This window comes from Streptomyces sp. NPDC002564 (genome assembly GCF_042889645.1).
GTDB lineage: Bacteria > Actinomycetota > Actinomycetes > Streptomycetales > Streptomycetaceae > Streptomyces.
Window position 1 is genome coordinate 403927 of the sequence record NZ_JBIARE010000004.1, and the last position, 358067, is coordinate 761993.

Annotated in this window: 314 protein-coding genes, 17 tRNA genes, 1 other RNA gene and 2 riboswitches (1 of these 334 running past the window's edge); of the genes, 169 read left to right on the top strand and 163 right to left on the bottom strand. The window is 72.1% G+C overall.

Annotation, left to right across the window (positions count from 1 at the left end):
* Positions 1–14: the final stretch of an FUSC family protein gene (locus ACFYXE_RS17100; RefSeq protein WP_389313162.1), read on the top strand. Its footprint begins 2014 nt before the window's first position; the window shows 14 of its 2028 coding nt (coding positions 2015–2028); its start codon lies beyond the left edge, outside the window; its stop codon occupies positions 12–14.
* A gap of 110 nt (positions 15–124) precedes the next feature.
* Here ACFYXE_RS17100 and snpA read toward each other — a convergent pair whose 3' ends face one another.
* Positions 125–796 carry a snapalysin gene (gene snpA / locus ACFYXE_RS17105; protein WP_361180220.1) on the bottom strand — a complete coding sequence of 224 codons (672 nt, stop codon included), beginning with the start codon at positions 794–796 and terminating at the stop codon, positions 125–127.
* A 222-nt stretch (positions 797–1018) separates the two neighbouring features.
* Between snpA and ACFYXE_RS17110 the strand changes: the two genes are divergently transcribed.
* Together ACFYXE_RS17110 and ACFYXE_RS17115 are read left to right on the top strand one after the other, a co-directional pair.
* The gene (locus ACFYXE_RS17110) at positions 1019–1993 is read left to right on the top strand and encodes a LysR family transcriptional regulator (RefSeq protein ID WP_361180223.1); all 975 of its coding nucleotides are present in this window, start codon (positions 1019–1021) and stop codon (positions 1991–1993) included.
* 187 nt (positions 1994–2180) lie between these two features.
* Positions 2181–3425 (top strand): hypothetical protein, encoded by a 1245-nt coding sequence (locus ACFYXE_RS17115; protein ID WP_389313165.1) that lies wholly within the window; start codon positions 2181–2183, stop codon positions 3423–3425.
* Between the two features lie 118 nt (positions 3426–3543).
* Here ACFYXE_RS17115 and ACFYXE_RS17120 read toward each other — a convergent pair whose 3' ends face one another.
* Entirely contained in the window at positions 3544–5637 is a 2094-nt protein-coding gene (locus ACFYXE_RS17120; protein WP_389313167.1) for a PhoX family protein, read from the bottom strand.
* 316 nt (positions 5638–5953) lie between these two features.
* On the opposite strand from ACFYXE_RS17120, the gene ACFYXE_RS17125 reads away from it, so the two are divergent.
* Together ACFYXE_RS17125 and metG are read left to right on the top strand one after the other, a co-directional pair.
* On the top strand, positions 5954–7525 hold the full coding sequence (locus tag ACFYXE_RS17125; protein ID WP_389313169.1) for a VWA domain-containing protein: 1572 nt from the start codon (positions 5954–5956) through the stop codon (positions 7523–7525).
* Between the two features lie 108 nt (positions 7526–7633).
* Entirely contained in the window at positions 7634–9262 is a 1629-nt protein-coding gene (gene metG / locus ACFYXE_RS17130) for a methionine--tRNA ligase (protein WP_389313171.1), read from the top strand.
* Positions 9263–9347: 85 nt separating this feature from the next.
* Here metG and ACFYXE_RS17135 read toward each other — a convergent pair whose 3' ends face one another.
* Together ACFYXE_RS17135 and ACFYXE_RS17140 are read right to left on the bottom strand one after the other, a co-directional pair.
* On the bottom strand, positions 9348–10067 hold the full coding sequence (locus ACFYXE_RS17135; protein ID WP_389313173.1) for a hypothetical protein: 720 nt from the start codon (positions 10065–10067) through the stop codon (positions 9348–9350).
* A complete protein-coding gene (locus ACFYXE_RS17140; protein WP_389313175.1) occupies positions 10064–10819 on the bottom strand; it encodes an ANTAR domain-containing protein in 756 nt (251 codons plus the stop codon). Before ACFYXE_RS17140 ends, ACFYXE_RS17135 begins: the two co-directional genes overlap by 4 nt.
* 381 nt (positions 10820–11200) lie before the next feature.
* Here ACFYXE_RS17140 and ACFYXE_RS17145 point away from each other — a divergent pair, with 381 nt between their 5' ends.
* Positions 11201–11896, top strand: a complete 696-nt coding sequence (locus ACFYXE_RS17145) for a TetR/AcrR family transcriptional regulator (RefSeq protein WP_389313177.1) — start codon at positions 11201–11203, stop codon at positions 11894–11896.
* A gap of 92 nt (positions 11897–11988) precedes the next feature.
* Positions 11989–12171: a hypothetical protein gene (locus ACFYXE_RS17150; protein ID WP_361180237.1), complete on the top strand. Its 183-nt coding sequence runs from the start codon at positions 11989–11991 to the stop codon at positions 12169–12171.
* Between the two features lie 144 nt (positions 12172–12315).
* On the opposite strand, the gene aspS is transcribed toward ACFYXE_RS17150, so the two are convergent.
* Complete coding sequence (gene aspS / locus ACFYXE_RS17155) at positions 12316–14079, bottom strand: aspartate--tRNA ligase (protein WP_361178968.1); 1764 nt, start codon at positions 14077–14079, stop codon at positions 12316–12318.
* Between the two features lie 164 nt (positions 14080–14243).
* On the opposite strand from aspS, the gene ACFYXE_RS17160 reads away from it, so the two are divergent.
* Positions 14244–16439 carry a SpoIIE family protein phosphatase gene (locus ACFYXE_RS17160; protein ID WP_389313180.1) on the top strand — a complete coding sequence of 732 codons (2196 nt, stop codon included), beginning with the start codon at positions 14244–14246 and terminating at the stop codon, positions 16437–16439.
* Positions 16440–16502: 63 nt separating this feature from the next.
* Here the strand turns inward: ACFYXE_RS17160 and ACFYXE_RS17165 are convergent, their stop codons facing one another.
* The 3 genes from ACFYXE_RS17165 to ACFYXE_RS17175 all read right to left on the bottom strand — a co-directional run bounded on the left by ACFYXE_RS17165 (position 16503) and on the right by ACFYXE_RS17175 (position 19185).
* The gene (locus ACFYXE_RS17165; RefSeq protein ID WP_389313182.1) at positions 16503–17534 is read right to left on the bottom strand and encodes an AI-2E family transporter; all 1032 of its coding nucleotides are present in this window, start codon (positions 17532–17534) and stop codon (positions 16503–16505) included.
* Positions 17535–17581: 47 nt separating this feature from the next.
* A complete protein-coding gene (locus tag ACFYXE_RS17170; protein ID WP_361178976.1) occupies positions 17582–18538 on the bottom strand; it encodes a pirin family protein in 957 nt (318 codons plus the stop codon).
* A gap of 155 nt (positions 18539–18693) precedes the next feature.
* On the bottom strand, positions 18694–19185 hold the full coding sequence (locus ACFYXE_RS17175; protein ID WP_055563227.1) for an SseB family protein: 492 nt from the start codon (positions 19183–19185) through the stop codon (positions 18694–18696).
* 119 nt (positions 19186–19304) lie between these two features.
* Between ACFYXE_RS17175 and ACFYXE_RS17180 the strand changes: the two genes are divergently transcribed.
* The 5 genes from ACFYXE_RS17180 to ACFYXE_RS17200 all read left to right on the top strand — a co-directional run bounded on the left by ACFYXE_RS17180 (position 19305) and on the right by ACFYXE_RS17200 (position 24123).
* Positions 19305–21131, top strand: a complete 1827-nt coding sequence (locus ACFYXE_RS17180; protein WP_389313185.1) for an acyl-CoA dehydrogenase — start codon at positions 19305–19307, stop codon at positions 21129–21131.
* Between the two features lie 166 nt (positions 21132–21297).
* Complete coding sequence (locus ACFYXE_RS17185) at positions 21298–21921, top strand: Uma2 family endonuclease (protein ID WP_389313187.1); 624 nt, start codon at positions 21298–21300, stop codon at positions 21919–21921.
* Positions 21922–21963: 42 nt separating this feature from the next.
* On the top strand, positions 21964–23259 hold the full coding sequence (locus ACFYXE_RS17190; RefSeq protein WP_389313189.1) for a M18 family aminopeptidase: 1296 nt from the start codon (positions 21964–21966) through the stop codon (positions 23257–23259).
* Between the two features lie 102 nt (positions 23260–23361).
* Positions 23362–23586 (top strand): DUF6458 family protein, encoded by a 225-nt coding sequence (locus ACFYXE_RS17195; RefSeq protein ID WP_361178986.1) that lies wholly within the window; start codon positions 23362–23364, stop codon positions 23584–23586.
* Positions 23587–23628: 42 nt separating this feature from the next.
* Positions 23629–24123, top strand: a complete 495-nt coding sequence (locus ACFYXE_RS17200) for an LURP-one-related family protein (RefSeq protein WP_361178989.1) — start codon at positions 23629–23631, stop codon at positions 24121–24123.
* A 45-nt stretch (positions 24124–24168) separates the two neighbouring features.
* On the opposite strand, the gene ACFYXE_RS17205 is transcribed toward ACFYXE_RS17200, so the two are convergent.
* Positions 24169–24996 carry a carbon-nitrogen family hydrolase gene (locus ACFYXE_RS17205; protein ID WP_389313191.1) on the bottom strand — a complete coding sequence of 276 codons (828 nt, stop codon included), beginning with the start codon at positions 24994–24996 and terminating at the stop codon, positions 24169–24171.
* A 170-nt stretch (positions 24997–25166) separates the two neighbouring features.
* Here ACFYXE_RS17205 and ACFYXE_RS17210 point away from each other — a divergent pair, with 170 nt between their 5' ends.
* The gene (locus tag ACFYXE_RS17210; RefSeq protein WP_361178994.1) at positions 25167–25991 is read left to right on the top strand and encodes a maleylpyruvate isomerase family mycothiol-dependent enzyme; all 825 of its coding nucleotides are present in this window, start codon (positions 25167–25169) and stop codon (positions 25989–25991) included.
* A 43-nt stretch (positions 25992–26034) separates the two neighbouring features.
* Here the strand turns inward: ACFYXE_RS17210 and ACFYXE_RS17215 are convergent, their stop codons facing one another.
* Both ACFYXE_RS17215 and ACFYXE_RS17220 read right to left on the bottom strand, forming a co-directional pair.
* Complete coding sequence (locus ACFYXE_RS17215; protein WP_389313194.1) at positions 26035–27342, bottom strand: nitrate/nitrite transporter; 1308 nt, start codon at positions 27340–27342, stop codon at positions 26035–26037.
* On the bottom strand, positions 27339–28001 hold the full coding sequence (locus ACFYXE_RS17220) for a GntR family transcriptional regulator (protein ID WP_389313195.1): 663 nt from the start codon (positions 27999–28001) through the stop codon (positions 27339–27341). Before ACFYXE_RS17220 ends, ACFYXE_RS17215 begins: the two co-directional genes overlap by 4 nt.
* A 226-nt stretch (positions 28002–28227) precedes the next feature.
* Here ACFYXE_RS17220 and ACFYXE_RS17225 point away from each other — a divergent pair, with 226 nt between their 5' ends.
* Entirely contained in the window at positions 28228–29124 is an 897-nt protein-coding gene (locus ACFYXE_RS17225) for a D-alanyl-D-alanine carboxypeptidase family protein (protein WP_389313196.1), read from the top strand.
* A 79-nt stretch (positions 29125–29203) separates the two neighbouring features.
* Here the strand turns inward: ACFYXE_RS17225 and ACFYXE_RS17230 are convergent, their stop codons facing one another.
* The 3 genes from ACFYXE_RS17230 to pdhA (ACFYXE_RS17240) are packed head-to-tail and all read right to left on the bottom strand — an operon-like array spanning position 29204 to position 32854.
* Positions 29204–30652, bottom strand: coding sequence for a dihydrolipoamide acetyltransferase family protein (locus ACFYXE_RS17230; protein ID WP_389313654.1), 1449 nt, complete (start codon positions 30650–30652; stop codon positions 29204–29206).
* A gap of 19 nt (positions 30653–30671) precedes the next feature.
* On the bottom strand, positions 30672–31652 hold the full coding sequence (locus ACFYXE_RS17235) for an alpha-ketoacid dehydrogenase subunit beta (RefSeq protein WP_389313198.1): 981 nt from the start codon (positions 31650–31652) through the stop codon (positions 30672–30674).
* Between the two features lie 2 nt (positions 31653–31654).
* The gene (pdhA, locus tag ACFYXE_RS17240) at positions 31655–32854 is read right to left on the bottom strand and encodes a pyruvate dehydrogenase (acetyl-transferring) E1 component subunit alpha (protein WP_361181063.1); all 1200 of its coding nucleotides are present in this window, start codon (positions 32852–32854) and stop codon (positions 31655–31657) included.
* 410 nt (positions 32855–33264) lie between these two features.
* Here pdhA (ACFYXE_RS17240) and ACFYXE_RS17245 point away from each other — a divergent pair, with 410 nt between their 5' ends.
* Both ACFYXE_RS17245 and ACFYXE_RS17250 read left to right on the top strand, forming a co-directional pair.
* Positions 33265–33924 carry a response regulator transcription factor gene (locus ACFYXE_RS17245; protein WP_361181064.1) on the top strand — a complete coding sequence of 220 codons (660 nt, stop codon included), beginning with the start codon at positions 33265–33267 and terminating at the stop codon, positions 33922–33924.
* Positions 33925–34063: 139 nt separating this feature from the next.
* A complete protein-coding gene (locus ACFYXE_RS17250; protein ID WP_389313201.1) occupies positions 34064–34486 on the top strand; it encodes a pyridoxamine 5'-phosphate oxidase family protein in 423 nt (140 codons plus the stop codon).
* Positions 34487–34591: 105 nt separating this feature from the next.
* Here ACFYXE_RS17250 and ACFYXE_RS17255 read toward each other — a convergent pair whose 3' ends face one another.
* Positions 34592–36154: a protein kinase gene (locus tag ACFYXE_RS17255; protein ID WP_361181066.1), complete on the bottom strand. Its 1563-nt coding sequence runs from the start codon at positions 36152–36154 to the stop codon at positions 34592–34594.
* 307 nt (positions 36155–36461) lie between these two features.
* On the opposite strand from ACFYXE_RS17255, the gene ACFYXE_RS17260 reads away from it, so the two are divergent.
* Entirely contained in the window at positions 36462–38105 is a 1644-nt protein-coding gene (locus ACFYXE_RS17260; protein ID WP_389313203.1) for a protein kinase, read from the top strand.
* Between the two features lie 142 nt (positions 38106–38247).
* Here the strand turns inward: ACFYXE_RS17260 and ACFYXE_RS17265 are convergent, their stop codons facing one another.
* The 9 genes from ACFYXE_RS17265 to pdhA (ACFYXE_RS17305) all read right to left on the bottom strand — a co-directional run bounded on the left by ACFYXE_RS17265 (position 38248) and on the right by pdhA (ACFYXE_RS17305) (position 48447).
* On the bottom strand, positions 38248–38793 hold the full coding sequence (locus ACFYXE_RS17265) for a bacterial proteasome activator family protein (protein WP_361172565.1): 546 nt from the start codon (positions 38791–38793) through the stop codon (positions 38248–38250).
* Positions 38794–38869: 76 nt separating this feature from the next.
* Positions 38870–39289, bottom strand: a complete 420-nt coding sequence (locus tag ACFYXE_RS17270) for a hypothetical protein (protein ID WP_389313205.1) — start codon at positions 39287–39289, stop codon at positions 38870–38872.
* A gap of 220 nt (positions 39290–39509) precedes the next feature.
* Entirely contained in the window at positions 39510–40487 is a 978-nt protein-coding gene (locus ACFYXE_RS17275; protein ID WP_389313207.1) for an NAD(P)H-quinone oxidoreductase, read from the bottom strand.
* 203 nt (positions 40488–40690) lie between these two features.
* The gene (locus ACFYXE_RS17280; protein WP_361172574.1) at positions 40691–41788 is read right to left on the bottom strand and encodes a potassium channel family protein; all 1098 of its coding nucleotides are present in this window, start codon (positions 41786–41788) and stop codon (positions 40691–40693) included.
* Positions 41785–43383: a molybdopterin molybdotransferase MoeA gene (locus ACFYXE_RS17285; protein WP_389313209.1), complete on the bottom strand. Its 1599-nt coding sequence runs from the start codon at positions 43381–43383 to the stop codon at positions 41785–41787. Before ACFYXE_RS17285 ends, ACFYXE_RS17280 begins: the two co-directional genes overlap by 4 nt.
* Positions 43380–44312 (bottom strand): NTP transferase domain-containing protein, encoded by a 933-nt coding sequence (locus ACFYXE_RS17290; protein WP_389313656.1) that lies wholly within the window; start codon positions 44310–44312, stop codon positions 43380–43382. The genes ACFYXE_RS17285 and ACFYXE_RS17290 overlap by 4 nt, the downstream gene beginning before the upstream one ends.
* Positions 44313–44690: 378 nt before the next feature.
* The gene (locus ACFYXE_RS17295) at positions 44691–46289 is read right to left on the bottom strand and encodes a dihydrolipoamide acetyltransferase family protein (RefSeq protein WP_389313211.1); all 1599 of its coding nucleotides are present in this window, start codon (positions 46287–46289) and stop codon (positions 44691–44693) included.
* Positions 46289–47305, bottom strand: a complete 1017-nt coding sequence (locus ACFYXE_RS17300; protein ID WP_389313213.1) for an alpha-ketoacid dehydrogenase subunit beta — start codon at positions 47303–47305, stop codon at positions 46289–46291. Before ACFYXE_RS17300 ends, ACFYXE_RS17295 begins: the two co-directional genes overlap by 1 nt.
* Positions 47302–48447: a pyruvate dehydrogenase (acetyl-transferring) E1 component subunit alpha gene (pdhA, locus tag ACFYXE_RS17305; protein ID WP_389313215.1), complete on the bottom strand. Its 1146-nt coding sequence runs from the start codon at positions 48445–48447 to the stop codon at positions 47302–47304. The genes ACFYXE_RS17300 and pdhA (ACFYXE_RS17305) overlap by 4 nt, the downstream gene beginning before the upstream one ends.
* 191 nt (positions 48448–48638) lie before the next feature.
* Here pdhA (ACFYXE_RS17305) and ACFYXE_RS17310 point away from each other — a divergent pair, with 191 nt between their 5' ends.
* Positions 48639–49178, top strand: coding sequence for an Lrp/AsnC family transcriptional regulator (locus tag ACFYXE_RS17310; protein ID WP_389313217.1), 540 nt, complete (start codon positions 48639–48641; stop codon positions 49176–49178).
* Positions 49179–49235: 57 nt separating this feature from the next.
* Here the strand turns inward: ACFYXE_RS17310 and ACFYXE_RS17315 are convergent, their stop codons facing one another.
* Positions 49236–49829, bottom strand: coding sequence for a TetR/AcrR family transcriptional regulator (locus ACFYXE_RS17315; protein ID WP_389313219.1), 594 nt, complete (start codon positions 49827–49829; stop codon positions 49236–49238).
* Complete coding sequence (locus ACFYXE_RS17320; protein ID WP_389313221.1) at positions 49826–51337, bottom strand: 3-hydroxyacyl-CoA dehydrogenase; 1512 nt, start codon at positions 51335–51337, stop codon at positions 49826–49828. The genes ACFYXE_RS17315 and ACFYXE_RS17320 overlap by 4 nt, the downstream gene beginning before the upstream one ends.
* Positions 51338–51535: 198 nt before the next feature.
* Between ACFYXE_RS17320 and paaN the strand changes: the two genes are divergently transcribed.
* Entirely contained in the window at positions 51536–53227 is a 1692-nt protein-coding gene (gene paaN, locus ACFYXE_RS17325; RefSeq protein WP_389313223.1) for a phenylacetic acid degradation protein PaaN, read from the top strand.
* A gap of 14 nt (positions 53228–53241) precedes the next feature.
* Here the strand turns inward: paaN and ACFYXE_RS17330 are convergent, their stop codons facing one another.
* Genes ACFYXE_RS17330 through ACFYXE_RS17340 form a run of 3 tightly spaced genes read right to left on the bottom strand, consistent with a single transcriptional unit; the run spans position 53242 to position 55896 of the window.
* Entirely contained in the window at positions 53242–54024 is a 783-nt protein-coding gene (locus ACFYXE_RS17330; protein ID WP_389313226.1) for a TrmH family RNA methyltransferase, read from the bottom strand.
* 10 nt (positions 54025–54034) lie between these two features.
* Positions 54035–55297, bottom strand: a complete 1263-nt coding sequence (locus ACFYXE_RS17335; RefSeq protein ID WP_389313228.1) for an HTTM domain-containing protein — start codon at positions 55295–55297, stop codon at positions 54035–54037.
* Positions 55294–55896, bottom strand: coding sequence for a DUF5819 family protein (locus tag ACFYXE_RS17340; protein WP_389313231.1), 603 nt, complete (start codon positions 55894–55896; stop codon positions 55294–55296). Before ACFYXE_RS17340 ends, ACFYXE_RS17335 begins: the two co-directional genes overlap by 4 nt.
* A gap of 474 nt (positions 55897–56370) precedes the next feature.
* On the opposite strand from ACFYXE_RS17340, the gene paaA reads away from it, so the two are divergent.
* The 6 genes from paaA to ACFYXE_RS17370 all read left to right on the top strand — a co-directional run bounded on the left by paaA (position 56371) and on the right by ACFYXE_RS17370 (position 61273).
* Positions 56371–57402, top strand: coding sequence for a 1,2-phenylacetyl-CoA epoxidase subunit PaaA (paaA, locus tag ACFYXE_RS17345; protein WP_389313233.1), 1032 nt, complete (start codon positions 56371–56373; stop codon positions 57400–57402).
* Complete coding sequence (gene paaB, locus ACFYXE_RS17350) at positions 57399–57689, top strand: 1,2-phenylacetyl-CoA epoxidase subunit PaaB (RefSeq protein WP_361172609.1); 291 nt, start codon at positions 57399–57401, stop codon at positions 57687–57689. Before paaA ends, paaB begins: the two co-directional genes overlap by 4 nt.
* Positions 57686–58429 carry a 1,2-phenylacetyl-CoA epoxidase subunit PaaC gene (paaC, locus tag ACFYXE_RS17355; protein ID WP_361172612.1) on the top strand — a complete coding sequence of 248 codons (744 nt, stop codon included), beginning with the start codon at positions 57686–57688 and terminating at the stop codon, positions 58427–58429. The genes paaB and paaC overlap by 4 nt, the downstream gene beginning before the upstream one ends.
* Positions 58423–58923, top strand: coding sequence for a 1,2-phenylacetyl-CoA epoxidase subunit PaaD (paaD, locus tag ACFYXE_RS17360; protein WP_389313236.1), 501 nt, complete (start codon positions 58423–58425; stop codon positions 58921–58923). Before paaC ends, paaD begins: the two co-directional genes overlap by 7 nt.
* Positions 58923–60002, top strand: coding sequence for a 2Fe-2S iron-sulfur cluster-binding protein (locus tag ACFYXE_RS17365; RefSeq protein ID WP_389313238.1), 1080 nt, complete (start codon positions 58923–58925; stop codon positions 60000–60002). The genes paaD and ACFYXE_RS17365 overlap by 1 nt, the downstream gene beginning before the upstream one ends.
* Positions 60003–60139: 137 nt before the next feature.
* Positions 60140–61273 carry an acyl-CoA dehydrogenase family protein gene (locus ACFYXE_RS17370; RefSeq protein WP_389313240.1) on the top strand — a complete coding sequence of 378 codons (1134 nt, stop codon included), beginning with the start codon at positions 60140–60142 and terminating at the stop codon, positions 61271–61273.
* Between the two features lie 40 nt (positions 61274–61313).
* Here the strand turns inward: ACFYXE_RS17370 and ACFYXE_RS17375 are convergent, their stop codons facing one another.
* The 4 genes from ACFYXE_RS17375 to ACFYXE_RS17390 all read right to left on the bottom strand — a co-directional run bounded on the left by ACFYXE_RS17375 (position 61314) and on the right by ACFYXE_RS17390 (position 64731).
* A complete protein-coding gene (locus ACFYXE_RS17375) occupies positions 61314–61661 on the bottom strand; it encodes a rhodanese-like domain-containing protein (RefSeq protein WP_389313242.1) in 348 nt (115 codons plus the stop codon).
* Between the two features lie 29 nt (positions 61662–61690).
* On the bottom strand, positions 61691–62446 hold the full coding sequence (locus ACFYXE_RS17380; RefSeq protein ID WP_361172666.1) for a hypothetical protein: 756 nt from the start codon (positions 62444–62446) through the stop codon (positions 61691–61693).
* Positions 62447–62799: 353 nt separating this feature from the next.
* The gene (locus ACFYXE_RS17385) at positions 62800–64287 is read right to left on the bottom strand and encodes a DUF2252 domain-containing protein (protein WP_389313244.1); all 1488 of its coding nucleotides are present in this window, start codon (positions 64285–64287) and stop codon (positions 62800–62802) included.
* 357 nt (positions 64288–64644) lie between these two features.
* Positions 64645–64731 (bottom strand) — tRNA-Leu (locus ACFYXE_RS17390).
* Between the two features lie 555 nt (positions 64732–65286).
* On the opposite strand from ACFYXE_RS17390, the gene ACFYXE_RS17395 reads away from it, so the two are divergent.
* From ACFYXE_RS17395 to pknB, 6 genes are all read left to right on the top strand, one after another.
* A complete protein-coding gene (locus tag ACFYXE_RS17395; protein ID WP_389313246.1) occupies positions 65287–66189 on the top strand; it encodes an FhaA domain-containing protein in 903 nt (300 codons plus the stop codon).
* 10 nt (positions 66190–66199) lie between these two features.
* Positions 66200–66718: an FHA domain-containing protein gene (locus ACFYXE_RS17400; protein ID WP_361172632.1), complete on the top strand. Its 519-nt coding sequence runs from the start codon at positions 66200–66202 to the stop codon at positions 66716–66718.
* A gap of 101 nt (positions 66719–66819) precedes the next feature.
* Positions 66820–68403, top strand: a complete 1584-nt coding sequence (locus ACFYXE_RS17405; RefSeq protein ID WP_389313658.1) for a Stp1/IreP family PP2C-type Ser/Thr phosphatase — start codon at positions 66820–66822, stop codon at positions 68401–68403.
* 26 nt (positions 68404–68429) lie between these two features.
* Positions 68430–69854 carry an FtsW/RodA/SpoVE family cell cycle protein gene (locus ACFYXE_RS17410; protein ID WP_389313248.1) on the top strand — a complete coding sequence of 475 codons (1425 nt, stop codon included), beginning with the start codon at positions 68430–68432 and terminating at the stop codon, positions 69852–69854.
* Complete coding sequence (locus ACFYXE_RS17415; RefSeq protein WP_389313250.1) at positions 69851–71314, top strand: peptidoglycan D,D-transpeptidase FtsI family protein; 1464 nt, start codon at positions 69851–69853, stop codon at positions 71312–71314. Before ACFYXE_RS17410 ends, ACFYXE_RS17415 begins: the two co-directional genes overlap by 4 nt.
* 168 nt (positions 71315–71482) lie before the next feature.
* On the top strand, positions 71483–73498 hold the full coding sequence (gene pknB, locus ACFYXE_RS17420; RefSeq protein ID WP_389313252.1) for a Stk1 family PASTA domain-containing Ser/Thr kinase: 2016 nt from the start codon (positions 71483–71485) through the stop codon (positions 73496–73498).
* Positions 73499–73598: 100 nt separating this feature from the next.
* Here pknB and ACFYXE_RS17425 read toward each other — a convergent pair whose 3' ends face one another.
* The 5 genes from ACFYXE_RS17425 to ACFYXE_RS17445 all read right to left on the bottom strand — a co-directional run bounded on the left by ACFYXE_RS17425 (position 73599) and on the right by ACFYXE_RS17445 (position 78210).
* Positions 73599–74327 (bottom strand): class E sortase, encoded by a 729-nt coding sequence (locus tag ACFYXE_RS17425; RefSeq protein WP_389313254.1) that lies wholly within the window; start codon positions 74325–74327, stop codon positions 73599–73601.
* A 46-nt stretch (positions 74328–74373) separates the two neighbouring features.
* Positions 74374–75768, bottom strand: a complete 1395-nt coding sequence (locus tag ACFYXE_RS17430; protein WP_389313256.1) for a class E sortase — start codon at positions 75766–75768, stop codon at positions 74374–74376.
* Positions 75765–76418, bottom strand: coding sequence for an aminodeoxychorismate/anthranilate synthase component II (locus ACFYXE_RS17435; protein ID WP_361172650.1), 654 nt, complete (start codon positions 76416–76418; stop codon positions 75765–75767). Before ACFYXE_RS17435 ends, ACFYXE_RS17430 begins: the two co-directional genes overlap by 4 nt.
* A 210-nt stretch (positions 76419–76628) precedes the next feature.
* Positions 76629–77363 (bottom strand): class E sortase, encoded by a 735-nt coding sequence (locus tag ACFYXE_RS17440; protein WP_389313660.1) that lies wholly within the window; start codon positions 77361–77363, stop codon positions 76629–76631.
* A gap of 76 nt (positions 77364–77439) precedes the next feature.
* On the bottom strand, positions 77440–78210 hold the full coding sequence (locus ACFYXE_RS17445; protein ID WP_361172653.1) for a DUF881 domain-containing protein: 771 nt from the start codon (positions 78208–78210) through the stop codon (positions 77440–77442).
* A gap of 141 nt (positions 78211–78351) precedes the next feature.
* On the opposite strand from ACFYXE_RS17445, the gene crgA reads away from it, so the two are divergent.
* Complete coding sequence (gene crgA, locus ACFYXE_RS17450; RefSeq protein ID WP_098243661.1) at positions 78352–78609, top strand: cell division protein CrgA; 258 nt, start codon at positions 78352–78354, stop codon at positions 78607–78609.
* Between the two features lie 259 nt (positions 78610–78868).
* On the opposite strand, the gene ACFYXE_RS17455 is transcribed toward crgA, so the two are convergent.
* Positions 78869–79765: a rhomboid family intramembrane serine protease gene (locus ACFYXE_RS17455; RefSeq protein WP_361172657.1), complete on the bottom strand. Its 897-nt coding sequence runs from the start codon at positions 79763–79765 to the stop codon at positions 78869–78871.
* A gap of 114 nt (positions 79766–79879) precedes the next feature.
* Positions 79880–80413, bottom strand: a complete 534-nt coding sequence (locus ACFYXE_RS17460; protein ID WP_389313259.1) for a peptidylprolyl isomerase — start codon at positions 80411–80413, stop codon at positions 79880–79882.
* Between the two features lie 408 nt (positions 80414–80821).
* On the opposite strand from ACFYXE_RS17460, the gene ACFYXE_RS17465 reads away from it, so the two are divergent.
* Complete coding sequence (locus ACFYXE_RS17465; RefSeq protein ID WP_389313261.1) at positions 80822–81523, top strand: DUF5324 family protein; 702 nt, start codon at positions 80822–80824, stop codon at positions 81521–81523.
* 310 nt (positions 81524–81833) lie between these two features.
* Positions 81834–82325, top strand: a complete 492-nt coding sequence (locus tag ACFYXE_RS17470) for a flavin reductase family protein (RefSeq protein ID WP_389313662.1) — start codon at positions 81834–81836, stop codon at positions 82323–82325.
* 116 nt (positions 82326–82441) lie between these two features.
* Here the strand turns inward: ACFYXE_RS17470 and ACFYXE_RS17475 are convergent.
* Positions 82442–82514, bottom strand: a tRNA-Ala gene (locus ACFYXE_RS17475).
* A 181-nt stretch (positions 82515–82695) separates the two neighbouring features.
* Here ACFYXE_RS17475 and ACFYXE_RS17480 point away from each other — a divergent pair.
* Positions 82696–83244 carry a hypothetical protein gene (locus ACFYXE_RS17480; protein WP_055563954.1) on the top strand — a complete coding sequence of 183 codons (549 nt, stop codon included), beginning with the start codon at positions 82696–82698 and terminating at the stop codon, positions 83242–83244.
* 49 nt (positions 83245–83293) lie between these two features.
* Positions 83294–84877: a protein kinase gene (locus tag ACFYXE_RS17485; protein WP_389313263.1), complete on the top strand. Its 1584-nt coding sequence runs from the start codon at positions 83294–83296 to the stop codon at positions 84875–84877.
* Between the two features lie 26 nt (positions 84878–84903).
* Here ACFYXE_RS17485 and ACFYXE_RS17490 read toward each other — a convergent pair whose 3' ends face one another.
* Both ACFYXE_RS17490 and ACFYXE_RS17495 read right to left on the bottom strand, forming a co-directional pair.
* Complete coding sequence (locus tag ACFYXE_RS17490; protein WP_389313265.1) at positions 84904–86319, bottom strand: hypothetical protein; 1416 nt, start codon at positions 86317–86319, stop codon at positions 84904–84906.
* A gap of 352 nt (positions 86320–86671) precedes the next feature.
* The gene (locus tag ACFYXE_RS17495) at positions 86672–86800 is read right to left on the bottom strand and encodes a DLW-39 family protein (RefSeq protein WP_003999697.1); all 129 of its coding nucleotides are present in this window, start codon (positions 86798–86800) and stop codon (positions 86672–86674) included.
* Between the two features lie 312 nt (positions 86801–87112).
* On the opposite strand from ACFYXE_RS17495, the gene ACFYXE_RS17500 reads away from it, so the two are divergent.
* Positions 87113–87445 carry a DUF6344 domain-containing protein gene (locus ACFYXE_RS17500; protein WP_361173194.1) on the top strand — a complete coding sequence of 111 codons (333 nt, stop codon included), beginning with the start codon at positions 87113–87115 and terminating at the stop codon, positions 87443–87445.
* Positions 87446–87828: 383 nt separating this feature from the next.
* Here ACFYXE_RS17500 and ACFYXE_RS17505 read toward each other — a convergent pair.
* The 9 genes from ACFYXE_RS17505 to dnaA form a co-directional block, all read right to left on the bottom strand.
* A tRNA-Ile gene (locus ACFYXE_RS17505) sits at positions 87829–87905 on the bottom strand.
* A 98-nt stretch (positions 87906–88003) separates the two neighbouring features.
* Positions 88004–88714, bottom strand: a complete 711-nt coding sequence (locus ACFYXE_RS17510; RefSeq protein WP_389313267.1) for a DUF3566 domain-containing protein — start codon at positions 88712–88714, stop codon at positions 88004–88006.
* An 18-nt stretch (positions 88715–88732) separates the two neighbouring features.
* Positions 88733–91336 (bottom strand): DNA gyrase subunit A, encoded by a 2604-nt coding sequence (gene gyrA, locus ACFYXE_RS17515; protein ID WP_389313269.1) that lies wholly within the window; start codon positions 91334–91336, stop codon positions 88733–88735.
* A 43-nt stretch (positions 91337–91379) separates the two neighbouring features.
* Positions 91380–93440, bottom strand: coding sequence for a DNA topoisomerase (ATP-hydrolyzing) subunit B (gyrB, locus tag ACFYXE_RS17520; protein ID WP_361173185.1), 2061 nt, complete (start codon positions 93438–93440; stop codon positions 91380–91382).
* Between the two features lie 275 nt (positions 93441–93715).
* On the bottom strand, positions 93716–94303 hold the full coding sequence (locus ACFYXE_RS17525) for a DUF721 domain-containing protein (RefSeq protein WP_389313272.1): 588 nt from the start codon (positions 94301–94303) through the stop codon (positions 93716–93718).
* Positions 94300–95421 (bottom strand): DNA replication/repair protein RecF, encoded by a 1122-nt coding sequence (recF, locus tag ACFYXE_RS17530; RefSeq protein ID WP_361173182.1) that lies wholly within the window; start codon positions 95419–95421, stop codon positions 94300–94302. The genes ACFYXE_RS17525 and recF overlap by 4 nt, the downstream gene beginning before the upstream one ends.
* Before the next feature lie 81 nt (positions 95422–95502).
* Positions 95503–96387, bottom strand: coding sequence for a phosphogluconate dehydrogenase (NAD(+)-dependent, decarboxylating) (gene gnd / locus ACFYXE_RS17535; RefSeq protein ID WP_389313275.1), 885 nt, complete (start codon positions 96385–96387; stop codon positions 95503–95505).
* An 89-nt stretch (positions 96388–96476) separates the two neighbouring features.
* On the bottom strand, positions 96477–97607 hold the full coding sequence (dnaN, locus tag ACFYXE_RS17540) for a DNA polymerase III subunit beta (RefSeq protein ID WP_361173176.1): 1131 nt from the start codon (positions 97605–97607) through the stop codon (positions 96477–96479).
* A gap of 910 nt (positions 97608–98517) precedes the next feature.
* Entirely contained in the window at positions 98518–100452 is a 1935-nt protein-coding gene (gene dnaA / locus ACFYXE_RS17545; RefSeq protein WP_389313277.1) for a chromosomal replication initiator protein DnaA, read from the bottom strand.
* A gap of 367 nt (positions 100453–100819) precedes the next feature.
* Between dnaA and rpmH the strand changes: the two genes are divergently transcribed.
* The 9 genes from rpmH (at position 100820) to ACFYXE_RS17590 (ending at position 107816) form a co-directional block, all read left to right on the top strand.
* Entirely contained in the window at positions 100820–100957 is a 138-nt protein-coding gene (gene rpmH, locus ACFYXE_RS17550) for a 50S ribosomal protein L34 (protein ID WP_006381191.1), read from the top strand.
* Positions 100958–100978: 21 nt separating this feature from the next.
* Positions 100979–101350, top strand: coding sequence for a ribonuclease P protein component (rnpA, locus tag ACFYXE_RS17555; RefSeq protein WP_361173170.1), 372 nt, complete (start codon positions 100979–100981; stop codon positions 101348–101350).
* Positions 101347–101703, top strand: a complete 357-nt coding sequence (yidD, locus tag ACFYXE_RS17560) for a membrane protein insertion efficiency factor YidD (RefSeq protein WP_389313280.1) — start codon at positions 101347–101349, stop codon at positions 101701–101703. The genes rnpA and yidD overlap by 4 nt, the downstream gene beginning before the upstream one ends.
* 3 nt (positions 101704–101706) lie before the next feature.
* Positions 101707–103026: a membrane protein insertase YidC gene (gene yidC / locus ACFYXE_RS17565; RefSeq protein WP_361173164.1), complete on the top strand. Its 1320-nt coding sequence runs from the start codon at positions 101707–101709 to the stop codon at positions 103024–103026.
* Between the two features lie 14 nt (positions 103027–103040).
* Entirely contained in the window at positions 103041–103556 is a 516-nt protein-coding gene (locus ACFYXE_RS17570) for a R3H domain-containing nucleic acid-binding protein (RefSeq protein ID WP_361173161.1), read from the top strand.
* Positions 103557–103656: 100 nt separating this feature from the next.
* Entirely contained in the window at positions 103657–104373 is a 717-nt protein-coding gene (gene rsmG / locus ACFYXE_RS17575; RefSeq protein ID WP_361173158.1) for a 16S rRNA (guanine(527)-N(7))-methyltransferase RsmG, read from the top strand.
* Between the two features lie 311 nt (positions 104374–104684).
* The gene (locus ACFYXE_RS17580) at positions 104685–105770 is read left to right on the top strand and encodes a ParA family protein (RefSeq protein ID WP_361173155.1); all 1086 of its coding nucleotides are present in this window, start codon (positions 104685–104687) and stop codon (positions 105768–105770) included.
* The gene (locus ACFYXE_RS17585) at positions 105767–106885 is read left to right on the top strand and encodes a ParB/RepB/Spo0J family partition protein (RefSeq protein WP_389313283.1); all 1119 of its coding nucleotides are present in this window, start codon (positions 105767–105769) and stop codon (positions 106883–106885) included. Before ACFYXE_RS17580 ends, ACFYXE_RS17585 begins: the two co-directional genes overlap by 4 nt.
* A gap of 307 nt (positions 106886–107192) precedes the next feature.
* Positions 107193–107816 (top strand): GNAT family N-acetyltransferase, encoded by a 624-nt coding sequence (locus tag ACFYXE_RS17590; protein WP_361173149.1) that lies wholly within the window; start codon positions 107193–107195, stop codon positions 107814–107816.
* A gap of 107 nt (positions 107817–107923) precedes the next feature.
* On the opposite strand, the gene trxA is transcribed toward ACFYXE_RS17590, so the two are convergent.
* The 7 genes from trxA to ACFYXE_RS17625 form a co-directional block, all read right to left on the bottom strand.
* A complete protein-coding gene (gene trxA / locus ACFYXE_RS17595; protein ID WP_361173146.1) occupies positions 107924–108253 on the bottom strand; it encodes a thioredoxin in 330 nt (109 codons plus the stop codon).
* Positions 108254–108294: 41 nt separating this feature from the next.
* On the bottom strand, positions 108295–109254 hold the full coding sequence (gene trxB, locus ACFYXE_RS17600) for a thioredoxin-disulfide reductase (protein WP_361173143.1): 960 nt from the start codon (positions 109252–109254) through the stop codon (positions 108295–108297).
* Positions 109255–109491: 237 nt separating this feature from the next.
* The gene (locus tag ACFYXE_RS17605) at positions 109492–110448 is read right to left on the bottom strand and encodes an anti-sigma factor family protein (RefSeq protein ID WP_389313290.1); all 957 of its coding nucleotides are present in this window, start codon (positions 110446–110448) and stop codon (positions 109492–109494) included.
* The gene (gene sigM / locus ACFYXE_RS17610; RefSeq protein WP_389313292.1) at positions 110445–111170 is read right to left on the bottom strand and encodes an RNA polymerase sigma factor SigM; all 726 of its coding nucleotides are present in this window, start codon (positions 111168–111170) and stop codon (positions 110445–110447) included. The genes ACFYXE_RS17605 and sigM overlap by 4 nt, the downstream gene beginning before the upstream one ends.
* A 66-nt stretch (positions 111171–111236) precedes the next feature.
* The gene (locus ACFYXE_RS17615) at positions 111237–112952 is read right to left on the bottom strand and encodes a protein kinase family protein (RefSeq protein WP_389313294.1); all 1716 of its coding nucleotides are present in this window, start codon (positions 112950–112952) and stop codon (positions 111237–111239) included.
* A 118-nt stretch (positions 112953–113070) separates the two neighbouring features.
* Positions 113071–115488: a murein biosynthesis integral membrane protein MurJ gene (gene murJ, locus ACFYXE_RS17620; RefSeq protein ID WP_389313296.1), complete on the bottom strand. Its 2418-nt coding sequence runs from the start codon at positions 115486–115488 to the stop codon at positions 113071–113073.
* Positions 115489–115534: 46 nt separating this feature from the next.
* A complete protein-coding gene (locus ACFYXE_RS17625) occupies positions 115535–117928 on the bottom strand; it encodes a DUF6049 family protein (protein ID WP_361173128.1) in 2394 nt (797 codons plus the stop codon).
* A 259-nt stretch (positions 117929–118187) separates the two neighbouring features.
* On the opposite strand from ACFYXE_RS17625, the gene ACFYXE_RS17630 reads away from it, so the two are divergent.
* Complete coding sequence (locus tag ACFYXE_RS17630) at positions 118188–119654, top strand: CCA tRNA nucleotidyltransferase (RefSeq protein WP_361173125.1); 1467 nt, start codon at positions 118188–118190, stop codon at positions 119652–119654.
* A 129-nt stretch (positions 119655–119783) separates the two neighbouring features.
* On the opposite strand, the gene ACFYXE_RS17635 is transcribed toward ACFYXE_RS17630, so the two are convergent.
* The 4 genes from ACFYXE_RS17635 to ACFYXE_RS17650 form a co-directional block, all read right to left on the bottom strand.
* Complete coding sequence (locus ACFYXE_RS17635) at positions 119784–120326, bottom strand: hypothetical protein (protein ID WP_361173122.1); 543 nt, start codon at positions 120324–120326, stop codon at positions 119784–119786.
* A gap of 114 nt (positions 120327–120440) precedes the next feature.
* A complete protein-coding gene (locus ACFYXE_RS17640; RefSeq protein ID WP_389313299.1) occupies positions 120441–121697 on the bottom strand; it encodes an MFS transporter in 1257 nt (418 codons plus the stop codon).
* Positions 121698–121777: 80 nt separating this feature from the next.
* Positions 121778–122860, bottom strand: coding sequence for an inositol-3-phosphate synthase (locus tag ACFYXE_RS17645; RefSeq protein ID WP_361173116.1), 1083 nt, complete (start codon positions 122858–122860; stop codon positions 121778–121780).
* Positions 122861–122919: 59 nt separating this feature from the next.
* Complete coding sequence (locus ACFYXE_RS17650) at positions 122920–123606, bottom strand: helix-turn-helix transcriptional regulator (RefSeq protein ID WP_361173113.1); 687 nt, start codon at positions 123604–123606, stop codon at positions 122920–122922.
* Between the two features lie 373 nt (positions 123607–123979).
* On the opposite strand from ACFYXE_RS17650, the gene ACFYXE_RS17655 reads away from it, so the two are divergent.
* Together ACFYXE_RS17655 and ACFYXE_RS17660 are read left to right on the top strand one after the other, a co-directional pair.
* Entirely contained in the window at positions 123980–126736 is a 2757-nt protein-coding gene (locus ACFYXE_RS17655) for a transglycosylase domain-containing protein (RefSeq protein WP_389313302.1), read from the top strand.
* Positions 126737–126893: 157 nt separating this feature from the next.
* Positions 126894–128432 (top strand): glycosyltransferase family 87 protein, encoded by a 1539-nt coding sequence (locus ACFYXE_RS17660; protein ID WP_389313304.1) that lies wholly within the window; start codon positions 126894–126896, stop codon positions 128430–128432.
* Positions 128433–128575: 143 nt separating this feature from the next.
* Here ACFYXE_RS17660 and ACFYXE_RS17665 read toward each other — a convergent pair whose 3' ends face one another.
* The 3 genes from ACFYXE_RS17665 to ACFYXE_RS17675 form a co-directional block, all read right to left on the bottom strand.
* Positions 128576–129607, bottom strand: coding sequence for an alanine racemase (locus ACFYXE_RS17665; RefSeq protein WP_361166666.1), 1032 nt, complete (start codon positions 129605–129607; stop codon positions 128576–128578).
* 66 nt (positions 129608–129673) lie between these two features.
* Positions 129674–130795 carry a peptidoglycan bridge formation glycyltransferase FemA/FemB family protein gene (locus tag ACFYXE_RS17670; protein ID WP_361166663.1) on the bottom strand — a complete coding sequence of 374 codons (1122 nt, stop codon included), beginning with the start codon at positions 130793–130795 and terminating at the stop codon, positions 129674–129676.
* Positions 130796–130943: 148 nt separating this feature from the next.
* Entirely contained in the window at positions 130944–131258 is a 315-nt protein-coding gene (locus ACFYXE_RS17675) for a hypothetical protein (RefSeq protein ID WP_361166660.1), read from the bottom strand.
* A gap of 266 nt (positions 131259–131524) precedes the next feature.
* Between ACFYXE_RS17675 and rpsF the strand changes: the two genes are divergently transcribed.
* The 4 genes from rpsF to rplI all read left to right on the top strand — a co-directional run bounded on the left by rpsF (position 131525) and on the right by rplI (position 133262).
* Positions 131525–131815, top strand: a complete 291-nt coding sequence (rpsF, locus tag ACFYXE_RS17680; RefSeq protein ID WP_016644628.1) for a 30S ribosomal protein S6 — start codon at positions 131525–131527, stop codon at positions 131813–131815.
* A 78-nt stretch (positions 131816–131893) separates the two neighbouring features.
* A complete protein-coding gene (locus tag ACFYXE_RS17685) occupies positions 131894–132487 on the top strand; it encodes a single-stranded DNA-binding protein (RefSeq protein WP_389313308.1) in 594 nt (197 codons plus the stop codon).
* Positions 132488–132560: 73 nt separating this feature from the next.
* The gene (rpsR, locus tag ACFYXE_RS17690; protein ID WP_003949403.1) at positions 132561–132797 is read left to right on the top strand and encodes a 30S ribosomal protein S18; all 237 of its coding nucleotides are present in this window, start codon (positions 132561–132563) and stop codon (positions 132795–132797) included.
* 18 nt (positions 132798–132815) lie between these two features.
* Positions 132816–133262 (top strand): 50S ribosomal protein L9, encoded by a 447-nt coding sequence (gene rplI, locus ACFYXE_RS17695; protein ID WP_150185080.1) that lies wholly within the window; start codon positions 132816–132818, stop codon positions 133260–133262.
* A 182-nt stretch (positions 133263–133444) separates the two neighbouring features.
* On the opposite strand, the gene ACFYXE_RS17700 is transcribed toward rplI, so the two are convergent.
* The gene (locus ACFYXE_RS17700) at positions 133445–134782 is read right to left on the bottom strand and encodes an MATE family efflux transporter (protein ID WP_389313310.1); all 1338 of its coding nucleotides are present in this window, start codon (positions 134780–134782) and stop codon (positions 133445–133447) included.
* Between the two features lie 460 nt (positions 134783–135242).
* Here ACFYXE_RS17700 and dnaB point away from each other — a divergent pair, with 460 nt between their 5' ends.
* From dnaB to ACFYXE_RS17720, 4 genes are all read left to right on the top strand, one after another.
* A complete protein-coding gene (gene dnaB / locus ACFYXE_RS17705; protein ID WP_361166647.1) occupies positions 135243–136718 on the top strand; it encodes a replicative DNA helicase in 1476 nt (491 codons plus the stop codon).
* A 188-nt stretch (positions 136719–136906) separates the two neighbouring features.
* Positions 136907–137497 (top strand): TetR/AcrR family transcriptional regulator, encoded by a 591-nt coding sequence (locus ACFYXE_RS17710; protein ID WP_389313312.1) that lies wholly within the window; start codon positions 136907–136909, stop codon positions 137495–137497.
* On the top strand, positions 137497–138408 hold the full coding sequence (locus ACFYXE_RS17715) for an alpha/beta fold hydrolase (protein ID WP_389313314.1): 912 nt from the start codon (positions 137497–137499) through the stop codon (positions 138406–138408). The genes ACFYXE_RS17710 and ACFYXE_RS17715 overlap by 1 nt, the downstream gene beginning before the upstream one ends.
* Positions 138409–138509: 101 nt before the next feature.
* Complete coding sequence (locus tag ACFYXE_RS17720; protein WP_389313316.1) at positions 138510–139958, top strand: FG-GAP-like repeat-containing protein; 1449 nt, start codon at positions 138510–138512, stop codon at positions 139956–139958.
* A 99-nt stretch (positions 139959–140057) separates the two neighbouring features.
* On the opposite strand, the gene ACFYXE_RS17725 is transcribed toward ACFYXE_RS17720, so the two are convergent.
* Positions 140058–141008 (bottom strand): SDR family NAD(P)-dependent oxidoreductase, encoded by a 951-nt coding sequence (locus ACFYXE_RS17725; RefSeq protein WP_389313318.1) that lies wholly within the window; start codon positions 141006–141008, stop codon positions 140058–140060.
* A gap of 84 nt (positions 141009–141092) precedes the next feature.
* On the opposite strand from ACFYXE_RS17725, the gene ACFYXE_RS17730 reads away from it, so the two are divergent.
* From ACFYXE_RS17730 to ACFYXE_RS17740, 3 genes are all read left to right on the top strand, one after another.
* Positions 141093–141626: a MerR family transcriptional regulator gene (locus ACFYXE_RS17730; RefSeq protein WP_389313320.1), complete on the top strand. Its 534-nt coding sequence runs from the start codon at positions 141093–141095 to the stop codon at positions 141624–141626.
* Positions 141627–141705: 79 nt separating this feature from the next.
* Complete coding sequence (locus tag ACFYXE_RS17735; RefSeq protein ID WP_361166632.1) at positions 141706–142170, top strand: carboxymuconolactone decarboxylase family protein; 465 nt, start codon at positions 141706–141708, stop codon at positions 142168–142170.
* 61 nt (positions 142171–142231) lie between these two features.
* On the top strand, positions 142232–143605 hold the full coding sequence (locus tag ACFYXE_RS17740; RefSeq protein WP_389313323.1) for a serine hydrolase domain-containing protein: 1374 nt from the start codon (positions 142232–142234) through the stop codon (positions 143603–143605).
* A 96-nt stretch (positions 143606–143701) separates the two neighbouring features.
* Here the strand turns inward: ACFYXE_RS17740 and ACFYXE_RS17745 are convergent, their stop codons facing one another.
* Both ACFYXE_RS17745 and ACFYXE_RS17750 read right to left on the bottom strand, forming a co-directional pair.
* Complete coding sequence (locus ACFYXE_RS17745) at positions 143702–144154, bottom strand: GNAT family N-acetyltransferase (RefSeq protein WP_389313325.1); 453 nt, start codon at positions 144152–144154, stop codon at positions 143702–143704.
* 88 nt (positions 144155–144242) lie between these two features.
* A complete protein-coding gene (locus tag ACFYXE_RS17750; RefSeq protein WP_361166623.1) occupies positions 144243–144701 on the bottom strand; it encodes a MarR family transcriptional regulator in 459 nt (152 codons plus the stop codon).
* Positions 144702–144840: 139 nt separating this feature from the next.
* On the opposite strand from ACFYXE_RS17750, the gene ACFYXE_RS17755 reads away from it, so the two are divergent.
* The gene (locus tag ACFYXE_RS17755) at positions 144841–146052 is read left to right on the top strand and encodes an MFS transporter (protein ID WP_389313327.1); all 1212 of its coding nucleotides are present in this window, start codon (positions 144841–144843) and stop codon (positions 146050–146052) included.
* Positions 146053–146158: 106 nt separating this feature from the next.
* The gene (locus ACFYXE_RS17760) at positions 146159–146581 is read left to right on the top strand and encodes a heme-binding protein (RefSeq protein ID WP_389313329.1); all 423 of its coding nucleotides are present in this window, start codon (positions 146159–146161) and stop codon (positions 146579–146581) included.
* Between the two features lie 84 nt (positions 146582–146665).
* Here ACFYXE_RS17760 and ACFYXE_RS17765 read toward each other — a convergent pair whose 3' ends face one another.
* On the bottom strand, positions 146666–147535 hold the full coding sequence (locus ACFYXE_RS17765) for a GNAT family N-acetyltransferase (protein WP_389313331.1): 870 nt from the start codon (positions 147533–147535) through the stop codon (positions 146666–146668).
* Between the two features lie 182 nt (positions 147536–147717).
* On the opposite strand from ACFYXE_RS17765, the gene ACFYXE_RS17770 reads away from it, so the two are divergent.
* Together ACFYXE_RS17770 and ACFYXE_RS17775 are read left to right on the top strand one after the other, a co-directional pair.
* Positions 147718–148350 carry an HAD-IB family phosphatase gene (locus ACFYXE_RS17770; RefSeq protein WP_361166611.1) on the top strand — a complete coding sequence of 211 codons (633 nt, stop codon included), beginning with the start codon at positions 147718–147720 and terminating at the stop codon, positions 148348–148350.
* 374 nt (positions 148351–148724) lie between these two features.
* Complete coding sequence (locus ACFYXE_RS17775) at positions 148725–150302, top strand: globin domain-containing protein (protein ID WP_389313334.1); 1578 nt, start codon at positions 148725–148727, stop codon at positions 150300–150302.
* A 19-nt stretch (positions 150303–150321) separates the two neighbouring features.
* On the opposite strand, the gene ACFYXE_RS17780 is transcribed toward ACFYXE_RS17775, so the two are convergent.
* The 5 genes from ACFYXE_RS17780 to ACFYXE_RS17800 all read right to left on the bottom strand — a co-directional run bounded on the left by ACFYXE_RS17780 (position 150322) and on the right by ACFYXE_RS17800 (position 154136).
* Positions 150322–150804, bottom strand: a complete 483-nt coding sequence (locus tag ACFYXE_RS17780) for an NUDIX hydrolase (RefSeq protein ID WP_361166605.1) — start codon at positions 150802–150804, stop codon at positions 150322–150324.
* Positions 150805–150863: 59 nt separating this feature from the next.
* Entirely contained in the window at positions 150864–151769 is a 906-nt protein-coding gene (locus tag ACFYXE_RS17785; protein WP_389313336.1) for a LysR family transcriptional regulator, read from the bottom strand.
* A gap of 251 nt (positions 151770–152020) precedes the next feature.
* On the bottom strand, positions 152021–153265 hold the full coding sequence (locus tag ACFYXE_RS17790) for a cystathionine gamma-lyase (RefSeq protein WP_389313338.1): 1245 nt from the start codon (positions 153263–153265) through the stop codon (positions 152021–152023).
* Complete coding sequence (locus tag ACFYXE_RS17795; protein WP_389313340.1) at positions 153262–153750, bottom strand: low molecular weight protein-tyrosine-phosphatase; 489 nt, start codon at positions 153748–153750, stop codon at positions 153262–153264. The genes ACFYXE_RS17790 and ACFYXE_RS17795 overlap by 4 nt, the downstream gene beginning before the upstream one ends.
* Before the next feature lie 8 nt (positions 153751–153758).
* A complete protein-coding gene (locus tag ACFYXE_RS17800) occupies positions 153759–154136 on the bottom strand; it encodes a phage holin family protein (protein ID WP_361166594.1) in 378 nt (125 codons plus the stop codon).
* Between the two features lie 143 nt (positions 154137–154279).
* Here ACFYXE_RS17800 and ACFYXE_RS17805 point away from each other — a divergent pair, with 143 nt between their 5' ends.
* From ACFYXE_RS17805 to ACFYXE_RS17820, 4 genes are all read left to right on the top strand, one after another.
* A complete protein-coding gene (locus ACFYXE_RS17805; protein ID WP_361166591.1) occupies positions 154280–154597 on the top strand; it encodes a cupin domain-containing protein in 318 nt (105 codons plus the stop codon).
* Between the two features lie 269 nt (positions 154598–154866).
* Positions 154867–155088 (top strand): DUF5326 family protein, encoded by a 222-nt coding sequence (locus ACFYXE_RS17810; protein WP_361166588.1) that lies wholly within the window; start codon positions 154867–154869, stop codon positions 155086–155088.
* 404 nt (positions 155089–155492) lie between these two features.
* Positions 155493–156206 carry an IclR family transcriptional regulator gene (locus tag ACFYXE_RS17815; RefSeq protein ID WP_389313664.1) on the top strand — a complete coding sequence of 238 codons (714 nt, stop codon included), beginning with the start codon at positions 155493–155495 and terminating at the stop codon, positions 156204–156206.
* A 103-nt stretch (positions 156207–156309) separates the two neighbouring features.
* A complete protein-coding gene (locus ACFYXE_RS17820) occupies positions 156310–156747 on the top strand; it encodes an SsgA family sporulation/cell division regulator (RefSeq protein ID WP_361166585.1) in 438 nt (145 codons plus the stop codon).
* A 212-nt stretch (positions 156748–156959) separates the two neighbouring features.
* Here the strand turns inward: ACFYXE_RS17820 and ACFYXE_RS17825 are convergent, their stop codons facing one another.
* Positions 156960–158558 carry a YibE/F family protein gene (locus tag ACFYXE_RS17825; protein WP_389313343.1) on the bottom strand — a complete coding sequence of 533 codons (1599 nt, stop codon included), beginning with the start codon at positions 158556–158558 and terminating at the stop codon, positions 156960–156962.
* Between the two features lie 71 nt (positions 158559–158629).
* Positions 158630–158789: riboswitch (TPP riboswitch) on the top strand.
* Between ACFYXE_RS17825 and thiC the strand changes: the two genes are divergently transcribed.
* Positions 158782–160569, top strand: a complete 1788-nt coding sequence (gene thiC / locus ACFYXE_RS17830; RefSeq protein ID WP_389313345.1) for a phosphomethylpyrimidine synthase ThiC — start codon at positions 158782–158784, stop codon at positions 160567–160569. (Overlaps the previous riboswitch by 8 nt.)
* A gap of 100 nt (positions 160570–160669) precedes the next feature.
* On the opposite strand, the gene ACFYXE_RS17835 is transcribed toward thiC, so the two are convergent.
* The 3 genes from ACFYXE_RS17835 to ACFYXE_RS17845 form a co-directional block, all read right to left on the bottom strand.
* The gene (locus ACFYXE_RS17835) at positions 160670–161563 is read right to left on the bottom strand and encodes a hypothetical protein (RefSeq protein ID WP_389313347.1); all 894 of its coding nucleotides are present in this window, start codon (positions 161561–161563) and stop codon (positions 160670–160672) included.
* Positions 161564–161743: 180 nt separating this feature from the next.
* The gene (locus ACFYXE_RS17840) at positions 161744–162799 is read right to left on the bottom strand and encodes a metallophosphoesterase (RefSeq protein ID WP_389313349.1); all 1056 of its coding nucleotides are present in this window, start codon (positions 162797–162799) and stop codon (positions 161744–161746) included.
* Between the two features lie 242 nt (positions 162800–163041).
* Positions 163042–164163, bottom strand: coding sequence for a LacI family DNA-binding transcriptional regulator (locus tag ACFYXE_RS17845; RefSeq protein ID WP_361166571.1), 1122 nt, complete (start codon positions 164161–164163; stop codon positions 163042–163044).
* A 409-nt stretch (positions 164164–164572) separates the two neighbouring features.
* Here ACFYXE_RS17845 and hisC point away from each other — a divergent pair, with 409 nt between their 5' ends.
* Positions 164573–165652, top strand: coding sequence for a histidinol-phosphate transaminase (hisC, locus tag ACFYXE_RS17850; protein ID WP_389313351.1), 1080 nt, complete (start codon positions 164573–164575; stop codon positions 165650–165652).
* A gap of 42 nt (positions 165653–165694) precedes the next feature.
* Here hisC and ACFYXE_RS17855 read toward each other — a convergent pair whose 3' ends face one another.
* On the bottom strand, positions 165695–166069 hold the full coding sequence (locus ACFYXE_RS17855; protein WP_389313353.1) for a cyclophilin-like fold protein: 375 nt from the start codon (positions 166067–166069) through the stop codon (positions 165695–165697).
* Between the two features lie 255 nt (positions 166070–166324).
* Between ACFYXE_RS17855 and ACFYXE_RS17860 the strand changes: the two genes are divergently transcribed.
* From ACFYXE_RS17860 to ACFYXE_RS17880, 5 genes are all read left to right on the top strand, one after another.
* The gene (locus ACFYXE_RS17860; protein ID WP_389313355.1) at positions 166325–167866 is read left to right on the top strand and encodes a cytochrome ubiquinol oxidase subunit I; all 1542 of its coding nucleotides are present in this window, start codon (positions 166325–166327) and stop codon (positions 167864–167866) included.
* A 19-nt stretch (positions 167867–167885) separates the two neighbouring features.
* A complete protein-coding gene (cydB, locus tag ACFYXE_RS17865; RefSeq protein ID WP_361166559.1) occupies positions 167886–168890 on the top strand; it encodes a cytochrome d ubiquinol oxidase subunit II in 1005 nt (334 codons plus the stop codon).
* Between the two features lie 48 nt (positions 168891–168938).
* Positions 168939–172472 (top strand): thiol reductant ABC exporter subunit CydD, encoded by a 3534-nt coding sequence (gene cydD, locus ACFYXE_RS17870; RefSeq protein ID WP_389313357.1) that lies wholly within the window; start codon positions 168939–168941, stop codon positions 172470–172472.
* 76 nt (positions 172473–172548) lie between these two features.
* Positions 172549–174285, top strand: a complete 1737-nt coding sequence (locus tag ACFYXE_RS17875) for a GAF domain-containing sensor histidine kinase (RefSeq protein ID WP_389313359.1) — start codon at positions 172549–172551, stop codon at positions 174283–174285.
* A gap of 165 nt (positions 174286–174450) precedes the next feature.
* Positions 174451–175491: a M23 family metallopeptidase gene (locus ACFYXE_RS17880; protein WP_389313361.1), complete on the top strand. Its 1041-nt coding sequence runs from the start codon at positions 174451–174453 to the stop codon at positions 175489–175491.
* A gap of 48 nt (positions 175492–175539) precedes the next feature.
* Here ACFYXE_RS17880 and ACFYXE_RS17885 read toward each other — a convergent pair whose 3' ends face one another.
* From ACFYXE_RS17885 to ACFYXE_RS17915, 7 genes are all read right to left on the bottom strand, one after another.
* Entirely contained in the window at positions 175540–176466 is a 927-nt protein-coding gene (locus ACFYXE_RS17885) for a Cof-type HAD-IIB family hydrolase (protein ID WP_389313363.1), read from the bottom strand.
* A gap of 60 nt (positions 176467–176526) precedes the next feature.
* Entirely contained in the window at positions 176527–177450 is a 924-nt protein-coding gene (locus tag ACFYXE_RS17890; RefSeq protein WP_389313365.1) for an LLM class flavin-dependent oxidoreductase, read from the bottom strand.
* Between the two features lie 69 nt (positions 177451–177519).
* Entirely contained in the window at positions 177520–177981 is a 462-nt protein-coding gene (locus ACFYXE_RS17895; RefSeq protein WP_389313367.1) for a hypothetical protein, read from the bottom strand.
* 274 nt (positions 177982–178255) lie between these two features.
* Positions 178256–179176 (bottom strand): MerR family transcriptional regulator, encoded by a 921-nt coding sequence (locus ACFYXE_RS17900; protein ID WP_389313369.1) that lies wholly within the window; start codon positions 179174–179176, stop codon positions 178256–178258.
* A gap of 12 nt (positions 179177–179188) precedes the next feature.
* A complete protein-coding gene (locus ACFYXE_RS17905) occupies positions 179189–180121 on the bottom strand; it encodes a metal-dependent hydrolase (protein ID WP_389313371.1) in 933 nt (310 codons plus the stop codon).
* On the bottom strand, positions 180118–181911 hold the full coding sequence (locus ACFYXE_RS17910) for an SDR family oxidoreductase (protein ID WP_389313373.1): 1794 nt from the start codon (positions 181909–181911) through the stop codon (positions 180118–180120). Before ACFYXE_RS17910 ends, ACFYXE_RS17905 begins: the two co-directional genes overlap by 4 nt.
* Positions 181908–182759 (bottom strand): M24 family metallopeptidase, encoded by an 852-nt coding sequence (locus ACFYXE_RS17915; RefSeq protein ID WP_389313375.1) that lies wholly within the window; start codon positions 182757–182759, stop codon positions 181908–181910. The genes ACFYXE_RS17910 and ACFYXE_RS17915 overlap by 4 nt, the downstream gene beginning before the upstream one ends.
* A 262-nt stretch (positions 182760–183021) precedes the next feature.
* Here ACFYXE_RS17915 and ACFYXE_RS17920 point away from each other — a divergent pair, with 262 nt between their 5' ends.
* From ACFYXE_RS17920 to ACFYXE_RS17940, 5 genes are all read left to right on the top strand, one after another.
* A complete protein-coding gene (locus ACFYXE_RS17920; RefSeq protein ID WP_389313666.1) occupies positions 183022–184059 on the top strand; it encodes an ABC transporter ATP-binding protein in 1038 nt (345 codons plus the stop codon).
* On the top strand, positions 184056–184937 hold the full coding sequence (locus ACFYXE_RS17925; protein ID WP_361166529.1) for an ABC transporter permease subunit: 882 nt from the start codon (positions 184056–184058) through the stop codon (positions 184935–184937). The genes ACFYXE_RS17920 and ACFYXE_RS17925 overlap by 4 nt, the downstream gene beginning before the upstream one ends.
* Positions 184937–185848 (top strand): ABC transporter ATP-binding protein, encoded by a 912-nt coding sequence (locus ACFYXE_RS17930; RefSeq protein ID WP_389313377.1) that lies wholly within the window; start codon positions 184937–184939, stop codon positions 185846–185848. Before ACFYXE_RS17925 ends, ACFYXE_RS17930 begins: the two co-directional genes overlap by 1 nt.
* An 11-nt stretch (positions 185849–185859) precedes the next feature.
* Positions 185860–186579 (top strand): ABC transporter permease, encoded by a 720-nt coding sequence (locus ACFYXE_RS17935; protein WP_361166523.1) that lies wholly within the window; start codon positions 185860–185862, stop codon positions 186577–186579.
* Positions 186580–186708: 129 nt separating this feature from the next.
* Complete coding sequence (locus tag ACFYXE_RS17940; protein ID WP_389313379.1) at positions 186709–186915, top strand: hypothetical protein; 207 nt, start codon at positions 186709–186711, stop codon at positions 186913–186915.
* A gap of 74 nt (positions 186916–186989) precedes the next feature.
* On the opposite strand, the gene ACFYXE_RS17945 is transcribed toward ACFYXE_RS17940, so the two are convergent.
* The 9 genes from ACFYXE_RS17945 to ACFYXE_RS17985 form a co-directional block, all read right to left on the bottom strand.
* A complete protein-coding gene (locus tag ACFYXE_RS17945) occupies positions 186990–187832 on the bottom strand; it encodes an HAD family hydrolase (RefSeq protein WP_389313381.1) in 843 nt (280 codons plus the stop codon).
* Positions 187829–189106 carry a serine--tRNA ligase gene (gene serS / locus ACFYXE_RS17950; protein WP_389313383.1) on the bottom strand — a complete coding sequence of 426 codons (1278 nt, stop codon included), beginning with the start codon at positions 189104–189106 and terminating at the stop codon, positions 187829–187831. Before serS ends, ACFYXE_RS17945 begins: the two co-directional genes overlap by 4 nt.
* Before the next feature lie 704 nt (positions 189107–189810).
* Complete coding sequence (pheA, locus tag ACFYXE_RS17955) at positions 189811–190746, bottom strand: prephenate dehydratase (RefSeq protein WP_389313385.1); 936 nt, start codon at positions 190744–190746, stop codon at positions 189811–189813.
* 123 nt (positions 190747–190869) lie between these two features.
* The gene (efeB, locus tag ACFYXE_RS17960) at positions 190870–192111 is read right to left on the bottom strand and encodes an iron uptake transporter deferrochelatase/peroxidase subunit (RefSeq protein ID WP_389313388.1); all 1242 of its coding nucleotides are present in this window, start codon (positions 192109–192111) and stop codon (positions 190870–190872) included.
* A gap of 11 nt (positions 192112–192122) precedes the next feature.
* Positions 192123–194123, bottom strand: coding sequence for a copper resistance CopC/CopD family protein (locus ACFYXE_RS17965; RefSeq protein WP_389313390.1), 2001 nt, complete (start codon positions 194121–194123; stop codon positions 192123–192125).
* A 14-nt stretch (positions 194124–194137) separates the two neighbouring features.
* The gene (locus ACFYXE_RS17970) at positions 194138–194716 is read right to left on the bottom strand and encodes a copper chaperone PCu(A)C (protein ID WP_389313392.1); all 579 of its coding nucleotides are present in this window, start codon (positions 194714–194716) and stop codon (positions 194138–194140) included.
* Positions 194713–195390, bottom strand: coding sequence for an SCO family protein (locus ACFYXE_RS17975; RefSeq protein ID WP_389313394.1), 678 nt, complete (start codon positions 195388–195390; stop codon positions 194713–194715). The genes ACFYXE_RS17970 and ACFYXE_RS17975 overlap by 4 nt, the downstream gene beginning before the upstream one ends.
* Before the next feature lie 117 nt (positions 195391–195507).
* Complete coding sequence (locus tag ACFYXE_RS17980; protein WP_389313396.1) at positions 195508–196230, bottom strand: YcnI family protein; 723 nt, start codon at positions 196228–196230, stop codon at positions 195508–195510.
* A gap of 164 nt (positions 196231–196394) precedes the next feature.
* On the bottom strand, positions 196395–197279 hold the full coding sequence (locus ACFYXE_RS17985) for a hypothetical protein (protein ID WP_389313398.1): 885 nt from the start codon (positions 197277–197279) through the stop codon (positions 196395–196397).
* 239 nt (positions 197280–197518) lie between these two features.
* On the opposite strand from ACFYXE_RS17985, the gene ACFYXE_RS17990 reads away from it, so the two are divergent.
* Positions 197519–197992, top strand: coding sequence for an ATP-binding protein (locus ACFYXE_RS17990; protein ID WP_389313399.1), 474 nt, complete (start codon positions 197519–197521; stop codon positions 197990–197992).
* 25 nt (positions 197993–198017) lie between these two features.
* Here ACFYXE_RS17990 and ACFYXE_RS17995 read toward each other — a convergent pair whose 3' ends face one another.
* A complete protein-coding gene (locus ACFYXE_RS17995; protein ID WP_389313401.1) occupies positions 198018–199502 on the bottom strand; it encodes a PLP-dependent aminotransferase family protein in 1485 nt (494 codons plus the stop codon).
* 41 nt (positions 199503–199543) lie between these two features.
* Between ACFYXE_RS17995 and ACFYXE_RS18000 the strand changes: the two genes are divergently transcribed.
* Positions 199544–200095 carry a carboxymuconolactone decarboxylase family protein gene (locus ACFYXE_RS18000; protein ID WP_389313403.1) on the top strand — a complete coding sequence of 184 codons (552 nt, stop codon included), beginning with the start codon at positions 199544–199546 and terminating at the stop codon, positions 200093–200095.
* Between the two features lie 98 nt (positions 200096–200193).
* Here the strand turns inward: ACFYXE_RS18000 and ACFYXE_RS18005 are convergent, their stop codons facing one another.
* Both ACFYXE_RS18005 and ACFYXE_RS18010 read right to left on the bottom strand, forming a co-directional pair.
* A complete protein-coding gene (locus ACFYXE_RS18005; RefSeq protein ID WP_389313405.1) occupies positions 200194–201654 on the bottom strand; it encodes an aminopeptidase P family protein in 1461 nt (486 codons plus the stop codon).
* Between the two features lie 133 nt (positions 201655–201787).
* Positions 201788–203332, bottom strand: coding sequence for a PP2C family protein-serine/threonine phosphatase (locus ACFYXE_RS18010; protein WP_389313407.1), 1545 nt, complete (start codon positions 203330–203332; stop codon positions 201788–201790).
* Between the two features lie 454 nt (positions 203333–203786).
* Here ACFYXE_RS18010 and ACFYXE_RS18015 point away from each other — a divergent pair, with 454 nt between their 5' ends.
* Together ACFYXE_RS18015 and ACFYXE_RS18020 are read left to right on the top strand one after the other, a co-directional pair.
* Positions 203787–204464, top strand: a complete 678-nt coding sequence (locus ACFYXE_RS18015; protein WP_389313409.1) for a bifunctional DNA primase/polymerase — start codon at positions 203787–203789, stop codon at positions 204462–204464.
* Positions 204465–204519: 55 nt separating this feature from the next.
* Positions 204520–205071 (top strand): hypothetical protein, encoded by a 552-nt coding sequence (locus ACFYXE_RS18020; protein WP_389313411.1) that lies wholly within the window; start codon positions 204520–204522, stop codon positions 205069–205071.
* A gap of 274 nt (positions 205072–205345) precedes the next feature.
* Here ACFYXE_RS18020 and ACFYXE_RS18025 read toward each other — a convergent pair whose 3' ends face one another.
* From ACFYXE_RS18025 to ACFYXE_RS18035, 3 genes are all read right to left on the bottom strand, one after another.
* On the bottom strand, positions 205346–206311 hold the full coding sequence (locus ACFYXE_RS18025) for a DUF5926 family protein (RefSeq protein WP_389313413.1): 966 nt from the start codon (positions 206309–206311) through the stop codon (positions 205346–205348).
* Between the two features lie 130 nt (positions 206312–206441).
* Complete coding sequence (locus tag ACFYXE_RS18030) at positions 206442–207059, bottom strand: ATP-binding protein (RefSeq protein WP_361176576.1); 618 nt, start codon at positions 207057–207059, stop codon at positions 206442–206444.
* Positions 207060–207112: 53 nt separating this feature from the next.
* Positions 207113–207949 carry a glycerophosphodiester phosphodiesterase gene (locus ACFYXE_RS18035; RefSeq protein ID WP_389313416.1) on the bottom strand — a complete coding sequence of 279 codons (837 nt, stop codon included), beginning with the start codon at positions 207947–207949 and terminating at the stop codon, positions 207113–207115.
* A 274-nt stretch (positions 207950–208223) separates the two neighbouring features.
* Between ACFYXE_RS18035 and ACFYXE_RS18040 the strand changes: the two genes are divergently transcribed.
* The 3 genes from ACFYXE_RS18040 to ACFYXE_RS18050 all read left to right on the top strand — a co-directional run bounded on the left by ACFYXE_RS18040 (position 208224) and on the right by ACFYXE_RS18050 (position 210606).
* Complete coding sequence (locus tag ACFYXE_RS18040) at positions 208224–209765, top strand: S1C family serine protease (RefSeq protein ID WP_389313418.1); 1542 nt, start codon at positions 208224–208226, stop codon at positions 209763–209765.
* Between the two features lie 53 nt (positions 209766–209818).
* Positions 209819–209903 (top strand) — tRNA-Ser (locus ACFYXE_RS18045).
* Between the two features lie 463 nt (positions 209904–210366).
* The gene (locus tag ACFYXE_RS18050) at positions 210367–210606 is read left to right on the top strand and encodes a hypothetical protein (RefSeq protein WP_361176596.1); all 240 of its coding nucleotides are present in this window, start codon (positions 210367–210369) and stop codon (positions 210604–210606) included.
* A 134-nt stretch (positions 210607–210740) separates the two neighbouring features.
* On the opposite strand, the gene ACFYXE_RS18055 is transcribed toward ACFYXE_RS18050, so the two are convergent.
* Positions 210741–211643, bottom strand: coding sequence for a bifunctional DNA primase/polymerase (locus tag ACFYXE_RS18055; RefSeq protein ID WP_389313421.1), 903 nt, complete (start codon positions 211641–211643; stop codon positions 210741–210743).
* Positions 211644–212058: 415 nt separating this feature from the next.
* Here ACFYXE_RS18055 and ACFYXE_RS18060 point away from each other — a divergent pair, with 415 nt between their 5' ends.
* The 9 genes from ACFYXE_RS18060 (at position 212059) to ACFYXE_RS18100 (ending at position 220973) form a co-directional block, all read left to right on the top strand.
* Positions 212059–212370 carry a hypothetical protein gene (locus ACFYXE_RS18060; RefSeq protein WP_361176600.1) on the top strand — a complete coding sequence of 104 codons (312 nt, stop codon included), beginning with the start codon at positions 212059–212061 and terminating at the stop codon, positions 212368–212370.
* A gap of 272 nt (positions 212371–212642) precedes the next feature.
* Positions 212643–213806: an acyl-CoA dehydrogenase family protein gene (locus ACFYXE_RS18065; protein WP_389313668.1), complete on the top strand. Its 1164-nt coding sequence runs from the start codon at positions 212643–212645 to the stop codon at positions 213804–213806.
* Positions 213807–213886: 80 nt separating this feature from the next.
* The gene (locus ACFYXE_RS18070) at positions 213887–214816 is read left to right on the top strand and encodes a bifunctional MaoC family dehydratase N-terminal/OB-fold nucleic acid binding domain-containing protein (RefSeq protein ID WP_389313670.1); all 930 of its coding nucleotides are present in this window, start codon (positions 213887–213889) and stop codon (positions 214814–214816) included.
* Between the two features lies 1 nt (position 214817).
* A complete protein-coding gene (locus ACFYXE_RS18075; protein ID WP_389313424.1) occupies positions 214818–215846 on the top strand; it encodes an acyl-CoA dehydrogenase family protein in 1029 nt (342 codons plus the stop codon).
* Positions 215843–216334 (top strand): MaoC/PaaZ C-terminal domain-containing protein, encoded by a 492-nt coding sequence (locus ACFYXE_RS18080; protein WP_389313426.1) that lies wholly within the window; start codon positions 215843–215845, stop codon positions 216332–216334. The genes ACFYXE_RS18075 and ACFYXE_RS18080 overlap by 4 nt, the downstream gene beginning before the upstream one ends.
* On the top strand, positions 216331–217497 hold the full coding sequence (locus ACFYXE_RS18085; protein ID WP_389313428.1) for a lipid-transfer protein: 1167 nt from the start codon (positions 216331–216333) through the stop codon (positions 217495–217497). Before ACFYXE_RS18080 ends, ACFYXE_RS18085 begins: the two co-directional genes overlap by 4 nt.
* Before the next feature lie 52 nt (positions 217498–217549).
* Positions 217550–218413 (top strand): DUF1906 domain-containing protein, encoded by an 864-nt coding sequence (locus tag ACFYXE_RS18090; RefSeq protein WP_389313430.1) that lies wholly within the window; start codon positions 217550–217552, stop codon positions 218411–218413.
* 191 nt (positions 218414–218604) lie between these two features.
* Entirely contained in the window at positions 218605–219186 is a 582-nt protein-coding gene (locus tag ACFYXE_RS18095; protein ID WP_389313432.1) for a SigE family RNA polymerase sigma factor, read from the top strand.
* Positions 219187–219302: 116 nt separating this feature from the next.
* The gene (locus tag ACFYXE_RS18100; protein WP_389313434.1) at positions 219303–220973 is read left to right on the top strand and encodes a long-chain fatty acid--CoA ligase; all 1671 of its coding nucleotides are present in this window, start codon (positions 219303–219305) and stop codon (positions 220971–220973) included.
* A gap of 169 nt (positions 220974–221142) precedes the next feature.
* Here ACFYXE_RS18100 and ACFYXE_RS18105 read toward each other — a convergent pair whose 3' ends face one another.
* Together ACFYXE_RS18105 and ACFYXE_RS18110 are read right to left on the bottom strand one after the other, a co-directional pair.
* Positions 221143–225573, bottom strand: coding sequence for a PAS domain-containing protein (locus ACFYXE_RS18105; RefSeq protein WP_389313436.1), 4431 nt, complete (start codon positions 225571–225573; stop codon positions 221143–221145).
* 167 nt (positions 225574–225740) lie between these two features.
* Complete coding sequence (locus tag ACFYXE_RS18110) at positions 225741–226163, bottom strand: SSI family serine proteinase inhibitor (RefSeq protein ID WP_389313438.1); 423 nt, start codon at positions 226161–226163, stop codon at positions 225741–225743.
* A gap of 201 nt (positions 226164–226364) precedes the next feature.
* On the opposite strand from ACFYXE_RS18110, the gene ACFYXE_RS18115 reads away from it, so the two are divergent.
* The 11 genes from ACFYXE_RS18115 to ACFYXE_RS18165 all read left to right on the top strand — a co-directional run bounded on the left by ACFYXE_RS18115 (position 226365) and on the right by ACFYXE_RS18165 (position 237998).
* Positions 226365–226455, top strand: a tRNA-Ser gene (locus ACFYXE_RS18115).
* A gap of 174 nt (positions 226456–226629) precedes the next feature.
* Positions 226630–226702 (top strand) — tRNA-Arg (locus ACFYXE_RS18120).
* A 172-nt stretch (positions 226703–226874) separates the two neighbouring features.
* Positions 226875–227750 (top strand): DUF2797 domain-containing protein, encoded by an 876-nt coding sequence (locus ACFYXE_RS18125; protein WP_389313440.1) that lies wholly within the window; start codon positions 226875–226877, stop codon positions 227748–227750.
* A 167-nt stretch (positions 227751–227917) separates the two neighbouring features.
* Positions 227918–228262 carry an antibiotic biosynthesis monooxygenase family protein gene (locus ACFYXE_RS18130; RefSeq protein ID WP_389313442.1) on the top strand — a complete coding sequence of 115 codons (345 nt, stop codon included), beginning with the start codon at positions 227918–227920 and terminating at the stop codon, positions 228260–228262.
* Positions 228249–229352, top strand: a complete 1104-nt coding sequence (locus ACFYXE_RS18135; protein ID WP_389313444.1) for an amidohydrolase family protein — start codon at positions 228249–228251, stop codon at positions 229350–229352. The genes ACFYXE_RS18130 and ACFYXE_RS18135 overlap by 14 nt, the downstream gene beginning before the upstream one ends.
* 99 nt (positions 229353–229451) lie before the next feature.
* Positions 229452–230201 (top strand): response regulator transcription factor, encoded by a 750-nt coding sequence (locus tag ACFYXE_RS18140; RefSeq protein WP_389313446.1) that lies wholly within the window; start codon positions 229452–229454, stop codon positions 230199–230201.
* Complete coding sequence (locus tag ACFYXE_RS18145) at positions 230198–231961, top strand: sensor histidine kinase (protein WP_389313448.1); 1764 nt, start codon at positions 230198–230200, stop codon at positions 231959–231961. The genes ACFYXE_RS18140 and ACFYXE_RS18145 overlap by 4 nt, the downstream gene beginning before the upstream one ends.
* 26 nt (positions 231962–231987) lie before the next feature.
* Positions 231988–233331: a glycosyltransferase gene (locus ACFYXE_RS18150; RefSeq protein ID WP_389313450.1), complete on the top strand. Its 1344-nt coding sequence runs from the start codon at positions 231988–231990 to the stop codon at positions 233329–233331.
* The gene (locus tag ACFYXE_RS18155; RefSeq protein ID WP_389313452.1) at positions 233328–235469 is read left to right on the top strand and encodes an ArnT family glycosyltransferase; all 2142 of its coding nucleotides are present in this window, start codon (positions 233328–233330) and stop codon (positions 235467–235469) included. The genes ACFYXE_RS18150 and ACFYXE_RS18155 overlap by 4 nt, the downstream gene beginning before the upstream one ends.
* Positions 235470–235604: 135 nt before the next feature.
* Entirely contained in the window at positions 235605–237107 is a 1503-nt protein-coding gene (locus tag ACFYXE_RS18160; protein WP_389313455.1) for an MFS transporter, read from the top strand.
* A 105-nt stretch (positions 237108–237212) separates the two neighbouring features.
* Entirely contained in the window at positions 237213–237998 is a 786-nt protein-coding gene (locus tag ACFYXE_RS18165) for a TetR/AcrR family transcriptional regulator (RefSeq protein WP_389313457.1), read from the top strand.
* A 53-nt stretch (positions 237999–238051) separates the two neighbouring features.
* Here the strand turns inward: ACFYXE_RS18165 and ACFYXE_RS18170 are convergent, their stop codons facing one another.
* The 4 genes from ACFYXE_RS18170 to ACFYXE_RS18185 all read right to left on the bottom strand — a co-directional run bounded on the left by ACFYXE_RS18170 (position 238052) and on the right by ACFYXE_RS18185 (position 242640).
* Positions 238052–238507 carry a PPOX class F420-dependent oxidoreductase gene (locus tag ACFYXE_RS18170; protein ID WP_389313459.1) on the bottom strand — a complete coding sequence of 152 codons (456 nt, stop codon included), beginning with the start codon at positions 238505–238507 and terminating at the stop codon, positions 238052–238054.
* 23 nt (positions 238508–238530) lie between these two features.
* Positions 238531–239352 carry a YceI family protein gene (locus ACFYXE_RS18175; protein WP_361173787.1) on the bottom strand — a complete coding sequence of 274 codons (822 nt, stop codon included), beginning with the start codon at positions 239350–239352 and terminating at the stop codon, positions 238531–238533.
* A gap of 197 nt (positions 239353–239549) precedes the next feature.
* Complete coding sequence (locus ACFYXE_RS18180) at positions 239550–242099, bottom strand: MFS transporter (RefSeq protein WP_389313462.1); 2550 nt, start codon at positions 242097–242099, stop codon at positions 239550–239552.
* Between the two features lie 13 nt (positions 242100–242112).
* Complete coding sequence (locus tag ACFYXE_RS18185; RefSeq protein WP_361173793.1) at positions 242113–242640, bottom strand: MarR family transcriptional regulator; 528 nt, start codon at positions 242638–242640, stop codon at positions 242113–242115.
* Between the two features lie 174 nt (positions 242641–242814).
* On the opposite strand from ACFYXE_RS18185, the gene ACFYXE_RS18190 reads away from it, so the two are divergent.
* On the top strand, positions 242815–243015 hold the full coding sequence (locus ACFYXE_RS18190; protein ID WP_361173796.1) for a hypothetical protein: 201 nt from the start codon (positions 242815–242817) through the stop codon (positions 243013–243015).
* Between the two features lie 549 nt (positions 243016–243564).
* Here ACFYXE_RS18190 and ACFYXE_RS18195 read toward each other — a convergent pair.
* From ACFYXE_RS18195 to ACFYXE_RS18235, 9 genes are all read right to left on the bottom strand, one after another.
* On the bottom strand, positions 243565–244359 hold the full coding sequence (locus ACFYXE_RS18195) for a hypothetical protein (RefSeq protein ID WP_389313465.1): 795 nt from the start codon (positions 244357–244359) through the stop codon (positions 243565–243567).
* Positions 244360–244473: 114 nt separating this feature from the next.
* A complete protein-coding gene (locus tag ACFYXE_RS18200; protein WP_361173802.1) occupies positions 244474–245337 on the bottom strand; it encodes an RNA polymerase sigma factor SigF in 864 nt (287 codons plus the stop codon).
* 244 nt (positions 245338–245581) lie between these two features.
* A complete protein-coding gene (locus ACFYXE_RS18205; protein ID WP_389313468.1) occupies positions 245582–246436 on the bottom strand; it encodes an RNA polymerase sigma factor SigF in 855 nt (284 codons plus the stop codon).
* A 270-nt stretch (positions 246437–246706) separates the two neighbouring features.
* Positions 246707–247000 (bottom strand): Dabb family protein, encoded by a 294-nt coding sequence (locus ACFYXE_RS18210; RefSeq protein WP_361173808.1) that lies wholly within the window; start codon positions 246998–247000, stop codon positions 246707–246709.
* A 37-nt stretch (positions 247001–247037) separates the two neighbouring features.
* Positions 247038–247217: a hypothetical protein gene (locus ACFYXE_RS18215; protein WP_361173811.1), complete on the bottom strand. Its 180-nt coding sequence runs from the start codon at positions 247215–247217 to the stop codon at positions 247038–247040.
* 455 nt (positions 247218–247672) lie between these two features.
* Positions 247673–247757, bottom strand: a tRNA-Ser gene (locus tag ACFYXE_RS18220).
* A 57-nt stretch (positions 247758–247814) separates the two neighbouring features.
* Positions 247815–248246: a tRNA adenosine(34) deaminase TadA gene (tadA, locus tag ACFYXE_RS18225; RefSeq protein ID WP_361173861.1), complete on the bottom strand. Its 432-nt coding sequence runs from the start codon at positions 248244–248246 to the stop codon at positions 247815–247817.
* A gap of 156 nt (positions 248247–248402) precedes the next feature.
* Positions 248403–248954: a hypothetical protein gene (locus tag ACFYXE_RS18230; RefSeq protein ID WP_389313471.1), complete on the bottom strand. Its 552-nt coding sequence runs from the start codon at positions 248952–248954 to the stop codon at positions 248403–248405.
* Positions 248955–249158: 204 nt separating this feature from the next.
* Complete coding sequence (locus tag ACFYXE_RS18235) at positions 249159–249329, bottom strand: hypothetical protein (protein ID WP_361173817.1); 171 nt, start codon at positions 249327–249329, stop codon at positions 249159–249161.
* 154 nt (positions 249330–249483) lie between these two features.
* On the opposite strand from ACFYXE_RS18235, the gene upp reads away from it, so the two are divergent.
* Positions 249484–250119 carry a uracil phosphoribosyltransferase gene (upp, locus tag ACFYXE_RS18240; RefSeq protein ID WP_361173820.1) on the top strand — a complete coding sequence of 212 codons (636 nt, stop codon included), beginning with the start codon at positions 249484–249486 and terminating at the stop codon, positions 250117–250119.
* A 36-nt stretch (positions 250120–250155) separates the two neighbouring features.
* Here upp and ACFYXE_RS18245 read toward each other — a convergent pair whose 3' ends face one another.
* Positions 250156–250821: a LytR C-terminal domain-containing protein gene (locus ACFYXE_RS18245; RefSeq protein WP_389313474.1), complete on the bottom strand. Its 666-nt coding sequence runs from the start codon at positions 250819–250821 to the stop codon at positions 250156–250158.
* A gap of 119 nt (positions 250822–250940) precedes the next feature.
* Positions 250941–251237, bottom strand: a complete 297-nt coding sequence (locus ACFYXE_RS18250; protein WP_003955420.1) for a type II toxin-antitoxin system VapB family antitoxin — start codon at positions 251235–251237, stop codon at positions 250941–250943.
* Between the two features lie 255 nt (positions 251238–251492).
* Here ACFYXE_RS18250 and ACFYXE_RS18255 point away from each other — a divergent pair, with 255 nt between their 5' ends.
* Complete coding sequence (locus ACFYXE_RS18255) at positions 251493–253106, top strand: helicase HerA-like domain-containing protein (RefSeq protein ID WP_389313476.1); 1614 nt, start codon at positions 251493–251495, stop codon at positions 253104–253106.
* Between the two features lie 127 nt (positions 253107–253233).
* On the opposite strand, the gene ACFYXE_RS18260 is transcribed toward ACFYXE_RS18255, so the two are convergent.
* From ACFYXE_RS18260 to ACFYXE_RS18270, 3 genes are all read right to left on the bottom strand, one after another.
* Positions 253234–253386 carry a hypothetical protein gene (locus ACFYXE_RS18260; RefSeq protein WP_389313478.1) on the bottom strand — a complete coding sequence of 51 codons (153 nt, stop codon included), beginning with the start codon at positions 253384–253386 and terminating at the stop codon, positions 253234–253236.
* Positions 253387–253451: 65 nt separating this feature from the next.
* A complete protein-coding gene (locus ACFYXE_RS18265; RefSeq protein ID WP_389313480.1) occupies positions 253452–253790 on the bottom strand; it encodes a hypothetical protein in 339 nt (112 codons plus the stop codon).
* Positions 253791–254148: 358 nt separating this feature from the next.
* Complete coding sequence (locus ACFYXE_RS18270) at positions 254149–254730, bottom strand: HhH-GPD-type base excision DNA repair protein (protein WP_389313483.1); 582 nt, start codon at positions 254728–254730, stop codon at positions 254149–254151.
* A 172-nt stretch (positions 254731–254902) separates the two neighbouring features.
* Between ACFYXE_RS18270 and ACFYXE_RS18275 the strand changes: the two genes are divergently transcribed.
* Complete coding sequence (locus ACFYXE_RS18275; protein WP_389313485.1) at positions 254903–256504, top strand: ABC-F family ATP-binding cassette domain-containing protein; 1602 nt, start codon at positions 254903–254905, stop codon at positions 256502–256504.
* Positions 256505–256572: 68 nt separating this feature from the next.
* The gene (locus ACFYXE_RS18280) at positions 256573–257148 is read left to right on the top strand and encodes a GNAT family N-acetyltransferase (protein ID WP_389313487.1); all 576 of its coding nucleotides are present in this window, start codon (positions 256573–256575) and stop codon (positions 257146–257148) included.
* A gap of 76 nt (positions 257149–257224) precedes the next feature.
* Here the strand turns inward: ACFYXE_RS18280 and ACFYXE_RS18285 are convergent, their stop codons facing one another.
* The 5 genes from ACFYXE_RS18285 to ACFYXE_RS18305 all read right to left on the bottom strand — a co-directional run bounded on the left by ACFYXE_RS18285 (position 257225) and on the right by ACFYXE_RS18305 (position 261607).
* A complete protein-coding gene (locus ACFYXE_RS18285) occupies positions 257225–257995 on the bottom strand; it encodes an ankyrin repeat domain-containing protein (protein WP_389313489.1) in 771 nt (256 codons plus the stop codon).
* Between the two features lie 89 nt (positions 257996–258084).
* Complete coding sequence (locus tag ACFYXE_RS18290; protein WP_389313491.1) at positions 258085–258825, bottom strand: hypothetical protein; 741 nt, start codon at positions 258823–258825, stop codon at positions 258085–258087.
* 92 nt (positions 258826–258917) lie between these two features.
* On the bottom strand, positions 258918–260369 hold the full coding sequence (locus ACFYXE_RS18295) for an FG-GAP-like repeat-containing protein (RefSeq protein WP_389313493.1): 1452 nt from the start codon (positions 260367–260369) through the stop codon (positions 258918–258920).
* Positions 260370–260732: 363 nt separating this feature from the next.
* Positions 260733–261206, bottom strand: a complete 474-nt coding sequence (locus ACFYXE_RS18300) for a hypothetical protein (RefSeq protein WP_389313495.1) — start codon at positions 261204–261206, stop codon at positions 260733–260735.
* Between the two features lie 44 nt (positions 261207–261250).
* Positions 261251–261607, bottom strand: a complete 357-nt coding sequence (locus tag ACFYXE_RS18305) for a helix-turn-helix domain-containing protein (RefSeq protein WP_361173866.1) — start codon at positions 261605–261607, stop codon at positions 261251–261253.
* Positions 261608–262130: 523 nt separating this feature from the next.
* Between ACFYXE_RS18305 and ACFYXE_RS18310 the strand changes: the two genes are divergently transcribed.
* The 7 genes from ACFYXE_RS18310 (at position 262131) to ACFYXE_RS18340 (ending at position 265320) form a co-directional block, all read left to right on the top strand.
* A complete protein-coding gene (locus ACFYXE_RS18310) occupies positions 262131–262343 on the top strand; it encodes a hypothetical protein (RefSeq protein WP_389313497.1) in 213 nt (70 codons plus the stop codon).
* Entirely contained in the window at positions 262340–262897 is a 558-nt protein-coding gene (locus ACFYXE_RS18315; protein ID WP_361173852.1) for a hypothetical protein, read from the top strand. Before ACFYXE_RS18310 ends, ACFYXE_RS18315 begins: the two co-directional genes overlap by 4 nt.
* Positions 262894–263079: a helix-turn-helix domain-containing protein gene (locus tag ACFYXE_RS18320; protein ID WP_389313499.1), complete on the top strand. Its 186-nt coding sequence runs from the start codon at positions 262894–262896 to the stop codon at positions 263077–263079. The genes ACFYXE_RS18315 and ACFYXE_RS18320 overlap by 4 nt, the downstream gene beginning before the upstream one ends.
* A gap of 266 nt (positions 263080–263345) precedes the next feature.
* Positions 263346–263747: a hypothetical protein gene (locus tag ACFYXE_RS18325; protein ID WP_361181676.1), complete on the top strand. Its 402-nt coding sequence runs from the start codon at positions 263346–263348 to the stop codon at positions 263745–263747.
* Between the two features lie 116 nt (positions 263748–263863).
* On the top strand, positions 263864–264460 hold the full coding sequence (locus ACFYXE_RS18330; RefSeq protein WP_361181678.1) for a phage tail protein: 597 nt from the start codon (positions 263864–263866) through the stop codon (positions 264458–264460).
* A 162-nt stretch (positions 264461–264622) separates the two neighbouring features.
* Complete coding sequence (locus ACFYXE_RS18335) at positions 264623–264913, top strand: hypothetical protein (protein ID WP_361181583.1); 291 nt, start codon at positions 264623–264625, stop codon at positions 264911–264913.
* A gap of 8 nt (positions 264914–264921) precedes the next feature.
* On the top strand, positions 264922–265320 hold the full coding sequence (locus ACFYXE_RS18340) for a hypothetical protein (protein WP_389313503.1): 399 nt from the start codon (positions 264922–264924) through the stop codon (positions 265318–265320).
* Between the two features lie 40 nt (positions 265321–265360).
* Here ACFYXE_RS18340 and ACFYXE_RS18345 read toward each other — a convergent pair whose 3' ends face one another.
* Positions 265361–265903, bottom strand: a complete 543-nt coding sequence (locus tag ACFYXE_RS18345) for a hypothetical protein (RefSeq protein ID WP_389313505.1) — start codon at positions 265901–265903, stop codon at positions 265361–265363.
* A 54-nt stretch (positions 265904–265957) separates the two neighbouring features.
* Between ACFYXE_RS18345 and ACFYXE_RS18350 the strand changes: the two genes are divergently transcribed.
* The 10 genes from ACFYXE_RS18350 to ACFYXE_RS18395 all read left to right on the top strand — a co-directional run bounded on the left by ACFYXE_RS18350 (position 265958) and on the right by ACFYXE_RS18395 (position 274932).
* Positions 265958–266512, top strand: a complete 555-nt coding sequence (locus ACFYXE_RS18350) for a hypothetical protein (protein ID WP_389313507.1) — start codon at positions 265958–265960, stop codon at positions 266510–266512.
* Between the two features lie 54 nt (positions 266513–266566).
* Positions 266567–267679 (top strand): hypothetical protein, encoded by a 1113-nt coding sequence (locus tag ACFYXE_RS18355; protein WP_389313509.1) that lies wholly within the window; start codon positions 266567–266569, stop codon positions 267677–267679.
* A gap of 41 nt (positions 267680–267720) precedes the next feature.
* Positions 267721–268542, top strand: a complete 822-nt coding sequence (locus ACFYXE_RS18360; RefSeq protein WP_389313511.1) for a hypothetical protein — start codon at positions 267721–267723, stop codon at positions 268540–268542.
* Complete coding sequence (locus ACFYXE_RS18365; protein WP_389313513.1) at positions 268529–270910, top strand: hypothetical protein; 2382 nt, start codon at positions 268529–268531, stop codon at positions 270908–270910. The genes ACFYXE_RS18360 and ACFYXE_RS18365 overlap by 14 nt, the downstream gene beginning before the upstream one ends.
* A complete protein-coding gene (locus tag ACFYXE_RS18370) occupies positions 270907–271125 on the top strand; it encodes a hypothetical protein (protein WP_389313515.1) in 219 nt (72 codons plus the stop codon). Before ACFYXE_RS18365 ends, ACFYXE_RS18370 begins: the two co-directional genes overlap by 4 nt.
* Positions 271126–271211: 86 nt before the next feature.
* Positions 271212–271844 carry a hypothetical protein gene (locus tag ACFYXE_RS18375; RefSeq protein ID WP_361168741.1) on the top strand — a complete coding sequence of 211 codons (633 nt, stop codon included), beginning with the start codon at positions 271212–271214 and terminating at the stop codon, positions 271842–271844.
* Between the two features lie 25 nt (positions 271845–271869).
* Positions 271870–272730: a peptidoglycan-binding protein gene (locus ACFYXE_RS18380; RefSeq protein WP_389313517.1), complete on the top strand. Its 861-nt coding sequence runs from the start codon at positions 271870–271872 to the stop codon at positions 272728–272730.
* A gap of 105 nt (positions 272731–272835) precedes the next feature.
* Entirely contained in the window at positions 272836–273090 is a 255-nt protein-coding gene (locus tag ACFYXE_RS18385) for a hypothetical protein (protein WP_361168747.1), read from the top strand.
* The gene (locus ACFYXE_RS18390; RefSeq protein ID WP_361168750.1) at positions 273077–273331 is read left to right on the top strand and encodes a hypothetical protein; all 255 of its coding nucleotides are present in this window, start codon (positions 273077–273079) and stop codon (positions 273329–273331) included. The genes ACFYXE_RS18385 and ACFYXE_RS18390 overlap by 14 nt, the downstream gene beginning before the upstream one ends.
* A 176-nt stretch (positions 273332–273507) precedes the next feature.
* Positions 273508–274932: an FG-GAP-like repeat-containing protein gene (locus tag ACFYXE_RS18395; protein ID WP_389313520.1), complete on the top strand. Its 1425-nt coding sequence runs from the start codon at positions 273508–273510 to the stop codon at positions 274930–274932.
* Positions 274933–275134: 202 nt separating this feature from the next.
* Here ACFYXE_RS18395 and ACFYXE_RS18400 read toward each other — a convergent pair whose 3' ends face one another.
* The 3 genes from ACFYXE_RS18400 to ACFYXE_RS18410 all read right to left on the bottom strand — a co-directional run bounded on the left by ACFYXE_RS18400 (position 275135) and on the right by ACFYXE_RS18410 (position 276211).
* Complete coding sequence (locus tag ACFYXE_RS18400) at positions 275135–275557, bottom strand: PIN domain nuclease (RefSeq protein WP_389313522.1); 423 nt, start codon at positions 275555–275557, stop codon at positions 275135–275137.
* Positions 275554–275769: a type II toxin-antitoxin system VapB family antitoxin gene (locus ACFYXE_RS18405; protein ID WP_206967039.1), complete on the bottom strand. Its 216-nt coding sequence runs from the start codon at positions 275767–275769 to the stop codon at positions 275554–275556. Before ACFYXE_RS18405 ends, ACFYXE_RS18400 begins: the two co-directional genes overlap by 4 nt.
* Positions 275770–276126: 357 nt before the next feature.
* Positions 276127–276211: transfer RNA gene (locus ACFYXE_RS18410), tRNA-Ser, on the bottom strand.
* Positions 276212–276342: 131 nt separating this feature from the next.
* On the opposite strand from ACFYXE_RS18410, the gene ffs reads away from it, so the two are divergent.
* The 6 genes from ffs (at position 276343) to ACFYXE_RS18440 (ending at position 285139) form a co-directional block, all read left to right on the top strand.
* Positions 276343–276441, top strand: an RNA gene (gene ffs / locus ACFYXE_RS18415) — signal recognition particle sRNA small type.
* Between the two features lie 45 nt (positions 276442–276486).
* Entirely contained in the window at positions 276487–278760 is a 2274-nt protein-coding gene (locus tag ACFYXE_RS18420; protein ID WP_389313525.1) for a DNA polymerase III subunit gamma and tau, read from the top strand.
* 166 nt (positions 278761–278926) lie between these two features.
* The gene (purD, locus tag ACFYXE_RS18425; protein ID WP_361181190.1) at positions 278927–280180 is read left to right on the top strand and encodes a phosphoribosylamine--glycine ligase; all 1254 of its coding nucleotides are present in this window, start codon (positions 278927–278929) and stop codon (positions 280178–280180) included.
* A gap of 311 nt (positions 280181–280491) precedes the next feature.
* Entirely contained in the window at positions 280492–282342 is a 1851-nt protein-coding gene (locus ACFYXE_RS18430) for a hypothetical protein (protein ID WP_389313527.1), read from the top strand.
* A gap of 305 nt (positions 282343–282647) precedes the next feature.
* Positions 282648–284126, top strand: a complete 1479-nt coding sequence (locus tag ACFYXE_RS18435) for a N,N-dimethylformamidase beta subunit family domain-containing protein (RefSeq protein ID WP_361181192.1) — start codon at positions 282648–282650, stop codon at positions 284124–284126.
* A 116-nt stretch (positions 284127–284242) separates the two neighbouring features.
* Positions 284243–285139, top strand: a complete 897-nt coding sequence (locus ACFYXE_RS18440) for a phosphoribosylaminoimidazolesuccinocarboxamide synthase (RefSeq protein ID WP_389313529.1) — start codon at positions 284243–284245, stop codon at positions 285137–285139.
* 51 nt (positions 285140–285190) lie between these two features.
* Here the strand turns inward: ACFYXE_RS18440 and ACFYXE_RS18445 are convergent.
* From ACFYXE_RS18445 to ACFYXE_RS18480, 8 genes are all read right to left on the bottom strand, one after another.
* Positions 285191–285266: transfer RNA gene (locus tag ACFYXE_RS18445), tRNA-Gly, on the bottom strand.
* A 23-nt stretch (positions 285267–285289) separates the two neighbouring features.
* Positions 285290–285898 (bottom strand): response regulator transcription factor, encoded by a 609-nt coding sequence (locus ACFYXE_RS18450; RefSeq protein ID WP_361172919.1) that lies wholly within the window; start codon positions 285896–285898, stop codon positions 285290–285292.
* A complete protein-coding gene (locus ACFYXE_RS18455; RefSeq protein ID WP_389313532.1) occupies positions 285895–287250 on the bottom strand; it encodes a sensor histidine kinase in 1356 nt (451 codons plus the stop codon). Before ACFYXE_RS18455 ends, ACFYXE_RS18450 begins: the two co-directional genes overlap by 4 nt.
* Before the next feature lie 11 nt (positions 287251–287261).
* Positions 287262–288041 (bottom strand): ABC transporter permease, encoded by a 780-nt coding sequence (locus tag ACFYXE_RS18460; RefSeq protein ID WP_389313534.1) that lies wholly within the window; start codon positions 288039–288041, stop codon positions 287262–287264.
* Positions 288038–289009, bottom strand: a complete 972-nt coding sequence (locus ACFYXE_RS18465; RefSeq protein ID WP_389313536.1) for an ABC transporter ATP-binding protein — start codon at positions 289007–289009, stop codon at positions 288038–288040. Before ACFYXE_RS18465 ends, ACFYXE_RS18460 begins: the two co-directional genes overlap by 4 nt.
* A 149-nt stretch (positions 289010–289158) precedes the next feature.
* A tRNA-Gly gene (locus ACFYXE_RS18470) sits at positions 289159–289234 on the bottom strand.
* A 79-nt stretch (positions 289235–289313) separates the two neighbouring features.
* Positions 289314–289385: transfer RNA gene (locus tag ACFYXE_RS18475), tRNA-Gly, on the bottom strand.
* 122 nt (positions 289386–289507) lie between these two features.
* Complete coding sequence (locus tag ACFYXE_RS18480) at positions 289508–289825, bottom strand: Lsr2 family protein (RefSeq protein WP_389313538.1); 318 nt, start codon at positions 289823–289825, stop codon at positions 289508–289510.
* A gap of 353 nt (positions 289826–290178) precedes the next feature.
* Here ACFYXE_RS18480 and purS point away from each other — a divergent pair, with 353 nt between their 5' ends.
* From purS to ACFYXE_RS18520, 8 genes are all read left to right on the top strand, one after another.
* The gene (gene purS, locus ACFYXE_RS18485) at positions 290179–290451 is read left to right on the top strand and encodes a phosphoribosylformylglycinamidine synthase subunit PurS (RefSeq protein ID WP_389313540.1); all 273 of its coding nucleotides are present in this window, start codon (positions 290179–290181) and stop codon (positions 290449–290451) included.
* Positions 290448–291128 carry a phosphoribosylformylglycinamidine synthase subunit PurQ gene (gene purQ / locus ACFYXE_RS18490; RefSeq protein ID WP_389313542.1) on the top strand — a complete coding sequence of 227 codons (681 nt, stop codon included), beginning with the start codon at positions 290448–290450 and terminating at the stop codon, positions 291126–291128. Before purS ends, purQ begins: the two co-directional genes overlap by 4 nt.
* On the top strand, positions 291125–293374 hold the full coding sequence (gene purL / locus ACFYXE_RS18495) for a phosphoribosylformylglycinamidine synthase subunit PurL (RefSeq protein ID WP_389313544.1): 2250 nt from the start codon (positions 291125–291127) through the stop codon (positions 293372–293374). Before purQ ends, purL begins: the two co-directional genes overlap by 4 nt.
* Before the next feature lie 97 nt (positions 293375–293471).
* Entirely contained in the window at positions 293472–293978 is a 507-nt protein-coding gene (locus ACFYXE_RS18500; protein WP_389313546.1) for an ArsR/SmtB family transcription factor, read from the top strand.
* A gap of 70 nt (positions 293979–294048) precedes the next feature.
* The gene (locus ACFYXE_RS18505) at positions 294049–294912 is read left to right on the top strand and encodes a M23 family metallopeptidase (protein WP_389313673.1); all 864 of its coding nucleotides are present in this window, start codon (positions 294049–294051) and stop codon (positions 294910–294912) included.
* A gap of 55 nt (positions 294913–294967) precedes the next feature.
* A complete protein-coding gene (locus tag ACFYXE_RS18510; RefSeq protein WP_389313548.1) occupies positions 294968–295609 on the top strand; it encodes a TetR/AcrR family transcriptional regulator in 642 nt (213 codons plus the stop codon).
* Between the two features lie 74 nt (positions 295610–295683).
* Positions 295684–296478, top strand: a complete 795-nt coding sequence (locus ACFYXE_RS18515) for a sterol carrier family protein (protein ID WP_389313550.1) — start codon at positions 295684–295686, stop codon at positions 296476–296478.
* 120 nt (positions 296479–296598) lie between these two features.
* Positions 296599–297510: an META domain-containing protein gene (locus ACFYXE_RS18520; RefSeq protein WP_389313552.1), complete on the top strand. Its 912-nt coding sequence runs from the start codon at positions 296599–296601 to the stop codon at positions 297508–297510.
* On the opposite strand, the gene ACFYXE_RS18525 is transcribed toward ACFYXE_RS18520, so the two are convergent.
* From ACFYXE_RS18525 to ACFYXE_RS18535, 3 genes are all read right to left on the bottom strand, one after another.
* Positions 297425–298843 carry an LPXTG cell wall anchor domain-containing protein gene (locus ACFYXE_RS18525; protein ID WP_389313554.1) on the bottom strand — a complete coding sequence of 473 codons (1419 nt, stop codon included), beginning with the start codon at positions 298841–298843 and terminating at the stop codon, positions 297425–297427. The genes ACFYXE_RS18520 and ACFYXE_RS18525 overlap by 86 nt on opposite strands.
* 186 nt (positions 298844–299029) lie before the next feature.
* Positions 299030–300463: a sulfatase gene (locus tag ACFYXE_RS18530; protein WP_389313556.1), complete on the bottom strand. Its 1434-nt coding sequence runs from the start codon at positions 300461–300463 to the stop codon at positions 299030–299032.
* A 120-nt stretch (positions 300464–300583) separates the two neighbouring features.
* A complete protein-coding gene (locus tag ACFYXE_RS18535) occupies positions 300584–300682 on the bottom strand; it encodes a putative leader peptide (RefSeq protein WP_361172960.1) in 99 nt (32 codons plus the stop codon).
* A gap of 224 nt (positions 300683–300906) precedes the next feature.
* Between ACFYXE_RS18535 and purF the strand changes: the two genes are divergently transcribed.
* Positions 300907–302433 carry an amidophosphoribosyltransferase gene (gene purF / locus ACFYXE_RS18540; protein ID WP_361172962.1) on the top strand — a complete coding sequence of 509 codons (1527 nt, stop codon included), beginning with the start codon at positions 300907–300909 and terminating at the stop codon, positions 302431–302433.
* A 37-nt stretch (positions 302434–302470) separates the two neighbouring features.
* Positions 302471–303544: a phosphoribosylformylglycinamidine cyclo-ligase gene (purM, locus tag ACFYXE_RS18545; protein ID WP_389313559.1), complete on the top strand. Its 1074-nt coding sequence runs from the start codon at positions 302471–302473 to the stop codon at positions 303542–303544.
* A 143-nt stretch (positions 303545–303687) separates the two neighbouring features.
* On the opposite strand, the gene ACFYXE_RS18550 is transcribed toward purM, so the two are convergent.
* Together ACFYXE_RS18550 and ACFYXE_RS18555 are read right to left on the bottom strand one after the other, a co-directional pair.
* Positions 303688–303942: a DUF3073 domain-containing protein gene (locus ACFYXE_RS18550; protein ID WP_389313561.1), complete on the bottom strand. Its 255-nt coding sequence runs from the start codon at positions 303940–303942 to the stop codon at positions 303688–303690.
* A 310-nt stretch (positions 303943–304252) separates the two neighbouring features.
* Entirely contained in the window at positions 304253–305335 is a 1083-nt protein-coding gene (locus tag ACFYXE_RS18555) for a Leu/Phe/Val dehydrogenase (protein ID WP_389313563.1), read from the bottom strand.
* 221 nt (positions 305336–305556) lie between these two features.
* Between ACFYXE_RS18555 and ACFYXE_RS18560 the strand changes: the two genes are divergently transcribed.
* On the top strand, positions 305557–306393 hold the full coding sequence (locus ACFYXE_RS18560; RefSeq protein WP_389313565.1) for a hypothetical protein: 837 nt from the start codon (positions 305557–305559) through the stop codon (positions 306391–306393).
* A 512-nt stretch (positions 306394–306905) separates the two neighbouring features.
* Positions 306906–307112 carry a developmental transcriptional regulator BldC gene (bldC, locus tag ACFYXE_RS18565; protein ID WP_003949541.1) on the top strand — a complete coding sequence of 69 codons (207 nt, stop codon included), beginning with the start codon at positions 306906–306908 and terminating at the stop codon, positions 307110–307112.
* 490 nt (positions 307113–307602) lie between these two features.
* On the opposite strand, the gene ACFYXE_RS18570 is transcribed toward bldC, so the two are convergent.
* The 3 genes from ACFYXE_RS18570 to hrpA form a co-directional block, all read right to left on the bottom strand.
* Entirely contained in the window at positions 307603–307983 is a 381-nt protein-coding gene (locus ACFYXE_RS18570) for a DUF6274 family protein (RefSeq protein ID WP_389313567.1), read from the bottom strand.
* A 358-nt stretch (positions 307984–308341) separates the two neighbouring features.
* Positions 308342–308416, bottom strand: a tRNA-Asp gene (locus ACFYXE_RS18575).
* 95 nt (positions 308417–308511) lie between these two features.
* Positions 308512–312480: an ATP-dependent RNA helicase HrpA gene (hrpA, locus tag ACFYXE_RS18580; RefSeq protein ID WP_389313569.1), complete on the bottom strand. Its 3969-nt coding sequence runs from the start codon at positions 312478–312480 to the stop codon at positions 308512–308514.
* An 83-nt stretch (positions 312481–312563) separates the two neighbouring features.
* On the opposite strand from hrpA, the gene ACFYXE_RS18585 reads away from it, so the two are divergent.
* From ACFYXE_RS18585 to ACFYXE_RS18600, 4 genes are all read left to right on the top strand, one after another.
* Positions 312564–312956, top strand: a complete 393-nt coding sequence (locus ACFYXE_RS18585; protein WP_361172982.1) for a hypothetical protein — start codon at positions 312564–312566, stop codon at positions 312954–312956.
* A gap of 96 nt (positions 312957–313052) precedes the next feature.
* Entirely contained in the window at positions 313053–313901 is an 849-nt protein-coding gene (locus tag ACFYXE_RS18590; protein ID WP_389313571.1) for a DsbA family protein, read from the top strand.
* On the top strand, positions 313898–314845 hold the full coding sequence (locus tag ACFYXE_RS18595) for a cytochrome c biogenesis CcdA family protein (protein ID WP_389313573.1): 948 nt from the start codon (positions 313898–313900) through the stop codon (positions 314843–314845). The genes ACFYXE_RS18590 and ACFYXE_RS18595 overlap by 4 nt, the downstream gene beginning before the upstream one ends.
* 72 nt (positions 314846–314917) lie before the next feature.
* Positions 314918–316006: an ABC transporter permease gene (locus tag ACFYXE_RS18600; protein ID WP_389313575.1), complete on the top strand. Its 1089-nt coding sequence runs from the start codon at positions 314918–314920 to the stop codon at positions 316004–316006.
* Positions 316007–316049: 43 nt separating this feature from the next.
* Here ACFYXE_RS18600 and ACFYXE_RS18605 read toward each other — a convergent pair.
* The 4 genes from ACFYXE_RS18605 to ACFYXE_RS18620 form a co-directional block, all read right to left on the bottom strand.
* Positions 316050–316123: transfer RNA gene (locus ACFYXE_RS18605), tRNA-Phe, on the bottom strand.
* Between the two features lie 27 nt (positions 316124–316150).
* A tRNA-Asp gene (locus ACFYXE_RS18610) sits at positions 316151–316225 on the bottom strand.
* A 39-nt stretch (positions 316226–316264) separates the two neighbouring features.
* A tRNA-Glu gene (locus tag ACFYXE_RS18615) sits at positions 316265–316337 on the bottom strand.
* An 80-nt stretch (positions 316338–316417) separates the two neighbouring features.
* Positions 316418–317971, bottom strand: coding sequence for a metallophosphoesterase (locus tag ACFYXE_RS18620; RefSeq protein WP_389313577.1), 1554 nt, complete (start codon positions 317969–317971; stop codon positions 316418–316420).
* A 71-nt stretch (positions 317972–318042) separates the two neighbouring features.
* On the opposite strand from ACFYXE_RS18620, the gene ACFYXE_RS18625 reads away from it, so the two are divergent.
* From ACFYXE_RS18625 to ACFYXE_RS18650, 6 genes are all read left to right on the top strand, one after another.
* Positions 318043–318393, top strand: a complete 351-nt coding sequence (locus tag ACFYXE_RS18625; protein WP_361173000.1) for a metallopeptidase family protein — start codon at positions 318043–318045, stop codon at positions 318391–318393.
* 123 nt (positions 318394–318516) lie between these two features.
* The gene (locus ACFYXE_RS18630) at positions 318517–319077 is read left to right on the top strand and encodes a hypothetical protein (protein ID WP_389313579.1); all 561 of its coding nucleotides are present in this window, start codon (positions 318517–318519) and stop codon (positions 319075–319077) included.
* 413 nt (positions 319078–319490) lie between these two features.
* A complete protein-coding gene (locus tag ACFYXE_RS18635; protein ID WP_389313581.1) occupies positions 319491–321794 on the top strand; it encodes a DEAD/DEAH box helicase in 2304 nt (767 codons plus the stop codon).
* A gap of 317 nt (positions 321795–322111) precedes the next feature.
* On the top strand, positions 322112–323563 hold the full coding sequence (locus ACFYXE_RS18640) for an amino acid permease (RefSeq protein ID WP_389313675.1): 1452 nt from the start codon (positions 322112–322114) through the stop codon (positions 323561–323563).
* An 86-nt stretch (positions 323564–323649) separates the two neighbouring features.
* A tRNA-Lys gene (locus ACFYXE_RS18645) sits at positions 323650–323722 on the top strand.
* Between the two features lie 121 nt (positions 323723–323843).
* Positions 323844–327014 (top strand): BTAD domain-containing putative transcriptional regulator, encoded by a 3171-nt coding sequence (locus tag ACFYXE_RS18650; protein ID WP_389313583.1) that lies wholly within the window; start codon positions 323844–323846, stop codon positions 327012–327014.
* On the opposite strand, the gene ACFYXE_RS18655 is transcribed toward ACFYXE_RS18650, so the two are convergent.
* From ACFYXE_RS18655 to ACFYXE_RS18665, 3 genes are all read right to left on the bottom strand, one after another.
* Positions 326998–327762, bottom strand: coding sequence for an ABC transporter permease (locus ACFYXE_RS18655; protein ID WP_361179770.1), 765 nt, complete (start codon positions 327760–327762; stop codon positions 326998–327000). The two genes, ACFYXE_RS18650 and ACFYXE_RS18655, sit on opposite strands and share 17 nt — an antisense overlap.
* Positions 327759–328697, bottom strand: coding sequence for an ATP-binding cassette domain-containing protein (locus ACFYXE_RS18660; protein ID WP_389313585.1), 939 nt, complete (start codon positions 328695–328697; stop codon positions 327759–327761). The genes ACFYXE_RS18655 and ACFYXE_RS18660 overlap by 4 nt, the downstream gene beginning before the upstream one ends.
* Before the next feature lie 287 nt (positions 328698–328984).
* Positions 328985–329530 carry a YceI family protein gene (locus tag ACFYXE_RS18665; protein ID WP_389313587.1) on the bottom strand — a complete coding sequence of 182 codons (546 nt, stop codon included), beginning with the start codon at positions 329528–329530 and terminating at the stop codon, positions 328985–328987.
* A gap of 322 nt (positions 329531–329852) precedes the next feature.
* On the opposite strand from ACFYXE_RS18665, the gene ACFYXE_RS18670 reads away from it, so the two are divergent.
* From ACFYXE_RS18670 to ACFYXE_RS18695, 6 genes are all read left to right on the top strand, one after another.
* Complete coding sequence (locus ACFYXE_RS18670) at positions 329853–331385, top strand: MFS transporter (RefSeq protein WP_389313589.1); 1533 nt, start codon at positions 329853–329855, stop codon at positions 331383–331385.
* A 343-nt stretch (positions 331386–331728) separates the two neighbouring features.
* Positions 331729–332958, top strand: coding sequence for an alginate lyase family protein (locus ACFYXE_RS18675; protein WP_389313591.1), 1230 nt, complete (start codon positions 331729–331731; stop codon positions 332956–332958).
* A gap of 47 nt (positions 332959–333005) precedes the next feature.
* Positions 333006–333079: transfer RNA gene (locus tag ACFYXE_RS18680), tRNA-Met, on the top strand.
* 111 nt (positions 333080–333190) lie between these two features.
* Entirely contained in the window at positions 333191–334375 is a 1185-nt protein-coding gene (locus tag ACFYXE_RS18685) for a PP2C family protein-serine/threonine phosphatase (protein ID WP_389313593.1), read from the top strand.
* A gap of 221 nt (positions 334376–334596) precedes the next feature.
* Positions 334597–334744: riboswitch (cyclic di-AMP (ydaO/yuaA leader) on the top strand.
* Positions 334745–334755: 11 nt separating this feature from the next.
* Positions 334756–335835, top strand: a complete 1080-nt coding sequence (locus ACFYXE_RS18690; RefSeq protein WP_389313595.1) for a M23 family metallopeptidase — start codon at positions 334756–334758, stop codon at positions 335833–335835.
* 118 nt (positions 335836–335953) lie between these two features.
* On the top strand, positions 335954–336898 hold the full coding sequence (locus ACFYXE_RS18695) for an aldo/keto reductase (protein WP_389313597.1): 945 nt from the start codon (positions 335954–335956) through the stop codon (positions 336896–336898).
* An 11-nt stretch (positions 336899–336909) separates the two neighbouring features.
* On the opposite strand, the gene ACFYXE_RS18700 is transcribed toward ACFYXE_RS18695, so the two are convergent.
* The 4 genes from ACFYXE_RS18700 to ACFYXE_RS18715 form a co-directional block, all read right to left on the bottom strand.
* The gene (locus tag ACFYXE_RS18700) at positions 336910–338295 is read right to left on the bottom strand and encodes a PrsW family intramembrane metalloprotease (protein ID WP_389313599.1); all 1386 of its coding nucleotides are present in this window, start codon (positions 338293–338295) and stop codon (positions 336910–336912) included.
* A gap of 42 nt (positions 338296–338337) precedes the next feature.
* A complete protein-coding gene (gene trmB, locus ACFYXE_RS18705) occupies positions 338338–339129 on the bottom strand; it encodes a tRNA (guanosine(46)-N7)-methyltransferase TrmB (protein ID WP_389313601.1) in 792 nt (263 codons plus the stop codon).
* Between the two features lie 352 nt (positions 339130–339481).
* On the bottom strand, positions 339482–340723 hold the full coding sequence (gene lhgO, locus ACFYXE_RS18710) for an L-2-hydroxyglutarate oxidase (protein ID WP_389313603.1): 1242 nt from the start codon (positions 340721–340723) through the stop codon (positions 339482–339484).
* A gap of 215 nt (positions 340724–340938) precedes the next feature.
* Complete coding sequence (locus ACFYXE_RS18715; protein ID WP_389313605.1) at positions 340939–342384, bottom strand: MFS transporter; 1446 nt, start codon at positions 342382–342384, stop codon at positions 340939–340941.
* An 888-nt stretch (positions 342385–343272) separates the two neighbouring features.
* Here ACFYXE_RS18715 and ACFYXE_RS18720 point away from each other — a divergent pair.
* Together ACFYXE_RS18720 and ACFYXE_RS18725 are read left to right on the top strand one after the other, a co-directional pair.
* Positions 343273–345357, top strand: a complete 2085-nt coding sequence (locus tag ACFYXE_RS18720) for an asparagine synthase-related protein (protein ID WP_389313607.1) — start codon at positions 343273–343275, stop codon at positions 345355–345357.
* Between the two features lie 86 nt (positions 345358–345443).
* On the top strand, positions 345444–348923 hold the full coding sequence (locus ACFYXE_RS18725) for a BTAD domain-containing putative transcriptional regulator (protein ID WP_389313609.1): 3480 nt from the start codon (positions 345444–345446) through the stop codon (positions 348921–348923).
* Here ACFYXE_RS18725 and ACFYXE_RS18730 read toward each other — a convergent pair.
* Positions 348920–350992, bottom strand: coding sequence for a sigma-70 family RNA polymerase sigma factor (locus ACFYXE_RS18730; RefSeq protein WP_389313611.1), 2073 nt, complete (start codon positions 350990–350992; stop codon positions 348920–348922). The two genes, ACFYXE_RS18725 and ACFYXE_RS18730, sit on opposite strands and share 4 nt — an antisense overlap.
* A 266-nt stretch (positions 350993–351258) precedes the next feature.
* Positions 351259–352029 (bottom strand): TetR/AcrR family transcriptional regulator, encoded by a 771-nt coding sequence (locus ACFYXE_RS18735; RefSeq protein ID WP_389313613.1) that lies wholly within the window; start codon positions 352027–352029, stop codon positions 351259–351261.
* Positions 352030–352402: 373 nt separating this feature from the next.
* Between ACFYXE_RS18735 and ACFYXE_RS18740 the strand changes: the two genes are divergently transcribed.
* On the top strand, positions 352403–353797 hold the full coding sequence (locus ACFYXE_RS18740; protein ID WP_389313615.1) for an NAD(P)/FAD-dependent oxidoreductase: 1395 nt from the start codon (positions 352403–352405) through the stop codon (positions 353795–353797).
* Positions 353798–353962: 165 nt separating this feature from the next.
* Complete coding sequence (locus ACFYXE_RS18745) at positions 353963–355651, top strand: SpoIIE family protein phosphatase (protein WP_389313617.1); 1689 nt, start codon at positions 353963–353965, stop codon at positions 355649–355651.
* A 75-nt stretch (positions 355652–355726) separates the two neighbouring features.
* Here ACFYXE_RS18745 and ACFYXE_RS18750 read toward each other — a convergent pair whose 3' ends face one another.
* Positions 355727–357010, bottom strand: coding sequence for an MFS transporter (locus ACFYXE_RS18750; protein WP_389313619.1), 1284 nt, complete (start codon positions 357008–357010; stop codon positions 355727–355729).
* Between the two features lie 122 nt (positions 357011–357132).
* Here ACFYXE_RS18750 and ACFYXE_RS18755 point away from each other — a divergent pair, with 122 nt between their 5' ends.
* The gene (locus tag ACFYXE_RS18755; RefSeq protein ID WP_361180804.1) at positions 357133–357681 is read left to right on the top strand and encodes a MarR family transcriptional regulator; all 549 of its coding nucleotides are present in this window, start codon (positions 357133–357135) and stop codon (positions 357679–357681) included.
* Positions 357682–358067 lie beyond the last annotated feature (386 nt).

The following is a 358067-nucleotide window of genomic DNA, read 5'->3' on the forward strand; positions in this document are numbered from 1 at the left end:
GCACCGCGCGCTAGCGGACGCGGGGCGCGCACCGTCGCGCACGACGACGCGGGGAACCGCGCGACCGGCCGAAGCCCGTCGCGCGGTTCCCCGCGTCACCTCAGGAGCGTTCGCGGTCCCGCGCTCAGCGGTCCGCGTTCACCTTGTGGAGGGCCTTCGCGAGGCCGTTGGCCCACAGCTGGTCGACCTTCGACCGCTCCGCGGAGTCCGGCTGCGCGTTCGTGCAGGAGGGGCCGGGGCCGCCGCCCGACATCAGCTGCGTGCACGGCCCGTCGTAGGTGTCCGGAAGACCGAGCACGTGACCGGTCTCGTGCGTGGTCACGCGCGTCGAGTCGTACTCCTGGTTCTGCGCGTAGTCCAGGAAGACGTATCCGCTGCCGTGCCCGTCCGTGCTCGCGTACGAGCCGCGCGCGTCGTTGCCCTCGCGGTACTCGAAGCTCGCGCCGGAGCTGCCTTCCTGGAGCTTCACGTTCGACACGGCGCCGTTCCAGATCGACGTCGAGTTGGCTATCTGCTGCGCGAAGGTGGGGGCTCCGGACGCGTCGTAGGTGACGGTCACGGACTTCGCGCCGGGGTTGGCCGCACGCTTCTCGGCGACCGCCTTCACGACGGCCTCGAAGAACGCCTTGTTCGCCTTGGCCTCCTGGGCCGAGCCCTGGTAACGGGCCCAGGAGGCGGCGGTGCTGCGGGCGGCGGAGGAGTCGGTCCCGGCCGGGGCGGCCGTGGCCGAGGTCGCGCCGAGACCGGCGACGGTGAGACCGAGGACGGCGACGACAGAAAGGTGACGCTTGTTCATGTGTGGGGGGCTCCCTACTCGTTCCACGCGACCGATGGGGCGGTCGATGAAAGGTGAACGGTTCGGTGCATGTGAGTGTCGGGGAGCGTGGGGCGCATGGGAATGATGGCAACTCGCGATAGCCCGGGGCTATCACCCGGTCCCGGCCTGCCCAGAACGGCTGGTTCTCGGGGGGTTTGGGTGTCTGGTGCGGTGGCCGTGGCGCCTCTACGCTCGTGGTCCATGGAGCTCGAGGTCAGGCACCTCCGCGCGCTGTGCGCCATCGCCGACAGCGGCAGCCTGCACAAGGCCGCTCGCCAGCTCGGCATGAGCCAGCCGTCGTTGACCACCCAGCTGCGGCGCATCGAGCACGCGCTCGGCGGCCAGCTCTTCTCCCGCGAGCGCACCGGCTGCCGCCCGACCCAGCTCGGCCGGGTCGTGCTCAGCCGCGCCCGCCCCCTCGTCACCGAGATGCGCGCCCTGGTCGCCGAGACCAAGGCGGCCGCCGCCCGCACCGACGAGGGCCCGCAACTGCGCATCGGCTCCACCGCGAGCCGCGCGATACCGGGCTGGCTGCGCCGGCTGCGGGTCCGCCTGCCCGGCACCGAGATGTCCCTCCAGATGGACGTGTCCGCGAACGCGCTGCTGCGCATGGTGGCGACCGGACAGCTCGACACCGCCTTCGTGCACGAGGTGGAGGGCTGCCCGCTGCGGATGCCGGAGAGCCTGCGAAGACGGGTGCTCCTCGACCGCGAACCCCAGTTCGTCTCCCTCGCCGCGGACCACCCGGCCGCGCGCCACCCCGTCGTACGCCTCTCCGACCTCGCCGAGGACCGCTGGATGGTCGACCCGACCGTCGACGGGGAATGGGACGGCCTGCGCCGCGTCCTGACCGCGGCCGGCCTCGACCCCCGTGTCCTGCACGGCGATTACCTCACCGCGTCCTCCCTCGTCGCGACCGGCGAGGTCGTCACCCTCTGCCAGCCCACCTCGCTCGGCCGCACCGACATGTCCGTGCGGCCCCTGTACGGCGACCCGCTGGGCGTGCGCCTCATGGTGGTGGCGCGCACCGAGGAGGAGATCGACGCGGTGTACGGCGAGCTCGAGGCCTCCTACTGGGAGGCGGCCCGCCAGGCGACCGCCTATACGGAGTGGCTGCTGCGGGCCGGCGAGTCGCGCGCCACCCCCGGCGGGACCTTGGTCCCGGCCAGCCGGTGACCTTCGGTAAAACACCCTCTGACCTGCGGTTTTGACCGTGTTGCGGTACTGGGTCACGGCCTGCGGCCACTTGTTACATTCCCTACGGATGACGCACACATGACGCCCGTAGCTTCATATCCGTCGCCACCGCAAAGGGGCACAAACACGGACAGCTCGATCAGTCGCCACGAGGGAAGTCACCACCATGCGCGCCACCCGCCGTACCTTCCGTACCGCCGCCATCGCCACCGGAGCCATCGCCGCGCTCGCCGTCCCCGCGACGGCCGCGTTCGCCGCGGACGCACCGTCGACCCCGCACGGCCAGGTCGCGCAGGACGACCAGACCGGCACCCAGGACCAGACCGGCAAGGACCAGGGTCAGGACAAGACCAACCCGGACGGGAACAAGAAGGACGAGACCGGGAAGGACGAGTCGGGCAAGGACCAGGGCCAGGACAAGTCCAAGGACGAGACCGGCAAGGACGAGACGGGCAAGGACAAGGACAAGGACAAGCCCGTTCCCGGCAGCTGGGAGTCGCTGGGCACCAAGGACCTCGGCAAGGGCTGGACCGCGAAGGTCGACGTCAACGGCTCCGCCCGCACCGCCAAGGCCACCATCTCGCTGAACGGCAAGGCCAAGGGCTCGCTGTCCGCGTACATCAACTCCGCGTCCACCAAGATCGACGGCAACACCTTCACGCTCTCGGCCGACGGTTCGGTCACCGCCAAGCTGGTGGACAAGGACAAGGACAAGCCCGTCCCCGGCGGCTGGGAGTCCCTGGGCACCAAGGACCTCGGCAAGGGCTGGACCGCGAAGGTCGACGTCAACGCCTCCGCCCGCACCGCCAAGGCCACCATCTCCCTGAACGGCAAGGCCAAGGGCTCGCTGACCGCGTACATCAACTCCGCGACCACGAAGATCGACGGCAACACCTTCACGCTCTCGGCCGACGGCACCATCTCCATGACGGGCGGCAAGCCGACCCCGCCGAAGCCGCAGCCCCAGAAGCGCACCTTCGTCCGCGAGTACCACAACCTGGGCGGCACCGGCTTCGACGCGAAGGTCTACAAGGTCAGGACGGGCTACGAGGCCGACCTGATCGCCCGGTCCAAGGACAGCGGCAAGAAGACCGTCTGGGACACCCTGCAGCAGTCCGGCAGCAAGGCCGCGTACGGCGAGCACAACGGCGCGCACTTCGTGCTCAACCCGGACGGCACCATGAAGGGCTGGGTCGACGGCAGGACCCACGGCACCACCCACACCACCCACACCACCACGCCGCGCAACGACTCCCACCAGGTCGTCCCCCGGGGCGGCGTGAAGGCCGGCGCCGACGGTGTCACGAACACCTCGGACGACGCCCCGCTGATCGCCGCGGGCGGCGGCATGGCGGCGCTCGGCGCGGCGGGCCTCGGCTTCGCGCTGTACCGCCGCAAGCAGAACGTCTGACCGGCACCGGACAGGACCGGCCACCCGGTCGGCACCGGCAGGACGTGAGAAGGACGTGAAAAGGGGCACCCCGCACCGCGCGGGGTGCCCCTTCGCCGTGTCCGGAGCCGGGTGCGGTTCAGACGCCGATGTCGCGGCCGTCCTTGCGCCACACGGCGACGACCGACGGCCGGACGATCTTGCCGGGACCGTCGGGCCAGGCGCTCGCGGGCTTCTCGACGGAGGCCCCGTCGACCTCGCCGGGGTGCTGCACGGCGACGACCACGCGCCGGTCCTGGACCAGCGGGCCGCAGGTCTCCGCGCCGTTCGGCATGGTCAGGAACTGCTTGAGCTCACCGCGCCGGTCGCCGCGCGTGGCGACGCCGAACAGGCCGTCGTGCGAGCCGAGTTGGTTGCCGTCCGTGGAGATCCACAGATTCCCGTGCGGGTCGAAGGCGACGTTGTCCGGGCAGGAGATCGGCGAGACCCGCTCCTTGGGGAAGCCCGCGAAGTACGTCGAGGGGTCCTCCGGGTCACCGGCCACCAGGAAGAGCGACCAGGCGAACGTCGTCGCCTCGGCCCGGCCGCGCCGCTCGGTCAGCTCCAGGATCTGCCCGTGCTTGTTGAGGTTGCGCGGGTTGGCCTCGTCGGCGCCCGCCTTGCCCGCCTTGCCGCGGTCGGAGTTGTTGGTGAGCGCGACGTAGACCTTGCCGGTGTGCGGCGAGGGCTCGATGTCCTCGGGCCGGTCCATCTTGGTCGCGCCGACCTTGTCGCCGGCGAGCCGGGTGAAGACGTAGACCTCCTCGGCGGTCATGCCGTCGACGTGCGAGACGGCCTTGCCGCCGGGACCCGCGGTGGCCAGCGGGATCCACTCGCCGCCGCCGTCGAACTCGCCGTCGGCGGGCAGCTTGCCGGTGCCGTCGATCTCGCCGGCCGGGGAGTCGCCGGTCAGCCGGGCGACGTAGAGGGTGCCCTCGTCCAGCAGGCCGAGGTTGTGCTCGTGCGCGGCCCGCGAGGTGCCCTTGGCCATCCGCTTGCTGCCGACGAACTTGTAGAAGTAGTCGAACTTCTCGTCGTCGCCCATGTACACCACCGGGCGCCCGTCGTGCGTCAGCCGCGGCTGCGCCGCCTCGTGCTTGAAGCGGCCGAGCGCGGTGCGCTTGCGCGGGGTGGACTCCGGGTCGTACGGGTCCAGTTCGACGACCCAGCCGAAGCGGTTGGCCTCGTTGGGCTCCTGGGCCAGGTCGAAGCGGCGGTCGAACCGCTCCCACTTGCGCTCGGAGGCGGCGCCGGTGACGCCGTAGCGCTTGAGCCGCGCGGCGACGGCCGGGTCGGTGACCTTCTCCGCGTTGGCGAAGTACTGGTTGAAGTTCTCCTCGCCGTGCAGCGTCGTGCCCCACGGGGTGGTGCCGCCCGAGCAGTTGTTGAGGGTGCCGAGGACGGTGGTGCCGCGCGGATCGGCCTGGGTGCGCACCAGGTCGCTGCCCGCGACCGGGCCGGACAGGCGGAAGCGGGAGGTCGCGGTCAGGCGCCGGTTGAGCTGGTGCCGGGCGACCGCGCGCAGCTCGCCGCTGCGCCGCTCGCCCTCCACCACGACGACGGACAGGCCGTGCGCGGCCCAGGCGATCTCCACCTGCTCGCGGGTCGGGTTCGCGGGGTCGTACCCCTGGAACATCAGGATCTCGTCCGTGTACTCGTGGTTGGCGACCAGGACCTGGCGGCCCGGCTCCCGGCGCAGCGGCAGCAGGCTGAGGAAGTCGTTGTTGTAACCGAACTGCCCGGCCTGCGCCTTGGCGCTCTGCCGGTCGGCGTCGAAGGCGGGCGCGCCGCGCAGGATGGGCTCGCCCCAGCGGATGACGACGTTCTGCGCGTACCCGGCGGGGATCGTGACGGTGTCGGCGGTGTTCGGCGCGACGGGCGCGAACCGCAGGCCGCGCGCTCCCTCGCCCCGGTGTCCGCCGGTCCGCCCGGCGGGCGTGGCGGCGGCGGCCTCCGGGGCCGCGGGGCCGGCGAGGACGGCACCGCCCGCCGCGGTCGCCACGGTGACGACGGCGGCGGCGCGCATCAGGGAACGGCGGCTGAGCGCACCGGCGATGACGTCGCCGACGTACGCGTTGTCGCTGGTGTTGGGCACCTCGCCGAAGCAGGCGTCACCACAGCGGAAGCGGCAGGTCAGGGCGGAACGGCCGCCGCTCCCCTGATGAGAGGTGACGAGCGGGAGCAGCTGGGGCACGGGTCCTCCGTCGTTGTGGCGTGCGCGTGGACGTGGCTTGATTCCGCCGTGAGGCTAGGGGCGGGTTCGGGCAGGGCGACGGCCTGCGGGTGAACGGAGGGTGAATCCGTGGCGCCCGGAAGGGAGTTGCGGCGAGGGTGTCCGGTGAGGATCCGGTGGTGGCGCGGGGCACGGAACCGCGCGCGCGGCCGGGGGCGTGGTGCGGGCGGGTGACGGAGGGCGACCCTGCCCAAGATCGCGTACGGCGGCGGCTAACCTTACGTGTCCGCCCTGGCCAGGGATTTTCGGGAATCAACTCACGCGAAGGGTTGCGCACATGGGCATTCTGAACCGCCTGCGGAACGCGTTCGGACGGTCACGCAAGGAGAGCGTTCCGGAGGCACGGGAGCCCGAGCGCGAGACGTCTGCGACTGCGCCGGAACCGGATGCGGCACGGGTCCCCGAGGTCCGGGACCCCGAGCCCCCGGCCTCGGCGAAGGTCCCGGCGCCCTCCCCGGAGCCGACCCCGCCCCCCAAGGCCACGCTCCCCTCCCCCAGCCCGGAACCGTCCCCCTCCACGGTGGACGACCTGGTGGCAGCGGCCTTCGACAACGTAACGGTCCCCCACCCCACCACCCCGAAGCCGGACACACCCACCCAGACGCCCCCCACACCCGAGCCCAAGGCCGAGCCCCCCACCAAGACAGCCCCCGAGGCCGAGCCCCCCACCAAGGCAAAGCCCGCAGCCGAGGCCCCCGCCCCGACCAAGGCGCAGCCCGCAGCCGAAGCCCCCGCCAAGGCCAAGACGAAGCCGGCGGCCGAAACCCCCGCCAAGGCGGCCCCCGAGGCCGAGGCCCCCGCCAAGGCAGAGCCCGCAACCGAGGCCCCCGCCCCGGCCAAGGCCCAGCCCGCAGCCGAAGCCCCCGCCCCCGCCCCCGCCAAGGCGCAGCCCAAGCCCCCCGCCGAGGCAGAGCCCGAGGCCGAGGTTCCCGCTGTGGGCAAACGTCCCGCAGGGCGGGACGGGTGGGCACAGCCCCCGGTGCCGGGCAACGATGAAGAGGGCGCCCAGAAGCCCGAGCCGAAGGCTGAGGCCAGCACCAAGGACAAGCCCGCGCCGAAGGCTGAGGCCAGCACCAAGGACAAGCCCGCGCCGAAGGCCGAGGCCAGCGCCAAGGGCGAGCCCGCGCCGAAGGCCGAGGCCGGCGCCAAGGGCGAGCCCGCGCCGAAGAGTGGCGGGAAGGGGAACGCGACCCCCGCCGTCCCCGCAGCCCGCATCCGCTCCAAAGCCCCGGGGCTAGCCCCCGCGTACAAGGCCGCGGCCACCGCCCTCAAGAAGAACGACCTCACCGGAACCCGAGCCCAGGTCTACCTGGTCCTCGACCGCTCCGGCTCCATGCGCCCGTACTACAAGGACGGCTCCGCCCAGAGCCTCGCCGAGCAGGTCCTCGCCCTGTCCGCGCACACGGACCCCGAGGCCACCGTGCACGTCGTCTTCTTCTCCACGGAGATCGACGGCACCGGCACGCTCACCCTCACCGAGCACGAGAACCGCGTCGACGAGCTGCACGCCGCCGCGGGCCGCATGGGCCGCACCAGCTACCACCGCGCGATCGAAGAGGTCGTGGCCCACTACGAGAAGTCGGAGCACCGCGGCGAGCCCGCCCTCGTGGTCTTCCAGACGGACGGCGCCCCCGACACGAAGGGCGTGGCGACCCAGGCCCTGAAGGACGCGGCCGCCCACCCCCTCTTCTTCCAGTTCGTCGCGTTCGGCGAGCACGACGCGAAGGCGTTCGACTACCTCCGCAGGCTGACCGCGGACAACGCCGGCTTCTTCCACGCGGGCCCCGCCCCGCGCGAGCTCACCGACAAGGAGCTCTACGAGGGCCTGCTGGCGTCCTGGCGCCCGTAGCCAGCCCCCACGCACGACGACCTCCTCGGGGGGCGGCCCCGGAAGCCCCGGGTCCGCCCCCTGATATCGATGTGAGTCGATCTTGATCCGGCCGTTAGGATTTCGACCATGGCGGCCACTGGATCCGAGAAGCAGGGAGCGGACGAGAACGCGAAGGCGTTCTACGTCTCGACCCCCATCTACTACGTAAACGACGCTCCTCACCTGGGCCACGCCTACACGACCGTTGCAGGGGACGTGCTCACGCGCTGGCACCGTCAGCGCGGCGAGAAGGTGTGGTACCTCACCGGCACGGACGAGCACGGTCAGAAGATCATGCGCACGGCCGAGGCGAACGGGGTCACTCCCCAGGCCTGGTGCGACAAGCTCGTCACCGAGGCCTGGAAGCCCCTCTGGGAGCACCTGAACATCGCGAACGACGACTTCATCCGCACCACGGAGAAGCGTCACACCGACCGCGTGCAGGAGTTCGTCCAGGATCTCTACGACAAGGGCGAGATCTACAAGGGCGGCTACGAGGGCCCGTACTGCGTGGGCTGCGAGGAGTACAAGCTCCCCGGCGACCTCGTCGACGGCGAGGGCGACTTCGAGGGGCAGAAGCTCTGCCCCATCCACAAGAAGCCGGTGGAGCTCCTCAAGGAGGAGAACTACTTCTTCAAGCTCAGCGAGTACGGCGACAAGCTCCTCGCCCTCTACGAGGCGAACCCGGGCTTCATCCAGCCCGAGTCCGCGCGCAACGAGGTCGTGAACTTCGTCAAGCAGGGCCTCCAGGACCTCTCGATCTCCCGGTCGACGTTCGACTGGGGCGTGAAGGTCCCCTGGGACGACAAGCACGTCATCTACGTCTGGGTCGACGCCCTCCTGAACTACGCCACGGCCGTCGGCTACGGCGCGAACCAGGAGAAGTTCGACGCGACGTTCCCGGCGAACGTGCACCTGGTCGGCAAGGACATCCTCCGTTTCCACGCGGTCATCTGGCCCGCGATGCTGCTGGCGCAGGGCCTGCCGGTCCCCGGCAGGGTCGCGGCCAACGGCTGGCTGATGGTCGGCGGCGAGAAGATGTCCAAGTCGAACCTGACCGGCATCAAGCCGCAGGACCTCACGTCCCACTTCGGCGTGGACGCGTACCGCTGGTACTTCCTGCGCGCCATCGCGTTCGGCAGCGACGGCTCGTTCTCCTGGGAGGACTTCACCGCCCGCTACACCTCCGAGCTCGCCAACGACTACGGCAACCTCGCCTCGCGCGTGGCCGCCATGGTCGGCAAGTACTTCGGCGGCGAGCTGCCCGCGGCCACCGCGGCGGGCGAGGCCGAGCAGGCCGTCCAGGAGGGCCTGGCCAAGGCCGTCGCCGAGGCCGACCGGCTGATCGGCGAGGAGCTGGACTTCCAGGGCGGCATCCTGGCGATCTTCGACTTCGTGAAGCAGGTCAACGGCTACATCACGGAGCAGGAGCCGTGGAAGGTGGCCAAGGACGACAGCCCGGAGGGCAAGGCCCGCCTGGCGACGATCCTCTACACCGCCGCCGAGTCGCTGCGCGCGGTCGCCGTCCTGCTGAACCCGGTCATGCCGGAGACCTCCCAGAAGCTCTGGGACTCCCTCGGCGCGGAGCCCCTCCTCGGCGCGCTCGCCGACCAGGAGCTCCTGACCGCCGCCGCGTGGGGCACCCTGCCCGCGGGCGCGACGGTCACCAAGGGCGCGGTGCTGTTCCCGCGCCTGGAGGAGAAGCCCGCCGCGTAACGGCACCCGCCGCGCGGACACGTCCCGCCGCACCCCGGAACACCCGGGGCGCGGCGGGACGTTCGCGTGCGGGCCGGGCGCGGGGTCAGCCGTCGGGCGCGAGGTGCAGGCGTCCGGCGATCACGGCGCGGGCGACGTGCAGCAGCGGCAGGTCCGCGCGCCAGGCGTACGCGCGCAGGCGCACCAGCGCCTCGTCGATGCCGACCTCGACGCCGACGCCGACGCCGAGCTGGACGGTGAGGATGCCGGCCGCCTGGTGGACGGCCGCCCGGTGCAGGTCCCGGCCCTGGTTCCCGGCGTCCAGCGCCCGCACGGGCGTGTGCAGCACGAGGTCGAGGGCGACCCGGGAGAACCGGGCGAGGTCCTGGCGCTGGTCGGCGGGGAAGGGCGCGGGGGCGGCCAGGGACCCGGTCACGACGCCGACGGTGGCGAGGCCCAGGAGCAGCGGCACGGCGATGACGGCGCCGGCGGGCAGCGCGCGGGCCGCGGGGGAGAAGAGCGGCCACCGCTCCGCGGGCGTGCTGGTCAGGTCGCCCGCGACGACGGTGAGCCGGGTTCGCGCGGCGTCCGGGGTGGGCCCCTCGCCGACGGTGAACTGGAGGTCGTCCAGGGCCGGTCCCAGGGCGTGGGCGTAGTCGGCCCACAGGAGTTCGAGCACGCCGTGTTCGGAGCGCAGGCTCACGGTGAGGGCGTCGAGGCTCAGCAGCCGGGCCGCGTCGGCGGCCGAGGCGACGGAGAGGTCGCCGCCGGTCCGGGCGGCCTGGCGCAGTCCGGCCAGGAACGCGGGAAGTTCGACGTGGTTCATCGCAGGTCCTTCGACCGGGCCGGGTCGAGCAGTTCGCCGGGCAGCCGGCCCCCGACGACGCGGGCGGACACCTCGGTGAGTTTCTGCTGGCGCGAGCGGGCGTGGGCGCGCAGCCGCCGGAACGCCTCGTCCATGCTGACGTCGAGGCGTACCGACAGGACGCCCTTGGCCTGCTCGATGATCAGGCGGCTGTCCAGCGCGATCTGCAGCTGGCCGAGCACCTGTTCCTTGTCGGCGAGCTGCTGGCGCAGGGTGAGCGCCGCCCCGGCCGCGTCGCACAGCGTCTGGGCCAACTGCAGGTCGTGGCCGCCGGGGTAGGGCGGTCCGGACATCAGCAGGTTCAGGGCGCCCAGGGGCAGGTGCGGCAGGCGCAGCGGCACCGCGGCGACCGCCGTGATCCCGGCCGCGCGGGCGCGGTGCGCGAAGCGGGGCCAGCGGGTGGCGCCCGGTGGGTCGGTCAGCGAGGTGAGCGGCAACTGGCGCTGCGCGCGGGCACTGTCGATGCAGGGCCCTTCGTCCAGCTCGCCCTGGTCCTCCTCGAGTGCCAGGCACAGCTCGTCGGACGCGGTGACGTAGACGGCGGTGTCGCCGTCCTCGTCCAGGATGGTGATGCCCGCGCACCGCACCGGGAGCAGCGCGACCGCCTGCGCGGTCAGATCGTGCAGCAGCTCCAGCGGGTCGAAGTCCGCGGGCCGGTGCGTGAGGGACAGGACGGCGCGGGCGATGCGTATCTCGCGCGTGGTGGTGGGCATGGGATGTCCGCCGATCGGCCGACTTCCGTGTCCGCGGTGGCAGAGGCCGGGCTGCGTCCGGCGGGCGGAAGGGTGGTGGCTCACGAAAAGCCCGAGTCACGCCCGCTGACAGGGATTTCGGGACTCGCCTCGCGCCCTTGGCTGGCCCGTCCAAGACCGCTTCGCCGACCAGTTCCAACCGGCCCGAGCAGCCTTACGGTGCTTCTTCGACCGTACGCCTGTTGCGTGCCCGGGGACAGCCGCTGCGGGGTCCGGGGCGACCGCGCCGGGGCGGGGCGGGGCCCGGACCCGGGCGGGATCGCTGTACGCACCATGCGAACAGCGTGCGCTACCGTGGGCGGAGCACCCCGCGCGCACCCGCACCACCCCAGGAGGCCCGTCATGCCCGCCGACCCGAAGCCCGAGATCGCCTCGGTGTGGACCCGCCCGCAGCGCAGGCGCGAGCAGCTGAGCCGGGAGCAGATCGTCGCCGAGGCGGTCCGGCTCCTCGACGCGGACGGCCTGGAGGCCCTGAGCATGCGCAAGCTCGGCACCCGCCTGGACGCCGGCGCCACCTCGCTGTACCGGCACGTCGCCAACAAGGACGAGCTGATCGAGCTGGTCGTCGACGAGGTGTACGGCGAGCTGGCCGTGCCCGCGGCGGCCGGTCCCGGCGAGTGGCGCGAGGCGGCGGCGCGCGCCGCGTACAGCCAGCGGGCGATGATTCTGAGCCACCCCTGGATCGCCTCCGTGCTCGGCCAGGTCGGCCTGCTCCACCTCGGTCCGAACGTGACGAAGATGTCGGAGCGGATGGCAGCGGTCTACCGGACGGCGGGATTCCGTGAGGCCGAGACCGAACTCGCCCTGAGCACCGTCATCGCGTACGTCATCGGCATGGCCACCAGCGAGGCCGCCTATCTCTCGCTGATCGCCCGAAGCGGCAGCACGGAACGGGAGTTCGCACGCGGCCTGCCGGGCGGCACGGACGCGGCGGGGGCGGGCGCGGATCCGGAGCGGGTGCGCGAGGAGACCTTCGACTACGGGCTCCAGCGCGTGCTCGACGGACTGCAGGCTCGGCTCGGTCCGACTGCCCGGTAGTACTGGCGGGTATGCCTGACGGTGAGCTAAGTCATGCGCAGAGGGGGCTCAAATTGACGCCGCCTTCACATGCCCCTACGTAAGCTTCACACATGGCCACGACTCCCTCCCCCGACCGGCGGCGACGCACCGCCGACGAGGTCAACGAGGACATCCGTGCGCTGTGGCTGAGCGCGGGCGGACGCCTGCGCCCCGACGAGCGCCTGCTCTACGAGAGCCTCGTCACCGAATGGGCCGAGGCCGAGGCCAACTCCTCGCCGACCCACGCGGCTTGAGACACACCCCGCAGGACGCCCCGCGAGGGGCTCGGGGAACCGCGCGCCCAGCCACGGAGCACCCGCGGACACCACCGGACGCCGACGACACGGAACGCCGAGGGGCCCCGGAACCAACAGGTTCCGGGGCCCCTTCGCACACCGCTACTGCGCCGCGGGCTTCCGCAGCGAGATGTTCAGCTCGCGCAGCCGCGACTCGTCCAGCTCGGTCGGCGCGCCCATCATCAGGTCCTGCGCGTTGCCGTTGAGCGGGAAGGCGATCGTCTCGCGGATGTTCGGCTCGTCGGCCAGGAGCATCACGATGCGGTCGACGCCCGGGGCGATGCCGCCGTGCGGCGGGGCGCCGAGGCGGAACGCGCGGAGCATGCCCGCGAATTCGTGCTCCACGGTCTCGGCGTCGTAGCCCGCGATCTCGAAGGCCTTGAGCATGACGTCGGGCTCGTGGTTCCGGATGGCGCCGGAGGAGAGCTCGATGCCGTTGCAGACGATGTCGTACTGCCAGGCGAGGATGTCGAGCGGGTCCTTCTCCTCCAGGTCCTTCATGCCGCCCTGCGGCATCGAGAAGGGGTTGTGGGAGAAGTCGATCTTGCCGGTGTCCTCGTCCTTCTCGTACATCGGGAAGTCGACGATCCAGCAGAAGCGGAAGACGCCCTCCTCGAAGTGCCCGGCGCGCTTGGCGGCTTCGACGCGCACCGCGCTCATGATCTTCGAGACCTCGTCGAACTCGCCCGCGCCGAAGAAGACGGCGTGCCCGGCCTCCAGGCCGAGACGCTTGGTCAGCTCCGCCACGTTCTCCTCGGTGAGGAACTTGGCGATCGGGCCGGTCAGCGAACCGTCCTCGGCGACGCGCACCCAGGCAAGGCCCTTGGCGCCCTGCTCGACGGCGTAGTCGCCGAGGCCGTCGAAGAACTTGCGGGACTGCGACGCCGTGTCCGGCACCGGCAGGGCACGCACGTGCTTGCCGGCGAACGCCTTGAACTCGGAGCCCGCGAAGATGTCCGAGATGTCGGTCAGTTCGAGCTTGGCGCGCAGGTCCGGCTTGTCGTTGCCGTACTTCAGCATCGACTCGCGGAACGGGATGCGCGGGAACGGCGAGGTGACCTCGCGGCCGCCGCCGAACTCCGTGAAGAGCTCGGTCATCAGCTTCTCGATGGGGCGGAAGACGTCCTCCTGCTCCACGAAGCTCATCTCGACGTCGAGCTGGTAGAACTCGCCCGGCGAGCGGTCCGCGCGGGCGTCCTCGTCGCGGAAGCACGGCGCGATCTGGAAGTAGCGGTCGAAGCCCGAGATCATCAGCAGCTGCTTGAACTGCTGCGGGGCCTGCGGGAGCGCGTAGAACTTGCCGGGGTTCAGGCGGGAGGGCACCACGAAGTCGCGCGCGCCCTCGGGGGAGGTCGCGGTGAGGATCGGGGTCGCCATCTCGTTGAAGCCGAGGGCCACCATCTTCGAGCGGATCGAGGCGATCACGGCGCTGCGCAGCATGATGTTGCGGTGCATGCGCTCGCGGCGCAGGTCGAGGAAGCGGTACTCCAGGCGGCGCTCCTCGTTCACCCCGTCCTCGGCGTTGATCGTGAAGGGCAGCGGGGCGGCCGCGCCGAGCACCTCGACCTCGGCGGCCTCGATCTCGACCTCGCCGGTGGGCAGCTCGGGGTTCACGTTCTCCGTGCCGCGGGAGACGACCTTGCCGTCCACCCGGACGACGGTCTCCTTGGACAGCTTGTCCAGGACCTCGGCGGCCTTGGTGCCCGGCCGGGCCACCAGCTGCGTGATGCCGTAGTGATCGCGGAGATCGATGAACAGAATGCCGCCCAGGTCTCGGCGATTGTGCAGCCAGCCGCTCAGCCGGACGTCGGTGCCGACGTCAGAGGCGCGGAGCTCGCCGCAGGTGTGGGACCTGTACCGATGCATCGTCGTTCATCCAGTCTTCGCGAATAGGGGAGAGAGCAGACCTCCCCAAGGCTACCGTCCGGTCGAAGATCGGTTTCCGGATATCCGCGGGCGCCACGCTCCCGGGGGCCCGGCGGGACGGGGCTCGGTGGCGCCTTCCCTGTACATCTTCCTAAAGTGGGTCAATGCGCACCGACGATCCCCTCCTGCAGGTGGGGGATGACGCCCTGCCTCCCGTACGGGACGTCCTGGCCGCCATCGCGACCGGGCTGTGGCGCTGGGACAACGCGTCCGGGACGGTCACGCTCGACGCCGAGGCCGCCCGGCTCCTCGGCCTGCCCGAGCGCGCCCAGACGCTGACCGAGGCGGGCGTGCGCTCCCGCTTCCACCCGGTGGACTGGAACGAGATCTACGGGACCGTGCAGCTCGCCGTCGCCGAGGGCACCCTCGCCGAGGCCCGCCTGCGGATCATGGACGAGACCGGGCGCCGCGTCCTGCGCACCGTGCGCAGCCGCTCCAAGCCCGTCCTGCACGACGCGACCGAGGCCTACGAGCTCATCGGCACCCTCCAGGAGGTCACCGAGCCCGCCCCGGGCACCGCCGCCCGCACCCCGGTCACCGGGGACTGGCGCCGCTCCCGCGAGGCGTTCCTGCTCGACGCGGGGCGCGCGCTCGCCGAGGCGCGGTCCACCGAGGAGGTCCTCAGGGTCGCGGCGGGGCTCTCCATGCCGGGTTTCTCGCCGGACGGCCTCGCGGTCTTCGGGGTCGAGGGCGAGCGGCTGACGATCATCGGGCACCACGGCCACCAGCCCGGCGACGACGGCCCCTTCTCCGCGATGCCGCTGGACACCGACTACCCGGCCGCCGAGGTGGTCCGCACCGGCCGCGCGGTGTACCTGTCGACGCCGGAGGACTACCGCAGGCGCTACCCGGCCGCGTGGCCGCTGGCCAGCCGCTTCGAGCGGCAGTCCTGGGCGTTCCTGCCGCTGACCGTCGCGGGCCGCACGATGGGCGCGTGGATGGCGGCCTTCACGTATCCCGTCTCCTTCACGCCCGACGAGCGGTCCGTCCTGACGACGGTCGCGCGGATGCTGGCGCAGGCCCTGTCCCGGGCGGGGGTCGCCGAGTCCGAGCGGGAGCTGACGGAGGGGCTGCAGCGCTCGATGCTGCCGCTGCTCGGCCCGCGCATCCCGGGCATGAGCGTCGCCGCACGCTATGTGCCGACCGGCGGCGGGCTGCAGGTCGGCGGCGACTGGTACGACATGATCCCGCTGCCCAGCGGCCGCATCGCCTTCGTCATCGGCGACGTCCAGGGCCACGACGTGCGCGCGGCGGGCCTGATGGGACAGCTGCGGATCGCCCTGCGCGCGTACGCCTCCGAGGGGCACCGCCCGGACGCGGTGCTCTCCCGCGCCACCCGCTTCCTGTCGGGGATCACCGAGTCCATCACCTACGGGTCCAGCGGCTCGGGCACCGATGAGGCCGGCGAGTACGACCCGCGCTTCGCGACCTGCCTGTACGTGGAGGCCGACCCGGCGACCGGCGTCCTGGAGATGGCCCGCGCGGGCCACCCCGAGCCGGCGATACGCATGAGCGACGGAACGGTTCTGCTGCGCCCCACCGCGGGCGGCCTGCCGCTGGGCGTCGACCCGGACGCGGACTACCCGACGACCCGGCTCGTCCTGGAGTCCGGCGAGACCATGCTGATCTGCACCGACGGCCTGATCGAGACCGGCGGCCACGACCTGGACAGCGGCTGGTCGCGGATCAGGTCGATCCTGGAGGAGTACCGGGACGAGGGCGAGGCCGACGGTCTGGAACAGCTGGCCGACACGCTCGTGCAGGCCGTGCACGGGCCCTCCTCGCACCACACCACGGGCCCGCTCGCGGACCGCCGCGAGGACGACATAGCGGTGCTGCTGCTGAGCCGCACCGGCCGCCCCGAGCAGCGCACGGACGCCCGCCGCACGGTCCTGACCGTCGCCCAGGCCGAGCCGGAGCGCATCGCGGGGGCCCGCCGCCACCTGCGGGACCTGCTGCACGACTGGGCGGACGACGACCAGGTCGACTCGGCGGTCCTGATGGTCTCCGAGATGCTCACCAACGTCCTGGTGCACACGGACGGCGACGCCCTGCTGGTCGCCGAGGTCACCGGCGAGCCCGGCACCCGGCGGCTGCGGGCCGAGGTGGCCGACGGCAGCGACGACCTGCCGCACAAGCGCCACCCCGGCGAGCTCGCCTCGTCCGGGCGCGGCCTGGTCCTGATGGAGCTGCTGGCCGGCGCGTGGGGCGTGGACCCGCGCGGCGACGGCAAGAGCATCTGGTTCGAGCTCTACGAGGACGCCCCCGGCGGCGGGGCGGACGAGGGCCCGGCGGAGTAGGACGGCGCGGGGGTGGTCCGTGGCCGATCGCGCCGCCCTCCGGCGCCCCTTGCCGGAACCGGGCTACTGGGCGTAGCGCCCGCGCAGCTCCGAGACGATGCCGAACGCCGCCGCCGTCAGCGGCACCGCGAGCAGCATCCCGAGGATCCCGGCCACCGAGGCGCCCGCCGTGATCGCCAGCATCACCACCGCGGGGTGCATCTGCACGGTGCGGCTCTGGATCATCGGCTGCAGGATGTGGCCCTCCAGGACCTGCACGGCGAGCACCACGCCGAGCGCCCACAGGGCGATCACGAAGCCCCGGTCGGCGAGGGCGACCAGGATGGCGACCGCGCCGGACAGGAAGGCCCCCAGGTAGGGGATGTACGCCCCGACGAAGACGAGGGCGCCGAGGCCCCAGGCGCCGGGGACGCCGAGGATCAGCAGGCCGATGGTGATGCACACGGCGTCGATGAACGCGATGATCGTCGTGCCGCGCATGAAGCCCTCGATGGCCTCGAAGGCGCGCCGCGCCATGGCCTCGATGGAGTCGGCGCTGTCGCCGGGGGCGAGCGAGCGCAGGGTGTCCGTGGCGCGCTCGGAGTCGCGCAGGAAGAAGAAGACCAGGAGCAGGGCGAGGACGGCCATCGCCATCATCTCGCCGACCGTGCTCAGGCCGCTGATCACGCCGGACGCGGCGGTCCCGCCGAACTTCCCGAAGAGCTCCTTGGCGTTGGACGCCATGTCGTCGAGCGAGGTGCCCGCCGCCCCGAAGTACTTGGAGAGGTCGGTGGCGGCCTGCTTGAGGGAGGAGACGATCTGGTCGCCGCTGTCGATCAGCGCCTTGACCACGATGTAGGTGGCCCCGCCGACGACCGCGACGACGGCCGCGCAGGTCAGCCCGGCGGCCAGCGACCGCTGCACCTTGAGCTTCACGAGCCGCCGGTAGAGCGGCCCGAGCAGCGCGGTGCCGAGCAGGGCGAGCAGGACCGGGGTCACCGCCGTCTTGAACGTGACGCAGAGCCAGATCCCCACGGCGGCCACGCCGGTGACGAGGAGCGCGACGACGCACCAGGCGGCGACGCGGCGGGCGGGCTCGGGCAGGAGGCTACTCACTCCTCCTACCCGAACACGGCCTCACCGGCCCCGCACGTTATGTACGGCTACATGCCGTGCACGGCGGGGACGGTGCCGAGCAGGCCCTTCTGGAAGTCCTCGAAGGCCTGCTGCAGCTCGGCCTGGCTGTTCATCACGAACGGGCCGTAGTGCGCCATCGGCTCCCGGATCGGGCGGCCGCCGAGGAGCACGACCTCCAGGTCGGGGGCGTGCGCGTCCTGCCGCTCGTCGGCGCGGACGGTCAGCGCGGAGCCGGCGCCGAAGACCGCGGTCTGGCCCATGTGGACGGGCCGCCGCTCGGTGCCGACGCTGCCGCGCCCGGCGAGCACGTACGCGAGGCCGTTGAAGTCCTCGCGCCAGGGCAGCGTCACCTCGGCACCGGGCCGCACGGTCGCGTGGATCATCGTGATCGGCGTGTGCGTGATGCCGGGGCCCTCGTGGCCGTCCAGCTCACCGGCGATGACGCGGAGCAGCGCGCCGCCGTCGGGGGTGCTGAGCAGCTGGACCTGGCCGCCGCGGATGTCCTGGTAGCGGGGGTCCATCATCTTGTCCCGCGCGGGCAGGTTCACCCACAGCTGGAGGCCGTGGAAGAGGCCGCCGGACTGGACGAGGGACTCCGGCGGCGCCTCGATGTGCAGCAGGCCCGAGCCCGCCGTCATCCACTGGGTGTCGCCGTTGCGGATGGTGCCGCCGCCCCCGTTGGAGTCCTGGTGGACGAAGGTGCCGTCGATCAGGTACGTGACCGTCTCGAAGCCCCGGTGCGGGTGCCAGGGCGTGCCCTTGGGCTCGCCCGCCTCGTACTCCACCTCGCCCATCTGATCCATCATGATGAACGGGTCGAGGTACTGGTAGTTGATCCCCGCGAAGGCCCGGCGGACCGGGAACCCCTCACCCTCGAAACCGCTCGGCGCGGTGGTCACGGCGAGCACGGGGCGCGCCGCGGAGCCGGCCGGCGCCACCACTCGGGGCAGGGTCAGCGGGTTCTCGACAGTCACTGCAGGCATGGTCGGTACCTCCTCGTGGACTCACTTTAGTTGAACGTAGAACTTTCTGCCACCCACAACGAACGGCGCCCGGAGGGAATTCCCTCCGGGCGCCGAGAGGTGCCCCGTCAGGGGCGGGGGTGCGGTGACGGCCGGGCACCGAGTCCGGGCGGGCCTCAGCCGTACATGCGGCGCATCGCGAAGTCGACCATCTGCTCCACGGCCTTCGCGTCGAAGACCATGCGGTGCTCGCCCTCCATGTCCAGGACGAAGCCGTACCCCGTCGGCAGCAGGTCGATGACCTCCGCGCCGGTGATCACGAAGTACTTGGAGTCCTTGCCCGCGTACCGGCGCAGCTCCTTGAGGGAGGTGAACATCGGGATCACGGGCTGCTGGGTGTTGTGCAGCGCGAGGAAGCCGGGGTTGTCACCGCGCGGGCAGTAGACCTTCGACGTGGCGAAGGCCTGCTGGAAGTCCTCGGCGGACATCGAGCCCGTGGTGAAGGCCCGCACGGCGTCCGCGAGGGACGGCGGCGAGGGCTCGGGGTAGAGCGGAGGCTGCTGGCCGTAGCCACCGCCGGGCATGCCCTGCATCTGCTGCGGCGGCGGCTGCGCGCCCGGCGGGGCGTACTGCTGCTGGGCGCCGGGATTCTGGTCGTAGCCGTACATGCGCGTAAGCGTACTGAGTCACAGATGGCCCCTTGGGGGTTGCATCTTATTACCGACGGGTAGCATCATCGTAGCTACTTGCTGGTATTCATCCCTTTCCTGCTTACGGAGCCTTCGCCATGGGCCACTACAAGTCGAATCTCCGCGACATCGAGTTCAACCTCTTCGAGGTGCTCGGCCGCGACAAGCTGTACGGCACCGGCCCGTTCGCGGAGATGGACGTCGACACCGCCAAGAGCATCCTCGACGAACTGCGCCGCCTCGCGGAGAACGAGCTGGCCGAGTCCTACGAGGACGCCGACCGCAACCCGCCGGTCTTCGACCCGGCGACCAACACCGCCCCGGTCCCCGCGACGTTCAAGAAGAGCTACCAGGCCTTCATGGACTCCGAGTACTGGCGCCTGGGCCTGCCCGAGGAGATCGGCGGCACGACCTCCCCGCGCTCCCTGATCTGGGGCTACGCGGAGCTGCTGCTCGGCGCCAACCCGGCCGTGTGGATGTACTCCTCGGGCCCGGCCTTCGCCGGCATCCTCTTCGAGGAGGGCAACGAGGCGCAGAAGAAGGCCGCCGCCGTCGCCGTCGAGAAGCAGTGGGGCTCCACCATGGTCCTCACCGAGCCGGACGCAGGCTCGGACGTGGGCGCGGGCCGCACCAAGGCCGTCCAGCAGGACGACGGCTCCTGGCACATCGAGGGCGTGAAGCGCTTCATCACGTCCGGCGAGCACGACATGTCGGAGAACATCCTCCACTACGTCCTCGCCCGCCCCGAGGGCCACGGCCCCGGCACCAAGGGCCTCTCCCTCTTCCTCGTGCCGAAGTACGAGTTCGACTGGGAGACCGGCGAGCTGGGCGCGCGCAACGGCGTGTACGCGACGAACGTCGAGCACAAGATGGGCCTCAAGGCCTCCAACACCTGCGAGATGACGTTCGGCGACCAGCACCCCGCCAAGGGCTGGCTGATCGGCGACAAGCACGACGGCATCCGCCAGATGTTCCGCATCATCGAGTTCGCCCGCATGATGGTCGGCACGAAGGCCATCGCCGCGCTCTCCACCGGCTACCTGAACGCCCTGGAGTACGCCAAGGAGCGCGTGCAGGGCCCGGACCTCGCCCAGTTCATGGACAAGACCGCGCCCAAGGTGACGATCACCCACCACCCGGACGTGCGCCGCTCCCTGATGACGCAGAAGGCGTACGCGGAGGGCATGCGCGCCCTCGTGCTGCACACCGCGGCCGTCCAGGACGACATCCAGGTCAAGGAGGCGGCGGGCGAGGACGCGTCCCAGCTGCACGCCCTCAACGACCTGCTGCTGCCCATCGTGAAGGGCTACGGCTCGGAGAAGTCCTACGAGCAGCTGGCGCAGTCGCTCCAGACGTTCGGCGGCTCGGGGTACCTCCAGGAGTACCCGATCGAGCAGTACATCCGGGACGCCAAGATCGACACCCTCTACGAGGGCACCACGGCCATCCAGGGCCAGGACTACTTCTTCCGGAAGATCGTCCGCAACCAGGGCGCCGCGCTGAACGGCCTCGCCGAGGAGATCAAGAAGTTCCTCGCGGTCGGCACGGGCGGCGAGGCGCTGGCCGGCGCCCGCGAGGAGCTGGCCAAGGCCGCGGTCGAGCTGGAGGCCATCGTCGGCGTCATGCTGACCGACCTCGCGGCCACCGAGCAGGACGTGAAGTCGATCTACAAGGTGGGCCTGAACACCACCCGCCTCCTGATGGCCTCGGGCGACGTCGTCGTCGGCTACCTGCTGCTGCGCGGTGCCGCGGTCGCCGCCGAGAAGCTGGAGACGGCCTCGGCGAAGGACGTGGCCTTCTACCAGGGCAAGATCGCCGCGGCGAAGTTCTTCGCGACGACCGTCCTGCCGGGCGTCACCGCGGAGCGCAAGCTCGCCGAGGGCGTGGACCTGGACCTGATGGAGCTGGACGAGGCGGCGTTCTAGTCCGACCGTCCGGCCCGTCCGGCCCGTCCGGCCCGTCCGACCCGGTTCGCGCGTGGTCGACCGGGTTTCCCTCGCACGTCAGCGCGATGCCGCCACCTGATTCTTTCGGGTGGCGGCATCGTCGTATGCCCTGGGTAGGCTGGGTGAACGGCCGAGAATCCCGTCCATGGGAGGAACCATGACCGCCGAGCCCCGCACCGACGCCCCGCGCGCGCTCCAGCCCGACGGCTCGGCGTGGCCGATGCCGCCCCAGGACGGTTACACGACGGACGACTTCTTCAGCCTCGACCTCCCGCCGCACACCGAGTTGATCGACGGGAGCCTGATCTTCGTGAGTCCGCAGCGCAAGTTCCACACACTGGCCATGTACCTCTTGGAGCAAGGGCTGCGCGCCACCGTCCCCGAGCACCTGCGTGTGCGCCGCGAGATGGCCGTCGTCCTCGGCCCCAAGCAGGCACCGGAGCCGGACCTGGTGGTGGTGGCCGCGGAGGCCGACGCCGACCAGACCCAGACCCGCTACCGGGCCGAGGACGTCCTGCTCGCCGTCGAGGTCGTCTCCCCCGACTCCGAGGAGCGCGACCAGGACACCAAGCCCCGCAAGTACGCGGCCGCCGGCATCCGGCACTTCTGGCTGGTGACGATGGACGAGAACGACCGGCCCGCCGTGCACACCTACGAACTCGACCCGCACACCGGCGGCTACGCGCCCACCGGCATCCACCACGACCGGATGAAGCTCGCCGTGCCGTTCACCCTCGACATCGACCTCACCGAGATCGACCGCCTCTGAGCGCCCCGCCGCCCGTCCGACGGCCCCATTAGGCTGGCAGCCATGAGCACCCCGTCCCGCTTCGACCGCGGCCACACCGAAGACCTCATGTCCTTCCTCGCCGCGAGCCCCTCGCCGTACCACGCCGTGGCGAGCGCCGCCGAGCGGCTGGAGAAGGCCGGCTTCCGGCAGGTCGAGGAGACCGACGCCTGGGACGGCACCACCGGCGGCAAGTACGTGCTGCGGGGCGGCGCCGTCGTCGCCTGGTACGTCCCCGAGGGCGCCGCCGCGCACACCCCCTTCCGCATCGTCGGCGCCCACACCGACTCCCCCAACCTCCGCGTGAAGCCGCAGCCCGACGCGGGCGCGCACGGCTGGCGGCAGGTGGCCGTGGAGATCTACGGCGGGCCGCTGCTCAACTCCTGGCTCGACCGCGACCTCGGCCTCGCCGGACGCCTGACCCTGCGCGACGGCACGACCCGCCTGGTGGACGTCGACCGGCCGCTGCTCCGCGTGCCCCAACTGGCCATCCACATGGACCGGTCCGTGCACACCGACGGCCTCAAGCTCGACAAGCAGAAGCACATGCAGCCCATCTGGGGTCTCGGCCGCGACGTCCACGAGGGCGACCTGATCCGCTTCCTGGAGGAGGAGACCGGCCTCGACGAGGGCGACGTCACCGGCTGGGACCTCATGACGTACGCCATCGAGCCGCCCGCCTACCTCGGCCGCGACCGCGAACTGGTCGCGGGCCCCCGCATGGACAACCTCCTCTCCGTGCACTCCGGCACCGCCGCCCTCGCCGCCGTCGCCGCCCGCGAGGACCTCCCGTACATCCCGGTGCTCGCCGCCTTCGACCACGAGGAGAACGGCTCGCAGTCCGACACCGGCGCGGACGGCCCGCTGCTCGGCTCGGTCCTGGAGCGCTCGGTGTTCGCCCGCGGCGGCTCCTACGAGGACCGGGCGCGCGCCTTCGCCGGCACCGTCTGCCTCTCCTCCGACACCGGCCACGCCGTGCACCCCAACTACGCGGAGCGGCACGACCCCACGCACCACCCCCGGGCCAACGGCGGCCCGATCCTCAAGGTCAACGTGAACAACCGTTACGCCACCGACGGTTCGGGCCGCGCCGTGTTCGCCGCCGCCTGCGAGAAGGCGGGCGTGCCCTTCCAGTCGTTCGTCTCCAACAACGCCATGCCGTGCGGCACCACCATCGGCCCGATCACCGCGGCCCGGCACGGCATCAAGACCGTCGACATCGGCGTCGCGATCCTCTCCATGCACAGCGTGCGCGAGCTGTGCGGCGCCGACGACCCGCACATGCTGGCCAACGCGCTGGTCGCCTTCCTGGAGGGCTGACGGACCGCCCTGTCCGAATGCCTGTGTGATCGCCCCTGTGTGGTTGCGGGGGAGCCGGGTACCCGGTGACTTCGTAGCCACTACAGCAGGGAGGCGGTCCACATGGGCCTCGGCGGATGCATCCTTCTCATCGCCGCGGGTGCCATCCTCGCGTTCGCGACGGACTGGGAGATGGACGGACTCAATGTCACCCTCACCGGCATCATCATGATGGCCGTCGGCCTGATCGGTGTCGCCGTCTTCACCAGCATCGGGCGGCGCAGGAGGACGGCACCGCCGGTCGCGCAGACCACCGTCGTCGAGCCGGAGCAGCACCGCGGGCTGTGACGGTCCCGCGATTCGCGGCCGGTTCGGGGTAGTCATGGCGCCATGAGACTTCTCGTGCGCGACCGGATGCTCGGCATCGGTGACGACTACTGGATCGAGGACGACCAGGGCCGGAAGGTCTTCCTCGTCGACGGCAAGGCCATGCGCCTGCGGGAGACCTTCGAGCTGAAGGACATGCAGGGCAGGGTCCTGATCGACATCCACGCCAAAGTGCTCTCCCTGCGGGACACGATGGTCATCGAGCGCGAGGGCGAGACCCTCGCGACCGTCAAGCGCAAGCGCCTCTCGCTGCTGCGCAACCACTACCGCGTCGCGCTGGTCGACGGCACCGAGCTCGACGTCAGCGGCAAGATCCTCGACCGGGAGTTCGCCATCGAGTACGACGGCGAACTGCTCGCCGACATCTCGCGCCGCTGGTTCCGGGTGCGCGAGACGTACGGCCTGCAGGTGGTGCGGGAGGACGCCGACCCCGCGCTCCTGCTGGCCGTCGCGGTCTGCGTGATCCGCCTCGCGGAGAAGGAGCGCGAGGACGACTGAGCGGTGGCCGCGCCGCCCCGGAGGGGCGCGGCGCGGACGACTCCGCTAGACGCCGCGCGCCGGCGGGGCCTGCCCGAGCAGGCGGTCCTTCAGCGCCGGGAACTGCTCACGCGTCTCGGCGACCTTCGCCGGGTCGAGGTCGACGGTGAGGACCTCCTCGCCGTCGCCCGCCTCCGCGAGCACCTCGCCCCACGGGTCGACGACCACGCTGTGCCCGGCCTGCGGGACGCCCGCGTGCGTGCCGCCGGTGCCGCACGCCAGGACGTACGCCTGGTCCTCGACCGCCCGCGCCCGCGCGAACAGCAGCCAGTGCTCCCGGCGGCGCGCGGGCCACCCGGCGGGCACCACGAACATCTCCGCGCCCTCGTCCACCAGACCCCGGAAGAGCTCGGGGAAGCGCAGGTCGTAGCAGGTCGCGAGGCCCAGCGTGGCGTCCGGCGTGCGGACCGTCGTCAGCTCGGAGCCCGCCGCCATCAGGACGGCCTCGCCCTGGTCGAAGCCGAAGCGGTGGATCTTCCGGTAGGCGGCGGCCAGTTCGCCGTCGGGGGAGAAGACCAGCGAGGTGTTGTGCAGCGGGCCCTCGCCGGAGCCGTCCGCGGACGGCGCGCGCTCGGGGATCGACCCGGCGTGCAGCCACACGCCCGCGTCGCTCGCCGCCTTCGCCATCGCCTCGTACGTCGGGCCGCGCAGCGGCTCCGCCTCGGCCCCGAAGGACTCGTACGCGAAGGCGCCCGTGGTCCACAGCTCCGGCAGCACGACGAGGTCGGGGCGCTCACGCTCCGCGACCTCGCGGACCAGCGAAGACACGCGCGTCCGACGGGAATTGACCGGTTCGTCCTCGTCTACGGCGATCTGGATGAGAGAGGCGCGCACACTACCACCGTCCTGGCATTCGAGCCGTCAATGCAGGCCTACGATCGTCACACGAAAGCACTGCCGGGGTGCCTGCGAGCAGCGTACTGTGAATTTCCGGGGGAGCCCCCCGGACCCCCACCCACGCCACTCAGTCACCCACCGCCCGCGTACGACCGCCGAGGGGTCCCGTGAGTCTCCATCCCAGCCTGCAAACCTACGCCGATGCCTGGACGCATTCCGTGGAAGCGATATCCGAGCTGGTGTCGCCGCTCGCCGAGGGAGAGTGGAACTGGGCCACCCCCTGCCCCGGCTGGTCGATCCGCGACATCGTCTCCCATGTCATAGGCCTCGACTGCGAGATGCTGGGCGACCCCCGCCCGATCCACACCCTCCCCCGCGACCTGTACCACGTACGGACCGAGGGCCAGCGGTACATGGAGATGCAGGTCGACGTGCGGCGCCACCACACCGCGCCGGAGATGACCTCCGAGCTGGAGTACACGATCATCCGCCGCTCCCGGCAGCTGCGGAACGAGTCGCGGGACCCGGCCACGAAGATCCGCGGCCCCCTGGGCACCGAGCACACCCTCGAACTGGCCACGCGACTGCGGGCGTTCGACGTGTGGGTGCACGAGCAGGACCTCCGCACGACGCTGCGCAGGCCCGGCAACATCGACTCGCCCGGCGCCTACGTCACCCGGGACATGCTCCTGCAGGGCCTGCCGAAGGTCGTCGCGAAGAAGGCCGGCGCGCCCGCGGGCTCGGCGGTCGTCTTCGACGTGAGCGGCCCCGTCGAGTTCCTGCGCACCGTGCGGGTCGACGCCGACGGCAAGGGCACCGTCGACAACGCGCCCTCGCTGGGCCCGCTCGCCACGCTCGGCCTCGACTGGGAGACGTACTTCCGGCTCGCGTGCGGCCGGGTGACGTACGCGTCCGTGGCGGACCGCATCAAGATCGAGGGCGATCACGACCTGGCGGACGCGATCCTGCGGGAGTTCGCGGTCACGCCGTAGGCACGGCACGTCCGGGGGCCCCGCGCGGGCCCCCGAGCCGGGCTCAGGCGGGGACGTGCATCGTCTCGACCCGGCTGGCGACGAGCCGCTCCTGCTCGCGCCGCACCGCCTGCCGGCGCAGCCGCAGGATCTGGCACAGCCCCAGCGCCTCCAGCACGAACACCGCGGAGAACGCCACCCGGTAGTTGTCACCGGTCGCGTCGAGCAGCACCCCGATCGCCAGCAGCGTGGTCATGGAGGCGACGAAGCCCCCCATGTTGGTGATGCCGGACGCCGTGCCCTGCCGCTCCGGCGGGTTCGCGGGCCGGGCGAAGTCGAAGCCGATCATCGAGGCGGGCCCGCAGGCGCCGAGCACCGTGCACAGCACGATCAGGAGCCACATCGGCGCGTGGTCGCCGGGGTGGACGAGCACGGACGCCCAGGCGGTGGCCGTCGCCGCGACGGTGCCGAGGGCCAGCGGGAGCCGGGCGGCGTGGTGCCGGGCCACGATCTGCCCGTAGACGAGGCCGATCACCATGTTGGACAGCACGACGAGCGTGAGCAGCTCACCGGCCGTCGCCCGGGACAGGCCCTGCGCCTCGACCAGGAAGGGCAGGCCCCACAGCAGCAGGAAGACCATCGCGGGGAACTGCGTGGTGAAGTGCACCCACAGGCCGAGCCGGGTGCCGGGCTCCCGCCAGGACAGCGCGATCTGCTTGCGCACGAAGGCCGCCCCGGTGTGCGCGGCGGGCTCCGGCTCGTGGCCCTCGGGGTGGTCCTTCAGGAACAGCGACATCAGCACCAGGACGACCACCCCGCACAGCGCGCTGCCCGCGAAGGCCGCGGTCCAGCCCACCGAGTGCAGCAGCCGGGCGAGGACCAGTGTCGAGACGAGGTTGCCCGCCATCCCGACCAGGCCCGCGAGCTGGGCGACCATCGGGCCGCGCCGGGCGGGGAACCAGCGGGTGCCGAGCCGCAGCACGCTGATGAAGGTCAGCGCGTCGCCGCAGCCGAGCAGGGCACGGGAGACGAGCGCCATCGCGTACGTGGGCGAGAAGGCGAAGCCGAGCTGGCCGACCGTGAACAGCACGACGCCGATCGTCAGCACCTTCTTGGTGCCGAGCCGGTCGACCATCAGGCCGACGGGTATCTGCATGCCCGCGTAGACGAGCAGTTGGAGGATGGAGAAGGTCGACAGGGCGGACGCGTTGACGTGGAAGCGGTCCGCCGCGTCGAGCCCGGCCACGCCGAGGGACGTGCGGAAGATGACGGCGACGAAGTAGACGGCGACGCCGATGGACCAGACGAGCACCGCCTTCCTGCCGCCCGGCGGATCGCCGGGCAGGGAGACGGGAGCGGTGGCCGAGCTCACCGGACCTCACCCCGGGCCAGGTTCTGGAACCAGCCGACGTGCCGGGTGACCACGGCGATCGCCGCGTCGGCGTCGCCGCGGCGCAGCGCGTCGAGGATCTCCTCGTGCTCGACCAGCGTCTTGGCGATGCGGTCGGGGTGCGAGTGCATGACGGCGACGCCCATCCGCAACTGCCGGTCCCGCAGCTGGTCGTAGAGGCGCGAGAGGATGTCGTTGCCGCCGCTGCGCACGATCTCCGCATGGAAGCAGCGGTCGGTGACCGCGGCCTGCGCCAGGTCGCCCGCGGCCGCCTGCGCGCGCTGGCGCTCCAGGAGCGCCTCCAGGCGGCCGACGAGGCCGGCCGGCGCGGGCACCGCCTTGCGCACCGCGTGCGTCTCCACGAGCAGCCGGGTCTCGACGACGTCCGCGATCTCCTGCGCCGAGACGGGCAGCACCAGCGCGCCCTTCTTCGGGTAGAGCCGCAGCAGCCCCTCGACCTCCAGCTTGAGCAGCGCCTCGCGCACCGGGGTCCGGGAGACCCCCACGGCCTCGGCGAGCTCGCCCTCGGTCAGCAGCGTGCCGCCCTCGTAGCGGCGCTCCAGGACGGCTTGCTTGACGTGTGCGTAGACGCGTTCGGCGGCGGGCGGGCGCTTGGCGGCGCTCAGGGCGGTGGCTGGCATGCGCACAGCATAGATACAACAGGTATACGCGGGAATCCCCGTCCACATGCCGGGCACCCGTCCCGTACGACGCATGCGGGGCCTTCCGTCACCCGGGCGGGACGGGGCACGGGAAACGAAGGAATTTCACAGCCTTCCCGGCACATCCATCCGCCCCTCTCGCTCGTCTACTGAGTGAGCGGCACCCTCATGCCGCCATATTCCAGGGGCATTTGGAGCATTCAACTTGAATACCGGCATTAAGGGCGTACGCCGCGCATCCGCCGTTCTCGTCACCGCGAGCGCACTGGTGGCCGGCGGCGCCCTCACCTCCCCGGCCCACGCGGCCGCACCGCCGAAGCCCTCCATCGTCGCCAAGGGCGGCTATGTGATGAACAACGGCAACGGCAGGACCCTGTACACGAAGGCGGCGGACACCCGCCGGTCCACCGGTTCCACCACCAAGATCATGACGGCCCGCGTCGTGCTCGGCCAGCGGAACCTGAACCTGGACTCCAAGGTCAAGGTCGACAAGGCCTACAGCGACTACATCGTCCGCAACAACTACGCCTCGTCGGCGCGGCTGATCGTCGGCGACAAGGTCACCGTGCGCCAGCTCCTGTACGGCCTGATGCTGCCGTCCGGCTGCGACGCCGCGTACGCGCTGGCGGACAAGTTCGGCAAGGGCTCGACCCGCGCCAAGCGCGTGAAGAGCTTCATCGGCCAGATGAACTCGACCGCCCGGTCCCTCGGCCTGCGGAACACGCACTTCGACTCGTTCGACGGCATCGGGCACGGCGCGAACTACTCGACGCCCCGCGACCTCACAAAGCTCGCGAGCAGCGCGATGAAGTACTCCACGTTCCGCACGGTCGTGAAGACGAAGTCCACGACGCAGAAGGTCACCACGAAGTCCGGTGGCTACCGCAACATGTCGTGGTCGAACACCAACAACCTGCTCGGCTCCTACCGCGGCACCATCGGCGTGAAGACGGGCTCCGGCCCCGAGGCGAAGTACTGCCTCGTCTTCGCCGCCACGCGGAGCGGCAAGACCGTCGTCGGCACGGTGCTCACCTCCTCGTCCCTGAACAACCGCACCAAGGACGCGAAGAAGCTCCTCGACTACGGCTTCAAGGTCGCCTGACACCGGGTCGCCCGAGGCGAAAGGGGGGTCCACCGCACACGTGCGGTGGACCCCCCTTTTCTTGTGCCTGCGGCAGGCGCTACGCCCAGGTGAGCAGCCGCTTGGGGTGCTCGAGGACCGCCGCCACGTCGGCGAGCACCTTGGAGCCGAGCTCGCCGTCCACCAGGCGGTGGTCGAAGGAGAGCGCGAGCGTCGTCACCTGACGGGGCTTGACCTTGCCCTTGTGCACCCACGGCTGGAGCTTGATCGAGCCGACGGCGAGGATCGCGGACTCGCCGGGGTTCAGGATCGGGGTGCCCGTGTCGACGCCGAAGACGCCGACGTTCGTGATCGTGACCGTGCCGCCCTGCATGGCGCCGGGCGACGTCTTGCCCGCGCGCGCCGTGGCCACCAACTCGCCGAGCGACTCGGCCAGTTCGGGCAGGGTCTTGGCGTGCGCGTCCTTGATGTTCGGCACGATCAGACCGCGCGGGGTGGCCGCGGCGATGCCCAGGTTCACATAGTGCTTCTGGACGATCTCCTGACGGGCCTCGTCCCAGGCGGCGTTCACGTCCGGGTTGCGCCTGATCGCCACGAGCAGGGCCTTGGAGATGAGCAGCAGCGGATTGACCCGCAGCCCCTCGAGGCCGTACTTGGCGGCGTCCCGCTTGAACTCCTCGATCAGCTTCATCGTGCGCGTCACGTCGACCGTGACGAACTCGGTGACGTGCGGCGCGGTGAACGCCGAGCCGACCATCGCCTGCGCGGTGACCTTGCGGACGCCCTTGACCGGGATACGGGTCTCGCGGGCGTCCGTGCCGCCCACCGGGGCGGACGCGGCGGCCGGGGCGGGCTCGGCGGCGGGGGCGGGCGCCTGCGGGGCCGGGGCGGCGGGGGCCGGGGCCACGGCCGCGTGCACGTCCTCGCGGGTGATGATGCCGTCCGGGCCGGACGGGGTGACCGTCGACAGGTCGACGCCGAGGTCCTTGGCGAGCTTGCGCACCGGCGGCTTGGCGAGCGGCCGGGTGCCGTTGTGCCCGTTCACCGGGGCGGGAGCGGGTGCGGGTGCCACCGGCTCGGGCGCGGGTGCCACCGGCTCGGGCGCGGCCGCGGAGGCCCCGCCGGCCGCGGCCTTGCGGGCCCGGCGCTTCGTCGAGGACTCGGCGACGCCGTAGCCCACGAGCACGGGCGTGCGGCCCTCCTTGACGGGCTCCTCCGCCGGGGCGGCGGGGGCCGGGGTCTCGGGGCCCGGGGCGATCCCGGCGGCCGGAGCGGCCTGCGCGGCCGGGGCCGCCCCGCCCGACACGTCGACCGAGATGATCACCTGGCCGACGTCGACCGTGGTGCCCTCGGGGAAGCGCAGCTCGCGCACGGTGCCGTTGAACGGGATGGGCAGCTCGACCGCCGCCTTGGCCGTCTCGACCTCGCACACGACCTGGCCGTCGGTGACGGTGTCACCGGGCTGGACGTACCACTTGAGGATCTCGGCCTCGGTGAGCCCTTCGCCCACGTCGGGCATCCTGAACTCGGCCGGAGCGATGTCAGTCATCGTCGTCACGCCCCTCTCCTCAGTACGCAAGCGAGCGGTCGACGGCGTCGAGCACCCGGTCCAGACCCGGCAGGTACTCCTCCTCCAGACGCGCCGGCGGGTACGGCGCGTGATAGCCGCCGACCCGCAGCACGGGCGCCTCCAGGTGGTAGAAGCACCGCTCGGTGATGCGCGCGGCGATCTCCGCGCCGGTGCCCAGGAAGACCGGGGCCTCGTGTACGACGACGAGGTGGCGCGTCTTCTCCACCGAGGCCTGCACCGCGTCGAAGTCGACGGGCGACATCGAGCGCAGGTCCAGGACCTCCAGGGACTTGCCCTCCTCCTCGGCGGCCGCGGCCGCCTCCAGGCAGACCTTCACCATCGGGCCGTACGCCGCGAGGGTCAGGTCGGTGCCCTCCCGGGCCACGACGGCCCGGTGCAGGGGGCCGGGGACGGCGTCCTTGTCGACCTCGCCCTTGTCCCAGTAGCGCCGCTTCGGCTCGAAGAAGATGACCGGGTCGTCGCTCTGGATGGCCTGCTGCATCATCCAGTAGGCGTCCGCCGCGTTGGACGGGGAGACCACCTTGAGGCCCGCCACGTGCGCGAAGAGCGTCTCGGGCGACTCGCTGTGGTGCTCGACGGCACCGATGCCGCCGCCGTACGGGATGCGGATGACGACCGGCATCTTGATCTTGCCGAGCGCGCGGGCGTGCATCTTCGCCAGCTGCGTGACGATCTGGTCGTACGCCGGGAAGACGAAGCCGTCGAACTGGATCTCCACCACGGGGCGGTAGCCGCGCAGGGCCAGGCCGATGGCCGTGCCCACGATGCCCGACTCGGCGAGCGGGGTGTCGATGACCCGGTCCTCGCCGAAGTCCTTCTGCAGGCCGTCCGTGACACGGAAGACGCCGCCGAGCTTGCCGACGTCCTCGCCCATGATGAGGACCTTGGGGTCGGCCTCCAGGGCCGTGCGCAGCGATTCGTTGATCGCCTTGGCGATGGGAAGTTTCTGTACGGCCATGGTTACTTGACCTCTCCGCCCGCCGGGGCGTCCGCGAACGACGCCTGGTAGGCGGCGAACTGGGCGCGCTCCTCGTCCACGAGCGCGTGGCCGTCCGCGTACACGTTCTCGAAGATCGCCATCAGGTCGGGGTCCGGCATCGCCCGCACCACCTCACGCACCCGCTTGCCCAACGCTTCGCTCTCCTCGTCGAGTTCCGCGAAGAACCCCTCGTCGGCGTGCCCCTCGGACTCCAGGTAGGCCCGCAGCCGCAGGATCGGGTCCTTGGCCTCCCAGGCCTCCCGCTCCTCGTCCCTGCGGTACTTGGTCGGGTCGTCGGAGGTGGTGTGCGCGCCCATGCGGTAGGTGAACGCCTCGATGAGCGCCGGGCCCTCGCCCGTGCGCGCCCGCTCCAGGGCCCACTTGGTCACGGCGAGGACGGCGAGCACGTCGTTGCCGTCGACCCGCACACCGGGGAAACCGAAGCCCTGCGCGCGCTGGTAGAGCGGCACCCGGGTCTGCTTCTCGGTGGGCTCGGAGATCGCCCACTGGTTGTTCTGGCAGAAGAAGACGACCGGGGCGTTGTAGACCGCGGAGAAGGTGAACGATTCGGCCACGTCGCCCTGGCTGGAGGCGCCGTCGCCGAAGTACGCGATCACGGCCGAGTCGGCACCGTCCTTGGCGACGCCCATGGCGTAGCCGGTGGCGTGCAGCGTCTGCGAACCGATGACGATCGTGTACAGGTGGAAGTTGTTGCTGTTCGGGTCCCAGCCGCCGTTGTTCACGCCGCGGAACATGCCGAGCAGGTTCGTCGGGTCGACGCCGCGGCACCAGGCGACGCCGTGCTCGCGGTACGTGGGGAACACGTAGTCGTCGTCACGGGTGGCGCGGCCGGAGCCGATCTGGGCGGCCTCCTGGCCGAGCAGCGAGGCCCACAGACCCAGCTCGCCCTGGCGCTGGAGGTTCGTGGCCTCGGAGTCGAAGCGGCGGGTGAGGACCATGTCGCGGTAGAGGCCGCGCAGCTCCTCGGCGGTGATGTCCGCGACGTACGCGTCGTACACGGCGTTCTTCGCGTGCTTGACCCGCTTGCCCTCGGGGGTCAGCAGCTGTACGAGCTCGGGCTCCGTGCTTTTCTGCGGCGCGGGCTTCTTGGCGCTCGCGCGCTTCCCGCCGCCGGTACTGCTGCGGCGCGGTGTGCGCGCGGCGGTGCTCTCCACGGTCACGTGTGCTCCTCCGTCGGTCCGGCCCCCGGGATTACCGGGAACTGGGGGTCCCCCCTGCTCTTCCAGAGCTCGGGGGAGCGGCTCGCCTGCTCCGTGCCCGCGCACGGGGTGGGTACGACTCGGCCGGGAACAGGCGTGACAGGTGCCCCGGCGAGCTCCCTGCACAAAGCACGTTACCCAGTGCTTCCCATTTCTGTGAAACCCCGTCTGACCTGCGAATTTGCTTGGATTTCCAAGTATCTGACTGCTTGGATTTCCGAGTAAATCGAGAAAGTCGGGAACAGTTCCTGGTCACAGCACTGATCACAGCCTGGCAGGGGGCCGGAACACCGGCACGTTATCCCGGCCACCCCGCGCATTGGAAGGGTTCCGCCCGGGCACGGAAAGAGAACGTGTGTGAGACTGGCTTCGTGCGCGAAGACGGAAAAATTACGGTATTTCTCCTCGACGACCACGAAGTGGTCCGGCGTGGAGTCCATGAGCTGCTCTCCGTGGAGTCCGACATCGAGGTCGTCGGCGAGGCGGGTACCGCGGCGGACGCCCTGGTCAGGATCCCGGCGACACGGCCCGACGTGGCCGTGCTCGACGTGCGCCTGCCGGACGGCAGCGGCGTGGAGGTGTGCCGCGAGATCCGCTCGCAGAACGAGGACATCAAGTGCCTGATGCTGACCTCGTTCGCCGACGACGAGGCCCTCTTCGACGCAATCATGGCCGGGGCCTCCGGCTATGTCCTCAAGGCCATCCGGGGCAACGAGCTCCTGACCGCCGTCCGTGACGTGGCCGCCGGCAAGTCGCTGCTCGACCCCGTGGCCACCGCCCGGGTGCTGGAGCGGCTGCGCGACGGCAACAACCCCAAGGGCGACGACCGGCTGGCCAACCTGACCGAGCAGGAGCGGAAGATCCTCGACCTGATCGGCGAGGGCCTGACCAACCGCGTGATCGGCGAAAGGCTGCACCTGGCCGAGAAGACGATCAAGAACTACGTCTCCAGCCTGCTCTCCAAGCTGGGCATGGAGCGCCGCTCCCAGGCCGCCGCGTACGTGGCGCGCATGCAGGCGGAGAAGCACTGACGCGTTCCCCGGCCCGGGCGGAGTGGTCCGCCCGGGGCGGACGGCAAGGAGCGCCCCTCGGTTGAGGGACTTACGTCCTCGCTTTGTGGGGGCGGGATCCCCTTTCCCGACACCGCGTCCATGAACCAAGGTGGGGGTCATGCCCACCGACGAACAGCTCGCCTTCGAACTGCTCAGCCGCACCGACTACGGCCGGGTGGCGACCAGCATGCGCGCGCTGCCCTTCCTCGCGGCGTCCCGGCACATCGTCGTGGACGGGAAGATCCTGCTGCGCATGCACCGGGGGTACGGCTACCACCAGGCCTGCATCGGCAGCGTCGTCGCGTACGGCGCGGACAACCTCAACGCGGCGGACGCCCGCGAGGGCCAGTGGACGGTCCAGCTGGTCGGCGTCTGCGAGGCGATCGAGCCGACCACCGCGGAGCTCGAACTCTTCGGCCCCGGACCGCACTTCGTGGACGGGGAGCTCTTCGACCCGGTCTACCTGCGGATAGAGCCGCAGTTCACCACCGTGCACACCCTGCGGGCCGGGCACGACCGGCTGCTCCAGCACATGCTCTGACCCCATTCGGACCTCGCCCGGATCCCGCTCGGACCTCCGGGAACGCCACAGGGCCGGACCGCACTGCGGTCCGGCCCTGTGGCGTCGGAGATCGGGGGGCGGGGCTCAGAGGCCGTCGCCCGCGCCGCCGTTGTCGGCGCCCGCGTCGTCCTCGCCCGGGTCCGTCGGGTCGTCGGTCGGCTCCGGCGGGTCCTCGGTCGGCTCCGACGGCTTCGAGGTCGGCGTCGTCGGGTCCTGCGTGGGCGTCGTCGGCTCGTTCGTCGGCTGGGTGGGCCGGTTCGTCGGCCGGGTCGGCCCGGTCGGCCGGTTCGTCGGCGAGGTGTAGTCCGTCTGGCCGCCGGTGTCGGTGCCCGGCTCCGTCTCCTCGTCCGTCGGGTCCTCTTCCGCGCTCTTGCTCGGCTTCTTGGACTCGGACTGCTTCGTGGCCGGAGACTTCGGCGGGTCCTTCTTGTCCTTGGTGTCGCCCGCGCCCACCGCGAACGCCACTCCCACCGCGATGGCGATGACCGCGAGCACGGCGAAGATCCACATCTTGCCGCGGCCGCCGCCCTTGCCGCCGCGGTGACCGCCGTCGAAGCCGCCGTCGTCACCCGGCGGGCGCAGCATCGGGCTGGGGATCTGCGCGGTCCCGGAGTCCGGGTGGGCCATCGCGGTGGTGCCCGCGACCCCCATGGCCGGCGTGTTGCCGCCCTCGTGCATCTCCACGGGCCCGGTGTTCCAGGTGCCCGTGTGGCTGCCCTGCTCGTGCAGCATCTGCAGCCCGTACTGGACGAGGCCGCGCATCTCCTCGGCGGTCTGGAACCGGTCGTCCGGGTCCTTGGCCAGCGAGCGCATCACCAGCCCGTCCAGCTCCGGCGGCGCCGCGTCCGACACCTCGGACGGCGGTACGGCCTGGTCCTGGACGTGCTGGTAGACGACCGAGAGCGGCGTCTCACCGGTGAACGGGGGCCGCAGCGCGAGGAGTTCGTAGAGGAGACAGCCGGTCGCGTACAGGTCGGAGCGGTGGTCGACGGCCTTGCCGAGCGCCTGCTCCGGGGAGAGGTACTGGGGCGTGCCCATGACCATGCCGGTCTGGGTCATCGTCGACTGCGCGCCGTGCAGGGCGCGCGCGATGCCGAAGTCCATCACCTTGACCGCGCCGGTGTTGGTGATGATCACGTTCGCCGGCTTGATGTCGCGGTGCACGATGCCGTGCTGGTGCGAATAGGCCAGCGCCTCCAGGACGCCGGACACGATGATCAGGGCCTGCTCGGGGCCCGGGGCCTCCGCGTTGATCAGCAGATCGCGGATCGTCCGGCCCTCGACGATCTCCATGACGATGTACGGGACCACGTTCGGCCCGACGACGTCTTCACCGGAGTCGTACACGGCCACCACGGCGTGGTGGTTCAGGCCCGCGACGGACTGCGCCTCGCGCGTGAAACGCGCCTTGGAGACGGGGTCCTCCGCGAGGTCGGAGCGGAGCAGTTTGACCGCGACGGTGCGGCCGAGACGTACGTCCTCGGCCGCGAACACCTCGGCCATGCCGCCCCGGCCGAGTCTGTGGGTCAGCCGGTACCGGCCGTCGCCGACGAGCCCGCCGTTGCCCCACAATTCAGGCGCGTCTGACATACCGCCGCCAGACGCCTCGGGGTCGGACGGGCCCTGAGCGCGCTGCGTCTGTGCCATCAGTCCTCGCCGTCGTTTCTGGTCGTGGTACTTGGTGCTGAGTACGTCGCGAACGGGGTACTCCGTCGGGCCACGCTACAGCCTTCGCGCCACCCACCGGTCCGACGTGGACCGGTCATCAAAGCGGTCCCGGGGTCCCGTGCGCAAACTTGTAACGCTTCCGAGACGCTTCTTGCGCGTACGGTCACGGAACGGGCACCGAGCTTGACGCGTCATCGTCCTCGGGCAGACTTGGCCTGGAATAGGCGGTAAATCGATCACCAGCCGCGGAGCCGTCCGGCAGCCGCGCCGATGGGGGACGCACGAGATGAGCAGCCAGGACGGCGCACAGGGGCGGTACGCGGGGCGTTCGCTGGCCGGCGGCCGCTACCAACTGCGTGATCTGCTCGGCGAAGGCGGCATGGCGTCGGTGCACCTGGCGTACGACACCGTGCTCGACCGGCAGGTCGCCATCAAGACGCTGCACACCGAACTCGGCCGCGAACAGTCCTTCCGCGAGCGTTTCCGCCGCGAGGCCCAGTCGGTGGCGAAGCTCACGCACACCAACATCGTGTCGGTCTTCGACACCGGCGAGGACGACCTGGACGGCACGACGATGCCGTACATCGTCATGGAGTACGTCGAGGGCCGGCCGCTCGGCTCCGTCCTGGACGCCGCCGTGGCGCAGTCCGGCGCGATGCCCAGCGACCAGGCGCTGAAGATCACCGCGGACGTCCTCGCGGCCCTGGAGATCAGCCACGAGATGGGCCTGGTCCACCGCGACATCAAGCCCGGCAACGTGATGATGACCAAGCGCAACGTCGTGAAGGTCATGGACTTCGGCATCGCCCGCGCCATGCAGTCCGGCGTCACCTCCATGACCCAGACCGGCATGGTCGTCGGCACCCCGCAGTACCTCTCCCCCGAGCAGGCCCTGGGTCGCGGCGTGGACGCGCGCTCCGACCTCTACTCCGTCGGCATCATGCTCTTCCAGCTGGTGACCGGGCGGCTGCCGTTCGAGGCGGACTCGCCGCTCGCCATCGCGTACGCGCACGTCCAGGAGGAGCCGGTCGCGCCCTCCTCGATCAACCGCGCCCTGCCGCCCGCGGTCGACGCGATCGTCGCCCGCGCGCTCAAGAAGAACCCGAACGAGCGCTTCCCCACCGCCGAGGCGATGCGGGACGAGTGCCTGCGCGTGGCCCAGTCCTTCCAGGCGGCGGCCCCCAGCATCGTGCCGGGCGCGCAGACGGCGAGCGGCGCGGGCGTCGGCGCCGCGGTCTTCCCGCCCGTCGACACCTCGCTCCCGCAGAACGGCAGCGTCCAGACCCCGTACCAGCCCGGTCCGTACGGCCCGCCGACCCCGGCCCCGACGCCCGCGCCCACCCCGGGCTACGGCTACCCGCAGCAGGGCTACCAGACCCCGCCGCCCCACAACGCCTACGCCCCGCAGCAGGGCGCGCACACCCCGCCGCCGTACAACCTCGCGCCGCAGCCCGCGACCGCGGCGTCCCCGGGCGGCTCCGGCGGCCCGGGGAACCGCAAGCGGAACATGCCGGTCGTCGTCGGCTCGATCGTCGTCGCGCTCATCGCGATCGGCGGACTGGTCACCGCGCTGACCATGAGCGGCGGGGACGACGACAAGAAGGAAGGCTCCGGCGACAAGTCGAAGCAGCCGGTGGCGGGGTACAAGGGGCCCGATCGCAACAACGTGATCGACACCGAGAAGTGCACCGACCCCGAGGTCGGCTACAACGACGAGAACAAGATCAAGGTCCCGGACTTCACGTTCAAGGACTGGAAGTCGGCCCTGTCGTGCCTGCAGGCCGCCGGCTGGAGCTACGACAAGCGCATGATCAACGAGAACGCGTACGGCAAGGACACCGTCATGCGGCAGACCCCGAAGGAAGGCACGGAGGTCGACCCGAAGGGTCTCGACATCCAGTTCGACATCTCCACGGGCAACCCGGCCTGACCGGTCCCGGAACGCGGAGGGGCCCGGTACGCGCGATGCGTACCGGGCCCCTCCGCGTCGTACGGACCGTCGTACGGACCGTCGTACGGACCGTCGTACGGACCGTCGTACGGACCGCGGTGGTGCGGACGGTCTGGACGGTCTACAGGTAGGGGCCGCCCGAGCGGCCGGCGAGGCCGCCGGTCTCGTCGTCCTCGTCGCCGCCGCCCACGCCCGGCGGCAGCGCCCGGCGCATCGACTCCAGCTGGGCGCGCGCCGCCATCTGCTGGGCGAACAGCGTGGTCTGGATCCCGTGGAACAGCCCCTCCAGCCAGCCGACCAGCTGGGCCTGCGCGATGCGCAGCTCCGCGTCGCTCGGCGTCGCCTCCTCGGTGAAGGGCAGGGAGAGCCGCTCCAGCTCCTCGACGAGCTCGGGGGCGAGGCCGTCCTCCAGCTCCTTGACCGAGCTGGCGTGGATCTCCTTGAGGCGGACCCGGCTGGCCTCGTCGAGAGGAGCCGCCCGCACCTCCTCCAGCAGCTGCTTGATCATGCTGCCGATACGCATGACCTTCGCCGGCTGCTCGACCATCTCCGTCACCGGAACCTCGCGGGATTCGTCGTCTCCGCCACCACCGAGAGCCATTCCGTCCTGGCCCACGACCAGGACCTGGGGGCTCTCCGGCGACCGTTCGTTCCTCGGCATCTCCATGCCGCCATTCTCTCGCACCCGTGCGTCACACATCGGTGGTGCCCCCATTCCCGGCTGATCCACCCTCGCGCGGCCCTCAGCCACGGCGCAGCCGGAGGCCGAGGAAGCCGAGGCCCAGGCCGATCAGGACGAGTCCGCCGCCCAGCGGCAGCACCCGGAGGTTCGACAGCGAGGTGTCGGCGGGGAGCGGACCGGTGGGCTCGACCGCGGTGTCCCGGTGCCGGACCGGGACCGGCTTCGGCTTCGGCTTCGGCGGGGGCCGGACGGGGGGCGGTGTCGAGGGCGGCGGCAGCGTGCCCGGCAGGTCGGTACGGCCCGGCCGCTCCCGTCCCTCGCCCGCGCGGCTCCCGGCCCGGGAGGTCGCGTCGACGGTGGTGACGGGGTTCTTGCGGGAGGGTTCGGCGGCGTACGAGACGAAGTCGGGGACGCCCGTCGCGAGCAGGGCGACGAAGGCCGCCACCACGAGGACGAGGCGTCCGGGCCGGAAAGAAGTCACCGCAGGCCCCCTCCCGCTGCCGGGTCGTCGTCACCAAGATCAAGAAGGATCGCCACACCAGTGACCAGCGTCACATAGCGGTAGGAATCCGGCATCTCGGCCGTGGACGTGGGGCGGGAGGGGGCTCGGGACGGGCGCGGGAGGGGTGGGGCGGGGCTCGGGAGGGGTGGGGCGGGGCGGCCGGGATCGGCCGGACTCAGCGGGTCAGCGGGTCAGCGGGTCAGCGGGTCAGCAGCACCTTTCCGATGTGGCTGCTCTCCTCCAGGATCCGGTGCGCGGCCGCCGCGTCGCTCATCGGGACCGTCCGGTCCACGACGGGCCGCACGTGCCCGCCGCCGATCAGCGGCCACACGTGCTCCCGCACCGCCGCGACGATCGCGGCCTTCTCCGCGGCCGGCCTGCCACGCAGCGAGGTGGCGGTGACGGCCGCCCGCTTGTTCAGCAGCGCGGCGATGTTCAGCTCGCCCTTGACGCCGCCCTGCATGCCGATGATCGCGAGCCGGCCGTTGACGGCGAGGGTCTGCACGTTCCGGTCCAGGTACTTCGCGCCCATGTTGTCGAGGATGACGTCCGCGCCGGCCCCGTCCGTGGCCCGCGCGATCTCCTCGACGAAGTCCTGCTCGCGGTAGTTGACGAGGATGTCCGCGCCCAGCTCCCCGCAGAACGCCAGCTTCTCCTTCGTGCCCGCCGTCACCGCGACCTTCGCGCCGACGGCCTTGGCGAGCTGGATCGCCATGGTGCCGATGCCGCTGGACCCGCCGTGCACGAGGAGCGTCTCGCCCGGGCGCAGGTGGGAAATCATGAACACGTTGGACCACACCGTCGAGGTGACCTCGGGCAGCGCGGCCGCCGTGACGAGGTCGACGCCCTCGGGCACGGGCAGCAGCTGGCCGACCGGCACGACGACCTGCTCCGCGTATCCGCCGCCGGACAGCAGCGCGCACACCTCGTCGCCGACGGACCAGCCGGAGACGCCGGTGCCGAGCGCGGTGATGCGGCCCGAGCACTCCAGGCCGGGGTACGGGGAGGAGCCGGGCGGCGGATTGTAGAAGCCCTGCCGCTGCAGCAGATCGGCGCGGTTCACGGCGCCGGCCACCACCTCGACCAGCACCTCGCCCTCGCCGGGCACGGGATCGGGCACCTCGGCCCACACGAGCGCTTCGGGGCCGCCGGGTTCGGGGATCGTGATCGCATACATGCGGCCGAGGCTACTCGCGTGCCCCGGCGACGGCAGATGTACGGGGTGGGCGGCCGGGGGGCGGAGGGCGGGTGGGCGGAGGGGCCGCACCGCGCGGACGCTGTGGGCGCGGAGGGGCCGCACCGCGCGGACGCTGTGGGCGCGGAGGGGGCGGGCAGGACGACGCCCCGGGGTCGCGTACGAGCCCCGGGGCGTCCGTCGGCTCAGTTCGGCGGCAGCGGCTTCAGGTCCGGGGCCACCGCCGTGCCGGGCGAGGCCCGGACGATCGTGATCAGACGGTCCGTCAACTGCAGCTTGCCGACCGCCGGATCGTCGTAACCGAGCACCCGGTGTCCGCGGACGACGGACACCACCAGGTCCTCCGTCTCCCGCGCGCTCAGGCCGACCTCGGACTTTATGACCGGCCGTTCGACCAGGTCGAGCCCGCTGCCCTGCTGGATCAGGTCCTCCATGACCATGCCCGCGCTCGGGCTGAGCACGGAGAGACCGAGCAGCCGCCCGGCCGCGCTCGCGCTGGTGATCACCGAGTCGGCGCCGGACTGGCGCAGCAGCGGCGCGTTCTCCTCCTCGCGCACCGCCGCCACGATCTTCGCCCCGCGGTTCAACTGCCGTGCGGTGAGCGCGACCAGGACCGCCGTGTCGTCCCGCTGCGTCGCGATGATGATCTGGCGGGCCCGCTGCACCTCCGCGCGCAGCAGCACGTCGCTGCGGGTCGCGTCGCCGATGACGCCCGCGAACCCCTCCGCCGTGGCCGCCTCGACGACCTTCGCGCTGGGGTCGACCACCACGATCTGATCCGGCTTCAGTCCGGTCGCACAGACCGTCTGGATCGCCGACCGGCCCTTCGTGCCGAAGCCGACGACAACAGTGTGTTCACGCAAGTTGGACCTCCAGCGGGACAGACGCCATTCCTCGCGGGTCCGTTCCGTGAGCACTTCGAGGGTGGTGCCGACCAGGATGATCAGGAAGAGCACGCGCAGCGGCGTGATCAGGAGGATGTTGGTGAGCCGGGCGCTGTCGCTGTACGGAACGATGTCGCCGTAGCCGGTGGTGGAGAGCGTGACCGTCGCGTAGTACGCGGAGTCCAGGAAGTCGACGTGGTCGTCGGAGTTGTCGTGGTAACCGCTGCGGTCGATCCAGACGATGAACGTCGTCAGGGCGAGCACGAGCAGCGCCATCGCCAGACGGCGGGTGACCTGCCGCAGCGGGCGCTCGACCTTCCGCTGGGGCAGCTTGATCCGGTACTTCGTGTGCTGCTCTTCGGGGTGACGCGCGATGGCGTCATGCCCGGGAAGTTTCACGTGAAACGCTCCTCGCCGTCTACGTGTGCTCCAGCTCCGGGTCCGGACCCCGCGCCCGTGCCTTCCCCGGCACCGGCCCCGTCCGCGTCCCCCGTGACCGGGCCACCGTACAGACCCGTCGTACCGGTGCCGGTGCCGACCTCCGGCACGGCCCACGGCAGATCGAGGATCTCCAGCTCCCGGCCCTGCCGCGCCCCGCCGGGCGGCACGACCGCGAGACCGTCGGCCGCCGCGATGCCGCGCAGCATCGCCGGGCCGTTGAAGTGCAGCGGAACGGCCTGCTCGGCGCGGAGGGTGACCGGGACGAGGCGGGTGTCGTGCGGGTGGCCGTGCACCGCGTCGCGCAGGGGAGCGGTGTACGTCGAGGGGCCGCCGCAGCCCCTCGCGCGCCCGGAGAGCGTGCGCAGCAGCGGTTCGGCCAGTGTCAGCAGGCCGGAGACCGCGGCGAGGGGGTTGCCGGGCAGGCCGACGAGGTGCCGTCCGCGCCCGATGCGGGCCAGCAGCATGGGGTGCCCCGGGCGGACCGCGACCCCGTCCACCAGCAGCTCGGCGCCGATCCTGCGCAGGGTGGGGTGGACGTGGTCGACCGGGCCCGACGCGGTGCCGCCGGTCGTGACGACGAGGTCGGCGGTGGACGAGGAGAGCGCGGCGTGCAGCGCCTCGGCGTCGTCCCCGAGGCGGCGCACGGCGGTGACCTCGGCGCCGAGCGCGTGCAGCCAGGGCGGCAGCATCGGGCCGAGCGCGTCCCTGATGAGGCCCTCGCGGGGGAGGCCGTGCGTCAGCAACTCGTCGCCGAGGACGAGGACTTCGGCGCGGGGCCTGCGGAACACCGTCAGGGTGTCGTACCCGGCGGCCGCGGCCAGGCCGAGCACGGCGGGGGTGACCAGGGCGCCGTGCGGCAGGAGCCGGTCGCCGGAACGGCACTCCTGGCCGCGCGGGCGGATGTCCTGCCCGGTGACCATCTCGCGCAGGGCGTGCAGCCTGCCCTTCTCGTCGAGGCGGCCGTGCTCGCTGCGGAGCACGGCGGTGGCGTCCTGCGGGACGCGGGCCCCCGTCGCGATCCGGACCGCCTCGCCGTCGCCGAGCGCGTCCGGGCGCGCGTGCCCGGCGAGGATCCCGTCGGCCCGCACATCCCAGGGCCCCGGCCCGGCGACGACCCAGCCGTCCATCGCGGAGGTGTCGAAGGAGGGCAGGTCCGTGAGGGCGGCGAGCGGCACGGCGAGGATCAGGCCGAGCGCGCGGTCGAGGGGGACGGCGACCGGCTCGGCCGCCGGCCCGGGCACGGCCCGCTCGGCACGGGCGCGCGCGGCGGGCCAGGCGGAGGGGTCGCGGTGCGCGGCGTCGGTGGGGGCGGGGGCGGGAGAGGTGGGAGAAGTGGGAAAAGTGGGAGGGGCTGCGGCGGTGGGAGGGGCTGCGGCGGTGGGAGCGGTGGGGGGCTCGGGGGTGCGGTCGGTGCGGGTCCGGTCGGCGGGGGTGCGGTCGGCGCGGTCCGCGGGGGTGCGGTCCGTGGGGGTGGTGCTGCCCTTCGGGGGGTGCGTGTTCACCAGGGCGAGCGCCTCGTCGAGCTCGGCGTCCGAGGCGGAGTGCCCGGTCATCCGGCGTCCGGGGGCGTTCCCGGGGCGGCGCCCGGCGAGGCGTCGGGCGCGGCGCCCGGCTTGGCGCCCGGCTGGTCCTCGGCCTGGTCCTCGGCCTGGTCCTCGGCCTGGTCCTCGGCCGCCCAGCGGACCGCGAGCGCCGCGGCCTTGCGGGTCGCCTCGGCCACCGCCTCGGGCCCGTCGGCGGCCGTGCCCCGCGCGGCGGCCTGCGCCGCCGCGTAGCCGACGAGGAAGGTGGTCAGCGGGGCCGCCGGGCGGGCCACGCCGTGCGCGGCGTCGCGGGCGAGGTCCAGGAGGGCGCCGGTGTCGACGTCCAGGTCGATGCCCAGCTCGTCCTTGACTGCGGAAATCCATTCATCCAACACGTTGCCATGCTCCCTGATGCGGGCCCGGGCGGCGGCGATGTCGTCCCAGGTGTCGCAGTCGAAAGCCGCGACGGGGTCGGCGACCCGGGTGAGTCCGAGCCGGGCGGTGAGCAGCCGCAGCGGGCGCCCGGTGAGTCCGCCGTCGGCCGCGAGCGCGTCGATCTCCCTGCGCAGGGCGGCGCGTCGGTAGGCGGCGACCAGGGGCTGGTCGCGGCCGCCGGGGTCGGTGAGCACCGCCCCGTCCGCACCGCTCTCGCGCAGCGCGGTCAGCAGACGGCGCACGGTCGGGCCGCCCAGGAACGGCAGGTCGGCGGAGAGCACCAGCACGTGCTCCGCCGCCGTGTGCCGCAGGCCCGCGTCGAGCGCGGCGAGCGGGCCGCCGCCCGCGGGTTCCTCGCGGGCCCACAGGACCGGCCGCGCGGTCGGGCGCGGCGCCGCGACGACGACGGTGGTCCCGGCGCCGGAGCAGGCCGCGAGGACCCGGTCGATCAGCGCCCGGCCCCCGACCCGCACGCCCGGCTTGTCCGCGCCGCCGAGCCGGGCGGCACCGCCTCCGGCGAGCACGACGGCGTCGTACGGCCCGACCCCGGCGGGGGGCGGGACGGTGCCGTGGGCCTCGACGGAGTCGACGGTTCCGTGGAGCTCGGCGGTGCCGTGGAGCTCGACGGTGGCGTCGGTTCCGGCGGTGATGCGGGGCTCGGCGGTGACGGCCGGGCCCTCGTTGCCGGTCGGCTCGCCGCTGCCGGTCGGGCGGCCCTCGTTCGTGGTCACCCTCCGAGTATGGGCCTGCGAAGGATCATTGCCACCCCCGCGAAAGGCCCTGCGGACCGGGGACTTACGTCACGGGAACGGCCGGGGGAACGGGTGCGGGGACCGGCGCGGGCCCCCGCAGGCCCACCCGCTCGGGCCGGGTCCGGGCGGGCCGGGTCCGGGCGGGCCCGCTCACACCGACCGCAGCAGCACCGCCGGGTGTTCGACGCAGTCCGCCACGTAGCGCAGGAAGCCGCCGGCCTCGCCGCCGTCGCACACCCGGTGGTCGAAGGTGAGCGACAGCTGGACGACGTGCCGCACCGCCAACTCGCCCTGGTGCACCCACGGCTTGGGCACGATCCTGCCGACCCCGAGCATCGCCGCCTCGGGGTGGTTGATGATCGGCGTCGAACCGTCGACCCCGAACACCCCGTAGTTGTTGAGCGTGAACGTCCCGCCGGTGAGCTCCCCCGGGGTGAGCGTGCCCTCCCGCGCGGCCTCCGTGAGCCGGATCAGCTCCGCGTTGACCGAGCCGGTGGTCCGCGTCTGGGCGTGCCGGACCACGGGGACGACCAGGCCACGGGGGGTCTGCGCGGCGAAGCCGAGATGGATGTCGGCGAACCGCCGGACCTCGCGCGCCTCCATGTCCACGGACGAGTTGAGCATCGGGAAGCGCTGCAGCGCGGCCACGCTGATGCGCGCGAACAGCGCGAGCAGCGAGATCCGGGCGCCGTCGCGGTCCGACATCGCGTCGTTCATGGCCCTGCGGGCCGCGAGCAGTTCGGTGGCGTCGGCGTCGACCCAGCAGGTGGCCTCCGGTATCTCGCGCCGGCTGCGGGACAGCTTGTCCGCGACCAGGCCCCGGATGCCGGTCAGCGGGTGCCGGGACTCCACGCCCGCGTGCCGCGTCTCATGGCCCTCCGCGACCCGGCGCCGGTCCTCGGCGTGCCCCGCGCGGATCAGCTCGTCGTCCTCACGCACCGCCTCGCCCCCGGCACGGCCACCCGAGTCGCGGACCGCGTGGCCCCCGGCACGGTCACCCGAGTCGCGGACCGCTGGGCCCACCGGGTCCGGCCGGCCGGTCCGCACCGCGGAGCCGGTCTTCAGGGCGGCCTCGACATCGGCCCGGGTGATCAGCCCCTCCGGCCCGGAACCGGCGAGTTCCCGCAGGTCCACGCCGTTCTCCCGGGCCAGCTTGCGGACGAGGGGGGAGATCACCGGGATCGGACCACCGCCGGGTCGCGGGGCCGAAGGATCCGTCGCCACGGGATCGGCCACGGCGGGCACGGCCGCCACGGGATCGGTCCCGGCGGGCACGGCGGGCAGGGAATCGGTCACGCCAGGTACGGGCACGGCCGGTACGGGCTGCGTGGGTCGTACGCGCCTGCGGCGGGCGGGCGCCGCCGCCGTGCCGTAGCCCACGAGCACGTTGCCCGAGGACTCCTCGGCGGCCGTCTGCAGGGCCCGCTCGGCGGGCTCCTCGGGGGCGCGGGTCCCGGCGTCCCGCGGGGCGCCCGCACGGGACGGGGCGCCGTCCTCGGTGGGGGCGCCGACGGCGACCGTCAACAGGGGCGCTCCCACGGGCAGTTCCACCCCCTCCTCGCCGAAGCGGGCCGTGACCACGCCTCCGTAGGGGCACGGCACCTCGACCATCGCCTTGGCCGTCTCGACCTCGACGACCGGCTGGTCCACCGCCACGACGTCACCGACCTCGACGAGCCAGCGGACGATCTCCGCCTCCGTCAGGCCCTCCCCCAGGTCGGGCAGCTTGAATTCGAGCACCTGCGCCATCAGCTCTCCGCCTCCCACTGCAGCCGCGCGACCGCGTCCAGGATCCGGTCGACGCCGGGCAGGTGGTGCTTCTCCAGCATCGGCGGCGGGTACGGGATGTCGAAGCCCGCGACCCGCAGCACCGGCGCCTCCAGATGGTGGAAGCAGCGCTCGGTGACGCGCGCGGCGATCTCGCCGCCGGGGCCGCCGAAACCGCCCGACTCGTGCACGACGACCGCCCGGCCGGTGCGCCGCACGGACGCGGCGACCGTCTCGTCGTCGAAGGGCACCAGCGAGCGCAGATCGACCACTTCGAGGTCCCAGCCCTCCGCGCGGGCGGCCTCGGCCGCCTCCAGGCAGACCGGCACGGACGGGCCGTACGTGATGAGCGTGGCGCTGCGGCCGGGCCGCCGCACCACCGCGCGGCCGATCGGCGCCACCGCCTCCGGAGCGTCCGGGTTCCAGTCGGCCTTGGACCAGTACAGCCGCTTCGGCTCCAGGAAGACGACGGGGTCGTCGGAGGCGATGGAGGCGCGCAGCAGGCCGTACGCGTCGGAGACCGTCGCGGGGGTGACGACGTGCAGCCCCGGGGTCGCCATGTAGTACGCCTCGGAGGAGTCGCTGTGGTGCTCGACGCCACCGATGCCGCCGCCGTAGGGCACGCGCACGGTGAGGGGCATCGGCAGGGCGCCCCGCGTGCGGTTCCGCATCCGGGCGACGTGCGAGATCAGCTGCTCGAAGGCGGGGTAGGCGAAGGCGTCGAACTGCATCTCGACGACGGGCCGCAGCCCGTACATCGCCATGCCGACGGCCGTCCCGAGAATGCCCGCCTCGGCCAGCGGCGTGTCCGTGCAGCGGTCCTCGCCGAACTCGGCCGCGAGCCCGTCGGTGACCCGGAAGACACCGCCGAGCGCCCCGACGTCCTCCCCGAGGACATGCACGGCGGGGTCCTCCGCCAGGGAGTCCCGCAGCGCCCGCCCGAGCGCCTGCGCCATGGTGGCCGGTTTGGTGGCCGGCTTCGCCGCGACCGTGGTCATCGCGCTTCCTCCTCGGCCTCTTCCGAGGCGGCTTCCAGCTCTGCCCGCAACTGCGCCGCCTGCTCGCGCAGTTGGGAGGTCTGCTCGGCGTACACGTGCGTGAAGAGGTCCATGGGGTCGAGCACCGGGTCCTGGTTCATGCGCTCGCGCAGGTCCGCCGCCATGGCCTCGGCGTCGTCGGCCGCCTGCCGCTTCAGGTCGTCGTCCAAGAGCCCGCGCTCCGTCAACTCCCGCTCCAGGAGCAGGATCGGGTCGTGGTCGCGCCAGGCCGCCACGTCGGAGTCCTGGCGGTAGCGCGTCGCGTCGTCGGCGTTCGTATGGGCTTCCATCCGGTAGGTGACCGCCTCGACGAGCGTGGGCCCGCCGCCCTGGCGCGCGCGGGCGACCGCCTCGCCGAGGACCTCGTGCATCGCCGCCGCGTCGTTGCCGTCCACCAGGCGTCCCGGCATGCCGTACCCGACGGCCTTGTGCGCGAGGGAGGGGGCGGCGGTCTGCTTGGCGAGCGGCACGGAGATCGCGAAGCCGTTGTTCTGCACGAGGAAGACCACGGGGGCCTGCCACACCGCCGCGAAGTTCAGCGCCTCGTGGAAGTCGCCCTCGCTGGTGCCGCCGTCGCCGACCATGGCGAGCGCCACCACGTCGTCGCCCTTGAGGCGGGCGGCGTGCGCGAGGCCCACGGCGTGCGGGAGCTGGGTCGCAAGAGGAGTGCTCAGGGGCGCTATGCGGTGCTCGCGCGGGTCGTACCCGGTGTGCCAGTCGCCGCGCAGCAGCGTCAGCGCGCTCGCGGGCTCCAGACCGCGGGCGACCACGGCGAGCGTGTCCCGGTAGCTGGGGAAGAGCCAGTCGCGCTCCTCCAGGGCGAGCGCGGCGGCGACCTCGCAGGCCTCCTGGCCGGTGCTGGAGGGATAGACCGCGAGCCTGCCCTGCTTGGTGAGGGCGGTCGCCTGCGTGTTGTAGCGGCGCCCGCGCACCAGCTCCGCGTACAGCCGGCGCAGCAGCCCCGGGTCGGCCTTCTCCGCGGCCGCGGTGCCGAGGACCCGGTAGGGCTCCGCGTCCGGCAGCAGCGGCGCGGGATCGGTCCTGGGCTGCCAAGCGGGGGGCGGGGTGGGCCGGTAGGCGCCCCGCTGCTCCATGACCGTCATGACGGCACCTCCTGGGGGGAAGCGGTCTCCTCGTGAGGAGCGGCAAAAGAGGCGCGGTGGGTGATGCGCCTCACCTACCGATTGTTCGGTCGTCGGCACATTTTGGCTACAGGCGCCTCCAGGCTGTGGACAAACGGTTCTGCACAGCCTGGTATGGATGCAGTACGTCCATGGTAGGGAGGCGGGGGGACATGGCATCTGAACGAATGGCCGACGGGCACGACACCGACCGCGCGGAGCCCCGGATCCCGGATCCACGGGCCCCCGAACCCCGGCTCGCGGATCCCCGCCCCCTGGACGCCATCGACCGCGACATCCTGCAGATCCTGCACACGGACGGTCGCGCGTCGATACGCTCCGTGGCCGAGCGCGTCCATGTGTCACGGGCCAACGCCTACGCGCGCATCAACCGGCTCATCGACGACGGCGTCATCCGGGGCTTCGGGGCCCGTATCAACCACGAACGCGCAGGCCAGGGTGCGTCCGCGTACATCACGCTGAAGATCGTCCAGAACACCTGGCGCACGGTGCGCGAGCACCTGCGGGCGCTCCCCGGCGCCTCCCACATCGCCCTGGTCAGCGGCGACTTCGACGTCCTGCTCCTGGTGCACACACCGGACAACCGCGCCCTGCGGGAGCTGGTCCTCACCCGCCTGCAGTCCATCCCCGAAGTGCTGAGCACCCGCACCCTGCTGGTCTTCGAGGAGGACGACGTGGAGCCCGAGCACTGAGCGGGACGGTGACCGCAGCCCGGTGCGAGGGGGCGGTGTGCGCCTTCGCGCCGGGCGTTAGCGGACGGTACGCAGTCCCGCGAAGGCCAGCTGCACGACCGCGTCGGCGATCTGCTGGCCGTTGGCCGCTCCGCGGCTCTCCGGCCGGTACCACTCCACGATGGAGTTGATCATTCCGAAGAGCAGCCGGGTGGCCAGGCGCAGCTCGACGTCCGAGCGCAGGTCGCCGTCCGCGACGGCCTCCTTGAGCAGCTCGGCCACCTGCTGGTCGAACTCCCTGCGCCGCTCCATCGCCCAGCGCTCGGTGTCGGTGTTGCCCCGCACGCGCAGCAGCAGCGTCACGTACGGCAGTTCGTCGACGAGCACCTCCACGGTGCGGCGCGTGACGTACTCCAGGCGCTGCACCGCGCTGCCCACGCGCGCGGGGTCCTCGGCGAGGATCCCGAAGAGGCCGTCGAGGGCGCGGCTCACCGCGCGCCGCAGCAGCTCCTCCTTGCCCGTCACGTGGTGGTAGATCGAGGACTTGGAGATGCCGGCCGCCTTGGACAGGTGCTCCATGGACGTGCCGTCGTAGCCGCGCTCGTTGAAGACCCGGACGGCCACGCTCAGCAGCGTCTCCGGGGTGTAGGTGTCCCGCCGGGCGGTGGTCATGCGTACTCCTCTCGCACGGCTTGGCGCCGCAGTGCCTGGGAGGGCGCGTAACGCCCGGTGGGGTACTCGTCGTGCAGGGCGTCGAGCGCCTCGGCCACGCGGTACGCGGTGAGGCGGCGGCCCCACGCGAGCGGGCCGAGCGGGTAGTTGACGCCGAGCCGCATGGCGGTGTCGACGTCCTCGGCGTCCGCCACCTCGCGCCCCACGGCGTCCAGGGCGAAGTCGACGAGCAGCCACACCGTGCGGGCCACGATCATGCCCGGGGCGTGTCCGATGACGCTGACCTTCTTGCCGAGCGCCTGGAAGAGCCCGACCGCCTCGGCGATCCCCCGCTCGTCCACCCGGCTCGACGGGGAGAGGGCGACCCGGCTCGCGGTCCGGTAGTCGAGGGCCAGGTCGAAGTGGACCGTGGGCCCGGCCGCCGCGTCGGGCGCCGTGCCGTCGGCCAGGGCAAGGCGGGTGCCGCCGGGCAGCTCGACGAAGCCGGGGCAGTCGGGGGTGCCGGAGCCGGGGTCCACCCGGATCCCGGCCGCCCGGATCAGCTCGGGCAGCGCGTCCGCGGGGAAGAGGTCGCCGTGCACGGCGACGGACTCCGGGGCCTTCGCGGGCGGTGCGGTGTGCGGCTGTGCGCGCGGGACGTCGTCCCCGTACGCGAACCAGCCCCGGCCCGACTTCCGCCCGATGCGGCGCGACTCGACCAGGCGGCGCTGCGCCAGCGAGGGCGTGAACTTGGGGTCCTGGAAGAAGGACTCCCACACGGAGCGGGTGACGGCCTCGTTGACGTCCTGCCCGATGAGGTCGGTGAGCTCGAAGGGCCCCATCGCGAAGCCGCCGCACTCGCGCAGGACGGCGTCGATCGTGGCGGGGTCGGCCACCCGCTCCTCGTACAGGCGCAGCGCCTCGGCGTAGAAGGGCCGCGCGATGCGGTTGACGACGAACCCGGGGGTGTCCGCGCTGCGCACCGGGGTCTTGCCCCAGGCCTTCGCGGTCTCGTACGCGCGCGTGGCGGCCGACTCGTCCGTCGCGAAGCCGCTGACGACCTCGACGAGGGGGAGCAGCGGCGCCGGGTTGAAGAAGTGCAGGCCGACGAAGCGCCCCGGCGCGCGCAGCGGGCCCGCGATGGCGGTCACGGACAGGGACGAGGTGTTGGTGGCGAGCAGACAGTCCTCAGCGACGACCTCTTCGAGGTCCTGGAACAGGCGCTGTTTGACGTCCAGTCGTTCCAGGACCGCCTCGACGACGAGGCCGCACCCGGCGAAGTCCGCGAGGCTGTCCGCGGGGGCGATCCTGGCGCCGGCGGCGGCTCGGTCGGCGGCCGTGAGCCTGCCCTTCTCGACGAGCCGGTCCAGTCGGGCGCCGATCGCCTCGGCGGCCGCCTTCGCGCGGCCGGGCACGGCGTCGTACAGCAGCACGGGGTGGCCCGCGACCAGGGCGACCTGGGCGATGCCCTGCCCCATGGTCCCGGTGCCGACCACGGCAACGGCGCTGCTGAGCTCGAGTGCTGTCATGCTCGCGATCCTCCCGCACGGCCCGTCGGCCGAGGGGCCCGGGGGGTGGCCGTGAAGAAGTTGTCCACAGGTTTGCCGGACCCCCTTGTCCCGACCGATCGTTCGGTTACTCTAGCCGTGTCAGAGCGTTCCTGCCCACCGTCCCTGCCCAGCTCGCCAGCTCGATGAAGAGCTGCTCGAGGAGGAGTTGGTCCCGTCATGGCCGCCGAACTCACCGCGCACCAGCTGATCGCCAAGCACCGGCCCACCCTCGACCAGGCGCTGGAGACCATCCGCACCCGGGCGTACTGGTCCCCCCACCCCGAGCACCCCAAGGCGTACGGGGAGGACGGCAGCCTGAGCCTGCCCGAGGGCAAGGCCGCCTTCGACGCCCTCCAGGGCACCCGCTTCGACCTGGACCAACCCGGCACGGACGACTGGGTGGGCGGCGAAGTGTCGCCGTTCGGACCGCAGTTGGACATCACGTATCCGCACGCGGACATCGACACCCTGCTGCCCGCCCTGCGGGCCGGCATGCCCGCCTGGCGGGACGCGGGCGCCGAGGCACGCGCGGCGGTCTGTCTGGAGATCCTGGCCCGCATCAGCGCCCGGACGCACGAGTTCGCGCACGCCGTCATGCACACCAGCGGCCAGGCGTTCATGATGGCCTTCCAGGCGGGCGGACCGCACGCCCAGGACCGCGGCCTGGAAGCCGTGGCGTACGCGTTCGCGGAGCAGACCCGCACCCCTGGCGTCGCCGACTGGTCCAAGCCCCAGGGCAAGCGCGACCCCCTCGCGCTGACCAAGCGCTTCACGCCCGTGGGCCGCGGCATCTCGCTCCTGATCGGCTGCAACACCTTCCCGACGTGGAACGGCTACCCGGGCCTGTTCGCCTCGCTCGCCACCGGCAATCCCGTCCTGGTCAAGCCGCACCCGCGCGCGGTCCTGCCCCTCGCGCTGACGGTCCGCGTCGCCCGCGACGTCCTGGCCGAGGCCGGCTTCGACCCGAACCTGGTCTGCCTGGCCGCCGAGCGCCCCGGCGAGGGCATCGCCAAGACCCTTGCGGTGCGCCCCGAGATCAAGCTGATCGACTACACCGGATCGACCGCCTTCGGCGACTGGCTGGAGGCCAACGCCCGCCAGGCGCAGGTCTACACGGAAAAGGCCGGGGTCAACACGGTCGTCGTCGAGTCCACGGACGACTACAAGGGGATGCTGGCCAATCTCGCCTTCTCCCTGTCGCTGTACAGCGGCCAGATGTGCACCACCCCGCAGAACCTCCTGATCCCGCGCGACGGCATCGCGACGGACGCGGGCGCCAAGTCGTACGACGACGTGGTGTCCGACCTCGCCGCGTCGGTGAGCGGCCTGCTCGGCGACGACGCCCGGGCGAACGGCATCCTCGGCGCGCTGGTCAACCCCGATGTGAAGGCACGCCTGGAGGCGGCCGCGGGACTCGGCGAAGTCGCCCTCCCCTCCCGGGAGATCACCAACCCCGACTTCCCGGACGCCGTGGTCCGCACCCCGGTCATCGTCAAGCTCGACGGCGCCAAGCCGGACGCCGAGGCGGCCTATCTGAGCGAGTGCTTCGGCCCGGTCTCCTTCGCCGTCGCCGTCGACTCGGCGGCCGACGCCGTGGAGCTGCTGCGCCGCACGGTGCGCGACAAGGGAGCGATGACCGTCGGGGCGTACACCACCTCGCAGGAGTTCTCCGCCGCCGTGGAGGAGACCTGCCTGGAGGAGTGCGCCCAGCTGTCCCTGAATCTGACGGGCGGCGTCTATGTGAACCAGACCGCCGCGTTCTCGGACTTCCACGGCTCGGGCGGCAACCCCGCAGCGAACGCCGCGCTGTGCGACGGCGCGTTCGTGGCCAACCGCTTCCGCGTGGTGGAGATCCGCAAGGACGCGTGACCCGGCAGGCGGGTTCAGGCCTCCGTGCCCGGGGGCCTGCCCGCCGACCAGTGGAAGAGCGTCATGCCCACGCTCGTCGCCAGGTTGTAGCTGGAGACCTGCGGCCGCATCGGCAGCGACACCAAGTGGTCCGCGCGCTCCCGCAGTTCGGCCGACAGGCCGCTGCGCTCGGAGCCGAAGGCGAGCACCGCGTCGTCCGGGAGCTTCAGCCCCCTGATGTCCTCGCCCTCGGCGTCGAGCGCGAACACCGGGCCCGGCGGCAGCCCGGTCGCCTCCATGCGCTCCACGGCCGTCGCGAAGTGCAGCCCCGCGCCGCCGCGCACGACCGTGGGGTGCCAGGGATCGAGCGTGCCCGTCGTGACCACCCCGGTCGCCCCGAACCCGGCGGCGAGCCGGATCACCGCCCCGGCGTTGCCGAGGTTGCGCGGATCGTCCAGCACGACGACCGGCGCCGGCCGGGGCATCCGCCCGAGCGCCGCGAGGTTGGCCTCGCGCGAGGGGCGTACGGCGAGGGCGGCCACCGCCGTGGGGTGCAGCCGCGGCACCAGGGCGCGCAGCCGCTCGTCCGGGACCTGCACCAGGAGCGCGCCGAGGTCGCCCGTCACATCCGGCGCCAGGTCGTCCGCCAGCGCGAGGACGGCACTCCGGTCACTGGTCAGCGCCACCGGCACCCGCGCGCCGAAGCGCAGCGCGTGCTTGATCGCGTGAAAGCCGTCGAGCAGCACGGAGGTCTCGGCGAGCCCCCGCCAGACGCGTACGGCGCCGTCGGGGTCGCTGTCGTCCGTGCTGCTGGTCATGGGGGGAAGCCTACGCGCGGCTGCTCGGCACCCTCGCCGTCGTCCCCTCGTCCCCGTCCTGCTGCTCGTCCAGGCGCTGCTCCGGCACGGCACCCCGCTCGTCGGGCCGTCCGAAGCGGGCCTGCGCGGGCCCGACGAACGGCAGCCGGGAGAGCGGAATCCGGGATACCGCGGCACTACGCGCGCGTGCCGCCCAACCGCCCAGCCACCGCAGGAACGACGTCGGCAGGAACACCGCGTCCGCCGCGATCATCGCCAGCGAGAAGAACGGCAGCCCCAGGACGACCGCGATCACCGCGTGCTCGATCATCATGACCGCCAGCAGGACGTTCTTGACCCGGCGGTTGATGAGCGTGAAGGGGAAGGCCACCTGCACGACGACCGTCCCGTAGGTCACCAGCATCACCATCAGCCCGTGGGACGAGAGCAGGTCGGACAGGGCGGGCCACGGGGAGAAGTAGTCGAGGTTCAGCGGGTAGTAGACGGCCGTGCCGTCCTGCCAGCGCGAGCCCTGGATCTTGTACCAGCCGGCCGTCGCATAGATCAGACAGGCCTCGAACATGATCACGAACAGGCCCGCGTTGTGGACGAGGTTGGCCACCACGTCGAGGAGCCCCCGCAGCTCGCTGCCAGGAGCGCGCCGCCCCACCGCCCACCACAGGCCGTGCACCAGCAGCAGCCCCCAGAAGAACAGCAGCCACCCGCCGCCGAGCTCCCCCATGAACGTCACCGCGGACAGACCGAGCCCGCACACCCACCACAGCGCGGGCCCCACCCGGTCGACGGCGCCCGCACGCGCGCGTGCCGCACGCCGCGCGTCCAGCGACCAGACCTGACCGCAGCGGGTGAAGACCAGATAGGTCGCCATCAGATGGATGACGTTGTCGCCGCCGTCCCCCATGAAGATGCTGCGGTTCTGCAGCGACAGCACACCGATCATGAACAGCACGGACATCGCGCGCGTGTGCCAGCCAAGCAGCAGCAGGGCGCTGCTGAGCAGGGCGAGACCGTAGACGATCTCGAACCAGACGTGCCCGTCGGACCACATCAGGGCGGTGAAGGCGTGGTTGCTCGCGGTGAGCTGCTGCGCCATGTCCCAGTTCCAGGGGCCGTCGGGCCCGTACAGCTCCTGGCGGTGGGGGAGTTCGCGCAGCAGGAAGAACAGCCAGGTGCCCGCGAAGCCGATGCGGACCACCGCGGACTGGTACGGGCCGAGGGCGCAGCCGGTCACCCGGTTGACGCCCCGCCCCAGCGGGCGTTCGAGACGGTTCACCGGGCAGTCCCCTCACCGGAGAGCGGCAGGTCGTCGGGCGCCACCGACCACCAGGGGAGCAGCCGGTACACCGGCTTGGCGGAGACCTTCTCCTCACTCCACTGGGGCGGCCGCACGTTCGTGGTCTTGGCGCGCAGTTGCACGCGCGCGATCTCGTCGCCCGTGCGGCCCGGCGCCTCGCGGTCGAGCCGCAGATAGGCGATACGGCGGACATAGCGCTCGGAGAGCTGCCCGCGCAGGCCGACGGGACGATTCTGCGCGTCGTGGGATCCCACGTAGAAGTCCCAGGCCCTGCGCAGTTCGTTCTGCACGGTGTGGCTCGGCAGCAGGCTGCCGTCGATCCCGGCGCCGTCCTGCGCGGAGAGCTCGTACCAGTCGGTCGTCCGCACCTCGCCCTGTGCCGTCCGGAGCTCCGCACGGGCCTGCACGGCGACGTTCTGCTGCAGCGGATTGGGCGCGAAGAGCTTCCAGTTCTGCTCGAACTCGGGGTATATCCACTCGTCGATCACCTCACCGTGCTGCTTGGTCAGGGTGTTCGACGGCGCGACATGGAGAAACAGCATGCCGACGTGCGCGCAGGCCGCGAGGGCGACGATCACCAGGGCGCAGACGGCGGCGATCTGATAGCCGAGCCGAAGCCCTGCGATGCCTGGGCGGGGGGCGGGGGCGGGGTCTACGTCGGGGTCAGGGGCAGGGGCAGGGGCGGGGTCTACGTCGGGATCAGGATCGGGTCCGGGCTCGGGCCCGGATTCGGGTGCGGATTCGGGTGCGGATTCGGGTGCGGCGTGAGCGCCGGCCCCGGGCACCGTGTGCGTCGCGGCCTCGGCACGGTCGCCGGACTCGGCGGGCCCGGCGTCCTCGCCGCCCGGACCCTTGTCGTTCCCGTCCATCCCGCCCCGTTCCCCGACTCCGCACCGACCCTGCCGCCGGAACGGTACTCAGGCCCGCCCGCCACGCACAGCGTCCGTGAAGTTATCCACAGGGTTGACACCTTATGGCGGAGGGCCGCACCATTGAATCCAACGAACCGAACGATCGGTCGGGCGGTTCGCTCAGGGTCGAGGGGGACCGAGATGGCGACAGCAGCCGCACACCAGGCGGCGGGGACGGAGCCGGACGAGGCCGTATCCGCGGCCGCGGCCGCGCGCACGGCGGAGCACCAGGCCGCCTTCGACGCGGCCGTCGCCGCCGACGAGCGCATCGAGCCGCGCGACTGGATGCCGGACGCCTACCGCGCATCCCTCGTCCGCCAGATCGCCCAGCACGCGCACTCCGAGATCATCGGCATGCAGCCGGAGGCGAACTGGATCACGCGCGCCCCCTCCCTGCGGCGCAAGGCGATCCTCATGGCCAAGGTGCAGGACGAGGCAGGCCACGGCCTCTATCTCTACAGCGCCGCGGAGACGCTCGGCACCAGCCGTGACGAGCTCCTCGACAAGCTCCACTCCGGCCGCCAGAGGTACTCGTCCATCTTCAACTACCCGACGCTGACCTGGGCGGACGTCGGCGCGATCGGCTGGCTCGTGGACGGCGCCGCGATCACCAACCAGGTCCCCCTGTGCCGCTGTTCGTACGGGCCCTATGCACGCGCGATGGTCCGCGTCTGCAAGGAGGAGTCCTTCCACCAGCGCCAGGGGTACGAGTCGTTGCTCGCCCTCAGCCGCGGCACCGAGGCCCAGCACGCCATGGCGCAGGACGCGGTGAACCGCTGGTGGTGGCCGTCCCTGATGATGTTCGGCCCGCCCGACGACGAGTCCTCGCACTCCGAGCAGTCGATGACGTGGAAGATCAAGCGTCATTCGAACGACGAGTTGCGCCAGCGCTTCGTGGACATCTGCGTCCCCCAGGCCGAGTCCCTGGGCCTCACGCTCCCGGACCCGGACCTGGTGTGGAACGAGGCGCGGGGGCACCACGACTTCGGCGCCATCGACTGGACCGAGTTCTGGGCCGTCCTCAAGGGCAACGGCCCGTGCAACGACCAGCGCATCACCCAGCGCCGCCGAGCCCACGAGGACGGCGCCTGGGTCCGCGAGGCCGCCGCGGCGTACGCCGGGAAGCAGGCGGCCCGGAAGCAGATCGCACAGCACGGAGAGGCGACAGCATGAGCAGCTCGACCGACTGGCCGCTGTGGGAGGTGTTCGTCCGCTCCCGTCGCGGGCTCTCCCACACCCACGCCGGCAGCCTGCACGCGCCGGACGCCGAGATGGCCCTGCGCAACGCCCGCGATCTGTACACCCGCAGGAGCGAGGGCGTCTCGCTCTGGGTCGTGCCGTCCGCCGCGATCACCGCATCCTCCCCGGACGAGAAGGACTCCTTCTTCGAGCCGGCCGGCGACAAGCCCTACCGCCACCCCACGTTCTACGAGATCCCGGACGGGGTGAAGCACCTGTGACCGCCGCCCCGGCCCGTGCCGCCACGCCCGACGCCCCGGCCCTGCCCGCCCTGGCCCTCGGCGACGACGCCCTGGTGCTCGCCCAGCGCCTGGGGGAGTGGGCGGGACACGCCCCCGTCCTCGAAGAAGAGGTCGCCCTGGCGAACATCGCCCTCGACCTGCTCGGCCAGGCCCGCATCCTGCTCTCCCTGGCGGGTGACGAGGACGAGCTGGCGTACCTCCGCGAGGAGCGCTCCTTCCGCAACCTCCAGCTGGTCGAGCAGCCGAACGGTGACTTCGCCCGCACCATCGCCCGCCAGCTCTACTTCTCCACCTACCAGACCCTTCTGTACGGCGCGCTGGCCGCCGGGGACGGCGAGTTCGCCCCCTTGGCCGCGAAGGCCGTCAAGGAGGTCGCCTACCACCAGGACCATGCCGAGCAGTGGACCCTGCGCCTGGGCGACGGCACGGAGGAGAGCCACGCGCGCATGCAGCGCGGCCTGGATGACCTGTGGCGGTTCACCGGCGAGATGTTCGAGCCGGTGCCCGGTCTCGACGTCGACCGGGAGCAGTTGCGCGAGAAGTGGACCGCATCGGTGACGGCGGTCGTCGAGCGGGCCACCCTGACCGTGCCCGAAGGACCGCAGTCCGGCGCGTGGGCGGCCGGCGCCGGGCGTCAGGGCCTGCACACCGAGTCGTTCGGTCGGATGCTCGCCGAGATGCAGCACCTGCACCGCAGCCACCCGGGGGCGTCATGGTGACCACCGCGCCCACCGCCCTGGAGGCGGAGCTCCTGGCCCTCGCGGGCTCGGTGCCCGACCCCGAGCTGCCCGTGCTCACGCTGGCCGAGCTGGGCGTGGTGCGCGGCGTGCGGGTCATCGCCTCCGGTCGGGTCGACGTCGAGCTGACCCCCACGTACACCGGCTGCCCGGCGATCGAGGCCATGACCGCCGACATCGAGCAGGTGCTGCACGACCGCGGCATGGCCGAGGTCTCGGTGCGCACGGTCCTCTCCCCCGCCTGGTCCACGGACGACATCAGCGCCGAAGGCCGCCGCAAGCTCGCCGAGTTCGGCATCGCGCCCCCGCGCTCGCACGCCGCGGACGGCCCCGTCCCCCTCAGCCTGTCGATCCGCTGCCCGCACTGCGGCTCGACCGACACCGAGCTGCTCAGCCGCTTCTCCTCCACGGCCTGCAAGGCGCTGCGCCGCTGCGCCTCCTGCCGTGAACCCTTCGACCACTTCAAGGAGTTGTGATGGCCCGCTTCCACCCGCTCCGGGTAGCGGCGGTCGACCGGCTCACCGACGACTCCGTGACGCTGACGTTCGACGTGCCGCCGCCGCTGCGCGAGGAGTTCCGCTTCACCCCGGGCCAGCACCTCGCCCTGCGCCGCTTCGCGGACGGCACGGAGATCCGGCGGACGTACTCGATCTGCTCCCCGGCCTCGCCCCCCGAGGCCACCGGGGAGCCCCGTAGCCTGCGCGTCGGCGTGCGCCTCGTCGAGGACGGCGCCTTCTCCACGTACGCCTTCAAGGAGATCGCCGTCGGCGACGAGCTGGAGGTCATGACGCCCGCGGGCCGTTTCACGCTGGACCCGGCCCCCGGCCGCTATGCCGCGATCGTCGGCGGCAGCGGCATCACCCCGGTGCTGTCCATCGTCACGACCCTCCTGGAGCGCGAGCCCAAGGCCGACTTCTGTCTCGTCCGCAGCGACCGCACCGCCGCGTCGACGATGTTCCTCGAGGAGGTCGCCGACCTGAAGGACCGCTGGCCCGACCGGTTCCAGCTGGTGACCGTGCTCTCCCGCGAGGAGCAGCAGGCGGGCCTGGACTCCGGTCGGCTCGACGAGGAGCGGCTCACCCGGCTGCTGCCCGCGCTGCTGCCCGTGGCGGAGATCGAGGGCTGGTTCCTGTGCGGCCCGTTCGGCCTGGTGCAGGGCGCGGAGCGGACACTGCGCGCCCTCGGCGTTTCCCGCCGCCGCATCCACGAGGAGATCTTCCACGTGGACGACGGCCTGCCCGCCGCGCCGCCACCCCCCGGTTCCGCCCCCGCGCCCGCGCACAGCACGGTGACCGCGACGCTGGACGGCCGCTCCGGCAGCTGGCCCGTCCTGGAGGGGGAGACCCTGCTGGAGACGGTCCTGCGCAACCGCGCCGACGCGCCCTACGCCTGCAAGGGCGGCGTCTGCGGCACCTGCCGGGCCCTGTGCGTCTCCGGTGAGGTGCGAATGGACCGCAACTTCGCCCTGGAGCCGGAGGAGACCGACGCCGGTTACGTGCTGGCGTGCCAGTCCCGTCCGGCCACGGACACCGTGGAGCTGGACTTCGACCGCTGACCCCGCCCACCGCGCCGCCCGGCGCTCCCTGACTGTTCCCTTCCCGTAGAACCTGTTCTATCTTGACGGACCGTCAGATATGCAGGGCGGAAGAGACGACGGATACGTCGGTCGGCCGGTGCGCGGGAGGACAGGCAGTGGACTTCACCTTCACCGAGGAACAGCAGGCCGTGGTCGAGGCGGCCCAGGCACTCTTCGCCGACGTCGCACCGGACGGGGTGCCGAGCCCGGCCCTCACCCCCGGCGCCGTGGCCGAGGACTTCGACCGGGCCCTGTGGTCCCGGCTGGCCGACGCCGACCTGCTTGGCCTGCTCGTCGACTCCGAGCACGGCGGCGTGGGTCTGGACCCCATCGCCCTGTGCCTGGTCCTGCGCGAGTCCGCGAAGGTCCTCGCGCGCGTCCCGCTCCTGGAGAGCAGCGCCGCCACCGCGGCCGTACAGGCCCACGGCGACACCGAGTTGCGGCAGCGGGTGCTCCCCGCGGCAGCCCGCGGGGACCTCGTCCTGACCGTCGCCGCCAACGGCCGCAGCGGCCACGACCCGGCCGACCTCGCCGTCACCGCACAGCGTGACGGCGACCAGTGGGTCCTGGACGGGCTGCAGACGGGCGTGCCCTGGGCGCAGAGCTCCGACCTCGTCGTCGTCCCCGCCCACACCCCCGAAGGACACACCGTCCTCGCGTTCGTCCCCCGCGGCCACGACGGTCTGACCGTCGCGGAGCAGATCTCCACCACCGGCGAGCGCCTGGGCGAACTCCACCTGGCGGCCGTGCGCGTCACCGCGTCCGACGTCATCGAGGCCGACGGCGCCTGGGACCGCCTGCGCGACCTGCTCGCCACCGGCACCTGCGCGCTGGCCCTCGGCCTGGGCGAGGGCGTGCTGCGCATGACGAGCGAATACACCAGCAAGCGGGAGCAGTTCGGTCACCCCGTGGCCACGTTCCAGGCCGTGGCCGTGCAGGCCGCCGACCGCTACATCGACCTGCGCTCGATGGAGGTCACCCTCTGGCAGGCCGCCTGGCGCGTCAGCACCGGAGCCGACGGCGCCCTCCCCACGGCGGGAGACGTGGCGGTCGCCAAGATCTGGGCGTCGGAGGGCGTGCGCAGGGTCGTGCAGACGGCACAGCACCTGCACGGCGGCTTCGGCGCCGACACCGACTACCCCCTGCACCGCTATCACGCCTGGGCCAAGCAGCTGGAGCTCTCCCTCGGCCCGGCAGCCGCGCACGAGGAGACGCTGGGCGACCTGCTGGCCGCCCACGCCCTCGGCTAGTCCGCCGGACGGGCCGCACCAGCGCCCGCCGAAGGACCGCTCAGACCACGGAGCCGGGCTGGCCCTTGTCGTCGACGACGGGCCGCCCGGTGGCCTGCCAGGCCTCCATGCCACCCGCGACGTTCACCGCGTCGATGCCCTGCTGCGCCAGGTACATGGTGACCTGGGCGGACCTGCCGCCGGACCGGCAGATGACGTTCACCCTGCCGTCCTGCGGCGCCGCCTCGGTCAACTCGCCGTACCGCGCCACGAACTCACTCATCGGAATGTGCAGCGCGCCCTCCGCGTGGCCCGCCTGCCATTCGTCGTCCTCGCGGACGTCCAGCAGAAAGTCGCCGCTCGTGAGGTCGTCGACGCCGACCGTGGGCACCTGAGATCCGAAAGCCATGCCCCGACGCTACCCGAAGGTCCGCGCGGTCAGTCGCGCAGTCGGGCGAGCTCCGCCTCGCGCTCGGAGACCTGCGCGAGCAGTTGCTCGGCGATCTCGTCGAGCAGCCGGTCCGGGTCGTCGGGCGCCAGCCGCAGCATCCCGCCGATCGCGCTCTCCTCCAGCTCCTTGGCGAGCACGGAGAGGAGCTCCTTGCGCTGGGCGAGCCATTCGAGCCGGGCGTACAGCTCCTCGCTGCGCGTGAGCCGCAGCTCCTCGGGCACGGGCCCCGCCGCCCACTCCGCGGACAGCTCGCGCAGCAGCGCCTCGTCGCCACGGGCGTACGCGGCGTTGACGCGCGTGATGAACTCCTCGCGCCGCTGCCGCTCACCCTCTTCCTGCGCCAGGTCCGGGTGGGCCTTGCGGACCAGCTCGCGGTAGAGCTTGCGGGCCTCCTCGCCGGGGCGCACCCGCTGCGGCGGCCGCACGGACTGGTCGGTGAGCATGGCCTCGGCCTCGGGGGACAGCCCGTCGCCGTCCATCCAGCCGTGGAACAGCTCCTCGACGCCCGGCATCGGCATCACCCGCGCCCGCGCCTCGTCCGCCTTGCGCCGGTCCTCGGGGTCGCCGGTGCGGGCCGCGGTGGCCTCGGCGATCTGCGCGTCCAGCTCGTCGAGGCGGGTGTACATCGGGCCGAGCTTCTGGTGGTGCAGGCGGGAGAAGTTCTCCACCTCCACGCGGAAGGTCTCCAGCGCGATCTCATACTCGATCAACGCCTGCTCGGCGGCGCGCACCGCCTTCTCCAGACGCGCCTCGGGACGGTCCTGGGCGGGCTCGTCGGCACGCGCCCCGCCGGGCTCCTGCCCCTGCTGCCCGTCCTGCGCGTGCTCGCGCGAGCGCTCCTCGGACCGCTCCTTGAGCCGCGCCTTCAGCTGGTCCTTGAGCCGTCCACCGGTACCCGGCCGCCGCGCCCCCTCACCGGAGGTGTCGGGGGTCTCGGGCTGTGTCGGGTCGGCTTCCGGGATCGTCACCCGTCCAGCCTAGGGCCTGTCCGACGGGTCCCGTCGCGCGTGACACCGCCCCACGAGCGCGCCCCGCCCCGTCGCCACCGCCCGTCGGGCACCCCTTGGCGCTCCCCGCGCCCCTCACGTCTCCCCCGTCACACCCCGGCCTCCGCCGCCACCCGGCCCTCCTTGACCGCCCGCACCAGCAGCCCGTGATCGGCCTCCGTCCGGTTCGCGTACGCCGTCGCGAAACGGGCCATCGCCTCGTCGAGCTCGTCGTTCTTGCCGCAGTACCCCGCTATGAGGCGCGGGTCCGCGCTGTGCGCGTGCGCGCGGGCCAGCAGCGCCCCGGTCATCCGGCCGTAGTCGTCCAGCTGGTCGGCGGCCAGCGCGGCCGGGTCCACGCTGCCCTTGCGGTTCCTGAACTGCCGTACCTGGAAGGCCGCTCCGCCGATCGTCGTCCACCCGAGCAGGAAGTCGCTGACGACCTGCATCCGCTTCTGCCCGAGCACCACCCGGTGCCCTTCGTGCGCGGTCTCCGGCGCCTTGAAACCGGCCGTCGGCAGATGCGGCAGCAGCACGGAGGGCCGCGCCTCCTTGACCTGGAGCACCAGCGGCTCGCCCCGGTGGTCGAGCAGCAGCACCACGTACGACCGCAGTCCCACGCTGCCCGTGCCGACGATCCGGAACGCCACGTCCTGGATCGCGTACCGCGCGAGCAGCGGCAGCCGGTCCTCGGTCAGCGTGCCCAGGTACTCCTCCAGGCCCGAGGCCACCGAGGCCGCCTCCGCGTCCGGCACGCGCCGCAGCACGGGCAGGGCGTCGACGAACCGCCGCCCGTCGGATCCGTCGGCGGCCCGGACGCGCTCCGTCGACTTGGCGGCGAAGCGGGAGCTCGTGTTCCGGCGGGCCTTCTCGGAGACCCGCTCCAGGGTGCCGAGGAGGTCCCGCGCGTCCGTGTGCGAGACCAACTCCTCGTCCGCGATGGCGTTCCACGCGTCGAGGGCCGGAAGCTTGGAGAGCAGCCGCATGGTGCGCCGGTAGGCACCGACGGCGTCCAGTGCCGCCTCCTCGCAGGCGTCCTCGCTCGCCCCCGCCTCGCGCCCGGCGAGCACCAGGGAGGCGGCAAGGCGCTTGAGGTCCCACTCCCAGGGGCCGTGCACCGTCTCGTCGAAGTCGTTCAGATCGATGACGAGGCCGCCCCGCGCGTCCCCGTACAGACCGAAGTTCGCCGCGTGTGCGTCGCCGCAGATCTGCGCGCCGATGCCCGACAGCGGGGTGCGCGCCAGGTCGTACGCCATGAGGCCCGCGGAGCCCCGCAGGAAGGCGAAGGGGGAGGCGGCCATCCTGCCGACCCTGATCGGCCCGAGCTCGGGGAGCCTGGTGCGGTTGGTCTCCTGGACGACCGCCACGGGGTCGGGCCGCCCGTCGTCCACCGCGCACTCCGCGTGCGCGGCGCGGGGCACCCCTTGCCGCAGCGCCTTGCCCTCCGCCTTGGGCGACCCCGGCGCCGGCCACGCGGCGAACCCCCGCACCTGCGGAACGCGCCCGCCCTGCCGCGACCGGTCGCCGCCCTTCGCGCCCTTCCCGACCTCCCCGCGCAGCCCTCGCTGCCCGGGAATCCTTCCGTCGAGATCCACCATGTCCCTCGCCCCCGCCGGCCGTCCCCGCATCCGGTCTCGACCGTACCGCCGGGCGCCGAACACCGTCAGAGCCTGTGGATAACTTCGCCGGGGCACCCGCGGCACCGCCCGGGTGACATACATCACCGCGGACGCACCCGCCCGCCGCGACACGCCCTCGCGCCGACCGAGGGCACGCCTGCCGGACACGGGCAGCGGCCCACAGCCCGAAGACCCGCGGCCCGGAAACCGCCCAGCCACAACCCAGCGACAGCCTCGCCACAGCACGGACGCAGCACGGACGCAGCACGGACGCAGCACGGATACAAAAAGAAGCGGCCCCCTCCGAACTTTCGTCCGGAGGAGACCGCTTCCTCATGGTGCGCGAGGGGGGAGTTGAACCCCCACGCCCTTGCGGGCACTGGAACCTGAATCCAGCGCGTCTGCCTATTCCGCCACCCGCGCATGGGTGTTTGTCTTTGGGTCTCTCACTGTGTGGTGCGAGCGCCTGCCGACATCCAGAAGATTAGCACGCTGCAGCGGGTGGATTCACATCCGTATGCCGGGGCATCTGCCCAGGAGATCCGACCGCGCCCCGGCCGGTTCCCGCCCGACACCCGGACCGATCCCGCACACCCCGACCCCGGCCCCGCACCCGCCCCGCACCCGCCTCGCGCCCGGCCCGCACGCCCCGTCCACCGGCATCAGCCCCGATCCCGCTCCGACCGAGCACACCGAGGTCCACAGCCAGGTGCGGGACACTGGCTTCGGGCCCCCTCTACGATCCCCTGTAAGAGGAGGCTCGAGCAGGCGTCCCGGACCACTGCCCGTACGGGGTTTCCGGGGCCAGGAATCAGGGCCCTCTCAGGGTCCTGGGAGGATCCCCGAAGCCTGGTGCGGGCATGCCTTGTGAGAGGCGACACTCGTCGACCGGGCGGACAGGGGGAACCAGCCGATTTCCCGGCGCGTGGATACGATCAGTAAGCAGTACCAGGATGACTACGACGGAGGAGGTGCCCCATGGGAGTCCTGAAGAAGTTCGAGCAGCGTCTCGAAGGTCTGGTCAACGGCACCTTCGCCAAGGTGTTCAAGTCCGAGGTCCAGCCCGTCGAGATCGCGGGCGCGCTCCAGCGCGAGTGCGACAACAACGCGACGATCTGGAACCGCGAGCGGACCGTCGTCCCGAACGACTTCATCGTGGAGCTCAGCGCCCCCGACTTCGATCGGCTGAGCCCGTACTCGGGCCAGCTGGGCGACGAGCTCTCCGGCATGGTGCGTGACTACGCCAAGCAGCAGCGCTACAGCTTCATGGGCCCCATCAAGGTCCACCTGGAGAAGGCCGAGGACCTCGACACCGGCCTGTACCGCGTGCGCAGCCGCACCCTCGCCTCCAGCTCCTCGCAGGCGCCCGAGCGCTCCCCTGCGGGCCCCGGCGGCCCCAGTGGCCCCGCAGGCCCGGCGGCCCCCGGCCGCGGTGCGGGCGGCGCCGGCGGTGGCTATGGCTACCCCCCGGCCGCTGGAGCCCCCGGCGGCGCACCTCCCATGCCCGCCGCGCCCCCGCCCGGCGCGGGCCGCCCCGGCGGGCAGTCCCCGGCCCCGAGCAGACCCGCGGGTCCCGGTGCCGGACCACTTCCGGGCGCCCAGGTGCGGCGCTGGATCGAGATCAACGGCACACGCCATCAGATCTCCCGCCCGACGCTGGTGCTGGGTCGCAGCACCGACGCCGATGTGCGGATCGACGACCCCGGCGTATCCCGCCGGCACTGTGAGATCCGGACCGGAACGCCCTCGACGATCCAGGATCTCGGGTCTACCAACGGCATCGTGGTAGACGGGCAGCACACCACCCGCGCTACGCTCCGCGACGGCTCGCGGATCGTCGTGGGTCAAACCACCATCGTTTACCGGCAAGCCGAAGGGTGAAGCGGGGGCAATGTCAGAGCTGACCCTGACGGTCATGCGGCTAGGTTTTCTGGCCGTTCTGTGGCTGTTCGTGATCGTGGCCGTCCAGGTCATCCGCAGCGACCTGTTCGGAACGCGCGTCACACAGCGCGGTTCGCGCCGCGAGCGGCCCCAGCAGGCCGCCCGCCAGCAGCAGCAGGCCGCCGCGCCCCCGCAGCAGCGACAGCAGGGTGGCGGTGGCCGCCAGCGGCGCGGCGCCCCCACCAAGCTGGTGGTCTCCGAGGGCATCCTCGCCGGGACCACCGTCGCGCTGCAGGGCCAGACCATCACGCTGGGCCGTGCGCACGATTCCACGATCGTGCTGGACGACGACTACGCCTCCAGCAGGCATGCCAGGATCTACCCGGACCGTGACGGCCAGTGGATCGTCGAGGATCTCGGGTCCACCAACGGCACGTATCTCGACCGGACCCGACTCACCACCCCGACGCCCATTCCGCTGGGCACGGCGATCCGCATCGGCAAGACCGTCATCGAGCTGCGGAAGTAGTACTACGTCATGGAAGAGCGCGAGCGGAGCGAGCGAGCCGAAGCGGCGGTCCAGGGACTGGACGCCGGCGCGCTCCCGACCGGAGGGTGGGCACCGTGCGGATGTACCCGGAGCCGACGGGCGAGGTGCGCATGAGTCTGTCGCTGCGCTTCGCCGCCGGATCGCACAAAGGCATGATCCGCGAGGGGAACGAGGACTCCGGTTACGCCGGCCCGCGTCTCCTCGCGATCGCCGACGGCATGGGGGGCCAGGCCGCGGGTGAGGTGGCGAGCTCCGAGGTCATCTCGACGCTCGTCACGCTCGACGACGACGTTCCCGGCTCCGACATCCTGACGTCGCTGGGCACCGCCGTGCAGCGGGCCAACGACCAGCTGCGCCTGATGGTCGAGGAGGACCCCCAGCTCGAGGGCATGGGGACCACCCTGACCGCTCTGCTGTGGACGGGCCAGCGCCTCGGCCTGGTGCACGTGGGCGACTCGCGCGCGTACCTCCTGCGGGACGGCGTCCTCACCCAGATCACCCAGGACCACACCTGGGTGCAGCGCCTGGTCGACGAGGGCCGCATCACCGAGGAAGAGGCCACCACCCACCCGCAGAGGTCCCTCCTCATGCGCGCGCTGGGCAGCGGCGACCACGTGGAGCCGGATCTGTCGATCCGCGAGGTCCGCGCCGGCGACCGGTACCTGATCTGCTCGGACGGCCTGTCCGGCGTCGTCTCCCACCAGACGATGGAAGACGCCCTCGCCAGCTACCAGGGCCCCCAGGAGACCGTGCAGGAGCTGATCCAGCTCGCGCTGCGCGGCGGCGGCCCCGACAACATCACCGTGATCGTCGCCGACGTCCTGGACATCGACAGCGGCGACACCCTCGCGGGCCAGCTCTCCGACACCCCCGTGGTGGTCGGCGCGGTCGCCGAGAACCAGCTCCAGGCGCAGGACGACGGCGCCATGCAGACGCCCGCGGGCCGCGCGTCGGGCCTCGGCCGCCCCGTCCCGCCGCAGCCCGCCCACGGCCAGGGCGGCGGCTTCGGCCCGCCCGGCAGCGGCGACACCACGGGATACGTCCCCGAGAGCGGCTTCACGGCGTACGACGACGAGGACTTCGTGAAGCCCCGCGGCGGCCGCAGGTGGCTGAAGAGATCGCTCTACGGAGTGCTCGCGCTCGCCGTGATCGGCGGCGGCCTCTACGGGGGCTACCGCTGGACGCAGACCCAGTACTACGTGGGCACGAAGGACAAGCACGTCGCCCTCTACCGGGGCATCGACCAGGACCTGGCCTGGGTCAGTCTGTCGAAGGTCGAGAAGGACCACCCCGAGATCGAACTCAAGTACCTGCCGCCCTACCAGCGCAAGCAGGTCGAGGCCACCATCCCCGAGGACAACCTCGGCGAGGCCACGGGCAAGATCAAGGAGCTCGGTCTGCAGGCCTCGGCCTGCAAGAAGGACGCCGAGCGCCGCGAGGTCGAGCGCGACAACAACGCCAAGACCGGCGAGGGCGAAGCCGGCGGCACGACCGGGCTGCGCACGGCGCCGACCCCGGACCCGACCGCGTCCGGCGACACCGACAAGAACGACAAGAACAGCTCCACCGACAAGAACAAGTCCAAGACCGCACCGACTCCCACACCCGGCCCCAGCCTCTCCGAGGATGAGCAGAAGCTGGTCCCGCTGTGCGGTAAGCAGTAAGCAGCCGTTGGGGGCCCTTGCACGCCATGAGCAGTACTACACACACGTCGACGATCGGCGCGATCGGTGCGCCGAGCCGGCGCAACACCGAGCTCGCGCTGCTTGCGTTCGCGGTCGTCATCCCGTTGTTCGCCTACGTGAACGTGGGCCTCGCGCTCGACGGCAAGCTGCCGTCCGGCATGCTCGGCTACGGGGTCGGCCTGGGGCTGCTCGCCGCGGTCGGCCACCTGGTCGTACGCAAGTTCGCGGCGTACGCGGACCCGCTGCTGCTGCCGCTTGCCACCCTGCTGAACGGCCTGGGTCTGGTGGTGATCTGGCGGCTCGACCAGTCGGAGAAGCTGCAGAACCTGGCCAAGGCGCAGTTCGGCGCCTTCAGCGCCTCGGCTCCGAAGCAGCTGATGTACTCGGCGATCGGCATCGCGCTGTTCGTCGGCGTGCTGCTGCTGCTCAAGGATCACCGCATCCTGCAGCGCTACACGTACATCTCCATGGTGGGCGCCCTCGTCCTGCTGCTGCTGCCGCTCGTGCCCGGCATCGGTCAGAACATCAACGGCGCCAAGATCTGGATCCACATCGGTGGCTTCTCGATCCAGCCGGGAGAGTTCGCCAAGATCGTCATCGCGGTCTTCTTCGCCGGCTACCTCATGGTGAAGCGGGACGCGCTCGCCCTGGCCAGCCGCCGCTTCATGGGCCTGTACCTGCCGCGCGGCCGCGACCTCGGCCCGATCATCGTCGTCTGGGCGATCTCGATCCTGATCCTCGTCTTCGAGACCGACCTCGGTACGTCGCTGCTGTTCTTCGGCATGTTCGTCGTCATGCTGTACGTCGCGACCGAGCGCACCAGCTGGATCGTCTTCGGCCTGCTGATGTCCGCGGTCGGCGCGGTCGGTGTGGCCACCTTCGAGCCGCACGTGCAGAAGCGAGTCGACGCCTGGCTGAGCCCGTTCTCCGACGCCGTCATCGCCTCCACCGGCAGTGACCAGGTCGCCCAGTCCCTGATGGCCTTCGGCTCCGGCGGCGTCCTCGGCACCGGCCTCGGGCAGGGCAACTCCGACCTCATCGGCTTCGCCGCCAACTCCGACTTCATCCTCGCCACCTACGGCGAGGAGCTCGGTCTGGCCGGCATCATGGCCGTCCTGCTGATCTACGGCCTGATCGTGGAGCGCGGCGTGCGCACGGCGCTCGCCGCCCGCGACCCGTTCGGCAAGCTCCTCGCCATCGGCCTCTCCGGCGCCTTCGCCATCCAGGTGTTCGTCGTCGCGGGCGGCGTCATGGGCCTCATCCCGCTGACCGGTATGACCATGCCGTTCCTCGCGAACGGCGGTTCCTCCGTCATCGCCAACTGGGCCCTGATCGGCATCCTGATCCGGATCAGCGACACCGCGCGCCGTCCCGCCCCGTCCCCCGCACCGAACCCCGACGCCGAAATGACCCAGGTGGTCCGACCGTGAACAAGCCCCTGCGCCGGATCGCGATCTTCTGCGGGCTGCTCGTCCTCGCCCTGCTCGCCCGGGACAACTGGCTCCAGTACGTCCAGGCCGACTCCCTGGCCGAGCACGAGAAGAACCGCCGCGTCACCATCGAGCGGTACGCCCAGCCGCGCGGCGACATCATCGTCGACGGCAAGCCGATCACCGGGTCGAAGGCCACCCCGGGCAGTGACCTGAAGTACAAGCGCACCTGGAAGGACGGGCCCATGTGGGCCCCCGTCACCGGTTACTCCTCGCAGCGCATCGGCGCCAGCCAGCTGGAGAACATCGACGACGGCATCCTCACGGGCAACGACGACCGGCTCTTCTTCCGCCGCACGCTCGACATGCTGACCGGCGAGAAGAAGGAGGGCGGCAATGTCGTCACGACGCTCAACTCCGCCGCGCAGAAGGCCGCGTACGACGGCCTGAAGGGCCGCGGCAAGGGCGCCGTCGCCGCGATCGACCCGTCGACGGGCGCGATCCTCGCGCTGGCCTCCACGCCGTCGTACGACCCCGGAAGCTTCGCCGGAAACACCAACGACGAAGCCGAGGAGTTCCTGAACCTCGACAAGAACAAGGACAAGCCGCTGGTCAACCGCGCGCTGCGCGAGACCTACCCGCCCGGCTCCACCTTCAAGGTGGTCACGGCGGCCGCCGCCCTGGAGCACGGCCTGTACGACGGCATCGACAGCAAGACGGACTCCCCGCTGCCCTGGACGATGCCGAACACGCAGACCGAGCTGAAGAACGAGGGCCCCATCCCCTGCAAGAACGCCACGCTGCGCGAGGCGCTGCGGGTGTCCTGCAACACCGTCTTCGGCAAGATCGGCTCCGATCTCGGCAAGGACAAGATGCTGGAGACGGCCAAGAAGTTCGGCTTCAACTCCGAGCAGTTCGTCCCGGTCCGCTCGAACGCGTCGAACTTCCCCGAGGACATGGACAAGCCGCAGACCGCGCTGTCCTCCATCGGCCAGTTCGAGACGGCCGCCACCCCCCTGCAGATGGCCATGGTCGCCTCCGCGATCGCCAACGACGGCACGCTCATGGAGCCGTACATGGTCAGCGAGCTGCAGGCGCGCAACCTCGACGTCGTCGAGAAGCACTCGCCCAAGGAGATGAGCGAGCCGCTCTCGAAGGAGAACGCGCAGAAGCTCCAGCAGATGATGGAGACCGTCGTCGACAAGGGCACGGGAACCATGGCCAAGATCCCCGGCGTCACTGTCGGAGGCAAGACGGGTACGGCGCAGCACGGCGTCGCGAACAGCAAGAACCCGTACGCCTGGTTCATCTCGTACGCCAAGACGGACTCCGGATCGCCGGTCGCCGTCGCCGTGGTGGTCGAGGACAGCGACGCCGACCGGGGTGACATCTCCGGTGGCGGTCTCGCGGCCCCCATCGCCAAGGACGTGATGAAGGCAGTCATCGACAGCAAGAAGTGACCCCGGTCACGGCCCCTCCACATCGGTGCACGTTGCGGTACCGGTCCGGTATCGGGTGACGGTCGCGGCCGGGTCACGCAAGTCGAGCCGGGTACCGTATGCCCGGACAGCACACCGCCGGACCACACAACGGTGCGGTCGGGACCGACGGAGAGGGCTGGATTAGCTATGGAAGAGCCGCGTCGCCTCGGCGGCCGGTACGAGCTGGGCCAGGTGCTCGGCCGTGGTGGGATGGCGGAGGTCTACCTCGCGCACGACACCCGCCTCGGGCGCACCGTGGCGGTGAAGACGCTGCGAGTCGACCTCGCCCGCGACCCGTCGTTCCAGGCCCGGTTCCGCCGTGAGGCCCAGTCCGCCGCCTCGCTCAACCACCCGGCGATCGTCGCGGTCTACGACACCGGCGAGGACTACGTCGACGGCGTCTCCATCCCGTACATCGTGATGGAGTACGTCGACGGCTCCACGCTGCGCGAGCTCCTGCACTCCGGCCGCAAGCTGCTGCCCGAGCGGGCCATGGAGATGACGATCGGCATCCTCCAGGCCCTCGAGTACTCGCACCGCAACGGCATCGTCCACCGCGACATCAAGCCGGCGAACGTCATGCTGACGCGCAACGGCCAGGTCAAGGTCATGGACTTCGGCATCGCCCGCGCCATGGGTGACGCCGGCATGACCATGACGCAGACGTCCGCGGTCATCGGCACGGCCCAGTACCTCTCCCCGGAGCAGGCCAAGGGCGAGCAGGTCGACGCCCGCTCGGACCTCTACTCCACGGGCTGCCTGCTCTACGAGCTCCTGACCGTCCGGCCGCCCTTCGTGGGCGACTCCCCGGTCGCGGTGGCCTACCAGCACGTACGGGAGGAGCCGCAGGCGCCGAGCGTCTTCGACGGAGAGATCACTCCGGAGATGGACGCCATCGTCCTGAAGGCCCTCACCAAGGACCCGGACTACCGCTACCAGTCGGCCGACGAGATGCGCGCCGACATCGAGGCCTGCCTGGACGGCCAGCCCGTCGCGGCCACCGCCGCCATGGGCGCGGTCGGCTACGGCGGAGCCGACGGCTACGGATCCGACCAGCAGACCGCCATGCTGCGCCCGCAGAACGGCGGCGGCCAGACGTCGATGATGCCGCCGGTCAACCCCGACGACGGGGGCTACGGCTACGACGAGGGCCGCGGCCGTCGGCAGAAGAAGAGCAACACCTCGACCTGGCTCCTCGTGCTCGCGGGCGTCCTGGTCCTGGTGGGGGCGATCCTCATCGGGAAGTGGGCGTTCAGCGGGGACGGCGGCGGCGACGGGACGATGAAGGCCCCCAAGCTGATCGGCGAGACCGAGAGCGAGGCCGAGAAGTCGGCCACGAACGTCGGCCTCAAGCTGGAGGTCGGCGACCGCAAGCCCTGCGCGAAGTTCCCCAAGGGCGAGATCTGCAGCCAGGACCCGGGGGTGAACGCCGAGGTCAACAAGGGCGACACCATCTCGGTGACGGTGTCGACGGGCGCGCCGAAGGTCGCGGTGCCGAACGTCATCGGCTCGGACATCGAGGACGCCACGGAGAAGCTCGAGGGCGACAAGTACCAGTTCGTGGTCAAGACCAAGTCGGTGGAGTCCCCCGCGACTCCGGGCGAGGTCCTCGACCAGGACCCGACGTCCGGCTCCGAGGTCCAGAAGGGCAGCACGATCACCCTCGAGGTGGCCAAGAAGAAGGAGCAGTCGACCGTTCCCAGCGTCTCGGGCAGCACCTGGGAAGAGGCCAAGAAGCAGATCGAGGCCAATGGCCTGACCGCGCAGCGCGAGGACGTGGCCAGCCAGGACGTCGAGGAGGGCAAGGTCATCAAGACCACGCCCGCCGGCGGTACCGCCGTCGACCCCGGCTCCACCGTGACCGTCCAGGTCGCCAAGAAGGCCGAAGAGGCGACCGTTCCGCCGCTGGCCGGGCAGAAGCTCAAGGACGCCCGCAAGGCGATCGAGGACGCGGGCCTGACGGTCGGCACCATCACGGGCCCGCAGGACGACGACGCCCTCGTGGTCCTGCCCCAGCCCAACACGGGCGAGAAGGTCGCGCCCGGCTCGGCGGTCAACCTGACCACCGCGGGCGGCTCGGGCGGCGACAACGGCGGCGGCAACGGCAACGGCGGCGGCAACCGCGGGGAGCACGACTGGGGCGACTGGGGAGTCCTGGACTGACCGACCGGTCCGTCCCGCCCGGGAGCTGTGCCGGAGCCCCCGTACCGCCGAGCGGTACGGGGGCTCCGTCGTAGGTCCGGCGGCGGCCGACCCGGCGCCGCTACTTCAGCTCGGCCGGCGGCGTCCGCTTGTTGTCGACCTTCTCGATCCGGTCCAGCTCGCCCCACACCACGTACCGGTAGCGCGAGGTGTAGACCGGGGTGCAGGTGGTGAGCGTGATGTAGCGGCCCGGCTTCTTCACGCCCGACTCCTTCGGGACGGAGTCCAGGACCTTCACGTTGAACTTCGAGGTCTCGGGCAGCGTCGCGTACACCTTGTAGACGTACCACTTGTCCCGGGACTCGTAGACGATCGCGTCGCCCTTCTTGATCTTGTCGATCTTGTGGAACTTGGCGCCGTGCCCGTCGCGGTGCGCGGCCAGCGTGAAGTTGCCCTTCTCGTCCTGGGGGAGGGCCGACTTGACCGGGTCCTTGTAGTAGCCGGCGACGCCGTCGTTGAGGACCTTGCTGCTGGTGCCCGCCTTGACGAGGACCTCGCCGTTGCCCATCGCGGGCACGTGCAGGAAGCCGATGCCGCCCTTGGTGTCGATGCTGCCGGGGCCGCCCGCCCAGCGGTCGCGCACCCGGTCGCCCTGCTTGTGCGCCTCGCGGTCCGCCACGACGTTCGTCCACCAGAGCGAGTAGACGACGAAGAGACCGAGCACGAGGCCCGCGGTGATGAGGAGTTCACCGAAGACGCTGACCGCGGTGGCGAGGGGGCCGCGCCCCCTGCGTACGGGAGCGGGCGCCGGCGCCTCGGCCTGCTTCTCGTCGTCGGTCGTGGCTGCCACTCGATCTGCCCCGTTCTCACCGTTCTGGTGCACGGTTCTCACCGTTCTAGTTCACGAGCGCGCTCGGTTTTCCCTTGCTGCGCGGCCGTTCCTCGACCATCTTGCCCCAGACGATCATTCGATACTTACTCGTGAATTCCGGGGTGCAGGTGGTCAGTGTGATGTACCGACCGGGTTGGGTGAACCCCGATCCCCGCGGCACGGGAGCGATCACGCTGGTGTTGCTGGGGGCGGTCTGCGGCAGGATGCTCGCCATCTTGTAGACGAAGTACTTGTCCCGCGTCTCCACGACGATGGGGTCGCCCGGCTCCAGACGGTTGATGTAGCGAAACGGTTCGCCGTGGGTGTTCCGGTGGCCCGCGACCGCGAAGTTCCCCTTCTTCGCCTCCGGCATCGCCGTCTTGGTGGCGCCCCGGTCGTAGTGGCCGACCATGCCCCGGTCGAGCACGTCGTGCTTGCTGATGCCCTCGGCGACCGGCACGACGACGTCCAGCCGCGGGATGTGCAGCAGCGCGAAGCCCTGGCCCGGCTCGAAGGACCCGGGCTTCCCCTTGCCCTTGGCCCAGCTCTCCTGGAGGTCGTGGGCCGCGCCGTTCGCCTGCTGGTGCGCGCGGATGTTCGTCCACCACAGCTGGTACGTGACGAAGAGGAGCATCAGGACGCCCACGGTGATGAAGACTTCGCCGAGCCCCCGGCTGATCACCGCTCCCGGCGACGGCTTGCGCGCGCGCTCCGCACGGCGGGCCTCCAGGCGGGAGCGGGGAGCTCCCGCGGCACTCGGTCCGCTGCCCGTACTGCTTCCGGCGGGGCGGGCGTCCGCGCTGCCTCTGGCGGGGCGGGCGCTCCGGGTGCGGGCGCCGCCCTTCTTGGCGGCCTTGCGGCGCGCGGCCCGGCCCTCCGTGGGGCGCAGGTCCGCGGGACGGGCGTCGGTGGGACGGGCGTCCGTGGAATCGGCCTCATCGGCGCGGAGGCCGTCGGCGGATATCCGCTCGGCTTCGGATACGGGTTCGGGGGCGTAGGCGCCGTACAGCTGCTCGTACGTGGGCTCGGGCGTCCCGTGCGGCTGGGGCTGGGGCTGGGGCTGGGGCTGGGGCTGGGGCTGGGGCTGGGGCTGGGGCTGGTGTTGCGGGTGGGGCTGCTGGGGCGCCGCCTGCTGCCCGTACCAGTCGCGGGCGTACCCCTCGGGGTCGTACCACTCCTGGTCCTGCGCGCCGCCCCGCGGCGAGGACTGCTGCTGCGGCTGGAGCGGTGGCTGCTGCTCCTCCCCCGGCCCGCCCTGCCCGCTGCGGAACCACGGCGACGGGTGCTGCCCGGGCAGCGGATCCGTCAGCGGGTCGTCCAAGTGGTCGACCGCCGCCTCGAACGCACCGTCGTCCCCGCGCGCGTCACTCGCGTCGTACGGGGCTCCGGAGGAGTCGCGCTCGGGGCGCAGGGCCGTCACGCCGTGGCCCTGCCCACCACCGGGGCCAGCCCACTCGACCGGGCGACGGCTCCGGTGTCCCCGCACTCCACCAGCCAGTTGGCGAGCATCAGATGGCCGTGCTCGGTCAGGACCGACTCGGGGTGGAACTGCACGCCCTCGACGAGCAGCTCCCGGTGGCGCAGACCCATGATGATGCCGTCCTCCGTGCGTGCGGTGACCTCGAACTCGGCCGGAACCGTCGTCGGCTCGGCGGCCAGCGAGTGATAGCGCGTCGCGGTGAACGGCGACGGCAGGCCCGCGAAGACACCCTTGCCCTCGTGGCGCACCAGCGAGGTCTTGCCGTGCAGCAGCTCCGGGGCGCGGTCCACCACGCCGCCGTACGCCACGGCCATGGACTGCATGCCGAGGCAGACGCCGAAGACGGGCACGCCGGTGGCCGCGCAGTGCCGGACCATCTCGACGCAGATGCCCGCCTGTTCCGGGGTACCGGGCCCCGGCGAGAGCAGGACGCCGTCGAAGCCGTCCTGCGCGTGCCTGAGCTCGACCTCGTCGTTGCGCACGACCTCGCACTCGGCGCCGAGCTGGTACAGGTACTGGACGAGGTTGAAGACGAAGCTGTCGTAGTTGTCGACGACCAGGATGCGGCTGCGGCCGCTCTGCGTACTCACTGGCCGTCCACCGTCACGTCGTTGAAGGGCAGCAGCGGCTCCGCCCACGGGAAGACGTACTGGAACAGCACATAGACCACCGCGAAGACGAGCACCAGGGAAATCAGCGCCCTCACCCATGCGTTTCCCGGCAGATGCCGCCAGATCCAGCCGTACATGCCGTCCCTTCCGTCGCGTACGGCAAGGCCTCCCCGGCCGTACCGCACCAGACTAACGGCGCAGTGCCTCCGGTTTCCCAGCCTCCACCGGCTGGGTCGCGTCCAGATGTGCCCAGGCGATCAGCCGGTGGCTGTGGCCCCACTCTGGTTCGCAGGTCGTAAGAGTGAGGTAACGCCCCGGGCCGTCATAGCCGGATTTGCGCGGCACGGGATCAATGACACCGATGTCGCCGGGGAGCGTCCGGTAGGGCTTCTTGTCGATCCGGTACGTGAACCACGTCGAGCCGTCGGTCAGCACGACGGCGTCGCCCGGGCGCAGCTCGGGGAAGTCCTTGAAGGGGTCGCCATAGGTGCGGCGGTGGCCGGCCACGGAGAAGTTGCCCTTCTGGCCGAGCCGCGCGGTGGAGGCGTAGTGGCCGAGGCCCTTCTTGAGGACGTCGGCGCCGGTGCCCTGGAGCACCGGTTTGTTCCACGTGAAACCGAACCGCGGGATGTACATGACGGCGAAGGCCCTGCCGTCCCGGTAGGGGCCGGGTTCCTTGGGCGAGGCCTCGGCCTTGCCGTCCCCGGTCGACGTGTCATCGGCACCCGGATCGCCGGTGCCCGTGTCGCCGCTGCCCGCGGCGACCGCCCCGCGCGCCCACCGGTCCTGGAGTTCGTCGATCTGGCTGTCCATGGCGCTGTCGGCCTTCACGCCGGTCCAGAACAGGACGTACACGACAAAGAGCACGATCAAGGCGCCGACGGTGATGCACAGTTCGCTGAACGTCCTGATGAGCACACGCACGGACACAGGACGGTCCCTCCCCAGGGGCTCGCTCGCTCCTCTTGCTGCTCCTACTGCTCTGCTGCTCCTGCTGCTCTTACTCCGCGGGCTTCGCGTAGTGGAGATCCACTGTGCCCGAGTAGCCGGGAAGAGTCACCGCTCCGTCGTCGTCGACTTTCCAGCCGAGGCCGTAGGCATTGACGTAGAGCATGTAGTTCTGGATCTCGGGGGAGGCCGCGAGGGCCGTCTTGAGCTTGTCGGGGTCGCCGACCGCGGTCACCTTGTACGGGGGTGAGTAGACGCGGCCCTGGAGGATCAGCGTGTTGCCGACGCAGCGCACGGCGCTCGTGGAGATCAGCCGCTGGTCCATGACCTTGATGCCCTGGGCGCCGCCCTGCCAGAGCGCGTTGACCACGGCCTGGAGGTCCTGCTGGTGGATGACCAGGTCATTGGGCTGGGGCTCGGGGTAGCCGGGGAGCTTGGCCGTGGCGTCGGGCGGGGCGTCGGCCAGGGTGACCGTGACCGCCTTGCCGTCGAGCTTCTTGGTGCCGGCGTTCTCCTCCAGCGCCTTGAGCCGGGCCTCGTCGGCCTTGGTGCTGCCGCTGTCGCGCTGGGCGAGCGACTCGACGTCGTCGCGGAGCGTGCCGTTGGACTCGTCGAGCCGGCCGTTCTTGTGGCTGCGCTCCTGAATCAGGTCGGAGAGTTTCAGCAACGAGGCGTCGGTACGGATGTTGGTGCCCTTGGCCGTGTTGAAACTGGTGAAGAAGATCAGCCCGGCCAAGGCGAACACAGCACCCGTAAGCACCCGAACCGGACGCCGGCGGGGGCGACGACCGGCACCTTTGTGGGAGTCGGCAGAATTGCTCAACGTACCCTTATCTCCTTCAGCGCCGCGGAAGCACTACGCTAACGGACGCCCGGGGGAGGCATTGGCTCCCCGTAGTGCCCGCCCGGCGCCAGCCCACAGTTACCTGCGCGGCCACGCAGCGCATCGACAGGAGAGACCCTCGTGCCGAAGTCACGTATCCGCAAGAAGGCAGACGACTACACCCCGCCGCCCTCGAAGAAGGCGACGAACATCAAGCTGACGAACCGCAGCTGGGTCGCTCCGGTGATGCTGGCGATGTTCCTCATCGGCCTCGCCTGGATCGTCGTCTTCTACGTCACGGACGGCAAGTTGCCGATCGACCCGCTGGGCAACTGGAACATCGTGGTCGGCTTCGGCTTCATCGCCGCGGGATTCGGCGTCTCCACGCAGTGGAAGTAGGCGCTGCCCCTTAGTGGGACGAGCGCCCCGGGCGCAAGTCCTGCCCTGAGTTATCCACAGCGCTATCCACATGGGGAAAAGGTCTGAAGATCTGTGGATAACCTTCAGCCGGTTGACGCCGGTGTGACTGGTCCACCGGATCTCTGTTCGCCCCTCGCCCCTTGTCCTTCCTGGGGAAACCCAGGTCAGGGACAAGGGGCACGGTTGTTCCCCACAGCTTGCACAAGATCCGGCACACGCTGTGGACAACGCGGGTACGTCAGGTGAGCTGCGCGGTCCGCACGACGACCATGACCACAGCCACGACCAGCACCAGCGCACAGCTGCCGTACTGGATGAGGTTCCGCCGCTCGCGGGGCGCGTGCACCATCGCGTAGCCCACGATCAGGCCGCCGACGAGGCCGCCGACGTGCGCCTGCCAGGCGATGTTGGGCCACCAGAAGGTGATCACCATGTTGATCGCGAGCAGCGCGATGACCGGCCGCATGTCGTAGTTCAGGCGCTTCATCAGGATCGCCGTCGCGCCGAAGAGGCCGAAGATCGCGCCGGAGGCCCCGAGCGAGGGCTGGTAGGGCTCTTCGAGGAGATACGTCAGCGCACCGCCCGCGAGGCCCGAGGCCGCGTAGAGCGCGAGGTAGCGGGCCCGGCCGAGAGCCGCTTCCAGCGGGCCGCCGATCCACCACAGGCTGAGCATGTTGAACGCGATGTGCATATAGCTGCTGTGCAGGAACATCGCCGTCACCAGGCGGTACCACTGGCCCTCGGCGACGCCCTCGACCGAGCCGAACTCCGGCACGAAGGCCCGGCCCAGCAGATCGAACCGGTCGGTGAACCGGTCCCCGACCACCAGCTGCACCAGGAACAGGGCGAGATTCAGCCCCACGAGCACCTTGGTGACCAGACGCGGATCGGCGGTGACCGTGCCGCCCGCGACCGTGCGCGGCTGGTTGGCCTCCGGCGCGTGACCGGTGCCCGAACCGCCCCGGACGCACTCGGGGCACTGGAACCCCACCGAGGCACTGATCATGCAGTCGGTGCAGATGGGGCGCTCGCAGCGGGTGCAGGTGATGCCGGTCTCACGGTCCGGATGCCGGTAGCAGACGGGCAGGCCCGATGCGCCCTGCGGCTCCTGCGGGCTGCCTGGAGCCTGGTCCATGGGGTCCCCTCAATCTCCGTACGAAGGCACTGTGACGGCACGTGTGGCAACGCACCGCCCCGCCCTTCCTTACGGATGGGCGGGGCGGTTTGGTTCCCTCGCGGTACGCGTGGATCAGGCGTCGCGGGTCTCGATGACCACGGACTCGATGACCACGTCGTTGACCGGACGGTCGGTGCGCGGGTTGGTCTGCGTGGTGCCGATGGCGTCCACGACCTTCTGGCTGGCCGCGTCGGTGACCTCGCCGAAGATGGTGTGCTTGCGGGTCAGCCACGCGGTCGGCGCCACAGTCACGAAGAACTGCGAGCCGTTGGTGCCCGGACCTGCGTTGGCCATCGCCAGCAGGTACGGCTTGTCGAAGGCGAGGTCCGGGTGGAACTCGTCCTCGAACTCGTAGCCCGGACCGCCGGTGCCGTTGCCCAGCGGGTCGCCGCCCTGGATCATGAAGCCGCTGATCACACGGTGGAAGACGGTGCCGTCGTACAGGCGGTCCGAGGTCTTCTTGCCGGTCGCGGGGTGGACCCACTCGCGCTCGCCCTGAGCGAGCTCAACAAAGTTCTTGACCGTCTTGGGCGCGTGGTTCGGCAGGAGCCGGACCTCGATGTCGCCCTGGTTGGTCTTCAGGGTGGCGTAAAGCTGCTCAGCCACGATCTGCCTTCCGTTGTCTTCTGTGACACCCCGATCCTCGCACGGACGGGATTGGGACGAGTAGCCACCGACTGGGCGCGCGCCGAACCGATCCGTGGCATTGTCGGCCAAGAGCTCTTCTTGCACCGATTCGATCGAATTGAACGGACCGCGGCAGACCGCAGCTGATTCCGTCGGTCGATCCTGATTCCCGCCGGTCGATCGGGGCAGCAGAGAACTCAGATCTTTCTCTGTTCCGGAGTGCCTGTGCGCAGAGTGCCGATGTTCAGAGTGTGGTTTCAGAGTGCCGGTGTCATCTCCCGTGACCCGGATGCCCGCCCTCACATGCCTTGGGAGCGATCCGGAAGGCATGATCGTTGAAAGGGTGGAAAGGTGACATACCTATACGCCACCGAGGAGGAGGATCCCGTGACCCGCATCGACAGCGTGCGCGCCGCGACCGGCTCGGCCAAGGACAGCGTGCGTCACGCCGCGGACGCGGTGGCACCCTACGCCGACACGGCCAAGGACCGGGCCGCCCACTACGCGCACGAGGCGCGTGTACGGCTCGCGCCCAAGGTGTCCCAGGCCGCTGAGCAAGCCCGTGTCCAGTACGGCGCCCACGTAGCCCCCCGCGTCGAGCAGGCCCGCACGCACGTGCCGCCGAAGGTCGACCACGCCGCCCACGAAGCCGCCGTCCGTACCCGCAAGGCCGCCCGCCAGGCCGCGGACTACTCCAAGCCCCGCATCGAGCACGCGGTCGCCGCCGCGCAGCCCGTCCGCGAGGAGGCCGCGTCCCGTGGCACGGCGGCGATCGCCGCGCTGCGCGGTCAGGTCTCGGCCAAGGAGGTCCAGCGTCTGGCCCGCAAGCACGAGCGCCGGGCCAGGACGGGACGCCTCGCCAAGCGCCTCGCCGTGATCGGCATCCTCGCGGGCGGCGCCGTCGCCGCGTGGAAGTGGTGGGACAAGCAGGCCAACCCGGACTGGCTGGTCGAGCCGCCCGCCGCCACCGAGGTCCCGGCCGGTACGCCGCTGACCTCGGTCGACGGCAGTGGCCAGGCCGCCCTCGACCCCGAGGTCCAGGCCAAGCAGGCCGAGGCGGAGGCCGAGGCCACCGACCGCGACAAGTAGGACCGCGGGCGAGCAGGGCCGCCAGGACGACATCGTGACGCCGTGGGGCGGAAGACCATCAGGTCTTCCGCCCCACGGCGTCAGCGTCCCAATGGCGGCGTTTCACGACGGCGTTTCACGTGAAACAACGCCGGAGCACGACGGCGGGCAGAGCCCGGTGGTCCACCGCCCGGCCGCACGCCGTCGACCGCGCCGCCCTCGACCGCGCTTCCCTCGACCCCGCTTTCCTCACCGCGCTTCCCTCACCACGCTTTCCTCACCGCGCTTCCCTCAGCACGTCTCCCCGCACCACGACCCTCGGCAGGTGGACATGGACGACGAGGACATCGCGCCCTTCACCGCGCTCGCGCATCCCGCCGTGTACGTGGTCACCGCGGCGGCCGACGACCGGCGCGCCGGCTGTCTGGTCGGCTTCGCGGGCCAGTGCTCCCTCGACCCCGTCCGCTTCGCCGTCTGGCTCTCCAAGGCCAACCACACCTACGGCGTCGCCCTGTCGGCCCGCACCCTCACCGTCCACCTGCTGCCCCGGGACCGGCACGACCTCGCCGAGCGCTTCGGTGCGCTGTGCGGCGCCGAGACCGACAAATTCTCCGGCCTGGACTGGCACGAGGGGCTGGGCGGCGCGGTCGTCCTGGGCGATGCGCTCGCCTGGTTCACCGGACGCGTCCACGACCGCTTCGACGGGGGAGACCATGTGGCCTTCCTCCTCGACCCCGTCGCCACCCACACCCCGACGGCCGACGGACCGGGCCCCCTCACCCTGAACGACGCCACCGACATCACGGCCGGCCACCCCGCGTGACCTGCACCGGGCCCGTCGAGGGACCCGGGGCGCGGACCATCGGCGGCCCCCGCCCGAAGCAACGAAGAAGCCCCTCCTACCTGCGTTTCCACCGGCGGGAGGGGCTTCTTGCGATGTGGAGCCTAGGGGAGTCGAACCCCTGACATCTGCCATGCAAAGACAGCGCTCTACCAACTGAGCTAAGGCCCCGTACACGCTGCACGGACCGGAAGAATCACCTCCCGGCGTGCACCGCAGACCAGAGTACCGGGTCACCCCCCGGATCTCGCAAAAGGATTGGGGGTCCCGGTCCTCGACCACGCTCCGTAAGATGCTCGACGTGGTTCGCGGCAGCGAACCGCGGTCTTAGGGGAAGCGATGGGGAGACGCAATGGACGCCGCACAGCAAGACACCACCGCGAGAGCACGAGAGCTCCAGCGGAACTGGTACGGGGAGCCGCTGGGGGCGCTCTTCCGACGCCTCATCGATGATCTGGGCCTGAACCAGGCACGCCTCGCCGGAGTCCTCGGATTGTCCGCACCCATGCTGTCCCAGCTCATGAGCGGCCAGCGCGCGAAGATCGGCAACCCGGCCGTCGTCCAGCGCGTCCAGCTCCTGCAGGAACTGGCCGGCCAGGTCGCCGACGGCAGCGTCAGCGCCGCCGAGGCCACCGACCGCATGGACGAGATCAAGAAGTCCCAGGGCGGCTCCGTGCTCACCAACACCTCGCAGACGGCGACCAGTTCGGGCGCGCCCACCGTGAAGCGCGTGGTGCGCGAGATCCAGTCACTGCTGCGCTCCGTCGCGGCCGCCGGTGACATCATCGATGCCGCGGACTCCCTCGCCCCGACCCACCCGGAGCTGGCAGAGTTCCTCCGGGTGTACGGCGCCGGGCGTACCGCGGACGCGGTCGCCCACTACGAGGCGCACCAGAGCTGAGCCGTCGACCGGGCCGCCGCGCGGCCCGGAAGGGGAGCGGAGCGCGACCATGGGTGAGGTCTTCGCCGGCCGGTACGAACTGGTCGACCCGATCGGACACGGGGGAGTCGGAGCGGTCTGGCGCGCCTGGGACCACCGGCGGCACCGCTATGTGGCCGCCAAGGTCCTGCAACAGAGGGACGCATACTCCCTGTTGAGGTTCGTACGCGAACAGGCCCTGCGGATCGACCACCCCCATGTGCTCGCGCCCGCCAGCTGGGCCGCCGACGACGACAAGGTCCTGTTCACCATGGACCTGGTCGGCGGCGGCTCGCTGGCGCATGTGATCGGGGACTACGGCCCGCTGCCGCCCCGCTTCGTGTGCACCCTGCTCGACCAGCTCCTCTCCGGTCTCGCGGCCGTCCACGCCGAAGGCGTCGTCCACCGCGACATCAAGCCGGCCAACATCCTGCTGGAGGCCACCGGCGCCGGACGCCCGCATCTGCGCGTGTCCGACTTCGGCATCTCGATGCGGAAGGGCGAGCCCCGGCTGACCGAGACCGACTATGTCGTCGGCACTCCCGGCTACTTCGCCCCCGAGCAAATGCTCGGCGCCGAACCGGACTTCACCGCCGACCTCTTCGCCGTCGGCCTGGTCGCCCTGTACCTCCTGGAGGGCGCCAAGCCGGACGCCAAGGCACTCATCGAGTACTTCGCCGAGCACGGGACGCCACGGGCCCCCCAGGGCATCGCCGAGCCCCTGTGGCAGGTCATCGCCACCTTGCTCCAGCCGGACCCCCAGACGCGCTTCCGCACCGCCACGGGCGCGCGCAAGGCACTCGCCTCGGCCGCCGAGATGCTGCCCGAGGCCGGCCCCGACGACGAGCTCATCGAGATCTTCGACCAACTCGCCCCGCTGCCCACGGGGTTCGGCCCCGACGGCCCCCTGGCAGGCGCGCCGCGCCGCCCCGGTCACACCCCTCGGCACGCGGCCGGCCGCCCACCGAGGCACGCGGCCGAGCCCGCACCCACGCCACCGGCCCCGCCGACGTCCACCCCCTTCCCTCCCATGCCCCGCACAGCCGCCACACCGCCGACGCCGAACCCCGCGCCCCTTCCCGCTCCCCCCATACCGACCGCTACACCGACCCCTCCACCGGCCTCGACGCCCTCACCCCCACCGGCCCGGAACCACGCCGACGACTGGCGGACGCAGGGCCACCCACCGTCGCCCGACCCCATGCCCGCGTCCGAGTACGCACAGGCCCCGGATCCCGCTCCTTCCGGCACCTTCCACCTGCCGCCTCCGGTGCACCCCGCTCAGCCACCCCTCCCGTCCACTCCCCCTACTCCCATGCCGCTACGGGCCCCCGCACCCCACCTCAGGCCCGACCCGACACCCCAGCCCGCGCATGTGCCTTCCCCCCACCAAGCAGTCACGTCGTCGGCGCCCCGCGCTCACGCCTCTACTTATCCATACACCGCTCACGCCGCTCAGGTTCCACCTCTGAGCCACCCGATTCCCCGGCCCCTCACGACAGGCTCCACCGCCTCGCCGAGGCGCCCGGGACCGCCCGCCAAGGTCGCGGTCCCGATGCTGCTCGCCGCGCTGACCTGCCTCGCCGTCGGCGTCTGGGCCCTCACCCAGCTCTGACGACCTGAGCCGCCGGAGCCGCATCGTCAGATCCGACGCGGCGCCGCGGCCGCCCTGCGTCGAGCGACCAGCGTCCACACGCCGAGGATCCCGAGCAGCACCACACCGGACCCGATCCCGCCGGCTGCGACGACGGCCATCACCTGGTCGTCGCTCCCGCCACCGCTCCCGTCCCCGCCGCCGCTCCCGGGCGCCGTCTCCCCGCGCTCGGCGGCCTCCGTGTCCCGCTCCGACACGCCGAAGTCGTCGGCGGGCCGGGGTGATCCCGCGTAGACGGGCCCCGGCCGCGGCGACCCGGCCACGCCCACCCGCAAGGTCAGCTCCAGTGGGCCGTCGCCGAACTTCTCCGCCACGGCCGGGTTGAGGTGAACCGAGACGTAGTACCAGCCGGCGAACCGCATCGCGGACATCTCGTCGGTGGGGGAGAAACGATTCTCGTGAGCGACCGGCGGCAAGGCGTCCAGCGCCATCGACTTCTGCCTGCCGTCGTACGAGGTGTCGGCGTCGTCGACCTCGGCGCGCACCGGGTTGTACAGGGACATGACCAGCGCGGACGAGACGTACCCCGAGCCGCGCGCGGTCCCCCGCCCCACCCCGCCTCCCGCGCCGGCCGAGCCCCCGCTCGCAGCACCCCCACTCGACACGCCCCCACTCGACAAGCCCCTACTCGCGGCGCCACCGTTCTCGGCGCCCCCACTCGCGGCGCCCTCGCTCGTGCTGCCGAGCTCGGCGGCGACCGAGAGCCGCTGCCCCCAGTCGACCGGTACGCGGTAGAAAAGCGTGTCCCCGGGCTCGATCCCGGCGCCCCACACCCCGTCCCGCAGCCCTCGTGCCTCGTTGAAGCTCGTGCCGCCCGCACGCGCCCGCCGCTGGCCCGACGGCGGCACGGGCACGGCGGAGTCCCATGCCTCTGGTGCCGTCGTCCCGCCCCTGTCCCTCAGTACGGGTTCCGACGCGACGTGCAGTTCCAGGTCCCAGTCCTCCTGGGCGCCGGGTCCGGAGGCCCTGGTGTGCTCGACGAGCACGTAATACGTTCCGGCGCTCCGGCAGCTCTTCTCGTCCGGCCCGGCCCTGCGTACCGCGCTGGCCGTGATCGGACGCGCGCTCCCCGAGGAGCCGAACCGCGCCTTCTCCGCCTCGAGGGGGCTGCAGTTGTTGCCGTCCGCGTCCTGGATGGACACCTCGACGCCGTCGGCATAGGAGAGCCGCGTGCCCGGCTTCGGCACCGCGGTGGCCGACACGTAGGCGTTCTCGAGCGCCGTGAGCTCCAGACGGTAAAAGTGCCGTCCCGCGCGCGGGAGGGTGCTTTTGTACGTCTTCCCGGCTCGGAGCAGGCGCCCCGCGACGTTGGTGGGCGCTCCTTCGACCGTCTCGGCGCCCTCGGCGAACGCGTACGGACGGGGCGTCCCGGCGGCTCCGGCCTGCCCGGGAAGGGCCGCCACCGCACAGAGTGCGGCGCCCACGACCACGGTCGGCACGACACGGCCGCGCCCCCGCCCCACCGCTCTCCGGCACCCGTTCAGCCGCCGCCCCATCACGCGCCACCCCTCGTCGTGAACCCAGCCGTCCCGCCCGTCCCGACCGTCCTGCCCGCGCGGGGCGGCACGGACACCACCACGGAGCCGCCGTCGCCGCAACCGCGCCACCCCGGCATTCGCTTACGCAAGCGAATACTTCACGTAAGCGAAGAGCTGGGGACCGCCCGAGAAAGGGATCCGCAATACGCCCCGGGACAGCACAAGGCCCCGGTCGCAAAAGCGACCGGGGCCTGTGAAGTGACTGTTGTCGATCGACTCACGAACCCGTGGGCACGGAGTCAGTCGCCTCCGTCCACAGATCCTGCTCGGCGCGATCCGCCTGGATCTGGCGGTACACGAGGAGCCCGCCGATGGCGGCCAGTGCGACCAGGAGAAGCTTCTTCACCGCGCGACCTCGTCTTTCCTTGACGTAGGGGACTTCTGGCGCCCGACTATACACACCGAGCGATATCGATCGGTGACCTGGATCTGCCTCAACTACCGCCCCGTACACAGCAATCGAAGTGGACCCGGAAACTCCGCACTGATCCGCTCCACTGTGATTTTCGACGCTTTGCGCCCTTCTCGGGGCCCTTGGGGCCATCCGGGTGGTGTTCATCTGAACATCAACGCGGCGCGAGCGTCGGTCCCCCACTTCGGGCTCCGTATACACATCATGAGGAAAGTACGCAAATCGCCCAACCCGAATTGAGGGGCCATGACCGGCAACAAGGCCATGAAACTGTGGACCACGATCGTCACCGCCTTCCTCGCGCTGTTCGCGGCGCTGGGGCTCACCACGACGGCCACCGCGGCCACGGCGGTACAGGAGACCACGAACGCACGCAATGCGACGGTGTGCACGCCCACACCGGCGATGGCAGCCCTCTGGACGGCCGCGTACGAACGGTCCTTGCCCCCGACGATGAAGCAGCGCATCCGGGCCGAGGCCCATGGATCGTCACCCAGCTGCCGGCACCTGCCCCCGACGGACACGGAAGCCGAGGCTGAGACGCCCTCGCAAGAACCCGCCCTCGCCGCAGAGCCGTAATCCCGGCCCGCCCCCAGGGGCACACGCCCTCACCACTCCAAGAAGACCCCCGGCCTCCACGGGCCGGGGGTCTTCTTGCGCGAGCATCTCGTACGACCGTCCCGTACGACCATCCCGCGACCGGCCCGTGACGCCCTCGCCGCAGAGCCGGTCCTTGCCGCCGGTCCGAGCCCCCCGGACGCCACGGACCCCAGCCGCGCGCCTCCAGGTCACTCCCTCCAGCTCATCCCCAGGTAGGCGACACAGCCCACCACCGGAAGAGCCCACCCACCGCGACACAGCCCCGGCCCAAGCCCCACACCCAGACCCGCAGCCGCCCACGCCCACACCCACGCCCGGAAACGCCAGAACCCCCCAACCGGATCGGTTGGGGGGTTCTGTGCTGGTGGGGCTAACAGGATTTGAACCTGTGGCCTCATCCTTATCAGGGATGCGCTCTAACCAACTGAGCTATAGCCCCGCCGCGCTGCGGTGTGTGTCCCGCGCGCTGACCTCTGAAGATTAGCGCACCTGGGCGCCAGTCCCAAAATCGATGGCCGCACGCGGGAGTAGCGGGCGCTACTCGTCCTCGGCGAGGGTCAGCTCGACGCCGCCCACGAAGCCCGCGGAGAGGTTGTAGATGAAGGCGCCCAGCGTCGCCAGCGCCGTCGCCAGGACGACGTCGATGACCGCGATGATCGACGTGAACATCAGGACGCGCGGCAGCGACAGGAACGACTGCAGGTCGAAGCCGTTGGACTCGTTCGAGCCCGTGGCCTCGGAGATCGTGCCGCCGACCGTCGAGAAGACGCCCATCGCGTCCATGACCATCCACAGGACGGCCGCCGCCACGATCGTGCAGATGCCGAGCGCGATGGAGAGCAGGAAGCTGACCTTCATGACCGACCACGGGTCGGCCTTGGCCACCCGGAGCCGTGCCTTGCGGGTGCGCGGCGTCGTGCGCGCCCCCGTGCGCGGCCTGCGCACCGCGCCCGCCTGCGCGCCCTGCTGGTACGCCTGCGGCGGGTGATAGGGCTGGGACGACTGCTGCTGAGGCTGTCGCTCCCCGGGCAGGGCGCCGCCGCCCTGCGTGCCCTTGCCGGCCGCGTACGACGTGTCGTACTGGCCGGAGGCCTGACCAGAAGTCCCCGGCCCTCGGGTGTCCGTCACAGTCCCCCCCTGGGATCCATGAGACTCGTCGGAGTCGTGTGCATCAGTGACGGAGCCACGGGCACCGTCCGTGCCGGTTGTGCCGGTTCTCTTCGCCCCGGCGCCCGTGGCTCCACTCACGATGACTCACTCCTCGCGCTACTCGGCCGAGGAGTCCGTGCCCTCGTCCGTACCGGCGACCGGCTCGGCACCGTCCGATTCGTCGACGACGATGTCTCCGTCGACTTCCTCGGCCTCGCGTCCGGCCTCGGCGTTACGAGCGATACCGACCACGGCATCGCGCTTGCCCAGGTTGATCAGTTGGACGCCCATGGTGTCACGGCCCGTCTCCCTGACCTCGTTGACTCGCGTACGAATCACACCGCCGCCGAGCGTGATGGCGAGGATCTCGTCGGTCTCCTCGACCACCAGGGCACCGACGAGTTCGCCGCGGTCCTCCACGATCTTGGCGGCCTTGATGCCCAGGCCGCCACGGCCCTGGACGCGGTACTCGTCGACATTGGTGCGCTTCGCGTACCCGCCGTCGGTTGCGGTGAACACGAACGTACCTGGACGGACCACATTCATCGAGAGCAGCTCGTCGCCGTCGCGGAAACTCATTCCCTTGACGCCCGAAGTGGCGCGGCCCATCGGGCGCAGCGCGTCGTCCGTTGCGGTGAACCTGATCGACTGGGCCTTCTTGCTGATGAGCAGCAGGTCGTCCTCGGACGAGACGAGCTCGGCGCCGATCAGTTCGTCGTCCGAACCGTCGTCCGTCTCGCGGAGGTTGATGGCGATGACACCACCGGAGCGGGGCGAGTCGTAGTCCTTCAGGGGGGTCTTCTTGACCAGACCGCCCTTGGTGGCGAGCACCAGGTAGGGCACCGCTTCGTAGTCGCGGATCGCGAGGATCTCGGCGATCTGCTCGTCCGGCTGGAAGGCGAGGAGGTTCGCCACGTGCTGGCCGCGGGCGTCGCGTCCGGCGTCGGGGAGCTCGTACGCCTTGGCGCGGTAGACGCGCCCCTTGTTGGTGAAGAACAGCAGCCAGTGGTGGGTCGTCGACACGAAGAAGTGGTCGACGATGTCGTCCTGCTTCAGCTTCGTGCCGCGCACGCCCTTGCCGCCGCGCTTCTGGGAACGGTAGTCCTCGGTCTTGGTCCGCTTGATGTAGCCGCCGCGGGTGATCGTGACGACGATGTCCTCTTCGGCGATCAGGTCCTCCATGGACATGTCGCCGTCGAAGGGCACCAGGGCGGACCGGCGGTCCTCGCCGAACTTGTCGACGATCGCCGCGAGCTCCTCGCTGATGATCTGGCGCTGCTTCTCCGGGGAGGCCAGGATCGCGTTGTACTCGTTGATCTTCGCCTGCAGCTCGTCGTGCTCGGCGACGATCTTCTGGCGCTCCAGGGCGGCCAGGCGGCGCAGCTGCATCTCGAGGATGGCGTTGGCCTGGATCTCGTCGATCGACAGGAGGCCCATCAGGCCCTCGCGCGCGACGTCGACGGTCTGGCTGGCCCGGATGAGGGCGATGACCTCGTCGATGGCGTCCAGGGCCTTCAGGAGGCCGCGCAGGATGTGCGCCCGCTCCTCGGCCTTGCGCAGCCGGAACTTCGTGCGCCGGACGATGACCTCGACCTGGTGCGTCACCCAGTGGCGGATGAACGCGTCCAGCGAGAGGGTGCGCGGCACGCCGTCGACCAGGGCCAGCATGTTGGCGCTGAAGTTCGACTGCAGGTCGGTGTGCTTGTAGAGGTTGTTCAGCACGACCTTGGCGACCGCGTCCCGCTTCAGGACGATGACCAGGCGCTGGCCGGTGCGCGAGGACGACTCGTCGCGGACGTCGGCGATGCCGCCGACCTTGCCGTCCTTGACCAGGTCGGCGATCTTCTGCGCGAGGTTGTCGGGGTTGGTCTGGTAGGGGAGCTCGGTGACCACCAGGCACTGGCGGTTCTGGATTTCCTCGACGGCGACGACCGCGCGCATCGTGATGGAGCCGCGGCCCGTGCGGTACGCCTCCTCGATGCCCTTGCGGCCCACGACGAGGGCGCCGGTCGGGAAGTCGGGGCCCTTGATGCGCTCGATCAGGGCGTCGAGCAGCTCCTCGTGGGAGGCCTCGGGGTGCTCCAGGGCCCACTGCGCGCCCGCCGCGACCTCGCGGAGGTTGTGCGGCGGGATGTTGGTGGCCATGCCGACCGCGATGCCCGCGGAGCCGTTGATCAGCAGGTTCGGGAAGCGCGCCGGCAGGACCGTCGGCTCCTGGTTGCGGCCGTCGTAGTTGTCCGTGAAGTCGACGGTCTCCTCGTCGATGTCACGGACCATCTCCATGGCCAGCGGCGCCATCTTGCACTCGGTGTAGCGCATGGCGGCGGCCGGGTCGTTGCCCGGGGAGCCGAAGTTGCCGTTGGAGTCCACCAGCGGCATCCGCATCGACCACGGCTGGGCGAGGCGCACCAGGGCGTCGTAGATGGAGGAGTCGCCGTGCGGGTGGTACGTACCCATGACGTCGCCGACGACGCGGGCGCACTTGTAGAAGCCCTTCTCGGGGCGGTAGCCGCCGTCGTACATCGCGTACAGGACGCGACGGTGGACGGGCTTCAGGCCGTCCCGCACGTCGGGCAGCGCGCGGGACACGATGACGGACATCGCGTAGTCGAGATAGGAGCGCTGCATCTCCGTCTCGAGCCCGACGGGCTCGACACGCATGCCCACGCCGGGAACAGCGGGTTCCTCTTCGGGCGTCACAGGGGTGTTCTCGTCGGCCATTGCTGGTCAAAGTCCTTTCGAGGTGCGGCGGGTACGGGCCGACTCAGATGTCGAGGAAGCGGACGTCCTTGGCATTGCGCTGGATGAACGAGCGCCGTGCCTCGACGTCCTCTCCCATCAGCACCGAGAAGAGGTCGTCGGCCTGTGCCGCGTCGTCCAGGGTGACCTGGCCGAGCACGCGGTGTTCCTGGTCCATCGTCGTGATGCGCAGCTCCTCGGCGTTCATCTCGCCGAGGCCCTTGAAGCGCTGGACCGAGTCGTCCTTGATGCGCTTGCCGGCCTGGCGGCCGAGCTCCACCAGGGCGTCGCGCTCACGGTCCGAGTACGCGTACTGGAAGTCGTCCCGCGTCCACTTGATCTTGTAGAGCGGCGGGCGGGACAGGTAGATGTGCCCGGCCTCGACCAGCGGCCGCATGAAGCGGAACAGGAACGTCAGGAGCAGCGTGTTGATGTGCTGGCCGTCGACGTCGGCGTCCGCCATCAGGATGATCTTGTGATAGCGGAGCTTCTCGATGTCGAAGTCCTCGTGCACACCGGTGCCGAAGGCGGAGATGAGCGCCTGGACTTCCTGGTTGTGCAGGATCTTGTCGACGCGGGCCTTCTCGACGTTCAGGATCTTGCCTCGGATGGGCAGGATCGCCTGGTACATCGGGTTGCGGCCGGACTTCGCCGAACCACCGGCGGAGTCACCCTCGACGATGAAGATCTCGCACTTCGTCGGGTCGTTCGACTGGCAGTCGGAGAGCTTGCCCGGCAGGGACGCCGTCTCCAGGAGGCCCTTGCGCCGGGTGAGGTCGCGCGCCTTGCGGGCGGCGACCCGCGCGGTGGCGGCCTGGATGCCCTTGCGGATGATGTCCGCGGCCTCGTTGGGGTTGCGGTCGAACCAGTCCGTGAGGTGCTCGTGCACGACCTTCTGGACGAAGGTCTTCGCCTCGGTGTTGCCCAGCTTGGTCTTGGTCTGGCCCTCGAACTGGGGTTCGCCGAGCTTGACCGAGATGATCGCGGTCAGACCCTCGCGGATGTCCTCACCCGTGAGGTTGTCGTCCTTCTCGCGGAGCAGCTTCTTGTCGCGCGCGTAGCGGTTGACCAGGCCCGTCAGCGCGGCCCTGAAGCCCTCTTCGTGGGTGCCGCCCTCGTGGGTGTGGATCGTGTTCGCGAAGGAGTACACGCCTTCGCTGTACTGCGAGTTCCACTGCATCGCGATCTCGGCGGAGAGGAGGCGCTCCTTGTCCTCGGCCTCGACGTCGATGACGGTGGGGTGGATGACCTCGCCCTTGCGGGAGTTGAGGTACTTCACGAAGTCGACGATGCCGCCTTCGTAGTGGTACGTCACCGTGCGGACCTCGTCGTCGGCCGCCTCGGGGGTGTCCGCCCCCGCGACCGCCTTCGCCGACTCGCGCTCGTCGGTGAGCTTGATCGTCAGGCCCTTGTTGAGGAACGCCATCTCCTGGAAACGCCGAGCCAGCGTCTCGAAGGAGTACTCCGTGGTCTCGAAGACGTCCGGGTCGGCCCAGAAGGTGACCGTGGTGCCCGAGTCCTCGACCTTCTCGTGCTTGGCGAGCGGAGCCGTCGGCACACCCAGCTTGTAGTCCTGGGTCCAGCGGTAGCCGTCGCGCCGGATGTCCACCGCGAGCTTCGTGGAGAGCGCGTTCACCACGGAGACGCCGACGCCGTGCAGACCACCGGAGACGGCGTACCCGCCGCCGCCGAACTTGCCGCCCGCGTGGAGCACGGTGAGCACGACCTCGACGGCCGGCTTCTTCTCCACAGGGTGCATGTCGACCGGGATGCCACGGCCGTTGTCGATCACGCGCACGCCGCCGTCGGCGAGGATCGTGACGTCGATGGTGTCCGCGTGCCCGGCGAGGGCCTCGTCGACGGAGTTGTCGACGACCTCCTGCACCAAGTGATGCAGGCCACGCTCACCGGTCGAGCCGATGTACATGCCGGGTCGCTTGCGAACCGCGTCCAGGCCCTCGAGCACGGTGATGGCGCTGGCGTCGTACGAGGCGCTGGCCTCGCCGTTCTCGCCGGCGTCGGTGGACGGGATGTTCTCGTTGGGGTTGCCGGAATCGGCCACGAAGCGCCCTTTCTGGCACAGCACAAGCCAAGCTCCCGGCGGTGGCCGGAGCGGCTGCGGCGTGTTTGTTCGGTAAGCCCTAGTCAGCGTTGCTCGGTGCGTCCCACAAGTGGGGCGGGATTAGCTTCCAGTCTACCGGTAGCGCCGACAGTGATGGGGGTTTGCCGGTACCTGAGTCCTCATGTGCCGCCCTGAACCGGCCTCGGCCGACTCCCCATATGCGGCCCAGGGCTCCAGAACGCTCACAGCGGCACTCAGCGCTTCGAGGCGTCAACCGCCAGCTACCGTCGGCGGCGGCCTCAGCCGTAGGTGTCCCCGGGGCCCGTGCTGCCGGGTGCGCGCAGGGGGCCGAAGCGGCGCGCGGGGCCACCGGGGCCGAGCACCTTGATGAGGCGGACGGTGCCGTGGCCCAGGTCCTCGTTGAGGCGCGCGACCAGCTGCGGAGCCATCAGACGCAGCTGGGTGGCCCAGGCCGTGGAGTCGCACTGCACGGTCAGGACGCGGTCGTCCTCGTCGTACTTCTGCGGGACGCAGTGATTGGCCAGGTCGTCACCGACGATCTGCGGCCAGCGGCCCATCACGCCGCCCACCGCGGCCGGCGTCTCCCAGCCGCGCTCGGTGATCAGCCGGTTGATCGCGGAGCCGAGCGGCAGCGGGTCGCGTCCGTCGGCGCGGGCGCCGGAGCGCAGTCCGCCGCGGCGGGCCTGCTTCTTCTGCTGCGCGGCGTCCCCACGCGCGCGTGCCTGTTCCTTGGCGGCGCGCAGCGCGACCCGGGCGAGGTCGACGCCGGAGGGCTCGGGCGTCTTCGGGGCATCCGCGGATCCCGGGCCGCCCGCTCCCGGGCCGCCCGCCCCGGTGCCCTTGTCGGCGGGCTCCCCGGAGCTCATACGCGGTCCACCGCGCCGTCCGACACCGCATAGCGGGTGCCGGCGAGCACGCCCGGGACGTCGTCGTCCACCGCGGCGGTGACGAGGACCTGCTCGCCGGGGGCCACCAGCTCGGCGAGCCGCTCCCTGCGGCGCGCGTCCAGCTCCGCGAAGACGTCGTCCAGGACGAGCACGGGTTCATTGCCCTCGGCCCTGAGCAGGTCGTACGAGGCCAGGCGCAGCGCCAGCGCATACGACCAGGACTCGCCGTGGCTCGCGTACCCCTTGGCGGGGAGTCGGCCGAGCTTGAGGACCAGGTCGTCGCGGTGCGGGCCGATCAGGGTGACGCCCCGCTCGATCTCCTGCTTGCGGGCCTCTTCGAGGGCGGCGATCAGCTGCTCGTAGAGCGCCTCGCGGGTGAGGCCGTCGCCGGGTGCCGAGGGCTTGTACTCCAGGGCCACAGGGCCGCCGCCGGGCGCCAGCTGTTCGTACGCCTTGTCGGCCAGCGGCTGCAGCACCGTGATCAGGTCGAGCCGCTGGGCGAGCAGCTCGGCGCCCGCGCGCGCGAGGTGCTGGTCCCAGACGTCGAGCGTGGACAGGTCCATGGAGCGCCCGCCGTGCCGGCGGGCGAGGGCGGCGGACTTCAGGAGGGTGTTGCGCTGCTTGAGGACCCGGTCGTAGTCGGACCGGACGCCGGCCATCCGCGGGGAGCGCGCGGTGATCATCTCGTCGAGGAAGCGGCGCCGCTCGCCGGGGTCGCCCTTGATCAGCGCGAGGTCCTCGGGCGCGAACAGCACGGTGCGCACGATGCCCAGCACGTCACGGGGCCTGACCTGCGAGGACCTGTTGATGCGGGCGCGGTTCGCCTTGCCGGGGTTGAGTTCGAGCTCGATCAGCTGCTGGCGCTCGCCCTGGCGGACCTGGGCCCTGATCACGGCGCGCTCGGCGCCCATGCGTACGAGGGGGGCGTCCGAGGAGACCCGGTGGCTGCCGAGCGTGGCGAGATAGCCGACGGCCTCCACGAGGTTGGTCTTGCCCTGCCCGTTCGGCCCCACGAACGCGGTGACGCCCGGATCGAGAGGGACCTCGACCCGGGCGTACGAACGGAAGTCGGCCAGGGAAAGGTGCGTGACGTGCATGGTGTGCGCCGACCTCCCCCGACCTACTTCACTTGCTGAGAGGCCTGTGCACGACGACGGTGGTCGCGCACAGGCTGTGGATCAGTTCTCGCTCTTGGACTCGACCGCGTGGCCGCCGAACTGGTTGCGCAGCGCGGCGATCATCTTCATCTGCGGGGAGTCGTCCTGGCGCGAGGCGAACCGGGCGAAGAGCGAGGCCGTGATCGCGGGCAGCGGCACGGCGTTGTCGATGGCGGCCTCGACCGTCCACCGGCCCTCTCCGGAGTCCTGCGCGAAGCCGCGCAGCTTCTCCAGGTGCTCGTCGTCGTCGAGCGCGTTGACCGCGAGGTCGAGCAGCCAGGAACGGATGACCGTGCCCTCCTGCCAGGAGCGGAAGACCTCGCGCACGTCCGTGACCGAGTCGACCTTCTCCAGGAGCTCCCAGCCCTCGGCGTAGGCCTGCATCATGGCGTACTCGATGCCGTTGTGAACCATCTTCGAGAAGTGGCCGGCACCGACCTTGCCCGCGTGCACCGAGCCGAAGTCGCCCTCGGGCTTCAGGGCATCGAAGACGGGCTGGACCTTCGCGATGTTCTCGGCGTCGCCGCCGTACATCAGCGCGTAGCCGTTCTTGAGGCCCCAGACGCCGCCCGAGACGCCGCAGTCGACGAAGCCGATGCCCTTGGCCGCCAGCTCCTCCGCGTGCTTCTCGTCGTCCGTCCAGCGGGAGTTGCCGCCGTCCACGACGACGTCGCCGGGCTGCAGCAGCTCCGACAGCTCGTCGACGGTGGACTGGGTCGCGGCCCCGGCCGGGACCATCACCCACACCACGCGCGGACCCTTGAGCTTGCCGACCAGCTCTTCGAGGCTGGCGACATCCGCTACGTCCGGGTTGCGGTCGTATCCGATGACGGTGTGACCTGCGCGGCGGATGCGCTCGCGCATGTTGCCGCCCATCTTGCCGAGGCCGACGAGACCGAGCTCCATCAGAGGTTCCTTCACTAGCGAGGTGGCGTTACGGCACTTTCGTACCTGCGTCCGAGCCTACGCCCGGACGCACGCTCACACCTGTGGGCTCAGCCGCTCAGACGTACGGGCATGATCAGGTACTTGTAGGCCTCGTCCGCCTCGGCGTCCAGGGCCGGGCGGCCGCTCAGGAGAGCGGGCTTCGTCGACGTCGTGAACGACAGCTGGGCGACCGGGGAGTCGATCGCGCTCAGGCCGTCGAGCAGGAACGTCGGGTTGAAGGCGATCGAGACGTCGTCGCCGTCGAGCTGGGCGTCGACCCTTTCCACAGCCTGTGCGTCGTCGCTGGAGCCGGCCTCCAGGATCAGCACGCCCTGCTCGAAGCTGAGCCGCACCGGGGTGTTCCGCTCGGCGACCAGGGCCACGCGCTTGACGGCCTCGACGAACGGCGCGGTCTCGATGACCGCGATCGAGTTGAACTCCGTCGGGAAGAGCGTCTTGTACTTCGGCAGGTCGCCCTCGAGCAGCCGCGTGGTCGTACGCCGTCCCGCGCCCTCGAAGCCGATCAGGCCCTCACCGGCACCGGAGCCGGACAGCGCCAGGGTGACCGTGTCGCCGCTCGTGAGCGCCTTGGCGGTGTCCAGGAGCGTCTTGGCGGGCACCAGGGCCACCGCGGACGCCTCGGGGTTCTCCGGCTTCCACAGGAACTCGCGGACCGCGAAGCGGTAGCGGTCGGTGGAGGCCAGGGTGACCGTGTCGCCCTCGATCTCGATGCGCACACCGGTCAGCACCGGCAGCGTGTCGTCGCGGCCCGCGGCGATCGCCACCTGCGCGGCGGCGGAGGCGAAGACCTCGCCGGGGACGGTGCCCGTGGCGGTCGGCATCTGCGGCAGCGCGGGGTACTCCTCCACAGGAAGCGTGTGGAGTGTGAAGCGCGAGGAGCCGCAGACCACCGTCGCCCGTACACCGTCTGTGGAGATCTCCACCGGGCGGTTGGGGAGCGCGCGGCAGATGTCCGCGAGCAGTCGGCCGGACACGAGGACCGTGCCCTCCTCGTCGACCTCCGCGTCCACCGAGACGCGTGCCGAGACCTCGTAGTCGAAGCTCGACAGGCTCAGTGCGCCTTCCTCTGCCTTCAGCAGCAGGCCCGCAAGCACGGGCGCAGGCGGCCGGGCCGGGAGGCTGCGCGCCGCCCAGGCCACCGCCTCCGCGAGTACGTCGCGTTCAACCCGGATCTTCACCGTAAGCCGCCCTCCTGCTGTTGCTGGCTGCTCTCGCCCGCTGGACCTGTGGCCCTCGTCGTCTGACTCGGTGTCTCTCAGCCATGCCGTGGGAAGGACACCGGGGAACAGTCTGACGCACCGCACTGACAGTCGGTGCCCGTCGGGGTCAAGTCGTGGCGAGCGGTGGCGGAGCTCCGGAGCGCGAGTTGTGCACAGCCCCCCCTTCCAAACGATTTCCCCGGTCTCTCTAGTTGTCAGTAGTAGTAGGGGCTGTGGAAACCGTGGATAACCGCGAAAGCGCAGGTCAGCACCGGTTTTTTATCCACTGCGCCTGTGGGCGGCACCCGTGGACAACCGGTGGTTTCTGTGGACGGGCGAAAGTTCTGCACACCCGATGCACAGGGAGGGGCGACTTCTCCCCAGCGCTGTCCCCAGCTTTACCCCGCTTCCCCACAGGCCAACCGACCACCTTGGTGTGACGCCTTTCACTCGACACGGTGAGAGGGCGCGTTGCGTTGCCGAACAGTGGACAGCCGTGTGGAGAAGCTGGGAAAAGCTGGGGACAACGAGCGCGAGCCTGTGGGCCGCCGGTGGACAACTTCATGCACAGCCTGTGGACAAGATTTTCCTCCACAGCCTGTGGAGAGTCTTCGTCCACGAATCCACAACCTGTTGACCTGGCCTGATGATCTCTCAGCAGGGTCCCCTGTGGACAGCTTCTGGACAACTTCCCGGTCCCCAGGGTGTGGAAGGCAAAAAGTGCCTGAATCTGTGGAGAACAGCCGCCTGAGCAGGGGAAATCGAACAGCGCACCCCGGTCGTGCGACGTCTCTGTGCGGGTGCGACGACCGGATGCGGGCCGCGGAACGCGAAAAAGGCGCCCCAGGAGGTGTCCTGGAGCGCCCTCGGTGCAGCGTGGAGGCGGCTGTCAGCCGTTCTTGATGCGGTTGGTGAGCTCGGTGACCTGGTTGTAGATGGAGCGGCGCTCCGCCATCAGGGCGCGGATCTTGCGGTCCGCGTGCATGACGGTCGTGTGGTCGCGGCCGCCGAACTGCGCGCCGATCTTCGGCAGGGAGAGGTCGGTCAGCTCCCGGCACAGGTACATCGCGATCTGGCGCGCCGTCACCAGGACGCGGCTGCGCGAGGATCCGCACAGGTCGTCCACCGTCAGACCGAAGTAGTCGGCGGTCGCGGCCATGATGGCCGTCGCCGTGATCTCCGGGGCCGCGTCCTCGCCGCCGGGGATCAGGTCCTTGAGGACGATCTCCGTGAGCCCCAGGTCGACGGGCTGACGGTTCAGCGAGGCGAACGCGGTGACCCGGATCAGCGCGCCCTCCAGCTCACGGATGTTCCGCGAGATGCGCGACGCGATGAACTCCAGGACCTCCGGCGGGGCGTTGAGCTGCTCCTGTACCGCCTTCTTGCGGAGGATCGCGATACGCGTCTCCAGCTCCGGCGGCTGGACGTCGGTGATCAGACCCCACTCGAAGCGGTTGCGGAGCCGGTCCTCCAGGGTGACCAGCTGCTTGGGCGGCCGGTCGCTGGAGAGCACGATCTGCTTGTTCGCGTTGTGGAGCGTGTTGAAGGTGTGGAAGAACTCCTCCTGCGTCGACTCCTTGTCCGCGAGGAACTGGATGTCGTCGACGAGCAGGATGTCCATCTCGCGGTAGCGCTTGCGGAAGCTGTCGCCCTTGCCGTCGCGGATGGAGTTGATGAACTCGTTGGTGAACTCCTCCGAGCTCACGTAGCGCACGCGCGTGCCGGGATAGAGGCTGCGGGCGTAGTGCCCGATCGCGTGCAGCAGGTGGGTCTTGCCGAGCCCGGACTCCCCGTAGATGAAGAGGGGGTTGTACGCCTTCGCGGGTGCCTCGGCGACGGCGACAGCGGCCGCGTGGGCGAACCGGTTGGACGCGCCGATGACGAAGGTGTCGAAGAGGTACTTCGGGTTGAGCCGTGCGGTGGGCTCGCCGGGACCCGTCGCGGGCGCCGGCTGCGCGGCCAGCGGGCCGGGGGCACCGCTCGACGAGGTGGGGCCGACCGGACCGCCCCGGTGCACGCCGTGGCCACCGTGCCCGCCGCCCCGCGGGCCGCCGGGCGGCTCGGCCATGTCGTGCCGCTCACGCCGGTCCTGCGGCTCGGCACGCCGCTCGTAGGGCGAGCGGTCCTGCGGCGGCTGCGAGCGGTAGTCGTGCTGCGGCTGCTGCACCGGGTTCGCGTACGGGTCGCGCTCGGGGAAGCCGAGGCGCGGCTGCTGCCAGCCGTAGTCGTCCTGGGGCTGGTGCTGGGGCCAGGCGCCGGGGCTCGGGCGCTGGTAGTCCGGGTAGGCGGGCCGGGCGGTCGGCAGCTGGTCGGGCCGCCCGCCGCCCTGGTGCTCGTCGGTGCGGCGGCCGTAGCCGTCGTACGCGTCGCGGGTGTCGCGGCCCTGGCCGGAGTCGGACGGAAGCTCGTGCTCTTCGTAGCGCTGCTGGTGGGACGGCTGCTGATGCGAGGGCTGCTGGTGGGACTGCTGATGCGACTGCTGCGGGTGGCTCTGCTGCAGGGGCGCCTGCTGCTGCATCGGCGGTGCCGGCGGGCCCATCGGCTCGCCGACGGAGTCGTCGACGGTGATGGCGATCCGGATCGGGCGGCCGCACTCGCGGCTCAGGGTCTCGCTCACGACGGGTGCGAGACGGCCTTCCAGTACGCCCTTGGCGAATTCGTTCGGAACGGCGAGCAGCGCGGTGTCGGCGACGAGCGCCAGGGGCTGGCAGCTCCGCAGCCACCGCTCGTCCTTCGCCTCGACGCCCTGCCCGCGGCCCTCACCCAGCAGATGTTCCAGAACTCGTGGCCACACTGCGGCAAGATCGGCAGGTACGTCAGCCACAGGGCACGCTCTCTCACGGGGTCCCACGAACGTGTGGTTCCTGGGACGGAAATCGGTATGGGGAGAAGGAAGGGAACGAATCGGAGTTCCGTCACGGTAGTCAGGGCGACGGGTACGGTTCAAGTTGTTGTCCACAGGCTGTGCACAGTGTCTCCCCCCAGCGGCCGGTTTGACCGGATGGCGTAGCCCCGCGTACCGTAACCAGGTCGAGTTGTCGATGGCTGCTGCCGCCTGCCTCCGATGGGCAAAGATCACGATCTGTGATTGTGAAGCGGTGCACTCGGTGCGTATTCGCGAGCTTCTCGTGGGCGCACGGTGACAGCCAGGCGATGTCCCGCCACCAACGAATCATTTCTGGAGCCCCCGAGTGAGCAAGCGCACCTTCCAGCCGAACAACCGTCGACGCGCCAAGACCCACGGCTTCCGCCTGCGGATGCGCACCCGTGCCGGCCGCGCGATTCTCGCGAACCGTCGTGGCAAGGGTCGCGCCAGCCTGTCCGCCTGATCCCAGTCAGGTCATGACGTCGTGCTGCCTACCGAGCATCGGCTGAGGCGGCGCGAGGACTTCGCGACCGCGGTACGCCGAGGACGCCGGGCCGGACGCCCGCTTCTCGTCGTCCATCTACGTAGCGGTGCAACGGACCCGCACGTGCCAGGGGAGAGCTCTCCCCCGACACGTGCGGGTTTCGTCGTGAGCAAGGCCGTGGGCGGCGCGGTCATACGCAACAAGGTGAAGCGCAGACTGCGTCACCTCATGCGCGACCGGTTGGCCCTGGTGCCCCCCGGTAGCCTGGTAGTAGTACGAGCGCTGCCCGGATCGGGCGACGCCGACCCTGCACAACTGGCCCGAGACCTGGACACCGCCCTGGAGCGGTTGCTGGGAGGGGGCGCGCGATGAAGTACCCGCTGCTGGCTCTGATCAAGCTGTACCAGTGGACGATCAGTCCACTGCTGGGCCCAGTGTGCAAGTACTACCCGTCGTGTTCTCGCTACGGCTACCTGGCCATCGACCGGCACGGTGCGATCAAGGGAACGGCGCTCACTGCCTGGCGCATCCTGCGGTGCAATCCGTGGTCGCTCGGTGGTGTCGACCATGTTCCGCCGCGCAAGCGCCCGCAGTGGCACGAGATGCTGCGCGCCGCCTGGCGCGAACGCAAGGGCGGGCCCTCCGCCGCAGGCGCGCCGACCGGGGAGCTTCCTCCGGGAACGGCCGCCGAGACCGAGACCCCGTCCCATGCTCAAGGAGCCTGATTAGTGGACACGATTGCCAGTCTCTTCAGCTTTATCACGACACCAGTTTCGTGGGTCATCGTCCAGTTCCACTCGGTGTACGGGAAGATCTTCGGTCCCGACACGGGCTGGGCCTGGGGCCTGTCCATCGTGTCCCTGGTGATCCTCATCCGGATCTGCCTGATCCCGCTCTTCGTGAAGCAGATCAAGGCCACTCGGGCGATGCAGACGCTGCAGCCCGAGATGAAGAAGATCCAGGAGCGCTACAAGAGCGACAAGCAGCGTCAGTCCGAAGAGATGATGAAGCTGTACAAGGAGTCGGGCACCAACCCGCTCTCCTCGTGCCTTCCCATCCTGGCGCAGTCGCCGTTCTTCTTCGCGCTGTACCACGTGCTCAACGGCATCGCGACCGGCAAGACGATCGGTGTCATCGACGACCAGCTCCTGGAGAGCGCGCGTAAGGCGCACATCGTCGGTGCCCCGCTGGCCGCGAAGTTCACCGACGGCGCCGACAAGGTCGCCTCCCTCGGCGCCACCCTGACGGACGTCCGGGTCGTCACCGCGGTCATGATCATCCTGATGTCGGCCTCGCAGTTCTTCACGCAGCGCCAGCTGATGACGAAGAACGTCGACACCACGGTCAAGACGCCCTTCATGCAGCAGCAGAAGATGCTGATGTACGTCTTCCCGGTCATGTTCGCCGTCTTCGGCATCAACTTCCCCGTCGGTGTCCTCGTCTACTGGCTGACCACCAACGTGTGGACCATGGGCCAGCAGATGTTCGTGATCCGCCGCAACCCGACCCCCGGCTCCAAGGCCCAGGCCGCTTTCCTGGAGCGCCTGCAGAAGCAGCTCACGCACACCAAGAAGGTGCGGGGCCGCGGCAACACCAACGTCATCAAGGCGATCGTCGCCAAGGGCCGGGACCGCAACGAGTTCGAGCGGAAGTTCATCAACGGTCTGACCAAGGCGGGCCTCGCGGCCCAGGCCGACGGCACCGTGGCGGAGAGCGACACCACGGTCCTCACCGAGACCGAGGACGGCACGACCGCGGGCGGCGCTCCCAAGCGCCAGCAGCCCAAGCGCCAGAGCAAGGCCAAGCGCCAGTCCGCCACGGCACAGGGCGCCGCCGGTGCCACCAGGGCGGACGACGTCGCCGAGGAGAAGACCTCGCTGGAGAAGAGCGAGGCCGAGCCCGAGGACGCCTCCCCCAAGACCAAGCAGACCGGCGCCAGCGCCAAGCAGCAGGGCAACCAGCCCGGCACCGGTCAGCGCAGCCGAGCCAAGTCGGGACAGCAGCGCAAGGGCCAGCAGCGGCCCAAGCACCCGTCCTCCAAGAAGTAGAAGGAGCCCATCCCGTGACGGAAGGCACCACCACCTCCGCCGCAGCCGAGGCCGGCGACACCCTCACCCGCCTCGAGCAGGAGGGCGAGATCGCGGCGGACTACCTCGAGGGTCTGCTGGACATCGCCGACCTGGACGGCGACATCGACATGGACGTCGAGGCCGACCGGGCCGCTGTCTCGATCATCAGCGAGGGCAGCAGCCGCGACCTGCAGAAGCTGGTCGGCCGCGACGGCGAGGTCCTGGAGGCACTCCAGGAGCTCACGCGCCTGGCCGTGCACCGTGAGACCGGTGACCGCAGCCGCCTGATGCTGGACATCGACGGCTACCGCGCCAAGAAGCGCGAGGAGCTCTCCGAGCTGGGCGCCAAGGCCGCGGCCGAGGTGAAGAGCTCCGGCGAGCCGGCCAAGCTCGACCCGATGACGCCGTTCGAGCGCAAGGTCGTGCACGACGCGGTCAAGGCCGCCGGCCTGCGCAGCGAGTCCGAGGGCGAGGAGCCGCAGCGCTTCGTCGTCGTGCTCCCCGCCTGATCGGCACAGCGTTCCCCGGCCCCGTCTGTTCGCAGGCGGGGCCGATCTTTGTCAGCCTGATAGACAGCCACCCCCAGTGCGGTACGGAAGGACGGTCCCCGTGACGGAGGCAGCGGAGCTCCCCCCGGCGCCGGAAGAGGCCCGGACGGTATTCGGTGAGCGCTTCTCGGATGCGGTCCGGTACGCGGAACTCCTGGCCGACGCGGGAGTCCAGCGCGGTCTGATCGGCCCCCGCGAAGTGCCACGCCTGTGGGAACGGCACCTGCTGAACTGCGCCGTGCTGTCCGAGGTGGTGCCCGAGGGCGTCACCGTGTGCGACGTCGGCTCCGGTGCCGGACTCCCCGGCATCCCGCTCGCCCTGGTCCGTCCCGACCTGAAGATCACCCTTCTGGAGCCGCTGCTGCGGCGCACCACCTTCCTGACCGAGGTCGTCGAGCTCCTCGGGCTCGACCACGTGACGGTCGTCCGGGGCCGCGCCGAGGAGGTCCTCGGCAAGCTGCCCCCGGTCCACGTGGTGACCGCACGGGCCGTCGCACCGCTGGACCGGCTCGCGGCCTGGGGCGTCCCGCTGCTGCGCCCGTACGGCGAGATGCTGCTCCTCAAGGGAGACACCGCCGAGGAAGAGGTGAAGGCAGCGGGCGCCGCCCTCAGCAAGCTCGGCGCGGTGGACACCTCGGTCCTCCAGGTCGGCGAGGGCGTGGTGGACCCGCTCTCCACGGTCGTACGGGTCGAGGTCGGCGAGAGCCCCGGCGGCGTGCGCTTCGCGGCGAAGCGGGCCAAGGCCGCTCGCACGGGCCGGGCCCGCCGTCGCCGCTGACGCACGTCCGCCGGTACGCCTGAGGTGCCGGCCCGGCAGCCATCACTGATACGTCCTGGCGGCGAGCCGTACTCCACAAAAGCAGTCAAACGTACCCATACCGGGGTGTCGCACCAGCGGCACCCCGGCTGCCGTGCATCGTGTTTCACGTGAAACGTCGCTCACTGCTGCATGGCATCATCAGTCGCGGCCGCGCTGCTGAACCTCGCGACCGCCGCCCCCTCGGTTCCCTCGATAAGGGAACGGAGTTGTCCACAGAGGTGGATTCGTCCACAGAAGACCGGGCCTCGCTGGTTCATGACCCTCAAAGCATGGGAGGCTCTGTTCATTGCGAGCCTGATGTCGAGGAGAGTGAATCCTTGCGGTCCGACGCCAACATCGCGGGACCGATGACCGATCCGGTCCCCGGTCCCCGCACCGAGTCGGCGGGGGAGGATGTTTCACGTGAAACACCGACCCCGATGGACGACACACCCATCGGTCGTGCTGCCCAACTGGCAGTCGAAGCACTCGGCCGCGCGGGCGAGGGTCTGCCTCGCCCCGAGCAGACCCGCGTCATGGTCGTCGCCAACCAGAAGGGCGGGGTGGGCAAGACGACGACGACCGTCAATCTCGCCGCCTCGCTCGCCCTGCACGGCGCCCGCGTCCTGGTGATCGACCTCGACCCGCAGGGCAACGCCTCCACGGCTCTCGGCATCGACCACCACGCCGAAGTGCCGTCCATCTACGACGTCCTGGTCGAGAGCAAGCCGCTCTCCGACGTCGTGCAGCCGGTGCCCGACGTCGAGGGTCTCTTCTGCGCCCCGGCCACCATCGATCTCGCCGGTGCGGAGATCGAGCTGGTGTCGCTGGTGGCACGGGAGAGCCGACTCCAGCGCGCCATCCAGGCGTACGAGCAGCCGCTGGACTACATCCTCATCGACTGCCCGCCGTCGCTCGGCCTCCTGACGGTCAACGCGCTGGTGGCCGGCGCGGAGGTGCTGATCCCCATCCAGTGCGAGTACTACGCCCTGGAAGGCCTCGGCCAGCTCCTGCGCAACGTCGACCTGGTCCGGGGGCACCTCAACCCGCACCTGCATGTGTCCACGATCCTGCTCACCATGTACGACGGCAGGACCCGCCTCGCCTCCCAGGTGGCGGACGAGGTGCGCAACCACTTCGGCGAAGAGGTCCTGCGGACGAGCATCCCGCGGTCGGTCCGGATCTCCGAGGCACCGAGCTACGGCCAGACCGTGCTCACCTACGATCCCGGGTCGAGCGGCGCCCTCTCCTACTTCGAAGCGGCGCGGGAGATCGCGCTGCGGGGAGTCGGAGTGCGCTACGACGCCCAGCACGCCCACACGGGCGCTCAGAACGACCAGCACAGCCAGCACAGCATGACGGAGGGGATGCAGTGAGCGAGCGACGGAGAGGACTGGGCCGAGGCCTCGGCGCCTTGATTCCTGCAGCCCCGACGGAGAAGCAGCCCCCGCAGAACGGGGTCGGAGCCTCGACCTCGCCCTCGGCGGTGCCGGTGCTGACCGCGGAGCGGGGGGTGGCGGCCGCGAAGGTGGCGGCCCTCCCGCAGAGCTCCGTTTCACGTGAAACGCTGGAGCCGCCGCAGCAGCAGGCGCCGGAGCAGCCGGAGAACCAGACCGTGGCCGGCGCGTTCTTCGCCGAGCTGCCGCTGGACGACATCACGCCCAACCCACAGCAGCCGCGTGTGGTGTTCGACGAGGACGCCCTCGCCGAACTGGTCACCTCCATCAAGGAGGTCGGCCTCCTCCAGCCGGTCGTCGTCCGGCAGCTGGGTCCCGCGCGCTTCGAGCTCATCATGGGTGAGCGGCGCTGGCGGGCTTGCCGTGAGGCGGGTCTGGAGCGCATCCCCGCCATCGTGCGGGCCACGGAGGACGAGAAGCTCCTCCTGGACGCGCTCCTGGAGAACCTGCACCGGGCCCAGCTCAACCCGCTGGAAGAGGCCGCGGCCTACGACCAGCTGCTCAAGGACTTCAACTGCACGCACGACCAGCTGGCGGACCGCATCGGCCGGTCCCGCCCGCAGGTCTCCAACACGCTGCGTCTGCTGAAGCTCTCGCCGGCCGTCCAGCGCCGGGTCGCCGCCGGAGTGCTCTCCGCGGGACACGCCCGTGCGCTGCTCTCCGTCGAGGACTCCGAGGAGCAGGACCGGCTGGCGCACCGGATCGTGGCCGAAGGCCTCTCCGTGCGGGCGGTCGAGGAGATCGTGACCCTCATGGGGTCGCGGCCGCAGAGCGCCCCGAAGTCCAAGGGCCCCCGGGCCGGCACGCGCGTCTCGCCGGCCCTGAGCACCCTCGCCACCCGGCTCTCCGACCGGTTCGAGACCCGTGTGCGGGTGGACCTGGGCCAGAAGAAGGGGAAGATCGTCGTTGACTTCGCCTCGCTGGAGGATCTGGAGCGCATCCTCAGCACCCTGGCCCCGGGCGAGGGCCCGGTCCTGAAGAACGGTCTGGCCGAGGACGGCCCCGAGGACTCTGCCGAGGACGACAAGGCCTGAGCCGCAGAGCTCGGCACCGCGAGAGCGGGCCGTGTCCGGTGTGTACCGGAACACGGCCCGCTCTTTGCTTTCCTACGGTATCGGCGGAATCCCAGGGTGGATACGATGCGATCAGGTATGGCGCATCCACCTGACGGCACCTCTTCGGGGAGGCAGGGGCCATGCGATCGATGAGCCGCACCGGACTGATGACCGCGGGCCTTGGGCTGGGAGCGGTCGGCGGTTTCGTCGGCAGCCTGCTCAGGGAACGCAGCGCGCTGACAGCCGCCCGCAGTGCGGCGGCCGACGGAAGTGAGGAACCGCCTTCATGGGGCGTCGGCTCGTACCGCTCACACTGGACAACCTCCCGGACCTCCCCAAGCGATGCCGGGAGTGCGTCTTCTGGGAGCTGGACCCGGTCAGCGGAGAAGCGGCGGTAAAGGCCGGGACCCCGGAGCTGGAGAAGGAGGCGTGGATCTCCGCCGTTCTCCTGGAGTGGGGATCCTGCGGCCGGGTCGTCTACGTCGACGACGTACCGGCGGGCTTCGTGCTCTATGCCCCTCCGGCCTACGTCCCGCGCGCGACCGCCTTCCCCACGAGCCCGGTGTCGCCGGACGCCGTGCAGCTGATGACCGCCTTGATCATGCCGGGCTATCAGGGACAGGGACTCGGGCGGGTGATCGTCCAGACCGTCGCCAAGGATCTGCTGCGCCGCGGCTTCAAGGCGATCGAGGCGTTCGGTGACGCGCGGTGGGAGAAGCCGGCGTGTGTGTTGCCCGCGGACCATCTGCTGGCGGTGGGCTTCAAGACGGTCCGTCCCCACCACGCCTATCCCCGGCTGCGGCTGGAACTGCGGACGACGCTCTCCTGGAAGGAGGACGTCGAGCTGGCGCTCGACCGTCTGCTGGGAGCGGTCCAGGTACAGAAGGAGCCTGCGCTCCGGCCGCTGTGATCCCCCGACCGTGACGCCCTGGAACGCCGAATGGACCAGCCCCGCCGGGACTGGTCCATTCGTGTTTCACGTGAAACATCGCCGCTGACGGTGCGGCGCTCCCCGCACTACTCGGCGATGAAGTCCGCCAGGTCCTTCACGATCGCGGCCTTCGGCTTGGCGCCGACGATGGTCTTGGCGACCTCGCCGCCCTGGTAGACGTTCAGCGTCGGGATGGACATCACGCCGTACTTGGCGGCGGTGCCGGGGTTCTCGTCGATGTTGAGCTTGACGATCTCGATCTGGTCGCCGTACTCCTTCGCGATCGCCTCGAGGGACGGGGCGATCTGACGGCACGGTCCGCACCAGGCGGCCCAGAAGTCCACGAGTACGGGCTTGTCGTTCTTGAGGACGTCTTCCTCGAAGGAGGCGTCGGTCACGTTCTTCAGGTCGGCCACGGGAAGGCTCCTTAACTCGGTGGTGCGGTGGGGAAGAGGTGTCAGGCGGTGACGGCCGCGGGCTCGCTGTCCGTGAGGGCGGCGAGGAAGCGCTCGGCGTCGAGAGCGGCCGAGCAGCCCGTGCCGGCCGCCGTGATCGCCTGGCGGTACGTGTGGTCGACGACGTCACCGGCACCGAAGACGCCGGGCACGTTCGTCCGAGTCGAGGGCGCGTCGACCTTCAGATAGCCCTCGTCGTCCAGCGTCAGCTGACCCTTGAAGAGCTCCGTGCGCGGGTCGTGACCGATCGCGATGAACAGGCCGGTCACCGGCAGCTCGGACGTCTCGCCCGTCTTGAGGTTGCGCAGCGTCAGACCGGAGAGCTTCTGCTCGCCCTTGATCTCCGCGACCTCGCTGTCCCAGATGAACTTGATCTTCGGGTCGGCGAAGGCGCGCTCCTGCATGGCCTTGGAGGCACGCAGGCTGTCGCGGCGGTGGACGATCGTCACGGACTTGGCGAAGCGCGAGAGGAAGGTGGCCTCCTCCATCGCGGTGTCGCCGCCGCCGATCACGGCGATGTCCTGGTCCTTGAAGAAGAAGCCGTCGCAGGTGGCGCACCAGGAGACACCGCGTCCGGAGAGCGCGTCCTCGTTCGGCAGGCCGAGCTTACGGTGCTGCGAGCCCGTCGTGACGATGACGGTCTTCGCGCGGTGCACGGTGCCCGCGGTGTCTGTCACGGTCTTGATCTCACCGGTGAGGTCGACGGAGACGACGTCGTCCGGGAGGAGCTCGGCGCCGAAGCGCTCGGCCTGGGCCCGCATGTTGTCCATGAGGTCGGGGCCCATGACGCCGTCCTGGAAGCCGGGGAAGTTCTCCACCTCGGTGGTGTTCATCAGCGCACCGCCGGCGGTGACGGCGCCCTCGAACACCAGCGGCTTCAGCGACGCGCGCGCGGTGTAGAGCGCCGCCGTGTAGCCGGCGGGCCCGGAGCCGATGATGATCACGTTACGGACGTCGGTCACGGCTTGATTCCTCGTCTCTGGGGACTGCTGCGTACTGCTGGTGGGTGCCTGTCTCAGGACTCTCACCCCACCCAACGGATCCTACGGGGCATGCATTCCCGGACGCGTACGAGCGCACGGAAGCGTGTCAGGACGGGGAGTGCCATATGCCACAAGACCGCTGGCCGCAGCGTCGGCAGCGCAGGGATCGGCGCGGGAAAAGGCTCCGGCCGTCCTGTGCGGGGGAGAGTTGAGACGTCAGTTCTGGGGGTAGGCGTGCGTCACGAGCACCTTGCCGGGGGGCGGCGAGGACTTGCCGACGCAGGCGGCGTCGACGACGTACGCCGAGACCTTCGTGCTGTCGGAGTCGTGCGGCACGACGACGAGGTAGGCGGGCTTGCCCTCGTACGAGCCCTCCTCGGCGGCGAGCGGGGTGCGGTCGCCGAGGCTGCGCTGGATGCACTCCGGGACCTGGACGGCGCGCAGCGGCGCATTCTTCTCGGGGGACTCCGGACTGGAACGGGTGTCGAAGGACGGCGTCGAGCTGTCCGACTTCCCGCCGGACTCGTGGACGCCGTTCTTGTCGAGGAGGTCGGTGACCCGGCCCTGGAGCTTGTCCTCGGCGAAGGTGCTCGCGGTGTCGTCGTGTTTCGCGGATGCTCCGGTCGTCTCGCCGGAGTCGTTGCCCACGGTCTGGATCAGCAGCGTGCCGAGACCGATGGCGGCCGCGGTGAGGACGGCGCCGAGGACGGTGGTGCGTCGGTGCATGCCGCGCAGACGGCCTCCGCGGCCCGGTCCGGTGGCGGCGCGCGGACGTCCCGCGGGACGGTCGGTCGCCTTGGGGGACGCGGGGGCGGTCGATGTTTCACGTGAAACATGAGCGGCGGTGGGCGACGCGATGGCGGGCTCGGGCGCGGCGTCGGACGCCGTTCCCTCCGCGGGGAGGTCGTCCAGGGCGGCGGAGTCGAGCAGCGCTTCGGCGGCCAGTGCCGCGTCGATGCGGCCGGCGACGTCGTCCGGCATGCGCGGGGGGCCCGGCAGCGTGCCGAGCATCCCGCGGATCTCCTCCAGGGAGGCGTAGACGTCGGCGCAGAGCTCGCAGCCGTCCAGGTGCCGCCGTACGTCGCTGGTGCGCGACGGAGAGAGCAGGCCTTCGGTCAGATCGGAGATCTCGGTGACTTCCGGGTGCCCGGCCGAGTCGGTCGTGGTTGTCACGCTCGCCCACCTCCGCCCTTCACGGCAGCTGAATCGCTTGGTCCTGTGTCCCGTGGTCCTGCTGCCGGTGGGACGGATGTCCCCTGCGTCCGGTTCCGTCCTGAGCCGGACTTCTTGCCTTCCGCGTCGGCGCCGTCGTCTCCCTTGCGCGTCTGGCCCCGGCGCGCGGGTGGGCCCGTCCGCAGATGCGTCAGCAGCGGCAGCAGTCTGGCTCGGCCGCGGGCGCAGCGGCTCTTGACCGTGCCGGTGGGGACGTCCAGGACCTGGGCGGCCTCGGCCACCGGATAGCCCTGCATGTCGACCAGCACGAGCGCGGCGCGCTGGTCGTGGGGCAGGGTGCCCAGCGCCTCCACGAGCTCGCGGTGGAGGTCTCCGCGCTCGACCGGGGCCTCGGCGGACTCCTCCGGGTCCAGGAGCTGCTCGAGGCGCTCGGTGTCGTCGATCGGGGAGGTCTTGCGGGACGCCGCCTTGCGGGCGCGGTCGAGGCAGGCGTTGACGGTGATGCGGTGCAGCCAGGTCGTGACGGCGGACTGCCCGCGGAAGGTGTGGGCCGCGCGGTAGGCGGAGACCAGGGCGTCCTGGACGGCGTCCGCGGCCTCCTCGCGGTCCCCGAGGGTGCGCAGCGCCACGGCCCACAGCCGGTCGCGATGGCGCCGCACCAGCTCACCGAAGGCGTCCTTGTCGCCGCCGACGTGTGCGGCGAGGAGGTCCTGATCGCTCATGTCACCGTGCGAGGTGCCCTCCACCGTCGAACCCCCTCCCCCAGTGAGCTGCGGCGGGCCGATCCCTCAGCCCTTGAGCTTCACGTCCGTAATGGCCTGCTTGTATCCCGCGCGGTAATAGCTGTCGGGTCCGGAGTTCGGCACCGCAGTCATCCACAGGAGCACGTACCGCGTCTTCACGGGCTTCTTCGCCTTGAGCTGCAGGCTGTCGCCCGACGTCTTGGCCGTGCCGATCTTCTTCATGGATTCGATGCCCCCCGAGGGGGTCAGCGAATCCGTGGCGTACAGGGAGATCGTGGTGTGGTCACCGCTGTACCGCAGGGCCGCCGTCGCCTCGGAGACGTCCTTCTCCGAGCCGAGGTCGTAGACGATACCGACGCCGGGCTTGTACGGGGCGAGCTCAGGACCGTCCGTGAAGGTCTTGGTGCGCCACAGCGTGGACGCGTCGCCGTCGAAGGTGTTGTCGACGTTCGCCGGGGACTGGAGAGAGCCCCCCACGGGGAGCTCCTGCGCGTCCTTGATGGCGATCGGCTTGGCCGGCTTGGGCTGGCCCTTGTCGTTGCCCCCGGTGGTGTTCGTCGTGCTGCCCGAGTCCCCGGACTTCTCGCGGTCCATCAGGGCGTCGGCCAGCTGCCAGCTGCCCAGGCCGAGGGCGGCGATGAGGAGGGCGGAGACGGCCCACTTGAGCGCCTTGCCGGTGCGGCTCTGCAGCGGGGCGGGCGGGGCCTGCACGGGCTGCGTGACGCCCGGGTGGGCGGCGGTGCGGCCGTAGGTGCCCTGCTGGTACGTCGTGCGCTGGTACTCGGGCGGGGCGGTGAAGGCGGGCTCCGGCGGGCGGATGCGCGGCATCTCGCCGATGGCCTTCACCAGCTCCTCCGGCGTCGTGCACGGCGGGTCCTGGCGGGAGGCGGTGGCGCCGTCGTTGACGAGCGCGCGCATGGCGAGCTCCGAGAGGCCGCGGTGGACGCCCGCACGCACCTGGTCGGGGGCGATGAGCCCGACGTCCTTGGGGAGCCCGGAGAGGCCGTACGCGTCGTCCTCGTAGGGCCAGCGCTGGGTCAGCGAGGCGTACAGGAGCGCGCCGATCGCTTCCGTGTCCGTGCGCTGCGGGGTGTCGGAGCTGATGCCGCGCAGGGCGGCGTTCACCGCGAGGCCGCGGATGCGGTACTGGCCGGTGGAGGTGCGCAGCACGGCGCTCGGGGTCAGTCGCAGATGCGCGAGCCCCTCGCGGTGCGCGGCTGCCATGGCCTGGGAGACCTGGCTGACGAGCTGGTAGGCGTCGTGCGGCTCCAGCGGGCTCGCGGCCAGGAGCGTGGTGAGCTCCGTGGCGTCGGGGAGCCACTCGTGGACCACGTAGACGAGGTCGTTCTCCTCGACGGCGTCCAGGACCTGCACGAAACGCGGGTCGCCGAGCAGCGCCGAGGAACGGGCCGCCGCGAGGACCGAGCGGGCCCGCGGGTGGTCGGCGGGCAGGAGGTGCACGCCGACGGCGCGGCGCAGCTTCTCGTCGACCGCGCGCCAGCTGCTGAAACCGTCCAGACGGGTGACGCACTCTTCCAGCCGATAGCGTCTGGCGAGCTTGTGGCCACTGTGCAGCTCCGGGGCCGAAGGGGCCCCGCGGCTCGTGGGCCGCTCCGTCTCCGCCGCGTCTTCGTCTGCTGCCGTTTCCCGCTCCCGGGTCTGGGCCACCCCGTCGGCCGTGGCCTGCTCCGCCTTGGCGGTCAGCGGCTCGTCGCCGCTGGTGTCTGCCACGTCGACGGCAGCCGTGCTCCGTTCCGCCACCGTCGTTCCTGCCTCCCCATCCATTGCGCTCCGTCAGACGCCAAACCCAATTGTGCCCACAGTCCGGCGCTATGCACGACACACGGTGGCCGACGATGGTTGTGCAGGTCCGACTATCTCAGCGACCGAGACGTCCGCGCACCATGCCGACCATCGAATTGAGCTCCGCGATCCGCATTTTTCGGGCGGCCACGAAGAAGACGCCGATCAGTGCGACGCCTCCGGCGATCAGCGCGACCAGCGAACTGCCCGCTCCGGTGCCCATCGCCCGCAGGATCGCGAAGCCCACGCCGCCGCCGACGAGGGCCGCCGGGATCGAGGCGCCGAACAGCCGGGTGTAGGTCCGCGCCACCTGGGCGCCGTCCAGATCGCCGCCGAGGCGGACGCGCAGTCGGCGCCAGGCCACACCGACGCCGACCGCGTAGGCGAGCCCGTAGGAGGCGGCCATGCCGACGACGGCCCACCGGGCGGGCAGCACGAAGAAGCAGGCGGCCGAGGCAGCCGCGTTGACGGCCGCCACGATCACGGTGTTGTAGAACGGCGTCCTGGTGTCCTCGTAGGCGTAGAAGCCGCGCAGGACGACGTACTGGACCGAGTACGGGATCAGGCCGAGGCCGAACGCCATCAGGGTGTAGCCGATGTTCTGCGCGCCCGAGCCGGAGCCCGCGTACAGCAGTGTCGCCATCGGCACGCCGAGCGCGAGGAAGGCGAAGGCGCAGGGCACGATCGCCACGGCCGAGGTGCGCAGACCGTAGGAGATGTCGTCGCGGACGGCCGCCGCGTCGCCGTCGTTCGCCGAGCGGGAGATGCGGGGCAGGACCGCGGTCATCACGGAGACCGTGATGATGGCCTGCGGCATCTGCCAGAGCAGCAGTGCGTAGTTGTACGCGGTGATGCCGGTGCCGGAGTGGCCCTGGTCGGTCGCCGTCGTGCCCGCGCTGGTGGCGAGCTGGGTGACGACCACCATGCCGATCTGGTTGGCCAGGACGAAGAAGAAGGTCCACTTGGCGAGCCGCGCGGCCTTGCCCAGACCGTGCCCGCGCCAGTCGAAGCGGAGCCGGAGCTTGAACCCGGCCTCCCGCAGGTAGGGGAGCATGGCCAGCGCCTGCACGACGAGGCCGAGCAGCGTGCCGATGCCCAGCAGCCGCACGCCGTCCGGGGTGATGTTGGCGGGGGTGACGCCGGAGTCGGTGAAGCCGCCGAAGGCCCAGATGAAGGCGCCGAAGGTGGCGATGACGACGATGTTGTTGAGGACCGGGGTCCACATCATCGCGCCGAAGCGGCCGCGGGCGTTGAGGATCTGCCCGAGGACGACGTGCACGCCCATGAAGAACATCGTCGGGATGCAGAAGCGCGCGAAGGTGACGGTGACGTCCATGCGCACGGGGTCGTCGGCGATCGTCGGCGACATCATGCGGACGAACATCGGCGCCGCCACCACACAGATGACGGTGACGCCCGCGAGGAGCACCATCACGAGGGTCAGGAGCCGGTTGGCGTAGCCCTCGCCCTCGTCCTCGTCGTTCTTCATGGCGCGGACGAGCTGCGGGATGAACACCGCGTTCAGGGCGCCGCCGCCGACCAGGACGTAGATCATGGTCGGCAGGGTGTTGGCGACCTGGTACGAGTCGTTGAGCAGGCCGACACCGATCGCGGCGGCCATCACCAGGGTGCGCAGGAAGCCGGTGAGGCGGGAGACGATCGTGCCCGCCGCCATCAGGGCGCTCGACTTCAGCAGGCTCGACGCGCGACCGCCGGACTTGGCGGGCGGCGCCGCGGCCGGCGCGGGGACCGGCGGGGGCGCGGGGGCCGGGACGAGCGGCTGGTCGCCCGCGGGCTGGTAGCCGCCCTCGGCGGGCTGCTGGTAGCCGTTGCCCTGCGGGTAGCCCTCCCCCTGCGGGTAGCCGCCGCCCTGGGCGTAGCCGCTCTGCTGATAGCCGCCCTGGGCGTAGCCCTGCTGCTGGTAGGCGTCCTGCTGATACCCCTGCTGCGGGTGCGCGTCCTGCTGGTAGCCGTTCTGCGGGTACGCGTCCTGCTGGTACCCGGCCTGCTGGTTGCGGTAGCCGCCGGGCTGCTGGTCGCGGAAGAGGTGGGCGAAGGCGTCGGGCTCGTGGTGCTCCTCGCCGGCCTGGGTGACCAGGTCGTCGACGCCGACGAACTGGGTGGTCCGCGCGTCGTCGCCGTAGGGGAGGTGCCGCGTCGGCCCCTCCGGCTCGGGGGCCGGGGGCTGCGCCCACACCCGCGGGTCGGGGGCGTGCTGCGAGGAGGGCGGCTGGCCGTAGAGCGGCTGCTGCTGGTAGGTGCCGGGCGGCGGCGGAGGGTGCGCCGCGCGGTCGTAGAGGGCCTCGGTCACCGGGTCCTGGGCGGAGAGGTCCTGCGCCCGGTAGGGATCCTGGTCGTAGGCGTCCTGGAGATACACGTCCGGCGCCGGCTGCGGCGGCACCTGCCCGTGCTCGGGGGAGCCGGGTGGCGGGCCCCCGGGCGAGGCGGAGCCGCCCGCGCCCTGGCCGCGGTCACCGTCGTACGGCGCGTTCATGGTTACCCCACCTCATCGTCCCCGGGCCCACCGGCCACGACATCGCTCAACGGTCCACTCTCTCACCCGTGTCCGACGGGTCGGTGCTTTCGGGAGCGGTGTCCGGTGTCGGGTCACTCGGCTGCTCGGGGTCGTCCGTCCCGGGCGCGCCGCCGGACTCGCCGTCGGGACCCTGCTCGGGGCCCCCGTCCGTGCCCTGGTCGGGGCCTTCCTCGGCCTTCTTGCGGGCCGCGCGCTTGCGCTGGGTGTACATCCGGAATCCGGCGAGCACGAGCAGCAGGAGTCCGCCGGCGATGACGAGCATCACGGTGAGGGTGACCTCGGTGACGTTGACCTCGAAGCGCACCACGTTGCCGTAGGGCTCGCCGTCCTCCGTGTAGAGCTGTGCGTACACCGGGACCGGGCCGTTGGCGTTGGCCGTGGTCGTGAACTTCACGGACTGGGAGTGCCCGCCCGCGATCTTGATCGGCTTCTCCTCGAACTGCCCGTCGCCGATCTTCAGACGCGTGGGGTTCCGCGAGGAGAGGCGCAGGACCAGGTGGTCGACGTTCTGCACCAGGTTGTTCTGCACCGACACCGGGATGGTCGCGCTGCGGCCGGAGAGCTTCGCGTCGGACCGCTGGATCAGGGAGACCTGCTTGGTGAGGTCCCGCAGATAGGCCCAGACGCTGTTCCGGTAGGAATCCGCCTCGGCCTGGCGGCCCCGCCACGACGTCGACATCTCGCGGTCTATGGCCCGCCCGAAGGGGGTGACCACGCGGTCCTTCTCGGTGAGGATCACCTGGAAGCGTTCGAGCTGGTTCTGCGTGTTCTGGATCGACTCGAAGGCGCGCTGCGACATCTCCTGCTTGCGCAGCGCCGCCGGGTACGCGGCGGCCGACGGCACCCGGGTGGTGGCCTGCGGGTCGGGCTTGGCCTTCGCCGCGGCCATCAGGTCCTGGGGTTGCGACCACTTGCCCTCGCCGAGGGCGCTCAGCGCCTTGTGCATGGTCTGCGCCTGGCTCGCCGACGGCATGCGCTGCGGGGCGACGACGATGCTCCGCTGCTTGCCGGGGTCCTGCATGTTCAGCATCAGGCTCTGGGAGAGGAACTCCTGGACGGCGAGCGTGGAGTCCTCCGCCTGCGACATGTCGCCCTGGAAGGCCGTCGAGAGCCGCGCGTCGGCCACCACGGCCGTCGTGCCGCCGCCGATGGGCCGGGCCGAGGTCGGCGCGTACGGCAGCCCGCCGGTCTCGCGCAGGCTGTCGCTGCGGGTGATGACCGTGTGGGCGCCCGCGGAGGTCGCGACGTCGACGACCGACGGGTCGATCGCCCCGTCGACGGGCCAGGCGAAGTCGGTGCTCGGCTTCACCTGGAGGATCGTGCGCACCGCGTCGGCACCCACCTCGGTGGCCTCCTTGAGGTGGCCGAGGGAGCCGCTGACCTTCTTGCCGGTGTGGGCCAGGGACGCGAGGTCGGGGTCGGCGAAGGGCAGCGCCACGACCTTCTTGTCCTTGACGGCCTCCTGGAGGTCGCTGAGCCACTGGTTGGCGACCGCCTGGTGCTTGCCCGCCCTGGTGGTCGTCCCGTCGGCGTTCTCGATCCGGTAGCTCTTCGTCATCGCCTCGACGGAGGCGAGCAGGTCGGGATCGATGACCCAGGTGACGTCCAGGCCGCTGCCGAGCGACAGAAGCTGCTCCAGGCGCCCGCCGGGCGCCAGCTCGTCGGCCAGGTCGTCGTTCTTGAAGACGGGCGTCTGCTGCTCGTCGGACCCGGTCTTCGCCGTGAGGTGGGTCGTGGAGGTGAGCGGCCACAGATACGTGGTCTTCGTCTTCGTCCCCGCGGCCTCGGGCTGCCACGGCAGGAAGGTCCGCTCGATGCCGAGCACCTGGGAGTAGGGCTGGGCGCTGCTCTGGCCGGTCAGGGTCACGCCCAGCTGGTAGACGCCGTCGGCGCCGAGGGACAGCGCCTTGACCGGTACGGCGATGCTGAAGTCCTGCCGGACGCCCGGGGCGAGTCTGGAGATCTTCTCGACGTACTTCCCGCCGACCTCCGTGCCGTCGGAACCCGGCTGGAAACCCGTGCGCTTCGCGGCGGCGTCGATCTGGGTCCGGCTGTTGAGGGCCGGGCCCACGCGCAGCCCGACCTGGGCGTCGGTGACCGTCTGCTTGCCGTTGTTGGTGACCGTGCCCGACACGGTGAGTGTGTCGCCCTCACCGGGCGCGGTGGGCGTGAGCTTGTCCAGGGAGACGTCGACGGTGCGGGAACCGGTGGCGTCGGCCTTCGCGCCGGGCACGGCGCCGGCCTTCGCCTCCGGCGCCGCGGCGTGCGCCACGGGCCCTGCCGGGACCTGGAGAAGTCCGGCCAGCAAAGGGGTACCCACCAGCAGTGCTGCGGTGCGCCGCAGCCACCGGCGGGCAGGTGAGGGGCTCGTCCCCGGGAAGTCTGCCGCCTCGGCCACGCGTTGCCCGTCCCTCGTCGTCAGTGGTCGTCGGTTGTGCGTCCACGCATGGTAACGATGCGCGCTGTGGCGAAGTGCCGCGGACTGCTCCACGTGATCGGAAGTGGACAGTACGGTGCCGTCGGCGGGCAGCTCCGTGTGGTCGGGCGACCGCTCCACGTGATCGGACGGCGAGGGCCGGAGCGGTGGCGCGGGGCCCGCGGGGCCGGGCGGGAATCGGGTCGGCCCCGGGCGCCCGGGCCACGTACCCTTTTCTGTTGTGCCGAACGCCAATGAAGACAATTCCAGCGCCCTGAGCCAGGTGCAGACCCGCGCGGTCAGCGAACTGCTGCGGGTGTCCCCGGTCGCGGACGACCTCGCCCGCCGTTTCCAGGAGGCCGGGTTCTCCCTCGCCCTGGTCGGCGGCTCGGTCAGGGACGCCCTGCTCGGCCGGCTCGGCAATGATCTGGACTTCACGACGGACGCACGCCCCGAGGACGTACTGAAGATCGTCCGGCCGTGGGCCGACGCGGTCTGGGAGGTCGGGATCGCCTTCGGCACGGTCGGCTGCCAGAAGGACGCCCGTGTGGGCGACGCCGACGTGAGCTTCCAGGTCGAGGTCACCACGTACCGCTCGGAGGCGTACGACAGGACCTCGCGCAAGCCCGAGGTGTCCTACGGCGACTCCATCGAGGAAGACCTCGTCCGGCGTGACTTCACCGTGAACGCGATGGCGGTGGCGCTCCCCGAGAAGGAGTTCGTCGACCCGCACGGCGGCCTCGAGGATCTGGCGGCGCGTGTGCTGCGCACCCCGGGCACTCCCGAGGAGTCCTTCTCGGACGACCCGCTGCGGATGATGCGGGCCGCCCGCTTCGCCGCGCAGCTGGACTTCGAGGTGGCGCCCGACGTGGTGGCCGCGATGACGGCGATGGCCGAGCGCATCGACATCGTCTCGGCGGAGCGTGTGCGCGACGAATTGAACAAACTGATCCTCTCCGCACACCCGCGCAAGGGCCTGGCCCTCCTCGTCGAGACGGGACTCGCCGAGCGGGTGCTGCCCGAGCTGCCGGCGCTGCGCCTGGAGCGTGACGAGCACCACCGGCACAAGGACGTGTACGACCACTCGCTGATCGTCCTGGAGCAGGCGATGGCGCTGGAGACGGCGGGTCCCGACCTCACGCTGCGGCTCGCCGCGCTGCTGCACGACATCGGCAAGCCGAAGACGCGCCGCTTCGAGGGTGACGGCCGGGTCTCCTTCCACCACCACGAGGTGGTCGGCGCCAAGCTGGTCAAGAAGCGGATGACGGCGCTGAAGTACTCCAACGAGCTCGTGAAGGACGTCTCGCGGCTGGTCGAGCTCCACCTGCGCTTCCACGGCTACGGCACGGGAGAGTGGACGGATTCGGCCGTACGCCGTTACGTGCGCGACGCGGGCCCGCTCCTGGAGCGCCTGCACAAGCTGACCCGCTCCGACTGCACGACGCGCAACAAGCGCAAGGCGAACGCCCTGTCGCGCGCGTACGACGGCCTGGAGGAGCGCATCGCCCGCCTCCAGGAGCAGGAGGAGCTGGACTCGATCCGCCCCGACCTCGACGGCAACGACATCATGGAGATCCTGGGCGTGGGCCCGGGCCCGGTGATCGGCAAGGCGTACAAGTTCCTGCTGGAACTACGCCTGGAGAACGGCCCGATGGAGCGGGACGCGGCGGCGTCGGCGCTCAAGGAGTGGTGGGCCACGCAGGACTGAGTGGCGGCCGAGGCTTCACGTTTCACGTTTCACGTGAAACACCGCCCGCGCCGACCACGCCGAGGGGCGTTGTTTCACGTGAAACCGTGAAACAACGCCCCTCGGGTGTTCCTGCTGTGTGCCGCGCGCCTACTTGGTCTTCTTCAGGCAGAGCACGACGTTGTGGCCCTTGCCCTGCTGGTAGTAGGCGATCTCGGAGGTCTTGACGGCCTCGCACTTGTCGCTGTCGCTGGTGTTGTCGAACTTCTCGACGACCTCGAACTCGGACTCGCTCGAGGAGCAGTCGACTTCCTTGAGGTCCGGCGAGAACTGCGTGCCCTCGTTGTGCATGCAGCTGCCGACGGAGGTCGTCTCGGCGTCGCTCTTGCCGAGGTACCACTTGCCGACGGCTATGAGGATCGCGACGAGGATGAAGCCGCCGATGCGAAGGAGCAGCTTCTTGCCGCGGCGGGGAGCGGCCGGCGGGGGAACGGGACCACCCTGGTTGAAGGCCGGGTACGGAGCCGCGGGCCCGCCCGGCTGGCCCGGCTGCGGCGGGTACGGGGCCATCTGCTGGCCCTGCGGCGCTCCGCCCTGCGGCGGGCCGTACGGCGCACCGCCCTGCGGCTGGCCATAAGGGTTCTGGCCCTGCGGCGGGTACGGAGTCTGGCCCTGGGGCGGCGGAGTGGTCACTTTGGGGGTCCCCCTCGAACGAGAGCGCGATGGCGCGAATACGACGCCCGTAAGTTATCCGGGGGCAGTGACAACTCTGAAGTCCACAGCGGCACTGTGGCATTGATGTGACACTTACTGCGCGTCAAACCGGCTCATAGCAGCAGCAATTGCCGCGTAGAGCAGAGCGACCCCGACGACCAGCGGTACCGACCGGCCGTCAGGCGGCAGGACCAGGGCCGCCACTGCGGCCGCGCCCACGAAGGCGACGTTGAAGAGGACGTCGTAGAGGGAGAAGACGCGGCCGCGGTAGCCGTCGTCCACCGAGGACTGCACCACCGTGTCCGTGGCGATCTTCGCGCCCTGCGTCGTCAGGCCGAGGACGAAGGCGGCGACGAGGAGCGGGGCGGGCTCGAAAGGGAGGCCGAGGGCCGGTTCGAGGAGCGCCGCCGTGCCCGCGCAGGCCGCGATCCAGCCGCCGGGCCCGAGCCGCCCCACCGCGGCGGGGGTGACCAGAGCGGCCACGAAGAAGCCCGCGCCGGAGATGCCGACCGCGAGGCCGAGCAGCGCGAGCCCGTCGGACTCCGACGTCGTCCAGGCGTACCGGCAGAGCATCAGGACCATGACGGTCAGCGCGCCGTAGCAGAACCGCAGGACGGTCATCGCGGCCAGCGCGCGGGCGGCGGCGGGGCGCCGCGCGAGGTGTCGTACGCCCTCCCGGAGCCCGCGTGCCGTTCCGGCCAGCGCGGCGGCGAGCCGTGGCTGCACCTGGTCGGGGTCGGGGCCGAGCAGCTCGCGCGCCATGCGCAGCGAGGCGAGCGCCGCGCACAGGTACAGGGCGGCGCCGCACAGCACCACGGCCGCGTCCGAGTCCGCGCCCACGATGCGCACCACGAAGGCGAGGCCGCCGCCCACGGTCGCCGCGAGCGTCCCCGCGGTCGGCGAGAGGGAGTTGGCGATGACCAGGCGGTCGGCGTCGACCACCCGCGGCAGGGCGGCCGAGAGCCCCGCAAGGACGAAGCGGTTGACGGCGGTCACGCACAGCGCGGAGACGTAGAAGAGCCAGTCGGGGACGCCGCTCAGCATCAGGACGGCCGTCAGGGACGCCAGGACGGCCCGCAGGAGGTTGCCGTACAGGAAGACCTGGCGGCGCTGCCAGCGGTCGAGGAGGACACCGGCGAACGGGCCGATCAGCGAGTACGGCAGGAGCAGCACGGCCATGGCGGAGGCGATCGCGGCCGGCGAGGTCTGCTTCTCCGGGGAGAACACGACGTAGGTGGCGAGCGCGACCTGGTAGACGCCGTCCGCGCCCTGGGAGATCAGCCGGACGGCGAGCAGCCGCCGGAAGTCCCGCAGCCGCAGCAGTATCCGCAGGTCACCGACGACAGCCATGGATCACAGCCTCACATACGAGGAGGGCCCCCGGGCGGAATGCCCGAGGACCCTCGACACGTGCCAAAGGAGAGAGCTGTTTAGCGCTCGACCTCGCCCTTGATGAACTTCTCGACGTTCGCGTAGGCCTCGTCGTCGAAGTACTGGACCGGCGGGGACTTCATGAAGTAGCTCGACGCGGAGAGGATCGGGCCGCCGATGCCGCGGTCCTTGGCGATCTTCGCGGCGCGCAGGGCGTCGATGATGACACCGGCCGAGTTGGGGGAGTCCCAGACCTCGAGCTTGTACTCCAGGTTCAGCGGGACGTCACCGAAGGCGCGGCCCTCGAGGCGGACGTACGCCCACTTGCGGTCGTCGAGCCACGCGACGTAGTCCGACGGGCCGATGTGGACGTTCTTCTCGCCCAGCTCGCGGTCCGGGATCTGCGAGGTGACGGCCTGCGTCTTCGAGATCTTCTTGGACTCGAGGCGGTCGCGCTCCAGCATGTTCTTGAAGTCCATGTTGCCGCCGACGTTGAGCTGCATGGTGCGCTCGAGACGGACACCGCGGTCCTCGAACAGCTTCGCCATCACGCGGTGCGTGATGGTGGCGCCGACCTGCGACTTGATGTCGTCGCCGACGATCGGGACACCGGCCTCGGTGAACTTGTCCGCCCACTCCTTGGTGCCGGCGATGAAGACCGGCAGCGCGTTGACGAACGCGACCTTGGCGTCGATGGCGCACTGCGCGTAGAACTTCGCGGCGACCTCGGAACCCACGGGCAGGTAGCAGACGAGGACGTCGACCTTGCGGTCCTTGAGGATCTGGACGACGTCGACCGGGGCCTCGGCGGACTCCTCGATGGTCTGGCGGTAGTACTTGCCCAGACCGTCGTGGGTGTGGCCACGCTGGACCTGGACGCCGCTGTTCGGCACGTCGCAGATCTTGATGGTGTTGTTCTCGCTGGCACCGATGGCGTCCGAGAGGTCGAGGCCGACCTTCTTCGCGTCGACGTCGAAGGCGGCGACGAACTCGACGTCACCGACGTGGTAGTCGCCGAACTGGACGTGCATCAGGCCCGGGACCTTGCTGTCCGGGTCTGCGTCCTTGTAGTACTCGACGCCCTGGACCAGCGAGGCGGCGCAGTTGCCCACGCCGACGATGGCTACGCGAACCGAACCCATTCCGGTTGCTCCCTGTGTGATCTCGGTATTCCGGATGAAACCCTGCGGAACGCTGGGTCTCACTTGGCGGGGTCATCGGACGGATCCGGCGGCGGGTCGTTCTCCCGCCGCCGGGGCAGGCCCGCCGACTCCCCTGATGTGCTGTTCTGCTGAGCGGAGCTGTCGGGGGCGGACCGTTGCTGGTCCCGCCCCGCCCGCTCGCTCTCGATGAGCTCGTTCAGCCAGCGCACTTCGCGCTCCACGGACTCCATTCCGTGCCGCTGAAGCTCGAGCGTGTAGTCGTCCAGGCGCTCCCGGGTTCGGGCCAGGGAGGCGCGCATCTTCTCCAGACGCTCCTCGAGGCGGCTGCGGCGGCCCTCGAGCACCCGCATCCGTACGTCTCGCGAGGTCTGCCCGAAGAAGGCGAAGCGGGCGGCGAAGTGCTCGTCCTCGTACGCATCGGGGCCGGTCTGCGAGAGCAGGTCCTCGAAGTGCTCCTTACCTTCCGCCGTCAACCGATAGACGATCTTGGCGCGACGCCCTGCGAGTGGAGCCGCGAGGGCGTCGTCGGGGGTGCTGCCCGACTCCTCGATCAACCAGCCGTTGGCGACCAGCGTCTTGAGGCAGGGGTAGAGCGTCCCGTAGCTGAAGGCGCGGAACACTCCCAGCGACGTATTGAGTCGTTTCCGCAGCTCATAGCCGTGCATCGGGGACTCGCGAAGCAGACCGAGGACAGCGAATTCCAGGATGCCGGAGCGCCTGCTCATCGTCGCCTCCCGTCCGTCGCGGTCCCTCAGTACGGCCTTTATGCCGAGCTGATGTATCGACTCGATACATCGAGACGATAGAACGGCGATCCGGCTGAGACAAGAGGGGGCACGGTGAACGGCGTCACATCACCGATTCGTAGGAAGTAACTTGCCTGTTTTGGGGTGAACTTCGGCTCTACGAGGGTTTTGACGGTGCGTAGTCTGTGCGCCATGTATGCCGCCGGGAACCAAGTGACGTCAGGGGGCGTCGTCGTCCCCGGCGTAGTGCGGGTGAGCGCGGGAACGGGCGCATCCGTACGTCGGGGGGACCGGAAACCAGCCGCCGTTTCCAGGCGTGGACAGCTGCGCCTGCCCGAGGAGTAATCGTTCGATGAGCGAGCACCGTCGCAAACCGCCGCAGCCGCAGGGCGGCGGACGCGCCGCGGCCAGGCGTGGCGCCCCAGGAGCGTCGTCGGGCCGTCGTGCGGCCCCACGCGGCGATACCGGATCGCCCTCTTCCTCTTACGGGACGCCAGGGCCCGGGTCCTCGGGTGACGAGGACCGTCCTTATGGCGGCCGGGCGGAGGCCCGGCGCGCCGCACAGCGCAGCGGATCGGTCGGCTCGGGCGGCGGCCGCCGCAGGGCGCCCGACGGCGGCGGGCGCGCGGGCGGCGGCGGTGGCCGCCGTGGTGGTGGCGGAGCCGGTGGTGCGGGTGGCGCGGGGCGCGGCAGGGGCCGCGGCGCCGAGCCGCCCCGCAAGAAGCGGTTCATCGACTACCCGCGCGCGAACAAGGACGGCCTGCGGCGCTGGGTCCCTTCCTGGCGGCTGGTCACCGGTCTGTTCATCGGCTTCCTCGGCAGCCTGATGGCGGTCGCCGGCATCGCGTACGCGCTGGTGGAGGTCCCGGAGGTCGACAAGGCGGCCAAGGCCCAGAACAACGTCTACTACTGGGCCGACGGCAAGCAGATGGTCGCGACCGGCGGTGAGCGCAACCGCCAGATCATCGACTACGACGACATCCCCAAGGAGATGCGCTTCGCCGTCATGTCGGCGGAGAACAAGACGTTCGAGAAGGACAAGGGCGTCGACCCGATGGGCATCACGCGTGCCCTGGTCAACATGGCCAAGGGCGGGCAGACCCAGGGTGGCTCGACCATCACCCAGCAGTACGTGAAGAACGCGCGCCTGGGCGACCAGTCGCAGACGTTCACCCGTAAGTTCAAAGAGCTCTTCATCTCGATAAAGGTCGGCCGGACGGTCTCCAAGGAAGACATCATGGCCGGGTACCTCAACACCGCCTACTACGGGCGAGGGGCCTACGGCATCCAGGCGGCCGCGCGGGCGTACTTCAACAAGGAGGCCAACGAGCTCGACCCGAGCCAGTGCGCTCTCCTGGCGACGGTGCTCAAGGGCGCCACGTACTACGACCCCGCCGGCGCCCCCGAGATCGACCCGGCGGCCTCCAAGGACGACAACACCGCCCGCGCCAAGAAGCGCTGGAAGTGGATCCTCGACGAAGAGGTCAAGGACGGCCATCTGACCGCCGAGCGGCGGGCGCGCTACACGGCGTTCCCCAAGCTGCAGAACCCGCGGTCGAACGCCGACCTGGCCGGTCAGACCGGCTATCTGGTGGACCTGGCCAGGGCCTACGTCATCAAGAACACCAACATCACCGAAGAGAAGCTCCGCCAGGGCGGCTACGAGATCCACACGACCTTCGACAGGAAGAAGGTCAAGGAGCTCGAGAAGTCGGTGAACAACGTCCGCAAGGCCAAGATCAAGCCGAAGGTGCGTCCGGAGAAGGACACGCACGTGCAGTTCGGCGGCGCGTCCGTGGATCCGAAGGACGGCGCGATCAAGGCCATCTACGGCGGTGAGGACGCGACCAAGCACTTCACCAACAACGCCGACCAGACCGGTGCCCAGGTGGGCTCGACGTACAAGCCGTTCGTCCTGGCCGCCGCGTTCAAGTACGGCGTGCGCGACCCCGACGGCCCGGAGACGCAGTCCGAGGCCGAGCGCACCATCGTCAACGCGAAGAGCCTGTACAGCGGCAGGAACAAGCTCAAGATCCAGAAGTACAACGGCCAGGTCTGGACCGACCGCGACGGCAAGCAGTGGAACCAGCGCAACGACGGCAATCAGTCGTACAACCGCCCGACCTTCCAGATCGACCTCCGCGAAGCGATGCGCGAGTCGGTCAACTCCGCCTACGTGCAGCTCGGCATGGACGTGGGTCTGGAGAAGGTGAAGGAGGCCGCGATGGACGCGGGCCTCAAGGACGACCGATCGATGGCGGGCGCCACCTATCCGTCCTTCTCGCTCGGCACCTCCTCGCCGAGCGCGATCCGCATGGCCGGCGCGTACTCCACCTTCGCGGCGAGCGGCAAGCAGAACGAGCCGTACTCCGTCACCGAGGTCGAGCACGGGGGTGACACCGTCTACCGGCACGAGAAGGAGACCAAGCAGGCCTTCAGCTCCCAGGTCGCCGACAACGTCACCGACGTGCTGCGGACCGTGGTGGACAAGGGCACCGGTACCTCGGCCCAGCTCACCGGCCGTCAGGTGGCCGGCAAGACCGGTACGACCGACGGCAACAAGTCCGCCTGGTTCGTGGGCTACACCCCGCAGCTGTCGACCGCGGTGAGCATGTACCGGCTCGACGACGACGAGAGCAACAAGAAGCGCCACTTCCTGGAGATGTTCGGCACGGGTGGCGAGGAGAAGATCCACGGTGCCTCGTTCCCCGCGCAGATCTGGCAGGAGTACATGACCGCGGCGCTCAAGGGGACGGCGCCCAAGCCCTTCCCGGTGCCCCAGCCGATCGGTGAGGTCGTCGGCGAGACGCCGCCTCCGCCGCCGACCCCGACCGAGACCGAGGAGCCGGAGGAGCACTCCCCGTCGCCGACGCCGTCGGAGACGGAGAGCACGAAGCCTCCGACGGAGTCGCCCGATCCCACCGAGTCCTGCAAGCCCCTGGACTGGGACTGCAACCACGACGGTGGCGGGCAGAACGGCGGACCCGACGGCGGGAACAACGGCGGCCCCGGCGGCGAGTCGCCACCCGCGACGGAGGACCCGGCCGGAGGCGGAGCAAACGAGGGCAACGACGAGGGCAACACCATCTGGGGCCGTACGGGCGGCTGATCCCACCCCGCCGGGGCGACCCGGCGGGCCGCCCGGGGGCCTCCCCCGCCGATGTTTCACGTGAAACGAGGACCGCCGCACCGATGGGTGCGGCGGTCCTCTTCGTCTTCCCCGTCATGGACCACGGTTCTCAGTTGCGTACGGCAGGATGGCGGGCATGCCCAGTGCAGACCCCAGCGCAGAGCCCAGCGCAGAGACGCCGCGCACGAGCGTGTACGAGCCCGTGAGCCCGCAGGAACCGCAGCCGGTGCAGCCGACGAGGGAGGACGAGGTCGCCCGGGCCGGCAGCGAGCTGATCGGGGGCCCGGTCGGCCGCAGAGTGCTGTACGCGGCGACCTGGTGGACTCCCGTACGCGTCATCGCGCTCGTCGCGCTCGGGATGTTCGCGCTCGGGATGGTCCAGAAGATGCCGTGCTACAACGGCGCCTGGTTCTTCGGTGCGAGCTCGCAGTACACGCACGCGTGCTACTCCGACATCCCGCACCTCTACGAGGGGCGCGGCTTCGCCGACGGTCTCGTGCCGTACTTCGACAAGCTGCCCGGCGACATGGAGTACCTCGAGTACCCGGTCCTCACCGGCGTGTTCATGGAGATGGCGTCCTGGGTGACGCCCGGCAGCGGCTCCATCCAGCACCAGGAGAAGATCTACTGGATGGTCAACGCGGGGATACTGATGGTGTGCGCCGCCGTCGTCGCCGTCTGTGTCGCCCGCACCCACCGGCGCCGCCCCTGGGACGCCCTGCTGGTCGCTCTGGCCCCGGCCTTCGCCCTGACGGCCACCATCAACTGGGACCTGCTCGCGGTGGCTCTCACGGCCGCCGCGATGATGATGTGGGCACGCGCGCGTGTGGTCGCCTTCGGCGTGCTCCTTGGTCTCGCGACGGCCGCCAAGCTGTACCCCGTGCTGCTGCTCGGGCCGTTGCTGATCCTGTGCTGGCGGGCGGGCCGGTGGCGGGAGTTCAGGTCCGCGCTGATCGGCACGGTGGCCACGTGGCTGGTCGTCAACCTCCCGGTGATGCTCCTCGCGGGCGACGGCTGGTCGAAGTTCTACACGTTCAGCCAGGAGCGCGGCGTCGACTTCGGGTCCTTCTGGCTGATCCTCTCCCAGCGCATGGACTCCCCTCTGAGCACCGACACGGTCAACACCCTGGCGACGGCGCTGATGCTCCTCGCCTGCCTGGGTGTCGGCGCGCTCGGCCTCACCGCGCCCCGGAGGCCGCGCTTCGCTCAGCTCGCCTTCCTCGTGGTCGCCGCCTTCGTCCTCACCAACAAGGTCTACTCACCGCAGTACGTCCTGTGGCTGATCCCGCTGGCTGCGCTCGCCCGGCCGCGCTGGCGCGACTTCCTGGTCTGGCAGGCGTGCGAGGTCGCGTACTTCCTCGGGATCTGGCTGTACCTGGCGTACACGACGAGCGGAGACGCCCACAAGGGTCTGCCGACCGAGGGCTACCAACTGGCGATCGCCGTGCATCTGTTGGGGACGCTGTACCTGTGCGGTGTCATCGTGCGCGACATCCTGCTGCCCGAGCGGGACGTGGTGCGCAGAGCCGGGGACGACGACCCTTCGGGAGGTGTCCTGGACGGCGCGCGGGACGTCTTCGTGCTGGGGGCCGCGGCGCGTCCGGTGCGGGCGGAGCGGCGTGCTGGGGGCGCGCCCGCCGTGAAGTGGGGGACGGCGTCGGACCCGTCGCGCTGAGGCCCGCGCCCCTCTCCCGGGGCTGTTCGCTCTGAGCGAACAGCCCTAACGGCCCGGACGACCCGAGCAGCCCGGGGCGCTTACGCGAAGGGCCGGTACGACGAGGTGTCGTACCGGCCCTTCGCGTGTGGTCGTGCGCCGCCTCAGCGGTCGACCATGCGGTCGAACTGCGTGGTGGTGTGCCGCAGGTGGGCCACCAGCTCCTCGCCGACCTTCGGCTCCGGCGCGTCGGAGGGCACGAAGAGGATCGACACCTGCATGTGCGGCGGCTCCGCGAACCAGCGCTGCTTGCCCGCCCAGACGAAGGGCGAGAGGTTGCGGTTGACGGTCGCGAGGCCCGCGCGGGCGACGCCCTTGGCCCGCGGCATCATGCCGTGCAGCGCCTTCGGGGCCTCCAGGCCGACGCCGTGCGAGGTGCCGCCGGCCACCACGACCAGCCAGCCGTCGGAGGCGGCCTTCTGCTGGCGGTAGCCGAACCGGTCGCCCTTCTGGACGGCGGTGACGTCCAGGACGGCGCCGCGGTACTCCGTGGCCTCGTGGTCGCCCAGCCAGAGGTTCGTGCCGATCCGCGCCCGGAAGCGGGTCTGCGGGAACTGCTGCTGCAGGCGGGCGAGTTCACCGGCCTTGAGGTGGCTGACGAACATCGTGTGGAGCGGCAGGCGGGCGGCGCGCAGCCGGTCCATCCAGCCGATGACCTCCTCGACGGCGTCCGAGCCGTCGGTGCGGTCCAGCGGCAGGTGGATCGCGAAGCCCTCGAGGCGCACGTCCTCGATGGCCGCGTGCAGCTGCGGGAGCTCCTGCTCGCTGACGCCGTGGCGCTTCATCGAGGACATGACCTCGATGACGACGCGGGCGCCCACCAGGCCGTGCACGCCGTCGAGCGACGACACGGAACGGATGACGCGGTCGGGCAGCGGCACCGGCTCCTCGCCCCGCCGGAACGGGGTCAGGACCAGCAGGTCACCGCTGAACCAGTCCTTGATCCGGGCCGCCTCGTAGGTGGTGCCCACGGCGAGGACGTCGGAGCCGAAGCGGGTGGCTTCTTCGGCGAGGCGCTCGTGGCCGAAGCCGTAGCCGTTGCCCTTGCAGACCGGGACGATGCCCGGGAACTGCTCCAGCAAGTGCTTCTGGTGTGCCCGCCAGCGCGCGGTGTCGACATAGAGCGTGAGCGCCATGGCTGGATCCCGGAACCTTTCTCGTGTCTGCGGTGTATCAGAGTTATGGAAGGAAATTGTGCGGGATCAGCGGCGCGACATGTAGATGTCGAGCGCCTTGTGCAGCAGCTTGTTGAGCGGGAAGTCCCACTCGCCGATGTACTCGGCGGCCTCACCGCCGGTGCCGACCTTGAACTGGATCAGACCGAAGAGGTGGTCGGTCTCGTCCAGGGAGTCGGAGATGCCGCGCAGGTCATAGACGGTGGCCCCCATGGCGTACGCGTCGCGGAGCATCCGCCACTGCATCGCGTTCGAGGGCCTGACCTCACGGCCGATGTTGTCCGAAGCGCCGTAGGAGTACCAGACGTGCCCGCCGACGACGAGCATCGTCGCGGCCGACAGGTTCACGCCGTTGTGCCGCGCGAAGTACAGGCGCATGCGGTTGGGGTCCTCGGAGTTGAGGGCCCGCCACATCTGCTCGAAGTACGCGAGCGGCCGCGGGCGGAACTTGTCGCGCACCGCGGTGATCTCGTAGAGGCGCTGCCACTCGGCGAGGTCCTGGTAGCCGCCCTGGACGACCTCGACACCGGCCTTCTCGGCCTTCTTGATGTTGCGGCGCCACAGCTGGTTGAAGCCCTTCTGGACCTCGTCCAGGGAGCGGTTGGCCAGCGGCACCTGGAAGACGAAGCGGGGCTGCACGTCACCGAAGCCGGCGCCGCCGTCCTCGCCCTGCTGCCAGCCCATGCGGCGCAGCCGGTCGGAGACCTCGAAGGCGCGCGGCTCGATGTGCGTGGCCTCGGTGTCCCGCAGGCGCTTCACGTCCGGGTTCTGGATGCCTGCCTTGATCGCCGGAGCGTCCCAGCGGCGGATCACGACCGGCGGACCCATCTTCACGGAGAAGGCGCCCTGCTGCTTCAGATGCGCCAGCATCGGCTGCAGCCACTCGTCGAGGTTCGGGGCGTACCAGTTGATGACCGGGCCCTCGGGGAGGTACGCGAGATAGCGCTTCAGCTTGGGCAGCTGGCGGTAGAGGACCAGGCCGACGCCGACCAGCTCGCCGGTCCTGTCGTCGAACCAGCCCAGGTTCTCCGAGCGCCATTCGCTCTTCACGTCAGCCCATGCCGGGACCTGGCAATGACTCGCCGACGGCAGTGTCTGGATATACGCCAGATGCTGCTCGCGACTGATGGTCCTCAGGGTCAGACTCATTCGGGGCGCTCCTCGGGCTGGTGTGTCCCCATGGGTACAGGGGCTCCGGCTCTCGCGCCGAAGCCTACTGCGCCCTGCGAGCGACCCGTCTGGGCGTACGGGACTAAGGCCCCCGGCCGCGCGGGGCGGCCGGGGTGCCGCGGGGTCCTCAGCCGACGATTCCGCCGAAGAGGCCGCCGTGGGCCATGCCCAGGAAGAAGCCGATCGCCGAGGCTCCCATGCCCAGGATCAGCCCGAAGCGCTCCCGGGTCGTCGCCGAGATGAACTGGCCGTAGGCGCCCGTGGCGATCCCGACCAGCCCTGCCCACGAGCTGAGCAGATGCAGGTTGTGGAACATCGCCGTCACGAAGGCGATGGCTCCGAGCACCAGCGTCACGCCGACCAGCGTGTCCTGGAGCGGATGGGCCTTGCCGTCCGTGGCGAACAGGGACGTGGCGGTGTTGGGTCGCATTGCTTGTGCCATGTGAGGCACCTCCTGCGGAAGGCGGCGCACTGTAGCGCCATACACACCCGATGTGTACAGATTCTGCCCGCCCGGCGCCGGATTTCAACCGGAAGCCTCGGTGCGGGTACTCTGTACCGTCTGCACCGGTGTCTGCCCAGTCCACAGCATGAGCCCCCGCTCGCGGGAGCCGATTGTCAGTGGCTGCCGATACCGTTGCGTACGCATCACGACCCTCCTGCCACGGAACGACCGTGGCCGCTGAGTCCAAAGGAGGTGGGTTCCACATGCGTCACTACGAAGTGATGGTCATCCTCGACCCCGATCTCGAGGAGCGCGCTGTCTCCCCGCTGATCGAGAACTTCCTCTCCGTCGTCCGTGAGGGCAACGGAAAGGTCGAGAAGGTCGACACCTGGGGCCGTCGTCGTCTCTCGTACGAGATCAAGAAGAAGCCCGAGGGCATCTACTCGGTCATCGACCTGCAGGCCGAGCCTGCGGTCGTCAAGGAGCTCGACCGCCAGATGAACCTGAACGAGTCGGTCCTCCGGACCAAGGTCCTCCGTCCCGAGATGCACTGAGCTCTCTAGCTCAGCAGCACCCGGGAATCGAGTAGCAGCAACAAGCAGCCAGCAGCAAACCCGCCGAGAGGTTCCCCCATGGCAGGCGAGACCGTCATCACGGTCGTCGGCAATCTTGTCGACGACCCCGAGCTGCGCTTCACCCCCTCCGGTGCGGCGGTCGCGAAGTTCCGTGTCGCGTCCACCCCCCGCACCTTCGACCGCCAGACGAACGAGTGGAAGGACGGCGAGAGCCTCTTTCTGACCTGCTCGGTCTGGCGTCAGGCGGCGGAGAACGTCGCGGAGTCGCTTCAGCGAGGCATGCGCGTCGTCGTGCAGGGCCGCCTGAAGCAGCGGTCCTACGAGGACCGTGAGGGCATCAAGCGCACGGTCTACGAGCTGGACGTCGAGGAAGTCGGCGCCAGCTTGAAGAACGCCACGGCCAAGGTCACCAAGACCACCGGTCGCGGTGGCCAGGGCGGTTACGGCGGCGGCCAGCAGGGCGGCGGTGGCTGGGGCGGTGGCTCCGGCGGCGGTCAGCAGCAGGGTGGCGGCGGCGGTGCTCCCGCCGACGACCCCTGGGCGACCGGTGCGCCGGCCGGCGGCGGCCAGCAGCAGGGCGGCGGCGGTGGCGGCTGGGGCGGAAGCTCCGGCGGCTCCGGTGGCGGCTACTCGGACGAGCCCCCCTTCTAAGCCTCCGGGCTTCTGGCCTCCGGGCCGAGGGGTGGGGCTTACCCACACTTCTTGATCACACAGGAGATACACCATGGCGAAGCCGCCTGTGCGCAAGCCGAAGAAGAAGGTCTGCGCTTTCTGCAAGGACAAGGTCACGTACGTGGACTACAAGGACACGAACATGCTGCGGAAGTTCATTTCCGACCGCGGCAAGATCCGTGCCCGCCGCGTGACCGGCAACTGCACGCAGCACCAGCGTGACGTCGCCACGGCCGTGAAGAACAGCCGTGAGATGGCGCTGCTGCCCTACACGTCCACCGCGCGATAAGGGAAGGGTGACCGACTAATGAAGATCATCCTCACCCACGAGGTCTCCGGCCTCGGCGCCGCCGGCGAGGTCGTAGACGTCAAGGACGGCTACGCCCGCAACTACCTGATCCCGCGGAACTTCGCGATCCGCTGGACCAAGGGTGGCGAGAAGGACGTCGAGCAGATCCGTCGTGCTCGCAAGATCCACGAGATCGCGACCATCGAGCAGGCCAACGAGATCAAGGCCCAGCTCGAGGGCGTCAAGGTCCGTCTGGCCGTTCGCTCCGGCGACGCCGGTCGTCTCTTCGGTTCCGTCACCCCGGCCGACATCGCTTCGGCGATCGAGGCTGCCGGTGGTCCGAAGGTCGACAAGCGCCGTGTCGAGCTGGGCGCGCCGATCAAGACGCTGGGCGCCCACGCGACGTCCGTGCGTCTGCACCCCGAGGTTGCCGCCAAGGTCAACGTCGAGGTCGTCTCCGCCTAAGCACTGCTCCCGGCGGAGTTGAAGCAATCGTTGGGCCGTACCCCTCGGGGTGCGGCCCAACGTGCTGCCTGGGGGTGGCGCGAGATGCTGCCTGGAGGGTGGCGCGAGGTGCCGTCTCCCGCGGAGAGGAGCTGTTTCACGTGAAACAGCTCAGGCAGCCCCCGCCCGCCCGGGCGCTTCGCTCAGCGCGTGGCGCCGGTGACGATCCAGCGGCCGGAGCGGGAGCGCATCCACAGGGTCACCATGCGCACCGCCATCATCAGCGTCATCGCTCCCCACACCGCGGTGAGGCCACCGCCGAAGGTGGGGACGAGCAGGGCGACGGGAGTGAAGACCGCCAGCGTGACGATCATGGCCCAGGCCAGGTACGGGCCGTCGCCCGCGCCCATCAGGACGCCGTCGAGGACGAAGACGATGCCGCAGATCGGCTGGGCGAGCGCGACCACCACGAGGGCGGGCAGCGCGGCGTCCTGGACGGCGGCGTCCCCGGTGAACAGCGGGATGAAGAGCGGCCGGGCGAGGACGACCAGCAGGCCGAGGGCGACGCCCGAGGCGATGCCCCACTGGACCATCCGGCGACAGACGGCGCGTGCACCGTCCGGGTCGTCGGCGCCCAGGTAGCGTCCGATGATCGCCTGCCCGGCGATGGCGATGGCATCGAGCGCGAAGGCCAGCAGGCTCCACAGGGACAGAACGATCTGGTGGGCGGCGACATCGGAGTCGCCGAGCCGGGCGGCCACCGCGGTCGCGATCATCAGGATGGCCCGCAGCGAGAGCGTGCGGACCAGGAGCGGAGCACCGGCTTGGGCACAGGCCCGGATTCCGGCGGCGTCCGGACGCAAGGAGGCGCCGTGGCGTCTGGCGCCGCGTACGACGACCACGAGGTACACGGCGGCCATGGCCCACTGGGCGATGACGGTGCCCCAGGCGGAGCCGGCGATGCCCAGGTCGGCGCCGTAGACGAGGCCGACATTGAGGACGCCGTTGGCGACGAAGCCGCCGACGGCGACGTACAGCGGGGTCCTGGTGTCCTGGAGGCCGCGCAGGACGCCGGTGGCGGCGAGCACGACGAGCATGGCGGGGATGCCGAGCGAGGAGATCCGCAGATAGGTGATGGCGTAGGGCGCCGCGGTGTCCGAGGCGCCGAAGAGATCCACGAGTCCGGGTGCGGTGGGCAGGACGACGGCGATGACGGCGGCGCCGAGAAGCAGGGCGAGCCAGATGCCGTCCATGCCCTGGCGGATGGCGGACTGTATGTCGCCGGCGCCCACCCGGCGGGCGACGGCCGCCGTGGTGGCGTACGCGAGGAAGACGAAGATGCTCACCGCGGTGGTGAGGAGGGCCGAGGCGACGCCGAGGCCGGCGAGTTGCGCGGTGCCGAGGTGGCCGACGATGGCGCTGTCGGCCAGCACGAAGAGGGGCTCGGCGACCAGCGCGCCGAAGGCGGGGACGGCGAGCGCGACGATCTCTCTGTCGTGCTTGCGCCGGGCGGCCTTGGGCGCCGCGGAAGCCTGTGTCATGGACACCAATCTAATCTTCCACAGGTAAGAGATGCAATGTTCATTAGACCCTTACCCGATCTGTTGTCGGAGACGCGGTCGCGCGCGGTTTGCGGGGATCTTGGTCCGACTGGGGAAGTTTTTCTTCTGCACAGCCGGTGGATGGGAAAGATGCAGGTCAGGGGCGTTGTGTCGGAGGGGCTGAGGGCTTGTTCACAGGCCTGTCCACCGGGCCGTGCACAGGTTTGGCGGGGTTCTCCACAGCATCGGGCCCGTCATCCACACCGCCTGTGGATAACCAGATTGGCTGACGGTGCCCACAGGCCTACCGTGGTCCGGCGCCCGCCTCGTCGAACGACCTCGGAAACCCAGGAAAACCGACGCGTCAGAACCGGAGTTGGGTCCGCTTATTTGTCAGTGTCGTGCCGTAGGAAAGAGGGGCACGGCGAGGTCCGCACGGCGGACGGGAGGAGGTGGCCCGGTGAGTATCTCCGAGCCTTTGGACGACCCCTGGGCCGACAGCGGTCCCAGTGACCGTCTGCCCGTCTCCCGCCAGCGCCGCGACGGAGGCCGGGGCCGCGACGAGCAGCACGACCGGGGCCGCGAGGGCGGCTGGGACGGCGGAGGATCGTCGTTCGAGCGCGTCCCTCCGCAGGACCTCGACGCGGAGCAGTCGGTGCTCGGCGGCATGCTGCTCTCCAAGGACGCCATCGCGGACGTCGTCGAGGTCCTCAAGGGCCACGACTTCTACCGCCCGGCGCACGAGACGATCTACGCCTCGATCCTCGACCTCTACGCGAAGGGCGAGCCCGCCGACCCGATCACCGTGGCGGCCGAGCTCACCAAGCGCGGTGAGATCACCAAGGTCGGCGGCGCATCGTATCTGCACACCCTGGTCCAGACGGTCCCGACCGCGGCGAACGCCGAGTACTACGCGGAGATCGTCCACGAGCGGGCGGTGCTGCGCCGCCTCGTCGAGGCCGGTACGAAGATCACCCAGATGGGATACGCGGCCGACGGCGACGTCGACGAGATCGTCAACAGCGCCCAGGCCGAGATCTACGCGGTCACCGAGCAGCGCACCACCGAGGACTATCTCCCGCTCGGCGACATCATGGAGGGCGCCCTCGACGAGATCGAGGCGATCGGCTCGCGCTCGGGCGAGATGACCGGTGTGCCGACCGGCTTCACCGACCTCGACCAGCTCACCAACGGTCTCCACCCGGGCCAGATGATCATCATCGCGGCCCGTCCCGCCATGGGTAAGTCGACGCTGGCGCTGGACTTCGCGCGGGCCTGCTCGATCAAGCACAACATGCCGAGCGTGATCTTCTCGCTCGAAATGGGGCGCAACGAGATCGCGATGCGTCTGCTGTCGGCGGAGGCGCGCGTGGCCCTGCACCACATGCGTTCCGGCACGATGACCGACGAGGACTGGACCCGGCTGGCCCGGCGCATGCCGGACGTCTCGGCCGCCCCCCTCTACATCGACGACTCGCCGAACCTGTCGATGATGGAGATCCGCGCCAAGTGCCGCCGCCTGAAGCAGCGCAACGACCTGAAGCTCGTCGTCATCGACTACCTCCAGCTGATGCAGTCCGGTGGCTCCAAGCGGTCCGAGAGCCGTCAGCAGGAAGTCTCGGACATGTCGCGAAACCTGAAGCTCCTGGCCAAGGAGCTGGAGCTGCCGGTGATCGCGCTCTCCCAGCTGAACCGTGGCCCCGAGCAGCGCACGGACAAGAAGCCGATGGTCTCCGACCTGCGTGAATCCGGTTCGATCGAGCAGGACGCGGACATGGTGATCCTGCTGCACCGCGAGGACGCGTACGAGAAGGAGTCGCCCCGCGCGGGCGAGGCGGACATCATCGTGGGCAAGCACCGTAACGGCCCGACGGCGACGATCACGGTCGCCTTCCAGGGCCACTACTCGCGCTTCGTGGACATGGCACAGACCTGATCGGCAGACCTGCTCGGCCGTGCTGCCGCAGGTCGGGCAGGGCCGGGAGAACCGCGGGTCAGGGGCGTCACTCGCCGGAGTGGCGCCCCTTTCGCATGCCCGGGCCCGCTCTGGTGTGGGAGATACGCGATTGTTTTCCTAGGGGTCCTAGGTTAAAACTAGGGCCCCTAGGAAAATGTGGAGGGCGCATGGCGCGGGCCGGGCTGACGGCGGAGCGAGTGACGGTCGCGGGCGCCGAGCTGGCGGACGAGGTCGGGCTCGACCAGGTGACGATGTCGCAGGTGGCGCGGCGGCTCGGGGTGAAGGACGCGAGTCTCTACGCGCACGTGCGCAACCTGGCGGACCTGCGCGGGCGGATCGCGCTGCTCGCGGCGGACGAGAAGACCGTCCGGATCGCCGAGGCGACCGCGGGACGGGCGGGCAGGGACGCGCTGATCTCGTACGCGAACGCCTGGCGGGAGTACGCCCACGAGCATCCGGGCCGCTACATGGCGACCCAGACCCCGATCGACATCGATCCCGCGCTCGCGGCGGACGCCCCGGGGCCGCGGCGCGCGGTCGAGCTGACGTACGGCATGTTGCGCGGGTACGGGCTGGCCGAGCCGGACCTGACCGACGCGGTCCGGCTGCTGCGGAGCACCTTTCACGGGTTCGTCGCCCTGGAGGCGGCGGGCGGTTTCGCGCACGCGCGGACCCCGCAGCAGTCCTGGAGCCGTGCGCTCGACGCCCTGCACGCCCTCCTGGAGCACTGGCCCCCGTCCCCGGAAGGAGACTCCTGATGACCGTCCCGACGACGGACCCGCCGACCACTGCGACCTGCGGCAGCCTGCGGGTCGACGGCGCGACCCTGCACTACGAAGTGCGCGGCCGGGGCCCGCTCCTGCTGCTGATCCCCGGTGGCACCGGTGGCGCGGCCGCCTTCGACGGCATCGTCGACGACCTGGCCGAGGAGTACACGGTCGTCACCTACGATCCGCGCGGCCTGGCCCGCAGCCCGCTGGACGACCCCGATGCCGCGCAGCACGTGGCCGAGCACGCCGACGACGCGCTCCGGCTCCTGGAACTGCTGTCCCCCGGGGAGCCCGCCCGGGCCGCCCATGTGTTCGGCTCCAGTTCCGGTGCGATCGTCGCCCTGCACCTGCTCGCCGCGCACCCCGACCGGGTCGCCCGGGTCGTGGCGCACGAGCCGCCGGTGGTGGAGGTGCTGCCCGACGCGGCGGACCACCGCGCGCTCATCGCGCGGGTGCGGGAAACCCTGCGTACCGAAGGGCTCATGCCGGCCATGACCGTGTTCGCCGCGGGCCTGCGGGGCGACGGTGACAGTGTCAGCCCCCGGCCGCAGGACGAGGACGACGAAGCCGCCGCCCCCGCGCAGGACGACGCGCCCACGCTGCCGCCCGGGGCCGCAGCGCGGGCCGAGCGGACGAAGGCCGGACTGCCGTACTTCGTGGGGCGGATCGTGCCCGCCTTCATGTCCTACGCCCCGGACCTCCGTCTCCTGGAGAAGCGGTCGGACCGGCTCGTGCTCGCGGGCGGCGAGGACTCGCGGGGTGAACTGCCCCACCGCTCGGTCGCCTTCCTGGCCGAGCGGCTCGGCGCGGAGCTCCGGCACTTCCCCGGCGGGCACGTCGGACTGACCACGCACCCCGCCGGGTTCGGCGAGGCGCTGCGCAGGGCGCTCCGGCGGTGAACTCCGTACAACCAGCGTCCCTCTTCGAGGGTCACACCAGGCAAACAGACCCGAGTCCCGTCGATCGAGGGGGAGCTTCCGTGCCACACAGCCGTCGTTTCTTGACGTACGCCATCGCGGCCGCCGCCGCGGCCACCGCCGGGCTCGCGTTCCCGGCCGCCGCCACCGCCGCCGCGCCGCGCGCGGCCACCAGCGACTTCAACGGCGACGGCTACGCGGACCTCGCCGTCGGCGTCCCGGACGGAACCGTGTCGGGCCGGGCCAAGGCCGGTTACGTGAACGTCGTCTGGGGCGGCCCCCGGGGCCTCGGCGCCCACGGCAGCATCCGCGTCACCCAGGCCACCCCCGAGGTCCCCGGCACCCCGGAGGCGGGCGACCGCTTCGGCGCGTCCGTGGCCCTGACGGACCTCAACGGCGACGGCATCGCCGAACTGCTCGCCGGTGCCCCGGGCGAGGACGTCACCGACCGCGGTGCGGACGCCGGCACGGTCATCGTCGTGGGCGGCTCCCGCAGCGGTCCCGGTCCGGGGTCGACGGTCCTGACCGGCCCGTCGCCGTCGGCCGCGTACGGCAGGTCGGTCGTGGCGGCCGACCTGACCGGCGGCGGCAACAAGACGATCGTGATCGGCGGCAAGGACAAGGTCGTCGCCCGGGTCATCGTCGGCGAGGACAGCCTGGTCACCACCGTCGTCGCCGCCCCCATGGGCGGCCGCGCCCCCGTCCTGACCACGGGCGACTTCGACGGCGACGGCACGGCGGACCTGGGCGTGGCGTACTGGACCTCGGGCGTCCCCAACACGCAGTCCCACGTGCGGCTGTGGAAGTGGGACGCCGACGCGTCCGAGATGGCCAACTTCTGGAACACGGACAACGCGGGCGTGACCGCCCTGGCCGCGGGCGACTTCGACGGCGACGGCCACGACGACCTGGCGCTCGGCGAGTGCCGGGAGATCGCCGACGAGAACATCGACGATCCGTGCGGCCCGGAGGGGATCGCCAAGGGCGGCGGCATCCACATCCACTACGGCAGCCCGGCGAACGGCTCGTTCGGCAGCCGCGCCCAGACCCTCAACCAGGACACTCCGGGCGTCCCGGGGGTGGCCGAGGACGGCGACCACTTCGGTGCCGCCCTCGCCGTCGCCGACGTCGACCGTGACGGCCGCGACGACCTGATCGCGGGCGCTCCCGGTGAGGCGATCGGCAGCAAGGCGAAGGCGGGCGCCGCCTGGCTGCTGCGGGGCGGTGCCAAGGGCCTGCTGGATGCCCGCGGCGCGGCCCAGTCCGTCGCCTGGAACCAGGACACGGCGGGCGTCCCCGGGGTCGCGGAGGCGGGTGACGCGTTCGGTGCGGCGGTCGCGGCGGGCGACCACGACAAGGACGGCGTCCCGGACGTCACGGCCGGGTCCCCGGGCGAGAACGCCTCGCTGGGCGCCGTATGGCTGCTCCCCAAGGGCGCCGCCGGCGGTTCGGCGGCCTTCTCGCCCCGCACGCTCGGCCTCCCCTACCTGTCCACGGCCCAGAAGTACGGGAATGCGCTGAGCAGCCGCTGAGTCACTGAGTCGTTGAACCACTGAGCCGTCGGGTCACTGAGCCGTCGAGTCACTGAGCCGCTGTCGGCGGCGGGGCTGCCGCCGTCACCCCGGCCGGCCTCAGAACGCGTCGAGGCCGGTCAGCTCGCAGGAGAGGTCCCACAGGCGCGCGGCCGCGGCGGGGTCGACGGCCCACGGCTTCACGCCGCCGGTCAGCATGTCGTCGGTGGTGGCCGGTTCGGCGATGTCGCAGTCCTGGCAGTACGCCCCTCCGTGGCCGTCCAGGAGGGGTGACGTCGCCGCCCACACGGCCGTCGCCGCGCCCTGCTCCGGGGTCTTGAAGCCGTCGGCGGGCGCCCCGCCGGGCGTCACCCAGCCCTGCGCGAGCCACTCCGCACGCGGGATGTGGCGCTGCAACGGCGTGAGGATGCTGCCCGGGTGGACGGCGAAGGCGTGCAGGCCGTGATCCGCGCCGAGGCGGTCGAGGTGCAGGGCGAAGAGGGCGTTGGCGGTCTTGGACTGGGCATAGGCCAGCCACCGGTCGTAGCCGGTGCGGAAGTGGAGGTCGTCCCAGCGGATGTCCGACAGGAAGTGCCCGGAGGAGGCGACGGCCACGACGCGGGCGCCGGGGGCGAAGGCCGGGCGCAGGCGGTGCGTCAGCGCGAAGTGACCGAGGTGGTTGACGGCGAAGTGCGCCTCCCAGCCGGGGCCGACCCGCGTCTGTGGGCAGGCCATCACGCCCGCGCCGTTGATGAGGATGTCGAGGGAACGGCCCGTCCGCAGGAAGCCGTCGGAGAAGCCGTGGACACTGTCCTGGTCGGCGAGGTCGAGGGCGTGCACCTCCGTGCCGGGGGTGCCGTGCAGGGCCGCTTCGGCGGTTTCGGGGCGACGGGCGGGGACGACGACGTGCGCGCCCGCGCGGACCAGGGCATGGGTGGCGGCGAGGCCGAGGCCGGAGTAGCCGCCGGTGACCAGGGCGGTGGTGCCCGTCAGGTCGACGCCGGCGAGCACGTCGTCGGCGGTGCTGTGGGCGCCGAAGCCGCTGTCGAGCTTCCGCTGTTGGGTGATCATGGCGGTGACGCTAAGACCTAGAGCGTGCGCTAGGTCAAGGGATGGACAGGGGTGCGGTGCGGAGTGACTGGGGTGCGGTGCGGGATGGACGGGAGCGCGACGACGGACGGCCTGTCGGCACGGGGCAGGGGCAGCACGGGCGGCCCGTCCTCAGGGAACGCGGGCGGCCCGTCCACGGGAAACGCGGGCGGTCTTTCGATAGGGCAGGTCGCCGAGGCGACCGGCCTGAGCGTGCACGCACTGCGGTTCTTCGAACGCGAGGAACTGTTCCTGCGCGACATCCCGCGCACCGGCGGAGGCCGACGGGTGTACGCGCAGGCGGACGTGGACTGGCTGCTGCTGTGCGGGCGGCTGCGCGACTCGGGCATGCCGATCGCCACGGTCAAGAGGTTCGCGGCACTCGTCCGCTCGGGGCCGGGCAACGAACCGGACCGCCTCGCCCTGCTCCAGGAGCACGAACGCGCGGTGCGCGCGAAGATCGACGACCTCAACGCCTGCCTGGAGGTCGTCCATGGCAAGGTCGTCACCTACGAGCAGCACCTGCGGGACGGCACGGCCGCCGGGCTCTGGGCACCGGCCCCTCTCACACTCCCGCCCCGCGAATCGTCGATGCAGTGACGGACCACGACGACGCCTGCGCGGACAAGGGACGCCTCCGCGGACGGCGGCGCCGGGCAGACGCTTGAGGAGGACGCTCATGCAGGCTCGTATGCGGCACCCCGCCGTGCTCATCCCCGAGGCCATGCAGGCCCTGCTGGTCCTGTCCAAGGTCGCCAGGACGCAGGGCCTGCCCCAGACGACGGTCGAGCTGGTGCAGTTGCGCGTGAGTCAGATCAACCACTCCAGCGTCTGCGTGGACGGCACCGCGCGCAGTGCGGCGGTCGCGGGCGCCACCGAGGAGCAGCGGGCCGCGGTGGCGGGCTGGCGGGCCTCGACCTGCTTCACCGACGCGGAACGCGCGGCGCTCGCCCTCGCGGAGGCCGTCACCCGGCTCGCCGACCGGACCGGCCCGGTGCCGGCCGAGGTCCGGGAGGAGGCGGCGCGGCACTTCACGGAGCAGGAGCTGGCGGCGCTGCTCCTCGCGATCGGCGTGGCCAACACGTTCAACCGCATCAATGTCACCACGCGCCGGATCGCGGGCGCCCCGCACTGGGACGCGTGAGGAGACGATCACCGGCCGCATCGACTCGACGCACGAGGTGGGCGCCAGGTGAACTGGTCCCATGACGACACCTCGTGAAGAGCTTCTCCCCTCCACCCGCCGAGCCCTCCTGCACCGCATCGCCCTCGCGCAGACCGAGGGCCGGGCCCCCTCGCTGGTCGCCGCGGTGGCCCGGGACGGGGAGTTGGTGTGGAGCGGCGGCCGCAGCATGGTCGACGGACACGCGCCGGACGAGAACGTCCAGTACCGCATCGGTTCGATCACCAAGACCTTCACCGCCGTCCTGGTGATGCGGCTGCGCGACGAGGGCGTGCTCGACCTGGGCGACTCGCTGGAGAAGCACCTGCCGGGCACCGGCGTGGGCGAGGCGACGATCGCCGAACTGCTGTCCCACACCGCGGGACTGGCGGCGGAGACACCGGGCGAGTGGTGGGAGCGCACGCCGGGGTCGACCCGCCCGGAGCTCGCCGACGTCCTCGGCGAGCAGCCGTTCAAGCATCCCGCCGGGCGGCGCTTCCACTACTCCAACCCCGGCTACACGCTGCTCGGTTCGCTGGTGGAGGCGCTGCGGGGCGCGCCGTGGGAGGAGGTCCTGCGCCGCGAGGTGCTCGAACCGCTGGGGCTCGACCGTACGGGCACGCAGCCGCGGGACCCGCATGCGGGCGGCTGGGCGGTGCATCCCTGGGCGGACGTGATGGCTCCCGAGCCCGTCGAGGACCTGGGGCTGATGGCCCCGGCCGGGCAGCTCTGGTCCACGACCGCCGACCTGGTGCGTTTCGCGGCCTTCTTGGTGAACGGCGACGACCGGGTCCTCGGTGCGGAGTCCGTACGGGAGATGCGTACGCCGTCGGCGCCCGCGCAGGCGGGGGACGACCGGGTGTACGGCCTGGGCGTGGAGATCATCCGGTGGTCGCGGGGCAACCTGGTCGGGCACGGGGGATCGCTGCCGGGGTTCGTGGCCGGGCTGTGGGCCAGTGAGGTCGACGGTGTGGCGGCGGCCGTGTTCGCCAACTGCACGTCGGGGCCGCCGGTTTCGGCGGTGGCCGTGGACCTCGTGCGCATCGTGACCGAGGCGGAGCCGCGCATCCCCGAGCCGTGGCGGCCCCTCCCCGAAGTCGACCAGAAGGCGCTGGAGTTGGCGGGTCCCTGGTACTGGGGCACCCAGGTGGTCGTGCTCCGGCTGACGGCCGACGGCGGCGTCGAGCTCGGACCGCTGGCCGGTGCGGGGCGGCAGGCCCGGTTCCGGCCCAACGGTGACGGCACCTGGACGGGCCTCAACGGCTACTACGCGGGGGAGTCGCTGACCGCGGTGCGGCGGTCCGACGGCACGGTGAGCCACCTCGACCTGGGGTCGTTCGTCTTCACGCGCAAGCCGTACGACGAGGCGGCGCCGGTTCCCGGCGGAGTGGACCCGCAGGGGTGGCGCGGCTTCTAGCGGCGGGCACGGAAGGGGCGGGCGGTGAGGGGGCTCTGCCGAGGCGATGTTTCACGTGAAACAGCCCCCTCGCCGTCGACTGCGGGCCCCTCACCCTCAGAGCTGCAGCTTGAATCCCACGTGCGAGGCCGAGAATCCGAGCCGCTCGTAGAAGCGGTGGGCGTCGGTCCGGGTGGCGTCGGAGGTTAGCTGCACCAACTGGCAGTCCTGGCGCCGGGATTCGTCGACGGCCCACTCGATGAAGCGGGTGCCGAGCCCGCTGCCGCGCTCGTCGGCGTGGACGCGTACGCCCTCGATGATCGACCGGGTGGCGCCCTTCCGGGAGAGTCCGGGGACGATCGTGAGCTGCAGCGTGCCGACGACGCGCTCCTCGCGCACGGCGACGACCAGATGCTGGTTCGGGTCGCCGTCCAGCCGCTCGAACGCCGTGACGTACGGCGTGAGGTCGTCCGGCGACTCACGTGCGGCGCCCAGCGGGTCGTCGGCCAGCATGGCCACGATGGCGGGCAGGTCCGCGACGACGGCGGGGCGTATCTCAAGATCTCCCATGGCCGCACCTTATGCGGACCGACCCCGGTGCGGGGAGGGCCCGCAGGACCGGCCCCGGGCCGTCCCCGTCGTACGGGCCCGGCCCGGCCTACGCCGGTACGCGCAGTGTTTCGACGGCCTTGACCAGCGGGGCGAGCTCCGGGCTCTGCGCGGCCTCGTCGAGGGCCTCGCGCAGCGCGGCGTCGTTGGTGGGCCGAGCCTCGGCGAGTAGCGCCGCGCCGGTCTCGCTGACGTCCGTGTAGATGCCGCGCCGGTCGGTGGGGCACAGGTAGCGGGACAGCAGGCCGCGTTCCTCGAGCCGGGTGACGAGCCGCGTGGTCGCGCTCTGGCTGAGCACCACGGCGTCCGCCACCTGCTTCATCTGCAGATGGCCGCCCTCGCCGTCGTGCTGGCGGTTGAGGACGTCGAGAAGGCTGTACTCCCGCACGCTGAGGCCGTGCTCGGCCTGCAGGGCGCGCTCGACGCGGGCCTCGATCTTCCCGTGGAGCAAGGAGAGGGCGCACCAGCTTTGGGCGAGCGCGGTCAGTGCGGGGTCGGTCGCTGTCATGGCTCTTGTTCCTCCGTCCCGGAGCGGCTGCACCCAGAGTAGTCCACCGATGCAATATCCGGCGTTTGCAATTAACCCGCGTCTGCAATTATTGTGGACGCACGTTAAGCGCACCTGCAATCGTTTGGAAGGTAGATCCATGCCTCTCGCGCTTCTGGCCCTCGCGATCGGGGCCTTCGGGATCGGAACCACCGAGTTCGTGATCATGGGGCTGCTTCCCGAGGTCGCGGGTGACTTCGGTGTGTCCATCCCGACGGCCGGCTTCCTCGTGACCGGCTACGCCCTCGGCGTCGTGCTCGGCGCTCCCCTGATGACCGCCCTCGGCACCCGGATCCCGCGCAAGCGGATGCTGATGCTGCTGATGGGCCTCTTCGTCGCCGGCAACCTGCTCTCCGCCGTGGCCCCGGCCTTCGGCGTGATGCTGGCGGGCCGCATCGTCGCCTCGCTCGCCCACGGTGCCTTCTTCGGCATCGGCTCGGTCGTCGCGGCCGAACTGGTCGCCCCCGAGAAGAAGGCAGGGGCCATCGCCATGATGTTCTCCGGTCTCACGGTGGCCAACGTGGTCGGCGTGCCGCTCGGCACCCTCGTCGGACAGGCCATCGGCTGGCGGATCACCTTCGTGATCGTCGCCGCCCTGGGCGTCGTCGGCCTGGCCGGCATCGCCAGGCTCGTCCCCGACCTGCCCAAGCCCGAGGGCGTGCGGCTGCGCGACGAGATCGGCGCCTTCCGCAACGTCCAGGTGCTGCTCGCCATGGCGATGACGGTCCTCGGCTTCGGCGGCGTCTTCGCGGCCATCACCTACATCACGCCGATGATGACGGACGTCGCCGGATACGCGGACTCCTCCGTCACCTGGCTGCTCGTCCTCTTCGGGCTCGGCATGGTCGGCGGAAACCTGGTCGGGGGACGGTTCGCGGACCGTGCGCTGATGCCGATGCTGTACGGGGCGCTGGGCTCCCTCGCCCTGGTGCTCGGCCTGTTCACCCTGACCGCGCACAACAAGATCGCGGCCGCCGTGACCGTCCTGCTGATCGGCGCCCTGGGCTTCGCCACCGTGCCGCCGCTGCAGAAGCGCGTCCTGGACTACGCGTCCGGCGCCCCGACGCTCGCCTCCGCGGTCAACATCGGCGCCTTCAACCTGGGCAACGCGCTGTCGGCGTGGCTCGGCGGGCTCGTCATCTCCGCAGGCCTCGGCTACACCGCCCCGAACTGGGTCGGCGCGGTCCTCGCCGCCTCCGCCCTCGTCCTGGCCCTCGTCTCGGCCGCCCTGGAGCGCCGTTCCGGAACACCCGGCCCGGTCGTGACGGGCGCGACGCCGGTCGAGCAGCCGACGCCCGTCCTCCACCACTGACCGGCTGTCGGCCCCGGGGTTCCCCCGGACAACCCCCTCCCCTGCATCACGCGTACAACCCCCCTCCCCTGAATCAACGGCACCACCGCACAAGGAGAAACCCCTCATGAGCACCACCACCGCCGTCGCCCCGCTGACCATCGAGGACGCCGAGGCGCTCGTCACCGCCGCCCGCCGCGCCGCCGAGGCCGCCGGTGTCACCGTCAGCGTCACCGTCCTCGACGCGGGCGGCCACCTGCTCGCCTTCCGGCGCGACGACCGCGCCGTGCTGATCTCCGGTGAGACCAGCACCCGCAAGGCCTACACCGCCCTTCAGCTGAACGCCCCGACCGCCGACCTGGTCGACGCGGTCCAGCCCGGCGGCCTCTTCCACACCCTGCCCACCGCCCTGGACCGCCCCCTGCTCTTCATCGCCGGCGGTGTCCCGGTCCACCGCGACGGCCGCCTCATCGGCGCCGTGGGCGTCGGCGGCGGTGCGCCCGAGCAGGACCACGGCTTCGCGACGGCCGCCGTGGACGCCCTCGTCTGAACCACTCCCGCGTGAACCCACGACGGAAGGGCCCGCCCCGGGAATCCCGGGGCGGGCCCTTCCGTGTGCGGATGCGGCGGCCGGTCAGCCGGCCGCGACCGTCAGTGGCGCGAAACGGCGGGTCCAGTCGCCGGGCAGCTCCGGAGTGCCGTACGCCATCACCGCGTTGAAGGCGACGGACTGCAGGCCGCTCTCCTTCGCCCACGCCAGCAGCTCTTCGTGCCGTACGTCGATGTCGGTGCGCAGCGGGCGGTCGGTGGCGGCGCCGAGCGAGGCGATCAGCGCCTTCGCGGTCTCCGTGTCGCGGGCGATGAGCGGGCCCACGACGTGGGTCTCCATGTTCGGCCAGGCCCCCGCGTAGCCGATGATCGCGCCGTCCGCCTCCGCGACCCGGAGCTGGTCGGTGAAGGCGGGCAGCCGGGTGATCACATGCATCCGGTCCTGGCCGAAGACCTCGGTGTCGAGCCGCAGGATGGCGGTCAGGTCCTCCGCGGTGGCCGGCCGGGTGGCGATGCCGGGCAGCGGTCCGCGCGGCTCCAGACGGCCCCGGAGCATCTCCGCACGGCCGATCGCCTTGAAGCCGAGCTGCTCGTAGAGCGGACGGCCGTTCGGTGTCGCGTGCAGGGTCAGCGGGGTGGTGGCCGCCTCCTCGACGGCGTGCTGCATCATCCGGCGCCCGATCCCCCGGCGGGCGTACCGCTCGGCGACGAGGACCATGCCGATCGCCGCGAGACCGGGGCGCTGGGGAGCGCCGTACTGGGTCACGACGTAGGCGCCGATGAGGCCGGGGCCGTCGGGGTCGTCGATGCCGTAGCCCGTTCCGGCCGAGAGCAGCAGGCCCCACTTGTGTTCTTCACGGGGCCAGCCCCGGTCCTCGGAGAGATCGGCGCAGGCCCGCAGGTCGCGGGGCGTCAGGCGGCGGATGGGCAGTGCGGAGAGGGAAGGTGTCGACACGCGGGTCAGGCTGTCTGACGTACATCGTCTGCGTCCAGCCGTTTGTGGGCAGAAGCACGTCGCTTTTGGCCATGCGTCCGGCGGGCGCCGGGGGTGTGGTTTCACGTGAAACACACGGTGTCGGGCGGGCGAGGCAGGGGCGTCCGTCAGGGGGAGGGACCGTGGGGCTAGCCTCGGCCTACATGGCACGCCTACATCTCTTCGACCTGGACGGGACGCTGCTGCACGGCACGGCGGCGCCCGTGCTCATCTCGAGGCAGCTCGGCCTGGACGCGGAGATCGCCGACCTGGAACGCGACTTCGTGGCGGGGCGGCTCACCTCTCCGGAGTACGCGGTGCGGGTGCACGCCCTGTGGGCCGAGCTCACGGACGCGCAGGTGACGGCCGCCTTCGACGGGGCGCCCTGGCTCTCCGGCATCCGGGAGACCTGGGCGGACATCCGGGCCGACGGTGACTACTGCGCGGTGGTGTCCCTGTCGCCGTCGTTCTTCGTCGAGCGGCTCCTCGGCTGGGGCGCGCACGCCGCGCACGGGTCGCGGTTCCCCGCCGTGCCGTTCACCGAGCCCGTCGATCCGACGGGGATTCTGAACGCGGCGGCCAAGGTGAAGATCGCGAACCGGCTGTGTGAAGAGTTCGGGGTGGGCAGGAGCGATTGCGTCGCGTACGGCGACTCGCTTTCCGACCTGGAGTTGTTCGGTGCCGTGCCGGTTTCCGTGGCCGTCAATGCGGACGAACGGCTGGTGAGACTCGCCACCCACTCGTTTGTCGGGCGCGATCTGCGGAAGGCGTACGAATTGGTCCGGCACGACCGGTAATTGCGGCAAAGGGCGGGCGGATCCGCTGAATTCCAGGCGAAGGGGAGAGGCACTTGTGCGTGCGGCGGCTGCCGGTATGGTCGATCTCTGTTCGTGCCGGGTGGGGCTCTTCGCGCCACTCAGGGGGGTACGCGCGCAGGCCGAAGAAGCCTAACGGGGGCAAGAGATCCAGAACCCGTACTTTCCGTTATACGGCCGGACCGGCCGTGGGGAATGGGATGCTGCGGTGAGATGACTGCGGCCAATGTCACATTCTGACCCTACTTGTCCGTAGGGTCCGGCAGTCCGGGGTTCAATGTGGCCGGATAAGGCCATCGAGGCAGAGCGGGGACAGCAGGCAGCTTCCGGCAGGAAGTGCGCACACCGACCGAGAGATGTTCGAGGCGAGGCACAGCATGGACGCTCCGACCACCACGTCGGCGGATGACGGTACTTCCGGCGAGGGAGGCGGCTGGTTCACGCCGCGCAAGCCGCCGAAGACGCAGGACGACGGGGAACGTCAGCGGCCCGACGCCGCCGCGACGCCCACCGAGTCCACCGAGGACTCAGCGGACCAGCGAATACCCGCTGCCGCAGCCGCCTCCGCCGGTGCGTCCGGCGCCCCGCGGCTGCAGCCGCGCATCCCGCTGGCCCGGACCGCCCGGACACGGCCTCCGCAGCCGGACGCCCAGCAGCCCATGGCCCAGCAGCCCACGGCCCCGCACCACGAGCCGTCCCTCTACGCGGCCCCGCACCACGAGCCGTCCCACCACTCCCACCACGCGGCCGCGCACGATGAGGCCCCGCAGGCCCGGCCCGACACGCCGCCGCCCGCCCAGCCGATGTCCAGACCGGCGAAGCAGGCGTCCCCCGACGCGCTCCTCGTCCAGCGCACGATGGCCGAAATAGCCCCCGTCGCCGACAAGGTCACCTCGTACTTCTACGCGCTGCTCTTCACCCGTCACCCCGACCTGCGGCCGCTGTTCCCCGTGGCGATGGACACCCAGCGGGACCGGCTCCTCAAGGCCTTGCTGACCGCGGCCGAGAACGTGGACAACCGCGACGTGCTCGTCACGTATCTGAAGAACCTCGGGCGCGGACACCGCAAGTACGGCACCCGGCCGGAGCACTATCCGGCCGTCGGCGAGTGCCTGATCGGCGCCCTGAGCCGGTACGCGAGCACGGTCTGGGACGAGGCGACCGAGGCCGCCTGGGTCCGGACGTACACGACGATCTCCCAGGTCATGATCGACGCGGCCGCCGAGGACGAGCTGAAGGCCCCCGCCTGGTGGTTCGCCGAGGTCGTCTCGCACGACCTGCGCACCCCCGACATAGCGGTCGTCACCGTCCGCCCCGACCAGCCGTACCCCTTCCTCGCCGGGCAGTACACCAGCCTGGAGACCCCCTGGTGGCCGCGGATCTGGCGGCACTACTCCTTCGCCTCGGCGCCCCGCTCCGACGGCCTGCTGTCCTTCCACGTGAAGGCCGTCCCGGCCGGCTGGGTCTCCAACGCCCTGGTGCACCACGCCCGGCCCGGTGACGTCCTGCGCCTCGGCCCGCCCGCCGGTTCGATGACCGTCGACCACTCCAGCGACAGCGGACTGCTCTGCCTGGGCGGCGGCACGGGCATCGCGCCCATCAAGGCCCTCGTCGAGGACGTCGCCGAGCACGGCAGGCGGCGGCCGGTCGAGGTGTTCTACGGCGCCCGCACGGACCACGACCTGTACGACATCGACACGATGCTGCGGCTGCAGCAGTCCCACCCGTGGCTGGCCGTCCGGCCGATCGTCGACCAGCGCGCCCAGCTGCCCGACGCCGTGCGCGAGTACGGGCCGTGGAACGAGTACGACGCGTACCTCTCGGGCCCGCCCGGCATGATCCGCAACGGAGTGGACGCCCTGCGGGACATCGGCATCCCGGAGGGCCGGATCCGCCACGACTCCGTCGAGGAACTGATGGCGGCGGCCGACTGAACCGGCCCGCCGGCCCGGACTAGCCCAGATCGGGGGCGTGCATCGCGCGCACGCCCTCGATGTTGCCGTCCAGGTAGTGCCGCAGCGACAGCGGTACGAGATGGACCGAGGCGATGCCCACCCGGGTGAAGGGCACGTGCACGATCTCGTACTCGCCGCACGGCTCCTCGATCTCGGGGCCGTGCCGCAGCCCAGTGTCCATGGACTCCAGGCGGCAGACGAAGAAGTGCTGCACCTTCACGCCGGTCGCGCCGCCGTCCTCGCCGATGTGCTCCACGGTGTCGACGAAGCAGGGCACGACATCGACGATCTTGGCGCCGAGTTCCTCGTGGACCTCACGGTGGAGCGCCTCGACGACGGAGGCGTCCTCGGCCTCGACGCCGCCGCCCGGTGTCACCCAGTACGGATCGACACCGGGTTTGGTGCGCTTGATCAGGATCAGGTCGTCTCCGTCCAGCAGGACGGCGCGTGCGGTGCGCTTGACCACGGGTCGGACGGTCATGGGGGAAATGTGGCCCGGACTGTTCCACGTGAAACATCGTGGACCAGCCGCGACCCCCATCAAGCCCAGTCGACGGCAGCACGCAGCAGCCACTCGTGCGCCCGCGCGATGTGCGGCAGGGCGAGTGTCCCGGTGCGCACCGCCAAGAAGTACGTACGCAACGGGGGCACCGCGGGGTCGAGCAGAGCCACGACGTCACCGTGCTCCAAGGCGTCGGCACACAGATAGCGGGGCAGCACGGCGAGCCCCGCTCCCGAGGCCGCGCAGGCCAGGACGGCCCGCAGATCCGGCACCACGACCGTTCCCGAGGCCGCCGGGCGGGCGTCGAAGACGGCGGCCCAGTAGCGGGAGACGAACGGCAGCGATTCGTGCACCTCGACCACCGGGACGCCCGCCAGCGACTGCGCCATCCCGCGGCGCGGCGTACCGGGAGGGAGCTGGGCCGCCCAGCGCTCCCCCGCGACCAGGACGTGCTCCTCGTCGCAGAGCGGTGCCGCGGAGAGCAGTGTGCCGCGGGGGCGGGCCGTGGTGACGACCAGGTCGTGGTGGCCGGCGGAGAGCCCGTCGAGGACCTCCTCGGCGGTGCCGAACGTGGTGCGCAGGGCATAGCCGTGACCGTTCTCGCCGGTCAGGGCGGCGAGGGCGGGCAGGGCGCGTTCCGCGGTGAACTCCGGTGGCCCCGCGAGGTGGAGGGTGCGGGCCGAGGAGCCCGCGTCGGCCCCGGTCCCGGCGATCTCCACCAGGGCGTCCAGGTGCGGCGCGGCCTTGTGGGCGAGCTCGTCGCCGATGGTCGTGGGGGTCACGCCCCGCGCCTGGCGCAGGAACAGCGGGCGCCCCAACTGACGCTCCAGCGTGCGGATCTGGGAGGTGACGGCGGGCTGGGAGAGGCCGAGCAGGGCGGCCGCGCGGGTGAAGGAACCGGCCCGGTGCACCGTCACGAAGGTGCGCAGCAGAGCCAGATCCATGGCGACGTCTCTCCCCTTCCGGTCCGCCGCGGTGCCCGGAGCCGGAGGGCTCGTGCCCGCTTGACGCGCGTAACTATAAATATGTCGATAGGCATCTGCCGCTACTGTGATTGGACACTGACACAGAGTCAACTAGCCTTGTGCGCGCGGTTCTTCGCGCGCGGAACCGGAACGGTCCGAGCCACGAGGGGGGAGGCTCGGACCGTTCGTTGTGCGTAGCCGGGACGCTGCCGGGCGGTGCGGGGCGGTCGTCAGTCCGTCGCGCGTGCCGACTCGTCCAGCGCGCGCAGGACGTCCGCCACCAGGTCGTCGGGGTCCTCGGCCCCGGCGGAGAAGCGGATGAAGCCCTCCGCGACGGCATCCCCGCCCCACCGCCGACGGCGCTCGGCCGTGGACCGCACACCCCCGAAGCTCGTCGCGTCGTCGACCAGGGTGAGCGCCGCCAGGAAACGCTCGGCACGCGCGCGCGTGGGCAGCGTGAAGGAGAGCACGCATCCGTAGCGCCGCATCTGCCGCGAGGCGACCTGGTGCGAGGGGTCGTCGGGAAGGCCGGGGTGGCGCAGTCCCGACACGTCGGTGCGCTCGCGCAGGGCCGTGGCGAGAGCCAGGGCGTTCGCGTTCTGCCGGTCGGCGCGCAGGTGGAGCGTGGCGAGCGAGCGGTGCGCGAGCCAGGCCTCCATGGGCCCGGGAATGGCCCCGACGATCTTGCGCCACCGCTTCACCGCGGCGGCCGCCTCCGCGTCACGGCAGGCCACGTACCCGAGGAGGAGGTCGCCGTGGCCGGTGAGCATCTTGGTGCCGCTGGCCACCGAGAAGTCGGCACCGAGCTCCAGGGGACGCTGCCCGAGCGGCGTCGCCAGGGTGTTGTCGACCGCCACCAGCGCGCCACGCGCGTGCGCCGCGTCGGCGAGCCGCCGTACATCGCACACGTCGAGGCCGGGGTTGGACGGCGTCTCGATCCACAGCAGCTTGGCGCCGTCCAGGACGTCGAGCTGGGCGTCGCCGCCGGTCGGGGCGGTGCGCACCTCGATGCCGTACGCCGTGAGCTGCTCACGGACCAGCGGCAGCACCTGGTAGCCGTCGTCCGGCAGGACCACCGCGTCACCGGCGCGGAGCTGCGAGAACAGCACCGCGGAGATCGCGGCCATGCCGGAGGCGAACACCAGCGTCTCGACGTCCGAGCCGTCCAAGCCGTCCGAGGCTGCGCCACCAGCGACACCCGCACCAGCGCCGCCCGCACCAGCGACACCCGCACGCGCACCCGCACCCGCACCCGCGCCTGCCGTCGGCGCCTCCAGCTCGCCGATGGCGCGCTCCAGGAGCGTCCAGGTGGGGTTCTCGTCACGGCCGTAGGCGTAGCCGCCCGTCGGATCGCCCGGCAGGTGGAAGTGGGCGGCGAACACCGGACCGGGCAGCGTCGGTTCGTGTTTCACGGGCTCGGGCAGTCCGGCCCGCACGGCCCGCGTGCCGTCACCTATGGGTCCCGTTTGCGTCATGCCGCCCGCCTTTCCACTGCTTCACGTACGGCGTCGAGCAGGCCTTCGCTCGCCGCCTCCACCATTCTCAGGCACTCCTCGAACCCCTCGAAATCGCCGTAGTAGGGGTCGGGGACGTCGGGGTCCGCGGCCTCGGGGTCGTAGGAGCGCAGCAGCCGCACCTTGTCCGCGTCGGCCGGGGTCGGCGCCTGTCGGCGCAGCGCCCGCAGGTGGCCGGAGTCCAGGGCGATGACCAGGTCGCGCCCGGCGAACCAGTCGGCCGCGAACTGCCGGGCGGTGTGGTCGCTGTCGTAGCCGGCCGTCCGCAGGACGGAGACGGTGCGCGGATCGGCGCCGTCCCCCTCGTGCCAGCCGTCGGTGCCCGCGCTGTCCACCCGGACCGAGCCGCCGAGACCGGCCTCGTCGATCTTGGCGCGGAAGACGGACTCGGCCATCGGCGAACGGCAGATGTTGCCGGTGCAGACGAAACAAACGGAGAAGGGCATCGGGCGGATCAGTCCTCGTCGGGGAGCACGACATTCAGGGCCCAGGACACGATCGAGATGATCAGGCCGCCCAGGACGGCCGTCCAGAAGCCCTCCACGTGGAAGCTGACGTCGAGCTTGTCGGCCAGCCACGAGGTGAGCAGCAGCATCAGGGCGTTGACCACCAGGGTGATCAGGCCCAGGGTCAGGATGAACAACGGGAAGGTGAGGACCTTCACCACCGGCTTGACCAGGAAGTTCACCAGTCCGAAGAGCAGGGCGACGACGATGAGCGTGCCCACCTTCTTGCCCGTGCTGTCGCCGGTCAGGGTGATCTTGTCGAGCAGCCACACGGCGACGGCCAGGGCCGCGGCGTTGGCGATCGTCTTGACTACGAAATTCTTCATGTGTCTGATCGTGGCAGACATGGGCCGGTAACGGTCGGCCCGCGAGGGCCCGCGGGCGGCAGCGCGACGAGCAGCGAAGATGGCGAGGACGCGGCACGGCGCGCGGTGGCGGCACGGGCATCAGCGAGGGGTGTACGAGGGCGATGAAGGCATTCCGACTGGACGAACTCGAGGCGGAGCGGGCCGCGAACGACGGCGCGTATCTGCAGTTCCTGCGGGAGCGGAACATGTCGGTCGGGCTGTACGCGCTCGACGCGGGCGGCAGCGACCCGCAGCAGCCGCACGGGCAGGACGAGGTGTACATGGTCGTCAGTGGGCGGGCCTCGATCACGGTGGGCATGGAGACCACGCAGGTGGCGCGGGGCAGCGTCGTCTATGTGCCGGCCGGGGTCGCCCACAAGTTCCACCACATCAGCGAGGACCTGCGGGTGCTCGTCGTCTTCTCGCCGCCGGAGGGCTGAGCCGGCCGCCGAAGGTCTGCTCACTGCGGGGTCTCAGCGGAGTGGGTCTCCGCCGGGTCTCCGCCGGGTCTCCGCCGGGCTCTCTTCAGGGCTGCCACCTCGGGGTTCTCTCAGGGTCGGATCAGGGGAGGACAAGGGCTCCGAGGCCCCCGCAGGGCCGTGTGGCGTCCTAGCATCGAATGCAGAAGTCAGGGACCTGCGGAGATTCAGGAATCCGCACCGATGCGAAGAGCGCGGAAGTGCGGCAGGAGCAGAGAGAGGTAAGGACGATGGCAGCGAAGGAGATCTTTGCGGGAATGCCGTGGTGGGTGAAGTGGGTGGCCGTGCCGGTCATCGCGCTCGTCGTGTTCGGCGGCCTGATAGCGAGCGTCGTCGGATTCGTGATCGGCCTCCTGTTCAAGGCCCTGATATTCGTCGCTTTGGTCGGTGGACTCATCTATGTCGTACGGAAGTTCATATCCAGCTCGTCCTCGTCGCGCAGCGACTGGTGACGACCGCCCGCCCGGACATGACGACAGTCCGGACATGACCACCGCTCGGACATGACGACCGCCCGGACATGACGAACCGCCCGTACGTACGGCGGCCGGGCAGCGGCCGCCGGGTGGTGAGTTTCCGCAACGGTTCCCTCGCCCGGGGGAAGTTTCCCGACAGGACGCCGTAGAACGGTGGCCAAGGATTAGAGTCCGAAATCCGACGCGGGCCCGATCCCGCGGACGGGTGCACGCGCCGTCCTCTCTCGTCGCCCCGAGCGCGGGCGGAACCCCACGCGCTTCGGGAGTGAACCTTGGCCGCGGTCGACAACTCACCCTCTGGCACGGGCCCCTCGGCTCCCTCGGCGGGCGCGGAGACCCCGGCCGTCGGACCGACCCTCATCGGCTCGGTGCAGCGTGCGATGCGGCTGCTGGAATCCGCCGCGGCGCACGAAGGCGGGGCGCCCGCAAAGCAGTTGGCCCGCGAGGCGGGTCTCGCCCTCCCCACCGCGTACCACTTGCTGCGCACCCTGACCCACGAGGGATATCTGCGCCGGGACAAAGGAGTGTTCGTGCTCGGCGCGGCCGCCGAGCGGCTGGGCGGCCGCGGAGCACAGCAGAACCGCCGCGGCACGATCGACGATTCGCTGGCGCACTGGCACGAAACCATCGGCGTCCCCGTGTACTTCGCCGTCTACCGGGAGGGCGAGATCGACGTCGTGGGCGTCGCGGACACTCCCGGCAACCCGGCCGTCGAGGAGTGGGCGGACTTCCGCGAGACGGGCCACGCCCACGCGATCGGTCAGTGTCTGCTGAGCCAGCTCGACGACAAGGCCCGGCGGGACCACCTCGACCGCTACCCGGTCCAGTCGATCACCCGATACTCCGTCAGGGACGACCGCACGTTCCTGCGCAGGCTCGACACGATGGCGCGGATGCGGCCCGTCGTGGAGCGTCAGGAGTACGCCCTCGGGACCGTCTGCGCGGCGATTCCGATTACAGCGGGTGACACTGCGGCCGCCATGGCCATTTCTGTTCCCTCCTATCAGGCGGAGCGGCTGATGCCCGCAGCCCAGCGCCTGCAACGAGAAATCGGGCGGCTGCTAGGGACACTCGCCTTCTCTATCAGCATCTGAAAACTCACTCCTTGTGATCTGGTGTGTACGTTAAGCAAGATGCCAGGAGTGTCAGGGAGTTGGTTCCTGGCCACTCGAGGGCCAAATGACGGGGTAGGGCGCGATGGGCGAGTCGGTACAGGCAGAGGTCATGATGAGCTTCCTCGTTTCCGAGGAGCTGTCGTTCCGCATCCCGGTGGAGCTCTGCTACGAGATGGACGATCCCTATGCCGTGCGGCTGACGTTCCATCTGCCGGGGGATGCCCCGGTGACCTGGGCCTTCGGGCGGGAGCTGTTGATCGACGGCGTGGGCCGACCCTGCGGGGACGGCGACGTGCGCATCGAGCCCACCGATTCCGAGGTGCTCGACGAAGCCCTGATCAGGCTTCAGGTCGGCGGTGACCAGGCGCTGTTCCGGGTGGGCATTCCGCCGCTGCTCGCCTTCCTCGACCGGACGGACCGGTTGGTGCCGCTGGGTCAGGAGCGGTCGCTGGCCGACTTCGACACGCACCTCGACGAGGCGCTCGACCGGATCCTCGCCGAGGAGCAGAACGCGGGCTGAGCCGCCGTGCTCAACTGACGCGGCCGGGTGGCATTTTGGTGCATTTCGCGGCGCCGGGCACATGCTCCGAAGCACGGGGCCTGCGGCCCGCGCCGACCCACCTCACCTCTCCACCCGCTTCAGTCCCCGGACGTATCTCCCACCTCACCCATCAACCCACCCGACCCGCCGCACCCCACCGCCCCCCGCCACACCCCACCGCACCGCCGAGGTCACCGCTTGCGGCGGCGCCCCTTCCCGCCGCGGGAGGGCCGGGGCGTCCCGACGGCGGCCCCCGACCCCGCCCTGACCTCGGCCGGGTTCCCGACGCCGACATTGACGCCGGCACTGACGCCGTTGCCGGCACCCGCCCCGGACGTCCGGTCCGCCGAGACCACCAGGGCCGCCAGGGCCGTCGTCACCGGCACCGAGGCGACCAGGCCGATCGAGCCGATGAGGGTGCGCACGATCTCCTCGGCGACCAGCTCGCTGTTGGCCACCGTCCCGACGCTGGACTGCGCGATGGAGAAGAGCAGCAACAGGGGCAGCGCGGCGCCCGCGTAGGCGAGGACGAGGGTGTTGACGACCGAGGCGATGTGGTCGCGGCCGATGCGGATGCCCGCCCGGTACAGGCCGCGCCAGCCCATCGTCGGGTTGGCCTGATGCAGTTCCCAGACCGCGGAGGTCTGGGTGACCGTCACGTCGTCGAGCACGCCGAGCGAGCCGATGATGACGCCCGCGAGCAGCAGGCCGCTCATGTCGATGGACGGATACAGGCCATGGATGAGACCGGTGTTGTCGTCCGTGTTGCCGGTCAGTGCGGCCCAGCCGATGAACAGCGAGCCGAGCAGCCCGATGAGCAGGAGGGAGATGAGGGTGCCGAGGACCGCGACCGAGGTGCGGGCCGTGAGCCCGTGGCAGAGATAGAGCGCGATGAGCATGATGGCGCTCGCCCCGATCACCGCCACCACCAGCGGGTTCGAGCCCTGGAGGATCGCCGGCAGGATGAAGAAGGTGAGCACCATGAAGCTGATGGCGAGTGCGACCAGGGCCATCAGACCGCGCAGCCGCCCCACCACGACGACGGCGAGCGCGAAGATGCCGGCGAGCAGCGCCATCGGGATCTTGCGGTTCACGTCGGTGACCGAGTACTGCAGCCCCTCGGGCGCCTTGGGCTCGTAGGCGACCACCACCTGCTGGCCCTGGCTGAGTTGACGGGGGGAGTCCGGCTGGATGATCTCGACGAAGGTGCGGCCCTCGTCCTTGCCGCTGGACACCTCGACCGTCGCCTTCTTGCAGGTGCCCGATGCCCGGGACTGCGCGGACTGGCCCTCGGGCGTGGAGGTGTCGCCGTTCGGCGGGGTCTGCGAGGGGTTGAGGTCCTTGCAGGGCAGTTCTTGCACCTTGGTGACCTTCGCGGACTGCATCTGCCGGTCGAAGCCGACGCCGGTGCGTTCGTGGCTCGGCGTGCCACCCGGCCACAGCACCATCAGTCCGACGACGACCGCGGTGGCGAAGGGGATCAGGACGGCGGCGATGACCTTGCGCAGGTGCTTCGAGACGGGCGCCGCCGGACCGTGACTGTGCGAGTGCCCGTGCCCGCCGTGGCCACCGTGCCCGTGTCCGCCGTGGCCCTGGCCCCCGGAGCCGTCCCCGCCATGCCCGTCGTGGCCGCCATGACCGTCCCCGCCGGGCCCGTGCCCGCCGGGCCCGTGCCCGCCGGGTCCGGGGCCGTTTCCGCCCGGGCCGTTGCCGGGCGAAGGGGGCCTGGGGCCGGGCGGGCGGGACGGCGGGCCGGAGGGCGGCGGGGGCGGCGGCTCAGTGGTGGTCACTGCCCGATCATCGCAAGAACGGGGAGGGCCCTCTGTTCAGCGCGCCCGACATGACGCTAGCGTGGAGCCACCTTTGCAATCGCGGGAGCTCGGAGCACCGGGCTGAGAGGGCGCTGACCTCCGTACACATCGGCACGAACGAGTCGTGCACGAGCCGTACGGGATCCGCTGCGTCGACCGCCGAACCTGTTACCGGGTAATGCCGGCGTAGGGAGTAGGTCTCATGACCACATCGGACGCACGCACGCCTGCCTCGACGCGGAACCAGAGCGACGAGGCCGGGAAGTCCATCGGCTGGCACAAGGCGTACGTCGAGGGCTCGCGCCCCGACCTGCGCGTGCCGGTCCGTCAGGTGCACCTCACCAACGGCAAGTCCGTGACCCTGTACGACACGTCAGGTCCGTACACCGACCCGTCGGCTGAGACCGACGTCCGCCGCGGCCTCGCGCCGCTGCGGGAGAACTGGATCATCGCCCGGGGCGACACCGAGGAGTACCCGGGCCGCCCGCCCCGCCCCGAGGACGACGGCATCAAGCACACCTCGCCGCGCGGCGGCCTGAAGAACCTGGACGCGGTCTTCCCCGGCCGTCCCCGCCAGCCGCGCCGGGCCAGGGCAGGTCAGACGGTCACGCAGCTCGCGTACGCCCGCCGCGGCGAGATCACGCCCGAGATGGAGTTCATCGGGATCCGCGAGAACCTCGACCCCGAGGTCGTGCGCGCGGAGGTCGCCGCGGGCCGCGCGGTGATCCCCGCCAACGTGAACCACCCGGAGATCGAGCCGATGATCATCGGCAAGAAGTTCCTGGTGAAGGTCAACGCCAACATCGGCAACTCCGCGGTCACCTCCTCCATCGAGGAGGAGGTCGACAAGATGACCTGGGCGACCCGGTGGGGCGCCGACACGGTCATGGACCTCTCCACCGGCCGCAACATCCACACCACCCGCGAGTGGGTGCTGCGCAACTCCCCCGTGCCGATCGGGACCGTTCCGCTCTACCAGGCCCTGGAGAAGGTCGACGGCCGGGCCGAGGAGCTGACCTGGGAGATCTACAAGGACACGGTCATCGAGCAGGCCGAGCAGGGCGTCGACTACATGACGGTGCACGCGGGCGTGCGCCTGCCGTACGTCCCGCTCACCGCGCGCCGCAAGACCGGCATCGTCTCGCGCGGCGGTTCGATCATGGCCGCCTGGTGCCTCGCGCACCACAAGGAGAGCTTCCTCTACGAGCACTTCGAGGAGCTCTGCGAGATCCTCGCCGCCTACGACGTGACGTACTCGCTCGGCGACGGCCTGCGGCCCGGCTCGATCGCGGACGCCAACGACGAGGCGCAGTTCGCCGAGCTGCGCACCCTGGGCGAGCTCAACACGATCGCCAAGCGCCACGGCGTCCAGACGATGATCGAGGGCCCGGGACACGTCCCGATGCACAAGATCAAGGAGAACATCGACCTCCAGCAGGAGATCTGCGAGGAGGCGCCGTTCTACACGCTCGGCCCGCTGACCACGGACATCGCCCCCGCCTACGACCACATCACCTCCGGCATCGGCGCCGCGATGATCGGCTGGTGGGGCACGGCGATGCTCTGCTACGTCACGCCCAAGGAGCACCTGGGCCTGCCCAACCGCGACGACGTGAAGACCGGCGTCATCACGTACAAGATCGCGGCGCACGCGGCCGACCTCGCCAAGGGGCATCCGGGCGCGCAGGACTGGGACGACGCGCTCTCGGACGCGCGCTTCGAGTTCCGCTGGGAGGACCAGTTCAACCTGGCCCTCGACCCGGTCACGGCACGGGAGTTCCACGACGAGACGCTGCCGGCCGAGCCCGCGAAGACGGCGCACTTCTGCTCGATGTGCGGGCCGAAGTTCTGCTCGATGAAGATCTCCCAGGACATCCGCCGTGAGCACGGCGGTGATCTCGCCGTCGACGACATCGAGGCGGGCATGGAACAGAAGTCCAAGGAGTTCGCGGCGGCCGGCAACCGCGTCTATCTGCCGATCGCCGACTGACCCGTCCCTGACCGGTCCGGTGCGCGCCGCCGCTCGCCCGCGGCGGCGCCCACCGGCGCTGTCGAGCCCTCATGGCCCCGGCCGCCCGGCCCCGGTCGCCTTACTCCGGTTTGTGGTCGGGCCCGCCGAAATCCGGGCTGGAGAAGTCGGGGCGCGAGTAGCTCGGGCGGGGACCGGCGGTCCGGCCGCCGTCCGGGCTGCTGAACCCCGGCCGGTGATAGCCGAGTTGCGGCATGCGGCCGCCTCCCGTGGAGCTCCCGGGATCCGTCGACGGCTTGCGCACGGCGGGGGCCGTGCCCGGGTCCGTCAGGGCTTCCCGCAGGAACGGCACGACGCCCCGCTCGAGGAGCGCCCGGCCCCAGTCCTCCCTGGCACGGGACACCTCCTCGTGCCGTTCGCCGTGCAGTCCGGCCTGGAGCGAGGTGGAGCCGTTGCGCAGGGCGGTCAGGAGCAGACCGACCGCGGCGACCAGGATGCCCCCGGCGGTGAGCGCGCCGAACAGCCATCCCGCGGTGAGCAGGGTGTCCGCGAAGGCGGGCTCGGGGGTGAGCATTTTCAGGATGTAGCCGACGAGCAGGAAGATCGCGGCGGCCGTCCCCGCGAGGACGGGTGCGAGGACCGCGACGACGGCGATCGCCCCGGCTCCCGCCGCCGCCGGTTCGGCGACCTCGCCCATCGCGGTGGCGAGGCCCAGGCCGCCGGAGCCCGACTCCGCGGCGCTCTGTCCGTTCCCTTCGTGGATCGATGTGGAGGTCGGTCGAGGTTCGCGCAACTCCTCGCGAACCTTCACGTAGTGCGCGTACTCGGCCGCTGCCGCGGCCGTGATCAGTGCTGTCGCGCTCAGGGCCATGGTGCGCAGTTGTTCGGGATTGAGCCGCTGGCCCACTGCGGCGAGTTCCGGACGGTCAGGTGCGGTGCGCAGCGCCTCGTCGAGGATCCGCTCGTACTCGGGGCGGTCCTCATTGAGCAGGTGTGGAGCGCTGTTCATGTGCATCCCCCGATGCTCCGTAGGGCTGAGGCTCGCATGACTGTGAGCCGTTGGGCAGAAACGGAGGGGAGCCTGCTACGGATAAGCCGATGGTAGAGCCGTGACCGCGCGCGGTGACAGGGGGTTTCCGGAAATTGCCCCCCTGGCCAGCGTGATCGTGTAGAGGGGCGCCTGCCCGGATAACGTTCAGATACTCAGGGGAAGTTGACGGACCAGCAGCTTTCCGGCCATGGTCACGCCGCCGTCCATGGCGATGGCGAGCCCGTCCGCGTAGACGTGCGGGCCCTCGATGACGGGGCCGCCGCCGTCCGACTCGTCCTCCGAGCCGACGTCGCCCAGGAGGTAGGGGATGGGGCTGTGACCATGGACGATGCGTGAGCCGCCGTACATGTCCAGGAGTTCGCGCACGGCCGAGGGGCCGGACTCGTCGCGGAAGGCGAAACGCTTGGTGAACTTGCGGAAGAGGTCCCAGCACTCGTCGGCGTCGTTGCGCGTGAGGGTCTCCCGGATGGTGTCGTTCACCGCCTCGATCGAGTCGCCGTAGTCCAGATAGGCGGTCGTGTCCGAGTGCACGAGCAGGTGGCCGTCGGCCTCCTCCATCGCGTCCAGGCGGGCCATCCACTGGAGGTGGTGGTCCTCCAGGCGCTCCATGTCGGTCTTCTGCCCGCCGTTCAGCAGCCAGGCGGCCTGGAAGGTGGCGGTGCCCGCGCCGGAGTTGACGGGGGTGTCGCCGAAGCGCTTGGCGCCGAGCAGCAGCAGCTCGTGGTTGCCCATGAGCGCCTTGCAGTAGCCGCCCGCGGCGGCCGCCTCGGCGGAGAGCCGCATCACGAGGTCGATCACGCCGATGCCGTCGGGCCCGCGGTCGGTGAAGTCGCCGAGGAACCACAGGCGCGCGTTGCCCGCGGCCCAGTTGCCCTCGGCGTCGAGGAGGCCCTGCTCCTGGAGGGCGGCGACGAGCTCGTCGAGGTAGCCGTGCACGTCGCCGACGACGAACAGGGGGCCGTGCTCGTCGCTCACCCGCGGCTGCGGGGGCTCGGGCATGACCTGCACCTGGACGGTGTCGCCGCGGTTGATGACGGGCAGGTCGCGCTGGGTGGGGGTGTAGCCCTCCTCCGGCGCCTCGCCGGGCGCCGCCGGGCTCGCCTCGGCCGGCCCGGTCGTCTCATGGATGTACGCGGGTACGCGGAAGTCGCGCAGCGTCGCCGTCCGCACATCGGGTCCCTGACCGGCCCCCTGAGTCATCGACCCCTCCACCACCATTGCGCCGCATCTGCACCGAGATCGGACTGCTTGGTCGCAGCGGCCCGCGGTGTCGTCCGCCCATCATAGGAATGCGGCTCCCGCTGTGTGGTGCACCAGGGGTGGTGAATCGGTGCCGGACCCCGGTTCATCACGCTTTTCTCCCGAATTGGGCAGAGGTTTCCCCGCCGGCGGCGGGGATGTCGTCGACCTCTGCCCGGGGTCGGGGGCCCGGGCGGGAGCGGTCAGCCGGGGCCGGGCGAGCGGGGCGGGCTGACCGTCGTGCGCGGCGGCCGTCGCTCGGACGAGGTGCGCACGATCAGTTCGGTCGGTATCACCTGCTCGACGGGCCGGCCCGCGTCGAGGCCCTCGATGGCGTCGATGAGGAGCTGGACGACGGCCGTGCCGATCCGCCGCGGCTTGAGGGAGAGCGTGGTGATGGGCGGTTCCGTGGTGGCGTACACCGTGGACTCGCTGCAGCAGACCAGCAGCAGGTCGTCGGGGACGCGCAGGCCGTACCGCCGGGCGGCGGCGAGCAGGTCGGTGCCGTTGGGGTCGAAGAGGCCGTAGACGGCGTCGGGCCGGTCGGGTCTCGCGAGCAGCCGGTCGGCGGCGACGGCGCCCGCGCACGGGTCGTGGGCGGGATAGGACTCGTAGACCGGGTCCTGTCCGACGCGCTCGCACCAGCGCAGGTAGGCGGTGGTGGACAGGTGGGTGTACGTGTCCGTGGTGGTGCCGGTGAGCAGGCCGATGCGGCGTGCGCCGGCGGCGGCGAGGTGGTCGAGGATCTCCAGGACCGCGGCCTCGTGGTCGTTGTCGACCCAGGCGGTGACCGGGAGCGAGCCCGCCGGGCGGCCGTCGGAGACCACCGGCAGGCCCTGCCGGACCAGCTCGCTGACCACCGGGTCGTGGTCGGAGGGGTCGACGACGACGGTGCCGTCGAGGGCGACGTTCGACCACACGTCGACGGGGCTGCGCCGCGAGGTGGCGGGCAGGATGACCAGGGCATAGCCCCGGGCGAGTGCGGCCGAGGTGGCGGCTCTGGCCATCTCGGCGAAGTAGGCGAACTCGGTGAAGGTGAAAGGTTCATCCCCGTACGTCGTCACGGTCAGGCCGATGAGGCCGGACTTGCCGGTACGGAGGGTGCGGGCCGCCGCGGACGGGCGATAGCCCAGCCGTTCTGCGACCTCGCGGACGTGGCGTCGGGTGGCGTCGGGCAGCCGTCCCTTGCCGTTGAGGGCGTCGGAGACAGTCGTGATGGAGACACCGGCGGCTGCGGCGACGTCTCTGATGCCCGCTCGACTCTGCCGGTTGCCCCGGCGTGCGGTCTCCGCTCGGCTCACCTGGTGCTTCCCTGCTGCTGTCATGGCGAGCCGATAGTAGGGCTCATGGGGGTGGGTAGCAGGGGCGCATATTCACTCGTTGACAGGCACGTTTCTGCATGGCGGAAGAGGGTCAATCACCTTGGAATGCAAGGGAGTTGACCGCGACAACCGGTAGCTGCACCTGATCGTCGCGCGCGGGCCTGCCAAATGAGCCAGGTCTCGAAGAGGTCTCAACTCACCTTCACGGGGGACGCGCGCCACGGAGCGAGCCACCGGCGCATGGGGGAGCACGGGCGCTCCCCCCGGTCCGCGCACCCTCGCGAAGGGCCGCCCGCGCACCCTCGCGCGGGCCCGCGCACCTTCGCGACGACGGCCCATGCGCACCGGCGCCGAATCCTCATAAGGTAAGCAGTATTCGAACCGGATGTGACGGGCTACGAGGAGGACTGCGGTGAGCGAGACGAACCCGAGGCTGCGCGCCGAGCTGGCGGGGATCCCCACCTACAAGCCGGGCAAGCCCGCGGCGGCCGACGGTCCCGCGGCCTACAAGCTGTCCTCGAACGAGAACCCCTACCCGCCGCTGCCCGGCGTCATGGAGAGCGCGCTCGCCGCGGCCGGATCCTTCAACCGCTACCCCGACATGGCGTGCACCGGCCTGATGAGCGAGCTGGCCGACCGCTTCGGGGTGCCCGTCTCGCACATCGCCACCGGCACCGGTTCCGTCGGCGTCGCCCAGCAGCTGCTGCAGGCCACCTCGGGCCCGGGCGACGAGGTGATCTACGCCTGGCGCTCCTTCGAGGCGTACCCGATCATCACGCAGGTCAGCGGCGCGACGTCGGTCCGGGTGCCGCTGACGGACGGCGAGGTGCACGACCTGGACGCGATGGCCGACGCCATCACCGACCGCACCCGCCTCATCTTCGTCTGCAACCCCAACAACCCCACGGGCACCGTCGTCCGCCGGGCCGAGCTGGAGCGGTTCCTGGACCGGGTGCCGAAGGACGTCCTGGTCGTCCTCGACGAGGCGTACCGCGAGTTCATCCGCGACGCCGAGGTGCCGGACGGCATCGAGCTCTACCGCGACCGTCCGAACGTCTGCGTGCTGCGGACCTTCTCCAAGGCGTACGGCCTGGCGGGGCTGCGCGTCGGCTTCGCGGTCGCCCACGAGCCGGTGGCCGCCGCGCTGCGCAAGACCGCGGTGCCCTTCGGCGTGAGCCAGCTCGCCCAGGACGCGGCGGTGGCGTCGCTGCGCGCCGAGGACGAGCTGATGGGCCGGGTCGGCTCGCTGGTCGCCGAGCGCACGCGGGTGGTCGAGGCGCTGCGTGCCCAGGGCTGGACGGTGCCCGAGACGCAGGCGAACTTCGTGTGGTTGCGGCTCGGGGGCCGTACGGCGGACTTCGCGGCGGCGTGCGAGCAGGCCGGTGTCGTCGTGCGTCCGTTCGCCGGCGAGGGGATGCGGGCCACGATCGGCGAGACCGAGGCCAACGACATCTTCCTGCAGGCGGCGGAGGCCTTCCGCAAGGAGCTCTGAGGGGCGGCCGGTCCCGCGGCCGGTCCCGCAGCCGGCCCGCGGCTAGTCCGCGGCGAGTTCGACCCGGATCGGGTCGCCGGAGCGCACGGTGGCCAGCACCCCGGGGTCGCCGTCGATCCGCCCCAGGAGGTTGCACGGGCTCGCGAGGCGGCACTCGTCGCCCCGCGAGATCGGGGTCGGCCCGTAGGGGAGCGCGAGGGCGTCCCCGTCGGTCCAGAAGGCGACCGTGCCGGGCTCGACGACCTGCTGGGCGTCCGGCTCGCGCGGGACGCCGACGCCGGTGTCGAAGTACACCTCCTCGCCCCAGGTGTTGGCGGTCGAGACGAGGGGCAGCACCTTGCCGATGGCCTGGCTGGTGGGGGTCTCGTCGAGCGTCGCGGTGAGATGGCCTGCGGGCCAGGAGATCCGTATCTGCATGGCGCGGATTCAACAATATGTTGAAGTTCTTGGGAAGGCCCCGAGGGATCCCTCGGGGCCTTTTCGCGCCCTCGCGGACGGGGGGCCGCCGTTCCCCCCGGTAAGGGGGACCCCCCATTCGGGAGCCGACAGCCAGTACGACATAATGCTTGTGAATGTGAACGCGTTCACAAGCGTGTCCCGGTTCCTCCGGAGATCAGTGGGATAAAAGGGGCAAACTGCCGCTATGACCACGGCGAGTAAGGAGAAGACGCAGTGGACCTGGCTCTGGCGCCCGAAACACTGGCGCGATGGCAGTTCGGCATCACGACCGTCTACCACTTCCTGTTCGTTCCCCTGACGATCTCGCTCGCCGCCCTCACGGCGATCCTCGAGACGGCGTGGGTGCGGACCGGCAAGGAGCACTACCTCAGGGCGACCAAGTTCTGGGGAAAACTGTTCCTGATCAATATCGCCATGGGCGTCGTCACCGGCATCGTCCAGGAGTTCCAGTTCGGCATGAACTGGTCCGACTACTCGCGGTTCGTCGGTGACATCTTCGGTGCGCCGCTCGCCTTCGAGGCGTTGATCGCCTTCTTCTTCGAGTCGACCTTCATCGGCCTGTGGATCTTCGGCTGGGACAAGCTCCCGAAGAAGCTGCACTGCGCGACGATCTGGATCGTCTCGATCGGCACCGTCCTGTCGGCGTACTTCATCATCGCCGCCAACGCCTTCATGCAGCACCCCGTCGGCTACAAGATCGTGGAGCGGGACGGCACCAAGCGCGCGGAGCTCACCGACTTCGCCAAGGTGCTCTTCCAGGAGACGACACTCGTCAACTTCTTCCACGTGATCTCGGCGGCCATCCTGGTCGGCGGCGCCTTCATGACCGGCATCGCCATCTTCCACCTGCGCAAGAAGCAGCACGTCCGCACCATGCGGATGTCGATGCGGCTCGGCCTGGTCGCCGCGTTCGCCGGCACGCTGCTCACCGTCATCAGCGCCGACACCCTCGGCAAGGTGATGTACGACCAGCAGCCGATGAAGATGTCGGCCGCCGAGGCCCTGTGGGAGAGCGAGAAGCCGGCGCCGTTCTCGCTCTTCGCGTACGGCGACGTCTCCAAGGGGCACAACGACGTCGCCATCGAGATCCCCGGGATACTGTCCTTCCTCGCCAAGAACAACTTCAGCGCGGAGATCCCCGGCATCAACGACCTCAACAAGGAGGCGCAGGAGAAGTTCGGGCCAGGCGACTACCGGCCCAACATCCCCACCGCCTACTGGTCGTACCGCTGGATGATCGGCTTCGGCGGGGTCTCGATGGTGCTGTGCACCGCGGGCCTGTGGCTGACCCGCAAGAAGTTCTGGCTCGCCCCCGAGCACCGCACCGACGCGGACGAGATCCCCAAGCTGATGCTCACCAAGAACAAGGAGCTCGCGCCGCGGCTCGGCTCCTGGTGGTGGAAGCTCTCGCAGTGGACGCTCATCTTCCCGCTCATCGGCACCGCCTGGGGCTGGATCTTCACCGAGACCGGACGGCAGCCCTGGGTGGTCTACGGCGTGCTGCGCACCCGGGACGCGGTCTCCCCCGGCGTCTCGCAGGGCGAGGTCCTCACCTCACTGATCGGGTTCACGCTGATCTACGCGATCCTCGCGGTGATCGAGGTGAAGCTGCTGCTCAAGTACGTCAGGAAGGGCCCGCCCGAGCTGACGGAGGCGGACCTCAACCCGCCCACCAAGATCGGCGGTCCCGGGTCGGGCAAGGGCTCCGACTCCGATTCCGACGATGCCGACCGGCCCATGGCCTTCTCGTACTGAAGGAAGGAGCGACAGGGACATGGAACTCCACGACGTCTGGTTCGTACTGATCGCCGTCCTGTGGATCGGCTACTTCTTCCTGGAGGGCTTCGACTTCGGGATCGGGGTCCTGACCAAGCTGCTCGCCCGCGACCGGGTCGAGAAGCGGGTCCTCATCAACACCATCGGTCCCGTCTGGGACGGCAACGAGGTCTGGCTGCTCACCGCGGGCGGCGCGACCTTCGCCGCCTTCCCCGAGTGGTACGCGACGCTCTTCTCCGGCTTCTACCTGCCGCTGCTGATCATCCTGATCTGCCTGATCGTGCGCGGTGTCGCCTTCGAGTACCGCGCCAAGCGCCCCGAGGAGCGCTGGCAGACCAACTGGGAACACGCGATCTTCTGGACCTCGCTGATCCCCGCGGTGCTGTGGGGAGTCGCGTTCGGCAACATCGTGCGCGGCGTGAAGATCGACGCCCACAAGGAGTACGTGGGCAACTTCTGGGACCTGCTCAACCCGTACGCGATCCTCGGCGGCCTGGTCACCCTGACGCTGTTCACCTTCCACGGCGCGGTCTTCGCCTCGCTCAAGACGGTGGGCGACATCCGGGTGCGGGCGCGCAGGACGGCCCTGTGGCTCGGTCTCGTCACGGCCGTCCTCGCGCTCGGGTTCCTGATCTGGACCCAGGCCGACAAGGGTGACGGCAAGAGCCTGGCCGCGATGATCGTGGCGGTGCTCGCGCTGGTGGGCGCCATCGCGGCCATCAGGATCGGGCGGGAGGGCTGGTCGTTCGCCCTGTCGGGGATCACGATCGCGGCGGCCGTCGCGATGCTCTTCCTGACGCTCTTCCCGAACGTCATGCCCTCGTCGCTGAACGAGGAGTGGAGCCTCACGGTCACCAACGCCTCGTCCAGCCCGTACACCCTGAAGATCATGACCTGGTGCGCGGGCGTCGCGACGCCCGTGGTGCTGCTCTACCAGTCGTGGACCTACTGGGTGTTCCGCAAGCGGATCGGTACGCAGCACATCGCCGACGCCGCGCACTGAGCCCGCTTCGACCTGCCGGTCCCCCGTCCTTCGGAGGGTGTGTTTCACGTGAAACCGATCGACCCGCGCCTGCTTCGATACGCCCGCGCCACCCGCTTCTTCCTCGTCGCCGTGGTGGTCCTGGGGCTGATCGGGGCGGGGCTGGTCGTCGGCCAGGCGATGCTCATCGCCGAGATCGTGGTCGGCGCCTTCCAGAAGAACCACTCCGTCGGCGACCTCGGCACGCCCCTGGTGCTGCTCGCCCTGGTCGCCGCCGGACGGGGGCTGGTCTCCTGGCTCACCGAACTCGCCGCGCACCGGGCGAGCGCGGCGGTCAAGTCGGAGCTGCGGGGGCGGCTCGTCGAGCGGGCGGGGGAGCTCGGCCCGGAGTGGCTCACCGGCCGGCGCACCGGGTCGCTGATCTCCCTCGCGACGCGGGGCGTGGACGCCCTGGACGACTACTTCTCGCGCTACCTGCCGCAGTTGGGGCTCGCGGTGGTGGTGCCGGTGGCGGTGCTCGCCCGCATCGTCACCGAGGACTGGGTGTCGGCGGCGATCATCGTCGTGACGCTGCCCCTCATCCCGGTCTTCATGATCCTGATCGGCTGGGCCACCCAGAACCGCATGGACCGTCAGTGGCGGCTGCTCTCCCGCCTCTCGGGCCACTTCCTCGACGTGGTGGCCGGGCTCCCCACCCTGAAGGTGTTCGGCCGCGCGAAGGCGCAGGCCGAGTCGATCCGCAAGATCACCGGCGAGTACCGGCAGGCCACGATGCGGACCCTGCGCATCGCCTTCCTGTCGTCGTTCGCCCTGGAACTGCTCGCCACCATCTCGGTCGCGCTGGTCGCGGTGACCATCGGCATGCGGCTCGTGCACGGCGAGATGGAGCTCTACGACGGTCTCGTCGTCCTGGTCCTCGCCCCCGAGGCGTACCTGCCGCTGCGCCAGGTCGGCGCGCAGTACCACGCGGCGGCGGAGGGGCTCTCGGCCGCCGAGGAGATCTTCGAGGTCCTGGAGACCCCGGTGCCCGCCACGGGCACGGGCGCCGCCCCCACCGGCGGCATCGCCTTCGAGAACGTCACGGTCCGCTACCCGGGACGCTCGGCGGACGCCGTCACCGACGTCTCCTTCGAGGTCGGCGCCGGGGAGACCGTGGCGCTGGTGGGCCCCAGCGGCGTGGGCAAGTCGACGCTGGTGAACGTGCTGCTCGGCTTCGTACGCCCGCAGGGCGGCCGGGTCCGCGCGGGCGGCGTCGACCTGGCGGAGGTCTCGCCCGAGCGGTGGCGGGAGCGGATCGCGTGGGTGCCGCAGCGCCCGCACCTGTTCGCCGGGACGATCGCGGAGAACGTCCGCCTGGCCCGTCCCGGCGCGGACGACGCGCAGGTGCGCGAGGCCCTCGGCGCGGCGGGGGCGCTGTCCTTCGTCGACGCGCTGCCCGCCGGGGCCGACACCCGGCTCGGCGAGGACGGGGCCGGGCTCTCCGCGGGCCAGCGGCAACGGCTCGCGCTGGCCCGGGCGTTCCTCGCCGACCGGCCCGTGGTGCTGCTCGACGAGCCGACGGCGGCGCTCGACGGCGGCACCGAGGCGGACCTCGTGGACGCCGTCCGCCGCCTGGCCGTCGGCCGGACCGTGCTGATGGTCGTGCACCGGCCCGCACTCCTCGCCGTCGCCGGACGGGTCGTCCGGTTGGAGCCGGCCGCCGCCCGGGACCCGGCGGCGGACACCTCCGTCCGTGCGCTCCCGGCCCCGCCGGAGCAGGCGGCCTCCGGCACGCCCGGAGGCCCCGGAGCCCCGGACGGGGACGGCGACCGCACGGCCGCCGAAGCGGCGGCCGGGGCCGTTCGGCCCGCGCGCGGGGTACTGGCCCGGGTCAGGCACGCCGCGCGGGCCCGGCGGGGCCAGCTGGCGCTCGCCCTGCTGCTCGGCTCGCTCGCGCTCGCCAGCGCCGTCGGCCTGATGGCCACCTCCGGCTGGCTGATCTCGCGGGCCGCGGAGCAGCCCCCCGTGATGTACCTGATGATCGCCGTGACGGCGACCCGCGCCTTCGGGATCGGCCGCGCCGTCTTCCGGTACGCCGAGCGCCTCGTCTCGCACGACGCCGTGCTGCGGATGCTCGCCGACACCCGGGTCGCCGTCTACCGGCGCCTGGAGCGGCTCGCCCCCGCGGGCCTGCGCGGGGCCCGGCGCGGCGACCTCCTGTCCCGCCTGGTCGCCGACGTCGACGCCCTGCAGGACTACTGGCTGCGCTGGCTGCTGCCCGCGTCCGCCGCCGCCGTGGTGAGCGCGGGGGCCGTCGGCTTCACCGCCTGGCTGCTGCCCGAGGCGGGCGCCGTGCTCGCCGCGGGACTGCTCGCCGCGGGCGTCGGCGTGCCGCTGGTGAGCGGCGCGGTGGCCCGGCGGGCGGAGCGGCGGCTGGCCCCCGCGCGCGGGCTGCTCGCCACCCGGGTGGCCGACCTGCTCACCGGCACCGCCGAACTGACCGTCGCCGGCGCGCTGAAGCGGCGTACGGCGAAGGCGGGCGAGGCCGACGCCGAGCTGACCCGGATCGCCTCCCGGGGCGCCACCGCCACCGCGCTCGGCGACGGGCTCGGGGCGCTCGTCACGGGACTCACGGTGGCCGGGGCGGCCCTCGTGGGCGTGCAGGCGGTCCACGACGGGCGGCTCGGCGGCGTGGCCCTCGCCACCGTCGTGCTCACCCCGCTCGCCGCCTTCGAGGCCGTGATGGGGCTGCCGCTCGCCGTGCAGTACCGCCAGCGGGTCGCCAAGAGCGCCGAGCGGGTCCACGAGGTCCTCGACGCCCCCGCGCCCGTCCCCGAGCCCGCCGTGCCCGCACAGGCCCCGCCCACGCCCTTCCCGCTGCGCGTCGAGGGCCTGAGCGCCCGCCACGAGGGACAGGCCCCCGGCACGGACGCGCTCACGGATGTCTGCCTGACGCTGGAGCGCGGCCGGCGGATCGCCGTCGTCGGCCCGTCCGGATCCGGCAAGACGACGCTCGCGCAGGTGCTGCTGCGCTTCCTCGGGGCACGCGAGGGGACGTACACGCTGGGCGGCACGGACGCGGCCGCGCTGGACGGCGACACCGTGCGCGCCATGGTCGGTCTGTGCGCCCAGGACGCGCACATCTTCGACAGCTCGGTGCGGGAGAACCTGCTCCTCGCCAGGAAGGACGCCACGGACGGCGACCTGCGCGACGCGCTGCGCCGGGCCCGGCTCGACAGCTGGGCCGACGCGCTGCCCGACGGGCTCGACACGCTCGTCGGCGAGCACGGCGCCCGCCTCTCCGGAGGGCAGCGCCAGCGGCTCGCGCTGGCCCGCGCGCTGCTCGCCGACTTCCCCGTCCTCGTCCTGGACGAGCCCGCCGAACACCTCGACCTGCCGACCGCCGACGCCCTCACCGCCGACCTGCTGGCCGCCACCGAGGGCCGTACGACGCTGCTCATCACCCACCGGCTCGCCGGGCTCGACGCGGTGGACGAGGTGATCGTCCTGGACGCGGGCCGGGTGGCGCAGCGCGGCCCGTACGCGCGACTCGCGGCGCAGGAGGGCCCGCTGCGGCGCATGCTGGAGGTGGAACGGGCGGCGGATCTGCTGCTTGCGGGGTGAGCGGGCGGCGGCCCGACGGCCGGTCGGACACGGCTTCGACTTTCCCCTGCAAATAGGACTTACTAGTCTCAAAGACATGTCAGCACCATCGGCCTCCGCCGACTCCCCGCTCCCCGACGGCTCACCGGACTCGGTGGAGGCGGCGGCGCGGGCGACCCGCAGCCTCCAGGGGCTCTCGCCCGAGCTGACCTCACGGGTGCCGCAACTGCTCGAAGCCATGCGGTCGGTCGGCACCGGGCTCGAACTGCACACCACCCTGGACCGCATCTGCGAGACCGCCGCCGAGCTGGCGGACGCCCACTACGCCGCGATCGGCGTCGTCGCCGAGGACGGCGAGGGGCTGTCCGACTTCGTCTACCACGGCATCGACGCCGAGACCGCGCAACGCATCGGGCGTCTGCCGGACGGCCACCAGGGGCTGCTCGGCGCCCTCATCCACCAGCCGCGCACGCTGCGCCTCGCCGACCTCTCGGCCGACCCGCGCTCCTGCGGCTTCCCGCCGCACCACCCGCCGATGCGGACCTTCCTGGGCGTCCCCATCCGCGTGCAGGGCGAGATCTTCGGCAACCTCTACCTGACCGAGAAGCGGGACGGCGGGGACTTCAACGACTACGACGTGCACATGGTGCGGGTCCTCGCGACGGAGGCGGGCATCGCCATCGGGAACGCACGCCTGTACGAGGCCGCCAAGCAGCGGGAACGCTGGATCGACGGCTCCGTGGCGGTGACCACCGCGCTGCTCTCCGGCAGCGACGCGGAGGACGCCCTCGCGGTGGTCGCCGAGCAGGCCAGACACCTGGCCGACTCCGACGCGGGCATCGTGCTGCTGCCCGACGAGGAGGGCGGCATGGAGATCGTCGCGGTCTCCTCGGCGGAGCCGACCGGCGCGCTCGGCGTGATCGTCCCCCCGGAGAGCCGCATCGTGGCCGACCTCCTCGAAGGGGAGTCCGTCTTCATCGACGACGCGGCGAGCGACCCGCGCATCATGACCGACCTCGCCCGCGCCTACGGTCCCGTCATGATGCTGCCGCTGCAGAGCGACGGCCGGGTGCTCGGCACGCTCGTGACGCCCCGCGCGCGCGGGGCGCGGCCCTTCAGCGACGCCGAGCGGACGCTCGCCACGCAGTTCGCCTCGCAGGCAGCGCTCGCGCTGATGATGGCCGAGGCGCAGCGCGACCGGGAGCGGCTCGCGGTCTACGAGGACCGCGACCGGATCGCCAGGGACCTGCACGACCTCGTCATCCAGCGCCTGTTCGCCACCGGGATGATGCTGGAGAGCGCCCAGCGCAGGTCGGTCGTGCCGGAGGTGCAGGTCGGCGTCGGCCGGGCGGTCGACGAGCTGGACGTGACGATCCAGGAGATCCGCACGGCGATCTTCGCGCTGCAGCAGGGCCCCGCGGAGGCCCCCTCCGGGCTGCGCACCCGCGTCCTGCGCGAGATCAACATGGCCGCCGTCCCGCTGGGCTTCAAGCCCTCGCACCACTTCGTGGGCCCCGTCGACACGGTGGTCGGCGAGCTGACCGGCAAGAACCTCATCGCGGCGCTGCGCGAGGCGCTGTCCAACGCGTTCCGGCACGCGCAGGCCGCCCGCATCGACGTCGTCGTCGACTCGACGGTGGTCCTGCCCGACGGCCGCCACGGCGTGCGCCTGACCGTCGCCGACGACGGCGTGGGCATCGCGGAGGGCGGCCGCCGCAGCGGCCTGAAGAACCTCAAGCGGCGGGCCGAGTCGCTGGGCGGCGACAGCTGGTACGGGTCCGGCCTCGGGGAGGACGGCGGCGGCACGACGGTGGTGTGGGAAGCCCCGTACTGACGAGCCCCGTAGGCCTCGCGGGGCGGCGTACCGATTCTGCTGAGTGGCGCCTTGGGGGCGGGCACCTGTTCGGCGGTAGCCGTCTGGGCCGTACGGGGCACCGTGCCCCCCGGGTGCACGAGTTGCGCGGGCCCCCGGGCCGCCGCGGCGGGCAGGGTCCCTGACATGCCGCTGAGTCGTCGCCGCCCGCGCCCGTCCGTCTGCGTACCGGTGCTCCTGTGCGCGCTCCTGGTGCCCGCGCCGCCCGCCGCGGCCGCGGAGGACCCGGGCACGAGCGCCGACGTGGCACGCCTCTACGAAGAGGCCTCCGCCGCGACCGCACGCTACGAAGAGGGCCAGCGGGCGGCCGGCGCGCAGCGGGCGCGGGTGCGGAAACTGGACCGGCTCCTGGTCAGGGAGCGGCACGAGGTGGCGCTGCTGCACGGCGACCTCGGCCGGATCGCCAGCGCCCAGTACCGCACCGGCGGCGGCCTGCCCTACACCGCGCAGCTCCTCCTCGCGGACAGCCCCGACGCCCTGATGCGCGGCAAGCGGGCCCGCTGGCAGGCCGATCTCGCCGTCAACAACGCGGTCACCAAGACCCGGCGGGCGGCCGCCAACCTGTCCGCCGCCAAGCACCGCGCGGACCGCGCCAAGCGCTCCCTGGACCGGCGCACCGCACGGCTGGCCGGGCTGAAGCGGGACATCGAGCGGAAGCTGGAGACGGCTCGCTGGACGCTGCAGGGCGAGGCCGACCGGTCGGTGGCCGCGGGCAGGTGCCGGGGCGCGGTGCGCCTGGACCAGCCGCGCCCACGGGGCACGCGCGCGTGGGTGCCGCCCGTGGAGTCGTACGAGCTGTCGGCGGGCTTCGACAGCGCGGGGCGGCGCTGGGCGCACCGGCACACCGGGCAGGACTTCGCGGTGGGCATCGGGGCGCCGGTGCGGTCGGTCGGCGCCGGGCGGGTGGAGCGCGTGTCGTGCGGCGGCGGCTTCGGCATCGAGGTCGTGGTGCGGCACAAGGGCGGGTACTTCACGCAGTACGCGCACCTCGCGGCGGTCACCGTCGACCAGGGCGAGCGGGTGCGGCCGGGACAGTGGGTCGGGCAGGCCGGCACGACCGGCAACTCGACCGGGCCGCACCTGCACTTCGAGGCGCGGCTCACGCCCGACCTGGGCTCCGGGGTCGACCCCGTGACGTGGCTGGCCGACCGGGGCGTCCGGCTCTGAGCGGGCGGGTGCGGCGGCTCAGCCCGTCGTGTCGCGCCGTGCGGCGGCTCAGCCCGTGGTGTCGCGCAGCCGTTCGGCGACGATCCGTTCGATGACGACCGCGACGCCGTCGTCGTTGTTGGCGACCGTGCGCCCGGAGGCGGCGGCGACGACGTCCGGGTGGGCGTTGCCCATCGCGTACGAGGTGCCTGCCCAGGCGAGCATCTCTATGTCGTTGGGCATGTCCCCGAAGGCGACGACCTCGGCGGGGGTGATGCCGCGCTCGGCGCAGCACAGCTCCAGGGTGCTGGCCTTGGAGACGCCGGGGCCGCTGATCTCCAGGAGGGCGCTGGGGCTGGAGCGGGTGACCATGGCCCGGTCGCCGACGGCGGTGCGGGCGAGCACGAGAAAGTCGTCGGGCGCGAGGCCGGGGTGGAAGGCGAGGACCTTCAGGACGGGCTGCTCGGCGACCGCGGGGTCCTCCGGGGTCTCGGCGAGCAGCTTCTCGGCGGGCGCGACGCTCTCGCCGGGCTCCATGTGCAGCGGCGGGTACGTCTCCTCGTGGTGCAGTCCGCCGGTGCGCTCGATGGCGAAGGAGGTGCCCGGCGCGGCGGCGCGCAGCCGCTGGACGACGTCGAGGGCGCACTCCCGGGGCAGTTCGCGGACCTTGACGAAGCGGTGGGTGCCGGGGCCGCCGTGCAGGTCGACCACGGCGGCGCCGTTCCCGCAGATGGCCAGGCCGTGGCCGTGCACATGGGCGCTGACGACGTCCATCCAGCGGGCCGGGCGGCCGGTCACGAAGAACACCTCGATCCCGGCCGCCTCGGCGGCGGCGAGCGCGGCGACGGTGCGGTCCGAGACCGTCTTGTCGTCGCGCAGCAGCGTGCCGTCCAGGTCCGTAGCGATCAGCCGGGGCCGCGGGCGGGGCCCGGCGGGGGCGCTGGCTGCCGGAGCGGGGGAGGCCGGGGGCCGGGGTCCTGGGGTAGCTGAGGTCACACGAACGATTGTCCCGCACCGTCTGCACGGCCGTGCGCTGGGGCGCACATCTGAGTACGGTCAGGCGCCGCCCGTGCCCGGATTCAGCTGGGCGGGGGCCTCCATGGCGATCCGCTCGAAGATCTTCTCGTCCGCCGCGAAGCCGGTGTCCGGCAGCGGCCAGTGCAGGACGATCTCGTTGAAGCCCAGCTCGGCGTGGCGGCCCGCGAAGTCGACGAAGGCGTCGAAGGAGTCGAGCGGCCGGTCCGGGGTGAAGCCGGTCAGCAGGATCTTGTCGAGCTCTCCGGCGTCGCGGCCGATCTCGTCGCAGGCGGCGGCGAGCTTCTCGGCCTGGCCGCGGATGGCTCGGAGCGACTGCTCCGGGGTGCCGTTTTCGAAGAGCTTGGGGTCGCCGGTGGTCACCCAGGCCTGCCCGTGGCGGGCGGCGAGGCGCAGGCCGCGCGGCCCGGTCGCGGCCACGGCGAACGGCAGCCGCGGGCGCTGGACGCAGCCGGGGATGTTCCGCACCTCGTCGGCGGAGTAGTACGTGCCGTCGTGCGAGACGACGTCCTCGGTGAGCAGGCGGTCGAGCAGCGGCAGGAACTCGCCGAAGTGGTCGGCCCGCTCGCGCGGGGTCCAGGGCTCCTCGCCGCTCGCGCGCAGCGCCGTGGCGTCGAAGCCGTTGCCGCCCGCGCCGATGCCGAGGGTCACCCGGCCGTTCGAGACGTCGTCGAGGGTGATCAGTTCCTTGGCGAGGGTCACCGGGTGCCGGAAGTTGGGCGAGGTGACGAGCGTGCCGAGGCGGATCCGTCCGGTGGCGGCCGCGGCGGCGGTCAGCGTGGGCAGCGCCCCGAACCAGGGGCCGTCGCGGAAGGTCCGCCAGGAGAGGTGGTCATAGGTGTACGCGGTGTGGAAGCCCAGCTCCTCCGCGCGCTGCCAGCGCTCCCTGCCCCCTTCGTGCCAGCGACGGACGGGGAGGATCACGGTGCTCAGACGCAGGTTCATGCGTCCGAGCGTATGTCCGTGCCGGGGGCGGGCGCTCAGCGGACCCGGGCGCTCAGCGGACCCGGGCGCTCAGCGGACCCGGGCGCTGAGCCAGGGCGTGAGGGTCATCAGCGGGATCCACTCCTTGTACGTCTCGTCGCCGGGCAGCGGTACGACGAGCAGGTAGCCGGGCGGGAACCGCTTGCCCTTGACGTGGGCGAGGCCGCCGAGGACCGACCGCACGAAGGCCGGGACCGCGTCGCGCGGTACGTCGGGGCATTCGACGCCCTCCACGGTGATGAGCGCGTCGGCGTCCGCGTCGCCGTCGTCGGGGTAGAGGCGGACCGAGATCCGGGGCGAGCCGCCGAACTCGACGAACGCCTCGTGCGGCAGGGAACCGTCGGGGTCCGTCGTCGTGCCGACGCCTGCGGCGGTGCGGCGCGAGGTGCGGTCGGCGCCGATGTCGTGGGAGATCTCGATCTCCCTGTCGTGCTCACGGGCGAGCCCGCGCAGCGCGGTGAGCGCGGCCTCGGTGCTGTGCAGGTGGTCCATGCTCTTGAGCATGCCTGCTCAGCGGGGTGCCTGCCTGCTCAGTGCGGGTCCGGAGAGCGCAGGTGGGCGGGCGGGACGGCGGCGGTGAGCCAGAGGCCGTTGGCGCTGACCCGGAAGACGTGGTCGGCGCACTTGGTTTTCGTTCCCTTTCGTCCATCGACTTTTCATCGGCGGATTTCTGTCCCCAGGTTTGATCCACAGACAAGTCAAGTTATCCACAGGCTAGTTGCGATTCTGTGGACAACTCATGGACGAGAAAAGGCTTTTGCCCAACTTACTGATCAGTGGGGTTACTTGTCACCAAGGAGTCCAATGTCCTTTTCTGGACTTCGCGTTCGGTGGCCGCCGCGATGAACGCCACGGCGTTCTCCTCGCCAACCAGCCCCTGCACGGCCCGCATTGTCGAGGCCGGGAGCGCCACCGGCTGTCGGTCGTCAGCGGGGGGCGCGGGCTGCTCGGGATCGAGGTGCCGGCGCAGGTGCCGGGTGGCGAACAGGCGCATGGCGCGCGCCAGTTCGGCGTCGACGGACTGCTGGGCGAGCGGCCGGAGCCTGCGCACGAGCTCCGCCGCTTCCGCCGCCTCCGCGTCGGTCGGCGGCTGCGGGCCGAGATAGCGCGCGAAGACGTGCTCGGTGGTGAACTCCAGGAAACGGGAGGCAATCTGCTCGACCTGCCCCCTCAACTCCCGCAAATGCCCCGAGATCGCCTGCAGCGGAACGCCCGCCGCAAACAACTCGACCGCTACGGAGAGCTCTTGGGGACTCGGCACCAGGAACTCGTCCGCATGACCCGGCATCGGCTCCAGTACGCCGAGGGCGACCGCGTCCGCCACCGCCGCCTCGTCCGGGGTGCCGCCGAAGGCCGCGTCGAGCTCCGCGCGGGTGATCCGGTCGGCCTTCTCGTCGGTCCACGGCCCGTCGACCTCCGCGGCCAGGCCCAGCACCCCGCCGAGGCCCCGGCCCGCGTCCCAGGCCTCCAGGAGCTCCTTGATGGAGGCCAGGGTGTACCCGCGGTCGAGCAGGTCGGCGATCTGCCGCAGCCGGGCCAGATGCGTTTCCCCGTACACATTGGCCCGGCCGCGGCGCTCTGGGCGGGGGAGCAGTCCGCGGTCCTGATAGGCACGGATCGTCCGGACCGTCGCGCCGCTGTGGTGCGCCAGGTCCTCGATGCGGTACTCCACGCTGCCCGTCCTCACGTGCCGACTCTTCTAGGCGGTGGCCGCCCGGCCGACCGCCCCCGCCGCCACCCGTGCCGCGGGCGACTGCGCCAGATACTCGACCGCCTTGCGCAACGAGCCTTCCTGTGAGGGATGGTACGACCGCCGCAGGTAGCGGGGTATGGCCGTGCCGATCTCACGCCAGGTGGGCAGCAGGCCCTTGCGGACCGCCCTGTTGTGCTCCGCCGGCGAGTACCGCAGGCGGCCGGCGAGGTGGGGGTCGTGGCGGATCAGATAGGCCGTGCCCCACACCCACAGGTACAGCATCACGGGCGCGGTGACCGTCATGCCGGCGATCCGGCGGCCGTACCGGGGCAGCCCCCGGCCGCCGCAGTGCTGGAACATGTCGAAGGCGACCGCGCGGTGCTCGACCTCCTCCGCGCCGTGCCAGCGCAGCAGGTCGAGCATGACCTCGTCGGACCCGGCCCGGTCCAGGCCCTCGGCGTGCAGGACCCAGTTCCCCAGGACCGCCGTGAACTGTTCGATCGCGGCGATGACGGAGAGCCGGAAGCGCAGCCACTCCTGCGTCGGCACCGGGACGCCCAACGGCGGGCGCTCACCGAGGAGTTTCTCGAAGAGGAAGTCGACGTACCGGGTGAAGTCGGCGGTGTCCAGGTGCTGCGCCGCCAGGTGGTCGAGCACGTGCGCGTGCTGCACGCTGTGCGTGGCCTCCTGGCCCATGAACCCCTTCACGTCCCCGCGCAGCACCGGGTCGGTGATGAGCGGCAGGCCTTCCTTGAAGACCTTCACGAACCACCGCTCCCCCGCCGGGAGCAGCAGATGCAGGACGTTGATGACGTGGGTGGCGGTCGGCTCGTCCGGTATCCAGTGCAGCGGGGTCCCGGCCCAGTCGAACGAGACCCGGCGCGGCACGATCGGGTGGTGCTCCTCGGTGCGGGTGTCGGGATCCTGCTCCGTGCTCACAACGGCGGCTCCAATCGGGCGATGGCACGCAGGGCCCTCGGGCTGAAGCGGGACAGGAAGCGGGCACCGCGGGCCTCGGGGGTGACCGGCACCACCGCCTGGTTCTTCACGACGGCGTGCAGGATCGCGTCGGCGACCTTCTCCGGCGGGTAGTTGCGCAGGCCGTACAGCCGGGCGGACTTCTTCTGGCGGCGCTGCTCCTCGTCGGCGGCGACACCGACGAAGCGGGACGTCGAGGTGATGTTCGTGTTGACGAAGCCGGGGCAGATCGCGGAGACGCCGATGCCCTGGCCCGAGAGCTCCGCGCGCAGGCACTCGCTGAGCATGAGGACCGCCGCCTTGGAGGTGCTGTAGGCGGGCAGCGTCTTGGAGGGCTGGTAGGCCGCCGCCGACGCGGTGTTGACGATGTGGCCGCCCTGGCCGCGCTCGGCCATCTGCCGTCCGAAGAGCCGGCAGCCGTGGATGACACCCCACAGATTGACGTCGAGGACCTTCTTCCAGTCCTCGCTGCTGGTGTCGAGGAAGGAGCCCGCGAGACCGATGCCCGCGTTGTTCACCAGGACGTCCACGACGCCGTACTCGGTGGCGACCCGCTCGGCGAGCTTCTCCATGGCCTGCTCGTCGGACACGTCGACCGCCTCGCCCCAGGCGGCGGGGGCGCCGACCAGACGGGACATCTCCGCCGTGCGGGCCGCGCTCTCCGCGTCCCGGTCGACGGCCACCACGCGCGCGCCGGCCTCGGCGAACGCGAAGGCGGTGGCCCGGCCGATGCCGCTGCCCGCGCCGGTGACCAGCACGAGCTGGCCGGCGAACCGGTCCGCGTGCTTGCCGGTGGCGGTGGTGTCCTTCACGGGCAGACCGCCCTCGTTGGCCGTCACGAACTCGCCGATCCAGGCCGCGAGCTGGTCGGGACGGGTGCGCGGCACCCAGTGCTTGGCCGGCAGGGTCCTGCGGACCAGCTGCGGGGCCCACAGCTCCAGCTCGTCGTAGAGCCGCTCGGACAGGAAGATGTCCCCGGAGGGCGTGATGAGCTGCACGGGCGCGTGCGCGTACGCGTCGGGGCGGGGCCTGCGCAGGCGGGCGCGGACGTTGTCCCGGTAGAGCCAGGCGCCGTGCGCGGCGTCCTGCGGCAGCGAGGACGTGGGGTAGTCCCCCGCGGGGACCTTCTCGACCCGCTGGAGGATCTTCGGCCACTGCTTGCCGAGCGGGCCGCGCCAGGCGAGCTCGGGCAGGACGGGGGTGTGCAGCATGTACACGTACCAGGACTTGGCGCCCTGGCCGAGGAGCTGGCCGACCTTGCGGGGGGTCGGCCGGGACATGCGCTTCTTGATCCAGTGGCCGAAGTGGTCGAGCGAGGGGCCCGACATCGACGTGAAGGACGCGATGCGGCCCTCGGTCCGCTTGACCGTGACGAACTCCCAGGACTGCACCGAACCCCAGTCGTGCCCGACCACGTGCACCGGCCGGTCCGGGCTGACCGCGTCCACGACCGCGAGGAAGTCGTCGGTCAGCTTCTCCAGGGTGAAGCCGCCGCGCAGCGGGCGCGGGGCCGTCGACCTGCCGTGGCCGCGGACGTCGTAGAGGACGACGTGGAACTGGTCCGCCAGGCGCTCGGCGACCTCCGCCCACACCTCCTTGGAGTCCGGATAGCCGTGCACCAGCAGGACGGTGGGCCGGTCCGGCGAGCCGAGCTCGGCGACGCACAGCTCCACCCCGCCGGTGCGCACCCAGCGCTCGCGGGCGCCCTGCCAGACGCTGCCGGTGTTCCTGGCGATGTCTCCGGTGGTCATGCGGCGGCCCTCTCCTCAGCCCAGCGCCGCACATGCGGCAGATCGTCGTCCAGCCAGAACGCGCTCTGTTCGGGATCCTTGGAGTCGGTGACGACCAGGATTTCCTCGAACTTCGCGCCCGTACCCCGGAATCCGAGGTGCGGCTCGACCGCCCAGAGCCCCGGCCGGGGCGGGTGGTCGGAGAATTTGTACGGGGACCACAGCGGCGACCAGCCGTCCCGGTGGCCGCGGAGGGCGTCGCTCGCCAGGCCCTTCAGCGACTGCGTGCCGAACCCGAAGAGGCGCGGGGCCAGCCGGCGCTCCTTGACCCGGTCGACCTTGTGCGCGATGACGCCGAACGGATACGCGCGGTGGCGGTTGGCATAGCCCTGGCGGACCATCAGCCGGTCCACGTCCTCATAGATCTCGCGCAGCGTGCGGCGCTCGCGCACCTCGCGCAGGAGCAGCTCGCGGTGCTCCTCCAGGTCGGCGAGGAGCTTGTCGTGCACGGGATTGAGGCCCAGACAGCCCGAGTAGCCGATGTCGGCCGTGAACCCCTTGTAGACCGGGGCCATGTCGAGGATGAAAGGCATCCCCGGCTCCAGCTCGCGGTGGGTGGGGAAGAACTGCAGCGGGATCTTGAAGTCCACGAACGCCGTGCGGTCCCCGAACCAGGCGAAGGGCAGGTGGAACCAGTCCCGCACGCCCCGCTCCCGCAGCCACTCGCGCTGCATCCGGGCGGCCTCGCGCTCCGTCACGCCGGGCCTGAGCTGCGCCGCGACCGCTTCCGCGCACGCATACGCGAGGGTCTGCACTTCTCTGAACCCCCGCAGGTCCGCGGAGAGTTCGCCTGCCACTGCTGAGGTCATGCCACCGTCCGTCCCGAGTCCGGTCCATCCCGTGTCCGGTCCATTGCCGTACGCGGTCGTAACTTGACACTGATGAATGTGACAATGCTCGGCGGCTACGTCAAGAGGTGTGCCCAACCCTGCGGGACAGGTCCGGAAGAACCCCCAGGGGGCGACTTCCGGACGACCCCTACGGGCCCGTAATACTCCAGAGTGAGAACAGGCCAAGCCCGTGGTCTGACGCGGTCGTGTGGTGTGCGCCACTACCGTCGGCAACGTGACTGTGATCGCGACCGAAAGCCTGAGCAAGCGGTTCCCGAGGGTGACCGCGCTTGACCGGCTCTCCATGGACATCGGGCCCGGTGTGACCGGACTCGTCGGGGCCAACGGAGCCGGCAAGTCCACTTTGATCAAGATCCTGCTTGGCCTGTCCCCCGCCACGGAGGGCCGTGCCGCCGTGCTCGGCCTGGACGTCGCGACCAGCGGCGGCGAGATCCGCGAACGCGTGGGGTACATGCCGGAGCACGACTGCCTGCCGCCCGACGTCTCGGCCACCGAGTTCGTCGTCCACATGGCGCGCATGTCCGGCCTGCCGCCCGCCGCGGCCCGCGAGCGCACCGCGGACACCCTGCGCCACGTCGGTCTGTACGAGGAGCGCTACCGCCCCATCGGCGGCTACTCGACCGGCATGAAGCAGCGCGTGAAGCTCGCGCAGGCCCTCGTCCACGACCCGCAGCTGGTCTTCCTGGACGAGCCGACGAACGGCCTCGACCCCGTCGGACGCGACGAGATGCTCGGCCTGATCCGCCGCGTCCACACCGACTTCGGCATCTCGGTCCTGGTCACCTCGCACCTGCTCGGCGAGCTGGAGCGCACCTGCGACCACGTCGTCGTCATCGACGGCGGCAAGCTCCTGCGGTCCAGCTCCACCACCGACTTCACCCAGACCACCACGACCCTCGCCGTCGAGGTCACCGACAGCGACACCCACCCCGACGGCACCGGCGCCCTGCGCGACGCGCTGCAGGCCCGCGGCATCGACACCGAGACCGGCGGCGCCCTGCCCGGCGCGGGACACACCATCCTGCTCACCGCCGAGGGCGAGGAGACCTACGACGTCGTGCGCGACCTCGTCGCCGACCTCGGTCTCGGCCTGGTCCGGATGGAACAGCGCAGGCACCACATCGCGGAGGTCTTCAAGGACGAGCCGCGGCAGGAGCCCGCCACCGGGCGTGAGGCCGCCGCCGTGCTCGATCAGCGTCCTCCGGCCGCGGGCGCCACCGCCGCCGCCGCACAGCAGAAGGAGGGCGGGGCGCGATGAGCACCGAGTCCACCCAGATCCACAACATCGGGTACCGCACCTACGACGGCCCGCGCCTGGGCCGGGCGTACGCCCGCCGCTCGCTCTTCTCCCAGAGCCTGCGCGGCGCGTACGGCCTCGGGCGCTCCGCCAAGTCCAAGGTCCTGCCGATGATCCTCTTCGCGGTGATGTGCGTGCCCGCCGCGATCATGGTGGCGGTCGCCGTCGCCACGAAGGCCGACGACCTCCCCGTGGACTACACGCGCTACGCGATCTTCCTGCAGGCCGTCATCAGCCTCTTCCTGGCCGCCCAGGCCCCGCAGACGGTCTCCCGGGACCTGCGCTTCAAGACCGTCCCGCTCTACTTCTCACGGCCCATCGAGCGCGGCGACTACGTCCTGGCGAAGTACGCCGCGATGTCCTCGGCCCTGTTCGTCCTCACGGCCGCCCCGGTCCTGGTGCTCTACATCGGGGCGCTGCTCGCCAAGCTCGACTTCGCCGACCAGACGAAGGGGTTCGCGCAGGGGCTGGTCTCCGTGGCGCTGCTCTCGCTGCTGTTCGCCGGCATCGCGCTGGTCATCTCGGCGGTCACGCCCCGGCGCGGCTTCGGCATCGCCGCCGTCATCGCCGTCCTGACCATCACCTACGGAGCGGTGTCCACGATCCAGGCCATCGCCTACGACCAGGGCAGCACCGACGCCATCGCCTGGCTCGGCCTCTTCTCGCCGATCACGCTCATCGACGGCGTACAGACCGCCTTCCTCGGAGCGACCTCCTCCTTCCCGGGCGGTGACGGCCCCTCCACCGGAGTCGGCGTCGTCTATCTCCTCGTCGTCCTCGGACTCATCGCGGGCTGCTACGGCGCCCTGATGCGCCGCTACCGAAAGGTCGGCCTCTAGTGAGCACCCTCACCATCGACCACACCTCCCGCTGGTTCGGGAACGTGGTGGCGGTCAACGACATCACCATGACCATCGGCCCGGGCGTCACGGGGCTCCTCGGTCCGAACGGCGCGGGCAAGTCGACCCTCATCAACATGATGGGCGGCTTCCTCGCCCCCTCCACCGGCAGCGTCGCCCTCGACGGCCGGCCGATCTGGCGCAACGAACAGATCTACAAGGACATCGGCATCGTCCCCGAGCGCGAGGCGATGTACGACTTCCTCACGGGCCGCGAATTCGTCGTCGCCAACGCCGAGTTGCACGGCCTGGACGAGCGGGCCGCCGCGAAGGCGCTCGCCACGGTCGAGATGGAGTACGCGCAGGACCGCAAGATCTCGACGTACTCCAAGGGCATGCGCCAGCGCGTGAAGATGGCCTCCGCCCTCGTCCACGACCCCGCCGTGCTGCTGCTCGACGAGCCCTTCAACGGCATGGACCCCCGCCAGCGCATGCAGCTGATGGACCTCCTGCGGTCCATGGGGGACGAGGGCCGCACGGTCCTGTTCTCCTCGCACATCCTCGAAGAGGTCGAGCAACTGGCCTCGCACATCGAGGTGATCGTCGCCGGGCGGCACGCCGCGAGCGGCGACTTCCGCCGGATCCGCCGCCTGATGACCGACCGGCCCCACCGCTATCTGATCCGTTCCAGCGACGACCGCGCCCTGGCCGCCGCACTGATCGCCGACCCGTCGACGGCCGGCATCGAAGTCGACCTCAAGGAGGGCGCGTTGCGCATTCAGGCGGTCGACTTCGGCCGGTTCACCACGCTGCTGCCCCGGGTCGCCCGGGAGCACGGCATCCGGCTCCTGACGGTCTCGCCCTCGGACGAGTCCCTCGAGTCGGTCTTCTCCTACCTCGTCGCGGCCTGAAGGGAGCCACCGTGTACGACCCCACTGTCGCCCGGCTCACCTACCGGGCCCTGCTCGGCAAGCGCCGCGCCCTCATCCTGTTCGCCCTGCCCGTGCTGCTGATCGTGATCGCCGCGGCGGTCCGCGGCTTCAGCGGCGCCGACGACCAGGTGGCCGTCGACGTCCTCGGCGGCTTCGCGCTCGCCACGATGGTGCCGATCATCGGTGTCATCGCGGGCACCGGCGCGATCGGCCCGGAGATCGACGACGGCTCCGTGGTCTACCTGCTGTCGAAGCCGGTCAAGCGGCCCACGATCATCGTCACCAAGCTGACCGTCGCCATCGCCGTGACCATGGCGTTCTCCGCGATCCCCACGTTCGTCGCGGGCCTGATCCTGAACGGCAACGGCCAGCAGATCGCCGTCGCCTACACCATCGCGGCGCTCGTCGCCTCCATCACGTACGCCGCGATCTTCCTGCTCCTGGGCACGATCACCCGGCACGCCGTGGTCTTCGGCCTCGTCTACGCCCTGGTGTGGGAGGCCCTCTTCGGGTCGCTGGTCTCCGGGGCGCGCACGCTCAGCGTGCAGCAGTGGTCCCTCGCGGTGGCCCAGAAGGTCGGCAAGGGCGACCTGATCACCTCGGACGTGGGCCTGCCCGTCGCGACGGTGCTGCTGGTCGCCGTCACGGCGGTCGCCACCTGGTACGCGGGACAGAAGCTGCGGTCGCTGACGCTGGCGGGCGAGGAGTAGGCCCCGGGCGGCCCGCCCGGCCCGGATTCATGGGTTCGCCTGACATGGTCTTCACCCCTCCCACCCGCACACTGGGGGGAGGGGCGCGCCGGTCCCGTCGGGCGCGCCGTTTCCCGAGGAGGTGCCGCGATGGCATCGGAGGAGGACTGGGACGACGTCGTCCTGGACGAGGACTTCGTACGGTCCGCGCGGACGGAGGAGCCGTCCGCGCGGGTCCGCATGCTGACGGCGCGGTGGCGGCGCGGGGCGCCCGACCCGCAGCCGTGGCGCTCGGACGAGCCGCCCGCGGGCTGGTTCTTCAGCCGGGCACGACGACGCAGGTGGCGGCGGCGCTAGCCCGGTCGTGGGGGCGGGGCCTCAGCGGCCGGGCGACGGGGCCGGCTCTGTCGCCGGCTCCGCCGGATCCGTCTTCAGACGCCGGACGGGCCGGTGCCCAGCAACCGCTCCAGGACCACCGCGATGCCGTCCGTCTCGTTGGACGTCGTCACCTCGTCGGCGACCGCCCTGAGGGCCTCGTGGGCGTTGGACATGGCCACGCCGTGGGCCGCCCAGGCGAACATGGGGATGTCGTTCGGCATGTCGCCGAACGCGATCGTGTCCGCGGCCTTCGCACCCAGGCGGCGGGCCGCCAGGGAGAGGCCCGTGGCCTTGGAGAGGCCGAGGGGGAGCAGCTCCACGATGCCCTCGCCCGCCATCGTCACGCCGACCAGGTCACCCGCCACCTGGCGGGCCACCTCCGCCAGCGCGTCGTCGCCGAGGCCGGGGTGCTGGACGTACACCTTGTTCAGCGGGGCCGACCACAGGTCGGCGACGTCGGTGAACGGGGTGGCGGGGAGCGGGCCGTCCTGGACCGCGTACCCGGGTCCGACCAGGACCTCGCCGTCGATGCCGTCGCGGCTCGCGGCGAGCGCCAGCGGGCCGATCTCCGCCTCTATCTTGGCGAGCGCCAGACCCGCCAGCTGGCGGTCGAGCGTCACCGAGGTGAGCAGCCGGTGCTCCCCCGCGTGGTAGACCTGCGCGCCCTGGCCGCACACCGCGATGCCCTCGTAGCCGAGGTCGTCGAGGATGTGCCGGGTCCAGGGCACCGCGCGGCCGGTGACGATGATGTGCGCCGCGCCCGCCGCGGTGGCCGCGGTGAGTGCCCGGCGCGTGCGGTCCGACACGGTGTCGTCGGAGCGCAGCAGCGTCCCGTCGAGGTCGGTCGCGACCAGCTTGTACGGGAAGGAGGGCGTGACCGGAGCTGGCTGGCTCACTTGGCGATGGGCTCCAAAATCTCTCGTCCCCCGAGGTACGGACGCAGCATCTCGGGCACCACCACGGAGCCGTCGGCCTGCTGGTGATTCTCCAGGATCGCCACGATGGTCCGCGGGACGGCGCACAGCGTGCCGTTCAGCGTGGCCAGCGGCTGGACCTTCTTGCCCTCGCGCATGCGCACCGACAGGCGGCGGGCCTGGAAGCCGTCGCAGTTCGACGCGGAGGTCAGCTCGCGGTACTTGCCCTGGGTGGGGATCCAGGCCTCGCAGTCGAACTTGCGCGAGGCCGAGGAGCCGAGGTCACCTGTGGCGACGTCGATCACCTGGAAGGGCAGGCCCAGGCCGGTCAGCCACTGCTTCTCCCACTCCAGGAGGCGCTGGTGCTCGTTCTCCGCGTCGGCCGGGTCGACGTACGAGAACATCTCGACCTTGTCGAACTGGTGGACGCGGAAGATGCCGCGGGTGTCCTTGCCGTACGTGCCGGCCTCGCGGCGGAAGCAGGGCGAGAAGCCCGCGTACCGCAGGGGCAGCTTGTCGGCGTCGATGATCTCGTCCATGTGGTACGCGGCGAGCGGGACCTCGGAGGTGCCGACCAGGTAGTAGTCGTCCTTCTCCAGGTGGTACACGTTCTCCGCGGCCTGGCCGAGGAAGCCGGTGCCCTCCATGGCGCGCGGGCGCACCAGGGCGGGCGTCAGCATCGGGACGAACCCGGCCTCGCCCGCCTGCGCGATCGCGGCGTTCACCAGGGCGAGCTCCAGGAGCGCGCCGACGCCGGTGAGGTAGTAGAAGCGCGAGCCGGAGACCTTCGCGCCGCGCTCGACGTCGATGGCGCCGAGCGCCTCGCCGAGCTCCAGGTGGTCCTTGGGCTCGAAGCCCTCGGCGGCGAAGTCGCGCGGGGTGCCGATCGTGTCGAGGACGACGAAGTCCTCCTCGCCGCCGACCGGGACGTCCGCGTGGACGATGTTGCCGAGCTTCAGCAGGAGGCCCTTGGTCTCCTCGTCGGCCTCGTTCTGCGCGGCCTCGGCGGACTTCACGTCGACCTTGAGCTGCTCGGCCTTCGTCAGGAGCTCGGCGCGCTCCTCGGGCGTGGCCTTGGGGATGAGCTTGCCGAGCGACTTCTGCTCGGAGCGCAGCTCGTCGAAGCGGAGGCCGGACGACCTGCGCCGCTCGTCGGCGGAGAGCAGGGCGTCGACGAGCGCGACGTCCTCTCCACGGGCGCGCTGGGAGGCGCGAACACGGTCGGGGTCCTCACGGAGCAGGCGAAGGTCAATCACCCCTCAAGGCTACCGTCGCGCGGTTCCGGCCCACGACTCACTATTCCATTGTGTACGTTATGCCCGGTTTGCCGGAATGTGAATTTCCGGAACCGGGCGCCCCGATTCAAGATCGGGACGGCCGGAAAGGTGCCGCCGCGCCCGCTCCCGCGCCCCGGTCAATAAAAGGGGCGTCATTCCCCGAAAGGGGGCAGAGCGCTCGCGCGCCCTTGACCCGAACCCCTTGCGGGGGGCGGGACTTGGGGCCGTTGTCCACCGCCGTTGTCCACAGGAACCAGCGCTTCCGGACGGTTATCCACAGGGTGTGCGAAAGATCTGTGGACGCCGGAAGGAGGTGTTCCGAAAGCCGCATGCGGCCCCAGGGATTCCCTTCCCAAACCACGCGCACACCCACTTTCGAGTGGAAATGGCTCGCTCTAAAGAGTTGATCAATAGAAAAGAGTGGACGAGGGGTGACGTGCGGGGCTGTGGACGGACTTGGGGTCTGTGGGCCGATTTGTCGACCATGTCGTGCTTGGTTGTCGACTTGTCCCCAGGTCGAGACGCGCGCCTGTGGATAACTTCTGTGGATAACGTAAATCTGCAGGTAGGACCGCAAGCGGCGGCGCACGAGGCCGTGGAAAGCCGGCGCGACCGGGGAGAAACGGCCGGCGTCGGCGCGGCCGGGGCCGACAGGGGGTGTGCGGGGTGTGGCCGGAAAGCGGCTAGGAGCGGCCGTCCTGGCAGCGCGTCAGCCAGTCCGACGCCGCCATGAACTCGGCGTCCGACGTGCCCGCCCGCGGCGGCCTGACGTCCTCCGTCGCCACACCGGCCCGCGGATACGACCCGAGGAAGCGCACCTGCGGGCAGATCCGCTTGAGCCCCATCAGGGCCTCGCCGACCCGGCGGTCCGTGATGTGCCCCTCGGCGTCGACGGAGAAGCAGTAGTTGCCGATGCCCTGGCCCGTGGGGCGCGATTCGATCCGCATCAGGTTGACGCCGCGCACGGCGAACTCCTGCAGCAGTTCGAGCAGGGCGCCGGGGTGGTCGTCGCCCAGCCAGATGACGACGGACGTCTTGTCGGACCCCGTCGGCGCCGCGGGCCGGGCCGGGCGGCCGACCAGGACGAACCGGGTCTCCGCGTTCGCCGCGTCGTGGATCTCGCTGACCAGCGGCTCCAGGCCGTACGTCGCCGCCGCGAACTCCCCCGCGAACGCCGCGTCGAAGCGGCCCTCCTGGACGAGCCGCGCGCCGTCCGCGTTCGAGGCGGCGGACTCCCACAGGGCGTCCGGCAGGTGCGCGGCCAGCCAGTTGCGGACCTGCGGCTGGGCCACCGGGTGGCCGGTCACCGTCTTGATGTCCTTGAGCTTCGTGCCCGGACGCACCAGCAGCGCGAAGGCGATCGGCAGCACGACCTCGCGGTAGATCATCAGCGGCTCGCCCTTGGCGAGCTCGTCGACGGTGGTGGTCACGCCGCCCTCGACCGAGTTCTCGATCGGCACCAGCGCCGCCGCCGCCTCACCGCTGCGCACCGCGTCCAGCGCGGCCGGCACGGAGACCATCGGGACGAGCTCCCGGGTCGCCGCCTCCGGCAGCGTGCGAAGGGCCGCCTCGGTGAAGGTGCCCTCGGGGCCCAGGTACGTATAGCGCGTCGCCGACATACCGTCACCCTAATGGGCCCGGCGTGGCGCGGCTCACGCGTCTCACGGAGCGGCACCCGTCGCTCGTACGCACGGACGAAGCGCGAAAAGAACGCGCGAAAAGAACGCGGGAGAAGGGGCGCGCTACGCCTCCAGCAGCCGCTGACCCACGTACTCGCCCTGCGCCGCCCCGCCCGGCACCGCGAAGAGGCCGCTCGCCTCGTGCCGGATGAACTCCGACAGGGCGTCGCCCCGGTCGAGCTTGCGTTGCACCGGCACGAAGCCGCGCATCGGGTCGGCCTGCCAGCACACGAAGAGCAGCCCCGCGTCCGGCTCGCCCTTGTCGTCGAAGCCGTCGTGGTACGAGAACGGGCGGCGCAGCATCGCGGCGCCGCCGTTCTGATCGGGCCGGGTGATGCGGGCGTGCGCGTTCAGCGCGATCACGACCTTGCCGTCCGGGCCCGTCGCGTCGAGCTTCGGCTCGGTCGTCTCCGTGCCGCCGGTCAGCGGCGAGCCGTCGGACTTGTGCCGCCCGATCACCGTCTCCTGGTCCTTGACCCCGAGCTTCTCCCAGTCGTCCAGGAGCATCCGGATACGGCGCACGACCACGTAGGAGCCGCCCGCCATCCAGCCGGGGTCGCCGTCGGCGGGCACGAAGATCCGCCGGTCGAAGTCCTTCTCGGACGGCTTGGGATTGTTCGTGCCGTCGACCTGGCCCATCAGGTTGCGGGTCGTCATCGGCCGCGCGGTGGCGCCCGGCGAGCGGTTGAAGCCGTTCATCTGCCAGCGCACCCGCGCCGTCCCCGCCGCGTCCCGCTGGATCGCGCGCAGCGCGTGGAAGGCGACGAGCGGGTCGTTCGCGCCGATCTGCACCCACAGGTCGCCGTTGCTGCGCGCCTTGTCGAGGTGGTCGGAGGAGAAGTCGGGCAGCGGGTCCAGGGCGGCCGGGCGCTCCTTCGCCAGGCCGGTGCGGGCGAAGAAGGAGGCACCGAAGCCGAAGGTGACGGAGAGCGAGGAGGGGCCCGCGTCCCGGGCCACCGCCGTGTCCCCGGCACCGGCGGGCTCGCCCGCCATCAGCCGCCCCGCCGTCGCCGACCAGCGGCGCAGCAGGGCCGCCGCCTCCTTGCGGCCCGCGCCGCCCGACAGGTCGAAGGCGATCAGGTGGCCGCGCGACTGCAGGGGCGTGGTGATGCCGGGCTGATGTTTCCCGTGAAACGTCACCTCGTCCGCGCCGAGGGACGTCAGCACGGACGACGAACCGGGCGCCGAGGTGCCGGACGAGGGTGCCGCGGCGTACCCGGCGGCGCCGCCCGCCGCCCCGAGCGCGAGGCCGGTCGCGCCCGCGGTGCCGAGCAGCCGCCGCCTGGAAATGCCGTTGTCCGCCATGGTGGTTCCGTTCAGCCGATCTGCACGTTCTTCTTCACGGTGATCTGGTCGATGTCGGAGGTCCGCACCGTCACCGCGACCTTCCAGTTGCCTGCCATCGGGATCTGCACGCCGCTCGCCGTCCAGTGTCCGGTGGCGATGTGGTCCGGGGCGACGGGCAGCGGGCCGACGTCCTTGGACTCCAGGGTGAAGGAGATCTTCACCTCGGGGACGTCGAAGGCGCTGCCGTTGGGGCGCTTCGCGTACACGTGCAGGGTGTTGCTGCCGCTGCGGCCTGGGTCGAGGTCCAGCTGCACGGTGCCCTTGCCGTCGGTGCCGCCCGTGTCGAAGGGGACCTTGAGCTGGAGCGGGCCCGAGCGCTGCGCGGCCGCCGCCGCGGTGGCACCCGCGGCCTCCTCCTCGGTGCGGCCGGGCTCGGTGGTCGTGAGGATCGTCGTCACGGCCAGCAGGACGACGGCGACGGCGGTCTCGGTGAGCACCGAGCGGCGCAGGCCGGAGCGGTGCGGGTCGGCGTCGCGCAGGCGCTTCTCGCGGGCGCTGTCGACGGCGGCCTGCTGGCGGGCGAGCTGGGCGGAGCGCCGGGTGTCGTCGCCGTCCGCGTCCGCCCCGTCGCCCGGGGCGTCGCCGGCGGGCACCGTGACGGAGGCCTTCCGCGGCTTGTGCACGGACTGCTTCGAGGACTCCTGCTGGGCGCCGCGCTGCTCGACGACGGTCGCCGTCGCCGACTCGGGCGCATGCCCCGCCGCCTCGGCGGTGATCCGCCCGGTCCACCGCCGCGAGAGGGAGGCGACGCCGACCAGGACGGCGACCAGGCCGATCTTGACGAGGAGCAGCTGCCCGTAGGTCGTCCCGGTCAGCGCCGACCAGGAGCCGACCTGGCGCCAGGCCTGGTAGGTGCCGGTCGCGGCCAGCACGACGACGCTGGTGAACGCCGCGGTGGAGAACCGCCGCACGGCCCTCGCCTCCACCGCGGAGGTGCGGAAGAGCGCGACGAGCAGCGACGCGAGCCCGCCGAGCCAGGTGGCGACGGCCAGCAGGTGCAGCACGTCGACGGGCATGGCGATGCCCGCCTGGATGCCGGTCGAGGCGTGTTCGGCCAACGCCCAGGTCGCCGCGATGCCGATGGCGACGACCGTGCCGCCGATGGCGAGCCCGAAGGTGAGGTCCTTGCGCTCCTGCTCCTGGTCCGGGCCCTCGCGCTTCACGTACGCGCCGAAGAGCACCGCGATGAACAGTGCGGCGGCGGCGAGCAGCAGCAGCCGGGAGACGAGCGCCGCGCCCGTCTTGGTGTTGAGCACGTCGCCGAGCTTCGCCATGTCGAAGGCGTCGGCGAGCTTCCCGGAGCCGGTGTAGGGGGCGCGCAGGAGCAGCAGCAGGAGCGTGGAGGCGGTGAGGGAGACCCAGCCCGCCGTCACGAGCCGCTGCACGGGCCGCACCCCGGCCCCGCGCGGCCAGCAGCCGAGCACGAAGGCCCCGCCGCCGACGAGCAGGATGAACCCGGCGTAGGAGAAGTAGCGCGCGATGTCGTAGAGCGTGCCGACCAGGCCGCCGCCGGCCTCCTGGTCGGGCAGCGCGACCTTGGTGTCGGAGGGCGCGCCGATGGAGAAGGTGAAGGCGCCCGCCACGGGGTGGCTGTCGGCGGAGACGACCTGGTAGGCGACGGTGAAGGTGCCGTCGGGCAGGCCGGGGCGCAGCTTCACGCCGTACGTGTTGGAGCCCAGGTCGGTCGTCTTCCTGGTGTCGGCCCGCTTGCCGGACGGGTCGAGCACCCGCACCGAGCCGTCCGACATGGCGACCTTCTCCGAGAAGGTGAGCTTCACCTGGTCGGGGGCCTGTTGGACCACCGCTCCCTGCTTCGGGTCGCTGGCGGTCAGCGCGGCGTGCGCGGACACGGGCGCGGCACCGGCGAGGAAGGCGCCGGTCGCGGCGAGGAGCACCAGCAGGAGCCGCCAGAGGTGGGGCACGGCTCCGGCGCGGGGTGCGGTCCTGGAGCGGGAAGCGATGGTCTGCATCAACGGTCCGTCCCTCAGTGCGACTTGTGCGACGTGTGCGAGGCGTTTGCGTCGTGCGAGGCGTTTGCGTCGTGCGAGGCGTTTGCGTCGTGCGAGGTCTTGGGGTCGCCGTGCTGCCCCGGGTCGTACGTGGCTTCCTTGACCGGGATCTCGACCGTGATCGGGTCCGACTTCCGGAAGTGCAGCGTCAGGGCGACCTTCTCGCCCTTCCTCGGCTTGTGCCCGAGCTTTTCGAGCATCACGTGGTTGCCGCCGCTGGCGAAGTCGAGGCGGCCGTTCGCGGGGACGTCGAAGGACTTCTCCTCCTTCATGGTGCCGCCCTTGGTGCTGTGCAGGGTGACGGATCCGGCGGCGTCGCTGGTGGCGGAGGTGAGCTGGTCGGCGCCGCCGGTGTTGGTCAGCGTGAAGAAGCCCGCCGCCATGTCGGCCATGGTGGGCTCGGGGACGTAGGCCCCGCTGACCTTGATGGCGGGCTTCTTGGCGGCGTCCCCGGAGCCGGAGTCGTCGTCGTTGCAGCCGGCGAGGGCGAGCGTCGCGGCGAGCGCTATGGCGCCGCCGGCGAGCGCGCGGTGCCGGGTGGTGCGGTGGTTCACGGGTTCTGTCCCTTGAGGAGCTTGGGGATGTCCTTGGTGTAGTCGCCGGCGGTGGCCTGCTCGCCGTACAGGACGTATCCCGAGTCGTTCTTCGGCGAGAAGGCGATGACCTGCGTGCCGTGCATCGAGACGATCTTGCCGTTCTTGTCCTTCTTGGACGGCTCGATGCTGATGCCGAGCTGGCGGGCGCCGGCCTGGATGGTCGCGAAGTCGCCGGTGAGGCCGGTGAAGTCGGCGTCCACGCCCTTGAGCCACTTGCCGAGCTCGGCGGGGGTGTCGCGGTCGGGGTCGGTGGTGACGAAGACGACCTTCAGCTTGTCCTGGTCGGCCTTGGGCAGCGCCTTCTTGGCGACCGCGATGTTGTTCATCGTCAGCGGGCAGACGTCGGGGCAGTGCGTGTAGCCGAAGTAGAGCAGCGTGGGCTGTCCCTTGGTCTTCTCGCGCAGGTCGTACTTCTTGCCGTGCGTGTCGGTCAGGACGAGGTTCGGCTTCTCGAACGGCTTGTCCAGGACCGTGGCGGCCTTGCCCGTGTCGGTCTCCGCGGAGACGTCGGCGACCGGCTTCCCGCCGTCGTCGTCACCGCCGCCGCAGGCCGTCAGGGTCAGGGCGGCCGTGGCCAGCAGGGCGGCGGCGGCGAGCTTCCTGCGAGTGCTCGCGGGGCTCTTGGGGCTCATGGGGCTTTTGGGGCTCATGGTGCGCATACGAAAATGTCCCAGATGTGAGGGGGCCGGGGTGCGCCGGGGCGGCGGTGTGCCGCGGCGGCGCACCCCGAGGGTGGCTCCGCCGGAGGGTCAGCCGGCGACGCGGCGACGGCCCGCGAGCACGCCGAAGGCGACGCCCGCGGCACCGACGACGATGCCCACGACGCCGAGCACGCGGGCGGTGGTGTCGCTGCTGTCGGAGGAGTCGGCGGAGGCGCTCTCCTCCTTGGCGTGCTTGTCGTCCGCCTTGGTGTCGGCGGCGGCGCCGTGCTCGTCGCCGCCGGCCGTCAGCGCGAGGGCGGGCGCCGGGTGCTCCGGCTCCTCCTGGCCCTTCTGCTGGGGCTCGATCCAGCGGACGACGTCCTTGTTGTCGTACGTCTGGACGGCCTTGAAGACGAGCTGGTCGGCGTCCTCGGGCAGCTGGCCGAGGGAGAGCGGGAACTTCTGGAAGCTGCCCGGCTGGATGCCCTTGCCGTCGGCGGTCCAGGTGACCTTGGAGACGGCCTCGTCGATCTTCTCGCCGTGCATGTCGATCGGCTTGTCGAGCTTGGACTTGGTGACCTTCACGTTCCAGCCGGGAACGGGCTCGGTCATCACCGAGGCCAGCGGGTGCTCGCTCGGGAAGGAGACCTCCAGCTTGGTCGTCGCGGCGTCGTCCATCTCGTTGGGCACCTTGAAGTTCACGGTCGCGTACCCGCCCTTGGCGGCCTGGCCCTCGGGGGAGACGCTGACGTGCGCGAACGCGGGCGCCGACAGGACGAACACGGCGGAGGCGGCGACGGTGCCGGCGGCGGCGATACGGGACATCTTCATGACAGGAACACTCCACTTTCGTCAGTGATGACGGGGGTGACCGGCCCGCGACGCAGGGGTCGCCAGGGCCGGGTGCGGGATACGGAGGGTGCGCGCGGCCGTTCGGGCCTGCGCGCGAGCGCGCCGGGGCGACCCCTCCGCACTGCGGTGTGGAGTGTGTCGCGTCAGGCGGCGAGTTCGACGTCGCGGGGACGCGCGGGCGGGCCGCGGCGGATCACCGCGTCCTCCAGCGTGACCGTGCGCGGCGTCGGCGGCGGGAGCAGCGCGGTGCGCGGGGCGGCGGGGCCGGTCGTCTCGGGCGCCCCGGGCAGACCGGCGCGCAGGGCCCGTACGAGGGTGAGCGCCGAGCGCAGCGCGCGCACGAGCGCCCCCTCGGCGACTCCGTGCGCTCCGTCGGCGAGCCGGACCAGGCGGACCAGGGCCAGGTCGCCCCGGCGCAGCAGCCAGCCGGCGCCGAGTGCCGCGAGGACGTGCGCGGCGAGCATGGGCAGCGACGGCATGAGCGACATGGCGCCCATCGAGCCCATCGGGCCGTGCCCGGCCGACATCGAGTCCAGGGCGGTGTCCGCCGCCGCGGCGGCGGAGCTGCCGTGCCCGTGCGGGGCGGAGTGGTCCATTCCGGTGCGGCCGGGGCCGCCGGGGCCGAGGCCCGCGGTGGTGAGGATCCGGTGCGCCTGCGCGGGCGAGATGGTCGCGGCGCCCGCCCCGCAGACCAGGCGTGCGGCCCGCTCCACCAGGGTGGCGTCCCCGCTCGGGGCGGCCGCCGCCCCGCCGTGCTGGCCGAGGCCGAACAGGGCGTGCAGGCCGAGCTGTCCGAGCGCGAGCAGCGCGACGATGCCGGGCAGCGAACGGGCCCGCCCGGCGAGCGGCAGCGCGACCGCGAGGACGAGGGCGAACCCCGCGCCCAGCGTCCACAGCGGGACGGAGACGCAGGAAGCGAGCACATGGCCCCCGGCGGACAGCGCGACACAGACCGCGGCGAAGGTCGCGGCCCTCAGCAGCCGGAGATCGGCTCCGTCGCGCGTCGTGCGCTGGTGGGGGGCAGTCATGGCCGGGACATCATCGCACTGCGCCCGTCCCCCGCACACGGCAGGTCCGGAAGGTCCTCTTCCAGCCGATCGGGGCCGCTCTGGCCCCCCTGGGGCGGTCCGTTCCGCCGGTCTCCTACACCGTCCGGCGGGGGGCGCGCGTCCGCCGTATGGGCGGCATCACGTCGTCCGGGCGCTTATCCGGGTGCGTGGGCGGCAATAGGTATCGGTATGTCGAGCCGCAGCCAGGAGGCTGGAGCATGAGCATCTGGTGGTCTCTCCATTTGCGGCGCGAGGCCGCGAGCGTGCCGCTCGCCCGCCGCCTGCTGATCGGCACGATGGAGACCGCGGGCGTGGACCCGGACGTCTCCTACGACCTGTCGGTCGCCCTCAGCGAAGCCTGCGCCAACGCCGTCGAGCACGGCGGCGCGAGCGCGCCCGGCGCCGCGTCCGGCGGGTACCGCGTCACGGCCTATCTGGACGGCGAGAAGTGCCGGATCGAGGTGACCGACTCCGGACCGGGCTTCCCCGGCACCCCGGACAGCTGTCCCGGGCCCCGGCCGCCCGCCGCGGAGACGGACGAGCACGGCCGGGGCCTGTATCTGATCGGCGAGCTCGCCGACCACGTCCACCTCGGCAACAAGCCGGACCGCGGCGGCGCGGTGATCAGCTTCGACAAGATCCTCAAGTGGCGCGAGGACGCACCCCTGATGGCGCCGCTGCTGACGGCGTGACGCCGCAACCGCCGGGCGGCCGAGGTCATTTCTCCCGCCCGGTCCCGTCGTGGTCCGGCCCGTCGGCCGGGGGCAGGCACCGGAGCAGTGCCTCGACCGCGGCACCGTACGCGTGCTCCGACGGCGTCGAGTAGCCGACGACCAGACCGTCCTCGGCCGGCATCGTGGCCCCCGGGTGCCGGAACCCGGCGAGGCCCTCCAGTGCGACGCCCTGCCAGGCCGCCGCCTTGACCGCGGACGCCTCCGTGCCCGGCGGCAGCCGCAGCACCGCGTGCAGGCCCGCCGCGATGCCGGTGACCGTGATGTGCGGGGCCCGCTCGGCGAGCGCGTCGACGAGCCGGTCGCGGCGCCGCCGGTAGCGCTGGCGCATCCGGCGTACGTGCCGGTCGTACTGCCCCGACGCGATGAGGTCGGCGAGCGTCAGCTGGTCGAGGACGCCCGCCCACGCCTCCCGCTCCCCCTTCGCCGCGAGCACGCCGTCCACCAGGTGCCCGGGCAGCACCATCCAGCCGATGCGCACGGCGGGGGACAGGCTCTTGCTGACCGAGCCGAGGTAGACGACCCGTTCGGGATCCAGGCCCTGCACGGCGCCGACCGGCTCCCGGTCGTAGCGGAACTCCCCGTCGTAGTCGTCCTCCAGGAGCAGGCCGCCGGTGGTGCGGGCCCACTCGACGGCCGCCGTGCGCCGGGTGGGGTGCAGCGGGCCGCCGGTGGGGAACTGGTGGGCGGGGGTGAGCAGCGCGCCGCGGACCCGCGGCCCGCCGGTCAACCCCGCCACCTGGGCGCCCTGTTCGTCCAGCGCCAGTGGCACGGTCCGCACGCCCGCGCCCGCCAGGATCCCGCGGTGGAAACCGAGCCCGTACGACTCCACGGCGAAGGGCCCGCGCAGCACACCGCCGCCCGCGCCGTGCGTGCCGCCGAAGAGCAGCCGCAGCGCGTGCGCGAATCCGGAGCAGACGACGATCCGCTCCGGGTCGGTCCGCACCCCGCGGACCCGTGCCAGATAGTCGGCGAGCGCCCGGCGCAGCTCGACGCGGCCGCGCGGGTCGCCGGGCCCGAACGCCTCGGCGGGCGCGGCAGCCAGCGCCCGCCGGGCGGCGGCGAGCCAGGCCGTGCGGGGGAAGGAGGTGGCGTCCGGCGTGCCCTGGCGCAGGTCGTGGGCGGGGGCCGCGGGCCGTGCCGGGGCGGGCTTCGGCCGCCGTCCGGCGTCGGCGGCGCGTCCCCCGGAGGAGATCCCGGTCGCGACCCGGGTCCCCGAGCCCTGCCGTGCGGTGAGCCAGCCCTCGGCGACCAGTTCGGCGTAGGCGTCGGCGACGGTGTTGCGGGCCAGGCCCAGGTCGGCGGCGAGCGAGCGGTAGGGCGGCAGGCGGGTGCCGGGGGCCAGCCGCCCCGCGCGCACCGCGTCCCGCAGCGCGCGGATCAGCACGGCCCGGCGACTGCCCGGACCCGACAGCTCCACGTGCAGGTCACTGCCGATGCGCTCCGCCAAATTGACCCATGATTCCGGCATGGGAATGCACCTTAACCGAGGTCTTTCCCGCCCGTAGATTCATGGCCATGACGCACCCCACGAACACCTCGCACCCCACCAACACCCCTCACCCCACCAACACCCCGCACCCCACCAACACCCCCCAGGCCACGCCCACCCCCCGCCTCAACTTCGCCGCGGCCGCCCCCAAGGCCTTCAAGGCGCTCATCGGCCTCGACTCCGCCGCCCGCGACGGCCTCGACCCCGCCCTGGTCGAGCTGATCCAGATCCGCGCCTCGCTGCTCAACGGCTGCGCCTACTGCCTGCACATGCACACCTCCGACGCCCGCAAGGCCGGCGAGGACGAGGCCCGGCTGCACATGATCGGGGTGTGGCGCGAGGCCAGGAACTTCTTCACGCCCAAGGAGCAGGCGGCGCTCGCCCTGACCGAGGCGGTCACCCTCGTCGCCCGGGGCGGCGTGCCCGACGACGTCTACGCCGAGGCGGCCCGCCACTTCGACACGTCGGAGCTGTCCCGCGTCCTCGCCCTGATCTTCGCCATCAACACCTGGAACCGCATCGCCCTGAGCACCGCCAAGGTCGCGGGCGAGGACGAGCGGGCGGCCCACTGAGCGGCAGCGGCCCGTTGAGCGGCGGTCCCGGCCCCCGGACACGCCGGAGGGCCGGCCCCCCGCGGGGAGCCGGCCCTCCGGCACGGGCGCGGTGCGGCTCAGCCCTTGAGCCCCGCCATCCACGCCTCGACGTCCTCGGACGTACGGGGCAGCGCGGCCGACAGGTTCTTGTTGCCGTCCGCCGTCACGAGGATGTCGTCCTCGATCCGCACGCCGATGCCGCGGTACTCCGCCGGCACCGTCAGGTCGTCCGCCTGGAAGTACAGGCCGGGCTCGACGGTCAGGCACATGCCGGGCTCCAGCGTGCCGTTCACGTACGCCTCGGTGCGCGCGGCGGCGCAGTCGTGGACGTCCATGCCGAGCATGTGGCCGGTGCCGTGCAGGGTCCAGCGGCGCTGCAGGCCGAGCTCCAGGACGCGCTCGACCGGGCCCTCGACGAGGCCCCACTCGACGAGCTTCTCGGCGAGCACGCGCTGCGCGGCGTCGTGGAAGTCGCGGAACTTGGCGCCCGGCTTCACCGCCGCGATGCCGGCCTCCTGGGCCTCGTACACCGCGTCGTAGATCTTCTTCTGCAGCTCGCTGAAGCGGCCGTTGATCGGCAGCGTGCGGGTGATGTCCGCGGTGTAGTACGAGTGCGTCTCCACACCGGCGTCGAGCAGCAGCAGCTCGCCGGAGCGGACCGCGCCGTCGTTGCGCACCCAGTGCAGGGTGGTGGCGTGCGGGCCTGCGGCGCAGATCGAGCCGTAGCCGATGTCGTTGCCCTCGACGCGGGCGCGCAGGAAGAACGTGCCCTCGATGTAGCGCTCGCTGGTGGCCTCGGCCTTGTCGAGGACCTTCACGACGTCCTCGAAGCCGCGGGCGGTCGAGTCGCACGCCTTCTGCAGCTCGCCGATCTCGAACTCGTCCTTGACCAGGCGGGCCTCGGAGAGGAAGACGCGCAGCTCCTCGTCGCGCTCGGCGGTGACCTTGTCGGTCAGGGCCGCCTCGATCCCGGCGTCGTACCCGCGCACGACGCGCACCGGACCGGTCCCCTCGCGCAGCGCGCCGGCGAGCTCGCGCACGTCGGACGCGGGGATCCCGTGCAGCTTCTCGGCCTCGGCGAGGGAGTGCCTGCGGCCGACCCAGAGCTCGCCCTGGCCGTCCAGCCAGAACTCGCCGTTCTCCCGGTTCGAGCGGGGCAGCAGGTAGATCGTGGCGTCGTGGCCGCCGCTCTTCGGCTCCAGGACGAGGACGCCGTCCTCGGTCTGGTTGCCGGTGAGGTAGGCGTACTCGACGGAGGCCCGGAAGGCGTACTCGGTGTCGTTCGACCGCGTCTTCAGCTGGCCCGCGGGGATCACCAGGCGCTCGCCCGGGAAGCGCGCGGAGAGCGCGGCGCGGCGGGCGGCGGTGTTCTCGGCCTGCGCGATCGGCTGCAGGTCGTGCAGCTCGGTGTCGGCCCAGCCGGACTTCATGCTCTCGGCAAGCTCGTCGGAAACGCCCGGGTACAGGCCGTTCTTGCGCTGCTTGATCGGCTCTTCTTCGGTCTCTTCCGGGGTTGCCGGGTTGAGAGCGTCCGACACGATCTGCCTCCTATGTACGACACTGGGCCGCTCTCCATCGTACGGGCGTACGGAAGGGGTCCCAGGGCCGGAAGGCCACTTACACACCGTGCCCGGCACCTCACTGACCGGGCCGGTCGCGGCCCGGTCCCGCTCACTCGAAGCGGGCCGCCAGGAGCACCACGTCCTCGTCGCTGTCGACCGCGTCGAGACCGTCCGGCAGGACGGTGTGCAGCACGTGGTCGGCGATGGCGCCGGGGTCGTCCCGGATGCTCCGGGGCACGCCCGCGGCCGCCGCGTGCAGCCGCGCGAAGGCGCGGTCCATCGCGTCCCCGGTGCGGTGCAGCAGTCCGTCGGTGTAGAGCAGCACCGTTTCTCCCGGCTCCGGGCTGATCTCCACGCTCGGCGCCTCCCAGCAGGCGAGCATGCCGAGCGGCGCGGACAGCGAGGTCTCCACGAACTCGGTGCGCCGCTCGCCGACGATCAGCGGCGGGCTGTGCCCGGCCCCGGCGAGCACGACCTTGCGCAGCGCGGGCTCGCAGTACGCGAAGAGGGCGGTCGCCGAGCGCGCGGGCTCGGTCAGCCGCAGCAGCAGCTCCAGGTCGGACAGGACGGCGACGGGGTCCTCGCCCTCCATCACCGCGTACGCCCGCAGGGAGGCGCGCAGCCGCCCCATCGCCGCGACGGCGCTGGGCCCCGAGCCGGTCACCGAGCCGACGGCGAGCCCGAGCGCGGCGTCCGGCAGCGGCAGCGCGTCGTGCCAGTCGCCGCCGCCGCGCGGTCCGGTGCGGTGCCGGGCGGCGAGCTGCACCCCGGCGACCCGGGGCAGCCGCGAGGGCATGAGCTCCTCGCGCAGGGTGGCGTCGGCGGTGCGGACCCGGTCGAGCTCGATGAGCCGCGCCACGTGTTCGGCGGCCTGGCGGGTGTAGAGGCCGACGAGGTGGCGGCGGCGCTCGTCGGGCCCGGCGGGCTCGTCGTAGAGCCAGACCGCGGCGCCGATCCGGCCCGCCGTCCCGGTGCCCAGCGCCACGGCGTAGCTCGCGGCGTACCCCAGGCGGACGGCGACCTCGCGGTGGCGGGGGTCGAGGCCGTCCTCGGCGAGCAGGTCGGGCTGCGCGATGTCCTCGGGCTCCTCGGGAACTGCACCCGTCTGGCCCTGGGCCGCGTCCAGGATCCTGCCGTACGCGGTGGCGCCGCGCGGCACGGTCTCCAGGTGCCCGAGGTCGGCGCGGCCGAGGCCGAGGCCGACGGTGGTGTCGGGTCCGAGCCCGTCGGCGGGCTCGACGACGGCGAGGCCGCGGCGGGCGCCCACCAGGTGCGCGCCGGCGCGCAGGAGCTCGCGCAGGGCCTCGTCGAGGGTGGCCGTGCGGGCGATCCGCTCGGTCAGCTCGTGCAGCGTGGTGAGGTCGGAGACCCAGCCCGCGAGGCGGTCCTGGAGCACGGCGGCGGGCGGTCCCGGCAGGGCGGTGCCCTCCGTGGGTGCCGCCGCGGGCGCGACCTGCGCGGCGGGCGCGACAGTGTGTGCCGGTGGCGGAACCGTGGAGTCGATTCCGGCCACTTTCGGAAGGTGCGGGGCGTTCATGGCTGACGGCTTTCCGGCCGGTGCGTAATGCTCGATAGCATCGCAAACCCCCATGTCATTCTGCGCCGCTAGCAATGTCTCCAGATGTACACGCACTGGTGAGGGGATGTCCAGCATTGTCCTGCCGGGATTCCTGGTGTCCGAGGGAATTCCGGGAGCATAAAAAGATCTTGGAAAGTTGGCTGAAAACAGCGCCGGGTTAGGGCATATTGGGGTCGACTGACGTTGTTCGGTAGAGCGTTGCAGTGGTCGCGCTGGGTACGTACTCAGTGATGGCCAGGGGCAGTTGGGGCCCGTCCGGGAACCTGGCGAAGGACCCGGGCGTCCTAACTCACGACGACCGTGCCCCATCCTCCCGTGGCGGAGGCGGCAAGCAATATCGCGGGACGGCAAACGCCAGGCGCCGCCACCCCACGCCACGTCAACGCTCGGTTCAGAGTGGTTCCCCATGCCACAGGCTGGGGTCAGATGTGCCAGCTCGTACGTACAGCGAAGTGATCCACACATGGTGTGATGTGGCCCGCAGTCTCCCCGGCTAACGCCGGCGTGCAACGGAAAGGAACGAGCGCTCATGCGCGAGATCCTCGGAAGGCGACGCAGGCTCCTGTCCTGGCGAATCGGAAGGAAGCCCGGCCGGAGCGCCGGACAGCTCGGCGCGGCCCTGACCTTCGCGACCGCATGGCGGTGGCCCGTCCTGCCGGGAGTCGGCCTCGACCGACGCGACGGCAGCCGGTGCGCCTGCCCCGACCCAGGCTGCGTGGTGCCCGGCGCGCATCCTCTCGACCCCGGACTCCTCGCGGCCACCACCGACGAGCGGATGATCCGCTGGTGGTGGACCAACCGACCCGGCGCCCCCGTCGTGCTCGCCACCGGAGGCGGCGCGCCGTGCTCCGTCAGCCTCCCCGCGGACGCGGGCGTGCGTGCCCTGGCCGCGCTCGACGAGGCGGGCATCAGGCTCGGCCCGGTGGTCGCCACCGAGGCCCGGCTGCACGTCCTCGTCGCGCCCTACTCCATGGCCCAGTTGGGCGAGCTCCTCTATGCCAAGGACTACGTCCCCGGCTCCCTGCGCTTCCACGGCGAGGGCGGCTATCTCGCCCTGCCCCCCTCCGAGACGGGACAGGGGCCGGTCCGCTGGGAGCGCGCGCCGCTGCCCGGCTCCGCCGCGCCCTGGGTGCCGGACGTCGAGGCGGTCGTGGACGCCGTCGTCGACGCCCTCACTCGTACGGGTGTGAGCGCGCCCGAGATGTAGGGGAATTGGGCGCGCGGCGAGCCGGCCGCGCGCCCGCTGTCGTTATCTTCGGGTCATGCAACCCCGCCTGATCCTGCTCCTGGGCGTCGTGGCCGTCACGGCTCTCCTGCCGCTCGCCGGCGCGTCCGCGGGGCCGGTGGGCGACGGTGACGCGAAGTCGCCCCTCCCCGCCCCCTCGCAGGACCGCATCGACGCCCCCGCGCCGCCGGAGCGGCCCGCGGCGGACCGCGCCGACGCCTCGCCGCCCACCGGCCCCGGCGCGACGACGGCCACCCGGTGCGGCCCCGAACTCTCCACGCCCGAGGGCATCGAGGCGCAGACCTGTGTCCTGACGCTCGGCCGCGACACCTGGGCGCGTACCTATTACCGCAACGCCACCGGCGAGCGGCTGACCGCCGTCCTCACCCTGATGGGCCCCGGCGCACGCACCGTGCAGATGCACTGCGCGGTGGCCGCGGGCGACGAACCGGCAGCGTGCGAGACCCCGCGCGAGCGCTCGGCGGGCGACGCGGCGGCGTACTCGGCGGTGGCGGAGTACGCGGCGGACGAGGCGGGCGGACTGCTGCTGCGCTCCGGGAGCAACTCGGCATCCCCGCAGGACAGTTGAGTCCTGAACCGGTCTCCGGGCATGAAAGGGCCCGGTTGCTGGCGACGGGGGATGCACCAGCAACCGGGCTACCTGAACGGTAACAAGAGATCGGCTCCTGGCAAATTCGATCTCAGTTATCCGGACAGGGATTTACCTGTGAGTACCGGGAGTTGTGACAGGAGTCACCCATTCCGCTCACTGCCGCGCCGACTGACTGGCGCGTCAGTGATGCGACCCGGCACGGCACGCGAGGAGCGCCGTGCCCCGCCCGCACCGTGCGCGGCGGCACGGGTCAGCTGAGCGTCACCTGACGGTTGGTGAGGCCGCCGCGCGCCCGGCGCTCGTCGGCGGTCAGCGGCGTGTCCGCGGCGAGCGCCGCCGCCAGCCGCTCGGCGAACTCGGCGGCCGGCTTCTCGACGTCCGCCGCCGTGACGCCGGTCGGCAGGTCCCACACCGGCACGGTCAGACCGTGGGCACGGAACGAACCGACCAGACGGGTGCCCTCGCCGAGGCTCGACGTGCCGGCCGCGTGCAGCCGCGCCAGCGCGTCGAGGAGCCGCTCCTCGGGGTGCGGCATGACCCAGCGCAGGTGGTTCTTCTCCGGCGTCTCGCACCAGTACGCGGCGTCCACGCCGGTCAGCTTGGCGGTCGGGATGGCGGCGTCGTTCGCCCGCTCCAGGGAGGCGGTGACCTCCGGCGTGGCGTTCTCCGCGTCCGGCACCCAGAACTCGAAACCGGCGTGCACGACCGGCTCGAAGGAGCCCTCCGGGTCGAGCAGGTCCTGCAGCCGCGGGCCGTCGGCCGGGGCGCGGCGGCCCTTGACCGGCGTGCCCGGCTCCGCCTCCAGGGCGCGCTGCAGGGTGTCGGCCAGGTCGCGGCTGATGTCGCCGGACGCGGTGTCGTTCTGCAGGCCGAGCAGGACCGAGCCGTCGTCGCGGCGCAGCGCGGGCCACGCCATCGGCAGCACGGTGGCCAGGGAGACCGAGGGGATGCCCTCGGGCAGCCCGCCCTTGAGGGGCAGCTCGACCGTGGCGGCGGGCACCAGCTCGCGCAGCGCGATCCAGTCGCACTCGCCGGGCAGGCCCTCGAAGGGGCGCTGCACCAGCTCGGTCACCGCGTGCGCGGCGGCCCGGCCGTGACACGCCTTGTAGCGGCGGCCCGAACCGCAGGGGCAGGGTTCGCGGGCGCCGACGACGGGGACCTCCCCGTCCTTGAGCTGCGGCTGCTTGCCCTGGGGCTGGGGGCGCTTCTTGGCCATCTTGGGTGTCTCCCGGCTACGGCTCTCTTGCGTACGGGCGCGAGCCTAGCCGCTGGCACGGCGGCCGACGGGACGTACTCCCGGGCGGCCGGGCGCACCCGGTCCGTCGGCGGCGGGCCGCGCGGCGCGGTCAGTCCAGGTCGTCGAAGGGGTCCGCGAAGGCGAGGTCGGGTATCGCGGCGGCCGACGGCGCGGCGACGCGCGTAGCGAAATCCTCCTGCGCGTGCCCCGCCTGGACGACGACCCACACGGTGACCTCGCCGTGCACGTCGTCACGGATGCCCCAGGTGTCGGCGAGCGCCGAGATGATGTTGAGCCCGCGGCCGCCGTGGGCCGTGACCGACGGCGTGGCGGGGACCGGGCGGGTCGGGCCGCCGCCGTCCGTCACCTCGACCGTCAGGCGGCCCGTCTTGTCGACGTGCCACGCCGCTCGTACGTCTCCGTCGCCGACCATCCCGCGGCCCAGCGGCCTGCCGTGCCGGCAGGCGTTGCTGAGCAATTCGGACAGGATCAGTACGGCATCGTCGACGACCGACTCCGAGACTCCGCTCATGCGCAACTGATCACGCATCCGGTGTCTTGCTTCCCCCACGCCCGCAGGGCCATGGGGTACGGCCATGCTCGACGACGTGGGCACCTCCCGTGCCACCACCAACGCCACCCCCGAGACCTCCTTCGCCCCACGCCACGGTGTGGATGCCCCAATGGACTGGACCGGAAACCGGCCAATCCATGCCCGGTGACGCACTCGTAACGATCGAATACGGACCGAACGCGCCGGTGCACACCCTGTAACGGAAGTTAACGGAGTCCCAGGCGGTCCAGTTGGGACAGAACTTGTTTGGGGCGGTTGGTGATGATCGCGTCGACCCCCAGTTCCGCACAGAGTTCGACGTCCTCGGGCTCGTTCACCGTCCACACGTGCACCTGGTGTCCCGCGCGTTTCAGCTTCGCCACGTAGGAGGGGTGGTTGCGCACGATCCGCAGGGCGGGACCTGCGATACGCACGCCCTCCGGCAGGCGCCCGTCGCGGTGGCGCGGCGAGACGAACTGCATCAGATAGACGGTCGGCAGCGCCGGGGAGGCGGCCCGCACGCGGTGCAGCGAGCGCGCCGAGAAGCTCATGACCCGGACCGGCGAGGGGCCCTCCTCGGGGGGCGTGTCGAGTCCGAAGCGCTTGAGGAGCAGCAGCAGCCGCTCCTCCACCTGGCCCGCCCACCGGGTGGGGTGTTTGGTCTCGATGGCGAGCCGCACCCGGCGCCCCGATGCATTACTTTCGGCCACCAGCTCCAGGAGCCGCTCCAGGGTCAGGACGGAGGTGTCCTCACCCGCGGAGCCCTCCCAGTCCGGCCCCTCGTCGGCCTCGCCGTGGTCCTTCTTCCAGGAACCGAAGTCCAGCGCGGCGAGATCGGCGAGTTCGAGCGCGGAGACGGCACCGCGGCCGTTCGACGTACGGTTCACCCGGCGGTCGTGCACACACACGAGATGGCCGTCGGCGGTGAGGCGTACGTCGCACTCCAGGGCGTCGGCCCCGTCCTCGACGGCTCTCTTGTACGCGGCCAGCGTGTGCTCGGGAGCGTCCTCGGAGGCTCCGCGGTGGGCGACGACCTGGATCTGGTGCTGTCGTGCGAGGGTCACCGCGTCATCGTGCCATCACGGGGTACCCGACGGCTCGCCGGACGGGTCCTCCCGGGCGCCGGACACACAGGATCGGCTTATGGTGCCCTGACAGCCCATGGGAAAAGCTGACTGCAGACAGATGCACCGTGGGCACAGCCAGGCCGTGACCGAGAACGCCCGCGGCGGGAGCCGCGACGACCGCCGCACCGACGGCGGCGACAGCCGTCCCGACGGCGGCGACAGCCGCACAACGACAGCCGCACAACGACAGCATGGACCGAGGAGAAGAGCTGTGAGCACCGAGAACGAGGGCAACGAGGTACCCCAGGCCCCGTCCGCGCCTCCCGCGCCGGTGGACGCTCCCGCTGTTCCCGCCGACTCCGCTGCCGCAGGTACGTCCGGTGCGCCCGACGCACCCGGTGCGCCCGGTGCGCCCGGTACGTCCGGTGCGCCCGGTCACACCGGACCGGCCGCCGCGCCGGCCGGGCAGCCGGGGCATGAACCGGGGTACGGAGGGGCGCACCCCGCGCCCGGTCACGCCCCTGCCCCCGCCCACGCTCCCGAGCACGCCCCCGCCGGAGCCCCGCAGGCCGCGTCCGGCGCCGGGAACTGGCCGCCCCCGCCGCCGCCCGCCGTGCCGTCGTACGCCACGGACGGCGGCGGATCCGGCTGGGGTGCCTCGTACCACCCGCAGGAGCCGAAGCCCGGCAAGCGGCGCGGCGGTCTGGTCGCCGCGGTGATCGCGGCCGCGCTGATCGCGGGCGGCGTCGGCGGCGGCATCGGCTACTGGGCCGCGGAGCGCGGCGACAGCGACACCAGCTCGACCACGGTCTCCGCCCCCGACACCCCCGCCGACCTCAAGCGCGAGCCCGGCTCGGTGGCCGGCATCGCGAACAAGGCGCTGCCCAGCGTCGTCACCATCGAGGCGCAGAGCGGCGGCGGCGAGGGCGGCACGGGCACCGGCTTCGTCTACGACACCCAGGGCCACATCCTCACCAACAACCACGTGGTGGCGTCGGCGGCCGAGGGCGGCAAGCTCCAGGTGACGTTCTCCAACGGCAAGAAGTTCGCCGCCGAGGTCATCGGCCGCGCCGAGGGCTACGACGTGGCGGTCATCAAGCTGAAGAACGCGCCCGACGGCCTGCAGCCGCTGCGCCTGGGCAACTCCGACCGGGTGGCCGTCGGCGACTCGACCATCGCGATCGGCGCCCCCTTCGGCCTGTCCAACACCGTCACCACCGGCATCATCAGCGCCAAGAACCGCCCGGTGACCTCCAGCGACGGCGGCCAGAGCGGCAAGAGCTCGTACATGAGCGCCCTGCAGACCGACGCGTCGATCAACCCCGGCAACTCCGGCGGCCCGCTGCTCGACGCGCGCGGCGCGGTCATCGGCATCAACTCCGCGATCAAGCCCGCGGACAGCGGCGGCCTCGGCGGCTCGGGCCAGTCCGGCTCCATCGGCCTGGGCTTCGCGATCCCGGTCAACCAGGCCAAGCAGGTCGCCCAGCAGCTGATCAAGACCGGCCAGCCGGTCTACCCCGTCATCGGCGCCTCGGTCTCCCTCCAGCAGGAAGGGGCGAACGGCGCGACGATCTCCCAGGAGGGCGCGGGCGGTTCGGCCGCGGTCACCCGCAACGGCCCGGCGGACAAGGCGGGCCTCAAGCCCGGTGACGTCATCACGAAGCTGGACGACACGGTGATCGACAGCGGCCCGACCCTGATCGGCCAGATCTGGACCCACAAGCCCGGCGACACGGTCAAGATCACGTACGAGCGCGGCGGCAAGGAGCACACGGTCGACGTGACCCTGGGCCAGCGCAAGGGCGACAGCTGACCCGCTAGTCTTGTCCCCGCGCCGCCCGGATCCGCTTCCGGTGGGCGGCGCGGGGTGGGTTGCCCGAGCGGCCTAAGGGAACGGTCTTGAAAACCGTCGTGGTGCAAGCCACCGTGGGTTCAAATCCCACACCCACCGCTTGCCGGCCGGCACACACAGGACCGGCCAGAAGGGGTGCTCCTCGTCGAGGGGCACCCCTTCTCGCGTCCCGGACCGTGTGCCGGGGCCACCCGAACTCGCCCGCGTGCAGGGGGTCCTGATGTGTCGTCATTGCTGTTGTAATGGCTTTCGTGATGGCCGCGGTGAATCGGGGAAGGCCCTTGATGATCTTCGATTGGCCGTGTGTGACGTTGGCCATAATTCACTCCGGTGCGGCGGAAATCCCGGTGGAACCCTTGGGGTGAATTAGCCGTCGCGCAAACATTTGTGCGTCCGGATTGTGGTGTCATCGGGGTATCCCGCGTGAATGTTTTGCCGGTTTTGCGGCTACTTCCCGTTTGCTCTGCGGAGCATTTATCCAGCCTTGACACGGAGTTGGCGGAAACGCATGATCTCCCGGCGCCAGGAATCTGGCACTTACACGTGAAACGGGAGATGGAAAATGCGTAAGGCTTGCGTGGCGGTCCTGACCGGGCTGTTCAGCATCACGCTCTTTGTCGCGGCGCCGGGCAACGCGACCGAGGCCGAGGCCCTGACGTTCGACCCCAACGCATGCCTCGATCTCTCGCAGGTCGAGGTGTGCAAGAACCACTACATCTACAAGAACGTCCCGGTGCAGGGTCCCGTCGTGCCGGGCAAGTGCCGTGGCTGGGTTCAGGTCAAGACCAAGAAGAAGTGCTGACGCGCCGCATCTTCGACGGCCCGTACGACGCGTAGGGGCAAGCGGTCGGATGGGGTGAGAAGTGGCAGGCCGTCGAAAGGCGGCCTGCTTTTTCTTTGTTCTTCGTCATATTCGAGGGCTTTGCCCTGCTTCCCTTACGCGTACCCGGTGAGGCGGGCCGCCGAGGCGATCGTCGAGCGGGCCTCGCGTTCCGTGAGGCCGACGCGGACGGCGGCATCGGTGAGCCGGGGCCCGAGGAGCTCGCCCAGGCCGTTCTCGTAGGCGCGGCAGGCGGCCCAGAAGAGGCGGGTGTTGCGCTGCCCCTCGTGCGCCGCGAGGACGAACTGCACCAGGCCCTCGCCGCGTTGCGCATCGGCGTCCCGGTCCCCGCCGGGCGGCGGGCTGCCGTGGGGGCGGGCCGCGGTCGGGTGCTGCTCGCGCGGCGTGGGCGCGAGCAGCCGGAGCAGGGCGGGCGGGCAGGGCGCGGGCGGCAGTCCGGACGTGCCGGCGACCGTTCCGTAGACGCCGTGTTCGGTGCGGGAGCCGGGGCCGACGAGGTAGCCGCCCGCGCCCCGGATGTCGATGCCGGGGGCGAGCCGGCCCGCCGAATTGGGGACCACGGCGTCGGCGGGCCCGGCGAGCCAGATGTGCCGGCCGCCGCTCGGCGTGGTCACCACGACGGTGTCCGGGATCGTGAAGAGGTGGCGCAGGGCCAGGGCGCGCAGGGCCGCCGAGGCGTCCGCGCCGGACTTGGTGTCCAGGTCGACGCCGATCAGATGGTGCGGCGGCAGCCCGCAGGCGATGCCGTAGCCGGTGGCCCAGTGCGCCGCGGCGAAGAGGGCGCGGATGCGCCGCGGGTCGGTCGACGCGTCGTACACGCCGTGTCCGAGGCGGCCGCACTCGCCGTGGCAGGGGGTGGGCCGGGGGTCGTCGTGGTGGGGGGAGCGCAGGGCGGGGAGCTTGCTGCGGGACAGCGGGATCACCGCGAGGCCGCGTTCGGCGGCCGACAGGGCGTGCGCGAGCGCGAGGGTGGTGGCATGGCGGTCGGTGGTGGCCATGCCTTCAGTTTCGTACGTACGTTCGAAGAAGGGAAGAGGGGGCGAGTGGGGGCGCGCCCGGGTGGTGCGTCCGGAGAGGGGCGGCTTCCGTTTGCTCGGGCCATTTCGGCGGGGTCCGGCGGAACGCTTCGCCTCTTGCGGCGGCTGGGCTGAGCTGCGACGCGGCGGAAGCCGGGCGGGCCGGAAAGAGGCCGAACAGGGCTTTGGGGGCGCGAAACGTGTTTATCGACATGTCCTCACGCTTGCGGGGGAATCGGGGCTTCCGGGGTGGTTCGCCGGGGATTCGGTGGGCAACTCTGGTTCCGCGACGTCGTGCAGCACACCAAGGCGGTCGGCCAACTGCCTTGGGAAAAGCCGTACTTCTGGTACCTCCGGCCTCCCGTCGGTGCGTACCTCCTGCTCTGGAGGAATTGACATGGCAAGCATCCGTACCGCCCGCATCATCGCCGCCGCCGCTGCCCTGCCGCTGGCTGCCGCGCTCTTCACGGGCGTCGCGACGGCCGACAACGGTGCCTTCGCGGACAACGGATCGAACGCGGGTGTGGCGACCGTGAACGGCAGTGGCGTCGGCCACGACAACCACGGCAACTCGTCCACGACCCAGCAGCAGGCCGTCGGCAACGGCGCCTCCAACCAGAGCAACACCGCCCAGGTGAACGGCTCCGCGTGGACGGCGATCCACCAGTCGAACGAGAACATCGCGGTCAACTTCACCGAGCTCTGGTGAACCGACAGCCCCCGGAGCCGCTCGGGACGGCTCCGCGGGGATCGGGCTGTGGGGTGTGACGTCCTGTGCGGCGGTGCTTCGGCACCGCCGCACAGGCGTGTGCGGCGCGCACCCCTCCGCGGCCTCCGCGGCCTCCGCGGCGTCCACGACGTCCTCGGCGTCCTCGACGTCCACGACGGAGGCACGAGGTGCGGGGTGATCTCTTGACACCGGCAAGGGATCTGACGGACAGTCAGAAACCCTTGTCGGTACGAGACGGAGAGGCCGCCCCCGTGCACCTCGCCCCCACCGAACGCCAGCTCCGCCTGCGTGCCGAACTGCGCGCGTACTTCCGGGACGTGATGCCCGACGGCCCGCCCGACAGCGGTGACGCGCCGGGACAGCGCCGGCTGCTGCGGCGCATCGGCGCCGACGGCATGCTCGGGCTCGGCTGGCCCGTCGAGTACGGCGGCCAGGGGCGCGGCGCCGACGAGCAGTTCGTCTTCTTCGACGAGGCCTACCGCGCGGGCGCCCCCGTGTCGATGGTCACCCTCAACACCGTCGGGCCGACCCTCATGAAGCACGGCAGCGAGGAGCAGAAGGCCGCCTTCCTGCCACGCATCCTCAGCGGCGACCTCGTCTTCGCGATCGGCTACAGCGAGCCCTCCGCGGGCACCGACCTGGCCTCGCTGCGGACCAGGGCCGTGCGCGACGGGGACGGCTGGCGGGTCGACGGCCAGAAGATCTTCACCTCGAACGCGCAGAACGCCGACTGGATCTGGCTGGCCTGCCGCACCGACCCCGACGCCCCCAAGCACCGGGGGATCTCGATCCTCCTCGTGCCGACCGACGCGCCGGGCTTCTCCTGGACGCCGATCGAGACGGTGGGCGGCCTGACGACGACGGCGACCTACTACGACGGGATCCGGGTGCCGGCCGCCCACCTGGTCGGCGAGGAGAACGGCGGCTGGGGCCTGATCACCGACCAGCTCAACCACGAGCGGGTCGCGCTCGCCGCGATCGGCATGCAGGCCGAGGACTGCTACGCGGCGGCCCTCGCCCGGGCACGTACCCCCGATCCGGTGACGGGCGAGCGTCGGGTTGACGCCCCGTGGGTCCGGTCGAAGCTGGCCGAGGTGCATGCCCGGCTGGCGGCGACGCGCCTGCTCAACTGGCGTTTGGTGGGGGATGTGGCGACCGGCCGGCTGGCCCCGGGCGACGCGAGCGGGGTGAAGTTCGCGGGAACCGAGTCGGCGGTCGAGGTGTACCGAATGTGTCAGGAGATCACGGGCGAGGCCGGGCTCGTGCGGGCCGGTTCGCCGGGCGTTCTCGGGGACGGCGAGCTGGAGCGGATGAACAGGGCCGCGCAGATCAACACATTCGGGGGCGGGGTGAGCGAGGTGCAGCGCGAGATCGTCGCGACGATGCGGCTCGGCATGCGGAGGGGACGACGGTGAAGGACATCGCGGACAAGGACCGGGCCCGGGCGGGCGGCGCGGACAAGGGGACCGCGGCCACGGGCGCCGCGGACAAGGACATCCCGTACAAGGGCATCCCGTACAAGGACATCCCGTACGAGGAGTTGCGGGCGTTCGAGGGCAGGACCGCCGAGGAGACCGGGCACGGCAAGGACCCGGTGAACCTGCCGATGATCAGGCACTGGTGCGAGGCGATGGGCGACACCAACCCCGCGTACGCGGGCGCGGACGCGGTGGCGCCGCCGACGATGCTCCAGGCGTGGACGATGGGCGGCCTGTCGGCGAACGGCGGGCGTTTCGTCGCCCACGACGAGCTGTTCGCCCTGCTCGACGGCGCGGGCTACACCTCGGTGGTCGCGACCGACTGCGAGCAGGAGTATCTGCGGCCGCTGCGCCCCGGCGACGAGATCAGCTTCGACGCGCGCATCGAGTCCGTGTCGGAGCGCAAGACGACCAAGCTCGGCACGGGCCACTTCATCACGACCCGGATGGACGTCCACGCGGGCGGCGAGCTCGCGGGCACGCACCTCTTCCGGATCCTCAAGTACGCCCCGGCGCGGCAGAAACCGCAGGGCAAGCGGCCCCGCCCCGTCGTCAACCGGGACAACGCCGGATTCTGGGCGGGCGTGGCCGAGCACCGCCTCCTGATCCAGCGCTGCGGCGGCTGCGGCACGCTCCGCTTCCCCTGGCTGCCGGGCTGCAACGCCTGCGGCTCCCTCGTGTGGGACACGGTCGAGTCGAGCGGCGAGGGCACGGTCTACTCGTACGTGGTGATGCACCACCCGCCCTTCCCCGCCTTCGACCCGCCGTACGCGGTGGGTCTGATCGAGCTGGCGGAGGGCGTGCGGATCATCAGCAACGTCACCGGGGTGCCGTACGACAAGGTGCGGATCGGCATGCCGGTGCGCCTGGAGTTCCGGCGCGTGGACGCGGAGTTGGAGATCCCGGTGTTCCGGGCCGTGGCGGACGGCGCGGGGGGTGGGGTCTGACATGGACTTCACGCCGACGGAGGAGCAGGCCGCCGCCCGCGAGCTGGCCGCGGAGATCTTCGCCGACCTCGCCGTGCCGGAGCGGCTCGCGGCGGCGGGGACCGGTTCGGACGCGGAGCTGTGGAAGGAGCTGTGCGCGGCGGGGCTGCCGGGCGCGGTCGAGGACATCGGGCTGCTCGGCCTGGTGCTGCTGCTGGAGGAGCAGGGGCGCAGGACGGCCCAGGTGCCGTTCGCGGCGAGCTGTGTCTACGGCGTGCTCGCGCTGGCGGCGCACGGCTCGGCGGACCAGCGCGACCGGCTGTTGCCCGGCGTGCGGCAGGGGACGGCCGTCGTGACGGGCGCGCTGCGGGACACCGGCGGGGTGCGGTCCCGCGCCGACGGACTGCTCAGCGGCACGGTGGGATGGGTGCCGTGGCTGCGGGACGCGACGCAGGTCCTGGTGGCCGCGGCCGACCGGAGCCTGTGGCTGGTGCGGGTCGCCGACGCGCGCGTGGAGCCGGTGGAGCTGACGGCGCCGTGGGCGGCCGGGCGGCTCGTCCTGGACGGGACACCCGGGGAGCGGCTCGGGGGGCCGGAGGCGTACGAGGACGTGCGGGCCACCGCGCGCACGGCCTTCGCCGGACTCCAGGCCGGGGTGTGCGCGGGTTCCCTGGCCCGCGCGGTGGCGCACACGAACGAGCGCGAGCAGTTCGGCCGCCCCCTCGCCGCCAAGCAGGGCGTCCAGCTGCGGGCCGCCGACGCCCACATGGACACCGAGGCGATCCGGGTCACGGCCTACGAGGCGGCCTGGCGCCGGGACGCCGGCCTGTCGTACGGCACGCACGCGCTGACCGCGGCCTGGTGGGCGTCGGAGGCGGGCCGGCGCGTGGTGCACGCGGGCCAGCACCTGCACGGCGGCATGGGCGCCGACCTGGACCATCCCGTGCACCGGCACTTCCTGTGGGGGCGGCAGCTGGACGCGTACCTGGGGTGCGGCGGGGAAATCCTGGCGGAGTTGGGCGAGTTGATCGCGGAGGGGGAGGCGGCATGACGGCGGAGCTCGGGCCGGACCGCGGACCGGCGGACGGCAGGACGGGGAAGCAAGGGCGGAAGCAAGGGTGGAAGCAGGGGTGGAAGCAGGGGGAGGAGCTGCCTCGGCTGGAGATCCCGATCACCCGCACGCTGATCGTGTCCGGCGCCCTCGCCTCCCGCGACTACCAGGACGTGCACCACGACGCGGAGCTCGCCCACGCCAAGGGCTCCCCCGACGTCTTCATGAACATCCTGACGACCAACGGCCTCGTCGGCCGCTACATCACCGACCACTTCGGCCCCGGCGCCGTCCTGCGCAAGGTGGCGATCAGGCTCGGGGCACCCAACTACCCGGGGGACACGATGGTGCTGACCGGGACGGTCGAGCGGATCGACGCCGGCGCCGGGGGCGGCACGGCGGTCGTCAGGGTCGTCGGGGCCAACGGCCTGGGCCACCACGTCACCGGCACGGTCACCGTGACCGTCCCCGCGGGAGGCACCGCATGAGCGTCCGTACGCGCGACAGCCTCGGCGGCCGGGCCGCGATCGTCGGCATCGGGGCGACGGAGTTCTCCAAGGACTCGGGGCGCAGCGAGCTGAAGCTGGCCGTGGAGGCGGTGGGCGCCGCCCTCGACGACGCCGGGCTCACCCCGGCCGACGTGGACGGCATGGTCACCTTCACCATGGACACCAGCCCCGAGATCACGGTCGCCCAGGCGGCCGGTATCGGGGAGCTCTCGTTCTTCTCCCGCGTCCACTACGGCGGCGGCGCGGCCTGCGCGACCGTCCAGCAGGCGGCCCTCGCGGTGGCGACGGGAGTGGCCGAAGTCGTCGTCTGCTACCGCGCGTTCAACGAACGCTCGGGGCGCAGGTTCGGCTCCGGGGTGCAGCGGCGCGAGGCGTCGGCGGAGGGTGCCGCGCTCGGCTGGGCCCTGCCGTTCGGCCTGCTCACGCCCGCCTCCTGGGTGGCGATGGCCGCCCAGCGCTACCTCCACGCGTACGGCCTGACCCCGGACGCCTTCGGCCACGTCGCGGTGACCGACCGCAGGTACGCGGCGACCAACCCCGCGGCCTACTTCCACGGCAAGCCCATCACGCTCGCGGACCACGCCGCCTCCCGCTGGATCGTGGAGCCGCTGCGGCTCCTGGACTGCTGTCAGGAGACGGACGGCGGCCAGGCGCTGGTGGTGACCAGCGCGGAGCGGGCCCGCGACCTGCCGCACCCGCCGGCCGTGATCACCGCGGCGGCGCAGGGCGCGGGCCGCGCCCAGGAGCAGATGACCAGCTTCTACCGCGACGACCTGAGCGGGCTGCCCGAAATGAGCGTGGTGGCACGGCAGTTGTGGCGCACCTCGGGTCTCGGCCCGGACGACATCGACGTCGGCATCCTCTACGACCACTTCACGCCCTTCGTGCTGATGCAGCTGGAGGAGTTCGGATTCTGCGGCGCCGGGGAGGCCGCGGACTTCGTCGCCGAGGAGCGGCTGCCCCTGAACACCCACGGCGGCCAGCTGGGCGAGGCCTACCTCCACGGGATGAACGGCATAGCGGAGGCCGTCCGGCAGGTGCGCGGCACGTCCGTGAACCAGATAGCGGGCGCCGCCCGCACCCTGGTCACCGCGGGCACCGGTGTCCCCACATCGGGGCTGATCTTGGGGTCGGACGGCTGAACGCGGCGCGTGTCCCGGCCCCGCACCCGGGCCGGGCCCGTTCACTCGCCGTATGCGTCTCCGCAAGCTGATCATTGGATTTGTCCTCGTCCTGACGGCCCTGGCCGTGGACCTGGCCGCGCTGCCACCCGGCGCCGCGACCGCCCGCACCACCCACCACACGGACGGCGGTGCCAGCCCGGCCCGCGCCGCCGCCGGGGTGTCGACCTTCCACGGCTGGGCCTTCGACACCTGCCTGACCCAGTCCACCACCACCATGCGGCGCTGGCGGCACTCCAAGTACCGCGCCGTCGGCGTCTACTTCGCGGGCCGCGGCCGGGCCTGCAAGCGCCAGCCGCACCTCGACCATGCGTGGATGCGGTCGGTGAAGCGGATGGGCTGGCGCGTCCTTCCGGTGTACGTCGGCTCGCAGTCGCCGTGCGTCATCGCGAAGAACAAGAAGCACGTACGGATGGGACGGCACCCCTGGATCCAGGGGCGGAAGGAGGCACGCGACGCGGTGCGCCGGGCGAAGGCGCTCGGCATCCTGCGGCACAGCCCGCTCTACCTGGACATGGAGGCGTACTCCTTGCGCAAGAAGCGCTGCGCGCGCACCACGCTGTCCTTCGTCCGCGCCTGGGACCGCGAGGTCCGCAGATACGGCTACGTCCCCGGTTTCTACAGCAGTGCCGACTCCGGGGTGCGGCACATCGAGAAGGCGCGGCGGGCGGGCGTGCGGGATCTGCCGACGGTGATCTGGTTCGCGCGCTGGCACACCTCGCCGCACCTGTACCGCGAGCCGGTGCTGCGCGGCGGGGCATGGCATCCTGCCCGGCGTATCCACCAGTACGCGGGGAACGTGAAGGAGCGGCACGGCGGCAAGAAGCTGGTGATCGACCGCAATCTGGTGCACGCCCCGGTGGCGCGCGTCCGCTAGGCGGAACGGCCGGCCGGCCCTGCGGGCGGATGGCGCGGCGGGTGGCTCCCGGGGGCGAACCCTCAGAGGGGAGCTCCTTCTCCTCCACCTGTAGGAGGTGGAGCCACCCCCACTCGTACAACCTGAGGCGGACACGGCTTCGGGACCTGCGGCCGATCCGCTGCGGTAGGGGTCACTTCTAGCGTGGAGCCATGACCGCATCCATGGTGACCGTGTGCACCAGCGCATCGAAGGCCGCGACGCGGGGCACGGGTCCGGCACGGGCCACCGGGCCCTCCGCGTACCCGTCGTTCGCGTCCTACGTACGGGCCCGCCAGTCCGTACTGCTGCGCACCGCCCGCTCGCTGACGGCGAATCCGAGCGACGCCGAGGACCTGCTGCAGACCGCGCTCACCAAGACCTATGTGGCGTGGGACCGGATCGAGGACCACCGGGCGCTGGACGGTTACGTGCGCCGGGCCCTGCTGAACACCCGTACGTCGCAGTGGCGCAAGCGGAAGGTCGACGAGTTCGCGTGCGACGAGCTGCCGGAGCCGGAGGTGACGCCGGCGGGGGACCCGGCCGAGCAGCAGGTGCTCCGCGACGCGATGTGGCGCGCGATCATGAAGCTGCCGGCGAGGCAGCGGGCGATGGTCGTCCTGAGGTATTACGAGGACCTCAGCGAGGCCCAGACGGCCGAGGTGCTCGGGGTGTCGATCGGCACGGTCAAGAGCGCGGTGTCGCGCGCCCTCGGCAAGCTCCGCGAGGACCCGGAGCTGACCCCGGTCCGCTGAGCCGCCCGGCGGGGGGCCGAGCGTGGCTCCCACCGATGATCGATCATCCCCTGGAGTAGTGACATACCGAGCGGTATGCGCGCAGAATCAGCGCAGCCCCTACTGCCGCGTAGGCGATGTCGCCCCAGGAGGACGCCGTGCTGAGCACGATGCAGGACGTACCGCTGACCGTCACCCGGATCCTCCGGCACGGCATGACCGTGCACGGGACGTCGCAGGTCATCACCTGGACCGGGGAGGGCGCCCCGCACCGCCGCAGTTACCGCGAGCTCGGTGAGCGCACCGCCCAGCTCGCCCACGCCCTGCGCGAGGACCTCGGGGTCACCGACGACGAGCGCGTGGCGACCTTCATGTGGAACAACGCCGAGCACGTCGAGGCCTACTTCGCCGTGCCCTGCATAGGCGCCGTCCTGCACACCCTGAACCTGCGGCTGCCCGCGGAGCAGCTGGTGTGGATCGTCAACCACGCCGCCGACCGCGTGATCATCGTCAACGGCTCCCTCCTCGGCCTGCTCGCGCCCCTCCTGCCGCAGCTGACGACCGTCGAGCACCTGGTGGTCTCGGGCCCCGGCGACCGCTCCCTCCTGGCGGGCAGCCACGCGCAGGTGCACGAGTACGAGGACCTGGTCGGCGGCAAGCCCACCGACTACGACTGGCCCGAGCTCGACGAACGGGCCGCGGCCGCCATGTGCTACACCTCCGGCACCACCGGCGACCCCAAGGGCGTCGTCTACTCGCACCGCTCCATCTACCTGCACTCCATGCAGGTCAACATGACGCAGTCGATGGGCCTCACCGACGCGGACACGTCCCTGGTCGTCGTCCCGCAGTTCCACGTCAACGCCTGGGGCCTGCCGCACGCCACCCTCATGACCGGCGTGAACATGCTGATGCCGGACCGGTTCCTGCAGCCCGCCCCGCTCGCCGAGATGATCGAGTCGGAGCGGCCCACGCACGCCGCGGCCGTCCCCACGATCTGGCAGGGCCTGCTCGCCGAGCTCACCGCGAAGCCGCGGGACGTCGGCTCGCTGGGCCAGGTCACCATCGGCGGCTCGGCCTGCCCGCCCTCCCTGATGGAGGCCTTCGACCGGCTCGGCATGCGCGTCTGCCACGCCTGGGGGATGACGGAGACGTCCCCGCTCGGCACGGTCGCCCGCCCGCCGGCCCACGCCGTCGGCACCGACGAGGAGTTCGGCTACCGGCTCACGCAGGGCCGCTTCCCCGCCTCGGTCGAGGCCCGCCTGGTCGGACCCGGCGGCGAGCACCTGCCGTGGGACGGCGAGTCGGCCGGTGAGCTGGAGGTGCGCGGCCCCTGGATCGCGGGCTCCTACTTCGGCGGCGCGGGCGGGGAGGACCTCAGGCCCGAGGACAAGTTCAGCGCGGACGGCTGGCTGAAGACCGGCGACGTCGGCGTGATCACCGCGGACGGCTTCCTCACCCTCACCGACCGGGCCAAGGACGTCATCAAGTCCGGCGGCGAGTGGATCTCGTCGGTCGAGCTGGAGAACGCCCTCATGTCCCACCCGGACGTCGCCGAGGCCGCCGTGGTGGCCGTGCCCGACGAGAAGTGGGGCGAACGCCCGCTCGCCACGGTCGTCCTGAAGGAGAACGCGACCGCCGACTACGCCACCCTCCGCGACTTCCTCGCGGGCAGCGTCGCCAAGTGGCAGCTGCCCGAGCGCTGGGCCATCGTCCCGGCTGTGCCGAAGACGAGCGTCGGCAAGTTCGACAAGAAGGTGCTGCGCCGGCAGTACGCGGAGGGCGAGCTGGACGTCACGCAGCTCTGACGCGGCGGCCCCGGACCGGAATCGAGGTCACCGCCCGGCCCGGGCACGAGCGGGCGGGCCGGGCGGCGACCTCGACCGGTGCGACGGCACCGGTCACGTCGAGCGCTTCCCCCCGGTCGGCCGTGTGCCGGTCACGTCGTGCGGTTCCCGCCGGTCGGGCGTACGCCGGTCAGTTCGTGCCGATCTTCGCCAGCAGGTCCACGATCCGGCCCTGCACCTCGCTGCTGGTGGACCGCTCCGCCAGGAACAGCACGGTCTCGCCGGCCGCGAGCTTCGGCAGCTCGGTCTCGTCGACGGCGGCCGTGTAGACGACCAGCGGCGTGCGGTTCAACTGCCCGTTCGCGCGCAGCCAGTCGACGATCCCGGCCCGGCGGCGGCGCACCTGCAGCAGGTCCATCACCACGAGGTTCGGCCGCATCTGCGCCGCGAGCGTCACCGCGTCCGCGTCGCTCTCCGCCCGCGCGACCTGCATCCCGCGCCGCTCCAGCGTGGCGGTCAGGGCGAGCGCGATCTCCTCGTGCTCCTCGATGAGCAGGACGCGCGACGGGTGCTGCTCGCTGTCGCGCGGCGCGAGGGCCTTCAGGAGGACGGCGGGGTCGGCGCCGTACGCCGCCTCGCGCGTCGCCTGGCCGAGGCCCGCCGTCACGAGCACGGGCACCTCCGCGGCCACCGCGGCCTGCCGCAGCGACTGCAGCGCCGTCCGCGTGATGGGACCGGTCAGCGGGTCGACGAAGAGCGCCGCGGGGAACGCCGCGATCTGCGCGTCGACCTCCTCGCGCGAGTGCACGATCACCGGGCGGTAGCCGCGGTCGCTGAGCGCCTGCTGCGTCGTCACGTCGGGCGCGGGCCACACCAGGAGCCGGCGCGGGTTGTCCAGCGGCTCGGGCGGCAGTTCGTCGTCCATCGGCTGCGGCTGCGGCCGGTTGGCGACCTCGACGGCGCCACCGGGGCCGTCCAGCGGCTCCGGCCCCTCGTCGGCGTCCTCGTCGGGCGCGCCGATCGCGTACGACCGTCCGGTGCCCTCCGTCGACGAGATGCGGGACTGCGGCTGCGCCGGGGACGGGGACGGGGCGGGCGAAGGGGACTGCGGGTGCGGGCGCGCCGCGGCCTCGGGGCGCGCCTCGGCGGCGGGCTCGGGGGGCGTGGACAGCCTGCGCCGACGGCCGGAGCCGCCCAGCGTCTGGGACTGGGACGCGGCCGCCTGGCCCTGCCCCTGGGGCGCGGGCTGCGGTGTCCCGTCCTGGCCCTCCGGCGCGGGCATCGGGCCGGTCACCGGTGCCCCCTGCGCGCCGCCCTGCTCGGGCTGCGGGGGCTGCGGCGACTGGGGGACGCGGGCGGTGCGCGGCGGCTGCTGCGCACCCGGTCCGGGTACGGGGGCGCCGCCCTGCGGACCGCCCTGCTGGTCGGCGATCTGCTGCCCGAACGGCACGCCCTGCCCGAGCGTCCGCACGCTGAACGCGCGCCCCTGCGTCGAGTCGGGGTCGCCGGGCGCCGCCTCGGCGGGCAGCGGCTGGGCCGCGCGGGGCTGCGTGCCGCGCTCGGGCGGGAGCGCGCCGCCACGGCCCGGCGCGGGGACGCCGTGGGCCGGGGTGCCCGTGGAGTGCGGGGTGCCCTGCGCGGGCACGCCGCCGGGCGGCGTGGTGCCGTCGGGCCACGGCTGCGGCGCGGGCAGCGGACCGGCCGCGACGCCCTGACGCCCTTGGCCCCCCTGGCCGGCCTGGCCGCCCTGGTGGCCGCCTCGGCCGTCGGCCGCGGGTGAGTCGGGGGCAGCGGAGGTCCCCTGCGCGGGCGTTCCCTGCGACGGCGTCCCCGGAGCGGATGTCCCCTGAGCAGGCGTCTCCTGAGCAGGGGATGCCTGCTCAGGCGCTCCCTGCCGGGCCCGGCGGCCCGTGGGAGCCTGCGTCGGGTGGGCCTGCGGCGGAGTGTGGTCGTCGCCGACCGCGGTGGCGTGGTGGCCCGTGCCGTCCTGACCCGTGCCGTCCTGACCGGGCGCGCGGTCGGCCGTGGCGGGCGGCAGCGCGAAGACCCGCCCGCTGTTCGCCTCCTCCGCGGCGGCCCGCTCCTTGGCGGCGGCCAGCGCGCGTCGCGCCCGCCGTCCGGTGGGCCGCGCGGCGTCACCCTGCCCGGCCTCCACCGCGGCGAGTTCGGTGCCGGGAACGGCACCGGAAGCTTCCGAAGGGCCCGACGCCAGGGCGGGCAGCGCGTGCTGCTCACCGGCCCGGCGTGCGCGGCGCCCGGTCGTGCCGTCGGCGACGGGCACGCCCTGGGGCGGCACCGTCTCGCCCAGCGCGGCGGACCCGGCCGCGTGTTCGGCGGCCGTCATCACGGCGCCCTCGGCGGCACTGGGCCGCCCGCGCCGACGTCCCGTACCCCCACCGGAGGAGCCACCCGACGCCTCCGGAGCGTGCGCCCCGGAACCGTCCGCGCCGCCGCCGGGGTGGCCGCCCGCGCCGCCGGGCCCGCCCACCAGATCGGTGGCCACGGAACCGCCGAGGCTCTCCGGAGAGGCCTCCGCCGCGCGCCGCCCGCGCCGCCGCCCCGTACCGCTCGGCGCCGCACCGGCACCGGCATTCGCGCCGGCGGCCTCGGCACCCCCGCCCTCCGTACCGTCGGCAGCGCCCTCGGCGCCGCCCGTGACGGCACTGACGGCACTATCGGCACTGTCCAGGAAGGAGTCCACCGACGCACGCCGGGCCCGGCGGCGCCCGCCGCCCGCGGCGCCCGTCGCCTGCTCGGGCACCACGACGGAGCTGCCGGGCGCACCGGCAGGCGCCTCCGTGACGACCGCTCCGGACGGCACGGCTCCCGCGGGCCCCGCCCCCGTGGGCGCGGCCTCCAAGGCGCCGATACCGGCACCCGCCCCGGAAACACCACCCGCCGAAGCGTCCGCCGCACCCGCCGCAGCCGCTGCCGCCGCGTCCGCGGCACCCGCTCCGATGGGCACCTCCAGCACATACGCACTGCCGCCCATGCCCGGCACCTCGTGCGTCTGCAGCACGCCGCCGTGGGCCCGCACGACGCCCCGCACGATCGGCTCGTGCACCGGGTCTCCCCCGGCGTACGGACCCCGCACCTCGATGCGGACGACCTCGCCGCGCTGGGCGGCGGCGACGACGATCGTGGAGTCCACGTAGCCGCCGGGGATGCCGGGGGCGACGTCCGCGCGCGTGTTGCCGGTCGCGTCGATGCCGGCCACGTCGGCCACGAGGTGGGCGAGCGCCGTGGCGAGCCGTCCCGCGTCGACCAGCAGCGGGATCGGCGGTGCGTGCACGGCGAACTGCGCCCGGCCGGGGCCGATCAGCTCGACCGCGCCCTCCACGCCCGCGGCGACGACCGCGTCGAGCAGGACCGGCGTGAGCGAGAGCTGTTCGTCGCCCGCGTCGAGCCGCTGGTAGCCGAGGACGTTGTCGACGAGGGTCGTCATCCGGGCGTACCCGGCCGACAGGTGGTGCAGGACCTGGTTGGCCTCGGGCCACAGCTGGCCCGCGTCGTCCGAGGCGAGGGCGGCGAGCTCGCGGCGCAGCTCGTCCAACGGGCCGCGCAGGGACGAGCCGAGGACGGCGAGCAGCTGCTCGTGCCGGGCGGCCAGCGTCTCGTAGCGCGTCTTCTCCCGCTCGGCCAGCTCCTCGAAGCGGTCCTTCTCGCGCTCGGCGAGCGCCGCGTACCGCTCCTGCTCGGCGGCGAGCTCCTCGGCCCGCTGCTCCTGTGCGGCCTTGATCTCCTCGGCGCGCCGGTCGGCGGCGGCGGCCAGCTCCTGCGCGTGCCGCGCGAGGGCGGCCTCGTGCTTCTCGGCCAGCTCGTCGTAGGGCCTGCGGTCGGTGAAGGTCATCACCGCGCCGACCAGCTGGTCCCCGTCGCGCACCGGCGACGTCGTCAGGTCCACCGGCACCCTGGCGCCGCTCTTGGACCACAGGACCTGGCCGCGCACCCGGTGCTTGCGCCCGGAGCGCAAGGTGTCGGCGAGCGGGGACTCCTCGTACGGGAACGGCTCGCCGTCGGCGCGCGAGTGCAGGACCAGTGGGTGCAGTTCCTGCCCGCCGAGGTCGCTGGCGCGGAAGCCGAGTATCTGGGCGGCGGCCGGATTGACCAGGACGACCCGGCCTTCGGTGTCCGTGCCGACGACGCCCTCGGCCGCGGCCCGCAGGATCATCTCGGTCTGGCGCTGCGAGCGCGCCAGCTCGGCCTCGGTGTCCAGGGTGCCCGACAGGTCGCGCACGACGAGCATCAGGAGCTCGTCGCCGGTGTACCCGTGGGCGTCGTACGCGGCCCTGCCGTCCTCGAGGGGGGAGCTGGTGACCTCGACGGGGAACTCGCCGCCGTCCGTGCGGCGGGCCATCATCCGGGTCGGCTTGGTGCGCCCGCGCTCGTCGATGGTGTCCGGGCGGCGCATGGACCCGGGGATCAGCCGGGAGTCGAAGTCCGGCAGGAGATCGAGCAGACCGCGCCCCACGAGCGCGGTGCCCGGTGCCTCGAACGCCTCCAGCGCGATGGCGTTGGCGTTCACCACGGTGCCGTTGGCGTTGACGAGGACCAGCGCGTCCGGGAGCGCGTCGAGTATGGCTGCGAGGCGAGCAGCGCCTCGGGATGGCCTGCTGCTCACGACGACGCTTCCTCCCTGATTACCGCTTCTTGCCGACTCGCTCAGGCCATCTTGCCCGTCGGCCCGTGGCGTGTCACGGGAGGGAGTCTACGGGGAGTGGTTGCGCGCGCGACGCCGGATGAGAGGGAGGTCGCACGCAGAAGCTGTGAGTTTTCCGTACGGCCTGGTCACGCGGAGGTCGCGGGAAGCACCGGCGCGAGTCCGTTCCACCGCGAGATCTCGCAGCCGTTGCTGCGGTCGTAGGTCGCGTCCACGGGCCGCCCCTGCCAGGTTCCCGTGACGTGCGCGGTGGCGGGTCCGCCGTACTGCATCGTGCACATCGCGTCGGAGGGCACGGGCGCGAACGGGTCGGTCCCGTAGACCGTGACCTCCTCCAGGCGCGCGCACGCGGCAGCCGCGTCCGGGTGGGTGCCGCCCGTCGGGTGGCACTCCAGGACGTACGTCCCGTCGCCGGAGCCGCCGGAGTGGGCGACCGTCACGGTGAGCCGGTCGATGGGGGCCGGGAGGGTCGAGTCGGCGTGGGCGGTGACGGGCAGCGCGGACAGCGCGGCGGCGGAGGCGACGGCGGTGAGGGCGAGACGACGCAGCATTTCTGGCTCCACGGTGAAGGGCGGTACAGGGACGGGTGGCTCTACCGCTCTAACGCCGTGCGCCGCGCGACGTTGCGGTGCCGCGAATCGCTTTGCCCTGCGGGCCGCGTGACTAGTACCGTGGAGGCCGCGATTGGTGACACGCCACCTGGCTGTGTCATCATCTGCAACGCACCCCGCGCTCGCGCAGGTGTGCAAGCTGGAGGCGTCGCCTAGTCCGGTCTATGGCGCCGCACTGCTAATGCGGTTTGGGACTTAAATCCCATCGAGGGTTCAAATCCCTCCGCCTCCGCAGCAAGATCCGGAGCCCCGGTCCACCAGGACCGGGGCTTCGCTCGTTTTCGCAGCTCACAAGGGGTCCGGCTATCGGATTTCACATGGCGGCGGCAGTCATGTAATGTTCTTCCTGTCGCCGCGAGCGGGCCGAAGGGCCGGGAAGCGGAGACGGAAACAAAAGAAAAAACAAGCACTCGTAGCTTAACGGATAGAGCATCTGACTACGGATCAGAAGGTTGCAGGTTCGAATCCTGCCGAGTGCACAGCAGGACAGAGGCCCCGACGAGCAATCGTCGGGGTCTCTGTCGTATGCGTCGACTGTCGTATGCGTCGACGCCCCGGCGGTCGGCCGGGGGACCGGAGGGTCGGGGCGGACCGAGGGAGTCGCGGGTGGAGTGGCGTTGTGCCGGGCTGGGGTGGCCGGAGGGCCGGCCCGTGCTGCGGTGGGAAGGCGGCAGGCGCAGCGCGCTCGGGTACGGCAGGGACATCGGTTTCCGGGCTGTCGGGGAGCGGCGGTGCGTGGGCGCGCGGGGCAATCCGTGCCCGCTGCGGACGGTCGTGCCGGGCCGGGCGACGCAGGCGCGGTGCCCGGAGTGCGCCCGCCTCGACCGGGCGCTCTCGGTGGCCGCGGACGGCGTGCCCGACGACCCGCGGACCTACCGGGTGTATCTGGCGTGGTTCGGCCCCGGGCTGCTCAAGGTCGGGATCACGGCGGAGGAGCGCGGCGCGGTGCGGCTCCTGGAGCAGGGCGCGGTGGCGTTCTGCTGGCTGGGCCGGGGGCCGTTGATGGCGGCCCGCCGTACGGAGGAGCTGCTGCGGGCCGCGCTCGGCGTGCCGGACCGGGTGCCCTACGCCCGCAAGCGCGGGGTGCGGGGCGCGCTGCCCGGGTGGGCCGCGCGGGAACGGGAGTTGTCCGACCTGTACGGCCTCGCCGCGGGGCTCGACGGGTGGGCCGAGGCGCTGGAGCGGGTGGCCTTCGAGGCCGTCGACCACACGGAGGCGTTCGGCCTCGCCGCGCCGGGCGGGCCGGGTGCGGCGGACGGTTCCGGTGCGGCGCGCGGGCCGGGTGCGGCGGACGCCGTGGTGCGGGAGCTGGTCGACGGGGGGACGGTCGCGGGGCGACTGGTCGCGGCGGCCGGGCCCGACCTGCACCTGCGGGTCGCCCCGGGGGAGGCGCTGGTGGTCGACACGCGCGTGCTGGTGGGCTGGGAGCTGGTGGCGGCCGACGCGGGGGCGGGCGTGAGCGTGCCGGTGCGGGCCGTGGAGAGCGGGGGCGGGGGCGGCGGCGCCGAACAGGAAGGGCTGTTCTGAGGGGAGGGGCGGAAGGGGGGTCCAGAGGGGGCGTTCAGACGGGTTGTCCCGTGGGTGGCCGTCCGGGCGGCCCGTTGCTGACCGCACGGTCAAGTCCGGGTGACCGGAGGGCAAGGGACCGCGGAAAGGGGTGGACCCGGACGGTGTCCCGGGCCGAGTGTGACGGCATGAGTGATCACGTCAGAGGTCCTGTCGGACCCTTCGAACCGCCGTACTACGCGGTCGTCTTCAGCTCCGTGCGCACCGCGGGGGACCACGACTACGCGGCGACCGCCGCCCGCATGGACGAACTGGTCGCGGACGTGCCGGGGTTCCTCGGCACGGACTCGGCCGGCACGCCGGGCGGACTCGGCATCACCGTCTCGTACTTCCGCGACGAGGAGGCCGTCGCGGCCTGGCGGAGCAACGTCGAGCACCGCGCGGCCCAGCGGCGCGGGCGCGCGGACTGGTACGAGACGTACGTCCTGCACGTCGCCAAGGTGGAGAGGAGCCACGGTTTTGAACGGCACTGACACCGACGGCATGGATGCCGACGGCACGGGCCCCCACGGCATGGATGCCGACGGCCTGGGCGCCCACAGCATGGACGCCCACGACACTGACACCCACGGCCCTGACGCCGACGGCACGGGCGCCGACGGCTCGGGCGCCGACGGCTCGGGCGCCGACGGCTCGGGCGCCGACGGCTCGGGCGCCTACAGTGCGGCCGACGACGCGAGCGGCGAGGCGCGGGAGGCGGCGGCCGTCCGCCGCTTCTGGACGCGGCTCGGGGTCCCCGGACTGGTCGACGTCCACACGCACTTCATGCCCGAGCGCGTGCTGCGCAAGGTCTGGGCGTACTTCGACGCCTTCGACGCGTCCGGCACGGTGCGGTGGCCGATCACCTACCGGCACGAGGAGGAGCGGCGGGTCGCGCTGCTCGGCGCGTTCGGGGTGCGGGCCTTCACCTCGATGCTCTACCCGCACAAGGCGGGCATGGCCCGGTGGCTGAACGGCTGGGCCGCCGACTTCGCGCGGCGCACGCCGGGCTGCCTGCACACCTCGACGTTCTTCCCGGAACCGGGCGTGGACCACTATGTGCGCGAGGCCGTCGAGGCGGGCGCGCGGGTCTTCAAGTCCCATGTGCAGGTGGGCGGTTACGACCCCAACGACCCGCTGCTCGATCCGGTGTGGGGGCTGCTCGCCGAGGCCGGCGTGCCGGTGGTCGTGCACTGCGGCTCGGGCCCGGAGCCCGGCAGGCACACCGGCCCGGAGCCGATCGCCCGGCTGCTCGCCCGGCACCCGCGGCTGCCGCTCGTGGTGGCCCACATGGGCATGCCCGAGTACGCCGAGTTCCTCACGCTCGCCGAGCGGTACGCGCAGGTGCGGCTCGACACGACGATGGCGTTCACCGACTTCAGCGAGCGCCTGATGCCCTTCCCGCGGCAGGAAGCGGCCCGCCTCGCCGACCTGGGCGACCGCGTGCTGCTGGGCAGCGACTTCCCCAACATCCCCTACGCCTACCTCCACCAGCTGGAGTCCCTGGAACGCCTCGGCCTGGGGGACGCGTGGCTGCGGGGCGTCGTGCACGGGAACGGGGCGCGGCTCTTCCGGGTCGGCTGAGCGGGGCCGGGCCGGGCCGAGGGGGGCGGAGCGGGTTTCTCAGGATTTTCACAGGAACGCGCAAGAGTGCTCTCAGAGGCGCGGCGCAGGGTGTGGGACATGACCACGACCTCGCCCCAGGCGCGTACCGAACTGCTCAGGCCGGACGGGAGCCCCGTCCGCGTGCTCGTCGTGGACGACGAGGTGTCGCTCACCGACCTGTTGTCCATGGCCCTGCGGTACGAGGGCTGGCAGATCCGCAGCGCGGGCGACGGCGCGGGCGCGGTACGGGCCGCCCGCGCGTTCCGGCCCGACGCCGTGGTGCTCGACATGATGCTGCCCGACATGGACGGGCTCTCGCTGCTCGGCAGGCTGCGCCGCGAGATGCCGGACGTGCCCGTGCTGTTCCTGACGGCGAAGGACGCGGTGGAGGACCGGATCGCCGGGCTCACGGCGGGCGGCGACGACTACGTCACCAAGCCGTTCAGCCTGGAGGAGGTGGTGGCGCGGCTGCGCGGTCTGATCCGCCGCGCCGGCGCCGCCGACAAGCGCAGCGAGTCGACCCTGGTGGTGGGCGACCTGACCCTCGACGAGGACAGCCACGAGGTGACCAGGGGCGGGGACTCCATCCACCTGACCGCCACCGAGTTCGAGCTGCTGCGCTACCTCATGCGCAATCCGCGGCGCGTGCTCAGCAAGGCGCAGATCCTGGACCGGGTGTGGAACTACGACTTCGGCGGCCAGGCCAACGTCGTCGAGCTGTACATCTCCTACCTCCGCAGGAAGATCGACGTCGGCCGTGAGCCGATGATCCACACGCGGCGCGGGGCCGGGTACCTGATCAAGTCCGCCGTGCCCGTGCCCACGTGAGACGACCCGGCGCCCGGCGGAACGGGCCCCGCACCCTGCGCACCCGCCTGGTCCTGTCCGCCGTCGCGCTGATCGCCGTCGTGTGCGCGGTCATCGGGACCGTCACCACGATCGCCCTCAGGTCGCATCTGTACGAGCAGCTGGACGGCGCCCTCGACGGGGTCGCCGGGCGGGCGACCGGACCGGCCGCCGTGCCGGACGGCGCCCGGCCGCCCGGACACGGGGGGCCCGGGACGCAGGACGACCCGCTGGAGTTCGTCACGCGCGGGCCCCAGGAGATCGGCACCATCGGCGCCGAGGTGCGCGCCGGGTCCCTCGGCCGCGCCCTGGTCAGCACCGAGGCGGACGGCGCGAGCGGCAGTTCGCTGCCGGAGGCGGCCCGCCTGGACGCCGATCAGCGGGCCGCGCTCGCCGGGGTGCCCGAGGACGGGCGCCCGCACGACGTGGACGTCCCCGGGCTCGGCGGGTACCGGGTGACGTACGCGAGCGGCGGCGTCAACGGCGACTTCGTCGTGGGCGTGCCGACCGAGAAGGTCCGCAACACCCTCAGCACCTTGATCGTCGTCGAGATCTGCGTGACCGGCGCGGGCCTCGTCGCCGCCTCGCTCGCCGGCGCCGCACTGGTCGGCGTCGCGCTGCGCCCGCTGCGCCGGATCGCCGCGACCGCGACGCGCGTCGCCGAACTTCCCCTGCACAGCGGCGAGGTGACGCTGCGCGAGCGGGCCCCGGACGCCGATCCGCGTACCGAGGTCGGCCAAGTGGGCGCCGCGCTCAACCGGATGCTCGACCACGTCCACGCGGCCCTCGACGCGCGTCAGCGCAGTGAGACGCGGGTGCGTCAGTTCGTCGCGGACGCCAGCCACGAGCTGCGCACCCCGCTCGCCTCGATCCGCGGCTACGCCGAACTGACCCGCCGCGGGCACGAGTCCACCGGGCCCGACACCCGGCACGCGCTGGGCCGGATCGAGTCCGAGGCCGAGCGGATGACCGGGCTCGTCGAGGATCTGCTGCTGCTCGCCCGCCTCGACGCGGAACAACCGCTCTCGTACCGGAGCAGTGATCTCGCGCCGCTCGTCGTGGACGCGGTCGCCGACGCGCGGGCGGCGGGGCCCGGCCACCACTGGCGCCTCGACCTCCCCGACGAGCCGGCGACGGTGTGCGCCGACACGGCGCGCCTGCACCAGGTCGTCGGCAACCTCCTCGCCAACGCCCGCGCCCACACCCCGCCGGGCACCACGGTCACCGCCCGGGTGCGCGCGGACGGTCCCCGGGTGTGCCTCCAGGTGCGGGACGACGGTCCGGGCATCGCGCCCGGCCTGCTGCCCACCGTCTTCGAGCGCTTCGCGCGCGGCGACGCGTCCCGCTCCCGCCGGGCCGGCTCCACGGGTCTCGGCCTCGCCCTGGTCCGCGCCATCGTGACCGCGCACGGCGGCACGGTGACGGTCGAGAGCGGGCCGGGCCGCACGGTATTCGCGGTGACGCTCCCGACGGCGGGCGGCGGCCCCACCCGGCCCCCGCACCACACCGACCTCACCCCGCCCCCGGACCACGCCGACCTCACCCCGCCCCCGGACCACGCCGACCTCACCCCGCCCCCAGACCACACCACCCCCGCCTCAGGCCCGGACCCCGCCTCAGGCCCGGACCCCGCCCCACGGCCGGACCCCACCCCACGGCCCGACCCCGCCCCACGACCGCACCCCACCCCCCGACCCGACCCCGCCTCACAGCCCCGCCACAGGCTCACCACACAGCCCTGACAGCCCACTTGGCGACCGTCGGTCCCATGCGAACCGACCCTGTCCCGGGCGCCCTGCCGTCGCGGGACCACCTCCCCGCCGCCTGGCGTGACGCGCCCGTCCTGGACGTCGTGATTCCGGTCTACGACGAGGAGAAGGACCTCGGGCCGTGCGTCCTGCGGCTGCACGACCACCTGGCCCGCACCTTCCCCTACCCCTTCCGCATCACGGTCGCGGACAACGCCTCCACCGACCGCACCCCGCAGGTCGCCGCCGGACTCGCCGCCTCCGTACGGGAGGTGCGCCACGTGCGGCTCGACCGGAAGGGCCGCGGCCGGGCGCTGCGCGCCGTCTGGTCCGCCTCCGACGCGCCCGTCCTCGCGTACATGGACGTCGACCTGTCCACCGACCTCAACGCCCTGCTGCCGCTGGTCGCCCCGCTGATCTCCGGTCACTCCGACCTGGCGATCGGCTCGCGCCTGGCGCGCAGCTCGCGGGTGGTGCGCGGCCCCAAGCGCGAGTTCGTCTCCCGTACCTACAACCTCATCCTGCGCGGCTCGCTGCACGCCCGCTTCTCCGACGCCCAGTGCGGGTTCAAGGCGATCCGCGGCGACGTGGCGCGGGTGCTGCTGCCGCTGGTGGAGGACTCGGGGTGGTTCTTCGACACCGAGCTGCTGGTGCTCGCCGAGCGGGCCGGGCTGCGCATCCACGAGGTGCCGGTCGACTGGGTGGACGACCCGGACTCCACGGTCCACCTGGTGCGGACGGCCGCCGACGACCTCAAGGGCGTGTGGCGGGTGGGCCGCGCGCTCGCGGTCGGCGCGCTGCCGCTCGACCGGCTCGCCCGCCCCTTCGGCGACGACCCCCGCGACCGGCGGCTGACCGGCGTGCCCGGCGGCCTGACCCGACAGCTCGTCGGCTTCTGCGCGGTCGGCGCCCTCTCCACCCTCTGCTACCTGCTGCTCTACAGCGCCTTCCGTACGGTCACGGGGTCGCAGGCGGCCAACGCGCTGGCCCTCCTGGTGTCGGCGGTGGCCAACACCGCGGCGAACCGGAGGCTCACCTTCGGCGTGCGCGGCCGGGACCGCGCGGTCCGCCACCAGGCGCAGGGCCTCGTCGTCCTCGGCATCGGCCTCGCCCTCACCGGCGGCTCCCTCGCGGCGCTCGGCGCGGCCTCGGGCGATCCGGCGCACTCCACCGAGCTCGCGGTGCTGATCGCGGCGAACCTCGCGGCGACGGTGCTGCGGTTCCTGCTCCTGCGGGCCTGGGTGTTCCCGGACCGCGCCGGAGCCACGGCCGCCACCGCGCAGGACCCGGCACCGCCGCCGTACGACATCACGGCCCACGACGCGACCACCCCGCACGCCCACGACCCGAGGACCGCACGATGACGACCTCCTCACCCACCGCCGTGCCGCCGCGGACGGCGGGGTCCCCGACCGCCGGGCTCCGGCGCGGGCGGCCGGACGATCCCCGCTGGGCGCGCCCCGCGTTCCTCGGCCTGCTGCTCGCCACCGCGGCCCTCTACCTGTGGAACCTCGCCGCGTCCGGCTACGCCAACTCCTTCTACTCCGCCGCCGTCCAGGCGGGCAGCCAGAGCTGGCGGGCGCTGTTCTTCGGCTCGCTCGACGCGGGCAACGCGATCACCGTGGACAAGCCGCCCGCCTCGCTCTGGCCGATGGCGCTCTCCGTGCGGCTCTTCGGCCTGAACTCCTGGGCGCTGCTCGTCCCGCAGGTCCTGATGGGCGTCGCCACGGTCGGCGTGCTGTACGCGGCCGTGCGGCGGCGGTTCAGCGCGGCCGCGGGCCTGATCGCGGGCGCGGTCCTCGCGCTCACCCCGGTCGCCGCGCTGATGTTCCGCTTCAACAACCCGGACGCGCTGCTCGCCCTCCTGATGACCGTCACGGTCTACTGCGTGCTGCGCGCCCTGGAGCACGGGCACACCCGATGGCTCGTGGGGGCGGGCGTCGCGGTCGGCTTCGCCTTCCTCGCCAAGACGCTGCAGGCCTTCCTGATCCTGCCGCCGCTCGCGGTCCTCTACGCGGTGTGCGCGCCGGTCCCGTTGCGCAGGCGCCTCGGCCAGCTCGCCGCGTCGGCGGGCGCGCTGCTGGTGGCGGGCGGTTGGTGGGTGGCGGTCGTCGAACTGTGGCCCGCCTCCTCCCGCCCGTACATCGGCGGCTCGCAGCACAACTCCTTCCTGGAGCTGACCTTCGGCTACAACGGCCTGGGCCGCATCGACGGCGAGGAGACCGGCAGCGTGGGCGGCGGCCCCCGCGGCGGTGGCGGCGGCCAGTGGGGGGACACCGGCATCGGGCGGATGTTCGGCCCCGAGGTGGGCGGACAGATCGCGTGGCTGCTGCCGGCCGCGCTGCTCCTCCTGGCCGCGGGGCTCGTGCTGACCCGCACCGCGCGCCGTACGGACACCGCGCGGGCGGCGTTCGTGGCGTGGGGCGGTTCGCTCCTGATGACCGGGGCGGTCTTCAGCTTCATGGCGGGGATCTTCCACCAGTACTACACGGTGGCCCTGGCCCCGTGCATCGCCGCGCTCGTCGGCATGGGCGCCACCGTCCTGTGGGAGGAACGGGCCTCGCGGTGGGCGTGCGTCGCGCTCGCCGCGGCGGTGGCGGTCACCGCGGTCTGGTCGTACGTCCTGCTGGGCCGCACGCCGGACTACCTGCCGTGGCTGCGCTGGGCGGTGCTCGCCGTGGGTCTCGCCGGGGCGGTGGGGCTGCTGTTCGCCGGGCGGGCGGACCGCCGACTGGCCCTGGCGGCGCTGGGGTTGAGCCTCGCCGCCGGGGTGGCGGGGCCGGCCGCGTACACCCTGTCGACGGTGGACGGCGCGCACACGGGGTCGATCGTGACGGCGGGCCCGGCGTCGGCGGGACGGATGGGCGGCCCCGGCGGTGGCGGCCCCGGCGGTGGTGGTCCCGGGGGCGGTGGCCCCGGCGGGATGCGCCCGCCGGGCCAGGGCGACCGGCAGACCGGGCCGGGCGGTGGCACGGGGCAGCAGCCGCCCGGTGGCCGACCGGGTGGGCAGGGCGGTCAGGGGGCGAACGCACGGGTCCCGCAGGGCGGCCCCCAGGGCGGCGGCTTCTCCCGGGAGGGCGGCCTGCGGGGCGGAGCGGGCGGGGGCATGGGCGGCCTGCTGAACGGCGCGGAGGTCTCCGAGCGGGCGAAGCAGCTCCTGGAGGCGGACGCCGGGTCGTACACCTGGGCCGCGGCGGCCATCGGCGCGCAGAACGCGGCGAGCCACCAACTGGCCACCGGTGAACCGGTGATGGCGATCGGCGGCTTCAACGGCAGTGACCCCTCGCCGACGCTCGCGCAGTTCAAGCGGTACGTGGCGGACGGCAGGGTGCACTACTTCATCGGGAGCGGCACCGGCGGCACCGGCGGCGAGGGCGCCCGCGCGGGCGGCCCCGGAGGCGGCGGCACCGCGTCGGCCCTCACGTCCTGGGTCACGTCGTCCTTCGAGAAGGTGACGGTCGGCGACGCGACGTTCTACGACCTGACCCGGCCGAAGGCGTAGCGGCCGGCGGCCCTCCCGGAAAACTCCTTGGACGGCGTACGAGGGTTGTTCTACGGTGTACACCGCACAGTCCCGTACACCGTATAACCACTCCGTACGCTCCGTACGCCCCGTACAAGGAAGAGGGAGGGCTGCATGACGGCGACGACCGCCGAGACCCCCGCCGCCTCGCAGAGGCACCCCCAGCGCTGGCTGATCCTCGGCGTCATCTGCCTGGCCCAGCTCACCGTGCTGCTGGACAACACCGTCCTGAGCGTCGCGATCCCCTCCCTCACCCGGGAGCTGGACGCGTCGACGTCCGACATCCAGTGGATGATCAACGCGTACTCGCTGGTCCAGTCGGGCCTGCTGCTCACCGCGGGCAGCGCCGCCGACCGCTACGGCCGCAAGAAGCTCCTCGCGGCGGGCCTCGCCCTGTTCGGTATCGGCTCGCTGGCCGCCGGGCTCGCGCAGAGCTCGGGGCAGCTCATCGCCGCCCGCGCGGGCATGGGCATCGGCGGCGCGCTCCTGATGACCACCACGCTCGCGGTCGTCGTGCAGATCTTCGACGACGCCGAGCGCGTGAAGGCGATCGGGCTGTGGGCCACCATCAACTCCCTCGGGTTCGCGGCCGGTCCGCTGCTCGGCGGCTTCATGCTGGACCACTTCTGGTGGGGCTCGATCTTCCTGATCAACATCCCCGTGGCGCTGATCGGCCTGATCGCGGTCCTCAGACTCGTACCCGAGTCCAAGAACCCCCGGGGCGACCGCCCCGACCTGCTCGGCGCTCTGCTCTCCACGATCGGCATGGCCGCGGTGGTCTACGCGATCATCTCCGGCCCCGGGCACGGCTGGACGTCGGCGCGGGTCCTGGTCTCCGCGGCGGTCGGCGTCCTGGTCCTCGGCGCGTTCGCGCTCTGGGAGCTGCGCGTCCCGTACCCGATGCTGGACATGCACTTCTTCCGCGACCAGCGCTTCGTCGGCGCCGTGGCGGGCGCCATCCTGGTGGCCTTCGGCCTGAGCGGCTCGCTCTTCCTGCTCACCCAGCACCTGCAGTTCGTGCTCGGGTACGAGCCGCTGGAGGCGGGACTGCGCACGGCGCCGCTCGCGGTGACCATCGTGGCGCTGAACCTCGCGGGGGTCGGGGCCAGGCTGCACGCCAGGATGGGCACGCCCGTCACGATCGTGACCGGCATGAGCATGCTGGCGGCGGGCCTCGCGGCCATCGCGCTGCTCGGCGGCCACGACTACGACGGCCTGCTCCTCGGCCTGGTCGTGATGGGCGCGGGCATCGCGCTCGCCATGCCGGCCATGGCCAACGCCATCATGAGCGCCATCCCGCCGGAGAAGGCGGGCGTGGGCGCGGGCGTCAACGGCACGCTCGCGGAGTTCGGCAACGGCCTGGGCGTCGCCGTGCTCGGCGCGGTCCTCAACTCCCGCTTCGCCTCGCTCGTGGCGGTCTCCGCCGCCTCCTTCCCCGCGGCGATGGCGGCGGCGAAGTCGACGGGCGAGCGCGAACGGATCGCCGACGCCTTCTCCTCGGGGCTGGAGACGAGCCAGCTGGTGGGGGCGGCGGCGGTGTTCCTCGGCGGTGTCCTGGCGGCCGCGTTGCTGCGCAGGGCGGAGCGGGCAGACTCCGTGGGTGGGACGGCGGCATAGCATCGGGGGGAGGGCGGACCACCGGTGTGCACCGCCCGCCCTCCCCACGCCGCACACCCGGGGGACCACCTCTCCGGGCCCGAGGACCAACGAGGAAGGTGCGCCATGGCGAAGGCAGCCGGCCGCCCGAAGCATCCGGCGCGCACGAGCGTCTGGCTGCGGGACAGGACGTCCCGCGGCGGCGCTCGCAAGGGCGACCAGCCGAGCGGTCTCGACCGGGACCGCATCACCGGCGCCACGGTCCGGCTCCTGGACGCGGACGGCCTCGACACGTTCTCCATGCGCCGGCTCGCCGCCGAGCTGAACGTCACGGCGATGTCCGTCTACTGGTACGTGGACACCAAGGACGACCTCCTGGAACTGGCGCTGGACTCGGTGTGCGGGGAGATGCGGCTGCCCGACACGGAGAAGGAGCCGGGGGCCTGGCGGGAGCAACTGCGCGCGCTCGCCGACGAGTACCGCGCGATGCTGATCCGCCACCCCTGGGTGTCGCCGCTGGTCGGCAGGTACCTCAACATCGGCCCGAACTGGATGGCGTTCGCCCTGGCCGTCCAGAACACGGTGCAGGGCACGGGCCTGCCCGCGCACACCCGCAACGGCGCGATCTCGGCGGTCTTCCAGTTCGTCTACGGCTTCGGGACGATAGAGAGCCACTTCATCTCGCGGTGCGCGGAGGCGGGGATGTCGCAGGACGAGTACTACCGCGAGGCGGCGGGCACGGTCCGCTCCGAACTGGCGTCGCACGGGCTCCTGGAGCGGGCGGACGAGCTGATGTCCGCGCGGGACGGCGACACGGTCGAGCAGATGTGGGAGCGGGACTTCACCATCGCCCTCGACCTGATGATCGCGGGCATCGAGTCCCTCCTGCGGACCTCCCCCGAGGCCCCGTAGGGGGCCTGCCCCCGAGGACGCCCGGGGGAGGCCGGCGGTCCCGCCCCCTCAGGTCAGCGCGGCGGGAAGCCCCCCGTGGCCACCGGGCCCCACCGCTCCGGCGTGATCCGGATGATCGACTTGTTCCGGGTCAGCATCGCCGCCCGGTACTCGTCCCAGTCCGGGTGCTCCCCGGAGATATTGCGGAAGTACTCGACCAGGGGCTCCACCGACTCGGGGGCGTCGAGGACCTCCGCGGAGCCGTCGACCTGGACCCACGGCCCGTTCCACTCGTCGCTCAGGACGATCACGCTGACCCGCGGATTCCGCTTGGCGTTGCGGGTCTTGGCGCGCTCCGGGTACGTGGAGACGACGATGCGGCCGGAGTCGTCGACCCCGCAGGTCAGGGGCGAACCCTGCGGGGTCCCGTCCGACCGCGTGGTCAGCAGGACGGCCCGGTGCCTGGGCCGTACGAAGTCGAGCAACTCGGCCAGCGTCACTGATGTGTTGGTAGCGATGTCGGGTGCCATGCACGGCACCCTAGTCAGCCGCCTCAGCCGGTCTGCGGCAGCGACTCCCCCTGCACGGCCTGAATGTCGAGCTCGACCCTCAGCGTCGTGCCGATCGCCGAGATCCCCGCCTGCACCACCTGGTTGTAGTTCATCGCGAAGTCGTCCCGGCGCAGCTCGGCCGTGGCGCGGAAGGCGGCCCGCGTGCCGCCCCAGGGGTCGGCCCCGGTCCCGAGGTAGCTCAGGTCCAGGTCCACCGGCCGCACGACCCCGTGCATGCCCAGCTCGCCGTGGACCGTCCACCGGTCCGCGCCCGCGGGCGACAGCCCGGTCGACCGGTACGTGATCTCCGGGAACCGCTCGACGTCCAGGAAGTCGCCCGACTTCAGGTGCCCGTCGCGCATGCCGTTGCCCGTGTCGATCGACGCCGACCGGATGACCGCCTCCACACGGGACTTCTCGACGTCCTCGGCGATCTCGATGCGCCCGCCGAAGTCCGTGAACCGCCCGTGCACGCTGGTGATCCCGAGGTGCTGGGCGACCGCGCCGACGGTCGAGTGCGCCGGGTCGACCGTCCACGGCCCGGGCGGGGGCAGCTCCGTGCCGCCCTGCCGGGCGAGGACGACATTGCCGACCTCGGCCCGTCCGCTCGCGGTGACCAGCGCCGTGGAGGCGACCGGCGCGTAGCCGACGGCGGTGACGATGACGGTGTAGGGCCCGGCGGCCAGCGCCGTGCCGTCCCGTACGACGCCCTCCTCGTCCGCGGCGGCCCGCAGCACCTGCGTCCCGGTCATGTCGGTCACCGTGACGACGGCGTGCGGCACGGCCCACCCGTCACGCGTGCGGATCCGAGCGTTGAGTCCCATCCCGTTTACTCCTTGCCGGGCTTCCCGAGCGGAAGCCCCGTGTTCATGCTCATCAGGTTCGGGCCGCGTCAAACGGACGACCCCCGGCGGCGGTGACCGGCCGTCCCCTGCCGTGAACGTCACCGCCGGCCCGGGGGCCTTTCCTCACCGGCCCGCGGTGCGCCACCGCTCGGGGCGCGACCGCGGGCCGGGACCGGTCACTCGCCCGGGTGGGCGAGCTCGATGTCGTGGCCGTCGATGCCGCTGCCGGCCACCGAGAGGCCCGTGGCCACCGGCGGGTAGCCGGTCGCGATGACCGTGTACTCCCCGCTGTCCAGGTCGGTGAAGGCGTACGCCCCGTCCGTCCCGGTGGTCGCGGTGGCGACGACGTTGCCCGCCGCGTCGACGAGCGTGACCCGCGCGTCGTTCAGCGGCCCGCCGCTCGCCCGCACGGTGCCGAGCACCTGCGCGCCGGAGTTGAGCTCGACCTCGACCCGGGTGACCCCGGTGCCGCCGACCTCGACGGGCAGCGCCAGCGGGCGGTGGCCCGCGGCGTTCACCGCGACGGTGACGGTGCCGGGGACCAGCTCGGCGAAGGTGAACTCGCCCTGCTCGCCGGAGATCCCGGTGGCCAGGACGTCACCGCGCACGTCGGTCACGATGACCATCGCGCCGCTGACGGCGAGCTTGCTGTCCGCGTCCCTGACCAGACCGCTCAGACCGCTGGTGCCGCTGAGCAGGATGTCGTACGCGAGGGTGTCTTCGCCGACGACGACGGTCGAGGCCTGCGGCTGGAAGCCGTCCGCGGAGGCGATGAGCACGTACGAACCCGCGCCGGGTGCGTCGACGGCGTAGGAGCCGTCGCCCTGCGCGACCGCGCGGCCCAGCTGCCGTCCTCCGAGGGAGATCAGCGTGACGGCGGCCCGCGGGACGGGCGCGCTCTCGGCGCCGCGGACGAAGCCGCGGACCGGGATGCCGCCGGTGACCGGCGGGAGGTCGCCGGTGCCGGACCGGGTGGTGGAGGCCACCGCGGCCAGCGGCTGCGTGCCCTCGGGCCCGGCCTCGGTGTGCGAGGCGACGGATGCGAACACGGGCTCCTCGACGGACGGACCGGCCTGCGCCGGGGCCGTGGCGGCGGCCGGGGCCGGCGCGGCGTCGGGGGTGCCCGAGGCCTCCGCGGCCTGGGCGAGGCCGCCCGAGGTGCGCAGCGGCACCTCCTTGATGAACAGCGTGATCAGGAAGGCGATCAGCGCCATCGGCGCGGCGATCAGGAAGACGTCGGCGATGCCGTGTCCGTACGCGCTCTCCATCACCGTGCGGAACGGCTCCGGGATCTTGTCCAGGTCCGGGATGCCACCGCCGCCGGTGCCGCCGTGGCCGAAGCCCGCGGCCTTCGGGCCGAGGTCGGCGAGGCCGTCCTTGACGTAGTCGGTGATCCGCGTGGCCATGATCGCGCCGAGCGCCGAGACGCCCATCGCGCCGCCCAGGGAGCGGAAGAAGGTGACGGTGGAGCTGGCGGAGCCGAGGTCCTCGGGGGCGACCTGGTTCTGCGTGCACAGGACCAGGTTCTGCATCATCATGCCGATGCCGAGACCCATCAGGGCCATGAAGATCGCGATGTGCCAGTACTCGGTGTCGTACCGGATGGTGCCGAGCAGGCCGAGGCCCGCCGTCACCAGGACGCCGCCGCTGACCAGCCAGGCCTTCCACTTGCCGGTCTTGGTGATGACCTGTCCGGAGACGGTCGACGAGATGAACAGACCACCGATCATCGGGATCGTCATGACGCCGGACATCGTCGGGGACTTGCCCCGGGCCAGCTGGAAGTACTGGCTGAAGAACACCGTGCCCGCGAACATCGCGACACCCACGAAGAGCGACGCGAGCGAGGCGAGGGTGATGGTGCGGTTGCGGAAGAGCCGCAGCGGGATGATCGGCTCGGTGGCCTTCGACTCGACGAGCACGAAGATCAGTCCGAGGGCGATGGAGCCGCCGACCATGGCGGCCGTCTGCCAGGACATCCAGTCGTACTTGTCGCCGGCGAAGGTGACCCAGACGAGCAGCAGGCAGACGGCGGCGCTGATGAAGAAGGCGCCGGCCCAGTCGACCTTGACGTCACGCTTGACGACGGGGAGCTTCAGGGTCTTCTGCAGCACGATCAGCGCGATGACCGCGAACGGCACGCCGACGTAGAAGCACCAGCGCCAGCCCAGCCACGAGGTGTCGGTGATGACACCGCCGAGCAGCGGGCCGCCGACGGTGGCGACGGCGAAGGTCGCGCCGAGGTAGCCGGAGTAACGGCCGCGCTCGCGCGGGGAGATCATCGCGGCCATGACGATCTGCGCGAGGGCGGAGAGACCGCCCACGCCGATGCCCTGCACGACACGGCAGGCGATCAGCATCCCGGCGCTCTGCGAGAGGCCGGCGACGACCGAACCGCCGACGTAGATGATCAGGGCTATCTGGACCAGGGCCTTCTTGCTGAAGAGGTCCGAGAGCTTGCCCCACAGGGGCGTCGTCGCGGTCATCGCGAGCAGCGACGCGGTGACGACCCAGGTGTAGGCGGACTGGCCGCCGCCGAGGTCGCCGATGATCTCGGGCAGGGCGTTGGAGACGATCGTCGACGACAGGATCGCCACGAACATGCCGAGCAGCAGCCCGGACAGTGCTTCCATGATCTGCCGGTGCGTCATCGGAGCGTTCTCGTCGTGAGGTGCTCCGTGCTTGGCGTGGCTGCCCCGCACACCGGCTGGTGTGGTTGTTGCCATGGAATTCCTTTTCTTACGCGGGTGTACGGGTGGTCTCTGACGTGGTCTGCACGTCGTGGGGGGAGAGGGACGGTGCCACCGGCGGCCCCGCCGCCGGGCGGGCCGCAGCGGCGCGGCAGTCCCCGAAGCTGTCGCGCAGGCGCGCGAGCAGCGTGCTGAGCTGGACGACTTCTTCGTCCGTCCAGTCGTGCAAGTAGTGGGTGAGCGTCCGGATGGAGAGCTCGGAGAGCTCGTCGACCTTGGCCTTGCCCTCGGGCGTGAGCCGCAGGATCCGGGAGCGCTTGTCCGCGGGGTCGGGATCGCGGACGATCCACTCCCTCTCCGCGACATGGGCGACGTGGCGGCTGGTCACCGACGTGTCGACGGCGAGCAGCTCCGCGAGCCTGCTCATCCGCATCGCGCCGTGGCGGTCGAGCAGGATGAGTACGGCGGCGGATCCGGCGGGGCAGTCGTGCGGCAGGCCCCGTCCGAGGCCACGCTTCACGGCACCGATGGCGCTGAGCTGTCGGGCCAGCTCCTCGTACTGACGCTGGGCGGCCACGGCACCTCCTCTTTTTTGTTGCTTAGGGCAACGATAGAAGCAGTTGGTTGCCGCAGGCAAACTAAAAGGGGACCAAGGGCCTAAAGAGTCGGCAAAGGTCTGGGGCCTCGCTCGTAAAGTCCCTGGCCAGGAGGGGTTGGGCGGACAGCGGTGGATTCGCTAGGGTCCTGACCCATGGCACACAACCCCCAGGGCAACCAGGGCAACCCCGATCCGGCCGGCAACACGCAGATGTTCCGCGCCTTCGTCGACGAGGCTCCGCAGGGCCGTCAGCAGCAGGCGGCGACGTCCTCCGGCCCGCGGGTCGGGCTGATCATCGGCGTTGTCCTCGCGATCGTGGTCGTGGCGGGTGTGGCCTGGCTGGCGCTCAAGTAGCGGCAACGCCCGAACAGCAACCACGCACCCCGCCCCGCCCGGCCGCGCCCCTGGGGCCTACCTCCCGGGCGGTCAGCTGCGGGTCCGTCCCGGTTGCTCGCGCAGTTCCCCGCGCCCCTGGGGTCTTCCCCTCGGGCGGTCAGGTGCGGGTCCGTCCCGGCTGAGCGCGCAGTTCCCCGCGCCCCTGAGCAAGACCACACCCGCCCCCCCGAAGGCGCTACGCAAGCCCCCCCAGGGGCGCGGGGAACTGCGCGAGCAACCCAGGCGGGCCCGCACCCGTAGGTGATGCGTGAGGCCCCCGATTCAGGGGCGCGGGGAACTGCGCGAGCAAGCCCAGCGGACGGGCGGCCGAAGGTGATGCGCGAGGCCCCCGATTCAGGGGCGCGGGGAACTGCGCGAGCAACCGAGACGGGCCCGCACCCGTAGGTGATGCGCGAGGCCCCCGATTCAGGGGCGCGGGGAACTGCGCGAGCAACCGAGACGGGCCCGCAGCCGTAGGTGATGCGTGAGGGCCCCGATTCAGGGGCGCGGGGAACTGCGGTGGGGGTTCTAGCGCCAGTCCGCCACGACCCGTTGGGTATCGACATGCATCCCCAGCGGCACCCGCCACGCCTCCACGCACACCGGCCAGGTCCTCACCCTCTTCTCCCCGCCGGCGATCGGCGCCGGCAACGGCACCGTCGACTTGACCGTCGCCCAGTCGACCCCCAGCGCACCGATGATGTGCGTCTCGAAGGTCACCGTCCCCGAACGCACCGGCGACCCCCCGGTGTTGCGGAAGGTGACGGTCACGTTCTCGCACCACCGCTTGTCCGCGGCCTCCCGCTCCGGTTCGCCGACACTGAGCACCGCGGGCCCGCTCGGCCGCTCCGGCGGCCGGGGGCTCGGCTGCTGGGAGCCGGGCGGCGCGTCCGGGCCCGGCGTACGGCCCGGCGGCGCAGGGGTGCCGGAACCGCCCTCCGTACGACCGTGCTCCGCGCCACCGCCGCCCGAGGGCGCCGAAGAGGCCGAGGACCCTGACCCCGGCCTGTCGGCGGACGGCTTCCCCTCCGCGCCGCCCCTGCCGCCGGCACCGGCACCCGCACCCGCCGAGGCCCCCGAGGAGCCACCGCGGCCGTCCTCCGCCCCGTCCTTCCCGGCCGACCCGCCCGCGCCGTCGAGCGGCACCAGTTTCACGTCGTCGGTGGGCCGCACCGCCCCGCCCACCGCCTGCCGGGGCGGGCCGCCGGCCGCGCCGGTCGCCACATAGCCGTCGCCGCTGTCCCCGCCGCACGCGGCGAGCACGCCGCCGAGGCACACCACGGCCGCACCGGCACCGAGCACGTTCCGTACGCCACGTCGCATCGCGCCAGTGTGGCTGACGGTCCGTCAATTAGGAACCCCGTCAGCAACACCGGTCACGCACCGGCGCGTTCACGCGCGGGCGGGTCGGCGCAGGGCGACGGCGACCGCCGCGGATCAGTCCGAGATGAGGCCCTCGCGCAGCTGCGCCAGCGTCCGGGTGAGCAGCCGGGAGACGTGCATCTGGGAGATGCCGACCTCCTCGCCGATCTGCGACTGCGTCATGTTGGCGAAGAAGCGCAGCATGATGATGCGGCGCTCGCGCGGCGGCAGCTTGGCGAGCAGCGGCTTGAGGGACTCGCGGTACTCCACGCCCTCCAGCGCCGTGTCCTCGTACCCCAGGCGGTCCGCGAGGGAGCCCTCGCCGCCGTCGTCCTCGGGGGTCGGGGAGTCGAGCGAGGAGGCCGTGTAGGCGTTGCCCACGGCGAGGCCGTCGACGACGTCCTCCTCCGAGACGCCGAGCGCCGCGGCCAGTTCGGGCACGGTCGGCGAGCGGTCGAGCCGCTGGGCGAGCTCGTCGCTGGTCTTGGTGAGCGCGAGGCGCAGCTCCTGGAGGCGGCGCGGCACCCGCACCGACCAACTGGTGTCCCGGAAGAAGCGCTTGATCTCGCCCACGACCGTCGGCATCGCGAACGTCGGGAACTCCACGCCCCGTTCGCAGTCGAAACGGTCGATCGCCTTGATCAGGCCGATCGTGCCGACCTGGACGATGTCCTCCATCGGTTCGTTGCGGCTGCGGAATCGTGCCGCCGCGTACCGCACGAGGGGGAGGTTCAGTTCGATGAGCGTGTCGCGTACATAGACGCGCTCCGGGCTGTCCTGGTCGAGCGCGGCGAGCCGCAGGAAGAGGGAGCGGGACAGGGTCCGGGTGTCGATGGCTTCCGAGGCTGTTGAGCTGTGAAGCGCGTCGGGCGCGGATTCGCTCGGGCTCTTCGTGAGCGTGAGCGTGAGCACCTTCGAGCTGCCCTGGTCTGCGGACATGCCACCCCCTTTGGGTCGCGGACGGTCGCGGCGGGCGCTCCCGTCGGAGGAACGCAGCCTCCACCTGAATACCGGAGGTGGGGCTACGGCAAACGCGGTTCCAGCAGAATGTCACATGTCGGCAACACGCTGTAGTTACTTGTCGACAAACAAGAGTGACATCCGTGCAGGAAAGAGGGGGTCTGGGGGATTTCGACAAAGAGTCCCGTCGGGAACAGGCCCGACGGGACTCCACTCGTTACGGTTACGCCTCGATCCGATTTGCGGACCGGAGCCGTGCGAAGCTCCTGGCCAGCAGTCTCGACACGTGCATCTGGGAAACGCCCAGTTCCGCGCTGATCTGGGACTGCGTCAGATTGCTGTAGTAGCGCAGCAGCAGGATCCGCTGCTCGCGCTCGGGCAGTTGGACCAGGAGGTGGCGTACGAGATCGCGGTGCTCGACGCCGTCGAGCGCGGGGTCCTCGTAGCCGAGCCGGTCGAGCAGGCCGGGCAGCCCGTCGCCCTCCTGGGCCGCCTCCAACGACGTTGCGTGGTACGAGCGTCCGGCCTCGATGCAGGCGAGGACCTCGTCCTCGGTGATGCGCAGCCGCTCGGCGATCTCCCCGGTCGTCGGGGAGCGCCCGAAGGCGGTGGTGAGGTCCTCGGTCGCGCCGGTCACCTGCACCCACAGCTCGTGCAGCCGCCGGGGCACGTGGACCGTGCGGACGTTGTCGCGGAAGTACCGCTTGATCTCGCCGACCACGGTCGGCATCGCGAAGGTCGGGAACTGCACGCCGCGCTCCGGGTCGAACCGGTCGATGGCGTTGATGAGCCCGATGGTGCCGACCTGGACGACGTCCTCCATCGGCTCGTTGCGGCTGCGGAAGCGCGCGGCGGCGTACCGCACGAGCGGCAGGTTGGCCTCGATGAGGGCGCCGCGCACGCGGCCGTGCTCGGGGCTGCCCGGCTCCAGCTCCTTGAGCTGGCCGAAGAGCACCTGGGTGAGCGCGCGGGTGTCGGCGCCGCGGGTGCTCCCGGTGCCCGGCGCGGCCTTCGGGGGCGGGGTCTTCGGGGGCGGGGTCTTCGCGGGAGGAGCCTCGGGCGCAGTACTGGCCGGCACGGTCAACGCCACCCCTTCTCGGTCAGGCACGGTCGAGGTCGGATCCGGTCGGGCACTGGCCCGATCAAGCTCGGTCGACCTCGGTCAACTCATCCGTCAAAAGCGGTCATAGCATCACAAGACATGTGCACTGTGTGCAAGCACCCGATAACTACGTGTTGAGGGCAAGTTGGGGTATATGACGCAAAAGGGCCCCGCACCCTGGCGGTGCGGGGCCCTTCGGGGAGCCGTCGTGGAGCCGTGGCGCGCGGGGGGCCGGGCGCCGTCGGCTCAGAACTCGTAGTCGGCGATCACCCACGTGGCGAACTCGCGCCACAGGGCGACGCCCGCCTGGTGGGCCGGGTGCTCGAGGTACCGCTTCAGCGCATCGACGTCCTCGACCGCCGAGTTGATGGCGAAGTCGTACGCGATGGGGCGGTCGGTGATGTTCCAGTCGCACTCCCAGAACGTCAGCTCCGGGATCTGTCCGCCGAGGGCGCGGAAGGCGGCGACGCCCTCGGCCACGCGCGGCTCGTCCCGCCGCACGCCGTCGTTGAGCTTGAAGAGGACCAGATGGCGGATCACGGGCACTCCTTGGAGAGGACTGGGGCTCGGCGGCCGCTCAGTCCTTGCCTCCGTTGGCGACCCAGGTCATGAAGTCGCCGATGCTCTGAGCGGCGCTCGAAATGCCCTCGAACCCTATCTGCACGTAGTCGGCGGCCTTGGCCGGGTCGGTGATGATCACATAGAGCGCGAAGACGACCACCGCGAAGAGCACGAGCTTCTTTCCCTGCACTGCCACGATCTGGCCTCCCCTTGCCGCGCCCCGTGTGACCCCTGTGACGGCGGCGAGTCTAACCCGGACCGTATTCACGGGGCTTTTAAGGACCAACGGCCCGGCAGCACAGGCCCTTTGCCTGCGCCGCACGGGTGGCGGGCGGAGCAGGATGGGTGGTGAGCCCAGCGGATCTGGCAGGAATCCGCGGGTGAGGGACTGGCCCCACTGCGGGGTCCGCGTCGTCTGCTTCCCCCCTGACGGCGGCGCTGACTTGAGGGTCCAGTCCTCGTCGGGGGGAGCGGCTTGTCCCCCCGATGCCGCTTCCCCCGTCCCAGCGGGAGAAAGCCCCGGCGCCCTCGTGGCGCCGGGGCTTTACGCGTGGCGCAGGGGCCTTGCGCGGGGGTCCGCCCGGCTCCGGGCACGACGCCCCGGGCACGACGAAGGGCCCGTCCAGCCGGACGGGCCCTTCGTTTCGAGAGCGGTAGCGGTGGGATTTGAACCCACGGTGAGTTTCCCCACACTCGCTTTCGAGGCGAGCTCCTTCGGCCGCTCGGACACGCTACCGAGAGGAACTCTAGCCCAAGGTGGGCCGTGGACAGAAATCCGTTCGGCGGTCCCGGCTCAGCGGTTCCGGAAGAAGTCCGTCAGCTGTGCGGCGCACTCCTCGGCGAGGACGCCGTGGACGACCTCCGGCCGGTGGTTGAGCCTTCTGTCGCGCACCACGTCCCAGAGCGAGCCCGCCGCCCCCGCCTTCTCGTCGCGCGCGCCGTAGACGACCCGGTCGACCCGGGACTGCACGAGCGCGCCCGCGCACATCGTGCACGGCTCCAGCGTCACGACGAGCGTGCAGCCGGACAGGCGCCACTCGCCGAGCGCGGCGGCGGCCCGGCGCAGGGCGAGCACCTCCGCGTGGGCGGTCGGGTCGCCGACCGCCTCGCGTTCGTTGTGCCCGGCGGCGAGCACCGTCGTGCCGTCCGGGGACAGCACGACGGCGCCGACGGGCACGTCGCCGCCCGCGGCGGCGAGCCCGGCCTCGGCGAGGGCACGCCGCATGGGCGCCCGCCAGCGGTCGCGCACGGGATCGGGGCCGGGCCCGCCGTCGCCGGGACGGAGATCGGCGGCCGTGCCGGTGGCGCGGTCGGCGCCGTGGTCGGTGGTGCGGTCGGTGGTGCGGTCGGTCGGATGGTTCGGGTCGGTCACACGGGGAACCTAGCGGACGGTCTCCAGCACCTCCGCCGCCCCGAGGATGTCGGCGATCTCGTTGAGCGCGTCACCGCTCTCGAGACCGAGCAGGTCCTTCTCGGGCACACCGAGGTCCGCGAGGATCTCCGTGTCGCCGAGCGGTCCGGACGGCACCCCCGACGCACCGGCGCCGTCGGCGGCCTCCCCGTCGGCGTCGGACGCCTCCGGTTCGCCGTCCTCCGTGCCGTCGAGGTCGAGGGCGTCGAGGTCGTCCGCCCCCTCGTCGTCCGGGTCGCGGCCGAGCATCTCGTCGGTGAGCAGGATCTCCCCGTACGAGCTGCGGGCGGCCGCCGCGGCGTCCGACACGTAGATACGGGGGTCCTCCTCCCCGTCCACGCGGACGACGCCGAACCAGGCGTCCTCCTGTTCGATGAAGACGAGGACCGTGTCGTCGTCGGCATCGGCCGTGGCTTCACGGGCCAGGTCGGCCAGATCCGACAGGGTCTCCACATCGTCGAGCTCCGTGTCGCTCGCTTCCCACCCGTCTTCGGTGCGCGCGAGCAGTGCGGCGAAGTACACCGTGACTCTCCCACTGGTCATAGGCAGTGCCGGTTGGCGGTTAGGGGTCCCCCCGGCGAGGTCGGGGAGCGGGGAGTTGCTGTGCCAAGCCCCGCCCATTCGGAATCGTGGCAGAAACAGCGCCGTCAGGAGAGGTCTTCCGGCCGCTGTGTTCCGCGTCGCGTTCTTCCGGGGCCCTCGCCGGGCCCGCCGCCGACCGGGCGGCTACCAGCGGAACGTGCGCATACGCATCTGCTGACGCATCCGTGCCGCCCGGGCGCGGCGCGGCTTCACGCGGTCGCGGAGCTCGATGGCCTCGTCGCGTTCGCGCAGGAACTGGGCGCGGCGCCTGCGCCGCTCGGCGTTGCTCTCGTCTTCCGGCTTACGCTCGGCCATGGGCCACACCACCTCAGTCCGTACGTCCCCACCTTCCCCCGGCCGGCGTGGTTGATGCCAGCGCGACGGGAGGGGCTCGCTCCCGGCGGGTCCCGCGGGGGGCGCCGGGTCCCGGCGAGGGGCGGGCGGCGCGGTCCCGGTTACTGTTGATGTCATGCGGATCCACGTCGTCGACCACCCGCTGGTGGCGCACAAACTCACCACGCTGCGCGACAAGCGCACCGACTCCCCGACCTTCCGGCGCCTCGCCGACGAGCTGGTCACCCTGCTCGCGTACGAGGCCACCCGGGACGTGCGCACCGAGCAGGTCGACATCGACACCCCGGTCTCCCGGACCACGGGCGTCAAGCTCTCCTACCCGCGGCCGCTGGTCGTGCCGATCCTGCGCGCCGGTCTCGGCATGCTGGACGGCATGGTGCGGCTGCTGCCGACCGCCGAGGTCGGCTTCCTCGGCATGGTCCGCAACGAGGAGACCCTGGAGGCCTCCACGTACGCGACGCGCATGCCCGACGACCTGTCCGGGCGCCAGGTCTACGTCCTGGACCCGATGCTCGCCACCGGCGGCACGCTGGTCGCGGCGATCCGGGAGCTCATCAAGCGCGGCGCCGACGACGTGACCGCCGTGGTCCTGCTCGCCGCCCCCGAGGGCGTCGAGATCATGGAGCGCGAGCTGGCGGGCACGCCGGTGACGGTCGTGACGGCGTCGGTCGACGAGCGGCTCAACGAGCAGGGGTACATCGTGCCCGGCCTGGGCGACGCGGGCGACCGGATGTACGGGGCGGCGGAGTAGCCCCCGCGGTTCCCACCGGGGAGCCCCTCCCCGGGCTCAGCAGTTCTTCTGGTCCGAAGCGGCGGGCGTCGGCTCGGGTGCGGCCAGTGCGGCCAGCGCCTTGTCGGCGTCCGCTTTCTTCGCCAGGTTCTTGAACTGCGTGCCGATGATCAGGTCGACCTCGTCGCCCTTGCGGGCGTCGGACCGGTGCTCGGCGCCCGCGAGCTGCGTGCCGAGGACGGGGATCGCCGTGTCGGCCGTCCCCTTGGCGCCGAGCAGTATCCCGGGGCCCTTGACCTTCTTGTCGTACTCCTTCGCCGCGTTGCCGACCTTGCCGATGGCGAAGCCGCGCTTCTTGAGCTCGTCGGCGGTGTCCTTGGCGAGGCCGCCGCGGGGCGTGGCGTTGAAGACGTTGACCTTGATCCGGCCGGGCTCGGGCAGCCGTTTCCGGCTTGCGGCCGCCGCGTCGGGGGAGGCGGACGCACGGGCGCCCGGCCCGCGGTCGCAGTCGCCGCTCGCGCGGCCCGCCGCCGATGCCTTGTCGCCGCCCGTGAAGACGGTGATGAGCTGCAGCGTGCCCCAGCCGATCAGGCCCACGGCCGCGGTGGCCGCGATCACCGCGAGCACGACCCTGCGGCGTCCGCTGGGGCGGCGCATCCGTGGATATTTGTCCCCCGTGATGCGGTACTTGCCGCCCATGCCGGGGGGAGTGAGCATGCTCATGGGCGCAGCGTAGTGCGGCCGGACGGCGATGCCTACTAAATGATCATTACGCGGGGCCCAGTCCAACCCAAAAGGGCCAATGCGGACTTGGGCCCCGTTCGGGCGCGGGAGCGGGCGCGTCAGCCCAGTTCGAGCACGCGCGCGTGGAGCACCTGGCGCTGCTGCAGCGCGGCGCGGACCGCCCGGTGCAGCCCGTCCTCCAGGTACAGGTCGCCCTGCCACTTCACGACGTGCGCGAAGAGGTCGCCGTAGAACGTCGAGTCCTCGGCGAGCAGGGTCTCCAGGTCGAGCTGGCCCTTGGTCGTCACGAGCTGATCGAGGCGGACCGGGCGCGGCGCGACGTCCGCCCACTGCCGGGTGCTTTCCCGGCCGTGGTCGGGGTACGGCCGGCCGTTTCCGATGCGCTTGAAGATCACACGGAAAGCCTACCGGGCAAGGCTCTCCGGGCGCAGCCATGGAGACGGAGTGCGACCCTGGGAAATGCCGCAGTAAATCGGTGCAAACCGGAAACACGCCAGCCGGGAACAGGGGCCGAAGTGAGCGAGAGCCAGCCGATGCCGTCCACGCCGGGCCAGGAGAACCGCCCGAACGAGTCTGTGCCGGTCGCCGGAGTGACGGGTGGAGGCAGTGCTTCCGGAGGGGCTGGTGGGTCTGGTGGGGCTGGCGGGGCAGTGGGGTCCGGGGGCGGCGAGGTCGCCGCGGGGGCCGGTGCCGGTGCCCTGCCCGAGGAGGCCGCGGCGATCGCCGCCGGGTACGCCTTCGACGGGCCCGCCCTCGATCTGGGCGCCCTGCTCTGGGACGGCCGGTGCCTCGCCGACGCGCAGATCCGCATCCCGCTGCCCATGCTCAACCGGCACGGCCTCGTGGCCGGCGCCACCGGCACCGGCAAGACCAAGACCCTGCAGCTCATCGCCGAGCAGCTCGCCGCGCAGGGCGTGCCCGTCTTCCTCGCGGACATCAAGGGGGACGTCTCGGGCATCTCCGCCCCCGGCGAGCCGGGCGCGAAGGTCGCCGAGCGGGCCGCGGACGTGGGGCAGGAGTGGGAGGCGACCGGGTTCCCCAGCGAGTTCTACGCGCTCGGCGGCATCGGCACCGGCATTCCCGTCCGGGCCACGATCACCAGCTTCGGGCCCGTCCTGCTCTCCAAGGTGCTGCAGCTCAACCAGACCCAGGAGCAGTCGCTCGGGCTGATCTTCCACTACGCCGACCAGAAGGGCCTCGAACTCGTCGACCTGAAGGACCTGCGTGCCGTCGTCACCTTCCTGACCTCGGACGAGGGCAAGCCCGAGCTCAAGGGCATCGGCGGGCTCTCGTCCGTGACCGCGGGCGTCATCCTGCGCGCGCTCACCGCCTTCGAGGCGCAGGGCATGGCGGACTTCTTCGGGGAGCCCGAGTTCGACACCAGCGAGTTCCTGCGGTCGGCGCCCGACGGGCGCGGTCTGGTCTCCGTCCTCGAACTCGCCGAGGTGCAGGACAAGCCGCAGCTCTTCTCGACGTTCCTGATGTGGCTCCTCGCCGACCTCTACAACGACCTGCCCGAGGTCGGCGACGTCGAGAAGCCGAAGCTGGTCTTCTTCTTCGACGAGGCCCACCTCCTCTTCAACGGCGCCTCGAAGGCCTTCCTGGAGGCGATCACGCAGACCGTGCGGCTGATCCGCTCGAAGGGGGTCGGCGTGTTCTTCGTGACGCAGACCCCCAAGGACGTGCCCGCGGACGTGCTCGCCCAGCTCGGCAACCGGGTGCAGCACGCGCTGCGCGCCTTCACCCCCGACGACCAGAAGGCGCTCAAGGCGACGGTGCGGACGTTTCCCGATTCGCCGTACGACCTGGAGGAGATCCTCACCGGGATCGGCACGGGCGAGGCCGTGGTCACCGTGCTCAGCGAGAAGGGCGCGCCGACGCCCGTCGCGGCGACGCGGCTGCGGGCGCCGGAGTCGCTCATGGGCCCCGTGGAGGCGGGCGCGCTCCAGCAGGCCGTGCGGGCCTCGCTGCTGTACTCGCGGTACGCGGACGCGGTCGACCGCGAGTCGGCGTACGAGAAGCTGACCGCCCAGGAGGCTCGGACGCAGGCCCGCAAGCAGGCCGAGGTGGCGGCCGCGGAGGCCGAGAAGGAGGCGGAGAAGGCGGCGCGGGCGGAGGCCCGGGCCCGGCCGCGGGGTGACGGGTCCGTGGTGGAGCAGGTGGTGGGGAGCGGGATGTTCAAGTCCCTGCTGCGGTCCATGGGGACGCAGATCGGGCGGGAGATCTCGCGGTCGGTGTTCGGGACGGCTCGGCGCCGCCGGTAGGGCGGGGGCCCTCCCTGGGCGCGGGGCCTTGGGCGGGTTGTCGCCTGCGCGGCGGGCGTCGAGCTGTCCTCGTCGGCTGTCGGCTGTCGGTTGTCGGCTGCGGCCTGTCGCCTGTCGGCTGTCGGGGTCAGGCGTCCTTGGGGTGAGTGTGGGGGCCCGTGTTGTGGTCTTCCTCGGGGGTGGGGGGTGTGGTTTCCGGGGGTGCGGGGTCCAGGGGGGCCGTGCGGGCCGCTTCGGCGCGGAGGAGGGCCTGGAGGGCCGCGTGGGGGTCGATGGGCATGGGGGTGTCCTTCGTCTGCGCTTGTTCGTGCCGGTTGCTGGGGGAGGCGGCGTGGTGCCTTCCCGTCAGCAGCGCAGGACCACCGAGCGGGGGGTCGGGACGTGCGGGTGGAGCGGGGTGCGGTGCGGGGGCGCGGGGGGCGTGGCGTCGTGCGGTGGTGCGGGGACGCGGGGGCGCGCGGAGGGCAGGCGGGTGGCGTGCCGGGTGGGGAGGCGCAGGGCCGTGTCCGGGGCGTCCTGCGAGGCCTCGTTGCCGGTCTCCGTGGAGAGGGCGGCGGGGGGTGGGGGTGCCGCGTGGGCGGTGGGGGCCGGGGCGAGGGCGGCCAGGAGGAGGATCAGGAGGGTGAGCAGCGCCGCCCGGGGCCGCGGGGGGCGGCGGTGGGGGTGGGGCGGGGGCGTGCTCATGGAGGGCATGTCCCCGGGTGGGGGGTGTGTTGATCGTGGTGGGGCCGGATAGGCCCCTCATGGGCTAGACGGAATCTGGCCCCTGGGCCTTTTGCGCCCGGGGGTTCGCCCCGGGTCCCGTCGGGGGGCGGGGCCGCGGGGGTATGTGCGTACTCGCTATCCCTGCGCCCCGCTGCACGAACAAAGACGGCATTGTGGGCTCGGTGCTCCGTGCGCACATACCCCCGCGTCCCCTCGCGTCTCGCTCGCGGGTGCGGGCCGGTGGGGCCCGTACGTCGCCTTTGGTGGGTTTGCGGGTGCGGGGCGGTCCGTGAGTTCCCTCGCGTCTCGCGTGCAGGTGCGGGGCGTCGTGTGGGGGCTACTTCGCGGCTTTTGCTGCTGCCTTCAGTTGTTGTTTGTGGGTGCGGACCTTTTGGAGGGACTCCGGGTCCGTGATGTCCGCGACGGAGCGGTACGCCTTGGGGGCGCCGTAGTCGCCCGCCGCCTCGCGCCAGCCCTTGGGGCGGACGCCCAGCTGCTTGCCGAGGAGGGCCAGGAAGATCTGGGCCTTCTGCTTCCCGAAGCCGGGCAGGTCGTTCAGGCGCTTCAGGAGTTCGTCGCCGGTGGACACGTCCCGCCAGAGGCCTGCCGCGTCGCCGTCGTAGTGGTCCACCAGGTACTGGCACATCTGCTGGATCCGCTTGGCCATCGAGCCCGGATAGCGGTGCACCGCCGGCTTCGTGGAGAGGAGCGCGGCGAAGGCCTCGGGGTCGTACGACGCGATCTCGTGGGCGTCGAGGTCGTCCGCGCCGAGCCGCGTGGCGATCGTGTGCGGGCCCGCGAACGCCCACTCCATGGGGACCTGCTGGTCCAGGAGCATGCCGGTCAGCGCGGCCAGCGGGCTGCGGCCGAGGAGCTCGTCGGCCGCGGGCTCCTGGGCGAGGTGAAGGGTGACGTCCATGGCTCGATGATCCCCCGGCGCCGGGTGCGTCGCAGGGCGGGCGGAAACGGCGTGGCGGGGGGACGGGCGGGGGCGTTAGCCTCGGAGGCATGTCTACGCCCCGCATTTCCTAGCCAGGACACACGCCTTCACGTCACCCGTGTGTCCATTCGCTATTGCGGAGCGTTACCTCATGATCACCGTACGAGGCGCCGACGTGCGCGTCGGTGCCCGCCTGCTGCTGTCCGACGTCTCCTTCCATGTCGCCCCCGGCGACCGCGTCGGCCTGGTCGGGCGCAACGGCGCCGGCAAGACCACCCTGATGAAGATCCTCGCCGGACAGGCCGGCCCGGCCGACGGCACCGTGGCCCGGACCGGCTCCGTCGGCCACCTCGCGCAGGACCCGGGCGCCGCCGACCCCGCCCGTTCCGTCGCCGAGCGCATCCTGTCGGCCCGCGGCCTGGACGAGGCGGTCGCGGCGCTGCGGACCGCCGAGGCCGCCATGGCGCGGGCGGCGGATCCGGCCGCGCAGGAGCGGGCGATGGCCGCCTACGCGCGGGCGGACGACCGTTTCCAGGCGCGCGGCGGATACGCCGCGGAGGCCGAGGCCGCCCGGGTCGCGGCCGGGCTCGGGCTGCCCGAGCGGGCCCTGCACCGGCCCGTCGGCGACCTCTCGGGCGGTCAGCGCCGCCGCGTCGAGCTCGCCCGGATCCTCTTCTCGCGGCACGACACGCTGCTGCTCGACGAGCCGACCAACCACCTCGACGCCGACTCGGTGGCGTGGCTGCGCGGCTTCCTCGGCTCCTATCCGGGCGGGCTCGTCCTCATCAGCCACGACACGGGGCTGCTCGCCGACACCGTCAACCGCGTCCTGCACCTCGACGCGCGCCGCGCGGCCGTCGACGTGCACAACACCGGATGGCACGCCTACCTCGCGCAGCGCGCGGCGGACGACCGGCGGCGCACCCGCGAGCGCGCCAACGCCGAACGCAAGGCGGCCTCGCTGCGCGCCCAGGCCGACCGGATGCGCTCCCACGTCGCGACCGCCACCGCCGCCAAGAACATGGACCGGCGTGCCGGGCGGCTGCTCGCCGGGACGGAGCCGGTGCGGCGCGGCGAGAAGGTCGCGCGCATCCGGCTGCCGGAGCCCGCGCCGTGCGGCCGGATGCCGCTCGGCGCGGTCGCGCTGACCAAGTCGTACGGGTCCCGCCGCGTACTCGACGGTGTCGACCTGGCCGTCGACCGGGGCGCCCGGCTGGTCGTCCTCGGGCTCAACGGCGCGGGCAAGACGACGCTGCTGCGGCTGCTCGCCGGGCGGGAACTCCCGGACGCGGGACGGGTCGTCGCCGGGGCCGGGCTGCGGCTCGGCTACTTCGCGCAGGAGCACGACACCCTGGACGGCGCGCGGACGGTCCGGGAGAACCTCGCGGGCGCGGCCCCGCACCTGACGGACGGTGAGGTGCGGGGCGTGCTCGGCTCGTTCCTGTTCGGCGGGGACGACGCGGACAAGCCCGCCGGTGTGCTGTCCGGGGGCGAGAAGACCCGGCTCGCGCTGGCGGGGCTCGTCCACTCGGGCGCGAACGTGCTGCTCCTCGACGAGCCGACCAACAACCTCGACCCGGCGTCCCGGGACGAGGTGCTGGGCGCGGTGGGCACGTATCCCGGGGCGATCGTCCTGGTCACGCACGACGAGGGGGCGGTCGACGCGCTGCGGCCCGACCGGGTGCTGCTGCTCCCCGATGCCACGGAGGATCTCTGGAGCCCCGCCTACCGGGACCTGGCCGCGCTGTCCTGACACCGGCCACGGCCGGGGGGAAAGGGAAACACCGCCCCCGGCCTCCGTGGCTGTGATTCGATGCTGCGATGAGACGAGACCGTGTCGCCGACGCCGCCGAGGGTCACCCCGTGCTCCGCGTGCGGGAACGTTCCGGCGTACGTGACCTGGAGGCCTGCGTCGGCGTGCTCGCCGTCGTGCATAAGGCCGACGGATACCCCGTCAACTGGCCCGACCAGCCCGCCGCCTGGCTGGAAGGTGCCGCCGTGCTCGGCGCCTGGGTGGCCGAGCTCGACGGGCGGATCGTCGGGCACGTGGGCCTGGCCCGGCCCGGTGCGGGGGACGAGGCGCCCGGGCTGTGGGGCGAGCGGGCCGGCGCGGACCGGGACGGCGCCGCGGTCGTGAGCCGGCTGTTCGTCGCGCCGGACGCCCGCGGCCACGGCATCGGCGCCCTGCTGATGCGGCGCGCCGGACGGGAGGCACAGGAGCGCGGGCTGCACCCCGTCCTCGACGTGGTGTCCTCCGACGCCGCCGCGGCCGCCCTGTACGAACGCATGGGCTGGCACCTGATGGCCGTCGTCGAGCAGGAGTGGCAGCCCGGTCAGCGGGTCGCCCTGCGCTGCTACGCGGGCCCGGCGGACCCCGCCGACGACCCGTCCGGCTGATCCGGCACCAGGCCCTCCGCGGCCGTCTGCTGCCGGTCGACCTCGGCACGGTGGTCGTGCGGGCACGGGCCCGGCCTCAGGGGAGTTGCGCCCGCGTCCTCGCACCCCGCTCGCGCAGCCACTCCGCGACCTCGTCGGCGCCCGACGCCACGGCGATGTCCAGCGGTGTCATGTCGTCGTACCCGACCCAGTCCAGCTCGGCGCCCCGCGCCAGCAGATAGCGCGCGGCCGCGGTCTGCCCGCCGTGGCAGGCGCCCCAGAAGGCGCTGGTGATGTCGTCGGCGGCGGGCCATCTGCCGTCCCGCTCGTCCGCCGCGTCCGCGTCCTGCCCGTCGCCCTCGACCAGGGCGACGACCCGGTCCAGGAGGCCGAGCGTCGCCGCGTCCTGCAGCGTCGTGCGCGCCCCGTGCTCCAGAAGCCGCCGCGCCGCCCGCCACTGGCCGAAACCGCGCGCGTCGGCCAGCGGGGTGCCGCCCGCGATGACGGCGCCGGTCGCCTCGATGTCCGCACCGGCGGCGACGAGCGCGTCGAGCGCGGCCACGTCGTCGTTGCTCGCCGCCCAGTGCAGCGGCGTCTCGCCGTGCACGCCGACGAAGCGGGCGTCGGGGTCGGCGCCGGCCGCGACCAGCGCGGCGATGACCTCGGGCCCGGCGGGCAGGTGCCCCGGCCAGTCCGTCGCGACGTGCAGCAGGCTGCGCGTGCCCGCGGCCTCGCCGGTCCGCCGGATGCCGGTGCCGGCCAGGCCGGGATGCGCGGCGAGCAGCTCGCGCAGCGCGGGTACGTCACCGGAGCGGATCGCTCCGGTCACCGCGACCGCCAGGGGATCCCCCGCGTCGAGAACAGTCATGCTCCCCGGCCTCCTCGATGCGCAGCGGATCCCGCCCGGACCCGCCGTCCGGTGTCCGGTTCCCGATCCGCTGTCCTGGCCGAATTCTGTCAGTGGTCGCCGACAACGGGGGGCGCTTCGCGCAGAGAAGGACAGGTGCGGTCCGAAGAGGACCGGGCGCGGGGCAGGACGACGGCGAGCAGCAGCGCCACGGCCACCGCGATCAGGTGCTCGCGGCCCGCCAGATCGGCCGGGCCGAACGACCCGGCCACCGTCGGCACGACCGCCGCCAGGAAGAGCACGGGCGCCCGTACCGCCGCCGCCGTGAAGGCGTAGAGCCCGACGACGGCGGCGGAGGCCCCGGTGTCCACCGCGTGCGCGGCATCGGCGGGCAGCCCGAACAGGTCCGGCCCGAGGGTGATCATCACGCGCGCCCCGAGGGTCCCGGCGAGCGTGGCCGCGTACGCCACCACGAGCGTGCGGACCGGACCGAAGAGCAGCTGCGCGAGCGCGAACGCGAGCATCAGCCGGGGCAGACCGCCCCAGGCGGGCAGGTCGACCGCGGGCACGAAGAGCGAGACGGGCGTGCGCAGCAGGGTCAGCGGGACGGGCTGGTCGGCCCGCACCTCGCTGATCGCCCGGACCACCCCCGCCCCGGCGTCCGTCTGCTGGAACGCGTGCAGGCCGACCACCGCCACGGCGGCGAGGAAGGCCAGTGAGATCCCCAGCGGCCCGCGCTCGCGCAGCCTCCGCCAGGGCACGGCCACGACGCCCCGCCACTCGTGCAGCAGGGCGTCCCGGACGCGACGGGCCAGGCGGGACACCAGGGATTCCCGTGACACCTGCGGCACCAGTCGTCCATCCTCTTCTCGTTCACCCGAACGGGCGAATGGGGAGGATACGTGACAGCCGGGGGCGATGTCGGGCCGAGCGCCCCGGAGGCCTAGCCCGCCAGGCCGTCACCGAAGTAGGACGCGCCCGCCGGGCCGCCGACGCCGGTGCCGCTCAGCGACTTCGCGCCGCTCGCCGTGACGCCGGACGCGGTCGACTTGAACAGCCAGACCGCGCCGTCCCCGTCGTTCTCGCCGTACGCCCCGGCCACCAGCTCGGCGCGGCCGTTGCCGTCGGCGTCCGCGAGGCGGACCGCCCCGCCGAAGAAGTCCGACGTCTCGGCCGTGCCGGGCACGCCCGCGGTGCTCTGCGAGAAGGCCTTGGCGCCGGTGCCGGTCAGGCCGCCCGCCGCGCCGCGCAGCACCACGACCGAGCCCGCCTTCTTCGCCGCGCCCAGCGACTCGGCGGCCGCGCCGACCGCGATGTCGGCGAAGCCGTCGCCGTTGGTGTCGCCCGCGGCCAGGCTCCAGCCGAAGGAGTCGCCCTTCTCCGCGGCGCCGGGCACGCCCGCGGTGTCCTGGGTGATGCGGACCGGGGTGCGGGTGCTCAGGCCGTTCGCGGCGCCGTAGGTGACGGTGACCGCGCCGCCGGGGCCGCCGTTCGGCTCGTCGGCCGACTTCTCCGTGAAGTTGCCGGTGACGATGTCGCCGTAGCCGTCCCTGTTCACGTCGGCGATCGTCGCCGCGTAGCCGCCCGCGACCTTTCCGGCGGGCTTGGGCGTCGTGCCGCCCCGGTAGAGGACGCTGCGGGTGCGGTAGCCGTCGCCGTGCTCCTCCTGTCCCATGATCAGCAGGTCGGTGGCCGCGTCGCCGTCGACGTCGCCCGTGACGATCCGGTCGGTGTTGATGCCGGTCTGGTCGTACGTGTCGATGCCGGTGCGCCCCGCGGCCTTGCCGGTGCGGGAGACCGGGCCCTTGAAGATGTTCAGCTCGGGGGAGGCGAGGTTCGCCGCGGCGAGGTCGGTCCTGCCGTCGCCGTCGAAGTCACCGGCGGCCACGGACCAGCCCAGTTCGTTGCGGCCGGGCAGCGGCGAGCTGATGTCGGTGCCCTTCTTGAGGCCGCCCGCGCCGCCCCACACCACGGTGAGCGCGCCGGACTCGTCGCTGGACCCGATGCGCTCGCCGTGCACGCCGACGATCAGGTCGGTGTAGCCGTCGTCGTCGAGGTCGCCGGTGGTGATCCGGTCCCCGAAGTAGTCGCCGGTCTCGGGGGTGCCGGGTATGCCGGTGGTGGCCTGGCTGAGCACGGTGCGCCGTGCGGGGTCGAGGCCGCCCGCGGTGCCGTAGACGACGGCGACGTATCCGGCGCCGGACTTGCCCGCGACCTTGGCGATGGGCGCGGAGATCGCGAGGTCCCCGTAGCCGTCGCCGTTGAAGTCGGCGCGCACCTCCTCCGTGCTCGGGGTCGGCGCGGCACCGGCGGGTGCCGACGCGGCGGCGAGCAGCGATCCGGTCAGGGCGGCGGTGGCGGCGCCGGCCAGGACCGTACGGAACTTCTTGGGCATGGAGGTTCTCCTGCGGCATGCGGGAGACCCGCAGCGCGGGCGTCCCGTGTCGAAAGGGGTGCCGCGCGCCGCCCCTGCCCCGCTCACCGCTGAGCCGGGCCTCGGACACGACGCTTCGGCGCACAGAAGACCCGCGATGGGGCGGGAGGGTTGTACGGGTGGGGAGGTGGGTGTGGTGCAGGTGGGGCGGGGGGTGTGGTGCGGGTGGGGCGTGAGGGCTATGGGCGTACGGGTGTGGAGACGCGCAGGTCCGGAGGCGTACGGGTCCGGAGGTGTTCGGGTTCGGAGGCGTACGGGTCCGCAGGCGTACGGGTTCGGAGGCGTACGGGTGTGGCGCGTGCGAGCCGCGCCCGGGCCGTGTGTCTATTCCTCGTGCCCCCGGCGGCGGGGCGGTTCCTCCCGGCGCCTGCGCGGCCGGTGCGACATCAGGTCCCGGGTGCCGCGGACCTCGTCCGTGCCGACGATCGGCAGCGGGTGCGCGCCCCGCGGCGGCGGGACGGCGGGGAACTGGAAGAGCCTGCCGGGCGGCTGGTCCACCTCGGTGTGGCCGGCCGGTGCCGTGGGCTCGCTGTCCGGCGCGCGGGCGTGCTCGGCGGCGCGCGCGTGTTCGTCCCAGCCCTCGCGGAACCAGCGCAGCTGGGTCTGCTGCGCCTCCTCCTCCGTGAGGATGCGGACGCCGTCGATCCCGGCCTGCCGGATCTTCGAACCGAGTTCGATCAGCAACCCGCCGACCAGGAGGGCCAGTTCGTCCGGGGTGTTCGTCTCCCCCTCGGCGTCCCGGTGGCCCGCACCGCGACGCGCGCCCGTGGACGGTCCCTCCGGTTCGTCACTCGGCATACTCGCACTCCCTCTGTGCCCCCGGGCTGCGTAACGCCCCCGTGCTATTCGACCTGCGGCAGGAAGGCCCTCGTGACTCTCACGAAGACCGCCTGGAGTTCTGGAGGCACGCCCATTCTCCGGGCCGCCTCCTCGGGGCTGAGCAGCCGGGGGGCGTCGGTGTCGTCGCCGCGGGCGACCGCGATCGGGAGATCGTCCTCGGACAGCCGTCCGGAGCGGATCAGCATGTCCCGCAACGGGACCCCGAGCACCGCCGCGAGCCGGCGCATCGTCTCCAGGTCCGGCATGCTCTGGCGCTGGATCAGGCGGCTGACGGCGGCCCGGTGGACGCCCGCGTCGTCCGCGAGCTTGGACTTGCCGCCGCCGCGCGGGCTGTCGATGTCGTAGCCGCGCTCGCGCATCACGCCCTCGATCCACGCCGCGAACCCGTCGAGTTCGCCCGCGCGGCTCTGGCCCCCCTCGCGTCCCTCCCGGCTCTGCGAATGGCCGGTTTCGGGTCGGTACCCCTGGTCGATGCGGGCACTGGCCCGCGAGCTGGACGCCATGTCGTGGCTCTCCCCTCGTCGCAGGGTTGAGCGTACCGATCGCGCGCGCACCAAAATGTGCGCGCGCTCGCATCGCGTTGTGAAGATCCCGTACGGGCGCGCACGCGTGCCCGCCGACCGGTGTCACGGCACCGGCGTTTTCCGGCCACCTCGTCCTCCTCCTTCGGCTCTCCCGTCGCACGTTTTTAGTTGCGCATGCGCACGCACCGTGCCACTCTGATCACGCATCCAGACCTTCGAACTTATGTTCGCATACCCGGGGGAGGGGCCGAACATGCCCAACCGGACGACTGTCCCCGCACTTGCTCTGAACAGCCCGTTCTCTCAGGCGTCGGAGCCCGGGAACGAGGCTCTCGACTGGCGCAGGAACGCCGCCTGCGTGGACCTTCCGCAGCAGTACGTCTTCACCCGCGTCCCCGCCGAGGCGGCGCCGGTATTGCGCGCTTGCAATCAGTGCCCGATCCGGCGCGAATGCGAGGCCATCGTCGACCCGTCCCACACGTGGTTCGACGGCGTCAGCGGCGGACGGCTGTGGCGCAACGGCCGCGAGGTCAAGGCCCGCAAGGCGGCCGCCGCCCGGGGCCGGCGATGAGCGCCCCGGCCGGGAAGGCCGCGCCGGACACGGCGGCGGTGCTCGACAAGGCCGCCCTCTGGATCGCGTCCCTGGGACGCCGGTACCCCCTCCTGCTCGAGGAGCTGGCGCCCGGCACGGGACGCGTCCTGCGCGAGGTGCGGGGCGGCGGACCCGGCGGATCGGGCGTCGCGCCGGTCCGCCTGTACGTCTCGGACGCCCTGCGCGACATCACCGACGGCGTCATCGAACTGGAGGAGGCCGTCCGGGACCGGCTCGGTCTGCGCCGCATCGCCGCCGCACCCCTCCCGGTGCGCCTGCGCCGCCTCGCCGGCCTGCTCGACCAGGTCGCCGCGCTGCCCGACCTCGCCGTCCACGTCGAGGACGAGACCCGCCGGATGGCGGGCCGCTGCGCCCGCGCCCTGGGCGACCCCGAGCAACTGGTGCGCCTGCCGGGACGCTGCCCCGCCTGCGCGTCGGTGTCGCTGCGGGCGTTTCCCGAACGCGGGGTCGCGATGTGCGTGAACCCCGTGTGCCGGCACGAACTGGAGCAGGAAGGCGAGGAGACGCCGTGAACGCACCGCTGATCTCGGGCGACCTGGCCGCCACCGAGGCCGATGTCTCGCCCGCCACCATCCGCAAGTGGGTCCAGCTCGGCCACCTGAAGGCCGCCGGGCGCCAGGGGCGGCGAGCGATGTACCGCCTGGAGGACGTGTTCGCCGCCGAGCGTTCGGTCCGCCTGGGGCACGCGACGTAGCCGGTCCGCCGTGGCCGGTCCGACGTGGCCGTATCGGCGTACGAACGCCGTTGCCCACGAAGAGACATGGGGCCCCGCACCACCGTGAAGGTGGTGCGGGGCCCTTGCGTCGTGTCCCCGACCCGGGTCCCGCACAGGCCGGTTGCGAAAACGGGGACCCTGGATCACAGTGGGAGCAGCGGCAGAGCTGCGCCCCCCACCGGGGGCGGCGGACCTGCCGCTTTGTGTTGCCCGCACTCGCCCCTCTCACGACAGGGAGTGTCCATGTGTCCATCCTGACCTTCCCCGACGCGGAACGGCTCGTCGTCGACTTCCTCAAGAACCGCGCGGAGCTCGCCGGTTCGGTCGTCGACAACCGGCCGCCCGCCGGGTTCGACGGCACGCAGAAGGCCGTTCTCGTCTCCCGCGTCGGCGGCGCGTGGGTCGACGACCGGCATCTCGACCAGCCGCTGATCGACCTCGAGGTGTACGGCCCGGACAAGTCCACCGCGCACGGCGTCTCGCTCGCCGCCCGCGCCTGTGTGCTCGAACTGGCCGGCACCTCCTACGGCGGGGCCGTCGTCACCGACGTCGCCGAGACGGACGGGCCGCGCTGGCTGCCCGACTACAACCGTCCGGCGGGCAGCCGGTACCTGTCGACGGTACGGATCTCCGTCCGGCCCGCGTAGCCGGCCGGACGCCCCCGCACGCACCCCCTTCGCACCACACCCGCAGGCCCTGCCGATCACGGCGGGGCCTTCGTCGTATCCGGGACCGCGGTCCCGGCATCACCCGAGGAGTACGCATGGCAGGCAACAACGGCAAGGAAATCCGCGTCGCAGGCACCGGACGCGTTCTCATCGCGCCCGCCGGCACCGACGCGCCGGCCAACACCACCGTCGACTGGGACGCGGCCAAGTGGGTCGACCTCGGTTACACCACGACCGACGGCATCAAGTTCAACAAGAAGGACAAGATCGACCCGGTCGACACCTGGCAGTCGGTGAGCCCGGCGCGGTTCATCTACTCCGACCGCGACCTGACCGTGAAGTTCCAGCTGCTGCAGCTGAACAAGGCCAACCTCGCCTTCTTCATGGGCGGCGGCCAGGTCGTCGCGGGGGCCGCGGTTCCGGGGGCCCCGGCGGAGGACCTGAAGGAGTTCACGTACGACCTGGCGCACACCCCGACGGCGGACGAGCGGGCGCTCGGCATCGAGTTCACCGACGGCTCGGCCAAGTACCGCTTCGTGATCCCGCGCGGCCAGGTCACCGAGACGGAGGAGATCTCGCTGACCCGCACCGGTGCGGTGAAGCTGGGCGTGACCTTCACGGCGCTCGCCAAGAACGACGCGGCGCCGCTGGCCAGCTTCCGCATCAAGGAGCTGTCCTCGTCCTACGCGTAGGACGGCCGGGGCCGGCCCACCGGTCCCGCCGCCGCGCCGACGGTCCGCCGTCGACGGTCGCGCTCGCTTCTGAGCGCGCCGCATCCCGGACGACGCCCGGCCGCGCCACCCGCGCGCGGCCGGGCGTCGCCCGCCCCACTGGCCCCGCCCAAGGAGAGAACCGTGTCCGGCTTCAACGTCAACGCCGCCCGCGCCCAGCGCCTCGAAGCGCTCGGCCGGGCCTGGAGCTTCGAGCTCGACTCCGACAGCTTCGAGCTGCCGACCGAACTGACCCGCACGACCGCGCGCAAGCTGCGCGAACTCGACGACAACGACGTCGACGGCCTTCTCGAACTCCTCCTCGGCGCCGAGCAGTTCGCCCGCTTCGAGCGGCACGACGTCACGATGCAGGACGTCGGGGCGATCCTGGAGGCGTACGGCAAGGAGACCGGGCTCGGCCTGGGGGAAGGCTGAGCCTCGGCGTGTTCGTCGACGAACACGCCGAGGCCCTCGAGGCTGACCTGCTGCGCTTCTACGGCCTTGACCTGCTGGACTGGCACCGCGGCCGGCTGTCCTCGCGCCGCCTGGCGCTCCTGATCCGGCACCTGCCCAGGGAGGGCGCGGTGGCCCGCGAGACGGAGGGCGAGTCGGCGGACTGGTCGGTGACCGACTACCTCCTGGCGCACGTCGTGGACCAACTCTCCGACGCGAACTGGATGTTCGCCACGGTCAACCGCGACGAGGACTCGGACCCCCTGGACCCCCCCAAGCCGCTGCCGCGGCCGGGTGCGGGCCGGCCCGCCGACGGTGCGGGGGAGCGGTCGGAGGGCGGTGACACCCCCCAGCCGTCGCCGGAGCAACTGGCGGCCTTCTTTTCGTGATCCTGGCGCCGAACCCCAGCTCACCTCACGTCACTTCAGCTCACTTCAGTGTCAGCTTCCACTTCTGCAGCGGGCCCCACGACGTGGGGTCCGCGGAAATGGCGATCAGCCCTTCACCGGGAATCGTGATCGTCCCGTGGAAGCTGCCGACGTTGCGCACCAGTTCCTGCTGTCGCCGACCGTCGAGGCTGAAGTGCCGTACACAGCCCGTGCCCTGGAACTTCACGTCGGCGCGGGTCTCGCCCCGGCGGTGGCGCAGGATCCGTGAGACCTCGCCCTCGTTCTCGTCCAGGAGGTCGGGAAGCTCGGTGAGGGCCCGGTACTCCAGGCTCCACCGGCCGGTCTTGCGGCCGCCGCGCGTGTCGGTGACGCCCAGCCGTTCATAGCGGGCGGGAATCCACACATGGGCTTTCTCGTGCGAGTGCACGAAGCTGATGTGTTCGTGCTTCGTCACGTCATTCTCGGAAATGATGCCTTCTATCTTGAAGCCGGGTCCGAGGAATCCCCCCTTTGCCTCGACCACGAAATCCCGGCCGGCGAGGCGCTTGGGGACATCGAACTCCTGAATTCCGCGTCCGGACATTCGATTTCCAGAATCCGTAGACATGACCGAACCCTTTCAAGGAGATGCAAAGCCATGGGTGACAGCGAGAAGAAGCCGCTCTCGGAGAGGGTGGCAGACCTGGAGGAGTCGGTCCAGTCGTTCGGGACCAAGGCCGAATACGGCGGGGCCAAGGCGGATGCCGCCGGTGCGACCGCCGCGGCCACCGGCGCCGCCGCATCGGCCACCGGAATCTCGGCCGAGGTCACCGGTCTCGGCACGGGCCTGAAGCTCTGGAGTTTCGAATACGACCTGAAGGCGGAGCTGGAGAAGAAGCGCGACAAGACCGCCCGCCGGGATCCGGAAAAGCTTCGGCTCGACCTCGATGCCGACCGTACGGACATCGACCGCATCAAGACCAACCTGACGACGACGGGCGAGCGCATCACCACGCTCTCCGAGGACGTCGAACGCAAACTCCGCCGCAAGGCGGACGCGTCGGACGTGGGCGACACCAGGGCGCGGCAGGACCGGCAGCTCGAAGGGCTGCGGAGCAGCCAGGTCAACGCGCTGCGCCGGGAGGCCGAGCAGGCGGGGGCCTCCGTGCAGGTCCTGGAGCGCGAGATCAACCGCCTCAACTCCGTCTTCTGACCCCGCCACGCCTTCTGACCCGTCTCTGACGCATCCAGCGAGGAGTAGACACCCATGGGACTGAACCAGTCCATAGGAACCGCGGCCACCCAACTGGGCCGCATGCGCAGCGCCGCGAGCCAGGCCGCCTCCCAGCTGGGCAAGCTGGGCAAGTCGACGGGATCCGCGGCGAGTCCGGCCGAGCGCCTGGCCCGGTCGAGCGGCACCGTGTCCACGGCCGTCGGCAAACTCGGCAAATCCACCGGCACCGCCTCCACCGCCGTCGGCAAGCTCCGTACCTCCGCCAACAGCGGTGACAGTGCCGTGCGCAAGCTGCACTCCGGGCTGCGCACCGCCGACGGCTCCCTCACCAAGGCCCGCCAGGGGAGCGACAAGTTCAAGAGCGCGCTCGACAAGCTCCGCGGCTCGGCCGACAAGACCAAGAACGCCCTGCGGGACGTGAAGCGGCAGGCCGACGCCGTCGACAAGTCCGTCGGCAAGGCCGGCAAGAACGCCGACAAGGGCGGCAAGTCCATGGGCTCGCTCGGCAAGGGCCTCAAGGGCGCGAGCACCGCCCAGAAGGGGCTCAACCTCGCGATGGCGTCCAGCCCGTTCGGGCTGATCATGACCCTCGCGGCCCCGCTGATCGCCCAGTTCGTGAACATGGACAAGGTCACCGCCGCCCTCCGGCGCGGCATGACCGTCGCCTGGAAGGCCATCAGGACCGGCACCAGCGCGGCCATCGACTTCATCAAGCCGCTGCTCAAGGGCCTCGGCAACATCATGCTCACCCCGATGAGGGCCCTGGCGACGGCGATCAACGCGCTGTTCGGCGTCCTCGCCGGCATCAGGATCTCCATCCCGAGCTGGGTGCCCAAGTGGGGCGGCAAGTCCTTCGGCTTCCCGAACCTGCGCGTGCCCGTCCCGCACCTGGCCCAGGGCGGCATCGTCCAGGCCCGCCGCGGCGGCACCCTCGCCCTGGTCGGCGAGGCCGGCGAGTCCGAGGCCGTCATCCCGCTCTCCAAGCTGGAGCGGATGATCGGCCGCGGCGGCGGCAACACCGCCGCCCTGCGCCGCCTCGCCGAGGTCATGGAGCGCCTCGCCGAGCGGCCCGTGCACGTCGACGTCGACTCGCAGACCATCGCCCGCGCCGTGTTCGCCGGGCAGCGCGCCCTCGCCCGCCGCTAGCCGCCAGCCCCCCCCAAACCACCGCAGAAAAGGAGGAGTTCATGGCCAGGAACCTGTGGATCGGAGCGCCCGGCCGGCTCCGTGAGATCCAGCAGGCGGCGAAGAGCTGGGAGCGCACCGCCGAGCTCGGCGTGGCCGAGTTCAAGGCGCTCGAAGGCCGCGTCACCACCTTCGCCCCCACCCGCACCATCCGCCGCGTCAAGCTGTCCTTCGACGCCCTGGAGCCCGAGGACGCCCAGCACCTCGTCCGGCTCGCCCGCCGCGTCGGCACCGGACGCGGCCCGCTCGTCGTGCTCGACCCCGCCTCCGTCAACCTCCTCGACCCGTACCAGGCGGCCGGGCAGTCGGACGTCCCCGGCGGCTGGGACCACTGGTTCACCATGAACGGCGCCGTCACGCTCGCCCGCGACGCCGACGAGATCAGCACCGTCGACTGCCAGGACGCGGCGGTCGCCGTCGGCTGGGTGCACGGCACCTGGCCGGGCTGGCCGGTGGCGCCGGGCATGCGGGTGTCCTGGCTGCTCCCGGCGGGCTGGGACCCGGCCACCGCGGTCGCCCAGCTGGACTGGAAGGCGGCGGACGGGACCTACCTGAGCACCACCCAGGCCACGGCCACGACCGGTGTCACCGGCACCGCCCCCGCGGGCGCCGCCTTCGCCACCCCGGTCGGACGCCCGGGCGCCGTCGGCCTGTTCGGGCTCGCGGGCGCCTGCCTCACCCTCGGCGACGCCCCGGTCGCGCACGCCCTGGGCGACGGCTGCCCGGCGATGTCGGTCACCGCGTACACGGACGTGCCGGCGACCCCGCTGCCGTACCGCAACGTGAGCATCGACCTCGTGGAGGTGCGCGGTGCAGCGCTCTGACGAGGTCCTCGACCGCGCCCTGTCCGCCGCCGAGCGGACACCGGCCCACACCACCCGCCTGGGCGGCCGTGATCTCGGCGGGCAGGTCCAGTCGTGGAAGGTGGAGCGCGCGTACGCCACGGACCTGCCCGAGGCGATGCGCGCCTTCTCCGGCAGCGCGTCCGCGCAGCTGGAGCTGCTGATCGGCGGCACGGGCGGCATCCCGGCGCCGCGCCTGTACTCGGCGTGGGCGGACCGCCTCACCGGCGATCTCGCCCGGCCGGGCCAGTCGGTCGTCCACACGGCGGGCGCCCGCGGCCGGACCCTGCCCGCCTTCCGCGGCACGGTCCGCTCGCGCACCGCGGCCTCCGGCAGCGACACCGTCACCGTGCAGGCCCTGGACGGCGCCGAGCGGCTGCGCGGCCCCGCCACCCTGCCGCGCCCGTACCACGGCTTCTACCACCGGCGTCCGGTGGCGACCGCCACCTGGTGCGTGGACGAACTCCTGCGCCAGGGCGGCATCGACACCTGCCCGCCGCCGCGCGCCCCGTCCGTCGACAAGAACGACACGGCGGACGACAAGCCGGTCACCGTCCTGTACGCCTCGCTGCACGGCGGCTTCAACGCGAGCTACGGCCAGCCCGAGGAGCTGCCGGCCCCGACCGCGTACGACTGGATACGGGAGGGCGCCCCCTTCGAGATCGCGCTGATGCCGAAGGCGGCCGGGCTCAAGGCGTCCTGGATGCCGCGCTCGCGGTTCGTCATGCCCGGCAAGGTCTTCCAGGTGGAGTGCTGGGCCAACACGGCGCTCGCGCGCGGCAACACCGTCGAGCTGTCGGCGGTGTTCGACCAGATGGGCACGAGGACCGGGTTCATCAAGGCGTCCTTCGACATCGCCACCGGCGTCGTGACCGTCACCTCCGGCACCCACAACGTCGGCTCGTCCTCGGTCACGTGGACCATCGACAAGCTGGCGTCGCTGCGCGGGAAATGGCACCTCGGCTTCATGGTGGACACCGCGTCGACCGGCACCGTCGTCGCCCCGACCGTGCAGCCGCGGCTCACCGCGCCGGACGGCTCGTACCGCGTCGGCGGCAAGTACACCTTCACCAACGAGGCGGCGTGGCAGCCGATCTCGGAGCTCAACCGGATCGAGCTGACCACCGACATGGCGGTGGAGTGCGTCGAGGCCACCGACGGGATCTGGCCGGACACCGCCAGTTATACGGAACAGGAGTGGGAGCGCAAGGGCGGGTGGACCAAGGGCGCGGTCCTGGACACCCCCGAACTGCCGCTCTACGACATCCCCAAGGTGTCCGGGTCCCAGTGGGACGTGATCACCGAGATCGCGCGGGCCGCGATGTCCACCGCCGAGTTCGACGAACAGGGCGTCTTCCGCTGGCGCGGCCCCTCGCGGTTCACCAAGGTGCCGGCCGTCCCCGACCTGACCGTCACCACGCGCCGCGACATCGCCTCGCTCACGGTCACCGAGGAGATCGACGCCTGCCGCAACCACTGCGAGCAGACCTACCAGGACTGGAGCGGCGTCGGCTGGACGCTCGGCGAATTCGTCGACGACCCGGTGGTGCGGGAGATCAAACCGAACGTTCCGGTCGTCGTGCAGTACGCGATGGCCGAGGACGACAACGAGATCGGGCCGTTCCCCGTCCTGGACGACACTGTCACCACCGACGGCCACCGGGTGCGGTTCGGTTCCGCGAAGACCGGCGGCACGGCCGTCAAGGGCAAGGTCACGGTGAGCTGCTGGCGGGAGGGGCCGACGTACTTCGTCCGGTTCGTCAACCGGGGCACGGCCAGCGTGTGGACGGTCCTCAAGGACGGCAAGCCCTCCGTGCGCATCCAGCCCATCAAGCGCTCGGTCGACCCCAGGCAGCGCTCCCTCGCCTGGTGGAACACCACCAGCCAGAAGCACTACGGCAAGCAGCAGTACACGGCGCCCGCCAGCGACTGGGTGCAGACGTCGGAGAGCGCCTCCGCGCTCGCGTACGCGATGCTCGTCGCCGGCCGGTACCCCGTGCCGCTCCTCGGCGAGGTCGAGGTCCTGCACGACCCGCGCATCCAGCTCGGCGACGTGGTCCGGGTGGTCGACACCGCGGGCGCCGAACTCGACACCCTGGCCTGGGTGGTGGGCATCCGCACCACGCACGCCGCGGGCGCCGTGCCGCAGCAGGTCCTCACCCTGCGCGGCACCTCCTTCAACGGCGTGCCCGACGACGCCGGGCTCACCCCCGACGGCCCGGTCGACCCCGCGTACGGCAAGCAGCGCACGTACCAACTGCTCACCGCCCAGTACGCGACGCTCGGCGCGCTCGGCACGGCGGGGCTCACCTACCGGAAGGTCCTGGAGACGACGGGAGGGACGGGATGAGCGCGCATGAGACGCCCGGCCAGGGGCTGGGGGAGATCCCCGGCGAGGCGACCGAGGAGGTGTACGGAGAGGCGACCGAGGAGGCGTACGGCGAGGCGGCCGAGGAGGCCTACGTGCCGCCGCCCGGACCCGTCCAGATCGACGACCCCCTGGTGGCGGCGGACGACGACGGGATGATCCCGAGCGAGATCCTGCCGCCCCCGCTCTGGGGCTGACCCCGGCCGACGGCACGCGCCGGGCCGCCCCGCCGCCATCGTCCCGCCCGACCCACCACCGCACGCACCCACGAGGAGCCGCACCCATGGTCGCTCTCACCCCGCTCGGCAGCCTGCCCTACCCGCAGCCCGCCGACAACGCCGACATCCCCGTCCACCTGCAGTCCCTCGCCGAGGCCGTCGACGGCCGCACCGTGCTGCGGTTCCCCGACGCCGCGGCGCGCGACGCGAAGCTGACCGACCCGGTGCCCGGCATGATCGCCTGGCTCAACAACCCGGGCCGCCACTACCACTTCACCGCCGCCAAGCAGTGGGCCCTGCTGGTCCCCGGCATCGCGCACTGGTACGGCACGACGACCGGCACGACCGCGTCCACGGCGTACGTCGAGACGCTGACCGGCGCCGCCGACCCCTTCGCGATCAACGTCCTCGCCCCGCCGTCCGGGATCCTGGTCCTCGCGATCGGCGCCCGGCTGAGCAACAGCGTGGCCGGCACCGTCCACTTCGCGGCCTCCGTGAAGCAGGGCACCAAGGTCGTCCTCGCCGCCGCCGACAGCCGCGCGGCCATCGCCGGCGGCACCAACCAGGTCTCGGCGAGCCTCCAGTTCCCGCTCTCCGGCCTGACCCCGGGGGCCATCTACACGGTGACCGCCGCCCACCGGACCACCGCGGGCACCGCCACCTTCACCAACCGCTTCCTCACCATCACACCCCTGTGACCCACGCACCCCGAGGAGGCCCCCCATGGCCACCCCGCTGACCCCCGACGCCCTCGTCCGCGCGCTGCGCGGCGAGGGCGTCCGTACGAGAGAACACGGCGACTGGAGGACCCACAACCGCAACCACATGGGCCCCTGGGGCCCGGTGCACGGCGTGATGCTGCACCACACCGCGGGGCGCGACAGCCTCGCGCTCTGCCGCCGCGGCATGCCCGACCTGCCCGGCCCGCTCTGCATCGGCCTGATCACCAAGGACGGCACGCTCCACCTGGTCGGCTACGGCCGCACCAACCACGCGGGCAGCGGCTCCACCGCCGTCCTGGACGCGGTCCGCACCGCGAAGAGCCTGCCGTCCCGGCCGGGCCCCGACGCCGTGGACGGCAACGCCCGGTTCTACGGCTTCGAGATCGAGAACCTCGGCACCGGCCACGACCCCTACCCGGCGGCGCAACTCGACACGGTGGAGCGCCTGTCGGCCGCCCTGTGCCGGGCGCACGGCTGGACCGGGGCGAGCGTCATCGCGCACAAGGAGTGGACGCGCCGGAAGATCGACCCGTCCTTCTCGATGCCGGTGATGCGCGGCCGCGTCGCGCGCCGCCTCGGCTCCGCGCCGTCCGGCGGCGGTTCCGGCGGCCGTACGTACGAGCCCTTCCCGGGCGCCCCGTTCTTCGCGGTGGGACGGCGCAGCGCGCTGTGCACGGCGGTCGGACGACGGCTCGTGGCGGAGGGCTGCGGACGGTACGAGGTCGGCCCCGGGCCGGTCTGGAGCGAGGCCGACCGCGCCTCGTACGCCGCCTGGCAGTACAAGCTCGGCTACCGGGGCGCCGCGGCCGACGGGATACCCGGGCGGGCCAGTTGGGACCGCCTGCGCGTCCCGCGGTCCTGACGGTCCGTCCCGCCGGCCGTCCTGCCGGCCCGTCCGGACGACCCGTCCCTCCGGACCGGATCCGACGGCCCGGGCCACCGAGGCCCGGGCCCCTGGAGGAACACCATGAAAGATGCCACGCGCAGAGCTCTGCGCACCGCCGTCCAGGCGCTGGTCACGCTCGTCACCGCCCTGCCCCTGCTCGCCGCCGACCCGCGCGTCGGCGACGTCCCGGCGCTCGCGGCCCTGGTCGCCCTCGCCGCGGCCCTCAGCCGGCTGATGTCGGTACCGGCCGTGGAGGCGCTGCTGCCCCCGTGGCTGCGGGCCGGGAGCGGCGACCGGGGCGGGAGGAGCGAGGAGGCCCACGATGATGGGAGGTGAGACGGGGAGCGTCCCCCTGGAGCTGGAGAGGCTGCGCCGCTCCGTGGACGTGGGATTCGCGACCACCCGGGGCGACCTCGCCCTGCTGCTGCAGCGGGCCGACCAGACGGACAAGACCCTCTCGGAGCACGAGGACCGCCTCGACGCCCTGGAGCGCAACCGCTGGCCCCTGCCGTCCCTGGCGGCCGTGACGTCGTGCACGGCGCTGGCCGTCACGCTCTGGCAGTCGGGCGGCCGGTGAGCTGACACCCGAAGGGTGCCGAAGCCGCGTACGGGACATGTCGCCGACGCGTACCGGACATTTCGTTGAACGGTACAACCTTTTCGCCCGACCGCAGGTCTAGAGCCGGTCCCGCCCCGCGCGCGGGACCGGCTCCCTCACCGACGAGCCCCCCTCTCGGAGGAAGAAAAGACACCATGCGCCACCGCCACCTCTCCCGCACCGCACCCGTCCTGGCCGCAGCCGCCGTCGCCGCGGGGCTGCTCGCCGCGTCCCCCGCCCACGCCGCTCCCGCGGCCGTCCCCAGCGGCCAGAGCGATGTGAACGGCGACGGCTACGGAGACCTCGTCATCGCCTCGGAGGCCACCGTGAGCGGGGTCCACGGCGCCGGCGCGGTCGTCGTGAACACCGGGTCGTCCGGTGGCATAGCGGCCGCCCGCACCCAGATCGTGTCGCAGAACTCCGCGGGGGTGCCCGGCGAGGCGGAGAAGGACGACCGGTTCGGCTCGGCCCTCGCCACGGGCGACCTGAACGGCGACGGCTACACCGACGTCGTCACCGGTACGCCCAAGGAGAAGGTCGGCAGCGACGCGGACGGCGGCACCGTCGCCGTCCTGTGGGGCTCGAAGTCCGGGCTCAGCGGCGGCACCACGATCGACGACCCGGCGGCCTCCGCCCACGACGCGTTCGGCAACCGCCTGGCGGTCGGCGACTTCGACGCCGACGGGCGCGCGGATCTGGCCGTCGGCACCAGCGACGAGAGCGTGTGGATCTTCGGCGGCGTCACGAAGGGCGGGGCCGCCTCCCACCGCGAGCTGAAGACGGCCATCGCGCCGACGAGCCCGGACTACTACCGCTCCCTGTCGGCCGCCGACTTCGACGGCGACGGCCACGACGACCTGGTCGTCGGCGGCCGTTACGACGAGGACGGCAGCTACGACGGCGCCGCGCTCGTCTACCCGGGCGCGACCGGCACGTACACGGCCCTGCCCGACGAGGCCCCTTCGGCCACCACCGGCGACTTCGACGGGGACGGCCACGACGACCTGCTCCTCGGCTCCTCGGACAACAACCGGGCGGTCGCGTACGAGGGCAGCGCGCAGGGCCTGCGGGCCTCGGCGCGGCGCACGCTCACCCAGGACACCCCGGGCGTGCCCGGCGCCACCGAGCCGGACGACTTCTTCGGCGAGGGCGTCGCGGCCGGCGACCTGAACGGCGACGGTTACGACGACGTGGCCGTGGGCGCGGAGTTCGAGACCGTCGGATCGGTGCCCAACGCGGGCTCGGTCACCATCCTGCGCGGCTCGCCCGACGGCCTGACCGGCACCGGCGCGCAGGCCTTCCACCAGGGCACGGCGGGCGTCCCGGGCGCCAACGAGGCGTACGACCGCTTCGGCTCGGCCGTCCACCTCACCGACACCAACCGCGACGGCCGCGCGGACCTGGCCGTCGGCGCCCCCATGGAGAACACCAGCAACGGCGCCGTGTGGAGCCTGCGCGGCGGCGCCTCGGGCATCACCACGTCCCACGCGGTCAGCTTCACCGCGGCGACGGCCGGCCTCCCGAAGGACCCGTACCAGTACTTCGGCCGCTCCATGCCGACCACCGCCCACGGCTCCTGACCCCACCGCCCCAAAGGCCCGGACCGATCACCTGGTCCGGGCCTCGCGCGTCTCCCGGCCGACCCGGCAGACCCGACGCCCGTCGTCCGGGGGTTCAGGAGCGTACGAGAGCGTTCCGACCTGCGGTGGAAGCGAGACGAGTGAGGTTCCTGAACGGTGCTGCACGCCGGTGAACGCAACCAGAACGGCAACCAGGCGTGGCCTATTTGCCCGGATCGGGCCCGTACCACTGAAGCGCCTGACCGGTGACAGCAGCCACGCAGTCGAAGTCCCGGTCGCGGTGCAGCAGCGTCAGCCCTTGAAGTTCCGCTGTGGCGGCCACCACCAGGTCGACGACTCCTGCGCTGCGGTGTTGCCCTCGCTTGGTCAGGACTTCCTGTACTTGCCAGGCGCGCGTGTAGGCCCGGTCGTCGACCGGTACCCAGCCGAAGAGCATCCGCATGTCCTCGATGCCTCGCGCCCGGTCCTCGACGGAGCGAGCGCTGTAGAAGAACTCCATCTCGGTGACGGGACAGGTGGCGATGAGCCCGGCCGCGGCGGCTTCGTCCCAGCCGTACTGATCCGCGTCGCCGCGCATGAACCGAGCGAGGGCGCTCGTGTCGATCAGGAACTGCGATGCGTTCACCGGCGGTAGTTGCCCTTGTCTTCGAAGAGGTCCAGATCGAAGGCGCCGTCACCGGCGGCTGCCCGCAGTCGGGTCAGGGCGAGTGCGCGACGGCGATTCTCCAGTACCTCGCGCAAGGCGGTGTTGACGGTCTCCTTCTTGGTGCCTGTGCCGAGTGCCTTGGCCACATCGGCCACCAGCTCGTCATCGAGATCGATCACGGTTCGACTCATTGTTACACCTCCATGGATATCAAAGATGGCATCGAGTATATCTCAGGGGGTTCTATGTGGCTCGATGCTTGCCTCTGGTGAGGGCGCGGGGGTGATCGCGTGCCGGCGAAGGGACTGCCCGCTTCGGCTGTGACGCGGCTTGGGGGTCCGGTGGCGCCGCGAGAGGATGCGGGCCTGGTGCCTGCAGGCGCCGGACGCGCTCCTGAAGGAGGCCGCCCAGAAGATCGGGCGAGCGATCTGGGGACCCCCTTGAAGAGGCCCTACGGACAAAGACCAGGACAACGGGGCCTGAGGGCAACGATGAGGGCCCCGCCCGGTTTCCCGGACGGGGCCCTCATCTGCCCTACTGGGCGAGTGCGGAGGATACGAGATTCGAACTCGTGAGGGGTTGCCCCCAACACGCTTTCCAAGCGTGCGCCCTAGGCCACTAGGCGAATCCTCCGCCGCAAACAATACAAGACGCCGAGGGGTGCTCGCGAACACGATCCCGAGGTCGTCGTCGTGATCGTCCCGGCGGGCGTCCTCGGCCGGGACCGGCGTCGCCTCAGGGGCGGGGGATCCGCTACTGTGGGGGCCAGCCCCTCACGTGGCGCTATCTGACTGAACTCCCCCAGGGCCGGAAGGCAGCAAGGGTAGGTCGGCTCTGGCGGGTGCGTGGGGGGCGCTTTGCGTTCGGGGCGGTCCAGGTTGTCAGTGGTCCCCATTAACCTCGTATGCGTGTCGTCTCTCGCGCTGTACCGCCGCTATCGCCCGGAGTCGTTCGCCGAGGTCATCGGGCAGGAGCATGTAACCGACCCGCTGCAGCAGGCGCTGCGCAACAACCGGGTCAATCACGCCTACCTGTTCAGTGGCCCCCGCGGCTGCGGCAAGACGACGAGCGCGCGCATCCTGGCCCGCTGTCTCAACTGTGAGCAAGGCCCCACCCCCACGCCCTGCGGGGAGTGCCAGTCCTGCCGCGACCTGGCGAGGAACGGGCCGGGTTCGATCGACGTCATCGAGATCGACGCCGCGTCGCACGGTGGTGTCGACGACGCCCGTGACCTGCGCGAGAAGGCCTTCTTCGGCCCCGCGTCCAGCCGGTACAAGATCTACATCATCGACGAGGCCCACATGGTCACCTCGGCGGGCTTCAACGCCCTCCTGAAGGTGGTCGAGGAGCCCCCGGAGCACCTCAAGTTCATCTTCGCGACGACCGAGCCCGAGAAGGTCATCGGCACGATCCGCTCGCGCACCCACCACTACCCGTTCCGCCTGGTGCCCCCGGGCACCCTCAGGGACTACCTCGCCGAGGTCTGCGGGCACGAGGACATGACCGTCGAGGACGGCGTGTTCCCGCTGGTGGTGCGGGCCGGTGCCGGATCCGTGCGGGACTCCATGTCCGTCATGGACCAGCTCCTGGCCGGCGCGGGCGACGACGGTGTGACATACGCCATGGCCACCTCCCTCCTCGGGTACACGGACGGCTCGCTCCTCGACTCCGTGGTCGAGGCCTTCGCCTCCGGTGACGGCGCGGCCGCCTTCGAGGTCGTGGACCGCGTCATCGAGGGCGGCAACGACCCGCGGCGCTTCGTCGCCGACCTCCTGGAGCGGCTGCGCGACCTGGTGATCCTCGCGGCCGTGCCGGACGCCGCGGAGAAGGGCCTCATCGACGCCCCCGCCGACGTCGTCGAGCGCATGCAGGCGCAGGCGGGCGTCTTCGGCGGCGCCGAGCTCAGCCGCGCCGCCGACCTCGTCAACGAGGGCCTGACCGAAATGCGCGGCGCCACCTCGCCCCGGCTCCAGCTGGAGCTGATCTGCGCGCGCGTGCTGCTCCCCGCCGCCTTCGACGACGAGCGTTCGGTCATGGCCCGCCTCGACCGTCTGGAGCGTGGGGGCAACTTCGTCCCCGGCGGCCAGGGCCCCGCCCCCGCGATGGGGTACGTGCCCGGTCCCGACGCCCACGCACCCGTGCAGCCGCCCGTCCCGCAGGGCCCGCCCGTTCCGCAGGGCCCGCCGGTCCCGCAGGGCCCGCCCGTCCCGCCCGGTGGCGGCCCGGCGGCCGCGCGTGCGGCCGTACGGGGCTCCGGGGCGCCGCAGCCGGGCCAGGCCCCGGAGGAGGCCGCCCCGACGGCCCCGCCCACCCCGACGCCCGCGCCTGCTCCCGCCGAGCCGACCCCCGCCCCGCCCGCCGCGACACCCGCCCCCGCCCCCGCCCCCGCCGCCGAGCGGCGCCCCGGCGGGTGGCCCACGCCTTCGGCCCCCGGCAGCGGCCCGGCCCCCGCCTCCGCGCCCGCCGCCACCCCGCAGCCCGCCGCCCAGGAGTCCGCGCCGCGCCCCGGCGGCTGGCCCACCGCCGCCTCCGCGGGCAGCGCGCCCGCGCAGCCTCCCCGGCCCGCCCCGGCCCCGGCCGCCGCCCCGCAGGCCCCCGCCCCCCTGGCGGCCCAGGCCCCCGCGGGCGGCCCCGACCCGCGCACCCTGTGGCCGAACATCCTGGAGGCGGTGAAGAACCGCCGTCGCTTCACCTGGATCCTGCTCAGCCAGAACGCGCAGGTGGCCGGTTTCGACGGCACCACCCTGCAGATCGGCTTCGTCAACGCGGGCGCGCGGGACAACTTCGCGAGCAGCGGCAGCGAGGACGTGCTGCGCCAGGCGCTGTCCGAGCAGTTCGGCGTGCAGTGGAAGGTCGAGGCGATCGTCGACCCGTCCGGCGGCTCGGCGCCGCCGCCCGCCGCGGTCAACTTCGGCGGTTCCGCCCCGGCGGCCCCCCGCCCCGTCGCGCCCCCGCAGCAGTCGTCGCCGCCCCCGTCGGCACCGGGCCCCCAGGCGCCGCCCGCCCCGGCTCCCGACCCGGCCCCGGCCCCCCGCTCGGCCCCCGCCCCCGAGCACGTCTCGCCCGAGGACGACACCCCGGAGGACGACGACCCGGACCTGGTCGAGTCGGCCCTCTCCGGCCACGACCTGATCATGCGGGAGCTGGGCGCGACGGTCGTCGACGAGTACCCGAACGAGTAGGCACCGGCCCCGGAGCCCAACCGATGCGGAACCCCGCCCGGAACCCCGCCCAGCACCCCCCTGGTCCCGCCCCACCCCCTGAGCTGGAGGAACGTACAACAGCCGTGCGGGCCCGTCCTGGCAGCCCGTACAAACCCACGTCACCCCGCGGGCTAGGCTGACCACCGTGAAGGTCCTCGTCATCGGCAGTGGTGCCCGCGAACACGCCCTGTGCCGCTCTCTGTCCCTCGACCCCGCCGTCTCCGAGCTGCACTGCGCCCCCGGCAACGCCGGCACCGCAGAGGTGGCCGAGCCGCACCCGGTCGACGCCCTCGACGGCGCCGCCGTGGCGGCCCTCGCCCAGCGGCTCGGTGCCGGGCTCGTCGTGGTGGGCCCGGAGGCCCCCCTCGTCGCGGGCGTCGCCGACGCCGTGCGCGCGGCGGGCATCCCCTGCTTCGGCCCGTCCGCCGAGGCCGCCCGCCTGGAAGGCTCCAAGGCGTTCGCCAAGGACGTGATGGCGGGCGCGAGCGTGCCGACCGCCCGGTCCTACGTGTGCACGACCCCCGCCGAGATCGACGAGGCCCTCGACGCCTTCGGCGCGCCCTACGTGGTCAAGGACGACGGTCTCGCCGCGGGCAAGGGCGTCGTCGTCACCGACGACGTCGAGGCCGCGAGGGCGCACGCCCGCGCCTGCGACCGCGTCGTCATCGAGGAGTTCCTCGACGGCCCCGAGGTCTCCCTCTTCGCGATCACCGACGGCGAGACCGTCGTCCCGCTGCAGCCCGCCCAGGACTTCAAGCGCGCCCTCGACGGCGACGCGGGCCCGAACACCGGCGGCATGGGCGCGTACTCGCCGCTGCCGTGGGCGGACCCGAAGCTGGTCGACGAGGTCATGGAGAGCGTGCTGCAGCCGACCGTGGACGAGCTGCGCCGCCGCGGCACCCCGTTCTCGGGGCTGCTGTACGCGGGTCTGGCGATCACCGGCCGCGGCGTGCGCGTCATCGAGTTCAACGCCCGCTTCGGCGACCCCGAGACCCAGGTCGTCCTCGCCCGCCTGAAGACCCCGCTGGCCGGGATCCTGCTGGCGTCGGCGAACGGCACCCTCGGCGACCTGCCCCCGCTGCGCTGGAGCGAGGACGCCGCGGTGACGGTGGTCGTCGCCTCGCACAACTACCCCGGCACGCCCCGCACGGGCGACCCCGTCGAGGGCCTGGCCGACGTCGCGGCGCAGGATGCCCCGGATGCGTACGTCCTGCACGCCGGGACCCGGCGGGACGGCGACGCGGTCGTCAGCGCGGGCGGCCGGGTGCTGTCCGTGACGGCCACCGGCGCGGGCCTCACCGAGGCGCGCGAGCGGGCCTACGCCGCGCTGTCCCGGATCCGCCTGGACGGCGCCCACCACCGCACGGACATCGCGCAGAAGGCGGCCGCACAGGCCTGACCCGCCGCGTCCGCCCCCGGCCCACGGCCGGCCCGAGGCCCCGGATCCGCACTGGATTCGGGGCCTTCTCGGCATCCACCTTTAGCCAAAGCCATTCCATCGGGTGACCGGTGGCCCATCCGGCTGACGACGACGGGCGCCCCAACTAGGGTGCGGCGCAAGCGTTCAAGGCGCCCAGAGCCAAACAGACCACCGGCATTGCGATGTCGGTGGCGGGTGCCACAGTGGGGGAGTGAGCAAGAGCAACGCCAGTGTGCGCCGCCGGCCCGGGCCGGCGGCCGAGGAGTAGCCAGCAGGGGGTGCCATCGGTCGTGTCAGGTACGGGTGTGGAGGTGGGCGCGCAGGCCGCGCGCTCCCGGGCCCTCGCCGTGCTGCGGTTGCGCAGCAGGGCGCTGGCCGTCGCCCTGCTGCCCGCGGCCGTCGCCGTCGTGCTGCTCGCGGCCGGGGCCATGGGCCATGCGGGCGGCGGGAGTTGGGACGTCGCGCGCTGGGTGGTGTGCGTCGTCGCGGTGCTCGTGCTGCTCGCCGCGGCCGCGGTGGGCCTGGTCGTCGCGCGGGCCCGCCCCGCGCTGAGCCCGACGGTTCCGATCGCCGAGTCCTCGGCCCCCGACCTGTACCGCCTGGTGCGGGACCTGGCCGACCGGCTCGACGTGCCCGCGCCCTCGGCGATAGCGCTCACCCCGGACTGCGACAGCTGGCTGGAGGACCGTACGCACCCGGCGCACGGCGCGTCCGCGCGCGGGGAGGCGGAGCCCGCGGCGGGCGCGGGCGGCAGTCCCGGCGACGACACCCGGGGCCGCCGCCCCGCCTCGGCCGCCGCCCCCGTGCTGGTCATCGGATCGCCGTTCCTGTGGTGGATGCGCGTGGGCGAGCTGCGGGCGGTGCTGGCCCCCGTCGTGGCGGGCACGGGCCCCTCCGCGCACCCCGACATAGCCGCGGCCCGGCGCTTCGTGCGCGGGCTCGACGCCGCCGTCGCGGTCGCCGCCGCCCCGGGCCGCAATCCCCTCGCGCGCGTGGTGCTCGGCGGCGTCGGCCGGGTCGCCCGGCTGCTCCTCCGGCACTGCCGGGTGCACGCCGCCGAGATGGAGCGCGGCGTCGCCTCGGCGGCCGCCGAGCGCGCCCAGGCCGTGGACTACGGCGTGCGGATCGTCGCCCAGGAGCAGGTCGGCCTGGCGTACGCCGGATGGGACCGCCTGCTGACCCGGGTGGCGCTGCCCGCCTGGCGCATGGGCCGCTGGCCCTCCCGGCTCGACGCGGGCGTGGTCTCCGCGCTCACCGAGCTCTCCCGCAGGGACCGGCTCGCGGAGGGCTTCGCCTCCCGCCTTGGCGAGCGGCCCGCCTGCGACCTCCTGGAGGAGCCGGGATCGGTGGACGAGGCGGCCTCGCTGCTCGCCGCCCGCCTCTTCCACGGCGTCCCCGCGGAGCCCGGCCCGGACTGGGCCCCGGTGGCCTGGCAGGAGTATCCGGACGAAGTGGTCGACCGGAAATGGCGCATGGACGCCGCCCGGCTGCACCGCGTCCTGGACGGGCTCGGGGTGGACCACCGCGCCGACCCGGCGGCCCCGGACTCCGAAGGGCCGACCCTCGACCGCGTCCTGGAGCACCTCACGACCAGCCCGCCCGTCACGCAGGGTGACGACCCGGCGGGCGGTGGCGTCCCGGCGACCGCCCCCGGCGACGCCGGTGCGGCGCCCCGGTCCGCCGCCGAGCCGCCCGAGCGCCTCGCGTCCCTCTTCCCGGAGGTGGCCGAGGATGCCGACGAGGACAGCCACGGCGGCATGCTCGCCGCGGGCCTCACCGCCGAGCTCGCCCGCGAGGAGGCCGCGGCCCCGCCCCGCCCGGCCCTCACCGGACAGGGTCCGGACGACGCCCTGTGGGACGACGGCGCGTTGCCGCTCTTCCCGCTCCAGCCGCCGCGCACCGGCCGTGAGCTGCTCGCGGACCACGTCACGGCGATGGTGTGCTGCGCCGCGGTGGACACCGCCGGAGCCGCCCCCGGCCTCGACTGGCTCGACGGCCCCGCCCTCCTGGTCGGCGGCGAGCGGGCGGCGGACCTCGCGCCGCGCGTCCTGAGCCTCGTCGAGGACGGCGATCCCTCGCCCCTGCGGGACTGGCTGACGCGGCTCGGCATCCGTCCGGAGAAGCCGGTCCGCCTGGTCTGAGGCGACCGGGGTCCGCCGCCCCGGAGGGCGGTCCGAAGCCCGTCGAAGCGCGGTGAAAACCGGCGAAGCGCGGGCAAGTACGCCAAGTACCGCAAGTGCGCCCAAGGTGTGCGGAGCCGCGCCACCTCGCCCGCCACCCCCTTCGCCATCCCGCCCGCCACCCCAGCCGGAGCACCCCGTTCCGCTCCTGTTAATTCGCGACGAACGGTGACGGAGTGCGCGCTTAATGTGATGTGCTGGGAGCGGCCTCCGGACCGCCGCGCGCGCAGGCGCCGCAGGCCCGGGGGAGCGAGGGAGGGGCACAGATGAAGTCGGAGCCGAACCGCCGCTGGGAATCGGGTGCGCTGGCGCACGCCGTATCGGATCCTTTCGGCCAGGGTCCGCTGCCCTGGCTGCGCGGGGCCGAGCACTACTTCGACGACACCGGCCACGTCGTCCCCTGGTACGTCGACCACGCCGCGGCCCCCGGCGCGAACATCCCGGCCCCCCGCACCGGCGGCCCGCTCAACGCCGACGACGTGCGCCGCCAGATCAAGGGCTTCACCTCCACGGGGGCCGCGGCCCCGGGCGAGGCCATCGACTTCCACGTCACGGTCGACCCGCCCCAGCAGTTCAGCGTCGACATCTACCGCATCGGGCACTACGGCGGCGACGGCGCCTCGAAGATCACCACCAGCCCCCGGCTCTCCGGCATCGTCCAGCCCGCCCCGCTCACCGCGGACCGCACGGTCTCCTGCCACCACTGGTGGCTCTCCTGGCGCCTGCAGATCCCGAGCTACTGGAGCATCGGGGCGTACGTGGCGGTCCTCACGACCGCCGACGGCTACCGCTCGCACGTCCCCTTCACGGTCCGCGACGACCACCCCGCCGACCTCCTGCTGCTCCTGCCGGACGTGACATGGCAGGCGTACAACCTCTACCCCGAGGACGGCCGCACGGGCGCCAGCCTCTACCACGCGTGGGACGAGCAGGGCGCCCTGCTCGGCGAGAGCGAGGCCGCCGTGACGGTCTCCTTCGACCGCCCCTACGCGGGCGCGGGCCTGCCCCTGCACGTCGGCCACGCCTACGACTTCATCCGCTGGGCCGAGCGCTACGGCTACGACCTGGCGTACGCCGACGCCCGCGACCTGCACGCGGGCCGCATCGACCCCACCCGCTACCGCGGCCTGGTCTTCCCCGGCCACGACGAGTACTGGTCGGCGAGCATGCGCCGCACCACGGAGCTGGCCCGCGAGCACGGCACGTCGCTGGTCTTCCTCTCCGCCAACACCATGTACTGGCAGGTGGAGTTGGGCCCCTCCCCGTCGGGCGTCGAGGACCGGCTGCTGACCTGCCGCAAGCGCCGGGGGCCGGGCCGCCCCGCGCTGTGGCGGGAGCAGGACAAGGCGGAGCAGCAACTGCTCGGCATCCAGTACGCGGGCCGCGTCCCCGAGCCGCACCCCCTGGTCGTCCGCAACACCGACCACTGGCTGTGGGAGGCCACCGGGGCGCACGACGGCGACGAGATCGAGGGCCTGGTCGCCGGCGAGGCCGACCGCTACTTCCCGCGCACCGCGCTCCCCGAGCACGAGGAGCGCATCCTGCTCGCCCACTCCCCCTACGAGGACACCGAGGGCGTCACCCGCCACCAGGAGTCCTCCCTCTACCGCGCCCCCTCGGGCGCCCTGGTCTTCGCGTCCGGCACCTTCGCCTGGTCCCCGGCGCTCGACCGCCCCGGCCATGTGGACACCCGCATCCAGCGGGCCACGGCCAATCTCCTGGACCGCATCTGCAAGCGGGACTGACCCCGCCGGGACGGCCGCGGCCCGTGCCCCGCACGGCCCGGCCCGACCCCTGGCCAGGACCGCGCTCCCGATCAGGGAGAATCGATGTCACTTGGCCAGAACCACGGGAGGGAACCGTGTCCGGATTCGTAGAAAAGCCCGAGCCGCTGCAGGTGCCGGGCCTGGTCCACCTCCACACCGGCAAGGTGCGCGAGCTGTACCAGAACGAGGCGGGCGAGCTCGTCATGGTCGCCAGCGACCGCCTTTCCGCCTATGACTGGGTGCTGCCCTCGGAGATCCCCGACAAGGGCCGTGTCCTCACCCAGCTCTCGCTGTGGTGGTTCGACCAGCTCGCCGACCTCGTCCCGAACCACGTCGTCTCCACCGACGTGCCGCGCGGCGCGCCCGCCGACTGGGCGGGCCGCACCCTGGTCTGCCGGTCCCTGGAGATGGTCCCGGTCGAGTGCGTCGCCCGCGGCTACCTGACCGGCTCGGGCCTCCTGGAGTACGACGAGTCCCGCACCGTCTGCGGACTCGCCCTGCCCGAGGGCCTGGTCGACGGCTCCGAGCTGCCCGCGCCGATCTTCACGCCCGCCGCGAAGGCCGCCGTCGGGGAGCACGACGAGAACGTGTCGTACGAGGAGGTCGCCCGCGAGGTCGGCGCCGAGACCGCCGCACAGCTGCGCCAGACGACCCTCGCGGTCTACGGCCGGGCCCGGGACATCGCGCGTGAGCGCGGTCTGATCCTCGCGGACACGAAGTTCGAGTTCGGCTTCGACGGCGAGGAGCTCATCCTCGCCGACGAGGTCCTGACCCCCGACTCGTCCCGCTTCTGGCCCGCCGACCAGTGGGAGCCGGGCCGCGCCCAGCCCTCCTACGACAAGCAGTTCGTGCGGAACTGGCTGACCTCGCCGGCCTCCGGCTGGGACCGCGGGAGCGAGCAGCCGCCGCCCGCGCTGCCGCAGGACGTGGTCGACGCCACCCGCGCCAAGTACATCGAGGCGTACGAGCGGCTGACCGGCACCGCCTGGTAGCGGCGGGACGCACGAAGAAGGCCCCGGTCGGTGACCGGGGCCTTCTTCGTGTGGAGCGGACGACCAGGTTCGAACTGGCGACCTCAACCTTGGCAAGGTTGCGCTCTACCAACTGAGCTACGTCCGCGCTGCGCCGAAGCGCGAGGACAACTATACCCAACCTCGCTCGCGCGCGAGACGCACTGCCGCATGACGGTTCTCGGCGCCGATCTTGGTGGCCGCCGAGGAGAGGTAGTTGCGGACGGTCCCCTGGGACAGCGCGGCGCGCTCGGCGATCTCCGCGACGGGCGCGCCGTCGGCGGCCAGTTCGAGCACCTCGGCCTCGCGGGCGGTCAGCGGGGAGTCCCCGGCGGAGATCGCGTCGGCGGCCAACTCCGGGTCCACGTAACGGTTTCCGGCGTGCACGGTGCGGATGATCTCCGCGAGCCGCTGGGCGCTCACGGTCTTCGGCACGAAGCCCCGCACGCCCACCGCGAGGGCCCGCTTGAGATGTCCCGGTCTGCCGTGACTCGTCACGATCATGGTGCGGCACCCGGGGAGTTCGTCGCGCAGGGATGTGGCGACGCTCACACCGTCGGCACCCGGCATCTGCAGGTCGAGCACGGCGACGTCGGGGCGGTGGGCCCGCGCCATGGCGAGCGCCTCGGGGCCCGACGCGGCCTCGGCGACCACGACGAGGTCGTCCTCCAGGCCGAGCAGGGCGGCGAGCGCCCCGCGGATGAGGTGCTCGTCGTCGGCGAGCAACACCCGGACACTCACGCGACCGCCCCCTGATTCCGCCCCTGCTCAGGGGCCTGATCCTGTTCCTGTTCCTGTTCCGGTTCCTGTCCCGTGCCGGCCCCCGCGGCCCGTTCCCGCCCGGCCCCGTGATCCGGTGCCCGCAGCGGCACCTGCGCGGTGAGCCGGAAGACGCCCCGGTCGGACGCGAAGTCCAGGACGCCGTCCACCGCGGCGAGCCGTTCGCGCAGCCCCGCGAGACCGGACCCGCGCCCCTGGGGCGGTGCCTGCGGCCCCTTGGGCGCCTGGGGCGCCCCGTCGTTCTCCACGGTCAGCGTCGCCCGCCGCTCGTCCACGGCCAGCGCGATGTCGCACCGCCCCGCGTCCCCGTGCCGCAGCACGTTCGTCGCGGCCTCCCGCACCACCCAGCCGAGCGCCGACTGCACCGACCCCGGCAGCCCCGCCGCCGACCCGGTCACCCGGCAGGTGATGCCGGCCGCCTCCAACACGCCCTGCGCCCCCGCCAGTTCCACCGCGAGGTCGATCTCCCGGTAGCCGCGCACGACTTCCCGTACCTCCTTCTGCGACTCCTGGGCGATCCGCTGCACCTCGACCATCTGGTCGACCGCCTCGGGCCGCCCGCGCCGTGCGAGCTGCACCGCGAGCTCGCTCTTGAGCGCGATGACGGCGAGGTTGCGCCCCATCACGTCGTGCAGGTCCCGGCCGAACCGCAGCCGCTCCTCGGCGACCGCGAGCCGCGCCTCGACCTCGCGGGCCCGGTCCGCCTCCCACATCACGGAGAGCGTCCAGGCGCCGCAGCGGCAGGAGAGCAGCGTCAGGAGCGCGCCGAAGCCGATCAGCGCGCCGAGTCCGATCAGCCGGCCGTCGCGCACGCCCGCGGCGGCGAACGCGGCGACGACCACCACGTCCAGGACCGCCATCCGGGCCAGGAAGGCCCGTACCGGCACGGCGAAGGCCAGGGACTGGGCGAACGGGATCAGCAGGTACATGGCGGTGAGGGAGAGCAGGCCCTCCTTGACGCCGTCCGCGACCTCCAGGGCGAGCGCCAGGCCGTAGGCGACGGCCATCAGGGCGCCCGCCACCGCGATGTCGCGGCGCGGCAGGTCCCGGCGCTTGAGGAAGTGGTCGACCGAGCGGCGCAGCGAACGGTTGGCCTGGACGCACTGGGTCGCGCCCACCGCGATCAGCGTCCAGCCGAGGATCTGCGCGGTGGCGTCGTGCCGCAGGCTCAGGCCCAGCGGCAGCGAGCCCCAGCTGACGTAGAAGATCCAGGGCAGCGCGTGCCACATGGCCGTCGACTGGAACTCGACCTTCTCGATCTTGCTGCGGCCGTCCCAGCGGCGCCGCCACTCCCGCGCGCGGTCGAGGAGCACTGCTACCTCCCTCAGTGCCGGGGTTCCCAGCGGAACCACCGTCGTACAGCAAACACCGCGACCAGGGTCCAGGCCACCGCCGTGGCGACCGCGGCCAGCGTGTCCCCGGCCGAGAGGTGGCCGGCCCAGCCGCCGCGGATGAGCTCGACGACGGGGGAGAGCGGCAGCAGCTCGCAGACCGCGGCGACCTTGTCGGGCATGACCTCGAAGGGGATGAAGAGGCCGGAGCCGATCATCGACCCGAAGATCAGCGGCATGCTCATGACCTGCGCGGACTCGGTGGAGCGGGCGAAGCTGCCGGTGACGGCGGCCAGCGCCGCGAACATCACCAGGCCGGCGGCGACGCCCAGGACGACGAGGTGGGGCGCGCTCGGCGCCCCGGCGTCCAGGAGCACCGCGCAGCCCACGGCGAGGATGACGGACTGCACGATCGCGATCACGATGGACGGGAGCGCGGCGCCCGCGAGGATCTCGGGGTCGCGCAGCTCACCGGTGCGCAGCCGCTTGAGCACGAGCTCCTCGCGCCGGGCGACGTAGACCGCGGTCAGCGCGGAGTAGACGGCGAAGAGCAGCGAGAAGCCGAGGGCGCTGGGCAGCACGACGGTGCCGACGTCGAGCCCGGTGCCCTTGAGGTCCATGTTCTTGGCGGCCTGCTGCATGCTGAGGGGGATCACGAACGGCACGAAGAGCGCCGCGAACAGCGTCCCCTTGGCCCGGCCGAGCAGGGTCAGTTCGGCGCGGGCGAGCGCCCGCATCCGTCCGGCCGGGGTGGTCATGGTCACGGTGCTCATGCCGCCATCTCCTTCGTGGCGGGGCGCCCGTGGGAGCCCTCGCCGCCGGTGCTCTGCGCGTCCCGCGCGATGCGCAGGAACGCCTCCTCCAGGGTGGCCGCGCGCACGTCGAGCGCGCGCAGTTCCACCCGCGCGTCGCGGGCCCACGTCAGCAGTCCCGTGGCGGCGCGTTGCAGTTCGTCCGTACGCAGCGTGATCCGCTGCCCGGCCGTCTCGTGGCCGGTCACGCCGAGCTCGCCGAGCGGCGGCAGGTCGCCGACGAAGTACCCGTCGGGCAGCTCGAAGGAGAGGTGCGAGGGCTGGGCGGCGACCACGTCGGCGACGCGGCCCTCGGCGGCGATGCGGCCCTCGTGCAGGATCGCGAGGCGGTCGGCGAGCGACTCGGCCTCCTCCAGGTAGTGCGTGGTGAGCAGCACGGTGGTGCCGTTGTCGCGCAGTTCGCGGACCAACTCCCAGGTCGCGCGGCGCCCTTCGGCGTCGAGTCCGGTGGTGGGTTCGTCGAGGAAGAGCACGTCGGGCCGGCCGAGCAGGGCCATCGCGAGGTCGAGGCGGCGCTTCTCGCCGCCGGAGAGCTGCTTGACGCGGACGCCGGACCGCTTGGCGAGTCCGACGATCTCCAGGGCCTCGGCGGTGGGCCGGGCCCCGCTGGTGCAGCCCGCCCACATCCGCGCGGTCTCGGCGACGGTCAACTCGGCGGGGAAGCCGCCCTCCTGGAGCATGACGCCGATGCGGGGGCGTACCGCGGCCCGTTCGGCGTGCGGGTCGTGGCCGAGGACCCGCACCCGTCCGGCGGCGGGCGTGGCGAGTCCTTCGAGGACCTCGACGGTGGATGTCTTGCCGGCGCCGTTGGTGCCGAGCAGCGCGAACAGTTCGCCGCGTCCCACGGTGAAGGAGATGCCCCGTACCGCCTCGAAACCTCCCCCGTACACGCGCCGGAGATCGGTCACGTCGATCACTTGGTCAGTCATGTGTCGAGCCTCCCCCGGTGCCGGGGGGACCGGCAGTGCGCGCTGTCACCGGCCCGCATGACAAATGTCAGGAGGGCGGGCGGGAGAGCGGGGGCGCGGGGGGCGGGAAACGAAGAAGACCCCGGTCGAATGGACCGGGGTCTCTCACGTGGAGCGAACGACGAGGTTCGAACTCGCGACCTCAACCTTGGCAAGGTTGCGCTCTACCAACTGAGCTACGTTCGCATTGCCTCCGACCGGCTCTCACCGATCGGCGCGGGCACCAGCTTACCGCAACCGGAGGACCGGTCCGTGAGCGATGCAGAGCGGGTGACAGGAATTGCACACTGCGCCTTCCCCCTGGAAGGGGGATGTTCTACTACTGAACTACACCCGCATGACTCCGTGAGGTCCGGCCTTCCGGCCTCGCCCCTCGGCGTGCTCCAGACTCTAGCCGACCGGGAGGGGTGCAGCGCAAGTCGGTTGCCGCGAGGGGCCGGGACCGGACGGAGTGCCAGGTCAGTTGGCCGCCTCGAAGGCCTCGTAGACCTTCTTGGGGATGCGGCCGCGGGGCGGCACGTTCATCTGGTGCGAGCGCGCCCAGGCGCGGACGGCCGACGGGTCGGGGGACACCGCCGTGTGCCGGAAGGCCATGCCGGACCTCGACCGCTTGCGGGCCGCCTCCAGGTACGGGGCAAGTGCCGTGCGCAGTTTCTCGGCATTGGTTTGATTGAGGTCGATCTCGTACGACGAGCCGTCCAGACCGAACGCGACCGTTTCCGCCGCTTCCCCGCCGTCGATGTCGTCAAAGAGAGTGACCACGACACGTTGCGCCACGAATATCGGTCCCTTCGCGCGGCTCTACCGCGTTGACATGCGGTGATGCCGACTGCACGGATGTTTTGGGCAAAGTATCGACTATTGCCATTTCCTTTGTACAGTGCCCGGCAATACATTGTGAAGCCTGTCCTAATACCTCCGCGTGTCCGGCTTTGAATGACGATGCGTGATCTTTCGTGGATTCATCGTGAAGGTTCTCGGTTCGAAACCTGCTTGACCACCGGAATGTGACCGTCATCTCGTAGGTTGCTACGAATCTACGCGAGTAGAAATTTTGTGCCGGTAGTCTGAAGGAACCTGCTCAGCACCTCGCAAGCAGCACACGCCAGCACCACACACCGGGAGTGCCAGTGGCACGCGTCGTAGTCGACGTCATGCTCAAGCCGGAGATCCTCGACCCCCAGGGCCAGGCGGTGCAGCGTGCACTGCCGCGCCTCGGTTTCCAGGGCATCTCCGACGTACGTCAGGGAAAGCGCTTCGAACTCGAGGTCGACGGGCCGGTCGACGACGCGGCCCTCGCCCGTATCCACGAGTTGGCGGAAACCTTCCTCGCCAACACCGTGATCGAGGACTTCGTCGTAAAGGTCGAAGAGGGCCAGAAGGCCGAGGAGGCCGCGAAGTGACTGCTCGAATTGGAGTCGTCACTTTCCCGGGAACCCTCGACGACCGCGACACCCAGCGCGCCGTCCGCGTCGCGGGCGCCGAAGCCGTGGCGCTGTGGCACAAGGACAAGGACCTCAAGCAGGTCGACGCCGTGGTGCTGCCCGGCGGGTTCTCCTACGGCGACTATCTGCGGGCCGGCGCCATCTCGCGTTTCTCCCCGGTGATGGAGTCCGTCATCGCGCAGGCGAAGGCCGGAATGCCGGTGCTCGGCATCTGCAACGGCTTCCAGGTCCTCACCGAGACCCACCTGCTGCCCGGCGCGATGCTGCGCAACAACCACCTGCACTTCATCTGCCGCGAGCAGAGGCTGCGCGTGGAGAACGCGTCGACGGCCTGGACCGCGGACTACACCGCCGGCCAGGAGATCCTGATCCCGCTCAAGAACATCGACGGGCAGTACACCGCCGACGAGCGGACCCTGGACATGCTGGAGGCCGAGGGCCGCGTCGCCTTCCGCTACCTCGACGGCAACCCCAACGGCTCGCTGCGCGACATCGCCGGCATCACCAACGAGGCGGGCAACGTGGTCGGCCTCATGCCGCACCCCGAGCACGCGGTCGAGCCGCTGATCGGGACCGGCCGCACCGACGGCCTGGGATTCTTCACCTCGATCCTGAAGAAGCTGGTCAACGCATGACTCTGGACACCGTCAAGCACGCGGGCGAGACGCCCGACGTCAAGCTCCCCTGGGCCGAACTGGGCCTGAAGGAAGACGAGTACGAGCGCGTCCGCGAGATCCTCGGCCGCCGCCCGACCGGCGCCGAGCTCGCCATGTACTCCGTCATGTGGTCCGAGCACTGCTCGTACAAGAGCAGCAAGATCCACCTGAAGCAGTTCGGCGAGAAGGTCCCGGAGAACGACGCGATGCTCGTCGGCATCGGGGAGAACGCCGGCGTCGTCGACGTCGGCCAGGGCTACGCCGTCACCTTCAAGGTCGAGTCGCACAACCACCCGTCCTACGTCGAGCCCTACCAGGGCGCGGCCACCGGCGTCGGCGGCATCGTCCGCGACATCATCGCGATGGGCGCCCGCCCGGTCGCCGTCGTGGACCCGCTGCGGATGGGCGCGGCCGACCACCCCGACACCAAGCGGGTGCTGCCCGGGGTCGTCGCGGGCATCGGCGGCTACGGCAACTGCCTGGGCCTGCCCAACATCGGCGGCGAGCTCGTCTTCGACGCCTGCTACCAGGGCAACCCGCTGGTCAACGCCGGTGCCATCGGCGTGATGCGGCACGAGGACATCCACCTCGCGAAGGCCTCGGGCCCCGGCAACAAGGTCATCCTGTACGGCGCCCGCACCGGCGGCGACGGCATCGGCGGCGCCTCCATCCTGGCCTCCGAGACCTTCGACGACACGAAGCCGAGCAAGCGCCCCGCCGTCCAGGTCGGCGACCCCTTCCAGGAGAAGCTCCTCATCGAGTGCACCCTGGAGGCCTTCGCCGAGAAGCTCGTCGTCGGCATCCAGGACCTCGGCGCGGCCGGACTCTCCTGCGCCACCAGCGAGTTGGCGTCCAACGGCTCCGGCGGCATGCGCGTCGAGCTGGACGACGTGCCGCTGCGCGACTCCACGCTCACCCCTGAGGAGATCCTCATGAGTGAGTCGCAGGAGCGCATGTGCGCGGTCGTCGAGCCCGAGAAGGTCGAGCGCTTCCTCGCGATCTGCGAGAAGTGGGACGTCATCGCCACCGTCGTCGGCGAGGTCACCGACGGCGACCGCCTGGAGATCTTCTGGCACGGCGAGAAGATCGTCGACGTCGACCCGCGCACGGTCGCGCACGACGGCCCGGTCTACGAGCGCCCCTACGCCCGCCCGTCCTGGCAGGACGCCCTGCAGGCGGACGACGCGAACGAGCTGCCCCGCCCGGCGGACGCGGCCGAGCTGCGCGCGCAGGTCCTCAAGCTGGTCGCCGCGCCGAACCAGGCCGCCAAGTCCTGGGTCACCGACCAGTACGACCGCTTCGTGCAGGGCAACACCGTGCTCGCGCAGCCCGAGGACTCCGGGATGATCCGGATCAACGAGGAGACGGGCCTCGGCGTCGCCATCGCCACCGACGGCAACGGCCGGTTCGCGAAGCTCGACCCGTACGCGGGCGCCCAGCTCGCCCTCGCCGAGTCGTACCGCAACGTCGCCGCGTCCGGCGCCAGGCCGCTCGCGATCTCGGACTGCCTGAACTTCGGTTCGCCCGAGGACCCGGACGTCATGTGGCAGTTCGCCGAGGCCATCCGCGGCCTCGCGGACGGCTGCCTGGAGCTGGGCACCCCGGTCACCGGCGGCAACGTCTCGCTGTACAACCAGACGGGCGAGGCGGCGATCCACCCGACGCCGGTCGTCGCCGTCCTCGGGGTGATCGACGACGTCGCCCGGCGCACGCCGATGGCGTTCGCGGAAGAGGGCCAGCTCCTCTACCTGCTCGGCGACACGCACCAGGAGTTCGGTGGTTCGGCCTGGTCGCAGGTGGTCCACGGGCACCTCGGCGGGCTGCCGCCCAAGGTCGACCTGGCGCGCGAGAAGCTGCTCGCGGAGATCCTGATCTCGGCCTCGCGCGACGGCATGATCGACGCCGCGCACGACCTGTCGGACGGCGGTCTGGTGCAGGCCGTCACCGAGTCCTGCCTGCGCGGCGGGAAGGGCGCGCGCCTGGTCGTGCCGGACGGCCTGGACGCGTTCACCTTCCTGTTCAGCGAGTCGGCGGGCCGCGCGGTCGTGTCCGTGCCGCGCAGCGAGGAGCTGCGGTTCACCGACATGTGCGGGGCGCGGGGCCTGCCCGTGCGGCGCATCGGTGTCGTCGACGGCGACGCGGTCGACGTGCAGGGCGAGTTCACCCTGCCGCTGAGCGAGCTGCGCACGGCGCACGAGGAGACGATCCCGGGCCTGTTCGCCTGATCGTCCCGCTCCGGAAGCCCCCGCCAGGACTTGGTCCCGGCGGGGGCTTCGTCGTGGGGGACTTGAAGGAAGTTACGTAATTACGTAATCTCGACGCATGGATCTGGAAGAGCGGGTCGCCGCCCTGGAGCGGCGCGTGGCGGAGCTGGAGGGCGCGGGACCGGCCGCGCCCGCCGTGGGGGAGGGCGATTTCTGGGCCCTCGACGCCCTGAAGGCACGCCATCCGGTGACCGACGAGGCGGACGGCGCCGTGCTGTTCGCCGGTGCGGTCCGCACGCCGCCGGGCCACCGCTACGAGTGGCAGTACGGCCTGCTCACCGAGTCGGTGTTCGAGGACGACTGGTCGCAGGCGGCCGAGTCGTTCGCCGCGCTCGGCCATCCCGTACGGCTGCGGCTGCTGCGGGAGGTCCTCGGCGGGCGGCGCACGGCCGCCGAGCTGGCCGCGCTCGACGACGTCGGCACGACCGGCCAGATCTACCACCACCTGCGCCAGTTGACCGGCGCGGGCTGGCTGCACAGCGCGGAGCGCGGGCGCTACGAGGTGCCCGCCGGGCGGGTGGTGCCGCTTCTCGTGGTGCTGACCGCCGCGCGCCCGGTGGGGTGACCACCGCGCGCCCGGTGGGCTGACCGCCGCGCGCCCGACCGTTTCAACGTTCCAGGGGGATGTCGTGTCCATACGTCTGCGCAAGTCCGTCGCGCTCATCCAGCGCCTGCTGTGGCTGGTCTTCTTCGTCCAGGCGGTCGCCGGGACCTTCGTGGACCTGCCGTACAACTACTGGCTGGGCTGGCTGCCCGCGGTCGGGGCGATCGCCATCGGCGTCGTGACCACGCGCGCGACCCGGCGGCGCATCCAGGCCGCCCCGCCGGCCGCCGTCGAGGTCGGCCCGCCGGTCACCGGCCGCTGGTCCGCGCTCAACAGCCCCGCCGACAAGGTCCCGAGCCACGGCACGCACAGCCTCGGCCAGACGTACGCCATCGACGTCACCGCCGAGCCGGACGCGGGGCCCGCGCGGCCCGCCCCCGTCTGGTTCTGGCCCGTCGCCAGGCCCGCCCGGGCCTACCCCGCCTTCGGGGCACCGCTGTTCGCGGTCGCCGACGCCACCGTCGTGCACGCCGAGGACGGCCAGCGCGACCACCTCAGCCGCAGCTCGCTGGCCGGGGTCCTGTACTTCTGGCTGATCGAGGGCATCTTCCGGATCATGGGCGGCAACCGCCGGATCGTCGGCAACCACGTCGTGCTCGACCTGGGCGGGGGCACGTACGCGCTGTACGGGCACGTCCAGAAGGGGTCCCTCGCGGTCCTGGCGGGCGACGAGGTCGTCGCCGGGCAGCGGCTCGGCGGCTGCGGGAACTCCGGCAACTCCACCGAGCCGCACGTGCACTTCCAGCTGATGGACGGCCCCGACCTGGACACGGCGCGGGGTGTTCCCTTCCGCTGGCGCGGGGTGGGCGTGCCCGCGAACCGCGAGGTGTTCACGGCCGCCGTCCCGGCCCCCGGCGCCTCCCCGGCCGCCGAGGACCGGACGGTCAATCTTTAGACCGGGCCGAAAATTTGTCCTGGTACAGTGCGCCGCATGGCGGAGGAAGCACGGCATGGCTGAGGAAGCGCTGGGGCTGCGCGCGCGCAAGAAGCGGCAGACCGCGTCGCGGATCTGGCGCAGCGCGCTCGACCTCTGCCTGGAACGCGGCTTCGACAAGGTCTCCGTCGCGGAGATCGCGGCCGCCGCGGACGTCTCCAAGATGACGGTCTTCAACTACTTCGGCACCAAGGAGGACGTGCTCCTCGGCCCGATGGAGGAGCACGTCGCCGACGCCGCCGACGCGGTGCGCGGACGCGGACCCGGGGAGTCGGCGGTGGACGCGCTGCGCCGCCAGTTCCTCGCCAGGGTCGCCGGACGCGACCCCTCCATCGGCCTGTCCGACGACCCGCGGCTGCTCCAGATGCGGCGGCTCATCAGCGACACCCCCGCCCTCGCCCGCCGCACGCTGATCTTCCAGATGCGCGGGGTGGAACTCCTCGCCGACGTCCTCGCTGAGGAGACCGGCGACCGGCTGCTCGCGGGCGTCGCCGCCCAGCAGCTCGTCGCCGCCCGGGACGCGGTCATCCTGGAGAACCACCGCAGGCTGCTCGCGGGCGACCGGGCCGAGGACATGGCGGACGACTGCGCGGCCCTCGCCGAGCGCGCCTTCGACCTGGTCGAAAAGGGACTCCAGGGGTACCCGAGGAGCGCCTAGGGCGTGTTTCGAAAGTGGCGTCGTCCGCCCGCAGGGCAGACGGGACTTTCGAAACACGTCCTAGGCTCGGCACCATGCCCCCGGCCAAGAAGCGCACGCGCGCGTACGACCCCGCCAAGACCCGCACCGCCGTCCTCGCCCAGTTCGGCCATGTACGGGAGGCGGTGCGCACCCTCACCCCCGAGCAGCTCGCCCGTCCGACGCGGCTCGGCGCGTGGACCGTGCGCGAGCTGGCGGCCCACCTCGCGGCGGTGCTCGGCACCCTGCACCGCGCCCTGGACCAGGCCGAGCCCGGGCGCCACGAAGTGCCGCTCATGGACTGGCCGTTCGCGACCGTCACCGCCGCCGCCCGCGTCGACGAGGACACCCGGGCCGCCGCGGACGGCGCCGACCTGGACGAGCTGTTCGCGCGCACGGCCGCGGGCATCGGCGCGAGCCTCCAGGACGCCCCCGACACCCGCCTGGTCCCCTCCCGCTTCGGCGCCATGACCCTCGCCGACTTCCTGGTCACCCGGGCCGTCGAACTGGTCGTCCACACCGACGACCTGAACGACGCGGTGCCGGGCCTCGACGTCCCGTACGACCGCAAGGCCCTGGGCGCCTGCGTCCGGCTGCTCGCCGACGCCCTCGCGGTGAAGGCGCCCGGCGCGTCCACCGAGGTGCGGATCCCGCCCTACGCGGTGGTGCAGTGCGTGGCGGGCCCCCGGCACACCCGCGGCACCCCGCCCAACGTCGTCGAGACCGACCCGCTCACCTGGATCCGCCTCGCGACCGGGCGTACGGACTGGGCGAGCGCGCTCGACGTGGCGCGGGTCAGCGCGAGCGGCGAACGGGCGGACCTCTCGGGGCTGCTGCCGATCATGGGGTGAGCGGTGACGGGACGCGCGCTCGCCGGGTGACGGGACGCGCGCTCGCCGGGTGACGGGACGCGCGCTCGCCGGGTGACGGGAGGGGCGCGGGGGACCGGCCGATGGAACCGGCACCCCCACGTGTCCCGTCACATCGTCATGCACACGCAGCGTCTGACCCTCACCCTGACCGCGCTGGCCTCCGCCGGGCTGCTGCTCACCGCATGCGGCACCGAGTCGGGAGCCGGCTCCGAAGGCGACTCCGGCAGCCGCTCCGCGGGAAGCGCGCAGCGCCTGACCGGCGTCCGCTGGAACGTCGAGAGTCTCACCCTGGGCGGCACCGAGCACCGGGCCCCCGAGGACGTGTACCTGAAGATCGGCAAGAACGGACGGGCCGGCGGCAGCTACGGCTGCAACCGCGTCGGCTCCGACGTGTCGGTCAAGGGCGACACCGTGGACTTCGGCACGCCGCTCATGACGAAGCGGGCGTGCGCGGACGAGGACCGGATGGCCTTCGAGAAGCGCTTCGTACGCGCCCTCGGCGCGGGGAAGTTCACCGCGAAGGTCGACGGCGACCGGATGACCCTGACCACCGCCAAGGGAGACCGCGTGAACCTCTCCTCGCAGCCCGCCGAGCCGGACGCCCCGCTCACCGGCACCAAGTGGACGGTGCGCGGCATCGGCGACGACCGGACCGCGGCGGCCCTGCCGAAGGCCCTGACGGACAAGGTCCATCTGACCTTCGCGGACGGCAAGGTGCGCGGCAACCTCGGCTGCAACGACGTGACCGCGAAGGCCGAGGCCGCCGACGGCCGCATCACCCTCGGCCCGGCCGCGACCACCCGGAAGATGTGCCCGGGGGACGCGATGAGGACCGAGCGCAAGCTGCTCGAACTCTTCGGCGGCCAGGTGCGCTACGAGGTCGCGCGCGACACGCTGCGGCTGACCGCCGACGACGGCACCGTGGTCAGCGCGAGTGCCGACGGGAAGAGCGACCGGAAGAGCGACCGGAAGAGCGACGGGAAGACCGACGCGAAGAGCGCGGAGAAGTAGCGGCGGCCGTCCGGCGGCGGGACCTCAGCACGAACGCCGCTCCGATCGCGAGCAGCAGCCCGCCGCCGACCGTCGCCGGGACCGAGGTGCCCGAGTCTGCGCCGGTCTCGGCCAGTTCGGACGTGCCGCCCGCGGGCCGCACGCCGTCGGCCGCGTCCGTACCGGCACCGCTCCCGGCCCCCGTCCCGGCACCGCCCGCCTCCGCCTCCGTACGCGCCGGGGCATCGGTGTCCGGCCCCGCCCCGGACGCCGCGCTCTCCGGGGCCGCCACCCCGTCCAGGCTCACCGACACCGTCGCCGCGTCCGCCCCGGCCTTGACCACCTCGACCTCGACCTTCCGCGCGGTGTCGGTCAGCCGCGTCCCCGCCGCGAGGGCGTCCGCGTCGGCCGGCGCGTCGCCGCCGGTGGACTCGTCGGCGTCCGGGGTCGGGTCGATCAGCGCCGACTTGGCGTAGTCGCCGCCGGGCACCCGGTAGGCGTGCACGCCCTGGATCTCGCCGTCGAGGGTGCCGGACCCGTGCCGCAGTTCCACGACCAGACGGTCGTCGCCGAGCGGGATGTCGAGCGCGCGGACCCCGCCGCCCTTGCCGTACAGCGGGCGCAGTTCGTATGTCCCGGACGCGCCGACCCGCTTGGCCTCGTCGCCGGTCAGCCAGGAGTTGTGGAGCAGCTCGGGCGAGGTCAGCCCGGCCTCCCAGCCGCCCCCGCCCATCGGGGTCTTGTGGCTGGTGCCGTCCTCCTTGCAGCCCGCGCCGAGGTCGCCGTCGGGGCAGCGCAGCCGCATGTGGTGGCTGTAGCCGAAGTTGTGCCCGAACTCGTGGACCAGGGCGGTCATCGACATCTTGCCGTCGGCGCCGACCGGCATCCAGGTCGTGCCGCCGCCGACGGTGCCGAGCGCGAGCCAGTCGCAGCCGGCCTTCTCCGCGGGGAAGACCAGGGACAGGTGGTCGTAGCTGTCCTCCGGCACGCCCTGCTCGGCCAGCGCCGCGCGGGTGAGGTCGTTGATCTTCCCGGTGTCGCAGCCCGCGGCGGGCAGGTCGATGTCGACGGGCCCGGCGATGCCGTCGCCGCGGGCCGCCTCGAAGGTGGTCGCGCCGCCGGTGACCTCGTTGTAGTACGAGGTCAGGGAGGAGCCGGCACCGAAGTAGTTGTCCTTGAGGGCGTTCTCGAGGGTGCCCGCGTCCGGTATGCGGCTGTCCGTGAAGTTGACCATGGCGACCTGGACGCGGCGCTCGGGCCGGTCGGCGGCGGATGCCTGGGCGGCGCCCGCGGCGGTGACGCCGAGTGCGGCGAGGGCGGCCGGTACGAGGCGGGCGCGGGGGGACAGCTGCATGACGGGCCTTCCGGGGTGGGGGGAGGGAGCGCGGGATCAACCGACCTTCGCCCGACGGACGTTAGCGATCACGGCGCCCCCTGGGACCCCCACCGGGCACCCGTTAGGACCCCCTTAAGCCCGGGCTAAGAAACCGGGCCCCGCACGACCACGGACGGGCCCCGCGCGACCACGGACGGGCCCGCCCTACGCCGCCGGGTAGGGCAGCAGCCCCTTGTCCGTCCGCTCCCACGCCGCCTTCAGCTCGGCGAGGAGCTTCGGCTCGGCGGCGGCCCGGTCGGCCTGCTCGCGCCGGTCGGCCGAGAGGTCGAAGAGCTGGTCGGGACCGCTCTTGCCCCGGTAGTACTTCCAGTCGCCGCGCCGCAGCGCCCGCTCCCCGCGCACCCGCCAGAACAGCTCACGCTCGGCGAGCTCCGTGCCCTTGAGCAGGTAGGGCGCGAGGCTCGTGCCGTCCAGCGGATACGCCGGGTGCGGGCGCGCCCCCGCGATCTCCAGGAGCGTCGCCGTCCAGTCGGGGGTGTAGACGGGTGCGCCGCTGACCTGCCCGCCGTCGAGCCGCGCCGGCCACCGCACGATGGTCGGCACCCGGATCCCGCCCTCCTTCAGCGAGCCCTTGTTGCCGGACAGCGGCCAGTTGTACGAGAAGCGCTCGCCGCCGTTGTCGGAGGCGAAGAACACCAGCGTGTCCCGCTCCTGCCCGGACTTCTTCAGCGCCTTGAGGACCTCGCCGACCGACCGGTCCAGGTCCTCGACCATCTCCGTGTACTTCTCGACGGACCCGCCGTCCTGGTGCCACAGCGCGCCCGGCTCGCCCGCCTTGATCCGCCGGACGATCTCCGCGCTCTCCTTCTCGTCGCCGTCCGCGATCCAGGGCCAGTGCGGGGTGGTGAAGTTCAGGTTGAGCAGCCACGGCTGGTCGCCGTGGTCGCGCCGTACGTACGCGCTCGCCCGCTCGGTGAGGATGCGCGTGTAGTAGCGCAGGTCCTTGTACTCGGCGTCGCCCTCCCGCACGTCGCCCTCGTACAGGTCGTACTCCCCGCCGAGCCCGAGCTTCGAGTAGTACTCCAGGGCCCCGCCGAAGTTCCCGAAGAACTCGTCCCAGCCCGACCGGGTCGGCGAGTAGTCCGGCAGGTAGCCGCAGTGCCACTTGCCGATCAGCGCGGTCGCGTACCCGGCGTCGCGCAGCAGCGAGGCGAGCGTGGGGTGGGTCGGGGCCAGGCCCACGGACTTGTCGGCGATCGGCTCGGCGAGCCCGCCCTTGGTGCGCCCGGGGTAGCGGCCCGTGTACAGGCTGAAGCGGGTGGGCGAGCAGGTCGCGGAGCCGGAGTAGGCGTCGGTGAAGCGGACGCCCTGACGGGCGAGCCGGTCCAGGTGGGGCGTCTTGATGTGCGGCGACCCGTAGGCGGAGAGGTCGGCCCAGCCGAGGTCGTCGCCGAGGATGAAGAGGATGTTGGGCCGCTTGGCGCGCCGGTGCGGCGCGGCCCGGAACGGCCGCTCGTGGGCGTCGGGGGCGGAGGCCTGCGCCGGTGCCGCGGGCAGCCCGACCGCGGCGGCGGTCGCGGAGGCACCGACCACGCCGCCGAAGGCCCGCCGGGACAGCTTGGATTCGTACGAAGACACAGAGCGCTCCTGAACGGGGCTCGGCACGCGGGCCCGCCACGCTCACAGGGCGTCACGGCGCACGGCGTCCCGGGCCCGGAGAGAAAGGGGGAGGAGACGGGCGGAAGAGGGCGGAAACGTTCAGGCAGCGCGACGACAGATGGCGCTCGCGACACGGACCAGGTCGACGTGGCGGCGCTCCACGAGGGCGACCCGGAGGTCGCACAGGGGCGGCTGCATGGGCCAGGAGCCTGGTCGGGACCCCCGTCACGTGTCAACGGAAGTGCCCGGCTGTTCACACGGGCTTCGTACTACCGGGGGCTACCCGGGGCTACCGGGGGGTACGCACCCGGCGCGGCGCCGACCCGGCGGGCGCCGGGCGCGCGAGGGCCCTTCGTCACCGTCCGTGCATGGTCTGTATCCCCAATTCGGACCAGTGGTCGATCTCGCCTACACTCGGTGCCGTGCCACGTGGTGACGGTCGACTCAATCACGATCTGCTCCCCGGCGAGAAAGGCCCCCAGGACGCGTGTGGCGTCTTCGGTGTCTGGGCTCCGGGCGAAGAGGTCGCAAAGCTCACGTACTTCGGGCTCTACGCCCTCCAGCATCGGGGCCAGGAATCCGCGGGAATCGCGGTCAGCAACGGCTCCCAGATCCTCGTCTTCAAGGACATGGGCCTCGTGTCCCAGGTCTTCGACGAAACGTCTCTCAGTTCGCTCCAGGGTCATATCGCGGTCGGTCACGCCCGCTACTCGACCACCGGAGCCTCCGTATGGGAGAACGCCCAGCCGACGTTCCGTGCCACCGCGCACGGCTCCATCGCGCTCGGGCACAACGGCAACCTCGTCAACACGGCCCAGCTCGCCGAGCTGGTCGCCGACCTGCCCAAGGAGAACGGCCGCGCGACCCAGGTCGCCGCGACCAACGACACCGACCTGGTGACGGCTCTCCTGGCGGGCCAGGTGGACGACGACGGCAAGCCGCTGACCATCGAAGAAGCCGCCATGAAGGTCCTCCCGGACGTGCAGGGCGCCTTCTCCCTGGTCTTCATGGACGAACACACGCTGTACGCGGCCCGTGATCCGCAGGGCATCCGCCCGCTGGTCCTCGGCCGCCTGGAGCGCGGCTGGGTCGTCGCCTCGGAGTCCGCGGCGCTCGACATCTGCGGCGCCAGCTTCGTCCGCGAGGTCGAGCCCGGCGAGTTCGTCGCGATCGACGAGAACGGCCTGCGAACGTCCCGATTCGCGGAAGCGAAGCCCAAGGGCTGCGTCTTCGAGTACGTCTACCTGGCGCGTCCCGACACGGACATCGCCGGGCGGAACGTCTACCTCTCGCGCGTCGAGATGGGCCGGAAACTGGCCGAGGAAGCTCCCGTCGAGGCCGACCTCGTCATAGCGACCCCCGAATCCGGCACCCCCGCCGCGATCGGTTACGCCGAGGCGTCCGGCATCCCCTTCGGTGCGGGCCTGGTCAAGAACGCCTACGTGGGCCGGACCTTCATCCAGCCCTCGCAGACGATCCGCCAGCTCGGCATCCGGCTCAAGCTCAACCCGCTCAAGGAAGTCATCAAGGGCAAGCGTCTGGTCGTCGTCGACGACTCGATCGTCCGCGGCAACACCCAGCGCGCCCTGGTCAAGATGCTCCGCGAGGCCGGCGCCGCCGAGATCCACATCCGGATCTCCTCGCCGCCCGTGAAGTGGCCGTGCTTCTTCGGCATCGACTTCGCGACCCGCGCCGAGCTCATCGCCAACGGCATGACGATCGACGAGATCGCCACCTCGATGGGTGCCGACTCGCTCTCGTACATCTCCATCGACGGCATGATCGAGGCCACGACCATCGACAAGCCGAACCTCTGCCGCGCCTGCTTCGACGGCGAGTACCCGATGGACCTGCCCGATCCCGAGCTGCTCGGCAAGCAGCTGCTGGAGACGGAGCTGGCCGCAGGCCCGGCGTCCACGGCCGCGGCCGACGCGATCCGTCGCCCGTAGGCATCCGCAACACACGACACGAAAGCTCTCAACAACCATGTCTGAGACCACCGGTGCCAGCTATGCCTCCGCAGGCGTCGACATCGAGGCGGGCGACCGCGCCGTCGAGCTGATGAAGGAATGGGTCAGGAAGACCCGGCGTCCCGAGGTCGCGGGCCTCGGCGGTCTCGGCGGCTTCGCCGGGCTCTTCGACGCCTCGGCCCTCAAGCGCTTCGAGCGCCCGCTGCTCGCCTCCGCGACCGACGGCGTCGGCACGAAGGTCGACGTCGCCCGGCAGATGGGCGTCTACGACACCATCGGCCACGACCTCGTCGCGATGGTCATGGACGACATCGTCGTCTGCGGCGCCGAGCCGCTCTTCATGACCGACTACATCTGCGTCGGCAAGGTCCACCCCGAGCGGGTCGCCGCCATCGTGAAGGGCATCGCCGAGGGCTGCGTCCTCGCCGGCTGCTCCCTCGTCGGCGGCGAGACGGCCGAGCACCCGGGCCTGCTCGGCCCGGACGACTTCGACGTCGCGGGCGCCGGGACGGGCGCGGTCGAGGCCGACCGCCTGCTCGGTCCCGATCGCATCCGGAAGGGTGACGCGGTGATCGCCATGGCGGCCTCCGGTCTTCACTCGAACGGGTACTCGCTCGTGCGGCACGTGGTCTTCGACCGCGCCGGCTGGTCCCTGGACCGCCGGATCGAGGAGTTCGGCCGCACGCTCGGCGAGGAGCTCCTGGAGCCCACCAAGATCTACTCTCTGGACTGCCTGGCGCTCACCCGCACCACGGACGTCCACGCCTTCAGCCACATCACCGGCGGCGGCCTCGCGGCGAACCTGGCCCGGGTGATCCCGGACGGCCTGCACGCGATCGTCGACCGCGGCACGTGGACTCCGGGCGCCGTCTTCGACGTGGTCGGCAGGACCGGCCGGGTCGAGCGCCTGGAGCTGGAGAAGACGCTGAACATGGGCGTCGGCATGATCGCGATCGTCCCCGGGGAGTCGGCGGACGCGGCGCTCACGACCCTCGCGGACCGCGGCCTGGAGGCCTGGGTCGCGGGCGAGATCACCGACCGCGGCGACCACGCGACGGGCGCCGCCCTGATCGGTGACTACGCCAAGTAGCCCGGCGGGGCCCCCTGCGGGCGGGCCCCCGGAGCAGCACAAAACCCGGTCCGGTGTGGAATCCACCCCGGACCGGGTGAGGTGCAGTTGCTATGCCAACTGCGAATGCTGCGTAGGCAACCAGTGCTGCGTATGCAACGAGGTCAAGCGCCGCGGCGCTGCGACGACGGACCGGACTCGTCGTCCTCGTCCTCGTCGTCGTTATACAGATCCGCGTACTGGGCGTACGGGTCGTCTTCCTCGTCGTCGTCGTCCTCGAACGGCTCGCCATTCGGCGGCTGTTGCGAAGTCGAAGCGCCCAGCTCATTGGCCAGACGCGACAGGTCAGTCCCGCCGCTGCTGTACTTCAGCTGGCGGGCGACCTTCGTCTGCTTGGCCTTTGCCCGGCCGCGCCCCATGGCTCGACCCCCTCGGATACGGGGCTCGACGGCCCCAGAGTCTTGACACGCGTTCATGATCTGGAACGGGCTCTCCGTGGAGAGACCGGTCCGTAGGGCTTCCACGGTACCTGCTCCTGCGGCCATACGGTACGTCGCCCGCAGGACGCGCCTCGGCGCACAACCCGCGAGGAGCCCCGTCCTCGCTGGTCAACTGCGATTTTAACCTCTTCTTGGCGGGCGACCCGCCGACGGGGGTGAGTCTTGTCTCTCGTGTACGTCGACGGGGCCCTGTCAAAGCGTCGCGCGGCGCCGGAACGTCAGATTCCGGTCACTTCCCGCGCGCGTCGGACATCCGCTGCTCGGCGATCCTGTCGGCCGCCGCGGCCGGCGGGATGCCATCCTCCTTTGCGCGAGCGAATATGGCGAGCGTGGTGTCGAAGATCTTCGACGCCTTCGCCTTGCACCGGTCGAAGTCGAAGCCGTGCAGCTCGTCGGCGACCTGGATCACGCCGCCGGCGTTCACCACGTAGTCCGGCGCGTAGAGGATGCCGCGGTCGGCCAGGTCCTTCTCCACGCCCGGGTGCGCGAGCTGGTTGTTCGCGGCGCCGCACACCACCTTCGCGGTCAGCACCGGCACGGTGGCGTCGTCGAGCGCGCCGCCGAGCGCGCAGGGCGCGTAGATGTCCAGGCCCGGGGTGCGGATCAGCGCCTCGGTGTCCGCCACCGCGGTCACCGACGGGTGCTTGTGCACGACGCGGGTCACCGACTCCTCGCGCACGTCCGTGATCACGACCTCGGCGCCGTCGTCCAGGAGGTGCTCGACGAGGTGGTGGCCGACCTTGCCGACGCCCGCGACGCCGACGGTGCGGCCGCGCAGCGCCGGGTCGCCCCACAGGTGCTGGGCCGAGGCCCGCATGCCCTGGTAGACGCCGTAGGCGGTGAGCACCGAGGAGTCGCCCGCGCCGCCGTTCTCCGGGGAGCGCCCGGTGGTCCAGCGGCACGTGCGGGCGACGACGTCCATGTCCGCGACGTAGGTGCCGACGTCGCAGGCCGTCACGTACCGGCCGCCGAGCGAGGCGACGCAGCGGCCGAAGGCGAGGAGCAGCTCCTCGCTCTTGATCCGGTCGGGGTCTCCGATGATCACGGCCTTGCCGCCGCCGTGGTCGAGTCCGGCCATGGCGTTCTTGTACGACATCCCGCGCGCGAGGTTCAGGACGTCGGCGACGGCCTCCTCCTCGGTCGCGTAGGGGTAGAAGCGGGTGCCGCCGAGGGCGGGGCCCAGGGCGGTGCTGTGGAGGGCGATCACGGCCTTGAGGCCGCTGGCGCGGTCCTGGCAGAGCACGACTTGCTCGTGGCCTCCCTGGTCCGAGTGGAACAGGGTGTGCAGGACGCCGTTGTCTGCTTCGGTCACTGTGGTGACTCCCGGTCGAGTGCGGCGGTTGGAGGGGCTCCCGTACGGGTGGCGGGGGCCCGGTGGGCATGAGACTAGAGGCTGTCCACCGCCCGTGGGCGCCCCCTGCGGAGGATCACTCGCGCGCGGCGCACGGGCGGGCGCGGGCCCGGGTGCGGCGGAGTTCGGCCATGGCAGGCTGTGCAGTGTTTTCCGGCCGGTACGCGGGGGAGGGAGCAGCCGTGCCCAAGGTGTCTTCGGTGACGGTCCCGTATGCGGCCTACCTGCGTGTCTACGAGCCATTGGCCGCTTTCCCGGAGCCGGAGCGCGGCCACTGGGCGCGCTATGCCCGCCGCCCCGACCTGCCCTCCTGCCAGGACGAACTGCGCCGCTCGCTGGCGGACTTGGTGTCCACGCCGCCGGTGCCCGTGCCGGTGCACGAGAGCGGCGACGCGTTCGTGGTGGAGGTCGACGGGGTGCTGTGCGTCTGCCCGTGGCGGACCCGGCTGCGCGGCTGGCAGGCGATGGGGGACCTGGCGGAGCAGTTGCCCGCCCCGGTCCTGGACGCGGTGCTCCCGCCGGTGCTGCGCCGCCAGACGACGGCGGACTACGAGCGGTGGCTGGCCCGCAACCCCGACGCGCGCCCCTGGATCCGCACGTCGACGTGGCAGGTGCCGCTGCACTGGTTCGTGCTCGTCTCCGACGAGGAGCGCAGTTACGAGCGGGAGGGGCAGCCGCCGGTCCTCAGGTACCGCACGCCGATGGTGCAGGCCCGGCGCCGGGTGGCGCGCGGCCTGAAGGCGCTGCGGGAGGCGCTGGACGAGGGGCCGCTCATCGACGGCCTGGTGGACGTCGGCCGCTGGCTGGAGGAGTTCCACCCGCGCTCGCTGGTGGAGGTCGACTACGGCGGGCTGGTGCACGCGGTCTCCCCCGACGAGCTCGACGACGACCACTCCGCGGCGGATGTCGCCGAGGGGATCGACGCCCTGCGCAACGGCGACGGCGAGGCGGCCGGCGAGGCATATGCAAGGCTCGTGGGGCGATGGCGGGCGGTCCGGGACCTTCAGTTCGCGAACTGAGGGCGAAGGTCGCGCGGTCCGAGGAGTCGATGGTCCGGGGTCCGGCCGGTCCCCCGTCACATCGCGCCGGGACGTAGGTCCCGATCCGGGCCTTTGCCTCAAGCGTGACGGACCGCACTTACGGGGCCCTTGCGCCGATCACCCCTCCTCATGCCAAAATAGGACAAGGAGTCCGGGGAGGGCTCCTTCCGCCCAAGTACGGGCGGAATGCTCAGCATTGCACTCTATGGGGGGTCTGTTGACTCCTGATCGCTCTGTGACTGATCGTCACTGTGGCGTGACTGTCCGCTATGGCATGGTCCATCGGCTTCCGTCGGTGATGAACACCTGGGAGGGCAATTCCATCGGTTTGGCCGACGCGGCTGGACGGATGGTGTAGTTGTAGTGCCGAGGACAAGCCGTTCGTCCTATAACCGACTCGACTCGCGTCCGCCATTTCGGGCAACGCGGGTCAAGGTGCAGAATTTAGAGGAATGAACCGAGAAGGTTCGGTTCTCCCGAGGAGGCCGCTCATGACCGCTCGCACCCCTGATGCCGAGCCGCTGCTGACCCCGGCTGAGGTCGCCACGATGTTCCGCGTCGACCCGAAGACGGTGACGCGCTGGGCCAAGGCTGGCAAGCTCACGTCGATTCGCACGCTCGGCGGGCACCGCCGTTACCGCGAGGCCGAGGTCCGCGCACTGCTCGCGGGTATTCCGCAGCAGCGCAGCGAGGCCTGAACTACCGCTCAACCAGCAGTAACCCGCACAACTCGGACGAAGAGCAGCACTACTGCCGGGTCCCCCAACCTGGTCGTACGTCCGACATATGGCTACACACGACGAGGGTCCTGCCCCAACGGGACCCACGCCTGACACACATGGGTGAGTCGTTTCGATCGCGCTGGACTCCGCCGGGTCCAGCGCGATCTTTTTTGTGCGCCAAAGGCGCGCTGGTGGGCGGTCCGTGAGCGCCCTTGTTCGGCTCTGGGGAGTCCTCGGAGGGAGGGCCCGGACGTCGCCTTCGGGGCGGTGCAATTGCACATATTAAATTGGCCCGTTGTAGGAAGGGTGTAAGTTCCGGGGTTCCCAAAACTTGTTCGGTGACACCCGTCACACGTCGGGGAGCTTGTTGTGCGCGATACCCCTGCGCTAGAGGGGCTGTGGCGGCATTCGCAGGCCCTCGGCTCTCAGCCTCCCACCGGGGAGGGGGGTCGCGCGTCGGCTTTGGTCATGCGTTGGGGGGACTTTCGTCCTCGCCGTGCTCACGGTGCTCGCGGTGCTCCCCGGGCGGGCCGGCCCCGTGCTCCTCGCCGCCCTCCTCCGGCGTGCGCCGCTCGCCGGACCCGGCGGGCTCGTCGCGCCCGGGTGGGGCGCTCTCGGGGGCGCTCTCGGGGGCCAGGAGCACGTCGAGGGCCTCGCGTTCGCCGGGGAGGCGCTGGGAGGGCTCCAGGGCGAGCCTCAGCAGCCGGTGGCAGATGGGGCAGTGCCGGGTCAGGTGGCGGTAGCCGGTGGCGGCCGCGAGGTGGGCGCGGAGCAGGGCGCGCGTCTCGTGCGGTGATGCCGGGGGCGGTGAGGGCGCCGAGGAAGAGGAAGCCGAAGAAGCGGACATGCGTCACCTCCTGGGGAGCCTCCCGCGGCTCCCTGCTGTCCGGGGTACCGGCGGAATGTGACGCAGTCAAGATGCGGGAGCGGCAACGGGCCGCATTCACAGGGGGAGTGGGCACCCGCGCCGCCCGGCGACCGAAAGCCCGATCACGCGAAACGGGCCGCGTCCGGTGGATGCGACCCGTTGCTCGGGCGGCACGCGAAACGGGCCGCACCCTGGTGGATGCGGCCCGTTCCTTTACTGCGGTCCTGACGGGATCTGCTGTGTGGGATGGCGGCTCCGCCGCGGGCGCGGCCTCCGGTGGGAGGGCGACAGCGCGAAACGGGCCGCACCCTGGTGGATGCGACCCGTTCCTTTACTGCGGTCCTGACGGGATTTGAACCCGCGGCCTCCACCTTGACAGGGTGGCGAGCACTCCAAACTGCTCCACAGGACCTTGCTTTGCGGCGCTTGTTTCTGCGTTGCGCTGCGAGAAGAGACTGTACAGCAGCGCAGGCCCGGCGGTCGAACTCACCCTGTGTGGCCGCCCGGTCACGGCGCCGCGGCGTCCACGGCCTTCACGATCCGCTTGTCCGAGATGGGGTACGCCGTGCCCAGCGCGTGCGCGAAGTAGCTGACGCGGAGCTCCTCGATCATCCAGCGGATGTCGAGGACGTCCTGCGGCACCGGCCTGCCCCGCGGCATCTGTTCCAGCAGCCACAGGTACTCGTCGCGCATCTCGCGGACCTTCTCCATGCGGGCGGTGTCCCGCTGGACGTTCGTCGGCATCTGCTGCAGGCGCCGGTCCGCGGCGACCATGTACCGCATCAGGTCCGCGAGGCGGCGCAGCCCCGTCTCCGTGACGAAGCCGGGCTTGACGAGGGAGTTCAGCTGCTCCCGCACGTCCGCGAGGTTCGCCAGGAGGGCCGGGCTGCCGGCCGACTTCAGGCGGCGCTCGCAGGCCTGCCAGGCGGCGAGCACCTGCTGCACCTGCCCGACCGCCGCCACGGTCGTGTCCACGATCTCCGCACGCACCTTGTCGAAGAGCTTGCGGTACGACTCCTCGTCCCACACCGGCCCGCCGAAGTCCCCGATCAGCTTGTCCGCGGCCGCCATCGCGCAGTCGTCGAAGAGCGCCTGCATGGAGCCGTGCGGGTTCGCCGACAGGGCGAGCTTCTGCTGGTTGGTCAGCTTGTCGGAGGCGAACTTGGCCGGATTCACCGGGATGTTGCGCAGGATGAGGCGCCGGGTGCCCCGCCACATGGCCTGCTGCTGCTCCGCCTCGGTGTCGAAGAGGCGTACGGAGACGGTGTCGCCGTCGTCGACCAGCGCGGGGAACGCCTTCACCGGCTGGCCGGCCCTGCGGGTCTCGAAGACCCGCGAGAGCGTGCCGATCGTCCAGTCGGTGAGGCCGGTCCGCTCGACCGCCGCGCCGCCCGAGCGCTCCGCCGTCGCCGCGGCCGCCTGCGACAGCGCCTGGCGGGCCTTCGGCTTGAGCCGGAGCTTGAGCGCCTCCAGGTCCTTGTCCTCGGCGAGCTTCTTGCGCCGCTCGTCGACGATCCGGAACGTGATCTTCAAGTGGTCCGGTACGCGCGTCAGGTCGAAGTCGTCCGGCGACACCGGCACCCCGACCATCCGCTGCAGCTCGCGCGCCAGCGTCACGTGCAGCGGCTCCTGCAGCGGCACCGCGCGGTCCAGGAAGGCCTGCGCGAAGTTGGGCGCGGGGACGTAGTTGCGGCGGATCGGCTTGGGCAGGGAGCGGATCAGCTCGATCACGACCTGCTCGCGCAGCCCGGGGATCTGCCAGTCGAAGCCCTCGTCCGTGACCTGGTTCAGGACCTGCAGCGGGACGTGGACGGTCACGCCGTCCGCGTCCGCGCCCGGCTCGAACTGGTAGGTCACCCTGAACTTGAGCTGTCCCTGCCGCCACGCGTCGGGGTAGTCGTCCTTGGAGACGTCCCCCGCCTTCTCGTTGATCAGCATGGACCGCTCGAAGTCGAGCAGTTCGGGCTCGTCCTTCTGCTTCTTCTTCCACCACGAGTCGAAGTGCGCGCCCGACACGACGTGTTCGGGCACCCGCTGGTCGTAGAAGTCGAAGAGGGTCTCGTCGTCGACGAGGATGTCGCGGCGCCGCGCGCGGTGCTCCAGCTCCTCGACCTCGGTGAGGAGCCTGCGGTTGGCGGCGAAGAACTTGTGGTGCGTGCGCCAGTCGCCCTCGACCAGCGCGTTGCGGATGAACAGGTCGCGGGAGACCTCGGGGTCGATGCGGCCGTAGTTCACCTTGCGGTCGGTGACGATCGGGACGCCGTACAGCGTGACCTTCTCGACCGCCATCACCGCGGCCTGGTCCTTCTCCCAGTGCGGCTCGCTGTACGTGCGCTTGACCAGGTGCTGGGCGAGCGGCTCGACCCACTCCGGCTCGATGCGCGCGTTCACCCGGGCCCACAGCCGGGAGGTCTCCACCAGCTCGGCCGACATGATGTAGCGCGGGGGCTTCTTGAAGAGGGCCGAACCGGGGAAGACGGCGAACCTGGCGTTGCGCGCGCCCAGGTATTCGTTGCGGCCGCCGCGCTGCTTGGGGTCGCTGTCCTTGGACTCCTTCACGTCCTTCATCCCGATGTGGGAGAGCAGGCCGGCCAGGAGCGAGAGGTGGACGTGCTGCTCGGGCGCGTCCTCCTCGTTCAGCTGGATGTCCATCTGCTTGGCGACCGTGCGCAGCTGCGTGTAGATGTCCTGCCACTCGCGGATCCGCAGGAAGTTCAGGTACTCCGCCTTGCACATCCGGCGGAAGGACGAGGAGCCGCGCTCCTTCTGCTGCTCCCGCACGTACCGCCACAGGTTCAGGAAGGCGAGGAAGTCGCTCGTCTCGTCCTTGAAGCGGGCGTGCTGCTGGTCCGCCTGCGCCTGCTTCTCCGCCGGCCGCTCGCGCGGGTCCTGGATGGAGAGCGCCGCCGCGATCACCATGACCTCGCGCACGCAGCCGTTCTTGTCGGCCTCCAGGACCATCCGGGCCAGGCGCGGGTCGACGGGCAGCTGGCTGAGTTTGCGGCCCTGCTGGGTGAGGCGCTTCTTCGGGTCCTTCTGCGCCGGGTCGAGCGCGCCGAGCTCCTGCAGCAGCTGCACGCCGTCGCGGATGTTGCGGTGGTCCGGCGGGTCGATGAAGGGGAACTTCTCGATCTCGCCGAGCCCGGCCGCCGTCATCTGCAGGATGACCGAGGCCAGGTTCGTCCGGAGGATCTCCGCGTCGGTGAACTCGGGGCGGGCGAGGAAGTCGTCCTCGCCGTACAGCCGGATGCAGATGCCGTCCGACGTGCGCCCGCAGCGGCCCTTGCGCTGGTTGGCGCTGGCCTGGCTGATCGCCTCGATGGGCAGCCGCTGGACCTTGGTGCGGTGGCTGTAGCGGGAGATGCGGGCGGTGCCCGGGTCGATCACGTACTTGATGCCGGGGACGGTCAGGGAGGTCTCCGCGACGTTCGTCGCCAGGACGATGCGCCGTCCCGTGTGCTGCTGGAAGACCCGGTGCTGCTCGGCGTGCGAGAGCCGGGCGTACAGGGGCAGGACCTCGGTGAACCGGTAGTTCTTCTTGTTCAGCGCGTCCGCCGTGTCGCGGATCTCGCGCTCGCCGGAGAGGAAGACGAGGATGTCGCCCTTGCCCTCGGCCTGCAGCTCCTCGACGGCGTCCGTGATCGCGGTGATCTGGTCGCGGTCGGTGTCGTCGGAGTCCTCCTCCAGGAGCGGGCGGTAGCGCACCTCGACGGGGTACGTACGGCCGCTGACCTCGACGATCGGCGCGTCCCCGAAGTGCCGTGAGAACCGCTCGGGGTCGATGGTCGCCGAGGTGATGACGACCTTCAGGTCCGGGCGCCTGGGCAGCAGCTGGGCGAGGTAGCCGAGCAGGAAGTCGATGTTGAGGGACCGCTCGTGGGCCTCGTCGATGATGATCGTGTCGTACGCGCGCAGCTCGCGGTCCGTCTGGATCTCGGCCAGCAGGATGCCGTCCGTCATCAGCTTCACGTACGTGTCGGCGCCGACCTGGTCGGTGAAGCGGACCTTCCAGCCGACCGCCTCGCCGAGCGGGGTGCGCAACTCGTCGGCCACGCGCTCGGCGACCGTGCGGGCCGCGATGCGGCGGGGCTGGGTGTGGCCGATCATGCCGCGCACGCCCCGGCCGAGCTCCATGCAGATCTTGGGGATCTGCGTGGTCTTGCCCGAGCCCGTCTCGCCCGCGACGATCACGACCTGGTGGTCGCGGATCGCCTCGGCGATCTCGTCCTTCTTCTGGCTGACCGGCAGTTGCTCCGGGTACGTGATCGCGGGCACGCGGGAGGCGCGCTCGGCCATCCGCGCCCCGGCCTTCTCGACGTCCGCCGCGATCTCGGCGAGGACGGCGGCACGGGCCTCGGGCTTGCGGATCCGGCGCGCACCCTCCAGCCGCCGGCCGATCCGGTGCTCGTCGCGCAGCGACAGCTCGGACAGACGGGGGGCGAGGGTGTCGAGGGCGAGGGCAGGCTGCGTAGACATACGTCCTCCAGGATCTCACCCGCGACTCGGCAGTGGCGAACCGATTTCCCGCGGGGCGCGGCCCGGCACGTACGATTCCGGGCATGTTGTCCCGCGCGCGTCCGTGCAGCCCCCTGGTGGCGGTGCTGCTCGTCGTGCTCGGACTGCTCTGCGGCGGCCCCGCGACGGCCGCGCCGGGCCCCGGCGCCGGACAGCGGGCGGTCGCGGTGCGGGCCGCCGAACAGCCCGTCGCCCGGGACGCCGACGGACAGGGCGCGCCCGGCTGCGGCAGGGGCAGCCCGCAGGACGCGGACCACGTGCCCGGCACCCCGGCCCGCCCCGGGACCTCGGCCGAGCTGCTCCCCGCCCTGTACGACGCCCACACCGCGCCCGGCGCCTGCGGTGCCGACCAGGCCGTCCCCGCGCTCGGCCCCGGCCGCGCGCCGCCCGCGCTCGACCCGCCGTCACCGGTCGATCTCTCCGTCCTGCGCGTGTAGGAGGCCCGGGCGCCCCCTGCCCGGGCGCCCTTCGGCATCCGCACGAGACGCAACCAGACGTACACCACGTACAACAGGACAAGAGAGACCGCTCTGATGCCCCACAACGGCCAGAAGCCCGCGAACGCCCAGAAGCCCGCGAACGCCCGGAAGTCCGCGAACGCCCAGAAGTCCGCGCCCGTCGGCAAGACCGCGCACGACCGCAGGAAGAGCCGCAACCTCGCCATCGGCGCGGGCGTCGTCATCGCCGCCGTGCTGCTCGGCCTCGCCTCGTACACCGCGACCAAGCCGGAGAAGTCCGGCGGCACCACCGTGACGGAGGCGGCCGAGGGCGGGGCGCCCTCCGCCGACCCGCAGGCCGGCGTCTACCCCGAGCTGGAGAAGCTCGCCCGGCGCGACGCGAGGGACCCGCTCGCCCGGGGCCGCGCCGACGCCCCCGTCGTGATGGTCGAGTACGCCGACTTCAAGTGCGGCTTCTGCGGCAAGTTCGCCCGCGACACCGAGCCCGCCCTGGTGAAGAAGTACGTCGACAAGGGCACCCTGCGCATCGAATGGCGCAACTTCCCGATCTTCGGCGAGGACTCCGAGCGGGCCGCGCGCGGCGCCTGGGCGGCGGGCGAGCAGGGCCGCTTTTGGCAGTTCCACGAGGCCGCGTACGCCGACGGCGCCAAGGAGAAGGGCTTCGGCGCCGACCGTCTCAAGGAGCTCGCGCGGCAGGCCGGGGTCAAGGACGTCGGCCGGTTCGTCGAGGACGCGGACAGCGCGGCCGCCAAGGCCGCGGTGAAGAAGGACCAGGAGGAGGCCTACGGGCTCGGCGCCACCTCCACGCCGTCCTTCGTGATCAACGGGCGGCCCGTCTCGGGCGCGCAGCCCGACCAGGTCTTCGAGCAGACGATCGAGGCGGCGGCCCGGAGCGCGAAGTCCGCCGGGGGCGGTGCCAAGTGACCTCGGACGTCGGTTACTTCGCCGCCTTCCTGGGCGGGCTGCTCGCGCTGGTCAGCCCGTGCAGCGCGCTGCTCCTGCCCGCCTTCTTCGCCTACTCCGTCGACTCGGCCTCGCGCCTGGTGGCCCGCACCACCCTCTTCTACGCCGGGCTCGCGACGACCCTGGTGCCGCTCGGCGCGGCCGGCTCGTACGCGGGACGGTTCTTCTTCGGCCACCGCGACCAGCTGGTGCTCGCCGCCGGGTGGCTGATCATCGGGCTCGGCGCCCTGCAGATCCTCGGCATGGGCTTCGCCTCGCGCCGGATGGCGGAGCTCTCGGGCCGGATCCGGCCGACCACCGCGTTCTCCGTCTACGCGCTGGGCGCGGTGTACGGGCTCGCCGGGTTCTGCGCGGGGCCGATCCTCGGCAGCGTCCTGACGGTGGCCGCGGTCAGCGGCAGCCCGGTCTACGGCGGGCTGCTGCTCGCCGTGTACGCCCTGGGCATGGCCGTGCCGCTCTTCCTGCTCGCGCTGCTCTGGGAGCGGTTCGACCTGGGGCGGCGGCGGTGGCTGCGCGGGCGCACGTTCACGGTCGGCCGGTTCGAGCTGCACACGACCTCGCTGCTGTCCGGCCTCTTCTTCATCGCGCTCGGCGCGCTCTTCCTCGCGTACGACGGGACCACGGCGCTGCCGGGGCTGCTGGACGTGGACGACTCGTTCGCCGTGGAGCAGTGGGCGGGCGGCGTGGGGCGCGCGGTGCCGGACTCCGTGCTGCTGATCGCCGTGGTGGCCCTGGTGGGCGCGGTGCTCGGGGTGCGGGCATGGCGGAGGCGGGACGTGCCGGACGCGCCCGCTGAGCGGTCCGACCCGTCCGACCCGTCCGACCCGTCCGAGCCGTCTCCGGACGCATCGGACGCACCGGACGCACCGCACGCGGAGAAGTCCGTTTCGTCGGCTACGAACTGACTTCAGCGGTAGCAGGCCGCTTCGGCCGATACCGGGCGAGAAGGATACTTATACGTGGTTTAGCGTATTCGTATGCCTGATCAGCAGCCGGAACCGGAGCACCACCAGCACGGCGCCCACGGGCGCGTCCCCACCCGGAGCGAGCGGTGGGCCTCCTTCAAGGAGTCGCCCTTCCTGCCCGCGATCGTGCTGGTGTTCATCCTGGCGGCCGCGGCGGGCCTGTTCGCCGGCTCGTACACGTACTCGATGGCGAAGCCGACGCCGCACCACATCCCCACCGCGGTCGTCGACCCGCCGGGCGGCGAGGACGGCGCCGCGCGCGGCAAGGCGTTCCTCGACGGCATGGAGAAGGCGCTGAACGCCTCCCTGGAGGTGCGGCGCTACGACACCCGTGCGGCGGCGCTGCGGGACGTGGAGGAGCAGAAGGTCTTCGCGATCCTCGACGTGGCGCCGGGCGGCCGGGTGGCCCTCGACGTGTCGGGCGCGTCGGGGGCCTCCGTCGCGCAGGTCCTGGAGGAGACCGCGCCCAAGGTGGGCGAGAAGGTCGGCGTGCCGGTGACGGTGAAGGACATCAACCCCCTCCAGGAGGGCGACCCGCGCGGCCTCGCCATCTTCTACATCTCGCTGGCCGCGGTGATCATCGGCTTCGTGGGCGCGATCCAGCTGAGCGTGCACGCGCGCGGGCTGAATCCGGCGGAGCGGATCGGGTTCACCGCGCTGTACGCGCTGCTCGGCGCGTTCGTCATCGCGGCGGTCGTGGACTGGTGGCTGGGCGCGGTGGACCTGCCCTTCGTGGAGTCGTGGCTGATCCTGGCGCTGACGATGTTCACGTCGGGGATGGTCTTCACGATGTTCAACACGCTGTTCGGGCGGTGGGCGATGATCCCGACGTGGGGCCTGATGGTGCTGCTCGGCAACCCGTCGTCCGGGGGAGCGGTGTCGTGGCCGCTGCTGCCGTCCGTGCTCGGCCACATCGGGCGCTGGCTGCCGCCGGGGGCCTCGGTGAACGCGCAGCACACGGCGGTGTACTTCGGCGGGCACCAGCACGTGTTCCCGTTCCTGGTGCTGGCCGCGTGGGCGCTGGTGGCGTCGGCGGTCTTCTGGGTGTGGCGCCACCGCCACCCGGGCGGCCGGACGGCGACCGGGGCCCACGTGGCGTAGGAAACGGCGAAAGCCCCGCCGATGGGCGGGGCTCCCGGAGAAGTGGCTGGGGCCGGGATCGAACCGGCGACCTATCGCTTTTCAGGCGATCGCTCGTACCAACTGAGCTACCCAGCCACGCGGTTCACCGAAGTGATCCGCAAGCGGTCCTGACGGGATTTGAACCCGCGGCCTCCACCTTGACAGGGTGGCGAGCACTCCAAACTGCTCCACAGGACCAAGCGTTGTGCGAGAACCAGTCTCGCACAGGGTGTTGCGTGCCCCCAACGGGATTCGAACCCGTGCTACCGCCTTGAAAGGGCGGCGTCCTGGGCCACTAGACGATGAGGGCTAAGGGCCCGCCTGGGCGCTTTGCAGCGCGTCGGGGACGTGAGAAGCATATGGGATGCGGGGAGCTATCGCCAAAACGGTTTACGGGGAGGTCGTGGAGGGGGGCGTCGAGACGGGCGCGCCGGGCCGGTTCTCCTGGGGGAGGTGGCGGCTGACCTCGGCCTTCGTCAGGCCCAGCCCGCCCAGCCTGATCTCGTCCCAGGCCTGCAGCCGCTTGGTCGTACGGTCCAGGTAGAGGACCGAGGCCTCGACCGGGTCGGGGTACTTGCCCTCGACGGCCCGCAGCCCGCTGCCGCCCGTCGAGCCCTCGACGCGCAGCCGGGTCCCGCCCTCCATGACCTCCATCTGCCGGCGGTGGAGGTGCCCCGCTAGGGCCAGCGGCACTTCGCCGTCCGTCTCCCTGGCCGCCGTGGGGTCGTGCGCGATCGCCACGTCGACCGGGGTGCCGGCCGCCCGCTCGGCGCGCAGCGCGGACGCGAGCCGGATGCCCGCCATGTGCTCGACGGAGGCGCCCTGGGCCTTCTCCGAGCGGTCGGGGGTGTACTGCGGGTCGCCGATGCCCGCGAGGCGCAGCCCGGCGACGGTCTCGGCCCGGCCGTCGTCGAGGACGTGGACGTTCTTGAACCGCTCCAGGTAGCGCTGGGTGGTGCGCGAGTCGTGGTTGCCGCGCACCCACACGTAGGGGGCGCCCAGGTCCCCGACCGGGTCGAGGAAGCCGTTCTCGGCGGCCGAGCCGTGGTCCATGGTGTCGCCCGAGTCGACGATGACGTCGATGTCGTACTGCTCCACGAGCGAGGAGATGATCTTCCAGCTCGCCGGGTTCAGGTGGATGTCCGAGACGTGCAGGACCCGCATGGTGGTGGGGTCCGGCTGGTAGGCGGGGAGCGTGGACGTCGCGTCGTACAGCTTGGTGACGTTGGTGACCAGGCGCGCCAACTCCTGCTGGTAGATGTCGAATTCGCTGACGATGCTGCGGGCGTTGCCGACGACCGAGGGGGCGCTGCTGAGCAGGCCGGAGAACTTCGGCTCCAGGACGGACTTCGGGTTCCAGGTGGCGTACGCGGCGCCGCCCGACGCCGCGAGGAGCACGAGGGCGAGGCCGCCCGCGGCGAGCGCGCGACGGGGGCGCCGGTAGACGGCGAGGCCCAGGGCCGTGGCGCCGAGGACGACGGCGGCGCAGGAGCGCGCGGCGAGGTCGAGCGTGCCGTGGCCGACGTCCCGCGCGACCTCCTCCTGCAGCCCGGCGAGCCGCTCGGGGTGGTCGACCAGGGCCTGCGAGCGGACCGGGTCCAGGCGGTCCACGTCGACGTCCAGCCGGAGGGGCGCCACGTGCGAGTCCAGCTCCAGGGCGCCCAGCGGCGAGACGTCGATCCTCGTGCCGCCGGACACGGACGGGCGCAGCGTCATACGGGTGTCCATCGGGCCGACCGGCGCGCGCACGCTGCCGAGCACGAGCAGGCCGAGCCAGGCGCCGAGCACGACGACGGCGACCAGGCCCAGCGCCGCGGCCAGGGGCCTGCGGGGCGGCCCCGCCAGGGTGTCGGCGGGCCGGGTGCGGCGAGCGCGGAGGCGGCCTACGAGGGCGCTGCCGGCCCTGCGTACGCCCCGGAGGACGACTCGGACGTCGCGGGCCATTGGTCCCGTATGCCCAAGTGCGCAGGCGGGTATGCCGGGACGCGGCCGGGGGCGTGGCCGACAATGGGGGTGTGCTGGAGATGACGCGCGAGGAGTTCGAGGAACTGGTCGGCGAGGCGCTCGACCGGATTCCGCCGGAGCTGACGCGGCTGATGGACAACGTGGCCGTCTTCGTGGAGGACGAGCCGCCCTCCGACGATCCCGAGCTGTTGGGGCTCTACGAGGGCACGCCGCTGACCGACCGGGGCGAGTGGTACGCCGGGGTGCTCCCCGACCGCATCACGATCTACCGGGGCCCGACGCTGCGGATGTGCGCGTCGCGCGAGGAGGTGGTCGCCGAGACGGAGATCACCGTGGTGCACGAGGTGGCCCACCACTTCGGGATCGACGACGCCCGGCTGCACGCGCTCGGGTACGGGTGAGCGAGGCCGTCCGGCCTGGTGTGCGGGGGTCGGGTGGGCGGGGGTGGACGTCCGTGTCCTCTTGCGGGCCGCGGGAGTTGGGCAGGGCGTCTCGATTCTCAGCGCCTCAGGAGGTGCTCGGCCGTGCGCCAGTTGTACGTTCCCGTCCGTTGGGCCGCGGTCGCGGTGGCCGTAGCGGCGACCGCGGGCTGCATGAGCGTCGGTGACGACGGGAACGCCCCCGGCCCCGGGCGCTCCGCAGGGCAGCGCAGCGGGGCGGCCGCGCCCGACGGCGGTCCCGTGACCCAGGGCGGTGACGTCGCGTCCGGCGGCGACCGGGAGGACGGGGGCGGCAAGAAGGGCGGCGGCAGGGGGAAGGGCAAGGGCGGCAAGGGGACGAAGGCGCACGAGGGCGGGAAGTCGGCCCAGGGCGCGAAGCCCTCGGAGTCCTCCTCCGCGTCCGCCCCCGCGAAGCCGTCGAAGCCGGGCCGGCCGGGCAGACCCACGCCGACGCGGCCGAAGCCGACGCCGACGCGGGACGACCCGACGCCGGATCCGCCCCGCCCCACGCCGACCCCGACGCCGGATCCGACCACCCCGGAGCCGTCCTCGTCGGAGGGCTCGGGCGGGCAGGACGCGCAGTTGCAGCGGCGCGACGCGGAGGTCGTGCGCCGGGAGCCGTCGCCGCACGCCGGGCCCCGGTAGGCGTGGCCCGTCCGGTGGCTTCCGGTGACCCTCGTCACGTACGGGGGGCGGGCCTCCCGGCCGGTGCGCACGGCCGCGCGGTCGGACGCGTCGGCCCAGGTGGCGGGGGGTTTCGCGGGCTCCGGGCGGCTGTCCCGTGCCCTTGCGGGGGCTTCGCCGTGCCCCGCGGTCGGGCTCCTCGCGGACGTCCCGGAGCGCCGGGGCGCACCTGTCGGAAGGGGGCGGTTTGCCATCTGGGGTGGTGGGTGCGTATGGTGGTAGATCGTTTGATCCCATTTGCCCGGCGCCGCCACAGAAGAGCGCCGCGTGGCGCGTACTCTCCCTTGCCGTGGCTGACCGCATAGAGGCGGTCCATTGCGAAATCACGGAGTTGACGGGCGCGTGCCGAGACTCCGGAAGGTTTCGCATTTCGCATGTCCATTTTCAGTTCTGACCACGCCGTCCTGCCCGAGAACGAGACGGCCGACGCCGTCGAGACCGCCGAGAACGACGCCGTGAAGGTCGTCGCCGAGGCCGTCGAGACCGTCGAGGCCGCCGAGTCCGCCGAGGCCGGGGACGTCACCGAGGTCACCGCCGACGCCGCCGCCGAAGCCCCCGAGGCCGACGCCGACGCCGAGCCCGAGACCACCTTCGGCGACCTGGGTCTGCCCGAGGGCGTCGTCCGCAAGCTCGCCCGCAACGGCGTGCACACCCCCTTCCCGATCCAGGCCGCGACCATCCCGGACGCCCTGGCCGGCAAGGACATCCTCGGCCGCGGCCGCACCGGCTCCGGCAAGACCCTCTCCTTCGGTCTGCCGACGCTGGCCCGCCTGGCCGGTGGCCACACCGACAAGAAGAAGCCGCGCGCGGTCATCCTGACCCCGACCCGCGAGCTGGCGATGCAGGTCGCCGACGCCCTCCAGCCCTACGGCGACGTCCTCGGCCTGAAGATGAAGGTCGTCTGCGGCGGTACGTCGATGGGCAACCAGATCTACGCCCTGGAGCGCGGCGTCGACGTCCTCGTCGCCACCCCGGGCCGTCTGCGCGACATCATCAACCGCGGCGCCTGCTCCCTGGAGAACGTCGAGGTCGCCGTCCTCGACGAGGCCGACCAGATGTCCGACCTGGGCTTCCTGCCCGAGGTCACCGAGCTGCTCGACCAGGTCCCGGCCGGCGGCCAGCGCATGCTGTTCTCGGCCACGATGGAGAACGAGATCTCCACGCTGGTCAAGCGCTACCTGAACAACCCGGTGACGCACGAGGTCGACAGCGCCCAGGGCAACGTCACGACCATGACGCACCACATCCTGATCGTGAAGCCCCGCGACAAGGCGCCGGTCACCGCCGCGATCGCCGCGCGCAAGGGCCGCACCATCATCTTCGTCCGCACCCAGCTGGGCGCCGACCGCATCGCGGAGCAGCTGCGCGACTCCGGCGTGAAGGCCGACGCGCTGCACGGCGGCATGACGCAGGGCGCCCGTACGCGGACGCTCGCGGACTTCAAGGACGGCTACGTCAACGCGCTGGTCGCCACCGACGTCGCCGCCCGCGGCATCCACGTCGACGGCATCGACCTGGTCCTGAACGTGGACCCGGCCGGCGACCACAAGGACTACCTGCACCGCTCCGGCCGTACCGCTCGCGCGGGCCGCTCCGGCACGGTCGTGTCCCTGTCGCTGCCGCACCAGCGCCGCCAGATCTTCCGCCTCATGGAGGACGCGGGCGTCGACGCCACGCGCCACATCATCAACGGCGGCGGCACCTTCGACCCGGAGGTCGCCGAGATCACCGGCGCCCGTTCGATGACCGAGGTGCAGGCCGACTCCGCGGGCAACGCCGCGACCCAGGCCGAGCGTGAGGTCAAGGACCTCACCAAGGAGCTGGAGCGCGCCACCCGCCGCGCCGCCGAGCTGCGCGAGGAGGCCGACCGCCTCACCGCGCGTGCCGCCCGCGAGCGCGGTGACGACCCGGAGGTGGCGGTCGCCGAGGCCACCGCCGCCGCGGAGGCGGTCGTCGAGGCCGCCGTGTCGGTGCCGGAGCAGCCCGTCGCCGCCGAGCGTCCGGTCCGCGAGGAGCGTTCCTCCTCGTACGAGAACCGCCGTCCGCAGCGTGACGAGCGCGGCAACTACGAGCGTGACCGCCGGGGCGACCGCGGCGGCTTCAACCGCGACGAGAACCGTGGTGGCGGCTTCGGCCGTGACCGTCGGGACGACAACCGTGGTGGCGGCTTCCGTCGCGACGAGCGTCGTGACGACCGCGGTGGGCGTTCCTTCGAGCGTCGTGACGACAACCGTGGCGGCCGTTCTTTCGAGCGTCGTGACGACAACCGTGGCGGCCGTTCTTTCGAGCGCCGTGACGACAACCGTGGTGGTGGCTTCCGCCGTGACGAGCGTCGTGACGACCGCGGTGGGCGTTCCTTCGAGCGTCGTGACGACAACCGTGGCGGCCGTTCTTTCGAGCGCCGTGACGACAACCGTGGTGGCGGCTTCAGCCGGGACCGTCGGGACGACAACCGTGGCGGCGGCTTCCGCCGCGACGACCGCCCCTCCGGCGGCCACCGCGGCAGCGACCGTCCGTTCAACCGTGACCGCCGCGACGACCGCCCCTCCGGCGGCTTCCGCTCCGGCGGCCACGACCGCCCGTCGTACAACCGCCGCGACGACCGCTCCGGCTCCGGCACGAGCACGGGTTCGTTCGGCCGCCGCGACGACAAGCCGCGCTGGAAGCGCAACGGCTGAGCGCTAGCCGCCCCGGCCTGACCTGACCTGACCGAAGGGCCCGTACGACCTCCACGTCGTACGGGCCCTTCGGCGTATCGCAGGTGGCGTACCGATGTCCCTCGCGGCCCGGCGGATTCTTGGCCCCGCCCGGCGCATGGTGGGTCCCCGGGCCGGGAATTGCTGGGGGCATGACAAGTGAATCGGGTGCACGGAAGCAGCCGCCGCCCGCGGAGCCGGCCCCGTCCGCCGGGCCCGCCCCGTCCGCCGGGCCCGCCCCCGGCTCCGACGAGGAGCGGCTCGCGCAGCTCGGGTACACGCAGGTGCTCGCGCGGCGCATGTCCGCGTTCTCCAACTACGCCGTCTCGTTCACGATCATCTCGGTGCTCTCCGGGTGCCTCACCCTGTACCTGTTCGGGATGAACACCGGCGGGCCCGCCCTGATCACCTGGGGCTGGGTCGGGGTCGGGCTCATGACGCTCTTCGTCGGGCTCGCCATGGCGGAGATCTGCTCCGCCTATCCCACCTCCGCCGGGCTCTACTTCTGGGCGTACCGGCTGGCGCCCGCCCGGTCCGCCGCCGCGTGGGCGTGGTTCACGGGGTGGTTCAACGTCCTGGGGCAGGTCGCGGTGACCGCCGGGATCGACTTCGGTGCCGCGTCGTTCCTGGGCGCGTATCTGAACCTGCAGTTCGACTTCGCGGTCACCGAGGAACGCACGATCATGCTCTTCGCCGCGATCCTCGTGCTGCACGGCCTGCTCAACACCTTCGGCGTGCGCATCGTCGGGCTGCTCAACAGCATCAGCGTGTGGTGGCACGTGGGCGGGGTCGCCCTGATCGTCGGCGCGCTCGCGTTCTCGCCGGACTCGCACAAGTCGGCGTCCTTCGTCTTCACCGAGTTCGTGAACAACACGGGGTGGGGCAGCGGGCTGTACGTCGCCCTCATCGGCCTCCTGATGGCGCAGTACACCTTCACCGGCTACGACGCCTCCGCCCATATGACGGAGGAGACCCACGACGCCGCCACGGCGGGCCCCCGGGGCATCGTCCGGTCCATCTGGACCTCCTGGATCGCCGGGTTCGTCCTGCTGCTCGGCTTCACCTTCGCCATCCAGTCGTACCAGGGCGCCCTCGACTCCCCGACCGGCGCGCCGCCCGCGCAGATCCTCCTCGACGCGCTCGGGGCGACGGCCGGCAAGCTGCTCCTGCTCGTCGTGATCGGCGCCCAGCTCTTCTGCGGCATGGCGTCCGTCACCGCCAACTCCCGCATGATCTACGCCTTCTCGCGGGACGGCGCGCTGCCCTTCTCGCACGTGTGGCACACGGTCAGCCCGCGCACGCGGACCCCGGTGGCCGCGGTCTGGCTGGCCGCGCTCGGCGCGCTGGTGCTCGGCCTGCCGTACCTGATCAACGTCACGGCGTACGCGGCGGTGACCTCGATCGCCGTCATCGGGCTCTACATCGCCTACGTCGTGCCGACGCTGCTGCGGGTGCGCAAGGGCGAGGCCTTCGAGCGCGGGCCCTGGCACCTGGGCCGCTGGTCGCGCCCCGTCGGCATCGTCGCGGTGGCCTGGGTCGGCGTGATCACGGTCCTCTTCATGCTGCCGCAGGTCTCGCCGGTCACCTGGAAGACCTTCAACTACGCCCCGATCGCCGTCCTGGCCGTCCTCGGCTTCGCCGCCCTGTGGTGGCAGGCCTCGGCCCGGCACTGGTTCCTCAACCCCGACCACGAGCGCACCCGGGCCCGCACCGCGGCCCGCGCCGGCCATGTGGAACCCCTTGATCCGTAGCGGCACCGGCCCTCGACCGGCCCTCGACGGCGATACCCGATCGGATGGCGGGGCCCGTCCCGCTATGCTCGGGGGTGCACCGCCGAGGACCGTTAGCTCAATTGGCAGAGCAGTGGACTTTTAATCCATTGGTTGTGGGTTCGAGTCCCACACGGTCTACCGCCGGGGACACGGGGGTACGCCCCCGGTCCGCCGCGCAGCGCCCGGGTCCACTTCGGTGGCCCCGGGCGCTTGCTCGTTCCCCGGCCCGTCCCGCTGGCGCGGATGGCAAACTCAGCGGGTGCAGATCGCGATACTGGGGTCATTCGAGGTGCGTGCGGGCGACGGGGCCGTCGTCGACGTGCCGGGGGCGCGGCTGCGGGGGCTGCTCGTGGCGCTCGGGCTCAAGGCGGGGCACGCGGTCCCCAGGGCGGTGCTCGTCGACTGGATCTGGGGCGAGCATCCGCCCGCCGACGCGACCAACGCGCTGCAGCGCCTGGTGTCCCGGCTGCGCAAACTGCTGCCGGAGGGCGCCGTCGAGGGACAGCCGGACGGCTACCGGCTGCGGGTGGCGCCCGACGCCGTCGACGCCGTCCGCTTCGAGCGGCTCCTCGCCGAGGGCCGGGCCCACGGCGAGGACCCCGAGCACCGGGCGCGGGTGCTGGGCCGGGCGCTCGGCCTGTGGCGCGGCGCCGCCCTCCAGGACGTCGGGCTGCAGGGCAGCGGCGCGTACGACGCCGTGATCGTGCGCCTCGAAGGGCTGCGGCTGACCGCGACCGAGGAGCGCGTCGACGCCGAGATCGCCCTCGGGCACGGCGCCCGCATGATCACCGAGCTGACCGACCTGGTGGCCGCGCACCCGCTGCGGGAGCGGCTCGCCGCCGCGCTGATGCGGTCCCTGGCCGCCGCGGGCCGCGACAGCGAGGCGCTCCTCGCGTACGAGCGGACCCGCGAGGAGCTGGCCGGCGCGCTGGGCGTCGACCCGTCGCCGGAGCTCGCCGCCCTGCACGTGGCGCTGCTGCGCGGCGAGCTGGGGCGCGAGAAGGCCGCCCCGGCGCCCGAGGGCCGCAGGACCAACCTGCGCGCCGAGCTGACGTCGTTCGTGGGCAAGGAAGCCGACCTCGACGCCGTGCGCGGACTGATATCCGCGCACCGCCTCACCACCGTCATCGGCCCCGGCGGCTCGGGCAAGACCCGCCTCGCCACCGAGACCGCCCGCACGCTGGCCGGCGAACTCCCCGACGGCGCCTGGCTGGTGGAGCTCGCCGCGCTCGGCGCGGACGGCGACGTGACCGACGTGGCGCAGGCCACCCTCGCCGCGCTCGGCCTGCGCGACTCCCTGCTCGGCGGCGCCCCGAACGCGGAACCCGCCGACCGCCTCGTCGCCGCGATACGCGAGCGCGAGACCCTGCTGGTCCTGGACAACTGCGAGCACGTCGTCGAGGCGGCGGCCGTCTTCGCCCACCGGCTGCTCGGCGAGTGCCGGCGGCTGCGCATCCTGGCCACCAGCCGGGAGCCGCTCGGCATCACCGGCGAGGCGCTGTGGCAGGCGGAGCCGCTGGCCCTGCCGCCGGGCGACGCGGGCCCGGCCGAGATCGCCGCCGCACCCGCCGTCCGGCTGCTGCGCGACCGGGCCGGGGCGGTGCGCAGGGACCTCGCCCCGGACGCCGCGACCCTCGCGACGATGGTCCGGGTGTGCCGCGCCCTGGACGGCATGCCGCTGGCCATCGAACTGGCCGCGGCCCGGCTGCGCACCATGTCCTTCGACCAGCTCGCCCACCGCCTGGACGACCGGTTCCGCCTGCTGACCGGCGGCAGCCGGACCGCGCTGCCCCGGCACAGGACGCTGCGCGCGGTCGTCGACTGGAGCTGGGAGCTGCTCAGCGACGCCGAGCGGGCGGTGCTGCGCAGGCTGTCGGTGTTCTCCGGCGGCGCGGACCTGGCGGCGGCCGAGCGGGTCTGCGCGGGCCCCGACGTCGCGCAGGACCAGGTCCTCGAACTGCTCACCGCCCTCACCGAGAAGTCCCTGCTGCGCGCCGAGGGCGACGCCGCCCCGCGCTACCTGATGATCGGCACGATCAAGGAGTACGCGGGTCAACGGCTCGCGGAGGCGGGCGAGTCGGACCTGGCGCGCCACGCGCACCTGGCCTGCTTCACCGAACTCGTCGAGGCCGCCGACCCGCACCTGCGCCGCGCCGAGCAACTTCAGTGGCTGGCCCGGCTGGAGACCGAGCACGTCAACATCGGCGCGGCGATGCGCGGCGCGCTCGCGGCGGGCGAGGCGCAGGCGGCGATGCGGCTCGCGGCGGGCGCGGGCTGGTACTGGTGGCTCGGCGGCCACCGCACTGAGGGCTTCGAGCTGCTCCTGGCGGCCACCCGGGTGCCGGGCGAGGTCGGCGACGACGTGCGGGCCATGGCGTACGCGATCGTCGTGCTGTTCGTCAGCTCGGGGCGGGGCAGCGAGCACGACGCCGCGGAGTGGATCCACCAGGCGTGCGAGTTCAGCGGGCGCAGCGGTCACCGCTATCCGCTGCTCGGGCTCGTCGGGGCGCTGGAGCGCATGCTGGCGGCGCCCGGCGCGTTCCGGGCGGCGTGGGAGCCGCTGCTCGCCGACGAGGACCCGTGGGTGCGGGCCCTCGCCCGGCTGCACCTGGGCAAGGCGCGGATCGTGCTCGGGCTCGGCGGCGCGGAGGGCCGGGAGGCGGACGCCTGCCTGGAGTCGGCGCTGGCGGAGTTCCGGGCGCTCGGCGAGCGGTACGGGATCTACTTCGCGCTGAGCGAGCTGGCGGAACGGATCGCCGTGCGCGGGGACTTCGCGGCCGCGTGCGCGCACTACGAGGAGGCCATCGCGGTGGTCTCCGCGGTCGGCGCCGCCGAGGACGTCATCCGGATGCGGGCCCGGCAGGCGCAGCTGCACTGGCTGCTGGGCGACCGGGCTGCCGTCGCGGCGGCCCTCGCCGAGGCCGAGCGGTGCGCGCGGGGCGTCACCTGGCCGGACGCGCTGGCCGACCTGGCCTTCGCGAAGGCGGGCCTGGCCCGGTGGGACGGCGACGCCGTGGAGGCGCGCCGCCAACTGGAGGTGGCGCGGGAGGTGCTGGGCGACGAGGTGGAGCACGTACGGGCGGCGACGCACGACCTGCTCGGCTATCTCGCCGAGGACCTGGCGGAGTGCAGGGCGCACCGCGCGGCGGCCTGTGCGGCGGCCGCCGGGGCCGGTTACACCCAGTCGGTCGCGCAGGTGCTCGTGGGCGTCGCCGACCTCGCGCTGCGCCAGGGCCGGGACGCGCAGGCCGTGCGGCTGCTCGCGGCGGGCACGGCGGTGCGCGGACTGCCCGACCGCTCCCACCCGGACGCGGCGCGGATCGAGGAGACGGCGCGGCGCCGCCTCGGCGACGCGAAGTTCGCCGAGGCGGCGCGAGAGGGGGCGCGGGCCGACTGGTCCGAGCTGGTCGAGGTCACGCTCGCTTCCTGAACGTGGCGAGCGCCCAGGCGAAGCCGAGGACGGCGATCCCGGCGCACCAGGCGACGGCCGCGATCGCGTCGCCGTGCGCGACGCCACCGCCGAGCAGCAGCCCGCGCAGGGTCTCGATGATCGGGGTGAAGGGCTGGTACTCCACGAACTGCCGCACCCCGGCGCCCATGGTGTCGGCGGGGACGAACGCGCTGCTCAGGAACGGCAGCATGATCAGCGGCACGGTGGCCATGCCCGCGGACTCCGGGCTCTTGGCGGCCAGTCCCATGGCGACGGTCAGCCAGCTGGTCGCCACGGCGAGCAGGACGAGCAGGCCGGTCGCGGCGAGCCAGCCGAGGGCGCCGGCCCCCGGGTCGAAGCCGAGGACGAAGCCGAACCCGACGATGGCCGCGCAGGCCACCAGGCAGCGCACGGTGGTGACGACGACGTGGCCGGTCAGGATGGCGCCGCGGGAGACGTCCATGGTCTTGAAGCGGTTGATGACGCCGTTGGTCATGTCGGCGTTGACGGAGGTGGCGGTGGCGCCGAGGCCGTAGCAGATGGCCATCACGAGCAGTCCCGGCGTCGCGTAGTCGACGTACTGGTCGCCGACGCTGAACCCGCCGCCGAACACCTTGACGAACATCAGCATCATCACGAGGGGGAACAGGACCGCGTTGAACACCGTGACCGGGTTGCGGGTGGTGTGCTTCAGGTTGCGGCGCAGCATGATCGCCGAGTCGGCGAGGGCCGTCGAGAATCCGTTCACTTGGCGATCGCCTCCGCGGTGGGGCGCCCGGTCAGGGCGAGGAAAACGTCATCGAGATCCGGTGTGTGCACCGAGAACTCCTGGGCGTCGAGGGTGTGTTCGTCGAGCCGGTCGAGCAGGGCCCGCAGGGAGCGGGAGCGGCCGTCGCTGGGCACCCGCAGGACGAGCTCCTCGTCGTCGCGGGTGGCGTCGGGCAGGAGCCGGGCCGCCGCGTCGAGTTCGGCGGGCGCGGCGAAGCGGAGCCGGACGTGGGTGCCGGGCATCCGGCGCTTGAGCTCGGCAGGGGTGCCCTCGGCGACCAGGCGGCCCTGGTCGAGCACGGCGACCCGGTCGGCGAGCTGGTCGGCCTCCTCCAGGTACTGGGTGGTGAGGAAGACGGTGGTGCCCTCGGCCACCAGGTCGCGGACGATGGACCACATCGTGCGGCGGCTGCGCGGGTCGAGGCCCGTCGTGGGCTCGTCGAGGAAGATGATCCGCGGCTTGCCGACCAGCGTCATCGCCAGGTCGAGCTTCCTGCGCATGCCGCCGGAGTACGTGGAGGTCGGCGCGTCGGCCGACTCCGTCAGCTCGAAGCGCTCCAGGAGGTCCGCGATGACCTGCCGGCCGGAGCGGATCCGCTTGAGGTCCGCGACGAGCCGCAGGTTCTCGCGGCCGGTGAGGAGTTCGTCCACGGCGGCGAACTGACCGGTCACGCCGATGGCCGAGCGGACCTGCCGGGTCGCGGTCGCCACGTCGTGGCCGGCGACGTACGCGGTTCCGCCGTCGGCCCGCAGCAGTGTGGTGAGCACGTTCACCGTGGTCGTCTTGCCGGCCCCGTTCGGGCCGAGCAGCGAGAAGACCGATCCCGTGGCGACGTCCAGGTCGATGCCGTCGAGCACGACCTTGTCGCCGTATGCCTTGCGCAGTCCCGAGACCGCGATCGCCGAAGTTTTCATGTGCCTACCGTCGCGGCGCGGCCTGACACGGGGCTGTCACGCCGCTGACACGGGTACGGGGGCGGCTGACACGGGCTGACACGGGCGCGGGGGCGGGGCGGCCGCAACGGACGACGGACGGACGACGGACGGACGACAGACGGACGACGGACGTACGACGGACGGCTCGGGCCCGGGTCGTGGCGTACGCGACCGGGGCCCGAGCCGTCCGTGCGGGGCCGTTCGTGCCGGGCCGTCCGCGTCGGGCTGTTCGCGTCGGGCTGTTCGCGCGGCCGGGAATCGGCCCGTCAGGGCTTGCGGACCGCCGCGACCTCGAACTCGATCGTCACCTTGGCGCCGACGAACAGCGTGTCCACGGCGTTCGCGCGCACGCCCCAGTCCTTGCGGTCGATCTCGGCGCTGCCCTTGAAGCCGACCCGGACATCGCCCTGGGCGTCGCTCTCGCCGCCCGTCGACTCGACGTCGAGGGTCAGCGACTTCGTCGTGCCGCGCAGCGTGAGGTCGCCGGTGACCCTGAAGCGGGTCGCGTCGACCTGCTCGACCCCGGTGGAGGTGAAGGTGATGACGGGGTGCTTCTTCGTGTCGAGGAACTTGGCGCGCACCGGGTCGTCGCGGAACTTGTTGTGGCTCTGGATGCTGGCGGCCCGGAGCGTGAGGCGGACCGCGGACTTCGCGGGGTCGTCGCCGTCCAGGTGCGCGTCGCCCTCGAACTCCTCGAAGTGGCCGCGTACTTGGGGGCCGACCGCGTGCCGGGCGACGAAGCCGATGCGGGTGCGGGTGGTGTCGAGGACGTACTCGCCGCTCAGCTCGCTGAGCTGGGTGATGGTTGACATGCTTGGTCACTCCTGGAGTGGAAGAGGCGGTAAGCGTTCGGCGCAACCGGTCACTGGTACAAGGCGTCGCGGTGGACGGACGACGTCCTGGGGCGCATGACGATACCGCCGTCCTGCAGGCGAGTTCGGGCTGCTCAAGCGCCAACCCACCCCGAGTCGAGTCCCGTTGCCGCCCGGTGTCGTCCGGCGCCGTCCCGGGCCGTCGTTCCGTCATCCGTTGCGCACACCGTGCGCAGTGCGTACAGTGTGCGCATCGAGAGCACGCCGTACGCATCGGGCGTACGTCCTGGCCGTGCCGCCCGACGTCTGGAAAGGTCCCACGATGGAAGAGCGCCGTCACCCGCGCCGCTGGCTCATCCTGATCGTGCTCTGCCTGAGCACGCTGGTCCTGGTCGTGGACAACATGGTCCTGACCGTCTCGGTCCCGCCGATCGCCGCGGACCTGGGCGCGGACGCCCAGGACATCCAGTGGATCATCGAGTCGTACATCCTGGTCTTCGCCGGTCTGCTGCTCACCGCGGGCAGCCTCTCCGACCGGTTCGGGCGGCGGCGCGTGATGGTCGTGGGGCTGACGTTGTTCGGCGCGGCCTCACTCCTGGCCACCGTCGCGCGCGACCCCGAACAGCTCATCGCGGGGCGGGTGTTGATGGGTGTGGGCGGCGCGCTCATCATGCCGAGCACGCTGTCGATCCTCATCACCGTCTTCGACGACGAGGAGCGCCGCAAGGCGATCGGCGCCTGGAGCGCGGTCGCCGTGGTCGGCCTGGTCGGCGGGCCCGTGCTCGGCGGCGTCCTGATCGCCCACTTCTGGTGGGGCGCGGTCTTCCTGATGAACGTCCCGATCGCCGGGCTCGCCGTCGTCGCGGCGCTCGTCCTGATGCCGGAGTCCAAGGGCCCCGCCCGCAAGGCCGACCCGCTGGGCATGGTCCTCTCGACGGTCGGCATGACCGCGCTGGTGTGGACGATCATCGAGTCCGCCGAGTCCGGGCTCGGGGACCGCGCCACGCAGATCTCGCTCGCCGTCGCGGTGCTCGCGCTGGGCGCCTTCGGGATCTGGGAGGTCCGCACCGACTCCCCGATGGTGCCGCTCTCCCTCTTCCGCGACCGCGTCTTCAGCGGCGCCAGCTTCTCCCTGGTCCTGCTGACCTTCGCCAACGGCGGCCTGATGCTGGTCCTCACCCAGTACCTGCAGTTCGTCCTCGGCTACTCGCCGGCCAGGACCGGCCTCGCCTTCGCCCCGATGGCCGTCGCCACGCTCGCCTTCAACGGGATCGGCGCGACGCTCGGCAACCGGATCGGCAACCGCCCGATGACCGCGGCCGGGCTGACCGTCATCGCCGCGGGGTTCGCCGCGCTCGCCTCCCTGCCCTCCGACGCCGGGTTCGGCATGCTCTCCGCGGCGATGGTCCTGATCGGCGTCGGCGGCGGTCTGGCGATGCCGGCGGCGACGGCCGCGCTGATGAGCGCGGTGCCCGGGGAGCACGCGGGGGTCGGGTCCGCCCTCAACGACACCGTCCAGCAGGCCGGGGCGGCGCTCGGGGTCGCCGTCCTCGGGGCGGTGCTCTCCCGGACCTATGCGGGGGCGATGCCCGATTCCGCCCCCGCGGGGGCCGCCCACTCGGTCTCCGACGCGCTGGCGCTGTCGGCCGCCTCCGGCGACGGTGCGCTGGCCGTGGCGGCGCGGGAGGCCTTCACGCGGGCGATGTCCGCGAGCTTCTGGGGCGGGGCGGTGGGGGTGCTCGTGGCGGCGGTGCTCGCGGTCGTCCTCATCCGGGACCGGGACCGGGACCGGGGCCGGGGCCGGGAGCGGGTGGTGGAGCCGGAGGGGCGGGACGGTCTGACCACCGCGGCGTAATCCCTCCGGGGGTTTACGGGGGTTCGGCGTCCCGTGCCGTGTCGTCCCGCCTTGCTTCGGCTCGGCGGGGCGCCGGTGCGTGTGCCCTCCGGGGGAGGGGGGGGCGGCTGCGGGTTTGTTGTGGCTGGTCGCGCAGTTCCCCGCGCCCCTTGACGGCACCTTCGGCGCCCCGGGCCGTCGCCGCGCCGCTTGACGGCGCCTTCGGCGCCCCGGGCGTCCCCGTACCCCCCGACCGCACCCCCCCAACCCGTCCCTCCGGCGTCCGAACGGAGCAGTTTGGTCGTGCGGTCGGGGTGGGGGCGGGACAGGGTGGGGGGAGGCAGGGGGGAGATGGAGGTGCAGCATGGCCGCAGCCGTACAGGGCAGGAGGAGGCGCGTCCTCGTGCTGCTCCTCGCGCCCCTCCTCGTCGCCCTCGCCGCGGCCTGCGGAGGCGGCGGCACCGGCGGTCAGGGCACCCGCACGGCCGCGGCCCGCCCGCTCGACCTGGCCTTCGAGCACCCGGGCGTACTCGTCGGCAAGGAGCAGCTCGACCGGGTCCGCGCACACGTCCGGGCCCGCGAACAGCCCTGGACGACGGCGTACGAGCAGATGCGGCGGAGCAAGTACGCGGCCGCCGGCTACCGGGCGAAGCCCTACGCCGTCGTGGAGTGCCCGCCCGACACCCGCCCGGGACGGGGCTGTGTCGAGGAGCGCGAGGACGCCCTGGCCGCGTACACCCAGGCGCTGCTCTGGAACATCACCGGCGAGCGCGCGCACGCCGAGAAGGCCGTGCAGATCATGGACGCCTGGTCGAAGGTGATCACCCGGCACACCGAGGACAACGCCGGGCTGCAGACCGCCTGGGCCGCCTCCTCCTGGGCCCGCGCCGCCGAGGCCGTGCGCTACACGTACGACGGCTGGAGCGACGGACAACTGCTGCGCTTCGAACGGATGCTGCGCAACGCCTACCTGCCCCAGGTGAAGGACGGCTCCGTCGAGCGCAACGGCAACTGGGACCTGGTGATGGCCGACGCCACCATGTCCATGGCCGTCTTCCTCGACGACCACCCCACCTTCGAGAAGGCCGTGCAGCACTTCAGGGCGCGGGTGCCCGCCTACTTCTACCTGGAGTCGGACGGCAAGCTCCCGGTCTCCCCGAAGGGCAGCGGCATCGACACCGCGGCCGAGCTGAAGAAGTACTGGTTCGGGCAGGGCACCTACGCCGACGGGCTCTCGCAGGAGACCTGCCGCAACTTCAAGCACGCCAGCTACTCGCTGGCCGCCACCTCGCACATGGCGGAGACCGCCTGGCACCAGGGCGTCGACCTGTACGGCGAGGTCAAGGACCGGCTGCGGGCCGCCTTCGAGTTCCACGCCAAGTACCAGCTGGGCGCCGCGGCACCGGGCTGGCTGTGCGGCGGCAAGGTGCAGCGCGACATGGGGCCCGACACCGAGGTCGGCCTGAACCACCTGCGGGGGCGGCTGAAGCTGGCGATGCCGGAGACCGAGAGGTACACCGAGCAGCGGCGGCCCGAGGGCACGGACGACCTCTTCGTGGCCTGGGAGACCCTCACGCACGCCGACAACGCCTGAAGTGGTTCGACGCACCCCTTCCGATGGCGTAGTGTTGTGTTCACCGACGCGGGGTGGAGCAGCTCGGTAGCTCGCTGGGCTCATAACCCAGAGGTCGCAGGTTCAAATCCTGTCCCCGCTACTGAAGGCCCGAGGCCGGGAAGCATCAGCTTCCCGGCCTCGGGTGTTTTCCCGGCCGTAACCCGGTCGGCCCACACCAGGTCGCAGCCTCCCCCCGCTCCGGGAACCCTGGATGGAGCGCGGTCATGGGCGCGGAGCCGGCGGGAGACAAGCGGTGGGGCAGCGAGGAGGAACCGACGACGCAGGGACCACCCCGCACGAACGGGCCTTCGTGCGTGCCCTGCCGCTCCTGCTGCTCGTCCTCGGCGTCATCTACGACGCGTCGACACCGCCCGACTTCACCGCGGCCCCCCTCTTCGCGGCGGCCCCGCTGATCGCCGCCCCCTTCTACTCGCGGCTGAACACCGTCCTGACCGGCGCCGCGGCCACCGGCGCGGTCCTCTTCCTGCACTACGGCAACTCCGTCAGCAGCCACGTCGAGGCCGTCACCGAGGTCATCACCGTGGTGACCGTCGCCGCCCTCGCGATCGTCATCAACCGCGTCGTGCGGCGCGGCAACGACCGGCTCGCCATCGCCCGCTCCATCTCCGAGGCCACCCAGCGCGCCGTGCTGCCCGAACCGGACCCGCGCATCGGCGGCCTGGACATCGCGGCACGCTACGAGGCGGCGCAGGCCGACGCGTTCATCGGGGGCGACCTGTACGCGGTGCAGGACACCCCGCACGGCGTACGGCTCATCGTCGGCGACGTGCGCGGCAAGGGCATGGGCGCCGTCGCGGCGGTCGCCGTCGTCATCGGCGCCTTCCGGGAGGCCGCCGAGCAGGAAGCCACCCTGGAGGCCGTGGCGCAGCGCCTGGAGCGGGCGCTGGCCCGCGAGGGCACCCGGCGCGACGGCCTCGACGCGTTCGAGGGGTTCACCACCGCCGTGCTCGCCGAGATCCGGCACGGCGAGGGCACGGTGCGGCTGATCAACCGCGGGCACCCGGCGCCCCTGCTGCTGCGCGGCGACGGGCGGCTGTGCGTCCTGTCGGCGACCGAGCCCGCGCTGCCGCTCGGTATGGGCGACCTGGGGGTCTGGCCGGACCGGGCGGACGAGTCGGACTTCCCGCCCGGCGCGCTGCTGCTCTTCTACACGGACGGCCTGTCGGAGGCGCGGGACGAGGCGGGCGCCTTCTACGATCCGGCGGCCCGGCTCGGCGGGCGCATCTTCCCGGGCCGCGGCGGTCCGCACGCGCTGCTCGCCGCGCTCGCGCAGGAGGTGCGGCGGCACACCGGGGGCGGCATGACGGACGACATGGCGCTGCTCGCGGTGCGCAGGCCGGTCGCCGGGGATCCGGACGTCACCGCCGGTGACTGACGTACACCACTCCGCATAACATCTGACGCACTGTCAAGGGAATGTGGAGTTCCGGTGTTTGAGGACGCGGGGTCGACTCGCCCCGGTCCGCACCTCCGTGTCCCGTTGTGTACGCCCGATGAGCGTTAACGATCAACCGGAACGGCTTGGAATACGGAGGCGCTGTCTATTAACGTTCGATAACGCAGCGCGGTCGTCCCAGCCGTCACTAGAGGCGGCTCCGTGCGCACGCGCCTAATCCCGCAAGGGAGCCGGGGAACCACCAACTTGGGGTGAATCGGGCATCTGTGCCTCCGTGCCGGATGTTCGTAGGAGACCTTCCTGCTCCGAACCCGTCAGCTAACCCGGTAGGCGAGAAGGAAGGAAAGGAGTGCGCCCCAGTGGCGTCCAACCGGCCTGCCCCCCAAGCCGTGTACCCATCGAATGACGACGACTTCGGTGCGTACGACGAGGGCTCTTTCGAGGAGTGGAACCCCACCGAGGATTCCGTCCGTCCCGTCCGCGGCAGGCACCGTGTGCACAAGAAGGGCGGGGGCGGGCTCGCCCGCAGCTCCACCGTCCTCGGCGTGGGTGTCATAGCCGCCGTCGGCGCGGGCGGCATCGCCACCGCGCAGGACGGCAAGCCGCCGGTCTCCATCTCGATGCCCGACCTGCCGGGCGTCTCCGCCGTCGCGGACTCGCTGCCGGAGGCCAAGTCCCTGCCGGGCGTGGGCTCGTTGATGTCCGACGACCACGCCTCGGACACCACCGCGGTGACCGCCGCGGCCCCGCTCACCGCCGCCGGTGTCAGCGCCGCCGACGCCGAGCAGGGCACCACCGGCGCGGGCGAGGCCCTGCGCGCCCGCATCATGGAGCAGGCCGAGAACCAGCAGCACCAGGCCGACGCCGCCGTGCGGGCCGCCGCCGAGGACGCCGCCGTCAAGAAGGCCGCCGAGGACGCCGCCGCCCAGCAGAAGGCGGCCGAGAAGGAGGCGGAGGCCAAGGCCGCCGCCAAGAAGAAGAAGGAAGAAGAGGCCAAGAAGGCGAAGGCGGAGGCCGAGCGCCTGGCCAAGCTCGCCAAGAGCTACGTCATCCCCACCTCCTCGTACACCCTCACCTCGCACTTCGGCGACGCCGGCTCCATGTGGTCCTCCGGGCACCACACCGGCCTGGACTTCGCGGCGCCCACCGGCACCCCGCTCAAGGCCGTGCACACCGGCACCGTCAAGGAGGCCGGCTGGGCGGGCGCGTACGGCTACCGCACCGTGCTCGAACTCGAGGACGGCACGGAGATCTGGTACTGCCACCAGTCCTCGCTCAACGTCAGCGCGGGCCAGAAGGTCTCCACGGGCGACGTCATCGGCCGCGTCGGCGCGACCGGCAACGTCACCGGGCCGCACCTGCACATGGAGGTCCACACGCCCGGCGGCGCCGGCATCGACCCCCTGGGCTGGCTGCAGGGCAAGGGCCTCAACCCCTGAGCCGGACGGTCCCGCCGCGGAGCTGAGGCTCCGCGGCCCCGCCGGAACTCCGCCCCGCACCACGGGATTCCGCTCCGCAGCGCGGAATTCCCCTTCCGCCGCGGGTGTTGCGGAACGTATGACTTCTCTTCGCACACTCGGCGCATCCGACCTCGAGGTCTTCCCGCTCTCCCTGGGCGGCAACGTCTTCGGCTGGACCGCCGACCGGGCGGCGTCCTTCGCCGTCCTCGACGCCTACACCGCGGCGGGCGGCAACTTCATCGACACCGCCGACGCCTACTCGGCCTGGGTCGAGGGCAACCGGGGCGGCGAGTCCGAGACCCTGATCGGCCAGTGGCTGGCCGAGCGCGGCAACCGCGCCGACGTCGTCGTCGCCACGAAGGTCGGCTCGCACCCCGAGTACAAGGGCCTGTCCGCCGCCACCGTCAAGGGCGCGGCCGACGCCTCCCTGCGGCGCCTGGGCACCGACTACATCGACCTCTACTACACGCACTTCGACGACCCGTCGGTGCCGGTCGAGGAGATCATCGGCGCGCTCGACGAGCTGGTGCGGGCCGGCAAGGTGCGCGCCATCGCCGCCTCCAACATCAGCCCCGAGCGTCTCCAGGAGTCCCTCGACTTCTCCGACCGCGAGGGCCTCGCGCGCTACGTCGCGCTGCAGCCGCACTACAACCTGGTCTCCCGCGCCACCTACGAGGGCCCGCTGCAGGAGGTCGCCTCCCGCTCCGGCCTCGCGGCCGTCCCCTACTTCGCGCTCGCGTCCGGCTTCCTCACCGGCAAGTACCGCCCCGGCGCGCAGGTCGAGAGCGCGCGCAGCGGCCGCGTCGAGGAGTACGTGGGCAGCGAGCGCGGCGACCGGGTGCTCGCCGCGCTCGACGAGATCGCCGAGGGGCGCGGCGCCCAGGTGGCGACGGTGGCCCTGGCCTGGCTCGCGGCCCGGCCCACCGTGGCGGCGCCGATCGCCTCCGCCCGCACGGTCGAGCAGCTGCCCGCGCTCCTCGCGGTGGCGGACCTGGAACTGACCGACGCGGAGCTGGGACGGCTGACGGCGGCCTCCGCGTAACGCCCGGTGCGCTAGCGGTAGGGGTCGTACGCCGGGTAGCCGTAGGCCGCGTACGGCTGCGGCTGCCCGTACGAGGGACCGTAGGGGGCCTGCCCGTACGGGTGGGGAGCCGGGCCGTGGGGCGGGTGGCCGTACGGCGGGTGGCCGTAGGCCGGATACGGCACGGGGCGTGCGGCCGGGGCGGTCGCGCCCGCCGCGTACGCGAGGGCGGGCCTGGCCGGCTCGCGGCGCTCCCAGAGCAGGTCGAGCAGCTCCCGCTCGCGGACGACGAAGTCGGCGCCCGCCCGGCCGCGGCGGCCCCGGTGCCGCAGGAAGGCCAGCGACGTCGCGTACGCCTGGTACTCCGCGACCGTGCGGGCCGCCTCCTTGCCCCAGGTGTACGACGCGTAGTCGCGGGCCAGCGCGCGGGCCCGCATCGAGCCCAGCGCGTACGGCTCGGGCGGGGTGAGCCAGCCGGCCGCCGTGTAGACGGGGAGCTCGGCGCGGATCGTGCGCAGCTCGCGCTGCCGGGTCCAGACGGCGAGCCAGGTCAGCAGCCCGAACACCGGGAGCATGAACAGGGCGTACACGGTGAAGAAGCCGTACTGCCCGAAGACCGCCGAGCCGTTCCACAGCGCGTGCATGCCCATCGCGAGGAGCAGCCCGGTGACCGGCAGCAGCACGCGGCGCAGCAGGTGGCGGTCGGCCGACAGCGCGGCGGCGATGCCGAAGCCGATGCCGGTCAGGACCGTGAACAGCGGGTGCGCGAAGGGCGACATGACGACGCGCACGAAGAAGGTCGCGGCCGTCACCGAGGCCAGGCCGCTCTCGCGGCTGAGCTGGTCGGTGACGAAGGCGTTGCCCAGATAGAGGATGTTCTCGGTGAACGCGAACCCGGTCGCGGTCACCCCGGCTATGACGACGCCGTCGACGAGGCCGGTGAAGTCCCGTCTGCGGAAGAGGAAGACGAGCAGCACGGCCGCGGCCTTCGCGCTCTCCTCGACGACCGGGGCGATCACGGTCGCGCCGAGGGTGTCGGCGCTGCCCGGGTCCGCGGTGGCCGTCGCTATCCAGCGGATCGCGAAGCTGTTCGCGACGATCGCGACGAGCGCGGCGGCGCAGGCCCCCCAGGAGAAGCAGAAGAGGAGATTCCGCCAGGGGCCCGGTGCCACCCGGTCCAGCCAGCGGAACGCGGCGACGAGCAGCGGCACGGGCACGGTCGCCAGGCCGAGCCCGACCAGGAAGCCCTCGGTGCCGGTCTGCTCCCTGACCAGGGCGAGGATCACCAGGCCCGACAGGGCGAGCAGCGTCACGAGCGCGGCCACGCGCAGTGCGCGCCGCTGCCACCAGCGGACACGGCGCAGTTCCCCCGGGGCGGGGGCCTCGGGGGGTATCGGATACGGAGTACTGGTGGCCACGCGTTGACCCTAACGAGGGATGGGGGTCGCCGCGACGGTGCCTCAGTTCCCGGAGCCGGTCTCCCCGTCCGTGGTGCGGCGGAACAGGAGGTCGTGGACGACGTGGCCCTTGTCCAGGCCCTGGCCCTCGAAACGGGTGAAGGGGCGGAAGGCGGGGCGGGGCGCGTACCCGCCGTCGGGCTGCGTGTTCTCGAAGTCGGGGTGCGCGGTGAGCACCTCCAGCATCTGCTCGGCGTACGGCTCCCAGTCGGTCGCGCAGTGCAGCAGCGCGCCGGGCTTGAGGGAGGGCGCGGCCAGCGTCAGGAACTCCGGCTGGATCAGGCGCCGCTTGTGGTGGCGGGCCTTGGGCCAGGGGTCGGGGAAGTAGACGCGCAGGCCGTCGAGGGAGGCGGGGGCGAGCATCTCGCGGAGCAGGATGATCGCGTCGCCGTTGGCCACGCGGACGTTGGTCAGGCCGTTGCGCTCGGCGAGGCCGAGGAGGTTGCCCTGCCCCGGGGTGTGCACGTCGACGGCGAGGATGCCGGTGTCCGGGTCGTCGGCGGCCATCTGGGCGGTGGCCTCGCCCATGCCGAAGCCGATCTCCAGGACGACGGGAAGGCCGGACGGCGTGCCGTCGGGCGCCGCGAACAGCTCGGCGAGGTCGAGGGTGCGCAGCCCGTCGATGTCCAGGCCCCACGTGGGCCAGAGCCGCCGCAGGGCGTCCTCCTGGCTGGTGGTGACCCGGCTGCGGCGGGGCTGGAAGCTGCGGATCCGCCGCTCGTGGTGCGACCCCGCGGGGTCGGGCGAGGGCCCTCCGGGAAACCGCGGCACGGCCTGCGCACGCCCGCCGGTCACCGGAACGTCGTGAGATGTGGATGAGTCAGACACAGTGCCCCAACTCTAATCCAGCCCCCACCCACGACAGCCAGCCAGGAACGAGGACCGGCCCCCCAGGGCCGCGGGAAACGGCGCACCAAGCCACCCACGACCGTCAGCTAAGAGCGAGGACCGGCCCCCCAGGGGCGCGAGGAACGGCGCGCCAAGCCACCCACGACGTGCCAGCCAGGAACGAGGACCGGCCCCCCAGGGGCGCGAGGAACGGCGCGCCAAGCCACCCACGACGTGCCAGCCAGGAACGAGGACCGGCCCCCCAGGGGCGCGGGGAACTGCGCAGATCACCCCGTCCGACCTCAGCCCAACGGCCCCCTCAGCGAGCCACCCCGTCCCGCACCGCGCCCACCGCGCCCACCGCGGCAAGCGCCCGCCGAGCCACCTCCCGCCCAATCGGCAAGGAGGCCGTCGCCGCCGGAGACGGCGCGTTCAGCACATGCACCGTCCGCGCCCCCTCCCGTATGAGGAAGTCGTCCACCAGCGTCCCGTCCCGCAGGACGGCCTGCGCCCGCACCCCGGCGGGCGACGGCACCAGATCCCCCGGCTCGACCGCGGGCAGCAGCCTCCGCACCGCGTCGGTGAACGCGGACTTGGAGGCGGACCGGCGCAGCTCCCCCGCCCCGTACCGCCAGTGCCGGCGGGCCATGTGCCAGGACCCGGGCCAGCGGAGCGTCCCGGCGAGCTCGCGGGGCCGGACCACCGACCAGTCGTACCCCTCGCGGGCGAGCGCCGGGACCGCGTTCGGCCCGACGTGGACGCCGCCGTGGATGCCGCGCGTGAGGTGGACGCCGAGGAAGGGGAACGCCGGGTCGGGCACGGGATAGACGAGGCCGCGCACCAGCTCGGGCCGCGCCAGGTCGAAGTACTCCCCGCGGAACGGCACGATCCGCATCGCCGGGTCGTCCCCCGTGAGCCGGGCGATCTCGTCGCAGTGCAGCCCCGCGCAGTTCACCAGGACCCGGCCCCGCACCACCGCACCGTCCGCGGTGCGGATCGCGACGCCGCGGTCCGCGCGGCGGTCGATGTGGACGGCCTCGCCGCCCGCCCCGTACCGGATGTCCGCGCCGGACGCCTCGGCCAGGCGCAGGGCCACCGCGCCGTAGTCGCAGATGCCGGTCGTGCCCACGTGGATGGCGGCCAGGCCGCGGACCTCCGGCTCGTACTCGGTGATCTGGGCGGGGCCGAGCTCGCGCACCGGGATGCCGTTCTCCCTGCCGCGCTGGACGAGGGCGTGCAGGCGGGGGAGCTCCTCGCGCTCGGTGGCGACGATCAGCTTGCCGGTGACCTCGTGCGCGACGCCGTACTCCGCGCAGAACTTGACCATCTCGGCGGCGCCACGGACCGCGTACCGCGCCTTGAGGGAGCCGGGGCGGTAGTAGATCCCGCTGTGGATCACCCCGCTGTTGCGCCCCGTCTGGTGGCGGGCCGGGCCCGGCTCCTTCTCCAGGACGGTGACCCGGGTGCCGGGAGCCGAGCGCGTGAGGGCATACGCCGTCGCGAGCCCGACGATGCCCCCGCCGATCACCAGTACGTCGCAGTCGTACGCGACCTTCTTCACCGCGCCTCACCTCCCACCACAGATAGTGCCCTGCGCCACTGACAACGCCGCCAAACCTCGGACGCCGGATCCTTCCCCCATCGCTTCGCACCGGTTCACCGGGACCCGCCCTCCCGTTCACCCGCCACCCCGCCCGGAACCGGTCCCTCCGCACGGGCGGGGGGACCGGGGGACCGGACAAACGGTGCGCGTGCCCGCCCTGGGCGGGTGCCGCCCTAGGCCGGAGCCACCAGCAGCGGCCTGGCCCGCTCGCGCAGCTCGACCACGCGGGGCTCGTCGCCGTACGGCTCCAGGCGGTGCAGCAGGTCCTTCACGTACTCCGTGGTCCGGGCGGACGAGATCCGCCCGGCGACCTCCAACGCGCGCGTGCCCTGCTCGCAGGCCGCGTCGAGGTTCCCGGACTCCAGCTCGGCGACCGCCGAGACCACGAGGCGCAGCCCGTGCGAGCGCACGAACTCCTCCGTGGGGCGCGACAGCGCCTGCTCGGTGAAGCGCCGCACCTGCCGGGGCGCCTTCAGGTCGCGGTAGCACTCGGCGGCGTCGGCGGCGAAGCGGTCGTACGAGTAGAAGCCGAGCCAGCTCGGGTCGTGGTCGCCGTCCCTGGCCCGCTCCAGCCACCCCTCGGCGGCCCGCAGCGCCGCGCCCGCCGCCTGCGCGTCGTTGGCCCGCGCGTGCGCGCGCGCCTCGACGAGCCGGAAGAAGCTCATGGTGCGCGCGGTGGCCAGGCCCCTGTTGCGCTCCAGGGCGGCCTGCGCGAGGTCGACGCCCTCGTCGCCGAAGCCCCGGTAGGTCGCCTGGAGGGACATGGACGCCAGGACGTATCCCCCCAGGGGCACGTCGGCCGCCGCGCGGGCGAGCCGCAGCGCCTGGATGTAGTAGCGCTGGGCGGCCTCCTGCTGGCCGGTGTCGAAGGCCATCCAGCCGGCCAGGCGCGTCAGCTCGGCCGACGCCCCGAAGAGCGCGCGGCCGACCTCGTCCGAGTACGAGCCGAGGAGCAGCGGCGCCGCCTCGACCCGCAGGCACTCCGGGACCATCGAGGAACGCCAGTCGCCGCCCCCGTACTTGGAGTCCCAGCGGCGGGCGTCCTCGGCGGCCTCCCGCAGTTTCAGCACGTCGCTGTGGCCGACCTTCATCGGCGCGCCGCCGTCGTCGGCGGGCGCGGCGTCGCGCTGCGCCTCCCGCGTGACGTCGCGCGCGACGGAGCTGTCGGCCGGGGTTATCAGCCAGCGGGACGCGGGCGTCGCGTACGCGCTCACCGCGAAGGAGCCGGCGAGGGACTGCCAGATGCCGCCGCCCGCGCGCCGGCCCGCCAGATCGAGGCGGTACAGCTCGGTGGCGGACTTCACCGCCGCCCCCACGTCACGCGGGAAGGCGAGGCCCACCTCCGGCGCGGGGTCGGCGTCCGCGAGGCCGATCTCGTGCAGCGGGACCGGGCGGCCGAGCTTCTGCCCGATGGCCGCCGCGATCAGGTGGGGGGCGGCGCCCTGGGGCACCATGCCCTTGGAGACCCAGCGGGCCACCGATGTCTTGTCGTAACGGAGCGTCAACCCGCGTTGAGCGCCGAGGTCGTTGACCCGGCGGGCGAGTCCCGCATTGCTGATTCCCGCGAGGGCGAGAACGGTGCCGAGTTTTTCGTTCGGCCCGCGTTGCTCCCTGGACATGCGCCACCCCTCGACACAGACGGCTGCCGGGCGGTGGCTGGACCGCACGGCATTCGTGCTGCGTTCCCCCGGGGGCCGTGGCACCTTCGGTCCGGAGCGCCGTGACGTGAGCCACGGGCACCCGACCCGGGCCGGCGCGCACCACGGCCCGGGCATCCCGCCCCGGGCCCTCGCGCGCGGTGGCCGGAATAGCGGCCGCAAGAGCGTTTGGCCGATCCTCCAGGTATATGCCTCCGCGAAAACCTCAGCACACACAGCGTAGTTCGCCGCATCCCAAGCGTTAAGAGGCCCAGTTCCGGATGGCGAGATTGTTGTCCGTGCCGAAGCGCGCGGATGCCCGCGCGTGCTCCCGCCGTGTGGCCGTGCGCCCGTGTGTGCGCTCTTCTCCGGCCATGGCGGGAGCGCTTCCATTGGCGATGCGTGGGTCGGCCCGCTGCGCTGGAGTCAGTGGGCTGGGGGACACCGTCGCCTCCATCCCCGCGGGCGGCGGACCGGTCCGGGAGGCGAACACCGCCTCCCGGGCTGTGCGTTGCCTCCGAACGGTTCCGTTCTGGGCCCATCACAGGCCGATTTGGCCGAAAAGCGCCCATGCGCGAGAGCGGACATTTCGCCCATGGGGGCTCTGTATGCGTGCGCCCGCAGGGGGTGCACACACTGTACGCACAGGGCGTCCGTCAGGCCCCCGCAAGGAGAGGGGCTTCGTTCTGCCCTTCAACTACCGCCCTTCCAGGGTGGATTCACCGCCGCGCAAGCGGCCCCGCAGGCCTTCCCGTGCGCCTCCTTCGTGGCAGCATGGGACCCCAGTTCTTCGGTGCACTGGATCGGCCGTGCCCGACGGCGCTTCGGCGGCGGTCCGTCGGCGGCCGTCCACAGCCTGTGGAGGCAGCGATGCGGTGGTTGGTGGGGTGGAGCAGTACCACCGCGAGATCCTCGGTGCCGGGCACGGCGGGAGCGACGGGGAGCGACGGCGAGACCGTGCACCCGGTGGGCTCCCAACTCCTGTGGGGCGACCCGGATCCACTCTGGGCGGTCGGCGACTGGCGCGCCGACGAAGTACGGACAGTGACGGCCGACGAGCAGACCCGCATCGCCGTCCTCGGCACCTGCGGCGCCTCCGACGAGGAGCTGCGCGTCGGCCTGTTCGCCGCGCGCGGCGGCGCCCTGCGCCACCTCACCGCCTGGTCCGGCAGCTACACCGCCGTCGTCCAGGTCGGCCGCCGCGTCATGATCGCCGGCGACCTCGCGGGCGCCCGCCCCGTCTTCTACACCCCCTGGGCGAGCGGCACGGCCTACGCGACCGCCGCGCTGCCGCTCGCCGACCTCATCGAGGCCCACCTCGACATCGGCCATCTCGCGGCGCTGCTCGCCGCCCCCGACGTCCCCGAGGCGCTGCACGACTCCACCCCCTACCAGGGCGTGCGGCGCGTACCACCGGGGCACGCGCTGATCCTGCGCGCGGGCGCACGGGAGATCGCGGGGTACGAACCGGTGGCCTCGCTGGCGGTCGCGGCGCCCCCGGGCGACGCCGACAGCGCCGTGGACGGCGTCCGCGACGCCCTCGTCGAGGCGGTACGCGCCCGCCTCACCGCCCCGCGCCATGTGCCCGGCACGGACATCGACCCCGGACCGGTGCCGGGCATGGGGCCCGCCGAGCGGCGCGCGGCCCGCGGCATGCCGGTGCCCGGCATCGGGGCCGACCTCTCCGGAGGACCCGCGTCGGGCACCCTCGCCCTCCTCGCGGCCGGTCTGCCCGGCATGCCCGGCACGGTCCTCGGACACGGCACCGGCGCCGGGGAGCGGCTCCTCGCCGTCACCTTCAACGACCTGGCGGTCGACGGCCGGGAGGCCGAACTGGAGCGGGCCGGCGCCATCGCCGCCAACCCCCGCCTGCACCACGTGGTCGTCGCCGCGGGCGAGGACGCGCTGCCCTACGCCGACCTGGAGGGGCCGCTGACCGACGAACCGAGCGCCGTCCTGGTCAGCGCCCAGCGGCACCGCGCCCGGCTCACCTCGGGCAGCGCGGACCACTTCACCGGCTACGGCGCCCGGCAGGTCCTCGACGCCCACCCGGCCCGCCTCGCCGACCTCCTGATGGACCGCAAGCGGCGCCACATGGTGCGTCCGGTGGCGGCCCTCGCGAAGGTCGACGGCTCGGTGCTCGTCCCCGCGCGCGTGTACGGCGCGGCCCGCAAGCTCGCCCGCATGCCGCACCGCGCGGGCGTCGACTCGCTCGCCGACCGGCTGCTGCACCGCCGCTTCGACGAACCGGGCGGCGCCGTGGGCGCCTCCCTCGCCGCCCTCGCGTGGGCCAGACCCGGCCCGGCCGCCCGCTGGCTGACCGGCGAGGCACTGGCTGAAGTATCGGTTCGCCTCCAGGACCGGACGATGCGCCCCGGCGGCCCCGGCCAGCGCCCCGGCGAGTTCCGCGCGCGTGCCGCCCTCGCCCGGCACGCCGCGGACCTGCGCGTCCTGGAACAGGCGGCCGAGGTCCGCTTCCAGCGCCTGCACGCCCCCTTCCTGGACAACCAGGTCGTGCGCGCCTGCCGGGCCCTGCCCGAGGCCCTGCGCGTCCAGCCCGGCGCGCGGGCCGCGATCCTGCGCACCGTCCTGGAGGGCGCCGGGGTCGCCGACCTGCCGCCCGGCTGGGGCGCCCCCTCCCACGCGTCGAACACGGCCGCCGCCCGCACCGGCCTGCGGGTCGCGGTGGACGACCTCATCGCCCTCTTCGACACCCCGCTGCTCGCCCAGGCGGGCCTGGTCGAGGCCCGGGTGGTCCGCAAGGCCCTGCGCGCGGCCGCCGAGGGCGAACCGCTGCCCCTGGACGGCCTCGCCGACCTGGTCTCCACCGAGCTGTGGCTGCGGCGCCTGCTGTCGCGCAGGGGAACGTGCTGGACCGGCACCCCGGCCCGGCAACGCGCGGTCCCCACCGGGAGCGTGGTGCCGGAGCGGGGGGCCCTGGGCGCGGGCCGCTGAGGCGCGTCCACGCCCCCCGGCGCGGCGCCCCACGCCTGGAAATCAAACCCCGCGCCCTCGCGCACCCGGACGGGGAGAATGACGTGGTGCGGTACCGAATCCTGGGCGCCACCGAGGCGTACGACGATCGAGGCGCTCCCCTGCCCGTAGGGGGCCAGCGCCTGCGTTCCCTCCTCGCGGCCCTCGCCCTGCGGGCGAGCCGCGCGGTCACCGTGCCCGGGCTCATCGACGAGGTCTGGGGCGACGAGCCGCCCGCCGACGCCCCCGCCGCGCTGCAGGCCCTCGTCGGCCGCCTGCGCCGCGCACTGGGCCGGGACGCCGTCGCCTCGGTCCCCGGCGGCTACCGCCTGGCCGTGGCCCCCGACGACGTCGACCTGCACCGTTTCGAGCGCCTCGCGCGCGAGGGCAGGGCGGCGCTGTCCGCCGGCCGGCCGGAGGCGGCCGCCCGCACCCTGCGCGAGGCGCTCGCCCTGTGGCACGGCCCCGCCCTCGCCGACCTGCCCGACCGCGCCGCCGCGGCCCGCCCCGAGGCCCTGCGCGACGAGGCCGTCCGCGCGCGGATCGAGGCGGACCTGCGCCTCGGCCACGCCTTCGAGGTCGTACCGGAACTGCGCGAACTGACCGCCGTCCGCCCCTACGACGAGGCGCTGCGCGCCCAGCTGATCCGCGCCCTGCGCGACGCGGGCCGCGGGGCCGACGCGCTCGCCGCCTACGAGGACGCCCGCCGGTCCCTGGCCGACGGCCTCGGCACCGACCCCGGCACGGAGCTGCGCACGCTGCACGCGGAGCTGCTCACGGGCACGGGCACGGGCACGGGCACGGACGCGCGCCCGCGCCCGCGTGGAGGGGGCGAAGGGGCGCGGGGGGCACGGAGGGCGGGGGGCTCTGTCCGTACGTCCGACACGGCCACCCCTGCCGGCACGGCCACCCCTGCCGACACGGCCACCCTTGCCGACACAGCCGCCCCCACCACCACAGCCGCCCCCACCACCCCTGCCGACAAGGCCGCCCCAGCCGCCCCAGCCGCCCCCGACCGCCCCGACCGCCCAGCTCACCCCGCCCCCCACCCAGCCCACCCGGCCCACCCCGACCGCGGGGAGCGGCACGGGAACATCCGTGCTCGCTTGACCTCCTTCGTCGGACGGGAACCGGAACTCGACGCCATCCGTTCGGACTTGCGCGGGGCCCGCCTCGTCACCCTCACCGGACCGGGCGGCTCCGGCAAGACCCGCCTCGCCGAGGAAGCCGCCGCCGGGCACCCGCAGGCATGGCTGGCCGAGCTCGCCCCGCTCGACCGGCCCACGGCGGTCCCCGGCGCCGTCGTCAGCGCCCTCGGCCTGCGCGAGACCGTGCTGATGACCAGCGAACTGGCCGCCACGCAGGACGATCCGCTCGCCCTGCTCGTCGAGTACTGCGCCGCGCGCAGCCTGCTCCTGATCCTCGACAACTGCGAACACGTCATCGGCGCCGCCGCCGAACTCGCCGAGGCCCTCCTCACCCACTGCCCGGGCCTCACCATCCTCGCCACCAGCCGCGAACCGCTCGGCGTGCCCGGCGAGGCGGTGCGGCCCGTGGAGCCGCTGCCGCCCGACCCCGCGCGGCGCCTGTTCACCGAGCGGGCCACGGCCGTGCGCCCCGCCTTCGACCCGGCGCAGGACGCCGGGGCCGTCGCCGAGATCTGCCGCCGTCTGGACGGTCTGCCGCTGGCCATCGAACTGGCCGCGGCCCGCCTGCGGTTGCTCTCGCCGCGCCAGATCGCCGACCGCCTCGACGACCGCTTCAAGCTGCTCACCAGCGGCGCCCGCACGGTCCTGCCCCGCCAGCAGACCCTGCGCGCCGTCGTCGACTGGTCCTGGGACCTGCTCGACGAGGCCGAGCGGACCGTACTGCGCGAGGTGTCCGTCTTCGCGGGCAGCTGGGACCTGCCGGCCGCCGAGGCCGTCTGCACCGCCCCCGCCACCGACCTGATCGGCGCCCTGGTCGACAAGTCCCTGGTCGTGGCCGTCCCCGGCGGCACGGACCCGTCCACCGGCATGCGCTACCGCTGCCTGGAGACCATCCACGAGTACGCGGCCGAGCGCGCCGCCGAGACCCCCGAGCTGCTCGCCGCCGCCGAGGCCCGGCACACGGTGTTCTTCGCCGACCTCGTCGAGCGGGCCGAACCGATGATCCGCTCCGCGGAGCAACTGCCCTGGATCGCCCGCCTGGAGACCGAGCTCGACAACATCATGGCGGCCCTGCAGCGCACCATCGACGCCGATGACGCCGAGTCGGCGATCGCGATCGTGCTGAACGCGGGCTGGTTCTGGTGGCTGCGCAACTACCACCGGGAGGGCGCCGGCTGGATGGGCCGCGTCCTGCGCCTCGCCCCGACCCGCCTGCCCGCCGAGGACGACCCGCTCTACTGGCCGTGGATGAACCTGCGGCTGCTCCACCTCCATCTGGCCTCGGAGTCCGGGTCCGCCGAGGCCAGGGGCGACTGGGTCGACCGGGAGTACATCGAGGCGCTGCGCACCGCGTTCGCCCGGGACGTGCCGGAGGCGGGCCGCTTCCCGGGACTCATCTGGCCGTTCACCGTCTTCCTCACCGACGGCCAGCACGAGGACGCGCTGATCCCGCTCAGCCGCACCGTCGACAACTGCCGCAGGAACGGCTCCGAATGGGACCTCGGCGTCATCCTCATGTTCCGCACCCACATGGCCGTCGACATGCTCGGCAACCTCTCGGGCGTCGACGAGGACCTGGCCGAACTGCGCGAGCTGAGCCGCCGCGTCGGCGACCGCTGGATGCGCGCCCAGGTGTGCAGCGCGGCCGGCGAGGCGGCGATGGCCCGCAGCAACCACGACGCCGCCCGCGCCGAGTACGCGGAGGCGCTGCGCCTCGCCCAGGAGGTGGGCGCCTTCGCCGAGGTGCCGTTCCTGATGGCCCGGCTCGCCGAGGTCTCCTACCGCGAGGGCGACGGGGAGGGGGCAGCCAGGACCCTCGACGAGGCGACCCGGGAGGCCGACCGCTCCGGGGTGATGGACTCACGCGCGTACGTACGACTGCTGCGGGCTCTGATGGCGGTCGACGAAGGGAAGATCGCCGAGGCCCGCCGGATGTGCGACGCGGCGCGCGCCGAGGCCTCGCACGGCACCCCGCCCCCGCAGTTCAACGCCGTCCTCGGCGCGGTCGAGGCGCGCATCCTCGGCGCGGAGTCGGGCCCGGGCACCGGGCTGGCCTCCCTGGTGCTGACGGCGCGCGAGGCGGTGGCCGCCCAGTGCTCCGAGGTGGTCGTGGCGTCCCTCGCGGACTGCGCCGCCGCGCTCCTGAGCGAGCTGGGCGAGCACGAGCGCGCGACCCGGGTGCTCGCCACGGGCACGGCCCTGCGCAGGGAACGCGCGCGGCCCATGCCGGAAGCCACCGACGCCGAACGCGTGGAGCGCGTGGCGCGCGCGGCGCTCGGCCCCGCCGGGTACGAGCGGGAGCGCGCCGAGGGCGCCGCCCTGACGACCGACGAACTGGTCGCCGAGCTGGCCAAACCCCTGCGGGGCGAACAGAACCGCCGCCTCCCCGGCACGCCCTAGCCGCAGGACATCCGGGACTGCGCCCAGTCCGCGAGCGCCGCCGTGTCGAACGGCGAGTGCGGTTCGACGACGAGGCGGACCGTCTTGCGGCCGGACAGGTTCACGTGCACGGGCACGGCCGGGTCACCGCCCCTGATCAGCGGGGACCGCCACAGCCGCGCCCCGTCCCCGTACACGGAGAAACGGACCCGGCCGAGGCCCATCGTCATGTCGTCGACGCCGACCACCGCGTCGTACGCCGAGCAGCTGCGGTTCAGGTCGATGGTCACGGAGGACCTGCCGTGCACCGTCACGCCGTGCCCGTAGCGCTTGTCGCCGACGGAGAGGCCCCAGCGCTGCCAGACCCAGCTGCTCTCGCCGAGCCGCATCTCGGGCTTGGTGCCGTCCCCGGTGATGCCGTACTCCAGCTCGTTCCACTGGTAGACCTTCGGGGCCGGTGCCGGCGGGGGCGGCGGTTTCGGGCTCGGCGCGGGCGGCTTCGGGCTCGGCTCGGGGGCGGGCGGCGGCGGGGTCGGCTTCGGGCGGGGCTTCTCCTCGGCGGGCGGCTTCGGCTTCGGCGTCGGGGTGGGCGTGGGTGTGGGGGTCGGCCTCGGCTTCGGCTTCGCCGCGGCCGGCGGCGTCGGCTCGGGCCGTGGCTCCTCCTTCGCGGGCGGCGGCTTCTGCGGCACGATCGACTCGGACACCGCGGGCTCCTTGGCCTTCGGCGGCGGGTCCTCCTTGGGTTTGCCCGCGCCTCCGGTCAGGGCGATCGCCGCGGCGACCCCGGCCGCCACGACGACGCTCGCCGCGATACCGGCCTTCGCCGGCGCGCCGAGTCCCTCGGACGCCGCGGCACCGCCCGCGGCGGACCCGCCGGACGAACCGCCCGCGGCGGCCGCACCGGCGGCACCCGCGGCCCCGGCGCCCACCGTGCCGCCGCCGACGAGCGCGGCCACCTTCGCGTATCCCGCGGCGCCGAACCAGCCGATGACGGCGATCGGCACGACCGCCGGGATACCGCTGGCGACGTCCTTGATCTGCCCGGCGGCGAGCCGGCACTTGGCGCACTCCTCCAAGTGCTTGCGCAGGCCCCGCTCGGCGCGGGTGCGCAGGCCGCCGCGGGCGTAGGCGCCGAGCCGGTCGGCGTAGCGCGCGCACTCCTCGCTCTCGGTGAGCGTGGCGCTCACGTGCGCCTGCAGGTAGGCCTGCTTGAGGCCTTCGCGGGCGCGGCTCGCCAGCACCCGGGTGCCGTTGGCGTCGAGGCCGAAGAGGGTGGCGACGTCGCTCGGGGACTCGTCCTCGACCTCGGTGTGCCACAGCACGGCCTGCCAGCGCTCCGGCAGGCTCCGGAAGGCCTGCATGGCCATCGACTGCTCGGCCTCGTGCATCGCGAGGACGTCCGCGCCCAGATCGAGGGTGTCGTCGTCGGACACCTCGGAGCCGCGCGCGGCCTGCGCGGCGAACACCGCGAAGTCGTCGACCAGCTGCTCCCGCTTCGCCGACTTCGTCCACCCGGCGGCGACCCGGCGCACGGTGGTGAGCAGGTACGCGCGCACCGCGTGCTCGGGCCCGCTGCCGCCGCGCACCGCCTGCAGCATGCGGGCGAACACCTCGGCCGTCAGGTCGTCGGCGGTGTGCGCGTCACGGCAGCAGGTGCGGGCGTAGCGGCGCACGGCCTCGGCGTGCCGGCGGTAGAGCTCCTCGTACGCGGAGTCGTCGCCGGAGCGCATCCGGGCGATCAAGTCGGCGTCGGACACCGGGTCTTCGCCGCCCGGGAGCGCCGTGACGCCCGGGCCGCGCTCACGCTGCGGCGGCACACTGGGATCGGCCGCGCCGCCACCGGGGCCGCCCTGCGCCGGGACGTGCCCCGGAGCCTGCCCCGGCATCTGACCGGGTGCGGGACCTGTCGCCTGCCCCGGTACGTGCCCCGGTACTTGACCGGGGCCCTGGCCTGACGGCTGCCCCGGTGCCTGGCCGCCCTGGGCCGGCACCTGCCGGGAGGGCAACCCGCCGCTCTCCGTGCCGGAGCCGCCCGAAGGAGCCTCCTCGCCGAAGTCGGCGGACGACTCGTCCCGACCGTCAACACTCATCGCGGAACGCCCCCGGTTGCACACTCAGACCCGACCACCGGGAAAGAGTGCCACACGGGCATGCCGAGGCCGACCGTGAAGACGTTCAACCACTCGTCCGGGGCGACTTCCCGTAATCGAGCACTACCGTTCACCCATTCGGGGAAGGCTCAACGACCGCTCCCGCGAACGGAGTTGAGCCTCCCGCCGTCCGAGAGCCGCACGGGCGCGCGGAGATGGCGCGTCGACAGGGCGCGCGCACTCGGCGCCCGGCCGGTGCCGACCGGTTACGCGGGCCGCGAGCGCAGCCCCTCGAGCAGGATGTCCAGCAGCCGCGACGAGGCCGCCGCCTGCTGCGCCGCGTCGGGCAGCGAGGGCGCCGCCGTCGCGATCACCAGCAGGACGTCCGCCACCGTCACGTCCGGCCGCAGCTCACCGGCCGCCCGCGCACGGTCCACGAGCCGGCCGACCACCTCGAGCAGCGTCGCCGCGCCCGCGTCGTCGCCCAGCGACGTCGACTCGACGGCCGGGGCCTGGCGCTGCTCGACCAGGCGCAGCTCGGGGGAGTCCGTGGCCGACTGCCGCTGCTGCGGCACCCGCGCCTCGTCCTCCTTGGCCACGCCGTCCTCGACGCCGACCCGCAGCACCTGCGGCGGCAGCAGCCGGCCCGCACCCGACGCCACGGACGTCCGCAGGAAGCGCGACAGCGCCGACCACGGCTCGTCCTCCTGCCCGAGCGCCGCACGCGCCTGGTCGGTCAGCCGGGAGGTCTCCTCCTCGGCTATCCGCCTGACCAGGACGTCCTTGCTCGGGAAGCGGCGGTAGACGGTGCCGACACCGACGCGGGCGCGGCGCGCCACGTCCTCCATCGGCGCTCCGTAGCCCAGCTCGCCGAAGACCTCGCGGGCCGCCCTGAGCACATGTTCGAGATTGCGCTGTGCGTCGACACGCAGGGGTGTCGTGCGCGCTCCTTCCCCCATGTCACGTCCGTTCCCGCTCGGGCCGACGGCTGAGGCCGTCATGCCTGCGGAAGTCCAGTGAGTCTCCTGAATGTGCATACACGATCCCCCGGTAATGACGTCTCCCCCCGGAGACACTCCCCGCCATTGGCTACCGGCGTGTGAGGGGTGAGCCCTTCCGCGGGCCCGGAAACCCGGCCCGACGAGCGCATCCCCCGACACCCCGACGTCACACGAACATAGTTGAGCGGGGGTCAATTCAGAAGGGGTGGGTTCCGCACAGCGCGCCCCCCGATCGGAGTACGCACCTTTTCAGGCCTTATTGCACCCCACCCCCGTACCCCCCTCGCCCCCGCTGACCTGCACACCTTTCCCGCCCGGCGGCAGACGCACGAGCCCCCGCCGCACTCCGCGCCCGGTCACACAATTTGCCGGGCCTGTGGACAAACTCGTGAGCCGGGTGCGTCATGGGATGGTGAAGGCTGCGATCTCCCGGGGGACGACCCCCGTATCTCCGGACTCTGTGCGCATTCTCGTCGTCGGCGGCGGATATGTCGGCATGTACACCGCGCTGCGCCTCCAGCGGAAGCTGAAGCGCGAGCTCAAGCGGGGTGAGGTCGAGATCGTCGTGATCACGCCCGACCCCTATATGACGTACCAGCCGTTCCTCCCCGAGGCGGCCGCCGGCTCCATCTCGCCGCGCCACGTCGTCGTCCCGCTGCGCCGCGTCCTCGACAAGTGCCGCATCGTCATCGGCGAGGTCGCCTCCGTCGACCACGCCAAGCGCACCGCGACCTTCACCACCCTCGCCACCGCGGAGGAGGGCACCGGGGCCGTCCAGATCGCCTACGACGAACTCGTCCTGGCCCCCGGCTCCATCGCGCGCACCCTGCCCATCCCCGGCCTCGCCGAGTACGCCATCGGCTTCAAGACCGTCGAAGAGGCCATCGGGCTGCGCAACCACGTCATCGAACAGATGGACATCGCCTCCTCCACCCGCGACCCCGCGATCCGCGACGCCGCCCTGACCTTCGTCTTCGTGGGCGGCGGATACGCCGGGGTCGAGGCGCTCGGCGAGCTGGAGGACATGGCGCGCTACGCCACCCGGTACTACCACAACGTCAAGGCCGAGGACATGAAGTGGATCCTCGTCGAGGCCGCGGGCCGGATCCTGCCCGAAGTCGGCGAGGACATGGGCAAGTACACGGTCCGCGAGCTGCGACGGCGCAATATCGACGTACGCCTGGAGACCCGCCTTGACTCCTGCGAGGACCGTGTGGCCGTCCTCGACGACGGCGCGCGCTTCCCCACCCGCACCGTGGTGTGGACCGCGGGCGTCAAGCCGCACCCCGTCCTCGCCGCCTCCGACCTGCCGCTGAACGACCGCGGCCGACTGAAGTGCACCGCACGGCTGACCGTCGACGGCACCACGCACGCGTGGGCCGCGGGAGACGCGGCCGCCGTCCCCGACGTCACCTCCGACCGGCCGGACGCCGAGTGCGCGCCCAACGCCCAGCACGCGGTGCGCCAGGCCAAGGTCCTCGGCGACAACATCGTCGCCTCCCTGCGCGAGCAGCCGCTGACCGACTACACCCACAAGTACGTCGGTTCCGTCGCCTCGCTGGGACTGCACAAAGGTGTCGCGCACGTCTACGGACGCAAGCTGAAGGGCTACCCTGCCTGGTTCATGCACCGCGTCTACCACCTGAGCAGAGTGCCGACCATCAACCGCAAGTCCCGTGTGCTCGCCGAATGGACCCTGTCCGGCCTGTTCAAGCGCGAGATCGTCTCCCTGGGGTCGCTCGAACACCCCCGTGCGGAGTTCGAACTCGCAGCCGGGGGCGAGCGCCCGAAGGGGTCCACCTGACCGGAGTCAGGAACTCCCCGCACAGGACCGGCGTCTGACGGATGTCGGTCCGGTCGGTCAGACTGTTCGTGTGACCATGGGCAGGCCGTCAGGCCGACACCAGGGACGTCCGCTCTCGACATGCTGTGTTCCCGATCCAGAAGCGACACCACGAGGCCTACCGCAGTGAACTTCACGCGCTGGAGCGCCCGGCTCCCCGGAACGCAGCGCCGCGCAACAGCGCGGACCGAACAGACGCTCGCCACCGCACCGCGCGGGGACGGTTCCGTCCCCGCCGCCCGCGCCGAGCGCCTCTCCGACGGGGGCGAGACGGGCCCGCCCGACGGCGCCGTCGGCCCCGAACGCATCGACGACCTGCCCGTCCGCGAGGTGTTCGACCGCATTCCCGCCCTCGTGGCCCTGGTGCACGGCCCCGACCACCGCATCGCGTACGTCAACGACGCGTACGCCGCCGCCTTCGGCCCCCGCCCCGTCGGCGACCCCGCGCGCGTGGCCCTGCCCGAGCTCGACGAGCTGGGCCTGCTGCCCCTCCTGGACCAGGTCCTGCGCAGCTCCAAGCCGCGCACGGTCAAGTCCCGCAAGGCGGCCTCCGGCCGCTCGTACACCTTCACCTGCACCCCCGTGACGCTGCCGCTCGGCGGGTCCGCCGCGGGACCCGAGGAGGGCGGCGGCGTCCTGGTGTTCGCCGCCGACGTCACCGACCACGCCGAGGCCGCCGAGCGCCTGCGCGCCAGCGAGCGCGCCCAGCGCGAGACGGCCGTCACCCTCCAGAAGTCCCTGCTCCCGCAGGAGTTGGAGCAGCCCGACGACCTGCGCATCGCCGCCACCTACCAGCCCGGCGGCACCGAGGCCGCCGTCGGCGGCGACTGGTACGACGTGATCACCCTCGGCGGCGGCCGCACCGCCCTGGTCATCGGCGACGTCATGGGCCGCGGCGTGCGCGCCGCCGCCGTCATGGGCCAGCTCCGCACGGCCGTGCGCGCCTACGCCCGCCTCGACCTGCCCCCGCACGAGGTCCTGCAGCTCCTGGACGGCCTCGCCGCCGAGATCGACGCCAGCCAGATCGCCACCTGCGTCTACGCGGTGCACGACCCGAACGAAGGAAGCCTGGTCTACGCCTCCGCGGGCCACCTCCCCATCCTCGTCCGCGACGAACACGGCGTGATCCACCGCGCCGAGGAACCCACCGGACCCCCGCTCGGCACCGGCGGCTGGCTGCACACCTCCGGCTCCGTCCCCCTGGGCCCCGGCTCCACCGCCGTCCTCTACACCGACGGCCTGGTCGAGCGGCGCAGCGAGGACATCGACGAGGGCGTGTACTCCCTGGAGCGCGCCCTGTCCGGCGCCACCGGCACCCCCCAGGTGGTGTGCGACCGCCTGATCCGCGCCCTCGGGGTCACCGCCGACCACGACGACGACGTGGCGGTCCTGGTCCTCCAGCACCCCGCCCGCACCGGCGCCGACGCCGAGCTGTTCCGCAACGCGGCGCTGGAGCTCCTGGGCGGCGTCGAAGCGGCCCCACGCGCGCGTGCCTTCGCCACCGGCGTCCTGGCCAGCTGGCGCTTCTCGCCCGAGCTCCTCGACCTGGGCGTCCTCGCGGCCAGCGAGCTGGTCGCGAACTCCCTCCAGCACGGCACCCCGCCGATGCGCCTGCGGCTGCGCCGCACCGACCGCCGGCTGATCATCGAGGTCACCGACGGGGACGACCACCTGCCGCGCCGCCGCCGCGCCGAACCGGCCGACGAGGCGGGCCGCGGCATCGCCATCGTCGCCACGATCGCGTCGAACTGGGGCTCGCGCCGCACACCGGGCGGCGGCAAGGCCGTCTGGTGCGAGTTCGCGCTGCCCAAGTAGCGCGGGCGGCGGACACGAAAAGCGCCCCGGAGAGTCACGACGACTCTCCGGGGCGCTTCCGCAGGGGAGCAGGGACTACGCGTTCGCCGGTGCGGGCTCCGACGGGGCGGGACCGCCCTGCGCCACCACCGGGCTCTTGGCCAGCGACGGCTGGTTCTGCACCGGCGTGAGCCGGCGCCCGAGCCGCACCGCGAGCACGGTGATGCCCAGCGAGAACAGCACGAACGTCACGATGTACGGGACGTGCAGCGCGGCACCCATCGGACCGCCCACCGCCGGACCGACCGCGAGGGCCAGCTGCTTCACCAGGGCGAAGGCCGAGTTGTACTGACCGACCATGCCGCCCGGCGCCAGGTCGGCGACCAGCGGCGCCACGGTCGGCGACAGCATCGCCTCACCGAGCCCGAAGAGCGCGTACGTCGAGATGAACGCGGCGGTCGCCATCGCCTGGCTGCCGTGCCCGACCCCGGCGTAACCCGCGAGGAGCCACGCGAACGCCCAGATCAGCCCGACGGCCGCGATCACCCGGGACCGCTTGCGGCGCTCGACGAACTTCAGGACGGCGAACTGCGCGATCACGATCATCGCCGTGTTGGCGGCGAGCGCGATGCCCAGCGTCGACGCCGAGATGCCCGCGGCCTCCACGCCGTACGCCGACAGGCCCGACTCGAACTGTCCGTAGCAGGCGAAGAAGATCACGAAGCCGAGGACGCACAGCTGGACCATGGCCTTGTGCTTCAGGAGCGTGCGCAGCCCGCCCGGGGCGGAGGCGTCCTTGGGCATCGAGTCCTGGATGGACGGCGCGTGCGGCAGGCGCACGGTCAGCGCGATCGCCGCGAGCACCAGGAACATCACGGACTCGATGGAGAACAGCAGCGTGAAGCTGCCCGGCCGGCTCTCGTCGACGATCTGGCCGCCGATGAGGCCACCGATGCCCAGGCCCAGGTTCTGCAGGAAGAACTGCATCGCGAAGGACCGCGTGCGGGTGGCGGGCGTCGACGACCAGACGATCATGGTCGCGAGCGCGGGCTGCATGACCGCCGTACCCGCGCCGAGCAGCGCGGCGGCGAGGATCGCCGTCGGCTGGCTGCCGGCGACGCCGAGCGCGAGCGCGCCGACGGAGGCGACGACCGCCGCGCCCACGAGCACCGGCAGCGGGCCGCGGCGATCGATGACGCGGCCGGTGATGGGCAGGACGATCAGAGCGGCCATGGCGAAGGCGGCCAGCACGATCCCCGCCGTACTGGCCCCGAGCTCCCGCACCTGCGCCACATAGACGTAGAGGAACGGGACCGTGAACCCGATGCCGAACGCGCTCAGCGCGCTGCCTGCCTGAATACGACGCATCGCTGCGCCCATCGCCCTGGTCACTTTCACCTGCCTTAGGAGTTAGAAGTGAAGACTTCGAAGCTAAAGTTAGGAACTAAACAATACACACTGAAGGACTTCGATGCCAAGCCGGGGCGTGCCATACTCGGGCCATGGGTGACACCCCCGGCCCAAGTGAGCCGACACTTGAAGAGCAGATCGCCGCGTACCAGCGGGAGTTCCAGGACCTCGACCCCCAGGTCGAGGAGATCGTCTCGGCCCTCGGCCGCCTGAACCGCCGCATGAACGTCGCCTACGGGCGGCAGACCGCGACCCTCGGCATCAGCAACGCCGAGTGGGAGGTCCTCAAGGCCCTCGTCCTCTCCGGTGCCCCGTACCAAATGGGCCCCGGCGAGCTGGCCAAGCGCCTCGGCCTCACACCGGCGGCGATGACGCACCGGATCGACCGCATGGTGGCGGAGGGTCTGGTCACCCGGGACCGCGACGAGAACAACCGCGTCCGCGTGATCGTCGAGCTGACCGCGGAGGGCCGCGAGAAGTGGCTGGAGGCGATGCGGCTCGCGACGGTGTTCGAGGAGGACCTCCTTCAGGACCTCTCCCAGGAGGAGCGCGGCGTCCTCGGCGAGGTGCTGACCCGCCTCCTGCGCCGGGTCGAGCACGCGCAGCCGGACGCCGGCGGCCGTCTCACCGACCTGGACTGAGGGGACGGACCCGGTCGGAGCGCAGGCCCCGTCCGGCCCCGGGCCGCCCCCCGACCGGCTCTGACCAGGGCGGGGCCGACGGGCGCAGGGTGGGGGTTGACAGCCACCTGCCCGATCCGTAAAGTTCTTCGGGTTGCCACGGAGCCGTAACGGTTCTTCGGCAGCACCTCCCGCCGCGGAAAGCGGCAAACCAAACTCAGCACAACCTCCCAACGGAACCCATTCGGCATGCCCGAATTCAATTCCGGGACTCGATTATGAGTCGCAGGGAAAACCCGCTAGAGTTTGGGACGTCGGAACGGCCCAACAGCCGCGAGGACAAACCCCGCTGACTGGGAGTCAGGCCCGAAAGGATCTGATAGAGTCGGAACCGCCGGAAAGGGAAA

Coding starts and splice junctions, on each gene's coding strand:
- ACFYXE_RS18130 (WP_389313442.1), top strand. CDS start 227,918: ATGAGTGATCACGTCAGAGGTCCTGTCGGACCCTTCGAACCGCCGTAC.
- ACFYXE_RS18720 (WP_389313607.1), top strand. CDS start 343,273: ATGCGGTGGTTGGTGGGGTGGAGCAGTACCACCGCGAGATCCTCGGTG.
- ACFYXE_RS17230 (WP_389313654.1), bottom strand. CDS start 30,652: ATGACTGACATCGCTCCGGCCGAGTTCAGGATGCCCGACGTGGGCGAA.
- ACFYXE_RS18080 (WP_389313426.1), top strand. CDS start 215,843: ATGACGGCGGAGCTCGGGCCGGACCGCGGACCGGCGGACGGCAGGACG.
- ACFYXE_RS17700 (WP_389313310.1), bottom strand. CDS start 134,782: ATGACACAGGCTTCCGCGGCGCCCAAGGCCGCCCGGCGCAAGCACGAC.
- ACFYXE_RS17315 (WP_389313219.1), bottom strand. CDS start 49,829: ATGACCACCGCCCGGCGGGACACCTACACCCCGGAGACGCTGCTGAGC.
- ACFYXE_RS17975 (WP_389313394.1), bottom strand. CDS start 195,390: ATGAGCCCCAAGAGCCCCGCGAGCACTCGCAGGAAGCTCGCCGCCGCC.
- ACFYXE_RS18435 (WP_361181192.1), top strand. CDS start 282,648: ATGAAGTCGGAGCCGAACCGCCGCTGGGAATCGGGTGCGCTGGCGCAC.
- ACFYXE_RS17715 (WP_389313314.1), top strand. CDS start 137,497: ATGACCGTCCCGACGACGGACCCGCCGACCACTGCGACCTGCGGCAGC.
- ACFYXE_RS18195 (WP_389313465.1), bottom strand. CDS start 244,359: ATGCGACGTGGCGTACGGAACGTGCTCGGTGCCGGTGCGGCCGTGGTG.
- ACFYXE_RS17195 (WP_361178986.1), top strand. CDS start 23,362: ATGGGCCTCGGCGGATGCATCCTTCTCATCGCCGCGGGTGCCATCCTC.
- gyrA (WP_389313269.1), bottom strand. CDS start 91,336: ATGGCCGACGAGAACACCCCTGTGACGCCCGAAGAGGAACCCGCTGTT.
- gnd (WP_389313275.1), bottom strand. CDS start 96,387: ATGGAGCTCGGTCTCGTCGGCCTCGGCAAGATGGGCGGCAACATGCGC.
- ACFYXE_RS17470 (WP_389313662.1), top strand. CDS start 81,834: ATGGACGACGAGGACATCGCGCCCTTCACCGCGCTCGCGCATCCCGCC.
- ACFYXE_RS17665 (WP_361166666.1), bottom strand. CDS start 129,607: ATGGCGCTCACGCTCTATGTCGACACCGCGCGCTGGCGGGCACACCAG.
- ACFYXE_RS17115 (WP_389313165.1), top strand. CDS start 2,181: ATGCGCGCCACCCGCCGTACCTTCCGTACCGCCGCCATCGCCACCGGA.
- ACFYXE_RS17795 (WP_389313340.1), bottom strand. CDS start 153,750: ATGCCCTTCTCCGTTTGTTTCGTCTGCACCGGCAACATCTGCCGTTCG.
- ACFYXE_RS17405 (WP_389313658.1), top strand. CDS start 66,820: ATGTACCCGGAGCCGACGGGCGAGGTGCGCATGAGTCTGTCGCTGCGC.
- ACFYXE_RS18305 (WP_361173866.1), bottom strand. CDS start 261,607: ATGCGCGAGCGCGGCTACGACATCGACAGCCCGCGCGGCGGCGGCAAG.
- ACFYXE_RS17890 (WP_389313365.1), bottom strand. CDS start 177,450: ATGAACCTGCGTCTGAGCACCGTGATCCTCCCCGTCCGTCGCTGGCAC.
- ACFYXE_RS17235 (WP_389313198.1), bottom strand. CDS start 31,652: ATGGCCGTACAGAAACTTCCCATCGCCAAGGCGATCAACGAATCGCTG.
- efeB (WP_389313388.1), bottom strand. CDS start 192,111: ATGGCGGACAACGGCATTTCCAGGCGGCGGCTGCTCGGCACCGCGGGC.
- ACFYXE_RS18200 (WP_361173802.1), bottom strand. CDS start 245,337: ATGTCCGCAGACCAGGGCAGCTCGAAGGTGCTCACGCTCACGCTCACG.
- ACFYXE_RS18550 (WP_389313561.1), bottom strand. CDS start 303,942: ATGGGGCGCGGCCGGGCAAAGGCCAAGCAGACGAAGGTCGCCCGCCAG.
- ACFYXE_RS17775 (WP_389313334.1), top strand. CDS start 148,725: ATGTTCGAGGCGAGGCACAGCATGGACGCTCCGACCACCACGTCGGCG.
- ACFYXE_RS18060 (WP_361176600.1), top strand. CDS start 212,059: ATGGCAAGCATCCGTACCGCCCGCATCATCGCCGCCGCCGCTGCCCTG.
- ACFYXE_RS17895 (WP_389313367.1), bottom strand. CDS start 177,981: ATGGACCACCTGCACAGCACCGAGGCCGCGCTCACCGCGCTGCGCGGG.
- ACFYXE_RS17685 (WP_389313308.1), top strand. CDS start 131,894: ATGGCAGGCGAGACCGTCATCACGGTCGTCGGCAATCTTGTCGACGAC.
- ACFYXE_RS18675 (WP_389313591.1), top strand. CDS start 331,729: ATGGCCGCAGCCGTACAGGGCAGGAGGAGGCGCGTCCTCGTGCTGCTC.
- ACFYXE_RS18075 (WP_389313424.1), top strand. CDS start 214,818: ATGGACTTCACGCCGACGGAGGAGCAGGCCGCCGCCCGCGAGCTGGCC.
- ACFYXE_RS17640 (WP_389313299.1), bottom strand. CDS start 121,697: ATGGCTGTCGTCGGTGACCTGCGGATACTGCTGCGGCTGCGGGACTTC.
- ACFYXE_RS17725 (WP_389313318.1), bottom strand. CDS start 141,008: ATGATCACCCAACAGCGGAAGCTCGACAGCGGCTTCGGCGCCCACAGC.
- bldC (WP_003949541.1), top strand. CDS start 306,906: ATGACCGCTCGCACCCCTGATGCCGAGCCGCTGCTGACCCCGGCTGAG.
- ACFYXE_RS17730 (WP_389313320.1), top strand. CDS start 141,093: ATGGACGGGAGCGCGACGACGGACGGCCTGTCGGCACGGGGCAGGGGC.
- ACFYXE_RS17185 (WP_389313187.1), top strand. CDS start 21,298: ATGGGAGGAACCATGACCGCCGAGCCCCGCACCGACGCCCCGCGCGCG.
- ACFYXE_RS18150 (WP_389313450.1), top strand. CDS start 231,988: ATGCGAACCGACCCTGTCCCGGGCGCCCTGCCGTCGCGGGACCACCTC.
- ACFYXE_RS18235 (WP_361173817.1), bottom strand. CDS start 249,329: ATGGCCGAGCGTAAGCCGGAAGACGAGAGCAACGCCGAGCGGCGCAGG.
- ACFYXE_RS18750 (WP_389313619.1), bottom strand. CDS start 357,010: ATGGGCGCAGCGATGCGTCGTATTCAGGCAGGCAGCGCGCTGAGCGCG.
- ACFYXE_RS18175 (WP_361173787.1), bottom strand. CDS start 239,352: ATGGGACTCAACGCTCGGATCCGCACGCGTGACGGGTGGGCCGTGCCG.
- ACFYXE_RS17375 (WP_389313242.1), bottom strand. CDS start 61,661: ATGGCTTTCGGATCTCAGGTGCCCACGGTCGGCGTCGACGACCTCACG.
- ACFYXE_RS18395 (WP_389313520.1), top strand. CDS start 273,508: ATGCGCCACCGCCACCTCTCCCGCACCGCACCCGTCCTGGCCGCAGCC.
- ACFYXE_RS17365 (WP_389313238.1), top strand. CDS start 58,923: ATGGCCCGCTTCCACCCGCTCCGGGTAGCGGCGGTCGACCGGCTCACC.
- ACFYXE_RS18355 (WP_389313509.1), top strand. CDS start 266,567: ATGGGACTGAACCAGTCCATAGGAACCGCGGCCACCCAACTGGGCCGC.
- ACFYXE_RS17805 (WP_361166591.1), top strand. CDS start 154,280: ATGAAGGCATTCCGACTGGACGAACTCGAGGCGGAGCGGGCCGCGAAC.
- ACFYXE_RS18695 (WP_389313597.1), top strand. CDS start 335,954: ATGACTTCTCTTCGCACACTCGGCGCATCCGACCTCGAGGTCTTCCCG.
- ACFYXE_RS18345 (WP_389313505.1), bottom strand. CDS start 265,903: ATGTCCGGACGCGGAATTCAGGAGTTCGATGTCCCCAAGCGCCTCGCC.
- ACFYXE_RS18600 (WP_389313575.1), top strand. CDS start 314,918: ATGCCTGATCAGCAGCCGGAACCGGAGCACCACCAGCACGGCGCCCAC.
- ACFYXE_RS18265 (WP_389313480.1), bottom strand. CDS start 253,790: ATGAGCACGCCCCCGCCCCACCCCCACCGCCGCCCCCCGCGGCCCCGG.
- ACFYXE_RS17125 (WP_389313169.1), top strand. CDS start 5,954: ATGGGCATTCTGAACCGCCTGCGGAACGCGTTCGGACGGTCACGCAAG.
- ACFYXE_RS18155 (WP_389313452.1), top strand. CDS start 233,328: ATGACGACCTCCTCACCCACCGCCGTGCCGCCGCGGACGGCGGGGTCC.
- ACFYXE_RS18730 (WP_389313611.1), bottom strand. CDS start 350,992: ATGAGTGTTGACGGTCGGGACGAGTCGTCCGCCGACTTCGGCGAGGAG.
- ACFYXE_RS18025 (WP_389313413.1), bottom strand. CDS start 206,311: ATGGCCAAGAAGCGCCCCCAGCCCCAGGGCAAGCAGCCGCAGCTCAAG.
- ACFYXE_RS18090 (WP_389313430.1), top strand. CDS start 217,550: ATGCGTCTCCGCAAGCTGATCATTGGATTTGTCCTCGTCCTGACGGCC.
- ACFYXE_RS18140 (WP_389313446.1), top strand. CDS start 229,452: ATGACCACGACCTCGCCCCAGGCGCGTACCGAACTGCTCAGGCCGGAC.
- ACFYXE_RS17940 (WP_389313379.1), top strand. CDS start 186,709: ATGGCATCGGAGGAGGACTGGGACGACGTCGTCCTGGACGAGGACTTC.
- ACFYXE_RS17175 (WP_055563227.1), bottom strand. CDS start 19,185: ATGTACGGCTACGACCAGAATCCCGGCGCCCAGCAGCAGTACGCCCCG.
- rpsR (WP_003949403.1), top strand. CDS start 132,561: ATGGCGAAGCCGCCTGTGCGCAAGCCGAAGAAGAAGGTCTGCGCTTTC.
- ACFYXE_RS18100 (WP_389313434.1), top strand. CDS start 219,303: ATGTCGCCCCAGGAGGACGCCGTGCTGAGCACGATGCAGGACGTACCG.
- ACFYXE_RS18190 (WP_361173796.1), top strand. CDS start 242,815: ATGGCACACAACCCCCAGGGCAACCAGGGCAACCCCGATCCGGCCGGC.
- ACFYXE_RS18460 (WP_389313534.1), bottom strand. CDS start 288,041: ATGAGCACCGTGACCATGACCACCCCGGCCGGACGGATGCGGGCGCTC.
- hrpA (WP_389313569.1), bottom strand. CDS start 312,480: ATGTCTACGCAGCCTGCCCTCGCCCTCGACACCCTCGCCCCCCGTCTG.
- ACFYXE_RS17755 (WP_389313327.1), top strand. CDS start 144,841: ATGCCTCTCGCGCTTCTGGCCCTCGCGATCGGGGCCTTCGGGATCGGA.
- ACFYXE_RS17660 (WP_389313304.1), top strand. CDS start 126,894: ATGCCCAGTGCAGACCCCAGCGCAGAGCCCAGCGCAGAGACGCCGCGC.
- paaB (WP_361172609.1), top strand. CDS start 57,399: ATGAGCAGCTCGACCGACTGGCCGCTGTGGGAGGTGTTCGTCCGCTCC.
- murJ (WP_389313296.1), bottom strand. CDS start 115,488: ATGAACGCGCCGTACGACGGTGACCGCGGCCAGGGCGCGGGCGGCTCC.
- ACFYXE_RS17760 (WP_389313329.1), top strand. CDS start 146,159: ATGAGCACCACCACCGCCGTCGCCCCGCTGACCATCGAGGACGCCGAG.
- ACFYXE_RS17740 (WP_389313323.1), top strand. CDS start 142,232: ATGACGACACCTCGTGAAGAGCTTCTCCCCTCCACCCGCCGAGCCCTC.
- ACFYXE_RS17710 (WP_389313312.1), top strand. CDS start 136,907: ATGGCGCGGGCCGGGCTGACGGCGGAGCGAGTGACGGTCGCGGGCGCC.
- ACFYXE_RS17160 (WP_389313180.1), top strand. CDS start 14,244: ATGCGCACCGACGATCCCCTCCTGCAGGTGGGGGATGACGCCCTGCCT.
- ACFYXE_RS18350 (WP_389313507.1), top strand. CDS start 265,958: ATGGGTGACAGCGAGAAGAAGCCGCTCTCGGAGAGGGTGGCAGACCTG.
- ACFYXE_RS17815 (WP_389313664.1), top strand. CDS start 155,493: ATGCGGCTGCTGGAATCCGCCGCGGCGCACGAAGGCGGGGCGCCCGCA.
- thiC (WP_389313345.1), top strand. CDS start 158,782: ATGACCACATCGGACGCACGCACGCCTGCCTCGACGCGGAACCAGAGC.
- ACFYXE_RS17670 (WP_361166663.1), bottom strand. CDS start 130,795: ATGAGTCTGACCCTGAGGACCATCAGTCGCGAGCAGCATCTGGCGTAT.
- ACFYXE_RS17255 (WP_361181066.1), bottom strand. CDS start 36,154: ATGGCACAGACGCAGCGCGCTCAGGGCCCGTCCGACCCCGAGGCGTCT.
- ACFYXE_RS17985 (WP_389313398.1), bottom strand. CDS start 197,279: ATGACTGCCCCCCACCAGCGCACGACGCGCGACGGAGCCGATCTCCGG.
- recF (WP_361173182.1), bottom strand. CDS start 95,421: ATGCACGTCACGCACCTTTCCCTGGCCGACTTCCGTTCGTACGCCCGG.
- rplI (WP_150185080.1), top strand. CDS start 132,816: ATGAAGATCATCCTCACCCACGAGGTCTCCGGCCTCGGCGCCGCCGGC.
- ACFYXE_RS18715 (WP_389313605.1), bottom strand. CDS start 342,384: ATGTCCAGGGAGCAACGCGGGCCGAACGAAAAACTCGGCACCGTTCTC.
- ACFYXE_RS17990 (WP_389313399.1), top strand. CDS start 197,519: ATGAGCATCTGGTGGTCTCTCCATTTGCGGCGCGAGGCCGCGAGCGTG.
- ACFYXE_RS17910 (WP_389313373.1), bottom strand. CDS start 181,911: ATGACCACCGGAGACATCGCCAGGAACACCGGCAGCGTCTGGCAGGGC.
- ACFYXE_RS18020 (WP_389313411.1), top strand. CDS start 204,520: ATGCAACCCCGCCTGATCCTGCTCCTGGGCGTCGTGGCCGTCACGGCT.
- ACFYXE_RS17295 (WP_389313211.1), bottom strand. CDS start 46,289: ATGGCGCAGGTGCTCGAATTCAAGCTGCCCGACCTGGGGGAGGGCCTG.
- ACFYXE_RS18585 (WP_361172982.1), top strand. CDS start 312,564: ATGTTGTCCCGCGCGCGTCCGTGCAGCCCCCTGGTGGCGGTGCTGCTC.
- ACFYXE_RS17925 (WP_361166529.1), top strand. CDS start 184,056: ATGAGCACCGAGTCCACCCAGATCCACAACATCGGGTACCGCACCTAC.
- ACFYXE_RS17780 (WP_361166605.1), bottom strand. CDS start 150,804: ATGACCGTCCGACCCGTGGTCAAGCGCACCGCACGCGCCGTCCTGCTG.
- ACFYXE_RS17915 (WP_389313375.1), bottom strand. CDS start 182,759: ATGACCTCAGCAGTGGCAGGCGAACTCTCCGCGGACCTGCGGGGGTTC.
- ACFYXE_RS18500 (WP_389313546.1), top strand. CDS start 293,472: ATGGATCTGGAAGAGCGGGTCGCCGCCCTGGAGCGGCGCGTGGCGGAG.
- ACFYXE_RS18685 (WP_389313593.1), top strand. CDS start 333,191: ATGGAGCGCGGTCATGGGCGCGGAGCCGGCGGGAGACAAGCGGTGGGG.
- ACFYXE_RS17835 (WP_389313347.1), bottom strand. CDS start 161,563: ATGCACATGAACAGCGCTCCACACCTGCTCAATGAGGACCGCCCCGAG.
- ACFYXE_RS18510 (WP_389313548.1), top strand. CDS start 294,968: ATGGCTGAGGAAGCGCTGGGGCTGCGCGCGCGCAAGAAGCGGCAGACC.
- ACFYXE_RS17265 (WP_361172565.1), bottom strand. CDS start 38,793: ATGGAGATGCCGAGGAACGAACGGTCGCCGGAGAGCCCCCAGGTCCTG.
- ACFYXE_RS17200 (WP_361178989.1), top strand. CDS start 23,629: ATGAGACTTCTCGTGCGCGACCGGATGCTCGGCATCGGTGACGACTAC.
- ACFYXE_RS17645 (WP_361173116.1), bottom strand. CDS start 122,860: ATGGGTTCGGTTCGCGTAGCCATCGTCGGCGTGGGCAACTGCGCCGCC.
- sigM (WP_389313292.1), bottom strand. CDS start 111,170: ATGAGCGATCAGGACCTCCTCGCCGCACACGTCGGCGGCGACAAGGAC.
- ACFYXE_RS17150 (WP_361180237.1), top strand. CDS start 11,989: ATGGCCACGACTCCCTCCCCCGACCGGCGGCGACGCACCGCCGACGAG.
- ACFYXE_RS18375 (WP_361168741.1), top strand. CDS start 271,212: ATGGTCGCTCTCACCCCGCTCGGCAGCCTGCCCTACCCGCAGCCCGCC.
- ACFYXE_RS18010 (WP_389313407.1), bottom strand. CDS start 203,332: ATGCTGGACATCCCCTCACCAGTGCGTGTACATCTGGAGACATTGCTA.
- ACFYXE_RS18160 (WP_389313455.1), top strand. CDS start 235,605: ATGACGGCGACGACCGCCGAGACCCCCGCCGCCTCGCAGAGGCACCCC.
- ACFYXE_RS17855 (WP_389313353.1), bottom strand. CDS start 166,069: ATGCAGATACGGATCTCCTGGCCCGCAGGCCATCTCACCGCGACGCTC.
- ACFYXE_RS18170 (WP_389313459.1), bottom strand. CDS start 238,507: ATGGCACCCGACATCGCTACCAACACATCAGTGACGCTGGCCGAGTTG.
- ACFYXE_RS18620 (WP_389313577.1), bottom strand. CDS start 317,971: ATGGCCCGCGACGTCCGAGTCGTCCTCCGGGGCGTACGCAGGGCCGGC.
- metG (WP_389313171.1), top strand. CDS start 7,634: ATGGCGGCCACTGGATCCGAGAAGCAGGGAGCGGACGAGAACGCGAAG.
- ACFYXE_RS18405 (WP_206967039.1), bottom strand. CDS start 275,769: ATGAGTCGAACCGTGATCGATCTCGATGACGAGCTGGTGGCCGATGTG.
- ACFYXE_RS18740 (WP_389313615.1), top strand. CDS start 352,403: ATGGTGAAGGCTGCGATCTCCCGGGGGACGACCCCCGTATCTCCGGAC.
- ACFYXE_RS18635 (WP_389313581.1), top strand. CDS start 319,491: ATGTCCATTTTCAGTTCTGACCACGCCGTCCTGCCCGAGAACGAGACG.
- ACFYXE_RS18525 (WP_389313554.1), bottom strand. CDS start 298,843: ATGCAGCTGTCCCCCCGCGCCCGCCTCGTACCGGCCGCCCTCGCCGCA.
- ACFYXE_RS17580 (WP_361173155.1), top strand. CDS start 104,685: ATGGGAGGCTCTGTTCATTGCGAGCCTGATGTCGAGGAGAGTGAATCC.
- ACFYXE_RS17770 (WP_361166611.1), top strand. CDS start 147,718: ATGGCACGCCTACATCTCTTCGACCTGGACGGGACGCTGCTGCACGGC.
- ACFYXE_RS17785 (WP_389313336.1), bottom strand. CDS start 151,769: ATGGATCTGGCTCTGCTGCGCACCTTCGTGACGGTGCACCGGGCCGGT.
- tadA (WP_361173861.1), bottom strand. CDS start 248,246: ATGCGGCGTGCCCTCGCCGAGGCCGGGCTCGCCGCCGCGGGCGGCGAC.
- ACFYXE_RS17655 (WP_389313302.1), top strand. CDS start 123,980: ATGAGCGAGCACCGTCGCAAACCGCCGCAGCCGCAGGGCGGCGGACGC.
- paaD (WP_389313236.1), top strand. CDS start 58,423: ATGGTGACCACCGCGCCCACCGCCCTGGAGGCGGAGCTCCTGGCCCTC.
- purL (WP_389313544.1), top strand. CDS start 291,125: ATGACTCTGGACACCGTCAAGCACGCGGGCGAGACGCCCGACGTCAAG.
- ACFYXE_RS18095 (WP_389313432.1), top strand. CDS start 218,605: ATGACCGCATCCATGGTGACCGTGTGCACCAGCGCATCGAAGGCCGCG.
- ACFYXE_RS17790 (WP_389313338.1), bottom strand. CDS start 153,265: ATGACGCAAACGGGACCCATAGGTGACGGCACGCGGGCCGTGCGGGCC.
- rpsF (WP_016644628.1), top strand. CDS start 131,525: ATGCGTCACTACGAAGTGATGGTCATCCTCGACCCCGATCTCGAGGAG.
- ACFYXE_RS17485 (WP_389313263.1), top strand. CDS start 83,294: ATGGGTGAGGTCTTCGCCGGCCGGTACGAACTGGTCGACCCGATCGGA.
- ACFYXE_RS18315 (WP_361173852.1), top strand. CDS start 262,340: ATGAGCGCCCCGGCCGGGAAGGCCGCGCCGGACACGGCGGCGGTGCTC.
- ACFYXE_RS17180 (WP_389313185.1), top strand. CDS start 19,305: ATGGGCCACTACAAGTCGAATCTCCGCGACATCGAGTTCAACCTCTTC.
- paaN (WP_389313223.1), top strand. CDS start 51,536: ATGGCCGCCGAACTCACCGCGCACCAGCTGATCGCCAAGCACCGGCCC.
- ACFYXE_RS17965 (WP_389313390.1), bottom strand. CDS start 194,123: ATGCAGACCATCGCTTCCCGCTCCAGGACCGCACCCCGCGCCGGAGCC.
- ACFYXE_RS17500 (WP_361173194.1), top strand. CDS start 87,113: ATGACCGGCAACAAGGCCATGAAACTGTGGACCACGATCGTCACCGCC.
- ACFYXE_RS17310 (WP_389313217.1), top strand. CDS start 48,639: ATGGCATCTGAACGAATGGCCGACGGGCACGACACCGACCGCGCGGAG.
- ACFYXE_RS18380 (WP_389313517.1), top strand. CDS start 271,870: ATGGCCACCCCGCTGACCCCCGACGCCCTCGTCCGCGCGCTGCGCGGC.
- ACFYXE_RS18660 (WP_389313585.1), bottom strand. CDS start 328,697: ATGAAAACTTCGGCGATCGCGGTCTCGGGACTGCGCAAGGCATACGGC.
- ACFYXE_RS18670 (WP_389313589.1), top strand. CDS start 329,853: ATGGAAGAGCGCCGTCACCCGCGCCGCTGGCTCATCCTGATCGTGCTC.
- ACFYXE_RS17480 (WP_055563954.1), top strand. CDS start 82,696: ATGGACGCCGCACAGCAAGACACCACCGCGAGAGCACGAGAGCTCCAG.
- ACFYXE_RS18570 (WP_389313567.1), bottom strand. CDS start 307,983: ATGTCCGCTTCTTCGGCTTCCTCTTCCTCGGCGCCCTCACCGCCCCCG.
- ACFYXE_RS18735 (WP_389313613.1), bottom strand. CDS start 352,029: ATGCACATTCAGGAGACTCACTGGACTTCCGCAGGCATGACGGCCTCA.
- ACFYXE_RS18590 (WP_389313571.1), top strand. CDS start 313,053: ATGCCCCACAACGGCCAGAAGCCCGCGAACGCCCAGAAGCCCGCGAAC.
- ACFYXE_RS17525 (WP_389313272.1), bottom strand. CDS start 94,303: ATGAGCTCCGGGGAGCCCGCCGACAAGGGCACCGGGGCGGGCGGCCCG.
- ACFYXE_RS17190 (WP_389313189.1), top strand. CDS start 21,964: ATGAGCACCCCGTCCCGCTTCGACCGCGGCCACACCGAAGACCTCATG.
- snpA (WP_361180220.1), bottom strand. CDS start 796: ATGAACAAGCGTCACCTTTCTGTCGTCGCCGTCCTCGGTCTCACCGTC.
- ACFYXE_RS17810 (WP_361166588.1), top strand. CDS start 154,867: ATGGCAGCGAAGGAGATCTTTGCGGGAATGCCGTGGTGGGTGAAGTGG.
- ACFYXE_RS17385 (WP_389313244.1), bottom strand. CDS start 64,287: ATGGTGGATCTCGACGGAAGGATTCCCGGGCAGCGAGGGCTGCGCGGG.
- paaA (WP_389313233.1), top strand. CDS start 56,371: ATGGCGACAGCAGCCGCACACCAGGCGGCGGGGACGGAGCCGGACGAG.
- ACFYXE_RS18275 (WP_389313485.1), top strand. CDS start 254,903: ATGATCACCGTACGAGGCGCCGACGTGCGCGTCGGTGCCCGCCTGCTG.
- ACFYXE_RS17395 (WP_389313246.1), top strand. CDS start 65,287: ATGGGAGTCCTGAAGAAGTTCGAGCAGCGTCTCGAAGGTCTGGTCAAC.
- ACFYXE_RS18665 (WP_389313587.1), bottom strand. CDS start 329,530: ATGTCAACCATCACCCAGCTCAGCGAGCTGAGCGGCGAGTACGTCCTC.
- ACFYXE_RS18245 (WP_389313474.1), bottom strand. CDS start 250,821: ATGAGCATGCTCACTCCCCCCGGCATGGGCGGCAAGTACCGCATCACG.
- ACFYXE_RS17285 (WP_389313209.1), bottom strand. CDS start 43,383: ATGACCGGGCACTCCGCCTCGGACGCCGAGCTCGACGAGGCGCTCGCC.
- ACFYXE_RS18370 (WP_389313515.1), top strand. CDS start 270,907: ATGAGCGCGCATGAGACGCCCGGCCAGGGGCTGGGGGAGATCCCCGGC.
- ACFYXE_RS17320 (WP_389313221.1), bottom strand. CDS start 51,337: ATGACAGCACTCGAGCTCAGCAGCGCCGTTGCCGTGGTCGGCACCGGG.
- ACFYXE_RS17300 (WP_389313213.1), bottom strand. CDS start 47,305: ATGACCACGGTCGCGGCGAAGCCGGCCACCAAACCGGCCACCATGGCG.
- ACFYXE_RS18390 (WP_361168750.1), top strand. CDS start 273,077: ATGATGGGAGGTGAGACGGGGAGCGTCCCCCTGGAGCTGGAGAGGCTG.
- ACFYXE_RS17875 (WP_389313359.1), top strand. CDS start 172,549: ATGTCAGCACCATCGGCCTCCGCCGACTCCCCGCTCCCCGACGGCTCA.
- ACFYXE_RS18755 (WP_361180804.1), top strand. CDS start 357,133: ATGGGTGACACCCCCGGCCCAAGTGAGCCGACACTTGAAGAGCAGATC.
- ACFYXE_RS18360 (WP_389313511.1), top strand. CDS start 267,721: ATGGCCAGGAACCTGTGGATCGGAGCGCCCGGCCGGCTCCGTGAGATC.
- pknB (WP_389313252.1), top strand. CDS start 71,483: ATGGAAGAGCCGCGTCGCCTCGGCGGCCGGTACGAGCTGGGCCAGGTG.
- ACFYXE_RS18280 (WP_389313487.1), top strand. CDS start 256,573: ATGAGACGAGACCGTGTCGCCGACGCCGCCGAGGGTCACCCCGTGCTC.
- ACFYXE_RS17675 (WP_361166660.1), bottom strand. CDS start 131,258: ATGGCACAAGCAATGCGACCCAACACCGCCACGTCCCTGTTCGCCACG.
- ACFYXE_RS18260 (WP_389313478.1), bottom strand. CDS start 253,386: ATGCCCATCGACCCCCACGCGGCCCTCCAGGCCCTCCTCCGCGCCGAA.
- ACFYXE_RS18295 (WP_389313493.1), bottom strand. CDS start 260,369: ATGCCCAAGAAGTTCCGTACGGTCCTGGCCGGCGCCGCCACCGCCGCC.
- ACFYXE_RS18300 (WP_389313495.1), bottom strand. CDS start 261,206: ATGCCGAGTGACGAACCGGAGGGACCGTCCACGGGCGCGCGTCGCGGT.
- ACFYXE_RS18270 (WP_389313483.1), bottom strand. CDS start 254,730: ATGGACGTCACCCTTCACCTCGCCCAGGAGCCCGCGGCCGACGAGCTC.
- ACFYXE_RS18640 (WP_389313675.1), top strand. CDS start 322,112: ATGTCCGCGTTCTCCAACTACGCCGTCTCGTTCACGATCATCTCGGTG.
- ACFYXE_RS18285 (WP_389313489.1), bottom strand. CDS start 257,995: ATGACTGTTCTCGACGCGGGGGATCCCCTGGCGGTCGCGGTGACCGGA.
- ACFYXE_RS17880 (WP_389313361.1), top strand. CDS start 174,451: ATGCCGCTGAGTCGTCGCCGCCCGCGCCCGTCCGTCTGCGTACCGGTG.
- aspS (WP_361178968.1), bottom strand. CDS start 14,079: ATGCATCGGTACAGGTCCCACACCTGCGGCGAGCTCCGCGCCTCTGAC.
- ACFYXE_RS17650 (WP_361173113.1), bottom strand. CDS start 123,606: ATGAGCAGGCGCTCCGGCATCCTGGAATTCGCTGTCCTCGGTCTGCTT.
- ACFYXE_RS17845 (WP_361166571.1), bottom strand. CDS start 164,163: ATGACAGCAGCAGGGAAGCACCAGGTGAGCCGAGCGGAGACCGCACGC.
- ACFYXE_RS17995 (WP_389313401.1), bottom strand. CDS start 199,502: ATGCCGGAATCATGGGTCAATTTGGCGGAGCGCATCGGCAGTGACCTG.
- ACFYXE_RS17840 (WP_389313349.1), bottom strand. CDS start 162,799: ATGACTCAGGGGGCCGGTCAGGGACCCGATGTGCGGACGGCGACGCTG.
- ACFYXE_RS17745 (WP_389313325.1), bottom strand. CDS start 144,154: ATGGGAGATCTTGAGATACGCCCCGCCGTCGTCGCGGACCTGCCCGCC.
- pheA (WP_389313385.1), bottom strand. CDS start 190,746: ATGTCGGCGACGCGCTATACGTACCTGGGCCCCGAGGGCACCTTCACC.
- ACFYXE_RS17735 (WP_361166632.1), top strand. CDS start 141,706: ATGCAGGCTCGTATGCGGCACCCCGCCGTGCTCATCCCCGAGGCCATG.
- ACFYXE_RS17140 (WP_389313175.1), bottom strand. CDS start 10,819: ATGCCCACCACCACGCGCGAGATACGCATCGCCCGCGCCGTCCTGTCC.
- pdhA (WP_389313215.1), bottom strand. CDS start 48,447: ATGACGGTCATGGAGCAGCGGGGCGCCTACCGGCCCACCCCGCCCCCC.
- ACFYXE_RS17275 (WP_389313207.1), bottom strand. CDS start 40,487: ATGTATGCGATCACGATCCCCGAACCCGGCGGCCCCGAAGCGCTCGTG.
- ACFYXE_RS17400 (WP_361172632.1), top strand. CDS start 66,200: ATGTCAGAGCTGACCCTGACGGTCATGCGGCTAGGTTTTCTGGCCGTT.
- ACFYXE_RS17110 (WP_361180223.1), top strand. CDS start 1,019: ATGGAGCTCGAGGTCAGGCACCTCCGCGCGCTGTGCGCCATCGCCGAC.
- upp (WP_361173820.1), top strand. CDS start 249,484: ATGCGGATCCACGTCGTCGACCACCCGCTGGTGGCGCACAAACTCACC.
- purM (WP_389313559.1), top strand. CDS start 302,471: ATGTCTGAGACCACCGGTGCCAGCTATGCCTCCGCAGGCGTCGACATC.
- ACFYXE_RS18000 (WP_389313403.1), top strand. CDS start 199,544: ATGGCCATGACGCACCCCACGAACACCTCGCACCCCACCAACACCCCT.
- ACFYXE_RS17135 (WP_389313173.1), bottom strand. CDS start 10,067: ATGAACCACGTCGAACTTCCCGCGTTCCTGGCCGGACTGCGCCAGGCC.
- ACFYXE_RS18055 (WP_389313421.1), bottom strand. CDS start 211,643: ATGGCCACCACCGACCGCCATGCCACCACCCTCGCGCTCGCGCACGCC.
- ACFYXE_RS17800 (WP_361166594.1), bottom strand. CDS start 154,136: ATGAAGAATTTCGTAGTCAAGACGATCGCCAACGCCGCGGCCCTGGCC.
- ACFYXE_RS17145 (WP_389313177.1), top strand. CDS start 11,201: ATGCCCGCCGACCCGAAGCCCGAGATCGCCTCGGTGTGGACCCGCCCG.
- ACFYXE_RS18535 (WP_361172960.1), bottom strand. CDS start 300,682: ATGCAGCCGCCCCTGTGCGACCTCCGGGTCGCCCTCGTGGAGCGCCGC.
- ACFYXE_RS17455 (WP_361172657.1), bottom strand. CDS start 79,765: ATGGACCAGGCTCCAGGCAGCCCGCAGGAGCCGCAGGGCGCATCGGGC.
- ACFYXE_RS18165 (WP_389313457.1), top strand. CDS start 237,213: ATGGCGAAGGCAGCCGGCCGCCCGAAGCATCCGGCGCGCACGAGCGTC.
- ACFYXE_RS17250 (WP_389313201.1), top strand. CDS start 34,064: ATGCCCACCGACGAACAGCTCGCCTTCGAACTGCTCAGCCGCACCGAC.
- ACFYXE_RS18385 (WP_361168747.1), top strand. CDS start 272,836: ATGAAAGATGCCACGCGCAGAGCTCTGCGCACCGCCGTCCAGGCGCTG.
- ACFYXE_RS18085 (WP_389313428.1), top strand. CDS start 216,331: ATGAGCGTCCGTACGCGCGACAGCCTCGGCGGCCGGGCCGCGATCGTC.
- yidD (WP_389313280.1), top strand. CDS start 101,347: ATGAAGTACCCGCTGCTGGCTCTGATCAAGCTGTACCAGTGGACGATC.
- ACFYXE_RS18050 (WP_361176596.1), top strand. CDS start 210,367: ATGCGTAAGGCTTGCGTGGCGGTCCTGACCGGGCTGTTCAGCATCACG.
- ACFYXE_RS17820 (WP_361166585.1), top strand. CDS start 156,310: ATGGGCGAGTCGGTACAGGCAGAGGTCATGATGAGCTTCCTCGTTTCC.
- ACFYXE_RS18015 (WP_389313409.1), top strand. CDS start 203,787: ATGCGCGAGATCCTCGGAAGGCGACGCAGGCTCCTGTCCTGGCGAATC.
- ACFYXE_RS18110 (WP_389313438.1), bottom strand. CDS start 226,163: ATGCTGCGTCGTCTCGCCCTCACCGCCGTCGCCTCCGCCGCCGCGCTG.
- ACFYXE_RS17410 (WP_389313248.1), top strand. CDS start 68,430: ATGAGCAGTACTACACACACGTCGACGATCGGCGCGATCGGTGCGCCG.
- ACFYXE_RS17330 (WP_389313226.1), bottom strand. CDS start 54,024: ATGACCAGCAGCACGGACGACAGCGACCCCGACGGCGCCGTACGCGTC.
- ACFYXE_RS17170 (WP_361178976.1), bottom strand. CDS start 18,538: ATGCCTGCAGTGACTGTCGAGAACCCGCTGACCCTGCCCCGAGTGGTG.
- ACFYXE_RS17260 (WP_389313203.1), top strand. CDS start 36,462: ATGAGCAGCCAGGACGGCGCACAGGGGCGGTACGCGGGGCGTTCGCTG.
- ACFYXE_RS18515 (WP_389313550.1), top strand. CDS start 295,684: ATGCCCCCGGCCAAGAAGCGCACGCGCGCGTACGACCCCGCCAAGACC.
- cydB (WP_361166559.1), top strand. CDS start 167,886: ATGGAACTCCACGACGTCTGGTTCGTACTGATCGCCGTCCTGTGGATC.
- ACFYXE_RS18465 (WP_389313536.1), bottom strand. CDS start 289,009: ATGACTGACCAAGTGATCGACGTGACCGATCTCCGGCGCGTGTACGGG.
- ACFYXE_RS18330 (WP_361181678.1), top strand. CDS start 263,864: ATGGCAGGCAACAACGGCAAGGAAATCCGCGTCGCAGGCACCGGACGC.
- ACFYXE_RS17590 (WP_361173149.1), top strand. CDS start 107,193: ATGGGGCGTCGGCTCGTACCGCTCACACTGGACAACCTCCCGGACCTC.
- ACFYXE_RS18180 (WP_389313462.1), bottom strand. CDS start 242,099: ATGGCAACAACCACACCAGCCGGTGTGCGGGGCAGCCACGCCAAGCAC.
- ACFYXE_RS17980 (WP_389313396.1), bottom strand. CDS start 196,230: ATGAAGATGTCCCGTATCGCCGCCGCCGGCACCGTCGCCGCCTCCGCC.
- ACFYXE_RS17220 (WP_389313195.1), bottom strand. CDS start 28,001: ATGCCAGCCACCGCCCTGAGCGCCGCCAAGCGCCCGCCCGCCGCCGAA.
- ACFYXE_RS17750 (WP_361166623.1), bottom strand. CDS start 144,701: ATGACAGCGACCGACCCCGCACTGACCGCGCTCGCCCAAAGCTGGTGC.